This is a genomic window from Rhodococcus opacus B4 (assembly GCF_000010805.1).
GTDB lineage: Bacteria > Actinomycetota > Actinomycetes > Mycobacteriales > Mycobacteriaceae > Rhodococcus_F > Rhodococcus_F opacus_C.
The window spans coordinates 3,720,183-4,179,212 of the sequence record NC_012522.1 but is presented as its reverse complement, the minus strand read 5'-3'; the positions used below and the strand labels follow the sequence as shown (position 1 = coordinate 4,179,212).

Annotated in this window: 423 protein-coding genes, 3 tRNA genes, 3 rRNA genes and 9 pseudogenes (2 of these 438 running past the window's edge); 207 read left to right on the top strand and 231 right to left on the bottom strand. The window is 67.4% G+C overall.

What is annotated here, in order from left to right; genetic code table 11:
* On the top strand, positions 1 to 780 hold the 3' portion of the coding sequence (locus ROP_RS19115) for a CopD family protein (protein ID WP_012691056.1). Its footprint begins 159 nt before the window's first position; 780 of the gene's 939 nt are visible here — the last part of the coding sequence; its start codon lies beyond the left edge, outside the window; it ends in the stop codon at positions 778 to 780.
* Between the two features lie 37 nt (positions 781 to 817).
* Here the strand turns inward: ROP_RS19115 and ROP_RS19110 are convergent, their stop codons facing one another.
* Both ROP_RS19110 and ROP_RS19105 read right to left on the bottom strand, forming a co-directional pair.
* Positions 818 to 1,732: an NADP-dependent oxidoreductase gene (locus ROP_RS19110; RefSeq protein ID WP_012691055.1), complete on the bottom strand. Its 915-nt coding sequence runs from the start codon at positions 1,730 to 1,732 to the stop codon at positions 818 to 820.
* Between the two features lie 76 nt (positions 1,733 to 1,808).
* Positions 1,809 to 2,480, bottom strand: coding sequence for a UdgX family uracil-DNA binding protein (locus ROP_RS19105; protein WP_012691054.1), 672 nt, complete (start codon positions 2,478 to 2,480; stop codon positions 1,809 to 1,811).
* Positions 2,481 to 2,582: 102 nt separating this feature from the next.
* On the opposite strand from ROP_RS19105, the gene ROP_RS19100 reads away from it, so the two are divergent.
* Entirely contained in the window at positions 2,583 to 2,948 is a 366-nt protein-coding gene (locus ROP_RS19100; RefSeq protein WP_012691053.1) for a RidA family protein, read from the top strand.
* A gap of 108 nt (positions 2,949 to 3,056) precedes the next feature.
* Positions 3,057 to 3,617 (top strand): MarR family winged helix-turn-helix transcriptional regulator, encoded by a 561-nt coding sequence (locus tag ROP_RS19095; RefSeq protein ID WP_193384861.1) that lies wholly within the window; start codon positions 3,057 to 3,059, stop codon positions 3,615 to 3,617.
* A gap of 8 nt (positions 3,618 to 3,625) precedes the next feature.
* On the opposite strand, the gene ROP_RS19090 is transcribed toward ROP_RS19095, so the two are convergent.
* Genes ROP_RS19090 through ROP_RS19075 form a run of 4 tightly spaced genes read right to left on the bottom strand, consistent with a single transcriptional unit; the run spans position 3,626 to position 6,553 of the window.
* A complete protein-coding gene (locus ROP_RS19090; protein WP_012691051.1) occupies positions 3,626 to 4,315 on the bottom strand; it encodes a TetR/AcrR family transcriptional regulator in 690 nt (229 codons plus the stop codon).
* 20 nt (positions 4,316 to 4,335) lie between these two features.
* Positions 4,336 to 5,367 carry an aromatic ring-hydroxylating oxygenase subunit alpha gene (locus tag ROP_RS19085; RefSeq protein ID WP_043824973.1) on the bottom strand — a complete coding sequence of 344 codons (1,032 nt, stop codon included), beginning with the start codon at positions 5,365 to 5,367 and terminating at the stop codon, positions 4,336 to 4,338.
* Between the two features lies 1 nt (position 5,368).
* Complete coding sequence (locus ROP_RS19080) at positions 5,369 to 5,581, bottom strand: recombinase-like helix-turn-helix domain-containing protein (RefSeq protein ID WP_012691049.1); 213 nt, start codon at positions 5,579 to 5,581, stop codon at positions 5,369 to 5,371.
* 12 nt (positions 5,582 to 5,593) lie between these two features.
* The gene (locus tag ROP_RS19075; RefSeq protein ID WP_012691048.1) at positions 5,594 to 6,553 is read right to left on the bottom strand and encodes a PDR/VanB family oxidoreductase; all 960 of its coding nucleotides are present in this window, start codon (positions 6,551 to 6,553) and stop codon (positions 5,594 to 5,596) included.
* A gap of 241 nt (positions 6,554 to 6,794) precedes the next feature.
* On the opposite strand from ROP_RS19075, the gene ROP_RS19070 reads away from it, so the two are divergent.
* Entirely contained in the window at positions 6,795 to 10,049 is a 3,255-nt protein-coding gene (locus ROP_RS19070; RefSeq protein WP_012691047.1) for a protein kinase domain-containing protein, read from the top strand.
* Positions 10,050 to 10,178: 129 nt separating this feature from the next.
* Here the strand turns inward: ROP_RS19070 and ROP_RS19065 are convergent, their stop codons facing one another.
* Both ROP_RS19065 and ROP_RS19060 read right to left on the bottom strand, forming a co-directional pair.
* Positions 10,179 to 11,033 carry a TauD/TfdA dioxygenase family protein gene (locus tag ROP_RS19065; RefSeq protein WP_012691046.1) on the bottom strand — a complete coding sequence of 285 codons (855 nt, stop codon included), beginning with the start codon at positions 11,031 to 11,033 and terminating at the stop codon, positions 10,179 to 10,181.
* A 79-nt stretch (positions 11,034 to 11,112) separates the two neighbouring features.
* Positions 11,113 to 12,468: an MFS transporter gene (locus ROP_RS19060; RefSeq protein WP_012691045.1), complete on the bottom strand. Its 1,356-nt coding sequence runs from the start codon at positions 12,466 to 12,468 to the stop codon at positions 11,113 to 11,115.
* A gap of 684 nt (positions 12,469 to 13,152) precedes the next feature.
* On the opposite strand from ROP_RS19060, the gene ROP_RS19055 reads away from it, so the two are divergent.
* Positions 13,153 to 14,166: an Lrp/AsnC family transcriptional regulator gene (locus tag ROP_RS19055; protein WP_012691044.1), complete on the top strand. Its 1,014-nt coding sequence runs from the start codon at positions 13,153 to 13,155 to the stop codon at positions 14,164 to 14,166.
* A gap of 144 nt (positions 14,167 to 14,310) precedes the next feature.
* Here ROP_RS19055 and ROP_RS19050 read toward each other — a convergent pair whose 3' ends face one another.
* The 3 genes from ROP_RS19050 to ROP_RS19040 are packed head-to-tail and all read right to left on the bottom strand — an operon-like array spanning position 14,311 to position 18,118.
* Positions 14,311 to 16,710 (bottom strand): xanthine dehydrogenase family protein molybdopterin-binding subunit, encoded by a 2,400-nt coding sequence (locus tag ROP_RS19050; RefSeq protein ID WP_080512501.1) that lies wholly within the window; start codon positions 16,708 to 16,710, stop codon positions 14,311 to 14,313.
* Positions 16,707 to 17,252 (bottom strand): (2Fe-2S)-binding protein, encoded by a 546-nt coding sequence (locus ROP_RS19045; protein ID WP_012691042.1) that lies wholly within the window; start codon positions 17,250 to 17,252, stop codon positions 16,707 to 16,709. The genes ROP_RS19050 and ROP_RS19045 overlap by 4 nt, the downstream gene beginning before the upstream one ends.
* Positions 17,249 to 18,118, bottom strand: coding sequence for an FAD binding domain-containing protein (locus tag ROP_RS19040; protein WP_043826680.1), 870 nt, complete (start codon positions 18,116 to 18,118; stop codon positions 17,249 to 17,251). Before ROP_RS19040 ends, ROP_RS19045 begins: the two co-directional genes overlap by 4 nt.
* Before the next feature lie 757 nt (positions 18,119 to 18,875).
* Between ROP_RS19040 and ROP_RS19035 the strand changes: the two genes are divergently transcribed.
* Positions 18,876 to 19,901 (top strand): XdhC family protein, encoded by a 1,026-nt coding sequence (locus ROP_RS19035; RefSeq protein ID WP_012691040.1) that lies wholly within the window; start codon positions 18,876 to 18,878, stop codon positions 19,899 to 19,901.
* A gap of 81 nt (positions 19,902 to 19,982) precedes the next feature.
* Here the strand turns inward: ROP_RS19035 and ROP_RS19030 are convergent, their stop codons facing one another.
* The 13 genes from ROP_RS19030 to ROP_RS18970 form a co-directional block, all read right to left on the bottom strand.
* Complete coding sequence (locus ROP_RS19030) at positions 19,983 to 20,717, bottom strand: MBL fold metallo-hydrolase (RefSeq protein WP_012691039.1); 735 nt, start codon at positions 20,715 to 20,717, stop codon at positions 19,983 to 19,985.
* A gap of 72 nt (positions 20,718 to 20,789) precedes the next feature.
* Complete coding sequence (locus tag ROP_RS19025) at positions 20,790 to 21,947, bottom strand: MBL fold metallo-hydrolase (RefSeq protein ID WP_012691038.1); 1,158 nt, start codon at positions 21,945 to 21,947, stop codon at positions 20,790 to 20,792.
* Complete coding sequence (locus ROP_RS19020) at positions 21,948 to 23,078, bottom strand: FAD-dependent monooxygenase (RefSeq protein WP_012691037.1); 1,131 nt, start codon at positions 23,076 to 23,078, stop codon at positions 21,948 to 21,950.
* Complete coding sequence (locus ROP_RS19015) at positions 23,075 to 24,724, bottom strand: thiamine pyrophosphate-binding protein (RefSeq protein ID WP_080512500.1); 1,650 nt, start codon at positions 24,722 to 24,724, stop codon at positions 23,075 to 23,077. Before ROP_RS19015 ends, ROP_RS19020 begins: the two co-directional genes overlap by 4 nt.
* A complete protein-coding gene (locus ROP_RS19010; RefSeq protein WP_012691035.1) occupies positions 24,717 to 25,499 on the bottom strand; it encodes an SDR family oxidoreductase in 783 nt (260 codons plus the stop codon). Before ROP_RS19010 ends, ROP_RS19015 begins: the two co-directional genes overlap by 8 nt.
* 16 nt (positions 25,500 to 25,515) lie before the next feature.
* A complete protein-coding gene (locus ROP_RS19005) occupies positions 25,516 to 26,265 on the bottom strand; it encodes a 3-oxoacyl-ACP reductase family protein (RefSeq protein ID WP_012691034.1) in 750 nt (249 codons plus the stop codon).
* Positions 26,266 to 26,267: 2 nt separating this feature from the next.
* Positions 26,268 to 26,774 carry a cupin domain-containing protein gene (locus ROP_RS19000; protein ID WP_012691033.1) on the bottom strand — a complete coding sequence of 169 codons (507 nt, stop codon included), beginning with the start codon at positions 26,772 to 26,774 and terminating at the stop codon, positions 26,268 to 26,270.
* Between the two features lie 15 nt (positions 26,775 to 26,789).
* The gene (locus ROP_RS18995) at positions 26,790 to 27,572 is read right to left on the bottom strand and encodes an alpha/beta fold hydrolase (protein WP_012691032.1); all 783 of its coding nucleotides are present in this window, start codon (positions 27,570 to 27,572) and stop codon (positions 26,790 to 26,792) included.
* Positions 27,569 to 28,498, bottom strand: coding sequence for a VOC family protein (locus ROP_RS18990; protein WP_012691031.1), 930 nt, complete (start codon positions 28,496 to 28,498; stop codon positions 27,569 to 27,571). Before ROP_RS18990 ends, ROP_RS18995 begins: the two co-directional genes overlap by 4 nt.
* 178 nt (positions 28,499 to 28,676) lie before the next feature.
* Positions 28,677 to 30,185 (bottom strand): aldehyde dehydrogenase, encoded by a 1,509-nt coding sequence (locus ROP_RS18985; RefSeq protein ID WP_012691030.1) that lies wholly within the window; start codon positions 30,183 to 30,185, stop codon positions 28,677 to 28,679.
* On the bottom strand, positions 30,182 to 31,564 hold the full coding sequence (locus ROP_RS18980; RefSeq protein ID WP_012691029.1) for an MFS transporter: 1,383 nt from the start codon (positions 31,562 to 31,564) through the stop codon (positions 30,182 to 30,184). Before ROP_RS18980 ends, ROP_RS18985 begins: the two co-directional genes overlap by 4 nt.
* A gap of 129 nt (positions 31,565 to 31,693) precedes the next feature.
* Positions 31,694 to 32,404 carry an ABC transporter ATP-binding protein gene (locus ROP_RS18975; RefSeq protein ID WP_012691028.1) on the bottom strand — a complete coding sequence of 237 codons (711 nt, stop codon included), beginning with the start codon at positions 32,402 to 32,404 and terminating at the stop codon, positions 31,694 to 31,696.
* Positions 32,401 to 33,441: an ABC transporter permease gene (locus tag ROP_RS18970; RefSeq protein ID WP_012691027.1), complete on the bottom strand. Its 1,041-nt coding sequence runs from the start codon at positions 33,439 to 33,441 to the stop codon at positions 32,401 to 32,403. Before ROP_RS18970 ends, ROP_RS18975 begins: the two co-directional genes overlap by 4 nt.
* A gap of 159 nt (positions 33,442 to 33,600) precedes the next feature.
* On the opposite strand from ROP_RS18970, the gene ROP_RS18965 reads away from it, so the two are divergent.
* From ROP_RS18965 to ROP_RS18955, 3 genes and pseudogenes are all read left to right on the top strand, one after another.
* Positions 33,601 to 34,791: a sensor histidine kinase gene (locus tag ROP_RS18965; protein WP_043824970.1), complete on the top strand. Its 1,191-nt coding sequence runs from the start codon at positions 33,601 to 33,603 to the stop codon at positions 34,789 to 34,791.
* A pseudogene (locus ROP_RS18960) lies at positions 34,788 to 35,412 on the top strand (response regulator). The gene ROP_RS18965 and the pseudogene ROP_RS18960 overlap by 4 nt, the downstream one beginning before the upstream one ends.
* A gap of 55 nt (positions 35,413 to 35,467) precedes the next feature.
* Entirely contained in the window at positions 35,468 to 36,952 is a 1,485-nt protein-coding gene (locus ROP_RS18955) for an adenylate/guanylate cyclase domain-containing protein (protein WP_012691024.1), read from the top strand.
* Positions 36,953 to 37,005: 53 nt separating this feature from the next.
* Here the strand turns inward: ROP_RS18955 and ROP_RS18950 are convergent, their stop codons facing one another.
* Genes ROP_RS18950 through ROP_RS18935 form a run of 4 tightly spaced genes read right to left on the bottom strand, consistent with a single transcriptional unit; the run spans position 37,006 to position 42,294 of the window.
* The gene (locus ROP_RS18950; protein ID WP_012691023.1) at positions 37,006 to 38,358 is read right to left on the bottom strand and encodes an MFS transporter; all 1,353 of its coding nucleotides are present in this window, start codon (positions 38,356 to 38,358) and stop codon (positions 37,006 to 37,008) included.
* Positions 38,359 to 38,371: 13 nt separating this feature from the next.
* Positions 38,372 to 39,946: an acyl-CoA synthetase gene (locus tag ROP_RS18945; protein ID WP_012691022.1), complete on the bottom strand. Its 1,575-nt coding sequence runs from the start codon at positions 39,944 to 39,946 to the stop codon at positions 38,372 to 38,374.
* On the bottom strand, positions 39,943 to 41,172 hold the full coding sequence (locus ROP_RS18940; protein ID WP_012691021.1) for an acyl-CoA dehydrogenase family protein: 1,230 nt from the start codon (positions 41,170 to 41,172) through the stop codon (positions 39,943 to 39,945). The genes ROP_RS18945 and ROP_RS18940 overlap by 4 nt, the downstream gene beginning before the upstream one ends.
* Positions 41,173 to 41,208: 36 nt before the next feature.
* Positions 41,209 to 42,294: a phosphotransferase family protein gene (locus tag ROP_RS18935; RefSeq protein ID WP_012691020.1), complete on the bottom strand. Its 1,086-nt coding sequence runs from the start codon at positions 42,292 to 42,294 to the stop codon at positions 41,209 to 41,211.
* Between the two features lie 218 nt (positions 42,295 to 42,512).
* Between ROP_RS18935 and ROP_RS18930 the strand changes: the two genes are divergently transcribed.
* Entirely contained in the window at positions 42,513 to 43,826 is a 1,314-nt protein-coding gene (locus ROP_RS18930; protein WP_012691019.1) for an MFS transporter, read from the top strand.
* 47 nt (positions 43,827 to 43,873) lie between these two features.
* Positions 43,874 to 45,418, top strand: a complete 1,545-nt coding sequence (locus tag ROP_RS18925) for an acyl-CoA synthetase (protein WP_012691018.1) — start codon at positions 43,874 to 43,876, stop codon at positions 45,416 to 45,418.
* On the opposite strand, the pseudogene ROP_RS18920 reads toward ROP_RS18925, so the two are convergent.
* The 4 genes and pseudogenes from ROP_RS18920 to ROP_RS18905 form a co-directional block, all read right to left on the bottom strand.
* Positions 45,394 to 46,558: pseudogene (locus ROP_RS18920) on the bottom strand (MFS transporter). The gene ROP_RS18925 and the pseudogene ROP_RS18920 sit on opposite strands and share 25 nt — an antisense overlap.
* 317 nt (positions 46,559 to 46,875) lie before the next feature.
* Positions 46,876 to 47,238: a PH domain-containing protein gene (locus ROP_RS18915; RefSeq protein WP_012691016.1), complete on the bottom strand. Its 363-nt coding sequence runs from the start codon at positions 47,236 to 47,238 to the stop codon at positions 46,876 to 46,878.
* Positions 47,235 to 48,236 (bottom strand): YihY/virulence factor BrkB family protein, encoded by a 1,002-nt coding sequence (locus ROP_RS18910; RefSeq protein WP_012691015.1) that lies wholly within the window; start codon positions 48,234 to 48,236, stop codon positions 47,235 to 47,237. The genes ROP_RS18915 and ROP_RS18910 overlap by 4 nt, the downstream gene beginning before the upstream one ends.
* A complete protein-coding gene (locus ROP_RS18905) occupies positions 48,233 to 48,847 on the bottom strand; it encodes a TetR/AcrR family transcriptional regulator (protein WP_012691014.1) in 615 nt (204 codons plus the stop codon). The genes ROP_RS18910 and ROP_RS18905 overlap by 4 nt, the downstream gene beginning before the upstream one ends.
* 110 nt (positions 48,848 to 48,957) lie before the next feature.
* Here ROP_RS18905 and ROP_RS18900 point away from each other — a divergent pair, with 110 nt between their 5' ends.
* From ROP_RS18900 to ROP_RS18890, 3 genes are read left to right on the top strand one after another with little or no spacing between them, the layout of a single operon-like run.
* A complete protein-coding gene (locus ROP_RS18900) occupies positions 48,958 to 49,815 on the top strand; it encodes a crotonase/enoyl-CoA hydratase family protein (RefSeq protein ID WP_012691013.1) in 858 nt (285 codons plus the stop codon).
* Entirely contained in the window at positions 49,812 to 50,216 is a 405-nt protein-coding gene (locus ROP_RS18895) for a nuclear transport factor 2 family protein (protein WP_012691012.1), read from the top strand. Before ROP_RS18900 ends, ROP_RS18895 begins: the two co-directional genes overlap by 4 nt.
* Before the next feature lie 41 nt (positions 50,217 to 50,257).
* Entirely contained in the window at positions 50,258 to 51,235 is a 978-nt protein-coding gene (locus tag ROP_RS18890) for an NAD(P)H-dependent flavin oxidoreductase (RefSeq protein WP_012691011.1), read from the top strand.
* 68 nt (positions 51,236 to 51,303) lie between these two features.
* Here ROP_RS18890 and ROP_RS18885 read toward each other — a convergent pair whose 3' ends face one another.
* From ROP_RS18885 to ROP_RS18860, 6 genes are all read right to left on the bottom strand, one after another.
* Positions 51,304 to 52,455, bottom strand: coding sequence for an acyl-CoA dehydrogenase family protein (locus ROP_RS18885; RefSeq protein WP_012691010.1), 1,152 nt, complete (start codon positions 52,453 to 52,455; stop codon positions 51,304 to 51,306).
* Between the two features lie 21 nt (positions 52,456 to 52,476).
* On the bottom strand, positions 52,477 to 53,460 hold the full coding sequence (locus ROP_RS18880) for an NAD(P)H-dependent flavin oxidoreductase (RefSeq protein ID WP_012691009.1): 984 nt from the start codon (positions 53,458 to 53,460) through the stop codon (positions 52,477 to 52,479).
* A 25-nt stretch (positions 53,461 to 53,485) separates the two neighbouring features.
* Positions 53,486 to 54,127 carry a TetR/AcrR family transcriptional regulator gene (locus ROP_RS18875; RefSeq protein WP_012691008.1) on the bottom strand — a complete coding sequence of 214 codons (642 nt, stop codon included), beginning with the start codon at positions 54,125 to 54,127 and terminating at the stop codon, positions 53,486 to 53,488.
* Positions 54,128 to 54,137: 10 nt separating this feature from the next.
* Entirely contained in the window at positions 54,138 to 54,899 is a 762-nt protein-coding gene (locus ROP_RS18870; protein WP_012691007.1) for a 3-hydroxyacyl-CoA dehydrogenase, read from the bottom strand.
* 41 nt (positions 54,900 to 54,940) lie between these two features.
* Positions 54,941 to 56,134: a thiolase family protein gene (locus tag ROP_RS18865; RefSeq protein WP_012691006.1), complete on the bottom strand. Its 1,194-nt coding sequence runs from the start codon at positions 56,132 to 56,134 to the stop codon at positions 54,941 to 54,943.
* A gap of 76 nt (positions 56,135 to 56,210) precedes the next feature.
* On the bottom strand, positions 56,211 to 57,011 hold the full coding sequence (locus ROP_RS18860; protein ID WP_012691005.1) for a crotonase/enoyl-CoA hydratase family protein: 801 nt from the start codon (positions 57,009 to 57,011) through the stop codon (positions 56,211 to 56,213).
* A 148-nt stretch (positions 57,012 to 57,159) separates the two neighbouring features.
* On the opposite strand from ROP_RS18860, the gene ROP_RS18855 reads away from it, so the two are divergent.
* Genes ROP_RS18855 through ROP_RS18845 form a run of 3 tightly spaced genes read left to right on the top strand, consistent with a single transcriptional unit; the run spans position 57,160 to position 60,495 of the window.
* Positions 57,160 to 58,131 (top strand): NADPH:quinone oxidoreductase family protein, encoded by a 972-nt coding sequence (locus ROP_RS18855; protein WP_012691004.1) that lies wholly within the window; start codon positions 57,160 to 57,162, stop codon positions 58,129 to 58,131.
* Positions 58,132 to 58,143: 12 nt separating this feature from the next.
* Positions 58,144 to 58,926 (top strand): enoyl-CoA hydratase, encoded by a 783-nt coding sequence (locus tag ROP_RS18850; RefSeq protein WP_012691003.1) that lies wholly within the window; start codon positions 58,144 to 58,146, stop codon positions 58,924 to 58,926.
* Between the two features lie 9 nt (positions 58,927 to 58,935).
* The gene (locus ROP_RS18845) at positions 58,936 to 60,495 is read left to right on the top strand and encodes a long-chain-fatty-acid--CoA ligase (protein ID WP_012691002.1); all 1,560 of its coding nucleotides are present in this window, start codon (positions 58,936 to 58,938) and stop codon (positions 60,493 to 60,495) included.
* Here the strand turns inward: ROP_RS18845 and ROP_RS18840 are convergent.
* The 8 genes from ROP_RS18840 to ROP_RS18805 all read right to left on the bottom strand — a co-directional run bounded on the left by ROP_RS18840 (position 60,492) and on the right by ROP_RS18805 (position 69,636).
* Positions 60,492 to 61,439, bottom strand: coding sequence for an alpha/beta hydrolase (locus ROP_RS18840; RefSeq protein WP_012691001.1), 948 nt, complete (start codon positions 61,437 to 61,439; stop codon positions 60,492 to 60,494). The genes ROP_RS18845 and ROP_RS18840 overlap by 4 nt on opposite strands.
* A gap of 102 nt (positions 61,440 to 61,541) precedes the next feature.
* On the bottom strand, positions 61,542 to 61,985 hold the full coding sequence (locus ROP_RS18835) for an SRPBCC family protein (RefSeq protein ID WP_012691000.1): 444 nt from the start codon (positions 61,983 to 61,985) through the stop codon (positions 61,542 to 61,544).
* A gap of 2 nt (positions 61,986 to 61,987) precedes the next feature.
* Positions 61,988 to 63,541: a succinic semialdehyde dehydrogenase gene (locus ROP_RS18830; RefSeq protein WP_012690999.1), complete on the bottom strand. Its 1,554-nt coding sequence runs from the start codon at positions 63,539 to 63,541 to the stop codon at positions 61,988 to 61,990.
* A gap of 81 nt (positions 63,542 to 63,622) precedes the next feature.
* Positions 63,623 to 64,018 (bottom strand): low affinity iron permease family protein, encoded by a 396-nt coding sequence (locus ROP_RS18825; RefSeq protein ID WP_012690998.1) that lies wholly within the window; start codon positions 64,016 to 64,018, stop codon positions 63,623 to 63,625.
* Positions 64,019 to 64,078: 60 nt separating this feature from the next.
* Positions 64,079 to 65,425: an L-serine ammonia-lyase gene (locus tag ROP_RS18820; RefSeq protein WP_012690997.1), complete on the bottom strand. Its 1,347-nt coding sequence runs from the start codon at positions 65,423 to 65,425 to the stop codon at positions 64,079 to 64,081.
* Complete coding sequence (locus ROP_RS18815; RefSeq protein WP_012690996.1) at positions 65,422 to 66,663, bottom strand: amidohydrolase; 1,242 nt, start codon at positions 66,661 to 66,663, stop codon at positions 65,422 to 65,424. The genes ROP_RS18820 and ROP_RS18815 overlap by 4 nt, the downstream gene beginning before the upstream one ends.
* A gap of 34 nt (positions 66,664 to 66,697) precedes the next feature.
* Positions 66,698 to 68,137 carry an amidohydrolase gene (locus ROP_RS18810; protein WP_012690995.1) on the bottom strand — a complete coding sequence of 480 codons (1,440 nt, stop codon included), beginning with the start codon at positions 68,135 to 68,137 and terminating at the stop codon, positions 66,698 to 66,700.
* Positions 68,138 to 68,169: 32 nt separating this feature from the next.
* Positions 68,170 to 69,636: an MFS transporter gene (locus ROP_RS18805; protein WP_012690994.1), complete on the bottom strand. Its 1,467-nt coding sequence runs from the start codon at positions 69,634 to 69,636 to the stop codon at positions 68,170 to 68,172.
* Between the two features lie 102 nt (positions 69,637 to 69,738).
* Here ROP_RS18805 and ROP_RS18800 point away from each other — a divergent pair, with 102 nt between their 5' ends.
* Entirely contained in the window at positions 69,739 to 70,752 is a 1,014-nt protein-coding gene (locus ROP_RS18800; RefSeq protein ID WP_012690993.1) for an Lrp/AsnC family transcriptional regulator, read from the top strand.
* A gap of 94 nt (positions 70,753 to 70,846) precedes the next feature.
* Positions 70,847 to 71,227: a hemophore-related protein gene (locus ROP_RS18795; RefSeq protein WP_012690992.1), complete on the top strand. Its 381-nt coding sequence runs from the start codon at positions 70,847 to 70,849 to the stop codon at positions 71,225 to 71,227.
* Between the two features lie 65 nt (positions 71,228 to 71,292).
* On the opposite strand, the gene rrf is transcribed toward ROP_RS18795, so the two are convergent.
* The 11 genes from rrf to ROP_RS18740 form a co-directional block, all read right to left on the bottom strand.
* A 5S ribosomal RNA gene (rrf, locus tag ROP_RS18790) occupies positions 71,293 to 71,409 on the bottom strand.
* A 153-nt stretch (positions 71,410 to 71,562) separates the two neighbouring features.
* Positions 71,563 to 74,696: ribosomal RNA gene (locus tag ROP_RS18785) — 23S ribosomal RNA — on the bottom strand.
* Positions 74,697 to 75,053: 357 nt separating this feature from the next.
* Positions 75,054 to 76,572: ribosomal RNA gene (locus tag ROP_RS18780) — 16S ribosomal RNA — on the bottom strand.
* Together the 16S, 23S and 5S rRNA genes form the textbook arrangement of a ribosomal RNA operon.
* A 596-nt stretch (positions 76,573 to 77,168) precedes the next feature.
* Complete coding sequence (locus tag ROP_RS18775; RefSeq protein ID WP_012690991.1) at positions 77,169 to 78,143, bottom strand: 2-hydroxyacid dehydrogenase; 975 nt, start codon at positions 78,141 to 78,143, stop codon at positions 77,169 to 77,171.
* A complete protein-coding gene (gene gudD, locus ROP_RS18770; protein ID WP_012690990.1) occupies positions 78,143 to 79,480 on the bottom strand; it encodes a glucarate dehydratase in 1,338 nt (445 codons plus the stop codon). Before gudD ends, ROP_RS18775 begins: the two co-directional genes overlap by 1 nt.
* Positions 79,481 to 79,601: 121 nt before the next feature.
* The gene (locus tag ROP_RS18765; RefSeq protein ID WP_012690989.1) at positions 79,602 to 80,318 is read right to left on the bottom strand and encodes a sulfite exporter TauE/SafE family protein; all 717 of its coding nucleotides are present in this window, start codon (positions 80,316 to 80,318) and stop codon (positions 79,602 to 79,604) included.
* The gene (locus tag ROP_RS18760; RefSeq protein ID WP_012690988.1) at positions 80,315 to 81,325 is read right to left on the bottom strand and encodes an ABC transporter ATP-binding protein; all 1,011 of its coding nucleotides are present in this window, start codon (positions 81,323 to 81,325) and stop codon (positions 80,315 to 80,317) included. Before ROP_RS18760 ends, ROP_RS18765 begins: the two co-directional genes overlap by 4 nt.
* Before the next feature lies 1 nt (position 81,326).
* Positions 81,327 to 82,346, bottom strand: coding sequence for an ABC transporter ATP-binding protein (locus tag ROP_RS18755; RefSeq protein WP_012690987.1), 1,020 nt, complete (start codon positions 82,344 to 82,346; stop codon positions 81,327 to 81,329).
* The gene (locus ROP_RS18750; RefSeq protein ID WP_012690986.1) at positions 82,343 to 83,371 is read right to left on the bottom strand and encodes an ABC transporter permease; all 1,029 of its coding nucleotides are present in this window, start codon (positions 83,369 to 83,371) and stop codon (positions 82,343 to 82,345) included. The genes ROP_RS18755 and ROP_RS18750 overlap by 4 nt, the downstream gene beginning before the upstream one ends.
* Before the next feature lie 10 nt (positions 83,372 to 83,381).
* Complete coding sequence (locus ROP_RS18745) at positions 83,382 to 84,308, bottom strand: ABC transporter permease (RefSeq protein ID WP_012690985.1); 927 nt, start codon at positions 84,306 to 84,308, stop codon at positions 83,382 to 83,384.
* A gap of 66 nt (positions 84,309 to 84,374) precedes the next feature.
* Positions 84,375 to 85,958, bottom strand: a complete 1,584-nt coding sequence (locus ROP_RS18740; protein WP_012690984.1) for an ABC transporter substrate-binding protein — start codon at positions 85,956 to 85,958, stop codon at positions 84,375 to 84,377.
* A gap of 354 nt (positions 85,959 to 86,312) precedes the next feature.
* On the opposite strand from ROP_RS18740, the gene ROP_RS18735 reads away from it, so the two are divergent.
* The 3 genes from ROP_RS18735 (at position 86,313) to ROP_RS18725 (ending at position 88,691) form a co-directional block, all read left to right on the top strand.
* Positions 86,313 to 87,317, top strand: coding sequence for a 2-hydroxyacid dehydrogenase (locus tag ROP_RS18735; RefSeq protein ID WP_043824966.1), 1,005 nt, complete (start codon positions 86,313 to 86,315; stop codon positions 87,315 to 87,317).
* Positions 87,314 to 87,709, top strand: a complete 396-nt coding sequence (locus ROP_RS18730) for a universal stress protein (protein ID WP_012690982.1) — start codon at positions 87,314 to 87,316, stop codon at positions 87,707 to 87,709. The genes ROP_RS18735 and ROP_RS18730 overlap by 4 nt, the downstream gene beginning before the upstream one ends.
* A gap of 85 nt (positions 87,710 to 87,794) precedes the next feature.
* Entirely contained in the window at positions 87,795 to 88,691 is an 897-nt protein-coding gene (locus tag ROP_RS18725; RefSeq protein ID WP_043824964.1) for a hypothetical protein, read from the top strand.
* On the opposite strand, the gene ROP_RS18720 is transcribed toward ROP_RS18725, so the two are convergent.
* Positions 88,688 to 89,482, bottom strand: coding sequence for an MBL fold metallo-hydrolase (locus ROP_RS18720; protein ID WP_012690980.1), 795 nt, complete (start codon positions 89,480 to 89,482; stop codon positions 88,688 to 88,690). The genes ROP_RS18725 and ROP_RS18720 overlap by 4 nt on opposite strands.
* A 34-nt stretch (positions 89,483 to 89,516) precedes the next feature.
* Between ROP_RS18720 and ROP_RS18715 the strand changes: the two genes are divergently transcribed.
* Positions 89,517 to 91,565, top strand: coding sequence for a phage holin family protein (locus tag ROP_RS18715; RefSeq protein ID WP_012690979.1), 2,049 nt, complete (start codon positions 89,517 to 89,519; stop codon positions 91,563 to 91,565).
* 177 nt (positions 91,566 to 91,742) lie between these two features.
* On the opposite strand, the pseudogene ROP_RS18710 reads toward ROP_RS18715, so the two are convergent.
* Positions 91,743 to 92,000, bottom strand: a pseudogene (locus tag ROP_RS18710) (HNH endonuclease); the annotation flags it as partial.
* Positions 92,001 to 92,109: 109 nt separating this feature from the next.
* The gene (gene arr, locus ROP_RS18705) at positions 92,110 to 92,550 is read right to left on the bottom strand and encodes an NAD(+)--rifampin ADP-ribosyltransferase (protein ID WP_012690977.1); all 441 of its coding nucleotides are present in this window, start codon (positions 92,548 to 92,550) and stop codon (positions 92,110 to 92,112) included.
* Positions 92,551 to 92,688: 138 nt separating this feature from the next.
* Here arr and ROP_RS18700 point away from each other — a divergent pair, with 138 nt between their 5' ends.
* Positions 92,689 to 93,138: a hypothetical protein gene (locus ROP_RS18700; protein WP_043824962.1), complete on the top strand. Its 450-nt coding sequence runs from the start codon at positions 92,689 to 92,691 to the stop codon at positions 93,136 to 93,138.
* Positions 93,139 to 93,146: 8 nt separating this feature from the next.
* Here the strand turns inward: ROP_RS18700 and ROP_RS18695 are convergent, their stop codons facing one another.
* Both ROP_RS18695 and ROP_RS18690 read right to left on the bottom strand, forming a co-directional pair.
* Positions 93,147 to 94,592: a short-chain fatty acid transporter gene (locus ROP_RS18695; RefSeq protein ID WP_012690975.1), complete on the bottom strand. Its 1,446-nt coding sequence runs from the start codon at positions 94,590 to 94,592 to the stop codon at positions 93,147 to 93,149.
* Complete coding sequence (locus ROP_RS18690; protein WP_012690974.1) at positions 94,589 to 96,019, bottom strand: amidase; 1,431 nt, start codon at positions 96,017 to 96,019, stop codon at positions 94,589 to 94,591. The genes ROP_RS18695 and ROP_RS18690 overlap by 4 nt, the downstream gene beginning before the upstream one ends.
* A 111-nt stretch (positions 96,020 to 96,130) precedes the next feature.
* On the opposite strand from ROP_RS18690, the gene ROP_RS18685 reads away from it, so the two are divergent.
* Positions 96,131 to 97,108 carry an Lrp/AsnC family transcriptional regulator gene (locus ROP_RS18685; RefSeq protein WP_012690973.1) on the top strand — a complete coding sequence of 326 codons (978 nt, stop codon included), beginning with the start codon at positions 96,131 to 96,133 and terminating at the stop codon, positions 97,106 to 97,108.
* Between the two features lie 280 nt (positions 97,109 to 97,388).
* Positions 97,389 to 97,772 carry a hypothetical protein gene (locus ROP_RS18680; RefSeq protein WP_012690972.1) on the top strand — a complete coding sequence of 128 codons (384 nt, stop codon included), beginning with the start codon at positions 97,389 to 97,391 and terminating at the stop codon, positions 97,770 to 97,772.
* Here ROP_RS18680 and ROP_RS18675 read toward each other — a convergent pair.
* Both ROP_RS18675 and ROP_RS18670 read right to left on the bottom strand, forming a co-directional pair.
* Positions 97,734 to 98,102 (bottom strand): hypothetical protein, encoded by a 369-nt coding sequence (locus tag ROP_RS18675; protein ID WP_012690971.1) that lies wholly within the window; start codon positions 98,100 to 98,102, stop codon positions 97,734 to 97,736. The genes ROP_RS18680 and ROP_RS18675 overlap by 39 nt on opposite strands.
* Positions 98,103 to 98,116: 14 nt before the next feature.
* On the bottom strand, positions 98,117 to 98,728 hold the full coding sequence (locus tag ROP_RS18670; RefSeq protein ID WP_012690970.1) for a TetR/AcrR family transcriptional regulator: 612 nt from the start codon (positions 98,726 to 98,728) through the stop codon (positions 98,117 to 98,119).
* A 127-nt stretch (positions 98,729 to 98,855) separates the two neighbouring features.
* Between ROP_RS18670 and ROP_RS18665 the strand changes: the two genes are divergently transcribed.
* The 3 genes from ROP_RS18665 to ROP_RS18655 all read left to right on the top strand — a co-directional run bounded on the left by ROP_RS18665 (position 98,856) and on the right by ROP_RS18655 (position 102,388).
* Complete coding sequence (locus ROP_RS18665; protein WP_012690969.1) at positions 98,856 to 100,361, top strand: APC family permease; 1,506 nt, start codon at positions 98,856 to 98,858, stop codon at positions 100,359 to 100,361.
* 3 nt (positions 100,362 to 100,364) lie between these two features.
* Positions 100,365 to 101,261, top strand: coding sequence for a carbon-nitrogen hydrolase family protein (locus ROP_RS18660; protein ID WP_012690968.1), 897 nt, complete (start codon positions 100,365 to 100,367; stop codon positions 101,259 to 101,261).
* A gap of 71 nt (positions 101,262 to 101,332) precedes the next feature.
* Positions 101,333 to 102,388 carry a GGDEF domain-containing protein gene (locus ROP_RS18655; RefSeq protein WP_012690967.1) on the top strand — a complete coding sequence of 352 codons (1,056 nt, stop codon included), beginning with the start codon at positions 101,333 to 101,335 and terminating at the stop codon, positions 102,386 to 102,388.
* Here ROP_RS18655 and ROP_RS18650 read toward each other — a convergent pair.
* Positions 102,276 to 103,364 (bottom strand): DMT family transporter, encoded by a 1,089-nt coding sequence (locus tag ROP_RS18650; protein WP_012690966.1) that lies wholly within the window; start codon positions 103,362 to 103,364, stop codon positions 102,276 to 102,278. The genes ROP_RS18655 and ROP_RS18650 overlap by 113 nt on opposite strands.
* 74 nt (positions 103,365 to 103,438) lie before the next feature.
* Between ROP_RS18650 and ROP_RS18645 the strand changes: the two genes are divergently transcribed.
* The 3 genes from ROP_RS18645 (at position 103,439) to ROP_RS18635 (ending at position 105,433) form a co-directional block, all read left to right on the top strand.
* On the top strand, positions 103,439 to 104,341 hold the full coding sequence (locus ROP_RS18645; RefSeq protein WP_012690965.1) for a LysR family transcriptional regulator: 903 nt from the start codon (positions 103,439 to 103,441) through the stop codon (positions 104,339 to 104,341).
* Positions 104,342 to 104,424: 83 nt separating this feature from the next.
* Complete coding sequence (locus ROP_RS18640; protein WP_012690964.1) at positions 104,425 to 104,727, top strand: hypothetical protein; 303 nt, start codon at positions 104,425 to 104,427, stop codon at positions 104,725 to 104,727.
* Between the two features lie 166 nt (positions 104,728 to 104,893).
* Positions 104,894 to 105,433: an Rv1733c family protein gene (locus tag ROP_RS18635; RefSeq protein ID WP_050785102.1), complete on the top strand. Its 540-nt coding sequence runs from the start codon at positions 104,894 to 104,896 to the stop codon at positions 105,431 to 105,433.
* Positions 105,434 to 105,439: 6 nt separating this feature from the next.
* Here ROP_RS18635 and ROP_RS18630 read toward each other — a convergent pair whose 3' ends face one another.
* From ROP_RS18630 to ROP_RS18600, 7 genes are all read right to left on the bottom strand, one after another.
* Positions 105,440 to 106,384: a 3,4-dioxygenase subunit beta gene (locus ROP_RS18630; protein ID WP_012690962.1), complete on the bottom strand. Its 945-nt coding sequence runs from the start codon at positions 106,382 to 106,384 to the stop codon at positions 105,440 to 105,442.
* A 95-nt stretch (positions 106,385 to 106,479) separates the two neighbouring features.
* Positions 106,480 to 106,665: a hypothetical protein gene (locus tag ROP_RS18625; protein WP_012690961.1), complete on the bottom strand. Its 186-nt coding sequence runs from the start codon at positions 106,663 to 106,665 to the stop codon at positions 106,480 to 106,482.
* A 99-nt stretch (positions 106,666 to 106,764) separates the two neighbouring features.
* Positions 106,765 to 107,349: an Rv1733c family protein gene (locus tag ROP_RS18620; protein ID WP_043826674.1), complete on the bottom strand. Its 585-nt coding sequence runs from the start codon at positions 107,347 to 107,349 to the stop codon at positions 106,765 to 106,767.
* Between the two features lie 175 nt (positions 107,350 to 107,524).
* Positions 107,525 to 108,595 (bottom strand): quercetin 2,3-dioxygenase, encoded by a 1,071-nt coding sequence (locus ROP_RS18615; protein ID WP_012690959.1) that lies wholly within the window; start codon positions 108,593 to 108,595, stop codon positions 107,525 to 107,527.
* The gene (locus tag ROP_RS18610) at positions 108,592 to 109,533 is read right to left on the bottom strand and encodes an alpha/beta hydrolase (protein WP_043824954.1); all 942 of its coding nucleotides are present in this window, start codon (positions 109,531 to 109,533) and stop codon (positions 108,592 to 108,594) included. The genes ROP_RS18615 and ROP_RS18610 overlap by 4 nt, the downstream gene beginning before the upstream one ends.
* A 164-nt stretch (positions 109,534 to 109,697) precedes the next feature.
* The gene (locus ROP_RS18605) at positions 109,698 to 110,474 is read right to left on the bottom strand and encodes a pirin family protein (protein WP_012690957.1); all 777 of its coding nucleotides are present in this window, start codon (positions 110,472 to 110,474) and stop codon (positions 109,698 to 109,700) included.
* Between the two features lie 22 nt (positions 110,475 to 110,496).
* Entirely contained in the window at positions 110,497 to 111,006 is a 510-nt protein-coding gene (locus tag ROP_RS18600; RefSeq protein WP_012690956.1) for a VOC family protein, read from the bottom strand.
* A 102-nt stretch (positions 111,007 to 111,108) separates the two neighbouring features.
* Here ROP_RS18600 and ROP_RS18595 point away from each other — a divergent pair, with 102 nt between their 5' ends.
* From ROP_RS18595 to ROP_RS18580, 4 genes are all read left to right on the top strand, one after another.
* Positions 111,109 to 111,570, top strand: coding sequence for a MarR family winged helix-turn-helix transcriptional regulator (locus ROP_RS18595; protein ID WP_012690955.1), 462 nt, complete (start codon positions 111,109 to 111,111; stop codon positions 111,568 to 111,570).
* Positions 111,571 to 111,592: 22 nt separating this feature from the next.
* Positions 111,593 to 112,069 (top strand): carboxymuconolactone decarboxylase family protein, encoded by a 477-nt coding sequence (locus tag ROP_RS18590; protein WP_012690954.1) that lies wholly within the window; start codon positions 111,593 to 111,595, stop codon positions 112,067 to 112,069.
* Between the two features lie 118 nt (positions 112,070 to 112,187).
* Positions 112,188 to 112,742: a YceI family protein gene (locus ROP_RS18585; RefSeq protein WP_012690953.1), complete on the top strand. Its 555-nt coding sequence runs from the start codon at positions 112,188 to 112,190 to the stop codon at positions 112,740 to 112,742.
* 184 nt (positions 112,743 to 112,926) lie between these two features.
* Positions 112,927 to 113,166, top strand: a complete 240-nt coding sequence (locus ROP_RS18580; protein ID WP_043824953.1) for a DUF6400 family protein — start codon at positions 112,927 to 112,929, stop codon at positions 113,164 to 113,166.
* Between the two features lie 14 nt (positions 113,167 to 113,180).
* Here ROP_RS18580 and ROP_RS18575 read toward each other — a convergent pair whose 3' ends face one another.
* On the bottom strand, positions 113,181 to 113,963 hold the full coding sequence (locus tag ROP_RS18575) for an IclR family transcriptional regulator (protein WP_043824951.1): 783 nt from the start codon (positions 113,961 to 113,963) through the stop codon (positions 113,181 to 113,183).
* Between the two features lie 197 nt (positions 113,964 to 114,160).
* Here ROP_RS18575 and ROP_RS18570 point away from each other — a divergent pair, with 197 nt between their 5' ends.
* From ROP_RS18570 to ROP_RS18560, 3 genes are read left to right on the top strand one after another with little or no spacing between them, the layout of a single operon-like run.
* Positions 114,161 to 114,928, top strand: a complete 768-nt coding sequence (locus ROP_RS18570; RefSeq protein WP_012690950.1) for a CoA transferase subunit A — start codon at positions 114,161 to 114,163, stop codon at positions 114,926 to 114,928.
* Entirely contained in the window at positions 114,925 to 115,587 is a 663-nt protein-coding gene (locus tag ROP_RS18565; RefSeq protein ID WP_012690949.1) for a 3-oxoacid CoA-transferase subunit B, read from the top strand. The genes ROP_RS18570 and ROP_RS18565 overlap by 4 nt, the downstream gene beginning before the upstream one ends.
* 32 nt (positions 115,588 to 115,619) lie before the next feature.
* Positions 115,620 to 116,819 (top strand): acetyl-CoA C-acetyltransferase, encoded by a 1,200-nt coding sequence (locus ROP_RS18560; protein ID WP_012690948.1) that lies wholly within the window; start codon positions 115,620 to 115,622, stop codon positions 116,817 to 116,819.
* Between the two features lie 31 nt (positions 116,820 to 116,850).
* Here the strand turns inward: ROP_RS18560 and ROP_RS18555 are convergent, their stop codons facing one another.
* Both ROP_RS18555 and ROP_RS18550 read right to left on the bottom strand, forming a co-directional pair.
* Positions 116,851 to 117,513 (bottom strand): enoyl-CoA hydratase-related protein, encoded by a 663-nt coding sequence (locus ROP_RS18555; protein ID WP_012690947.1) that lies wholly within the window; start codon positions 117,511 to 117,513, stop codon positions 116,851 to 116,853.
* Positions 117,510 to 118,148: a TetR/AcrR family transcriptional regulator gene (locus tag ROP_RS18550; RefSeq protein ID WP_012690946.1), complete on the bottom strand. Its 639-nt coding sequence runs from the start codon at positions 118,146 to 118,148 to the stop codon at positions 117,510 to 117,512. The genes ROP_RS18555 and ROP_RS18550 overlap by 4 nt, the downstream gene beginning before the upstream one ends.
* Positions 118,149 to 118,325: 177 nt before the next feature.
* On the opposite strand from ROP_RS18550, the gene ROP_RS18545 reads away from it, so the two are divergent.
* A complete protein-coding gene (locus tag ROP_RS18545) occupies positions 118,326 to 119,744 on the top strand; it encodes a sugar porter family MFS transporter (RefSeq protein WP_167315960.1) in 1,419 nt (472 codons plus the stop codon).
* A gap of 36 nt (positions 119,745 to 119,780) precedes the next feature.
* The gene (locus ROP_RS18540) at positions 119,781 to 120,140 is read left to right on the top strand and encodes a universal stress protein (protein WP_012690944.1); all 360 of its coding nucleotides are present in this window, start codon (positions 119,781 to 119,783) and stop codon (positions 120,138 to 120,140) included.
* 25 nt (positions 120,141 to 120,165) lie between these two features.
* Here ROP_RS18540 and ROP_RS18535 read toward each other — a convergent pair whose 3' ends face one another.
* Positions 120,166 to 121,224 (bottom strand): LacI family DNA-binding transcriptional regulator, encoded by a 1,059-nt coding sequence (locus ROP_RS18535; protein ID WP_231868946.1) that lies wholly within the window; start codon positions 121,222 to 121,224, stop codon positions 120,166 to 120,168.
* 85 nt (positions 121,225 to 121,309) lie between these two features.
* Between ROP_RS18535 and ROP_RS18530 the strand changes: the two genes are divergently transcribed.
* Positions 121,310 to 122,494: a Gfo/Idh/MocA family protein gene (locus ROP_RS18530; RefSeq protein ID WP_043824949.1), complete on the top strand. Its 1,185-nt coding sequence runs from the start codon at positions 121,310 to 121,312 to the stop codon at positions 122,492 to 122,494.
* 1 nt (position 122,495) lies between these two features.
* Positions 122,496 to 123,497 carry a Gfo/Idh/MocA family protein gene (locus tag ROP_RS18525; RefSeq protein WP_012690941.1) on the top strand — a complete coding sequence of 334 codons (1,002 nt, stop codon included), beginning with the start codon at positions 122,496 to 122,498 and terminating at the stop codon, positions 123,495 to 123,497.
* A 1-nt stretch (position 123,498) separates the two neighbouring features.
* Here ROP_RS18525 and ROP_RS45275 read toward each other — a convergent pair whose 3' ends face one another.
* Positions 123,499 to 123,936: a nucleoside/nucleotide kinase family protein gene (locus ROP_RS45275; RefSeq protein ID WP_419789314.1), complete on the bottom strand. Its 438-nt coding sequence runs from the start codon at positions 123,934 to 123,936 to the stop codon at positions 123,499 to 123,501.
* A 309-nt stretch (positions 123,937 to 124,245) separates the two neighbouring features.
* Positions 124,246 to 125,799, bottom strand: coding sequence for an AMP-binding protein (locus tag ROP_RS18515; protein ID WP_012690938.1), 1,554 nt, complete (start codon positions 125,797 to 125,799; stop codon positions 124,246 to 124,248).
* 258 nt (positions 125,800 to 126,057) lie between these two features.
* Between ROP_RS18515 and ROP_RS18510 the strand changes: the two genes are divergently transcribed.
* The 5 genes from ROP_RS18510 (at position 126,058) to ROP_RS18490 (ending at position 130,091) form a co-directional block, all read left to right on the top strand.
* Positions 126,058 to 126,873: an IclR family transcriptional regulator gene (locus tag ROP_RS18510; RefSeq protein ID WP_012690937.1), complete on the top strand. Its 816-nt coding sequence runs from the start codon at positions 126,058 to 126,060 to the stop codon at positions 126,871 to 126,873.
* A 38-nt stretch (positions 126,874 to 126,911) separates the two neighbouring features.
* Positions 126,912 to 127,706 carry a 2-keto-4-pentenoate hydratase gene (locus ROP_RS18505; protein ID WP_012690936.1) on the top strand — a complete coding sequence of 265 codons (795 nt, stop codon included), beginning with the start codon at positions 126,912 to 126,914 and terminating at the stop codon, positions 127,704 to 127,706.
* Positions 127,706 to 128,497, top strand: coding sequence for a 2-keto-4-pentenoate hydratase (locus tag ROP_RS18500; protein WP_012690935.1), 792 nt, complete (start codon positions 127,706 to 127,708; stop codon positions 128,495 to 128,497). Before ROP_RS18505 ends, ROP_RS18500 begins: the two co-directional genes overlap by 1 nt.
* Entirely contained in the window at positions 128,497 to 128,733 is a 237-nt protein-coding gene (locus ROP_RS18495) for a tautomerase family protein (protein WP_012690934.1), read from the top strand. Before ROP_RS18500 ends, ROP_RS18495 begins: the two co-directional genes overlap by 1 nt.
* An 89-nt stretch (positions 128,734 to 128,822) precedes the next feature.
* A complete protein-coding gene (locus ROP_RS18490) occupies positions 128,823 to 130,091 on the top strand; it encodes an acyl-CoA dehydrogenase family protein (RefSeq protein ID WP_012690933.1) in 1,269 nt (422 codons plus the stop codon).
* Between the two features lie 12 nt (positions 130,092 to 130,103).
* Here ROP_RS18490 and ROP_RS18485 read toward each other — a convergent pair whose 3' ends face one another.
* Positions 130,104 to 131,117 carry an AraC family transcriptional regulator gene (locus ROP_RS18485; RefSeq protein WP_012690932.1) on the bottom strand — a complete coding sequence of 338 codons (1,014 nt, stop codon included), beginning with the start codon at positions 131,115 to 131,117 and terminating at the stop codon, positions 130,104 to 130,106.
* Between the two features lie 124 nt (positions 131,118 to 131,241).
* On the opposite strand from ROP_RS18485, the gene ROP_RS18480 reads away from it, so the two are divergent.
* From ROP_RS18480 to ROP_RS18470, 3 genes and pseudogenes are all read left to right on the top strand, one after another.
* Positions 131,242 to 132,456, top strand: a complete 1,215-nt coding sequence (locus tag ROP_RS18480) for a cytochrome P450 (RefSeq protein ID WP_012690931.1) — start codon at positions 131,242 to 131,244, stop codon at positions 132,454 to 132,456.
* A 3-nt stretch (positions 132,457 to 132,459) separates the two neighbouring features.
* The gene (locus tag ROP_RS18475) at positions 132,460 to 133,488 is read left to right on the top strand and encodes an NADH:ubiquinone reductase (Na(+)-transporting) subunit F (protein ID WP_012690930.1); all 1,029 of its coding nucleotides are present in this window, start codon (positions 132,460 to 132,462) and stop codon (positions 133,486 to 133,488) included.
* 92 nt (positions 133,489 to 133,580) lie between these two features.
* Positions 133,581 to 134,627, top strand: a pseudogene (locus ROP_RS18470) (DUF222 domain-containing protein); the annotation flags it as partial.
* A gap of 293 nt (positions 134,628 to 134,920) precedes the next feature.
* Here ROP_RS18470 and ROP_RS41340 read toward each other — a convergent pair.
* Positions 134,921 to 135,925, bottom strand: coding sequence for an AraC family transcriptional regulator (locus ROP_RS41340; RefSeq protein WP_012690928.1), 1,005 nt, complete (start codon positions 135,923 to 135,925; stop codon positions 134,921 to 134,923).
* A gap of 165 nt (positions 135,926 to 136,090) precedes the next feature.
* Between ROP_RS41340 and ROP_RS18465 the strand changes: the two genes are divergently transcribed.
* Positions 136,091 to 137,653 carry a 4-hydroxyphenylacetate 3-hydroxylase family protein gene (locus ROP_RS18465; RefSeq protein ID WP_012690927.1) on the top strand — a complete coding sequence of 521 codons (1,563 nt, stop codon included), beginning with the start codon at positions 136,091 to 136,093 and terminating at the stop codon, positions 137,651 to 137,653.
* 25 nt (positions 137,654 to 137,678) lie between these two features.
* Positions 137,679 to 138,209: an NADH-dependent flavin reductase gene (gene nphA / locus ROP_RS18460; protein WP_012690926.1), complete on the top strand. Its 531-nt coding sequence runs from the start codon at positions 137,679 to 137,681 to the stop codon at positions 138,207 to 138,209.
* 74 nt (positions 138,210 to 138,283) lie between these two features.
* Here the strand turns inward: nphA and ROP_RS18455 are convergent, their stop codons facing one another.
* From ROP_RS18455 to ROP_RS18435, 5 genes are all read right to left on the bottom strand, one after another.
* Positions 138,284 to 138,703 (bottom strand): tautomerase family protein, encoded by a 420-nt coding sequence (locus ROP_RS18455; RefSeq protein WP_012690925.1) that lies wholly within the window; start codon positions 138,701 to 138,703, stop codon positions 138,284 to 138,286.
* 23 nt (positions 138,704 to 138,726) lie between these two features.
* On the bottom strand, positions 138,727 to 139,479 hold the full coding sequence (locus ROP_RS18450) for an SDR family NAD(P)-dependent oxidoreductase (RefSeq protein WP_012690924.1): 753 nt from the start codon (positions 139,477 to 139,479) through the stop codon (positions 138,727 to 138,729).
* Positions 139,480 to 139,554: 75 nt separating this feature from the next.
* The gene (locus ROP_RS18445) at positions 139,555 to 141,033 is read right to left on the bottom strand and encodes an aldehyde dehydrogenase (protein ID WP_012690923.1); all 1,479 of its coding nucleotides are present in this window, start codon (positions 141,031 to 141,033) and stop codon (positions 139,555 to 139,557) included.
* 15 nt (positions 141,034 to 141,048) lie between these two features.
* Complete coding sequence (dmpG, locus tag ROP_RS18440; protein WP_012690922.1) at positions 141,049 to 142,092, bottom strand: 4-hydroxy-2-oxovalerate aldolase; 1,044 nt, start codon at positions 142,090 to 142,092, stop codon at positions 141,049 to 141,051.
* Entirely contained in the window at positions 142,089 to 142,967 is an 879-nt protein-coding gene (locus ROP_RS18435) for an acetaldehyde dehydrogenase (acetylating) (protein WP_012690921.1), read from the bottom strand. Before ROP_RS18435 ends, dmpG begins: the two co-directional genes overlap by 4 nt.
* 224 nt (positions 142,968 to 143,191) lie before the next feature.
* On the opposite strand from ROP_RS18435, the gene ROP_RS18430 reads away from it, so the two are divergent.
* The 3 genes from ROP_RS18430 (at position 143,192) to rox (ending at position 146,914) form a co-directional block, all read left to right on the top strand.
* Entirely contained in the window at positions 143,192 to 144,232 is a 1,041-nt protein-coding gene (locus ROP_RS18430) for a VOC family protein (RefSeq protein ID WP_012690920.1), read from the top strand.
* 496 nt (positions 144,233 to 144,728) lie between these two features.
* Complete coding sequence (locus tag ROP_RS18425; RefSeq protein ID WP_050785099.1) at positions 144,729 to 145,424, top strand: GntR family transcriptional regulator; 696 nt, start codon at positions 144,729 to 144,731, stop codon at positions 145,422 to 145,424.
* Positions 145,425 to 145,456: 32 nt separating this feature from the next.
* Entirely contained in the window at positions 145,457 to 146,914 is a 1,458-nt protein-coding gene (gene rox, locus ROP_RS18420; RefSeq protein ID WP_012690918.1) for a rifampin monooxygenase, read from the top strand.
* A 60-nt stretch (positions 146,915 to 146,974) separates the two neighbouring features.
* Here rox and ROP_RS18415 read toward each other — a convergent pair whose 3' ends face one another.
* The 5 genes from ROP_RS18415 to ROP_RS18395 form a co-directional block, all read right to left on the bottom strand.
* Positions 146,975 to 148,123, bottom strand: coding sequence for an ABC transporter ATP-binding protein (locus ROP_RS18415; protein WP_043826670.1), 1,149 nt, complete (start codon positions 148,121 to 148,123; stop codon positions 146,975 to 146,977).
* A 12-nt stretch (positions 148,124 to 148,135) separates the two neighbouring features.
* On the bottom strand, positions 148,136 to 149,944 hold the full coding sequence (locus ROP_RS18410; protein ID WP_012690916.1) for an ABC transporter permease: 1,809 nt from the start codon (positions 149,942 to 149,944) through the stop codon (positions 148,136 to 148,138).
* A 72-nt stretch (positions 149,945 to 150,016) separates the two neighbouring features.
* Positions 150,017 to 151,078: an ABC transporter substrate-binding protein gene (locus tag ROP_RS18405; RefSeq protein ID WP_231868945.1), complete on the bottom strand. Its 1,062-nt coding sequence runs from the start codon at positions 151,076 to 151,078 to the stop codon at positions 150,017 to 150,019.
* A 5-nt stretch (positions 151,079 to 151,083) separates the two neighbouring features.
* Positions 151,084 to 151,968, bottom strand: coding sequence for an amidohydrolase family protein (locus ROP_RS18400; protein ID WP_012690914.1), 885 nt, complete (start codon positions 151,966 to 151,968; stop codon positions 151,084 to 151,086).
* A 56-nt stretch (positions 151,969 to 152,024) separates the two neighbouring features.
* The gene (locus tag ROP_RS18395) at positions 152,025 to 152,930 is read right to left on the bottom strand and encodes a hypothetical protein (protein ID WP_012690913.1); all 906 of its coding nucleotides are present in this window, start codon (positions 152,928 to 152,930) and stop codon (positions 152,025 to 152,027) included.
* 587 nt (positions 152,931 to 153,517) lie between these two features.
* On the opposite strand from ROP_RS18395, the gene ROP_RS18390 reads away from it, so the two are divergent.
* From ROP_RS18390 to ROP_RS18360, 7 genes are read left to right on the top strand one after another with little or no spacing between them, the layout of a single operon-like run.
* A complete protein-coding gene (locus ROP_RS18390) occupies positions 153,518 to 154,090 on the top strand; it encodes an SRPBCC family protein (protein ID WP_012690912.1) in 573 nt (190 codons plus the stop codon).
* Positions 154,074 to 154,928: an HpcH/HpaI aldolase family protein gene (locus ROP_RS18385; RefSeq protein WP_012690911.1), complete on the top strand. Its 855-nt coding sequence runs from the start codon at positions 154,074 to 154,076 to the stop codon at positions 154,926 to 154,928. The genes ROP_RS18390 and ROP_RS18385 overlap by 17 nt, the downstream gene beginning before the upstream one ends.
* A gap of 29 nt (positions 154,929 to 154,957) precedes the next feature.
* The gene (locus ROP_RS18380) at positions 154,958 to 156,016 is read left to right on the top strand and encodes an amidohydrolase family protein (RefSeq protein WP_012690910.1); all 1,059 of its coding nucleotides are present in this window, start codon (positions 154,958 to 154,960) and stop codon (positions 156,014 to 156,016) included.
* Positions 156,013 to 157,665 carry a thiamine pyrophosphate-binding protein gene (locus ROP_RS18375; protein WP_012690909.1) on the top strand — a complete coding sequence of 551 codons (1,653 nt, stop codon included), beginning with the start codon at positions 156,013 to 156,015 and terminating at the stop codon, positions 157,663 to 157,665. Before ROP_RS18380 ends, ROP_RS18375 begins: the two co-directional genes overlap by 4 nt.
* A 43-nt stretch (positions 157,666 to 157,708) precedes the next feature.
* The gene (locus tag ROP_RS18370; protein WP_012690908.1) at positions 157,709 to 158,590 is read left to right on the top strand and encodes a hypothetical protein; all 882 of its coding nucleotides are present in this window, start codon (positions 157,709 to 157,711) and stop codon (positions 158,588 to 158,590) included.
* Between the two features lie 35 nt (positions 158,591 to 158,625).
* Complete coding sequence (locus ROP_RS18365; RefSeq protein WP_012690907.1) at positions 158,626 to 159,606, top strand: 4,5-dihydroxyphthalate decarboxylase; 981 nt, start codon at positions 158,626 to 158,628, stop codon at positions 159,604 to 159,606.
* A 31-nt stretch (positions 159,607 to 159,637) separates the two neighbouring features.
* Positions 159,638 to 160,489, top strand: coding sequence for an amidohydrolase family protein (locus ROP_RS18360; RefSeq protein WP_012690906.1), 852 nt, complete (start codon positions 159,638 to 159,640; stop codon positions 160,487 to 160,489).
* A gap of 96 nt (positions 160,490 to 160,585) precedes the next feature.
* Here the strand turns inward: ROP_RS18360 and ROP_RS18355 are convergent, their stop codons facing one another.
* On the bottom strand, positions 160,586 to 163,852 hold the full coding sequence (locus tag ROP_RS18355) for a protein kinase domain-containing protein (protein ID WP_012690905.1): 3,267 nt from the start codon (positions 163,850 to 163,852) through the stop codon (positions 160,586 to 160,588).
* Between the two features lie 131 nt (positions 163,853 to 163,983).
* Positions 163,984 to 165,009, bottom strand: a complete 1,026-nt coding sequence (locus ROP_RS18350) for a LacI family DNA-binding transcriptional regulator (protein WP_012690904.1) — start codon at positions 165,007 to 165,009, stop codon at positions 163,984 to 163,986.
* A gap of 162 nt (positions 165,010 to 165,171) precedes the next feature.
* On the opposite strand from ROP_RS18350, the gene ROP_RS18345 reads away from it, so the two are divergent.
* Positions 165,172 to 166,599, top strand: a complete 1,428-nt coding sequence (locus ROP_RS18345; RefSeq protein ID WP_012690903.1) for a purine-cytosine permease family protein — start codon at positions 165,172 to 165,174, stop codon at positions 166,597 to 166,599.
* 59 nt (positions 166,600 to 166,658) lie between these two features.
* A complete protein-coding gene (locus ROP_RS18340) occupies positions 166,659 to 167,771 on the top strand; it encodes a C45 family autoproteolytic acyltransferase/hydolase (protein WP_012690902.1) in 1,113 nt (370 codons plus the stop codon).
* Between the two features lie 55 nt (positions 167,772 to 167,826).
* Here the strand turns inward: ROP_RS18340 and ROP_RS18335 are convergent, their stop codons facing one another.
* The 4 genes from ROP_RS18335 to ROP_RS18320 all read right to left on the bottom strand — a co-directional run bounded on the left by ROP_RS18335 (position 167,827) and on the right by ROP_RS18320 (position 171,858).
* Positions 167,827 to 168,477, bottom strand: coding sequence for a GntR family transcriptional regulator (locus tag ROP_RS18335; RefSeq protein ID WP_012690901.1), 651 nt, complete (start codon positions 168,475 to 168,477; stop codon positions 167,827 to 167,829).
* Between the two features lie 116 nt (positions 168,478 to 168,593).
* On the bottom strand, positions 168,594 to 169,586 hold the full coding sequence (locus ROP_RS18330) for a transketolase family protein (RefSeq protein WP_012690900.1): 993 nt from the start codon (positions 169,584 to 169,586) through the stop codon (positions 168,594 to 168,596).
* A 2-nt stretch (positions 169,587 to 169,588) separates the two neighbouring features.
* Entirely contained in the window at positions 169,589 to 170,476 is an 888-nt protein-coding gene (locus ROP_RS18325) for a transketolase (RefSeq protein ID WP_012690899.1), read from the bottom strand.
* Entirely contained in the window at positions 170,473 to 171,858 is a 1,386-nt protein-coding gene (locus tag ROP_RS18320; protein WP_012690898.1) for an MFS transporter, read from the bottom strand. The genes ROP_RS18325 and ROP_RS18320 overlap by 4 nt, the downstream gene beginning before the upstream one ends.
* Before the next feature lie 237 nt (positions 171,859 to 172,095).
* Between ROP_RS18320 and ROP_RS18315 the strand changes: the two genes are divergently transcribed.
* The 3 genes from ROP_RS18315 to ROP_RS18305 all read left to right on the top strand — a co-directional run bounded on the left by ROP_RS18315 (position 172,096) and on the right by ROP_RS18305 (position 174,742).
* On the top strand, positions 172,096 to 172,869 hold the full coding sequence (locus ROP_RS18315) for an SDR family NAD(P)-dependent oxidoreductase (protein ID WP_012690897.1): 774 nt from the start codon (positions 172,096 to 172,098) through the stop codon (positions 172,867 to 172,869).
* 149 nt (positions 172,870 to 173,018) lie between these two features.
* Complete coding sequence (locus tag ROP_RS18310; protein ID WP_012690896.1) at positions 173,019 to 173,441, top strand: YciI family protein; 423 nt, start codon at positions 173,019 to 173,021, stop codon at positions 173,439 to 173,441.
* Entirely contained in the window at positions 173,414 to 174,742 is a 1,329-nt protein-coding gene (locus ROP_RS18305) for an RNA polymerase sigma factor (RefSeq protein WP_012690895.1), read from the top strand. The genes ROP_RS18310 and ROP_RS18305 overlap by 28 nt, the downstream gene beginning before the upstream one ends.
* Positions 174,743 to 174,802: 60 nt before the next feature.
* On the opposite strand, the gene ROP_RS18300 is transcribed toward ROP_RS18305, so the two are convergent.
* The 3 genes from ROP_RS18300 to ROP_RS18290 all read right to left on the bottom strand — a co-directional run bounded on the left by ROP_RS18300 (position 174,803) and on the right by ROP_RS18290 (position 178,152).
* Complete coding sequence (locus ROP_RS18300) at positions 174,803 to 177,223, bottom strand: ATP-binding cassette domain-containing protein (RefSeq protein ID WP_012690894.1); 2,421 nt, start codon at positions 177,221 to 177,223, stop codon at positions 174,803 to 174,805.
* Positions 177,224 to 177,286: 63 nt separating this feature from the next.
* Entirely contained in the window at positions 177,287 to 177,697 is a 411-nt protein-coding gene (locus ROP_RS18295; protein WP_012690893.1) for a VOC family protein, read from the bottom strand.
* A 5-nt stretch (positions 177,698 to 177,702) separates the two neighbouring features.
* On the bottom strand, positions 177,703 to 178,152 hold the full coding sequence (locus ROP_RS18290) for a helix-turn-helix transcriptional regulator (RefSeq protein ID WP_012690892.1): 450 nt from the start codon (positions 178,150 to 178,152) through the stop codon (positions 177,703 to 177,705).
* Between the two features lie 400 nt (positions 178,153 to 178,552).
* On the opposite strand from ROP_RS18290, the gene ROP_RS18285 reads away from it, so the two are divergent.
* The 11 genes from ROP_RS18285 to ROP_RS18235 all read left to right on the top strand — a co-directional run bounded on the left by ROP_RS18285 (position 178,553) and on the right by ROP_RS18235 (position 187,911).
* Positions 178,553 to 179,254, top strand: a complete 702-nt coding sequence (locus ROP_RS18285) for an RNA polymerase sigma factor (RefSeq protein ID WP_043824945.1) — start codon at positions 178,553 to 178,555, stop codon at positions 179,252 to 179,254.
* Positions 179,255 to 179,257: 3 nt separating this feature from the next.
* Positions 179,258 to 179,482, top strand: coding sequence for an anti-sigma factor family protein (locus ROP_RS18280; protein WP_012690889.1), 225 nt, complete (start codon positions 179,258 to 179,260; stop codon positions 179,480 to 179,482).
* A 119-nt stretch (positions 179,483 to 179,601) separates the two neighbouring features.
* The gene (locus tag ROP_RS18275) at positions 179,602 to 179,895 is read left to right on the top strand and encodes a hypothetical protein (protein WP_012690888.1); all 294 of its coding nucleotides are present in this window, start codon (positions 179,602 to 179,604) and stop codon (positions 179,893 to 179,895) included.
* Positions 179,896 to 179,984: 89 nt separating this feature from the next.
* Positions 179,985 to 180,854, top strand: coding sequence for a MurR/RpiR family transcriptional regulator (locus ROP_RS18270; RefSeq protein ID WP_012690887.1), 870 nt, complete (start codon positions 179,985 to 179,987; stop codon positions 180,852 to 180,854).
* A 148-nt stretch (positions 180,855 to 181,002) separates the two neighbouring features.
* The gene (locus ROP_RS18265; protein WP_012690886.1) at positions 181,003 to 182,154 is read left to right on the top strand and encodes an ABC transporter ATP-binding protein; all 1,152 of its coding nucleotides are present in this window, start codon (positions 181,003 to 181,005) and stop codon (positions 182,152 to 182,154) included.
* Positions 182,154 to 183,515 (top strand): ABC transporter substrate-binding protein, encoded by a 1,362-nt coding sequence (locus ROP_RS18260; RefSeq protein WP_012690885.1) that lies wholly within the window; start codon positions 182,154 to 182,156, stop codon positions 183,513 to 183,515. Before ROP_RS18265 ends, ROP_RS18260 begins: the two co-directional genes overlap by 1 nt.
* 31 nt (positions 183,516 to 183,546) lie before the next feature.
* Positions 183,547 to 184,296, top strand: a complete 750-nt coding sequence (locus tag ROP_RS18255) for a tyrosine-protein phosphatase (RefSeq protein ID WP_012690884.1) — start codon at positions 183,547 to 183,549, stop codon at positions 184,294 to 184,296.
* A gap of 25 nt (positions 184,297 to 184,321) precedes the next feature.
* Complete coding sequence (locus ROP_RS18250) at positions 184,322 to 185,185, top strand: phosphodiesterase (protein ID WP_012690883.1); 864 nt, start codon at positions 184,322 to 184,324, stop codon at positions 185,183 to 185,185.
* Complete coding sequence (locus ROP_RS18245) at positions 185,185 to 186,138, top strand: carbohydrate ABC transporter permease (protein WP_012690882.1); 954 nt, start codon at positions 185,185 to 185,187, stop codon at positions 186,136 to 186,138. The genes ROP_RS18250 and ROP_RS18245 overlap by 1 nt, the downstream gene beginning before the upstream one ends.
* 7 nt (positions 186,139 to 186,145) lie before the next feature.
* Positions 186,146 to 187,039: a carbohydrate ABC transporter permease gene (locus tag ROP_RS18240; RefSeq protein WP_012690881.1), complete on the top strand. Its 894-nt coding sequence runs from the start codon at positions 186,146 to 186,148 to the stop codon at positions 187,037 to 187,039.
* A 32-nt stretch (positions 187,040 to 187,071) separates the two neighbouring features.
* Positions 187,072 to 187,911, top strand: coding sequence for a metallophosphoesterase family protein (locus ROP_RS18235; RefSeq protein WP_043824943.1), 840 nt, complete (start codon positions 187,072 to 187,074; stop codon positions 187,909 to 187,911).
* A 5-nt stretch (positions 187,912 to 187,916) separates the two neighbouring features.
* On the opposite strand, the gene ROP_RS44230 is transcribed toward ROP_RS18235, so the two are convergent.
* Both ROP_RS44230 and ROP_RS44225 read right to left on the bottom strand, forming a co-directional pair.
* Positions 187,917 to 188,102 carry a hypothetical protein gene (locus ROP_RS44230; RefSeq protein ID WP_012690879.1) on the bottom strand — a complete coding sequence of 62 codons (186 nt, stop codon included), beginning with the start codon at positions 188,100 to 188,102 and terminating at the stop codon, positions 187,917 to 187,919.
* 9 nt (positions 188,103 to 188,111) lie between these two features.
* Positions 188,112 to 188,372 carry a hypothetical protein gene (locus tag ROP_RS44225; protein ID WP_012690878.1) on the bottom strand — a complete coding sequence of 87 codons (261 nt, stop codon included), beginning with the start codon at positions 188,370 to 188,372 and terminating at the stop codon, positions 188,112 to 188,114.
* A 914-nt stretch (positions 188,373 to 189,286) separates the two neighbouring features.
* On the opposite strand from ROP_RS44225, the gene ROP_RS18225 reads away from it, so the two are divergent.
* From ROP_RS18225 to ROP_RS18215, 3 genes are all read left to right on the top strand, one after another.
* Positions 189,287 to 189,751 (top strand): nitroreductase/quinone reductase family protein, encoded by a 465-nt coding sequence (locus ROP_RS18225; protein ID WP_012690877.1) that lies wholly within the window; start codon positions 189,287 to 189,289, stop codon positions 189,749 to 189,751.
* A gap of 84 nt (positions 189,752 to 189,835) precedes the next feature.
* Positions 189,836 to 190,801 carry a sugar phosphate isomerase/epimerase family protein gene (locus tag ROP_RS18220; protein WP_012690876.1) on the top strand — a complete coding sequence of 322 codons (966 nt, stop codon included), beginning with the start codon at positions 189,836 to 189,838 and terminating at the stop codon, positions 190,799 to 190,801.
* Between the two features lie 127 nt (positions 190,802 to 190,928).
* Positions 190,929 to 191,609: a class I SAM-dependent methyltransferase gene (locus tag ROP_RS18215; RefSeq protein WP_012690875.1), complete on the top strand. Its 681-nt coding sequence runs from the start codon at positions 190,929 to 190,931 to the stop codon at positions 191,607 to 191,609.
* A gap of 3 nt (positions 191,610 to 191,612) precedes the next feature.
* Here the strand turns inward: ROP_RS18215 and ROP_RS18210 are convergent, their stop codons facing one another.
* Entirely contained in the window at positions 191,613 to 192,842 is a 1,230-nt protein-coding gene (locus ROP_RS18210) for a cytochrome P450 (RefSeq protein WP_012690874.1), read from the bottom strand.
* A gap of 142 nt (positions 192,843 to 192,984) precedes the next feature.
* On the opposite strand from ROP_RS18210, the gene ROP_RS18205 reads away from it, so the two are divergent.
* The gene (locus ROP_RS18205; protein WP_043824942.1) at positions 192,985 to 193,752 is read left to right on the top strand and encodes a hypothetical protein; all 768 of its coding nucleotides are present in this window, start codon (positions 192,985 to 192,987) and stop codon (positions 193,750 to 193,752) included.
* A gap of 213 nt (positions 193,753 to 193,965) precedes the next feature.
* A complete protein-coding gene (locus tag ROP_RS18200) occupies positions 193,966 to 195,372 on the top strand; it encodes a guanine deaminase (protein WP_012690872.1) in 1,407 nt (468 codons plus the stop codon).
* Between the two features lie 47 nt (positions 195,373 to 195,419).
* On the opposite strand, the gene ROP_RS18195 is transcribed toward ROP_RS18200, so the two are convergent.
* The 5 genes from ROP_RS18195 to ROP_RS18175 form a co-directional block, all read right to left on the bottom strand.
* Positions 195,420 to 195,890, bottom strand: coding sequence for a DUF4440 domain-containing protein (locus ROP_RS18195; RefSeq protein WP_012690871.1), 471 nt, complete (start codon positions 195,888 to 195,890; stop codon positions 195,420 to 195,422).
* 85 nt (positions 195,891 to 195,975) lie between these two features.
* Positions 195,976 to 197,139 carry a Gfo/Idh/MocA family protein gene (locus tag ROP_RS18190; protein ID WP_012690870.1) on the bottom strand — a complete coding sequence of 388 codons (1,164 nt, stop codon included), beginning with the start codon at positions 197,137 to 197,139 and terminating at the stop codon, positions 195,976 to 195,978.
* 174 nt (positions 197,140 to 197,313) lie between these two features.
* Positions 197,314 to 197,586 (bottom strand): hypothetical protein, encoded by a 273-nt coding sequence (locus ROP_RS18185; RefSeq protein WP_012690869.1) that lies wholly within the window; start codon positions 197,584 to 197,586, stop codon positions 197,314 to 197,316.
* Positions 197,583 to 197,864: a hypothetical protein gene (locus ROP_RS18180; RefSeq protein ID WP_012690868.1), complete on the bottom strand. Its 282-nt coding sequence runs from the start codon at positions 197,862 to 197,864 to the stop codon at positions 197,583 to 197,585. Before ROP_RS18180 ends, ROP_RS18185 begins: the two co-directional genes overlap by 4 nt.
* A 604-nt stretch (positions 197,865 to 198,468) precedes the next feature.
* The gene (locus tag ROP_RS18175) at positions 198,469 to 198,771 is read right to left on the bottom strand and encodes a hypothetical protein (protein ID WP_012690867.1); all 303 of its coding nucleotides are present in this window, start codon (positions 198,769 to 198,771) and stop codon (positions 198,469 to 198,471) included.
* A 207-nt stretch (positions 198,772 to 198,978) separates the two neighbouring features.
* Between ROP_RS18175 and ROP_RS18170 the strand changes: the two genes are divergently transcribed.
* From ROP_RS18170 to ROP_RS18155, 4 genes are all read left to right on the top strand, one after another.
* Positions 198,979 to 201,126, top strand: coding sequence for a catalase (locus ROP_RS18170; RefSeq protein ID WP_012690866.1), 2,148 nt, complete (start codon positions 198,979 to 198,981; stop codon positions 201,124 to 201,126).
* A gap of 94 nt (positions 201,127 to 201,220) precedes the next feature.
* The gene (locus ROP_RS18165; protein WP_043824941.1) at positions 201,221 to 201,901 is read left to right on the top strand and encodes a GAF and ANTAR domain-containing protein; all 681 of its coding nucleotides are present in this window, start codon (positions 201,221 to 201,223) and stop codon (positions 201,899 to 201,901) included.
* 482 nt (positions 201,902 to 202,383) lie between these two features.
* On the top strand, positions 202,384 to 202,761 hold the full coding sequence (locus ROP_RS18160; RefSeq protein ID WP_012690864.1) for a lipopolysaccharide assembly protein LapA domain-containing protein: 378 nt from the start codon (positions 202,384 to 202,386) through the stop codon (positions 202,759 to 202,761).
* Positions 202,762 to 202,853: 92 nt separating this feature from the next.
* Complete coding sequence (locus tag ROP_RS18155; protein WP_012690863.1) at positions 202,854 to 203,555, top strand: PAS and ANTAR domain-containing protein; 702 nt, start codon at positions 202,854 to 202,856, stop codon at positions 203,553 to 203,555.
* On the opposite strand, the gene ROP_RS18150 is transcribed toward ROP_RS18155, so the two are convergent.
* Positions 203,552 to 204,040: a hypothetical protein gene (locus ROP_RS18150; protein WP_012690862.1), complete on the bottom strand. Its 489-nt coding sequence runs from the start codon at positions 204,038 to 204,040 to the stop codon at positions 203,552 to 203,554. The two genes, ROP_RS18155 and ROP_RS18150, sit on opposite strands and share 4 nt — an antisense overlap.
* Before the next feature lie 244 nt (positions 204,041 to 204,284).
* Between ROP_RS18150 and ROP_RS18145 the strand changes: the two genes are divergently transcribed.
* Positions 204,285 to 206,462 carry a glutamine synthetase III gene (locus ROP_RS18145; RefSeq protein WP_012690861.1) on the top strand — a complete coding sequence of 726 codons (2,178 nt, stop codon included), beginning with the start codon at positions 204,285 to 204,287 and terminating at the stop codon, positions 206,460 to 206,462.
* Between the two features lie 69 nt (positions 206,463 to 206,531).
* On the opposite strand, the gene ROP_RS18140 is transcribed toward ROP_RS18145, so the two are convergent.
* From ROP_RS18140 to ROP_RS18125, 4 genes and pseudogenes are all read right to left on the bottom strand, one after another.
* Positions 206,532 to 207,890 carry a flavin monoamine oxidase family protein gene (locus tag ROP_RS18140; protein WP_012690860.1) on the bottom strand — a complete coding sequence of 453 codons (1,359 nt, stop codon included), beginning with the start codon at positions 207,888 to 207,890 and terminating at the stop codon, positions 206,532 to 206,534.
* On the bottom strand, positions 207,887 to 208,588 hold the full coding sequence (locus tag ROP_RS18135; RefSeq protein ID WP_012690859.1) for a hypothetical protein: 702 nt from the start codon (positions 208,586 to 208,588) through the stop codon (positions 207,887 to 207,889). The genes ROP_RS18140 and ROP_RS18135 overlap by 4 nt, the downstream gene beginning before the upstream one ends.
* Before the next feature lie 33 nt (positions 208,589 to 208,621).
* A pseudogene (locus ROP_RS18130) lies at positions 208,622 to 209,776 on the bottom strand (NAD(P)/FAD-dependent oxidoreductase).
* Positions 209,777 to 209,781: 5 nt separating this feature from the next.
* A complete protein-coding gene (locus tag ROP_RS18125) occupies positions 209,782 to 210,156 on the bottom strand; it encodes a hotdog domain-containing protein (protein ID WP_012690857.1) in 375 nt (124 codons plus the stop codon).
* On the opposite strand from ROP_RS18125, the pseudogene ROP_RS45270 reads away from it, so the two are divergent.
* Positions 210,155 to 210,870, top strand: a pseudogene (locus ROP_RS45270) (alpha/beta hydrolase). The gene ROP_RS18125 and the pseudogene ROP_RS45270 sit on opposite strands and share 2 nt — an antisense overlap.
* A gap of 56 nt (positions 210,871 to 210,926) precedes the next feature.
* Positions 210,927 to 211,601, top strand: coding sequence for a DUF1345 domain-containing protein (locus ROP_RS18115; RefSeq protein ID WP_148222492.1), 675 nt, complete (start codon positions 210,927 to 210,929; stop codon positions 211,599 to 211,601).
* Between the two features lie 28 nt (positions 211,602 to 211,629).
* Here ROP_RS18115 and ROP_RS18110 read toward each other — a convergent pair whose 3' ends face one another.
* The 4 genes from ROP_RS18110 to ROP_RS18095 form a co-directional block, all read right to left on the bottom strand.
* Positions 211,630 to 214,893, bottom strand: a complete 3,264-nt coding sequence (locus tag ROP_RS18110) for a protein kinase domain-containing protein (RefSeq protein ID WP_012690853.1) — start codon at positions 214,891 to 214,893, stop codon at positions 211,630 to 211,632.
* Positions 214,894 to 215,022: 129 nt separating this feature from the next.
* Positions 215,023 to 217,377 (bottom strand): arylsulfatase, encoded by a 2,355-nt coding sequence (locus ROP_RS18105; protein ID WP_043824936.1) that lies wholly within the window; start codon positions 217,375 to 217,377, stop codon positions 215,023 to 215,025.
* A 106-nt stretch (positions 217,378 to 217,483) separates the two neighbouring features.
* Entirely contained in the window at positions 217,484 to 217,930 is a 447-nt protein-coding gene (locus tag ROP_RS18100; protein ID WP_012690851.1) for an Imm63 family immunity protein, read from the bottom strand.
* A gap of 7 nt (positions 217,931 to 217,937) precedes the next feature.
* The gene (locus ROP_RS18095; protein WP_043826667.1) at positions 217,938 to 218,630 is read right to left on the bottom strand and encodes a TNT domain-containing protein; all 693 of its coding nucleotides are present in this window, start codon (positions 218,628 to 218,630) and stop codon (positions 217,938 to 217,940) included.
* A gap of 337 nt (positions 218,631 to 218,967) precedes the next feature.
* On the opposite strand from ROP_RS18095, the gene ROP_RS18090 reads away from it, so the two are divergent.
* The 3 genes from ROP_RS18090 to ROP_RS18080 all read left to right on the top strand — a co-directional run bounded on the left by ROP_RS18090 (position 218,968) and on the right by ROP_RS18080 (position 221,290).
* Positions 218,968 to 219,261, top strand: a complete 294-nt coding sequence (locus ROP_RS18090) for a DUF4193 domain-containing protein (protein ID WP_012690849.1) — start codon at positions 218,968 to 218,970, stop codon at positions 219,259 to 219,261.
* Positions 219,262 to 219,330: 69 nt separating this feature from the next.
* On the top strand, positions 219,331 to 220,572 hold the full coding sequence (locus ROP_RS18085; RefSeq protein WP_012690848.1) for a UPF0158 family protein: 1,242 nt from the start codon (positions 219,331 to 219,333) through the stop codon (positions 220,570 to 220,572).
* A 79-nt stretch (positions 220,573 to 220,651) separates the two neighbouring features.
* Positions 220,652 to 221,290 (top strand): dihydrofolate reductase family protein, encoded by a 639-nt coding sequence (locus ROP_RS18080; RefSeq protein ID WP_012690847.1) that lies wholly within the window; start codon positions 220,652 to 220,654, stop codon positions 221,288 to 221,290.
* Positions 221,291 to 221,323: 33 nt separating this feature from the next.
* Here the strand turns inward: ROP_RS18080 and ROP_RS18075 are convergent, their stop codons facing one another.
* Positions 221,324 to 222,655 (bottom strand): MFS transporter, encoded by a 1,332-nt coding sequence (locus ROP_RS18075; RefSeq protein ID WP_012690846.1) that lies wholly within the window; start codon positions 222,653 to 222,655, stop codon positions 221,324 to 221,326.
* A 282-nt stretch (positions 222,656 to 222,937) separates the two neighbouring features.
* Here ROP_RS18075 and ROP_RS18070 point away from each other — a divergent pair, with 282 nt between their 5' ends.
* Positions 222,938 to 224,581 carry a GntR family transcriptional regulator gene (locus tag ROP_RS18070; RefSeq protein WP_012690845.1) on the top strand — a complete coding sequence of 548 codons (1,644 nt, stop codon included), beginning with the start codon at positions 222,938 to 222,940 and terminating at the stop codon, positions 224,579 to 224,581.
* Here the strand turns inward: ROP_RS18070 and ROP_RS18065 are convergent.
* On the bottom strand, positions 224,544 to 225,668 hold the full coding sequence (locus ROP_RS18065) for a serine hydrolase domain-containing protein (protein ID WP_012690844.1): 1,125 nt from the start codon (positions 225,666 to 225,668) through the stop codon (positions 224,544 to 224,546). The genes ROP_RS18070 and ROP_RS18065 overlap by 38 nt on opposite strands.
* Positions 225,669 to 225,817: 149 nt before the next feature.
* On the opposite strand from ROP_RS18065, the gene ROP_RS18060 reads away from it, so the two are divergent.
* Together ROP_RS18060 and ROP_RS18055 are read left to right on the top strand one after the other, a co-directional pair.
* Positions 225,818 to 226,873, top strand: a complete 1,056-nt coding sequence (locus tag ROP_RS18060; protein ID WP_012690843.1) for an MBL fold metallo-hydrolase — start codon at positions 225,818 to 225,820, stop codon at positions 226,871 to 226,873.
* Between the two features lie 463 nt (positions 226,874 to 227,336).
* Positions 227,337 to 227,831, top strand: coding sequence for a hypothetical protein (locus tag ROP_RS18055; RefSeq protein WP_012690842.1), 495 nt, complete (start codon positions 227,337 to 227,339; stop codon positions 227,829 to 227,831).
* 462 nt (positions 227,832 to 228,293) lie between these two features.
* On the opposite strand, the gene ROP_RS18050 is transcribed toward ROP_RS18055, so the two are convergent.
* Positions 228,294 to 228,632 (bottom strand): winged helix-turn-helix transcriptional regulator, encoded by a 339-nt coding sequence (locus ROP_RS18050; protein WP_012690840.1) that lies wholly within the window; start codon positions 228,630 to 228,632, stop codon positions 228,294 to 228,296.
* A 91-nt stretch (positions 228,633 to 228,723) separates the two neighbouring features.
* Between ROP_RS18050 and ROP_RS18045 the strand changes: the two genes are divergently transcribed.
* Positions 228,724 to 229,335: a malonic semialdehyde reductase gene (locus ROP_RS18045; protein WP_012690839.1), complete on the top strand. Its 612-nt coding sequence runs from the start codon at positions 228,724 to 228,726 to the stop codon at positions 229,333 to 229,335.
* Here ROP_RS18045 and ROP_RS18040 read toward each other — a convergent pair whose 3' ends face one another.
* Positions 229,336 to 229,626 (bottom strand): hypothetical protein, encoded by a 291-nt coding sequence (locus ROP_RS18040; RefSeq protein WP_050785098.1) that lies wholly within the window; start codon positions 229,624 to 229,626, stop codon positions 229,336 to 229,338. It lies immediately after the preceding gene.
* Between the two features lie 139 nt (positions 229,627 to 229,765).
* On the opposite strand from ROP_RS18040, the gene ROP_RS18035 reads away from it, so the two are divergent.
* Positions 229,766 to 230,248, top strand: a complete 483-nt coding sequence (locus ROP_RS18035) for a carboxymuconolactone decarboxylase family protein (protein WP_012690837.1) — start codon at positions 229,766 to 229,768, stop codon at positions 230,246 to 230,248.
* Positions 230,249 to 230,260: 12 nt separating this feature from the next.
* Here the strand turns inward: ROP_RS18035 and ROP_RS18030 are convergent, their stop codons facing one another.
* The 5 genes from ROP_RS18030 to ROP_RS18010 form a co-directional block, all read right to left on the bottom strand.
* A complete protein-coding gene (locus ROP_RS18030; protein ID WP_012690836.1) occupies positions 230,261 to 231,154 on the bottom strand; it encodes a LysR substrate-binding domain-containing protein in 894 nt (297 codons plus the stop codon).
* 91 nt (positions 231,155 to 231,245) lie between these two features.
* Positions 231,246 to 232,517 carry a glucarate dehydratase family protein gene (locus tag ROP_RS18025; protein ID WP_012690835.1) on the bottom strand — a complete coding sequence of 424 codons (1,272 nt, stop codon included), beginning with the start codon at positions 232,515 to 232,517 and terminating at the stop codon, positions 231,246 to 231,248.
* Positions 232,517 to 233,452, bottom strand: coding sequence for a 5-dehydro-4-deoxyglucarate dehydratase (locus tag ROP_RS18020; protein WP_012690834.1), 936 nt, complete (start codon positions 233,450 to 233,452; stop codon positions 232,517 to 232,519). The genes ROP_RS18025 and ROP_RS18020 overlap by 1 nt, the downstream gene beginning before the upstream one ends.
* A 25-nt stretch (positions 233,453 to 233,477) precedes the next feature.
* Entirely contained in the window at positions 233,478 to 235,073 is a 1,596-nt protein-coding gene (locus tag ROP_RS18015) for an aldehyde dehydrogenase (NADP(+)) (RefSeq protein ID WP_043824932.1), read from the bottom strand.
* 48 nt (positions 235,074 to 235,121) lie between these two features.
* Positions 235,122 to 236,483 (bottom strand): MFS transporter, encoded by a 1,362-nt coding sequence (locus ROP_RS18010; RefSeq protein WP_012690832.1) that lies wholly within the window; start codon positions 236,481 to 236,483, stop codon positions 235,122 to 235,124.
* A 186-nt stretch (positions 236,484 to 236,669) separates the two neighbouring features.
* Here ROP_RS18010 and ROP_RS18005 point away from each other — a divergent pair, with 186 nt between their 5' ends.
* The 4 genes from ROP_RS18005 (at position 236,670) to ROP_RS17990 (ending at position 239,403) form a co-directional block, all read left to right on the top strand.
* Positions 236,670 to 237,221, top strand: coding sequence for a GNAT family N-acetyltransferase (locus tag ROP_RS18005; protein ID WP_012690831.1), 552 nt, complete (start codon positions 236,670 to 236,672; stop codon positions 237,219 to 237,221).
* A gap of 355 nt (positions 237,222 to 237,576) precedes the next feature.
* Complete coding sequence (locus ROP_RS18000; protein WP_012690829.1) at positions 237,577 to 237,861, top strand: DUF1905 domain-containing protein; 285 nt, start codon at positions 237,577 to 237,579, stop codon at positions 237,859 to 237,861.
* Between the two features lie 295 nt (positions 237,862 to 238,156).
* Entirely contained in the window at positions 238,157 to 238,984 is an 828-nt protein-coding gene (locus tag ROP_RS17995; protein WP_043824930.1) for a class II glutamine amidotransferase, read from the top strand.
* Positions 238,985 to 238,995: 11 nt separating this feature from the next.
* Complete coding sequence (locus ROP_RS17990; protein ID WP_012690827.1) at positions 238,996 to 239,403, top strand: DUF7144 family membrane protein; 408 nt, start codon at positions 238,996 to 238,998, stop codon at positions 239,401 to 239,403.
* On the opposite strand, the gene ROP_RS17985 is transcribed toward ROP_RS17990, so the two are convergent.
* Positions 239,393 to 240,403 carry an AraC family transcriptional regulator gene (locus ROP_RS17985; RefSeq protein WP_043824929.1) on the bottom strand — a complete coding sequence of 337 codons (1,011 nt, stop codon included), beginning with the start codon at positions 240,401 to 240,403 and terminating at the stop codon, positions 239,393 to 239,395. The genes ROP_RS17990 and ROP_RS17985 overlap by 11 nt on opposite strands.
* A gap of 138 nt (positions 240,404 to 240,541) precedes the next feature.
* On the opposite strand from ROP_RS17985, the gene ROP_RS17980 reads away from it, so the two are divergent.
* The 9 genes from ROP_RS17980 (at position 240,542) to phaZ (ending at position 250,241) form a co-directional block, all read left to right on the top strand.
* Positions 240,542 to 241,516, top strand: a complete 975-nt coding sequence (locus tag ROP_RS17980) for a quinone oxidoreductase family protein (RefSeq protein ID WP_012690825.1) — start codon at positions 240,542 to 240,544, stop codon at positions 241,514 to 241,516.
* A 34-nt stretch (positions 241,517 to 241,550) separates the two neighbouring features.
* Positions 241,551 to 242,465, top strand: a complete 915-nt coding sequence (locus ROP_RS17975; protein WP_012690824.1) for a TauD/TfdA dioxygenase family protein — start codon at positions 241,551 to 241,553, stop codon at positions 242,463 to 242,465.
* A gap of 49 nt (positions 242,466 to 242,514) precedes the next feature.
* Positions 242,515 to 243,567 carry a 3-keto-5-aminohexanoate cleavage protein gene (locus ROP_RS17970; protein WP_012690823.1) on the top strand — a complete coding sequence of 351 codons (1,053 nt, stop codon included), beginning with the start codon at positions 242,515 to 242,517 and terminating at the stop codon, positions 243,565 to 243,567.
* 117 nt (positions 243,568 to 243,684) lie between these two features.
* Positions 243,685 to 244,989 (top strand): MFS transporter, encoded by a 1,305-nt coding sequence (locus ROP_RS17965; RefSeq protein ID WP_012690822.1) that lies wholly within the window; start codon positions 243,685 to 243,687, stop codon positions 244,987 to 244,989.
* Between the two features lie 16 nt (positions 244,990 to 245,005).
* Positions 245,006 to 245,590: an RBBP9/YdeN family alpha/beta hydrolase gene (locus tag ROP_RS17960; RefSeq protein ID WP_012690821.1), complete on the top strand. Its 585-nt coding sequence runs from the start codon at positions 245,006 to 245,008 to the stop codon at positions 245,588 to 245,590.
* Positions 245,591 to 245,621: 31 nt separating this feature from the next.
* The gene (locus tag ROP_RS17955) at positions 245,622 to 247,193 is read left to right on the top strand and encodes a long-chain-fatty-acid--CoA ligase (RefSeq protein ID WP_012690820.1); all 1,572 of its coding nucleotides are present in this window, start codon (positions 245,622 to 245,624) and stop codon (positions 247,191 to 247,193) included.
* Positions 247,194 to 247,209: 16 nt separating this feature from the next.
* Positions 247,210 to 248,907: a PHA/PHB synthase family protein gene (locus tag ROP_RS17950; RefSeq protein ID WP_012690819.1), complete on the top strand. Its 1,698-nt coding sequence runs from the start codon at positions 247,210 to 247,212 to the stop codon at positions 248,905 to 248,907.
* A gap of 27 nt (positions 248,908 to 248,934) precedes the next feature.
* Positions 248,935 to 249,387, top strand: a complete 453-nt coding sequence (locus ROP_RS17945) for a MaoC family dehydratase (RefSeq protein ID WP_012690818.1) — start codon at positions 248,935 to 248,937, stop codon at positions 249,385 to 249,387.
* Complete coding sequence (gene phaZ / locus ROP_RS17940) at positions 249,384 to 250,241, top strand: poly(3-hydroxyalkanoate) depolymerase (protein ID WP_012690817.1); 858 nt, start codon at positions 249,384 to 249,386, stop codon at positions 250,239 to 250,241. The genes ROP_RS17945 and phaZ overlap by 4 nt, the downstream gene beginning before the upstream one ends.
* A 3-nt stretch (positions 250,242 to 250,244) precedes the next feature.
* Here the strand turns inward: phaZ and ROP_RS17935 are convergent, their stop codons facing one another.
* Complete coding sequence (locus tag ROP_RS17935; RefSeq protein ID WP_012690816.1) at positions 250,245 to 251,963, bottom strand: alpha/beta hydrolase; 1,719 nt, start codon at positions 251,961 to 251,963, stop codon at positions 250,245 to 250,247.
* A gap of 3 nt (positions 251,964 to 251,966) precedes the next feature.
* Positions 251,967 to 252,374, bottom strand: a complete 408-nt coding sequence (locus tag ROP_RS17930; protein ID WP_012690815.1) for a DUF7144 family membrane protein — start codon at positions 252,372 to 252,374, stop codon at positions 251,967 to 251,969.
* A 175-nt stretch (positions 252,375 to 252,549) separates the two neighbouring features.
* Here ROP_RS17930 and ROP_RS17925 point away from each other — a divergent pair, with 175 nt between their 5' ends.
* Positions 252,550 to 252,948 carry a DUF7144 family membrane protein gene (locus ROP_RS17925; protein ID WP_012690814.1) on the top strand — a complete coding sequence of 133 codons (399 nt, stop codon included), beginning with the start codon at positions 252,550 to 252,552 and terminating at the stop codon, positions 252,946 to 252,948.
* 6 nt (positions 252,949 to 252,954) lie between these two features.
* Positions 252,955 to 254,352, top strand: a complete 1,398-nt coding sequence (locus ROP_RS17920) for a hypothetical protein (RefSeq protein ID WP_012690813.1) — start codon at positions 252,955 to 252,957, stop codon at positions 254,350 to 254,352.
* On the opposite strand, the gene ROP_RS17915 is transcribed toward ROP_RS17920, so the two are convergent.
* The 4 genes from ROP_RS17915 to ROP_RS17900 all read right to left on the bottom strand — a co-directional run bounded on the left by ROP_RS17915 (position 254,330) and on the right by ROP_RS17900 (position 255,811).
* On the bottom strand, positions 254,330 to 254,707 hold the full coding sequence (locus ROP_RS17915; RefSeq protein WP_012690812.1) for an SHOCT domain-containing protein: 378 nt from the start codon (positions 254,705 to 254,707) through the stop codon (positions 254,330 to 254,332). The genes ROP_RS17920 and ROP_RS17915 overlap by 23 nt on opposite strands.
* Before the next feature lie 29 nt (positions 254,708 to 254,736).
* Positions 254,737 to 255,021, bottom strand: coding sequence for an SHOCT domain-containing protein (locus ROP_RS17910; RefSeq protein WP_012690811.1), 285 nt, complete (start codon positions 255,019 to 255,021; stop codon positions 254,737 to 254,739).
* Between the two features lie 33 nt (positions 255,022 to 255,054).
* The gene (locus ROP_RS17905) at positions 255,055 to 255,504 is read right to left on the bottom strand and encodes a DUF6325 family protein (protein ID WP_012690810.1); all 450 of its coding nucleotides are present in this window, start codon (positions 255,502 to 255,504) and stop codon (positions 255,055 to 255,057) included.
* 91 nt (positions 255,505 to 255,595) lie between these two features.
* Positions 255,596 to 255,811: a three-helix bundle dimerization domain-containing protein gene (locus ROP_RS17900; protein WP_012690809.1), complete on the bottom strand. Its 216-nt coding sequence runs from the start codon at positions 255,809 to 255,811 to the stop codon at positions 255,596 to 255,598.
* A gap of 213 nt (positions 255,812 to 256,024) precedes the next feature.
* Here ROP_RS17900 and ROP_RS17895 point away from each other — a divergent pair, with 213 nt between their 5' ends.
* The 4 genes from ROP_RS17895 to ROP_RS17880 are packed head-to-tail and all read left to right on the top strand — an operon-like array spanning position 256,025 to position 261,790.
* The gene (locus ROP_RS17895; protein ID WP_012690808.1) at positions 256,025 to 256,423 is read left to right on the top strand and encodes a DUF7144 family membrane protein; all 399 of its coding nucleotides are present in this window, start codon (positions 256,025 to 256,027) and stop codon (positions 256,421 to 256,423) included.
* A gap of 23 nt (positions 256,424 to 256,446) precedes the next feature.
* Entirely contained in the window at positions 256,447 to 257,310 is an 864-nt protein-coding gene (ppk2, locus tag ROP_RS17890) for a polyphosphate kinase 2 (protein WP_012690807.1), read from the top strand.
* Positions 257,311 to 257,337: 27 nt separating this feature from the next.
* Positions 257,338 to 260,091 (top strand): cation-translocating P-type ATPase, encoded by a 2,754-nt coding sequence (locus ROP_RS17885; RefSeq protein ID WP_012690806.1) that lies wholly within the window; start codon positions 257,338 to 257,340, stop codon positions 260,089 to 260,091.
* Between the two features lie 10 nt (positions 260,092 to 260,101).
* On the top strand, positions 260,102 to 261,790 hold the full coding sequence (locus ROP_RS17880) for a SulP family inorganic anion transporter (RefSeq protein WP_012690805.1): 1,689 nt from the start codon (positions 260,102 to 260,104) through the stop codon (positions 261,788 to 261,790).
* A 6-nt stretch (positions 261,791 to 261,796) separates the two neighbouring features.
* Here the strand turns inward: ROP_RS17880 and ROP_RS17875 are convergent, their stop codons facing one another.
* The gene (locus ROP_RS17875) at positions 261,797 to 262,771 is read right to left on the bottom strand and encodes a GlxA family transcriptional regulator (RefSeq protein WP_012690804.1); all 975 of its coding nucleotides are present in this window, start codon (positions 262,769 to 262,771) and stop codon (positions 261,797 to 261,799) included.
* A 246-nt stretch (positions 262,772 to 263,017) separates the two neighbouring features.
* Between ROP_RS17875 and ROP_RS17870 the strand changes: the two genes are divergently transcribed.
* Together ROP_RS17870 and ROP_RS17865 are read left to right on the top strand one after the other, a co-directional pair.
* Positions 263,018 to 263,644: a nucleotidyltransferase domain-containing protein gene (locus tag ROP_RS17870; protein WP_012690803.1), complete on the top strand. Its 627-nt coding sequence runs from the start codon at positions 263,018 to 263,020 to the stop codon at positions 263,642 to 263,644.
* Positions 263,644 to 264,015, top strand: coding sequence for a hypothetical protein (locus ROP_RS17865; RefSeq protein WP_012690802.1), 372 nt, complete (start codon positions 263,644 to 263,646; stop codon positions 264,013 to 264,015). Before ROP_RS17870 ends, ROP_RS17865 begins: the two co-directional genes overlap by 1 nt.
* Before the next feature lie 323 nt (positions 264,016 to 264,338).
* Here the strand turns inward: ROP_RS17865 and ROP_RS17860 are convergent, their stop codons facing one another.
* Both ROP_RS17860 and ROP_RS17855 read right to left on the bottom strand, forming a co-directional pair.
* Positions 264,339 to 266,150: an acetolactate synthase large subunit gene (locus ROP_RS17860; protein ID WP_419789298.1), complete on the bottom strand. Its 1,812-nt coding sequence runs from the start codon at positions 266,148 to 266,150 to the stop codon at positions 264,339 to 264,341.
* A 265-nt stretch (positions 266,151 to 266,415) separates the two neighbouring features.
* Positions 266,416 to 266,889, bottom strand: a complete 474-nt coding sequence (locus ROP_RS17855) for an Lrp/AsnC family transcriptional regulator (protein WP_012690800.1) — start codon at positions 266,887 to 266,889, stop codon at positions 266,416 to 266,418.
* 269 nt (positions 266,890 to 267,158) lie between these two features.
* Between ROP_RS17855 and ROP_RS17850 the strand changes: the two genes are divergently transcribed.
* The 4 genes from ROP_RS17850 (at position 267,159) to ROP_RS44840 (ending at position 271,083) form a co-directional block, all read left to right on the top strand.
* The gene (locus tag ROP_RS17850) at positions 267,159 to 269,516 is read left to right on the top strand and encodes a transketolase-like TK C-terminal-containing protein (protein WP_012690799.1); all 2,358 of its coding nucleotides are present in this window, start codon (positions 267,159 to 267,161) and stop codon (positions 269,514 to 269,516) included.
* Entirely contained in the window at positions 269,513 to 270,616 is a 1,104-nt protein-coding gene (locus tag ROP_RS17845) for a 2-oxo acid dehydrogenase subunit E2 (RefSeq protein ID WP_012690798.1), read from the top strand. Before ROP_RS17850 ends, ROP_RS17845 begins: the two co-directional genes overlap by 4 nt.
* Positions 270,613 to 270,894, top strand: a complete 282-nt coding sequence (locus tag ROP_RS17840) for a hypothetical protein (protein WP_012690797.1) — start codon at positions 270,613 to 270,615, stop codon at positions 270,892 to 270,894. The genes ROP_RS17845 and ROP_RS17840 overlap by 4 nt, the downstream gene beginning before the upstream one ends.
* Before the next feature lie 66 nt (positions 270,895 to 270,960).
* On the top strand, positions 270,961 to 271,083 hold the full coding sequence (locus ROP_RS44840) for a hypothetical protein (RefSeq protein WP_269454451.1): 123 nt from the start codon (positions 270,961 to 270,963) through the stop codon (positions 271,081 to 271,083).
* 1,057 nt (positions 271,084 to 272,140) lie between these two features.
* On the opposite strand, the gene ROP_RS17830 is transcribed toward ROP_RS44840, so the two are convergent.
* Positions 272,141 to 272,686 carry a DUF2716 domain-containing protein gene (locus tag ROP_RS17830; protein ID WP_043824927.1) on the bottom strand — a complete coding sequence of 182 codons (546 nt, stop codon included), beginning with the start codon at positions 272,684 to 272,686 and terminating at the stop codon, positions 272,141 to 272,143.
* Positions 272,687 to 272,932: 246 nt separating this feature from the next.
* Here ROP_RS17830 and ROP_RS17825 point away from each other — a divergent pair, with 246 nt between their 5' ends.
* A complete protein-coding gene (locus tag ROP_RS17825; protein ID WP_043824924.1) occupies positions 272,933 to 273,694 on the top strand; it encodes a hypothetical protein in 762 nt (253 codons plus the stop codon).
* Positions 273,695 to 275,083: 1,389 nt separating this feature from the next.
* Entirely contained in the window at positions 275,084 to 276,223 is a 1,140-nt protein-coding gene (locus ROP_RS44220) for a hypothetical protein (protein ID WP_012690793.1), read from the top strand.
* A gap of 38 nt (positions 276,224 to 276,261) precedes the next feature.
* On the opposite strand, the gene ROP_RS44215 is transcribed toward ROP_RS44220, so the two are convergent.
* The 3 genes from ROP_RS44215 to ROP_RS17800 all read right to left on the bottom strand — a co-directional run bounded on the left by ROP_RS44215 (position 276,262) and on the right by ROP_RS17800 (position 278,344).
* On the bottom strand, positions 276,262 to 277,557 hold the full coding sequence (locus ROP_RS44215; protein WP_050785095.1) for a hypothetical protein: 1,296 nt from the start codon (positions 277,555 to 277,557) through the stop codon (positions 276,262 to 276,264).
* 222 nt (positions 277,558 to 277,779) lie between these two features.
* Positions 277,780 to 278,142, bottom strand: coding sequence for a type II toxin-antitoxin system HicB family antitoxin (locus ROP_RS17805; protein WP_012690791.1), 363 nt, complete (start codon positions 278,140 to 278,142; stop codon positions 277,780 to 277,782).
* The gene (locus tag ROP_RS17800) at positions 278,135 to 278,344 is read right to left on the bottom strand and encodes a hypothetical protein (protein ID WP_043824922.1); all 210 of its coding nucleotides are present in this window, start codon (positions 278,342 to 278,344) and stop codon (positions 278,135 to 278,137) included. Before ROP_RS17800 ends, ROP_RS17805 begins: the two co-directional genes overlap by 8 nt.
* A gap of 782 nt (positions 278,345 to 279,126) precedes the next feature.
* Here ROP_RS17800 and ROP_RS17790 point away from each other — a divergent pair.
* Positions 279,127 to 279,345: a hypothetical protein gene (locus tag ROP_RS17790; protein ID WP_012690788.1), complete on the top strand. Its 219-nt coding sequence runs from the start codon at positions 279,127 to 279,129 to the stop codon at positions 279,343 to 279,345.
* 90 nt (positions 279,346 to 279,435) lie between these two features.
* Here the strand turns inward: ROP_RS17790 and ROP_RS17785 are convergent, their stop codons facing one another.
* The gene (locus tag ROP_RS17785; RefSeq protein WP_012690787.1) at positions 279,436 to 279,753 is read right to left on the bottom strand and encodes a hypothetical protein; all 318 of its coding nucleotides are present in this window, start codon (positions 279,751 to 279,753) and stop codon (positions 279,436 to 279,438) included.
* 259 nt (positions 279,754 to 280,012) lie between these two features.
* Here ROP_RS17785 and ROP_RS43210 point away from each other — a divergent pair, with 259 nt between their 5' ends.
* Positions 280,013 to 280,162, top strand: coding sequence for a hypothetical protein (locus ROP_RS43210; protein ID WP_043826659.1), 150 nt, complete (start codon positions 280,013 to 280,015; stop codon positions 280,160 to 280,162).
* 214 nt (positions 280,163 to 280,376) lie between these two features.
* On the opposite strand, the gene ROP_RS17775 is transcribed toward ROP_RS43210, so the two are convergent.
* Positions 280,377 to 280,565 carry a hypothetical protein gene (locus tag ROP_RS17775; RefSeq protein ID WP_012690786.1) on the bottom strand — a complete coding sequence of 63 codons (189 nt, stop codon included), beginning with the start codon at positions 280,563 to 280,565 and terminating at the stop codon, positions 280,377 to 280,379.
* Between the two features lie 214 nt (positions 280,566 to 280,779).
* On the opposite strand from ROP_RS17775, the gene ROP_RS43525 reads away from it, so the two are divergent.
* Complete coding sequence (locus ROP_RS43525) at positions 280,780 to 280,944, top strand: hypothetical protein (protein WP_012690785.1); 165 nt, start codon at positions 280,780 to 280,782, stop codon at positions 280,942 to 280,944.
* Positions 280,945 to 281,062: 118 nt separating this feature from the next.
* Here ROP_RS43525 and ROP_RS41325 read toward each other — a convergent pair whose 3' ends face one another.
* The 4 genes and pseudogenes from ROP_RS41325 to ROP_RS17760 form a co-directional block, all read right to left on the bottom strand.
* Positions 281,063 to 281,509 (bottom strand): hypothetical protein, encoded by a 447-nt coding sequence (locus tag ROP_RS41325; protein WP_148222490.1) that lies wholly within the window; start codon positions 281,507 to 281,509, stop codon positions 281,063 to 281,065.
* 342 nt (positions 281,510 to 281,851) lie between these two features.
* Positions 281,852 to 282,658 (bottom strand): annotated as a pseudogene (locus ROP_RS17770) (DUF899 family protein).
* A gap of 139 nt (positions 282,659 to 282,797) precedes the next feature.
* The gene (locus ROP_RS17765; RefSeq protein ID WP_012690781.1) at positions 282,798 to 283,715 is read right to left on the bottom strand and encodes an aminoglycoside phosphotransferase family protein; all 918 of its coding nucleotides are present in this window, start codon (positions 283,713 to 283,715) and stop codon (positions 282,798 to 282,800) included.
* A gap of 421 nt (positions 283,716 to 284,136) precedes the next feature.
* Positions 284,137 to 284,433 carry a hypothetical protein gene (locus ROP_RS17760; protein WP_012690780.1) on the bottom strand — a complete coding sequence of 99 codons (297 nt, stop codon included), beginning with the start codon at positions 284,431 to 284,433 and terminating at the stop codon, positions 284,137 to 284,139.
* 236 nt (positions 284,434 to 284,669) lie between these two features.
* Here ROP_RS17760 and ROP_RS17755 point away from each other — a divergent pair, with 236 nt between their 5' ends.
* The 3 genes and pseudogenes from ROP_RS17755 to ROP_RS44210 all read left to right on the top strand — a co-directional run bounded on the left by ROP_RS17755 (position 284,670) and on the right by ROP_RS44210 (position 286,783).
* Positions 284,670 to 285,164, top strand: coding sequence for a hypothetical protein (locus ROP_RS17755; RefSeq protein ID WP_050785094.1), 495 nt, complete (start codon positions 284,670 to 284,672; stop codon positions 285,162 to 285,164).
* A 182-nt stretch (positions 285,165 to 285,346) separates the two neighbouring features.
* A pseudogene (locus ROP_RS41320) lies at positions 285,347 to 285,942 on the top strand (recombinase family protein).
* 529 nt (positions 285,943 to 286,471) lie between these two features.
* Entirely contained in the window at positions 286,472 to 286,783 is a 312-nt protein-coding gene (locus tag ROP_RS44210) for a hypothetical protein (protein WP_231868943.1), read from the top strand.
* A gap of 54 nt (positions 286,784 to 286,837) precedes the next feature.
* On the opposite strand, the gene ROP_RS17745 is transcribed toward ROP_RS44210, so the two are convergent.
* Both ROP_RS17745 and ROP_RS17740 read right to left on the bottom strand, forming a co-directional pair.
* Positions 286,838 to 287,101 (bottom strand): type II toxin-antitoxin system RelE family toxin, encoded by a 264-nt coding sequence (locus tag ROP_RS17745; protein ID WP_012690775.1) that lies wholly within the window; start codon positions 287,099 to 287,101, stop codon positions 286,838 to 286,840.
* Positions 287,098 to 287,373: a type II toxin-antitoxin system Phd/YefM family antitoxin gene (locus ROP_RS17740; protein ID WP_012690774.1), complete on the bottom strand. Its 276-nt coding sequence runs from the start codon at positions 287,371 to 287,373 to the stop codon at positions 287,098 to 287,100. Before ROP_RS17740 ends, ROP_RS17745 begins: the two co-directional genes overlap by 4 nt.
* Before the next feature lie 805 nt (positions 287,374 to 288,178).
* Here ROP_RS17740 and ROP_RS17735 point away from each other — a divergent pair.
* Complete coding sequence (locus ROP_RS17735; protein ID WP_197535758.1) at positions 288,179 to 289,732, top strand: amidohydrolase; 1,554 nt, start codon at positions 288,179 to 288,181, stop codon at positions 289,730 to 289,732.
* Between the two features lie 20 nt (positions 289,733 to 289,752).
* Here ROP_RS17735 and ROP_RS17730 read toward each other — a convergent pair whose 3' ends face one another.
* Positions 289,753 to 291,000 carry an IS256 family transposase gene (locus ROP_RS17730; RefSeq protein WP_012690772.1) on the bottom strand — a complete coding sequence of 416 codons (1,248 nt, stop codon included), beginning with the start codon at positions 290,998 to 291,000 and terminating at the stop codon, positions 289,753 to 289,755.
* A gap of 169 nt (positions 291,001 to 291,169) precedes the next feature.
* Between ROP_RS17730 and ROP_RS17725 the strand changes: the two genes are divergently transcribed.
* Positions 291,170 to 291,391 carry a DUF3311 domain-containing protein gene (locus ROP_RS17725; RefSeq protein WP_012690771.1) on the top strand — a complete coding sequence of 74 codons (222 nt, stop codon included), beginning with the start codon at positions 291,170 to 291,172 and terminating at the stop codon, positions 291,389 to 291,391.
* The gene (locus ROP_RS17720; RefSeq protein WP_012690770.1) at positions 291,388 to 292,872 is read left to right on the top strand and encodes a sodium:solute symporter family protein; all 1,485 of its coding nucleotides are present in this window, start codon (positions 291,388 to 291,390) and stop codon (positions 292,870 to 292,872) included. The genes ROP_RS17725 and ROP_RS17720 overlap by 4 nt, the downstream gene beginning before the upstream one ends.
* A gap of 133 nt (positions 292,873 to 293,005) precedes the next feature.
* Here the strand turns inward: ROP_RS17720 and ROP_RS17715 are convergent, their stop codons facing one another.
* Both ROP_RS17715 and ROP_RS43725 read right to left on the bottom strand, forming a co-directional pair.
* Positions 293,006 to 293,491, bottom strand: a complete 486-nt coding sequence (locus tag ROP_RS17715) for a hypothetical protein (protein WP_012690769.1) — start codon at positions 293,489 to 293,491, stop codon at positions 293,006 to 293,008.
* Between the two features lie 162 nt (positions 293,492 to 293,653).
* Positions 293,654 to 294,259, bottom strand: coding sequence for a hypothetical protein (locus ROP_RS43725; protein ID WP_231868942.1), 606 nt, complete (start codon positions 294,257 to 294,259; stop codon positions 293,654 to 293,656).
* Between ROP_RS43725 and ROP_RS17705 the strand changes: the two genes are divergently transcribed.
* Positions 294,150 to 294,854, top strand: coding sequence for an amino acid--tRNA ligase-related protein (locus tag ROP_RS17705; RefSeq protein WP_231868941.1), 705 nt, complete (start codon positions 294,150 to 294,152; stop codon positions 294,852 to 294,854). The genes ROP_RS43725 and ROP_RS17705 overlap by 110 nt on opposite strands.
* Before the next feature lie 623 nt (positions 294,855 to 295,477).
* On the opposite strand, the gene ROP_RS17700 is transcribed toward ROP_RS17705, so the two are convergent.
* A complete protein-coding gene (locus ROP_RS17700) occupies positions 295,478 to 297,007 on the bottom strand; it encodes a GMC family oxidoreductase (RefSeq protein WP_012690766.1) in 1,530 nt (509 codons plus the stop codon).
* 529 nt (positions 297,008 to 297,536) lie between these two features.
* Here ROP_RS17700 and ROP_RS17695 point away from each other — a divergent pair.
* Complete coding sequence (locus ROP_RS17695) at positions 297,537 to 297,761, top strand: hypothetical protein (RefSeq protein ID WP_012690765.1); 225 nt, start codon at positions 297,537 to 297,539, stop codon at positions 297,759 to 297,761.
* Between the two features lie 1,930 nt (positions 297,762 to 299,691).
* Here the strand turns inward: ROP_RS17695 and ROP_RS43720 are convergent.
* The gene (locus tag ROP_RS43720; protein WP_193384859.1) at positions 299,692 to 300,024 is read right to left on the bottom strand and encodes a hypothetical protein; all 333 of its coding nucleotides are present in this window, start codon (positions 300,022 to 300,024) and stop codon (positions 299,692 to 299,694) included.
* 178 nt (positions 300,025 to 300,202) lie between these two features.
* Here ROP_RS43720 and ROP_RS17685 point away from each other — a divergent pair, with 178 nt between their 5' ends.
* Positions 300,203 to 300,661: a hypothetical protein gene (locus ROP_RS17685; RefSeq protein ID WP_231868940.1), complete on the top strand. Its 459-nt coding sequence runs from the start codon at positions 300,203 to 300,205 to the stop codon at positions 300,659 to 300,661.
* A 163-nt stretch (positions 300,662 to 300,824) separates the two neighbouring features.
* On the opposite strand, the gene ROP_RS17680 is transcribed toward ROP_RS17685, so the two are convergent.
* Both ROP_RS17680 and ROP_RS44835 read right to left on the bottom strand, forming a co-directional pair.
* Complete coding sequence (locus tag ROP_RS17680) at positions 300,825 to 301,223, bottom strand: hypothetical protein (protein ID WP_043824917.1); 399 nt, start codon at positions 301,221 to 301,223, stop codon at positions 300,825 to 300,827.
* Between the two features lie 183 nt (positions 301,224 to 301,406).
* A complete protein-coding gene (locus ROP_RS44835) occupies positions 301,407 to 301,532 on the bottom strand; it encodes a hypothetical protein (RefSeq protein WP_268748154.1) in 126 nt (41 codons plus the stop codon).
* A 277-nt stretch (positions 301,533 to 301,809) separates the two neighbouring features.
* On the opposite strand from ROP_RS44835, the gene ROP_RS17675 reads away from it, so the two are divergent.
* Positions 301,810 to 302,391, top strand: a complete 582-nt coding sequence (locus tag ROP_RS17675; RefSeq protein ID WP_012690761.1) for a hypothetical protein — start codon at positions 301,810 to 301,812, stop codon at positions 302,389 to 302,391.
* 86 nt (positions 302,392 to 302,477) lie between these two features.
* Here the strand turns inward: ROP_RS17675 and ROP_RS17670 are convergent, their stop codons facing one another.
* The 4 genes from ROP_RS17670 to ROP_RS17655 form a co-directional block, all read right to left on the bottom strand.
* Positions 302,478 to 302,984 carry a hypothetical protein gene (locus tag ROP_RS17670; protein WP_043824915.1) on the bottom strand — a complete coding sequence of 169 codons (507 nt, stop codon included), beginning with the start codon at positions 302,982 to 302,984 and terminating at the stop codon, positions 302,478 to 302,480.
* Positions 302,985 to 303,109: 125 nt separating this feature from the next.
* Positions 303,110 to 304,006: a hypothetical protein gene (locus ROP_RS17665; RefSeq protein WP_231868939.1), complete on the bottom strand. Its 897-nt coding sequence runs from the start codon at positions 304,004 to 304,006 to the stop codon at positions 303,110 to 303,112.
* A 234-nt stretch (positions 304,007 to 304,240) separates the two neighbouring features.
* Positions 304,241 to 304,624, bottom strand: a complete 384-nt coding sequence (locus ROP_RS17660; RefSeq protein WP_012690759.1) for a hypothetical protein — start codon at positions 304,622 to 304,624, stop codon at positions 304,241 to 304,243.
* A 100-nt stretch (positions 304,625 to 304,724) separates the two neighbouring features.
* Positions 304,725 to 305,222: a DUF1109 domain-containing protein gene (locus ROP_RS17655; protein WP_148222488.1), complete on the bottom strand. Its 498-nt coding sequence runs from the start codon at positions 305,220 to 305,222 to the stop codon at positions 304,725 to 304,727.
* Between the two features lie 283 nt (positions 305,223 to 305,505).
* Here ROP_RS17655 and ROP_RS17650 point away from each other — a divergent pair, with 283 nt between their 5' ends.
* Positions 305,506 to 306,597 carry a hypothetical protein gene (locus ROP_RS17650; protein WP_012690757.1) on the top strand — a complete coding sequence of 364 codons (1,092 nt, stop codon included), beginning with the start codon at positions 305,506 to 305,508 and terminating at the stop codon, positions 306,595 to 306,597.
* A 113-nt stretch (positions 306,598 to 306,710) separates the two neighbouring features.
* On the opposite strand, the gene ROP_RS44830 is transcribed toward ROP_RS17650, so the two are convergent.
* Together ROP_RS44830 and ROP_RS17640 are read right to left on the bottom strand one after the other, a co-directional pair.
* Positions 306,711 to 306,836, bottom strand: a complete 126-nt coding sequence (locus ROP_RS44830) for a hypothetical protein (protein WP_269454450.1) — start codon at positions 306,834 to 306,836, stop codon at positions 306,711 to 306,713.
* A gap of 274 nt (positions 306,837 to 307,110) precedes the next feature.
* Positions 307,111 to 307,656: a DUF2716 domain-containing protein gene (locus ROP_RS17640; RefSeq protein WP_012690756.1), complete on the bottom strand. Its 546-nt coding sequence runs from the start codon at positions 307,654 to 307,656 to the stop codon at positions 307,111 to 307,113.
* A gap of 1,178 nt (positions 307,657 to 308,834) precedes the next feature.
* On the opposite strand from ROP_RS17640, the gene ROP_RS17630 reads away from it, so the two are divergent.
* The 7 genes from ROP_RS17630 to ROP_RS17600 all read left to right on the top strand — a co-directional run bounded on the left by ROP_RS17630 (position 308,835) and on the right by ROP_RS17600 (position 317,153).
* On the top strand, positions 308,835 to 310,145 hold the full coding sequence (locus tag ROP_RS17630) for an MFS transporter (protein ID WP_043824910.1): 1,311 nt from the start codon (positions 308,835 to 308,837) through the stop codon (positions 310,143 to 310,145).
* A gap of 50 nt (positions 310,146 to 310,195) precedes the next feature.
* Entirely contained in the window at positions 310,196 to 312,046 is a 1,851-nt protein-coding gene (locus ROP_RS17625) for an AMP-dependent synthetase/ligase (RefSeq protein WP_012690753.1), read from the top strand.
* A 38-nt stretch (positions 312,047 to 312,084) separates the two neighbouring features.
* A complete protein-coding gene (locus ROP_RS17620) occupies positions 312,085 to 312,846 on the top strand; it encodes a MerR family transcriptional regulator (protein ID WP_012690752.1) in 762 nt (253 codons plus the stop codon).
* A gap of 51 nt (positions 312,847 to 312,897) precedes the next feature.
* The gene (locus ROP_RS17615) at positions 312,898 to 313,287 is read left to right on the top strand and encodes a DUF5313 family protein (RefSeq protein WP_012690751.1); all 390 of its coding nucleotides are present in this window, start codon (positions 312,898 to 312,900) and stop codon (positions 313,285 to 313,287) included.
* Between the two features lie 166 nt (positions 313,288 to 313,453).
* Complete coding sequence (locus tag ROP_RS17610) at positions 313,454 to 315,076, top strand: acyl-CoA carboxylase subunit beta (protein ID WP_012690750.1); 1,623 nt, start codon at positions 313,454 to 313,456, stop codon at positions 315,074 to 315,076.
* Positions 315,073 to 315,345: an acyl-CoA carboxylase subunit epsilon gene (locus ROP_RS17605; RefSeq protein ID WP_012690749.1), complete on the top strand. Its 273-nt coding sequence runs from the start codon at positions 315,073 to 315,075 to the stop codon at positions 315,343 to 315,345. The genes ROP_RS17610 and ROP_RS17605 overlap by 4 nt, the downstream gene beginning before the upstream one ends.
* A gap of 26 nt (positions 315,346 to 315,371) precedes the next feature.
* On the top strand, positions 315,372 to 317,153 hold the full coding sequence (locus tag ROP_RS17600) for an acetyl/propionyl/methylcrotonyl-CoA carboxylase subunit alpha (RefSeq protein WP_012690748.1): 1,782 nt from the start codon (positions 315,372 to 315,374) through the stop codon (positions 317,151 to 317,153).
* 41 nt (positions 317,154 to 317,194) lie between these two features.
* Here the strand turns inward: ROP_RS17600 and ROP_RS17595 are convergent, their stop codons facing one another.
* Positions 317,195 to 318,100 (bottom strand): IclR family transcriptional regulator, encoded by a 906-nt coding sequence (locus ROP_RS17595; RefSeq protein ID WP_012690747.1) that lies wholly within the window; start codon positions 318,098 to 318,100, stop codon positions 317,195 to 317,197.
* A gap of 115 nt (positions 318,101 to 318,215) precedes the next feature.
* Between ROP_RS17595 and ROP_RS17590 the strand changes: the two genes are divergently transcribed.
* Both ROP_RS17590 and ROP_RS17585 read left to right on the top strand, forming a co-directional pair.
* Positions 318,216 to 319,139 (top strand): oxygenase MpaB family protein, encoded by a 924-nt coding sequence (locus ROP_RS17590; RefSeq protein WP_012690746.1) that lies wholly within the window; start codon positions 318,216 to 318,218, stop codon positions 319,137 to 319,139.
* Positions 319,140 to 319,255: 116 nt separating this feature from the next.
* On the top strand, positions 319,256 to 319,657 hold the full coding sequence (locus tag ROP_RS17585) for a hypothetical protein (RefSeq protein ID WP_012690745.1): 402 nt from the start codon (positions 319,256 to 319,258) through the stop codon (positions 319,655 to 319,657).
* 21 nt (positions 319,658 to 319,678) lie between these two features.
* On the opposite strand, the gene ROP_RS17580 is transcribed toward ROP_RS17585, so the two are convergent.
* Positions 319,679 to 320,359, bottom strand: a complete 681-nt coding sequence (locus ROP_RS17580; protein WP_012690744.1) for a TetR/AcrR family transcriptional regulator — start codon at positions 320,357 to 320,359, stop codon at positions 319,679 to 319,681.
* A gap of 36 nt (positions 320,360 to 320,395) precedes the next feature.
* A complete protein-coding gene (locus ROP_RS17575) occupies positions 320,396 to 321,241 on the bottom strand; it encodes an SDR family oxidoreductase (RefSeq protein ID WP_012690743.1) in 846 nt (281 codons plus the stop codon).
* A 41-nt stretch (positions 321,242 to 321,282) separates the two neighbouring features.
* Here ROP_RS17575 and rraA point away from each other — a divergent pair, with 41 nt between their 5' ends.
* The 4 genes from rraA to ROP_RS17555 all read left to right on the top strand — a co-directional run bounded on the left by rraA (position 321,283) and on the right by ROP_RS17555 (position 325,223).
* The gene (rraA, locus tag ROP_RS17570; protein ID WP_012690742.1) at positions 321,283 to 321,753 is read left to right on the top strand and encodes a ribonuclease E activity regulator RraA; all 471 of its coding nucleotides are present in this window, start codon (positions 321,283 to 321,285) and stop codon (positions 321,751 to 321,753) included.
* A gap of 141 nt (positions 321,754 to 321,894) precedes the next feature.
* Positions 321,895 to 323,364: an APC family permease gene (locus tag ROP_RS17565; RefSeq protein ID WP_012690741.1), complete on the top strand. Its 1,470-nt coding sequence runs from the start codon at positions 321,895 to 321,897 to the stop codon at positions 323,362 to 323,364.
* Positions 323,364 to 323,855 (top strand): hypothetical protein, encoded by a 492-nt coding sequence (locus tag ROP_RS17560; RefSeq protein ID WP_012690740.1) that lies wholly within the window; start codon positions 323,364 to 323,366, stop codon positions 323,853 to 323,855. Before ROP_RS17565 ends, ROP_RS17560 begins: the two co-directional genes overlap by 1 nt.
* A 21-nt stretch (positions 323,856 to 323,876) precedes the next feature.
* Positions 323,877 to 325,223 (top strand): dipeptidase, encoded by a 1,347-nt coding sequence (locus ROP_RS17555; RefSeq protein WP_012690739.1) that lies wholly within the window; start codon positions 323,877 to 323,879, stop codon positions 325,221 to 325,223.
* Here ROP_RS17555 and ROP_RS17550 read toward each other — a convergent pair.
* Positions 325,214 to 325,441 carry an RNA-binding S4 domain-containing protein gene (locus ROP_RS17550; RefSeq protein WP_005263380.1) on the bottom strand — a complete coding sequence of 76 codons (228 nt, stop codon included), beginning with the start codon at positions 325,439 to 325,441 and terminating at the stop codon, positions 325,214 to 325,216. The two genes, ROP_RS17555 and ROP_RS17550, sit on opposite strands and share 10 nt — an antisense overlap.
* Positions 325,442 to 325,551: 110 nt before the next feature.
* Between ROP_RS17550 and lysX the strand changes: the two genes are divergently transcribed.
* From lysX to ROP_RS17530, 4 genes are read left to right on the top strand one after another with little or no spacing between them, the layout of a single operon-like run.
* The gene (gene lysX / locus ROP_RS17545; RefSeq protein WP_012690737.1) at positions 325,552 to 328,896 is read left to right on the top strand and encodes a bifunctional lysylphosphatidylglycerol synthetase/lysine--tRNA ligase LysX; all 3,345 of its coding nucleotides are present in this window, start codon (positions 325,552 to 325,554) and stop codon (positions 328,894 to 328,896) included.
* Positions 328,893 to 329,573, top strand: coding sequence for a DUF998 domain-containing protein (locus ROP_RS17540; protein ID WP_012690736.1), 681 nt, complete (start codon positions 328,893 to 328,895; stop codon positions 329,571 to 329,573). The genes lysX and ROP_RS17540 overlap by 4 nt, the downstream gene beginning before the upstream one ends.
* Before the next feature lie 14 nt (positions 329,574 to 329,587).
* Entirely contained in the window at positions 329,588 to 330,406 is an 819-nt protein-coding gene (locus tag ROP_RS17535) for an alpha/beta fold hydrolase (protein ID WP_043824906.1), read from the top strand.
* A gap of 5 nt (positions 330,407 to 330,411) precedes the next feature.
* Positions 330,412 to 331,011 carry a histidine phosphatase family protein gene (locus ROP_RS17530; protein ID WP_012690734.1) on the top strand — a complete coding sequence of 200 codons (600 nt, stop codon included), beginning with the start codon at positions 330,412 to 330,414 and terminating at the stop codon, positions 331,009 to 331,011.
* Between the two features lie 9 nt (positions 331,012 to 331,020).
* Here ROP_RS17530 and ROP_RS17525 read toward each other — a convergent pair whose 3' ends face one another.
* From ROP_RS17525 to ROP_RS17505, 5 genes are all read right to left on the bottom strand, one after another.
* Positions 331,021 to 332,247, bottom strand: a complete 1,227-nt coding sequence (locus tag ROP_RS17525; RefSeq protein ID WP_012690733.1) for an Hsp70 family protein — start codon at positions 332,245 to 332,247, stop codon at positions 331,021 to 331,023.
* A gap of 71 nt (positions 332,248 to 332,318) precedes the next feature.
* Positions 332,319 to 333,800 carry an Hsp70 family protein gene (locus ROP_RS17520; protein ID WP_193384858.1) on the bottom strand — a complete coding sequence of 494 codons (1,482 nt, stop codon included), beginning with the start codon at positions 333,798 to 333,800 and terminating at the stop codon, positions 332,319 to 332,321.
* Between the two features lie 232 nt (positions 333,801 to 334,032).
* On the bottom strand, positions 334,033 to 334,722 hold the full coding sequence (locus ROP_RS17515; RefSeq protein ID WP_012690731.1) for a dienelactone hydrolase family protein: 690 nt from the start codon (positions 334,720 to 334,722) through the stop codon (positions 334,033 to 334,035).
* An 11-nt stretch (positions 334,723 to 334,733) separates the two neighbouring features.
* On the bottom strand, positions 334,734 to 335,027 hold the full coding sequence (locus ROP_RS17510) for a putative quinol monooxygenase (protein ID WP_012690730.1): 294 nt from the start codon (positions 335,025 to 335,027) through the stop codon (positions 334,734 to 334,736).
* Between the two features lie 61 nt (positions 335,028 to 335,088).
* Positions 335,089 to 335,586, bottom strand: coding sequence for a hypothetical protein (locus tag ROP_RS17505; RefSeq protein WP_012690729.1), 498 nt, complete (start codon positions 335,584 to 335,586; stop codon positions 335,089 to 335,091).
* Between the two features lie 31 nt (positions 335,587 to 335,617).
* Between ROP_RS17505 and ROP_RS17500 the strand changes: the two genes are divergently transcribed.
* Positions 335,618 to 336,526: an SDR family NAD(P)-dependent oxidoreductase gene (locus tag ROP_RS17500; RefSeq protein ID WP_012690728.1), complete on the top strand. Its 909-nt coding sequence runs from the start codon at positions 335,618 to 335,620 to the stop codon at positions 336,524 to 336,526.
* Positions 336,527 to 336,532: 6 nt separating this feature from the next.
* On the opposite strand, the gene ROP_RS17495 is transcribed toward ROP_RS17500, so the two are convergent.
* Both ROP_RS17495 and ROP_RS17490 read right to left on the bottom strand, forming a co-directional pair.
* On the bottom strand, positions 336,533 to 337,372 hold the full coding sequence (locus tag ROP_RS17495) for an SDR family NAD(P)-dependent oxidoreductase (RefSeq protein WP_012690727.1): 840 nt from the start codon (positions 337,370 to 337,372) through the stop codon (positions 336,533 to 336,535).
* Between the two features lies 1 nt (position 337,373).
* Positions 337,374 to 337,808 carry an SRPBCC family protein gene (locus ROP_RS17490; RefSeq protein ID WP_043824904.1) on the bottom strand — a complete coding sequence of 145 codons (435 nt, stop codon included), beginning with the start codon at positions 337,806 to 337,808 and terminating at the stop codon, positions 337,374 to 337,376.
* A 116-nt stretch (positions 337,809 to 337,924) separates the two neighbouring features.
* On the opposite strand from ROP_RS17490, the gene ROP_RS17485 reads away from it, so the two are divergent.
* On the top strand, positions 337,925 to 338,590 hold the full coding sequence (locus ROP_RS17485; RefSeq protein WP_012690725.1) for a TetR/AcrR family transcriptional regulator: 666 nt from the start codon (positions 337,925 to 337,927) through the stop codon (positions 338,588 to 338,590).
* A gap of 80 nt (positions 338,591 to 338,670) precedes the next feature.
* Here ROP_RS17485 and ROP_RS17480 read toward each other — a convergent pair whose 3' ends face one another.
* From ROP_RS17480 to ROP_RS17460, 5 genes are all read right to left on the bottom strand, one after another.
* Positions 338,671 to 339,120 (bottom strand): acyl-CoA thioesterase, encoded by a 450-nt coding sequence (locus tag ROP_RS17480; protein ID WP_080512496.1) that lies wholly within the window; start codon positions 339,118 to 339,120, stop codon positions 338,671 to 338,673.
* Between the two features lie 22 nt (positions 339,121 to 339,142).
* The gene (locus ROP_RS17475) at positions 339,143 to 340,057 is read right to left on the bottom strand and encodes a cutinase family protein (RefSeq protein ID WP_012690723.1); all 915 of its coding nucleotides are present in this window, start codon (positions 340,055 to 340,057) and stop codon (positions 339,143 to 339,145) included.
* A gap of 181 nt (positions 340,058 to 340,238) precedes the next feature.
* Positions 340,239 to 341,690, bottom strand: a complete 1,452-nt coding sequence (locus ROP_RS17470; RefSeq protein WP_012690722.1) for a glutamate synthase subunit beta — start codon at positions 341,688 to 341,690, stop codon at positions 340,239 to 340,241.
* Complete coding sequence (gene gltB / locus ROP_RS17465) at positions 341,683 to 346,311, bottom strand: glutamate synthase large subunit (RefSeq protein ID WP_012690721.1); 4,629 nt, start codon at positions 346,309 to 346,311, stop codon at positions 341,683 to 341,685. Before gltB ends, ROP_RS17470 begins: the two co-directional genes overlap by 8 nt.
* A gap of 306 nt (positions 346,312 to 346,617) precedes the next feature.
* Complete coding sequence (locus ROP_RS17460) at positions 346,618 to 347,166, bottom strand: TetR/AcrR family transcriptional regulator (RefSeq protein ID WP_012690720.1); 549 nt, start codon at positions 347,164 to 347,166, stop codon at positions 346,618 to 346,620.
* Positions 347,167 to 347,220: 54 nt separating this feature from the next.
* Between ROP_RS17460 and ROP_RS17455 the strand changes: the two genes are divergently transcribed.
* The 10 genes from ROP_RS17455 to ROP_RS17420 all read left to right on the top strand — a co-directional run bounded on the left by ROP_RS17455 (position 347,221) and on the right by ROP_RS17420 (position 357,645).
* Positions 347,221 to 348,243, top strand: coding sequence for an FAD-dependent oxidoreductase (locus ROP_RS17455; protein ID WP_012690719.1), 1,023 nt, complete (start codon positions 347,221 to 347,223; stop codon positions 348,241 to 348,243).
* 300 nt (positions 348,244 to 348,543) lie between these two features.
* Positions 348,544 to 349,425 carry a hypothetical protein gene (locus ROP_RS17450; RefSeq protein WP_043824902.1) on the top strand — a complete coding sequence of 294 codons (882 nt, stop codon included), beginning with the start codon at positions 348,544 to 348,546 and terminating at the stop codon, positions 349,423 to 349,425.
* A gap of 71 nt (positions 349,426 to 349,496) precedes the next feature.
* The gene (locus ROP_RS17445; protein WP_080512494.1) at positions 349,497 to 350,156 is read left to right on the top strand and encodes a hypothetical protein; all 660 of its coding nucleotides are present in this window, start codon (positions 349,497 to 349,499) and stop codon (positions 350,154 to 350,156) included.
* A complete protein-coding gene (locus ROP_RS17440) occupies positions 350,153 to 350,920 on the top strand; it encodes a hypothetical protein (protein WP_012690716.1) in 768 nt (255 codons plus the stop codon). Before ROP_RS17445 ends, ROP_RS17440 begins: the two co-directional genes overlap by 4 nt.
* Before the next feature lie 58 nt (positions 350,921 to 350,978).
* Complete coding sequence (locus tag ROP_RS17435; RefSeq protein ID WP_012690715.1) at positions 350,979 to 351,356, top strand: hypothetical protein; 378 nt, start codon at positions 350,979 to 350,981, stop codon at positions 351,354 to 351,356.
* Positions 351,356 to 351,976 carry a hypothetical protein gene (locus tag ROP_RS17430; protein WP_012690714.1) on the top strand — a complete coding sequence of 207 codons (621 nt, stop codon included), beginning with the start codon at positions 351,356 to 351,358 and terminating at the stop codon, positions 351,974 to 351,976. Before ROP_RS17435 ends, ROP_RS17430 begins: the two co-directional genes overlap by 1 nt.
* Positions 351,973 to 354,975: a putative T7SS-secreted protein gene (locus tag ROP_RS45265; protein WP_050785091.1), complete on the top strand. Its 3,003-nt coding sequence runs from the start codon at positions 351,973 to 351,975 to the stop codon at positions 354,973 to 354,975. Before ROP_RS17430 ends, ROP_RS45265 begins: the two co-directional genes overlap by 4 nt.
* A 230-nt stretch (positions 354,976 to 355,205) precedes the next feature.
* Positions 355,206 to 356,750, top strand: a complete 1,545-nt coding sequence (locus tag ROP_RS44180) for an RHS repeat-associated core domain-containing protein (protein ID WP_012690713.1) — start codon at positions 355,206 to 355,208, stop codon at positions 356,748 to 356,750.
* A 38-nt stretch (positions 356,751 to 356,788) separates the two neighbouring features.
* Positions 356,789 to 357,298 (top strand): hypothetical protein, encoded by a 510-nt coding sequence (locus tag ROP_RS42655; RefSeq protein WP_148222487.1) that lies wholly within the window; start codon positions 356,789 to 356,791, stop codon positions 357,296 to 357,298.
* Positions 357,299 to 357,393: 95 nt separating this feature from the next.
* The gene (locus ROP_RS17420) at positions 357,394 to 357,645 is read left to right on the top strand and encodes a DUF7660 family protein (protein WP_043826653.1); all 252 of its coding nucleotides are present in this window, start codon (positions 357,394 to 357,396) and stop codon (positions 357,643 to 357,645) included.
* 604 nt (positions 357,646 to 358,249) lie between these two features.
* Here ROP_RS17420 and ROP_RS17415 read toward each other — a convergent pair.
* Positions 358,250 to 358,645 (bottom strand): SRPBCC family protein, encoded by a 396-nt coding sequence (locus tag ROP_RS17415; protein ID WP_012690712.1) that lies wholly within the window; start codon positions 358,643 to 358,645, stop codon positions 358,250 to 358,252.
* 105 nt (positions 358,646 to 358,750) lie between these two features.
* Between ROP_RS17415 and ROP_RS17410 the strand changes: the two genes are divergently transcribed.
* Complete coding sequence (locus ROP_RS17410) at positions 358,751 to 359,146, top strand: VOC family protein (RefSeq protein ID WP_012690711.1); 396 nt, start codon at positions 358,751 to 358,753, stop codon at positions 359,144 to 359,146.
* On the opposite strand, the gene ROP_RS17405 is transcribed toward ROP_RS17410, so the two are convergent.
* The 4 genes from ROP_RS17405 to ROP_RS17390 are packed head-to-tail and all read right to left on the bottom strand — an operon-like array spanning position 359,136 to position 361,422.
* Positions 359,136 to 359,819 carry a helix-turn-helix domain-containing protein gene (locus ROP_RS17405; RefSeq protein ID WP_012690710.1) on the bottom strand — a complete coding sequence of 228 codons (684 nt, stop codon included), beginning with the start codon at positions 359,817 to 359,819 and terminating at the stop codon, positions 359,136 to 359,138. The genes ROP_RS17410 and ROP_RS17405 overlap by 11 nt on opposite strands.
* Before the next feature lie 41 nt (positions 359,820 to 359,860).
* Entirely contained in the window at positions 359,861 to 360,322 is a 462-nt protein-coding gene (locus ROP_RS17400) for an RDD family protein (protein ID WP_012690709.1), read from the bottom strand.
* The gene (locus ROP_RS17395) at positions 360,319 to 360,972 is read right to left on the bottom strand and encodes a hypothetical protein (protein WP_012690708.1); all 654 of its coding nucleotides are present in this window, start codon (positions 360,970 to 360,972) and stop codon (positions 360,319 to 360,321) included. The genes ROP_RS17400 and ROP_RS17395 overlap by 4 nt, the downstream gene beginning before the upstream one ends.
* Positions 360,973 to 361,026: 54 nt before the next feature.
* Positions 361,027 to 361,422: a DUF6292 family protein gene (locus tag ROP_RS17390; RefSeq protein WP_012690707.1), complete on the bottom strand. Its 396-nt coding sequence runs from the start codon at positions 361,420 to 361,422 to the stop codon at positions 361,027 to 361,029.
* A gap of 273 nt (positions 361,423 to 361,695) precedes the next feature.
* On the opposite strand from ROP_RS17390, the gene ROP_RS17380 reads away from it, so the two are divergent.
* Positions 361,696 to 362,142 carry a hypothetical protein gene (locus tag ROP_RS17380; RefSeq protein ID WP_012690706.1) on the top strand — a complete coding sequence of 149 codons (447 nt, stop codon included), beginning with the start codon at positions 361,696 to 361,698 and terminating at the stop codon, positions 362,140 to 362,142.
* An 81-nt stretch (positions 362,143 to 362,223) separates the two neighbouring features.
* Here the strand turns inward: ROP_RS17380 and ROP_RS17375 are convergent.
* A tRNA-Leu gene (locus ROP_RS17375) sits at positions 362,224 to 362,309 on the bottom strand.
* A gap of 255 nt (positions 362,310 to 362,564) precedes the next feature.
* Here ROP_RS17375 and ROP_RS17370 point away from each other — a divergent pair.
* From ROP_RS17370 to pknB, 7 genes are all read left to right on the top strand, one after another.
* The gene (locus ROP_RS17370) at positions 362,565 to 363,863 is read left to right on the top strand and encodes a DUF3662 and FHA domain-containing protein (RefSeq protein WP_012690705.1); all 1,299 of its coding nucleotides are present in this window, start codon (positions 362,565 to 362,567) and stop codon (positions 363,861 to 363,863) included.
* A 256-nt stretch (positions 363,864 to 364,119) separates the two neighbouring features.
* A complete protein-coding gene (locus tag ROP_RS17365; RefSeq protein WP_005249074.1) occupies positions 364,120 to 364,584 on the top strand; it encodes an FHA domain-containing protein FhaB/FipA in 465 nt (154 codons plus the stop codon).
* Positions 364,581 to 366,071 carry a PP2C family protein-serine/threonine phosphatase gene (locus ROP_RS17360; RefSeq protein WP_012690704.1) on the top strand — a complete coding sequence of 497 codons (1,491 nt, stop codon included), beginning with the start codon at positions 364,581 to 364,583 and terminating at the stop codon, positions 366,069 to 366,071. Before ROP_RS17365 ends, ROP_RS17360 begins: the two co-directional genes overlap by 4 nt.
* Positions 366,071 to 367,525 carry an FtsW/RodA/SpoVE family cell cycle protein gene (locus tag ROP_RS17355; protein WP_009476773.1) on the top strand — a complete coding sequence of 485 codons (1,455 nt, stop codon included), beginning with the start codon at positions 366,071 to 366,073 and terminating at the stop codon, positions 367,523 to 367,525. The genes ROP_RS17360 and ROP_RS17355 overlap by 1 nt, the downstream gene beginning before the upstream one ends.
* Positions 367,522 to 369,009, top strand: coding sequence for a penicillin-binding transpeptidase domain-containing protein (locus ROP_RS17350; RefSeq protein WP_012690703.1), 1,488 nt, complete (start codon positions 367,522 to 367,524; stop codon positions 369,007 to 369,009). The genes ROP_RS17355 and ROP_RS17350 overlap by 4 nt, the downstream gene beginning before the upstream one ends.
* Before the next feature lie 2 nt (positions 369,010 to 369,011).
* Complete coding sequence (locus ROP_RS17345) at positions 369,012 to 370,400, top strand: serine/threonine-protein kinase (RefSeq protein ID WP_012690702.1); 1,389 nt, start codon at positions 369,012 to 369,014, stop codon at positions 370,398 to 370,400.
* Positions 370,397 to 372,316, top strand: a complete 1,920-nt coding sequence (pknB, locus tag ROP_RS17340; RefSeq protein WP_012690701.1) for a Stk1 family PASTA domain-containing Ser/Thr kinase — start codon at positions 370,397 to 370,399, stop codon at positions 372,314 to 372,316. The genes ROP_RS17345 and pknB overlap by 4 nt, the downstream gene beginning before the upstream one ends.
* Positions 372,317 to 372,376: 60 nt before the next feature.
* Here pknB and ROP_RS17335 read toward each other — a convergent pair whose 3' ends face one another.
* The gene (locus tag ROP_RS17335; RefSeq protein WP_012690700.1) at positions 372,377 to 373,030 is read right to left on the bottom strand and encodes an aminodeoxychorismate/anthranilate synthase component II; all 654 of its coding nucleotides are present in this window, start codon (positions 373,028 to 373,030) and stop codon (positions 372,377 to 372,379) included.
* A 54-nt stretch (positions 373,031 to 373,084) separates the two neighbouring features.
* On the bottom strand, positions 373,085 to 373,786 hold the full coding sequence (locus tag ROP_RS17330) for a DUF881 domain-containing protein (RefSeq protein ID WP_012690699.1): 702 nt from the start codon (positions 373,784 to 373,786) through the stop codon (positions 373,085 to 373,087).
* Positions 373,787 to 373,905: 119 nt separating this feature from the next.
* Between ROP_RS17330 and crgA the strand changes: the two genes are divergently transcribed.
* Together crgA and ROP_RS17320 are read left to right on the top strand one after the other, a co-directional pair.
* On the top strand, positions 373,906 to 374,169 hold the full coding sequence (gene crgA, locus ROP_RS17325; protein WP_005249082.1) for a cell division protein CrgA: 264 nt from the start codon (positions 373,906 to 373,908) through the stop codon (positions 374,167 to 374,169).
* Positions 374,170 to 374,236: 67 nt separating this feature from the next.
* The gene (locus ROP_RS17320; protein ID WP_012690698.1) at positions 374,237 to 374,695 is read left to right on the top strand and encodes a PH domain-containing protein; all 459 of its coding nucleotides are present in this window, start codon (positions 374,237 to 374,239) and stop codon (positions 374,693 to 374,695) included.
* Here ROP_RS17320 and ROP_RS17315 read toward each other — a convergent pair.
* Positions 374,689 to 375,609, bottom strand: a complete 921-nt coding sequence (locus tag ROP_RS17315) for a rhomboid family intramembrane serine protease (protein WP_012690697.1) — start codon at positions 375,607 to 375,609, stop codon at positions 374,689 to 374,691. The genes ROP_RS17320 and ROP_RS17315 overlap by 7 nt on opposite strands.
* Before the next feature lie 13 nt (positions 375,610 to 375,622).
* A complete protein-coding gene (locus tag ROP_RS17310) occupies positions 375,623 to 376,150 on the bottom strand; it encodes a peptidylprolyl isomerase (protein WP_012690696.1) in 528 nt (175 codons plus the stop codon).
* 100 nt (positions 376,151 to 376,250) lie between these two features.
* Between ROP_RS17310 and ROP_RS17305 the strand changes: the two genes are divergently transcribed.
* Positions 376,251 to 376,790, top strand: coding sequence for a hypothetical protein (locus ROP_RS17305; RefSeq protein ID WP_012690695.1), 540 nt, complete (start codon positions 376,251 to 376,253; stop codon positions 376,788 to 376,790).
* 4 nt (positions 376,791 to 376,794) lie between these two features.
* On the opposite strand, the gene ROP_RS17300 is transcribed toward ROP_RS17305, so the two are convergent.
* Positions 376,795 to 378,468 (bottom strand): alpha/beta hydrolase, encoded by a 1,674-nt coding sequence (locus tag ROP_RS17300; protein WP_012690694.1) that lies wholly within the window; start codon positions 378,466 to 378,468, stop codon positions 376,795 to 376,797.
* A gap of 116 nt (positions 378,469 to 378,584) precedes the next feature.
* Here ROP_RS17300 and ROP_RS17295 point away from each other — a divergent pair, with 116 nt between their 5' ends.
* Entirely contained in the window at positions 378,585 to 379,049 is a 465-nt protein-coding gene (locus ROP_RS17295) for a hypothetical protein (protein WP_012690693.1), read from the top strand.
* Here ROP_RS17295 and ROP_RS17290 read toward each other — a convergent pair.
* The 21 genes and pseudogenes from ROP_RS17290 to dnaA form a co-directional block, all read right to left on the bottom strand.
* Positions 379,039 to 380,010 (bottom strand): helix-turn-helix domain-containing protein, encoded by a 972-nt coding sequence (locus ROP_RS17290; RefSeq protein WP_012690692.1) that lies wholly within the window; start codon positions 380,008 to 380,010, stop codon positions 379,039 to 379,041. The genes ROP_RS17295 and ROP_RS17290 overlap by 11 nt on opposite strands.
* Before the next feature lie 50 nt (positions 380,011 to 380,060).
* Positions 380,061 to 380,651, bottom strand: a complete 591-nt coding sequence (locus ROP_RS17285) for a chorismate mutase (protein WP_012690691.1) — start codon at positions 380,649 to 380,651, stop codon at positions 380,061 to 380,063.
* A 19-nt stretch (positions 380,652 to 380,670) separates the two neighbouring features.
* Entirely contained in the window at positions 380,671 to 381,504 is an 834-nt protein-coding gene (locus ROP_RS17280) for a siderophore-interacting protein (protein ID WP_012690690.1), read from the bottom strand.
* Positions 381,505 to 381,597: 93 nt separating this feature from the next.
* Positions 381,598 to 381,670: transfer RNA gene (locus ROP_RS17275), tRNA-Ala, on the bottom strand.
* A 120-nt stretch (positions 381,671 to 381,790) separates the two neighbouring features.
* Positions 381,791 to 381,864: transfer RNA gene (locus ROP_RS17270), tRNA-Ile, on the bottom strand.
* Between the two features lie 131 nt (positions 381,865 to 381,995).
* Positions 381,996 to 383,381: a DUF3566 domain-containing protein gene (locus ROP_RS17265; RefSeq protein ID WP_080512493.1), complete on the bottom strand. Its 1,386-nt coding sequence runs from the start codon at positions 383,379 to 383,381 to the stop codon at positions 381,996 to 381,998.
* Positions 383,381 to 385,903: a DNA gyrase subunit A gene (gyrA, locus tag ROP_RS17260; RefSeq protein ID WP_012690688.1), complete on the bottom strand. Its 2,523-nt coding sequence runs from the start codon at positions 385,901 to 385,903 to the stop codon at positions 383,381 to 383,383. The genes ROP_RS17265 and gyrA overlap by 1 nt, the downstream gene beginning before the upstream one ends.
* Positions 385,904 to 386,053: 150 nt before the next feature.
* A complete protein-coding gene (locus ROP_RS17255; RefSeq protein ID WP_012690687.1) occupies positions 386,054 to 386,896 on the bottom strand; it encodes an MHYT domain-containing protein in 843 nt (280 codons plus the stop codon).
* An 11-nt stretch (positions 386,897 to 386,907) separates the two neighbouring features.
* Positions 386,908 to 387,459, bottom strand: coding sequence for a GTP-binding protein (locus tag ROP_RS17250; protein ID WP_005249094.1), 552 nt, complete (start codon positions 387,457 to 387,459; stop codon positions 386,908 to 386,910).
* A 13-nt stretch (positions 387,460 to 387,472) separates the two neighbouring features.
* Positions 387,473 to 387,847, bottom strand: coding sequence for a DUF742 domain-containing protein (locus ROP_RS17245; protein WP_012690686.1), 375 nt, complete (start codon positions 387,845 to 387,847; stop codon positions 387,473 to 387,475).
* 7 nt (positions 387,848 to 387,854) lie between these two features.
* Positions 387,855 to 388,271, bottom strand: coding sequence for a roadblock/LC7 domain-containing protein (locus ROP_RS17240; protein WP_005249096.1), 417 nt, complete (start codon positions 388,269 to 388,271; stop codon positions 387,855 to 387,857).
* Positions 388,268 to 391,099 (bottom strand): sensor histidine kinase, encoded by a 2,832-nt coding sequence (locus ROP_RS17235; RefSeq protein ID WP_012690685.1) that lies wholly within the window; start codon positions 391,097 to 391,099, stop codon positions 388,268 to 388,270. Before ROP_RS17235 ends, ROP_RS17240 begins: the two co-directional genes overlap by 4 nt.
* A gap of 425 nt (positions 391,100 to 391,524) precedes the next feature.
* Positions 391,525 to 393,567, bottom strand: coding sequence for a DNA topoisomerase (ATP-hydrolyzing) subunit B (gene gyrB / locus ROP_RS17230; protein WP_012690684.1), 2,043 nt, complete (start codon positions 393,565 to 393,567; stop codon positions 391,525 to 391,527).
* A 197-nt stretch (positions 393,568 to 393,764) separates the two neighbouring features.
* A complete protein-coding gene (locus ROP_RS17225) occupies positions 393,765 to 394,703 on the bottom strand; it encodes an alpha/beta fold hydrolase (RefSeq protein ID WP_043826650.1) in 939 nt (312 codons plus the stop codon).
* 41 nt (positions 394,704 to 394,744) lie between these two features.
* Positions 394,745 to 395,863: a PDR/VanB family oxidoreductase gene (locus ROP_RS17220; protein ID WP_043824895.1), complete on the bottom strand. Its 1,119-nt coding sequence runs from the start codon at positions 395,861 to 395,863 to the stop codon at positions 394,745 to 394,747.
* Positions 395,860 to 396,768 carry a metal-dependent hydrolase gene (locus ROP_RS17215; protein ID WP_012690681.1) on the bottom strand — a complete coding sequence of 303 codons (909 nt, stop codon included), beginning with the start codon at positions 396,766 to 396,768 and terminating at the stop codon, positions 395,860 to 395,862. The genes ROP_RS17220 and ROP_RS17215 overlap by 4 nt, the downstream gene beginning before the upstream one ends.
* A gap of 125 nt (positions 396,769 to 396,893) precedes the next feature.
* Positions 396,894 to 397,457 carry a DUF721 family protein gene (locus ROP_RS17210; RefSeq protein ID WP_012690680.1) on the bottom strand — a complete coding sequence of 188 codons (564 nt, stop codon included), beginning with the start codon at positions 397,455 to 397,457 and terminating at the stop codon, positions 396,894 to 396,896.
* Complete coding sequence (gene recF / locus ROP_RS17205; protein WP_012690679.1) at positions 397,447 to 398,679, bottom strand: DNA replication/repair protein RecF; 1,233 nt, start codon at positions 398,677 to 398,679, stop codon at positions 397,447 to 397,449. Before recF ends, ROP_RS17210 begins: the two co-directional genes overlap by 11 nt.
* Positions 398,680 to 399,612 (bottom strand): annotated as a pseudogene (gnd, locus tag ROP_RS17200) (phosphogluconate dehydrogenase (NAD(+)-dependent, decarboxylating)); the annotation flags it as partial. It lies immediately after the preceding gene.
* Positions 399,613 to 399,652: 40 nt separating this feature from the next.
* Complete coding sequence (gene dnaN / locus ROP_RS17195; protein ID WP_012690677.1) at positions 399,653 to 400,837, bottom strand: DNA polymerase III subunit beta; 1,185 nt, start codon at positions 400,835 to 400,837, stop codon at positions 399,653 to 399,655.
* 685 nt (positions 400,838 to 401,522) lie between these two features.
* On the bottom strand, positions 401,523 to 403,109 hold the full coding sequence (gene dnaA, locus ROP_RS17190; RefSeq protein ID WP_012690676.1) for a chromosomal replication initiator protein DnaA: 1,587 nt from the start codon (positions 403,107 to 403,109) through the stop codon (positions 401,523 to 401,525).
* 739 nt (positions 403,110 to 403,848) lie between these two features.
* Between dnaA and rpmH the strand changes: the two genes are divergently transcribed.
* The 10 genes from rpmH to ROP_RS17155 all read left to right on the top strand — a co-directional run bounded on the left by rpmH (position 403,849) and on the right by ROP_RS17155 (position 412,210).
* Positions 403,849 to 403,992 carry a 50S ribosomal protein L34 gene (rpmH, locus tag ROP_RS41275; protein WP_005263481.1) on the top strand — a complete coding sequence of 48 codons (144 nt, stop codon included), beginning with the start codon at positions 403,849 to 403,851 and terminating at the stop codon, positions 403,990 to 403,992.
* 27 nt (positions 403,993 to 404,019) lie between these two features.
* Positions 404,020 to 404,397 (top strand): ribonuclease P protein component, encoded by a 378-nt coding sequence (rnpA, locus tag ROP_RS41270; protein ID WP_012690675.1) that lies wholly within the window; start codon positions 404,020 to 404,022, stop codon positions 404,395 to 404,397.
* Positions 404,394 to 404,759, top strand: a complete 366-nt coding sequence (yidD, locus tag ROP_RS41265; protein WP_012690674.1) for a membrane protein insertion efficiency factor YidD — start codon at positions 404,394 to 404,396, stop codon at positions 404,757 to 404,759. The genes rnpA and yidD overlap by 4 nt, the downstream gene beginning before the upstream one ends.
* 4 nt (positions 404,760 to 404,763) lie before the next feature.
* Complete coding sequence (gene yidC, locus ROP_RS17185; RefSeq protein WP_012690673.1) at positions 404,764 to 405,867, top strand: membrane protein insertase YidC; 1,104 nt, start codon at positions 404,764 to 404,766, stop codon at positions 405,865 to 405,867.
* A gap of 19 nt (positions 405,868 to 405,886) precedes the next feature.
* The gene (locus tag ROP_RS17180; protein ID WP_037234922.1) at positions 405,887 to 406,441 is read left to right on the top strand and encodes a protein jag; all 555 of its coding nucleotides are present in this window, start codon (positions 405,887 to 405,889) and stop codon (positions 406,439 to 406,441) included.
* A gap of 935 nt (positions 406,442 to 407,376) precedes the next feature.
* Complete coding sequence (locus tag ROP_RS41255; RefSeq protein ID WP_012690671.1) at positions 407,377 to 407,778, top strand: YybH family protein; 402 nt, start codon at positions 407,377 to 407,379, stop codon at positions 407,776 to 407,778.
* A gap of 735 nt (positions 407,779 to 408,513) precedes the next feature.
* Positions 408,514 to 409,197 carry a 16S rRNA (guanine(527)-N(7))-methyltransferase RsmG gene (gene rsmG / locus ROP_RS17170; protein ID WP_012690670.1) on the top strand — a complete coding sequence of 228 codons (684 nt, stop codon included), beginning with the start codon at positions 408,514 to 408,516 and terminating at the stop codon, positions 409,195 to 409,197.
* Positions 409,198 to 409,266: 69 nt separating this feature from the next.
* The gene (locus ROP_RS17165) at positions 409,267 to 410,280 is read left to right on the top strand and encodes a ParA family protein (RefSeq protein WP_012690669.1); all 1,014 of its coding nucleotides are present in this window, start codon (positions 409,267 to 409,269) and stop codon (positions 410,278 to 410,280) included.
* Positions 410,277 to 411,356 (top strand): ParB/RepB/Spo0J family partition protein, encoded by a 1,080-nt coding sequence (locus tag ROP_RS17160; RefSeq protein WP_012690668.1) that lies wholly within the window; start codon positions 410,277 to 410,279, stop codon positions 411,354 to 411,356. Before ROP_RS17165 ends, ROP_RS17160 begins: the two co-directional genes overlap by 4 nt.
* Before the next feature lie 155 nt (positions 411,357 to 411,511).
* Positions 411,512 to 412,210, top strand: coding sequence for a hypothetical protein (locus tag ROP_RS17155; RefSeq protein ID WP_012690667.1), 699 nt, complete (start codon positions 411,512 to 411,514; stop codon positions 412,208 to 412,210).
* Positions 412,211 to 412,226: 16 nt separating this feature from the next.
* Here ROP_RS17155 and ROP_RS17150 read toward each other — a convergent pair whose 3' ends face one another.
* From ROP_RS17150 to ROP_RS17130, 5 genes are all read right to left on the bottom strand, one after another.
* Positions 412,227 to 413,426 (bottom strand): N-acetylmuramoyl-L-alanine amidase, encoded by a 1,200-nt coding sequence (locus ROP_RS17150; protein ID WP_012690666.1) that lies wholly within the window; start codon positions 413,424 to 413,426, stop codon positions 412,227 to 412,229.
* A 163-nt stretch (positions 413,427 to 413,589) separates the two neighbouring features.
* A complete protein-coding gene (gene trxA / locus ROP_RS17145) occupies positions 413,590 to 413,913 on the bottom strand; it encodes a thioredoxin (RefSeq protein WP_005249122.1) in 324 nt (107 codons plus the stop codon).
* A 47-nt stretch (positions 413,914 to 413,960) separates the two neighbouring features.
* On the bottom strand, positions 413,961 to 414,944 hold the full coding sequence (gene trxB / locus ROP_RS17140; protein WP_012690665.1) for a thioredoxin-disulfide reductase: 984 nt from the start codon (positions 414,942 to 414,944) through the stop codon (positions 413,961 to 413,963).
* Between the two features lie 111 nt (positions 414,945 to 415,055).
* Positions 415,056 to 416,243 (bottom strand): 4,4'-dithiodibutanoate disulfide reductase, encoded by a 1,188-nt coding sequence (nox, locus tag ROP_RS17135; RefSeq protein ID WP_012690664.1) that lies wholly within the window; start codon positions 416,241 to 416,243, stop codon positions 415,056 to 415,058.
* Positions 416,244 to 416,271: 28 nt separating this feature from the next.
* Positions 416,272 to 417,243: an NAD-dependent epimerase/dehydratase family protein gene (locus tag ROP_RS17130; RefSeq protein ID WP_012690663.1), complete on the bottom strand. Its 972-nt coding sequence runs from the start codon at positions 417,241 to 417,243 to the stop codon at positions 416,272 to 416,274.
* A 90-nt stretch (positions 417,244 to 417,333) separates the two neighbouring features.
* On the opposite strand from ROP_RS17130, the gene ROP_RS17125 reads away from it, so the two are divergent.
* A complete protein-coding gene (locus ROP_RS17125) occupies positions 417,334 to 417,894 on the top strand; it encodes a TetR/AcrR family transcriptional regulator (RefSeq protein WP_012690662.1) in 561 nt (186 codons plus the stop codon).
* Between the two features lie 3 nt (positions 417,895 to 417,897).
* On the opposite strand, the gene ROP_RS17120 is transcribed toward ROP_RS17125, so the two are convergent.
* From ROP_RS17120 to ROP_RS17100, 5 genes are all read right to left on the bottom strand, one after another.
* The gene (locus ROP_RS17120) at positions 417,898 to 418,644 is read right to left on the bottom strand and encodes a hypothetical protein (RefSeq protein ID WP_012690661.1); all 747 of its coding nucleotides are present in this window, start codon (positions 418,642 to 418,644) and stop codon (positions 417,898 to 417,900) included.
* A 90-nt stretch (positions 418,645 to 418,734) separates the two neighbouring features.
* Positions 418,735 to 419,316 carry an RNA polymerase sigma factor SigM gene (gene sigM / locus ROP_RS17115; RefSeq protein WP_012690660.1) on the bottom strand — a complete coding sequence of 194 codons (582 nt, stop codon included), beginning with the start codon at positions 419,314 to 419,316 and terminating at the stop codon, positions 418,735 to 418,737.
* A 47-nt stretch (positions 419,317 to 419,363) separates the two neighbouring features.
* Positions 419,364 to 423,239 carry a murein biosynthesis integral membrane protein MurJ gene (gene murJ, locus ROP_RS17110; protein WP_012690659.1) on the bottom strand — a complete coding sequence of 1,292 codons (3,876 nt, stop codon included), beginning with the start codon at positions 423,237 to 423,239 and terminating at the stop codon, positions 419,364 to 419,366.
* Between the two features lie 113 nt (positions 423,240 to 423,352).
* On the bottom strand, positions 423,353 to 425,749 hold the full coding sequence (locus tag ROP_RS17105) for a DUF6049 family protein (protein WP_043824885.1): 2,397 nt from the start codon (positions 425,747 to 425,749) through the stop codon (positions 423,353 to 423,355).
* A 2-nt stretch (positions 425,750 to 425,751) separates the two neighbouring features.
* Positions 425,752 to 426,327, bottom strand: coding sequence for an NUDIX hydrolase (locus ROP_RS17100; RefSeq protein ID WP_012690657.1), 576 nt, complete (start codon positions 426,325 to 426,327; stop codon positions 425,752 to 425,754).
* A gap of 149 nt (positions 426,328 to 426,476) precedes the next feature.
* Between ROP_RS17100 and ROP_RS17095 the strand changes: the two genes are divergently transcribed.
* From ROP_RS17095 to ROP_RS17070, 6 genes are all read left to right on the top strand, one after another.
* Positions 426,477 to 427,928 carry a CCA tRNA nucleotidyltransferase gene (locus tag ROP_RS17095; RefSeq protein ID WP_012690656.1) on the top strand — a complete coding sequence of 484 codons (1,452 nt, stop codon included), beginning with the start codon at positions 426,477 to 426,479 and terminating at the stop codon, positions 427,926 to 427,928.
* A 205-nt stretch (positions 427,929 to 428,133) separates the two neighbouring features.
* Complete coding sequence (locus ROP_RS17090) at positions 428,134 to 432,270, top strand: bifunctional nitrate reductase/sulfite reductase flavoprotein subunit alpha (RefSeq protein WP_043824882.1); 4,137 nt, start codon at positions 428,134 to 428,136, stop codon at positions 432,268 to 432,270.
* 86 nt (positions 432,271 to 432,356) lie between these two features.
* Entirely contained in the window at positions 432,357 to 432,761 is a 405-nt protein-coding gene (locus tag ROP_RS17085) for a TOBE domain-containing protein (RefSeq protein ID WP_012690654.1), read from the top strand.
* Positions 432,758 to 433,567 carry a molybdate ABC transporter substrate-binding protein gene (modA, locus tag ROP_RS17080; protein ID WP_043824881.1) on the top strand — a complete coding sequence of 270 codons (810 nt, stop codon included), beginning with the start codon at positions 432,758 to 432,760 and terminating at the stop codon, positions 433,565 to 433,567. Before ROP_RS17085 ends, modA begins: the two co-directional genes overlap by 4 nt.
* Positions 433,564 to 434,370, top strand: a complete 807-nt coding sequence (locus ROP_RS17075) for an ABC transporter permease (protein WP_012690652.1) — start codon at positions 433,564 to 433,566, stop codon at positions 434,368 to 434,370. Before modA ends, ROP_RS17075 begins: the two co-directional genes overlap by 4 nt.
* Complete coding sequence (locus tag ROP_RS17070; protein WP_012690651.1) at positions 434,367 to 435,446, top strand: sulfate/molybdate ABC transporter ATP-binding protein; 1,080 nt, start codon at positions 434,367 to 434,369, stop codon at positions 435,444 to 435,446. The genes ROP_RS17075 and ROP_RS17070 overlap by 4 nt, the downstream gene beginning before the upstream one ends.
* Positions 435,447 to 435,467: 21 nt before the next feature.
* On the opposite strand, the gene ROP_RS17065 is transcribed toward ROP_RS17070, so the two are convergent.
* Positions 435,468 to 436,982, bottom strand: coding sequence for a DUF4185 domain-containing protein (locus tag ROP_RS17065; RefSeq protein WP_012690650.1), 1,515 nt, complete (start codon positions 436,980 to 436,982; stop codon positions 435,468 to 435,470).
* Between the two features lie 563 nt (positions 436,983 to 437,545).
* Between ROP_RS17065 and ROP_RS17055 the strand changes: the two genes are divergently transcribed.
* Positions 437,546 to 437,956, top strand: a complete 411-nt coding sequence (locus ROP_RS17055; RefSeq protein ID WP_043826647.1) for a PaaI family thioesterase — start codon at positions 437,546 to 437,548, stop codon at positions 437,954 to 437,956.
* Between the two features lie 8 nt (positions 437,957 to 437,964).
* Here ROP_RS17055 and ROP_RS17050 read toward each other — a convergent pair whose 3' ends face one another.
* Positions 437,965 to 439,263, bottom strand: coding sequence for an MFS transporter (locus ROP_RS17050; RefSeq protein ID WP_012690648.1), 1,299 nt, complete (start codon positions 439,261 to 439,263; stop codon positions 437,965 to 437,967).
* A gap of 10 nt (positions 439,264 to 439,273) precedes the next feature.
* Positions 439,274 to 440,215 carry an NAD-dependent epimerase/dehydratase family protein gene (locus tag ROP_RS17045; protein WP_012690647.1) on the bottom strand — a complete coding sequence of 314 codons (942 nt, stop codon included), beginning with the start codon at positions 440,213 to 440,215 and terminating at the stop codon, positions 439,274 to 439,276.
* A gap of 146 nt (positions 440,216 to 440,361) precedes the next feature.
* On the opposite strand from ROP_RS17045, the gene ROP_RS17040 reads away from it, so the two are divergent.
* The 3 genes from ROP_RS17040 to ROP_RS17030 all read left to right on the top strand — a co-directional run bounded on the left by ROP_RS17040 (position 440,362) and on the right by ROP_RS17030 (position 441,991).
* Entirely contained in the window at positions 440,362 to 441,057 is a 696-nt protein-coding gene (locus ROP_RS17040; RefSeq protein WP_012690646.1) for a TetR/AcrR family transcriptional regulator, read from the top strand.
* A gap of 67 nt (positions 441,058 to 441,124) precedes the next feature.
* Entirely contained in the window at positions 441,125 to 441,730 is a 606-nt protein-coding gene (locus ROP_RS17035) for a YqgE/AlgH family protein (protein ID WP_012690645.1), read from the top strand.
* An 84-nt stretch (positions 441,731 to 441,814) separates the two neighbouring features.
* Entirely contained in the window at positions 441,815 to 441,991 is a 177-nt protein-coding gene (locus ROP_RS17030; protein WP_231868935.1) for a hypothetical protein, read from the top strand.
* On the opposite strand, the gene ROP_RS17025 is transcribed toward ROP_RS17030, so the two are convergent.
* Positions 441,979 to 442,755, bottom strand: coding sequence for a Mut7-C RNAse domain-containing protein (locus ROP_RS17025; RefSeq protein ID WP_012690643.1), 777 nt, complete (start codon positions 442,753 to 442,755; stop codon positions 441,979 to 441,981). The genes ROP_RS17030 and ROP_RS17025 overlap by 13 nt on opposite strands.
* A gap of 15 nt (positions 442,756 to 442,770) precedes the next feature.
* Complete coding sequence (locus ROP_RS17020; RefSeq protein WP_012690642.1) at positions 442,771 to 444,066, bottom strand: MFS transporter; 1,296 nt, start codon at positions 444,064 to 444,066, stop codon at positions 442,771 to 442,773.
* A 68-nt stretch (positions 444,067 to 444,134) separates the two neighbouring features.
* On the opposite strand from ROP_RS17020, the gene ROP_RS17015 reads away from it, so the two are divergent.
* On the top strand, positions 444,135 to 444,821 hold the full coding sequence (locus tag ROP_RS17015; protein WP_012690641.1) for a FadR/GntR family transcriptional regulator: 687 nt from the start codon (positions 444,135 to 444,137) through the stop codon (positions 444,819 to 444,821).
* Between the two features lie 24 nt (positions 444,822 to 444,845).
* Here the strand turns inward: ROP_RS17015 and ROP_RS17010 are convergent, their stop codons facing one another.
* Both ROP_RS17010 and ROP_RS17005 read right to left on the bottom strand, forming a co-directional pair.
* The gene (locus ROP_RS17010; protein WP_012690640.1) at positions 444,846 to 445,817 is read right to left on the bottom strand and encodes a DUF1648 domain-containing protein; all 972 of its coding nucleotides are present in this window, start codon (positions 445,815 to 445,817) and stop codon (positions 444,846 to 444,848) included.
* A 22-nt stretch (positions 445,818 to 445,839) separates the two neighbouring features.
* A complete protein-coding gene (locus ROP_RS17005) occupies positions 445,840 to 446,241 on the bottom strand; it encodes an SdpI family protein (protein WP_012690639.1) in 402 nt (133 codons plus the stop codon).
* Between the two features lie 116 nt (positions 446,242 to 446,357).
* Between ROP_RS17005 and leuS the strand changes: the two genes are divergently transcribed.
* Positions 446,358 to 449,195 (top strand): leucine--tRNA ligase, encoded by a 2,838-nt coding sequence (leuS, locus tag ROP_RS17000; protein WP_012690638.1) that lies wholly within the window; start codon positions 446,358 to 446,360, stop codon positions 449,193 to 449,195.
* A gap of 84 nt (positions 449,196 to 449,279) precedes the next feature.
* Here leuS and ROP_RS16995 read toward each other — a convergent pair whose 3' ends face one another.
* The 6 genes from ROP_RS16995 to ROP_RS16970 all read right to left on the bottom strand — a co-directional run bounded on the left by ROP_RS16995 (position 449,280) and on the right by ROP_RS16970 (position 454,418).
* Positions 449,280 to 450,002: a haloacid dehalogenase type II gene (locus ROP_RS16995; protein ID WP_012690637.1), complete on the bottom strand. Its 723-nt coding sequence runs from the start codon at positions 450,000 to 450,002 to the stop codon at positions 449,280 to 449,282.
* Positions 450,003 to 450,122: 120 nt separating this feature from the next.
* Complete coding sequence (locus ROP_RS16990; RefSeq protein ID WP_012690636.1) at positions 450,123 to 451,433, bottom strand: MFS transporter; 1,311 nt, start codon at positions 451,431 to 451,433, stop codon at positions 450,123 to 450,125.
* An 84-nt stretch (positions 451,434 to 451,517) separates the two neighbouring features.
* On the bottom strand, positions 451,518 to 452,753 hold the full coding sequence (locus ROP_RS16985; RefSeq protein ID WP_012690635.1) for a hypothetical protein: 1,236 nt from the start codon (positions 452,751 to 452,753) through the stop codon (positions 451,518 to 451,520).
* Positions 452,750 to 452,995: a hypothetical protein gene (locus tag ROP_RS16980; protein ID WP_012690634.1), complete on the bottom strand. Its 246-nt coding sequence runs from the start codon at positions 452,993 to 452,995 to the stop codon at positions 452,750 to 452,752. Before ROP_RS16980 ends, ROP_RS16985 begins: the two co-directional genes overlap by 4 nt.
* Positions 452,992 to 453,636, bottom strand: a complete 645-nt coding sequence (locus tag ROP_RS16975) for a VOC family protein (RefSeq protein ID WP_012690633.1) — start codon at positions 453,634 to 453,636, stop codon at positions 452,992 to 452,994. Before ROP_RS16975 ends, ROP_RS16980 begins: the two co-directional genes overlap by 4 nt.
* A gap of 23 nt (positions 453,637 to 453,659) precedes the next feature.
* On the bottom strand, positions 453,660 to 454,418 hold the full coding sequence (locus ROP_RS16970; RefSeq protein ID WP_012690632.1) for a maleate cis-trans isomerase family protein: 759 nt from the start codon (positions 454,416 to 454,418) through the stop codon (positions 453,660 to 453,662).
* 266 nt (positions 454,419 to 454,684) lie between these two features.
* On the opposite strand from ROP_RS16970, the gene ROP_RS16965 reads away from it, so the two are divergent.
* A complete protein-coding gene (locus ROP_RS16965; RefSeq protein WP_012690631.1) occupies positions 454,685 to 456,787 on the top strand; it encodes a hydantoinase/oxoprolinase family protein in 2,103 nt (700 codons plus the stop codon).
* An 11-nt stretch (positions 456,788 to 456,798) separates the two neighbouring features.
* On the top strand, positions 456,799 to 459,030 hold the 5' portion of the coding sequence (locus tag ROP_RS16960) for a hydantoinase B/oxoprolinase family protein (RefSeq protein ID WP_012690630.1). 93 nt of this gene lie beyond the right edge of the window; the window shows 2,232 of its 2,325 coding nt (coding positions 1–2,232); it begins with the start codon at positions 456,799 to 456,801; the stop codon falls past the right edge of the window.

Here is a 459,030-nt window from a genome sequence, read left to right as displayed (position 1 = left end):
GCGCTGGGCTGGTGGAGTCGCGCGGACAGCCGTCCCCTCGTCCGGGACCAGCGACTGTGGCGGTTGTCGACCGCGATCGCCGGCGCGTGGATGCTCGCCGAGGCCGTGCTGCTGTCGATGACGGCGGCCGAGGCGGACGCCCTGGCGTTGTCGCAGTTGTCGGTCGGGCGGTTCGGCGCCTACGTGACCGAGATCAGCGCGGGACGCGTCGACCTCGCCGTTCTCGTGTGCACCGTCGCGGCCACCGGGTGGTCGGCGGTCGCGTTCCGCCGCCCCGACGCCCGGCTCCCCGTCCCGATGCTGGTGGTCGCGGCGCTCGCACTGGTGGCCCGGCCGATCACCGGCCACATGTCGCAGCAGGTTCTCGGCTCGGTCCTCGACGTCGTCCACGCGCTGGCCGCCGCCGTCTGGTTCGGGCTCCTCGCGGCGCTCGGCCTGATGCTCCGTTCGCGTGGAGACTGGTCGTCGTGGCTGCCGCGGTACTCGGTCGTCGCGTGGCGGTGCGTGTGGCTGTTGACCGCGACCGGGATCATCAACGCAGCCGTCCGGCTGGGCGGGATCACTCCCCTGTTCGACACCGGCTACGGCCGCATCGTGCTCGCCAAGGCGGTGGCGTTGGCGGCGCTGCTCGGGCTCGGTTGGTGGTGGCGGCGAACGTGGGTCGTCCAGGCCGCGGCGCACCGGGTCACTGCCGAAGAGTCCCTGCGGCGCGCGATCTTCGAGGTGGTGGTGATGGCGGTGCCGTTCGGTCTCGCCGCAGCCCTGGCCACCACCGGATGACCCGTGAGTACTTGGACGTCGGGCGGTTGATAAGTACTCACGGGCGGCGGAGCCGCAATACGAGCTTCCCCCGGCTTCGGCCCTTTTCGCCGGCACGCTGGGCGTCGGCGGCCTCGGTGAGCGGGAAGGTGCGGGCCGGCGGGAGGGTCAGCTTCCCGGCTACGGCGAGGGCGCCGAGCCGGCGCAGGGTCTCGGCGCTCCGGTCGCCGGCGTTGCCGGAGGAGAACGTGATTCCGAGACCGAACGCGGCACCGTCCGACAGCGTCACGATCCGGTCGGTGCCCCCGCGCAGGTCCATCGCCGCGTCGAGCCCGCCGAAGCCGAGGTCGAGGACGGCGTCGACCCCGTTCGGGGCGAGTTCGCGGACCCGGTCCGCCAGGCCCTCGCCGTACGTCGTGGGGGTCACGCCCAGTTCGCGCAGCGCGTCGTGGTGCTTTTCGCTGGCGGTGCCGATCACGCTGGCACCGGCGTCCACCGCCAGTTGCGCCGCAATCGTTCCCACCGCACCGGATGCTCCGTTCACGAGCAGCGTCTCACCGGACTTCAGCTTCAGGATCCGAAGTCCCCGAGTGGCGGCCTCGCCGGCGACGGGGATGGACGCCGCGTCCGTCCAGCTCAGCCCCTTCGGTTTCGGCACGACGATCGAGGCGAGCGCGTACTCGGCGTAGCCGCCGGTGTCGGACCAGCCGAACACCTCGTCGCCCACCAGCACGCCGGTCGCGTCGGGCCCGACCGCGTCGACGACGCCGGCGACCTCGCTGCCGGGGATCTTCGGGAACTGCACGGACATCACCTCGGCCATCGACCCCGACCGCAGCTTCCAGTCGATCGGGTTCACGCCGGCGGCCCGGATGGCGACTCTCACCTGGTTGCCGCTGGGCTCGGGCACCGGCACGGCGTGGGTCTCGAGCACCTCGGGACCGCCGTAGGACGAGTAGGAGACTGCCGTCATGGTCTGGTTCGAATTCGTCATGCCCTCAATCTCGTCCTCGGCGGTCCGTCGCGCCAGAAGTTCGGCTTGTTCGTCCTCAGAGCGCGGCGGCGGCCTTCTTCAGGTCGGCGACGAGGGCGTCGAATGCGTCGTCCCGGTCCTCCGACGGTCCTCGCAGCACGGCGGACGGTCCTCGCAGCACGGCGGACGGGTGGATCGTCGCGAAGACGTCCGGATCCACGTCGACGTCCACCTCGCCGTCGAGGTGTAGCAGCTCCCCGTGGTGTTCGGTGAGGCGGAACGACGGTCCGAGCAGTGCCTGCGCGGCGGTGGCGCCGAGGCACACGAGGACGTCGGGCTGCACGGCCGCCAGTTCGGCGATCAGCCATGGCCTGCACGCGACGATCTCGGTGCGATTCGGCTTCTTGTGGATTCGGCGCTTGCCGCGTTCGGCGGGAATGAATTTGAAGTGCTTGACCGCGTTGGTGACGTAGGTGAGGTCGCGGTCGATGTCCGCCGCGTCGAGCGCCTTGTTCAGGAGCTTGCCCGCCGGTCCGACGAACGGTTCGCCGGCGCGGTCCTCCTGATCGCCGGGTTGCTCGCCGACGAGCATCATCCGCGCGGATCGGCTGCCCGCGCCGAAGACGGTCTGCCCGGCGTCGCGGTACAGGTCACAGCCGCGGCACCCCTCCGCCGCGTGGGACAGCTTGTCGAGGTCCACGGTGTCCGGAACGAACGGTGCGGCCGAGGGTTTGGTGGCACGTGACATGTGGGCCGAGTACCCGTCGGGCGGAGCTTCATTCGCATAACCCTGTCAATTAGTTTAGCGCTAAGATATAGTGACCGGAGTCCACCGAGAAAGCGAGCCTCCATGTCCCTCACCGAAGTCACCGCCCACCACCCCTACAGCCCGGCCGTGGTCGCAGGCGGACTCGCGTTCGTCTCCGGCGCCCTCTCCGTCGATGCCGAGGGCACCGCCGTCTCGGGCCGCACCGAGGCGCTCGACGCCGCCGTCGACCGCATGGTCGATCGCCTCGCCACCGTCGGCGGACAGCTGCAGGACGTCGTAAAGCTCACCTACTACGTCACCGACCTGTCGCTGCGCGAGGAGGCGAACCGCCAGTTCGAGCGCATCTTCGACGAGCCGCGCCCCGCGCGCACGTTCCTCGAGGTGAGCAGCCTCCCCTACGGCGCCGTCGCCGAGATCGACGCCGTCGCGGCGATTGCGGGCCGCTGACGGCACCGACGTCCGGCCGCGCCGCGGGTCCCCGTTCCGAGAAATCGGCGGGGACCCGCGGCGCGTCGTCGTCACCTATGCTCATTTCGATATCTTGGTACTAAACAGATGAGACCCTCGAGGATTCAGGAGGTGCGCCCGGTGACGCAACGCCCCGTTCCAGATCGCGATGCCGTCGACGACATCGTCGACCAGTGGGCCCACCAGTGGCCGGACCTGGATGTGAGTCCGCTGAAAGTGCTGGGCCGCCTGCATCGTTCATATCTGCGCTACCAGTCGTCGTTGGCCGCGGTGTTCGAGGAGCACGGCATCAACATGGCGTCGTTCGATGTCATGGCCGCGCTCCGGCGTTCGGGTCCGCCGTACCGGATGACGTCGGGACAGCTGGCGGAGTCCGCCCTCGTCACCACGGGTGGGGTGACGCTGCGCGTCGACCGCCTGGAGAAGGCGGGACTCGTGCAGCGGGAGCGGGACGCGGAGGACCGTCGCATCGTCCACGCGCAACTCACCGACGAGGGCTTGCGGGTGATCAACAAGGTTGCGGAGGCCCACTTCGCCAACGAGTCCCAGATCCTCAGTGGGATGTCGAAGGACGATCAGGCGTCACTGGCGGGACTGCTCCGCAAGCTCGAGCACTCGATCGTCGAGAACCAGGCCCCCACCGCCTGAGCCGAAGCTCAGCTGGCCGCGCGGGCGGTCAGATCGGCGACCTCACCGAATCCGATGAACCGTTCGGAGGCCGCCGTCATCTCCACGATGAACCGCCGTTGTTCGTCGGGCGACGCACCGATCAGGCGCGCCGCACCCGCCCACTGCGCCTCGGACAGTTTCCGGGCGAGTTGGGCGGGTTCGGCGCACGGCGTCGCGATGCCGGCCTGATTGAGTCGTTCGATGAACCGGATGTACCGGCCGAGGATCCGGTTGTGCGCCGCCTCGAGTTGTTCACCGATCACGGGGTCGACGGCCGCGCGGTCCTCGATCATCGTGAACAGGCGGCCGCTGCTGTAGACGGTCTCGATGAACGCGGCGGTGGCGGCGCGCAGGACGCTGCGCGGGTCCGCGTCCGGCGGAACGGGGATGCGCTGCGCCTCGACGAACGTGTCGAACACTTCCGCGGCGACGGCACGGAAGGCGTCGTCGCGGGACGCGAACCGGGCGCGGAATTCGGCCTCGGACACTCCGGCGGCGGCGGCGATGACCGCCTCGGTGGTGCGCTCGTATCCCAGTTCGGCGAAGCACCGCCCCGCCGCCTCGACCAACGCGAGCCGACCTCGATCGTCACCGTTCGTAAGCACCGCACGCGCCTCCTCGCACCCCGGCCGGCGCCCGACGTGTCGGCCGTCACACATTCTTAGTTGACATTTCATTCAAGTCAACCCGCGCGACGTTACGCCTCCTGAAGCGACTTCGCCTGGGCCTCGGCCTGCGCCCGGTAGAGCCTGCGGAGCCGGATGACGCCGAGGTCGTGCTGGTACAGGTTCTCCGCCTGGTCGGCGTCGAATGCCATCGCCTCGAGCATGGTGCGGTCCTGCTCGAGCACCACCCAGTGCCGCTCCTCGAGCTTCGTGCGGTACAAGAAACGCCAGACGTCGCGTTCCCAGCCCTCGACCCGGCGGTAGCGCCAGAAGAACACCGCGGTGGTCTCGGCGTCGATCGGGGTCCCCATGCCGACGATGCCGAACGACCCACCCGGGCCCGCGGTCGGCGGGTACGGGATCTCGAGGTCCACCCAGTCGATGCCGGTCCGGCAGAATTCGACCCAGTCGAAGTTCACACCCCGCTGATCGGTCTTCTCGAAGAAGAATCCACGGTCGGTCTCGCGGATACGGAATTTCGCGGACGTCTCCCCGCCGAACATCGAATGCGATTCGCGGTGCAGGAACGCCCCGTGCATCGGGTCGAGCAGGTTCTCGAGCGTGAACCGCCACGGCGCCTTCCACTCCGCGTAGCAGAGGAAGTGCGAGATGCCCTCGTCGGTGAGGCGCTCGGGCAGTTCGAGGGGTGCGGGTTCGGCGTCGGGGTCGGTGCCGAACCAGGCGAGCACGGCGCCGGCCACTTCCCGCACCGGGAGGCTGGTCACCAGCCGCTTGCCTTCGAGGTTGCACCCGGGCATTCCGGGGACGGAGACGACGGTGCCGCCGCCGTCCACCTGCACCCCGTGGTACTGGCAGGCGACGCGGTCGCCGAGGTGCTGCCCCTGCGACAGCGGGGCGCCGCGGTGCGGGCAGCGGTCGGCGAGCATGCGAAGGGTGCCGTCGGACTGACGGAACAGCAGCCAGTCCTCGCCGAGGCGGCGGATCTTCTTCATGTCGCCGCGCGCGACGAAGTCGGACGGGCACACCGCGTGCCACTGGTCGCGCATCCCGGTCGCGAAGATCTCGTCGCCGGTCAGTGCCGCCTTGCGCAGTCGGTTCACCATGTCAGGCCCCCATCCGTCGGATCTCGTCCGTGAAAGTGTCGGTGGTCCAGGCTTCGCCGCCGGGACTGTGGATGCCGAGGGCGTTCAGCCCCTTCACCAGGCCTTCCAGGTGGTGCACCCCGGTGCCGAAGACCTCTTCGATCGCACCGGCCAGTTTCCGTTCGTACGGGGTGGGCGCCGCGCCGGACTGGCGTGGTTGCAGATACAGGCTCATGGTTCTTCCCTTCTAGAGATCCAGCACGAGCTCGTCGGAGCGGGCGCGGGAAACGCAGATCATGATGGTGGTGCCGGACTCCTGCTCGGAGCTGGAGAGCAGGGAGTCGCGGTGGTCGGGAGTGCCGGCGAGGACGCGGGTTTCGCACGTCCCGCAGATGCCTTCGCGGCAGGAGCTGGGGACGTCGATGCCGGATTCCTCGAGGGTGTCGAGGATGGTCCGGTCGGGCGCGACGGTGGCCGAGATACCGGATCGTTCGCAGATCACGCGGACGGGACGGTCGCCGGCGAGGGTGTCGGCGGGGACCTCCTTGGCCTTGAACCGTTCGAGCCGGATCGCGCCGTCCGGCCAGGAGCCGGCGAACCCCTCGACCGCGCCGAGCAGACCCTCGGGTCCGCACGCGTAGACGAGGGTCTCCTCGCGGGCGGCGCCGAGGACGGCGGGGAGGTCGAGGATGCCGTCGGCCTCCTCGGTGACGACGTGGACGCGGTCGCCGTACGCGGACAGCTCGTCCAGGAACGCCATCGACGTGCGGGCGCGGCCGCCGTAATGCAGTTCCCATTCGGCGCCCATGCGTTCGGCCTCGCCGATCATCGCGAGGATCGGCGTGATGCCGATGCCGCCGGCGATGAACACGTAGCGCGGCGACGGCAGCAGCTCGAAGTTGTTGCGGGGTGCGCTCACCGACAGGCTGTCGCCGGGCCGCAGCGTCTCGTGGACGTGCCGGGAACCGCCGCGGCCGGTCACCTCGTGAAGGATCGCGACGCGGTATCCGGTCTTGTCGTCGGGGTCTCCGCAGAGGGAGTACTGACGGACGGTGCCGCGGTTCAGGTGCAGGTCCAGGTGGGCGCCGGGCGTCCACCGGTCGACGGCGCCACCGTCCTGCCGTTCGAGGCGGAGCGAGACGACGCCCGAGGACTCGACCCGCATCTGACGCACCATCATGGGGACGGTGTCCGCGTCTGTTGTCATCGCTCACTCCCAAGCTCGACCCGAAGGCGTAGTTCCTTAGTGCTCAATAATTTAGCACTAAGATGTATTCTGCGCCACAGTCGGAGCCGGAAATCCTCGAGCGCCCTCCTTGACCACCTGCTCGTGACCGGTGGTCTCCCGGATCGAGCCTTGCAGCGATAACCTGATAGGACGTTTTCGTAAGGTGAGCGCCGTGTCGCATTGTCCAAGGTGTCGCGCATCGGGTGAATCGTCGTAGCCGATGGACGACGCCGATCCGTACCGGACGCAGCGCGCGGTGAGCACTCCAGTCGCAGCCGAACTAGAAGCCGCCGGGCTCGAAGACGCCCAGGAAATCGGCCACGGAGGCTTCGGCGTCGTCTACCGCTGCGTGCAGACCGATCTGGACCGAACGGTGGCCGTGAAAGTCCTCACCGCCATCCTGGACGAGGAGAACCGGGCACGGTTCTTCCGGGAACAACAGGCAATGGGCCGGCTGACCGGTCACCCGAACATCGTCCCCGTCCTCCAGGTCGGTGTCACCGCCACCGGTCGCCCATACATCGTGATGCCCTATCACCCGCAGGACTCCTTGCAAGCGCGGATCCGCGACCACGGTCCCCTACCGGTGGGCGACGTTCTGCGGCTCGGAGTAAAGCTGGCCGGCGCGGTGGAAACCGCGCACACTCTCGGCATCCTGCATCGCGACGTGAAGCCGGCGAACATCTTGCTCTCCGACTACGGTGAACCCGCGCTGGCCGACTTCGGTATCGCACATGTCTCCGGCGGATTCGAGACGGCCACCGGCACGGTGACCGGGTCGCCGGCATTTACCGCGCCCGAGGTGCTCGCGGGCGATCCGCCGACCGACAGTGCGGATATCTACGGCCTCGGGGCCACGCTGTTCTGCGCTCTCACCGGCCACGCCGCGTTCGAACGGCGTAGCGATGAGCAACTGGTGGCCCAGTTCCTGAGGATCACGACACAGCCGGTGCCGAATCTTCGTGAGCAGGGAATCCCCGACAGGGTGGCGCACACGATCGAGCGGGCGATGTCGGCGAATCCGCACGACCGCCCGTCCGCCGTCCAGCTCGGCGACGACCTCCGTGCGATCCAGCTGCACGAGGGGTTCGCCGTCGACGACATGGCCTTGCACGGCGACGCGAGGTCCTCGCCGCGGAAACTGCCAATCCCTGTCCTGCAGCGCCTGACGACGGCCCACACCGTAGGGGACGCCAAGACGAACATTCGCCTGGAACTGACCAGCTTCGTCGGCCGCCGAAACGAGGTAACCGAAGTCAAGAACTTGTTGTCGAGGTCCCGGTTGGTGACACTCACCGGGATCGGCGGCGTCGGCAAAACCCGTCTCGCGCTGCGGGTCGCAACCACCACGCGCCGAGATTACGCAGACGGAGTGTGGCTTGTGGAGCTGGGCGAGCTGCGCGACGAATTGTTACTCGTCGACATGGTCGCCGCCTCCCTCGGGTTGGGCGATCACTCGGCCAGGCCACTGATCGAGGTGCTGACGGAGTTTCTGATGTCGCGAGAACTCCTTCTGTTGCTCGACAACTGCGAGCACATCGTCGCTGGGGTGGCCGGTCTGGCCGAGACGCTGCTGCAGACATGTCCGGGATTGCGGATTCTCGCCACCAGCCGCGAGTCCCTCGACATCGGCGGGGAATCCACGCTGCGGGTTCCTCCGCTCGGTGTCCCCGACCCCGACCGAGCACCCTCCCTGCATGGGCTGCCCAGCTACGACGCGGTGACCTTGTTCGCCGAGCGCGCAGCCGCAGCGGTGCCCGGATTCGAGCTCACCGAGGACAACGCCCGCGCAGTGGCCGGGATCTGCCATCGGCTGGACGGATTGCCGCTGCCGATCGAATTGGCGGCGACACGGTTGCGGGCAATGTCGCCCGAGCAGATCCTTGCCCGGCTGACCGACCGTTACAGGCTGCTGACTCGCGGTAGCCGAGGCGCACCGTCGCGTCAGCAGACCCTTCGACTGTGTATCGATTGGAGCTACGAGCTGTGCACTCCGCAGGAGCAACAGCTGTGGTCCCGGCTGTCGGTGTTCGCCGGTAGCTGTGAACTCGATGCGGTGGAACAGGTCTGTGGTACGGGACCGGCATCGTCGGAGCTGCTCGATGTCCTGAGCTCCCTGGTGGACAAATCAGTCGTGATCCGGATGGAATCCGGATCGGCCGTGTGCTTTCGACTGCTCGAGACGCTGCGCGAGTACGGTCGTGAAAAGCTCGGCACCACCGGGGAATCTGCGGAACTGCGTCGACGGCACCGGGACTGGTATCAGCAGTTGACCGCCGAGGCGGAAGCCGAGTGGATCAGCTCCCGCCAACTGGAATGGATCGCACGCCTCGAGCGAGAACAAGCCAATCTGCGGGAGGCAATGGAGTTCTGCGTGTCCGACAGTCCCGACCTCGGACTGCGCATCGGGGCCAGCCTGCTTCCCTTCTGGCTGTCTCGCAGCTTGCTCAGCGAGGGGCGGTACTGGTTGGGGCGCGTCCTTGCCGGCCTCCCGGCGGAGTCGACCGTGGACCGAATCAAGGCGTTGTACGCGGGCAGCGTCCTGGCCGAATTGCAGGGCGACCTCTCCGCGGGGGCAGCGCTGGTGGAGGAGGGCAGCAGGCTGGCCGAGCAGACGACCGACGCGATGAGCCACGCGTACATCGCGTACGCGGACGGCCTCCTTGCCCTCTTCAGCGGTGATCCAGTGCGCGCCTGTTCGCGGCTCGACAGCGCTCGCGCCTTCTTCGGCAACCGGGACGACGCTTCACACGTGGGGGTTCTGCACCGGCTGGGGATGGCCCACGAACAACTCGGTCACTCCCGGCGGGCAATGGACTGTTACGAACAGATCCTCGCGATCACGCGGGCGCAGGGTGAATCGATGTATCAGTCGTTTGCGCTGTGGGCCATGGGCGACGGGGTGTGGCGCCACGGTGATACCGAGCAAGCAGTTCAGCTGCTCGAGCAGTCGCTGGAGCTGACCCGGCAGGTGAACACCCCGCGCACCGCGGTCGCGTGCCTCGAGACACTGGGCTCGATCGCCGCCGATACGGGCGACGCCAAACGCGCGGTCGTCCTGATGGCCGCCGCCGACGAGCTCGGGCGCACCGCGGGCAGCCCCACCGTGGGTTTCCCCCATCTTCTCGTCGCCCGTGAAGAGTCCGAGCAGAGTGCCTATCAGGCGCTCGGTAAGAGCTCCGTCGAATCGGCGCGTCGCGAGGGACGGCGCCTTGGCTTTCACGCCGCCATCGCCTATGCCCTCGGCGAGAGACTCCCGGACGCGACGGGGGATTCGTTGGTGAAACTGACCAAACGTGAACGGCAGGTCGCCGAGCTGATCGCCGAGGGCCTGACCAACAGGGCGATCGCCGCACGACTGGTGATATCGCCTCGCACCGCGCAAGGCCACGTGGAGCATGTACTGACCAAACTCGGTTTCACCTCCCGCGCGCAGATCGCCGCCTGGATCGTCGAACAGGGTCGGCAACCATGACACATGCGGGCCGGTGGCCCTCTATTCCACTGCGCCCGTGGACATGTGCAGTAGAGGGAACGACACGAGGCGGGAATGAGCGCTGCTGGGCGACCGGCGATCTGGTCGCCCAGCACGCCGCACCGAGTGTCAGGCCGGGCGGTCGCCGCTGAGGGTGACGCGGTGCATGCGCCGGTAGTGCGGGTGATAGTCGCCGACCGCGTAGTGTTGTGTCGACCGGTTGTCCCAGATCACCAGGGAGTTCGGTTCCCACCGGAATCGGACCTGATACTCCGGGGTCTTGGCGAGGCCGGTGAGCATGTTTCGTAGCGAGTCGCTCAGCTGCGGCGGAACCCCGGAGATGCGTGAGGTGAACAACTCGTTCACGTAGACGAGTCGGCGACCGGTTTCCGGATGCTTGCGCACGACGGGGTGCGTCATCGGAGGATACTTCCGGCGTGTCTCCTCGTACCGCGCTTCCCCGTCATCCCCTTGGCGGACAACACCGGTCAGTTCCTTTTCCCAATCGTGCACGGCTTCGAGCCCGTCGATGAGATTCTTCATCGTCTCCGGTAACGCGTCATACGCGGCCGTCATGCTGGACCACAGGGTGTCACCGCCGCACGGCGGGATGTCCTGGGCGTGAAGGCAGGTCGCGGAATTCGGGGTCGCCTGCCACGTCAGATCGGAGTGCCAGACGTCGGTTCCGGCTGCGCGACCGCGAGATTCGAGCACCTCGATGAACGGGTTCCCCGGAAGGGAGGGAAAGAATGCACTTACTTCCTGGGGGTCGCCGAACACCTTCGCGAATCGGAGCTGATCTTCTGGCCCGAGGTGCTGATCGCGGAGAAACAGGACCTCGTGTTGCAGGAAGGCTGTGCGGAGTTCAGTCTGGCACTGCGGTGTGATCTCGTCGCGAAGATCCAGGCCGTGGATGAACGCCCCGATGGTCGGTGTTGCGCGTTCGAGGGTGAATGTTTCGTAGCGGCATTCGTTGCTGCTCACAGTTTGTCCTTCTTTCAGCGTGTGATCTGCTGCTGGCGTGGGCGCATTCTGCGCCATGGGGGCACCTGCATGCGGGGCATCACTCCGAGTAGGTGGGAGTGCGGAGCCCGCTCGCGTTATCGATGCCGATTCCACTATCGGCTTGCCTGTCTTTTTTCCGGTTCGTCCGTCCGAGCACCAGTACGCAGACGAACGACATTGCTGCGGTGACGAAGACATACAGGGAAATGGAGATGGACGCATGAGTTGCGCTGAGTAGTGTGCCGGCAATGAGAGGCGCGATAGCGCTGCCCAAGAGATTGCCGAGGGTCGTGGCCAACGACAGCCCACTGTAGCGAACTCGTGCGTCGAACGCCTCGGAGAAGTATGCCGGCTGCAGCGCCCAGGGAATGTATACGGCGATGGTCGCGGCGACGTAGCAGGCGGCGATGAAGCCGTACGAGCCCGAGTCGAGCGCCCAGTAGAGCGGGAAGGCGAGAAAACCGATGAGGGCAAGGCCCAGCAGGAAGAGCCGTTGCCGGCCGAACCTGTCGGAGAGCGCACCTGCGATCGGGGTGACCACGAATCCGACCGCGGACGTGACGATCACCAGAATCAGCATGGCGCTTTGACTCAGGCCGCCCGCCTCTTGCGTGTAGACGAAGTTGTACACCGTCAGGAGGTAGAAGAAGATGCCCGGCGACAGGCTGGCGCCGGCGACCAGGAGCACCTGCTTCGGATGTGTGCGAAGAACTTCGATGATCGGCAGGCGCACGACCGCGTGCACATCCTTGACCCGGTCGAACTCCGGACTCTCCGCTACCTGTACCCGGATGATCAGCCCGGTGATCACCAGTACCGCACTGAGTAGGAACGGAACACGCCACCCCCAGGCCATGAAGTGATCATCGGCCATTGCGTCGAGGGGTAGGTACACGGTCATCGCCAGGATCAGTCCGACCGCCACCCCGGCCTGCGGCCAGCTGCCGAAGAAACCACGTCGGCTATTGGGGGAATGCTCCGTCGCCATGAGCGCAGCACCCCCCCATTCGCCGCCGAGCGCGAAGCCTTGCGTCAGTCGGAGCAGCACCAGCAGCACCGGAGCGAAGGCGCCGATGGTGGCATAGGTCGGCAGTAGGCCGATCAGTACGGTGGCGACACCCATGATCAAGATGGTGACGACCATCATCGATTTTCGGCCTACCCTGTCCCCGAAGTGACCGAAGACGATGGCTCCGATCGGGCGGGCGACGAAGCCGGCGGCGAAGGTCGAGAAGGCCAGCAGCGTTCCGATGGCCGGGTCGAAGCTGGGGAAGAAGTGATGGTTGAAGACGAGCACCGCTGCGGTGCTGTAGATGAAGAAGTCGTACCACTCGATGGTTGTGCCGATCAGGCTCGCTAGCGCGACCTTCTTCGGCGAGCCTGCGCCCGCTGGTCGTGCGACTGCACCACCCATATTGTGCCTCCCGGCTATTTGGCGAACATGCGATCACGCGGCGCGTGAACCGCGTGGGGAATCAGGGCGTTCTAGGGAGCCTCTGTTTCTGAATAACGAGCAACGCGATCCAATTACTTAAGTGGTCAAAATCTTAATGCTGAGGATAGTCGGCGCGCAAGGTCTCACTTGTCCAGATTGAGCCCTCAACCTGCTGTTATGCGCAAACCGCGAGACCGCAGAATCCCGGCACCGAGCGAGAGATGCAAAAGAGCAGAAATGGATTCCTCGGCCCGAAACTCCCGCTACAGATTTCGGCGAAATCAGTCGCGCACGGCTCCTACGAATAAGCAGACCGTGTGCACAGTTAACAATTTTTACTTGCGGGCGAAAAGCAAGAGAAATCCACGAGGGATTATTTTGCGGAGCACGCTCAGCGACACTCACCAGCATGCGGCGGGCCCGCCGCAGCGGCCCGGATCGGTGCGGGCCCCGACTATGCGCCACAACGCCCGCCCGCTGTCCACCCGCCCGCGGGACGGCACCTTCCTCACCCCTGGCTGATTGTGTCCACATGCATCGACCTCGACTTCGTGGGCCGGGAGTCCCGGTTGCGCAACTCGCGCTCAACCACTCTGAGTGGCGCACCTCACCGGACCGGGGTTTTGGCCGATATCCAAAATTTTTGCGGCCATAATGTCCAATATGACGTCTCAGGCTGCCGCAGAACTGGACCTTGCAATTATCGGCGCGCTGCAACTCAACCCCCGCGCTGACTGGGCGGACCTGGCAGAGGCACTTCAGTACTCGCCGAAGACACTCGCCCGAAGATGGAAGTTGTTGTCCGAGAGCGGCTCGGCATGGATCGCGGTGGCTCCGGGCCCGACCTTCCTGCAATTCGGATGTGCCGCATGGCTTGCGATCACCTGCAGACCACAGAGTAAGCATGACGTTGTAGAAGCCCTGATTGCCGAACCAGCAGTCGACACGGTATCGAGCACATCCGGGACGTCGGACTTCCATGTGATCGTGTTCGTGTCCAGCATTGCCGACCTCACCCGTCTGCTCACCGACCGCATCGAGGTGATCGAAGGAATCAGGTCGGTGACGACGACGGTCGTGCTCACCAACTACACAGAAAGCGCGCGGTGGCGCGTCCAGGTGTTAGACCTGGAACAGGCCCATCTTCTCCAATTGCCCCAGGCAGCGCCCACACGCAGGAAAACGATTCCATTCCTGGACGATCTCGATCGTTCTCTGCTCGGCGCTCTGGCGAAAGATGGGCGTCAAGCATGGACCACACTCGGCGAGCAATGCGATGTGACCGGACCGACCGCGCGACGCCGCGTCGAGAGGCTGATCGACGGGGGACGCGTGGCCCTGCGCTGCGAGGGAGCAAACGCACTTGTCGGACCAGTCGTCGAGACGACTTTCATGATCACGACCGCGCCGAACGAGTTGGATACGGTCGGCAACCTGTTGAGCCGAATTCCAAAATGCCGAATTGCGAACGCCACTACCGGAACCTCGACAATCGTCGCCACGATGTGGTTTCAGACGATCAGCGAGATCGCGCCCTTCGCGGCTGCACTCACGCGAGAACTTCCGTCCATCACCATTTCGGACCGGTTCATCAGCCTCCACACCTTCAAGAGGGCAGGACATGTCCTTGATCAGGATGGACGAACCACCGGATTGATCCCACGGGCCATCTTCTAGAGGGAACCGAACAACCCGTAACCAGCCGACACCTGAGCGCTCGGGGGTGACCGGTCATCGATCGGCTTCTCGGAAGAGCAGGTCATCGACATCGACAACCTTGTCGGCGCCCTCCTGCTCGGTGCCAACGACGTCCGGTTGCAATCAGGCGTGCGACAACGGCAGGAGACTGGAAACGCCGCCGATCGAGAGTGCACGGAAGACACGCTCCGGGGTCATCGGCAATTCGGTGAGCTGGGCGCCGACCGCGTCGGCGACGGCCTGAGCGATGGCCGGGGCGATGGGGAGCATGCCGCCCTCCCCCATGCCTTTTGCGCCGAACGGGCCGGCGCCGTGTCCCTGCTCCTGGGTGATCGAAACGAACCGTTCGGGGATGTCCTCCGCGAGCGGGACGCGGTACAGCAGGGCCTCGGCGTTGAGGAGTTCGCCGTTCTCGTACCGCATTTCCTCGAACAGGGCCTGCGCGAGTCCCAGAACGGCGGCGCCTTCGTCCTGCCCGCGGCAGCCGATCTTGTTGATCACCTTGCCCGCGTCACCGCTGACCGCGAGCTGGAGCACCGTCACCTTGCCGGTCTCCGGGTCGACTTCGACCTCCGCTGCAGCCCAACCGATCTCGTAGAAGACGCACCGGGCGGCCAACGGCGCGTCAGCGTCGTTCCGGACCTTGTAGTAGCCGTCCGCCGAGAACTCGAAACCGGTGTGGCCGAAGTACTCCATGATCCGTTCGAAGAGCGGATATACCTCGCCCGCGGGGGTGCGCACCGTCCAGTCGTCCAGCACCGCGGTGGCGGGGTCGAGTGCGAACTGCTCACCGGCCCACTCGAGCACTTGTCTGCGCAGGTTTTCCGCCGCGTTGCGCACGGCTTGCCCCATCACCACGACACCGGATGAGGCGTTGGTCCCCTGATCGAAGGGGGTGTGGTCGGTGTCGATGCGGGTGTACACGACGCGGTCCCGGCTGGTGTGCAGGACGTCGGCCACGATCTGGGACATCGCCGAGTGCCCGCCCTGGCCCATCTCGGTGAGCGCGCAGTTGAGGAAGACGTCGCCATTGGCGGTCACCTTGACCCGCGCCATCGCGGGCTTGTTGCCGCCGCCGCTGTCCTTGAGGCCGACGCACACTCCCATGCCGCGGTTACCACCGCGATCCCTGGTGTGGTAGCCGATGGCGTCCGCGACCAGACGCATTCCTTCGGCGAGGTCCGAGTCGATTCCCGCGTCCCCGGGCACGAACTCTTCACCGAGCTTCTTGAGGTTCTTCAACCGCAGCTCGTACGGGTCCATGCCGAGACGCTGTGCGATGAGGTCGACCTGACGTTCGCCGGCCCACGTGGTCTGTGTGGCGCCGAAGCCGCGCATGGCGCCGGCGGGCACCGTGTTCGTGGTGACGGCCTTGCAGACGGTGTCGATGTGCTGCCAGCGGTACGCGCCCGGCATCCGATAACCGGCCTTCTCCGCCACCGCCGGACTGTGTTCGGCGTAGGCCCCGCTGTCGAGGAGCACCGTCGATGTGCGGGCGACGAACGTGCCGTCCGCCTTCACGCCGGCCTTGACGGTCAGCTTCGCAGCGTGCTGCGACACGGTGAGGAAGCCCTCCTCGGTGCTCATGCAGAATCGCACCGGTCGGCCGCCGCTGAGCTGGGACAGCCGGATGGCGACCGGGTCGGCCTTCGGGCCGTTCTTCGCGCCGAACGCGCCGCCAAGGAGGGCCACGTGTACCCGGATCCGGTTTTCCGGGAGGTTGAACACGTGCCCGAGTTCCTGGCGGAGGTTGAACGGGCTCTGCGTCGCGGTCCAGACCTCGATTTCGTCGTCGGTTGCCTCCGCGACGGTGACGAACGGTTCGAGATGCATGTGGTTCATCCGGGAGAAGCGGAAAGTGTCCTCGAAGATGTGGTCGCACTCGTCCCACACGTCCGGTGAACCGGTGCTGTACCGGAATTCGTAGCTGACGTTGTGGCCACTGCGCAACGACGCCGACGCGCCGTTGCGGTACGGGGGCAGGCCACCGCGTGGCTCGACCGGGTGAATTGTCGGCGACGACGGATCGAGGGCCTGCTCGACGTCGAATACGGCGGGCAGGATCTCGTACTCGACCTCGATGAGGTCCAGTGCTGCCAGTGCGGTGCTCTCGTCAACCGCGGCGACGGCGGCAACGATGTCGCCGACATAGCGGACGGCGTCCGTCGCGACTACCGGCTGGTCCTTGACCATCGTGCCGTAGCACGCCAGGCCGACGGTTTCATTGCGGGTCAGCACCGCAGTGACGCCGTCCAGCGCCCTGGCGGCGCTCGCGTCGATGGACACGAGACGAGCGTGCGCGTGCGGGCTACGCAGCACCTTCGCGTGCAGCATCCCCGGACGCACGATGTCGGTGTTGTAGACCGCTCTGCCTGTCACCTTGGCCGTGGCGTCCGCGCGCGGCAGATCTCGTCCGGTGACTCGCTTGCCCGGTGCGGCGGTCGGCAGCGAGTACACGGTGTACCCGCCGCTCGCGGCGTCGGAGTGGACGTCATGAGTGAAGGACTCGGGTGTCGCAATCACGCGGATTCCCCGTTCGTCTCGCCGGCCAGTTCGGCGGCACGTTCGACCGATTCGAGGATCATCTCGTATCCGGTGCAGCGGCAGGTGTTGGAACTGATCCATTCGCGAATGGTGCCGCGATCGGGTTGGGGGTCCTGGCGCAACAGCCCTGTGGTGAGCATCAACATCCCCGAGGTGCAGAAGCCGCACTGGAAACCCCCGCACTCGGAGAAGGCGCGTTGTTGCGGGGACAGTGTGCCGTCGGGCGCGGCCAACCCCTCGACCGTTTCCACCGAGGCGCCGTCGACGCTGAACGCGAAGGTCGAACAGGAGGCGACCGGCAGATCGTCCACGAGCACGGTGCACGCCCCACAGACCCCACGTTCGCAGGAAGCGCGTACACCCTTGCAGCCGTGATTGTTACGGAGAACGTCGAGCAGAATAGCGTTGGCGTCGACACGCACGATCTGCTTGACGCCGTTCAGAGCGAACTCGATGCAGGTGTCGAGTTCTCCGTCCGCGGCGGTGGATCGGTCGGGATCGCGATCGGGGTACTCGGTCATCTCGTTGTCGTTCCCTTCAATTGCGCACCCGCCGCGATGAGCAGACGGCGCGTCAACACACGCACCAGGTGCCGGCGGTACTCCGCCGAGCCGGTGTAATCGGCACACTCGTTCGGTAACTGCCGGGCAAGCTGCGCACTCAACGCCATCGGATCGATTTCGCCTACGCCGGTGTCGGCCGTGAGTGCGAATCCGTGTCGGTACTCCGATCCCGAGTGCGCGCGCACCCGCAGGGTGCCGTCGGGGTTGCGGCGCACCGCGAGCGCCACCGTCGCCGTCGGACGCATCGACCGCTCATAACCGAACCAGACGAGGTCGTCCGTTCGTATCGTGATGTCGGTCAGCAGACCTCGCTGAGCAGATGCGGTGTCTGCCCACAGCGACGCGACCGGACGGGATGCCGCACCGGCGTCGAAGACAAGCTCCGCATCGAGGGCTCCGAGTAGCAGCGGCATTTCGTAGCGGTATCGCCGCGCCATCAGGTTCCCGCCGACGGTCGCGGTGTAGCGGATCCGAACCGTGGCGATCGACTCCCACGCCGCCGCGAGGTTCGGGATCACCGTGCCGACAATGTCGTCCGTCGCACCGGCGTGATGGGTCACCATCGGACCGATATGGAGTACGCCGGCCTCGTGGCCGATGGCGCGCAGCGCATCGACCTTCTGCAGCGACACCAGCGTTTCCAGGCCGCGGCCCTCACGGATCTGGGCAACAAGATCCGAGCAACCGGCGGCGATGACAGCATCCGGATGTTCGGACAGGATCGCGAGGGCGTCTTCGATAGTGGTCGGACGATGAAGCCGGAACGGAGCCATCGCGAATTGGCTCTGCGCCACCAACCCCGCACCCAGTGCCTGGGTGCGCATCAGCACGCTCCCCGCGCGAATGTGCAACGCGGTTCGGCGTGACCACCGGCGAGGGCGCCCGTGGGGACGGCGAGTCCGGTATCAGTCATTTGTTGCATCACCTTTCGCCCTGCCAGGACGCGACGTTCGCCGGCCGCAGAGAACGTTGAGGACGACACCGAGCGCGGTGAGGACGAAACCCGAACAGACTCCGGTGTAGTCGAACTTACGCCGATTCCGGTCCCGGCGATGATCGCGACGGCCGAGTACCCGCGCGCGGGGAATCCGTCTTTCGCACGGCCCCCTTCCCCGGTCGCGGCGCCACGTGAGTGCAGGGAAGTCACCGTGCCCGCGTCCTCCACAGCCACACCGGCAAAGCCACTCCACTTCATGTGGATCTTTCCCTTCGACGACTACGGCGGGCGCCCCGACCAAGAACCTCAGCGCAAAGTATCTTTGCTATAAGAGAGTTCTACGTTCTCGACGACCCTAGGTCAAGGGCGGGACTCCTTCCGCCGAAAATTCCCCTCTGCACCACCGCGCGCTCGCCGAACCCGGCCGCCGGGGTCGACGCCTACGCCGAGACCACTCTGCCTTTCCAGTCCACACCCCAGGTTCGATGCGTCTACTGTGCCGCCCAAGGCGTTTCGCTGTCCGGCGACCGACTCTCCGCCAAACCAAGACTTATCTTTGCGCAAAACTATTGTACGATCTCGCCACCACCCGCGACGGATCTGCGGCCCCCACCCTGATGCGCATACCGAACTGCGAGGCATTCGTGAACTCCGTTCTCCACGACATCTACACCGAATGGGAGGCTGACCGCGCCGTCGCGGTCGCCACCGTCATCGCCACGCTCGGGTCGTCCCCGCGAGACCCCGGGGCCATGCTCGCAGTCCACCAGGATGGAACCGTGGTGGGCAGCATCTCGGGCGGTTGCGTCGAGGGGGCCGTCTACGAGTCCGCCCTCGAGGTCCTCGCCACCGGCCAGCCTCGAATCGAGCACTACGGACCGAGCGGCAACATCCTCGAACCCGGACTGACCTGCGGTGGATCGCTCACTGTGTTCGTGGAACGGCTGGACCGCGAGACCACGCCGCAACTCGCGGAGCTCGTGGAACGCGCACTGCGCGACGAAACCGTCATCCTCGAGACGGTCGTCGCGGGCCCGCGGGCGGGTACCCACCGCATCGCACACGAACTCGACGCACCCACCGGCCTGACCCCCACCGGAACGCTGATACGCCGCTTCCCGTCCCGGCCACGGATGATCATCGTGGGCTCGACCGATTTCGCAGCGGAAACCGGCTACCTCGGCACCAGAATGGGCTACCGGGTCACCCTCTGCGATGCCCGCCCTACCTTCACGACACCGCAGCGATTTCCCCATGTCGACGAGGTCGTCTGCGAATGGCCGTCCGACTGGATCGCACGCGAACGCAACGAAGGCCGATTCGATTCCCGCACAGTCATTGTCGTTCTCACCCACGATCCCAAGATCGACATCCCCGTTCTCGTCGAATGCCTCGACACAACCAAATGGGCAGAACCCCTCGCCTATGTCGGGGCCATGGGGTCACTCACCGCCGACACCAACCGACGACGAGAACTCGCCGCAGCCGGCATCCGCCCCGAACACCTCACCGCGCTGTCGAGCCCCATCGGCCTCGCAATCGGCAACCGCGGACCAGCTGAGACCGCCATCTCCATCGCCGCCGAAATCATCACCAAGCGCGCAATCGACGCAGCACCATCGTGGCAGCGTAATCGGTCCGATTTCCCGCTCGACATCGTCGAACAATGATGAACCACGCGTGTCGCCCGGCCCAGGACAGGCGAGGCCGAGGACCGCGTCGAGCGAGACAAGTGCCAGGTTGCGTACCCATCAGGCCTCGGCGCGGTACTTTTCCTGCTCGGCCGCGAGCCGCGCCTCGTATCCGTGCGCGAGGTCGTGCAGACTCTGCGCGCAGTCGCCGGCGAACACCGGCGCGTGCATCGGCGCCAGCACCAGGGGTTCCAGATCGGCGAGGCCCCGGATCGTGGGCCCGAGCGCCGGGGTCAGGCACGTCGCGCTCCCCATGTCCTCCGCCGCGATGGCCGGTCCGACGATCTCTTCCTCGGTGGTCGCGGGGTGATGACCGAACGCGGTGAACAGGTCGCCGGTGAACAGCGTCCGCGTGGTCTCCTCGAACATCAGCCCGGCGTCCCACCCGTGGGGTACGTGCGGGGTGTCGAGGTGACGGACCCGCCGGGTGCCGGTCTCGAGCACGTCACCGTGCTGTAGCGGACGCGGTGCGCGATCGGCCAGGTCGTTGACCTGCACGAAGCATCCCATCGCCCCGTGCGCGACCTCGGCGTTCGGCGCCGCGGCCAGCCACGAGTTCATCGCTCCGCACTCGTCGGCCTCGACGTGGCCGAACGTGATCCACCGCAGTCTGTCGAGCGGAATCAGCCGGGCGATCGCCTCGGACACGACCGGGAACAGCGCACGCTGACCGGTGTGGAACAGCAGCGCTTCCTCACCGTCGACGAGGAACTGGTTCATGATCAGGTTGGGCTCGTCCAGGTACGTGGACAGCCGGTAGATGTCGGGAGCGATCTCGGTAATCGTGGTGTCCATCCCTGGCTCCGATCACGTCGCGGTGTCGTGAGGTCCAGCTTTCTCGGGACCGCGGCAACACGCAAGATGCCGCTACCGGCGCTGCCCGACGCCGATCCGGACGAGATCGTGCCCGACGGTCACGACACCCGCGAACGTGGACTTCACGCCGCGCTCCCACTGGTCGTCGGTGACCTGTTGCGGGTCGCCCGGTCCGATGTGGGAGAGAACCACCTGGCGGACGCCGGCGTCCGTGGCGACGCGTCCGACGTCCTGCGCGGTGGTGTGCGCGTGAATCATGTGCTCGACCAGTGCCGGACCCGACGTTTCGGCATAGAAGTCGACGTCGATCACCTCGTGGACGAGGATGTCGGATCCCTGCGCGAGCCGAACCACGTTCGACGACTTCGCGGTGTCGCCGGAGAACGTGACGGCGCCGTCCTCGGTATCGAATCGGTAGGCCAGCGACGGGTAGACGGGGCCGTGCGGGACCAGCGTCGCGGTGACCCGCACCCGGTCGTCCTCGAATACGGGAAACGGTTCCATCTCCGGTGCGGTGTTCTCGGCGGAGGCGCCCGACGACTCCGGGGGCAGCACGTCGTGCAGCGACAACATGCGGTTGTAGTCGGTGCCGGCACCCTTCTCCGCGTTGCGGATGTTGGTGTCGTAGGCGTATGCGTCGAGAACACCGGTGAAGAGCCGACTCAGCCCGGGAGCAGGGGTGAGCGGATTCCGAATCGGGATGATCTTGCCGGCTCGCGGGGTCGGCAGGGCGCCCGCCGAACCGGGCCCGTACACGGGCACGACACCGCGGGCCGTGTACGACGGCGTGCCTCCGACCAGCCAGAACACGTTGACCAGGTCGGCGATGTGATCGCTGTGCATGTGGGTGACGAAGACGCCACCGAGCGAGTCGGCGGAGATGCCGGCCTGGATCAGCTTTCGGCTCGACCACGGACCCGCGTCGATGAGATACGGCCGGTCGCCGACGACGAGCACGCTGGACGTGCCGCTCCGCCCCGGGACGGCGATGGGTCCGGCCGCGGTTCCGAGCAGAATCAGCGTCGTCGAGTAGCCGTCGACGTCACCGGACAGCTCGTAGGCATCCGGTGGCGTCGCCCCGCTCGGCTGCGCGTCGGAGGTGTGCGACGCGCAGCTCGTCGCGGCGACGGCGGTGGCGGCGGTGGCGGCGGAACCCAGTAGGGTCAGTGCCCGCCGCCTCGACAGAGGCTGTCGCCGAACCGGTTCCATCTATGCGTCCGTTCGGGCCGCGGCCAATTCCAACGGCACCTGCCAGGCGTCGTATTCGTAGACCCAGTCGCCGTTGCCGGCGACTTTCAGCCAGTCGTTGGACCGTGAGCCGCGCTGGATGCGGGAGGTCCGCTGCAGTCGTGTCTCCTGGTAGGTCCGCAGCGCGACCGCGGGGTCGTCGAACAGGCTCAGGCAGCGGGCGAGGACGACGGCGTCTTCGATGGCCATGCCGGCGCCCTGCGCCATGAACGGCATCATCGGGTGCGCGGCGTCGCCGAGCAGCACGGACCGGCCGTCGGTCCACGACGACAGCGGATCGCGCACGTAGAGAGCCGATTTCAGGACCTCGTCGCACGCGTCGAGCAGCGCCCGCGCCTCCGGGTGGAAGTCGCGGTACAGCTCGCGCAGTTCGGTGACGGACCCGGGTGTCGTCCACGACTCCTCGGTCCATTCGTCCTGGGCGCAGGTCGCGAAGATGAAGATGTCCTTGCCCTGGTTGAGCGGGAACGTCACGATCTGGGTCGACGGGTTCGGCCCCCACCACTTGGTGAAGCAGTCGAGGTTCGGCAGGTTCCCGACGCGTTCGGTGGGGACGACGGCACGGAACGCGACGACGCCGGTGAACGTCGGCTGGTCCCGTCCGAGCAGCGCGGTCCGGACCGCGGAGTGGATGCCGTCGGCACCGACGATCACGTCTGCGGACGCCGCACTGCCGTCGGTGAATTCGATGCGGCCGTCGGCGATGCCGCTGACTCGGCGACCCATTTCGACGGAGCCCGCGGGCAACCGGTTCTCGAGCGCGGTCATGAGGTCGCCGCGGTGCATCGTCAATTGCGGTGCGCCGTACTGCTGTTCCGCGGTGTCGCCCATCGGCAGCCGCGATGTCTCGACGCCGGTGTCCCACGTGCGGCTGATCCGGAACTGGGGCCGTGCGGCGGATTCGCGGATCGCCGGTCCGACGCCGAGCCCGTCGAGCGCCCGAACCGCGTTGGGTGTCAGGTTGATGTCGGCGCCGACGCGGGCGAACTGCCGCGTCTGCTCGTAGACGGTGACGTCGAGACCGAACTTCTGCAGCGCGAGAGCGGTGGCGAGTCCGCCGATTCCGCCTCCGCAGACGGCGATCCTGGTCATCGGGGATCCTTCCCGGGAACGGTGACCGGCGGGGTGAACGGCGCCGGCATCTCGCCGTACGCGGCGAGGTCGACCTCGACGATCACCGGAGCCTGGCGAGACACGGCGTCGGCGAGCACGGTGTGCGCCTCGGCGGCGCCACCGATTCGCAGGTACGGCACACCGATCGACTGTGCGAGCAACGGGAAGTCGGGGGTGACGAGGTCGACGGCGTACGTGTCTTCGCCGCCGCCCTTCTGCATGTTCCGCAGCACGCCGTAGCCGCCGTCGTTGAACACGAGCAGCACCAGCCACGGCTTTTCCTGCGCCATGGTGAGGATCTCGCCGAAGTGGACGGCCAAGCCGCCGTCGCCGACGAGCGCCAGGGTGGGGCGGGTCTCGTCGGCCAGTGCGGAGCCGATGGCCATGCCCAGGCCCTGCCCGATACCGCCGCCGCGGGGGAAGACGTTGGACTTGGGGTCGAACATCGGCAGCAGCCGGTTGCCCCAGGAACTCGACGCGATGGTGACGTCGCGGGCGATCACGGAATCGTTCGGGAACGCGGCGCGCACGGCGTCGCACAGCACGGCGTGGTCACCGAGTCCGGCGCGCTGCTTGGTGCGCACCAGTTCCCGGGTCGCGCGAGCCCGTTCGGTCCACGACGCGTCGACCGGGGCCAGTTCCGACAGCCTCGTCAGGAAGGTGGCGATGTCAGCGGTCACCCCGGCCTGAGCGGGGTAGACGCGGCCGAGCGCCGCCGTGTCGAGGTCGACCTGCACGTGGACGTCCGGGACGGGCATCGAGTAGTCGCCGGTCTCGTTCGACCGGAAGTGCGTTCCGAGCGACAGCAGCAGGTCTGCGTCCTGCAGGAGTTCCCGGCCGGCCGGGGTGTTGCCGTAGTTGCCGATGCACAGCGGGTGGTCCTCGGGCACGGCGCCGCGACCGGAGTTGCTGGTGAGCAACGGAACTCCCCACCGCTCGACCAGTTCGGTCAGCTCCGTGCCGGCGGTCGCGACACCGCCGCCCGCCCAGATCACCGGACGTTCCGCCGACCGCAGCAACGCGAAGGCGACCGCCCACTCGTCGGCGTCCGGCGTGCGCAGCGCCTCCGTGACCGGCTCGACCACGTCGATGACGTGTTCCGCATACTGCAGGTCGATGGGCCATTCGATGCTCGACGGACCGCCGGGCGCCGCGAGGGCGGCGGCTACGCCTTCCCGCAACACCTTTCCGGCGCTGTCGGTGTCGAGGATGGTGGCGGCGTGCTTCGACGTCGCCGTCAGCATGCCCAGTTGATCCTTGGTCTCGTGGATGAATCCGCGGCCCGAACCGAGGTAGCGGCTCTCGACGTTACCGGTCACGTGCAGCACCGACGTTCCGGCACTGAGTGATTCGATCAGTGAACCGGCCGCGTTGCCGGCGCCGGTGCCGGTGCTCGTGAGCGCGCAGCCGAGTCCGCCGGTGGCGCGGGCATAACCGTCGGCCGCGCTGACGGCGGTGGCCTCGTGCCGGACCGGCACGAACCGCAGGTGTTTGGCGACCGCCTGCACCAGGGGCTGGTTGTGGACGCTGACGATGCCGAACACCGTGTCGACCCCGGCCTCGCGCAGCACCTGGACGAGCAGGTCGCCGCCATTTCCTACAGACATGGTGTTCCTCTCAGACATAGCGCGCGACGCCTCCGCAGACATCGAGGCTGGTGCCCGTCACATACGACGAGCGGGGAGACAGCAGGGTCACGATCATGGCGGCCACCTCGTCGGCGCGGCCGAATCGGCCGAGACCGATGCCGCGGTCCTGGGCGATCTCGGCTTCCCACTCGGCAAAGGTGGCCGCGGTGCCGGATTCCTCGTAACGGCGTCGCCACTGACCGGTGTCGACCAGTCCGAGCGACACCGAGTTGACGCGGATGCCGTCGGCGGCGAGTTCCAGCGACAGCGACTTGCTGAGGTTCAACAGCCCGGCCCGGGCGGCGCTGGTGGTGACCAGCCGCGGCTCCGGCTGCCGGGCGAGCACCGCCGAGATGTTGACGATGGCCGCGGCGTCGGACTTCCGGAGCGCGGGCAGGGCGGCGTCGACGGTGTTGAGGACGCTGGAGAATTTCAGGTCGAGTTCGTCGCGCCAGTCGTCGAGGGTCGCCTCGCCGCGCGGGACCATGCGGGACTTGCCCGCGTTGTTGACCAGACCGTCGAGGCCGCCGAACCGAGCGACACCGGCGTCGACCAGCGCGGCGACCGCGGCGGGATCCCGGACGTCGCAGGACGCGGTGAGGACCCGCTCGCTCCCCGGCAGCGGCGCGATCACGGAGTCGAGCCGGTCGCGGTCGCGCGCACAGGTGACGACGTTGGCACCCTCCTCGAGCAGCATCGCGACAGTCGCGAGCCCGACGCCGGAGCTTCCGCCGGTCACCAGGTAGGTGCGGTCTTTCAGTTGCAGGTCCACGACGTGGTCCCCTTCTCTAGTGCAGGACGAATCCGCCGTTGACGACGAGTTGCTGGCCGGTGATGTACGACGCCTCGGGTCCCATCAGGAACGCGACGGCGCCGACGAGATCCGACGGCTGCTGTGGCCGCTCGAGGGCGCGGTTCAGGCGGTACAGCTCGTGCCGGTGTTCCGGAACCTTCTGCGCCGATTCGCTTTCGGTCAGCCCGGGCGAGACGGTGTTGACGGTGATGCCGTGCGGGCCGAGGTCGCGGGACATGGCGCGGGTCAGCGCGGCCACCCCGCCCTTGGACGCGATGTAATGCGCGAGCCGCGGCGAACCGTACAGGGCGGCGTCGGAGCCGATGGTGACGACTCGTCCGCCGCCGTTCCCGATGATGGAGGGAACGATCGCCCTGCTCACGAGGAACGTGCCGCGCAGGTTGACACCCAGCACCCGGTCCCACTCGTCGATGTCGAGTTCGTGAATCGGCTTGCCGCCAACCCCGTCCGCGAGGGCCGCGTTGTTGACGAGGCCATACAGCGGGCCACCGGAGGTGACGGTGGCCGCCATCGCGTCGACGGATTCCGCGTCGCGGAGATCGACCCGGACGAACTGTGCCTTCACGCCGTCGGCGCGCAGGCTTTCGGCGGCCTCCTCGCCCCAGTCCTCGCGAATGTCGGCGAGCCACAGGGTTGCGCCGTCCTCGCCGAGGCGGCGGGCCAGGGCGAGGCCGAGACCCCGCCCCGCCCCGGTCACGAGGATGCTGCGTCCGTCGAGACTCACGGTCAGTCCCGGGTCACGCCGTGCATCGCCGACGTCTCGGGGTACGTCGGGATCTGCGGCTTCTGCGCGCCGATGATGACGCAGAACAGTGCGTCCTTGTCGCCGTTGTTCTTCAGGCTGCGCGGCACTCCGGCGGGGACGACGATCATGTCGCGGTAGCCGAGGGTGCGCTTCTCCACCCTGCCGTCGCGGTGGACGCCGACCTCCACCTCACCTTCGAGCACGAAGAACGCTTCTTCGGCGTCGTGGTGGGTGTGCTCGGGGCCCTCGGCGCCGGGGGGAAGCAGCATGTTGGAGAACGTGAATCCCCGCGACGCGATGGTGCGGTTGTCGCTCTCGTGATTGCCCGTCGCACCGGACCCGACGTAGCGGATCTGCGCGCGCTTGAACTGGTCGCCGGCCTTCGCCTGGAAGCCCAGGGTGTCCCAGTCCTCGTGGCGGGTGCCGCGGGTGAGGATCAGCGAGTCGGTGAATTCCTTCAGATCGGCGGTGCCGTATTCGAGTGTCATTGGTGTACTCCTTCTCTAGACGTGGTTGCGCAGTCGTTCGGTGATGTGGATGAAGGATTCGACCCAGGCGTCGAAGGCGTCCGGTCGCTCCTGGTTCGCGAGATGTCCGGCACCCCGGATGGTGACGAACACGGCACCCGGAATGCCGCCTGCGAGAACCTGACTGGCGGGAACACCGGTCACCCCGTCCTCGTCCCCACTGAGGACGAGCGTCGGGATGTCGATCTTCGGGAGATCGGCGGTGTGATCGGTGGCGGCCATCGACTCGGCGGCGTACCCGTAGCCGGGCAACCGGATCGAAGCGGCCATGATCGCGGTCGCCTTCGCGACCAGGTCGTCGCCGGCGGATCCGGACATCAGTCGCGGGGCCCGTTCGGCGGCAAAGGCTTGTGCGCCGTCCTGCTCGAGCACCGAGATTCGTGACCGCATGCGCGCCGCCGCCTCGTCGTCGGAACCCGAGCCGACTGTGGAACTACCCAGCAGCAGACTCCGCACCAGCCCGGGGTGGCGCATCGCCAGCCGGGTGGCGATCACGCCACCCCACGACATTCCCAGGACGTGGGCGCCGGCGTCACCGCAGCGGTCGCGGATCACGTCGGCGGCGGCGTCGGCGTAGTCGTCGAGGTCGAACGGACGTCCGGGGTCCTCACTGCGGCCGTAGCCCGGAGCGTCCCAGGCCAGCAGTCGCAGCGACCCGGCGAGTTCGTCGAACTGCGGCGCGAAACTGTCGGCACTGCCGCCGATCCCGTGCAGCATGAGAAGCGCTGGACCGGAACCGGATTCGACGACGTGCGTCACGACGCCCGCCCGAGGTCGAACCGCTCGAACGCGCCGGGGTCGGGGATGCCCGCCATGTGGTCGCGGACCTGCTTGGACGGCGGGCCCGCGGTGCCCCACAGGTCGGACAGTTCCGGAACCCGGCGCCACACCTTGCACAGCCACCGGTCCTCGTCGACCTGCGCGATGCCGGAGGTGTACTCGCACACCAGCCCCGCCGGGTCGGCGAAGTAGGAGAACGTGTTGTCGCCGGGGCCGTGCTTGCCCGGACCCCACAGCGGCGTCGTGCCGTGGTGACGCAACCGGCCGATGCCGCGCATGAAGTGGTCCACGGTGGGCATCTCGTACGCGACGTGATTGACGGACGTCCACTCGGCCTGGTTGAACGCGATGCTGTGATGGTCGGTGTTGCAGCGCAGGAACGCCATCTGGTGCTCGGACCAGTCGGAGACCCGCATGCCCAGGATCTCGCAGTAGAACGTCACTGCGGCGTCGATGTCGACCGTGTTGAGGACGACGTGCGTGACACCCACCGGGACGGCGTCGTCCCGCCCCAGCTTCGGGACCGCGAGCGCGTCGGCGAGCAGTTCGACGACACGACCCTCGGGGTCGACGAGGCTCACGCCGTAGCCGCCGCCGAGGTCGTCGACCGGCCCCGGGCCGCTCACGATCGGGACGCCGCGGAGTTCGAGCCTGCGGGCGGCCTCGTCCACCTCGGCGGGCGTGGCGACGGCGAACGTGATGCGGCCGAGGCCGTTCCGCTCCGCCTGGGTGAGCTGCAGCGCGTGGTGATGCTCACCGGTCCCCCGCAGCCAGGCGCCGTCCGTGCCCTGCTCGACGACGCGCAGTCCCCACACGTCCGAGTAGAACTCGGTGGATTCGAGGCTGGCCTGCGTGCGCAGTTCGACGGAGCGCAGGCACCGCAGCCGGGCTATGGGTTGGTTCATCGCAAGCCTCCAGTTGCTTAGGTCTCAATATCTTAGCGCTAAAGTAATAGGTCGTACAGAGGTGAGGGAAATCTTCTTTCCGTCCCGCTACCGCGCCGCCTCCCAGGCCACCCTCTTCGCCGTCCAATGCGACATTGGTTCAGTCAGCCGGAACCGATGTGACATTGGGCGATGCAGATCAGTCCGCCCAGGGATTGGGTTCCTCGTCGAGGCCCCAGTAGATGCTCTTCTGCCGCGAGTAGGCGGCGATTCCGCTGCGCCCCTTCTCCACCCCGAGTCCGCTCTCCTTGACGCCGCCGAACGGCGTCGAGATGCTGAATTGTTTGTAGGTGTTGATCCACACGGTGCCGGCCTGCAGTCGGCGGGCGAGTTTCCAGGCGCGACGGTAATCGCCCGTCCAGATTCCGGACGCCAGACCGAACACCGAATCATTGGCCTGGGCAACCAGATCCGCGTCACCGTCGAACGGCAGGACCACGAGGACGGGTCCGAAGATCTCCTCCTGGCACGTGCGTGAACCGTTGGGGAGCCCGTCGATGATCGTCGGCAGGTAGTACGCGCCGTCGCGCAGCCGCTGGTCGTCGGGGATCGCCCCGCCGCACAACACTCGTCCGCCCTCTTCGCGAGCGAGGTCCACGTACGCGGCGACGCTGTCGCGGTGCTTGCGGTGGACCATCGGCCCGACCTGAGTGTCGGGGTCGCGGCCGGGCCCGAGCCGCAGTCGCTGTGTCTTGGCTACCAGCTTCCCGAGGAATTCGTCGTAGATGCGGCGGTCGACGAACAGCCGGGAGCCGGCGATGCAACTCTGCCCGGTGGACGAGAAGATCCCGTACATCACGCCGTTCACGGCGGCGTCGAGGTCGGCGTCGTCGAGGACGATCGTCGGTGACTTGCCGCCGAGTTCCAGCGACACGGGCATCAGCTTCTCGGCCGCCGCGTGCGCGATGGACCGCCCGGTGTTGGTACCGCCGGTGAACGTCACCTTCCCGACGTCGGGGTGGGTGACGATGGCGTCGCCGACCACGGAACCCTTGCCGGGCAGCACCGACAGCAGCCCCTTCGGCAATCCCGATTCGTCGATCAGCCGTGCCAGTTCCAGCGACACCAGCGGCGTCCACTCGGCGGGCTTGAGGACGACGGCGTTGCCGGCCGCGAGGGCGGGGGCGATCTTCTGCGCGTCGCTGGCCACCGGCGAGTTCCACGGCGCGATGGCGCCGACCACGCCGATGGGTTCGAGAACGCTCATCGTGAGGAAGTTGCCACGCGGGGTGGTGAGGTCGTCGTCCGCGGTCTCGAGGACGGCGGCGAAGTAGCGGAACGTCCCCGCCGCACTGCCGACGAGGGCGGTGGTCTCGGCGACCGTCTTGCCGGTGTTGTAGCTCTGCAGCAGCGCGAGCCGCGACGTGTGCGCCTCGATGGCGTCGGCGATGCGGTGCAGGTACTTCGCCCGCTGGTGCGGGAGCAGCGACCGCCACGCCGGGTCGTCGGAGGCGGAGCGGCCCTTCCGGACCGCCTCGTCGGCGTCGTCGGCGGTGGCCTGGTGGATCACCTGCAGGGTCTCGCCGTTCGACGGGTCGGTGACGGCGAAGGCGGGGCCGGTCGCCTGCCGCCACTGGCCGGCGACGAGGATCCGGTCGGCGACCGGGACGAACGGCAGGATCTGCGGTGCGGTGTCGAGAACGGTCACTGGGAGATCTCCTCGAGGGTCTTCTCGCGGGTTTCGACGGCGAAGAAGCCGACCACGAGGGCACCGATCATTGCGACCGCGGCGAACATTCCGAAGACGACGGTGAGGGTGCCGCCCCCGTCGAGGATGGCGCCGACGGCGAGGGGGCCGACGATGATGCCGAGACGGCCGCTCGCTCCGCCGATCGCGCAGCCGATGGCTCGCATCCGGGTCGGGTACAGCTCCGCGGTGTAGACGTAGAGCGCCATGTTGACCGCGAAGACGAACAGGGCGGATCCGGCCGACCAGAACAGGACCTTCGTCGCGGTGTCGGCGCCGGAGGCAGCGAGCAGGAAGAGCAGCGACGAGCACAGGACCATCGACGCGGTGATGCAGATGCGGCGTCCGAGGTTGTCGATGAGGAACGCGACGAGGATGCAGCCGATCAGGCCGGCGACGCTGGTGACGATGCTGTAGTGCAGGGCGGTGTCGACGCTGACGTCGAATGCCGACCGGTACAGCGTCGGCAGCCAGGACGCGATGCCGTAGTTGACGAAGTAGGCGCAGCCCCAGATGGCCGCGAGCATCAGGGTGCGACGCAGGTAGATGCCCCGGAAGGCCTCCGCGAAGGTTCCGCGGCGCACATCGACGGCGACGGCGGGCAGCGGCTGCGGAGCCGGCAGCGTCTTGCCTGACTTCTCGGTGATCTCGTTCTCGATGCGGGTCATGGCTTTGTGTGCGTCTTCGTAGCGCCCACGCGACGCGAGCCAGCGCGGCGACTCGGGCAGCTTCCACAGCATCGGCAGCAGCAGGACGGGCAGCGCGCCGAGTGCGAACAGGATCTTGTAGCCGTAGTTGGGGACCACCCACGCCGACACGATCGCCGACATCACGAGCCCGATCGGGAAGATCACCTCGTAGAGCAGCACGAATCGTCCGCGTTTGTGGGCTTTGGTGATCTCGCCGATGTAGCTCGCCGCGACCGGGACCTCGGCGCCGAGGCCGATGCCCTGCACGAATCGGAAGACGAGGAAGAGCATCAGGCTGTCGGTGAACGCCATGCCGAGGCTCATCACGGCGTAGAGCGCGAGCGAGAAGATGATGACGTTGAGCCGGCCGACGCGGTCGGCGAACCAGCCGCCGGCGAGCGCGCCGACGAGCATGCCGATGCCGCCGATGGCGATCACCCAGGCGATGTCGCCGGGGGTCAGACCCCACTTGGGGATGAGGACGGGGAGTGAGTAGGCGATCATCAACTGGTCGAAGCCGTCGAAGAACGTGACGGCGCCGACGATGACGCGTGCCTTGATATGCCACCTGCTCATCGGCAGGCGTTCGAGTCGGGCGCTGATCATCTCAGCTGTGGCAGCCATGGCGGGCGATACCGTCGTCATGAGCATCCTCAGGGTCGGGTCGAGGCATTTACTTAAGCCCTCAAAGGCTTACCGCTAAGATGTAATCTCACGCACACGATAAACGTCAACCCTTGACTTTGAAAGAAACATATTGTTCACACCTGTGCGCACTTATTAACCTTCCGCGGTTAACAAGTGCTCACGGGTGACGGAGCCGTCGACTACGCGGTGGACTGCATCCATTCTGCACAGATGCGTGCGGTCGTGCGTCACCAGCAGCGTCGCGACCTCGCGCTCTCGCACGACACCGAGGAGCAGATCCATGATCGCGGCGCCCCGTTCCTGGTCGAGCGCGCTGGTCGGCTCGTCGACGACCAGCAGCGACGGATCGTTCATCAGCGCCCGGGCCAGGTTGACCCGCTGCCGCTGCCCACCCGACAACTGCCCGGGCCTCTTCCCGGCGTGGTCTGCAAGCCCGACAGCGTCGAGCAGGTCGCGAGCCTTCACACGCCCGGACCGCCGGGGCACGAACAACCGCTGCCCGAGGTGCGCCATCGCCTCCAGTTGTTCGAGGGCAGTCAACGACGACACCAGATTGGACTGCTGGAACACGATGCCGATCCGGTCGCGGCGCAGCGTGGACGCCTCCCGCCGGCTCAGCGCGGTGAGTTCGGTGGCGCCCAGCCGGACGGAGCCCGAGTCGGGCCGGATCAGTGTCGACGCCACCGCGAGGAGCGTCGACTTTCCGGAACCGGACGGACCGGTGATCGCGGCGATCTCACCCCGGCCGAGGGTCAGCGACACCGAGTCGAGGGCGGTGACGCGTCCCGCGCCGTCGGGGTAGGTGAGGGTGACGTCGTCGAGGGTGAGGGCGGGGGTGGTCATCGTGTGCTCCCGAGGGCTGTGAGGGGGTCGGTGGTGAACAGGAAGCGGAGCGCGAACGCGGCGCCGAGGAGGCCCAGCCCGACCAGGGCGGTGGCGGGCAGGAAAGTGGTGGAGACGTCGAGCACGAACGGCACGGCGTCGCCGATCATCGACCCGGCCACCGCTGCCGTCCCGACACCGACTCCCACGCCGGCGAGCAGGACGACGAGCGCCTGCCCGAGCGCGTCCCGCACGAGCGACCCGGTGGACGCGCCGAGCGCCTTCAACGTCGCGACATCGGGGGTGCGCTGCAGGGTCCAGACCGTGAAGAACGCGCCGATCACCAGCGCGGAGATCGCGAACAGCATCACCGTCATCAACGTCAGCGACCCGTTCTCGGAGGCATAGGAGCCGATGGCGGAGAAGGAGTCGGCCACACTTCGGGAGGTCGTCCCCGCGACGGCGTTCGTGGCGTCGTCCCCGCCGGACACCGCGAGCACCGTCGCTGCACCCCCGCGCGGGTTCGCGTGCTGCCAGTCGGCGAGCGTCATCCACACGGCCGGGCTGTGGCCGTACCAGTCGTCACCGCGGACCGCGGTCACCGCGAAGGTGACGTCGCCGACTGTGAGACGGTCGCCGGCGCCGACGCCGAGGGATCGCGCCGCGCCGGCTCCGAGGATCACGGTTCCCGGCGCGGACGGTGCACGGTCGCCCACACCGCTGTCCGCGCCGACCAGTGCCACCCCCTTCGCCACACCTCCTACTGCCGACGCCGAACCTCGTCCGACGCCGATCGGCTGCACCGAGTCGGCGCTCCGCCGCCAGACGGCCACCTGCTCGGACGTCAGCGCGGACTCGTCGAACGACGGACCGTCGCCGGAGGCGGCGAAGACCACCGACGCGGCGTCGATGCGTTCCACGACGGACACGTTCTGGTGACGCAGTCCGGCCGTGAGACCGCTGAGAAACGTGACGAGCAGCGCAATCAGCACCACGACGACGGATATCAGCGCGAAGCGACCACGGGCGGCACGCAGGTCTCTCGATGCGACGAACACAGGTGGTCCTCTCCAGATCACGACCGACTCCGCAGTCGATGCGGGCCGGGGCGGCGCTCACGGCCTCCGAACTCACCGTGCCCCGGACACGACACGGTTCCATCGCACGTGGGGTGGAATTCTCGGTGGTCGAAGGTCGGGTGCGCGTTCCGACTTTCGATGGATGCCCGGTGTGCTCGCGTCGATAAGCTGGGCGGGGTGCACCGCTCCCCTCTCACGCCCGTGTTCGCGGGACTCCAACTGGGACTGCATGCGCTGATCGCGGCGCTCACGGCAGTCGTGATCTTGCGCGCCGTCCTTCCGGACGCCCCGCAGGCACCGGCGATCGTGGTGCTGTCGGTGGCGTTTCTCGCGGTGTACGCGGCGGGAGCGACGCGTCGTCTGCGCGGGACGTGGTGGCTCGCGGCGCTGACGGCTCTGTGGGTTGCGCTGATGGTCCTCGCCCCCGACGCCGCCTATCTCGCGTTCGGGCTGTTCTTTCTGTACCTGCATCTGCTGCCGCGACGCTTGGGAGTACTGGCGGTCGCGGCCGCGACCGTCGTTGCGGTCGTGGGTACCGGCATGCACCGCGGCTGGAGCGTCGCGGGTGTCGTCGGTCCGGTGATCGGTGCGTGCGTCGCGGTGGCGATCGGCCTCGGCTACCGGGCGTTGTACCGGGAGGCTGTCGAGCGCGATCGCCTCATCGACGAATTGACCCGAACCCGGGCCGAACTCGCCGAGCAGGAACGTGCCGCCGGCTCCCTGGCCGAACGTGAGCGGCTCGCGCGCGAAATCCACGACACCGTCGCGCAGGATCTGTCGAGCATTCAGATGCTGCTCCACGCCGTCGAACGCGCCGCCCCCGACCACCCCGCCCGGGACCGCATCCGGCTGGCGCGGGAGACGGCCGCCGACAGCCTCGCCGAAACCCGTCAGCTCATCGGCGATCTCACACCCGCCGTCCTCGACGGGCAGTCACTCGTGGACGCGCTCGCGCGGATCTGCACGCAGGCGAGGAGCGACACGTTCGACACCATTGCCGTGGTCGAGGGGGAGCCGGTGCGATTGCCGATGCCCGTCGAGGCGGCGTTGGTGCGGATTGCGCAGGGCGCGGTGTCCAACGTGGTCCGGCACGCACACGCATCCCGGATGGCGATCACCCTCACCTACTACGAGGACGCGGTCCGGTTGGACGTCGTCGACGACGGCGTCGGCTTCGATGCCGAACTCCTCGACCGTGAACCGTCGAAAGCGTTCGGGCTGAATTCGATTCGCCGACGCGTCGAGCTGCTCGACGGGTCGATGTCGGTGGAGTCTGAACCAGGACTGACCGCGGTCGCGGTGTCGTTCCCGCTCGAGGTCGGCGCATGATCCGACTGCTGCTCGCCGACGACCACGCGATCGTTCGCGCGGGCCTGCGCGCCCTCCTCGAGCACGAGGACGACATCGAGGTGGTCGGCGAGGCAGCCACCGCGGACGCCGCCGTGGCGTTGTGCGCGACGACTCCGGTCGACCTCGTGCTCATGGACCTTCGGTTCGGCCCCGGCACCTCGGGCGTGGACGCCACCCGGAACCTGCGGTCCCTGCCGAACCCACCGCACGTGCTGGTAGTCACCAACTACGACACCGACGCCGACATCCTCGACGCGGTCGCGGCCGGCGCCGCCGGGTATCTCCTGAAGGACACTCCCCCGCCCGAACTCCTCGCCGCCGTCCGCGCGGCATCGGCCGGCGACAGCGTCCTCTCCCCGGCCGTGGCGTCGAAACTGATGACGCGCGTACGCCGACCTGCCACCAGCCTCAGCCCACGGGAGATCCAGGTGCTGACGTTGGTGGCTGCCGGGCGGTCCAATCGGGAGATCGGCAAGGAACTCTTCCTCTCCGAGACCACCGTGAAGTCCCATCTCGTCCACATCTTCGGCAAACTCGGCGTCAAGTCCCGGACGTCCGCAAATCGCGCGGGCCCGCGAGCTGGGCACCATCCCCAGGTGAGTGGCAATGTGTGCGGACGCACACATTGCCACTCACATGCGTTTACGCTGGGGAAATGGACCCACCTGCCGTCCGCTACGTGCAGCGGGATGGGCATGCGCTGGCCTACCAGGTGGTGGGCGCGGGTGAACGCGACGTGGTGTGGCTGTTCGAGATCAACATGCACCTCGACCTCATGTGGACCGACCCCGAGATCCACTACCTGATGGAACGGGGCAGCACGTTCGCCCGCACGGCATACTTCCAGCAACGAGGGCTGGGACTGTCCGACCCGGTCGAGCACCTGCCCACACTCGAGGAGCAGGCCGACGACATCGTCGCGGTGATGGACGAGATCGGGATGCGGGAAGCGCTGCTGGTGGGTGTGGCCAGCGCGAGCGGTCCCGTCGCACTCGTCGCCGCCCGCTCGCCGGAGCGGGTCACCGGTGTCGTCCTGATCCAGCCGTTCGCCGAGCGGCTGGTCGGCGGCAACCACGATCCGGTGGGATGGAGCGCCGCCGAACGCGACAACTTCGTCGACGGGTGGCGGGCGGCCACCCGGAACTGGGGGTCGGGCAGCACGGTACCCCTGTGGGATCCCCAGGAGGACTCGGCGTTCAACCGTCGGCTGATGGCCATGCTGGAACGCAATTCCGCGACACCCGCGGTCGCACAGGCCCACCTCGAGTGGATCTTCCGGCTCGACTACTCGGACATGCTGCCGTCCATCCAGTGCCCGGCGCGCGCGCTTCTGGTCGCGGGAAGTCCGGTGCCGGTGGCCGCCTCGCAGTACGTCGCCGACCGTATCCCGCGCGGCAGCTTCCACCTGTTGCCGCAGTCGCCGCCCGGCGCGTCGCTCGGGGAGGCGTGGAAACCGATCATCGACCACGTCGAGCAGTTGGCCACCGGCGGGCACCCGGCATCCGACGCGGGCCGGTACCTGGCGTCCGTACTGTTCACGGACGTCGTCGGCTCCACCGAGGTGCTCGCCCGGATCGGCGACAGCGCCTACCGCGACCTGCGGGCCGCGCACGAGTGGCAGGTCCGCGACGAGATCGAGAAGGCCGGCGGCCGGCTCCTCAACGTGGCCGGCGACGGCACCTTCAGCATCTTCGACGGTCCCGCGTCCGCGGTCCGGTGCGCGCGGGCGGTCGTCGACGGCGCCGGCGAACTCGGGCTGGAGGTGCGGGCCGGCGTCCACACGGGGCAGGTCGAGCGCAACGGCCCCGACGTGAGCGGCATGACCGTCCACATCGGCGCACGCATCGCCGCGACGGCCCGCGCCCGGGAAGTGCTGGTGTCGCGGACCGTCCGGGATCTCGTGGTGGGTTCGGGACTGCGGTTCGCCGACGCCGGGGAACATGCCCTCAAGGGGGTGCCCGACCGCTGGCCCCTCTACTCCCTCACCGACGCAGACCACGCGCCCCGGACCGTTCCGCGACTCGCGCCGAAGCTGAGCATGATCGACCAGGCCATCCTGCGCACCGCGAAGCGGGCACCGCAGGCACTGCGCGCGCTCGTCGGCGCCGCCAACGCGAGGCAGCGACGGCTGTCCCGCTGATCCCAGGTGAGTGGCAAAGCGTGCGCCAGCACACTTTGCCACTCACCTGCATGTCACGCCGCCACGGTGGACCGGCGGGCAGGTGTCTGCTGGACGTCCGGTGACGAGTACTTCCGCACGATCGCGAGGAGGCAGAGCAGCCCGACCGCTCCGGCGACGGCGAGGAAGGCGCCGACCCGCCAGGCATTGGACGCGTCGCCGTTGATGAGCAGCACCATGACCATCGGTGAGAAGCCACCGATGATGGCCGAGATCTGGTAGCCGAGGGACGCGCCGGAGAACCGGATCTCGGGCGGGAACAGTTCCGCGAACAGGGTTCCCTGCGTTCCAGTCTGGAACGACATGACGATCACCGCACCGAACACGGCGAGCGCGAACGGCCACAGCGTGCCCTGACTCGACTGTCCGATCATGAGCCACATGGGAATTCCCCACAGCAGCATTCCGGCGGTGCCGATACCGAAAATCAGCTTGCGGCCGTAGCGGTCGGAGAGATACCCCGCGAGCGGGACGAGCGGAATCATCAGCATGCAGGCGGCGAGGATGAATCCGAGCACGGTCGAGCGTTCGATCCCGAGGTAGGTGGTGGCGAACTGCACGGATCCCGTGATCATCGTGTAGAAGAAGATGACGCCGATCGCGTTGGCGCCGGCCGCGGTGAGCACGGTGCCGGGGTTCCTTCGCAGCACCTGCAGGATCGGCGACTTCCGGGCCACCGGAGCCTCGGCCAGCTTCTTCGACAGTTCCTGGAATTCGGGGGTCTCCTCCAGGTAGCGGTGGATGACGAAGGCGACCGGAAGCATCACGAGGCTGATCCAGAACGGAATCCGCCACGCCCAGGCAAGGAACGACTCGGAGTCGAATAGCGCTGTGACGACCAGGAACACGACGTTGCCGAGCACCACGCCGATGGGCACGCCGAGCTGCGCGAAGCTGCCGTAGAACCCGCGGCGCCCGGCGGGTGCGTTCTCGGTGGCGAGGAGGACGGCACCGCCCCATTGCGCACCGACCGCGAGGCCCTGGCAGATCCGCAGGGTCACGAGAATCGTGGGGGCCAGCCACACGAGTTGGGTGTTGGGGACGAGGCCGATCAGCGACGTCGCGACGGCCATCATCACGATGGCTGCGACGAGTACCGGTTTGCGCCCGACCTTGTCGCCGAAGTGGCCGGCGAGGACGCCGCCGATGGGCCGGGCGATGAAGCCGACCGCCACCGTGGCGAACGAGTTGAGTGCGGCGACGACCTGGCTGTCGGTCGCGAAGAACGTTGTGTTGAACACGAGCGCGGCGGCGGTCGCGTAGATGAAGAAGTCGTACCACTCGAGTGAGGTCGAGATGGCGGCCGCGAACGAGGCGCGTGCGGCCCGGGGCTTCCCCGCGCGGCGTGTGCCGGAATCGGTGGGCATGGTGGTCTCCTGCTCAGTCTTGGGCAATGGAACCGAATGTGTCTCGGAGAACGCGTTTGAGGATCTTCCCGCTCGGGTTCTTCGGGAGGGAGTCGGCGACGACGACGTACTTGGGCAGCTTGTAGCCGGCGAGCCGTCCGCGGCAGTGCTCCACCACGTCCTTCTCGTCGAGTTCGACGCCGGCGACGGGGACCACCACAGCCGCAACCGCTTCGATCCACCGTGGGTGCGGAACTGCGAACACCGCGGCCTCGCCGACGCCGTCGAGTTCGTAGAGCGTTTCCTCGACCTCCCGGGTGGCGACGTTCTCGCCGCCGGACTTGATCATGTCCTTCTTGCGGTCGACCACCCACAGGTAGCCGTCGTCGTCGAGGTAACCGAGGTCGCCGGAGTGGAACCAGCCGCCGGCGAACGCTTCCGCCGTCTTCTCGGGCTGCCCGAGATAGCCGACGGTGGCGTGCGGGCTGCGGTGCACGATCTCCCCGACCTCGCCGGCCGGCAGTGGCTCGTTCCGGTCGTCCACGATGCGTGTCTCCACGTTCAGCGCCGGCTTACCCGCCGAACCGCCCCGCGACTCCTGGTCTTCCGGACCGAGAGCCGTGGCGAGGGATGCCATTTCGCTTTGCCCGTAGAAGTTCCACAACCGGATGCCGGGCAATGCCCGCTTCATGTCGCGCAGGACCTCCACCGGCAGCGGGGACGCCCCGTAGTAACCCTTCTGCAGCGACCGCAGGTCGGTGCCGCCGAAGTCGGGCGACTGCAGCAGGGAGATCCACACCGTCGGCGGGCAGAACAGGTTGGTCACCTTCTCCGCCTCGATGGTGCGGAGCAGCACCCGGGGGTCGGGTCCGTCGACGATGATGCTCGTCGCCCCGAGGTAGATGTCGGTGCTGAGGAAGTTGTCGAGTTGCGCGCAGTGGTACAGCGGCAGCGCGTGCACCTCCACGTCGTCGCTGCTCATGCCGCCGGTGACGATGCAGCTGATGTACTGCCACATCAGCGACCGGCTGGTGAGCATCGCACCCTTGGGCCGCGACTCGGTACCCGACGTGTACACGATGCGGACCACGTCGTCGTCGGCCACGAATACCTCCGGCGCCGAATCGTATTCGCCGCCTGTCCAGCCGGCCACCGCGCGCCAGCCGTCCGGAACGGCGCCGCCGCCCAGTGGGAGCGCCGCCCGCAACCGGACGCTCCCCCTCGATTCCGCGAGCGCCGTCTCGGCGACGGGCACCAGGGCGTCCTCGACGACGAACGCGTCGGCCGCACAGTCGTCGAGGATGTACGCGATCTCCCCGCCGGTCAGCATGAAGTTGATCGGGACGAGCACCACACCGAGCCGGGCGGTCGCGAAGTTCAGCACCGGGTACTGCCAGCAGTTGTGCGACAGCAGCGCGAGCCGGTCACCGGGGCGAAGCCCCTCGGCATGCAGAGCCGCCGCCACCCGATCGATGACGGCATCGAACTCGGCGAACGTCAGCCGCACGTCGCGGTGCACGATCGCGAGCTTGTCCGGAAAGCGCGCGGCGGACCGTCGCGGAATATCGCCGATGCTCTGCTGCCGGGCGCGCGTCAGGTTTTCGTTCACCCGCGGACTTCTTTCAGTGTCGGAGTGGCGGCGAACTCGGCGCGGGCGAGCGACCGCCGGTGCACCTGGTCGGGACCGTCGGCGATCTGCAGGAACCGGGCCTGCGCGTACAGCACCGGCAGGATCGTGTCCTGCGACAGGCCGGCGCCGCCGAAGATCTGCATCGCGTCGTCGACGATCTGCTTGACCGTCAGCGGGACCATCACCTTGGCCGCGGCGATGTCGTGGCGAGCGGCCTTGGTGCCCTCGACGTCCATCCGCCAGGCGGCCTTCAGCACCAGCAGCCGGGCGGCGTCGAGGTGGATCCGCGCGTCCGCGACGGTGGCCTGCACGACGCCCTCGTCGGCGAGGGGCCTGCCGAACGCGACCCGGGTGCGGGCGCGTTCGGTCATCAGCGCGATGGCCCGCTCGGCCATGCCGATCAGCCGCATGCAGTGGTGGATCCGCCCCGGACCGAGGCGGGCCTGCGCGACCGCGAAGCCCTTACCCCGTGGTCCGAGCAGATTCGCCTTGGGCACACGGACCTTGTCGAAGACGATCTCGCCGTGCCCGCCCTCGTGGCGGTCGGCGAACCCGAGGACCGTGGTGGACCGGACGATGTTCACCCCCGGGGTGTCCATGGGAACGAGGACGATGCTGTGCCGGCTGCCGACCGGGGCGTCGGGGTCGGTGGCGCCCATGACCATCGCCACCCGGCAGTCGTCGCGCAGCGCCGCGGTGGACCACCACTTGCGCCCGGTCAGCACCCACTCTTCGCCGTCCTCGGCGATCTCGAGCCGGACGTTGTTGGCGTCCGAGCTCGCAACGTCGGGTTCGGTCATCGAGAAGCACGACCGGAATTCCCCCGCGAGCAGCGGTTCGAGCCATTCCGACTTCTGCTCGTCGGTGCCGTAGAGGTGCAGCAGTTCCATGTTGCCGGTGTCCGGCGGGTTGCAGTTGAACGCCTCCGGGGCGATCAGCGGGCTCCAGCCGGTGAGCTCCGCGAGCGGCGCGTACTCGAGGTTCGTCAGCCCGGCCCCCTCGCGGGCGGGCAGGAAGAGGTTCCACAGACCTTCCCGCTTGGCGGCGGCCTTGAGGTCGGCGACGATCGGCGGCGCACCCCAGTGATCGGGCTTGGACGCCAGCTGCTCCTCGGCGATCTGCTCGGCGGGCAGCACCCGCTCCTGCATGAACTTCGTCAGCTTCGCTTGCAGTTCAAGAACTTTCGGGCTGTACTCGAAATCCACTGTAAGTGGCTCCAATCTATTTCGGTGATGCCGCGGTCAGCGGCGGAGTTCGGACACGGGCGACGCGGCAGCGAGGTCGAGCGCGCGCTGCAACAGCGGACCGACCATGTCGCCGACGTCGTCGAACCCCCCGCCGACGGTGTCGCCCTGCGCGTGCCGGGCGTTGATGCCCTCGAGGATGACGGCGATCTTGAAGTCGGCGAACACCGTGTACCAGTCGATGTCGGGGATGTCGATGCCGCGCTGCGTGGCGTAGCGGTCGAGAAGTTCGGCGCGGGTGGGGAATCCGTCGAGCCGCGCGAGACCCTTGGTCACCGGGTTGTCGACGGCGCCGGGCTGGTCCCAGAAGCTCAGCATGATCCCGACGTCGGCGAGGGTGTCGCCGAGCGTCGCCATCTCCCAGTCCAGGACCGCGACGATCTTCCCGGCGTCGTCGCGGGACGCGAGCACGTTGTCGAGTTTGACGTCGCCGTGGACGATGCCCGGGAAGTCCGAGGTGGGCAACGCCCGGCGCAGCTTGTCGAGCAGCACCGACACCTCGGGGCGATCGGTGGTGCGGGAGGCCTCCCACTGCCGGGACCAGCGGTCGAGTTGGCGTTCGAGGTAACCGTCCGGGCGGCCGAAGGAGCCGAGTCCGACCGCGTCCGCGTCGACGCCGTGCAGGGCGGCCAGGGTGTCGGCGAGGTCCAGCCCGAGCCGGCGGCGGTCGTCCGGGGTGAGCGCCGACGCCTGCTCGACCGTCCCGACGGGCATCCCGTCCACCAGCTCCATGAGGTAGAACGACGCACCCAGCACGTACTTGTCCTCGCACAGCAGCACCGCTTCGGGCACCGGGACCGCGGTGCCCGCCAGCCCGCTGATCACGGTGAACTCACGCTTCATGTCGTGGGCGCTCGGCAGGACGTGCCCGTACGGGGGACGCCGCAGGACCCACGTCCGGTCGGCGTCGGCAACCCGGTACGTGGGATTCGAGCGGCCACCGCTGATCAGTCCTGCCGACAACTCCCCCTGCACACCCCCCTCGAGAGCGGTGTCGAGGTAGCCGGCAAGGGCCGCGAGGTCGACGCCTGCCGAATCCTCCCAGTCCTGGTGGGTGTCCGCTTCGGCGTGGGACGTCGTCATCCGCTGCGTCCTTTCGGGTGCTTCGCTGTACTGCCAAACGATCGTTCGGCCAGTTCCCATCATCAGCCGAGCGGACGCCGGAAGTCAATATCCGGATACGCTGCAATTAATAGCCGCTGCACCCGGAAACCGAAGCTGCTTGCCAAGCGATCGTTCAGTTGGCATGATCCACCGGAAGTGATGCACGTCTCATCCGCCCCCGAAAGGTCAGGACACCTATGACGGACCAGTTGACCGGGTCTGCTGCCACCACCGAATGGCAGGCCGAGGACCGCGTCCGTGCACGTCGCGCCGCGATCGCGGGCGGCGTCGGCACCCTGATCGAGTACTACGACTTCAGTCTGTACGGCTACCTCGCGATCGTGATGGCGCCGCTGTTCTTCCCCAGCAGCGACCCGGCGACGGCGCTGCTGTCCGCACTCGCCGTGTTCGGCACCGCGTACCTCATGCGCCCGCTCGGCGGCATCGTGTTCGGGCACATCGGCGACCGGTTCGGCCGGAAGAAGGCCCTCCTCGCGACACTCGTCTGCATGGGCCTCGGCAGCATGGCGATGGGATTCCTGCCCACCCACGCGCAGGCGGGAATCTGGGCCACCGTGCTGCTCGTCCTCGTCCGGATGGTCCAGGGATTCTCGGCGGGCGGTGAGGTCGGCGGTTCCGCCACGTTCATTTCCGAATCCGCGCCGCGGCATCTCAAGGCCACGTACGGCGCGTTCACCCCGCTCGGCTCCACGATGGGATTCGCGATGGCCGCCGCGGTCGCGGGTACCGTGTCCGCGCTCACCACCGAGGCGCAGCTCGAGAGCTGGGGGTGGCGGGTCCCATTCCTGCTCGCGTTGCCGCTGACACTGCTCTGCCTGTGGGCCCGCACCCGGGTCGAGGAGACCCACGGCGACGACGCCGAATCCGGGCCGGCCCAGGCACCCGTCGTCGCCGTCTTCCGGCGCCAGCCGCTCGCCCTCCTGCAGTCGGTCGGAATCAGTCTGGCGTGCAACGGAACCGCTTACATCGGCCTCACCTACATGAGCATCCATCTCATGAAGAGCCTCGGCTACGAACGCACCCCGGTCTACTGGATCGCGACCGTCGTCATCGGAATCGTCGCGCTTGCAATGCCACTCGGCGGGATCGTCGCCGACCGTATCGGGCGCGTGCGGTTCACCGTGATCAGCCTCGCCGGATTCGCGATCGTCACCTACCCGGCGATGGCCGTCATGCACCACAGCCTGTGGATCGCCGCAATCGCCTACCTGCTGATCATGGTCAACACCGTCGGCGCCCAGGTCGGCTCGTACACGCTCATGCCGCTGCTGTTCGACAAGGACGTCCGCTTCACCGGTGTCGCCATGGGCTGGAACCTCGGCGTCGTCATCGCCGGTGGCACGGCCCCCTTCGTCGCCGTCTGGCTGGTGGAGAAGACCGGAAACGTCCAATCCCCCGCCCTTTTCGTGATCGCGGCGGCGGTCGTCGGACTGATCTCGGTGGCCGGCGTGGCACGCCGGTCCAAGGTCGCGCAGGAGCAACTCGGCTGAGGCCGAACAGACTCACCACACGAGATCCACCACGAATTGGAGTAACCATGTATCCCGGCGCGCATGCTGCCACCACACCCGACAAGCCGGCCGTGATCATGGCCGGCACCGGGCAGACGGTCACCTTCGCCGAACTCGAGTCCCGCTCGGTCCGCATCGCCCGGCACCTGCACTCCCTCGGCCTGCGCCGCGGTGATCACGTCGCCGTGCTGGCCACAAACACCCCCGCGATCTTCGACATGTACTGGGCCGCCATGCGTTCCGGTCTCTACCTCACCATGGTCAACTGGCATCTCACGCCGCCGGAGATCGCGTACGTCGTCGACGATTGCGGTGCCAGGGCACTGGTCGTCGATGCCGCGCTGGACGCGGTCGCCGCTGAACTTCCCGCCCTCACCCCCGGCGTCGAGCACCGGCTGGTGTTCGGGGGAACGATTCCCGGCCACGACTCGCTCGACGAGGCCGCGGCCGCGGAGTCCGACGTCCCGCTGCCCGACCAGCCGCGCGGGGCCGACATGCTGTATTCCTCCGGTACCACCGGCCGCCCGAAGGGCATCAAACCGGAGTTGCCCGCACGGCAGATCCAAGACCCGGGCGACACCATGACCGGGATGAACGCGACGGTGTGGGGAGTCACCCCCGACACCGTCTACCTGTCGCCGGCGCCGCTGTATCACGCGGCGCCGCTCCGCACCTGCGCGTCGGTGCAGGCCCTGGGCGGCACCGTAGTCGTGATGGACCGCTTCGACGCCGAGAAGGCGCTCGCGTACATCGACAAGTTCCGCGTCACCTACAGCCAGTGGGTGCCCACGATGTTCGTCCGCATGCTGAAGCTTCCCCGCGACGTGCGGGAGCGGTACGACGTGTCCAGTCTGCGCGTCGCCGTGCACGCCGCGGCCCCGTGCCCGGTGGAGGTCAAGCAGCAGATGATCGACTGGTGGGGTCCGATCCTGTCCGAGTACTACTCCTCCACCGAACTCAACGGCATGACCCTGGTGAACTCGGATGAATGGCTCCGCAAACCCGGGACGGTCGGCCGCGCGGCCCTCGGGGTCGCCCACATCTGCGGCGACGACGGTGCCGACCTCGCACCCGGCGAGGTCGGCACCCTGTACTTCGAGCGGGACACCCTGCCGTTCGAGTACCACAACGCGCCGGAGAAGACCCGGGACGCGCAGCACCCGCAGCACCCGATGTGGACCACGACCGGCGACGTCGGATACCTCGACGAGGACGGATACCTGTTCCTCACCGACCGGAAGTCGTTCATGATCATCTCCGGCGGCGTCAACATCTACCCGCAGGAGATCGAGAACACCCTCACCGAGCACCCGGCCGTCCTCGACGTCGCGGTGATCGGGATCCCGGACGAGGAGATGGGTGAAACGGTGCTCGCCGTGGTCCAGACCGTTCCCGGCGTGGCCGGGGACGACGGACTGGCCGCCGAACTCCTGGGTCACGTCCGGGAACGGCTCGCCCGGTTCAAGGTGCCGCGGAATCTCGTGTTCAGCGACGACCTGCCCCGCACCCCCACCGGCAAACTGGTCAAGGGCGCTCTCCGCGAGCGTTACTCCGCCGGCGTGACCGCCTGAGCCGTCGTCCGCCTGCGGTCGAGGAGAACCGCGACCGTGAGGACGATCAGCCCGGCGACGCCGAGCAGTGCGCCGACCGCGGCCGGGGCGGTGTAGCCGTACCCGGCCGCGATCACGACGCCGCCGATCCATGCACCACCCGCGTTGGCGAGGTTGAACGCACCGTGGATCAGTGTCGACGCGAGCGTCTTCGCGTCACCCGCCGCGTCCATCAGCCGCGACTGGACGGCCGGGAAGATCGCGGTCACCGCCATGCCGATGAAGAACAGCACGATCAGCGACGTCACCGGATTGCGGGCGGCGACGACGAACAGCGCGAGGACCGCGATGAGGGCGATCATGCACCCGAACAGCCCGGGGACCACCGCGTTGTCGGCGATTCGTCCGCCCACGACGTTGCCGAGGATCATCCCGGAACCGAACAGCATCAACGCCACCGGGACCATCGTCTGCGGCAACCCGGACACCTCGGTGAGCGTCGAACTGATGTAGGTGTACACGGCGAACGAACCGCCGAAGCCGACCGTCGCGAAGATCAGCGTCATCCACACCTGCATCCGGCTCAGCGCCCCGAGTTCGGCCACCGGGTTGCTCACGTGCACCCCGGCCAGCGGCGGAACGAGACGTGCCAGCGCCACGAGCGTCACGACGCCGATGATCACGACGAGCACGAACGCGGACCGCCAGCCGAGGATCTGACCGAAGAACGCCGTCGACGGCACCCCGACCACGTTCGCGACCGACAGTCCCATCATCACCGTCGCGACCGCCTTGGCTCGCTTGCCGGGCTCGGCGAGGTGCGCGGCGACCAACGCCGCGACGCCGAAGTACGCGCCGTGCGGCAGTCCGGCGAGGAACCGGGCCGCCAGCAGCGACTCGTATCCCGGAGCGAGGGCCGTCGCGAGATTGCCGAGAACGAATGTGGCCATCAACGCGATGAGCAGGGTGCGGCGCTCGACGCGGGCGGCCAGCGCCGCGATCGTGGGCGCGCCGACGACGACGCCGAGCGCGTACGCCGACACGAAGTGCCCGGCCACCGGCTCCGACACCCCGGTGGCCCGCCGCCATCGCCGGCAGCAGTCCCATGGACGCGAATTCCGTTGTGCCGATGCCGAATCCGCCGAGCGCCAGCGCCAGCATCGCGCCCCGCCGACTCGGTGACGGAATCCGCGGACGCAGAGACGGACGAGTGGCGACCGCGGGTTCGGTGAGTGCAACTGAGGGCGGCGTCATGGCAGCAGGACTCCCATCGGGGCTGATCGTAGGGGCGGCGAGCACGGGTCGTCGGGCTCACCTGAGGAAATGCCGGGCCGAGATCGTGGCAAACCGGCTCGTCCCAGTATGGGCGAGGCCGCAAGTGAATTAACAATCGAGGCGGGCGTGATTCCACTCACCGGCACCCGAGGGCGGTGCGTCGCCGTGACGTGGGGCGACGCACCGGAGCAGAGCGATCTACGTCACGTGATGTGCTGGAGGATCACCGTGTGGACGTGGTGGGCCTTGTCCATGCCGCGGAAGTCGGCCTCGTACGTGGTCTGGGCGACGTCGACGGCGATGCTGCTGGAGGAGAAGAACTGACCGGCCCACGACTTGTTGCTGAGAAACGACACCGACCGGATGTTCTTGTACGGAATGGACGTGATCGCGGTGCGCTTCCCGACGAAGCTCTTGTCCTGGATGACGACGCGGAGATTCGTGATCCCGAGAAAGCCGGTGCCCGCGCCGATGCAGTCGTACACGGCGATGATCGTCTCGCCGGGAAGAATCCCCTGTTGGACCTGCTTGAGCTGTTCCGACTTGTCGAAGATCGGATCGGTCACGGCTCCTCCTTCGACGTCGGTGCGGTCTCGTCCATCGTCCCAGAAAGTTCGTCGAAGGTGACGTGGATTCCCTCGTGCGGGACCGCGCGCTGCGCCTTCGCCTGGTCGGTGAACGTCCGCTTGTCGCCGTCCGCGAGTTCGGCCCTGTCGGTGAACGGCACGAGCAGCGCCCGCGGGTGCAGTCTGTCGACGCGGACGACGTTGATCTCCACGCACACCACGATCGCCGCGGCGGCGAGGAAGAGGAAGGCCAGCAGTCCCAGCACGACGGCGAACACCCCGTTCGTCACCGACGCCGTACTCACCACCTTGCTCACGTAGTACGCGCCGAACGACTGCAGCACCTGCCACAGCACGGCCGCCGCGACGGCGCCCGGCGCGACGTCCGCGACCGACAGCGGCCGGGCGGTGGCGAGCCGGAACGCGAGGACGAAGATCACGGAATTGATCGTGATCGCGGCGAGCATCAGGAGCACGCTGAACGATCCGGACAGGTGCGTCGCCGCGCCGACCGCGGCGACCGCGGCCGTTCCCAGGACGGCGAGCCCGATCGTGCCGAGCAACAGCAGTCCCCGCAACCGGCCGCGGATCGGGTCGGGCCGCATGTTCCGGGGCACCGACCACGCCGTGTTCATCGCGTTCTGGCAGGCCAGTGCGACGCCGAGGCCGCCGTAGAGGGCACCGACCAGCCCGATCACCAGGCCCGTCACCCCGCCGCCGATCCGGTGCGGGTCGGCCAGGTCGGCGCCGATCACCGGGAACTGGCTCAGCGCCGAGTCGATGATGTCCTGCTGCAGGTCGGGGCGCCCGGACAGCACGAACCCGAGCACCGTGGACAGCAGAAGCAGCAGGGGAAACAGCGAGATGAACCCGTAATACGCGATCAACGCCGCGAGATACACGCCCTGATCGTCGAGGAACTTGTAGGTGACGGCGATCGGGAATCCCATCGCCGGGTACCTCTGCTGGAGGGCGTCGAGACGCCAGGCGAACTTCATGGTGCTCGGACGACCGGTTTCACCATCGCGAGGGCCAGGTCGGCGTAGCGCCCGGCGAGCTCCTCGGGTGTCATCGGTCCGTCGGCGTGCCACCACGTGCACACCGACTGGCCCATGTTGATGATGCCCCGGACGGCATCCCTCGGGTACTCCGTCCCGAAGTCGCCCTCCTCGACACCCCGCTCGATGACGTCGCGGAACAGGTGTTCCTGCTCGTCGCGGAGAGCGACGACAAGCCGACGGCCGGCGTCGTCGAGGCTGCGGATCTCGGTGGCGCCGACCATCGCGTCCCGTTGCCGGGTGGTGTGGAACATGACCCACGCCCGCACCAGCGCCTGCAACTGGTCGGCGGGGGCGCCGCCCGAACGCAGCAGCGCGCCGCGGGTCATCGCGATGGCGTCGTGGAGTGCGCGCACCATGATGTCCTGCAGAATCTCCTGCTTCGACGCGAAGTGGTGGTAGATCGACGCGACGGTGATGTCGGCGCCGCGCGCGATGTCGCGCATGGAGGTGCCGTGATAGCCGCGTTCGTTCATGTTCGTGACCGCAGAGTCGAGGATCACCTGCCGCCCGGTCCCGGTACTCACGGCGGCCACCTTTGCAGCGCACATCCCTCGGTCTCCGTCCCCGCTCCACCCATCACACGACCACTCCCAGCGTAGTGGGTCCCGTCACAGATTCTGCTCTAGCGATCGTTCGGTAGCGATGTCATGCTGGTGCGATGGATCACATCGGACTCGGCGTCGCCGACGGCATCGCGACGATCACCCTGAACCGGCCCGACCAGCTCAACGCGTTCACCACCACGATGGAGAACGAGCTGATCGCCGCATACGACCAGCTCGACGCGGACGATGGCGTCCGGGCGATCGTGCTCACCGGAGCCGGACGAGCGTTCTGCGCGGGCGCGGACCTGGCCGCGGGCGCCGACACGTTCGGGCAGTGGCAGGGCGAGGACGAGTCCGGTGACGCCCGACGCGACGGCGGCGGCCGCGTGGTGCTCCGCATGTTCGAATCCCGCAAGCCGATCATCGCCGCCATCAACGGACCGGCCGTGGGCGTCGGCATCACGATGACCCTCGCCGCCGACTTCCGCCTCGCCGCCGACGACGCCCGCATCGGATTCGTCTTCAACCGCCGCGGCATCGTGCCCGAATCCTGCTCGACGTGGTTCCTGCCTCGCCTCGTCCCCCTCCAGACCGCCCTCGACTGGGTGTACTCCGGCCGGGTGTTCCCCGCCGCGGAAGCTCTCGACGCCGGCCTCGTGTACAAGCTGTACCCGCGCGAGTCCCTGCTCGACGAGGCCTACGCGCTGGCCCGGAGCCTGACCGAGCACTCCGCCCCCGTCTCCGTGGCGCTGTCCCGGCAGATGATGTGGCGGGCGCTCGGCGCCGAGCACCCGATGATCGCGCACCGCGTCGAGACCCGGGGCATCAACATCCGGGGCATCGGGCCCGACGCGCGCGAAGGCATCTCCGCTTTCCTGGAGAAGCGGCCCGCGGTGTTCCCCGACAGCGTGCGCGACAACCTCCCGGACCTGTTCGGCGACGACCTCCCGATCCCGGCGTTCCGCGGATGACCGCCCCGACGCCGGCGCGCCCCGCAGTCGTCGAAGCCTGGCACCGCGTCGTCGAACACCGCGACCTCGCGGCACTCGACGCGCTCGTCGCCGATGACGCCGTGTTCTCCTCCCCCGCGGTCTTCACGCCGCAGGAAGGGAAGCCGAAGGTCCTGGCCTACCTCGGCGCCGCCCTGAACGTCTTCGACGGCACCGGATTCCGGTACGTCGAGGAGTGGTACGGCGACCGTTCGGCGGTCCTGGAATTCGCCACCGAACTCGACGGCATCCACGTCAACGGCATCGACCTGATCCACTGGAACGACCGCGACCAGATCACGTCGTTCAAGGTGATGGTTCGGCCCGTGAAGGGCCTGCAGGCGCTCATCCCGCTGATGGCCGCCCAGCTGTCCCAGTCATAAAGCACTGCACCGCAATCCGATACCGCATCGAGGAGAAATTCATGAGCCTGCCCCCCATCCTGCAAGACCGGCTCCGCCTGCCCGTGGTGGCGTCGCCGATGTTCATCGTGTCGGGACCCGACCTGGTGATCGCCCAGTCCACCGCCGGCATCGTCGGGTCGTTCCCCTCCCTCAACGCCCGCCCGCAGCCGGTCCTGCGCGAATGGCTCACCCGCATCACCGAAGAGCTCGCCAAACACGACGCCAACAACCCCGAGACCCCGTCCGCCCCTTACGCGGTCAACCTGATCGTGCACAAGAGCAACGACCGTCTCGACGAAGACCTCGCGACCATCGTCGAATTCCAGGTCCCCATCGTGATCACCTCCCTCGGCGCCCGCACCGACGTCAACGACGCCGTCCACAGCTACGGCGGCATCGTCCTCCACGACGTCATCAACAACAAGTTCGCGAAGAAGGCAGTCGAGAAGGGCGCCGACGGACTCATCGCCGTCGCCGCAGGCGCGGGCGGGCACGCCGGCACCCTGTCACCGTTCGCGTTGATCCAGGAGATCCGCGAGTGGTTCGACGGACCGGTCCTGCTGTCGGGCTCCATCGCCCACGGCCGCTCCGTCCTCGCCGCACGGGCCGCCGGCGCCGACCTCGCCTACATCGGCTCCGCGTTCATCGCCACCGAAGAAGCCAACGCCGACGCCGGCTACAAGCAGATGATCGTCGACTCCACCGCATCCGACATCGTCTACTCCAACCTGTTCACCGGGGTGCACGGCAACTACCTGCGCGGCAGCATCGAGAAGGCCGGACTCGACCCGAACAACCTCGCCGTGTCCGACCCGTCCGCCATGGACTTCGGCGTCGGTGAGGACACCGACACCACCGTGAAGTCGGAAGCCAAGCCCTGGCGCGACATCTGGGGCGCCGGACAGGGCATCGGCGCCGTCGACGCCGTCGTCCCGGTCGCAGAGATCGTCGAACGCCTCAGCCGTGAGTACGCCGACGCGAAGGCGTCACTGGCGTAGGCGCTTCGCGCCCGTGCGCCTTTCTGGTTGTTCCAGCTACCAAAAAGGCGCACGGGCGGCGGAGCCGCCTACCCGGCCGCGATGTCCCGGCCGATGATCTCCTTCATGATCTCGGTGGTTCCGCCGTAGATGGTCTGGATGCGACTGTCGACGTAGGCGCGGCCGATGGGGTACTCCATCATGTAGCCGTAACCGCCGTGCAGTTGGACGCAGCGGTCGACGACGCGCTTCTGCAGTTCGCTGGCCCACCACTTCGCCTTCGACGCATCGACTGCCGTCAACTCGTCCGCGTTCAGCGCGAGGACGCAACGGTCGACGTGCGACTCGGTGACCTCGATCTCGGTGAGCATCTCCGCCAGCGCGAACCGAGTGTTCTGCAGATCCCCGATCGGCTTGCCGAAGGCCTTGCGATCGAACACGTAGTCCCGGGTCCACCCGTAGGCTGCCTTCGCAGCGGCAATCGCGTTGACTGCGATCGAAATCCGTTCGAGGGGAAGATTTTCCATGAGGTGGACGAAGCCGCGCCCCTCGGCGCCGAGCAGGTTCGCGGCGGGCACCCGGACGTCCTCGAACCCCAACTCGGCGGTGTCCTGACCGGCGAGCCCGACCTTGTGGAGCTTGCGGCCGCGGCTGAAGCCGGGAGTGCCGCGCTCGACGACGATGAGTGAGAATCCCTTCGAGCCGGCGTTCACGTCGGTGCGGGCGACGACGATCACGAGGTCGGAGTGGATACCGTTGGTGATGAACGTCTTCTGCCCGTTGATCACCCACTCGTCGCCGTCCCGGACCGCGGTCGTCTTGACACCCTGCAGGTCGCTGCCGGCGCCGGGCTCGGTCATCGCGATCGCGCCGATCAACTCACCGGCCGCCATGCCGGGCAGCCAGCGTTGCTTCTGCTCGTCGGTGCCGAGGTTCGCGATGTACGGGATGGCAATGTCGTCCTGGAGGGACAGTCCCGAACCGAACGATGTCGTCGCGGTGCGGGCGATCTCCTCGGCGACGACGTATCGGAATCGATAGTCGGTGACGCCTGAGCCGCCGAACTCCTCCGGTACGGCGAGTCCGACGATCCCGGACTTTCCGGCGGCCAGCCACGCCGAGCGGTCGATCAGCCGGTCGGCCTCCCACTGTTCGTAGTTCGGTTCGATCTCGCGGGCGAGGAACTCGCGCACCGTCTCCCGGTACGCTTCGTGATCCTTCTCGAAGATGGTGCGCTGCATGGCTTCTCTCCTACGATCAGATCAGGCGTTGACGGGGACCGACAGACCGGCGAGGCGTTCGGCGATCAGCGCCTCCGCCTCGTCGACGATGCGTTCGACGAGTTCGCCGGCGGTCGGGATGTCGTGGATGAGGCCCTGCACGGTGCCGACGGTCCAGATGCCGGCCTCGGCGTCGCCGTTCTCGAACACCGTGCGCCCGCGGGCACCGGCGACGAGCTCACGGACGTCCTCGAACTTGCCTCCCTGATCGAGGATCTCCACGACCTCGCGGCTCACGGTGTTGCTCGCGACCCGCGCCGTGTTGCGCAGCGGCCGGAAGATCAGCTCGGTGTCGGTCTCCTTGCCGGCGACGATCGCTTCCTTGATGTTCTGGTGGATCGGCGATTCGGCGGTGCACATGAATCGGGTGCCCATGTTGATCCCGTCGGCGCCGAGGGCGAGTGCCGCGACCAGCCCGCGTCCGTCCGCGAACCCACCCGACGCGACCATCGGAATGGTGATCTGTTCGGCGGCGGCCGCGATGAGCACCAGCCCGGGGATGTCGTCCTCGCCGGGGTGGCCTGCGCATTCGAAGCCGTCGATGCTGATGCCGTCGACACCCGCATCCTGGGCCTTGATCGCGTGCCGCACACTGGTGCACTTGTGCAGCACCTTCACGCCGGCGGCGTGGAAGTCGGGCAGGTGCGGCGCGGGGTTGGAGCCGGCCGTCTCGACGATCTTGATCCCGGACTCGATGATGACCTGCCGGTACTCCTCGTACGGCGGCGGCGTGATCGCCGGAAGGATCGTCAGGTTCACGCCGAAGGGCTGGTCGGTGAGTTCTCGGGTGCGGGCGATCTCCTTGGCGAGATCCTCCGGGGTCGGCTGGGTCAGTGCGGTGATCAGGCCGAGCGCACCGGCGTTGGCGACGGCGGCGACGAGTTCGGCGCGACCGACCCACTGCATGCCGCCCTGCACGATCGGGTGGCGGACGCCGAAGGTCTTGGTGAATGCGGTGGAGAGCATGGCACGGCTCCTCTGGGGAAACGGTTCAGTGAGCGGGTAGATACCCGACGGTGTGGAGGGCGATGTCGACGTAGCGGCCGGCGACCTGCTCGGGAGTCAGCGCTCCGCCGAGCTGATACCACCGCGGAATCGACTGGAACATCCCGAGGAGAGCGCGCACGGTCTCGGGGACGTCCCCGCTGTGGAAGACTCCGCGGGCGACGCCGTCGGCGACGAGGTCGACCATCATCAGTTCGAGCCGCTTGCGGGTCGCGGCGTAGCGACTGCGGCTGTCGGCCGAGACGTGCCGCAACTCGGTGTCGAGGGAGACGTGCCGCACCCGGTACGTCATGTACAGGACGATCGCCTCGACGACGTTGGCGAATTGCGCCAGCACGTCGTCGCCGGCCTCGCGGGCGGCTGCCTCGGCGCGTTCGTTCAGTTCGCGCATCTGCAATTCGAACAGGGCCACGAGAACGGCTTCTTTGCTCTCGTGGTGGTAGTACAGGGCGGGGACGGTCACCCCGACACGACGGGCGATCTGCCGCACCGTCGTGCCGTGGTAACCGTTCTCGTTGAACAGATCCAGTGCCTGCTCGAGGATGGGCGTCAGTGTCAGGGCCTCGAAGGTCCGCCAGTCGGCGTACACCGACTCGGTGGTGACCGGCCCGTCCTCGCGCAGTGTCACAGGTCGCCGATCAGCGCGGTGCCATGCGGATGGCGCCGTCGAGACGGATGGTCTCACCGTTGAGCATCGGGTTCGACACGATGTGCGCGGCGAGGGCGCCGTACTCCGACGGGTCGCCGAGACGCGAGGGGTGCGGCACCTGGCCACCGAGGGACTGCTGCGCAGCCTCCGGCAGGGACCCGAGCAGCGGCGTCTTGAACAGGCCGGGAGCGATCGTGTTGACGCGGATCAGCAGCGAGGCGAGGTCGCGGGCGATCGGCAGGGTCATGCCGACGACGCCGCCCTTGGACGCGGAGTACGCGGCCTGGCCGATCTGGCCCTCGTACGCGGCGACGGAGGCGGTGTTGATGATGACGCCGCGCTCGCCGTCGATCGGCTCGTTCTTCGAGATCCGCTCGGCAGCAAGGCGGATCACGTTGAACGTGCCGATCAGGTTGACGGTAACGATCTTGGTGAAGTCGGCGAGCGGGAACGCGCCGTTCTTGCTGACGGTCTTGATGGCGTTGCCGATGCCGGCGCAGTTCACGGCCACCCGCAGCGGTCCGAGCGACTCCGCGACGTCGAGCGCGGCGGCGACATCGGCCTCGCTGGTGACGTCGCCCGCGGCGAAGCGGACGCGGTCGCCGAGTTCCTTGGCGACGGTCTCACCGTTGGAGGAGGGCAGGTCGACGATGACGACGCTGGCGCCGTCGGCGAGCAGGGCCTTGGTGGTGGCCAGGCCGAGGCCCGAGGCGCCACCGGTGACGAGCGCGACGCTGTCGTTGACGATCATGTGTATACCTTTCGGAGACAGTCTTTTTCGGAAAGTGGAGGTCAGAGCCGTTCGATGATGGTGGCGTTGGCCATGCCCGCGCCCTCGCACATCGTCTGCAGGCCGTAGCGTCCGCCGGTGGCCTCGAGGTTGTTGACCAGGGTGCTCAGCAGGCGGGTGCCCGAGGATCCGAGCGCGTGGCCCAGCGCGATCGCGCCGCCCCACGGGTTGAGCTTGGCCGGGTCGGCCCCGAACTCGTGCGCCCAGGCCAGCGGCACCGGCGCGAACGCCTCGTTGACCTCGTAGGCGTCGATGTCGTCGATGCTCAGCCCCGACTTCGCGAGGATCTTCTTCGTCGCCGGGATCGGCGCGGTGAGCATGAAGACCGGATCGTCACCGGCGACGGCGAACGAGTGGAACCGTGCGCGCGGGGTCAGGCCCCGCTTCGACGCCATCTCCTCGCTCATGATCAGCGCGGCGGACGCGCCGTCGGTCAGCGGCGAGGAGTTGCCCGGGGTGATGTGCCACTGCGCCTCGGGGAATCGGGCGGCGTACTTCTCGGAGTAGAACGACGACTTCAGACCGGACAGGCCCTCGGCGGTGGTCGTGGCGCGCACCGTCTCGTCGACGGTGTGCGTGACCGTCTCACCGGCGGCGTTGGTCACGTCGATCGGGATGATCTCCTTGTCGAACAGCCCCTTCGACAGGGCGTCGGCGGCACGCTGGTGCGACTGCGCGGAGAACGCATCGAGGGTGTCGCGGTCGAACTTCCACTTCGCGGCGATCAGTTCCGCGGAGATGCCCTGGTTGACGAGGCCTTCCGGGTAGCGGGCGGCGATGCCCGGGCCGGAGGCGTCCTGCCCGATGGTGGTGGTACCCATCGGAACACGCGACATCGACTCGACGCCCGCGGCGATCACGATGTCGTAGGCGCCGGCGATGACGCCCTGGGCTGCGAAGTGCGCCGCCTGCTGGCTCGAGCCGCACTGGCGGTCGACGGTGGTGGCCGGAACCGAATCCGGGAAGCCGGCCGACAGCACTGCCGTCCGAGTGATGTTGAGGGCCTGCTCGCCGGCCTGGCCGACGCAGCCGCCGATGACGTCGTCGACCAGCACGGGGTCGATGCCGTTGCGGTCGACGATGGTGCGCAGCACGTGCGCGAGCAGTTCCACCGGGTGCGTACCCGACAGCGCACCGCCGGGTTTGCCCTTACCGGAGGCGAGGCGGACGACGTCCACGATGACAGCGTTGGTCATGATGTTCCCTTTCGATTGTGTGCGAGCCCGCCCGTGAGTACTTGTTGACCGCCCGCGGTTAACAAGTACTCACGGGTCAGCGGCCCTGCCAGACCGGTTCGCGCTTCTCGGCGAATGCCGTCGGCCCTTCCTTGGCGTCGGCGCTGGAGAAGACGGTCTTGAACGCGGCGGTGTTCGCCGCCCATGCACCGTCTTCCCAGTCGGGTTCGGTGGCGGTGCGGTGGATCATGGCCTTCGATTCGCGTACCGACAGGGGCGCGTTGGCGGCGATCTGCTCCGCGAGTTCGAGCGCGACCTCGAGGGCGGTGCCTGCCGGGGCGACCCGGTTGACGAGGCCCAGTTCCTTGCCCTGTGCTGCGGTGATCGGCTCGCCGGTCAGCGCGATCTCCAGCGCGACCTTCTTCGGGATCTGCTGCTGCAGGCGGATCACCCCGCCCGCCGCGGCGAACAGTCCGCGCTTGACCTCGGGAAGTCCGAGTTTCGCTTCCTCGTCCACGACCGCGAGGTCACTCGCGAGCACCAGTTCGGTGCCGCCGCCGAGGGCGAAGCCGTTGACCGCGGCGATGGTCGGCTTGCTGATCCAATGCTGGGCGTAACCGGCGAAGCCCCATTCGGGGTGCCCCTCCGCAGCAATGTTCTGGCCCGTCGCGAGGGCCTTGAGGTCGGCGCCGGCGCAGAAGCCGCGGCCGGACCCGGTCACCACGACCACCCGCACGTCGGGGTCGTTCTCGGCCAGCTCGAGTAGATTGCCCACGGCGGTCGACAACGCGCCGTTCACCGCATTGAGTGCTTTGGGGCGGTTCAGCGTGATGATGCCGATGCCTCCGCGCCGCTCCCAGAGTGCGGCTGCCTCCGTCGTCTCCGTCTGTTCTGGCACGTCTCATCCTCCGACTCGGCCCGATTACTGATCGCTCGTTAAAGTTAGTACCACGCGCCCATCGACACGGTCAATGGCCGACTTTATCTAGCGCCCGTTCAGTAGCGTCTGGTATGGATAGTCAGGGACCGACGGAGGAGATCACCACGTGTATGCCCAGCAACTGACCAGCGCTTCCGGCCCCGCCGGAGTGCAGCTCGCCGAGATCGACGAACCCGACGGAACCGGACTCGTCGTCGTCGATCTGCACGCCGCCGGCGTCTCTTTTCCCGACCTGCTGCAGACCACCGGCAGCTATCAGATCGTCCGCGACATGCCCTTCGTGCTGGGCGTCGAGGGCGCGGGCGTCGTCCGCAGCGCCCCCGCGGACAGCGGCATCCGGGCAGGGCAGCGGGTGGCCGTCCTCGCGACGGACGGCGCGTGGCAGCAGACCGTCGCGGTCGAACCCGACTCGGTGTTCCCCCTCCCCGACTCGGTGTCTCTCGAAGCGGGCGCCGGATTCCTGATGAACTACCTGACCGTGCACTTCGCCCTCGACGAGCGTGCCCGCTTCCGCGCAGGCGAGACGGTGCTGGTGCACGGCGCCGCCGGCGGTGTCGGGGTGGCCGCGCTGCAGGTCGCGGCCGCGCTGGGACTCGAGACGATCGCCGTGGTCAGCACGGAGGAGAAGGCCGGCATCGCGAAGGCCAACCGCGCCGATCACGTCGTCCTCGTGGACGGGTGGAAGGACCGGGTCCGCGATCTCACCGGCGGCCGCGGCGTCGACATCATCCTCGACCCGGTGGGCGGCGACCGTTTCACCGACAGCCTGCGCAGCCTCGCCCCCAACGGGCGGCTCGTGGTCCTCGGGTTCACCGGCGGCGAGATCCCCACCGTCAAGGTCAATCGGCTTCTGCTGCGTAACATCTCGGTTCTCGGCGCCGGCTGGGGCGAGTACGTGCGCACCAACCCCGGCTACACGGCGCGGCAGTGGGCAGCCCTGAGCCCGCTCCTCGAATCCGGCGCGCTCCGGGTCACCGAGCCCACCGTCTACTCGTTCGAACACGCCGGCGACGCACTGCGGACACTCGAAACCCGTTCCGCCACCGGCAAGATCGCCCTCTCCGTCCGCCCTTCTTGACTAAGGATCCCCATGAGCACCGACATTCCCGGCGTGGACACGACCGTCGACAACGGCGTCCTCCGCGTCACCCTCAACCGCCCCACGCGGATGAACGCCGTCACCACCGAGACCCTCGACGCCATCGCCGATGCCTTCGCAAAGCACGCGGGTGACGCGGAGGTCCGCGCCGCGATCCTCACCGGCACCGGGCGCGCCTTCTGCACGGGCGCAGACCTGGGCGGACTGGACATCTCCGGACCGCCGTCGTCCGCGACCATCGACGCCGCGAACCGTGCGGCGGCCGCGATCCGCGCGTTTCCGCGGCCCGTGATCGGCGCGGTCAATGGTCCCGCGGCCGGTGTCGGCGTCTCTCTGGCCCTGGCCTGCGACCTCACGATCGCCACCGAGTCGAGCTATTTCCTGCTCGCGTTCACGAAAGTCGGCCTGATGCCGGACGGCGGCGCCACCGCGCTGGTCGCCGCGTCGATCGGCCGCGCCCGCGCGCTGAAGATGGCACTCCTGGCCGAACGAATGCCCGCGCGTGAGGCTCTCACTGCCGGGTTGATCGCCGACGTGTACCCCGACGAGGAGTTCGCCACGACCGTCGACGCCCTCGGGCGACGTCTCGCCGACGGACCGTCGGAGGCCTTCCACTTCACCAAGGACGCCGTCAACGACGCGACACTCGTCGAACTCGACAATGCGTTCGCCCGCGAACGTTCGGGCCAGATCGACCTTCTCGCAGCCCCCGATTTCCACGAGGGCGTCGCAGCGTTCATGGAAAAGCGTCCCGCAGTGTTCGGCCGGGTCTGAGGCGTCACCGTGACAGCGGCGTCGCACGCTCAGCCGTTCGCCTCGCGGCGGATGCACTGGGCCAATCATGTTGCCCGGCATGCTTTCGCGAAACCCGAAGCGGTGGCACTCCGGTTCCGGGGTGCCTCGACCACGTGGCGTGAACTCGACGACCGCAGTGCCCGGACCGCGGCGGTCCTCGCCGCCCGCGGTGTCGGCGCCGGCGATCGTGTGGTGCTGCTGCTGACCAACCGCCCGGAGTTCCTCGAGGTGATGCTCGCCGCGACTCGCCTGGGTGCGATCGCCGTCCCCGTCAATTTCCGGCTGAGTCCCGGCGAGGTGAAGTTCATCGTCGCCGACAGCGACGCCGCCGTCGTGGTCGTCGAGGATTCGCTCGTCGATCTCGCCGCCGAGGTCGACGACGCCGTCCCGGTGCTCGTGGTGGGCGACGCCGCCGCCGACATCTCGCTCGAGAAGCAGTTGCGCGCAGCCGATCCCGACCTCCCGATCGCGGACGTGCCGGAGGACTCGCCCGCCGCGATCATGTACACGTCGGGCACCACCGGGCGTCCGAAGGGCGCGGTGCTGTCGCACCTGAATCTCCAGGCGCAGGCGCTGACCCTCATCCGCGGGTGGCGGCTGTTCGACACCGAGTCCGAGGTCAACCTCGTCTCGTCGCCGCTGTTCCACATCGCCGCCCTCGGCAGTGTGGGGCCGTTCCTGCTGATCGGCGCCACCATCGTCATCCACCCGACCGGGGCGTTCGACGCGACCGCCGTGCTCGACGCGCTCGAGCGGGAGCGGGTGACCAGCGTGTTCATGGTGCCCACCCAATGGCAGGCCATCCTCGACGACGCCGAAACCGAGGGCCGGGATCTGGCCCTGCGGGTACTGGGATGGGGAGCCGCGCCTGCCACCCCGACGCTCCTCGACCGCCTGTACGCCGCGTTTCCCGACACCGCGATCGTCGCGTTCTTCGGGCAGACCGAGATGTCGCCGGTGACGTGCATGCTCGACGGCAAGGATGCCGTGCGCAAGATCGGGTCGGTCGGGAAGCCGATCGACACGGTCGCGATGCGCGTGGTCGACGAGACGATGAACGACGTCGCGCAGGGCGAGATCGGTGAGATCGTCTACCGCGGGCCGGGACTCATGGAGGGGTACTGGCGCAACCCGAAGGCGACCGCGGACGCGTTCGACGGCGGCTGGTTCCACTCCGGCGATCTGGTGCGGGTGGATTCCGAGGGATTCGTGTACGTGGTGGACCGCAAGAAGGACTTGATCATCTCGGGCGGGGAGAACATCTACTGCGCCGAGGTCGAGAATGCCCTCGCCGCCCACCCGGACATCGTCGACGTCGCCGTGATCGGGCGGCCCGACGAGCGCTGGGGCGAAGTCCCCGTCGCGGTCGTGGTGCCGCGGGCCGGGGCTGCGGTCGGGGTCGACGCCCTCGCGGACTGGCTCGACGGCCGTGTCGCCCGGTACAAGCGGCCCAAGTTCGTCGAGATTCTCCCCCAGCTGCCCCGCAACGCCAGCGGCAAGGTCGTCAAAGGCGTTCTGCGCGAACAGTTCGGTGCGCCGAGCAGTTAGCCCGCCGGCGGCAGGAGGTGGCGGACCAGAAAGTCGGTCTCGTCCGCGACCACCCGCTCGAACAGTGCACCGAAGTACGGGTCGAAGTGCCCGCCCGGGTACACGTGCACGTCGGCGCCGGGGGTCCTCGCCGCGGCCTTCTGCGCACTGCGGGTGAACGTGACGACGTCGTGATCGGCGATGGCGAAGAAGACGGGGCACGCGATCTTCGCGACCGTCGTGGTCGGCCGGTACAGCGCCGCCTGCAACGCCACCCGTCCCGGGGTTTCGTTCCGCCACGTCGACCCGGGCGGATCCATCGCGCGGTACCCCGCCTCGGCGTCGGGTGTGGTCATGGCCGCGAACGATCCCGGCGGACCGACGACGGGGAACATGTACGGCGGGCGACCGCGCAACTGGGCGTACCGGTCCCGCAGGTAGGCGATCGCCATGCGGCCCAGTCCGGCCGGTCCGAGTCGCGGAAGGTTCGTCAGACCGTCGACGTACGGAACCTGTGACACGACCGCGGCCACCCGCCGGTCCTGCGCCGCCGTGGTCAGGACGAGTCCGCCGGACAGCGACGTTCCCCACAGCGCAACCCGGGCGGGGTCGATGTCCGGGCGGGTCCGCACGTACGCGACGGCGCTGTTCCAGTCGTCGAGCTGGCTGTCGATGTCGAGCAGTTGCCGGGGTTCGCCCTCGCTGGCACCGAAGTACCGGTAGTCGAACACCAGCGCCGCGACTCCCGCGCCCGCGAACCGCGTCGCGAAGGCGTCGAGTCGCTGCTCGCGCACTCCGCTCCAGCCGTGCGCGAGCACCACACAGGGTGCCGCAGTGGGCGTTTCGACCCGGCGGCGGTACAGCCAGGCAGCGCAGCGCTGCCCGCGCGAAGTGAACGACACGTCCTCGCGGCGGACGTCAGGGCACGACCGACCAGCTTCGACGGGTGTCGGCCGAGGATTCATGGGAGGCGCCTCCGAGAGGTGTGGATACCGTCCAGTCTCGGGGCCTTCGGGAACCTGCGACAGGCACCCTAGGGTGACGAATCCGCACCCCAGGGTGGAAGATCAGCTCTCGAGGGCGACTTTCATGCGCTCGAGTGTCTGCCGCATCCCGTCCTGCATCAACCGGTCGCGGTTGCTGCCCAGCACCTTCGATTTCTGCACCAGTCGCACCCACCATACGGGCGTCGCGTAGATCTCCCGGGTCTCGGTGACGAGAGTGCCGGAGCCCGAGGGTTCGAGGCGGTACGTCCAGCGGGCCTTCGGTTCGTCCGCTTCGAACGAGAACGTTTGACCCGGAACGACATCCACGACGGTGCAGTGCGTCTTCCAGCGCACCGGTCCGTGCCGGTTGGCGCCGACGAACCGGGCCCCCACCGTCGCCGGTGTGCCCGACGTCCAGCGCGCCCCGGTGTTCTCGGGACTGAACCGGCCCATGCCCTCGACGTCGGTCACCACACCCCACACCTCGGTGGCCGGGACGTCGATCAGGATGCTCGCGCTGTCCACGTCTACCGGCCCGGAATCCACTGCAGCGCCTTCACGAAGGGCGGCATGATCTTGGCCCACACCTTCGGCGAGAGTCCACGCGGTCCGCCGAGGTTGAGAACGCGGGTGGTGGCGATGGTCTGCGGCTCGGTGTACTTGAGGAGCCCGTCCTCGCCGTGGCGGCGCCCGACACCGGACACTCCCATGCCACCCATCGGCGCTCCGGTGCTACCCCACGCCGGGGCGTAGCCCTCGTCGACGTTGACGGTGCCCGCGTGGATCCGTGCGGCGATCGCCTCGCCCTCCGCCTTGGTTCCCGCCCACACGCTGGCGTTCAGGCCGTACTCGGTGTCGTTGGCGCGGTCGATCGCCTCGTCGACGTCGGCGACGGGGTAGATCGAGACCAGCGGCCCGAACGTCTCGTCGCGGTAGCACTCGGCGTCCTCCGGGACACCGGTCAGGACCGTCGGCTCGTAGAACAGCGGTCCGAGGTCGGGGCGCGCCTTGCCGCCTGCCACCACGGTCGCGCCCTTGACGACGGCGTCGTCGACGTGGCTGGACACCGCCTTCACCTGGTCCTCGGATACGAGGCTGCCCATTTCGATGCCGAAGTCGTAGCCGGCGCCGAGCTTCATCTTGCGGACGCGTTCACCGAACATCCGGGTGAATTCGGGGGCGATGGATTCCTCGACGTAGATCCGCTCGATGGAGATACACAGCTGCCCGGAGTTGGAGTAGCAGGCACGGACCGCGGCGTCGGTGACCTCACGGAGGTTCGCGCCTGCGGTGACGATCATCGGGTTCTTGCCGCCGAGTTCGGCGGAGAAGCCGATGAGACGACGACCGGCCTGCTCGGCGAGCAGCTGCCCCGTCGCCGAGGACCCGGTGAACATCAGGTACTCGGTGTTCTCGACGAGGGCAGTGCCGACCACCGAGCCCGGTCCGGGGACGACGGCGAACAGATCGCGCGGCAGACCGGCCTGGTACAGCAGGTCGACGCAGGCCAGGGCGCAGTACGGGGTCTGGCTGTCGGGCTTGAGGACGACGGCGTTGCCGGCGAGGAGCGCGGCGACGGCATCGGACACCGCGAGGGTCATGGGGTAGTTCCACGGCGAGATGACGCCGACGACGCCCTTCGGCTGGTACCGCACCACCGTCTTGGTGAGGCCGGGCAGCATGCCGGAGATGCGGCGGGGACGCAGCAGCTTGGGGGCGACGCGCGCGTAATGGCGGGCGGTCATCGAGATGTCGAGGACCTCTTCCTGCGCGGCGGCGCGGGACTTGCCCGTCTCGGCCTGCGCCATGTCCATCAGTGCGTTGCGGTTCTCCAGCACCAGGTCTCGGTAGCGGTGGAAGATCGCGGCGCGTTCGGTGACCGGGCGGGCGGCCCATTCCTTCTGCGCCACCCGGGCGCGCGCAATGGCATCCAAGGCGTCCTGGGCCGTTCCAACGGGGACGGTGGCCAGTTCCTTGCCCGTGAACGCCTCGACGACGGACCGCGTCGGGCGATCCGCGGCGTCCGGGATGGCGATGAGGTCGGCGAGCCGCGCGAACGTGGCGGCGGTCGGAACAGGCATTTCGTACCCCTACTGGTTAGTAGTTTTCGCGGTTACACATAACTTACCTGTTCGGTGGGCCGTGTCACAGGGGTGGATGGATCAGTGCCGCTCCTCGAGCCCGACCGCCTCCCGCAGCTTTTCCTCCGCCTTCTTCAGTTCGGGGTCGTCCTGGGCGGAGGAGTCGAGCAGCGCGGCGAGGGCCTCGGCGATGACGTTGAGTTTCTCCTGCAGCGCCTCGGCCGAACGCCGGCCCGCGTTCTCGAGCAGCACCACGAGCAGCAGCGTGAACACGGCGCCGACGGTGTGGATGGCGATCTGCCACTCGTGGAGGTCCTTCCACAGCGGAATGCTGACGACCCACAGCACCACGACGCCGGCGCAGATCCCGAAGAACGGTGCCTGACTGACCCGGAGTTCGATCTGCTCGACGAACTTGTCGAACGTCGACCGTTGATCGGTGCGCTGCTCGCGTGCAGCCTTCGCACTGCGTTCCATCTTCGGAGTCTAGGCTCAGCGACCACTCCCGATATGCCCGTTTCAGCTGAAATGCCCGTTTCAGCACATCACGACATTCAGAGCGAGGCCGCCGGTGGAGGTCTCCTTGTACTTGTCGGACATGTCGAGGCCGGTCTGCCGCATCGTCTCGATGACGGTGTCGAGGGAGACGACATGGCTGCCGTCGCTGCCCAGCGCCATCCGCGCCGCGCTCAGCGCCGTCACCGCCGCGATCCCGTTCCGTTCGATGCAGGGAATCTGCACGAGCCCGCCGACCGGGTCGCAGGTGAGGCCGAGGTGGTGTTCCATCGCTATCTCGGCGGCGTACTCGACCTGCGCCGGCGTTCCGCCGAGCACTGCGCACAGTGCCCCGGCCGCCATCGCGCACGCCGACCCGACCTCACCCTGGCAACCGGCCTCCGCACCCGAAATGGACGCGTTCGCCTTCACCAGCGAGCCGATCGCCGTGGCGGTGAGCAGGAACGCCCGCATGTCCGCGGTGCCGCCGGCGAGGAATTGCTCGTAGTACCTCCCGACGGCCGGGACGATGCCGGCCGCCCCGTTCGTCGGTGCCGTGACGACGCGGCCACCGGCGGCGTTCTCCTCGTTGACGGCCATCGCGTACGTCTGCAGCCAGTCGATTGCATCGCCCCCGGATTCGAGTCGCCGGAACAGGCCGGGCGCCCGCCTCACGACGTCCAGTCCGCCCGGCAGCCGACCCTCGGTGGACACCCCGGCGTCGATGCACGCCACCATCGCCGACCAGATGCGGTCGATCGCCCCGGACACACAGTCGGCGCCGATCAACGCCGCCTCGTTCGCGTCCGCGACCTCGGCGATGCTGTTCCCGGTCGCGGCGCAGATCGCGAGCAGCTCACCGGCGGTCGTGAAGGGGAACGGCACGGCGGGCCGGTCGACGGTGGACGGTCGCGCATCCTCCGGAACGACGAACCCGCCGCCGACCGAGTAGTACACCCGGTCGGCGACGGCGGTTCCGGCGCCGTCGAGCGCTCGCAGCCGCAACGCGTTCGTGTGCAGCGGCATTCGGGTGAGCGGCGCGAACACCACGTCCCGTTCCCGCACGACCACCGGACGAGTCCCGCCGAGGGCCACGGTGACGCCGTCACCGAGCCTTCGCCACGCACCCCGGACGTCATCGGGATCGCACGTCTCCGGCCGAGATCCGGCGAGCCCGGCGACGACGGCATCGGGGGTTCCGTGGCCGATGCCGGTCGCCGCCAGCGCCCCGTAGAGTACACACTCCACCCTCGCGACCCGGTCGAGTCGACCGGACACACGCAGCTCGTCGACGAAGTCGGCCGCCGCGCGCATCGGGCCGACGGTGTGGGAACTGCTGGGCCCGATGCCGAGGGTGAAGAGTTCCGTCAGGGAGACGTATGCGCTCATGCCCAGTTCGCGGTCCGGGTGAATCCCTCCGGGCGTTCCGCCTGCAGCCGGAGCAGCTCGCCGCGAACCCCGGCGTCCAGCGCGGCGTCGAGGACCGTCCATGCCAGCGCCGTCGCGCCGTCGATGATCGCCGTGTCGGCGGCGGGAGTCGCCGCGGCGTCCGCGAAGTCGGCGTTGTGCGGGATCGCGGTGCTCCCGAGGACTGCGATCCCGGGATGGATGGACGGCACGACCTGGGACACGTTGCCCATGTCGCTGGACCCGCCACCCAGTGAAGCGGACGTTAGTTCGCGACCGGTGGCCTGCAGGTTCCGATCCCAGATGTCCGCGAGCACCGGATTCTGCAGCATCGGTGCGTACGGCGGTTCCGTTGCTGCATAGACCCACTCGCATCCGGTCGCGATGGCACCGGCTTCGAAGCAGGCGAGCACCCGCGCCTTCACCTCGCGCCACTCCTCGATCTCCGGTGCCCGCACCTCGACCTGCACGACGGTCCGGGCCGGGATGATGTTGGTGACGTCGCCGCCGTGCGAGACGAACGCATTGACGCGGGTCTTCGCCCGGAACTGCTGGCGGACAAGCCCGATGGCGTTCAGCGCGATCGTCGCGGCGGCCCCGGCGTTGATCCCGTGCTCCGGTGCGCCGGCCGCGTGCGCGGCGCGGCCGGTGAACGTGACCTCGAATCGGTCGACCGCCTGCATCCACAGCGAGGCGCAGGGCATGTCCGTTCCCGACGTGCCGTGGACCATCAGCGACAGCGCCGCGTCCTCCCACGCGCCGGCTTCGAGCATCGGAATCTTGCCGCCGCCGTGCTCCTCGGCGGGTGTGCCCAGCAGTTTGATCCGGAGTCCGGCCTCGTCGGCAACGGCCGCGAGTGCGAGGGCGGCACCGACCCCGGCGGCCGCGATCATGTTGTGCCCGCACGCGTGCCCGACCTCCGGCAATGCGTCGTACTCGGCGCAGATCGCGACGGTGAGGTCACCGCTGCCGTGCGTTGCCTCGACCGCCGTGTCGAGGCCGTAGACGCCGACGGTGGTGTCGAAGCCTGCGTTCCGGAGCGTGTCGCCGACGAGCGCGGCCGCGTGGTGCTCCTCGAACGCGATCTCGGGGGTGTCGTGAATGCGATGGCTGAGATCGAGCAGGTTCTGCTCGTTGTTCCGGATGATCTGCGCCGCAGCGTCCTTCAGTGCTGCTGTGCGCGCGTCGGTGGTGTCGCCTGCGGAGGTGGCGAGAGTCATGAGCGGGTGCCTTCCTGGTAGATGCGAACGACGGTCACTGCGCGACGGCGGCGATGTCGCGCAGAGGCGGCGCGACGATCTCGTCGGAAAGCGTTGAGTCGTAGGGGGTTTGCGCCGTGCGGGTACTGAACTCCTTACGCGCCGAGGCCAGCAGTTCGGCGTCCGTCAGGAGGTCCACGGCAGTCGAGGCCATGATCTTGGCGGCGTGGATCATCCCCTTGTGCGCGGCGGGCAGTTTGCCCTGGGCGACCATCTGCCACGAGTGGGCGGCCGTGCCGACGCAGACGCACGCCGTGGCGCACTGCACAAACGGTGTCACCCAGCTGACGTCGCCGAGGTCGCTGGATCCGGTCATCGTCGGCCGCAGCGAGCGCGCGTCGAACGTGAGGATCCCGGTGTGCAGAACGCTTCCGTCGCCCTCGAATTCACCGCCGAGAGTGCTCGCCGTACGTCCCGACGCCGTCTTCGTGACGAACGCCTCCGCGGTCGCGAGATCGGTGCCGTCGAACGGCACCGGCCCGAGCTCGCGGAGCCGTTCCTGCATCGAATCCTCGAGGACGACGTTGGGCAGGATGTCCGAGCAGCCACCGTCGATCTCGATCTCGACCGTCGTCTCCGTCATCAGGGCGGCGCCCTCGGCGATCTTCGTCACGCGGGCGAACAGCTCGCGCATGCCGGCCACGTCGGGCGAGCGCACCAGGTAGTAGGCCTCGGCGGACGCCTGCACGACGTTCGGCGAGCGCCCGCCGGTGTCGAGGATCGCGTAGTGGATCCGGCAGTCCGACGGCATGTGCTCACGCAGGAAGTTCGTGCCCACGTTCATCAGTTCGAGTGCGTCGAGTGCGCTGCGGCCACGTTCGGGGGACACCCCGGCGTGCGCGGCGATGCCGGTGAACCGAACGTACGCCTGGACGTAGGCGAGCGTCCGGATCCGCTGCACGGTGGTGGTGTCGCCGGGGTGCCACGACACGGCGGCGTCGACGTCGTCGAACGCACCTTCCTTCACCATGAACGTCTTTCCGGCGGCGGCTTCCTCCGCGGGACACCCGTAGTAGCGGACGGTTCCGGGCAGGCCGTTCGCATCGAGGTAGCGTTTGACGGCAGTCGCGGCGAGGAGGGAACCGCCGCCCAGCAGGTGGTGGCCGCAGCCCTGCCCGTTACCGGACTCGTTGCCGGGCTCCGGCTCCGGCACGGCACTTCCCGACTTCTGGCTCAGCCCGGCGAGAGCGTCGTACTCGCCGACGATCGCGATCACCGGCTTTCCGCTTCCCGCTTCGGCGCTGAACGCGGTCGGGATGCCGGCCACCGAGCGGGTGACGACGAAGCCCTCCGCCTCGGCGGCGGCGATCTGCGCATCGACGGACGCGTGTTCCTCCCAACGCAATTCGGGGTTGTCCCAGATGGCATCGCTCAACACGGCGTACTGCGGGCCGAGCTCGTCGATGGTGCCGAGGAGTTGTGGATCGACAGACACTTTAGATGTCCTTTCATCGGTGTCACGGGTTGTCAGGCGGGTACTTGCTTGCCGTCGGCGAGTGGGAGCTTGTCGTTTTCGGCGGTCGTCGCGGAAGACCGGAGTTTGCGCGCCAGGAGAGCCGTGACGACGCACAATGCCGCGCAGACCGCCCACACCACGTGATAGGCGCTCGCGGACGGGATCTGCTTGCCGCCGGCGGTGAGCGCCGGGGTGACCATCGACGACATGACGAGCGCGAACACGGCGCCGGACACGGCACCTGCCGCGGTGCGGGACGTGTTGTAGAGGCCGGATGCGATGCCGACCGAATCCGGTGGCGCCTGCTGCACGATGACGGTGGGCAGCACCCCGACCACCACTCCGCCGCCGAGACCCGCGACGACCAGCCACAGGGCGAACAGTGGGGGACTCCCCGGAACGACGATCATCAGTCCGTAGGCCGCCGCCGAGAGCAGCGCACCCAGGGCGAGGGATCCGGGGACGGTGAGGGCGGATCGGGCGAGCCGGTCGCTCACCGATGCGCCGACGAACATCGCGAGCGCGAACAGCGCCAGGATCAGGCCGGTCACCGACGCGGTGACACCCATTCCGTAGCCGTTCGTCTCCGGCACGGCACGCAGGAAGAGGGCGCAGGGGGTCTGGACACCGAACAGCTGGGCGCCGAACAGCAACGCCATCAGCATCGGTACCCGCATCCCCCGTCCGATGACGTCGAGGTCCACGAGGGGGTGCCGGACGCGACGTTCCACGAACACCCACCCGACGAGAACCGCGGCCCCGACGCCGATCGACGTCCATGTCAGCGCGCTCGTCCAACCCCACGTGCTCGCGTTGGACACACCGCCGAGCACGCCGAGCAGGCCCACGGTGAGCAGAACCGCACCGGCCCAGTCGACGGTTCCCTCCTTACGCACCGTCGTCTCCGGGACGAGGAAGTACACGACGGGCAGGCAGGTCGTCATGAGCACGGCCGGGACGAGCAGGACCAGCCCGACACTGTCGACGACGGAGTCGAGCAGGAATCCCGAGAGCAGACCGCCGACGGCAGCGCCCAGTGTCAGTGACCCGACGAGCCTGCCGATGCTCCGGCCGGCAGTGGCTGCATTGCGGTCGCGCACAATCGCGAATTCGAGCGGCAGGAACGCCGCGAGCGGTGCCTGCAGTGCCCGGCCGACGAGCAGCAGTTCGTAGGACGGCGCGAACGCGACAAGGTACGAGCCGAGCGCGACGGAGGTGGTGGCGAGAACGAGAAGGCGTTTGTGCCCGAAGAGGTCCCCGAGTTTGGCGATCAGTGGCACACAGGCTGCCGTTCCCAGCAGGTACATGGCGCTCACCCAGTTCAATGCGGCGGACGACGCATCGAAGCGTTCGCCGATGGCGGGCAGCAGCGGGGAGAACCACCCCTGCAGCAACCCGCTCGCGAACTCCATGACCACGAGGAACCCGACCGCTGCGGTGGCAGCGTCGCCTCCCCGGATGTGGCGCGAAGAACTCATTTCGACTCCAAGAGGACGAGTGGAAAGTGACTCATGGAAGAGTGCCGCCGCGTGAATTCCGTCGTGTAAATTTGCAGCATTCTCGGCATCAAAGGACAAACCATGCAGGATTACGAGCCAGATGACGTCGACTTCGCACTCATGCATGCACTGCAAATCGAGCCGCGGGCGTCGTGGAAGGCGCTCGCGCCCGCGCTGGGCGTCGACCCCGTGACGTTGTCGAGGCGGTACCAGCGGCTCCGCAACGCTGGCCTCATCTGGATTACCGGATACGACGCCGGGACGCCCGGGCGCGGCGCGCTGATCGAAATCGAATGCGCACCAGGACGATCGGTCGCCATCGCCGAGGCCATGTCCGAAGATCCGATGGTCGCAAGCATCGACTTCACGGCCGGCGGACGCGACCTGCTTCTCACGCTGATGGCCGAGGACTCGGCGGACACGTCACGATTCCTGCTCCACCGCCTCGGGGAGTATCCGGCGATCCGGCGGGCCCGGACGCACCTCATCACGGAGGTGCTCTTCGAGGCCGGAAACTGGCGGCTGCGGACGCTGTCCGCGGAGCAGGTCGCCAAGGTTCCCGCAGCCCGTCCGCCACGGCCCCGCGCGGCGCGGACGGTCGCGCCCGGGCTCAAGCGCCTGATCCATCATGAATTGGGCATCGACGGTCGCGCACCGACGACCGCGATCGCGGAACGCGCCGGCGTCAGCAATCAGCGCATCACCGACGCCATCGCGACGATGCGGCGGGACGGCTCCCTCCGGCTGCGCGCCGACATCGCCCGCACCTACTCGGAATGGCCGATCTACGCCTGGTACTTCATGCAGGTTCCCGCGCCCCTCGTCGAGCGTCTGCGAACCTCGCTGGGCAAGATCGAGGAAGTACGGTTGGCGGTACTCGTGGCCAGCGAATACAACCTGATCATGGCCGTCTGGTTGCGCACCCTCAACGACGTGCACCGGTTCGAACTGCTCCTGGAGAAGCTCCTCCCAGGGTCGCGGGTGGCGGACCGATCGGTGGTCATGCAGATCGGCAAACACCTGGGGCACATCCTGGACGACCGCGGTCGGGCGACGGGCCCAGTGGTGTCCATGATTTCGCCCGCCCCGGCGTGACCGCGGGCCGTAGTTCTCAGACGATCCTCAGAAGAATCACAACTCGCAGTCCTAACGTGTCCCCGGCATACCAACCGACATGGGAGGACTCGTCATGAATGTTTCACGAGCACGTCTGCACCTCGGCATCGCGGCGGCCGGCGCTCTCGCCACAGCCGTCCTGGTACCGGGGATCGCTTCCGCGGATCCGACCGACTCCGACTCAGCCCGTCTCGTGAACAGCACCTGCAGCTTCGCCCAGATCGATGCGGCGATGCACGACGTGACCCCGCAACTCGCCGCACGCCTCGATCAGGCACCCGAGCGCAAGGCTCAGCTCGCGGACTTCTTCTCGAAGTCTCCTGCGGAGCGTCAGGCCGTCCTCGACGCGCACCCGCAGCTGAAGAGCCGGCTGGAGACCGTCCCGACCGAGGGACCGGCCGTCGAGTGGCGCGCGAAGGCCCTGACGATCGCCGAGACCTGCGACAATTACTGAAGCAAATACTGTTCCGGAAATGCCGAAAGCCCCCCAACATGGTTGGGGGGCTTTCGGTAACGGATGTTCGGCGGTGTCCTACTCTCCCACACCCTGTCGGGTGCAGTACCATCGGCGCTGGAGGGCTTAGCTTCCGGGTTCGGAATGGGACCGGGCGTTTCCCCTCCGCTATGGCCGCCGTAACTCTGTGAAATCAACACTCCACCACGGTTTTCGGTGGAGTGTTGATTTCACAGACCCTCTTCTTTCAAAAAGGGGTCTGTGTTCACTCCACCAATTCCCGCAGGGAACGTGTGTGTTGTTTCAGATACTGCACAGTGGACGCGTAGCTTCTTTGTGGTAAGTCCTCGGCCTATTAGTACCAGTCACCTGCACCAGTTACCTGGCTTCCAGTTCTGGCCTATCAACCCGGTGGTCTGCCGGGGGCCTTACCCCCTCGAGGGGGTGAGAAACCTCATCTTGGAACAGGCTTCCCGCTTAGATGCTTTCAGCGGTTATCCCTTCCGAACGTAGCTAACCAGCGGTGCTCCTGGTGGAACAACTGGCACACCAGAGGTTCGTCCGTCCCGGTCCTCTCGTACTAGGGACAGCCTTCCTCAAGTTTCTAACGCGCGCGGCGGATAGAGACCGAACTGTCTCACGACGTTCTAAACCCAGCTCGCGTGCCGCTTTAATGGGCGAACAGCCCAACCCTTGGGACCTACTCCAGCCCCAGGATGCGACGAGCCGACATCGAGGTGCCAAACCATCCCGTCGATATGGACTCTTGGGGAAGATCAGCCTGTTATCCCCGGGGTACCTTTTATCCGTTGAGCGACACCGCTTCCACTTGCCGGTGCCGGATCACTAGTCCCGACTTTCGTCCCTGCTCGACCTGTCAGTCTCACAGTCAAGCTCCCTTGTGCACTTGCACTCGACACCTGATTGCCAACCAGGCTGAGGGAACCTTTGGGCGCCTCCGTTACATTTTGGGAGGCAACCGCCCCAGTTAAACTACCCACCAGGCACTGTCCCTGAACCAGATCATGGTCCGAGGTTAGAGGTCCAATACGATCAGAGTGGTATTTCAACAACGACTCCACACTCACTGGCGTGAGCGCTTCACAGTCTCCCACCTATCCTACACAAACCGAACCGAACACCAATACCAAGCTGTAGTGAAGGTCCCGGGGTCTTTTCGTCCTGCCGCGCGTAACGAGCATCTTTACTCGTAATGCAATTTCGCCGAGTCTATGGTTGAGACAGCTGAGAAGTCGTTACGCCATTCGTGCAGGTCGGAACTTACCCGACAAGGAATTTCGCTACCTTAGGATGGTTATAGTTACCACCGCCGTTTACTGGGGCTTAAATTCTCAGCTTCGCCACAAGTGGCTAACCGGTCCTCTTAACCTTCCAGCACCGGGCAGGCGTCAGTCCGTATACATCGTCTTACGACTTCGCACGGACCTGTGTTTTTAGTAAACAGTCGCTTCTCACTGGTCTCTGCGGCCCCACCCAGCTCACACTGCAAGAGTGATCACCGGACGAGGCCCCCCTTCTCCCGAAGTTACGGGGGCATTTTGCCGAGTTCCTTAACCATAGTTATCTCGATCGCCTTAGTATTCTCTACCTGACCACCTGTGTCGGTTTGGGGTACGGGCCGTGTGAAAGCTCGCTAGAGGCTTTTCTCGGCAGCATAGGATCACTGAATTCGCCTCATTCGGCTATGCGTCACCTCTCAGGCTTAATGAACGGCGGATTTGCCTACCGTTCGCCCTACAGGCTTACACCAGTATTACCACTGACTGGCTCAGCTACCTTCCTGCGTCACCCCATCGCTTGGCTACTACCAGATCAGGTCCCATGCATCCACATCCAGGGCCCCCGAAGGGACGTAAGGACGCTTCAGGATGGTTAGTATCACTGATTCACCAGGGGCGCGTTCACACGGGTACGGGAATATCAACCCGTTGTCCATCGGCTACGCCTGTCGGCCTCGTCTTAGGTCCCGACTCACCCTGGGCGGATTAACCTGGCCCAGGAACCCTTGGTCATTCGGCGGACGAGTTTCTCACTCGTCTTTCGCTACTCATGCCTGCATTCTCACTCGTGTGGCCTCCACGGCTGGGTCACCCCGCCGCTTCCATGGCCACACGACGCTCCCCTACCCACCCACACCACTGCCCACGACTCCGCAGAATCGAGGGGGTGCATTGTGTGAGTGCCGCAGCTTCGGTGGTGTACTTGAGCCCCGCTACATTGTCGGCGCAGGATCACTTGACCAGTGAGCTATTACGCACTCTTTCAAGGGTGGCTGCTTCTAAGCCAACCTCCTGGTTGTCTTCGCGACCCCACATCCTTTTCCACTTAGTACACGCTTAGGGACCTTAGCTGGCGATCTGGGCTGTTTCCCTCTCGACTACGAACCTTATCGCCCGCAGTCTCACTGCCGCGCTCTCACTCACCGGCATTCGGAGTTTGGCTGATTTCGGTAAGCTTGTGGGCCCCCTAGACCATCCAGTAGCTCTACCTCCGGTGAGAAACACGCGACGCTGCACCTAAATGCATTTCGGGGAGAACCAGCTATCACGGAGTTTGATTGGCCTTTCACCCCTACCCACAGCTCATCCCCTCAGTTTTCAACCTAAGTGGGTTCGGTCCTCCACGACGTCTTACCGTCGCTTCAACCTGGCCATGGGTAGATCACTCCGCTTCGGGTCTAGAACATGCCACTACGAACGCCCTATTCGGACTCGCTTTCGCTACGGCTACCCCACACGGGTTAACCTCGCGACATGCCACTAACTCGCAGGCTCATTCTTCAAAAGGCACGCCATCACCCCCAGCCACAAGTGGCTCGAAGGCTTTGACGGATTGTAAGCGCACGGTTTCAGGTACTATTTCACTCCCCTCCCGGGGTACTTTTCACCTTTCCCTCACGGTACTAGTCCGCTATCGGTCACCAGGGAGTATTCAGGCTTATCGGGTGGTCCCGACAGATTCACACCAGATTTCACGGGCCCGGTGCTACTTGGGTTTCCATCACGACAGTCGTCATGTTTTCGTGTACGGGATTCTCACCCTCTACGACAGGCCGTTCCAGACCACTTCCACTAACACAACGATTTCTTACTGTCGGCCAACACGGCAGCATCGACAAGATGAACCCCACAACCCCACGAATGCAACACCTGCCGGCTATCACACATCCATGGTTTAGCCTCTTCCGCTTTCGCTCGCCACTACTCACGGAATCACTATTGTTTTCTCTTCCTGTGGGTACTGAGATGTTTCACTTCCCCACGTTCCCTCCACACACCCTATATATTCAGGTGCGGGTAACACGACATCACTCGTGCTGGGTTTCCCCATTCGGACATCCTCGGATCTCAGCTCGGTTGACAGCTCCCCGAGGCTTATCGCAGCCTCCTACGTCCTTCATCGGCTCCTGGTGCCAAGGCATCCACCGTACGCTCTTCATTACTTACAACAAAGATGCTCGCGTCCACTGTGCAGTTCTCAAACAACACACAACCAACCACCCGCGCAGACACCAGACCAGACATCGAAGAGAACCGAAACCCTCCACAACGCCCGCGGTATGACCTGCAGTGCTTGTTTGTCGTCACTTTCCTGTAGAGGAAACACTCACGTGTTCTCTCAGGACCCAACAGTGCATCGATATAACTCTTCTCCCACCGGCACTCGGGCCGGCAGCAGTGAAAAGAATGTTTGTCAGTGTTCCACCCATGAGCGTCTGCCGTTCCACATGTGGGAACGAAACAGTCTCTGCCAGAACATCATCCACTGACTGTTCAGTGGTGCACGTCTGGAGAATGCTCCTTAGAAAGGAGGTGATCCAGCCGCACCTTCCGGTACGGCTACCTTGTTACGACTTCGTCCCAATCGCCGATCCCACCTTCGACGGCTCCCTCCCACGAGGGGTTAGGCCACCGGCTTCGGGTGTTACCGACTTTCATGACGTGACGGGCGGTGTGTACAAGGCCCGGGAACGTATTCACCGCAGCGTTGCTGATCTGCGATTACTAGCGACTCCGACTTCACGGGGTCGAGTTGCAGACCCCGATCCGAACTGAGACCGGCTTTAAGGGATTCGCTCCACCTCACGGTATCGCAGCCCTCTGTACCGGCCATTGTAGCATGTGTGAAGCCCTGGACATAAGGGGCATGATGACTTGACGTCGTCCCCACCTTCCTCCGAGTTGACCCCGGCAGTCTCTTACGAGTCCCCACCATTACGTGCTGGCAACATAAGACAAGGGTTGCGCTCGTTGCGGGACTTAACCCAACATCTCACGACACGAGCTGACGACAGCCATGCACCACCTGTATACCGACCACAAGGGGGGCCACATCTCTGCAGCTTTCCGGTATATGTCAAACCCAGGTAAGGTTCTTCGCGTTGCATCGAATTAATCCACATGCTCCGCCGCTTGTGCGGGCCCCCGTCAATTCCTTTGAGTTTTAGCCTTGCGGCCGTACTCCCCAGGCGGGGCGCTTAATGCGTTAGCTACGGCACGGATCCCGTGGAAGGAAACCCACACCTAGCGCCCACCGTTTACGGCGTGGACTACCAGGGTATCTAATCCTGTTCGCTACCCACGCTTTCGCTCCTCAGCGTCAGTTACTGCCCAGAGACCCGCCTTCGCCACCGGTGTTCCTCCTGATATCTGCGCATTTCACCGCTACACCAGGAATTCCAGTCTCCCCTGCAGTACTCAAGTCTGCCCGTATCGCCTGCAAGCTCGAGGTTGAGCCTCGAGTTTTCACAGACGACGCGACAAACCGCCTACGAGCTCTTTACGCCCAGTAATTCCGGACAACGCTTGCACCCTACGTATTACCGCGGCTGCTGGCACGTAGTTGGCCGGTGCTTCTTCTGCAGGTACCGTCACTTTCGCTTCGTCCCTGCTGAAAGAGGTTTACAACCCGAAGGCCGTCATCCCTCACGCGGCGTCGCTGCATCAGGCTTTCGCCCATTGTGCAATATTCCCCACTGCTGCCTCCCGTAGGAGTCTGGGCCGTGTCTCAGTCCCAGTGTGGCCGGTCACCCTCTCAGGTCGGCTACCCGTCGTCGCCTTGGTAGGCCATTACCCCACCAACAAGCTGATAGGCCGCGGGCCCATCCTGCACCAGTAAACCTTTCCACCAACGGCCATGCAGCCGAAGGTCATATCCGGTATTAGACCCAGTTTCCCAGGCTTATCCCGAAGTGCAGGGCAGATCACCCACGTGTTACTCACCCGTTCGCCGCTCGTGTACCCCGAAGGGCCTTACCGCTCGACTTGCATGTGTTAAGCACGCCGCCAGCGTTCGTCCTGAGCCAGGATCAAACTCTCCGTTGAAGACTCTAGATTTCGACACCCCCGAAGAGGCACCTAATCAGTCATAGACATCGAGTCAAATCACTAGCGATCAAAAACTCAAACTAGCTATCAAACACTGACCCCCCACCGACGGAAGAAGGAGGGAAGCCAGCAAAAATACCCACACCACACAAACCCCGAAACCCGAAGGCCCCGAAAGCAATCCGTGATGCGGAGTACCAAAAACATTTGGCACTGACATTCATCGACACACTGTTGAGTTCTCAAAGAACACGCGCACACCATCACTTCCGGCTCACTAGCCGGCCGCTCCGGGGCAACTTTTCCAGCTTATCTCATCGGGCTGACCGGCGCAAACCGGCACCCGCTGAAGACATTCCGGGGTTGAAGCACAACCATACACGATGGTGAACTTCGGATTTGTCAGGCACTTCGTACAACCTCGTTGCATTCACCAAGTGGTGAAGGTCGGTGTCCGTGTCGCTCTGACTTGGAATAAGTTACGCGAACCGTGCGCCGATTTCCAAATCGCCTGGTCGCAGCTATTTCGGTCGTCGAACCTTCAGGATCAGCGTCTCTCGCGCGCGCCGACTCCTTCTATATGGGGACTGTCCTCAGCCACAGGTGCGCAGGACCGTCCGCCCTGTATCCAGTCGGCGAATGTTGTCGGTGATGTCGCGGACGCGTCCGAGGAACGTGTGGTCGGTGACGCCGGACGAGTGCGGAGTCATCAGGACGTTCGGCAGGTCGCGGAAGGACAGTGCGCTCGGCGCGCCGTGACCGCCGGCATCGGGATAGGAGTACCAGACGTCGATGGCCGCGGCCGCGATCCGGTGCGAAGCCAGTGCGTCGTACAGCGGCCGCTCCTGAACGAGGGGGCCGCGCCCGACGTTGATCAGGACTCCGTCCCGTCCGAGCGCCTCGAGTTCCGGCCCGCCGATCATGCCGCGGGTGTGGTCGTTCAGCGGCGCAGACACGACCACGACGTCGGACTCGGTCATGAGCCGGGACAACGACGTGTTGTCGCCCGCCCATTCGAGCCCTTCCGCGTCGGCGACGAGATTTCCCCGCCCCGTCACCGCACAACCCTCTGCGCCGAACGCGCGCAGCAGGCTCCACGACCTCCCGCCGATGTGACCGAAGCCGACGAATCCGATCCGCGCGCCACGCATGGACCGGGACTGCGCGATCGCGTCGTCGTAGACCGACGTCGCCCACACGTCGCCCCGGAGGGCGCGGTCGTGATCGAGAAATCCACGGCGCAGCATCAGCGCCGCCGACACGATGTACTCCGCGATCGAGTCCTCGTGATGGAAGGTGTTTGCCACCAGGGTGTCGGGAGGAAGTGCGTCGAAGGCGACGTTGTCGGTGCCCGCGCCGGCGACGTGCAGTAGCCGCAGCTTCGGTGCGGCGGCCGCCATGGCGGCGGTGAACCGGCCGCCCACGTACACGTCGGCGTCGGCGAGGTCGGGGACGATCGCCGACTCGTCGAACTTCCGATGCCACGACACCACGGCGCCGGACGGCAGGCCCGACTCGAACAGCTCTCGATGCGGAAGCAGATTCCGGTCGCCGACGACGATCTTCATCAGGAACGGACCAGGGCCGGACGCTTGCTGTCGAACGACCAGCCGGGCACCAGGAACTGCATGCCGACCGAGTCGTCGCGCGCGCCGAGACCCTTCTGGAGGTACAGCTCGTGCGCGGCCTCGACCCGGTCCATGTCGAGTTCCACCCCGAGACCCGGGGTCGACGGCACCGTCAGGTAGCCGCCCTCGATCTCGTACGGGTCCCTGGTGATCCGCTGACCGTCCTGCCAGATCCAGTGGGTGTCGATGGCGGTGATGTCGCCCGGGGCCGCGGCGGCCACGTGGGTGAACATCGCGAGCGACACGTCGAAGTGGTTGTTGGAATGCGATCCCCACGTGAGGCCCCACGCATCGCAGAGCTGGGCGACGCGGACCGACCCGGCCATCGTCCAGAAGTGCGGGTCGGCGAGGGGGATGTCGACGGCGCCGGAGCGAATGGTGTGCCCCATCTCGCGCCAGTCGGTGGCGATCATGTTGGTGGCGGTCGGCAGTCCGGTGGCGCGCTTGAACTCGCTCATCACCTCGCGGCCGGAGAAGCTGCCCTCGGGGCCGACCGGGTCCTCGGCGTACGCGAGCACGTCTTTCAGTCCGCGGCAGGTCTCGATGGCCTCCGACAGCAGCCACCCGCCGTTGGGGTCGAGGGTGACCCGGGCGTCGGGGAACCGCTCGGCCAGAGCCGTGACGGCCGCCGCCTCCTCGCGGGGTGCGAGGACGCCGCCCTTGAGCTTGAAGTCGGCGAATCCGTATCGCGCCTGGGCGGCCTCGGCGAGCCGCACGACGGCGTCCGGTGTCAGTGCTTCCTCGTGCCGCAGGCGCAGCCAGTCGTCGGACTCCCCCGCACCCGACTGATAGTCCAGGTCGGTCTTGTTGCGGTCGCCGACGAAGAAGAGGTAGCCGAGCGCCTGCACCTTCTCGCGCTGCTGACCGTCGCCGAGCAGCGCCGCGACCGGGACACCGAGGTGCTGTCCGAGAACGTCGAGGAGTGCCGACTCGACGGCGGTGACGGCGTGGATGGCGACCCGGAGGTCGAACGTCTGGTTGCCGCGGCCCGCGGAGTCGCGGTCGGCGAACGTGCGCCGCAGGTCGGCGAGTACGCCGTTGTACTCGCCGATGCTGCGCCCGGTCACGATGGCGCGGGCGTCCTCGAGGGTACGCCGGATCGGTTCGCCGCCGGGGACCTCGCCGACACCGGTGTTGCCGTCGGAATCGGTGAGGATCACGAGGTTCCGGGTGAAGTACGGGGCATGCGCGCCGGACAGGTTCAGGAGCATGCTGTCGTGGCCCGCGATCGGGACCACTCGCATGTCGGTGACGACCGGGGTGCTCGTTGTACTCATCTTCCGAAACCTTCCTTCACAGCGCAGCGCCGCCCGTGAGGCGCCTCACAACCAAAACTCTAAGTGGCCCGATCGATACATGTCCAAGACTTGTTGAGCATCGAACGATGCAGACACTGCATCAGAGAAGCTGCTGTCCGATCAGCATCAACGCACCCACACAGGACACCGCGATCGACGTCCGGCGCAGGCGAGTCGCGTCCAGGTGACGGTTCACGAACCGCGACGCCACGTACCCGAGCACCGTCACCGGAACGAGCAACGCGAACATCACCGCCGACTCGCGATGGAGCGAACCCGTCACAGCCAGGACGGCTACCGACAGCGTCGAGCCCACCAGGAAGAACGCGCTCATGTTGCCGCGCAGCTGCGCCCCCTTCGACCCCTGCATCACCAGGGCCATCGGCGGTCCGCCGATCGAGGTGGCCGTGCCGAGCAGGCCCGACGCGGCGCCGGCGACGGCGAGATTCCGGCGCCGCGGCGGCGGTGCCCAGCCCAGCGACGCGAAGACGACCCCGGACAGCACCACGGCCGCGAGCAGCAGCGACAACCCCCGTTCCGGCAGCACCACCAGCAGCAACGCACCCGCGATCGTGCCCGGCACCCGGCCGGCCAGCGCCCACCCGGTGCCCGACAGATCGAGGGCGTCGCGTTCCCGCCACACCACCATCACCGTGACGACCGTCGCCGTCATGATCAGCGTCCCGGGCAGCAGGCTCGGATCGACGAGCGCGACGACGGGTGCCGCGAGCATGCCCATCCCGAATCCGATCGACGCCTGCATGCACGACGCAAGGAAGACGGCGAACGCGATGACCGCGAACCCGGCCCCGCTCACCCGACCGCGATCGGCACGCCGAGCGCGACCGGACGGCGAGGATGGTGGCATTCGGCGACGTGGCTGCTTCCGCGCGGGTCGACGGCGGCCGGCGGCACCGTGCTCGCGCAGATGTCGGTGGCGTGGGCGCAGCGGGTGCGGAACCGGCAGCCCGACGGCGGGTTCAGCGGCGACGGAACCTCACCGTCGAGGATGATCCGCTTGCCGCGGGATTCGGCGTCCAGCTTCGGTGCCGCCGACATCAGGGCCTCGGTGTAGGGGTGGGCGGGACGGTCGAAGACGGCGTCCGTCGCACCCGTCTCCACGATCCGGCCGAGGTACATCACGGCGACGCGGTCGGCGACATGCCGGACCACCGACAGGTCGTGCGAGATGAACACGTACGAGATGCCGAGCTGTTTCTGCAGGTCGTTCAGCAGATTGAGCACCTGGGCCTGCACCGACAGGTCGAGGGCCGACACGGGTTCGTCGCAGATGACGACGCTCGGGTTCAGCGCCAGGGCGCGGGCGATCCCGAGACGTTGCCGCTGACCGCCGGAGAATTCCTGCGGGTACCGGTGCTCGTCGCTCGGCCGCAGACCCACGAGGTGCAGCAGCTCGCGCACCCGCGCCGCCCGGTCGCGGCTGGTCTTGTACATCGTCTTGTGGGTGCGCCACGGCTCGGCGATGATGTCGGCCGCCGACATCCGGGAGTTCAGCGACGCGTACGGATCCTGGAACACCATCTGCACCCGGCGGCGCAGCGCGAGCAGGTCCTTGCCCTTCAGCGAGAACGGGTCGACGCCGTCCCACGTCACCGAACCGGAGTCGGGACGCTCGAGCATCATCAGCGTGCGGGCGAGAGTGGACTTGCCGCAGCCCGATTCGCCGACGAGTCCGAGGGTTTCGCCGCGCGCCAGGTCGAGGTCGATGCCGTCGAGCGCGCGCAGTTGGTTCTTGCCCGCCTTGTTCGCGGGCACCTTGAACGTCTTGGTGAGGCCCCGCACCTTCAGAATCGACTCGGACATGTCAGACCTCCTCGGGGAAATGGCACGCCGAGCGGCGGCCTGCTGCGACGCCGGCGAGCGGCGGGCGGGTGGTGCGGCACAGGTCGCGGGCGAGCGGGCAGCGCGCCTGGTAGACGCAGCCGGACGGAATGGAGTGCAGGTCGGGCGGGGTGCCGCCGATCGACTTCAGGTCCTCGCCGCGGGCCGCGTGCACGGGTACCGAATCGAGCAGGCCCTTGGTGTACGGGTGCTGCGGCGAGGAGAAGACCTCGGCGACCGGTCCGGTCTCGACGACGTTGCCGGCATACATGATCGCGACGCGGTCGGCCTCCTCCGCGACCAGGGCGAGGTCGTGGGTGATGAGGATGACGGCCATGTCGTGCTCGGTGCGCAGATCCCGCAGCAGCGTCATGATCTGCGCCTGCACGGTGACGTCGAGTGCCGTGGTCGGCTCGTCGGCGAGCAGGACCGTCGGGCTCAGCGCGACGGCCATCGCGATCAGCAGGCGCTGCCGCATGCCGCCGGAGAACTGGTGCGGGTAGGAATCGACGCGCGATTCGGGCTCCGGAATCCCGACCCTCTGCATCAGCGAGATCGCTTCCCGTCGAGCCTCTTTCGCGGACAGGCCGCGGTGGATCCGGAACGGTTCGGCCAACTGCTTGCCGACCGTGTAGACGGGGTTGAGCGCGGTCAGTGCGTCCTGGAACACGATGGCCAGTTCGGTGGCGGCGAGGGCGCGGCGGGTCTTCGCCTTCGCCGCCACCAGGTCGACGTCGCCGAGGCGGACCGAGCCGTCGGTGACGTCGGCGATCGGTTCGAGCAGGCCGACGAGCGCCTGCGCGGTCATCGACTTGCCGCACCCCGACTCACCGAGCAGCGCGAGGGTCTCCCCGCGTCGCGCGGTGAACGACACGTGGTCGACGGCCCGGACCGTCCCCGAAGGGGTGCGCAGGTCGACGGTGAGATCCGCGACCTCGAGTGCGACGCGGTCGGTGTCTGCGGCGAGGTCGGGTGATTCGACAGCCGCTGCAGGTGCACTCATGAGACGACCTTTCGGGTGGGGAACAGCCGGGAGCGACGCGACCGCGGGACGGTCAGACGCCAGCGCTGGGCGGGGTCGGTGGCGATCCGGGCCCACGCGGCGAGCACGGTCGCCGACACGGTGGTGACGACGATGGCGAGTCCGGGGAAGAAGGACAGCCACCACGCCGTCTGCAGGTACGTCCGGCCCTGGGACACCATCAGGCCCCAGCTGATGTCCGGCGGCTGGATGCCGATGCCGAGGAAGCTCAGCGAAGACTCGGCGAGCATCACGTAGCAGAAGTCGAGGGTGGCGACGGTGAGCAGCGTCGGCAGCAGGATCGGGAACACGTGCCTGCGGATGACGGCCCCGCTGCGGGCGCCGAACGTGCGTGCGGCGTCGACGAACAACCGGCTCTGCAGTTCTGCCGACTCCGCGCGGGCGGTGCGGAGGTAGATCGGGATGCGGGTGATCGCCAGCACCAGGACGATGTTCGCCGCGCTGGGCGAGAACACGTACAGGACGACGACGGCCATCAGCAGCGACGGGAAGCTCATGATGACGTCGGCGACGCGCATCGCCGTCGTCTCCCGCCAGCCGCGGTGGTACCCGGCCCACATGCCGATGAGGGACCCGACGATGCAGGACAGCGCGACCGCGGGCAACGCCACCAGCAGGGTGGTGCGGCACGCGACGATCAACCGGGCGAGCATGCTGCGCCCGAGCGGGTCGGTGCCGAGGATGTTCATCCACCCGTTTGCCACGTGGAACGGTGCGAGGTTGGACTGGTCGAGGTTCTGGTCCGTCGCGGCGTCGCCGACCAGCCACGGGCCGAAGACTGCGACGAGGAACACGAACACCAGGATCGCCGCGGCGACCGTGGCCATCCGGTCCCGCAGGAGCAGCTTCCACAGCGGCGTCTTGTTCCGGGCGGGTTTCGGCGCGGGACCGGTTTCCTCGGCGGGAGCCTCGACGGCAGGGGTCTCGTCGGGGCCCGGGTAGACGTCGCCGGCTCCGTCCAGGCGGGGTGCGTTGTCTATGGACATGTCGGGTCTCCTAGACCTTGGTCTTCTCGCGGACACGCGCGTCGAGAAGTGCGTAGCCCGCGTCGATCAGGATGTTGAGGACGAAGATGCTGACCGCGGTCAGGAGCACCGCCGCCTGCAGGACCGCGAAATCTCGCTGCAGGATCGCGTCGATCATCAGCTTGCCGATGCCGGGCCACCCGAAGATCGCCTCGACGACGACGGCGCCGTTGACCAGGCCGACGGTGAGGTCGCCGGCCACCGTCAGCGCCGGGGCCGCGGCGTTGCGGAGTGCGTGATGTGTGACGACGCGCAGGTCGCCTGCGCCCTTGCTGCGGGCAAGCCGTACGTATGGTGCGGACAGCGCCGACACCATTGCGCCGCGCACCACCTGGGTGAGCACGCCGAGCGGGCGGATCAGCAGGGTCGCGACCGGCAGGATCCACGACAGCGCGCTTCCGGTTCCCGACGTGGGCAGCACCCCCAGCACCACCGCGAAGATCCACACGCCGGTGATGGCGAACCAGAAGTCGGGGATGCTGGCCGCGGTCATCGACAGCAGGCTCGAGATCCGATCGGCCAGCGAGTTCGGCCGGTACGCCGCCCAGCAGCCGATCACGATGGCGCCGATGATCGCGAGCAGCATCGTGAAGAACGCCAACTGCAACGTCGCCGGGAACGCGCGCAGCGCCATGGTCGCAGCGGATTCACCGGTGCGCAGCGACTCCCCGAAGTCCAGGTGGACGACCCCGGACAGGTAATCGGCCATCTGGCTCAGCACCGGCTTGTCGAGGCCGTTCTCGGCCGCGAACTCGGCGCGCTGATCGGGGGTCGCGGAGACCGGGAGGTAGAGGTTGGTCGGGTCGCCGGTGAGGCGGGCGAGCAGGAACACACCGAAGAGGACGACGAGGAGAGGTACGAGGCTGGTGTAGACGCGTCGGCGCAGGAAGGCGAACATGACTCACCGCCTTCGGATCGGGTTCGATTGGGACATCACAGTTCCTCCGGGGGCTGGGAAGAGGGTTTAGCCGTTTGCGGATGTGTCCGCGTGGGTCATCTCGCTCAGGCGCATCTCGTCGCCGGTCGCGGAGTTGGGCGTGTACTGCACGGTCGGGGACTTGGCGAGCACCGCGTTCATGTGGGCGATGTACGCGAACTGCCGGATCTCTCTCGGCTCGTTCGCCAGTACCGACGCGAACGCGTCCTGGCGGGCGTCGCCGACGAGTTGCTCGGCGGCGTCGATCTGCGCGTCGTATCCGGCCGAGCCGAAGTAGCTCTGGTAGCCGTCGCTGCGCATGTACTGATCGACGGTGAACTGCGCGTCACCCGCCTGGTTGCCGTGCTGGATCATCAGCAGAATCGGTCCGGTGCCCTGCGGGAACGGCCGGATCTGGTACTGCATCTGCCCGGCCGTGTCCATCATCTCGATCTTCACGTTGAGGCCGGCCTTGCTCAGCGAGTTCTGGATGACCTCGATGGTCTCGTTGATCTTGGGGAACTGGCCGGTGCGCCCGATCAGCCGGATCTGCTTGTCGACGGGGACGCCGTCGGCCTTGGCCTCCGCCACCAGTTGCGCGGCGCGGTCGGGGTCGAAGGGGGTCGGCTGCAGGTCGGGGTCGAACCCGACGATGCTGCTGCCGACGAGTTGACCTGCCGGGTCGCCGAGGCCCTGGAACAGCGCCTTGACGATCCCCGCCCGGTTGACGGACAGGTCGATGGCCTCGCGGACGCGGTAGTCGTCGAGCGGTGGTTCGGTGGCCATCATGCGCAACGCCGTCGTCTCGTTGTTGGGGTAGGCGGCGCCGAGGTCGCCGGCGCCGTCCTCCGGACCGAGGTAGGTGGCGAGTTCGGCCTCGTCGTTGGTGACCATCGCGGCCCGGACGCTGCCCTCGGTCCGCCACTGGTAGATCGCCCGCGTGTACTCGGGCGCCGTGCCCCAATAGGTGTCGTTGCGGACCAGGGACAGCCGCTGACCGTGATCCCAGTAGTCGATCTTGTAGGGGCCGGTGCCGATGGGATCGCGCACCTTGTCCTTCGTGTCGGTGGTGGACGGCACCATCTCCACGAACGAGATCCGCAGCGGCAGGATCGGGTCTGCGGTGGGCGTCTGGACCGTCACGGTCGACGGGTCGATCGCGTTCACGACGAGTGCGTCGTCGCCGAAGACGTACCCGTCGACGTCGCAGCCGATGGTCGAGTTGACGGTGCGGTCGATCGAGAACGCGGCGTCCTCGGCGTCGAACGCGCTGCCGTCGCTGAAGGTGACACCGGGACGGATCCGGAAAGTCCAGACGGTGTCCGAGGTCTGCTCCCACGAGTCGGCGAGCTTCGGCTCGAGGTCGCCGGTGTCGGCGTTGCGTTCCACCAGCGGCTCGGTGATGTTGGAGCGGACGACCACTCCGGTCGAGGTGAGTGACGCGTCGCAGGGTTCGAGCGTGGGCGGCTCCTGCGGGAGCACGATCCGCAACGTGTCGGGACTGGCGGCGTCGCTGTGGCTCGAATTGGCCACCGAGCAACCTGCGGCCAGAGCCGGCACCGTCAGTGCGGCGGTGGCCACGGCGACGACGCGGTAACGGGTTCCCTGCTGCAACGAACGTGCAGGGCTCATGGTGTCCTCCGTAGGGATGTGTCGCGTACTCGACGCGAGTGAAGAGGGCCCGCCTGTGACGGTAGCCACAACGCTATGAGCGGCCCGGTGGAGCGTCAACAGGGGGTGAAGGCGCAAAACCGCTCGTGAGGGCCGTCACAGATGCGAGAACGAGGAGACTGCGATCACCCCGGCGGGTCCCTGACCGGCGCATACAGGAAATTTCGGCATCTACGCACGTCAGCGCGCCGGCAACCGATGCCGTTTCAGTATCGATCCATGTTATTTACGTGTTGGACAGGTATTCCGAAGGTCGCTTAACTTACGGGTAACCGGCGGCGCGGAGAGCCGCGTCGCCACTCGTCAGGAGGCACGATGGTGACCGCAGAGGCGTCCGTGAAAGAAGCTGCCGCACAGACTGTTTCGGGAGGGCGGGTCCTGCAGGTCGGACCGCTGAAGCCGTCGCTCACCGCAACGCTCTCCGAGAAGTACGACGCCCTCACTCTTCCCCTCGGAGAAGACCGCAGCAGCTTTCTCGCCGAGCACCGCGAAACCGTCACCGCCGTCGTGACGTCCGGACGCACCGGAGTCGACGCCGCACTGATGGCCGAACTGCCGAACCTCGGCGCCATCGTGCACTTCGGAGTCGGTTACGACACAACGGATGTCGAGCGCGCGGAGGAGCTCGGCATCGGCATCAGCAACACTCCCGACGTCCTCACCGACTGCGTCGCCGACACCGCCGTCGGACTGCTGATCGACACGCTCCGCGGATTCTCCGCCTCGGACCGCTTCGTCCGCGCCGGCCGCTGGCCCGCCGAGGGCAACTTCCCCCTCACCCGGAAGGTGAGCGGCACCCGGGTCGGCATTGTCGGACTCGGCCGCATCGGCTCCGCCATCGCCGCCCGCCTCACCGGCTTCGGCTGCACGATCTCGTACCACAATCGGCGTGAGGTGCCCGATTCCCCGTTCGCGTACGTGGATTCGGCGGTGGCACTGGCCGCCGGAGTCGACGTGCTGATCGTCGCCGCGGCCGGAGGCAAGGGCACCTCGAAACTGGTCGACCGTGAGGTTCTCGAGGCATTGGGACCCGACGGTTACCTGATCAACGTGGCGCGCGGAAGTGTCGTCGACGAGGACGCGCTCGTCGAGCTGCTCACCGAACGCAAGCTCGCCGGTGCCGGACTGGACGTGTTCTCGAGGGAACCGCACGTACCCGAAGCGCTGCTCGCGCTCGATACCGTCGTTCTCCTCCCCCACGTCGGGAGCGGCACGACCGAGACCCGCGCCGCGATGGAGGCTCTGACCCTGCAGAACCTCGACGAATACCTTGCCCAGGGCACCCTGACCACCCCCGTTCTCGAGCCGAGGTCACGATGAGCGTCATTCTCAGTTACGTCCCGACCGTCGAAGGTCGTGGCGCCCTGGCCTTCGGGTTTTCCGAAGCCCATATGCGCGCAACGGATCTCGTGGTGATCGCCGACGGCAACAGCGCTTCGGCGGACGGGTTCGAAGCCGAACTGCAGTCTGCCCGCGAGGAAGCGGACGCGGCCGGCGTCGACTACCGCATCGCGCGGAACGAACCCGGCCGCTCCCACGCCGACAACCTCATCGACGCGTCCTACGACTCCGCCGCGGAACTCCTCGTCCTCGGCATGCGGCGCCGCTCCCCCGTCGGCAAGCTCCTCATGGGCAGCGTCGCGCAGCGCGTGCTCCTCGAGGCGCAGTGCCCGGTGGTCGGGGTGAAGCCGCCCGTCGCGGCCGAGGTCTGAACCCTCCGCTCGTAGCGGCCGAACCCCGGCGAATCGTGTCGTGACAGTTGTATTCTTCGCGGCACGTGCTACGAGAGGACTGCCGATGCGCCTGTCACCGTTCGCCCGAATCGGCCGGCGCGTCGTCGTCACGACCGGCGCACTGCTGCTGGCCACCGCCGTGGCCGCGTCCCCCTTCGCCGCGGCCGTGCCGGTCACGGGCACGCTCTACGTCACCGAGAACGGCACCGGTTCCGTCCTGTCCCTGCCCGCCGCCGGTGGCACCCCCACCGCGATTGCCACCGGCATCGACGGACCGGGCGGGATAGCGGCGGCGCACGACACCCTGTTCGTCACCGCCGGGGCGTCGGTCGTGTCGGTGCCCGCGGCGGGCGGCACTCCCACCACTCTCGCCACCGGGCTCGGCAACGCCTTCGACGTGGCGGTGTCCGGCGGAACGCTGTTCGTCACCGAATTCGACGCCGGCAGCGTGGTCTCGCTGCCCGCCACCGGCGGCACGCCCACCCCCGTCGTCACCGGTCTCGAGCAGCCCGTCGGGGTCGCCGTCTCCGGTGGCACCCTCTACGTCACGCTTGCCGGCGACGCGTCACCGGGCAGCGGTTCGGTGATCTCCGTGCCCGTCGCCGGGGGCACCCCCACGACCCTCGCGACCGGACTCACGCTCCCGGCGGGGATCGACGTCTCCGGGACCACCCTCTACGTCGCCGTTGCCGGCGACGGGTCCGTCGTGGCCCTGCCCGCCGCCGGCGGTACCCCCACCGTCCTCACCACCGGTCTCACCCGGCCGTTCGGTCTCACCGTCTCCGACGGCGCCGTCTACGTCGCCGTCGCGGGCGACACCGGCGCGGGCAACGGCTCAGTGGTCTCCCTGCCCGCCACCGGCGGCAGCCCCACCGTCCTGGCCGCGGGCCTGGACGAGCCGTTTTCCGTCGCCGCCGAATCGCACTGCACAGGATCACTGTGCATCCCGTTCGGCAGCTAGCCGGCGCTCGGTTCACCCAGTTCGCCGCCCGGGTGCAGCTCCACCGCGGCGACCCCCGCCCGCTCGGCGTGGTGGACGAACTCGGAACCCGGACCGAAGAACAACCGGGGACGCACGGCGTCGAGGCCGATCGGCCACAGCGTGCCGAAGTGGATCGGCACCGCGAGGCCCGCATCGACCAGCCGCGCCACGACCGCGGCCCGCGACGGGTCGAGGTGGCCCTTGCCGAGGGTCGGACCCCAGCCCCCGACGGGGAGCAGCGCGACGTCCACCGGGCCGACGTGATCGGCGAGGTCCGGGTACAGGTCGGTGTCGCCGGCGAAGTAGGTCCGCCGATCGCCCTCGACGACGAACCCGACCGCCGGCGCGACCTCCGGACCGCGTCGCCAGCGCCGACCGTCGTGGCGGGCGGGCACGGCGCGCACGGTGACCGCGCCAATCCTCGTCTCGTCGCCGGGCCGCAGCAGCACCAGGCGGTCGGCGAACTGGCGCAGCGCGGGCAGGCCGTCGACCGCCCGCCACGGGGCGACGATCGGAACGTCCGGACCGAGCAGCCGCAAGGACGGCAGGTGGGTGTGGTCGGCATGCAGGTGAGAGAGCAGGACGGCGTCCGGGTTGCGCACGTGCGGCCCGATCGGTGAAGGTCCGCGGCGGCGGCGCAGGTGCGCGACGCGGTCGGTCAGCACCGGATCGGTGAGCACGACAGTCCCGCGATCGGCGATCAGCGCGCTGGCATGTCCGAGCCACCGCACACCGAATGCGGCGGCATTCGAACCCGGAGTCGCACTCACCACCCTTACGATTCCAGACGAGGAAGGGGGCGCGATGCGCACGGTGGGCGGCGTGGTGCGGGTGCTCGTCGAGTTCCTCGTGCTCTGGGGGTCGTCGGCGCTCGCGCTCATCGTGCTCGACCGCATCCTCGGCGGCATCACCCTGGACCCGTCGAGCTTCACCCTGCTACCGACGCTCCCGGCCGCGCTGATACTCGCGCTGGTGTTCGGCCTGCTCAACGCCTCGCTGTGGCCGGTGATGATGCGGTGCATGTCGTGGATCGGCCCGGTGCTGCTGTTCGTCGGGGTGTTCTTCGCCGGCGGCGTGATCATGCTGGGGACGGTGTACCTGGTGCCGGTCGCGTCGGTGGACCAGCTGAGCGATGCGTTCGTCCTCGCGGCGCTGCTCTCGCTGTTCACCTCCGTCGTCTCGGGTGCGATCGCGTCCCGCTCCGACACCGCGTACCGGATGATGCAGGTGCGCCGGCAGCGGTTCCGGCTGCGCCGCAACGCCGCGCTCGTGGATGCGTCCCCCGGACTGTTGTGCATCCAGATCGACGGCCTCGGGTACGACGTACTGCGTCGCGCGATCGCCGACGGCGTCACGCCCGGACTGGCGAAGTTGGTGCGCGAGACCCACCGGCTGGTGCCGTGGCATACCGACTGGAGCAGTCAGACGGGTGCGACCCAGTTGGGCGTGCTGCACGGGTCCAACCACAACGTGCCTGCGTTCCGCTGGTACGACAAGACGACCGGGCGCATCTCCGTGTTCAGTAACCCCGCCGACAACGAGCAGCGTGAACTCGAACGATCCGACATACCCGGACTGCTGGCGCACGACGGTGCGAGCCGGGGCAACCTGTTCACCGGCGGCGCGCACGACAATGTGCTCGTCGTCAGCCGTATGCGCGGTGCCCGCCTCGGCGGCGGTGCCGGCTACAGCGCCTATTTCGCCGACCCGGCGAGCGCGCTGCGCACGTTCATCCGAATGGTCGCGGAACTGCAACGGGAACTGCGCCAGTCACTGCGGCAGAAACGAAAGGACGTCCGGCCGCGGGTGCCGCGGGGCGGGGTCTATCCCTTCGTACGGGCGTTCGCGACCGTGCTCGCAACCGACGTGTCCGCCGCCGCGGTGGTCGGCGATCTGATCAAGGGACGCAGCATCGTCTATGTCGACCTGATCGGCTACGACGAGGTGTCGCACCACTCCGGCATCTCCCGGCCCGAAACGCTCGCGGTGCTGACCAAAGTCGACGACGTCATCGAGATGCTGCTCGCCGTGGTGAATCAGGCCGATCGGGACTACCGCGTCGTCGTGCTGTCCGACCACGGGCAGAGTCAGGGCGCGACGTTCCTGCAGCGCTACGGCGAAACGTTGGGGCAGTTGGTCGTCCGGCTCGCCGCGCGGCGCGAGCCGGCGGCAGTGAGGCGGCACTGGTACGAGCGCGAATCCGACGTTTCCGCACAACGCGGGGCGGAGGGGCTCGGCTACGCCGCCGCCAGCGTGCACTCGCCGACCGCCTCCGAGGAGACGCACACCGCCGCGGGCGAACCGATCGTGCTCGGCTCGGGCAACCTCGGCCTGGTCTACTTCCCGCACCTGCCCGGACGCGCCGACGTCGGTGCCATCGAGGCCGCCCACCCCGGCCTGCTCGCCGGGCTGCGCGAGCATCCCGGGATCGGTTTCCTGCTCGTCGCCGCCCCCGGCGGGTCCGTGGTGCTCGGGCCACACGGTCAGGTCGACGTGACAACCGGCGAGGTCACCGGCCGGAACCCGCTCGCGCTGATGGGCCCCGACGCGCTGGCGAAAGTGCGGCGCACCGACACCTTCGACAACGTCGCCGACATCATGGTCGGCGGCATGTACTGGCCCGACACCGACGAAGTCGCGGCGTTCGAGGAACAGGTCGGCTCGCACGGCGGCATGGGCGGACCGCAGAGCACTCCGTTCCTCGTCTACCCCGCCGACCTGCCCGCACCGCCCGACCCGCTGCACGGCGCCGAAGCTGTACATCAGGTGCTCATCGGCTGGCGAGATCTGTCGATGGATCCAAACCCGACGGTGCCGAAGCAGGACACGACCACTCACGCGGACAACCCGTGATGCCCGTGAGCGCTCTGGCACGGTTGTGGGCAGGGATCGGCTTTCGCTCCCAGTCGACCTGCCGCGGCGGGATGAACGTGGGGTGCCGATCGGCCCTCATCACGATCTCCCAGTCACTGTGGTGGAGCAGACGGTGATGAAAACCGCAGAGCAGCACGAGGTTACCCATATCGGATGGGCGTGCTCCGGCGAGATGTTGGTGTCATAGAACTCGTCCGCGATCTCCGGCTGGCGTCGCAAACCTCTGCCCAGCATCACGATTCGCCCCGCCGCACCCACCTCGAGCAGCGTCCTGGACGCCGGCCACATCTTGACGTTCGGAAATCCCAGCACATCGACCGTGCAGCGGTAGTCGACGACGAGTTTGACGCGCAAGGCCTCGAGTTTCTGAATCTCGTCCGACAACGCCCCCTGGATATCCTCCCCGATCCCCATGCACCCAGCATGGTTCGAACAAACATTCGAGTCAATGCCTGATTTCGAACACGGCGCCGAATTGAATTGCGGCGCGGATGAACCCGTCGAAGTCCGGCGTGAGAAGGAGCTAGTCGTAGATGACGGCAAGACCCCGGCGCTCGAGGTCAGCCAAACCGTCCCGCATGGATTGAAGCTGTTCAGGTGAGTGCCCCACCCAGTCCGTGATCTCGCCGACAATTCGCACGGGCTCCCGGGTGCGGTAGGAGCGAGTCGGATTCCCGGGATACTTCTTGTCCGTCACATTCGGGTCGTCCTCCAGCGCGCCTTCCGGCTCCACGATGTAGATGCGACACCGGCCCTCACCCACAGCCAGCTCGGCTCCCCACACTGCGGCATCCAACGTGTGCGTCATGTACACGTGGTTCGCGAGCCGCCCTCCGCCATAGTTCGACCGGCGACCGGGCAGCAGCAGATCACCCACCGAGAGGTCGGCCTTGGTGCCGTGAAGGAGCGCACCCGACTCGTGCACTTCGAAAGGTTTCGGCGTGCTCGTCACGACGACCTCCATCCGTTGTAGGTGGTCGGAAGATTGTGCGGCACGTCAGGGGCCTTGCCGCAAGCCCCCCTCTCTGCCATATGGTGAGAACGGGAGCAACGCGCGCCGCCCCATCCGTAACCGCGGCGGCGCCGAATACCTGCCGTGGGAATGCGGATCGACGGGGCCGACGAGGGCGCGCGACTCGGCGGTCGCCTACTGACCCTGGTGGGCGATCGTGACTTCCACGCGCTCGCTCCCGCAATCTCTCAGATCGCGTGCGACGACGGCGACCGGTCGGTGTTCAGCTCGGTGGTGACGTGGATGGTCACGACCATCGCCGACCTCGTCGCCGATCCGACAGCCAGCATCGACGACGCCGTCGACAGCTTCATCAGTGTCGTCCCCGTCGTGCACGACACCACCGAATTCGACGAGGAGCTGCCCGCACCCGCCGAGTGGTTGTTCACGGCCGTCGTGCGGCACCTGCAGAGCAGGCACCGCACGGGATCCGTCCTCCCTCCACCGGAGCCGGCCGACTCCGCCCTCACCCGCACGCAGGCCCTCGTCGAGGCGCTGCTCTGGCTGGACGCGCTCCTCGATCGCGGTCACAGTCTGTAGCCGAGCTGTCAGGGTTGCACGGGCGGAGTGTAGGTGAGTGTGTCCCCCAGGAACCACAGCAGTCCGAGCACGATGGGCAGGTGGAAGACGAGCTGCACGGCCGTGAACCCGACGAGGTGCCGGGCGCGCAGGCCGAGGATGCCGAGGAGCGGCAGCATCCAGAAGGGGTTGACGAGATTGGGCAGCGCCTCCGCGGCGTTGTAGATCTGGACCGTCCACCCGAGATGCGCCTGTAGGTCGTTGGACGCCTGCATGACGTACGGGGCCTCGATGATCCACTTGCCCCCGCCCGAGGGGATGAACAACCCGAGCACCGCCGAGTAGATACCGATGACCAATCCGAACGTGCCGTGCGAGGCGATGTTCACGAAGCCCTCGGAAATGTAGTGCGCCACCGTGTTGCCGTCGGCGTCCTGCGCCCGGGTCATGATGGCGGCGATGCCGGCGTAGAACGGGAACTGGACCAGGATGCTCGCGCACGCGGGCACCGCATTCTTCACCGCGAGCAGGAAGCGCCGTGGACGCCTGTGCAGCAGCATGCCCAACGTCAGGAAAAGCAGGTTGTACGTGCTCAGGTTGGAGATCACGAGAATCGGATCGTTCGCCGCGAACTCCCGTAGCAGCCAGCCGAATACGAGCGCACCGACGATCAGAGGCAGCACCGGGCTGTATTCGAGCCAGTCGCCGGGACGCTCCCGCTTCGGCAACGGCGGCGACACGTCGTGGACGTCCACCCCCGCGGTGACCGAATTCGCCTTGTGCGGCGCGGACAGATACGCGATCACGATGCTGACCACGAAGATCACCGCCGCGAGAAACAGCGACTGCCACAGGAAGATCGTGTCCCGGAACGGGATGACACCGGTGATCGCGAGCAGCTCGGGGGTGAGGCTCTTCGGATTCGCCTGCAGCTGCGCCGCCGAGGAGCTCAGCCCGAGCGCCCAGATTCCGCCGATTCCCAGATAGGCGGCCGCGCCGGCGGCGCGGTAATCGAGGCCGAGGTCGGTGCGGCGCGCCATCGCCCGCGCCAGCAAACCGGCGAAGACCAGTCCGAAACCCCAGTTCACCATGGACGTCACGAGGCTCACCACCGCGATGAACGTGACGCCGCCGCGGGCGGTGCGCGGTATCGCCGCGAGCCGCGTGATGAGACGTTCGGCGGGCGGCGACGACGCCACGATGTAGCCGGTGACCACCACCATCGCCATCTGCATCGTGAACGGGATCAGATCCCAGAAACCGGTCGAGAAGTTCGTCGCGACCGTCGCGGGCGACGCGCCGATGGCGAGCGCGGCCCCCGCCACCAGCGCCACCGCGAGCAGCGCGAAGATGAACGCGTCCGGGAACCACCGTTCGATGACCGACGCAAACCGCAGCGCGACCCGGGCCAGGAAGCCCTCGCGGGCGTCCTGCTGTTGCTCATCACGAACGTCGGATTCGATTGTGCTGCTCATGATGTCGCTACCTTCGGTCGACGCGGCACGACGGGCAGACTCGAGGCGATGCCCACGGAGGTCTCGAACATCTGCGCGTGCGCGAGCAGCCGGGCCTCCTGCCCCGGCGCACCGACCAACTGCAGCCCCACCGGCAGTCCGGCGTCGGAGAAACCGCACGGGAGCGCGACGACCGGGCACCCGGTGAGACTCACGCAGAACGTGATCGCGATCCAGTCGATGTACGTCCGTGACTCGACGCCGTCGATGCGTTCGGGATACGTCCACTCGGCCGGGAAGGGATCGAGCGGCGCCGACGGGATCACCAGCAGATCGTGGGTCTCGAAGTAGTCCGCCATCTCGTGGAACAGTTGTCCGCGAACGCGTTCCGCCGACAGCAGCGTCTGCGTGGTCTGGCTGAGTCCGCGCTCGATGTTCCAGACGATGTCGGGCTTGATCTCGCTGCGATGTTCGGCGAGAAGCCCGCCGTGCACCGCCGCCACCAGATGGCTGCGCAGTGCCTGGAAGGCGTCGTAGGCGCCGGTGAAGTCCGGGCAGTCCGCCACGACGTCGGCGCCCAGTGCGTCGAAGTGCTTCATCGCGTCACCGCAGACGCGGCGCATCGCCGGTTCCACGGGCAGGCACCCGAGATCCGGGCTGAAACCGACGCGGGTGGGCGGGCCGAAGGTCGCCAGTCGTTCCAGGAACGACAGCGGCCGTTCCGGTTTCGTCAACGGGTCGTGCAGGTCGTGCCCGACCATCGCGTCCAGCATCAGGGCGACGTCACCGACGTTGCGCGCCATCGGCCCCTCCACCCACAGCGGGTCGAACGGGATCGCCGGCCGGCGCCGCGGGATCCGACCGGGAGTCGGCCGCAGACCGACGGTCGCGTTGTATCCGGACGGGGTGCGGAGGCTGCCGCCCAGGTCGTTGCCGGTCGCCAGCCAGGCGCTGCCGGAGGCGAGCGCGGCGGCCGAACCACCGGAAGAACCGCCCACCGACCGGTCGAGGTTCCACGGGTTGCGGCTGGGCCCGAACAGCGTGTTGTACGTGTGACCGCCCGCGAACTCGGGCACGTTGGACTTGGCGTACGGAATGCCACCGTTGTTCTCGAGGACGCTCACCATCGCGTCGGACCGGGTGGCGACGTGGTCGGCGAACAGCGGGGAACCGTGCGTCGTGCGCTGCCCCGCCACGTCGTTGTAGTCCTTCACCGCGACCGGTAGCCCGGCGAGCAGGCCGCGCCCCGCCGGATCGGGAACTTCGGCCTCCAATCGTGCCGCCCGTTCGGCGGCGGCGTCGAAGAACTGGATCGGCAGGGAGTTGACCTGCCGGTCTGCGTCGGCAACGTGCCTGCGGAGTGCCTCGAGCACGCTCGTCGGCGTCTCTGCTCCTTCGCGCAGCAACCGGACGACCTCGCGTGCGGGTTTCTGGATCAGATCGGACATCGGGGCTCCTATCGAACGAACGTGGCTTTCGGCCCCAAGCGTCACCCCGATGCCGGATTCGAGCAATGAATTCAGGCAATATGGAGGATTCAGCCGTATGATTGGCCGATCATGCCGGAACACTCAGTGGATCCCCTGGACCGCAAGATCATCGCCGCGCTGATCGTCGACGGCCGCGCGACGTGGTCGACGATCGCCGCCGCGCTCGGCGAGGCCGAGCGCACGGTCGCACGCCGAGGGTCACGACTGCTGGAAACCGGGATGGTGGAAGTCCGCGGGATGGCGGATCCGCATCGCACCGCCGACTCCGATCCGTTCATCGTCCACGGCCGGTGCCGCCCGGACAGCACGTTGACGGCCGCCGTCGCGCTCGCGCACCGACCGGAGACCGTGACGGTGTACGTCCTGTCGGGACCGCAGCACTGCTACGCCGACATCTGGGCGCCCCGCCGCCGGCAGTCCCGGCTGTTCCTGCAGGAGATGGCGACCCCGTCCGGTTTTCTGCAGATGGACATCTCGCCGGTGCTGGAATACATACGTACGCTTCACGACTGGGAACCGGGAATCCTGACCCCGTCGCAGACCTCCGGCATACGCCGAATCCCGAAAACCCGCTGGCCGCAATTCACCGACCCGGTCGTCCTCGACCGGGAAGACAAGGCACTCGTGCGGTTGGTCGTCGAGAACGGCCGGGCGAGTTTCGAGGAACTGTCCCGGCTGGTCGGCATCTCCGAACAGACCGTCAAACGACGCCTCGACAAGATGCGGCAGTCCGGGCTGCTCACGTTCCGCGCGGTGTTCGACCCGGCGCTGATCGGCCTCCCCGTCGCCGCGCTGCTGTGGATCCGGGCGCGACCGTCGCGGGTGTCGGCCGTCGCGCAGGCGCTCGCCGGGCAGCCCTTTCTCCGTTACGCGGCGATCATCATGGGCGATTATCAGATCGTCGCGGACTTCCGGCTGCCCTCCAAGGAAGCCCTGCGCGAATTGATGCTCGAAGCCGAGTGGCTCGAGCACGTCGACCGGCTGGAGAGTTCGCTGATCCTGGAAACCCTCAAACAGAGCCGGGTGCTGGCCGACGACCTCGGCTAGCGGCGCTGAGCACGCCCGACACGACCCCGTGTCGCATATGTCGGTCCCGCCCCGTACGGTAAGTCGCAGTTGAGTACACAGCTACCGAGTTCACGGGACGTCCGACGTGTCCGTGCTCCGTTCTGGCGTAGCGCTCGCGCACAGTGCGCGAGGACGCCCTTCACTTCGAACTTCTCGTGATCTGCCGGAATTTGTTCTTCCGGACCATCGATCTCCGGGGTGCCTGCATGACGAAGTCCGCGGGCGGCGCGACGGTCACAACAGTCGAAAGGCACCGTTCATGCCACTCACCGAGCAGCACACCACCCGGTACGCCGATGCCCTGATGACCCTCGCGCTGGCGGCCCGCCGCCCGGCGTCCGTCGTCAACACCGGCACCGGCTATGCGGTCAGGGTCGATTTCGAGCACAGCGTCCATCTGCTTGCCACCAACGCGCCGGGGGATCTCAGCACCGATCCGGACGCGCAACACCCGTGGACGGTGCGTTTCGTTCAGAGGGAGCCGGGAGGCGAGGACACCCACTTGGTCGAGGTCACCGGGGAATGGCTCGCCGACGCCTTCGACCGCGCACTCGCGGCCCTGCCGATCGCCGGGATCGGGGACGACCCGGAGTCCGAACTGTCGTCACCGGCCGGCAGCGTAGCGCCGACCCCCTCCGGGTAGGCGGTCCGCGAGCCGGCCCAACCGCTCGACCGCGGGCAGCGCCTGCGCGATCTTCTCCGCGTCGCGGGCGATGATCTCGGCGCTCTGATCGATGCCCTTCGCGCTGACGGCGAGCCCCTCCGCGGTCTCCGCGATCTGCTTCGCGGCGTCGAGTAGTTCGGACAGGTCGTCCATGGCGGGACCCAGGCGGTCGATCAGTACCCCGATCTGGCGGATGCGGAGCACGACCACCGTGACGGCCCGTTCCCACTCTCGAATCTCGCTCGAGACGTTCTGCAGGATCTTGATGGGAGACTCCTTGTCGGTACTCGGCCGGTGACGGGCGTCCAACCTATCCGTTACTCTCAGTATCCAGTACCCCGCTGGCTCAGATCGTGCCCCGTCGCCGCGCGCGCATAGGACTGGAGGCTGGCGATCACCTCGGCGCGGCTGCGCCGGCCTGCCAGCACCTCCATCTGGTAGCCGTCCTCCATCGCGACGAAATTGGCGGCGAGCATGCGCGGCGGGTCGGTGAGCGCGAAGTGGCCCTGCGTCTGCCCGATGACGAGAATGCCGGAGTAGACGGCGATTTGGCGCTCGGTCAGGGAACTGTCGAGGGCCGCCGCCTTGGCGTCGCGCAGAGATCGCGGCCAGCACTCGAACAGGAGACGGACCAGTTCGTCGTCCGGTCCGCTCGCGACACCGTGGTCGATGCAGGCCCGGAGGCGGTCGCGTGCGTCGGGGAACTGTTCGGCGACGCGCTCGCGCTCCTGACTGAAGCGCTCGATGGCCCGCTGATACGTGTCGTAGATCAGGGCATCGAGGTCGCCGTAGTAGAGAACCGCCGCGGGTGTCACCCCCGCCTGCTCCGCGATGTCGCGCAGACGCACCCCCTCCAGTCCACGCGCGAGCACCGCCCGCTGGACGGCCTCGCCGAGTTCGGCCCGGCGGGCCCCCTGATCCTTCTTCCGCGCCACTGCCTTCGCCCCTGTTCGCCCTCGTTCTTATACGGAGATTTAGAGAATACCCGCCCAGCTATTGACAGGTAGATCACACTTCTCTTAAATTTTTGTTTAACGAATCCGTTCGAACTCAGGAGCCACCGTGCCGACCAACCCCACCGAAGCCGAGACCAGCCTCGACCCACCACCCACGCCCACCGGGAAGGGCCTGCAAAGCGGCTCCGTCGGCCTGCTCGCCGCGGTCACGCTCGGCCTGTCGTCGGTCGCGCCGGCGTACAGCATCGCCGTCACCCTCGGTTTCGTGACGATGGTCGTCGGCAACCTCGCACCTGCCGCCCTCCTTCTCGGTTTCGTGCCGATCCTGCTGACGGCGTTCGCCTTTCGTGAGCTGAACCGGGAGATGCCGGACTGCGGCACCACGTTCGTCTGGACCACACGCGCCTTCGGTCCGCACACGGGGTGGCTGTCCGGCGGCTGGGTGGTGCAGATCGCCACGCTCATCGCGATGACGGCACTCGCCCGGGTCGGAGCCGGGTACCTCCTGACCCTGCTCGGGCTGGACTCGCTGGCGTCCAACGATGTCGCGGTGATCGTCACCGCGGTCCTGATCGTCGCCGCAGTCACCGCCGTCGCCTACCGCGGTCTGCAACTCGCCGCGTCGGTGCAGTACGTGCTGCTGGGACTGCAGGTGGTTGCCCTGTTCGGATTCGGCGCGGCCGCGTTCGCTCGTGGCGGAGCGTCCGCACCCAGCCTGTCCTGGCTGAACCCCCTCGCATTCGGCGGCTTCGGCCCGTTCGCCGAGGCGGTGCTGCTGTGCCTGTTCATCTACTGGGGGTGGGACGCGCTGATCACCGTCAACGAGGAAACCCGCGACAGCGACCGCATCCCGGGCCAGGCCGCGGTGATCTCCACCCTCGTCCTGCTCGGGACGTACCTCTTCACCGGATTCGCCGCGATCAGCTTCGCCGGCATCGGCACCGACGGTCTGGGCCTGGGCAATCCGGACAACGCGGGCGACGTCCTCGCCACCCTCGGGCCGCCGGTACTCGGCGCGACCCTGTCGAAGGTGGTCGAACTCGCCATCTGCGTGTCGGCGATCTCGGCGCTGCTCACCTGCGTCCTCGGTAGCTCCCGCGCCACCCTGTCGATGGGCGCGCACGGCGCCCTCCCCCGCGCCTTCACCCGCATTCACCCCACCTACCGCACGCCCGCGTTCGGCACCGTCTTCTTCGGTACCACCGCCGCGGTTCTGCTCACCGCCCTCACACTCGTCTCGGGCAACTTCCTCGGCGACGCCATCCTGTCGATCGGCCTGCTCATCGCGTTCTACTACGGCGTCACCGGCCTCGCCTGCGTCTGGTACTTCCGGCGACGCCTGAACGACTCCCCGCGCGACCTGTTCCTCCGGGGCATCCTGCCCGCACTGGGCGCGACGATCATGCTCGCCGCCTTCGCACGCAGCGCCCACGACATGCTCGACCCCGGCTACGGGGCGACCTCGTTCCACGGCATCGGCGGAGTGTTCCTGCTCGGTGTCGGTTCGATCGCCGTCGGCGCCGTCGCGATGGTGCTCGCCCGAACCCGTTTCCGCCGCTTCTTCCGAGACGGCCGCACCGCCGTCACCCGCCTGACCGTCACAGAGGACTGAACCATGCGCACACTGACCATCGCCGCCGTGCAAACCGCCCCTATCGCGTTCGACGTGGAGGCCACCTGGCAACGGTTCGCCGACCAGGTCCGCGCCGTACGCGACACCTTCCCCCACGTCGAACTCGTCGTGGTTCCCGAACTGATGCTGGCAGCCGAGGCGCCCCTCCTGCAGGCCCGCGCCGACTGGATGGACCGGGTCGCCCTGCCGCTCGACGGCCCCCACCTCGACCGGATCTGCGCACTCGCCGAGGAGACCGGTTTGTGGCTGGTGCCGGGAAGCCTCTACGAACGCGACGACGACAGGATCTACAACACCGCGATCGCCGTGTCACCGCTCGGCGAGGTCGTGGCCCGCTACCGCAAGGTCTTCCCCTGGCAGCCCTACGAGCAGACCGCACCCGGCAGCGAATTCGTCGTCTTCGACATCCCCGGCACCGGCCGGATCGGGCTGGCCATCTGCTACGACGGCTCCTTCCCCGAGACCGCACGCCAACTCGCGTGGCTCGGCGCCGAAGTGATCATCCAGCCCACCCTCACCACCACCCGCGACCGCGAGATGGAACTCGTCTGCTCGCGGGCCAACGCCTGGACCAACCAGGTCTACGTCGTCAACGTCAACGGCGCCGACCCGGCCGGCGTCGGTGCGAGCGTGGTGGTCGATCCCGAGGGCGTCATCCGGCAGCAGGCCGGCTCGGGAGAGGAGGTCCTCGTCGACACCCTCGACCTCGACGCCGTGACCCGGGTCCGGTCGTACGGCACGTTCGGCCTCAACCGCCCCTGGGACCAGATCGCCCGGTACGGAACCGAGATTCGACTCCCGATGTACGACGGCGCCGGAATCCAGACACCGCCGTGGCACGACAACGCCGTGCCGATCCCGGCGGTCACGACCCGCTGACATCTTCCCCGGGGAAGGCGGTTGCGGAGAGAGCCGCCCTCGCCGGGGACCGGTCCTGGATAATTGCCAGAGTGAGGCCCCTCGCTGCTTCGTCCGTCGACACGGTCCTGCAGGACTATCAGCCGCGCATCCTGCGCCGCTACCTGTGGATCACGACGGCGCTGCACGTGGCCGGGTTCGTCCTGCCTCCGATGGTCGGGTTGCCGATCCGGCCGGAGACCGTCGCCGCGCGCTCGGCCGGCATCCTCCTCGGAGTGATCGCTCTCGTGGTGCTGTACCGGGGTGGGCGCAGGCCCGGACGGCGGGCCCTCCAGGTCAGCACCGCGGCGGCACTGTTCGCCACACCGATCGTGATGTCCGGCCTCATTCTCGCCGTCGCCCAATTGCTCTGCGCGATCGCGGCGACGTTCCTGGCGATGTATTTCGTCGTGTTCTACCCGAAGCTGCAGGCGAGGCTCCTCGTCGGTTCCCTCACCGCGTCGATGGTGGTCGGGGTCGTTCTCGCCCCCACCGCCTTCACCCTGGTGCCGGTCGACGTGGACACGGCGACCGTGAAGGCCGCCGTTCTCGTCGTGGCGGTCACCTGTGTGGTCGGTGCGGCCGAGATGTTCGGATCCCTGACCCGGACCCTGATCGAATCGGCCAGCACCGACGCGCTGACGGCCCTGCTCAACCGCGCCGGGTTCGAACTCGCGTTCCGGGACGCGCTCGAGGGCGCGGGCGGAAACCAGGCCTCGGTCACGCTGGTGCTCGTCGACGTCGACCAGTTCAAGTCGACCAACGACCACTACGGCCACGCCGCGGGGGATGCGGTTCTCGTCGACCTGGCGAACTACCTCGCCGGACACCTGCCGCGCGGCGCCCTGCTCGCCCGGGTCGGTGGCGACGAGTTCGTCACGTGCATGGTCGGCGAGCACCACGCCGAGCTGCCCGGGGTGATGGCGCAACTCGCGCGGCAGAGCCCCACCTCGTTCAGCTTCGGCGTGGCGTCGTGCACCGGCGAGTCCGACCCGCTCACCGCGCTCTATCGACAGGCCGACCGTGAGCTGTACAGCGCGAAGCAGCGACACCACCCACCCGACCCGCCGGCCGGCGAAGCGTCACTGCAGACGGAGTGGAACGCCTGACCGAGAGTCGTGCCGCGGGTGATTCGGCGATTCGCGCGGTCATCGAACGACGGCCCGCCGGCCGCACCCGGGTGACCATCCACACCGCCGCGACGACCAGTGCGCAGCCGGCGAACTGCCCGATGCTCGGACGCTCGTGCACGATCACGATGGAGAACAGCATCGCCAGGACCGGCTGGAGCAGCAGCAACGTGGCACCCACCTCGGCGGCGAGCCTCGGCAGGGCGAATCCGATGAGGACCCAGCCGAGCACCTGGCTGCTCAGCGACAACGCCGCCAGCCATCCCAGCGCGGGCCAGCCCGGCGTGAGGTCGACCGTTCCCCAGAGCGATCCCACCGCGGTCCCGACGACACCCGCGGCGACCGTCGACACGAACACCTGCGACGACGCCCGGTGCGCGGATCCCGCCCGGCCGATGACGAAGATGTAGATCCCGTAGGCCACGCCCGCGGCCAGCGACAGCAGGGTTCCGAGGAACAACTGGCCGCCCTCGCCGCTGCCGCCGAGAATTCCGCCGGCTAGGGCAACCCCCGCGAACAGGAACGGAACCGCTACGACGAACCGGATCGGCACCCGTGCACGGAAGACGATCCACGCCAACAGCGGCACGACGATGACCTGGACGTTGACGACGACCGTCGAGATCCCGGCACCGATCATCTGGATCGATCGCGCCCACAGCGCGAAGTCGACGCCGAGCATCATCCCGCCGAGCACCTGGGCGGCAATCACCCGGAGGGGAATGCCGCCGTGCCGCCGAAATTCCTGCAGGGCGAGAAGACCGAGGATGGGCAACGCCAGCACACACCGGAAGAACGTCGACGTGGCCGGCTCCACCTCCGACAATTTGATGAGACTGCCGGTCAGCGAAGTCGCTACCGCACCAGCCAGAACGAGCAGTCGCGGATCCACGGACGCGACGCTGAACGAGGGGCTGACGAGGGCACGGGGACGCAGACGGAGGGCAGTAGTCACACCGAGAATTCTCCGAGGCGCCAACCATTACAACAAGTGAATAGTCGTTTCATGAAAGCAGTAGCATCGCTACCATGTTGAGTTTGGATCGACTCCGCGCGCTGTGCGCTGTCGCCGAACACGGTTCGATCGGCGCCGCGGCCCGTGCCCTGCACGTCACACCGTCCGGGGTGTCGCAGCAGCTCGGCAAGTTCGAACGGGAGGTCGGCGTCCCACTCCTGGTGCCCGCGGGTCGCGGCGTTCAGCTCACCGCGGCGGGCCGGCTCCTGGCCCGCCGAGGGCAGGAAGCGATATCGCTGCTGGCCCAGGCCGAATCCGAGGTCGTCTCCCTCGATCGCGAAGTGGTGGGAGAACTACGCATCGGATCGTTCGCCTCCGCAGGCAGGGTCGTCGTGCCGACCGCGGTGGCCACGCTGCGCAGACGCCACCCTCAACTCGCGGTCAGCTACTCCGCCGGCGAGACCGAGGATCTCATTCCGGCGATCGTGCGCCGCGAACTCGACCTCGTCGTCGTCGACAGCTGGGTCACCATGCCCCTGCACCTTCCCGAAGACGCGGTGCACACCCTGGTACATCGGGACTCGGCCGATGTCGCACTGTCCCGGAACCATCCCCTCGCCTCCCGCGACCACGTCGACCTCGACGAGATCGCGGACATGCCGTGGACGACGTGGCGGAAGGGGGCGGTGTTCCACACCTGGCTGGTGCAGACGCTTCGGAACCGCGGCATCGAGCCGGACATCCGGTACGAAGCGCCCGAGTTCGCGGCGCAACTCGAATTCGTCGCACACGGACTCGCCGCCGCCCTCGTGCCGCGCCTGGCCCGCGTCTGGGTGCCGGACAACGTCGCCATCGTCCCGGTGCGTCCCGCACTCGAGCGGGAGATCTATGCGCTCCGCCGCGCCGACAACGACCGGCCCACGGTCCGCGCGGGCATCGACGCGCTGACCGAGGCCTTCGCCGGGATCGGTGCGTGACGCGCGAGCCGGAATGCCACGTCGGCGCCGGCCCGGGTGCCATCATGAGATCGGTCTTCGGCCGAACGGCGAGAGGTGTCGCGGTGAAACTTCGGGATGTGGTGAACCAGTCGCATGCGAACGCCGCCGCCACGCGGATCTACGGCGAACCCTACGAGACGACCGACGGAGCCACGATCCTCACCGTGACCAGATTTCGCGGCATCCTGGGCCCCGCGCCGGTCGGGGTCTTCGTCGTCCACGACGGCAACGTGTCGTGGGAGCCCGCCGTCGACGGCACCCGGGTAGCGCTCTTCGGCGAATTCATCGGACTGGCCGCCGCCGTGATCGCGACCCTCGCCGTCCTCCGCCGCCCTCCCTGGCCGGACCTCGTGCAAAAGGTCTGACTCGGCAGGCGGGCACCGAAGACCATGACCTGACAGAAGGCCCTACACGCGCAGGCGTTTCGGTTGCACAATGGTGGTGGGCAACCACCGGAGGTGCGCGATGAGCCAAACGTGTGCAGCGCCGATACGCCTGTGGCGTCTGGGTCCATGGAGCCGCAACCCACTCATGCGCGGATGCGACCGACTGCGATCCGCGATGGTTCTCATCGGGGTGGTTTTCGTGCTCCTGATGATTCCACTGGCCGCGGCCGTCGGAACCGAGACGTACTCGCGGCTGGACCAGCAGACCCAGGCCGAACTCGCCACCCGGCACTCGACCCCCGCCACCCTCGTGGAGGATTCCCGCACCGGGAGCGCCGGAGAGGCCCTGTCCGCCTCCCCCCAGTACCAAGCCCACGCGCGGGTGCAGTGGTCGGTGAACGGTCAGACGCACACCGCCGACGTTCCCACCGCGGCCGGAGCGAAGGCCGGCCAGACCGTTACCGTCTGGCTCGACCCGAACGGCGACCTCGTCGCCGCACCGGAGACCGGTTCGCAGAACGCGGCCACTGCGGTGAGCGTCGCGTGCGGGATCTGGGTGACGTCGACCGGCGGCTACTGCGTCCTGTTCCTGATCGTCCACTGGGTGGCCTCCCGACGCCAGCAGGCCCGGTTGACCCGCGAATGGAACGAACTCGACCGGCCTCCGGGGTGGCACGTCAGCTGACGGGCACTACCGGCCGGGTGCTCCTGCCGGCGGTTGTCCGCCACCCCCGCCCGGACCGGCCGGCGCGGACTGGGTGTTCGCCGACTTCTCGGCGACGCCGATCGTGATCGAGATGGTCATGCCGGTGGCGGGTTCGCCGGACACGGTGGCCAGTTCGGCATCCCAGCCGTCGCCGAACACGTTGTCCGAGTCGAGGGAAACCTTCGACAGGTTGGAGACGCTCGTGGCGTAGCCGGTGTCGTAGGCGAAGACCGTGGTGCACGCGTCCTGCGGCACCGCGATCTGGGACGTCAGGCGGGCGTCCTCACCGGCCACCGCCGATTCGAGCGTGTCGAACACCTCGAAGTGGATGTGCGGCCAGCGCCCGGAGTAGCAGGCCGGGAAGATCGACGTGAACGACACCTTGCCCGCCGAGTCGGCCACCTGGACGCCGCGCAGGTAGTTCTGCTCGGTGATGCCCTTGCCGTAGAGCGAGTACTCGCCGTCCCGGTCGCAGTGCCACAGGTAGACGGCCATTCCGGCGCCGGCCGCGCAGTCCTTCGTCAGGTCCTGCAGGTCGAGTTCGATCGTCGTCGCGACACCCTCCGCCGTTCCGGAGTAGGCACCGAAGCTGCTGCGGATGTCCTGACGCACGATCCCCGACTCGACCAGGACGTTCGGGCCGTTGGACCCGTCACCGGGATACGGTCCGGCCGTTTCCTGCGGCGCCGCCGCCACGCACGTGCCGTCGCTCGCCGTGTCCGCCGTGGTCGCCGCCGCGCCCGTCGTCGAGGTCGAGGACGAGGCCCCCGTGGATCCTGCCGTCGAGCAGGCGGCGAGCGCGGTCGCGCCCGCGGCGCCGAACACGAACAGGGCGCGGCGACGCGACAACATCGACTTCAGGTCGTGGCTGAGACCGCGATCGTGCTCGTGCACTTCTTCGGCGTGGTGGTGACGAGGGCTGTTCGTCATGGGGACCTCCAAGGGCTGTTCCGGGGTTGGGTCCCATACAATCGGCCCCCGGTGCGGGCACCCTGGAGATTCGCTGTGAAGTCACTGTGAGCGGGTCACAACGCTTCGGCACCGGCCGCGTTGTCGGCATCGCGGACGAGGGGGATTCCGAGCGCAGCGAGCAGCATCCGGCAGTCGTCGGCGTCGATCGAGTGGTGGGCGACGGTCCGCTGAGCTTTCCGGACGGAATCCTCGTCGAGTTCTCGCTCGCTCTCGAATATGGAAGCATCCCTGTCGGACATGGCTCCACCTTTCCTCGGCATCACCTGAATAGCCCGGAGCGAGTGCACCGAAACCGCCGCGGAGACGGCGCAATCAGGAGGTGATCTCCGAGGTGAGGATCAGCGACTGTAGGTGGCGAACAGCCGGCGGATGCTCTCGTCCCAATACTGCTGGCGGCGGCGTTCGACGGCGCGCGCACACATCGCCCACACCATGCCGAGGAGCAGGGCACTGGCCGCGAGGGTGAGGAGCACTGCCGCGACCGCGCCGCTGACGACGTCGGAGGTGGTGATCCTCGGGCCCGCCCAGTTGCCGTCCGCGTCGACGACGATGGTCTTCTCCGTGCCCGCCGGCGTTCCGGAGGGGACCTCGATGCTCTCGGTGCGCGACTCGGCGGTCCAGGGCCACGTCGCCTCGACCATCGGAGTGGTCCGGACCGAGCCGCGCGGCGACATGGTGATGGGCGCGTCGGCGCTGGTGACGGCGTTGACGATGGTGGTGGTGGCACGCTGCTGGGCAGCCCGCGCACTCTCCTGGTGCCATTGCCAGGTGCCCATCACGGCGGCGAGCACGATCGCGACACCCGCGAGTGCGGCGATGACGGACCGCAGGGTGGCCGCGTAGCGATCGACCGGTCGTGCGAACGGGTTGGACGGTCGACCCGACACCGAATACACCACGGTTGCCTTCGAGCGACCCAACACCATTCACCTCATTATTTCGTTCACGTTAAATATCTGCATCAACAGTGTCACCGCTGATCAGGCCGTAGGGAAACCCAAAACGGCAAACTTGACGAGTCTCACACTCGTGCGACACGCCCGAGAACGGAGGTCAGAGGGGTCGGGGACCACCCTTCGCCGTCCCGCCGGGAGGCACTCACCGTCCGTCGCCCCGGGCCGGCGGCGGCCCCACGACCTCGAGGTCCAGCTCGGCACGCGCCCGCGCGAACCCCTCCGCCGGGAACGCCGTGTCGCCGCCCTCGGTGTGCACGTGCGCGTCCGTCGGGGTGTTCATGTACTCGAAGAACTTCTCGAACACACCGGTGGTCAGCAGGCCGAGCATCTGGGTGTCGTGGCTGTCGAACGCGAAACTGTGGATGGTTCCGGCGGGAGCGTGGAGGAAATCGCCCTTGGTCAGGAGAATCTCCCGGCCGTTGGCGTGCAGGAGGATCCGCCCCTCGATGCAGAAGAAGTTCTCGGTGTGCTCGCGATGGAAGTGACGGGGAATGTACGCACTCTTGCCGCCCATCGTGTGCATCGCGAAGTACGTTCCGCCGGTGTTGCGGGGCCGCGCGAGATACGTGTTCAGCTGGTCGAGGCTCGCCCAGCGGTCGCCCTCGCCGGCCTGCAGCACGTAGGGCGACTCCCCTGAAGGGAGCGCCGTGCCCGTCACCGCAGGCAGGTCCTTCTTCTCCAGATCGTGGAAGCGGATACCGAACCGGTCTGCGAGTTCGGATTGCCGCGCGTCCGACATCGGCGCCGCCGCGGCGTCGAAGACGTGCGACTGGGTGACGCGGCCGGTGGCCTGCGACCACCGGTGCCCGTCGCCGACGGTGAGCCAGCTCAGGAACCGTGTTCGGTGCGCGAGCATGCGGTACGCGTACGGCGTCCCGGCCGGGACGGTGACCGAGTCGCCGGGCACGAGCAGGTGCGATTCGCCCGGCAACCACACCTGCAGCCGTCCGTCGGTGACGTACAGGAACCGGTGCTCGCGATCGTGAGCGAGGAACGGAGTCTCGATTCCCTTGCCGCCGTACACATATGCGGCACCGAATTGCCCTCCGGTGTCTTCCGGACGGGCGATGATGGTGATCAGTTGCCCGCCGAGTTCGTGGCGCTCGCCCTCACCGGCGGCCATGGCGTAGGGCACGCACCGCCCGGGGAGGACGTCGAGTTGCGGAGCGGCGGTGTGGACGTCGTCGAGGGCGGGGATGTCGAAGAGGGTCATGGGTGGGTTCCTGATTTCAGTGTGTGCGAGAAGAACGCCTCGACCGCCGCGAACGATGCGGAGGGATAGTTGTCGATGAAGGCGCGCCCGAAGTCGCTCACTGCGTGGGTCGAGGCCGGCGCGTGCGGATTTCGCTCGAGGTGTCCTTGGTCGAGGGTCTGGTCGGGGCCGAGTTCGAGAACGTGGCCGGGGTTGAAGAACCCGTGCCCGAAACCCTCGATCAGGTAGAGGACGGCGTCGTTGCCGTGCGCGACGAGCGCGTCGTACAACGCCACGCTCTGCGTGGACGGCACCAGAGTGTCGCCGAGGCCGTGCAGAATCAGAAACGGCGGCGCTCCGGGCGTCACCTGCAGTGCGGGGCTCGCGGATCGCGCCGCGTTCAACCGGTCCCGGATCGCACCGCCGAGCAGCGACGCCTCGGGAGAACAGTCCTCGGCCGGTGTCCGTTGCGCGGAGAGGTCGACGAGACCGGGCAGGTCGGTGGGCCCATAGCCGTCGACGACGGCCTGCACCGCACTGCCGACGGTCACGGGACCTTCCCCGGGCAATCGTGTTGTGGCCGAGTGCACTCCGGCCAGCGCGGCGAGATGCCCGCCGGCCGACGAGCCCCACACACCGATCCGGTCGGGGTCGATGCCGTGGTCACCGGCGTTGGCGCGGAGCCAGCGCACCGCCCGCCGGACGTCGAAGATTTGGCCGGGATGGCAGGTGCCGGGCGCGAGGCGGTAGTCGATGCTGACCATGACATAGCCGTGTCTTGCGAAGTGCTGCACCAGGTCCGGGCATGCAGCGCGGTCTTGAAGCCGCCATCCACCTCCGTGAAGCCACACGATCGCAGGCGAGGGATGCGCTGCTTCGGCGGGACGGACGAGATCGAGTAGCAGCCCGGGGGCGTACTCGACGGTGGATCGGCGGACGACGGTCGAAGCCGTGTCCAAGGGATCGAGCTCCTTCGGATGCAGGACCCGGGCCTGGGTCGCCGCTCGCGCGGTTGTAAGGCCCTTCCGTAGGTCACTGCCTGCCCAGGACTGTAGCAGCCTTCGCAACCCGGGCGGAAGAACCGGATTCGCCGTCCGCCGACGTCCGTCCACCGCGGCGGCGGTTACCCGGCGATCGCCGCGTGCATTTCCCACACGATGATCTCGGCGCCGGTATCGGTGGTCATCTGCTGTCCACCGCCACCGCTGAGCCGGACGGCGTCACCCTCGGCGAGGATGCCGACCCCCTCCAGCGAGGCTTCGCCGCGCGCGACGAAGACGTGGAGGAACGGGGAGTCGGGCAGGGTGATCGGCGCCTGGCCGGGCTGCAGCCGTGCGACATGCATTGCGGCGTACTTGTTCTTGATGCGGATCGCCGCGTGGTCGGCGTGGTCCGGCATGCCCGACGCGACAGGGACCAGTCCGCCGGAAAGCAGCTCGTGGTCGATTTCGAGTTGCTCGTAGCCGGGTGTGATCCCGGCTTCGTCGGGGACGACCCACATCTGGACGAAGTGGACGGGTTCGCTGTGCTCGTCGGCGTCGCCCTTCAGTCGCCACGAGTCATTCTTCTCCGAGTGCAGGATTCCGGTTCCCGCACTCATGCGCTGGGCGAGTCCGGGGTAGATGACGCCGGAGTGGCCCATCGAATCCTGGTGCACCAGCGAACCCTGGAGCACCCAGGTGACGATCTCCATATCCTGGTGCGGGTGGGTGTCGAAACCCTGTCCGGGGACGACGATGTCGTCGTTGTTGACCATGAGCACACCGTGGTGGGTGTTGGCCGGGTCGTAGAAGTTGCCGAACGAGAAGGAATGCTTGGAATCGAGCCAGCCCACGTTCGTCTTGAAGCGGTCGTCGGCGCGGCGGACGTCGAGGCGGGGTGAGGTGGTGGCGGCAGTCATGCGTGAATCCTTTCCAGCATTCTCACAGAACCTGTGAGCCGTACATTTCGCCGAGTGGGTCGGCGATGAGTTCGAGGCGGGCACCGTCGGGGTCGCGGAAGTACATCGACACCTCGCTGTGTTCGACGAGTTCGACGCCGGCGTCGACCAGTTTCGTGCGCAGGTGATTCCACCGGTCGGGTTCGACGCTGATCGCGATGTGGTGGAGTCCGCCGAGCACTTCCTGGTACGGGCCGATCTCGAGGCCCGGGAAGTCGAAGAACGCGAGGAGGTTGCCGTTGCCGATGTCGAAGAAGAAGTGCGAAGAACCGGGGTAGTCGCGATTCTCGATCAGTTCGGTGAGCGGGAACTCGAGGAGATCCTGATAGAACCGGACGGTGCGCTCGACGTCGCTGCTGATCAGCGCGGTGTGGTGGAGTCCGCGGGCCGAGGACGCGGGCCGCGACGACACGGGCTTCAGGTGCTCGGAGCGGATCCGGTCGCGTTGCTCGGCGAACCTCTGGGACCGCTCCTGCTCGTCTGTGGTGCTCATTGCCCGAACCTCTCTCCGCGAACCGCCGATGATTGCGCTTTCAACTATCACCACCGTACACCAAGTAGTTGCGCTGTCAACTACTTGAGATATGCTGGTCCCGTGGAACCGACCAGATGGCTCAGCGCCGAGGAACAGAACACGTGGCGCGCCTACCTGGACGCCACCCGACTGCTGCTGCAGGCGCTCGATCGACAGCTCACCCGCGACGCGGGCATCTCGTTCACCGACTTCGAACTTCTCGTCGTGCTGTCCGAGGCCCCGCAGCGACAACTGCGGATGCGCGAACTCGCCGACGCGGTCACCACGACCCGCAGTGGCGTGACCCGGGCGATCAACCGGCTGGTCGAGGCGGGCTGGGTGCGCCGACTGGAGTGCGAGGACGACAAGCGGGGAATGCTGGCCGAGCTGACCGACGCCGGCGCCGAGAAGCTCGCCGCCGCCAGCCCCGGACACGTGGCAGAGGTGCGCCGGGACATGTTCGACCTGCTCAGCCCCCGGGACGTCGCCATCCTCGGGCACGACTTCGGCGAGATGCGCGCCCACCTGCTGGAAAATCCCTGAGCCACCCACCGAAAGGCCGGTCATGAGCAGCACGTCCACGGAGAACGACTACGTCCACATCGACAAGCGGAGTCCGGCCGTTTATCAGGCGCAGATCGGCGTCGCCAAGGCCATCCGTCACGCGACCACCGAGGCCGGGATGGACCGTCGGTTCGTCGAGTTGATCAACGTGCGCGTCTCCCAGATCAACCGCTGCGCCTACTGCCTGGACGTGCACGTCGCCGCGGCGCTCGCGGCGGGCGAGACCCAGCAGCGCCTCGCGGTCCTGCCTGCGTGGCGGGAGACGACGCTGTTCTCCGAACGTGAGGTCGCGGCCCTCACCCTGGCCGAGTCGATCACCACCCTGCCGGACGCACACAGTCAGGAGGCCGACTACGCCTTCGCACGGCGATTCCTGTCCGAGCAGGAGATGTCCACGGTGAGCTGGATCGCCGTCACGATGAACGCCTTCAATCGGATCTCCATCGTCAGCCGCCATCAGGTCCGGCCGAAGCAGTAAGCGCAGCTCACCCACCCTCCAAAAGATTTTAGTTGACATCGCAACGACTTCTCTCTACCTTTGTAGTTGCAGATTCAATTACCTCGATTCGAGTGCCCGTTCACGTCAAGGAGTTTTCATGACCACCGCCACCGCCACCCTCCCCAACCTCACCGCCGGAACCTGGGCCATCGACACCGTCCACTCCACCGTCGGCTTCTCCGTCCGCCACCTCATGGTCAGCAAGGTCCGCGGCACGTTCAACGACTTCGCCGGCGCGATCACCGTCGCCGAGGACGGCACCACTGCCGTCACCGCCGAGATCCAGGTCGCGTCCATCGACACCAAGAACACCGACCGCGACGCCCACATCAAGTCCGCCGACTTCTTCGACGCCGAGCAGTTCCCCACCGCCACCTTCACCTCCACCGCCGTCCGCGCCAAGGGCGACGACTACGTGGTCGAAGGCGACTTCACCCTCCGCGGCGTCACCCGGCAGGTCGAGCTCGCCCTCGAGTTCAACGGCGTCAACCCCGGCATGGGCAACGGACCGGTCGCCGGCTTCGAAGCCACCACCGTCCTCAACCGCAAGGACTTCGGCATCACCATCGACATGCCCCTCGAAGGCGGAGGCGCCGTCGTCGGCGACAAGATCACCATCACCCTCGAGATCGAGGCCGGCCTGCAGGCCTGACCCACCCGACCACCAGCGCCCCGTCGTCCACCCGGACGACGGGGCGCGGTCGTCGTGACCGCGGCGCACCACTTTCGATCGACGTGATCCACGTCATTGTGATCTTGGACCGCCTCGAGTGACCCTGACCCCTTCGACGTCGGAGCCCGTTCGGTGTCGGCGACCGCGAAACGAAGGTGACCACATGGGTAGCGACTCCGAACTCACGTTCGCTCTCGACCTCACGCTGGACGAGGCGCGCCGGCGCAGCGCTGTCCTGGAAGCGATCGGCGAGGACTGGGATCCCGTCGCCGTCCTGGCGGAGGAAGAGCGGGCATACGACATGCTGTATTCCGGACTCGACCCCGAGCAGCAGCGCATCTACGACGAACTGGTGCAGGCGGGTGTGCTCCCGGATCGGACGGTGGGCCGTGTTGCCGATTGATCCCACCGCGGACTTCAGCCGCGGCTCCGCGGCCGATCGGCGAGTAGCTGGGTGAGCCGGTGCGCCTGGCGAAGGAGGAGTTCTCCCATTTCCCGGCGTCGTTCCTCACGGAACCGGCTTTCCACCCCGGTGATACTCAACGCCCAGGCCGGTGATCCCTGGGTGTCGAAGACGGCGGCGCCCATCCCCCAACTGCCCTCGACGAGCAGACCGGGGTTGACGGTGTAGCCGTTGAGGCGGGTCTCCGCGATGCGCTCGGCGATCTTCTCCCGGCTGTGCTGCGACCCCCACTCGCCGGTGACGTCCGCGCGTGCCAGGTAGTCGTCGATCTCGCGGTCCGGCAGGTGCGACAGGATGACCATCCCCGCCGACGCCACCCCGAGCGGAAATCGGATGCCGATGTGCAGCACGTGCGACCGCAGCGGGAAGCTGCCTTCCTCACTGGCGATGCAGACCGTTTCGTCGCCGCGACGGGCGGACAGGAACGCGCTCTCGCCGGTTTCGCGGGCGAGGTCGCGCAGGATGCCGCGGGACCGGTCGGTGATGTCGTAGCGGGCGGCGGCGAGCGATCCGAGCAGATACAACTCCGGCCCGAGCGACCATTTGCCCGACTTCAGGTCGCGGTCGACCAGCCCCTCCTCGGCGAGCGAGACGAGCAGGCGATGCACCGTGGGGCGAGCGAGACCTGTCTCGCGTGCCAGTGCGGTCGTCGAGGATCCCGACGTGTCGAGGGCGCCGATGGCCCGCAGGAGTGCGCTCACCCGTTGGATCACCTGCGGCCGCTGTACGTCGTCCATCAGCGCAGTATACGTCCACTCAGTGAACACTCTCGTCTGCGCCGTTCGAACCGCGAGCAACATGCTCGAACTCCTTGAAATGCAGGGTGTGACCCCTTTTAGTGGAGCAAAGCCCGCGCAGAGATCGTTCACTGGATGGACGAGACGTCGCGGGAAGGCGGTTTCGCCGGGTTCGGCGGCCTGAGGAAAGGATGCACATGGGATCGAGAGTGTTCGACACCCCGGAAGAAGCTGTCGCGGATGTGTCCGACGGCGCGACGATCGCCGTGGGCGGATTCGGCCTGTGCGGAATCCCCGACTCGCTGATCCGCGCGCTCGCCGACTCGGGTGTCGGGAACCTCGAGGTCTTCTCCAACAACTGCGGTGTCGACGACCACGGGCTCGGGATCCTGCTGAGCGCGCGCCAGATTCGCCGTGTCACCGCGTCGTACGTCGGCGAGAACAAGGAATTCGCCCGCCAGTATCTCTCCGGTGAGCTCGAGGTGGAACTCACCCCGCAGGGCACGCTGGCCGAACGCCTCCGCGCCGGCGGTGCGGGCATCCCCGCGTTCTTCACCCCCGCCGGCGTCGGCAGCCCGGTCGCCGACGGCGGTCTGCCCTGGCGGTACGCGGCCGACGGTTCCGTCGCGCTCGCGTCGCCCGCGAAGGAAACCCGGCAGTTCGGCGACAAGCGCTACGTCCTCGAACTCGGCATCACCGCCGACTTCGCCCTGGTCCACGCGCTGCGCGGCGACACCGCCGGCAACCTGGTCTTCGACAAGACGGCACTGAACTTCAACCCCCTCGCGGCCATGGCCGGCAAGATCACGATCGCCCAGGTCGAGGAACTCGTCCCCGCAGGCACCATCGACCCCGCCCAGGTACACCTGCCCGGAGTCTTCGTTCAGCGCATCGTCGAGACCGGCCCCCAGAACAAGCGGATCGAGAAGCGGACAGTCAGCAGCACGGAAGGAGCCACTCGATGACCGGCACCAACGGATGGACACGTGACCAGATGGCCGCCCGCGCGGCCGCGGAGATGGTCGACGGCGAATACGTCAACCTCGGCATCGGCCTGCCGACGCTCATCCCCGGATACCTCGGCACCGACGTCAACGTCACCCTCCACTCGGAGAACGGGATCCTCGGCACCGGCCCGTACCCCACCGAGGAGAACATCGACGCCGACCTGATCAACGCCGGCAAGGAAACGGTCACCGTCAACGCCGGCGCCGCGTTCTTCGATTCCGCTTTGTCGTTCGGGATGATCCGCGGCGGCCACATCGACACCGCCGTCCTCGGCGGCATGCAGGTATCCCGCACCGGCGACCTCGCCAACTGGATGGTCCCCGGCAAGATGGTCAAGGGCATGGGCGGCGCGATGGACCTCGTGCACGGGGCGAGCCGCGTCATCGTCCTCATGGAGCACACCGACCGCGACGGCAACCCCAAGATCATCGACACCTGCACCCTGCCGCTCACCGGCCAGGGCGTCGTCAATCGCATCATCACCAACCTCGCCGTCATCGACGTGGTCGGCGACGGCACCCTCGCCCTGCGTGAGGTCGCCCCCGGTGTCACCGTCGACGAGGTCGTCGCCGCCACCGGAACCCCCCTCGAGATTCGCGAATCCGCGCTCGTCTGACCGACATTCGACACGACACCAAGGACACTCCCATGACTTCACGCACCAGGTCCGTCATCGTCGCCGGGGCCCGGACCCCCGTCGGCCGGCTGACGGGTTCGCTCGCCACCCTCTCCGGATCCGATCTCGGCGGCATCGCCATCAAGGGCGCCCTCGACAAGGCCGGGGTGGCACCGGAGCTGGTGGAGTACGTGATCATGGGGCAGGTCCTCACTGCCGGTGCCGGTCAGATCCCGGCCCGGCAGGCCGCGGTCGCCGCGGGCATCCCGATGTCGGTGCCCGCCGTGACCGTCAACAAGGTGTGCCTGTCCGGTCTCGACGCCATCGCGCTCGCCGACCAGCTGATCCGCGCCGGCGAGTTCGATGTCGTCGTCGCCGGTGGGCAGGAGTCGATGTCCCAGGCGCCGCACCTGCTCCCGGGTTCCCGGGGCGGATTCAAGTACGGCGACACCACCCTCGTCGACCACCTCGCCTACGACGGCCTGTACGACATCTTCACCGACCAGGCCATGGGCGCGCTGACCGAGGACCGGAACGCGAACACCGACAAGATCGGTCGCGAGGAGCAGGACGCGTTCGCCGCGGCCTCACATCAGCGCGCCGCAGCCGCGTGGAAGAACGGACTCTTCGACGACGAGGTCGTTCCCGTGTCCATCCCGCAGCGCAAGGGCGATCCGCTCGTCGTCACCGAGGACGAGGGGATCCGCGCCGACACCACGGCCGAGTCGCTCTCGAAGCTGCGGCCCGCCTTCAGCAAGGGCGGCACCGTCACCGCCGGCTCCGCCTCGCAGATCTCCGACGGCGCCGCCGCCGTCGTGGTGATGAGCAAGGCCAAGGCCGAGGAACTCGGACTCGAATGGCTCGCGGAGATCGGCGCCCACGGCGTCGTCGCCGGACCGGATTCGACGCTGCAGCAGCAGCCCGCCAACGCCATCGAGAAGGCGTGCGCCCGTGACGGTCTCGAGCCCTCCGCCCTCGACCTCGTCGAGATCAACGAGGCCTTCGCCGCCGTCGGCATCGAGTCGACCCGGCAACTCGGGGTCGATCCGTCGCGGGTCAATGTGAACGGCGGAGCCATCGCCATCGGGCACCCGCTCGGCATGTCCGGCGCACGGGTCGTGCTGCACCTCGCGCTCGAGCTGAAGCGCCGCGGTGGTGGAACCGGCGCCGCCGCGCTGTGCGGCGGCGGCGGACAGGGCGACGCCCTGATCCTCCACGTTCCGGGAGAGTGACCTTCACTCTCGCGCAGTAGGTTTCACGTTGTCATGATCGACCCGCCGCGAGGGCGGTGACGACCGGCGCGAACATGGTGGCCTTGATCGCACCGAGCGTTCCGGCGTCCTTCCCCGCGAGCGGGGCGATCAGGTCGACGGCAGTATCGAGGACCGCACCTTCGGATGCGGTCCCGTCGACCAGTCCGCTGGCGTGAGCCTCGGTGCCGCCGTACCGGCGGCCGGTGGTCATCGCGGTGATCGCGGTCTGCGGCGTCAGCTTGGCCTGGATCAGCGCCGCCATTCCCGGCGTGAACGGAATGTGGATGTCGACCTCGGGGAAACAGTAGAACCCGCGGTCCGACCGCATCACCCGGTAGTCGTGGGCGATGCCCAGCATGGCACCGGCGCCGAACGCGTGCCCGTTGACCGCGGCCACCGTCGGCATCGGCAGCGTCAGAATCCGGCCGAACAGCGCCTGGACGCGTCCGACGTACCAGTCGGCGCGGTCGCCGTTGGCCATCAGCCAGTCCAGGTCGAGGCCGTTGGAGTAGAACTTGCCGGTGGCCGTGGTGACCAGCGCCTGTGCACCGTTCTCCTGCGCGTCGTCGAGGAGACGATCGGCGGTGTCGAGCCACTCCGGGGAGAACCGGTTTTCGTTTTCGCCGAGGTCGAGGACGGCGATCTTGTCGCGGTAGGTCAGGGTGGCGGTCATCGGGAACCTTTCGTGGTGCTGTCGTGACGTTTCCCCGGAGGCGGGGGGTCGAGTGCGAGGACGGCACGGACCGCCGCTTCCAGTCGTTGTCGCATCGCGGCGTCCGGTTTTCGCCGGGCCCGAAGCAACAGTCCGGTGGGGAGTCCGACGACGCACGCTTCGATCACTTCGACGGCGCGCCCGTCCTTGCGCCCCCACAGGGCGCGCGCCAACCGGACGAACAACTCGACGAGGACGGAATCGAGCCGCGTCAACTCGTCGGCGACGTTCTCGGGGATATCCGATCCGAGCAGTTCGTCGCGGCGCACGGTGAGCAGGAGACGCGACGACTGCGGGAACCGCTCGGCGAAGACCGCGGGGGTGTCGGCGGCCGCGACGACGGCGTCCACGGGACCGCGCCCCAGCGCCTCCTGGACCGCTTCCTGTTGCAGGTCGAGAAATCGCTGCGCGGCCCGTAGCCAGGCACGGCCGACCAACCCTCCCCGCGACCCGAACGCGTGATAGATCGCACCGTTGGACATGTCCGTGGCAGCGGCGACCGCGCGCAGGGTCACCGCGCTCGGGCCGCCCTCGACGGCCAGCCGTTCGGCAGTATCGAGCGCCTCGTCGAGATCGTGCACGCGTGGCCTGGGCATACGCCGGACAATAACAGATCATGCGTTCTATTACTCGCGGGTAGGAATCGACCGCCTGCCGTGTGTGCGCCGACCGGTGATTGGCTAGCCGTTGTGCCCCGAGTCACAATGCGTTAGCTTTGTCCGGACATAAACACATTACGTGTTCTGCACATGGAATACGTCGAGGAGATGTTCATGGCCAGCGATCTCACCCGAACTACCGCCCCGTCCCCGACTACCGACGCCCCCGGGCGCCACTCGCACAGACTCGGAATCATCGCCGTCGTCGCCACCTTCGGCGGCCTGCTCTTCGGATACGACACCGGAGTCATCAACGGCGCACTCGCACCGCTGAAGGAAGACCTCCACCTCACGTCGTTCACCGAGGGCTTCGTGGTGAGCATCCTGATCTTCGGCGCCGCACTCGGCGCTCTGGTCGGCGGCCGGATGTCCGACCGCTTCGGACGCCGGCACAACATCCTGGTTCTCGCGATCATCTTCATGATCGGCACACTCGGCTGCGTGCTGTCCCCGACGTGGGAGATACTCGCCCTGTTCCGCTTCATCCTCGGCCTCGCCGTCGGCGGCGCGTCCGCAACGGTGCCCGTCTACCTCGCCGAGATGTCTCCCGCCGACCGGCGCGGCAGCGTGGTCTCACGCAACGAGGTCATGATCGTCGTCGGACAGTTCGCCGCCTTCGTGATCAACGCCGTCATCTTCAACATCTGGGGAGAGCACGAAAGCGTTTGGCGCTTCATGCTTCTCGTCGCCGTACTTCCCGCACTCGTCCTGTTCGCCGGAATGCTGCGGATGCCGGAGAGCCCGCGCTGGCTGATGTCGCAGGACCGGGACGACGAAGCGCTCGCCGTTCTCCTCCAGGTTCGATCCCCGGAGCGGGCGCGTGCCGAGATGGAGGAGGTCCGGGCGCTCGCCGAGGAAGAAAAGCTGTCTCAGACCGGCGGTGCCGCGGACCTGTCGGTGAAGTGGATCCGCCGCCTGATCTTCATCGGCGTCGGTCTCGGCGTGTTCCAGCAGGCCACCGGCATCAACTCGGTGATGTACTACGGCACCCAACTGCTCGGCGACGCCGGATTCTCGTCCAACGCCGCCATCGTCGCGAACACCCTCAACGGCCTGTTCAGCGTGCTGGGCGTCCTCACCGGCGTCGCCCTGATCAACCGGATCGACCGCCGGAAGATGCTCATCGGCGGCTTCACCCTCACCACCACGTTCCACGTGCTCGTCGGCCTGTCCGCGTTCCTGCTGCCCGACGGCACCGTCAAGGCGTATCTCATCTTGACGTTCGTGGTGTTGTTCGTCTTCTCGATGCAGGGCACGATCGGCCCGCTGGTGTGGCTGATGCTCTCGGAGATCTTCCCACTGAAGATCCGCAGCTTCGCCATCGGTGTCTGCATCTTCGCACTTTGGATCGCCAACGCCCTTGTCGCGCTGCTCTTCCCGCCCGTCGTCGCCGCACTGGGGATCGGTGCGACCTTCTTCATCTTCGCGGGCCTCGGCGTACTGGCCCTCGTCTTCATCAAGACCCAGGTCCCGGAAACCCGCGGCCGCTCCCTCGAGGAGCTCGAAGACCAGTTCCGGCGCGAATATTCGTGACAGTCGCCGCACCGTGTCCCGTGAAAGGTTGATCCCATGACAGTGCTCGTTGCAGTGACCGATACCTCCGAAGGATCGGAAGCCCTCCTCGCCGGCAAGAAGGAAGCCGCGATGCTGGGCACCGACCTCCTGGTGGTGAACCTCTCCCTCACCGAACCCGAAGAGGTGCATACCCTCGCGGACGACGGCGTGACCGTCCTCGACCGGATCGGCCGCGGCGACCGCGATCCCGCGACCGCCGTGCTCGACCTCCTCGACGACCGGCCCGACATCGAACGCCTCGTGATCGGAGTCAAGCGCCGCAGCGCGGTCGGCAAGGCGCTTCTCGGCAGCGTGAGCCAGCGGCTCATCCTGCAATCGCCGATTCCGGTGCTCGCCGTGAAAACCCCTCAATAGAAGCCGGTTTCACTCTCCACCGCGGCTACCCCTCCGCCGGAAGGCTCCCGGGTGCCGCGGTGGAGCGGCGAACACTGAGCGTCGGCGTGTGCAGGTGGATTCGCCGCGACTGCGACGGTCGTTCCAACCGCTGCAGCAGGAACTTGGCGGCCTGCGCGCCGACCGCGAAATTGCCGTTGTTCACCGACGTCAGCGACAGATGCCGGATTCGCGCGAGATACGTGTCGTCGTATCCGACGAGCGACAGGTCGTCGGGGACTCTCAGGCCGCGGTCGTCGGCCGCCGACAACGCCCCGACGCACGTGACGTCGTTGAACGCGAGGATGGCGGTCGGCCGGGTTTCGGCGTCGAGAACACGACCGGCCGCGACGTATCCGCTCTCCTCGGTCATGCCGGCGAACTGCACCGACGCGAGGTCGCCGCACCCGGCCCCGGTCATCGCCTCGGTGAACCCGTCGCGGCGCAGGGTGCCCACCACTCCGGGACCCTGCAGGTAGGCGATCCGCCGGTGGCCGAGATTCAGTAGATGCTCGGTGGCCATCCGGGCACCGGCGATGTCGTCGTCCGCCGCGATGTCGACGTTGGGAAGACTCGGTTCGTGAGTTCCGGCGAGGACGACGGGAACGAGGGCGGCGGCCCGCTCGATCGCGGGCCCGGCGTCGGTGGTGCCCACCACCACCAACCCGTCGATCCGCTGCGACAGCAGGGTCTCGACGGTGTCCCGCCCGACGCGCTGGTCCAGATGACTGTCGGCCAGCACCGGCGCGATTCCGACGGCGTCGAGCGTCGTCGTCATCCCCTCGAGCAGTTCGACGAACCACGGGTTGCGCAGGTCGTTCAGCATCACCCCGACCGTGCCGCTGCGGGATTCGGACAGTCCGCGGGCGATGGTGTTCGGCCGGTAGTCGAGTTCCTTCATGGCCTGCGTGACCTGCTCGCGGCGTGCGGGGCTGACATTCGCCTCGCCGCGGAGCACCCGGGACACCAGCGACTTCGACACCCCGGCCCGTGCGGCCACGTCGCGAATCGTCGGTGGGCGAAACAATGGTGCGCCCGCACCCGTGCCGGGATCTGATTCGTTCACGAGGGACAGCATATGGAGCCGAAGCCGTGTTACGCTCATCACAACTGGGACCGGTCCACGCTTGTCCCTTTCGGAAGGAGCCGAGTTGAGCAAGCACGGAAGCCCGCGACTGTCCGCGGGCATGGTCGGCGGTGGTCGGGGGGCCGACATCGGCAAGACCCACCGCTACGCGATGCGCCTGGACGACCGGTACGACCTACGGGCGGGGGTCTTCGGTCGGGACGCCGCGGTGTCGACGCAGATCGCGGAGAGCCTCGGCGTGCCGGCCGAGCGCACCTACCGCGACTATCAGGAGATGGCCGAACGGGAGGCCGCCCGCGAGGACGGCGTCGACGTGGTGGCCGTGACCACGCCGAACGACAGCCACTTCGACATCGCCCGCACGTTCCTGGAGGCAGGCATCTCGGTGGTGTGCGAGAAGCCCCTCACCCGCGACTCGGAGTCGGCCGCGGAACTCGTCGCGATCGCCGAGTCTTCCGGTGCGATCCTGGCCGTCCCGCACTGCTATTCGGCCTACGCCATGGTCCGGCACGCGGCCCGGATGGTGCGCGACGGCGACCTCGGGCGGATCCGGTTCGTGACGGTGGAACACGCGTCCGGGTGGGCGGCGACGCCCCTCGAACTCGGCGAACACCGCCAGGCACGGTGGCGCACCGACCCCGACGTCGCGGGCTTCCCCAGCGTCGTCGGCGATCTCGGGACCCACGCCTTCCACCTGTTGCGGTACGTCACCGGCCTCGAGGCCACCCGCATGTCGGCCGAACTGGACACCCTCGTCCCCGGACGGCGGGTGTTCGACAACGCCACCGTGCGTCTCACCCTGTCCAACGGGGCTCCCGCGACGCTGTGGGCAAGCATGGCCGCCACCGGCAACGAGCACGGCCTGCGCATCCGGGTCTTCGGCGACACCGCGAGCGTCGAATGGCGGCACGAGGACCCGCACCACCTGACGGTCCGCGACCTCGACGGCGGCACCACGATCCTCGCGCAGGGAATGCGCACGCTGTCCGAGGACGCCACCCGGCTCACCCGCCCCGGCCTCGGGCATCCCGAGGGCTTCCTCGAGGCGTTCGCGAACTTCTACCGCGACCTCGCCGACGAACTCCGCGCCCGCCGTGACGGCGAGCCCACCACCATCGGCGATCTGTCCTTCCCCACCGGGCGCGACGGCCTGATCGGCGTCCAGTTCGTGGAGGCGACGGCCGCCTCCTCCGCCGCCGACTCCGCCTGGGTCGTCCCCGCATTCGCACACGAAAAGGTCGGTATCTGACATGCAGCGTTTCGCCCTCATCGGAGCCGGATTCATCGGCGGCGTGCACGGCGCCAACCTCGCCGCGCACCCCGACGTCGACCTGGCCCTCGTCTTCGACATCGACCTCGCCCGCGCGACAGACCTCGCCAAGCGCCACGGCAGTCGCGCGACCACCGACCTCGCGGAGGTCTTCGACGCCACGGCAATCGACGCCGTCTTCATCGCGTCGTCCACCGACACCCACGCCGAGCACCTTCACACCGCGGCGACGGCGGGAATCCCGGCCCTGTGCGAGAAGCCCATCGATCTCGACCTCGCGCGCGCCGTCGACGTCGTGCGTTTCGCCGACTCCCGATCGCTGCGGGCGATGGTCGATTTCAACCGCCGCTTCGACCGCGACTACGCCGAACTGCAGCGGGTGGTGACGTCCGGCGAGATCGGCTCGGTCGAGCTGATCCAGATGACCAGCCGCGGTCCGGCGATGCCGCCCCTCGAGTACATCGCGGTCTCGGGCGGGCAGATGCGCGACCAGACCGTCCACTTCTTCGACCTGGCGCGGTGGATCTCCGGGCTCGATCCCGAGTCCGTCTTCGCGACCGGGTCCACGCTCGTCGAACCCCGCCTCGCCGACTACGGCGACGTCGACACGTCGGCCGTCACCCTGCGCCTTCCCGGTGGCGCGCTCGTCCAGATCGACTCCACCCGGCGGATCGGGTACGGCTACGACGAACGCATCGAGGTGCTCGGTTCCACGGGAATGGTCGAGGCACGACGCCAGCGCGCCGGGTCCGTGTCCCGGTACAGCGCGGGCCGCGTCGTCGACGACGGGTTACATGCGGGATGGTTCGAACGGATCCGGGCCAGCTACCGCACCGCGCTCGACCACTTCGTCGACGCGCTGGAGAACGGCGCCGCCATCGGGCCGACCCTGTCCGAAGCGTTGAAAGCACAGGCGATCGCCGAGGCCGCGACCCGCTCACTCACCAGCGGTCGCATGGAGACGATCGAGTACCCGGCCTGAGTCACACGGGGTCGCCGAGGACGACCACGTCGGCGCGGGCGCGACCGGGTGCGACCAGTGCGGCGTTGCGTTCGTCGCTGCGCCGCACCCACTCTCGTGCCTCGTCGGGTGACTTGCCGAACCGGACGTGCCGCTCGACGAGGCGGGCGACGCGCTCGTCCCCGTCCGGGGCGAGGAACCACGCCTCGTCGAGCAGGTCACGCACCGCCGACCACGGTCCCTCGTCGAGGAGGAGGTAGTTGCCCTCGGTGATCACAAGCGGAACGTCCGGCGGGACCGCGATCGACCCGGCATAGGATTCCTCGACCTCGCGGTGAAATTCGGGGGCGTACACCGTCTCGCCCCCGCGTTCCCGCAGTCGGCGCAACAACGCCACGTATCCGGCGGCGTCGAAGGTGTCCGGTGCGCCCTTGCGATCGGCCCGGCCGAGGCGGCCCAGTTCCGCAGTCGGCGCAACAACGCCACGTATCCGGCGGCGTCGAAGGTGTCCGGTGCGCCCTTGCGATCGGCCCGGCCGAGGCGGCCCAGTTCCGCACCCGCCAGGTGGAATCCGTCCATCGGCACGACCACCGCGGACGAACCCAGCGCCGCGAGTACCGCCGCAGCCACGGTGCTCTTGCCCGAACCCGGCGGTCCGGTGATGCCGAGAACTCGGCGCGTGCCCGGTGCGGCGAGCACCCGCGCCCGCCCCACGAGTTCCTCGAGTCGGTCCACCTCTCCTACGGTCACGTTAGACGTGCCGACGACGTCAGTTGACCTGACGCGCTTGTCCGCCCCAGTAGGGGGCGCGCAGTTTGAACTTCTGCAGCTTCCCGGTGGCGGTCCGGGCCAGCTCGTCGCGGAATTCGACCGACGTCGGCGCCTTGTAGCCGGCGAGGTGCTCTTTGCACCAGCCGATCAGTTCCGCCTCGGTGGCGCTGTCGGGTTGGACGTCGGGGTGCAGCACGACCAGGGCCTTGATCGTCTCTCCCCACTTCTCGCTCGGCACGGCGATCACCGCCACCTCGGCGACGGCCGGGTGGGAGAACAGGCAGTCCTCGACCTCGATGGACGAGACGTTCTCGCCGCCGGTGATGATCACGTCCTTCTTGCGGTCGGCGATGGTCAGATACCCGTCGTCGCCGATGACGCCGCCGTCCCCGGTATGGAACCAGTCGCCGGCCAAAGCCTCGTCCGTTTCCTCGGGTTTGCCCCAATAGCCGTCCATCACGACGTTGGACCGGGCCAGCACCTCACCGGCGCCGTCCTCCGTTTCTTCGACGGTCAGCCGGACGCCGAGTGCCGGGGCGCCGGCCCTCGTCAGTTTCGCGGCCTTCGCTTCGGGGTCGAGGTCGTCCCATTCGGCACGGGTGCGGTTGACGGTCAGCAGTGGGGACGTTTCGGTGAGGCCGTAGATCTGGATGAACTCCCAGCCGAGTTCCTCCTGGACGCGGACGACGGTCTTCGTCGGCGGCGGTGCCCCGGCCATGATGATCCGTACCCGGTCCCGGCCGGGGATCTCACCCTCCCAACTCTCGGCAGCGTCGAGGACCGCGGCCGCGACCGCCGGGGCCGCGCACATCAACGTGACCCCGTGATCACGGACCCGCCGCAGGATCTCGGCGCCGTCGACCTTGCGGAGGACGATGTGCTGGGCGCCGACGCCGGTCATGGCGAACGGCTGACCCCAGCCGTTGCAATGGAACATCGGCAGCGTGTGCAGGTAGACGTCCCGGTCATTGATCCCGGCGTGCAAGCCGAAGGTGACCGCGTTGACCCAGATGTTGCGGTGGGTGATCTCCACACCCTTCGGGCGGGCGGTCGTCCCGGAGGTGTAATTGATGGTGGCGGTGGCGGATTCGTCCGGCTCCCACGGACGCGGCTCCGCCCCGGGCGCGGCGTAGAGGTCGGAATCCGAGCCCAGGACGAACTTGTGCTCGCACTCGACCTCGTTCAAGGCGTCCGCGAGTTCCGGGTCGACGTAGAGGACGCGGGCACCGGAGTCCTCGACGATGTAGCGCACCTCCTCGGGGCGCAGCCGGAAGTTGACCGGGACCAGGACCCGGCCCCAGCCGCCGACCCCGTAGAACGAGGTCAGCAGCCGGCTCGAGTTGTGGCTGACGATCGCGACCCGCTCCCCGACGCCGATGCCGAGTTCGTCGAGTTTCGCGGCCTGCCGGCGGGCGAGGTCGGCGACCTCGGCGTAGGTCAGCGAGCCCTGGCTGGGTGCGGGTTGATCGGGTTCGTCGACCACACCGGTCCGATTCCCGTACACGGTCTCGGCGCGGTCGAGGAAATCGGTGACACTGAACGGGACGAACACGATTTCTCCTACGGATTCCATACGTCGACAGGGGCACGAACCGAAACCACCTCCGACGGTACGTTCTCCGCTCGCGAGGCGGGGCGGGTCGGCCCGAAAAAGGGATCAGTCTGCGCGGCGGTGCGCGTGCAGTCATCCATTCATGCGCTGGTGGTCATGGTCCGGCGGCCTCGTTCTTCTTAGTGTTTCAGATCACAGACGCTCGACGAGGTGCGCACCTGCTTTCCCGTCGAGCCGTGGGATGGAAGGACGGACACCGTGGCGACACTGCAGACGGTCCAGAAGATCGGGCCGGTGTTGGACCTGTTCACCGCCGCACAACCGGAATGGGGAGTCTCCGAAGTCGCGGCCGCCATCGACGTTCCCCGGTCGAGTGCGCACGCGCTGCTGTCGAGCCTGGTCGACACCGGGCTGCTGCAGTGCCGCACGCGGGGTCGTTACCGGATCGGCTGGCGCGTCATCGAACTCGGCGAGACCCTGCGGGGCACCGTCGACGTGCGGTCCTGCGCGGCACCGATCATCGAAGGCCTCGTCGAGCGGTTCGGCGAGACCAGCCACCTCGCGGTGATGGAGCGGTGGCACGTGCTGTACGTCGACAAGGTGGTCGGCACGCACAACATCACCGTGCAGGGCGCACGCGTCGGCGCCCGCCTCGAAGCACACTGCACCGCCGTCGGCAAGGTTCTGCTCGCCGCCCTCGAAGAGAACGAACTGCGCCGCTACCTGGCCGGACGCACATTGCGAAGGCACACGCCGTCCACGATCACCAACGCGGGGGCGTTGCTCGACGCGCTGTCGGTGGCGCGGTCGTCCGGCCATGCCTACGACCTCGGCGAAGCGGTGTCGGAGGTCCACTGCGTGGCCGCGCCGGTCCGCGACGACATGGGTTCGGTGGTGGCCGCGGTGAGCATGAGCGTCCCGGTCAGCCGTTTCGTGCCCCGGCGCGCCGAGTTCACCCGCGCCGTCATGGCGGCGGCCCGCGACGTCTCCCACGCGGTCGCGAACGCGAACCACGCCGTTCCGACCACGACCCGGGACGTTCCCGAACCCGGCCGGCGCGCGCTGGCCTCCTGACCTGTACACCAGACCGTCCGACCCGAAACAGAGGTGCCATGGATACCGACGCACGCAAGGCCGCCGACCGATTACTGGAGGTGTATCGGACGGGCGAACCGATCGACCCGCTCACCCCGGAACACCCCGACGCGTCGATCGAGCTCGCCTACCGCATCCAGCAACTGCAGGTCGAGGAGTGGACCCTGGGCGGCGACGTCGTCAAGGGCCACAAGGTGGGCCTCGCGTCACGGGCCATCCAACGGCAGATGAGCGTGAACCAACCCGACTTCGGGCACCTGACCGCGAGCATGTTCCACCTCGAACACCAGCCGATCCCGGCTGACCGGTTCCTGCAACCGCGGATCGAGCCCGAGGTGGCGTTCGTGCTGGGCAGGCCGCTGACGGGACCCGGGGTCACCGTCGCCGAGGCGGTCCGGGCCGTCGACTTCGTCCTGCCTGCCCTCGAGATCGTCGACTCCCGGATCCGGGACTGGCAGATCGGCATCTTCGACACCATCGCCGACAATGCGTCCTCCGGCGGAGTCATCCTCGGCAGCCGGCCGGTCGCGCTGAACGACGTGGACCTGCGACTGGCCGGGTGCACCCTGCACATCGGCGGCGAACTCGTGGCGACCGGCGCAGGTGGCGCCGTCCTCGGCTCGCCGATCAACGCGCTGGTGTGGCTGGCGAACACCGTCGGACCGATGGGCGTGACCCTCGAGCCCGGCCATGTAGTACTTCCCGGCTCGATGACCAGGGCATTTTCGGTGAAGCCGGGCGATTCGATCGTCGCGCAGATCGCCGGGCTCGGCAGTGTGACGGCCGTGCTCGACTCGAAGGAGGAACAGTGATGGGCACCGACACGTGGAGCGCGGCCCTCGTCGCCGACCGGTTGTTGCGGGCGGAAGACTCCGCCACAGCCCAGACGTCGATCAGGGCCGAGTGGGACGGCCTGGACCTCGCGACGGCGTACGCCGCCCAGGACCTCGCCCTGAACATCCGCGTGGCGCGCGGCGAGAAGATCACCGGGGTGAAACTGGGTGTCACGTCGAAGGCGAAGCAACGCCAGGTGGGCGTGGATTCCCCGTCGACGGCCTGGCTGACCGACCGCATGATCCTCCCGATCGGCGATGCGGTGCCCCGGGACCGGTTGATCCACGCGCGCGCCGAGCCGGAGATCGCCTTCGTCATGGGACGGCGCCTGGCGGGCCCGGGAGTGAGCGCGGCGACGGCGCTGGCCGCCGTGGATCACGTGGTGGGCGCGATCGAGATCATCGACAGCCGGTTCTCGGGCTACAAGTTCTCGATGATGGACGCCGTCGCCGACAACAACTCGTCCGGCCGCTACGTCACCGGGCCGATCAGCCGTCGACCCGAGGACCTCGACCTCGCACTCGAGGCCTGTCTGCTCGAGGTGGACGGCGAAATCGTCGATTCCGCGACCGGCGCTGCGGTACACGGACATCCGGCCGAAGCGCTGGCGTTCGCCGCCAACACGCTCGGCGCGCGGGGGCACGCCATCGAGGCCGGCTGGGTAATACTCACCGGCGGCATGACCGACGCGGTCCCGATGGAACCGGGCGCCCGGATCGCGGCCCACTTCACGAATCTGGGCACGATCACCGTGGCGGGAGGTCACTGATGCCGATCATCGAGGTCACGCTCGCCGAGGGCCGCAGCCCCGACGAACTACGCCGGCTCATCTCCGAACTCACCCACGCCGCACACCGGGCGGTCGGGACACCTGTCGCGAACGTGCGCGTGATCGTGCGGGAGACACCGAGCACGCACTTCGCGGCCGGCGACGTCACGCTCGCCGAACGGGAGGAGGCGGCGACCATCCGGGTATCCGGAACGGCCGCCGAGGTCGGCACCTGACGAGTCGGGCATTGCGATCGGGGGGCGAGACGAAGACACGACCCGGACTACACAGGGAAGGTACGCACCCCGCCGTCCCAGGAGATCCGATGACCCCGCACAGTCCCGTCACCCTCGTCGCGGAGCCGACGCAGACACCGCAGGCCCCCGACCGGATGGCCGACGAGTTGTATCACGACCTGTTGTCGCCGAACGAGGTTCGCGACCTTCGCACGAGGGTGCGTGACTTCGCCACCCGCGTCGTCGCTCCCGTCGCGCACCGCATCGCCGGTGGTGACGAGCGGCTCGACGGCTTCCCACGCGACGCGTTCGAGGCCATGGCGGCCGAGGGGCTGTTCCGGATCCCGTTCGCCGCCGACGTCGGCGGCGCGGGCCTGACGCACCGCGCCACGGCGACCGCGGTGGCCGTGGAGGAACTGGCGTACTACTCCAACAGCGTCGCCGCGATCTACGACGTGCACTGCATCCTGGCGGGCACCGCGCTCGACCAGGGCACCGACGACCAACGCCGGTGCTGGTTGCGACCGATCGTCGACGGCGAGATGGTGGGCGCCTTCGCGACCAGCGAACCGGGCGCGTCGAGCGACCTGTCTCCCGACGCCGTGTCCACCGAAGCGATCCCGGACGGTGACGGATGGATCCTGCGCGGCCGCAAGCGGTGGATCACCAACTCCGTCGTCGCCGGTGTCGTGGTGGTGCTCGCCCGCACCGGGGACACCCTCACGACCTTCATCGTGCCCACGAGTGCGGCGGGAGTCACGATCGGCACCCCCGATCGCAAACTCGGCAACCGCGGGCAGATCACCGCCGACGTTCACCTCGACGACGTCCGCCTCGGCCCGGAGTCGGTGCTCGGGCGGGTCGGCGGCGGCCTGCGCATCGCGTTGCAGACCCTCACCTACGGACGGATCGGGATCGGCGCCGCGGGCGTCGGCATGGCGCAGGCCGCATTCGATCGGACTGTGGCCCATCTGAAGTCGCGGCAGGCGTTCGGTGGTTCGCTGGCCTCGAAGCAGCACTGGCAGTTCGTGATGGCCGACTACGCCGCCGACCTCGAGGCGGCCCGCAGCCTCTACCTCAAGGCGGCGCTGCGCCTCGATGCCGGCGAGCGGTTCCCCGAACCCGAGGCGGCGATGGCGAAACTTCGAGGCACCGATCTGGCGGCCCGGATCGCCCGAGATGCCGTGCAGGCCTTCGGTGGACTCGGCTTCGTCCGGTCACTCGGGGCCGACGACACGGAGGGTCCGGTGGAGGCCATCTACCGCGACAGCAAGATCGGCGAAATCTACGAAGGGGCGAACGAGATCCAGCGCTGGGTGCTGGCGCGTCAGATCTTCGGACGCGGACACACCGGATAGGGACGTACGGACCTAACGGTCCGTACGCGAATCGCCATGCTGCTCGCGGAAATGCGCGGGGCTGGCGCCGAACCGTTTGCGGAATGCGCGGCTGAAGTGTGAGACGTCGCGGAAACCGACGCGTTCGCTGATTTCGGCGACCGTCGAGTCGGTGTCCAGGAGCTGTCCCCGCGCGCGATCCAGACGCAACTGGTACAGCCACGTGCGGGGCGTGGTGCCGGCGAGACTGAACAGTTTGTGGATGTAGCGCACCGACATTCCCAGTTCGACGCCGATCTCTGCCGTCGAGTGATCGGAGTCGTGCAGGTACCGCGCCATCGTCTGCTGCACCGTCCGGAGGTCGTCGTGGTGGATCCGTTTCGTCGCGGTCAGGGGCGGCGCCTGCTCCGTGAGTGCGGACGTCAGCAGATCGACGGCGGAGGCGGCGACCGATGCCGAGGAACCCACCGAGAACCGGGCGTCGGTGGTCGCGATATCGACGAGAAAACGGGAGACGAGACCGCTCATCCCGCGCTGCCCGGAAATTCCCAGGCCGGTGACCTCGCCCATGGCCTCCACGGACAGCCGGGAGATCAGCAGTTGACGGGGAGCGCGCAGCACCACCTGCTCGAATTCGGTCTTCCCGTCCACGACGAACGGTGCCGCCGAGTCGAGGATGCCGAATGCTCCCTGTTCGAGGACCGCGGTCCGCGAATGTTGCTCGAGAGTGGCCGTTCCTCGTGTGATCAGGCACAGCAGGTAGTCGTCGTTGGGGTCGGACCGGATCATCTCCGGCGTGCGTACCACCGTGTGCGGATCGGCATGCACCACACTGACGGTCAGCTCGCCGAAGGGCCGCACCGTCAATTCCGCGGCGAATTGCGCGTCCCGGTCGGGCCAGTCGACGTCCATTTCGCAGTAAGTGGAGTCGAGGGTGTCCGCCCAGCGCGTGCGGCCTTCCGTCGACTCCAGCTCGCGAGTATTCAGCACCATCGCAGCGGCGTTCTCGGTGCAGGCGGAGTCATCCTTCTGTGCACTGTCGGTCATGTTCGATCGCACCTCCGCCTCCTAGTGTTCCAGATCACAGGCACTCCCGGCGCGGGCGATCCCCGAAAGGTTCCCCGCCGCGCCCACTTCGAATCTCGCGCACCACCTCAGAGGAGGCAACGCCATGACCACCAGCACCACGTGGATCGAATCGATCACCATGGAGGAACTCGACCGCGACCCGAACCCGATCTACGACCGGCTTCGGCGCGAAGCACCGGTTGCGTTCGTCCCCGCGGTGGGGATGCACGTGGTGGCGTCCCGCGACCTCTGCCTGCAGATCGCACAGGACTCCGACACGTGGTCCACGGTGATCGCACCCTCGGGTGGGCGAACCTTCGGTGAAGGTACCGTACTGGCGTCCAATGGCGAACAGCACAGGAAGATTCGCGAATGGATCGATCCGCAATTGCGGCCCAGCGCGGTGGATTCCTATGTCGAAGCGCTGGTCCGGCCGCAGGCGCGCAGCCTCCTCGAAGGGATCGAGGATCTGGGAGCTGCAGACATCCAGGAGGCCTACTTCGCACCGATCAGCGTGCGGTCGGTCGGGGACCTGATGGGTCTCACCGAAATCCCGTCGGAGACACTGGTGCGCTGGTTCCAGACACTGGCGCAGTCCTACGGGAACGCGGAAGTCGACGAGAACGGGCACTTCGCCAATCCTGCGCCGTTCGAGGCCGGTGACCGGGTCAAGGTCGAGATCATCGCCGCCGTCGACCCGATGCTCGACCATTGGACCGACCATCCCGACCACACCCTGATCTCGCACTGGTTGCACGACGGTATGCCCGACGGGGCGGTCCGGGACCGGTCCGAGATCTACCCGAACATCTACGTGTTCCTGCTCGGCGCGCTCCAGGAGCCCGGGCACGTCATGACGACGACGCTGGCCGGACTCTTCCAGCACCCCGACCAGCTCGAACGCGTCGTCGACGACCCCACCCTCATTCCACGCGCCGTCAACGAGGGCGCGCGCTGGGTGGCCCCTATCTGGAGTGCCGCGGTGAAGGTCGCCAACCACGAGGTCACGGTCGGCGGTGTCGACCTGCCCGCCGGAACACCGGTGATGCTGGCATACGGCTCGGCCAACCGCGACGAGTCCGTCTGGGAGAACGCCCAGGCCTACGAGGTCGATCGGCCGATCATGCCGCACCTGGCATTCGGGGCGGGAAACCATGCCTGCGCCGGAACGTATCTCGGGACCGCGATCGTGCGGATCGCTCTCGAGGAACTGTTCGAGACGATCCCGAACATCGAGCCCGATCCCGACCGCGCCCCGCAGTTCTGGGGATGGACGTTCCGCGGGCCGCAGGGCCTGCACGTCACCTGGGAGGTGTGACCGATGGACCGCATGGTGACGGTGTCCGGGCACGACGGAGCCTTTCCCGTCGCACCCGGCACCTCGGTCCTGGAAGCCGCGCTGCGCGCGAATCGCTGGCTGCCGCACGCCTGTTCGCAGGGGACGTGCGGTACGTGCAAGATCCGGGTTCTCTGCGGGCAGGTCGACCACGGCGCCGCCGACGAGACCGTCCTCACCGCCGACGAGCGCTCGTCCGGGCTCGCGCTGGCCTGCCAGTCGAAACCCCACGGAGACCTCACCATCGCCCCCGTGAACGACGCCGACCCCGGCAGGCCGATGCACGCCCTCCGCGACCACACGGGCACCGTGCGGGAACTGTCGGACATCGCGCGTCAGACCCGCAGGCTCGTCGTCGAACTGGACGAGCCGATGGAGTTCGACGCCGGCCAGTACGCCGAGTTGATCGTGACGGGATCCGGTGTCGCACGACAATATTCGATGGCGAATCCGCCGTCCGAACCCACACTGCTCGAGTTCCACGTCCGGAACACGGAGGGCGGTCTCGCCACCGATGGGTGGATCTTCGACACACTCGCCGTGGGCGATCGCATCGATCTGCGTGGGCCGCTGGGTCAGTTCGGCGTCATCGAACCCCAGGAGGAGCCGGCCATCCTCATCGGCGGTGGCACCGGGCTCGCGCCACTCAAATCGATTGTCCGGCATGCCCTGGACGGTGACCTACTCCCCGAGATTCACCTCTACCACGGCGGTCGCCGAGAAGCCGACCTCTACGACATCGAGTACTTCCGCGCGGTCGCGGCGGCCGATTCCCGATTCCACTATCACCCGGTCCTCAGCGAGGAGACCTGGGACGGAGCGACGGGAATGGTGACCGACGCCGTGCTGAACGACTTCGCAAGCTGCCGCGGCCACAGCGCGTACCTGTGCGGACCGCCGGCGATGGTCGTCGCCGCCGTCAAGGCACTCAAACGCCGGCGCATGTCACCGCGGCTGATCTTCAAGGAGGAGTTCACCGTAAGCGCACCGCGCCCGGCGGCCGAGGCCGTGTGATCCCGCAGTCCCCCCACCGATCCGACGACGTCCCAGTCACTGTGCGACCGCGGGCTCTGAAACCTGTCGGACCCCCGCGATAGTATTCGCACATGAGTTCGACTGGGGGGTCGGTGAAAAGCCGGGTGGCGGAGCATCTGTCGATGCTCGCTGCCGCGGTCGACGGGCTCCTCGATACCGGGCTCACGGAATTGTCGGACGGTGAGGTCGTCGAGGTGATGCGCGGGGTGGAGCGGTCGCTGCGCCGAGCGGATGCGTTGTCGCACCGGCTGATCGTGGAGAGTGTCGAGCGGTCGGTCCCGGCGAGCCTGGGGTACAACGCACCGAAGAAGATGCTGATCGACGTGCTCCGGGTGTCGGCGGCGGACGCATCCGCCCGGGTCGCCGCCGCCCGGGAGCTGGGGGTGTGGCACACCCTGTCCGGCGATCCGATGCCGCCGGCGTTACCGGACACCGCGGCGGCCCAGCGGGACGGCGACATCGGCGTCGGCCACGTGCGGGCGGTCTCGAAGGTGATGCGCAAGATCCCCCACGCCGTCGGCACCGACGCGATCGCCGACGCCGAGGCGGTGCTGGCCCGTCTCGCCCGACAGGGCACCCCGGAGGATGTGGAGGCGGCCGGGCACCGGTTACTGGCCTATCTGAACCCGGACGGAAACCTCGGCGACGACCGCGACCACACACGCCGGCGGGGCATCTCGATCGGCCGGCAGGACACCGAACTGATGTCGAGAATCTCCGGTGAACTCGACCCCGCCGCGCGGGCGCTGCTCGATCCGATCCTCGCCAAATGGGCCCGGCCGGGGATGAACAACCCGGACGACCCCGAATCACCCACCGGTGACGCCGAGGACCCGTCGGTCGATCGAGAGGTATTGGCGGCGGCCGCCGCCCGCGATACCCGCACCGCGGCGCAACGTCACCACGATGCGTTCAGCGCGATGTTCCGGGTACTACTCGAATCGGGAGTGCTCGGCCGGCACCGGGGACTGCCGACCACGGTGATCGTCACGATGACCCTCGAACAATTGGAACGAGCCATCGGCGGCCTCGCCACGACGGCGACCGGCGGTTTGCTCCCGATCGAGGACGCACTGGCCCTGGCCGAGGAAGCGCATCCGGTGCTCGCCGTGTTCGACCACAAGGGGCGTCCGCTGCACCTGGGGCGGCGTCGTCGCCTGGCCAGCGCCGGGCGCACCGACATCGACGGCCTGGCCCTGGTGTGCGACGCCTGCCATGCCCAGGTCCACGACGGCCCCACCGGGTGGGCGACACGGTCCGCGCCCGGCCATTCCGCGCACCCGGGCCGAACCGAATGGATCCCGCCACCACACATCGACCCCACCCGAAGACCACGCATCAACCACCGGCACCACCCCGGCGAGTTGATCGACCATGCGGGGAGATGCGCGTGCACCGTAACAACCTGGCGTCAGGGCGCGGGCGAATGCGTCTTCCGGTACTGCCCCGGGCTCGCACCGAAGGTGCTGCGGAACAACCGGCTGAAATGGGACACGTCGCGGAACCCTGCGCAGTCGCTGACGTCCGCGACGGACAGTTCGGTGGTGAGCAGGTACTTCCGTGCACGCTCGAGGCGGGCCTGGTACAGCCAGGCCCGCGTCGTCGTGCCTTCGGCACTGAACAGTTTGTGCACGGTGCGCAGCGACATCCCCGCCGCTGCCGCGATGTCGGACAGTGTGAGTTCGCCGTCGTGGAGATTCTGTTCGATCACCCGTTGTACCCGCGCGAGATCCTCCGTGCGGTGGAGGTGGGCGGGGTTGGTGGCGAGTGGCCCCTCGGTGAGCGCCGTCGCCAGCATGTCGACGGTGGACGACGCGAACGACACCGCGGCTCCCTCCGACATCGGCGCCTCCAGACCCGCGATGTCGGCGAGTAACCGACCGACCAGTCCGCCCGGACCGGTGGCGCCGGAGATCGACCGGGCCGTGCCGTGCTCGACGAGACGACCGGGCAGACGCGAGGTGAGCACGTTCCGGGGCGAGCGCACGACGATCTGCCGGAACGGGGCCGGCGAGTGGAACACGAAGGGCGCGGCGCAGTCGAGGAGCGTGAAAGAACCCCGCTCGATCGTCGTGGTCCGGCCGGACTGCCGGACCTCCACGCAACCGTCCGTGACGAGACAGACCAAATATCCTTCCCCCGAATCGGACTGGATCATCGAAGGTGAGCGCACGACGGTGTGGGCGTCGGCTCGGATCGTGCTGACGTGCAGGTCGCCGAACGGCCGTCCGCCCCACTCCGCGTCGAAATGCCGCCGCGGCTCCGGCCACGCGACGTCCGTCTCGCAGTAGAGCTGCTCGAGCGTGCTCGCCCACTGCACGCGACCCTCGCCGGTGTCCAGCTCCTGTGTGCGCAGGGACACGAACGCGGGCGCGTCGGTGCACGCGGAGTCATTCGATCGTTCGCGCTCAGCCATGGTTCACCACACCTTCGCCTAATAGTGTTCCAAGTCACAGGAACGTGGCGTTCGGGCCAATATACCCCACCCCGGCCGGTACGACACCGACGGCGAGGACCGATGCGCCACGGCAGCATTCGACGCCGAAACAGATTCCTGCCCAACGAGACCAGGAGTGCCTCCATGACCACATCAGCTTTCGTCGACGCCCCTGTCGCTGCGCCCAACGACGTCCGGCCCATGACGGGCGACGAGTACCTCGAATCGCTGCGGGACGGCCGCGAGGTGTATTTCCGCGGCGAGCGCGTCGACGACGTCACCACGCATCCCGCCTTCCGGAACTCGGCACGGTCGGTGGCGCGGATGTACGACGCACTGCACCGACCGGAGGCGAACGGCGTGCTGGCGGTGCCGACCGACACCGGCAACGGGGGCTTCACGCATCCCTTCTTCAAGACTGCGCGCAGCGCGGAAGACCTGGTCCTCGCGCGTGACGCCATCGTGGCCTGGCAGCGTGAGGTGTACGGCTGGCTCGGCCGGTCGCCCGACTACAAGGCCTCGTTCCTCGGCACGCTGGGAGCCAACGCCGACTTCTACGGCCCGTACAAGGAGAACGCACAGCGCTGGTACAAGCAGTCGCAGGAACGGGTGCTGTACCTCAACCACGCCATCGTGAACCCGCCGATCGATCGCGACAAGCCTGCCGACGAGACCGCCGACGTGTGCGTGCACGTAGTGGAGGAGACGGACGCGGGCCTTATCGTCTCGGGCGCAAAGGTGGTGGCGACCGGATCGGCGATCACCAACGCGAACTTCATCGCTCACTACGGACTGCCGCTCCGCAAGAAGGAGTACGGCCTGATCTTCACGGTGCCGATGGACTCGCCCGGCCTGAAACTGTTCTGCCGCACGTCCTACGAGATGAACGCCGCGGTGATGGGCAGCCCGTTCGACTACCCGCTGTCGAGCCGGTTCGACGAGAACGACGCGATCATGGTGTTCGACCGGGTGCTGGTGCCGTGGGAGAACGTCTTCGCCTACGACACCGAGACCACGAACAACTTCGTCATGAAGTCGGGGTTCCTCTCCCGCTTCATGTTCCACGGGTGCGCCCGGCTGGCCGTGAAGCTCGACTTCATCGCCGGCTGTGTGATGAAGGGCGTGGAGATGACCGGTTCGGCCGGTTTCCGCGGCGTGCAGATGCAGATCGGGGAGATCCTCAACTGGCGCGACATGTTCTGGGGCCTGTCCGACTCGATGGCCAAGTCGCCCGAGCCGTGGGTGAACGGCGCCGTGCAGCCGAACCTCAACTACGGTCTCGCCTACCGCACGTTCATGGGAGTCGGCTACCCGCGCATCAAGGAGATCATCCAGCAGGTGCTGGGCAGCGGTCTGATCTACCTGAACTCGCATGCGAGCGATTGGAACAACCCGGCGATGCGCCCCTACCTCGACCAGTACGTGCGCGGGTCGAACGGCATCGCCGCCATCGACCGCGTCCAGTTGCTCAAACTGCTGTGGGACGCCGTCGGAACCGAATTCGGCGGGCGGCACGAACTCTACGAACGCAATTACGGCGGCGATCACGAGGCCGTCCGGTTCCAGACGTTGTTCGCGTACCAGGCGACCGGTCAGGATCTGGCGTTGAAGGGATTCGCCGAACAGTGCATGTCGGAGTACGACGTCAACGGCTGGACCCGGCCCGACCTGATCAACAACGACGATCTGCGGATCGTCCGGAGCTGAGGACCGGCAGATGAGGAGCACAGCCATGGCCGACGCCGTCTGCGAAACCGATCTCGAGGTCACTCCCCTGCACATGCGGAAGGCGCTGGGACGCTTCGCCAGCGGCGTCACCATCGTCACCACCGCCGAATGCGAGGACGAGGACTCGGTGCACGGGATGACGGCGAACGCGTTCACCTCCGTCTCCCTGGACCCACCGCTGGTGCTCGTCTCGATCTCGACGCGCGCGAAGATGGACGCGAAGATCCGCGAGACCGGAACGTACGGCGTCTCCATTCTCGCCGGCGACCAGGAGCCGGTGTCGCTGCACTTCGCAGGCGCCACGCAGCAGCCGGATCTGGTCCGATTCGTGTGGCGCAGGGGCGTCCCGCTCCTCGAGGGTGCCCTCGTCCATCTCGCGTGCACCGTCGTCGCCTCGTATCCCGCGGGCGACCACACCCTGCACGTGGGCCGGGTCGAACAACTGTCGTACGACGACGGACACCCGCTCGTCTTCTACACCGGCAGTTTCCGGTCGCTCGAACTCCTCGGGCGCGACGAGCCCTGGGGGTTCTGAAGACAGTGCCCGACGATTGGGGCGGTCGCGACGAGTGTCGCGACCGCCCCATACGTACGTATGTATTGCCAGAGTCAGGGCGCCGACCGCGCCCGGGCCGCGATCTCACCGGCCCGGGTTGCGGCAGCGGAATTCCCGGCGATTGCCCAGTTCACCGGATCGACTTCGACGATCTGCCCCCGCACGAGTGCCCGGTCCGCCCCCAGAACGTCGACAACGAGATCGGTGAAGCGGGCTGCGAGTTCCTGGCGCTGCGCGACGGGCCGGCCGGCGAGCACGATCGCGGTGAAGTACGGCGCAGGCGGCGCGCCGCCGGCAACGGTGGCTCCCGCGACGGCGACGTCGCCGGGGGCGTAGCGCACGACGAAGGTTCGTACGCGTTCGATCGGAGAGTCGAGTACCTCGGAGTAGCAGCGACTCGCCGCGGTCAGCAGTGTGCGGTGCTGTTCGGCGGTGTACGCACCGTCGACGAGATGGAAATGGGCAACAGGCATGGGTGGCAGTTCCTTTCGTGTGTTCAGTGGATTCCGTGCCGAGTTCCGGCGTCGACGTTGATCACCGAGCCGTGTAGCACCGCGGCCTCCGGCGCGAGCAGTGTCTCGACGATCCAGCCGATCTCCGGGAGCGTCGGCAGGCGGCCGAGGGTGGTCTTGGCGCGGTAGCGGTCCCAGATCTGTTCCGGATCCTGTCCGGTCTCCGCGGATTCGGTCTCGACGAACGCTCGAAGCCGCGGGGTGTCCACCGGACCGGGCGCGATCGTGTGGGTGGTGACGCCCTTCGGCCCGTAGAGGGCGCTGAGTTGGCGCATGAGATTGAAGACGGCGGCGTTGGCCGTGCCGGGCGCGGCGTCGAGCGGGCCGGGCTCGAGGCCGAGGGAACCGGCGATGGTGACGAACCGGGAGCCGTCGACGAACTGGTCCCGGACGGCGTGCAGGAGGCGGACGAGTCCGCCGACCTTGATGTTCGTCGCGACGGCCAGATCGCCGGGTGGGATCGTGTCGGCGGAACCCCGCACGGGAAGGCCCGCCGCGAACAACGCCATGCGCACCGGCGAATCCACCTGAGCGGAAATCGATTCGATCGCACTGTCGTCGGCGATATCGGCGACGCAGGGGATGATCCGGTCGTCCAGCGCAGCGAGCTTCTCGAGATCGTCGGAGTTGCGGGCAACGGCGAGGACGCGGAGGCCGCGGCGGACCAGCCTCAGGGTGATCTCGGTGCCCATCGCACCGGTCGCGCCGACGACGACGCAGAGGTCGGGTGTAGTCACGAGAGTGTTCTCCTCGGGGAAGACAGACGGCCGGGGCGGTGGGTACCGCCCCGGCCGTGGGTGGGTGACATGGAATCAGCTGTGCAGCCGGATGGTGACGGCTCGCGGTTCGGTGAAGAATTCGCGGGAGTACTGGCCGCCCTCGCGGCCGAGGCCGCTGCTGCCTTCGCCGCCGAACGGCAACCGGAGGTCGCGTTCGAAGAACGTGTTGATCCAGACGGTCCCGGCCTTCCAGCGGGCGGCCATCCGGTGGGCGCGGTTGAGGTTGTCGGTGAACAGCATCCCGGCCAGGCCGTACGGGGAGTCGTTGGCGATGCGCAGCGCCTCGTCCTCGGTGTCGAATCCGAGGACGGTCTCGACGGGCCCGAAGATCTCCTCGCGTGCGGTGCGGGAGTCGTTGGTGAGCCCGGTGATCACGGTCGGCGGGTAGTAGAACCCGTTGGCCCGGGCGTCGTCGGTGAGCCGGGCACCGCCGGTGACGACCTTGCCGCCCTCCTCCTGCGCCAGTTCGACGTAGCCGTGCACCTTCTCGAGGTGCTTCTCCTCGATCAGCGGGCCGACGAAGTTCGACGGATCCTTCGGGTCACCGACGGTGAGTTTGCGCGCTTCCTCGGCGAACCGGTCGAGGAATTCGTCCATGATCGAGTTCTGCACCAGCAGACGCGAACCGGACAGGCACACCTGCCCGTTGCCGCCGAAGATGGCGCGGATCGACATGGGGACGGCGACGTCGAGGTCGGCGTCGTCGAAGACGATGTTCGCGGACTTTCCGCCCATCTCCGCGGACACGGGGGTGTGGTTGACGGCGGCGGCCTGCAGGATTTTCACGCCGGTGGCGCTGGATCCGGTGAACGTGATCCGGTCGACCCGCGGGTCCGCGGTGAGCGGACCGGCGACGGCCTCGCCGCCGAAGCCGTGGACCACGTTGAGGACGCCCTCGGGCAGGCCGGCCTCGAGGGCGAGTTCGGCGAACCGGTGCGCGGTGAGCGGCGTCTGGGGCGCGGGCTTGAGGACCGTGGTGTTACCGAACGCCAAGGCGGGAGCGATCTTCCACGTCGCGAGCATCAGCGGTGCGTTCCACGGGCTGATCGCGGACACCACCCCGGCGGGTGGGTACAGGACGTAGGAGAGCAGGTCGCCGTCCGGGTACGCCTCGTTGGCGGCCATCGACACGTAGTCGGCGAAGAATCGTAGGTTGTGCGCGACCCGCGGGATCTCGGCGTGCAGGGACTGGTTGATGCTCTTGCCGCCGTCGCGGGTCTCTAGCAGCGCCAGTTCCTCGCGGTGCTCGTCGACCTTGTCGGCGACGGCGTGCAGGACCTTCGCCCGTTCCTTCGGCGACATCCGCGGCCACGGGCCGTCGTCGAAGGCGGTGCGGGCCGCGGTGATCGCGGCTGCCCCGTCCTCGGTGGTGCCGCGTGGAACGGTGCCGAGCAGGGAACCGTCGTGCGGGTCACGGGTTTCGAACGTGGCGCCGTCCGAGGCGGGCGTCCAGTCGCCGCCGATGAGGTGACGCACCTCGGTCACCTCGGGTGCGGATTCCGTCGTGGTCATGGTGCTCCTTGCCTGTCAGACCGCGGCCGAGGCCGGGATTTCGTAGGTGCGGCCGGCGAGTTCGGAGGCGACGTCGATGATCATGTCCTCCTGGCCGCCGATGACACCGCGGCGGCCCAGTTCCATGAGGATGTCGCGGGCGGGGACCCCGAACTTCTTCGCGGCCCGCTTGGTGGGGTGGAAGAACGTGGAGTACACACCGGCGTACCCGAGGATCAGGGCGGTCTCGTCGACGATCTGCGGTTCCTTCATCAGCGGCGCCACGATGTGTTCGGCGGTGTCGATGAGGGGGAACAGGTCGACGCCGGTGTCCCAGCCCGCCCGCTCGAAGGCGGCGGCGAGGACCTCGGTCTGCGCGTTACCGGCGCTGGCACCGAGCCCGCGCAGCGACCCGTCGATGAACGTGGCCCCGTTCTCGGCGGCGGTCAGCGCATTCGCGATCCCGACACCGAGGTTGTTGTGAGCGTGGAACCCGATGTCCGCGCTGATCGCTTGCCGCAGGGCGGCGACCCGGTCCCCGGCGTGCCGGGGCACCATGGCACCGGCGGAGTCGACGACGTAGACGACGTCGGCGCCGTAGGAGTCGAGTTTGGCGGCCTGCTCCGCGAGGGGTTCGGGGTCGAGTTTGTGGCTCATCATCAGGAACGTCATCACCGTCAGGCCCTGCTCCTTGGCCCACTCGACCGGCTGCTGCCCGCAGTCGGCCTCGGTGCAGTGCACCGCGACCCGGACGGTCTTGATGCCGGCGTCGATGGCCTTCTGCAGCTCGGCCAGGGTCGCGATGCCGGGCACGTAGAGGGCGGCGATGTCCGCGTTCTCGACGGCGTCGACGGCGGCGCGGACGTAGTCGGGGTCGGTGGCGGCGGCGAACCCGTACTGGATCGAGGAGGCGCCGAGACCGATTCCGTGCGCGACCTCGATGGTGCCGACACCGGCCCGGTCGAGTCCGCGGGCAATGTCGGCGACGTTCTGCGGGGTGAACTGGTGCGACACCGACGACATGCCGTCGCGGAGGGTGGTGTCGACGATCGTGATCTTCTTCTGGGCGGGGGTATTCACTGTGCTGCTCCCTGGACGAGGTTCTGCTGGGCCATGACGTCGGCGACCTGGACGGCGGCGGCGGTGATGATGTCGAGGTTGCCGGCGTAGGTGGGCAGGAAGTCGCCGGCGCCGACCACCTCGAGCATCACGGTGACCAGGTCGCCGTCGACGTCGACCAGGCGCAGCGAGTAACCGGGCACGTACTGCTGCACCTTGGCGACCATGTCGATCACGGCCTTCTCGATGGCGGCGGGGTCGGGGTTGCGGACCTTGGCGTAGACGGTGTCGCGCATGTTCATCGGCGGTTCGGCCGGGTTGATCACCGAGATGGCCTTGGCGCGGTCGGCGCCGGCCACCTGGGCCAGCGCCTTGCCGGTCTTCTCGCTGAATTCGCTGAGATTCTGCCGGGTGCCGGGGCCGGCGCTGTGGGAGGCGATGGCCGCGACGATCTCGCCGTACGAGGCGTCGGCGACCTCGTTGATGGCGTAGAGGATCGGGATGGTGGCCTGCCCGGCGCAGCTGACCATGTTCACGTTCGGGGCGCCCAGGTGTGCGTCGAGGTTCACCGCCGGGACCACGTACGGGCCGACCGAGGCCGGGGTCAGGTCGATCGCGGTGATCCCGGCGTCGGCGTAGCGCGGGGCCGCGGCGGCGTGGATCTTCGCCGACGTCGCCTCGAACACGAAGTCCGGCAGCTCGGGCTGGGCGAGCAGCCAGTCCAGACCGCCGGCCGAGGCCTCGAGGCCTTCCTGCCGGGCGCGGGCCAATCCCTCGCTGTCCGGGTCGATCCCGACCATGTACCGGGGTTCGATGTGCTCGGACCGCAGCAGCTTGTACATCAAATCCGTACCGATGTTCCCGGATCCGATAATCGCGGCGCTTTTACGACTCATCTTCCAGTCCTTCCCTGGGCAGGCGGGGGTGATGCGGTCGACGCTAGGGAGGATCGGCTGGTGAGGGATCGACGATTCGGCTGTCTGGAACAGTGAGGGGCTCGACGCGATCGATGTTCGGCTATCACGAACGTCCGAGACCCCATCGGTCACGGTCCACCAAGCTCGTGACATCGACCACAGCCGGCGCAGCAGGCCCGGCAGTCGCAAATTCAGGAGATGCCATGAGTGACGCTCGTTTCGACATCGCGCACCTCGCCCGTGCCGAGCTGTTCAGCCCGAAGCCGCAGGAGACGCTGGATTTCTTCACGAAGTTCCTCGGTATGTACGTGACGCATCGCGAAGGGCAGTCGGTGTACCTGCGCGGGTACGAGGACCCGTACCAGTGGAGCCTGAAGATCACCGAAGCACCCGCGCCCGGGATGGGCCACGCCGCGATGCGGACGAGTTCCCCGGAGGCCCTCGAACGTCGCGCCAAGTCGCTGGTGGACGGCAACGTCAGCGGCACCTGGAGCGAAGACCAATTCGGATACGGCAAGACCTTCGAGTACCAGTCACCCGACGGGCACAACCTGCAATTGCTGTGGGAAGCCGAGAAGTACGTCGCTCCCCCGGAATTGCAGAGCAAGATCCTCACCCGGCCGTCCAAGAAGCCGTTGCAGGGTATCCCGGTCAAGCGCATCGACCACCTGAACCTGATGGCGTCCGACGTGACCGCGGTGAAGGATTCCTTCGAGCGCCATCTCGGGTTCCGGACCACCGAGAGGGTCGTCGACGGCAACGTGGAGATCGGCGCGTGGATGAGTTCGAACATCCTCGGCCACGAAGTCGCATGCATGCGCGACATGACCGGCGGGCACGGCAAGCTGCACCACCTCGCGTTCTACTACGGCACCGGCCAGCACAATCTCGATGCGGTAGAGATGTTCCGCGACTACGACATTCAGATCGAGGCCGGGCCCGACAAGCACGGCATCACCCAAGGACAGTTCCTGTACGTCTTCGAACCGGGCGGCAACCGCATCGAACTGTTCGGTGAGGCCGGCTACCTGCACCTGGACCCGGACGCCGAGACCAAGACCTGGCAGATGTCCGACATCGACACCGGACTGGCCGTCGGCGGGACCAAGCTGCCCTGGGAGTCGTACTTCACCTACGGCACCCCGAGCCCCCTCTCCCTCGACCAGCACATCGAGAAGTACGCCCACTTCGGGCCCGGCGCCCCCGACCCCTCCGCGCCGGAACTCGCCGTCGCCCCGGCCTGAGGCCCGTCGTCGGGAGGTCTGCTGCGGATCGGTCGTTCACTGGTTCATCTTCTTCCTGCCCCGAGCAGGCAGCGGGCTGAGCGCTCACTCTCGCCGGGGGTCGCGAAGGCTGCCGCTCGCCGGGGTGTTCTACGGCGAAGTCACCGACATGCGCTGCCGGGAAGACACCGGACTCGTCTTCTACTCGGGGCGATTCGGCGACTTCCACGAGTTCGGCCACGACGAGGTCCCCTGGTTGTTCTGATCGGCCCGAAGCGAACGTGCCCGCCGGCGCATCACTTGTGATGCGCCGGCGATCGGCGTTGCACCGAAATTGTGCAACAATAGTGCACGTCAGTACGGACCTGATCGACTCAGGGAGGGAAGATTCTCATGCCCCCGAACTGCGTTCGCATCGAGCGCTCGACCCGGTACGTTCGATGTTGTTGTACAACATCACGTGGGAGGCGGAGATGACGACGTCGGCCATTCCTCACGGCGGGTCCGGTGACTTCCGATGGTGCTAGCGGCGGGCGCGGACCCGAACAACGAGGGCAGCCCCGATGCGGGCGCAAATCGGACGCTGCAGGCGTATCACGATCTGCGCGCCCTGATCCTCTCCGGTCACTACGAACCGGATTCCCGCCTCACGGAGTCGGGCCTGACCACCCAGCTCCAGGTCTCACGCGGGACGATCCGTTCGGTGCTGGCGCGCCTCGCACAGGAGGGCTATGTCACCACCGAGGCGAACCGGAGTGCGCGCACCCGCTCGTTCTCGGTGGACGAGGCGATCGAGATACTCGAGACCCGCGCGGTCCTGGAGTCGGCGCTCGCAGCGAAGGCCGCCGAACGCGCCACCGAGGCGGACATCGCCGCGATGACCGAAACCTGTAAGCGCATGTGGGACTTGCAGGTACCGGGCGGGCGCGAGGAATACGGCAACCTCAACCGCAAGTTTCACGAACAGGTCAAGCGGGCGGCGCAGCAGGCCACCCTCACCAGGTTCGTCGACAGCCTGCTGTACCCGCTCGTCATGCAGCAGTACCGCGACGCGGAACGCGCGAACCCGCGCACCGACTCCGTCAGGGAGCACGAGGCCATCCTCGCGGCGATCGTCACGCACAACCCGGAGTCCGCCGCCGCGGCGATGCGGCATCACCTGTCGTCGGCCCGGCGGGCGCTGCAGCTGAAACTCCCGACCCCGGACGACTAGCTGGAACCGCGGAAAGGATGAACGGGGAATTCATGACCGACGTGATCATCGCCGGCGGTGGGCCTACCGGAATGATGCTGGCCGCCGAGCTGCGGCTGCACGATGTGGACGTGCTGATACTGGAAAAGGAGGCCGAGCCGACCGAGCAGGTCCGTTCGCTCGGCCTGCATGTGCGCAGCATCGAGATCCTGGATCAGCGCGGACTGCTCGAACGGTTCCTCGAGCAGGGCAAGCAATACCCGGGTGGCGGTCGCTTCGCCGGCATCGACAAACCGTGGCCCGAACAACTGGACACCGCGCACGCGTACATCCTCGGCATCCCCCAGCCGGTCACCGACCGCCTGCTCGCCGAGCGCGCCGCCGAACTCGGCGCCGACATCCGGCGCGGCAGCGAACTGGCCGGCCTGAGCCAGGACTCCGACGGGGTGACCGTCGAACTTGCCGGGACAGGAAACCGGCTTCGCGCGCGCTATCTCGTCGGCTGCGACGGCGGCCGCAGCACCGTCCGCAAGCTCCTCGGCGTCGGATTTCCCGGCGAACCCGCCAAGGTCGAGTGGCTACGGGGTGAGATGGAGGTGACCACTCCGCCGGAGGAACTGGCCGCCCTCGTGGCCGAGGTCCGCAAGACCCACAAGGGTTTCGGCGTCGGTCCTGCCGGAAACGGTCTGTACGGGGTCGTCGTGCCCGCCGAGAAAGTCGCCGAAGGCAGCACGGTGCCCCCGACGCTCGAGGAGGTCAAGCGACAGCTGCGAGCGTTCGCCGGCACCGACTTCGGTGCCCACTCACCACGCTGGCTCTCGCGCTTCGGCGACGCCACCCGTCAGGCCGAGCGCTACCGGGCCGGACGAGCGTTCCTGGCAGGCGACGCCGCACACGTCCACCCACCGCTGGGAGGACAGGGCCTCAACCTCGGAATCCAGGACGCCTTCAACCTCGGCTGGAAACTGGCCGCCGAGGTAGGCGGCTGGGCGCCGGACGATCTGCTGGACAGCTACCACTCCGAACGGCACCCGGTGGGCGCCGACGTACTGAACAACACCCGCGCGCAGAGCGAGCTCCTGTCCACCGAGCCGGGCCCCCAGGCCGTGCGCCGGCTGGTGACGGAGCTGATGGACTTCGAGGTCGTGAACCGATACCTGACGGAAAAGATCACCGCCATCGGAGTCCGCTACGACTTCGGCTCGTCCCCATTGCACGGGCCACCCGGCGACGGGCACGAACTGCTCGGCAAGCGGCTCCGGGACATCGGCCTGGAGCGGGGCCGCCTCTACGAGCAGATGCACCGCGGCCGCGGACTTCTGCTCGACCGGACCGGCCGGCTCTCGGCAGACGGCTGGGCGGATCGGGTCGACTCCGTCGTCGATGCCGGCGCCGAGTTGGGCGCGCCGGCCGCGCTACTCCGGCCGGACGGCCACGTCGCCTGGGCCGGCGACGACCAGGCGGGACTCGAGAAGCAGCTGTCGCGGTGGTTCGGCGCTCCCGTCAGTTGAGCACCGACGAGAACCCCCTCATGGGTGAGTTGCACCCGTGAGGGGTCCTCGTCGCGGCGGTCACGACCACAGCGCGACAGTCCATGCCGGGTCCAGGACGACGGTCACGTCGTCGCCCGGGCGAGCACGGAGGTGCGCGTCAGCGTGAGCGCGGAGCGACACATCCCCGACGGTGACGACCATTTCCTGGCGGTCGCCGAGGTATTCGCTGGTCACGATGCGCCCCGAGAATCGGTTGGGGCCGTGAGTTTCCCGCGCCTCGGGGACGATGCGAATGTTCTCGGGCCGGATGCACACGAACATTTCCTGGCCGGCGGTGGGCGGGGTGGGAGGGGCGGTGAAACGCTCGCATCGCACCACGCCGATGGTCGTCTTGGCGTCGACGACTCGGTCGCCGGAGCCCGCCGGCCGGTCGAGCACTCCGGGGACGAGGTTGGCGCTGCCGACGAAGTCGGCCACGAACCGCGTCGCCGGCGAGTCGTAGATCTCGCTCGGTGACCCGATCTGTTCGACCCGTCCACGGTTCATGACGACGATCGTGTCGGACATCGCCAGGGCCTCACCCTGGTCGTGCGTGACGTAGATGGTTGTGACGCCGAACTTCTGCTGGAACGAGCGCAACTCGGCGCGCAGTTGTGAGCGCAGCTTGGCGTCCAGGTTGGACAGCGGCTCGTCGAGCAGCAAGACCTCCGGCTCGCACAGCAGGGCGCGGGCCAGCGCCAGCCGCTGTTGCTGGCCGCCGCTGAGCTGGGTGGACCACCGGTCGGCGTACTCCGACAGGCCCACCTGCTCGAGCATCGTCCCGACACGTCGCTCGATCTCGGTGCGGGGGTAGGTCTTTCGGCCGTACCGCAGGGGGAACGCGGCGTTGTCGAACACCTTCATGTGCGGCCAGATCCCGTACGACTGCGGCACCATCGCGATCGGGCGGACGTCCGGGGGAACGTCACGCTGCGCCGCAGCGGAGAAGACGGCCTGACCGTTCATCCAGATCTCGCCGCTGTCGGCGGTCTCGAGTCCGGCGAGGCAGCGCAGTGTGGTCGTCTTGCCGCACCCACTGGGCCCGAGCAGGGTGAAGAAGCTGTTCTGCGGCACCGAGAAGCTGACATCGTCGATGACGCGGGTCACCTCGCCGCTGTCGTGGCGGTTGAATTGTTTCTGCAGACCGGAGATCTGTACGGAATGGTCGGTAGCAACGAGTTTCTGCATGTTCACGACACCTCAGATGTGTTTTTGGACGCCACGGCGGTTGACCCACCAGACGGAGACGGCGGAGAGGGCGAGCAGGAGGACTGCGAGGGCACTGGCCTCGGGATAGTTCGCGCTCTCGCCGATCATGTCCCACAGCAGCACCACGACGGTGCGGTTGTCGGAACTGGACAGCAGCAGCGCGATGGGGAGTTCACCCAGGGAGTGGGCGAACACCCACAGCCACGTACTCGACACCGCGGGGGCGACGAGTGGGAAGACCACCCTCCGCAGCACGACGCCCTTCGACGCGCCGGAGACACGTCCCACCTCTTCGAGTCCCTTGTCGAGTTGCAACAGGGCCGTCTGGATCATGCGGGACCCGCGCGGGACGTACCGGGTGGTGAACGCGATGATGATGATCCAGATCGTCCCGTAGATCGGGAAGGGCATGTACAGGTAGAGGAACAGCACCGCCATGCCCAGTACCACGGCGGGGATGGCGAATACCAGGAACGAGATATCGAACAGTGCCCGGCCGATGCGTCCGCCGCGGCTCGCCGCGAGCGCGAGCCACAGCGCGAACCCGGCAGTCAGGGTGGCCGTGATCAGGCTGATCACCAGGGTGTTCAGGACTGCTTGGCTCAAGCTCGGGTTGGTGAAGATCGCGGTGTAGTTGGCGAGGCTGAGCGCACCCAGATTGTCGAGGCTGATCGGCTGGAGGTACGGGGTCAGGCTCGTCCAGACCAGGGTCAGGATGGGCACGATGATCGCGACGAATACGTAGAGAAAGACGGTGGCGAAGATCGGGATCCGCCATCGCCCCAGCCGCACCGGCGTGGCCCGGTATCCCTTGCCCCCCACCACCTGGAACCGGTGCGACTCGCGGGTCTGGCGCCGGTAGACGGCGATCATCACCAGGGACAGCAGGACCAGCATGATGCCGTAGGCACTGGCCTGGCCGTAGTTGGCCAGTCCCGACGGCGGCTGCAGCGAGGCCTGGATGAGGCTGCTGAACACGTAGATCTGGTCCGGCATTCCGAGGATGGCCGGGATCGCGAATTCCTCGAGCGCGATGACCACCAGCAGCATGCTGGCCGCTGTGATTCCCGGCATCGTCAGGGGCAGAACCACTTTGCGGGTCCGTGTCCACCATCCGGCGCCCGCTGTGGCCGCGGCCTCCTCGAACTCGAGGTTGAGCCGGGCGAACGTCGGCGCGAGCATGATGTACATCCCCGGCACACCGAAGATTCCGGCTACCAGGATCATTCCCGGCAGCGAGTAGATGTCGATCGTGAACCCGGAGATCCGCTCGATGACGATGGCGATCGGACCGTTCGTGGGGTTGGCCGCCAGCACCCAGGCCACCGCCATGACCGTGGCCGGCACGGCCATGGGGGCCAGTGTGCTCGGCGCGAGGAATCGGCGGCCCGGCATGTCGGTGCGTTCGAACAGGTAGGCCAGGCTGACACTGATCACGAGAGCCAGCCCCACGGTGCCGACCACGAAGATCAACGAGTTGAGCGCGACTTCGACCAGGCGTTTCGAGGAGAAGATCGCGGTGAAGTTGGCAAACGTGAATCCGGGGACCTGGAAGGGCAGCTTCGTCTCGCTGTCCTTGAGGCTGCTGAACAACAGCATGCCCAGGGGAAAGAGCATGAGATAGGCGATGATCGCGCCGATGGCGATGTTGACGCCGACCAGGACGCGGTCCCGGCGTTTGGGGTGGTGTTCGTCGGTGGGCTCGGGGCGGACGCTGGTTCGCCGAGGGCGTGTGCCGGTGGGCGGGTGTGTGCCGGTGGGCGGGCGTCCGCCGGTGGAGAGCGGGGTGCCGGACTGCATCGCTGAAGTCTCCAAGGGTGAGGGGATAGAGTGTGCCGCCCGTCACGGGCAGCGGTGCGGCGGTGGGAGCCGTCAGTTGACGTTGGTGCCCAAGGCCTCTTCGACCTCGGGGAAGTATTCCGAGAACTGCTCGTACTGCTCGAGGTTGGTTTCGCCGAACCATTCGACGCCGGCGGCACACAGGGCGCCGATGACGCGGTTGGTTGCGGCGTCGGTGCAGTCCGTGTTGGTGGGGATGGCCGAGTTGTACGTGTCGACCAGCGCGGACTGGCCCTCTTCGGAGGCGAGGAACGCCGTGAGCAGGCGACCCGCCGCCGGGTGCGGTGCGCCGTCGGCCACGAACAGATAGGACTTGTTGGCGTTCGTCGGGCCTACCGGTGCGACGGCAATCGGTGCGCCCTTCGACTCGTCCTCGAGCACGAGGTTGATGAGGTCGGTCCCGACCGGTGTCTGGCCGGACACGACGAGCGTGTGGGCCTGCGTGGTGTTCTCGGTGTAGTGGGGATTCAGCTCGGCGAGCCGGGACGCGTAGTCGAGACCGGCGTCGGTGCCGAGGGCCGGATCCTGGGCCCACACGGTCATGAAGGACCCGCGCGACTCGACGCTGAGTTTTCCGCCGTCCCATCGCGGATCGAGCAGGTCGTCCCAGCTCGCCGGCACCTCGTTCGGGGCCAGGGCGTCGGTGTTGTAGGCCCAGACCTTCGGCACCGCCCACACGTAGACGAAGTCGTCGGCGAAGATCTGGTCGCCGGGCACCTCGTAGGACGCCCAGTCGACCTGCGCCGCCATGGACTGCGACGGCAATACCGTGAGCCCGCCCGCGTTGGACACATCGAACGTCACACGCTCGGCGGCCTGCTCCACATTGAGCTGGGTGACCAGATCGGGAGCCTTCTTGTTCGTGTACCTGACCTCGATCCCCGGGTACTTCTTCTCGAACGCGTCGATGGCCGGCTTCATCTGAGCCTCCGGCTTCGGCGCGAACCAGACGACCTCCCCTTCGGCCTTGGCCGCCTGGTACAGCTCGTCGAGGTTCTTGGTGTCCGGAACGGGCGGCGGACCGCCGCAGGCGGTCAGGACGACGGCGACTGCCGTGACCGAGGCCATGCAGAGCCTGCGCCGAATGCGGTTCATGGCGATCAACATTCCTTCGCGGCGGTGGTGACAGCGCTGCCGTGGGCGAGCCCGTACAGCCGCCCTGCGGTGCCGCCGGCGATCAGCGCCAGGTCGGTGGCGTCGAGTGCCGGCAGTTGCTCCGTGATGAGGTCGTGAAGTTCGGACAACGACCCGGCCGAGGCGGGGAAGTTCGACCCCCACATGACGTTGGCCGCGCCGAACTCGTCGATCAGCGTGCGGACCACCGGTGCCGCGGATCCGCTCTCGCGCTGCGCGCGCAGGACGGCAGGCGGCGTCAGCTTGATGAACACGCGGCCCGTCTCGCTGAGCTGGGGAACTCCGGGCGCGCTCGGGTACGGCGCGGCGTCCAGTTGCGGTCGGCCCGCGTGGTCGAGGATCGCGGTGAGTCCCGGGTACTGCTGGAGAAGTCCGGCGAGGATGGGAGCGTGCTGGGCGTGCATCTGGATGCAGACCGGCACCCGGCGGTCGGAGAGGAACTGCCAGACCGGCGCCATGCGCTCGTCGTCGAGTCCGCGGCCGGGCGTCGGGACCGCGGTCGTCCCGTCGGCGGCACGGATGCGGACCCCCGAGAAGCCCCGCTCGTCGATCCAGTGGTGGAGGTCGTCGACCACCTTCGGGGAGAGGAAGTCCACCGAGCAGACCCCGCTGAGGCGGTCGGGGTGCCTCGAGAGCTGGTCGGCTACGTAGCTGTTGTCGAATCCGTAGACCGTGGAGGCCTGGACGACGACGAGATGGTCGACTTCGGCGTCGTCGGCGGCGCGCAGGAGGCCGTCGATGTCGGTGGGCCGTTCCTGCGACCAGGTGGATCGGTGGCCGCCGAGCGGATCCGCGGGGTAGGTATCGGTATCGGGCGAGATGATGTGGGTGTGTGTGTCGACGGTGAACATTCGTACCTCACGTCTGGTTGGTGGGGTGGCGGGCGGAAGCGGGCGGGCGGGTGCGCTCAGGCCGAGTCGCCGAGATGCCGGGTGAAGTCGTCGAGGAGTTCGGCCACCGTCACCGGTGTGCGGATGACGTTTTGCTGCAACGCGTAGTCGATTGCGATCTGCAGACCGGCGACGAGCTCGTCGGTCACTCCGAAGCGCAGGGCGCGCACGCGGGGACCGGGCTCGGTGTCGGCGGCCTTGCGCGCCTCGATCTCGGCGCCGAAAGCCTGGTAGAGCGCCGATACCGTGCGGGGCTCGGCCTCGAGGAGGTCGCGCCGGACGGTGAGCACGTGGTTGATGGGCACCGTCTGGTGCCGGGCGCCCCATGCCTCCTCGGCCTCCCGCCAGTTCGGGATGATCGGGACCAGCGGCCCCTGCGCGCCGTCGAGCGCCGGCGGGCCGAGGACGGCGGCCACGACGTCGCCGCGCTCGAGCACGTCGAGCACCTTGCCGGTCGTGCGCTCGACGTTCGGCGGCTCGACATAGCTGGCGACGTGCGGCTCCTCGGTGGTCACCCAAGTGACCTCCTTGGCGTCGACGCCGAACTCCTCGTGCAGGATTCCGCGCACCCACAGCCCGGTGGTCTGGCTGTAGGCCCGGACGCCGACTCGCTTACCTGCCAGGTCGGCCGGGCTGATCTCGGCCGAACCGGGGTAGCGGGTGAGCGAGTGGTGGTGGAAGTCGCCGCTGAGCACCACCGGCAGAAGCGCGATAGGGGCGCCCGCCTCGCGGGCCTGCAGATAGGTGGCGATGGCCAATTCGCTGAAGTCGTACCGGAGCTCACGCACCATGGGAGCGAACGCCTTGTAGATCGGATCCGCTGCCGCGAGCTCGACGGGATGCCCCTCGACGCTGAATCCCGGTTCGGCGAGGAACGCCGTGTGCGGGTAGGACTTCGCCGCGATGGACAAGGTTGTGGACATGAATACAACTCCTCTGTTGCGTCCGAACCCGGGGAGTGCATGTGGTGTGCCTCCGAACCCGGGGAGTGCACTGGTGTCAGTGCGCCGATGCCGTCATTCGACCGATGGGTGTACATCGGTTTTGTCTTACGGTTTCGCTCAATTTACGCGGGAGTGACGCCCATTACAAGCCTTTGAGGCTCGGATCGTCTAACAATTTCACGGAGGGCGGGTCGAGGCGGGCGGCGACGGCACCGAGTTCGCATCCGGCGGCGCGATCACGCTGGGACAATCCGCTCCGCGATCAACATTGTTCTACAAGATCGACGCGATCCTGTTGGACAGGACGGGCGAACCGGTCGCAAAAAAACAGGTTCTTGCTGTTCGCTGCAATCCGCTGCTAGTCTGACGACAGAAAGTTGTTAAACAATCTGAGAGCCGACCGGGGAGACTCGGATGACGCCAGTGCCATCTGGCGACCGGCCTGCTCGCTGCCGGCGAGGGCACGCCCCTCCGACACCAGCTCGCTGAACGAGTCTCGCGAGTTTCCCCGAAGCGCCACAGTGGTCTGTGGTGGCTGTTCACGATCGTCAAGCGAGGACACAGTTGTGATAAAGATCGACGAAGAGATCGCCGTACCCGCACCGCCGGGGCGCGTGTGGGCAGTCATTTCCGACCCCACCGACGTGGTGTCGTGCATCAACGGCGCCGAACTCGGCCAGTTCCACGACGACGGCTCGTTCGACGGCACGCTGGTCGTGAAGTTCAGCGCGATCCGCGTGCGCTTCGGGGCCCGGATGTCGCTGGAGCTGGACGAGCCCGCCTGGGAGGGGCGGCTTTCGGCGCGCGGACGGGACGGGCAGGGCGCGACGCGGTTCACCGCGCACGCGAACTTCCGGATCACCGAGGACCACGCGGGCGGCGCACGGGTGCAGGTGACCGGCGAGGTGGCCCTCGCGGGCAAGCTCGCGTCGGTGATCGAAGCGGGCGCCGGCGCCGTGGTATCCCGCATGACCAACGACTTCACGGACGAACTGGTGCGCCGGTGCGCCGGGGACACAGCGGTCGTGCCGGCGCCGAGCCGGCCGACCGTGTGGGCTCGCGTGCGCGCCTGGTGGCTCAGGACCATTCACAAGCGACAGAGCGAGCAGAGCGGAGTGGCAAGTGGCAAGACTCAATAGTGTGATCGGTGCGCTGGAATCGGGGCAGCACGCCTTCGCGGCGTTCGCTGCTCCCGAGCCGGCGGCAGCGCTCGACTTCGCGACGAGCGACTACGACGGCCTGGTGTTCGAGGCCGAGCACAAACCCTGGGACGCAACGACGTTGCGGGACAGCCTCCAGTACCTGCTCAACCGGCGACGGATATTCGAAGCCGGCACTCTCGCGCCGTCGCCCACCCCGCTGATCCGGGTTCCCGTCAACGGTGCCGAACACGGGCAGTGGCACGCGAAGCAGGCTCTCGACCTCGGCGCGTACGGAATCGTATGGCCGCACATCAGCCGGGTCGACGAGGCGCGCAACGCGGTCGCGGCCTGCAGGTACCCCCGACTGCCGGGCGCGGAGCGGTTCGACCCGCCGGGCCTGCGCGGCGACGCACCCGCGGCCGCGGCACGGTACTGGGGCCTGTCGAACGACGAGTACTACGCCAAGGCCGACGTGTGGCCGCTCGCCCCCGAAGGCGAGATCCTCGTCGTGATCCAGATCGAGGATCAACTCGGCATCGAGAACCTCCCGGCGATCCTCGAGCAGGTGCCCGGCATCGGTCTCATCCTCATCGGTGAGGGCGATCTCAGCCAGGAACTGGGCGTGCCCCGTCAGCTCGACCACCCGCTGATGGTCGAGGCCAGGAGCCGGATCGTGAAGATCTGTCACGAACACGAAGTCGTGGTCGGCCACCCGCACGTGACCACGAGCAACGTCGAGCAGGTGCTCGACGAGGGCTACCGCTTCCTCATGTCCGCGCCGGTGCGCAGCTATCCCGGCCTGGAACTGGGCCGCAAACTCACCGGTCGCTCCTGACCCCGAACACTCACCTGGAGAAAACCTTCATGATCATCGACTGTCACGGCCACTTCACCACCGCGCCACCCGCGCTCGGACAGTGGCGCGAACGCCAGATCAAGGCGTTCGAGGAATCGGGCTCGCGAGTCTCACCCGACGAGTTGCACATCGGCGACGACGAAATCACGGCCGCGATCGAACAGGGGCAGCTGAAGCTCCAACTCGAACGGGGTACCGATCTCACGCTGTTCTCCCCCGGCGCGGGAAAGATGGCCCACCACTACGGCGACGAGCAGACCAGCCTGGTGTGGTCGCAGGTCAGCAACGACCTCATCGCCCGGGTGTGTGGCCTGTTCCCGGACCGTTTCGCCGCGGTGTGCCAGCTTCCGCAGTCGCCCGGGGACGCGCTGGCCTCCTCCATCCGCCGGTCGGCGGCAGAGCTCGAGCGCTGCGTCGAAGAACTCGGGTTCGTCGGCTGCCTGCTCAACCCGGACCCCTCCGACGGGTACTGGCAGGCGCCGCCGCTGACCGACCGGATCTATTACCCGCTCTACGAGAAGATGGTGGAACTGGACGTGCCCGCGATGATCCACGTCGCGATGTCGCGTAACCCCGCCATCCAGGGCACCTGCGCGCACTATCTCAACGGCGACACCGCGGCCTTCATGCAGCTGTGCCAGTCGGACCTGTTCACCGACTTCCCGACGCTGCGGCTGATCCTGCCGCACGGCGGCGGCGCGGTGCCCTACCACTGGGGCCGCTACCGCGGGATGATGCAGGACCAGGGCAGGCCGCCCCTGCAGGAATCGTTGCTGCGCAACGTCTTCTTCGACACCTGCGTCTACCACAAGCGGGGTCTCGAACTGCTCACCGACATCATCCCCGCCGAGAACGTGCTCTTCGCCTCCGAGATGATCGGCGCCGTCCGCAGCGTCGACCCGGAGACCGGGCACCGCTTCGACGACACCAAGGCGCTGCTCGACTCCATCGACTCCATCAGCGACGACGACCGGCAGGCGATCTACGGCGGCAACGCTCTGAAGGTGTTCCCCCGCTTGGCAAGCCGCGTCACCAACCACGACAAGCAAGAGGAGATTGCGCGGTGAAGGTATACGAAGCGCTCGCAGCAGCGTTCGCCGCCGAGGGCACCACGGATGTGTTCGGCATGATGGGCGACGCCAACATGCACTGGATGAATGCCCTGGCCACCCGCGGAACGCGCCTGTACGAGGTGCGCCACGAGGGTGCGGGTCTGAGCATGGCGCACGGGTACGCCCGCGCATCCGGCAGGCCCGGTGTCGTGACGACGACGAGCGGGCCCGGTACCGCGCAGCTGGCCACGTCGATGATCGTGGCGAGCCGTGCACGCATCCCGCTGGTCGCGTTCTGCGGGGAGACGCCGTTGGGAGACACGGGCGCCGTGCAGTACCTCGACCAGCGCCGGTTCGCCGCCGCGATCGAGTGCGAGTTCCTCCAGGTCACCAGGGCCGAGTCGGCCGCAGAAGTGGTGCAGCGCGCCTTCTACCTGGCCCGCACCCAATCCCGGCCGGTGATGATCAGCGCTCCGTTCGACGTGCAGCTGCAGGAGTTCGAGGACGACATGCCGTACGTCCCGTCCACCGAGCTGCTCCGGGCCCCCAAGCTGCTACCGCATCCGGACCGAATCCAGCAGGCGTGCGAAATCATCGGGGCGAGCAAACGAGTCGTGATCGTCGCCGGGCGCGGCGCCCGCAACGCCGAAGCAGGCGAGCAAATCCTCGCGCTCCAGCGTCGCACCGGCGCCCTGCTCGCCACCACGCTGCAGGCCAAGAACTGGCTCAGCGCCGAAACCGACTACCACGTGGGGATCGCGGGACTGTTCGGGAGCAGACTGGCGATGGAGCTGCTGCAGGAGGCCGACTGCGTGGTGTCGGTGGGCGCAAGCCTCAACCACTACACCATCGAGAGCGGATACCTGTTCCCCGAAGCCCAGTTCATCCAGATCGACACCGCACCGCACCTGGTGATGGGTAACGGTCAGGTCGCCGACTGCTACATGCAGGCCGACGCGATCACCGCCCTCGACGCCCTCACGGGCGCGCTCGGGGTTCGCGGTATCGAGATGGAAGGCTTCCACACCCCCGATGTGCACGGCCGGCTCACGGCCCCGCTGATCGACCCCGCCGAATTCTGCAGTCAACCGGGCCTTCTCGACCCGCGCGAGGCGATCTCGGTGATCGACGCCGAACTTCCCGGCGAGATCGGGCTGGTGCTCGGCAGCGGACACCAGACGGACTTCGGCACCATGCTCTTCCAGCGGTCCCGCGAGATCACCTCGAACTACGGCATGTTCGGCGCCATCGGCCAGGCCCCGCTGCTGACCATCGGCACCGTCGTCGCCAACGGCGGCAAGCCGACGTTCGTGGTCGAGGGCGACGCAAGTTTCCTGATGCACCTGTCGGAGTTCGAGACTGCCTGCCGCTACAAGCTTCCGGTGCTCGTCGTCGTCATGAACGACGAAGGCCTCGGCGCGGAGTACCACAAGGCCAAGGCCAAGGGCCTCGACCCGGAGCTCGCCGTCATCCCCACCCCCGAACTCGGCACGGTCGGGAAGGCACTCGGTGGCGGCGGCGCGACGGTCCGCACGACCGGCGAACTGCGCGCCGCGCTGGCCGAGTACGTCCGCGACCCGCGGCCCACCGTGATCGACGTACGCATCACCCGCGACGTGCTCAGCGTGCCGTACCGGCGCATGCAGTACGGCGAAGACGTATGACCGCGCCGGGACTGCCGGTCACCGAGGACAAGAGGAGTCGTCAATGAAAATCGTACTGGGCAGGGATGATCTCGCTGCCGTTGCCGTCGAGGGGGCCGCGGCCGCCGGCGCCACGGCAGAACGTCTCGACATCCGGCCCGTGCACAAGGCATCACGCGGTTTCGTGAACGACGCGTCGGCGGACGTGTGCGAGCTGGCCGTGGTGACGCTGCTGCAGGCGGCTGCGCACGACAAGCCGGTGGCGCTGCTGCCGATCACCATGCTCGGCCGGTACCAGCATCAGACCCTGGTGACACTGGGCGAGCTGGGCGTCGAAGGTATGCGGGGCCGGAGCGTCGGCGTGCGGTCGTGGAGCCAGACCACCGGGGTGTGGCTGCGCGGGTTCCTCAGCGAGCAGTACGGCCTCGATCTGTCCGAAATCAACTGGCAGACATACGAAGGCGGGCACGTCGACGGGGCTGTCGACCCGGCGTGGGTCACGCGCGCACCCGAGGGCGCCAAGCTGCAGGCCGACTTCCTCGAAGGCCGGCTCGACTACGGGATCATGGGCAACGAACTGCCCTCCGACGACCGGATCCGCACCGCCATCCCCAATGCCCTCGCGGTCGCGGCCGAATGGGCCGCACGCAAGGGCTTCGCTCCCATCAATCACGTCGTCGGATTCAGCGCGGTGGCGGCGAACGAGGACCCGAAGGCCGTACTCGCGGTGTACGACGCCCTGGCCGAGGCCGCCGCGACCACCGGTGCTCCGGCGGACGGGGTGAACCTGAGCCCAGTCGGGTTCGACGGTCTGCGCGGGCCCGTCACCGAGGCCGCCCGCTACGCCTACGAGCAGGGGGTGCTGCCGCGCCGCGTCGAGTTCGACGAACTGGTCGATCGCACCTGCGCCGCGCTCGGGGTGACCGCGTCCCGGCTCGGCGGCTGAACCCCGCGCTCCCTTCTCGATACGAAAGGCTGAACATGAACACGCTCTCGGTCGCACTCGGCGACTACCGGCACGTGCAGGCCCTGCTGGGCGGCGATGTCGAGGTGAACGGCTACGAGGTGAACCCGGTCGAGGTCACCCCGATCATCGGCGCATACCGGCGGATGATCCGCGACCTCGAGTTCGACGTGTGCGAACTCGCGCCGACCTCCTACCTGATGGCGTTGCAGGCCGGGGTTCCGCTCACCGGTATCCCCGTCTTCCTCAACCGCCGCTTCCACCACGCCGACGTGCAGTGCGGTTCGGCGTCGGGAATCCGCTTCCCCGCCGACCTGAAGGGCAAGCGGATCGGTGTCCGCGCCTACACCGTGACCACCGGGGTGTGGATGCGCGGCATCCTTCGCGACGAGTACGGCCTCGACATCGACACCGTGAAGTGGGTCGTGGACGACGACGACCACATCGAAGGCCGCGCTCCCGCGAACGTCGAACGCGTCACCGACGGCCGCTCGCTCGGCGAGTTGCTGCGGGCAGGGGAGATCGACGCCGCGTTCAGCGGCAACGCCGGCACCGGACGTGCAGGGGCACCGCGGGCGGGGTGGTCGGCGGCGGCCGAGCAGCCCGCGACCGAGGCCGGGCCGTACCCGCTGTTCCCCGACCACGAGGTGCTCGCCACCGACTGGTACCTGCGCACCGGGATCTATCCGCTCCACTCGGTGATCGCGATCCGCAAAGAACTCGTCGACCGCGATCCGGCTTTGCCCACCGCCCTGTACGCCGCGTTCGCCGAGAGCAAGCGCCGTCAGATCGAGGCCGATCCGCAGTGGTCGGCGCTGCCGCGACTGGGCAAGCAGGCCAACCAGATCCAGGGCGATCCGATCCCGTACGGTCTCGACGCCAACGATGCGAGCGTGCGCGCGCTCGTCAAGTACTCCCGGGATCAGGGTCTCCTCGATCCGGACTTCACCACCGATCCTCACCAGGTGTTCGCCAAGGGCGACTACCCGGACGCCTGATCCAGCCCCCCGAACGAGAAAGGTGTAGACCTTGGACATCGTCGACACCCACTGCCACATCATCTCCGACGACGTGACCCGCTACCCCCGGGCCCCGATCGGCGGGACCCAGTCCAGTTGGGCGACCACCCGCCCGGTCACCGCCGAGGGCATGGTCGAGCGGATGGACGAAGCCGGGATCGCCCAGGCCGTACTGGTACAGGCGACAACCGCCTACGGCTATGACAACTCCTACGTACTCGACAGCCGGACCCAGCGGCCGGACCGGTTCATCGTGGTGGGCACGGTCGATCCGTTGCGGCCGGACGCCGCCGACAACCTGGCGGCCGCAGTCGGCGACGGCGGCCTCGCCGGGGTCCGGCTGTTCACCAGCGGCAGCACCGTGCCCACCCAGGGCGAGTGGTTCGCTGCGCCGGAGACGTATCCCTTCTGGGACAAGGCCACCGAACTCGGGGTCACGGTGTGCCTGCAGATGCGGCTCGGCCCGGCAACCGAGCAACTGCACGTGCTGCTGCGCCGGTTCCCGTCGGTCCGGGTGCTGCTCGATCACATGGGGTACCCCGACATCGCCGCCTCACCCACCGAAGCCGGCGAAACGGTGGCGGAGTTGGCCGTTCACCCCGGCTTGCACCTCAAGCTGACCCACCGCAACCTCGAACGCCTGCACGACGCCGGCACGAAGGCCGCGGGTTTCCTCGACCCGGTGCTCGAAAGTTTCGGAGCGCACCGGATCGCGTGGGGTTCCAACCTTCCCGCCGCCGAACAGTCGCTGCCCGAACTCGTCGCCCTCGCACAGGAGGTGTTGTCCGAGGTTCCCGAGCCCGAACGCCGGGAAATCTTCGCGGGCACGGCGCGACGACTGTACTCCGGCCTGGCCGGATAGGGTCCGGCGGGTCCCTGACGTGCGTGCCGTCCGCTGCCGATGTTCGCCGAATCCGGCGGGCGGCACGCATTTCCACCACATCTCGAAAGCCAGCTACTAGTCGCGCGGCTGCTCCACGACCCAGGCCGCGACCTGGGTGCGGGACGTGAAACCCAGCTTGGCCAGGATGTGCTCCACATGACCCTGAGCGGTGCGCGGTGAGATCACCAGGCGATCGGCGATGGCCTGATTGGTCAGCCCTTCGGCGATGAGGTCGGCGACTTCGTGTTCGCGCTTGGTCAGTCGCGTCGACGCGCCGGATTCTGGTGCGGAGGCGCCGGGCTGCGCCTTGCGGAGGGCGTAGGCGATGGCCGCGTCGAAGCCCAGCTGTTCACCTCTGCGGTGTGCCGCCGCGAATGCATTGTCCCCGAGTTCCTTCCGTGATTTCGCGGCGAATTCCGTCTGGTAGACGATCAGATCGGAGTGGATGACCGCAGCACTGCCCACCGACTTCGCCAGCCACTGCGCGGCCCCCATCAGCACTGCGGCCCGGGCCGGGTCTCGCCTCTCGCACGCGATCCAGGCCAGTGCCTCGACGGCTGCCGCGGCGAAGCGGGGGCTGTGCACCTGCCGCGACAGCTCCAGCGATTCCTCGAGGAACCGCACCGCGCGATCGGCGGCGCCCTGTCGCCACACCGCAATTCCCAGGGCCCACAGCGAATGTGATCGGTACATCTTCTCGCCGTACTCTTCCGTGATCGCGAGAACCCGCTCGTGACATTCGATGGCCTCGTCCGTCCGGCCGGCCAGACCGTAGGCCAGCCCGAGCAGATAGAGCACGTTCGTCTCGAGGGTGCGTTCCCCGCGGCTGCCGAACTCCGCGAGTGCGGTTTCGAGGTGCGAGCATGCGTGTGGAAGGTCCCCGCTGTAGAGGGCCAGCGTTCCGTCGGCGACGGAGACGAGCGCGCGCATCATGGGATCGCTCGTGTGCGCGGTGAGGCTCCGCGCCTCCGCCACCAGTGCGGCCCCGGCCTCGAGATCGCCCTGCACGTCGGCCATCACTGCGGCGCAGTGGAGCGCCCTGATCCGGTCGACCGTCGGGTTTCCGGGGGAACGGGCCAGCAGGTCGGAGAACCAGCGCCGCCCCTCGCTGTACAAACCCTGGGAGGTCCAGAACCAGCGGAGGGCGGCCGCCGTGCGCAGGCCGGCGGCGGGATCGTCGTCGATGCAGAACTCCAGTGCCTCACGCAGGTTCGGCTGCTCCCGCTTCAGTCGGGCGATCCATTCCAGTTGCCGGGCGCTGATCCACTCGGCCTCCGCCTCGAGCGCCAACCGCTCGTACCAATCCCGGTGACGTCGACGCAAAGCCACGGTCTCGCCGGTCTGCCCGAGCTTCTCGTAGCCGTACGCGCGGAGCGTCTCGAGCATCCGGAACCGCACCACCGACCCGTGCTCCTCCCGGATCAGGATCGACTTCTCCACCAGCGAGGTCAGCGTGTCGAGCAACCCGTCCGGCCCCAGGCCGGCGCCGCACACCTGCTCCGCGGCATCGAGTTCGACACTGCCGGCGAAGACCGTCAACCGTCCCCACATCAGTTGCTCACCGGCGGTGCACAACTCGAAGCTCCAGTCGATCGACAACCGCAGCGTCTGCTGCCGCGACGGCGCACCCCGGCTGCCGCGGGAGAGCAGGGTGTAGCGGTCGGTCAGCCGCTCGAGGATCTGCTCGGGCGACATCGCCCGCAGCCGGGCGGCGGCCAATTCGATCGGCAACGGCAATCCGTCGAGACGGTGGCAGATCCCCGCCACCGCCGCCGCGTTGTCCTCGGTGAGCGCGAATCCGGGTACCGCGGCGGCGGCGCGGTCGGCGAACAGGGTCACGGCGTCATATTTCGGCAAACCCCGCAGGGACGGCCGGTGGTCGGGGTCCGGCACGGTCAGCGGCGGCACTTGCAGCACCGCTTCCCCGCCGATGCCGAGGGGTTCGCGGCTGGTCGCCAGGATCCGCAGCGCCGGGCACACCCGCAACAGCATCTCGGTCAGCTCGGCCACGGCGTCCACGAGGTGCTCGCAATTGTCGAGCACCAGCAGCGTCTCTCGGGAAGCGAGGAACTCGATCAGCACCTCCCGCAGCGGCCGCGCCGAGTGGTTCCGCACCCCCACCGCCGCGGCCACCGCGTCGACCAGCGAAGACCCGTCGCGCAGTTCGCCCAGCTCGGCCAGCCGCACACCGTCGCCGTAGTCACGTTGCACCGCCGCGGCGACCCGCATCGCCAACCGCGTCTTGCCGACGCCTCCGATTCCCGTCAGCGTCACCAGCCGTGACCCGGCGAGCAGGTTCCTGGCCTCCGTGAGCTCGTGCCGGCGGCCGACGAAACTCGTCAGTTCCAGGAGGAGTTTTCCCGTCGCGCCGTGTGGGGACGGTCCCGTCGGTGTGGCGCCGCCCGCCGCGCGCCCTCGGTCCCCGACCTGTGCGTCGGGTTCCGCGCGGAGGGCCATGTTTTCGAGCGGGAGGCCGTGCTCGCGTTGGATCCGCCGCAGTTCCTCCCCGAATTCGGCGACCGTCGCCGGACGCCGATCGGGAGTCCGGGACATCGCCCGGGCGATCGCGTCGGCTACGTCGTCGGGGATTCCGTGCTCCCGCAGGTCGGGCACCGGTTGGGTGGTGATCCGCAGGAACTGTGCGACCACCTGCTCCCCGCTGCGGCGTTCGAACGCGGCATGACCGGTGAGGGCACTGAACAGCGTGGCGCCGAGGCCGTAGACGTCCGCGGCCGGGCTGGGCGGATCCCCCTGGAGGACCTCCGGCGCGGTGTAGGCCGGCGACCCGGTGACCGCGCCGGCGGCGGTCTCGAAGCCGCCGGTGACGTGCGCGATGCCGAAGTCGGTCAACTCCGGTTCGCCGTAGTCGGTGAGCAGGATGTTCGCGGGTTTGACGTCGCGGTGCAGGATCCCGAGCCGGTGCGCCGTCTCCACCGCGCCGGCGATCTTCACCCCCAGCCGCAGTACCTCACCCAGTTCGAGTGGGCCGTCCCTGCGGATCCGGGCCTCCAGCGACCCGTGCGGGTGATACGGCATCACGATGTACGGAACGCCGCTGTCGGTGGCCCCGACCTGCAGGACGCCCACGATGTTCGGGTGCCCGGTGAGCCGGCCCATCGCCCGCTGCTCCCGGAAGAATCTCGCCCGGTTCTCCTCGTCGAGTTCGACGGTGAGCACCTTCACCGCCACGGTGCGATCCAGATCGGCCTGGGTGCAGCGGTAGACGACGCCGAAGCCGCCGCGCCCGATCTCCACGGCGTCGTCGAAACCCGCCGCACTCAGCTCCGACGCCAGGGCACGGACGACGTACCGCTGCGTGTCGAGCGGATCACCTTCACCCATCGGACGGTCTACTCACTCCGCCGGCTCGTGCTGCCGCGCGCTGGTTCCGACGGCACGACCAGAGCGCAGATACAACCGTGAACTCGCCTCTCGACGGCGTGCCCACCAGGATATCGCTGCCCTCGGTCGAATTACGGCGTCCTGGTGGATCCCCGCACGACGAGGCGGCCGTGGAGTTTCCCCGGCGGCACGGACCGGTGGAGGTCGTCGAGGCGGTTGACGAGCCGTGTGACGGCAACGCGGGCAAGGAGTTCGGGCTGCAGGTCCACCGAGGTGATGGGGGGTGTCGCGGATCGGGTGTGTTCCGAGTCGGAGCCGCCGACGATCTGGACGTCGCCGGGAACGTCGAGTCCGCGTTCCCGGACTCGCGTGAGGACTCCGGCCGCGTGCCTGCCGGTGAGGCAGTACACCGCGTCGGGTGGGTCGCTGCGGTCGAACAGTTCGTCGGCGGCGTCGCGGCCGCCGGACTCCCCGGTGGTCTCCGGCCGGTGGGCGACCAGCGGGTCCTGACCGCGCGCCGCCGCCCAGGCGCGGTAGGCGGCCTCGGCGCCGAGGTTCCACGAATTGGGGTCGGTTCCGGCGACGAGTGCCACCCGCGTCGCCCCCACGTCGTCGAGGTGCCGCAGCACGAGGTCGGTCATGAGTTCGGTGTCGGTGTCGATCCAGTTGTCGTACGCGGCCCTCGCCGGATCTCTGCCGACGGACAGGAACGGCACGCCTTCCCCGAGGAGCATCTCGATGAGGGGATCGTTCGTGACGGGTTCCGTGATCAGGAACCCGTCGCAGGCGAGGGCAGCAGCCGGCGACTCTTCACGCGTCGGGTCGGACACCAGCATGAGTCCGTATCCGAAGTCCATCGCGGCCAGCGCCGCCGCACCCGCGAACCGCAGGAAGTAGTCAACGCCCTCGGGGAGCGACGAATCCAGCGTCTCGAGGGGCCGGAGCACGAGCGCGAGGATGCCGAGACGGTTGCTGCGTAGTCCCCTCGCCACCACGTCCGGCCGGTAGCCCAGGGATTTCGCGGTCGCGCGGACCCGCTCCCGCGTCGCGGCGGCGACGACGCCTTTGCCGCTGAACGTGTGCGACACCGTGGTGGTCGACACCCCGGCGTGCCGTGCCACGTCGGCGATGGTGGGCCGCGCTCGCTTCTCCGTCACGGATCCAGGCTATCAACCATCCGACCTGCACCAAATCGATTTGTAAATTGCCCTTGCACCCTCTTGTCCAAATCGATTTGGTTCCGTACGGTGACCCGGGTCACGCCAGATCGGCATTGCGCCACCAGCCGCACATCCGTGCCCGTCTACCCGGAGGACCCCATGGCACCGACACAAGCAGACCCCCGCGCGGCGAAACCCGGCACGACACCGCCCGCCGACCGTGCCGGGCAGGTGGAGACGCACGGCATCGACTTCATCCCGGACAGCGAGCGACACGGCCGCGCCCGGGACCTGTTCGCCGTGTGGGCGGCGCCCAACGTGAGCTACCTGGCCCTGGTCGTCGGCGGCGCACTGATACTGATGGGCCTGTCGTTCTGGCAAGCGCTCGCGGTGATCGTGGCCGGCAACCTGTTCTCGATCCTCACCGGGATCGTCGCCGCCAGCGGACCTGCATCGGGCACACCGAGCGAGGTCATCACGCGGGCGATCTTCGGCATCCGCGGCAACCGGGTGAACATCCTTGTGACCAGCTGGTTCATCAGCGTCTGTTACCTGGCGCTGAACTGGGCGGCCGCGTCGTACACGGCGTTCCGGCTCGTCGAAAGGTTCGGCATCGACGCGACCACCCCCGTGAAGGTTCTCGTCATCCTGGCGATCGCCGCCGCCACGCTGGCCATCGGGGTATACGGGCACGCGACGATCGTCCGGCTCTACCAGCCACTGGCCGTCGTGCTCACCGTCGTCTTCGTGGTGATGGCCGGCTACGTCCTCGGGAATGCCGACTGGGGTTACCAGCCGGCGGAGGCGCTCCACGGGATCGGGCTGTGGGCGACGATCGCCGCGGGTGTCTCCATCGTGGCGTCGGCTCCGCTGTCCTACACCAACAGCGCGGACTTCGCCCGCTACCTGCCGGCGACCACCTCGCCGGTGGCGGTCGCCGCCTGGACGGCTCTCGGCGCGTTCGCCCCCAGCGTGTTGTTCACCGCGCTCGGCGCACTCGCCGGCACCGGCCTCGACATGGCCGACCCGCAGATCGCGCTCGAGGCCATCCTCCCGTCCTGGTTCACGCCGATCTTCCTGCTCGCCGTCATCGTCGGCACCATCGCCAACAACGCGATGACCGCCTACAGTTCCGGGCTCGCCCTGCAGTCGGTCGGCTTGCGCCTGCGCCGCTCGCGCAGCGTCCTCCTCGACGGCTCGATGGGTGTCGCCATGACGTTGTACGCCCTGCTCGTCTCCAACTTCCTCGACACCGTCAGCAACATGATGCAGCTCGTCGTGACCGTGATGGGTCCCGTGATGGCCGTCTACGTCGCCGACGTGCTGTGGCGTCGCAACCGCTACGACGGCCTCGGGCTCGGCGACGAAACCAGCAGCAGCCCCTACTGGTACAGCGGTGGAATCAATTGGGCGGGAACGGTCGCCGTCTTCACCGGCATCGGAGCGGCCGCGCTGTGCGTCGCCGCCCCGGTCTACACCGGACCCATCGCGAACGCGGTCGGCGGCATGGACCTGTCGCTGCCGGTCGGGTTGCTCGTCCCCGCGGCGCTGTACGTCGTGCTGATGCGCTCGTACCGAACCCGCTGATCCGCCGTGATCAATTGCTCCACAGCTTTATTCACACCATCTGGATAACTAGGACGATCATGACCGAATCCATCACTGCCCGCCCCCACGTCTGCGTCGACGACACCCGGCCGCGCGAACGCGGCGTCGCCCGCGGCACCCAACTTCGCACCGACCTTCCCGCGGCCGTGGAACTCTATCTGCGCCTGTTCGATACGGTCGGTGTGAGCGAGAACCGGACCCGCGACAGCGCGCACCGTCTCGCGGATGTCCTGGGGGCGTGGGGTCCCCGGTACCTCGAGGAGATCGAGGGCATCGCCGCCGGCGCCGGGCTCGAACCCTGGCACGTGACGGCGCTGAACGGCCGCACCGAGATCCTGTCCCAGGCCACCGCGGCCCGCCCCGGCGAGTGCTCCACCATCGCCTACGCGCCGGCGGATCGCGCGTCGGCGCCGTTCGGGATCCAAACCTGGGACTGGCATCAGGAACTCGACCCGTTCTGGCACACCCATCAGGTGCGCGGAACCCGCCACGCCTACGTCGGGCTCACCGAGCACGGCATCCTCGGCAAGATCGGGATGAACAGCGCAGGCCTCGGCGTGTTCTTCAACATCCTCGGCCACCGCGACGACGCACCGGCCGGGGTGCCCGTGCACATCCTGTCGGCGGCGATCCTCGGTGAAGCCGCAACCGTCGGCGAGGCCCTCGACCTGCTGCGCTCGGCACCGATCGCGACCTCGGGCGCGCTGACCCTGATCGACCCCGACACCGTCACCTGCGCCGAGGTCAGCCCCGTCGGCGTTGCGGCCCTGCACCCGGCCGACGGGTTCCTGACACACACCAACCACTTCCTCGACCCGGTCAACGCGGCCCGGGAGAAGTCCGGCCTCTACGAGCCCGACTCCCAGGACCGCTACGCGCTGATCGCCTCCCGGCAGCAGCGGTACGCGGCCCCGACCGCCGCCGATCACCTCGTCGAGTACCTGTACTCCGACCCCGGGCAACCCCAGCTGTGCTGTGTCCCCGCCCCGGACGCTGTGTTCGGTCAGCGCTGGGCCACCCTGTCGACGGTGCTGCTCGAACCCGGGCACCGGCGTGCCCGCATCCTCGCCGGCACCCCGATCGACGCCCGCCGACGGTCGTGGACCACCCTCGACGCCACCGCGCCCGCGCCCGCCTTCGTGTCCGGGTGACTTGGGTACGTGAGCGGCAAAGCGTGCTCCCGCACTCTTTGCCACTCACGTGGGGTCAGGCAACCAGATTTGCCGAGGCCCAGTCCATGTGCATCTGAATTGCCTTGGCCGCCTCGTCGGCGTCGCCGGTTTCGATGGCGTCGACGATCGCGCTGTGCCGGCCGACGTCCATGTTGCCGACGGCGCGGTCGAGGCCGGCGAACATGATCGACATCCGGATGGATCCTTCGAGGGAGATCCAGGAGTGCAGGAGTGTGTCGTTGCCGGTCAGCGAGCACATGGTGCGGTGGAAGTTCAGGTCGGCCTCGATGCGGGCCTCGAGGACCGCCGTGTCCATGACGTCGAGGGCAGCGCGCAATTCCGCGATGGCGGTGGTGCGGTCGGCCAGGCCGGCGAGTTCCCGGACGGCCAGCGCCTCCAGTGCGGCGCGGACGGCGAAGATGTCGCGGATCTCCTTGGAATCGAGGTGCCGCACATACAGCCGGCCCCGCGCCCCCGCGGAGATCAAGCCCTCCTGTTGAAGTTGGCGCATCGCCTCGCGGAGCGTGCCGCGGCTGATCTGCAGCATCTCCGACAGTTCCGTCTCCACGAGTGGGCTGCTCGGAGCCAGTTCCCCACTCGTGATCGCGACCCGCAGGGCGGCGACGGCCTGCTGACGGAGGCTGGTCTTCTCCAGCCCGAGCAGTGCGGCGGGTTGTCCGGCCATGGGTGCCTCCGTGGGGTCGGCGATCAACTGTCGACAGCGGTCTGTTGACAGCAACCTGTTGACAGCCATCGTACGGCCCCCGCGTCCGGATCTACGTCGAGGGCCGTACGCGCTGGTCACGCCAATTCGCCCAGCACCTTCGCGACGATCCGGTCGGTGCTCAGGCCGTACCGCTCGTGCAGGGTGGGTAGGGCGCCGGCGTCGAGGAACTCGTCGGGAAGGGCGATCGGCACGACGCGCTTGCCGAGTCCGGCCGTGACGACGGCGGCGGCCACCGTTTCGAAGAGACCGCCGATCACGGTGTGGTTCTCCAGCGTCACCACCAGGCGGTCGGTGTTCACCTCGGCGAGGACGGTCTCGGCGTCGAACGGCTTGATCGTCGGCGTGTGCACGACTGCCACGTCCACGTTGTGCGCGGCCAGCCGGTCGGCGGCCTGCAGCGCGCGCATCGTCATCAGCCCGCTGGTGACGAAGACGACGTCGTTGCCGCCGCGGAGCACCTTCGCCTTGCCCAGTTCGAACGTGTAGTCGTACTCGTCGAGTACGGTCGCGACCTTCCCCCGCAGCAACCGCAGGTACGTGGGACCGTCGGACGCGGCGAGTTGCGGAACGGCCTGCTCGATGTCGATGGAGTCGCACGGGTCGACGATGGCGAGGCCCGGGATGCCCCGGAAGATGGCCATGTCCTCGGTGGCCTGGTGGCTGGGCCCGTAGCCGGTGGTCAGGCCCGGGAGCCCGCCGATGATGTTGACGTTGAGGTTGGGTTCGGCGATGTCGAGGCACAGGAAGTCGTAGGCGCGGCGCGCGGCGAACACCGAGTACGTGGACGCGAACGGCACCAGTCCGGTCTCGGCCATCCCGGCGGCGGCCCCGAGCAGCAGCTGCTCGGCCATCCCCATCTGGAAGAACCGGTCGGGGAACTCCTGCGCGAAGATGTGCATGTCGGTGTACTTGGCGAGGTCGGCGGACAGGCCGACGATCTTGTCGTTCTCCCGGGCGGCCGCCGCGAGGGCGTGCCCGAAGGGTGCGCTGGTGGTCTTCTGCCCGTCGTCGACGAACGAGGCGATCATCGCCGAGGTCTTGAGCTTCGGCTTGCTGGCGGTGGTCATGTTCAGGCGTCCTTGTGGTCGAAGCCGGCGGTGAGTTGGTCGCGGCAGATCTGCCACTCGTCTTCGTCGATGCGCATGAAGTGCGCCTTCTCCCGGGTCTCGAGCAGGGGCACGCCCTTCCCGACGCGGGTGTCGCAGAGAATGATCGACGGCTTGCCGTCGGACTCGGCGGCGGCGTTGTCGAACGCACGCACCAGTGCGGTGACGTCGTTGCCGTCGACGCGTTCGACGTGCCAGCCGCAGGCGGCCCACTTGTCGTGCACGGGTTCGGTGCTCAGCACCGTCGAGGTGGCGCCGTCGGCTTGCAGCGCGTTGATGTCGACCATCGCGGTGAGGTTGCCGAGCCGGTGGTGGTGGGCGCCCATGGCCGCCTCCCACGTCGAGCCCTCGTCGAGTTCGCCGTCGGAGAGGAAGTTGTAGACGCGGGCGGCCGAGTGCTGGTGACGCAACCCGAGGGCCATGCCGACGGCGATGGTCAGTCCGTGCCCGAGGGAGCCGCCGGAGATCTCCATGCCCGGGGTGTACGTGGACATCGCCGACATCGGGAGGCGGGAGTCGTCGGAACCGTAGGTTTCCAGTTCGCTGCGGGGGATTATTCCGGCCTCGGCGAGTGCGGCGTAGTGGCCGATGGCGTAGTGGCCGGTGGAGAGCAGGAACCGGTCCCGGCCTTCCCATGCGGGATCGTCGGCGCGGAAGCGGAGTCGATCGGCGTAGACGGTCGCGAAGATGTCGGCGGCCCCGAGCGCCTGCCCGACGTATCCCTGGCCCTGTTCCTCACCCATGTCGATGACGTTGTGCCGCATGCGGTAGGCGAATTGTTCGACGGTCGTGATGCGCACCGCTTCACTCGTCGTGTCTTCGGCCGCGGTGGTGGCGGTTGTGATGGTCACAGGAGTTCCTTTTCCTTGCGGATCGTGGGGCCGTTCGAGGCCGGCGTGTCGGTGCTTTTGGAATCGGTGTGCGCCGCGGCCTCGGCGGCGAGGCGACGCTCGGTGGGTCCCCAGGTCTCCCGGGTGATCAACGCCGCCCAGAGTCCGATCACGGCGTACGTGATGAACAGCACCGCGGGGCCCCACCAGCCGAAGGAGACGAACAGCAGCGTGGTGACGAAGGGCGTGAAGCCGGAGACCATCGCCGAGATCTGGTAGGCGAGAGACGCTCCCGACGCCCGGCGCGAGGCGTCGAACAGTTCTGGGAACCAGGCGCCCTGCGCACCCGCCAGCGAGTTCTGGCAGACGGCGTAGGAGATGACGATGGTCGCGATGATCAGGATGAACAGTCCGGTGTTGACCAGGAGGAACATCGGAATTCCGAACAGCGCCGCAAAGGCGCAGGACGCGATGTAGAGGGGGCGTCGTCCGATGCGGTCGGTGAGCCGGGCCCAGGCGACGGTGGCGAAGATGCCGATCGCGGACGCGATGCACAGGGCGATGAGGGTTTCGGACTTTCCGGCGAGACCCTGGCTGTGCAGGTAGGAGATCATGTACGTGATCGACACCGCGTAACCTGCTGTTTCGGCGACGCGAAGACCGATGCCGCGCAAGATGTTCCGCCAGTCGTGCTTGATCGATTCGAGAACCGGCGACTTGACGATGTCGCCCTCGTTCTTGACGTCCTCGAAGACCGGCGATTCGGGCACCTTCGACCGGATGATCAGCCCGACCATCACCAGGACGATGCTCGCGAGGAACGGCACCCGCCAGGCCCAGTCGCCGCCGAGGTGCACGCTGAACAGGAACACCAGATTCGCCAGCAGCAGCCCGACGGGGAAGCCGGCCTGCACGATGCCGGTGAACTTACCCTTCGACTTCCAGGGCGCGTGCTCGTAGCTCATCAGGATCGCGCCGCCCCACTCGGCGCCGAACGCGAGGCCCTGGATGATGCGGACCAGGACCAGCAGCACCGGCGCGATCAGCCCCACCTGCGAATAGGTGGGCAGCAGACCGATCGCGAAGGTCGCGAGACCCATCGCGATCAACGACGCCACCAGCACGGGCTTGCGGCCCAGCTTGTCGCCGAGATGCCCACCGAGCACCCCGCCGAGCGGGCGTGCTGCGAAGCCGACACCCAGCGTCGCGAACGCTGCGAGGGTCCCGGTGACCGGGTCGGCGCCGGGAAAGAAGGCGGTACCGAAGTACAGCGCGGCGGCCGTGCCGAACCCGATGAAGTCGTAGGTCTCGATGACGGCACCCACCGAGGAGCCGATTGCTACGCGCTTGGCGTCCTTCGTGCCATGGACAGGACCTCGCATCCTGAGTGTTTCGGTACTCATGGGGACTCCTCTTCGGGCTGCCGGTTTCTACGATTGCCGCCGATTTGTTGACTGTCAACAGTGCGGTTTTCATAGTGTGATCCGAGCCACGTCATTCTGTCAACCGTTGCCCGCCGACGGTTGACTGTTAACAGTCGATCGGCTTACTGTGGTGGCAGTCACCCCCGCGTCGTCGACCGGCCTCCTGCACTACGCCGCACGCCGAGACCCGCGAGCCCAGCTACACGAGGAGCGATCATGTCGTCCATCCAGCGCACCGCCGTCGTCACCGGCGCCACCTCCGAGCGCGGTATCGGTCTCGCCACCGCCCGCCGCTACGCCGAGGAGGGGTGGGCGATCGTCGTCCTCGACCTCGACGGTGAGAAGTCCGCGAAGGCCGCCGCGGAGATCGGGAACGAGTTCGGCGTCCCCGCGTTCGGCCACGACATCGACGTCGCCGACGAGCAGTCGGTCCAGCGTGCGCACGACGCCGTCGCCGCCGAGGTCGCCGCTGGAAACCTCCCGGCCGTGGGTGCGCTCGCGAACATCGCCGGCATCACGTCACCGGTGCCGTTCCTCGAGACCACACTGGAACTGTGGAACAAGGTGATGGCGGTCAACGCCACCGGCACCTACCTGGTCACCCGCGCGTTCCTGCCCGCGATGATCGACAACGGCTGGGGCCGCGTCGTGAACATGTCGTCCGTCTCCGCCCAGCGCGGCGGCGGCGTCTTCGGGAAGGTGCCGTACTCGTCCGCGAAGGCCGCGGTCCTCGGTTTCACCAAGTCCCTCGCACGCGAGCTGGGCGACAGCGGGGTCACCGTCAACGCCGTCACCCCCGGAGCGGTCGACACCAGCATCCGGGTCGGCAGCACGGCCGAGCAGGAAGCCGCCCTCTGCCGCGACATTCCCCTCGGCCGGGTCGCGACCACCACCGAGGTCGCCGCGGTCATCACCTTCCTGTCCTCCCAGGACGCCGCATACCTCACCGGCACCACCGTCGACATCAACGGCGGCAGCCACCTGCACTGAGCGGGTACGTGAGTGGCAAAGAGTGCCCCCGCACTCTTTGCCACTCACCTGCGGAATTTTTTTTGCAAGGCGTGTCGATCCATGCCACCCCCCGTTCGACCTGAGGATGAGAAGGTCCAAGAGGGCCCCGACATCCAAGGAGACGAACCATGAAGTACATGCTGATCATGCGCGCCACGGACGAAACCTTCGCGGCGTTCCAGGACGCCGATATGGGCGAGATCATGGACGCGATGGGCAAGTTCAACGACGAGATGATCCGGGCGGGTGTGCTGCTCGCCGCCGAGGGGCTGGACCCCGACCCCGAATCGGGTGTCGTGGTCGATTACTCCTCCGAGCCTCCCGTGGTGACCGACGGCCCCTACGGTGAGACGAAGGAGTTGTTCGGCGGCTTCTGGATGCTCAACGTGGCGTCGAGGGAGGAAGCCGTGGAGTGGGCCAAGCGTGCTCCGATGGCCGGTCCCGGTTCGAAGGCGGAGATCCGCCGGGTCGCCACGATCGACGAGTTCCCGCAGGACAACGAGTGGATCCAGAAGGAGCGGGCGTGGCGCGAAGCGACGGGTCAGCTCTGAGTGAGTCGGCGGGCGGCGGCCACACCGGGCGTGAGGCCGTCGCCGCCGTCTGGCGGATCGAGTCGGCGCGGATCGTCGGTGCGCTCGCCCGGTACACCGGCGATTTCGCGCTCGCCGAGGACCTCGGCCAGGAGGCGCTGGCGGAGGCACTCGTGAGCTGGCCACGCGACGGCATCCCCCACAACCCGGCGGGATGGTTGCTCACCGTCGGCCGCCGCCGCGCGATCGACGCGTTCCGCCGGCGCGCCGCCCTCGACGAGCGGTACGCCGCCCTCGCCCACGAACTGGGTGAGGGCGGCGCCGTCTCGGGCCCCGCGCCCGCCGATCCGGCCCGGGGCACCGGCGACGTGCTGTGGGACCCGGACCAGATCGACGACGACATACTCGCGTTGATGTTCATCTCCTGCCACCCCGTGTTGTCGCGGGAGGCGAGGGTGGCGCTCACCCTGCGGGTGGTCGGCGGTCTGACGAGCGACGAGATCGCGAAGGTGTTCCTCGTCCCGACCGCGACCGTGCAGGCGCGGATCACCCGGGCGAAGAAGACCCTCGGCGCGGCCCGCGTGCCATTCGCGGTGCCGCCCGCCGGGGAGCGGACGGAGCGGCTCGGCTCGGTCCTCAGCGTGATCTATCTGATCTTCACGGAAGGGTCGTCGGCCAGCTCCGGCGGCGACCTGATCCGCCTCGACCTGGCGAGCGAGGCGCAGCGCCTCGCCCGGGTGCTGACCCGGCTCGTACCCGACGAGCCCGAGGTCCACGGCCTGCTCGCGCTGCTCGAATTGACCGCGGCGCGGTTCCCGGCCCGCACCGGGCCGGACGGCGAGCCGGTGCTGCTCGAGCAGCAGGACCGCCGCCGCTGGGACCGTTCCGCGATCCGGCGGGGACGAGCCGCCCTCGCCCGCGCCGAACAGGTCGGCCGGGGCCTGGGCGCCTACGGGCTGCAGGCGGCGATCGCCGAATGCCACGCCGTCGCGCCGTCCGTCGACGCGACGAACTGGGAACGGATCGTCCTCGTCTACGAGGCCCTCGGCAGGCTCGCGCCGTCGCCGGTGGTCGATCTGAACCGGGCGGTCGCGGTGTCGATGGCCCAGGGACCGGCCGCGGCGCTGCCGATCGTGGACGAACTGGTCGCCGCCAAGGAGCTGCCGAACTCGCACCTGCTGCCCAGTGTTCGCGGCGAACTGCTCACCCGCCTGGGACGCACCGACGAGGCACGGACCGAACTCGAGGCCGCATTGAAGCTGTGCGGCAACGAGCGCGAGCGGACCGTGCTCGCACGGAAACTCGCCGACCTGGTCGGGTGACGCGAGCGGTGTGACGCAATGCCCCCGGCTGCCGCGGGCAACCGGGGGCCGACGCCGTGGTCAGGAACCGACGTACGCCGCGAGGTGCTCACCGGTGAGGGTGGATGCGTCGGCCACCAGATCTTCCGGCCTGCCCTCGAAGACGATCCGGCCGCCGTCGTGCCCGGCGCCCGGACCGAGGTCGATGATCCAGTCGGCGTGCGCCATGACCGCCTGGTGATGCTCGATGACGATGACCGACTTGCCGGAGTCGACGAGCCGGTCGAGCAGCCCGAGCAACTGTTCGACGTCGGCGAGGTGGAGGCCGGTGGTCGGCTCGTCGAGGACGTAGATCTCGCCCTTGTCGGCCATGGCGGTGGCCAGCTTGAGCCGCTGCCGCTCGCCGCCGGACAGCGTGGTGAGCGGCTGTCCGAGGCTGAGGTAGCCGAGTCCGACATCGGCGAGCCGCTGCAGAATCTTGTGCGCCGCCGGGATCCGTGCCTCGCCGGCGCCGAAGAACTCCTCGGCCTCGGCCACCGGCATCGCGAGCACCTCGGCGATGTTGCGGCCGCCGAGCTTGAATTCCAGCACCTCGGCCTGGAACCGCTTCCCCTCGCATTCCTCGCAGGGAGATTCGACGGTGGCCATCACGCCGAGGTCGGTATAGATGACGCCGGCGCCGTTGCAGGTGGGGCACGCACCCTCGGAGTTGGAGCTGAAGAGCGCCGGCTTCACACCATTGGCCTTCGCGAAGGCCTTGCGGATCGGTTCGAGCAGTCCGGTGTAGGTGGCCGGGTTGCTGCGCCGGGAACCCTTGATGGCGCCCTGATCGATCGCCACCACGCCGTCCCGGTCGGCCACCGAACCGTGGATGAGCGAACTCTTGCCCGAGCCCGCCACCCCGGTCACGACCACCAGCATGCCGAGGGGGATGTCGACGTCGACGCCGCACAGGTTGTGGGTGTCTGCGCCGCGCACCTCCAGCGCCCCCGACGATTCGCGGACGGACGACTTCAGCGTGGCGCGGTCGTCGAGGTGCCGTCCGGTGAGCGTGTCGCTGGCCCGCAGGCCCTCGACGGTGCCCTCGAACACCACCTCGCCGCCCTCGGTGCCTGCGCGCGGGCCGAGGTCGACGACGTGGTCGGCGATCGCGATCGCCTCCGGCTTGTGCTCGACCACCAGCACCGTATTGCCCTTGTCGCGCAGTTGCAGCAGCAGGCCGTTCATCCTCTGGATGTCGTGCGGGTGCAGGCCGATGGTCGGCTCGTCGAACACGTACGTGACGTCGGTGAGCGAAGAGCCGAGGTGACGGATCATCTTCGTGCGCTGCGCCTCTCCCCCGGACAGCGTGCCGGACGGCCGGTCGAGCGACAGGTAGCCCAGCCCGATTTCCGTGAACGAGTCGAGGAGGTGCTGCAACCCGGTGAGCAGCGGCGCCACCGACGGTTCCTTCAGGCCCCGCACCCAGTCGGCGAGGTCGCTGATCTGCATCGAGCAGACGTCGGCGATGTTCTTGCCCTTGATCTTCGACGATCGCGCGCCCTCGCTGAGCCGGGTGCCCTCGCAGTCGGGGCAGGTGGCGAACGTGATCGCCCGCTCCACGAACGCGCGGATGTGCGGCTGCATCGCGTCGACGTCCTTGGCCAGGAACGACTTCTGGATCTTCGGGATCAGGCCCTCGAACGTGATGTTGACGCCCTCGACCTTGATCTTGGTCGGCTCCTTGTAGAGCAGGTCCTGCAACTGCTTCTTGGTGAACTTCGCGATCGGCTTGTCCGGGTCGAAGAAGCCGCAACCGCGGTAGATGCGGCCGTACCAGCCCTCCATGCTGTAGCCGGGAATGGTGAGCGCGCCCTCGTTCAGCGACTTGCTGTCGTCGTACAGCGCCGTCAGGTCGAAGTCGGTGACCGATCCCCGGCCCTCACACCGCGGACACATGCCGCCGGTGAGGCTGAAACTCCGCCGCTCCTTGATCTGCTGGCCACCGCGCTCGATGGTGACCGCGCCCGCGCCGGAGATCGACGCGACGTTGAAGGAGAACGCCTGGGGTGAACCGATGTGCGGCTTCCCGAGGCGGCTGAACAGGATCCGCAGCATCGCGTTGGCGTCGGTGGCGGTGCCGACGGTGGAGCGGGGGTTCGAGCCCATCCGTTCCTGGTCGACGATGATCGCCGTGGTCAGCCCGTCGAGGACGTCGACGTCGGGGCGCGCCAGCGTCGGCATGAATCCCTGGACGAACGCGCTGTACGTTTCGTTGATCATCCGCTGCGACTCCGCGGCGATCGTGGCGAACACCAGCGAACTCTTGCCCGAGCCGGACACGCCGGTGAACACCGTCAGCCGGCGCTTCGGGAGTTCGACGCTGATGTCCTTGAGGTTGTTCTCGCGCGCGCCGTGGACGCGGATCAGGTCGTGACTGTCGGCGAGGTGCAGATCAGGCGACTCCGACGCTTCCCGTCGCTTCGCACGCCCCGTCGTCGCCGTCTTCGTGGCCGGGCTCATCGTGTCTCCATCTGTTCGGGCGGAGCCGACTTCGCGGTCTCCGGCGGGTCAACCTGCTCGAGTTCAGCGCAACTCTTGGATGCGGACCATGTTGCCCGCGGGGTCGCGGAATGCGCAGTCGCGGACTCCGTACGGCTGGTCGGTCGGCTCCTGCACCACTTCGACGTCGCCGGCCTGCAGCTTCTCGAACGTGCTGTCGAGGTCCTTGGTCGCCAGGTTGATGGCGGCGTACGTGCCCTTGGCCATCATCTCGACGATGGTCCGGCGCTCCTCGTCGGTGACCCCGGGGTCGGCGGCAGGCGGGTGCAGGACGATGGAGGTGCCGGGCTGGCCGGCGGGACCGACGGTGATCCAGCGCAGCCCGTTGTATCCGACGTCGTTGCGGACCTCGAATCCGAGGATGTCGCGATAGAAGCCCAGCGCGGCGTCCGGATCGTCCTGCGGGAGATAGGTCTGGTGAATGGTGATGTCCATGACCATCACGATAAGTGGGGCTCGGCGACCGGCGCTTCTCTATTCCTGATCGGTCTGGTGACTTGTTTCGCGACGCACGACGGGATGCCCGCCGTCGCCTGCTCCGCGTCACGCTTGTAGGTGCTGGGCGGCACGCCGACCAACTCGGTGAAGCGTGTGCTGAACGTGCCCAACGACGCGCAGCCCACCGCGAAACAGACTTCGGTGACGCTGAGGTCGCCGCGACGCAGCAGTGCCATCGCCCGCTCGATGCGTCGTGTCATGAGATACGAGTACGGCGACTCTCCGTAGGCGAGCCGGAACTGGCGGCTGAGGTGCCCGGAGGACATGTTCACTCCGCGGGCCAGCGCGTCCACGTCCAGCGGCTGTGCGAATTCCCGGTCGATCCGATCGCGGACGCGGCGTAGTCGCGCGAGGTCGCGCAGATAGTGCGCCGGGGCAGGGCTGCTGGACACGTACGAAATCGTGCCACGTCGAGCGACAGTTTCCTACCCTCGCGGGTCTGTCCGGCAGTGGTCGACGAGCGAGACGTGTTCGTGCGCCGCCGGGAGCCGGTCCCGCTCGGCACCGCCGACGTGACGAGCCTCCGTTGTACCGAGTTCCTCCCAGTAGCTTTCCGAACGCGCCTGCGGAGTTCGCCGAACGTTCATGCGCCGCCCTTTCGGGATTGCCGGATCGAGTGGTCCGTGAGGACCCGGGCCGCAGCGACCGTTGCCGGATCGCCGCGGCCCGCCATCACCCCTCCGAATCGAGTCTTCCCCGCACCGTACGGCCGGGACAGGGCCGTTCGGCCCTACCCACCACGCGATCGGACGCCGACCGATCGACGGCTGCCGACGAGGTCAGTAAGGTTGGGTGTCATCCGGCCGTCTCACGCGGCCACGCTTCCGGAGCACCTCGATCGCCGAGGAGGAGCGGATGACGGAGATCGACACCTCGTACGAGCAGCGACTCGTCGACTCGTTGCGGGCGCGGGACGAGTCGGCTTTCGCCGAACTGGTGGACCGGCACACCCCGATGATGCTGCGTGTGGCGCGCGGTTATGTGGCCAGCGCCGAGGTGGCGGAGGACGTCGTCCAGGAAACCTGGATCGCCGTTCTGCAGGGCATCGACAGGTTCGAGGGCCGCTCGACGCTCCGGACCTGGCTGTTCCGGATTCTCGTCAACATCGCCAAGAAGCGGGGTATCCGGGACCGGCACGATTCCGACGCCGAACTGGCTGCCTTCACGGGCAGCCCCACCGTCGACCCGGGCCGGTTCCTGCCGAGGACGGCCCCGGAGGATCCGCACCATTGGGCGACTCCCCCGACCAGCTGGCCGGAGTCCCCGGAGGGCTCGGTCCTCGGCGCGGAGGTCCTCGACGTCGCGAGCCGCGAACTCGAGCACCTTCCCGATCGTCAGCGGATCGTGGTCGTCCTGCGCGACGTCCTCGGCTACGACGCCGCGGAGGTATCCGCGATGCTGTCGATCACCGCGGCGAATCAGCGCGTGCTGCTGCACCGGGGTCGCGCACACGTGCGCCAGGCCCTCGAGGACTATCTCGGAACGGGAGCGTGAGACATGGACTGCCAGGACCTCGTCGAACTGGTCACGGCGTACCTCGAGGACGACATGGATCCCGACGCGCGGGCCCGATTCGAGACCCATCTCGGCGAATGTTCGGGATGCGCGACCTATCTGGAGCAGATCGAGCAGACGGTGCACACCCTCGGCGCACTGCCCCCGGAGGAGCTCGATCCGGCGCTGCGCGACCGCCTGCTCGACGCGTTCCGGGAGTGGCGCTGACAGAGGCAGCGTGACCGCAGAAAAATTGTCCGGCAGGGCGTAACGTTTCCCGCCCTCGCGGACACCGTTCGAGTAGCTGTGAACGCTGGGTTCGCGGCACTCGGACAGGAATTCAGACCATGAACGCCACACATTCGCACCAGGACGCCCGACGCACCCACCGCGGTTCGCTGCGGAAGCGGATCGTCACCGTGGTGGTGGCCGCGGCTGCTCTCGGCGTCCTTCCCATCGGCGCCGCGGGTGCGGTTACCCCGGTCGCCGACCACGCCGTAGTCGCAGTAGCCGCCCCCGACCCCGGTCGCGACATCCCCGGCAGCAACGACGACCGGACCCGCGACCGTCAGCGCGAACAGCGGCAGGAGCGCAGGGCCGAGGACATGCCCGCGATCGTCTGGACCATCCCGCTCGCCTGACACTGCTCACCCTTTGTCGGACAGACGATTTCGCAGCAGCGGATCATCGGTGTCGCCCGTCGTTCACCCCTCTGTGTTATTCAGGGGCCATGACTGCCTCACCGATCGATCCGCCTGTGGGGACCACCTTGTCCGCCATTCGAGCCGTCGCGCCCAAGCTGGCTCCGAGTGAGCGCCGCGTCGCGGACGTGTGCGTGGAGCGCCCGCAGGACGTGGCCTGGTGGTCGGCGGCCGACGTCGCCGAGCACGCCGGCACATCCACCGCCACGGTCATCCGTGCGTGCCAGAATCTCGGTTTCAAGGGGTTCCAGCATGTGCGGATGTTGCTGTTGAGGGATCTGGGGGCCGCCGACACCGAACCGGTGGGGACGCCGCCCGCCGAAGACAAGGGCGCCGCACTGGTACGTGCGGTCTTCTCCGGGCTGGCGACGGATCTCGCCGGCGCCCTGGCACCCCTCGACGAAGACGCGTTCGAGCGGGCGGTGACCGCGCTGGCGGAGGCGGAACGGGTGCTCGTGGTCGGCAACGGAGGGTCGGGTCCGTCGGCGGCGACCCTTGCGGTGCGGTTCATTCTCAACGGCCGGCACGCCGAGGCACCGACCGATGCCGTCATTCAGCAGCTGACCGCGGGCCGTCTGACCTCCCGTGACGTGTGCCTCGCGGTGAGCGACAGCGGGTTGAACTCGGTCACTCTGCGGCCGGTCGAGGCCGCGCGGGCGGCGGGGGCCACGGTTATCGGCGTCACCAGTTACGCCCGGTCGACTCTCGTGGAGAAATCCGATATCGGACTGGTCATAGGCGGGGGCACGGGACCTTGGGGCGGCCTGGGCGCCTCGGCGACGGTGGTGCAGATCGCGTTCCTGATCAGCCTGCAGATCGCCGTCAGCCGAGCACGGGGTGACGCGGCCGAGGCTGCAGCCGAGACGTTCAAACAGATTGTGCCGCTGATCCATCCGTGAGCCCATCCGGCAACAGCAGTTGCGCGAAGCATCACCGACGATTGGATCTCCATTCGCCCACCATTAACCTGAGCCTGGCTAACTACCGGTGTAACGAAATTCCCCGTCTCGCCGAGATTGGGTAACGTCATTTCATCGGGAGACGCCAATGGGCAGGATTCGGATCGAGAATCTGAGTCGAAAGTTCGCAGATTTCACCGCAGTCGACAACATCGACCTCGACATCCGGGACGGCGACTTCCTGGTCCTCCTCGGGCCCAGCGGCTGCGGAAAGACCACGTTGCTGAGAATGCTCGCGGGACTTCTCGAGCCGACCAGCGGACGAATCCTGCTCGACGAAGACGACATCACCGCCGCGCCCGCCCGGCGGCGGGACGTCGCGATGGTCTTCCAGAGTTACGCGCTGTACCCGCACCTCAGCGTCGCGAAGAACCTCGGATTTCCGTTGCGCGTGAAGAAGATGCGTAAATCGGAGGCCGCCGAGCGCGTCCAGACCGTCGCGCAGCAACTCGACATCGCGCACCTCCTGAACAGGAAGCCGAAGGAACTGTCCGGTGGCCAGCGGCAGCGGGTCGCGGTCGGGCGCGCGATCGTGCGCAACCCGAAGGCCTTCCTGATGGACGAGCCGCTCTCCAACCTCGACGCCAAGCTCCGGACCGCGACGCGGCGCGAACTCACCGACCTCCATCGCAAGCTCGGGGCCACGTTCGTGTACGTCACCCACGACCAGGTCGAGGCGATGACGATGGCGACGCGGATCGCCCTGCTGAACAACGGCGGTCTGGAGCAGGTCGGAACGCCGGAGGACGTCTACGACCGGCCTGCGTCCGTCTTCGTGGCCGGGTTCCTCGGCAGCCCCGCGATGAATCTGCTCGACGCGCGGGTCCGCACAGTCAACGGCACTGTCATCGCGTCCGCCGAGGGCGTCACCGCACCGCTGTGGCCGGGACGGACCGACGGCCGCGACATCGTCCTGGGCATCCGCCCGGAACACCTGAAGGTCGCCGACCCGGACGAGCAGGCGGGAGTCCGGCTGTCGGTCGACGTCACGTCCGTCGAGAACCTCGGCAGCGAGCAGGTCGCGTACTGCGAGGTCGGGGGCGCCACGGTCTGCGTGCGCGCGCCCAGGCCGATCGCGTTGCATGCCCACCGGTCCGCGGTCCTCACCGCGGATGCCACCCACCTGCACCTCTTCGACCGCGCAACCGGACGTCGCCTGGAGTGGGTGGATGTTCCCGAACTCGCCGACATCGATTCCCCGATTCATTCCGAAACACTTTCCGCAACAGGAGCAGCGTGATGCGTAGAACCCCGATCCGTGCCGTGCTGGCCGCGGCCGCTGCCGCCGCCACGCTGGCCGGCTGTGCCACGGGAGGCGCCGCCCCCGGGGCCGCAGGCAGCGGCGAACCGGTGCCCGAACTCGACCCGAACCAGCAGGTCGACATCGTCTTCGAGTCGTACAACCTGCAACAGGCCGGACTCTGGTCCGACACGATCAACGGCCTCGTCGCCGACTTCGAGGCCGAGCACCCGAACATCCACGTGAAGGCGCAACCCCCGCAGGGGAGCACCACGACCGGCTCCGGAACCGCGAGCAGCGTGCAGACGCAGATGCTCGCCGGCTCACCCCCGGATGTGGCCCAATTGACGTTCGACACTCTGGATTTCGCGGTCAACGAACTCGGCGCCCAGTCGCTCGACGGACTGTTCGGCGCCGAGGCCGTGGACGCGACGTTCGGCGGCGAGCACCCGTTCCACCCGCGGGCCGCGACGCTCGGCGACTGGAACGGCGAGACCTACGGCATCCCCTACGTGTTCTCCACACCCACCCTCTTCTACAACGCGACGGCACTCGCGAAGGCCGGTCTCCCGGCCGACGCGGATCTGTCGACGTGGCCGAAGGTGGCGGCCGCCGCCAAGGCAGTGACGGCGGCTACGGGCAAACCGGCGCTGTCCGTGTCGTGCTCGGTGAAGGGCGGCAACTGGTGCATGCAGGCGCTGTTCCGGTCGGCAGGCGGCGACGTCCTGTCGCAGGACCGCAAGACCATCGAGTTCGGTGAGCCCGAGGCGGTGTCGGCCGTGACCACGTTGCGGCAGATGTACGACGACGGCGTCCTCGCCAATCTCGACTCGACAACCCAGTACGAGAGTTTCGCGAAGGGCGACGTGGCGATCCAGCTCCAGACGTCGGCGCTGCAGGGAATGTTCATGAAGTCGGCGGCGACCGGCGGCTGGGACCTGCGGGCCGCACCGATGCCCGCTTTCGACGGGCACGACGCGGTGCCCACCAACTCCGGGTCCGCACTGTTCACGTTCTCGCAGGATCCGGCGAAGCAGCGGGCGTCGTGGGAGTTCATGCAGTTCATGACGAGCGATCACGCGTACACCGAGATCTCCAGCAAGATCGGCTACCTGCCGCTGCGCCCGTCCCTCACCCAGGACCCGGCGGCGCTGAAGGACTGGGCCGACAACAATCCGCTCCTCGCACCCAATCTCGGCCAGCTCGACAAGCTGGAGCCGTGGACGTCGTACCCCGGCAACAGCTACGTGCAGGCCGACGACATTCTCGAGCAGGCCGTGGAGGACTCGGTCTATTACGGCAAGGACCCGGCCGCCACCATGCAGGCGGCGCAGCAGCGCGTCCAGGAACTCATTCAGTAACCACCTTCCGAACAGAACGAGACATCGACACATGACGAGCACCCTGCCGGCGCCGAGCACTCATCGGCGCCTGAACCTGACCGGCACGTACAACTTCCGCGATCTCGGTGGCTTCCCCACGGGGACGGGAACGACCAAGTGGAACAAACTGTTCCGGTCGGACGCGCTTCACAAGCTCGACCAGCCCGCGCGCGACCTCCTCCGCGAGCGGAAACTCGCACTCGTCATCGACCTCCGCGAACAGCAGGAGCGCGACGACAACCCGACCGCCCTCGACGGCGTCGGTCACCGGGTCGAGCACCTGCCGGTGTACGAGGGGGAGATCGACCTCGACGGCGCGAACTTCGACCTCGCCGTCGTCTACCGAGAGATGGTCGCGAACTACGGATATCGCCTGACCCGCGCGGTCCGTGCCATCGCCGCCTCGGGCGACGGCGCCACCGTCGTGCACTGCACGGCGGGCAAGGATCGCACCGGCCTGGTCGTGGCGTTGACCCTTGCGGCCGTGGGTGTCGACGGGCGCGACATCGTCGCCGACTACGCGACGTCCGAGGTTCTGCTGGCGGGCGACTGGGCGCTCGGCATGGCCGAGAAGATGCGCGCCCGCGGCCTTCCCGACGGCGTGGACGTCGACCACCTGGTCGGCGCCAGCCCGTCCGCGCTGATGCGCACGACTCTCGACTCGATCACCGCCACACACGGAGGCGTCCGCGGGTACCTGCAGGCCCACGGCATGACCGAGGGCGAATTCGACAACCTGCGTAGCGCACTCGTTGCCTGACACCACTTCCACAGGAGAGAACTTCATGTCCCAGTACGGCGAACCGGACCACTACATTCTGCACGTCAGCGACACCCACTTCGTCACCGACGGCGACCTGCTCCACGACCGCGTCGACAGCGACGCCAACCTCACCCGCCTGTTCGACCGGCTCGAGAAGACCGGTCAGCGACCCGAGGCCATCGTGTTCACCGGCGACCTCGCCGACATGGGTGAGCCCGAGGCGTACGTGCGCCTGCGCCGGATCGTCGAGCCGGCCGCCGAGCGCCTCGGCGCGAAGGTGATCTGGGTGATGGGCAACCACGACGCCCGGCCCGCCTTCCGGAGCGGCCTCCTCGACGCCGAGCCCACCCAGGACTCGGTCGACGCGGTCGTCGACGTCAACGGTTTGCGGATCATCGTGCTGGACAGCACGGTTCCGGGGTTCCACCACGGGCTGATCAGCGACGAGCAACTCGCCTGGCTGACCGACGTCCTGGCCGAGCCCGCACCGCACGGCACCCTGCTCGCCCTGCACCACCCGCCGGTGCCGGGGCTGCTCGACGCCATGGGGTCGGTGGAGTTGCAGGACCAGCACCGGCTCGAGACCGTGCTCGCGGGCACCGACGTCCGCGGAATCCTCGCCGGCCACCTGCACTTCTCCACGACGTGCACGTTCGCGGGCATCCCGGTGTCGGTCGCATCGGCCACCTGCTACACGCAGGATCTGCTCGTCGGCTCGGGCAGCATCCGAGGCCAGGACGGCGCCCAGGGTTACAACATGGTGCACGTCTACCGCGACCGCGTGCTGCACACGGTGGTGCCGCTCGATGTGTCCCCCACGGTCTACGAGATGACTGCGGATGAGATCCGGCAGTCGATCGAACAGCTCACGGCGCCCGGCGTCTGATGTTCGTCGAAGTTCCGTCCACCACGTCCTCGAGCGGTGCCGAGACGGCGACGCGCCCGTCGTGGGCTGTGCGGGTACGACGCGGTGTCTCTCCGTACCTCTACCTTCTGCCTGCCGTCGTGATGCTCGTCGTGTGGATCTACAAGCCGCTCGGGGAGACGGTCGGGCTGTCGTTCTACAAGTGGAACATGGTGCCCACCAGCCCGAAAGTTCCCGTGGGAATGGACAACTACGTTCGGGTCCTGTCGCTCCCCGAACTCCATCAGGCACTGCGGAACACGATTCTGTACGTTCTCGCGTTCATGGTGTTCTCGCTGCTGCTGCCGATGATCGTCGCGCTGCTGTCGAACCGCGTCGCGGGACGCTGGAAGACGCTCTACCAGGCGTTGATCTTCGTGCCGTTTCTCATCACCCCGGTGGCGGGCAGCGCGATCTGGCGGTGGCTGTTCAATCCCGAGGGCGGCACGATTCCCAGGGTGGCCGCGACCCTCGGATTCGAACTGGGCAACGTGTTTCGCGAACCCGGTCTGGCGATGCTCGGCGTCGTGCTGATCGTCGGATGGCAGATGCTCGGCTTCGGTGTGCTCGTCATCTCCGCGGGGCTGGCCGGGATCAACCCCGACTACGCGTCGGCGGCGGCCCTCGACGGCGCGTCGCAATCGGCCATCACCCGCAAGATCACCCTGCCGCTGCTGTCCCCGACGCTCGTGTTCCTCGGCCTGATGACGATCCTGCTGGGAGCACAGTGGGCCTACCCGATCATCGACATCGTCACCCAGGGCGGCCCGAGCGGTTCCTCCACCAACATCTACTACCTGCTGTACGAGTTCGGATTCCAGAATTTCGACGCCGGACTGTCGGCCGCGGCCGGGACCCTGTTCTTCCTGGGTTTCGGACTGATCGCCGTCGTGTTCGTCCGGGTGTCGGACCGACTGAGCTTCTACGACAACTAGGACAACCATGGCATTCGCACTTGTCGACGCGCCGGCCCGCACGGCCACCGCCGCGGCCCCGGCCCGCGATCCCGGCGACGCCCCGGTCGCCACCCGCTCCCGCGGCCGGGTTGCGGCGGGGCACGTGGTGCTCGCCGCCGTCACCGTGTTCAGCGTCTTCCCGGTGTACTGGATGTTCGCCACCGCGTTCCGTCGTCCCGAGGATTCGCTGTCCGTCAGCCCCGTGCCGTCCCCGTTCAGCCTCGAGAACTTCCGCTACGTGTGGGAGACCATTCCGATGGCGTCGATGCTGGTCAACACGTTCGTCATGGCGTTGGCGATGTCCGTCAGCCAGCTGCTGGTCGCGATCCTCGCCGCCTACGCGTTCGCGCGGTGGACGTTCTTCGGGAAGCAGGTTCTGTTCCTGCTGTTCGTCGGGTCGTGGCTGGTGCCGTTCCAGGTCACGATGATCCCGAACTACCTCCTCATCTCGCAGCTGGGTCTGCTGAACACGGTGGCGGGGATCGTGATCCCGAACCTGTGCTCGGCGTTCGGGGTTCTGCTGATGCGTCAGCACATGGAGGCGTTTCCGCGAGAGCTGCTGGACGCCTCCCAGATCGACGGCCAGAGCTCGTGGGCGACCCTGTGGAAGGTGGTGCTGCCCAACATGAGACCGGCGCTCGCCGCACTGGGCATCATGTTGTTCATCTCGGCGTGGAACGAGTACCTGTGGCCGTCGCTGGTCATGCGGCAGTCGAATGCGGTCGTCCAGATCGGAATCCGCAGCTTCCTCGGCGCCGAGGGCAACAACTGGGGCGCGGTGATGGCCGCGTCCGGGCTCGCCTGCCTCCCCATCTTCCTGATCTACCTGTTCCTCCAGCGCTACGTGCGCGACGCATTCGTCCGGTCCGGCCTGAAATGACGTTCGGCCGACCACAACCCGAAGGAGCTTCGATGAAGATCGTCCAGATCAGCGACACGCACCTGTCCGCCCGGGGCGGGCGCACGCAACAGAACTTCGACCGCGTTGTCGACTACGTGAACAATCAGGTCCGTCCCGATCTGATCGTGCACTCCGGCGACATCGTGATCATCCACCCCGACGACGCGGAAGACCGTGCCCACGCGCACGCTCTGATGCAGCGGTTCAGCGCTCCGGTGCTCGTCGTGCCCGGCAACCACGACATCGGCGAACCGGGCTCCGCGCCGTGGAAGGGAATCGGCGTGACCGACGAACGGATCGCCGCCTTCGAAACGGTGTGGGGGCCCGGCCATTGGCGCCGCGACGTCGACGACTGGACGGTCCTCGGACTGAACAGTGAACTCTTCGGTTCCGGTCTCGACCGGGAAGCCGCGCAGTGGGCCTGGATCGAAGACGTGGCCGCGGAACTCCCCGACTCGCAGCGGGTAATCGTCTTCCTGCACAAGCCGATCTGGAGCGCGGTCGACGAACCCGTCGGGCATGCCGTCGACATCGGAGAATCCCGGACGCGGTTGCTCGAGATCCTCGGGAAGGTGTCGCTCGCTGCCGTCGGCAGTGGGCACCTGCACTGCTACCGGCAAACTGTCCGCGACGGCGCACTCGAGGTGTGGGCGCCGTCGACCGGATTCGTGGCCGGCGAAGGCGACGCCCTCCCCGGCCCGCTGCACCAGCTCGGCATCGTCGAGTACGACTGCACCGGCGGCATCGTGCGGGCGAGCTATCGATCCGTGCCGGGCCTCGACGACGTCGCGGCCGGCGCAGTGCCCGAGGTGACCGAGGCCATCGACGCACTCGACAGCCCGGTCGGCTGAAATCGCTACGCCGGGTCGTCGTGCAGTGCGGACAGCCCGGTGACGAATCCCCGGGCATCCAGCAAACGCCCCGCATGCACGGCGGGGCGGATGACGACGGCGCGGTCGGCGATGCGGGCGCCGGCGAGGACTTTCTCGAGTAGCGCCTCGAAGCGATTGACGTCGGCGAGGTCGCGCACCCACAGGGTCATGACGAGGTTTTACCGGCTCGCGGTGGTGACCGCGAGCCGGACTTCCGCGAGCCGGGACAGCGTCGAGCGAAGCCGGTCGATCGACGACGCCGGCACCTGCACGAAATACCAGGCGTTGATCGGCCACCCGGTGTAGCTGCGCGCGACGTCCGTCCGGAGGACGAGGTCACCCGAGTGCCGCATCGTCGCGATGGCGTCGGCGACTCGCTGGGTGCTGACGCCCGCCTTCGCGGCGATGTCACCGGCCGGGGTCCGGCCGTCGCGGTACAACGCGCGGATGATGATCTCCTGAAGGTCGGCGGGAACTGAAATGCGGTCTCAGCAGCCTTTCCCTGCGCGCATTCGATCTCGACGACGGCGTCAGGAAACGCTCACCCGCCAGAATGCGATCGGTGTCGTCCCTCCTGACACCGACCTGACCGTCCGGCCGGCCGGCGGAACTACCCTCCTGGGATTCGGCGAGCGCGCAGGAACCCAGCACGGGACCACCCGATCGACGCCGAGCATCGGCCTTACGGGGTCCTCGACCGCGGCATTGTGATGGAGAACCGATTTCAAAACAGCGGGCTCGGACGCCCATGGGTCCAGTCGGTCAGGCCTTTCAGTATGGGTCCAGTCGGTCAGCACGGAGGTCAACAGTCAGAGCTAAACCGTACCCATGACCTGGGGAAATGTCCGCTCAGCGTGGCGGAAGAGTTCCCGTTCACGGTGTAGTGATCTCGCCAAACGGGTTGGGAATGGTGTTGGACACGGACATCCTGGCTGGTGCCATCACGCCCGATCCCCTCTGCCCGGATCACGCGTGAGACGACACGGGGTCCGAACACGATGACGAACGCCCAGGAATACTGCAGGCTTCGAACAACGCCCTACCGCCAGTCCGGCTGGCAGACTTCACGCACTTCTGTGACATCCGATCGCCCCCCGGCGAGTCGTATCCCGGACTGCCAAATCTCGACCCGACGGGATACGGCCCGCAACCTCCACGTTAATCCGCCTCCGGAAAGTCCTCAATGGCCAGTTCGGACGTGAAGACGGCGATTCCGGCGGAACGGCAGTTGAGCCGCGCGGGTCACCCGTCGTCGCTCGAAGCCAACCGATCAGGAATAAAGAAGCGCTCGGCGTCGGACCGCCCGTAGCGTCATTGCCAGCACACGACGGCTCGGACCGATTGGAGAGAGCGCATGACGACGAACAAGCAAGCAGGCAAGCGCAAGCCCGGCACCCCCGGTGCGTTTTCACGGTGGATGCAGCGGACGATGAACGCCCGCATGAATCGCAAGATCCGACGCGGCCACGGCCAATTCATGGGAATGGACGTGCTGATCCTGAACACGGTGGGCCGCCGGAGCGGTCAGCCGCGGCAGTCACCCCTGGCATGGTTCGCCGACGGTGACAACGCCCGGCTGGTCGTCGCGTCGGGCGGAGGGAGCCAGAATCCCGACTGGCACGCCAACCTGATGGCGCACCCCGGCGAGGTCTCGATCGAACTGCCCGGCGGCGACGCCACCCCTGTGGTCGCGCAGCAGCTCGAGGGCGACGACCGCGAGCAGGCCTGGCAGCGCATCGCCGCCGCCCAGCCCCGCATCGCGAAGTATCAGAGCAAATCCGATCGGGTCTACCCGGTCATCCGGCTCACCTCACGATGACGACAAACGGCATATGTCTTGACAAAGCACCCGACTAGAACGTACTAGTTGTGTACTACCTCTCCCGACAGGAAGTGCACCGCGGTGAAAATCGGACTACTCACTGACTCGGTCAGCCATCTGCCGTTCGACGCTGCACTGGACCTGGCGCGCACCCACGGACTGTCGTCCGTCGAGGTCGCGACGGGAAACTGGTCGGAGAGTCCGCACGCGGATCTGCCCGCCCTCGTGTCGTCCGCAGGGGCGCGGGAGGAGTTCCTCGGCAAGATCACGTCCCGCGGGCTGACCCTCAGCGCTCTCACCGCCAACGGCAACCAACTCCACCCCGTCACCGGCGACCGGCAGGCTCGAGTCGTCCGCGACACCATCACGGCGGCCAGTGCGCTCGGCGTCCCGACAGTCGTCCTCATGTCGGGATTGCCGGGCGCCGAGGGTGACTCGTCGCCCAACTGGATCACCACGTCCTGGCCACCGGAGAACCTCGACATCCTCGCCTACCAGTGGCAGGAGGTGGCGATTCCCTACTGGAAGGAACTCGCTGCCTTCGCGCGTGACGCCAACGTGCGCCTCGCCGTCGAGGCTTGCGGCGCCCAACTCGTCCACAACGTGTCGACTCTGCACCGGCTGATCGACAGCGCCGGGGCGGACGTCGTCGGCGCGAATCTCGACCCCTCGCACCTCATGTGGATGGGCGCGGACATCCCCGCCGTCATCCGCTCCCTCGGCGAGTCCATCTTTCACGTCCACGCCAAGGACATCCGGATCAACCGGTGGAACGCAGAGAAGGACGGTCTGCTCGACACCGTTCCGATCACTACCCCGCACGAGCGCGCATGGAACTACGTCACCCTCGGGCTGGGGCACCCGGACGGGCGGCAGTTCTGGGCCGATTTCGTCTACAACCTCCGCGCCGTCGGCTACGACGGCACGCTCAACATCGAACACGAGGACGCGCTCGTCAATTCGATCGAGGGCGTCGGCCGGGCTGCCGAACTGCTGAACCAGGTCGTCCTCACCGAAACTCCCGACTGGACACCGGCCCACGTGTAGGTGGACACCCGTACAGATGGACCGCCGTGTTCGCCCGGTAACCCCTAATCTATGAGCGACAGCGGCGCAGACAGTCGACCCGAACAGGTTCGGACGCCGCGGGAAACCGGGATATAGGAGCGCGACCATGCCGCTGGCACCATTCGACCCCATCACCGCGATCTACACGCCGGCTCACGCCTGGATGTACGAGACCATCGTGGCACCGGCGGTCTTTCGCTCACGCCGCGTCATCGACGAGTACTTCCTGCCGCATCTTCCACCGAACGCCCGAATTCTGGACGTCGGATCCGGTGGGGCGCTGTTCACCAAGTACATGGCCGACCAGCGGCCCGACGTGCACATCCTGGGTCTCGATCTGTCGCAGGCGCAGATCAAACGCGCCGGCAAGCGCATGCGCAGCTACGGCGACCGGGTGCGGTTCGACGTGGGTGACGCCACGAAGCTCGACTTCGCCGATCAGACGTTCGACGGCGTGATCAGCTACGGCTCGATCAAGCATTGGTCGTCGCGCGAGGCCGGGCTCGCCGAGTGCGTGCGCGTCCTCAAACCGGGTGGCCCGCTGTTGATCACCGATGCGGACCGCAGCACGAGTTTCGAGGACGCCGAGAAGTTCGTCGAGAACTACAAGGCGCCGCGCATTCTCGGTGCCGTCAACCTCGCGATCTTCCACACCTGGATCGCCGGACGCTCGATCAGTCTCGACGAGGCGCGTGACCTCGCGGGCGGGCTCGAGCTCGACGACGCGACCGTGGCCCGCATCACCGACATGCCGCTCGTCATGATTTCCGGTCGCCGGCCCGCGTGACCGTCACGGTCGGTCGCCTGCCCGGGCCGGCAGTGACGCGATGCCGCTGATGAACGCGGAGAGCAGCAGCTCGGGCTCCCCCACCGCGTGGAGTCCGGGGTGGGCGGTGAACAGTTCCTCGAGCATGACCCGCAGCTCCAGCTTTGCGAGGTTCACGCCCAGGCAGTGGTGGATGTCTTTCGCACCGAAACCGAGTTGCTTGCCCGCGTTCGGGCGGGTGATGTCGAACCGATCCGGACCGTCGAAGACGCGTTCGTCGTGGTTCGCGGACAGGTACCACATGACGACCTTGTCCCCGGCCGCGATGTGGGCGCCGCCGAGCTCGGTGTCGACGGTCGCGGTGCGCCGCATGTAGGGCACCGGGGACGCGAAGCGGATCACCTCGTCGATCGTGTTGTCGATGCGGCCGGCGAAATCGGCGAGCAGCAGATCCTTCTGGCGGGGGTGCGCGCTGAGAAGATACAGCGCCCACGCCAGCGCCTGCCGGGTGGTCTCGTAACCCGCAGTGATCAGCAGGATGACGAACGACCCGAACTCCGTCGGCGTGAGGCTCTCCCCGTCGACCATCGTCGACACCAGCCGGGACGTCAGGTCGTCGCCGGGGTCCGCCTTGCGCCGCTCGCCCAGGTCGAGGGCGTACCCGTAGATCTGACCGAGACCGGCCGCACCGCCGGGGGCGGTGACGAACTCCTGGTCACCACCTCCGGAAATGACGTCGGCCGCCGCCGCCAGGATCATCGGCCGGTCGCTCTCCGGGATCCCGAGCAGCTCGCAGATCACCTGCACTGGCAACCGGGTTGCGACGTCGTGGACGAAGTCGAACTCCGTGTCCCGGGGCAGGTCGGCGGCGATCTGCGCGGCATGACCACGGACCCGCTCGGCGATGCCCCGCACCGACGCGGCGGTGAACGCCGATTGCACGATCCCCCGCAGATGCTGGTGCCGGGGGTTGTCCATCGCAATCATCGACATGGCGAACTCGAGGATCTCGACGGGGACGTCGTCGATGGTGAATCCCTTGGCCGAGGAGAAGACCTCCGGGTTCCGGCTCACCGCCACCACGTCGTCGTATCCGACGACCGACCAGAAGCCCGGACCGTCTGTTTCGGTGTGGAACTCGATCGGCGTCCGCTGACGAAGACCCTCGAACAGGGCGCGACGATCCGCGAAGCTGCGGTCCCAGAACACGCGTGCGGCAGGCGAGATGATTTTTTCGGACGCAGAACCCGTCACCGGTCCCCCTCGGTCGGTCGAACAGTCACTGCGACCCTACTGGGCGAGCAGCGGTTGCGCAGGTGAGGCATCACCGCAGGTCAACGGCTATGATCATAGGGTCGGCCTGCGGTGCGCCGGAGATGAACGGGGAGGACGACCTGTGACGTTGAGGGTTCGACTCGGCGATCTGCGAGAGTTGCGCGATCATCCGTTGGGGATGACCGAGGGAGGGTTCCGGGCCGGCTTGTCCCAGCAGGAGGCCTTCACCAGAGGTCGGGGCCCTTTTTCCGGCGATTCCGAGAGTGTCTTCTCCGAACGTGAACTGTTCGTCACCGCGCCCGACGACGAGGTGCTCGCGGTCGCGACGATCACCGGGGTGCGCGAGTACGGCGACGAGTTCATCGTCGACGGCGACCTGGTCGTCGACCACGAGCGGGTGGGCACGCGGCTGCTGATCCGGACCCCCGCCGAGAACGTGTTTTCCAGCGCCGACGAGGAATCGGCGTGGGCGGGCTCGATCGAACGCGCACGGTGGATCTACGTGCGGGCGCTCGTCGAGGTCGCAACGGTCAAGACGGCCTCCTACGACCGTCGGCTCGCGTGCGCTGATCCCGCTGCCGACCCCGCAACGACCCTCGCCACCGCCGACGAGACGATGCAGGTGGTGCCCCGGTACGTGATGATCCACCGCAGCGGGAAGCTACGGCTCGGCGGTCCGTACGCCGACATCGCGGATTGGGACGGGCGCGTGGAACCGTGGTCCGACTACGGATACGTCGACTGCCTGCGCCTCGACGACGTCCTGGGCACCAGCGGCGACCTCGACATCGACACCCTGCGGCCACTCACTTCCCGGGCCGCCGCCGCGGAACTCCTCGAGTCGCTGGGATGGGACAAGGTCGTCCGCCGGTTCGTCGAGGCCCGCTGACCGTTGCAGTGACCTTCGTGCGCGCAGAATCCGACGCAGACGGCTTGGTCTGTTCGGCCGCGATCCAGGTCTGATCGGTGGCATTGTAAGTGTGGGCTGTTACTCATCGTGGGTGCGGCGCGGCCGCACTGGTGCTACTCGGCCGGGCAACGCCCGGCCGCCGAAGTTCATTGCAGAAGACATGATCCGTTCCACTCGACGGGAGTTCATCGCATGGCCACGCACATCCACCTCGGACACATCTTCCACATCGCAGGCGCACCGAAAGTGACCGAAGCCGCGGCCGCCCTCGTGTCGATACCCGACGGCGCCCTGGTGCTGGACGACAGTGGGCGAATCGCGTTCTGCGGTGACCGCGCCGAGATCCCGTCCGAATACGAGTCCGGCACCGTGCACGACCACCGGCCCGGGTTTCTGCTGCCCGGGTTCGTCGACACCCACGTCCATTTCCCCCAGACCTACGCCGGTGACTCCTACGGCGGCGGGCAACTTCTGGAGTGGCTGACCCTGTGCATGTTCCCGTCGGAGGCGAAGTTCGCCGACCCGGAGTTCGCGCAGCAGGCGGCCATCGAGTTCACCAACCGGCGCATCTCGGCGGGCACGACCGCCGCCATGGTGTTCGGTTCGGCGTTTCCACATGCACAGGACGCCTTGTTCACCGAGACGCAGAAGGCCGGTCTGCGCATCGTCAGTGGCCGCGGAATTCAGACCGTCGGCGACGAAACCGCTCAGCCGTTGATGACGTCCGAGGAGGACGCCATCCGGCTCACCCGCGAGGAGATCGACAAGTGGCACGGCGCCGACACCGGCGATGTCGACACCGCGCTGCTGCATGTGGCGATCATCCCGCGGTTCTCGCTGTCGGTGACGCCGGAGACGTTGAAGAATCTCGGCGAACTCTACGACGAGGTGCGGGACCGCGGGGTGTACGTGCACTCGCATCTCAACGAGAACAACCGCCCCGGCACCGGCGAGGTCGACTCGACCAAGGAGACGTACCAGGTGAACTCGTACCTGGACACCTACGACGGGAAGTTCCTGCCCGGCTCGGCGGTCGGCGGAAAGAGCCTGCTGGGCCGGCGCACGATCCTCGCGCACTGCGTGCACTGCCAGGACGCCGAGCTCGAGCGGATGGCCGAGACCGGTACGTCGGTCTCACACTGTCCGATCTCGCAGCTGTTCCTGGGATCCGGAACGATGCCGTGGAAGCGCACGGTCGCATCGGGCGTCACCATTTCCGTGGGAACCGATTTCGGCGGCGGCGACGAATGGCTGATTCCGCGGGTGCTCGGCGACGCGTTCAAGGTACACATCACCGAGGCCGGTGACGACGGGGTGTCGATGCATCCCGCCGAGATGCTGTTCGTCGGCACCCTCGGCGGCGCCCGGGCACTGGACATGGAGAACCGGTTCGGCAACTTCGACGTCGGGAAGGAAGCCGACTTCGTCGTCGTCGACCCGTCGGGCACACCGGCGCTCGACCGGTTGCTGCGCAACGGCTTTCGATCCGCGGACCCCGAACTCGCCCGCGATCAGACCCTGTTCGCGCTGCTGATGGGGATCCGCGAGACGTCCATCACCGAGGTGTACGTCGCGGGCAAGCGCGCGCAGTCGTCCTAGACCGACGGTGGTGGCCGACCCCGCGGGCCGGCCACCACCGCGCTGCCTCAGCTGGGGTTCACCGACGAATGGTGGTTGGCGATCAGCCACTTTCCGTCTTCGTACCGGTACACCCACGTGACCCGCGCCGCCACGTCCTGACCGTTGGCGTTGATGACCCAGCGGCCCACGTTGTAGGCGAGGTTGCAGTCCGAGTATTTGAAACTTTCTTCCATCCGGGCCGTGGGATCGGCCTTGATCAGGTTGACGAAGTATTCCGTTATCTCCTCCGGGGTGTCGGCGATGGGCACCGACAGAGTCGGCAGCAGTATCGCGTCCGGCCGGTACAGCGCGGCAACCCTGCTCGCGTCGCCGGAGACCAGCGCGTCGTTCCAACTCGTGAAGAGCGCGTCCAGCTCGCTGTCACTGGCGCGGACGCAACTGTCCTCGCTGTCGGAGGACGTGTCCGACGAACATGAAACCACCGAGATCGTCAACGCGAGAATCGCAATGCCTGTGCCGAACGGTTTGGTATTCATACGAACCTCCGCGGAGAAGGGCGCGTACGGGAACGACCCGCCAACCGATCAAGCGTAACCCCGCGACCGGGCGGCGCGGATCGGATCAGCGCACCCCGACCCACGCGCCCGACGCGACCGATGCGGTGATGGCGTCGAGGGTTTCGGCCGCGGCCACGGCGTCGGCGATCGTTGCGCCCCGGGGCTTTCCGTCGACGATCGACGTGATGAAGTTGTTTCCCTCGATCACCTTGAGGTCGTCGTAGCTCATCGAGGATGCGGACCCCGGCTGGAAGCGGGCGTACGCCCCGGCGTCGGGTCCCACCCAGACCGTCGTGACCGGCTGGTCCTGGTACCTGCTTCCGAGGCTCGTGCCGAGTTCGTTCATCCGGCGGAAGTCCCAGTACACCGCACCTTTCGTGCCGTGGATCTCGAACCCGTAGTTGTTCTGCTCTCCGACGGCCACGCGGCTGGCGTCCAGTGTCACCCGTCCGCCCGATGCCAGACGGACCAGCGCGCTGACGAAGTCGTCGTTCTCCACCGTGCCGAGCTCGCCGCCGGTCGCGCGTGCGTGCCCGCTGGTGGCCCCGATCGGGACGGCGCGCTGCGGGATGAAGACGGCAGTATCGGCCACGACGGCGTCGATGTCTCCGAGCAGATACCTGACCAGGTCGACGCCGTGCGAGGCGAGATCGCCCAGCACGCCCGACCCACCGCGCGCGTTCTCGTAACGCCAGCTCAGCGCGCCGTCCGGATGGGCGGCGTAGTCGCTGAGAAAGCGGAACCGTGAATGGGTGATGGTGCCCAGTTCGCCCGAGGCGATGAGATCGTGCGCCATCGCGACGGCAGGAGCGTGCCGGTAGTTGAACCCGACGGTCGACTGGACACCGGCCTTCTCGACGGCGTCGGCAACAGCCTTCGCGTCCTCCGACGACAGCCCGACCGGCTTCTCGATCCAGATGTGTTTGCCCGCCTCTGCCATCGCGACGCCGATCTCGCGGTGCAGGAAGTTGGGTGCGGTGATGCTGACCGCGTCGATGTTCTCGTCGGCGGCGATGTCGCGCCAGTCCGTCAGCGCCGCGCCGAACCCGAACTGGGCAGAGGCTTCCTCGGCCCGGCCGGGCACCTCGTCGGCGACGGCGCCCAGCCGGATCGCCGGGACTTCCGGGAAGTGGTGGCGCTGCCGTAGATAAGCGTTCGTGTGCACTCGGCCCATCCAGCCGAATCCGGCTACGGCTACTGCGATCTCGGTGCGGTTTTCGATGGTCAAGGGAGACTCCGGAACTACTCGGTGCGGCGGGTGTCTCTACGACTGTGCTGCGCGCCGCGAGCGACGTCAATCGTTTGTGCGGACAAAGTGGCTCTCGAGGGGAAATTGATGGGTTTCCGCCCGAAGCAGCGGACCGCCGGTCCCCGGCCCGGCGGTCCCTCGCCCCCTCGACCGCTAGGCGCCCGCGCGTCGCACCAACGTCGGCACGCCGGCGTCGACCCGGACCACGCACTGATCGAGCGACTCGAACATCTCCTCCCCCGAATCCCCGGAAATGGAGAGGTCGTGCAACACTTGCCCTTCCGAGGCGAGAAGTGAGACCTGGGGCGCGACGTCCTCACCCGGGCCCGGGTTCGAATCCGGCTCCGCGGTCCGCATGACGGCGGCGAGAATGCTGCCGGTCTCGTCGGCCAGGACCTGCACGTGGGAAACCTTCGGTGTGGTCATGCGAGTACGCCTCCTTCGAGATGGAACCAGATGCCCGAGTTCGAGCTGTTGTGAATGCCGAGCACGTACCACTGCTTACTGGGTCCGCCGAACACCGGTTGGTTGGCGGTGCCCTGCCACTGCGTCACCAGGATCTTCGTGCCGCCGCCTCCCTGACTGGCATCGAGTTTCGCCGTCGCCAGCTGCGGCCCCTTCCAGATGTCCCCGAACGAGAAGGAGAATTGATTCGCCTGACCAGCGGCGAGAAAAAGCCCCTGAGGCGTTGTCGACCAAGCCATTTCGGTGTCCTTTCATCGATTCGCGAATGCGATACAGGACCGACCGTACGGCGACCTTCGCCGGTTGAACCGAGTAGTCGACTACCCGAATCCCGGCGTGAACACCTTCGACGTGGACTACGTGGGAAATCAGAGGAGAGCCGCCGGCACCTTCCCCGGCGTCGGCGGCTCCTCATCCGCTCCGAGAACGCTACGCACTGTAGGTCTTGCCCGGTCGCGGGTGACAGTGACGCCACAGCGCCTCTCGGCAAGTGGTCGCTCTCGGCGACTTTTCTGATGCGGTACCCGGGGTATGCGCGCCACTGTCGCCACTTTCAACAGCCGACCGCCGGGTTGTATTCCGCGTTCAGTTCCCCGTGGACTTCTTCCTTCCGCGTCTCTTGAACGAGACGTACGCGATGACGCCGACCAGAATCAGGATTCCAATGATCTCCACGGAAGACGTGTACCCGGCGGGACGCCTTCTCATGCGGCAGGTCTCCGAACCGATCTGCAGTGCACGGCTATTCGAATCGTCGCTAGTTCGTGCGTTCGGCCTTACCGGCGCCCGCCTGGTGCGCGGGCCCCACTCACGAGTCGCTGCCTCGGTCTCCATCAATTCCGGCTACTGCGTGCCGCCGGAGTCCACATGGTCGTCGTGCTCCGGGCGCCCCGACTGCGTGCTCGTCGTCCGGCCTTCGTACGGCGGAATCGGCGGCTCGGCGTCACCGGGCGGCAACGAGCCGGCGGCGGCCGTAGGGTTCCTGCCTTGCTCCGCGGTGGAGGCGACTTCCTCCTGATTCAGCGAACCGGCCTCGCGGCCCGTCTCGTCTGCGCCGGCCTGGTCCGGACCCGCGTCTCGCGATCCCTGGGGTCCGCGTTCGGATTGTGGTTCCTCGTGTAGCTGCTTGCCTGGTTCGGTGGTCATGATCTTCGCCTCATTTGTCGTTGACATCTGCAATAGCTATGCCCTGGGACGCGAATGCGAAACCGTATCTCTCGAAGGGACAGTTCGGATGCGCGCCCTCGTAGTGCGTGATTCGTTTTGCGAACGTCTGGGCACTCCGAGAAGAGCAGACCGTACAGCAACGTTGCGGCGCCGATCCCATCGATTTTTTCAGCGAGGAGCTACGCCGTGCCCAAGAAGAACCCGCCCATTCCCGGCACACCCGGGTCCGGCACCCCGGCGGTCGCCGAGCCCACGGAGCCCACCGAGCCGTTGCCGCCCAAGTCCGACCAGCAGGCGCCCGCACTGCAAACCGCGACCGGGCGACCGGTGGAGGGACCGGCCACGGCGCGTGGCCAGCAGGGAGCACACCTGACGACCGCGCAGGGCGCGCGTCTGTACGACACCGATCACTCCCTCGAGGCCGGTGAGCGAGGACCGACCCTGCTGCAGGACCACCACCTGCGCGAGAAGATCACGCACTTCGATCACGAGCGGATCCCGGAGCGGGTGGTGCACGCACGCGGCGCCGCCGCCCACGGTGTCTTCCGGGGATACGGCTCCGCTGAACCGATCAGCAAGGCGGCGTTCCTCGCCGAGGACGTCGAAACCCCGGTCTTCGTCCGATTCTCCACCGTGCTCGGCTCCCGGGGGTCGGCCGACGCCGTCCGCGACACCCGAGGGTTCGCGACCAAGTTCTACACCGGCGAAGGCACCTTTGACCTGGTGGGCAACAACATTCCCGTGTTCTTCATTCAGGACGGCATCAAGTTTCCCGACATCATCCATGCCGGCAAACCGCACCCGGACCGCGAGATCCCGCAGGCACAGAGTGCGCACGACACCTTCTGGGACTTCGTGTCGCTGCATACCGAAGCCACCGCGCACACGTTGTGGAACATGTCCGATCGAGGCATCCCGCGCTCGTACCGAATGATGGAAGGATTCGGGGTCAACACATTCCGGATGGTGAACGCTGGGGGCGACAGTTCACTCGTGAAATTCCACTGGAAGCCGAAACTGGGTGTGCACTCCCTGGTGTGGGAGGAAGCCCAGATCGTCAACGGCATGGACCCCGACTATCACCGCCGCGACCTCGCCGACGCGATCGAGTCCGGCACCTACCCCCAGTGGGAACTGGGTATCCAGGCGTTCCCCGATGTCCCGGAGCAGATGTTCGAGGGCATCGATCTGCTCGATCCGACCAAATTCGTGCCCGAGGAATTGGCGCCGGTACAACCGATCGGGTTGATGACGCTCAATGCGAATCCGACGAACTTCTTCGCCGAAACCGAGCAGGTGGCATTCCACCCCGGGCACCTCGTCCCGGGGATCGACACCACCGACGACCCGCTGCTTCAGGCGCGGCTGTTCTCATACCTCGACACCCAGATCAGCCGGCTCGGTGGGCCCAACTTCGGGCAGATCCCGATCAATCGACCGCATGCGGAAGTCAACGACATGCTGCGAGACGGCATGCACCAGAGCGGGGTCCATCCCGGGGTTGCACCGTACCGGCCGAACTCCCTCGACGCCGGCTGTCCCTTCCTCGCCGGGGTCGACACGGCATTCGTCGAGGTACCGGTCCCGATGCCCGAAACGACGAAGTTGCGGGGCGCACCCGCCAGCTACGACGACCACTTCTCGCAGGCCCGACTGTTCTACGCCAGCCTCAGCGCCGTCGAGCAGGCACACGTCGCCCAGGCCTACACGTTCGAGCTGGGCAAGTGTTACGAGCGGGCGATCAAGGAGCGCGCCCTCGGGGTCGTCGCGAATATCGACCCCGGCCTGTGCGCGACGGTCGCCGAGGGGCTCGGCCTCCGGATACCGGAGCCGACCGTCGCGTACGACATCGCGCCGACGCCCAGCCCCGCGCTGTCGCAGGTCGGAGCCGAGTGGCCGCTGGACGGTCGGATCATCGGCATCGTCGCCGACGACGAGTCGGATCTGTCCGAGGTGGGCGACCTCGTCGAGAAGATCGGCAAGAACAGCATGGTGCCGCTCGTCATCGGGCCGCACGGCGGCGAACTGGGCTCGGGCAAGAACGCCGTGCCCGTGTCGCGAACATTCCTCACGATGCGGTCGGTGGAGTTCGACGCCGTCGTCGTCGCGACTCCGACGTCGGACCCACGGGTGCTCGTGTTGCTGACGGAAGCATTCCGGCACTGCAAGGCGATCGGGGGATGGGCCACCGGTCGCCCCCTCCTCGACGAGGCCCGCATTCCCGGCGACGCCCCCGGCATCGTGATCGCCGACGACGCGTCTGCACTGTTCGACGGCCTCACGGCGCTGATGAAATTTCATCGCGCCTGGGAACGGACTCCCATTTCCGTGTGATGCGGAATCACCTTCGGGGTACTCGCGTCGTAGGCACAGCTGATTGTGGGCGCAGAGGTCTGTGAAGGAGACCACGCACGGCGAAGGGGTTGGCATGAACACATCGGACACCGAGAACCTCAGTCAGACCATGGCTACGCTCGCACGAACCCTGTCTGCGCCCCGCACGGTCGACGAGCGACTCCGGGCGGTCACGGCCTCCGCGGTCGACCTGATTCCTTCCAAGTCCTGCGCCGGAATCCTCCTCGTATCCAAGGGAACCAAGTTCGAGACGGTGGCACCCACGTCGCCGCTGCTCCGGAAACTCGACTCCGTACAAGAAGAGCTCGGGCAGGGACCATGCGTGGTGGCGGCGATCAAGAATCTCGTCGTCCGCAGCGACGATCTTCGCTCCGATACGCGGTGGCCACAGTTCACCGCAGCCGCTGTCGACGCAGGGATCCTCAGTTCCATTTCCTTCCAGCTGTACACCGCACGGGAAAAGATGGGAGCTCTGAACCTTTTCGCGTTCGAACCCAACGCCTTCGGCCCCGAGCAAGAAGCCATGGTCGAAGTTCTGGCGGCTCATGCGGCGTTGGCATTGACGGCGGCGCGTACCGAAGAACAGCTCCGATCCGCGATTTCCTCCCGTGACATCATCGGGCAAGCCAAGGGCATGCTGATGGAACGGTTCGCCATCGACGCGATTCAAGCTTTCGAACTACTCACCAAGTTGTCTCAGGAAACGAACACGCGACTCAACGTCGTCGCGCAGCAGGTCATCGAACGCAGGTGACCGGCGTGTACGGGTGAGGGTGATCGACGGTCGGATCACCCACTCGCGGACGTGGCTGACCCCGCACTCACCGGTGCCGGCAAAGCGGCCCGATCCGGAGCGAGAACTCGGCCGCGTACGTAGGCGGCACGACGGTCGGGGGTCGCGGAGCAGCGCGTAGGCGGCGAGGATGCGTTGAAGTTCCGGGTCCGCTGCGAGTGGCACCCACCAACTGTGATCCGTACGCATCAACATCGTGTCCACCTCCAGAAACCCTCTCTGGGCGGACTGATCTGTGTCGCCCAATGTCACATCGGTTCCGGCTGAGTGAACCAATGTCGCATTGGACGGCGAAGGCCTTATGGGTACTCCTACCAATAGGTTTCGGCCGCGCCCGGGCACGGCCGTCACCAGGTCCCGCCGGTTGAGTCCACAGCCGGCAGGACCGTCCAGGTCGGCCAGCGAGCCGGATTGGCGAATGCCGGTCGGGGTACTCGATTTTCATGGCACGTCCCTTCGAAGAAACTCCGGGCGCCGGACCGAATGTCCCGGCGGGTAGCGACAACCCGACGTCCCGCCCCGGCGCGCACGATGTACCGCCCGAGGTGGCCCGAGGCAAGGGGATTCGGCACACCCGTACCGGGGCGACCTGGACCGGGCTGGTGATCGGAACTCTCGTCCTCGTCCTGCTGCTCGTCTTCATCCTCCAGAATCTCGACGGCGTCGTTCTGGAGCTGTTCGCCTGGGAGTTCACGGTCCCGCTCGGTGTCACGCTTCTGTTCGCCGCAATCGCCGGCGCGGTGATCGTGGCACTCGTGGGCAGCATCAGGATTCTGCAGATCCGCCGGGCCGCGACTCGGCAGCGGAAGCTGATTTCCTGACCGATTCGTGCACCCTCCGACGTGCGCGCTCGGCATACTGGCAATGGCATCGAGGTAAGGCCGGTCGAGCGCAGAGAACAGCGGGTGAGGCTGTGGACAGTGGTGAACTCCTCGGCTCGAATGCACCCCCACAGGGCGGAAGTTTCCGGTTCTACCTCGACGGTGAACGCTGGCAGTGGTCCGACCCCGTCGCCCGGATGCACGGCTACCGACCGGGTGAGGTCACCCCGACCACCGAACTCCTCCTGTCCCACAAACATCCGGACGATCAACCGCAGGTCGCGGCACTGTTCGACAAGATGATCCACGCCGGCGAGCCGTTCTGCAGCAAACACCGCATCATCGACACCGACGGTCGCATCCACCACGTGATCGTGGTCGGCGACCGCATGTTCGACGAGAGCGGTCAGGTCACCGGCACGTCCGGGTACTACATCGACGTAACCGAATCGTTGGAGACCGACCCGCGCGGATACAACCGCGCGCTCACCGAGGCCGTCGCCGAACTCGCCAAGTCGCGGGCGGTGATCGAGCAGGCCAAGGGTGCGCTCATGCTCGTCTACGGCATCTCCTCCGAACGAGCCTTCGGCATCCTGACCTGGCGCTCGCAGGAAACCAACACCAAGCTCCGCACGCTCGCCGAACGCTTCGTGCACGCCCTCGCCGCAGAGGCGACCCTCCCCGACTCGTTCCGCGCCCGATTCGACCACCTGCTCCTGACCGCCCATGAGCACCACGACCACGGGGCGGGAGACACGGGTGGACCGAGCGTTCCGACCGACAGCCCCCGCTAGGCGGTGGTGACGTCGGGCGGGTCGGGCAGGTCGACGTCGAGAACGAAGTCGAGCCAGATCAGGGCATCGGCCAGGGTCTCCGCCCGCATGGTGACGTCGAATTGCTCGGCAGCGGTCATCGCCCGCTGCGCCTCCGCGAGGTCCTCGGCGAGGAACGCCGACACCGTCCGCAGCACCCATCGCTCCGACGCCGACAACGCGTCGACGTCGACGAACCCGCCGTCCGTGAAGCGCAGATCGAGGATGAACCTCTCCCCTGGTCCCGCGGCGCCCAGCCGCGCGACGACCACCCCGACGATCGCATCGACAACCCAGGCGAGCACGTCCTTGTATTCCGGTCTTTCTCCGACCGCATGTGGTTCGGCGCACACCCGGGATATCTCGTCGGAGAACCGGGCGGCGTCACGGTCACCGGCCAGGCGCATCAGCCGTCCACCGACCGCCGCGGCCGACGAACTGGTGGGCCTGTCCGCGTCCGATCCCATACTTCGAGAGTGCCCGAAGCGGGACACCGCCACACAGTCCCTGGTGCACCTCGACCGACGTACCGAATCCGAACGGTGTAGTTTTGCCGTACGCCTTATCCTCAGGGGACTCCGAGTGAGCACCGTCACGGCGACGGACACGGCCGAGAAATCTGCACGAAACATTGACGTTACGTTCCGTTCGTACAGTGTTGCCCCGACGCACCCCCACCTCATCCGCGGGGTACACGCGAGGGAGAAACACATGAGTGGGAATGCCGTCCGTCTGCAGGCGATCAAGGACGTCGAGGCCTATGTGCCTCCGGCCGTCAGTTTCGTCGACGACGAGAAGCCGGGCGAGATCTTCGGTCAGAACGTGTTCAGCAAGACCGTGATGCAGAAGCGTCTGCCGAAGTCGGTCTACAAGTCCGTCATCGCCACGATCGAGAAGGGCAAGCCTCTCGACCCGATGGTCGCCGACGCGGTCGCGTCGGCGATGAAGGACTGGGCGCTCGAGAAGGGCGCCACGCACTACGCGCACGTCTTCTACCCCCTCACGGGCCTGACCGCGGAGAAGCACGACAGCTTCTTCGACCCTGTCGGTGACGGGTCGGCGCTCGCCGAATTCGCAGGTAAGACACTCGTGCAGGGCGAACCCGACGCGTCGAGCTTCCCCAACGGCGGGCTCCGCAACACGTTCGAGGCGCGCGGTTACACCGGGTGGGACGTCACCAGCCCGGCGTACGTGCTGGAGAACCCGAACGGCAACACCCTGTGCATTCCGACGGTGTTCGTGTCGATGACCGGCGACGCGCTCGACCACAAGACGCCGCTCCTGCGGTCCCAGCAGGCGATGGGTGTCCATGCGGAACGCATCCTGACGCTCTTCGGCCACGAGAACGTCGAGAACATCGTCTCGTTCTGCGGACCGGAGCAGGAGTACTTCCTCGTCGACCGCCACTTCTTCCTGGCCCGGCCCGACCTGCTCAACTCCGGCCGCACCCTGTTCGGCGCCAAGCCGCCCAAGGGTCAGGAGTTCGACGACCACTACTTCGGCGCCATCCCGGAGCGTGTTCTCGGCTTCATGATGGACACCGAACGTGAGCTGTTCAAGCTCGGTATTCCGGCGAAGACCAGGCACAACGAGGTCGCCCCCGGCCAGTTCGAGATCGCACCGATGTTCGAGCGCGGCAACATCGCGGCCGACCACCAGCAGCTGCTGATGACGACACTCAAGACGATCGCCAAGAAGCACGGCATGGCGTGTCTGTTCCACGAGAAGCCGTTCGACGGTGTCAACGGCTCCGGCAAGCACGTCAACTTCTCGCTCGGTAATTCCGAACTCGGCAGCCTCCTCGTGCCCGGCGACAACCCGCACGACAACGCCCAGTTCCTCGTGTTCTGTGCCGCCGTCATCCGCGGTGTGCACAAGTACGGCGGCCTGCTCCGCGCCTCCGTCGCCTCGGCGACCAACGATCACCGACTCGGCGCGAACGAGGCTCCCCCGGCCATCATCTCCGTCTTCCTCGGAGATCAGCTGGCCGGTGTGTTCGAGCAGATCGCGAAGGGGGCGGCCACCTCGTCGAAGGGGAAGGGCACCATGAAGATCGGTGTCGACACCCTGCCCGTGCTCCCGACCGATCCGGGCGACCGCAACCGCACGAGCCCGTTCGCCTTCACCGGCAACCGGTTCGAATTCCGGGCGCCGGGTTCGATGCAGACCGTCAGCGGTCCCATCGTCACCATCAACACGATCATGGCCGAGTCCCTCGACTACATCGCCACCGAACTCGAGACCGCGGTCGCGAACGGAACCGACTTCGACACAGCAGTGCAGAACCTGCTCACCGAGATCATCACCAACCACGGTGACGTCGTGTTCAACGGGGACGGGTACTCGGAGAACTGGCAGAATGAGGCGGCCGCGCGCGGACTGCCGAACCTGCGCACCACCCTCGACGCGCTGCCCGAACTGATCACCGAATCGGCGGTCGAACTGTTCGGCAAGTACCAGGTGTTCAACCACCGGGAGATGCACTCGCGCTACGAGATCGGTCTCGAGCAGTACGCGCTCACGATCGGTGTGGAAGCACGGCTGACCCTGGAGTTGGGACAGACGTCGATCCTCCCCGCCGCGATTCGCTACCAGACCGAGTTGGCGCAGAACGTCGCGGCGCTGAAGGCGGCCGGCGTGGACGCGGACCTGTCCGCACTCGAGGCCGTGTCGGAACCCCTGGCGAACCTCCGGGCCGCGCTCGCCGAGTTGAAGTCGGCGCTCGCCGCTCAGGGCGAATCGGAGGCATTGTCCGAGGCCACGCATGCCAAGGACGCCCTCCTGCCCGCCATGGCCGCCGTTCGCGCAGCGGCGGACAGCCTCGAGGACATCGTGGCCGACGACCTCTGGCCGCTGCCCACGTACCAGGAGATGCTCTACGTCCTCTGACGTAGTTCCACACGCAATCGAGGTCCGGAACCTACGGCGGAAGTCGCCGTAGGTTCCGGACCTGTCTGTCTAACGCGACCGTCCCAGGCTCGCCAGTACAGCGTTCGCCGCACGCTCGCCGGACGTGGCCGCGTCGGCGAGCGACGGCAGATCGAGCTGGTAGTCGCCGGCGAGGTAGATGTCGCCGAGCGGATCACGAAGCGTCGGAAGCGAATTCCTCCGCCCGGGCGCCCAGAAGGGCACGACCCGGTGGTGCTTCCGCACGATGCCCTCGCCCAGCTTTCCCTCCAGCTCGGGAAACACCGCGAGCAGGTCCTGCCGGTATCGCGACACGATCTCCTCGTCCGGAAGGTCGAACAACGCGTCGGCGTGGGCGCCGCCTGCGAAACAGGCCAGTGCTCCACCCGGTTTGCGGTCGTCGCCGGTCCGCATCGCCGCGGCGTGGTTGAACATCGCCTGGAACGACAGTTGCGGCGTCGAGACACCGAAGTAGTCGTCCCAGCGCTGCGGCCCGACTTCGTCGGTGAAGAATCCGACGATCACGTACCGGCCGTAGGTGATGTCGTTGAACGCATTCCGATGCTGCTGCGTGAGGTCCGGGATGATCCGCTCGGCGATATCGGCGGGCGCGGTCACGATCGCGCGCTTCGCCCGCAGCCGCACCTGCCGGTCACCGTCGAGGTAGTCGACGACCACGCCGCCACCGTCCTGCCGCACGGAGTGCACCGACGAATTCAGCCGGATCCGGTCACCGAGATCTTCCGCCAGCACGTCGGTCAACGTCTGGTTGCCACCCACCGGCAGCGAGAAGTTCGGGATCTTCTCCGGGTCGGCCAGCGCGAGACCGACCGACGTGACGAACTGGGTGGCGGCCGTCTCCTCCACCTCGCATCCCATCCACTGCGCCGACCACGACCGGACGACCGCGGCGGCCAGCTTCGACCGGACGCCCCTCAGCAGGTACGACGCCAGCTTGGTGTCGAGGTTGGCGCGAACCCGTTGCGCGACACGGCTCTGCGACTCCAGGAACGGCATGACGGCGAGGATGCGGGCACCGACGATGGCCATGCCGATCCGGTCCATCATGGTCATCCGCGTGCGGAACATGAGCGCGACGGGATTCGAGGTGTCGACCACACCGCCGTTCAGGTACAGCGCGACGCTCTTGCCCGCGAGCGAGCCCATCTCGATGCCGTGCCGGTCGAGGGCATCGATCAGTGTGCCTGTGCCCTCGGTGAACTGAGTGCCGACGTTGATCCAGTAGTCGCCCTTCCGGACGGTCTCGACCCGGCCACCCGTGCGATCGGTGGATTCGAGCACCACCACGTCGGCCTCCGGCGCCAGCGTCGTGGCCGCCGTCAACCCCGACATTCCGGCGCCGACGACGACGACCTCGGCGGTCTCCTCATGCACTTCGTATGTGGTCATGCTTGGTTCCTGACTTCGGATCGATCAGAGGGAAGGGCCGGCGAATCGGCCTTGTTGTGGGCGTCGAACGCCCGGTACGCGCGGTAGTACGTGAACATCTGCAGGCCCCACGTGGACAGTGCGAGGATGTAGAAGATGGTGTGCTCCGAGTCGTCGCCCGGGATGTGGACGAAGTCGTAGATCGAGGCGATGACGAATCCGCAGGCGGTGGCGACGGCGGCCCAGATGGCGTGCCCGCGCTCGCGAATGTCCCACAGGCGCTTGACGAAATAGATCAGGAAGGTCGTGGTGAGCACGTTGACCACGACGAAGAAGATCTTCGCCGGCGCGCCGATCTCGTTCTGGTACCCGGTGAGCAGGAAACCCACAACGGCCGCGAGGGCGAAGGCGCCGATGTCCACCGCCACGGACGGCTTGTACCGATGGGTCACCTTCATCAGCCCGAGGACCAGGATCAGCGTGATACCGACGGACCGGGAGAATGCGTCCAAGAACGACGCGAAGAAGTACATCGGGCTGTCGTGACCGGCCTTGATGAGCCCGTAGATCAGGAAGTTCGATCCCGAGGTCGCCACGATGATCCACTCGATGCCGAGCAGGTAGTTCTTGTAGTTCCGGATGAATTTGATCCCGTAGGTGAATCCGACGGCGATCATCCAGATGTCCGCGACCGCGAAGAGCAGTTCTCGAATGGACATGATTTCTCCTTGGAAGGTGACGGGCACCGATGGTCAGTTCGTGAGGGCGGCCAGGCGGTCGGTGGCTCGGTCGGCGAGCCAGGTCGCGTGCAACGCGGGCCCGCTGACGAGGCTGGGCCAGAAGCGCTTGCGGCCGTGCCAGATCGCTGCGAGGTCGTCGTGCAGCGGCGCGCCGCCGACCCGGTCCGCCAACAGGTGGCCCACGTACTGCGCCTGGGCGAAGCCGTGGCCGTTGCAGGCGAGTGAGTACAGCACGTTGTCGGAGGCCTCACCGGCGACGGGGAGCCACGTGGAGCTCATGCCGATCCAGCCTCCCCACGCCTGCTGCGGCTCGACGTCGCGCAGGCCCGGAAAACGCTCGCGGAATCCGCGCACGAGGTCGTCGGCGACATTCCGCGCCGGGGTGCGGTCCGGCAGCGGGTTCCGGCCGGTCTGCACGCGGCGGTGCCGAACACGATGGTGCCGCGCGGGGTGACGCGGTAGCTCTCGATGATCATGTGCAGCGTGACCAGCGGGGCGGGGCTGGTCCAGCCGATCTCGTCGAGTCGCTCGGGTGCAACGAGTTCGGTCTCGACCAGCGAGGGTGAGTTCGTCCTCGGTCTGCGGAGGGCGACGATCGCGTCGGGCGTGCGGAGGGCGACGATCGCGTCGGGCGTGCGGGTTGAGCGTGCCCCCGACACCCTCACGCATTCCGCCGAGAAAGCCGTCCGGCAGGCCCGCCTCCCGGCCCTCGACGAATTCGGCCGACGACCCGGCCTCGGCCATCACCTTCGCGTTGCGGCGCGCGTGCCGCAGCTGACCCTTGGAGACGGCGGCCATCACGATGCCCTCCGACTTGTAGCCGCAGTCGATTCCGTGGCGGACGATGGCGTCCTCGGCGAAGTGCACCGCGTTCTCGGCATACCGGTACAGGGTGCGCAACCGTTCGCGCTTCAGCAGGAAACCCAGCAGCTCCGGGTCGGCCGCGATCGAGTTCGTGATGTATCCGGCGTTGCGGGAGCTGGCGCCCCAGCCGAGCGTCTGCGCCTCGAGGAGCACCACGTCGGTGCCCTTCTCGGCGAGGCGAAGCGCAGCCGACATGCCGCCGACGCCGCCGATCACGACCACGTCGCAGTCGATGTCACCGGTCAGGGGCGGTTCGACAGCGGCGGGTGGTGCCGCCCACCCGGTCTCGTGAATCAGCTCCATCTTCGTTACTCCGTCTCGTCCGCAGGGATGACCGCGGTGCCGCGAGCGCGCACCGCGACCACGGGCGGCTCCAGGACCTGCGAGCGACCGGTGCCGTCGGAGCCGCGGCAGATCACCCGGAGCTCGAAATCGACTGTCCGGCTCCGGTTGCCCTTCTTCACCAGCTCGGCCTCGGCCTCGACGACGTCGCCGCCGCGGATCGGGGCGAGGAACTCGACCGACGAGTAGCCGGCGAACAGTCCCTCGTGGCCGTCGGTCTCGATCGACAGGTTCGTGCCGACGTCTCCGAACAACTTCAGAGCGAAGGCGCCGTCGACCAGATTGCCCGCGTAGTGGGCATCGGAGAATGCGACGTATCGCCGGTGGACTGCCTTGCTCATGAGATCTCCAGATGGATCGGGCCGAGGTGGCGGGACTCTGCTTCGCCGTCGATCTCGACGCCGGGGTATCCGCTCTTCGCGATCTCGGTGCACATCCGGCTGGGCGGTCGTGTCCCTCGACTACCGGCTGGCACCCGAAAACCCCTACCCGGCAGCGCTGGAAGATTGCCTCGACGCCTACGCGTGGCTGACCCGGACAGCACCGGAACTCGGCATCGATCCGGGACGGATCGCGGTCGGGGGCGACTCTGCCGGCGGTAATCTCGCCGCCGCTTCTGCCTGCACCGGCGCGACGAATGCAGCCCCCTCCCGGTGACTCAGGTACTTGCCTACCCCGCCGTCGACGGTTCGTTCACCACGCCGTCGTGGTCGGAATTCGCCGATGCGCCGCTGCTGAGCACCCCGGACGCGCGCTGGTTCTGGGACCAGTACGTCGGCCCGGGACATCGGGCGGACGACCACCTCGCGGCACCCATGCGCGCCGAGTCGCTGCGCGGCCTGCCGCCTGCGCTGATCCTCACCGCGGAGGTCGACCCGATCCGGGACGACGCCGAGGCCTACGCGGAGCGGCTGCGGCGCGGAGGTGTCCCCGTCTCGCTGACCAGGTATCCCGGCGTCTTCCACGGCTTCGTCACCGAAGTCGGCGTCTTCGCGCAGGCGAAGCAGGCGATCGACGAGGTGTGCCTGCACCTGCGCGAGGTCGCGCGGGCATAGAAGACTGGGACTCACCGCCGGACGGCGGCAATTCGACGAAGGAAGGGGCCCGCGCCTTGTCTCCATTCGTTGGAAGGTGGCTCTCCGAGCGCCGCCGCTCCGGCGCGAGCCTGCTGGTGGCTGCCGTTGCGGCGGTACTTCTCGGCGCCCCGGGGTCGGCTTTCCTCGGCGTCGCCGACGCGAGCGTGATCGTGCTCCTCCTCTACCTCGTGGCATATCTCGTGGTCACGGTCGTGGCGTTCTCCCAGGCACCGGACACGGTGGTGCAGCAGTGGGCGGAACGCGAGAGCCGCGGGACGGTACTGCAGCGCTATGTCCTGGGCACCGCTCCCGGTCCCGGGGTCTCCCTCTTCATGGCGGCGATCGCACTCGCGGTCGCGGTGGTGTGGCTGCCGGGTCGTGGCGGTGGCGCTCTGCCGGACCCACTCCGGATCGGCGTCGCGGTCGTCCTGGTGGTCGTGTCCTGGACCTGCGTGCTGGTGTCGTTCGCGATCACCTTCTACGCGGACAACGTCGTCGAGCAGGGCCAGGGACTGCACTTTCCCGGCCCGCCACCGCGGTGGGCCAGTTACGTCTACTTCGCCGTATCCGTGATGACGACCTTCGGGACGACCGATGTCGAGGTGACCTCCGATGCCATGCGCCGGACGGTCGCGGTGAACGCCGTGATCGCGTTCGTCTTCAACACGGTGACAGTCGCGTCGGTCGTGTCCGTCCTCGCCGGCGCCTGAGTGCCTTCGATTGAGCCATCCGTCGAAACTACGGCGATCGACGTTCCTCCACGACCCAGGATGCGACCTGTGCCCGCGAGGTGAATCCGAGTTTGGCGAGTATGCGTTCGACGTGTCCCTGCGCGGTGCGCTGTGCGATCACGAGCCGGGCGGCGATGGCCTTGTTGGTCAGCCCCTCGGCGATCAGCTCGGCGACCTGTTGTTCGCGTTTCGTCAGTTTCACCGATCCGGACGGTGCGGTGACTTTCTGGGGTCGTTCACCGAGTGCGTACGAGACGGCCGCGTCGAGATCCATTTTCCGGCCTTGTTGCCGCGCGTCCTGGTAGTCCTTCTCGGTGAGCATCCGGCGGACGACCCGTTCGCATTCGTCGTGATGAACGAGCAGGTCGGGGACGAAAACAGCAGGGCTTCCCACGGCGTGGCCGATGGCTTCGGAAGCTCCCATCAACATTGCGGCGCGCTTGGGATGAGTGCCTCCGGCGATCCAGGCGAGCGCCTCGAGGCAATTCGCGCAACCGACCGGATCGTCGACGAGTCGGCTGAGCCGCAGCCCCTCCTCGAGCAACTCGGTGGCACGACGCCGTTCGCCCTGCCGCCACTGGGCAACCGCCATGACCCACAGCGCGTAGGCCCGATACACGGATTCCCCGTGACGTTCGGTGATCGCAAGGGCTTCCTCGTAGCATTCGACCGCCCGGCGGGGATCGGCGTCGAGCAGCTCGTAGGTCAGCCCGAGCAACGTGAGCGTTTCGACGTGTATGACCATCTCGCGCTGCGCTTCTCGAAGCACAGGCAGTGCCCGCTCGAAACCGGAGGACGCACGCGCGAGGTCACCGCTGAAGATCCCGCAGACACCGTCCGCGTGGTCGAGAATGGCGTGCACGAGTGGATCGGGGACCCGATCGGCAAGGGCACGCGCCTGCTCGACCAGGGCGACACCCCGCTGATGGTCTCGCTGCTGTTCGGCCACCAGACAGTCGGCGTAGAGCGCTTTGAATGTGACAAGCGTCGGCGCCAGATTCGGGGACGACAGAAACCGGTCGAGCCATCGCCGGGTCTCGCTGAGCAGACCTCGGGTACCCCAGAGCAGGGACGCGACGGTGGCGATCTGCAAACCTTCCTCGACGTCACCCTCGTCCAGGCAGAATTCCATGGCATCCCGCAAGTTCGGCTGATCGCGGTTGAACCGGGAGAGCCATTCGAGCTGCCGAGGTCCGATGAACTCGGCTTCAGCGGTGTGGGCCAACTCGTGATACCAATCCCGGTGCCGTCGACGCAGGTTCGCATAGTCGCCGGTCTGCTGAGCCTTCTCCCGGCCGTAATCGCGGAGAGTCTCGAGCAGCCGGTACCGCACCGTCGTGCCCTGGTCTTCCCGGGTGAGGATCGACTTGTCGACGAGCGATGCCACCGCGTCCAGCAGATCCTGTGCCTCGCCGCCTGCTCCGCATACCTGTTCTGCCGCATCCAGTTCGAAACTGCCCGCGAAGACCGACAGCTGTTCCCACGCCCGTTGCTCTTGCCCGGTGCAGAGTTCGTAGCTCCAATCGAGACACAGCCTCAGCGTCTGCTGGCGCGAAGGTGCGCCGCGGCTTCCGCGAGTCAGCAACGCATAGCGGTCGCTCAGGCGCTGCAGGATCTGCTCGGGTGACATCGCCCGCAACCGCGCCGCCGCCAGTTCGATCGGTAGCGGCAACCCGTCCAGCCGACGGCAGATTCGGGTCACCGCGGTCTTGTTGGTCTCGGTCAGGGCGAAGGCCGGCACCGCGGCGGTGGCGCGCTCGGTGAACAGCGACACCGCGTCGTAGCGGGGCAGACCCTGGAGTGACGGCTCGCGATCCGGGTCGGGCACGGTCAGCGGCGGCACGCGCAACGTCACTTCCCCGCCGATTGTCAGGGGCTCCCGGCTGGTCGCGACGATCCGCAGGCTCGGGCACTGTTGCAACAGCGTCGTCGCGAGGTCGGCCACGGCATCGACCACTTGTTCGCAGTTGTCCAGTATCAGCAGGAGTTCCCGCGAAGACAGGAAGTCCAGCAGGATTTCTCGAAGAGACCGGGCCGTCTGGTCCCGCAATCCGAAGGTGGTGGCGACGACGTCGATCACCAGCGACGGGTCACGGACCTCGCCGAGTTCGACGAGCCAAGCCCCGTCGGCGAATTCGCGCTGCATCGCTGTGGCAAGCCGTAGTGCCAGACGCGTCTTCCCGACTCCTCCGATACCGGTCAGCGTCAGCAGCCGCGACGATGCCAGTAGACTTTTCGCCTCGGTGAGTTCATGCCTGCGCCCGACGAAGCTGGTCAATTCCAGAGGTAGATTTCCGGCCCGATTTGCGGACGGACCGAGGGACGTTCGGCGCGGAGAGTCCGGCGAGTCGGGTACGGGTATGTTCGGTGACTCGTGCAGGGCCATGACGTCTACGGGCACGCCGCGGCGGAGCTGGACGTCGCGCAGCTTCTCGCCGAATGCGGCGGCAGAGGACGGCCGATCCTCCGGCAAGCGGGCCATCGCCTGCTCGATCACGGTCGTGACGTCGTCCGCGATCCCCTGGTCGCGAAGATCCGGTGCCGGCTCGGTGGTGATGCGGACGAACTGGGCTACCAGCCGTTCGCCGCTGCGCCGCTCGAACGCGGCGTGCCCGGTGACCGCACAGAACAGGGTCGCACCCAGCCCGTAGATGTCCGAGGCCGGGCTCGCGGAGGCGCCGCCGAGGACCTCGGGTGCGGTGAAGGCGGGAGAACCGGTGACGATGCCCGTGGTGGTTTCGAAACCCCCGGACATGTGTGCGATCCCGAAGTCCGTGAGCGCCGGCTCACCGTATTCGGTGAGGAGGACGTTCGCGGGTTTGACGTCCCGATGGACGATGCCCTGCCGGTGTGCGGTCTCGAGTGCGCCCGCGAGCTTGACCCCGAGGTGCAGCACCTCGTCCACCGACAGCGGGCCGTGTCGTCGGATACGGGCGTCGAGGGAGCCCTGCGGGTGGTAGGGCATCACGAGAAACGGATCGCCGCTTCCCGTGATGCCGACTTCGAGCACGGTCACGATGTTCGGATGGCCGGTCAGCCGGCCCATCGCGCGCTGTTCCCGGAAGAATCGTTCCCGGTTCTCCTTCGCGAGATCGGTTGTCAGAACCTTGACGGCCACGGTCCGGTCGAGTGCGGCCTGCGAGCATCGGTAGACGACACCGAATCCTCCGCGCCCGATCTCCTGGGCGTCGTCGAACCCGTCCGCACTCAACTGCGCGGTGGCCGTCGGGTCCACATCGCGTTGGGTCTCGAACGGATCGTCATCGGCCACTGCTAGGTCGATTCATCCGAGCCATGTCGCTGGTTCAGCACCACTTACCTCTCGAGGACGCCTCCTCAGGATATCGCCGACGACCGGCTACGGCGGTGACGTATTACGCGGTGGTGCCTGCAGACCGGTTCACTCCCGCATCAACATCAGGGCGGCTTCCCGCTCGAGGTCGAGGTAGGGTTCGCCGCTGACGTCGATCGCGACCCGGTCGATCGTGCCGCCGGTGAAACGATGCGGTGATTCGCCGGGGTAGTCCTCGGTGATCGGCTCGCCCGGATGCCGACCGACGTACAGCCCCGCACCGGCGACCGCGAACGCCCCCATCTGGGTTCTGATCCGGCCCTCTCCGACCTTCCGATCCCCGTGGAAAAGGGACAGTATTCCCAGGGTGGCGGTGGGTTCCTGCCCGTCCTTGTCGAAGGACGCGGACAGAATCAGGTCGGTGCCGGAAGGGACGTCCTCGGAGCCGACGATCATCTGTTCGTCGCTGCCCACGAAGTTGTTGACGTAGTGCAGCCGGTTGTTCTTCACATACAGTGCGTGCCCACCGAAGCGGGATCCGATCGCGAAGAGCACGCCCTCGGCGCCCGGCGCGGGGATGTCGACGAGTGCCCCGATCACGAACGATCGGCCGCGGGTGTTGACCGCCTGCCATTCGGACACGGCGGCGACGTCCGGGTAGTAGACGTACCGGTTCCGGGCGGCCGTCAGCTGCGGGCGGGGTGTGCCCATGATCTCGACGGCCGACCGATCGTCGAGTGGAAACGCGCCGTTCGCACCGGCCTCCGCGAACCAGATGTTCACCATCTCGCGCAGCTTGTCGGGATGCTCCGCTGCCAGGTTGTTCACCTCCGCCCGGTCGACGTCGGTGTGGTAGAGCTCCCATTCGTCTTCGTTGAAGTGGCCCCAGCCCGCAATGGTCGGATGTGTCGTGACAGCCTTCCAGCCCTCGTGCCAGATCGACCGCGAACCGAGCATCGAATAGAACTGCGACTTCCTTTCCGACGGCGCGGACTTGTCGTCGATGCTGCTGCGCATGCTGACGCCGTCGAACGGGCTCTGGACGTGCCCCTTGATGGTCTCGGGGGCATCGACCCCGAGCAGGTCCAGGAGCGTCGGCACGACGTCGATCGCGTGGTGGTACTGGTCCCGGATCTCGTTCCGTGCCGTGGTTCCCGCCGGCCACGAGATGATGCACGGGTCGGCGGTTCCGCCGTTGAACTCGTAGCGTTTCCACATCTTGAACGGCGTGTTGAACGCCATCGCCCACCCGTTCGGGTAGTGGTTGTACGTCCTGGGGCTGCCGAGATCGTCGAGTTTCGCGAGGTTCTCGGCGAGGTCGTCCGGGATGCCGTTGGCGAACTTCATCTCGTTGACGGAGCCGTTCGGTCCACCCTCCCCGCTCGCGCCGTTGTCGGAGACGACCACGATGACCGTGTTGTCCATCTGATCGTTGTGCTCGAGATAATCGAGCAGACGCCCGATCTGGTGGTCGGCGTGGGCCAGGAAGCCCGCGTAGACCTCGGCCATCCGCGCGAACAGCCGCTTCTCGTCGTCGCCCAGCGTGTCCCACGGGCGGGTGAAATCGAGTTCCGGGAACGGCTGACCCTCGGGTCCTGACCGGGTCTCGGGGGTGCCGATCGGATTGACCGGCGGAAGTTCGGTATCTGCCGCGACGATGCCCATTTCCTTCTGACGGGCGAGGGTCTGCTCGCGCATCGCGTCGTATCCCATGTCGAACTTGCCCGCGAACTTCTCGATCCATTCCGCCGGGGCATGGTGCGGCGCATGGCAGGCGCCGGGCGCGTAGTAGAGGAAGAACGGCTTGTCCGGTGCGATCGCCCGGGCGTCCTTGATGAACTCGAGCGCCTTGTCGGTGATGTCCTCGGAGAGGTGGTAGCCCTCCTCCGGTGACCGCGGCTGGTAGACGGGGTGGTTGTCGTAGACCAGATCCGGATACCACTGGTTGGTCTCCGCGCCGAGGAACCCGTACCAGCGCTCGAAGCCACGCCCGCTCGGCCAGTTCCGGCGGGTGGCCGCCAGGTTCATCTCGTCCGTCGGGCACAGGTGCCATTTGCCCACCATGTACGTGTTCCAGCCCCGCTCCCCGAGGATCTCCGAGAGCATGCCGTTCTCCGGCGGGATGGTGCCACTCGCATTGGGGAATCCGATCGCGGCCTCGGTGATGCAGGCCATGCTGTTGCGCGTGTGGTTACGCCCGGTCAGCAGACAGGACCGCGTGGGCGAACACAGCGCCGTGGTGTGCCACTGGGTGTACCGGACACCCTTCGCCGCGATCCGATCGATGTTCGGCGTCTCGATCGGCCCGCCGTAGCAATTCATGGCCGAGAATCCGACGTCGTCGAGCACTATGTAGAGCACATTCGGCGCTCCGTCCGGCGCCCGAGGCGGCTCGAACGGAGCCCAGTCCGGGACCGAGTCCCGAACGTCGACGTTGACAACACCGCGAAATGGCTTGACCATGATGCGCCTCTCCTCGCCTGCACTCCTGGTCACAGCCTCGACACACGGGCGCTCGCACACCTCACCCGACACGGGTGAACCGAATCCGCCTGCTGTTTCGGACGTCCTACGGCGGTGTCGGCAGCATGTCGAGGACGGCGCGGTCGGCGCCCGCGGCCGTCAACGCCGACCGGGTCTCGGTGAGCCACGCATCGGCCCACGCCGAGTCGATGCCGCGCAGCAACTGGTACTGGGCGCGCCAGGACGCGGCCCGGAAACCGGCCTGCTCCGGCGGGTGCAGACGCAGGGCGATGCGCTCGGACACCAACTCCGCGACCCAGAACAGAAACTCCTCCGGACCGGTGGTGTGCCGGTCCGACAGCAACCGATCGCGTTCGCGGACGGTGAGGTGCCACCCGCCTGCCGGCGCGGTCCAGCAGAACGGAACCGCGTCCTCGTGCGCCTGCCCGAGCGCGGGCAGGTCCTCCGGTCGCGCACCCAACCGCCCCGTCATCTCCACGATCCGCCTGCGCATGTCGTGGTCGAGCAGGTCGTCGTTCAACGGATCAACCACGTACACCTCACTGCAGCGGGTACACGCTGCGCACATATCCGGCGCACCGCAACCAGCTGACGTCGACCTTCGTCCCGCATTCGGCGACCTGCGGAAGCAACTCGGCCACCACCTCGAACTGCGTACCGAATCCCTGCTGCTCGAACCACGGTGCGATAGGACCGGTGTACAGCGGGAGCGGCTTGGTCACGACGTAGACGTGGTAATTGCAGAAGTCCGCGGGATCGGACACCAGGTTCACCGGCGGAAGCGCGCGGGAGGTGTAACTCGCGCCGGCCGGGGCCAGGAAGTTGCCGCCTTCGCTGCCGTACCGGTCGATCAGCGTGCCCACATCCAACTGTCCCTGCACCCGCTGCGGGTTGCCACTGCCGTCGAGGACGTAGCCGTTCTTCGGCGGGTACTTGTAGGAACCCGCCGGAAGCACCGTCGGATCCCAGTACTTGCTCAGAAATTCGTCGGCAGTGAGATCGCCGGTGCGCACGTATCCGGCGAGCTGATCGGCAACCGGGAACAGGTCCGACAGCGTCTGCGGCCCGAGCCTCCGATCACCGTCGAACAACTCCGTCGAACAACCCTGCCCGCCGAAGAGATCACTGGAACCAGCCGACGAACCCGGCGCCGCAGCGGCGACCGCACCTTCGGCGAACAGAATCGACAACGCGAACCCGACCACAAGGAACAGCTGACGATAGCGATGCATGACGAACCCTTCCCCCTCGAAAGACGATTCCGATGCCGTCCCATCCGACCGGGCATCGACCACAGCAAGATCATTTACGAAAAGAATCGTGACAGATCAGTCCGCTGGCGTGAGCGAACCTGCGACCGCGCGTCGCCCCCAACGGAATAGGACCCCCCACTGGCGTGTCCTAACCCACACACGGCGCGCCACACGCGTGCCCGATCGACGCGGCCGCGGCCCGCGGTCCGATGACCTGGCCGTTTACGAGGACCGTCCGCACCCCCGGGTGCATCGCACGCCGCCAGGACCTCTACCCTGACGGCACCGAACACGCAGAGCACGAGGTTGAACAGTTATGCCCACCGATTACGACGCACCCAGAGTCACCGATTCCGACGAGTCGACGGACACGTCGCTCGAACAGCTGACGGCCAGCAGGAAGGATTCCCAGTCACCCGCCGTCGATATCGACGACACCGACCCTGCAGAGTCCTTCGATCTGCCCGGCGCCGACCTGTCCGGCGAGGAATTCACCGTCCGCGTCATCCCGAAGCAGTCCGACGAATTCACCTGCACCAGTTGCTTCCTGGTTCATCACCGCAACCGCCTCGCCCCGGGTGGGCAGTTGATCTGCCGGGACTGCGCCTGACACCACCGATTCGCGCCCGTCTGCGGCTATGACCAGACGGCGCCGCGGCCGGCGTGCCATCCTCGGGGGATGGCACGCACATGGTTGTCGGTGACGGTGGAACTGCTCGGCGGGCGAGGCGAGGAACTGTGGCCGTGGCCCGGCCGGGTTTTCGCGGTCGGGCCTTCGCACACCTTCATGGACCTCGCGAATGCCGTCAACAACGCGTTCGCGCGCTGGGACCGGTCTCATCTGTCGATGTTCACTCTTGCCGACGGGCGAGTGGTCACCGACGCGGAGACGGGGGCCGAGATGGCCGGGTCGCTCGGAGGGCCCATCACGGAACCGGTGGACATCGAATCGGCCAAGGTCGCTCGGCTCCTGGTGCCCGGAGCGGAGTTTCAGTTCACCTTCGACCTGGGCGACGACTGGACCCACCGCTGTGTGGTCGGCGACGACAAGGTCGACCCCGTGAGAGTGCTGGGAATCGCGCCGAGGAAACCCCTGCCGTACTGGGGATGGGGCAGCATCCCGGATCAGTACGGGCGCCGGTGGGCCGGCGACGACGGGCAGAGCCGGCTTCCGAGCAGACCCGCCCAGCGGCACCCGATGATGTTGCACGCGTGGCCGGGAGCGGAGCAGGTGCCCCCGCTCGACCTGTCCGAAATGCGCGGAGCTATCGCGACAGCAGATGCAGCCCGCTTCCTCGCCGCGGTGCGGGGACGTGACGTCGACGACGCGCTGCAACAGGTGGCAGCAGGCATTCCGATGGCGCTGGAACAGCGACGGGAGCAGGCCGAGCCGTTGGCGCTGTCGGTCGTCAACCGGCTGACGTGGCGCGCCGGTGCGGGTGACGAGGTGCTGGCCGAAGACCTGCTCGCGGGTCTGCGCGGCGAGCCGCTCACAGGTCGGGTGCTGCCGGTCGACCTCGAGACGCTCGGTACCGAACTGGAGGGGGATCCAAGTATGTCGACCGGCGGCTACGTCGATCTGCATACCGGGGAAGTGTACGACGACGCCCTGACCGACCCGGCGATGGTCGGGGAGGACGCCGCCGTCGACGTGGAGGAAGACCCCGGCCGTTGGCTCCGGTTCGACCGCACCGGCTCTCGGGACGGCTGGCGCGACATGGCGGACTTCGCCGAGCGGCATCATGATGCGGCGCTGCGGGAGCGGCTGTTGCGGGCGATCGAGGGCAAGGGTGCGTTTCACCGGTTCCGCGACCTCGTTCACGAGGAGAGCCTCGCCGAACAGTGGTCCACCTTCTCCACTGACCGCCAACTGGGTCGCGCCCGGAGATTCCTCGCCGACAAGGGCATCCGCGTCGGCTGACGGATCGCGATGAGTTCGGCCGTCCGTTCCAGTCTGTCTCTCTGTATCCCGGTTCATCCGATGACTGAAGGAGTCGCCCATGCCCCGCACCCGGATCCACAACATGAACATCTCCCTCGACGGCTACGCGGCCGGCGAGCACGTGACGTTCGACGCCCCGATCGGTGAAGCCGAACGGCTGTTCGCCGGGTTCGACGGACGCGTCATCCATGGCGTCGATCGGGTGGACGACCCGATCACCCTGGACCGCGCCGTGACCAGCCTGTGGGGTCAGGGCATCGGCGCGGAGATCATGGGCCGTCGCAAGTTCGGCCCCCAGACCGGCGATTGGCCCGACGACGGATGGCGAGGATGGTGGGGTGACGAACCGCCGTTTCGAACACCCGTATTCGTCATGAGCCACCACCCACGCCCCAGCATCGACTTTCCCAACGGAACCAGCTTCCACTTCGTCGATGCGCCACCTCGAGAGGTTCTGCGCCTGGCCCAGGACGCTGCCGGCGGTCAGGACGTCCGCATCGGCGGAGGGCCCTCGACCGTGCGGCAGTTTCTGGAAGCCGACCTGATCGATTTCATGCACCTGGTGATCGTGCCCATCACTCTCGGGCGCGGCGTATCCCTCTGGGAGGGCTTGGAAGGCATCCAAGACCGCTTCACGATCGAGACCGTCGCCTCCCCCAGCGGGCTCACTCATCAGTTCTGGAACAAGAGCGGGTAGCCGTGGCCGGCACCGTCCCGAGCGGCGCTGCCGTCAGATTCGCGTGGATTCGGCGAGGGACTTACCGCGGGTCTCGGGCGCCCAGGCAGCGCTGACCGCGAGACCGATCACGGCGATCGCGGCGGCGCCGAGCATGGTCGGGCCGATACCCCAGCGGTCCAGGGCGATCGGGACCATGTAGGTACCGATCGCACCGCCGACTCGGCTGAGCGACGAGGCCAATCCCACCGCACTGCCTCTGATTTCGGTCGGGAACAGTTCGTTGGGGTACACGAGCTGAAGGACCTGGGCGCCGCCGGTGAAGATCGCGTACGTCGCGAACAGGCCCAGGATGACCGGTACCGGGCTGCCCGGGAACAACCCCAACAGGAGCAGGGTCAGTCCGGACCACGCGAAGCTGTGGATCAGCAGGGTGCGGCGTCCCAGCTTGTTGATGGCGGCCAGCGCGAGGACGCAGCTGACCAGGAGCAGGATCGTGACGACGGCCGAACCCATGCTCGCCACCCGCCCGTCGAGGCCCAGACCGGCGAGGATCCTCGGCCCGAAGGCGTACACCGCGAACAGCGGCACGACCGACGCGGTCCAGAAGGTGGTGACGAAGACGATCCGTCCGAGGTAGCCCGACTTCCAGAGCGGGCCGATCGGCCCGGCGGGGCGGCCGGACTCGATCTCGAGTGTGGCGTGGGGGCCGAAGATTTTCGTGACGATCGCATCGGCTTCGGCGACGCGTCCCTTGCCGGCGAGCCAGCGCGGTGACTCCGGTGTTCCGGCGCGCGCGAGGACGGTCAGGGCGGCCGGCACCGCGGCGCTGGCCAGCGCCCACCGCCAACCCTGATCACCGAGTCCGGTGACGATGCCACCGACCAGGTAGGCGGACGCGGCACCGAGGAACCACATCACGGTGAGGGAACCGATGAAGGGGCCACGGTACTTCTTCGGCGTGAACTCGGTCAGAAGGGAGGCGGCCACGGGATAGTCCGCCCCGATCGCTACTCCGATCAGAACCCGGAGCAGGAACAGCCACCAGAAGTCGTCCACCCAGAACTGCGCGACCGAGAAGAGGACGACGGCGATCAAGTCGAATGAGTAGAGACTCCGGCGGCCGAAGCGGTCGGTGAGCCGACCCCCGAGAAGCGATCCGAGAAAGATCCCGATCGTCGCCGACGCCGCAATGAGACCTTGCTGCGCCGCATTCAGACCCCATTGGGGGGTGATCTGCACCGTGGCGATGCCGATGACGCTCAGCACGTACCCGTCGAGGAAGGGTCCCCCGCCGGCGTGGAGTGCGAGCCGTTTGTGGAAGGGCAGCAGCGGGGCGTCGTCGACGAGGAAGGCCTCGGTCCGGGCGTGAGGTGGCTGGTTCATCGAGTTTCTCCTGAGCTGATTCCGGCCACAGGGGCCGTATCCGGGCTCGCACGACGATGGGCACGTCGTCGCTCACAGGGAACCCGCGGGTGCCAGGTGCCTGCGCCTCGGTGAGTATGCAGGCGTCGCCTGTTCGATGACCATCGACTCGAGGCGACACGGTCACCTCGCCGGAATCTGATTCATAAATACCTGAGCAGCCTGGAAGTGCATTCTGCCAGCTCAACCACACTGTTCACTGCTTTACTATTTACGAGTCGATCGCGTGGAAGGGGGGCAGACGTGCCACTGTCCGAGGCGGAACGACGTGCACTCGAGCGCCTGGTGGCGGCGCCGAGCACCCCGCAGGCGCTGGCCCTGCGCGCCCGCATCGTGCTCGCGAGTGCGGAGGAGTCGAATTCCACAGTTGCCCGCTCCCTTGGGGTCTCGCGCAACACGGCGCTGAAATGGCGGACCCGATTCGACGCGGACGGGGTCCAGGGGCTCGCGGACCTGCCGAGGCCGGGTCGTCCCACCGCCGCGGGGGACGACGTCCACCGCGCGATCCTGCGTACGCCGCTGCAGCGACCGCCGGAGCGGGGGTGGACGACGCGCACGATCGCCGCGGCGCTCGGCACCAACCAGGCGGCGGTGAGCCGGGTTCGGCGCCAGTGGTTCGCAGATCGGCCCGACCTCGTCTCGCATTCGGTCCTGGACCCGTCGACCTCGATGGTGCTCGCAGCGGTCGTCGTCGATCCCGGCGTGCGGGTTCTCGTCTTCCACGAGCCGGCAACGCCCGCCGCGCGACCGAAGGGCACACGGACGAGTCCGCTCACCGAACCCGTCCGTGTCCTCCTGTCGGCTCGGTTCGCCTTCCCCTGCGAAACCCCGGCGACCGGACGCGACATCTCCCCCACGCTGCTGACCGCGTTCGGGGACATCGACGCCGCGGTGCCGCAGGATCGGTCGATCACCGTACTCGTCGATCGTCCGTCACCGACCCGGGTGCGCCGCTGGCTCGACCGGCATCCCCGATTCGGCGTGTACGAAGTCGGCCCCGACTCGTGGCTCGCGCAACTGAACTCGATCACCGAGGCCCTCGACCCTCGGCAGTCGCCGGAACTGCTCGATCTCGAGCAGAGGGTGCGCCGGTGGGCGGAGCAACCGAGCACACCGTTCTCCTGGGTTCGCGCCTCGTCCACCCGTACATCTCGGCGGTCCGCCTCCGGGCCCGCGACCGAAGACGACCTGCCACGGTCCCTCTCACCGAGATTGGCATCGGCAGTGGTCGAAGCGCTACGCGAGTCTCTCGCCACCGGTGCGTTCCGGCCGGGGCAGCGCATCGCGGAGCAGCCTCTCGCCACCCGACTCGGTGTCTCCCGCGGGCCGATCAGGGACGCCCTGAAGATCCTCGCCGAGGACGGACTGATCGAACTCGAGCCGCATCGGGGCGCGTATGTGCCTCTCCCCACTCAGCGCGACGTCTTCGATACCTACACCGCCCGAGGACCGCTCGGTGCCCTGCTTCTCCGTCGCGTCTCCACGAACGGATCATCCCGTCTGGTCGCGGCGAAAGACACGCTGGACGACATCGTCCGGCTTGCGGAGATGCGCGACGTTGCCGGCGCGGGCGACGCCGACATCCGGTGGCAGGACGCCCTCGCTGCCGCCGCGGACATGCCGAGAATCGAGAAGATGTTCGTCCGCCTGTCGCTGCAATTGCGGATGTTCGTCTCGATTCTCGGTCTCGAATACGCGTACCCGGTCGACGAGATCGTCGCCGACAACACCGCGATACTCCATGCTCTCGAGGCCCGGGATCCCGAGGAGGTGACGCGGCTCTGGCGCCGGAAGATCGACAAAGCCGTGACCTACATGGTCGGACAACTCGGCCATCTCGACGTCGGCCCTACGACGGCGGCGCCGGCCACGGGCGGTCCGGGCTGATGATCTTCACGATCTCCGTGAAGAAGTTCCACACACCCAGCGGGTCGGTGTTCGAATTGACCAGCACCACCACCGTCTTGGCTTCGGCGGGAAGGTAATAGGCATAGGTCTGGAAACCCGCGATGTTTCCGTTGTGGCCGATCCAGCCGTTCTGGTTCTCGACCCCGAGTCCGTACAGCGAACCCGTGCCCTCCGACGGCGCCGGCTGAAACTGCTCCCGTTCGTGCTGAGTGGCCGGCGAGAGCAGTGTGCCTTCCGCCAGGTCGCGCACCCACACGCGCAGATCGTCGAGCGTGGAAATCATGTTTCCCGCGCCGAATCCCCACGACGGACTCCAATCGGTCGCGTCCACCGTCGCGCCGTCGGACGTTTTCGAGTATCCCTGGGCGTGCGGTGACGGAATGGCCGCAGTGGTGGGCACCGAGGTGTCGTCGAGATTCTCGGGACCTGTGATGCGCTCCGCGATGTAGGCGTCCAGCGGCAGGCCGGATGCCTCCTCCACCACGAGACCCAGGAGGGCGGTGTTCGTGTTGGAGTAGTCGAACGCGGTTCCCGGCGCAAAGAGGGGTGGCCGGCTGAAACTGATCGCGAGCAGTTCCTGAGGCGTCCACTGGCGCTGTGGCTGACTCGGGAGCGCCGGGATCACCACCTCCGAGTAGTCGAAAAGCCCACTGCGCATGGCCGCCAGCTGGCGGAGGGTGATCGCCTCGCCGTTGGGGACGCCCGGCACATACCTGCTGATCGGATCGTCGAGGCCGACCTTTCCCTGATCGACCAGTTGCAGCACCGCGGTGGTCGTGAAGGTTTTGGTGAGACTGCCGACGCGCATGAACAGGTCCGGGGCCATGGGGTCGCCGGTCGCGGTGTCGCGCACCCCGAACGCCTGCACGTAGGGTTCCGCACCGTCCTGCCAGACACCGACGATCGCCCCGGGAAGCGCGGCGCGCTCCATCGCCGTGGGGATCGTTTCGGTGAGCTGCGCATCGGGTAGGACCGGTGCATCGTCCGACTCACCGCATGCCACCAGTCCCGTCGCCAGGACCGCCAATACGGCGACGATTCGCCGCCCCGAGAATGTCCGTGCCACCCAGCTCTCCCCTCGCCGTCTCGAATCTCGACCTGCTCGAAGTCTGCGCGGAACGCTGTTGCCAGTATGGGCGGCCTTCCCCGGCCTGGGGGGCGGATTACTTGGAGCGAACCGCCGCAGACGAGTCGGTGGCGTGTTAGAACGAACGAGTGGCACTCGGTGAACAGATCGAGATCGACGCTCGGACACGCCTGATCATGGGGCAGGAGCTCGACATGGCCGCGCACCAGCCGGACGTGGGCAACGTGATCGTTCACCGGGCAGGAGATCTCCTGGTGCTCGTCGACAGCGGGGTGACGACCGCTTTCCGCGACGCGATCCGATCCGCTGCCGACGACCTCGGTCCGTGGTCGAAGATCCTGCTGCTCACCACCCACGGTCATCCCGACCATGTCGGGAACAACGACCTCGTCACCGACCTCGGCGCCGGGCTCGACCGCTCCGACGTGCACCATTTCGTCAGCGCCCACGACGCGAGCCAGTACCGCGACCGCGGGCTCCCCTACTGGATCACGAGTCTCGATCGCGTGTCCGGCCTGGTGCCGGGGTTCGAGGATCCGGCTGACGCAGCGCGCCGACTCCTCGCGATGTACCAGCCCTACGTTCCGGTCACCGACATCACCCGGACGTACGAGGAACTCCCGCTCGAACACCTCGTCCTCGGTTCTCAGCACCTGTCGGGCTGGTCGTTCGGAGACGGTGCCGTTCAGGTCATCCGCACCCACGGCCACTGCGCCGGTCAGGTCGTCGTCCACCTTTCCGGGGCACGGCTGCTGCACCTGTCCGACGAACCGAACGGACCCTGCGGCGCGATGCACGACGCCAACCAGATGAACATCTTCGCCGCCATCGCCCTCGCGCTGACGTCGGTCGAGACCGGCGCTGTCGACGTCGTTACCGAAGGCCACGCGTTCGAGGTGTTCGATCGCCCGGCCGCAGCCGCACGCCTGTCGACGCTGCTCGACCAGGCTTCGGCACTCGACGGCGCCGCACAGGCACTACTCACCGACGGCATCGACGACCTACCGGCATTCGTTCACGCCTTCATCGCGCGCTCTCAGGAGCTGGGCGTATCGGGTGCCAACCCGAACCCCATGTTCAACACGATGATGACAATCGCCAAACTGCGCGAGCTCGGTCTGGCACCGAACGGCGAAGGCGCGCAACAGACATGGCGTCGGCCCGGGCTCGGCGACTCTCCCTGACCGTCGACCGCGGCAGTCCACGCCGGGGAGCAGAAGCATTGGCCGTCCCCGGCCCGAGCCATGCGGAGCGGTTACGCTGCGAAAAGTTCATCGTGCGCGGTCCGCGACCGACCAATCGATTCGTCTCCCGCATTGGCAAGCAACGGGTGCTGCGCCCACACGGGTACGCGTTGGCGATCGAATTCGGCCGACCCTCACAGTTCGTCGATATGAAGGGGTCCCCGGGCGACGCCGATCGCCGCGTCGCTTAGTGGCAAACACCGAGGCGGGCCATCGGCCCACCTCGTTGCCATAGAGGTATCGAATCTCGATTCGTCGTACGGGCCTGCTGGACATGCCGTACTTCCCCGGCTCATGCCCGTCATCGACGCAATGGTTGCGGAAGTGAGGTGGTGGCAGTCGCTTCCATTCAACTAACAGTCATTGGGCTTCTCAGCCTGCGGAGGTTGAGAGACTACTCGGCGTGCACGCGTTCATCGACGAGTCCAAGCGTGGCGAATACGCCCTGTGCGCTGGGACGGTCGCGACCGTCGACCTCACCCTCCTGCGCCGGCAGATGAACGCGCTCCGCCCGCCCGGGCATACCCGAATCCACATGACCGGCGTCGGAAAGAAACTCGCGCCGAAGATCGTCTCCGAGGTCGCTCGCCTGGAGGCGACCAGCCGCCTGTACGTGGTGGGTTCGAAGAAGATGAACGAAGGGCAGGCCCGGGATGTGGCCTTGGCGGCCGCGATCCGGGATCTGGCACAGATGCCGGTGACGAACCTGGTCATCGAGTCCTGTGATCAGGACCGGGAGGACAACCGCATCATCCGCGAGCAACTCGGTGCCGCCCCGTTCCGGTACACCCACGACCCACCCACCAACCCGCTCTTGTGGATCCCCGACGTCCATGCCTGGGCATGGGGCCGGGGCGGCAGCATGCGCGCGAAGATCGCTCACCGGTCACCGTTGTAAGGATCTGAAACACGAGAACGCCCCTCAATGCCGAGGGGCGTTCGCCGTATGTGGGTGGGCGCGCAAGGCTGGAAACCGCTGGGTGGGGCTGCCTACTGGGGGTACTTACGCCCCGGAGACCTCCTACACGAACCACTTCCCTCGGCTACTGCCTCGGGCATCCACATTATGTCGGCTGATGTTGCGCTGACGCAACACCTCTAGTCGACCACGAGCCTGCTCGGCGCGTGCATGCGGCGCCTCTCGACGCGCTGCCTCCCTGCTGCCGAGAGAAGAGGCACGCGGCCGTGCCGGACAATGCCGGCCAGGTCGTCCAACTTCGCGAGGAACGGTTGCGGCACATTTCCGACGAACCGAACGGACCGTGCGGCGCGATGCCCCAGACATTGCGACGACCCGGGTCGACGACGCTGCGCGCGCACCCTGATCATCGGCCGCGACAGTCCACACCAGGCCGGCCGGTCACTGCAGCGTGAGGTGCGTCCTCGCCCACTCCGCGAGTTCGTCGAGGACCGGCATCAGTGACTGGCCGGCCTCGGTCAGCCGATAGGTGACCGACACGGGTGGCCCCTCGCAGACTTCCCGCGTCACCAGACCGGCTCCGGCCAGTTCGACCAGTCGGTCGGAGAGCACCGAATCGCTGATGCTCCCGACCGATCGCCGCAGTCCGGAGAACGTCGCCGGGCCCGACATCAGCGTCGCCAGAATCACGCCGTTCCAGCGCTTACCCAGGAACGTGAACGCCTTCGCGAGCGCGCCGTCGCACGCGCGCGGATCGTGGTGTTCGACGCCTGAGCTCATACCTCGACCTTAGCAAGGTGCTAGCATCCAACTGTCAACTAGTTTTTTACTAGTTGCATTTTTGTTGCTAGTAACTGAGAGGGAAGAAGTCATGAGCCCAGACGTACAGACACGACCGGAACTGGACGAGGCGGGTCGCGCCCTGCTGTTCAGCGAGGCCCGCACGGCCAACAGTTTCGCGCCCACCCCGGTCACCGACGAGGAGCTCGCCCAGATCTGGGACCTCGCCAAATGGGCACCGACCGCGGCGAACACCCAGCCCCTGCGGATCGTTTTCGCCCGGACCGACGAGGGTCGCGCACGGCTGCTGCCGCACATGAGCGAGGGCAACAAGGCGAAGACCGAGTCGGCGCCCGCGGTCGCCGTCCTGGCCGTCGACACCCAGTTCCACGACCACATCCCGGCGTTGCTGCCGTTCCGGCCGGAGTTGCGCGACGTCTTCGAGGGCGACGCGACGATGCGCGAGCGAACGGGCGATTTCAACGGTGCGCTCCAGGCCGGCTACTTCATCCTCGCGGTCCGATCCCTCGGCCTGGCCGCAGGTCCGATGGCCGGCTTCGACGCCGCCGGAATCGACGCCGAGTTCTTCCCCGACGGCCGCTTCCGTTCGATCCTTGTTGTCAACATCGGGCACCCCGGCGAGAACCCGTGGTTCGACCGGCTCCCCCGCCTGGACCCGGCCGACACCGTGGCGTGGGTCTGACTAGCCCTCGGAACTCTCACGGCGGTGCGTCCCGCGCCGACCGGATCGAGGACTGGGATCGACGGTCACCTCGTCTGTGTCGGCGAAGACGAGGCGCCCGTCGTCGAGCGCGATCGCCCACCGATGTGCCGGCGCCCACGCGTGCCCAGCGCCACCCGGTTCGGTGAGTGCCGCGTAGTCCTCGACGACCTCCCCGGTCGCGTCGGCCTCGGCCTTGCGGCGGACCAGCACCCGCGTGCCGACGGTCAACTCGGGGCCGGGCCCCGACCTGTCATCGCTTGCGTCGCCCATCGTGCACCTCTTCGTTCGGCGAACCTGGTCAGGAGCATAAGCACCTTCGGGCCCCGGGGCGACCCGAGCGGTCGTCGCCGATTCATAGAACACGTGTCAGATCTATCGCCCGCAATGGCTGTCGCTGTAGCATTCGGGAATGAGTCGAGTAGGTAGCTACAGTGACGATGACGTGGCAGGTTGGCTGTCGATCTCGCCCGAACTGGGTGGTGCGCTCGGTGCATTCACGGACGCGGTCTACAACCGGAACCGGTTACCGTTACGGGTGCGGGAGATCGCGCGGATGGCGGTCGCGGAGGCCAACGAGTGCGCCGTGTGCCTCGGCACCCGCGACAGGAGTGGCGCCGACGCGGGCATCGACGAGCACTTCTACGATCACGTCCTCGAATGGGAGTCGTGGCCCGGGTACAGCGCGGAGGAGCGGACCGCGGCGGAGTTCGCGCACCGGTTCGCCACCGATCACACGGCGCTGCGCGAGGACGAGGACTTCTGGGCTCGGTGTCACGAGCATTTCACCGACGAGATCCTGACCGACCTGGCGTTGTCGTGCGCGTTGTGGCTGGGGACCGGCCGGGTACTGCGGGTGCTCGACATCGGTCAGACATGCAAGCTCACCCTCTGAGCGTTCCGGTCCTCATTCCCATTCCCGCTGCGGCAGGACGTCCTCCATGAGCCTGCGCAATGCGGGGTTGCGGCTGTCCGAGCGCCAGGCCGCGTTCATCTGGACGGGCCGATCGCGGATCGCGGAGACGGGCCGGAACACGACCCCCTCCGGGTGCATCGTCTGCGCGGATTCGGGGACGAGGGCCATTCCGAGCCCGGACCGGACGAGCACCAGCATGGTGTGCACCTGCGTGACGTACTGGACGTAGCGCGGGGAGGCCCCGACGATCGTGAACGTGCTGATCAGCAGTTCGTGGAAGTACCGCGCATCGACCGGCGAATACATGACGACGGGCTGGTCGTCGAAATCCTCCACCGCCAGCTGTTCGGCGTCGGCGAGGGGGTGACCCGCGGGCAGCGCGGCGACGAGACGTTCGTGATGGATGGGTCGGGTGTCGATGCCGGGCCGGGTGAGGATGGGGCGGATCAGCCCGAGGTCCAGCTCACCGCTGATCAGCGATTCGATCTGCACCGACGTGACCATCTCCCGCAGAACGATTTTCACGTCCGGCAGCCGGTCGCGGGCGGCCTCGAGCAACCTCGGCAGCACCGCGTGCGCGGACGCGCCGGTGAACCCGACGACGACGGTGCCGAGATCACCGGCAGGCACCCGCCGCACCGTCAGGGCGGCGCTCTCCGACAGGCTCAGGATGCGCCGGGCGTCGGGCAGGAACGCCGCACCGGCGGCGGTGAGGGTGACGGATCGGCTGGTGCGGTCGATCAACTGCACCCCGAGTTCGCTTTCGAGTTGCTGGATCTGCCGGCTCAGCGGCGGCTGCGTCATGTGCAGGCGCTCCGCGGCGCGACCGAAATGCAGTTCCTCCGCGACGGCGATGAAACACGACAGCCGTGCGAGGGAGAACATCCACCCACTCCTTTGCCTCGAGGTGGAACTCAATGTAGCCCACGCGGAAGGCGCCGACCGCGACAACGGTCGGCGCCTTCCGGTTCCACGGCTACCAGCGAGGGCAGGTGTTCTCGAACGTGGGATCCACCGACTTCATGTACCCCGTGTCGTCGCGGTCGCGCACCCCGCAGTCGAGGTACTGCTGGTGCAGGGCGGCGAGGGCGTCCTCGTCGATCTCGACACCGAGCCCCGGCGTGGTCGGCACCGCGACCGCGCCGTCGACGAACTTCAGCACGCCGGACTTCACGACGTCCTCGGTCTTCCACGGCCAGTGCGTGTCACACGCGTACGTGAGGTTCGGGGTGGCGCCGGCAAGGTGCACCATCGCGGCCAGGCTGATGCCGAGATGCGAGTTGGAGTGCATCGACAGGCCCAGGCCGAAGTTGTCGCAGATTCCGGCGAGCAGCCGCGACCGCTGCAGGCCACCCCAGTAGTGGTGATCCGACAGCACGACCTGCACCGAATCCTTCAGCACCGCAGGCTTGAGCTGATCGAACGCGACGACGCACATGTTCGTGGCCAGCGGCATCTTCGCCTCACGCGCCACCTCGGCCATGCCGTCGAGGCCGGGTGTCGGGTCCTCGAGGTATTCGACGATGCCGTCGAGTTCCGACGCCACCCTGATCGACGTGTCGACGGTCCACGCGGCGTTGGGGTCGAGGCGCAGCGGCAGGTCGGGGAACGCGGCCCGCAGCGCCTTGATGCCGGCGATCTCCTCGTCCGGCGAGAACACGCCGCCCTTGACCTTGATGGCCTCGAACCCGTACTCCCCGATCATCTTCTGCGCCTGGCGGACCAGACCGTCGGGGTCGACGGCCTCGCCCCACTCGTCGGGCTCGGCGCCGGGGTGTCCGGCCCACTTGTAGAACAGGTAGGCGCTGAACGGAACGGCGTCGCGCACCTTGCCGCCGAGAAGATCCGACACCGGCCGGCCGAGCGCCTTGCCCTGCACGTCGAGGCACGCCACCTCGAACGGGGAGAACACGCGGTCGGTGGTGCTGGCCGTGGTGATCATGCCGGCGACACCGTCACCACCGGTGACGGTCAGCGTGGCGATCTTCGCGTCGATCGCCGCGCGGATGGCGTTGAGCGCGAACACGTCCAGCCCGACGATCGCCTCGGCGGCCGCCTCCAGCCGGAGCAGGTGTGCCGTGTCGGCGTAGGTTTCACCGAGTCCGACGAGACCGCCGTCCGTGTCGAGCTGGATGATCGCGCGCAGTGCGTAGGGCTGGTGCACGCCGACGGTGTTGAGGAGCGGCGGATCGACGAACGCGACGGGCGTGATCCGCGCGCCGGTGATCCGGATCGGTGCGGCAGTCATCAGACCGCCGCCTGCACGGCGAGGGCGTCGGCGAGAACCGCGCGACCGGCTGCGGTGATCCGGCCGAGCTCACGCAGGTGCACGTCGCTCGTCGGGACGAGCGGCGGCCGCACGGGACCGGCGTCGATGCCCTCCATCGCGACACCCGACTTGATCAGCGACACCGCGTATCCCGGCACCTGGTCGCGCAGGCGCACCAGGGGGTGGAAGAAGTCGCGGAGCAGCGCGTCGACGAGTTCCTGGTTGCCGGATTCGAGTGCCTCGTAGAACCCGAGCGCGAGTTCCGGCGCGAAGGCGAACGTGGCGGACGAGTACAGCGTGACACCGATCGCGCGGTACGCCTGCTGCGTGACCTCGGCGGTGGGCATGCCGTTGAAGAACAGGAACTGCTTGCCGGACGGGGCGAGCGCGTCCTTCACCGCACGGACGATGCGGCCCACCTTGTCGAGATCGCCGGTGCCGTCCTTGAAACCGACGACGGTCGGGAACTGTGCAACCTCCACGGCTGCCGCTTCGTCGAAGCGGGCGTTGCCGCGGTTGTAGACGACGAGCGGCAGGTCGGTGGTCTCGGCGACCGCGCGGGTGTACTCCACCAGTCCGGCCTGCGGCATCGTCACCAGGTACGGCGGGAGCAGCAGGATGCCGTCGGCGCCGTTGGCCTTCGCGCTGGCGGCGAACTCCTTCGCCTGCTGCACGGAACCGCCGGCTCCGGCGAAGACGGGGACCCGGCCGGCGACGACCTCCGTGGCCTTCGCGACGATCTTGCCGAACTCCTCCAGCCCGAGGGCATGGAATTCGCCGGTGCCGCAGGCGATGAAGACGCCTCCGGGGCCGGCGTCGACACCCTTGGCGACGTGCTCGGCGAGCCGGTCGTAGTCGACGTCGCCGGATGCTGTGAACGGGGTGACGGGGAAGAACAGGACGCCGTCGAGCATGGGGAACTCCTTCACGAGGGAAAAATCAGGCTTGGGTGAGTCGGCCGTCGATGCGACGCCACAACTGGTCGGGGTTGCCGTCGGCGATGGCGGCGGGGAGCAGCGAGCTCGGAACATCCTGGTACGCAACGGGTCGCAGGAATCTTTCGATCGCCAGCGAACCCACGGACGTGGTGCGCGAGTCGGACGTCGCGGGGTGCGGACCGCCGTGCACCATCGCGTGACCGACCTCGACCCCGGTGGGCCAGCCGTTGAACAGGATTCGCCCGGCCTTGAGTTCGAGGACGGGCAGCAGGCGGCCTGCCTCGTCGAGATCGGCGTCGTCGACGTGGACGGTCGCGGTCAGCTGGCCTTCCAGCTTCGCCGCGACGGCACGCACCTGCTCGGCATCGCGGCAGCGGACGATCAGGCTGGACGAGCCGAACACCTCCTGCTGCAACACCTCCGAGCCCAGGAATGTGTCGGCCTCGGCGCTGAACAGCGCGGCCCGGCCGGTATTCGGTGCGTCGGATTCGGTACCGCGGGCCTCCACGGTCGCGGCACCGCTGAGCGCGGTGACGCCGTCGGCGTAGCAGCTAGCGATGTTCGGGGTGAGCATCGGGGTCGGGGTGCTCTCGGCGACGGCGGCGCGCGCGGACTCGACGAACGAGGTGAGTCCGGGACCGTCGACGGCGATGACGAGACCGGGGTTGGTGCAGAACTGTCCCGATCCGAGGGTCAGGGACCCGACGAACGCACGGCCGAGTTCGGCGCCGCGGGTGGCGAGCGCGTTCTCGAGAAGGAACACCGGGTTGATCGAACTCATCTCGGCGTACACCGGGATCGGCTCCGGGCGTCCCGCCGCGGCAGCGACCAGAGCGGTTCCACCGGAACGGGATCCGGTGAAGCCGACGGCCTTGATGCGCGGATCCGTGACCAGCGCCGTGCCGAGCCCGCGGCCCGAGCCGAACAGCAGCGAGAACGTGCCCGCAGGCATGCCGGTGCTCGCGACGGCGTCGGCGATCGCGCGGCCGACGAGTTCGGACGTGCCGGGGTGCGCGTCGTGGGCCTTGACGACGACGGGGCAGCCCGCCGCCAGCGCGGAGGCGGTGTCGCCGCCGGCGACGGAGAACGCGAGCGGGAAGTTGCTGGCACCGAACACCGCGACGGGTCCGAGCGGGACCTTTCGCTGACGGATGTCGGCACGGGGCAGCGGCGTGCGGTCGGGCAGCGCGGGATCGATGCGGGCACCGTTCCAGCCGCCGTCGCGCAGGACGCCGGCGAACAACCGCAGCTGCCCGGAGGTGCGGCCGACCTCGCCGGTGACGCGGCCCTGGGGCAGTCCGGACTCGGCGCACACCCGGGCGATCAGCGTCTCGCCGAGCGCCTCGATGTTGTCGGCGATCGTCTCGAGGAAGCGGGCGCGATCCTCGGACGTCGTGGCCCGGTACGGCGCGAAGGCCTCGGCGGCGGCGGCGCAGGCGGCGTCGACGTCGCGGTCGTCACCGTGCGCGAAGCCGGGCTCGAGCTGGTTGCCGGTGGCGGGGTCGATGCCGTGGATGGTCGTGCCGGAACCCTGGACGGGCGTGCCGGCGATGATCATCTGTCCGGTCACGTCGGTCCGGTTCACCGTTGCTGTCATGATGCGATCCTCGAATTCTCGTCTGCGTTTCGTATGGTCCGGTGACGGTCATTTGGCTGCCAGGCTGGTGTCGTCGGATGCCGCCTCGGCGACGTCCCCGGCTTCGTCGATGTCTTCCTTGTCCCGCCGGAAGTACGTCACCGCCGCGGCAGCGGCCAGGGCGAAGAGCGACAGCACGATCAGGCCCATCGTCACCGTGCCGGTCTGCTCCTTGATGACACCGAAGCCGAACGGCGCCACGAAACCACCCAGGTTGCCGAGCGAGTTGATGATCGCGATCGCCGGTGCCAGCACCAGCGGGTGCAGCGTGCGCTGCGGAATGGACCAGAACAGCGGGCTCGCGCTCTTGAAACCCATCGTCGCCAGGCACAGCAGCGGGAGCGCCAGCCAGGGCGTGACGAACGCGGCGGCCATCGTGCCGATGCCGCCGATGAGCAGCGCGGCGACCAGGTACGGCTTGTGCCGTCCGGTGCGGTCGGCGGAGCGGTTGGAGAAGTACATCGCGAAGATCGCGCAGATCCACGGCAGCGAGGACAGCAGGCCGACGGTGACGTCGGTGGTGCCCGGGATGCGGCGGATGATCGACGGCAGCCAGAACGTGTTGGCGTAGATCGCCATGGTGATCGCGAAGAAGATGCCGCAGCACACCAGGATGCGCGGCTGCAGGAGCAGCTTCCAGCGCGAGCCCGACTCGCCGCGCTTGGCCGAGGCGTCGCTGCGGAGCACGTCCTCCTCGGCGATGACGGCCTGCAGGTCGTGCTTCTCGTCGCCGGTGAGCCACTTGGCGTCGTCGATCTTCGAGTCGAGCAGGCGGTAGGCGATGCACCCGACGACCACCGACAGCAGGCCCTCGAGGGCGAACATCCACTGCCAGCCGTGGTGCCCGCCGAGTCCGTCGAGGGACAGCAGCGGTCCGGACAGCGGTCCCGAGATGGCGGCCGCGATCGAGGAACCGGCGATGAACAGCGCGGTGGCGCGGCTGCGGTGGTTGTTCGGCAGCCAGCGGGTGAAGTAGAAGATGATGGCCGGGAAGAAGCCGGCCTCCGCGACGCCGAGGAGGAACCGCAGGACGTAGAACATTTCCGGGCCGTTGACGAACGCCATGGCCGCGGACACCAGGCCCCACGAGATCATGATGCGGGTGAGCCACACCTTGGCGCCGAACTTCTCCATGAGCACGTTCGACGGCAGTTCGAAGATCGCGTAGGCGATGAAGAAGACACCCGCTCCGAACCCGTACGCCGCGGCGCCGATGCCCACATCCGCTTCGAGGTGGGTCTGGGCGTAGCCGATATTCGATCGATTGAGCTGGTTACAGATCAACATCACGATGAACAGCGGCACGACACGGCGGAAGATCTTGGCGACCGCGCTGTCGACTGCCGGCGAGACGGCGAGGGGGAGGGTCATCGGTGACTCCTCTCTCTGGATTCGGGTGGGTGACGAAGTTGGTGGACTCCGATCACGCCCCGATCCGGAAGCGTGACCTGAGTCATAGGAATCACGCTAGAGGGCGGTTCGATACATGTCCAAGTCAAAAATTCTTGTTACCGATACCGAAGTTGTATCGACTCGGGTGGTGCTAGTTTCCCTACCGTGAGCGCCGACGCAGTCACCTTCGAGTTCGTCCACACTACCCGCGAATTCTTCCCTCAGCTGCAGCGATGGCTCCGCGAACCACACGTCGCGCGGTTCTGGAACCACGACACCGCGGACGCGGACATCGAACGCGACTTCGGCGGCAGCATCGACGGCACCGAACCCTGCGAGGACTTCCTCGTCCTGCGCGGCGGCCGGCCGTTCGGCTTCATCCAGCGGTACCGGATCGCCGACTATCCCGAAGACCTCGCGCTCCTCACGGCCCTCGTCGAGATCCCACCGGGCAGCATCTCCATCGACTACTACGTCGGCGAACCGCAGCACACCGGCCGGGGGCTGGGCACCGCGATGATCCGGGCGTTCGTCGACAAATGCCGCACCGACCTCCCCGACGCCACCGCGATCGTCGTCCCCGTCGTCGTCCCCAACCGGGCGTCGTGGCGGGCGCTCGAGAAGGCCGGCTTCCGACGCGTCGGCGAGGGCTACCTCCCGCCCGACAATCCGGTCGACGACGGAGCCCACTACATCAGCCGACTCGACCTGCTCTAGGTCTGCCTCCGATCCCGGATTCCACACGAGCCACCGCCCGTCGACGAGATTCTTGACGACCGGCTCACTCGGCCCGAGCGATGAGTTTCCGGGGGCGGCGAGGTCTGATTGGGTATGACGATGACGACGAGGGTGCTGAGTGCACTCCGCACCGACGTGGAGGTGTGGCCGGGTGCACGACTGGTCGAGGTCGTGGCCCCGGGTCGCCTCGGCGCTCCCACCGCCCGGCGGGGAATCCCGGTCGCAATCCGCTTGGGCGCCTTCGATGCTCGACAATACCGGTCCGGAGGAGACCGACAGAGCTAGCTTCACTGAGCACGACAGCCCCCGGCCACCAGCGCGAAGGAGCAAGAACATGGCAGATCCCCGACCCCTGGACATCACCTTCACAGCTCGGCTGGGCAAGGTCCGTCCCGGAGACACTTGGACGTGTGTGCAGCTACCCGACTCAGCCCGGATATTCGGTACCCGTGGTCTGGTCAAGGTTGCCGGGACCGTCGACGCGCACCCGTTCACCGGAGCGTTCATGGCCCTGGGCGACGGCACCCACAAGCTGCCGGTAGCTGCTGCCATCCGAAAGGCGATCGGCAAGAACGACGGTGACGACGTCGAAGTCCACCTCACCGAGCGTCTGAACTGAACTCATCAGAGGCACACTTCGGTCCGGGAGCAGCCGGCGCTCCGTCGACTTGCAGGCGAGGACGGCTCGAGTGCGCGTCCACTCGTGGTGGGTCCGGGCCGGGCGTTGTCCGACGCGCTAGGTGACCAGTCGTTCGAGTGGTTGGCCGGTTATCGCCGCGATCAGGTCGAAGTCTTTGTCGAGATGCAGAACCGTCGACCGGAACCCCGGGAATGCCGCCGCTGCCGTTCCGTTGCCCAGGGAGCGCATTACATAATCAGCCTCGACCTGCTTCAATGAAGAGGTGTGCAGGTGGATGGCATACTCTGGCGATCCGATCCTCGTCGAGGACCTGCTCTTCCGCCCTGTCCATTCCCTGATCGACCAGAGCCTGCACTCCCGCATGGGTGCGACCACCACGAACGGTGACGGGTTCGGCATCGGCTGGTACGGCGACGGCCCCACCCCGGCCGTGTTCAAGTGCATCGAACCCGCGTGGAACGAACGCAACCTCCAGGAGATCTCCCGGCAGATCCGAACGCCGCTGTTCTTCGCGCACGTGCGCGCATCGACGGGAACTCCCGTGCAGCGCAGCAATTGTCACCCGTTCCGGCACGGCGACTGGCTGTGGATGCACAACGGCGCGCTGCGCGGATTCTCCGAGATGAAGCGCGATCTGGCTCTCGCAGTCGAGCCAAGCCTCTACCCGCAGATCGAAGGTTCCACCGACTCCGAGACACTGTTCTTCCTCGCGCTGACGTTCGGCCTCACCGAAGACCCGTTCACCGCCGTAGCCCGCGCGGTCGGGTTGGTCGAGGACGTCGGCGCCCGGCACGGGGTCGAGAATCCGGTGCAGGCCACGATCGCCACCACCGACGGCGTCTCCGTCTGGGTGTTCCGGTACTCGACCGAACAGCAGACGCGGTCGCTGTTCTTCTCCACCGCGATGGACAAGGTGCGCGCACTCCACCCCGAGGTGGAGGTGCTGCACGCACTGGGCGACGAGACCCGGTTCGTGGTGTCCGAACCACTACGCGACCTCGAAGGCGCGTGGCAGGAGGTGCCCGAGTCCCATGCCGGCGTCATCCGCCCCGGCGAGGACGAGATCCGGCCGTTTCATCCCAGTCGAAATTCTTCCCATTGACGGAGGACCCGATGACATCGACGGCACATCCGACGCCCGCAGCGTGTCCGGCCCGCACCTCACCGCAACTGGGCGCGGCGGTTCTCCTCGTCACCGTCGGGGTGCTCGAGATCCTGCAGGGCCTCTCCGCCGTGTCCAAGGACGAGGTGCTCGTCGTCGAGGCGGATTACACCTACGAATTCGACGTCACCTCGTGGGGGTGGACCCACATCGTGATCGGGGCGCTGGTCACCTCGGCCGGTGTCGCCCTGCTCACCGGGGTGACGTGGGCACGAGGCGCGACCTTCGTGATCTGCGGGCTGTCGATCGTCGTCAACTTCCTGTGGCTGCCGTACTACCCGATGTGGGCGATCACCCTCATCGCGCTCGACGCGGTCGTGATCTTGGCGGTGGCGGCGTGGCATCCCGCTAGGGTCTGAGCTCCGCCTGCTGAGCGCGCCAGACGCTGGGGCTGACCCCGAACCGGCCGCGGAACCACCGTGAGAAGTTGCTCGGTGCCGAGAACGCCAGCATGTCCGCGATCTCGGTGAGGTTCAGCCGCGGGTTCGCGACCATCCGTTCGGCGAGTTCGGTGCGGGTGCCGTCGAGGACGGTGGAGAACGTCTCCCCGCTCTCGGCGAGACGCCGGTGCACCGTCCTGCGGTCGACCCCCAGGCTGCGGGCCACCTGCTCGACGGAGCAGCGTCCGGTGGGCAGCAGCAGTTCGATCAGTTCACGGACCCGGCTCACGATCGTCACGTCGTCCGACGGCTCCCACGACTCGAGCAGTTGCTGGGTGTACGGGCGGAGCAGCGGATCGGACATCTTGTTCGGCGCGTTCAGGTCGCCGGCCTCGAGGACGATGCCCGCGAACTCGTGGTCGAAGTTCAGCACCGGCCCGAACAGCCGCCGGTGTGTCGCGGTGTCTTCCGGCGCCGGGTGCGGGAAACAGACGGCGAGGGGTTTCCAGCCGCCGCCGAGGAAGCCGCGCAACAACCGGTGCAGCACCCCGATCGCCAGTTCCACCGATTGCCGGACCTCCGTCGCCTCCCCCACGTCCAGTTCGACCCGCAGGGTCACCAGCCCGCCGTGCTCCGACATCCGGGTCCGCAGCGCCTCGTTGTAGGTGTGCTCGTAGCGGGTGAGGACGCGCAGGGCGCTGCGGACGTCGGGTTCCTCGCGGACGACGAGGCTGAGCGGTCCGAGGTTGGAGAACTGCCTGCGCTCGGCGAGCCGGACCCCGAAGTCCCCGTATCCGGACCCGTCGGCCGACTGCTCGAGCAGCCGCGCGATTGCCGCGGCCGGGATCCAGCGGTCCTGCAGGCCCAGACCGGACGGGTCGAGGCCTGCGGCGCGCAGCATCGGTGCGGGCTCGAGTCCGAGCGACCGGCACAGTTCCACGTACCCGTTCAGTGCCGCATAGCGCGCGAGGGGTTTCATGCCACCTCCTTCGCCTGTCCCGAAATGATAGGCCGCCTGTCCCGTCAGGATAAGCATACGACCGAATGCGGCCCTACTGTTAGGTGCATCACAAGGAGAGACCGCGAGGGTGGTCATCACAATTCGAGGAGAAGTACTGTGGCACAGGCTGTTCGGTTCTACGAGCACGGCGCACCGGAGGTCATGCGGTGGGAGTCCGTCGAGGTCGGAGAACCCGGCCCGCACGGGGTCCGGATCCGCCACGAGGCGGTCGGGCTGAACTTCGCCGACACCTACTTCCGCACCGGCCTCTACCCGGCCGAGTTGCCCGCCGGCATGGGCGTCGAGGGCGCAGGCGTGGTCGAGGCGGTCGGCACCGGAGTGACGCACGTGCAGGTCGGCGACCGTGTCACGTACACCGGCAGCCCGCTCGGCGCCTACAGCACCGAACGCGTGATGCCCGCCGCCCCGCTCATTCCGTTGCCGTCCGCGATCGGCTTCGACACGGCCGCCGCGATGACAATGCGCGGGCTCACGTCGGCGTATCTGCTGCGCCGCATCGCCCCGCTGAAGGCCGGCGACACCGTGCTGCTCCACGCCGCCGCCGGTGGAGTCGGACTCATCTTCACCCAGTGGGCGAAGCTGCTGGGCGTCAACGTGATCGGGACGGTCTCCACCGACGAGAAGGCCGCGATCGCCCGCGCCCACGGCTGCGAGCACGTGATCGTCTACACCCGCGAGAACGTCGCCGACCGCGTCCGCGAGATCACCGACGGCGCAGGCGTTCCCGTCGTCTACGACAGCATCGGCCAGTCCACCTTCGACACCTCGCTCGACTGCCTCTCGCGGCGCGGACTGCTCGTGTGCTTCGGGACCGCGTCGGGACCGATCCCGCCGATCAACGCGATGCAGTTGGCCGTGAAGGGTTCGCTGTTCGTCACCCGTCCCGCCCTCGCCGACTACATCGCCGACCCTGCGGAGCGCGCCGAACTCGCCGGTGAACTCTTCGGCCACGTCGAGGCGGGCCGGATCCGCATCGAGATCAACCAGAGCTACGGACTCGAGGACGCCGTCCAGGCGCACCGCGACCTCGAAGCCGGCACCAGCATCGGCTCCTCGGTGTTCCGGCTCTGAGCCGCGCCACCCCCACCACCACGGAGACACCATCATGAACGACACCGCGCAACTGACGTATTCACCCGAGCGGAACGCGATCCTCTCCCCCTCCGGTTCGTTCCGGCTGGCGCCGATGACCTGCTCGCTGGGCGCCGAGTTGTTCGACGTGAACCTCGGTGACGTGTCCCGCGACGACGCCCTGTTCGCCGAACTCCGGGAACTGCTGCTCGAGTACAAGGTTCTGTTCTTCCGCGACCAGGACATGAGCCGCGCCGAGCACGTGGCGCTCGCCGAGCGATTCGGGCCCCTGGAGGATCATCCCGTCGCGGGCAGCGACCCCGCGCATCCCGGGCTGGTGCGGATCTACAAGGATCTCGACAGCCCGGCCGAGCACTACGAGAACGCCTTCCACTGCGACGCCACCTGGCGGGAGAACCCGCCCATGGGGTGCGTGCTCCGGGCCGTCGAGACGCCTCCGGTCGGCGGCGACACCATCTGGGTGAACATGGCCCTGGCCTACGAGAAACTCCCCGACGGGGTGAAGAAGCAGATCGAGGGACTGCGGGCGCGGCACAGCATCGAGGCGTCGTTCGGTGCCGCCCAGACGGAGGAGCAGCGCCGCGCCCTGCACCAGCGTTTCCCCGACGCCGAGCACCCCGTGGTGCGCACGCACCCGGACACCGGCGAAAAGATCCTGTTCGTCAATTCTTTCGCGACCCACTTCGTCAACTACCACACCCCGGACAACATCCGGTACGGCATCGACTACGCGCCCGGCAGCAGCAACCTGCTCAACTACCTGATCAGCCAGGCCTCGATCCCCGAATACCAGGTGCGGTGGCGCTGGACCCCGAACAGCGTGGCCATCTGGGACAACCGGTCCACCCAGCACTACGCCGTCCAGGACTACTGGCCCGCCGTCCGCAAGATGGAACGCGCCGGAATCGTCGGCGACCGACCCTTCTGAATCTTCCACTGCCCCTTTTCATCTGATCCGATTTCGAACGGAGAACACCATGCACTTCCACGACGACGCCCTCTTCCCCGAGAACCAGGAGAAGCTGGTCATCACGTGTGCCCCGTACGGTCCCGAATGGGAGCCGGACGACTTCCGCGAGGACCTGCCGCTGACGATGGACGAGCACGTCCAGAAGGCGGTCGACTGCTACGAGGCCGGCGCCACCGTGCTGCACATCCACGTCCGTGAACTCGACGGCAAGGGTTCCAAGCGGCTCTCGAAGTTCAACGAACTGCTCGCCGGACTGCGCCAGGCGGTGCCCGACATGATCCTGCAGGTCGGCGGATCGATCTCCTTCGCACCCGAAGGCGAAGGCGCGGACGCCAAGTGGCTGTCGGACGACACCCGGCACATGCTGGCCGACCTCGATCCGGCACCGGACCAGGTGACGATCGCGATCAACACCTCGCAGATGAACATCATGGAACTGATGACCGCCGACGACATCGCCGGCACCTCGATGCAGCGGCCGGAACTCGCCGAGGCGTACCGGGAGATGACGGTCCCGGCCGGCCCGGCGTGGGTCGAGGAACACCTGCGCCGCCTGCAGGCCGCCGGGATTCAGCCGCACTTCCAGCTCTCCAGCATCCCCCAGCTCGAGACGGTCGAGCGGCTCATCCGCCGCGGGATCTACACCGGTCCGCTCAACCTGACCTGGGTCGGCATCGGCGGCGGCTTCGACGGCCCGAACCCGTACAACATCATGAATTTCGTCCAGCGGGTCCCCGACGGCGCCTGCCTGACCCTCGAAACCCTGATGCGCAGTGTGCTGCCCGTCAACGCGATGGCGATCGCGATGGGCCTGCACCCCCGCTGCGGCAACGAGGACACGATCTGGGGCCGCAAGGGCGAGAAGATGACCTCGGTTGCGCAGGTCCAGCAATTGGTCCGGGTCGCCGGGGAACTCGGCCGCGAGGTGGCCACCGGCAAGGAGGCCCGCGACATCTACCGGATCGGCCAGACCTACGCCGATGCCGACGAGACGCTCGCCAAGCTCGGCTACGCACCCAACCGCCGTCCCGGCCAGGTGGGCTTCACCCACCACGCCTGAGTTCCCGCAACGGGGGGATTTCGGTTCCGACCGGGGAGGGAGCCGGACGCTCCAGGTGAGCACACCCGGCTCCCTCCCCCTCACCCTTCATCACTCCTGTCGGCCATAGGAGGCCTCATGGGATCGCCCACCACCACCCCGGACACGGTCGTCGCGACCACCGCCCCGGCTCGACGTTCCCGGGTCTATCCCTGGATCGTCTTCGCCCTCACGTTCGGATTGCTGCTGTCGGACTACATGTCCCGGCAGGTCCTCAGCGCCGTCTTCCCCCTCCTCAAAACCGAATGGGCACTGTCCGATTCACAGCTGGCCTCGCTCAGCAGCGTCGTCGCCCTGATGGTCGGCCTGCTGACGCTCCCGCTGTCGCTGTTGGCCGACCGGTGGGGCCGGGTCAAGAGCCTGGTTCTCATGGCCGTCCTGTGGAGCGCCGCCACCCTGCTCTGTGCGGTCGCCACCAACTACGAGCAGATGCTCGGCGCCCGATTCCTCGTCGGTGTCGGCGAAGCCGCGTACGGCAGTGTCGGCATCGCGGTGGTGCTCAGCGTGTTCGCCCCCCGCGTGCACTCCACGCTCAGCGGCGCCTTCATGGGCGGCGGTTCGTTCGGTTCCGTGATCGGTGTCGCCCTCGGCGGCGTCATCGCCGTCAACCTCGGCTGGCGCTGGTCGTTCGCCGCGATGGCCGTCTTCGGGCTCATCCTCGTCGCCCTGTTCCGGGCCCTGGTATCCGAGAAGAAACTGTCGGACGCCGCCGTCGTCGACGACCCCGCCGGCACACCCACCGGTTTCCGGGCACCGATCTCGAGCCTCTTCACCACGCCCGCCGTCCTGCTGGCGTACATCGGAGGTGGCCTGCAGATGTTCACCGCGGGTGTCCTGCTGGCGTGGCTGCCGAGCTTCTTCAACCGGTCGTACGGCCTCGCCCCCGACAAGGCCGGAGCGATGGCGTCGATCTTCGTCCTCGCCGTCGGCAGCGGAATGGTGGTGTGCGGCATCATCACCGACCGGATCAGCAGGCACGATCCGGCAAAGAAGTGGACCACGGCCGTGGTGTACGGCGTGCTCTCGCTCGTGTTCCTCGGCACCGGATTCCAGCTGCCCTCCGGTACCGCCCAGCTGATCCTGATCGGCATCGGCGCCTTCTTCTCGGCCGGCTCGTCCGGGCCGATCGCCGCGATGGTCGCGAATCTCACCCACTCGTCGGTGCGGGCCTCGGCGTTCGGCACCCTCACACTCGCCAACAACCTTCTCGGACTGGCGCTCGGCCCGTTCGTGGTCGGACTGCTCGCCGACCGCTTCGGCCTCGTCACCGCCCTGCAGATCGCGCCCCTGATCTACGTCGTCGCGATCGTCGCCCTGATCCTCGGCAAACGCGCCTACCCGGCCGGACGCCGCAGGCTCGCCGCCCTCACCGCCACCTCATAGGAAATCGGAGCCGACCGTGACCACCTCCACCGAACCCACCGTGGTAATTGTGCCCGGGTTACGCGATCACGTCGCCGACCACTGGCAGACGCTGCTCGCCGAGCGCCTCGACGCCGTGCGGACGGTGCCGCCGCTCGAACGGGACAAGCTCAGCCTGTCCGCGCGGATCGACGCCCTCGACACCGTTCTCACCGGCATCGACGGCCCGGTGGTGCTCGTCGCGCACAGCGCGGGCGTGGCGATCACGGTGCACTGGGCGCAGCAGGCGTCCCGCCCCGTCCAGGGCGCCCTGCTGGCCACCCCGCCGGACCTCGAGGAACCACTGCCCGCGGGCTACCCCACCCCCGCGGACCTCGAACAGGGCGGCTGGAATCCCGTCCCCCGGCGCCGGCTCCCGTTCCCCAGCATCGTGGCCGCGAGCACCGACGACCCGATGGCCCGGTTCCGCCGGGTCGCCGGGATGGCCGAGTCGTGGGGCAGCAAGCTCGTCGACCTCGGCGCGGTCGGCCACCTCAACCCGGCCGCCGGCTACGGGTACTGGCCGTACGCCGAAGAGCTTCTCCGCGAACTGATCAACTCGACCGCCGCATCGTTCGCCTAGCGCCACCCCACCCCCGACGAGAAAGTTTCCCGTGCTCAACCTTTCCGTACTCCTCGAAGACTCGGCCCGCCGATTCCCCGACCGCGACGCCCTGGTGCTCGGTGACCAGCGGATGACCTACGCCGATCTCGACGCCCAGTCGAACCGGGTCGCGAACCTGCTGGTGTCGGCAGGCATCGAACCCGGCGACAAGGTCGCGCTGTCGTGCCCCAACCTCCCGCAGTTCCCCGTCGTCTACTACGGCATCCTCAAGGCGGGGGCGGTGGTCGTACCGCTCAACGTGCTGCTCAAGGATCGTGAGATCGCCTATCACCTCGACGATTCCGATGCCAAGGCCTACTTCTGTCACGACGGCACCCCCGACCTGCCGATGGGCGAGTACGGACTGTCCGGCTTCGCGCAGAGTCCACGCTGCCACGCCCTGTTCCGCATCGCCGGCGACCCGGCCGCCCCCGCCATGATCGACGGTGTCGGGACGCTCGCCGACGCACTGGCGCGGCACGACAGCCACTTCGACGCCGTGGTCCGCGAGCCCGAGGATACCGCCGTCATCCTCTACACCAGCGGCACCACCGGGAAACCCAAGGGCGCCGAACTCACCCACGCCAACATGGTGCTGAACGCGCTGACCGCCAACCGGCTGTTCGACAGCACACCCGCCACCCACGACCGGTATCTGGTGACGCTGCCGCTGTTCCACTCCTTCGGCCAGACCGTCACCCTCAATGCCGGCATCTCGGTGGGGGCGACCCTCGTGCTGCTGCCCCGATTCGAGGCGCGGGCCGCCCTCGACCTCCTCGAGCAGGAGGACATCACCGTCTTCGCCGGGGTGCCGACCATGTACTGGGGACTGCTCGGCGCCCTCGACGAGCATCCCGTCGACATCGACCGCATCGCACGGAACATGCGCCGCGCCATCTCCGGCGGCGCCGCGCTGCCGGTGGAGATCCTCACTCGGTTCGCCGACCGGTTCGGCGTGCAGATCCTCGAGGGCTACGGCCTGTCCGAGACGTCGCCGCTCGCGACGTTCAGCGATCCCGCTCTCGAACCCCGGCCCGGATCGATCGGCGTTCCCGTCTGGGGCATCCAGGCACGTCTCGTCGACAAGGAATGGAACACCGTCACCGGTGCCGACCGGATCGGTGAGATCGCACTGCGCGGCCACAACCTCATGAAGGGGTACTACAACCGCCCCGAAGCCACGGCAGAAGTGTTGCGCGACGGCTGGTTCCGCACCGGTGACCTCGCACGCGTCGACGAAGACGGCTTCTACTACATCGTCGACCGCGCCAAGGACCTCATCGTCCGCGGCGGTTTCAACGTCTATCCCCGCGAGATCGAGGACGTCCTGATCGGGCACGACGCCGTCTCCCTCGCCGCCGTCGTCGGTGTCCCCGACGACAGCCACGGCGAGGAGGTCAAGGCGTATGTCATCCTCGAGCCGGGTGCACGGGTCACCGCGGACGAGTTGATCGCATGGTCCAGGCAGCAGATGGCGAGTTACAAATACCCCCGCACCGTCGAATTCGTCGACTCCCTGCCGATGACCGCCACTGGCAAGATCCTCAAACGCGAACTCGGCCGCGCCCCGGCCGCACTTTGATACCGAAAGCACCAGCGTGAGCATCACTTCCCTCCCGACCGTCCCCGATGAGCTGACCGCTCCCCTCGACCTCCTCCTCACCCGCGGAACCCGCGGCGTCGCCGCCCGCATGCTCCCCGACAGCTCGTGGAGCCGGTTCGGCGTCGGCCTCGCCCGCAGGCCCCGCACGGTCGCTCGCCGCGGAGGCGCGCTCGTCCGGGAACTCGGTGCCATCGTCGCCGGCACCTCCGACCGCGCTCCCGCGAAGTCCGACAAGCGTTTCGGCGACGCCGCGTGGCAGCACAATCCCGCGCTGCGGCGGGCGATGCAGGCGTATCTCGCCACCTCCCACACCGCCACCGCCCTGCTCGCGGACGCCGACCTGGACTGGCGTGATCACGAACGGATGCGGTTCGTCCTCGACAACCTCGTCGAAGGACTTTCGCCGACCAACAATCCGCTCCTCAGCCCGCTCGGCTGGAAGGCGATGGTGGACACCGGCGGTCTCAGTGCCGCACGCGGCGTCCGGGCCTTCGCCCGCGACATGCGGTCGAGTCCGCGGGTTCCCGCAATGGTCGAACCCGACGCCTTCGAGGTCGGTGAGCACGTGGCGGCGACGAAGGGCGCCGTGGTCTTCCAGACTCGCACCTTCGAACTGATCCACTATGCGCCGCAGACGGAGACGGTTCACGCCACGCCGCTGCTGATCGTGCCGCCCGTCATCAACAAGTACTACATCCTCGACATCGCGCCGGGCCGCAGCCTGATCGAGCACCTCGTGCAGCAGGGACAGCAGGTCTTCGCGATTTCGTGGCGCAACCCCCACGCCCGGCACCGGGACTGGGGTGCCGACGCGTACGGTGCCGCGATCCTGGAGGCTCTCGACGCGGTGCAGTGCATCGCCGGAACCACGAGCGCCCACCTCCTCGGCACCTGTTCGGGCGGCATTCTCGCGTCCATGGTCGCCGCCCACCTCACCGGGATCGGTGAGGGCGACCGCATCGCCGGACTCACCCTGGCCGTGACCGTTCTCGATCAGACCCGCGCCGGCACGGCGGCGGCGATGATGAGCGAGCGGGCCGCTGCCGCGGCGATCCGCGACTCCGCCGCCAGGGGATTCCTCGACGGCCGCACGCTCGCGGAGATGTTCGCGTGGTTGCGCCCCACCGATCTGGTGTGGCGGTACTGGGTGAACAATTACGTGCAGGGCCGGTCGCCCGCCGCGTTCGACGTGCTGTTCTGGAACTCGGACACCACCCGCATGGCGGCGGCACTGCACCGCGACCTCGTCCTGCTCGGCCTGCGGAACGCGCTGACGACGCCCGGTGCCGCGACCATGCTCGGCACACCCGTCGACCTCGGCGCGGTGACCGCGGACGCGTACGTCGTCGGCGGGTCCGCCGACCACCTCTGCCCGTGGCAGTCGACGTACCGCAGCGCTCGCCTCCTCGGCAGCAAGGACGCCCGGTTCGTGCTGTCGTCGAACGGGCACATCGCCTCGCTCGTGAACCCGCCGGGCAACCCGCGGGCGTCGTACCGGTTCGGCGCACCCGTCTCCGAGACCCCGGATGCGTGGCTGGCCGCCGCGGAGACGGCGACGGACTCGTGGTGGACCGATTACGCGCAGTGGCTCGCCGAGCGCAGCGGGCCGGACGTCGACGCACCGCACGCCCTCGGTGCCCGGCAGTACCCGCCGCTCGCCCCCGCCCCCGGCACCTATGTCCACCACACCTGACCCGTTCGTCACCCACAGAGGACCACCATGACCCTGCATCTCACCCATCCCGCCGAACTCCTGCAGTTGGCCGGCCGGACCCTCGGAACCACCGGCGCCTACAAGGTCCTGCAAGACCAGGTGAACTTGTTCGCGGAGGCGACCGGCGATTACCAGTGGATTCACACCGATCCCGAGCGCGCCGCCGACGGGCCCTTCGGAGGCACCGTCGCGCACGGCTACCTCACGCTGTCGCTGGCGCCCAGCATCCTCGCGGAGACACTCACCGTCGACGGCGTCGATGCCGCCCTCAACTACGGCCTGAACAAGGTCCGGTTCCCGGCCCCGCTTCCCGTCGGCTCCGTCCTGCGAGCCACCGTGTCCCTCACCGCAGCCGAACAGAAGCCCGCCGGTGTCGAAGCGGTGTTCCGGCTGACCTACGAGATCGACGGCGGCACCCGCCCGGTGTGCGTCGCCGACGTCGTGGTGCTCTACACGTGACGGTGACCGATCTGTTCGGCAGCCGCGACCGGTTCGAGGACAGGGTCGTTCCGGTGTGCGGGCTACGGATCCGGGTGCGAATCCGCACCGGGACCGGGGTGCCCCTGGTGCTGTGCAACGGCATCGGGGCCGGCCTGGAGGTGCTCGAACCGCTGGTCGCCGCACTGGACCCGGCCGCGACGATCGTCAGCTTCGACGTCCCGGGCACGGGGGGGTCGGCTGTCTCCCCGGTTCCGTACGCAATCCCGGCCCTCGCCTGTGGTCTGAACCGGTTACTCGACGAGATCGGGTTCGGCACCGTCGACGTGCTCGGGTTGTCGTGGGGTGGTGCGCTGGCCCAGCAGTTCGCCCTGCAGCACCCGCGGCGGTGCCGGCGTCTCGTCCTCGTCGCCACCGGCACCGGGGCGCTCATGATTCCGGGTCATCCGCGGGTGCTCTCGAAGATGCTGACCCCGAAGCGGTTCACCGACCCCGACTACGCGTCGGCGGTCGCCGGCGAACTGTACGGCGGCGCCGCCCGCCGCGCCGGCGGTGACGTGGCGCGGATCTTCGGGAAGCAGCGGCAGGCCGGTTCCCGGGTCGGCTATCTCCACCAACTCCTCGCGGGCGCCCTGTGGACGAGCCTTCCCGTCCTGCCGCTCATCCGGCAGCCCACGCTCCTCCTGGCGGGCACCGACGACCCGATCATTCCCGTTCTCAACGCGCACATCATGAACGCGCTTCTGCCGCACGCGACGTTGCACCTCCACCCCGGCGGGCACATCGACATCGTCACCGACGCATCCGGACTCGCGCCGGTGGTCGCCGGGTTCCTCGCCGACCCCGACCCCGGCACCGGACCCCGAGCCGGGTAAGGGTCAGCCGTCCGCACCCATCTCGGCGAGCACCGCGCGCAATCGCTCGTTGTCCGCCGGGGTCCAGCCGTCCGGCGGCAGGATCGCGCTCCACGCGTCGGCGATGTCGACGACGTAGGAATGCCCGTGCCCGTCGGGGACCCCCGTCGATACCGCCATGTCTGCCGCAACCTGCAGGAACGTCACGAACGGGAACCACTGTGTGCTGTCGAGGACGTCGTATCCACGCTCCTCCTTCAGCCAGTCCGGCTCGCTCAGCAGCAGCTCCGGCGACCACCAGACGATCGGGTCCGACGGGTGCTGCAGATAAACCATGCGTGGCAGGCCCCACGGGGCGTCGGGACGCGGCAGATCCTCCGGCGCCCGCGCACCGAAACGCACGGTCTCACCCTCTTCGTAGATCGGAAGCCATTCGGGCGAACCGGGATCGCGGTTCGTGGTGACGTCGGTCCAGATCTCGTTGGCGTTGGGCGGTCCCGTGAACAGCACGCCGTTCGTGCGGGCCTCGACATCGTCGACGTTGCCGAATGCGCTTTCACCCCCGAAGGAGCCGAGGCTCTCGCCCATCACAACCAGCTTGGGACGGGTCTCCGGCGGCAACACCTTCCACTTGTCGTAGACGGCGTCGAACAACGCCTCCCCGGCCTGGTGGGCCCGCTCCTTGTCCACGAGGAAGGACAGCCAGCTCGGCAGGTAGGAATACTGCAAGCCGACCATCCCGGTGTCGCCGTTGTACATGTATTCCAGCGAGGAGACGAGAGCCTCGTTGATCCACCCGGTGCCGGTGGTGGTCGCCACGCCCACCACCGCACGATCGAAGCCGCCGGCGCGTTCGAGTTCGTCTGCCGCCACCTGGGCGTTCTCGCGGATCGAATCGCCGCCGCTGGCGAGCCCGGCGTACGTCCGGATCGGCTCCAGCGCCGGCCGTCCGTCGTTGAATGCGGACAACTCGTCGACGGTCGGGGCGCGGGAGATGAAGGAGCGGCCCTGCCGTCCCAGCGAATCCCACGTGACCAGCGATTCCGGTCCGCCCGACCGTAACGGCGACGTCGGCGGCTCGTCCCCGGCCTTGGTCTCCTGATTGACGGCGGCAAACGAATTGTTCAGTCCCGTCATGATCACGCGCACCACCGCGCCGTTGACGAGAGCGACCAGCAGTGCCACCACCACGACCCCGATCACCGTCGCCGAGATCCGCCGCGGCACCACCCGGCTGATCTTGCGTTCGACCCACCGCACCGCCCGCAGCAGCACCCGCGCGACCGCGACGAACAGGACGAAGATCAGCACCGCCACGATCACCATGACCAGGTATCCCGTCCACGGAAACGCGGCGGCGCTCATGATCTCCCGCAGCTGAGACTGCCAGTTCCCGAACCACACCAGCATCACGACGGTTCCGAGAATTCCGATCGCCAGCGCCACCCGGCGAACCACGACCTTCGCGCGGGGCGGTGCTTCCCGCTGCACCAGGTAGCGAACAAACTTCGATCCCAGAAACCCGAGTCCGTAGCCGACGGCCGCCGATACACCCGTGACGAGGCCCTGGAAGAACGGACCGCGGGGCAGAAGCGTCGGTGTCAGCGACAGCCACACGAACAGTAGGGCGACGACCAAGCCTCCGAACGCATATCGGTGCGGTAGCCAGCGGCGGTGACGCTCGGGCGGCCGAGCGGGACCCGTTTCGTGCGGGGGCGCGCCGTCGATCACATCGGTCGTCATGGTCTACAGGTTCTCTTCGTAGCCCGGTCGCCACGTCGTGACAGCCCAGATCACGAATATGTCGAGCACGATCATCACGACCGACCACCACGGGTAGTGGGGCAGCCAGAGGAAATTAGCGAGGATCGAGACGGCGCAGATCGCTGCGGCACCGACCCGGGCCCACGTCGCCCCGGTGAACAACATGACACCGACAGCCGCGACGATCACACCGAGTACCAGGTGAATCCATCCCCACGCGGTCGTGTCGAACTGGTAGATGTACTCGGGGCCCGCCACGACGAGATCGTCCTTCCCGAGCGCAGAGATGCCCGAGAGCGCATGGAGGATTCCGATAGTGAGCAAAACTATCGCTGCCACCATCGATGTGGCGGCCGCGACCCCTTGTTTGACCAACGACTCATCGGACATGGCATTCCCTTCCCGGACATACATTGGCCTGCAGATAGTTTCCGCTGCCTCGTAGATCGAGGTCAATATGTGAACGTCGTGTGTACGTCCGGGCATCTTCCTGACAACAGGTGATCGGCGGGAGGATACTTACTCATGCCAGTTCATTTCGTATGTTGACGAAAGAGGAACGGTCATGTCCGATGAATCGCTGGTCAAACAAGGTGTGGCAAAGGGAACCTCGATGGGCGGGGCGGTTCTCCTCGTCACCGTCGGCTTACTCGAGTTCTTCCAGGGAATTTCCGCGATCGCCAAGGACGACGTCATCGTCGTCGGCATCGAGTACACCTACCAATTCGACGTCACCGCGTGGGGATGGTTCCATCTCGTCTTCGGAGTGGTCATCGCCGCTGTCGGCGCCGCGCTGTTCACCGGCGCGACATGGGCCCGGGTCGGCGCGATGGTGCTCTGCGCCGTCTCGATCTTCGTCAATTTCCTGTGGCTGCCGTACTACCCCCTGTGGGCGATCACGATCATTGCGCTGAACGCGGTAGTGATCTGGGCGGTTGCCACCTGGAATCCCGAAACGGTCTGAGCGACGATGACCGACGGCGCGAACACCGATGGGCTCGACAAGGACGAACGCGCAGAACTCCTCCGGTTGCGCGAAGAAGTTGCGACGCTGCGCACGCAAGCCGCGGGCGCCGCGGCCGGTGTTCCTGCCGAACCCGTCTCCCACCCACCGCGGAACGGGCTGCGCTGGACCGCGGTGACGATTCTGCTGGTTCTCGTGGCAGTTCTCTCGATCGCGTCGGTCACCGCCCGTTTCACCCGCAGTCAGATCCTCGACACCGACCGCTACGTGAGCACAGTGGCACCCCTGGGCGACAATCCGGCGATCCAGGCGGAAATCACGAATCAGATCACCAACGAGATCTTCACCCGAGTCGATGTCGAGGGGCTCACGAAAGATGCCCTGACCGCGCTCACCGATGTGTCGAACCTGTCCACGAACGCTCCTCGCCTGGACCAGGCCGTGATCGGACTCGCACCGGTCCTCACCAGTCAGGCAAGGAACTTCGTGCACGACACCGTCGGCTCACTCGTGCAGTCCCAGCAGTTCGAGGACTTGTGGATCCAGGCGAACCGGTCTGCCCACAACGCGCTCGTCGCGGTGATGACGGGCAATTACGGGCTCAGCTCCGTCGAAGTCGATCAGAGCGGCACCGTCAGCATCTCCCTGGGCACCATCATCGACAAGGTGAAGGCCGCACTCAATGAGCGTGGTTTCGCGTTCGCGGACAAGATCCCTTCGGTGGACAAGCAATTCGTGCTGTTCCAGTCACCCGAACTGGTGAAGGCGCAGCGGGCGGTCGCCGCGCTCGACAAGGCATCGGCGATCCTGCCCTGGCTGGGAATCGCGTGTGCCGCCGCCGCTGTCGCCGTCGCGCCCTCAGGCCGAAGGCTCCGCGCGCTGGCCCTCGCCGGGTTGGCGATCGCGCTGGGGATGCTGGTCCTCGCAATCGGAATTCTCGTTGGGCGGGCGATCTACCTCGACAGCGTCCCGTCCGACGTCCTGTCTCCCGACGCGGCGACCGCGGTCATCGATACCGTCCTCGTGCCGCTGCGAACGAGTCTGCGCGCGGTGGCCGTCCTCGGTCTGGTGATCGCCCTCGGTGCCTACCTCACCGGCGGCTCGTCGTCCGCGAAGGCCGTGCGTCGCAGCTACGGGCAGGCACTCGACTTCGTTCGGCGGTCCGGAAGCGGCCGGCCGCCGAACGAGGTGGAGCGGTGGGCCTACCAGCTCCGCATTCCGTTGCGCTGCGCGGTCATCGGTATCGCTGCGGTGCTACTGATGTTCTGGCGCTATCCCACCGGACTGGTCGTGTTGTGGATCGTGTTCATCGCGGTGGTGGCGCTCGCAGCACTCGAACTGCTCGTCCGTCCGGCCCGCACGGCCGCCGCGCGGACGGACGTCATGCCAGCGTCTTCGCCTTGATCGACTGGAACTCGGCCTCGGTGATCGCCCCGGAATCGAGGAGCGCCTTGGCATCCGAGATCTGCTGCGCCGGCGACTGCCCGGCGACATCCCGAATGTAGGTGTCCTGCGCCTGCTTCACCTGCTGGGCGGCGGCCAGAGACCGCTTCGCCATGCCGTCGCTGTTGACGATCAGGTAGATCAGCGCCGACAGGAACGGAATGAAGAACAGGAAGAAGATCCAGATCGCTTTCACCCACCCCGACGTGTCTCGGTCGCGGAACAGGTCGGTGATGATCGAGAACAGCACCGTCAGGTACGCCACGAAGGCGAAACAGACGAAGATGAACCAGAAGAACTCCCAGAAGCCTTCCATTTTCGCGCTCCGTCCACTCGGTGTTGCGGTCAGGAGGCCAGGATTCTGGCCTTCTCGTTGGCGAACTCTTCCTCGGTGAGAACCCCCTGATCGCGGAGTTCACCGAGTTGTTTCAGGGCGGCAATGCGATCCGTGCCGCCGGACGCCGGTGCGGGCTGCGCCGGTGGTGGTGGTGGTGGCGCCGCTTGTTGTTGCGGGGCAGGTTGGTTCGCCGCCCACCGCTGCCCCTGTCTGCGCGACACCCGGTTGGAGACGGCGGTCGCGGTGCCCGCCACGACGGCGGTCCGGGCGATGCCGCGTAGGAGTCCTGGCATGATGTGCTCCTCAGCTCTCGATTCGGCGGCCTGTCAGCTGGCGGAGTCGAGCGCGTCGAGCGCCGCCAGAATGCCCTGGACCGGAATGCGCCCGGATGCCACCAGCTGGGCCCCCTCACGCCGCAGAGCGGAGGCGAACGGTGCGGCCCAGCAATTCTCGTACACGAGAATCGCCCCCGAACACCCCGGCTCGAGCACGGACGCGGCCTCCTCGAGGTCGGTGCGGTCGATCAGGCCCGTCGCCGCCTCGGCGAACAGCGTCACGTCCACACCACCTTCGAACCCGAGGTCCTCCACGGCGATGCCGGCCAGCGATCCGTCGGCTTCCTTACGGACGAAGACCAGATCGAGTACCCGGATGATGCCTCGTTCGACCAGGTCGACGAGGTGCGGCAACGCCGATCCGTCGGGTTTCCGGTCGGCCGGGAACTCCACGACGAGATAGTCGATGGGCCCGAGTTCGTCGAATTCGGTGTCGTTCACTGCAAGACCTCTCTTCTGAAGACAGCAGCGGCGGCCGCACGGGCCTTCGGTCAGTATCCGTCATCGAGTGCGGCAACGCCAGAGCAGAAAGTCACCCGACCGATTCCGCCGCCTCGCGGGCCGCGAGATCGCGTCTGGCCGCCCTCTCGACGAGAAGGGGGATGAAGTCACGAACCCTGCTTTCCGCCAGCCGCTTGTGAACAGTGCGCACGATGTGCTCGATGTCTACTGGTGAGAGCGAAGGGTACCGAGTGATCATGCGTTCGATGACCTTCTCGACTTGAAGCTGTTCGTCGTCGCCGGTCATCGATCAATCGTCATCCCGATGACGGCCACCGTCAAGACACGAAACAGGCTCGTGAGCAACACAGTTCGGTGCCGTAATACTGCACTCCAGCAGCCTGGAATGAATCCAGAATTGGATGTCGGCGCAAAATACTGGTTCACCACTGAACGGGAGGCCGGACGGCGGACAATGGGGAGCACCGGGCCGTCGGCTCGCGGACAGAAAGGGACCGTCATGTCCGAGACAACATCGGTCAAGCAAGGCGTCGCGGCAGGCACCTCGATCGGGGCGGCCATCATCCTCGTCACCGTCGGCATCATCCAGTTCTTCCAAGGGGTCGCCGCCGTCGCCGAGAACGAAGTCTTCGTCGCCGGTATCGAATACGTCTACAAGCTCGACCTGACGACGTGGGGCTGGATCCACATCGTGCTGGGCATCGTGATCCTGGGGGTCGGCCTCGCGCTGTTCACCGGGGCGGGATGGGCGCGGGTGTCCGCGATCGTGATCGCGGCGATCTCGATTCTCGCCAACTTCCTGTGGCTGCCTTACTACCCGTGGTGGTCGCTGCTCATCATCGCCCTCGACGTCGTCGTCATCTGGGCCGTGTCGACGTGGAATCCGGATCGGGTCTGAACCCCGGAAGACCGGGAGAGACCGTGGGAAAGAAGAGCAAGCACCGGGCCGGGACCGACCTGCCCCGGCCGGGGACTGCCGAGCTGGCCGCGCCGATTGAGAACGCCTCGGCGGTGCCGATGAAGAACAAGGAGTACCGACGCCTGCTCCGGCCGCTGCACGGCGAACTCGTCGCACTGCAGGAGTGGGTAAAGGCCTCGGGCGCAAGGGTCTGCATCGTGTTCGAAGGTCGCGACACCGCCGGGAAGGGCGGCGTCATCAAGGCGATCACCGAGCGGGTGAGTCCGCGCGTGTTCCGTGTCGTCGCGCTGCCCGCCCCGACCGAACGCGAGAAGTCGCAGATGTACGTGCAGCGGTACCTACCCCACCTCCCGGCGGCCGGCGAGGTCGTCGTCTTCGACCGCAGTTGGTACAACCGCGCCGGGGTCGAACGGGTGATGGGCTTCTGCACCGAGGAGGAGGCGCAGCATTTCCTCCAACTGATCCCGACGGTCGAGCGTGCGATCGTCGACTCGGGCGTCGTCCTGCTCAAGTACTGGCTGGAAGTGAGCGAGGAGCAGCAGACGTTGCGACTGCAGAGCCGCATCGACGACCCCCGGAAGATCTGGAAACTGTCCGACCTCGATCTGAAGTCGTACAGCCGCTGGTACGACTACTCGCGGGCGCGCGACGAGATGTTCCACCTCACCGACACCGGCTGGGCGCCGTGGTACGTCGCGATCAACGACGACAAGAAGCGCGGCCGGCTCAACGTCATCAGCCACCTGCTGAGTCAGATCCCCTACGAGCCGCTGGACCGCCCGGACATCACGTTGCCCGACCGGCAGCGCCCGCACGGCTATGCGGCGCCGAGGCAGCCACTGCACTGGATCCCCACCCCGTACTGAGGGTCCGAGCCGAAAGGACGAGCGGTCATGGTCTCGACGGAATCCGCGCAGACGCACACGGCCTGGTACGCCCAGGACGCCGATGCCGTCGTGGCCGCGACTTCCTCCGATCGGCAGTCGGGTCTGACGGCCGGTGAGGCGGACGAGCGGCGCCGTCGGCACGGTCCCAACGAGATCGTCTCCGAGCCTGGCCCGTCCACGTGGGCGATCGCGCTGGCGCAGCTGAAGGATCTGATGAACCTCATGCTGGTCGCGGTGGCGGTCGTCAGCGTCGTCATCGGCGAGGTATCGACCGCGATCGTGGTCGCGGCACTCGTCGTGCTCAACGTCGTGCTGGGCACGCGGCAGGAACTGAAGGCACGCGCCAGTGTCGACGCGCTCGCGAGGATGCAGACACCGCAGGTGCGGGTGACCCGGGACGGAACGCTCCAGCAACTCGCCGCCACCGTCCTGGTACCGGGCGACATCGTGCAACTGGAGGCCGGCGACGTCGTCCCCGCCGACGGGCGTTTGCTCACGTCGGCGACCCTCGAGACGCAGGAGGCGGCACTGACCGGTGAGAGCGCCCCCGTGCCGAAGGACACCCGGACCCTCGGCGCCGCGGACGTCCCGCTGGGCGACCGCAGCAACATGGTCTTCCAGAACACCTCGGTCACCCGGGGCACCGCCACGATGGTGGTCACCGAAACCGCCATGAACACCCAGATGGGCCAGATCGCGTCGATGCTCTCGGCCGTCGCCCCGAGCAAGTCTCCGCTTCAGCGCGAACTGAATTCGCTCACCAAGGTGCTCGGAATCATCGCGTGGACCGCGGTCGCGCTCATCGTGATCCTCGGGGTGATCCGCGGGCAGAGCCTGACGACGGTTCTGCTGCTGGGCATCTCGATGGGAGTGTCCGCGATCCCGACCGGGCTGCCGACGTTCGTCCAGGCGATGCTGGCGTTCGGGGCCCGTCAGCTGGCCGAGGCGAAAGCCGTCGTCAAGAACCTCACCGACGTCGAGACGCTCGGCGCGACCAGCGCGATCAACTCGGACAAGACCGGCACGCTGACGATGAACCAGATGACCGTCCGGACGCTGTACTTCCACGGCCGGTGGTACACCGTCGACGGCGAGGGATACAGCAAGTCGGGGCGGATCACCCAGACCGCGGGCGAGGCCGCCCCCGACTTCACCCTGCTCGCCTACGGGCTGTGCCTCGACAGCGACGCCACCGTCTCCGACACCGGCGACATCGTCGGCGATCCCACCGAGGCCGCGCTGGTCGTGCTCGCCGCCAAGATCGGCGTCGACGCCCCGCTCACGCGGCGCACGTATCCCCGCATCGCGGAGGTGCCGTTCGACTCCGCGTACAAGTTCATGGCGACGTTCCACCACCTCCAGGTCGACGGCAGGACCCAGTTCGTCGAACTCGTCAAGGGCGGACCCGACGTGGTCCTCGCCCGATGCGGAAGCGCCTACCTGCCGGGCAGGCACGCGGTGCCGCTCGACGAGGTCCGGGACGAACTGACCGCGGCGAACCGGGAGTTGTCCGAAAAGGGGCTGCGGGTGCTGGCGTTCGCCGCCCGCCGACTCGACGGGCAGGAGAACGCCGCGGCGGCCGACCCCATGTCGTTGGTCGAGGATCTCACGTTCGTCGGGATGGTCGGCATCATCGACCCGCTGCGGCCGGAGGCGATCGACGCCGTGCGCACCGCCCACGCCGCAGGCATCGAGGTCCGAATGATCACCGGCGACCACGCGATCACGGCGTCCGCGATCGGTGCCGAACTCGGTCTCGGACCCGGCGCGATCGGCGGTCCCGAACTCCAGGCCATGAGCGACGAGGACCTCGCCGCGGCCCTCCCGCGCCTGCACGTGTTCGGCCGCGTCACCCCGCAGGACAAGCTCCGTCTCGCCGACATCATGCAGCGGGGCGGCGCGGTCGTGGCGATGACCGGGGACGCCGTCAACGACGCCGCCGCACTGAAGAAGGCCGACATCGGCGTCGCCATGGGATCGGGCAGCGAGGTGACGAAACAGGCGGGCAAGATGGTGCTCACCGACGACAACTTCGGAACCCTCATCACCGCGATCCGGCTGGGCCGCAACATCTACGAAAAGATCGTCTCCTACATCCGGTACCAGATGTCGAAACTGTTCTCGCTGGTGCTGCTGTTCCTCGTGGCGAGCATCTTCGACATCAACGACGGCGTCGCACTGACCCCGCTGATGGTGTTGTTCCAGCACTTCTTCATCACGCTGTTCCCCGTCGCGGTCATCATGCTCGATCCGTCGCCGCCCGACCTCATGAACAAACCTCCGCGCGACCCCGGCGTGCCGATCGCCAACCGGAAGGCGTTCACGCAGTGGCTGGCGTACGGCGTCCTGCAGTTCGCCGTCACCCTCGCCGCGATGCTCCTCGCACCGGGAGACATGAGCACCACCGAGGCGAGCGTCCCCATGACAACCGCATTCGTGGTGCTGTCGCTCGGGTCGATTCTCGCCGGACTCGTCATGCGCCGCGACCCGGAATCCGGTCTCACCCCACCGATCCTCGGCGCACTGAAGATCCTGTCGATCCCGGTCGTCGTCACCGTCTTCGCGGTCGAGATCGGCTTCCTCCAGGACCTCCTCATGACCACGTCGCTGACCGGCGGGCAGTGGCTCGCCTGCCTCGGCTGGTCGCTGATCATCCCGGCGGTCGTGGAGGCGGAGAAGGCCCTGCGCCGCAGGCAGCACGCGCGGCCGACCACCCCGATTTCCACCGCTGCCGCGGTCGACCCGCAACGTGCGCGCTGAGGCCGGCATCATGTCCTGGACAGGAAGCCTCGCGCAGTTGCCCGGAATCGCGACGGCACGGCAGTACCGCCGCGAGTGGCTGCGCCCCGACATCACCGCCGGACTCGTCCTCACCGCACTGCTCATCCCCGCCGGGATGGGATACGCGGAGGCCGCGGGGCTGCCGGCGTACGCCGGGCTGTACGCGACCATCGTCCCGCTCCTCGCGTATGCGGTGGTGGGGCCGTCGAAAATCCTCGTCCTCGGACCGGATTCGTCGCTGGCCCCGCTGATCGCCGCGGCGGTCCTGCCGCTGGCCGTCGTCGACGATCCGGAGAGCGCCCTGGCGCTCGCCGGCATCCTCGGCGTCCTGATGGGCCTCATCCTCCTCGTCGGCGGGTTCCTGCATCTCGGCTTCGTGACCGAACTGCTGTCGAAACCCATCCGGCTCGGGTACCTGAACGCGATCGCGCTCATCGTGGTCGTCGGCCAGCTACCCAAACTGCTCGGGTTCTCCGTCGACGCGTCCGGACTTCTCGGGGAGATCGGCGGGATCGGGCAGGCGGTGTTCGGGGGCGACATCGACCCCGTCGCCGCCGCGGTGGGCCTCGGGTCCCTCGCCGTCATCGTGGTGTTCCGCATCTGGATTCCCCGCGTCCCCGGCGTTCTGGTGGCGGTGGTCGGGGCGATCGTCCTTTCGGCGGCGCTCGGTCTCGACGACGACATCGGCATGGTCGGCGCGCTACCGAAGGGTCTGCCGCTGCCGTCGTTCGGCGGCGTCGACTGGGGCGACGTGGGGCAACTCGTCGGACCGGCCGCCGGAATCGCGTTGATCGCGTTCGCCGACACGGGCGTGCTCTCGCGCACGTTCGCCGCCCGGCGCGGTGAGGACGTCAACGGTAGTACCGAGATGAAGGCGGTCGGCGTCGCCAACATCGCGGGCGGGCTGTTCGGCGGCTTCCCGATCTCGGCCAGCGGATCCCGCACCCCGGTTGCCGAACAGAGCGGCGCCCGAACGCAATTGGCCTGTGTCGTCGGCGCCGTCGCGGTGCTGGTCTTCGTCCTCGTCGCCCCCGGCGTCACCGCCTACCTCCCCGACGCCACGCTCGGCGCCGTGGTGATCGTCGCGGCAACGGCGCTGGTCGACGTGGACGGCATGGTCCGCATGTGGCGGATGAGCAGCGTCGAATTCGGACTCGCCATCGCCGCGTTCCTCGGGGTCGCCCTGGTGGGTGTGCTGCAGGGCATCCTCGTCGCGATCGGCCTGTCCTTCGTCGCCGTGGTCGCGCAGGCCTGGCAGCCGTACCGCACCGAACTCGTCCGGACCGCGGACCGGCCGGGCTTCCACGACGTCGAACGCCACCCCGGCGGGCTCCGCATCCCCGGACTGGTGCTGGTGCGGTTCGACGCCCCACTGTTCTTCGCGAACGGTGAGATCTTCGACGAGTACGTGCGTTCGGTGGTGGCGGAGGCGCCCACCCCGGTCGAGTGGGTCGTGGTCGCCGCCGAGCCGATCACCGGACTCGACACCACCGCCGTCGACGAACTCGTCGACCTCGACACCTACCTCGAAGGCAAGGGAATCCAGCTGGCGTTCGCGGAGATGAAGGGCCCGATCAAGGATCGGCTCATCCGGTTCGGGGTGGGCGACAGATTCGACTCCACGCACTTCTACCCGACCGTCGAGTCCGCGGTGGAGGCATTCCACGCGCGGGGCTGATTCCGCTCAGACCGCCTGGCCCCGAAAGGTCCTGCGATACGCCGACGGCGGCACCCCCAGCACCGCGCCCATGTGCTGCCGCAGGGAGGTGCCGGTTCCGAACCCGACCTCACGGGCGATGACGTCGACGGACAGGTCGGTGGTCTCGAGGAGTTGCCGCGCACGGTCGACCCGGCGAGTGATCAGCCAGCGGTTCGGGGTGGTCCCGACCTCTTCTCCGAAGCGGCGGGTGAACGTGCGGACGCTCATGTTCGCGTGCGCCGCCAACCGGGTCAGCGACAGCGGTTCGCCGAGGCGCTGCAACGCCCACTCGCGGGTCGCCGCGGTCGACTCCGACGTGACCTCCGGGATCGGTCGTTCGATGTACTGGGCCTGCCCGCCGTCGCGCCACGGTGGGACGACGCATCGGCGGGCCACCCGGTTGGCGACGTCCGACCCGTGGTCGCGGCGCACGATGTGCAGGCAGAGGTCGAGACCGGCGGCGACACCCGCCGAGGTGAGGATGTTGCCCTCGTCGACGAACAGCACGTCGGGGTCGACGCGGACCTGCGGATAGGTGCGCTGGAAGTGCTCGGTGTTGCGCCAGTGGGTGGTGGCGCGCAGACCGTCGAGCAGCCCCGCCGCGGCGAGGACGTACGAGCCGGTGCAGATCGAGACGTACCGGATGCCGGGCCGGACGAACGCGAGCGCCGCCTCGAGATTCGGGGGCAGGCGGCCCTCGTCGTACGCCGGGCCGAGTTCGTACGACGCGGGGATCACCACCGTGCCGGCGGTGGCGAGGAGTTCGGGCCCGTGGTCCACCGCCACCGAGAAGTCGGCCTCCGAACGCACCGGCCGACCGTCGGCCGTGCACGTCAGTACCTCGTAGAGCGGCTGCCCGTCGGCGTCGTGGGCGCGGCCGAACACCCGCGACGGAATGCCGAGTTCGAACGGGATCACCCCGTCCAGCGCGAGAACGACCACCCGATGCGGTTCCGTCATGGCCAGATTCTTTCACATGCTGCCATTCCGGCACGAGCTGACGGCTACCGATACTAGAAATACTGTGAGACAGAGAAATACAGAGTTTGAAAACGGAATGGATGCCGATAGGGTCGCCGTCCGATTCCAGGACCGACCGCGATCGATCTCGCTCCTCAAAGTGCGCGATGTCTCGGCAATTTCGCCGTACTATAGTACGGGTAGGCGTACAATAGTACGCGAAAATGGCCCCCAGGGAACGAAACCATGGATCTGATCCGGCCGCTGCAGACTGTGACGCCCACGCTCGACGGTGAGGTGCTCGCTGCGCTTGCGGCCGCATCCGAGGCGACATTCACGACTGGCCAGTTGCACCGGGTGTTGCACCGCCATTCGGAGGAGGGGATCCGGAAGGTGTTGCAACGATTGAGCAAGCAGGGCACGGTGCTCTCTTCGAGAGTGGGGAACGCGTTCGTGTACCAGCTCAATCGTGAGCACCTGGCCTTCCCTCATGTGATGGGCCTCGCCGGTTTGTCCGGGGAGTTCCTGCGCAGGCTGGAGGCGCGGTTGGCCGGTTGGGAGATTCCCCCGGTGTATGCCGCCGTGTTCGGGTCGGCTGCACGCGGAACGATGACGATCGACAGTGACATCGACATCTTTCTGGTCCGGCCGGACGACGCCGCAGGCGAGGAGTGGGATGAGCAGGTGGCGGAGCTGATGACCGAGGTGACCAGATGGACCGGCAACGATGCGCGGGATCTGCAGTTCACGGAGAGTGAGATCGCCGGCCACGGTGCGGACGAGCCGGTCTTGTCGGATGTGGCGAAGGAGGGGCTGACGGTGGCCGGTTCACGGGCCGGTTTCACCCGGTTGCTGCGTCGGGGAAATCGGTAGTGGGGCGGACGCGGCCGTGTGACCAGGCGGTCCGCCGGGGGCGGCTGAGAAAAGCCGAACAGTTCTTTCACCTGGCCGAGATCGGTCGCGACTTCGCCGACGAGCCGGACGTTGTCGATGATGCGGTCGTGACGTTGTGGGTGCACGCGGGCATCGCGGCCTCGGATGTAATCTGTTGCGCGCGACTGGGTAAGCATGCGCAGGGCGAGGACCACAAGGACGCCGTCACGCTGCTCGGGTCCGTCGACCCGGCTATCGCGAAACACCTCAGCGTGCTGCTCGGCGTCAAGACGAGGTCCGGTTACACCGATACGCCGACGAGCCGTACCGAATCGAATCGAAGCGCGCCGAACGTGCCGCCGAAGCGCTGATCGAGGCGGCCCGCCGCGCGCACGCTCAGGCCGGAAACTGAACGTAGGACTCGACACCGGCGGACCTCGGAAACCAAGGGCTGATCCAGTGAATGGAGCTTCGACCGATACCCACCGTTGCGCCGGAGTACGTGGATGAGGGCGGTGGGATGTGGGCGACCCACCGCGCCACATCTATCCATGCGGCTGCAATCGCGACATCAGTAACTCGGTGAATGATGCCGCTGCCCAAGGTATTCGAAGACCCGACATCGGTTCGATCTGCGCTTCACTCTGAAGGAAGTCCGCGAGTCGCTGATCAGCGCGGTGCGCGCAGCTTGGGGTCAGATCGGCTCCTCGTCGAAGAACGGCCGGACTCCCCGCGCGGCCATGATGTGGTCGTTGCTCGCGCCCGCGGCGATCATCGGCCACACGAGAGCGTCGTCGCTGACGACGAAGTCGATCACCACCGGCCGGTCGGTGATGGCACGCGCCTGCGCGATGACGGCGTCGACGTCTTCTTCCCGTTCGCAGCGCAGGGCGACGCACCCGAGGGCGTCGGCGAGTTTGACGAAGTCGGGGATGCGGCGTGAGTGGGTGGCGAGGTCGATCTGCGAGAAGCGCCCGTCGTAATGGATGGCCTGGAGTTGCTTGACCATGCCGAGGTTGCCGTTGTTGATCAGGGCCACCTTGATCGGCACCCCCTCGATCGCGGCGGTCGCGAGTTCCTGGTTGGTCATCTGGAAACAGCCGTCGCCGTCGATGGCCCACACTTCTTTCTGGGGCGCACCGATTTTCGCGCCCAGCGCGGCGGGGACCGCGTATCCCATGGTGCCGAGTCCCCCGGAGTTCAGCCAGGTGCGGGGCTTCTCGAAGCCGATGAAGTGGGCGGCCCACATCTGGTGCTGGCCGACGCCGGAGACGTAGATCGCGTCGGGTCCGGCCGCCCTGCCGACCGCCTCGATGACCAGTTGCGGCGACAGCGTGCCGTCGGCGGGCCGGTCGTACGCCAGCGGATAGTCCGCGCGAATCTCGTCCAAAGATGCTCGCCACGAGCTGATGTCGGGACTGGGGGTGTGGGTTCGCTCGTCCGCGATCGCGGCGACGAGCGCTCTGATCGTGCTCTTGCAGTCGCCGACGATCGGAACGTCGACGTGTCGGTTCTTACCGATCTCGGCGGGGTCGATGTCGGCATGGATGACGCGCGCGTTCGGCGCGAAGGATGCCGCGTGCCCGGTGACGCGATCGTCGAATCGTGCACCGAGAGTGATCAGCAGGTCACTGCGTTGCAGGGCCGCCACGGCGGCCACGGCGCCGTGCATGCCCGGCATTCCGTAGTGCTGCGGATGACCGTCGGGGAACGCGCCGAGAGCCATCAGCGTGGTGACCACCGGAAATCCCGTCAGTTCCGCGAGTTCCCGCAACTCCTGTGCGGCATCGGCTTTGATCACACCGCCGCCGACGTAGAGCACCGGCGCGGTCGCGGAGTTGATCATCTCGGCAGCCGCGCGGATCTGCTTGGCGTGTGGTTTGGTGACGGGACGGAACCCGGGTAGGTACGTCGCCGGTGGCCAGGAGAAGGTGGCCGTGGCCTGCAGGACGTCCTTGGGGATGTCGACGAGCACCGCACCCGGGCGTCCACTCGACGCGATGTGGAACGCCTCGGCGATCGTCTGGGCGATGTCCTCGGGGTCGGTGACCAGGAAGTTGTGTTTGGTGATCGGCATCGTGATGCCGCAGATGTCGGCCTCCTGGAACGCGTCGGTGCCGATGAGACCCCGGCCGACCTGGCCGGTGATCGCGACGATGGGAACGGAATCCATCTGGGCGTCCGCGATCGGAGTGACGAGGTTGGTCGCACCGGGTCCGGAGGTCGCCATGCAGACGCCGACCTTGCCGGTTGCCTGCGCGTACCCGGCCGCGGCGTGACCGGCACCCTGTTCGTGTCGGACCAGCACGTGCCGGACGCGTGACGACTCGAGCAGCGGGTCGTACACCGGAAGGATCGCGCCGCCGGGAATCCCGAACACACAGTCGACACCGAGTTCTTCCAATGCGCGGACGACGATCTGGGCGCCGGTGAGTCGCTGCGGGAGGTGGCGTATGTCGGCGCAGATGCTGCGGGCAGGACGGTCGAGTCGGGTCGGTGCACTCACGGGAATCCTCGGATCGAAACGGGTTGTCTGATCGACACGGACGACGACGACTCGGATGCGACGCCTTCGTGACCTGTCGGACATCCTCGGGATCGGAGGATGGTGCGCGTGATACGAACAATTGCTCGGGGGTGGGCGAGCTCGGGTTGTCAGTCAAGCATTACTGCCGACATCCCACAATCGCCGGCAGTGCTGCTACGCAGACTGCGCACGAGGTGGCGACCGAACGAGTCGGCCGTGGGCAAAATGCCCACCATCGCCGCGGTCAGTCCTCATCGGTGAGCTGTTCGAGCAACGGGGTGAGGCGGTAATCGACCAGCTGACGCATGACCAAACCGGTGGTGGTCTTTTCGACGCCGTCGATGTCGAGAATGCGGCCGGCGATGCGGTAGAGATCGTCGGCGTCGCGGGCGACAACGTGGATGAGAAGGTCTGTGGCGCCGCTGAGTCCGTGCACTTCCACCACCTCCGGAACACCGTCGAGGGCCGCGGCGATCTGCGACAGTTTCTGCTGGGTGACGTTGGTGAGGATGAACGCGGTCAGCGGGTAGCCGAGCGCCGCCGGGTCGATGCGGCGTTCGAAGGACTGCAGCACGCCCTGCTTCTCGAGTTTGCCGAGACGGGCCTGCACCGTGTTACGGGACAGTCCGGTCTTGTCGGCCAGCGCGATCACGGTGGCTCGCGGGTCAGCGCTCAGTGCCTCGAGGATTCTGGCGTCGAGGGAGTCGACGGTGGTCATGGTGAGCATTCTGCCAATCCCGAGCAGCGGCGCACACACGATGGTTCGCAGAATGCTGAAAATTCGCGGTCGGTCTTGCTCGGACTGCATTGCGATGCTCAACTAATGGCAAGTTCTGCACACGGGACTTCTTTGACAGGCGGCTTCACCGCCACCGGCGCAGTCGGGCTCTTACCGGGGCCCCAGCCGAGAACACCGATCACTCGCTCACAACCTGAGGCATGGCAGCAGTCGATCGGTGCCAGGAACTCGAGGCAAGGACGCAATTCATGCACGGCACGCCCACAGTCGACACCAGCATTTACACCGCTCCCACTCCGACTCCCGAGGCGCTCCTCGAGATCGAGAAGCGTGTGTTGTGGCTGTCGACGTCGATGATCCACCACGCCAACCGGGTTCGGCCCAACCCCACCGGGCTCAAGGTCGGTGGCCATCAGGCGTCGTGCGCGTCGATCGCGACCATCATGACCTCGCTGTGGTTCGAGCAGCTCCGCCCCGGCGACCGGGTGTCGGTGAAACCGCACGCCTCCCCGATCCTGCACGGCATCAACTACCTGCTCGGGGAGCTGGACGAGAAGTACCTGACCACGCTGCGCGAGTTCGGCGGCCTGCAGTCCTACCCGTCCCGGATCAAGGACCCGGACCCGGTGGACTACTCGACCGGCTCCGTCGGGATCGGGGCGACGGCCCCGATCTGGGGTGCCATCGCCCGCCGCTACGTGAACACCCAGATCGGTTCGGCGGGCACGGGACGGCAGTACTCCCTCGTCGGCGACGCCGAGCTGGACGAGGGCGCGGTGTGGGAGGCGATCCTCGACCACTCGGTGTCCGAACTCGGGGAGATCGTGTGGATCGTCGACCTGAACCGGCAGTCCCTGGACCGGGTGGTGCCGAACATCGCCGCCGGCCGCCTCGAATCGATGTTCTCGGCCGCCGGGTGGCAGGTCCTCACCGTCAAGTTCGGGACGCTGCTCGAGTCGCTGTTCACCCGTTCGGGCGGTCCGGCGCTGCGGACCCGGATTCTGGACATGCCCAACCCCGAATACCAGCGGCTGCTGCGCTGCGACGCCGCGCAGGTCCGGGACCGGTTGCCCGGGGACGGCCCCGACGCGGCCGCGATCGCGTCGTTGATCGCCGAGTTGGACGACGAGACCCTGCTTCGGGCGATCCGCAACCTCGGTGGCCACGACCTCGACGCCCTCCGGGCGGCGTACGGGCAGATCGACGACACCCGGCCGACGGTGATCATCGCGTACACCATCAAGGGCCGCGGCCTGCCCACCCAGGGGCACCCGCAGAACCACTCCTCGCTGCTGACCGTCGAGCAGTACCAGCAGCTCGCCGGGGAGCTGGGCATGGACCCGGCGCACCCGTGGGCCCGGTTCGCCCCGGACAGTACCGAGGGCCGGGTCTGCGCCGCCTCCGCCGACTGGCTCCGCCGGGACCCGGTCGAGCTCGCCACCCCGCCCGCCGTCCCCACCGACATCGGCCGCACCCCCTCCGGTACGTCCACTACCCAGGCCGCCCTGGGGCGGGCGTTGCTGGACCTGTCCCGCCAGGCCCCCGACGCCGCCAAACGGGTGGTCACCGTCTCCCCGGATGTGTCCTCGACGACGAACCTGGCCGGGTGGCTGAACAAGGTCGGGGTGTGGTCACCGAACGAGCGCCGCAACTGGTTCGACGACGACGCCGAAACGATCATGCACTGGCGGGAAAAGCCCACCGGGCAGCACATGGAACTGGGCATCGCCGAAACCAACCTGGTCGGGTTGATGGGGGAGCTCGGGGCCACGTGGAGTCGGTGGGGACAACCGCTGTTCCCGATCGGGGTGATGTACGACCCGTTCGTCGAACGCGCCCTGGAACCGTGGTCGTACGGCATCTATGCCGGCGGGCAGTCGATCCTGGTGGGCACCCCCTCCGGGGTGACGCTGGCCGCGGAGGGTGGGGCGCATCAGTCGATCAAGACCCCGTCGATCGGCCTCGAACAACCCGGGTGTGTGAGCTTCGAGCCGGCGTTCGCGATCGACACCGAGTGGACGCTGCTCGACAGCATCTCCCGGTTGGGTCGGCCGGACGGGTCGTCGTCGTATCTGCGGCTCTCGACCCGCCCGGTCGACCAAACTTTGGCCGCGGTGCCGTCGGATCCGGCGGCGCGGGAGCGTCGCCGCCGGCAGGTGGTCGCCGGCGGGTACATCCTGAGGCACACGGAGCAGCCCGCGGTCACGTTGGTGGGGATGGGCGCGATGATCCCGGAAACCCTCACCGCCGCCGAGCGGTTGGCCGAGCAGGGCATCACCGCGGACGTCGTGTGCGTGACCAGCCCCGGACTCTTGTTCGAGGCGGCCCAGGCCCGCCGCGGCCTGACCGACGGCCCGTCCTGGATTCTCGATCAGGTGTTCCCCGCCGACCGGGCGGCGCCGATGGTCACCGTCCTCGACGGGCACCCACACACCCTGGCGTTCCTCACCGGCATCAACCACGTCCCCGGCGCCGCGCTCGGCGTCAGCAAGTTCGGGCAGGTCGGGTCCCTCGACGACGTCTACCGCTACCACGGCATCGACACCGACAGCATCGTCCGCGCCGCACTCGACCTCACCGCAATCCAGGGAAAGACACAACGATGACCACGACCCAGAGTGGCACCACGGTGGCGCTGCCGTCGCTCGGTGAAAACGTCACCGAGGCCACGATCACCCGCTGGCTCAAGGCACCCGGCGAGTACGTCGAATTCGACGAACCCCTCCTCGAGGTCGCCACCGACAAGGTCGACACCGAGGTCCCTTCCCCGACCGCCGGCATCCTCCTCGAGGTGCTCGCCGCCGAGGACGCGGTCGTCGAGATCGGCGCGGCACTGGCGGTGCTCGGTACCGACGAAAGCGCCGCCGCGGCCACGCCGACCCCTGCACCGGACCCCATCCCGCAACCCGCCCCGACGCCATCGCCGGCACCGGCCCCGACGCCATCGCCGGCACCGGCACCGGCACCGGCGGTTGTGCCGGCAGCCGGTGGCAAGCGGGTGGAGAAGCTGCCACGGATCCGCCGGACCATCGCCCGGAGGATGGTCGAATCTCTGCAGACCTCAGCACAATTGACCTCCGTCGTCGAGGTGGATATCACCGCGATCGCCCGCCTGCGTGGCCGCGAGAAGGAGGCGTTCCACACGCGGACAGGGATGAAGCTGTCGTTCCTGCCGTTCTTCGTTGCCGCCGCCGTCGAAGCCCTCGCCGAGCACCCGGTGATCAACTCCTCGCTCGACGCCGACTGCACCGAGGTCACCTACCACGGGTCGGTGCACCTCGGGATGGCCGTCGACAGCGACAAAGGTCTGATGGTGCCGGTGATCCGCGACGCCGAGGGGATGAGCATTCCCGCCCTCACCCGGGCGATCGCGGACTCCGCCGACCGGGTGCGGACGGGGACGATCCGCCCGGACGATTTGTCCGGGGGCACGTTCACCATCACCAACACCGGCAGTCGCGGGGCGCTGTTCGACACCCCGATCATCAACCAGCCGCAATCGGCGATCCTCGGGATCGGGGCCGTCGTCGAACGTCTCGTTCCCACCCGCGGCGAGAGTGGCGAACTCCGGATCGAAGTGAAGTCGATGGCGTACCTGTCGTTGTCGTACGACCACCGCATCGTGGACGGCGCCGACGCCGCCCGCTACCTCACGTCGGTGCGGCAGCGACTAGAAGCCGGTTTCGCGCCTTCGGAGTTGCAGTGACCGCGGCGGGTTACCGGACCGACTCGAAGCTCGACGGGCGCCCGGTCTGGTCCGATGCGGTCCGGATGGTGGATTTCGCCGCGCAGTGGGTCGCGTTCGACGGCGGTGACGAGTACATCCTCCCCGAGTTCGGAGTTGACCCGACGACCTACTACCGGCGGGTCCTGACCATCTTGCAGACTCCGCCCAGCCCGCCCCTGGATCCGGAGGACCGGCAACGCATCGTCGAGCTCTGCCAGCGGAAGCTCACACCCGCCAAGGCGCACCGCACGGTGTGAATAACAGCTCCGCCGACCCGCCTCCGGTCGAGTGGCACCGCAACCGCATACAACATCCTGGTAGCCGTGTTCGGTGGCAGCGCTCGCCTCATCTCCACCTGGTTGATCAACCGGACCGACAACCCCGCCTCACCGTGGTCCTTCTACGTCGCAACCTGCATGTTGTCGCTGGTCGCCCTGATGTTGTAGTGGTCGACGCGTGATTGGTGGTCGCCGTGGATTACTTCTGGATCCCGTACTACGGCCAGCAGTCCCCAAACTTCCTAGCGTGATGGAACTTCCTACCCTTCTACTAACCGGAGGTGATGACGGTGGCTTTGATCCCGCCGTACGGATTGGGAACCAGCTGGATGGTGTGGACCCCCTGGCTGGTGCCCCTGGTCCTCTGGTGGAATTCCTGGCATTGATCCGGCGTGTCGCTCCATCAGATCCAAGCGCAACCTTGCGGTCGGATTCGACGAACCCTGCGCCACAGACCGATCCGCGTACGGAACGAAGGCGGACTGCCGCTGGCATCCGCTGGGACGTCCCGGCGCGGGTTCGTCCTGCGGATCTCAGAACGATGACAGATCGCCAAGACCTGGCTCCCCTCCACTTACCTTGAGCGGACTGACCGATACGCGGTGGGCCTCAACTTCCCGGTACACGATCGTCAAGCAGGACAACGGGCAGGCTTCATCGCAAGATCGCTCGAGTGCCCGATCCGTAGAGCTCGACAGCGCATGTCGCGGACGCGCTGAAGTTCCAGAATGACGAGTGTGGGCGTCGTGACCGTCTGGCACGGTGCAGAAGGTTGGGGCGTCATCGAATCGTCGGACACTCCCACCGGATGCTGGGTGCATTTCAGCAATATCTGGACACTGAACCATCCGCCTCTCGCCCGCGGGGAATAGATCCAAGTCCGTGGACGAGGCGTGAACCTCCAGATCGGTGAAACCGTCGACTTCGACTGGGAGGCGGTGCAACAGGACGGTTACTCATTCCGGGCCGTCGATGTCCGCCCGCGTAGGGAACCGCCGCGTCGAACTATTGAGTTCCGGATTCACGGCGAACGTGTTCCCTGGCCAACCAGTCGTTTCGGGGAGCTGCCCCACCCGGGTCTCTGGACTGAATGACATCAGTGATCGCGATGTTTACGGGGGACCGAAAGCCGGACCGCTCCCACTGTCGGTGGCCGTTAGACGATCGGTGACCGGTCAGCGATCGCTGACCGGTCGCGATAGTTACCCGATCGAGGACAGTCCGGTTATCCGTCTCGGTCGTACGGCTGGCCATTGACACGCTTGCGGGGAAGCCAAGTCGCCAAGGTGCGACCAAGAGTGTTGACGAGTCGTTCACCAAACACGCACAGCGTGGGCTCCCAGGGATGGCCGAAGGTGCCGGCCGAGAAGTCTTCTCGCAGGAAAATGTAGTAGTCGCCGTTCGGATAGACGGGCACACGCCACTCTGAGTCCTCAGCAGCGCAGTGCTCCGCGGCGTCGAACCAGTACCCGGGATGTTGCCAGTCGAGAACGACAAACCTCGGATCGTCGACGAACTCGGCAACGAAGCACCGCAGCGCCTCTGCGTTGACCGCATCGAACCGCGCCCGCCAGGAAGCCTCGGTGCCGGCGGTGTTGGTGAGATCGAAGGTCACTGATGGCGTCGGCTCGGCGATCGCCGGCCATGATTCGGGTTTCATGCCCGGTCGAAACCTGAACCTTTCCTCGAATTCAGTCCAATAACGATCACGGTTGGGAAGGTCGGTCCACGCCGGAGGCAAGGGAGAGCCGAAGTCTCGGGTGTATCGCATCTGAGCAGGACCTCCATTCGCTCCTGGAGCTGACGATGCCACACCGTTCCATGCACGACGAACGACTTTTCGGAATCCCAAATGGCGACCGCCAGCGAGACGAGATCGGCGCCGAGCACATGTCCGTCCGCCGTCGATGCTCGTCCCGGAACGGGATCGGTGACCGGTCAGCGATCCCCTTTCAGTCAGCATCTGTGTCCGATCAATGGCAGTACAGCGCCCTGACGCCTGTGATGCCATGGACCCATGGCACGAGATCACGAACCGACTGACGATCAGGACTGGCAAGAGCGCGGCCTACGGATGGCAGCCGATGTCGAGCCCGGGATGTGGATCGTCAAGCACGTGCACCGGTTCAACGAACACGCCATTGCGTCCCTGGTGCCTCCTGTGTTCGCCTCGTACGCCCGAATCTTCCATCCTGCAACGACCATTGACGGCGATCCAATCCGCTGGGCCGACGTGGCAGCCGCCAATGGCACCACCGCGCATCCCGTCATGGAGTGGGGATCCATTGTAGGAAGCTGGCGCACCCCCGAACAACCGGGCGTATGGCAGGAGGCACCTGAGCAAGGATCACTGCCGCCTCGGACCGCACGCGCCTTGGTCGGCGTCCTCCGACGCTTCACCCAGACACCCGGTACCTGCTGGTTTGCCCACTGGGAAGGATCCGGCCGCATCACCACTCCCGAACACTATCCGCGCCTGCCGATGCCCAGCCGGGAGCACATGGTCCTGTTTTCTGGCGATATCGATCTCGCCGACACTCAATTCGGCGGCGGCATGCTGGGGATGAGCGCGCACCTATGGTGGCCCGACGATCACGCATGGTGCGTGGCAACCGACATCGACCTCATGACGACCTACCTCGGTGCGTCAGCAGAATGCGTCGAGGCCGTACTCGCCGCCCCTGATCTTGAAGCACTCCCCGCGACCCCCGATCAGAAGATCACGTGGGACAGCGACACAGTCAACCCGTTGCCTGGAAGCCCATCATCGGGATCCTGACCTATGCCGTGGTGCGCACCAGTCCACCGCATGGGGGCCGCCGACCGGTCTACGATCGCTGATCGGCGCCGAGCCCTCGTCCGGGAGTCGATCAGGTTCAAGGTCTCATACCTGCTAGGTTTCGCCGGTGAGCACTAGCTGGCCGGTAAAACGGTCTTTGTACTGGTACAGGATCGAGTCGGCTGAAACGCTCGGCCAGAGCTGCACGAGCAACTGTGCTGCTGGCTGCTTCTCCGGAGGCGCGACCGAGTCCCAGTACTCGGTGCGCCCGGTCGCGGCGACCCGGACCCGGTATGAACCGGGGCCGTGTGGGGTAAGGCTGTCGAGCCCGCCTCTTGGCGTCCGTCGAACAGCGATGTCAGCACCAGGTCGTCGGCACTCGTGGTGAAGGACATCTCAGCGATGTCCTCCCAGTGCGCACGGAATTGGTCATCGACCGGGGGCGGAGCCGTCTCCCAGGCTTGCGTCGTCACCAATATCGGCCCCTTTTGACCGGCGTGAATCGCGACGCGATCAGGTTCGGTCGCGAGCAACCATGGTTCGGAAATCGGTGCGCCAAGCGGTCGGACGTCGTCAGCGTCCTGGATGAAAAGCAAGTTGTAGTCGGCACGAACCGTGACCGTGGCTTCCTGCGTGCCGCGTGGCGCCGAGGCTGTGGACATGGATAGATCATCCACGAAGTACATGCCCGATACACGATCGCTGATCGGCAATGCCGTACTGCGTGTTCGTTCCGAACTGCCGGCTCAAGTTCTCCAAGGCATTCGAGGCTTGGGCACGGAGTGAAACCACTACCGTTATGTCGTGGCGTGGTTGCTATTTCTTGCCCTCGGAGTCGTGGCATTGGTCGCGCGTGTGGTCTTGCCGAGGCGCGCACGACTCGAGCGGGCCCCTGGGTTTCCTTGGTTCTGGGTGGCCTTTCCCGTTACGTGCCTCGCGGTCGCCGCCGCGGTGGGAGCTTTCACTGCCTGGCCCCATGCAGTGAGCGGAATGAGGAGTTTCTGGTGGGATCTGACCACCCCGGACAACGCACACGGAATGCAATTCCTGTCGAGTGAGCAGTACCACCGGTTTGTCACGATGGGGAGGGCGAGGCAGGTGCTCCCCGTAGTAGCCGTAGCGGGGATCGTCTGGTGCGTCTGGACGTGGCGTCGAGGACGCGTGTGAGTCAGACCCGTCTCTGGCATGGGGCGTTGCGATCCATTCCGTGCCGCAGTCCCGACAATCCCGGCCTCCGATAGAGGAACCATCACCGGGACGAAGCGGTGCCCAGCTCATGCCGGCGGGAGTCGGATGTCGTTCGTATGTGGATCCCTAGCCGGGGTCACCAGCAACGTTCTCGCTTGAGTTGAGACTGCTGTGTCCGGCCGTCGAGACAGGATCACGGGCATGGATGAGCGCACCCTGCCGGTCAGCGAAACACAGGTGACCGTGGCGATGGACTACGGCCAGTTCTGTCTCGACGGCGGGCTTGGAGATCCGGACGTCGAGCTCGCTCTCCTCGAACGAGCCCAATCCGATCAACCCAGCGCCGGCAATGGAGCCATGCTGCTGGTGCTGTGCCCACACCAGAACAACTTTCAGATGTCGGTGACCGTGCAGATGTGGCCGTCACGACCACCCGCGGACCGGGATCAGTGGCAACAGGTCAGCGAAGGGCGCCTGGAAATTGACCCCCGCGAGGTACTGACCTTGTCATCACCGACTACCGAACCGGTGGACGTCACCGTTCCCGCCGGCCGGTACACAGTGGAGGTCGCCGGCCGAGGATTCGTCAACTACGGGTGGCCGGGATCGACGACACCCGGTGACGTGTGGCGGATCCGGATGTGGCCGTACGACGGGCTCACCAAGACCCCGGCCCAGATGTGGGACATGCCCGGCTTCGGCGTACCCGAGAACACTCCGCCCCCGGTACCCGCAGGCGAGGGGCAGCCGACTCACGGCAGCTCGTCGACCGCTGGCACGACAACCACGACCGCGACAACCCGGACCACGGCGATCGACTTCGAGGCACATCCCGAACTGCGAAACGTGCTGGCGTTACGCGATTTCGACGACTGTGCACCGGATATCGCAGCCGCGATTGTGGCGATGGACCCGCAGACCCAACGGCGACTGGCGCGGTGGGCCGCGATCCGCGCATTCGAGTTCGCCGGACTCGCCGACTGCGCCTGGGTCACACCGGCACTGGAGGCCTTGCGTAACGGTGACCCACTCCCGGCACCGTTCGACGATCCTCAGTCCGCGTCCAGCCGTCTCGCGGCGGAAAACCTTCCGCCCCAAGGCAAGGGTGGACCCTACCGCTCGAGTGCGGCGCCAGGTGGGGAGAAGCCACCGACCGGGAAGATGTTCGACCACGGGCCGATGCACCGCCCGTACTACGCGATGCCGGCGCTGTTCAGCGCGGCAGACCCACGGCCGATCGTCGCAGCCTTTCAGGCGTTGTCGCACGCCTGCGCCACCTACGCTGAGCATGTGGACACACTGCTCGACGCGACCCGCACCGAGTTCGGCATCCCCGGATAGACACCGAGCGCCGGAAAATCCAGGTCATCGCCCGAAACTTATCGCCCTCCGTGCCGGACGAGTACGCGGACGCGGCCGGGATCCGAGCGCCGGGCAAGGGCGAGCGTGGCGAGGACGGCGGTGACGGTCGCGACGACGATACCGAGGGGCAGCGGCGAGACGACGGTGACCACCGGTCCCGACTCGGAGGTCGGGTAGCCGTTCGACCACCCGTAGTCGGCGACGGCCAGTGGCGCCGAGACGGCGAAGAACGTCATGGTCAACGGCACCATCGCGGTGCTGACCACCACCGGTGCGTCCGCAGGGGTGGGCGAGAGGACGGACGCGACGGACAATCCCAGCGCACCGGGCAACACCAGCGTGTACGCCGTGATCGTCACGGCGTCGAAGATGCCACCGTCCGGAAGCAGCCCGGTGGCCACGACCAGGACGAGAAGAACCATCCCCACCGCCGCCATTGGGTACCGCCACCCGACCATCACCCCGGCGACCAACGCGATGAGACCGCCCAGGACCCACCACCAAGCGCCCGGCAAGTAGTGCACGTGACCGACCGTTGCAGCGGCCACGGCCAAACCCACCAGCAGCACGCGCCACTCAGAGGCGGGCAGCAGCCATGCGCCGCCGAGAGTCGCTGCGGCGGCGAGCCCAACCGCGACAGTCCACGACACCGGGCCGGACTCGGTCGTTCCCAGCACGGTGTAGAGCAGCAGGAATACCACCGGCAGCCCGACACCGACGATCGCCGGCCGAACCCCGGCGCCACGCTCGTCGGGGCGGGTGACGAGCGCAACTCCGCCGAGAACGATCACGGCGCCGGCCAGGAGGGGCAGCGGCACGGTCGCGGGAACGTAGAACGGATCGCCGGGCAGGGTGACCGACCATCGTTGCGCCGGAACCCGCCACAAGCGGGCCACACCGAAGAACACGGTCGCCGCCAGCACCCCGAGAGCCAGCGCAATCAGTGGAACCCGCCGCCCCGCAGCCGGGTACGCCGCCACACCGAGCATCAGGCCGGCACCCACCGCGTTCAGGGTCAGGGCCGGTTCGGTCGCCACCGCCACAACAGCCGGCAGGCCGATCGCTGCTGCGCCCACGAGCGCGGTTGCGGCTGCGCCGATCCCGGAACGCAATCGCAGCAGCACTGTCAGCACGACGACGGCAACGACTGCTGCGATGGTTCCGGCCCACTGAGGAGTGACCAGCACCCCGCTCAGGCCGTCCTTCGCAGCGATGGTGTGGTCGAGTACCTCCGATTCGCGGAGAGCGAAGGCAGCGAGCACACCACCGACAAGGGCGGCAACGATCGGGCCACACCGGTCAACGAGCTTCACCGGCCGACCGTAACCCGCGACATCGGCAGAACCCGGCAAGTCGCAGTCGTGCCGTTCCGGACAGCGATCCCGTTCCGGGACGAGCGTCGACGGCGGCCGGACATGTGCTCGGCGCCGAACTCGTCCCGCTGGTGGTTCTTCAATCGAACTCCCGGAACTCGCGAGGCGTGGCCCTCCCCGTGCGCCCATTCGTTGGTACAGAGCTTTGCCGGTGACCTTCCGTCAGGCTGCACCGGCCGCTGCTGATCGAGGCGCAGTCGGAGCCGTAATCTTTTGGTTGACCAGCATGTTGAGCGAGACACCCTGCTCTTCAGCTTCGATCGCCAGGGTCCGGTGCACCTGCGGGGAAGTGCGCACCATGAACTTGCCACTGTAGGGCCGATCCGCGATCGGGACTGGCGGTTGCTCGCCGGTCAACGCCATGTCCTCGAGCACTTCACGGACGACACCGATGACACCGTCGAGTGCTTCGGCCTGCGTTTCCGCCAACCAGGACAACGACGGGAATTCGGCGACGGCCCCGACGAACTCTCCGTCGTCCTCCGACCAGGTCACCCGATAGGTGTAGTGCGATGCGTCAGCCATTGTCAGCCTCCTTCGTGAGCTTGTCGTAGGCGATGACGACCTGGCCGACCTGATAAGGCTTAGCCTTGCCGCCGCTGCCTTTCTGGATGTTCACTCGCGGGTCGCCCGCCCACGGCATCTTGAACACCGCGTGCGAGGTGCCGCGCTGCCGCGGTTCCCCGAAGATTTCGCAGCAGAAGTTGAACAGCTCGGTGTAGGTCACGCTCTGTGGCTCGCCCTCATCTTCGCGATCAGCTTCGACTGCTTCGACACACCGGTATAGTATCACCGGCGATACCACGTACGGTACGTGTTGGCGAGCGCGAAGCGGGGAGTCGGAGGCATCAATGCCGAAGGTTCGCATCGAAACACTGCTGGTCAGGTGCTTCGACTGCGGTATCGCTGCTATTACACGCGCCGGAAGACGATCCCCAACCGGCCAGCGATTCTCCGACATACCCGTCGGTGATCGCACTTCTCGCCGAAGGCGGAGGCGCGGATCAGATCGGCACTATCGCTTCGTCGAGAGCACGAGCTGGGGGGATTTCCAAGACGACGCGCGTGCGGTCGAGCCCGATGGCGGGCCACCGGTACTCGATTTCGAGGGAGGTGCCCGTCGGGCGTCCATTGATGACATAGGAGAACTCGCGGACGTAGTGCCCTTCCTCGGTGTGTGGATTCTGGCTCGACCGCTCTGTGTAGATGTTCAGATCAGGCGATACCACCCATGCACTGAACTCGGCCTCGGGCTCTGCAATCGAAGCCAGACCTAGCCGTTCGAGTCGGAGAGCAGGAGCGGCCCGTGCGCGATTGCACCCAGTTCCGGGGAGACGGGATAGTCGATCCAGCTGAACTGCGACATCGTTCGAGTATGAACGGGCAAGACTTTGCTACGGGCAACTGTGCGCGCGTCCCGTACATCGATCGACTATCGGTCACCTTCTGCGTGGGTTGCCGCGCCGTAAGGTTGGGAGTCCGGAACACATTCTCGGACGGAGTGACGCGATGACGGTGGGGATGGCGGTCATACTCACGATTCCGATCGCACTCATACTGCTTGTGGCTGTGTTCACCGGCATAGGTGAGCATCGCCGAACCAACAACCTGGGTCTGTCGTTGTTGGCGGTGCCGTGTTTCCCAGTTTTCTGGATTGCCTGGTACGTCCGCGACGACTTCGGCCGCGCGACGCGGACACACCATGCCCAATTTGCTCAAGACCGGTAGCCGGTCATCAATCCGTCACCGCCCTGCGCCGCCGAGAATCATCCCCGAAAAGGGGGTGACATTTTCGCTGTTCAGCGGGGTGCAGAATCGTTATCGGGTGTGCACGGTGCCGACGAGCCCGTAGTGAAGGGGCGGGCACAGCGCGATTGAGGGCAGGGACGTGGGCACCTCGGGCCCCCACACGATAGCGGTCTGGTAGGGGAATCCGAAGAGCAGCTGGCACCCCATCGATACTTGGTGTGTGTTCACCGTCCCCGGGTCGCATGTCGACATGGCGCCGATGAGGAAAGTCTGCAGTGCACATCCACCCGGGACGGGCGGTGGTGCGGCGTGTGCGGGCGCCGCGGTCAGAGACAGGACGGCGACCGCCATGGCGGCGACCAGGGCGAGACGCGGAAACCGAGACATGGGATTCTCCGGTGGTGCGGTCCCGACCCACGCTCCATTCTCGCAGGTCACGCAGGATCGTCTCGTCCCTTTCAAGTTTCGCGGCGGCCGGGTCCGCTGCGCATGGGTTCGTGCGACAGTCCCAGCGAACGCTGAGCGGAGCATTTTCTCCGATCCGCGACGCTCCAGCCCGATCCCCGTAGTGGATCCTTCTCCGTCGACTCCCTGTGGAGTGGAGAGTTGATTGCGCGAGTGCGGGACCAACGGCACTGTGGGGTGCATGCCTGCCGTCGTCCACTTCGCGGGGATTGCGTTCCTCGCGGCTGTGGGCACGATGCTGATGCTGGTGGGGGCGATCGGCTCGGGCGGGGCATGTGTCGCTGCGTCGGTGGTGTGGTTTTGGCGTCTCTACCGTGCCGACGGACGGTGATCCGGGCCGATCGGGTCGAGTACTTGGTCACCCGGTCGAGGGGGTCGACGAATCTACGGCGAACCACGCTGTGCCCGACTTCGGCCTCCAGCTCGCTGCTGGCTGCCGGCTAGAACATTCGCGAGCCGACCATCGGACTGCCCGCCGATCGGACGCGGGGCGGAGAACATCAGTGGCCGCTATCGAGTCAGCACCGACACCATCGCCACCGGTGTCACCGGTTGTGGTGGGATGGCGGGGTGAATGTCGATTCAATGATGGCGGCGGCCACCACCGGCGCAGGAACCGCCTTGGGGTGGTGGACGTTGGCCGCGACGATCGTGACGGCCGTGCCGCGGCGGTGCTGGTGACGACCAACCGCTCGGCGACCCGGCAACGTGCGCTTCAAGCCGAGTTCGAGCACACCCGCGCTCAGCGTGAGCAGTGGTGGGCTCGGTTTACCTGGGCGACGGAGATGGCCTTCCGCGACGACGAAACAGCTGCCTACCTGGGGTTCGCCTGCTCGGGCGACTGGTTGACAGTCCGTTGGCGGGCCCCGAAGAAGCCGAGCTCGCGTACGTCGTATTTGCCGACATCGCGCGGCTCCCCGACAATGAGAACAACGAGGAAGGGTGATCATGGCGCAACCAACCGATGCTCAGATCGCAGCCGCCCGAGGCATGGTGAAGATCGACCGCAAGCTCGGCCGCTCCTCCAAGCCGGAGGTCGTGGAACTTGCTCGCCGACGCACCAGCCGCGAAACCGATCCTCGCCAGCCAAACCATCCGGCTCGCGCCTCCTGATCTCAGCAGCTCCCGCGACGACACCACAGACGATCGTCGGCGTTCTCGACGGCATCAGGTGTCCGGTGCGCGATCGACCAACGGTCACGCGTGCTGAGCTGCCCGAGAGCGATGCTGCTCAGGTTCGAACGGTGCGTCGCGCTGTTAGCTCGGCCCGACGGTTGCTCGTCGACTGATGAGCAATTGCCAATAGAATGGCCAGCAACGCGATCGGGAGGTAGAACCCGTATACGGCCAGTGGTGACGGTGACGAAGACGCAGCCAGTGGAGGGGAGAAACCTGACACTGAGGCCAGAAGCATCGAACCTGCCACCGCCCACGCGACCGTGGGACGCGGCACGGCAGCCGGGATCAAGCACACCACTGCCGGCACTGCCAACACAAGAACGAGGACGCCTCCGAAATGATCCCAGATGGATGCGTTGCACTCAGATGTGCTGATCCCTTGTGATGAGAGCCCGAGTTCACACTCGGTGATCTGGAGCATTGGATTCGACGCCGCGAAAACACCGAGGGCGGCCGTCACGACAGCCAGCAGGACCCACGCGAAACGCATCACAGTCATCAGTCGATCTTGGCAGCACCGGGGCCAATGCAGATTGGCCCATCAGCAGACCGCCCATCGGAACCGGATGACGATCCGCTTACGGGAAGAGCGCCGGCTGCTGTCAGCATTCGCTGGGCGCAGAGCTCGTCCCAGTGGCGGTTCCGCTATTGAAGCGCGGCGATCGCTTCAACTTCGAAAGGTTGGTCCGAGTAGCTGAGTACAGAACGACGCGTAGGGGCACGTTGGCGGACAACGTAGACGATCGAATCAGCGACGTGCATGTCCTCGGTCACGGTGTCGCTGAGCGCCACCGGCCTCACTTTCCCACCGTGTCGGACTGGAAACTGGTCGCGGCGTCGGCTAGTGGCAACGGTCGGGTCCGGGCGGCGTCTCGGTCGCGGCGGTTCCGAGGTTGTCGGAGCGTCCAGCCTCGAGTCGCGACCACTGGGCGATGGGACGTCCGTTGGTCCGGTACTGATCGTCGTTGACGCCCCACCCGATCGGCCAGCCCTCGGGCGAGTCCTCCCAGGCCTCCTGACGCCCATAGACGGTCAGGTCCAACAGCGCCCAGCTGTAGTCCATCGCCTCGGCGCCGCGGCGGCTGGTCCAGTAGGTTTCGAAGACGCGGTCGCCCTCGCGGAGGTAGCACACCAGGTGGAACAGCCCGATCTCGCGACCGATGAGGAGCGCGTCGAGGGAGGGCTGCGCTGACTACCAGGGGATGTCCCAGCCCATGAAGTCGCGGTAACGGACGCTCTCGTCGTACGACACCTGCGGGTCGGCCCCGACGACGGTGACGTTGCGCCCCTGACAGAAGACTGCGTAGGTGGCGTCGCGGGAGTGCAGATAGGACAGCTCGCCGACCTGGCTCGTATACACCGTGCAGCCTTCGCACTGCTCGGCCGCGGGACGGCCGGGGTTCCACATGAAGTAGTAGGCGATGAGCTGTCGGCGCCCTTCGAAGGCGTCGAGCAGGGTCAGCGGACCGTGAGGCCCGATCAGCTCCAGGGTGGCGTCTACCTCGACCATGGGCAGCCGCCGGCGGGCCGCGGCGATCGCGTCGCCTTCCCGGGTGTGTGCCTTCTCCCTCACCCGCAACGCATCGATTTCGGCTTGGAAGGTGGCCCGGTCGACGACCGCGGGCAGGTGTGTCGGCTCTTCCTTCATGACTGTCTCCTCTTGTTGCTTCCGGGTCGTGGTCGGGCCTCGATGTGCAAACCGATCCGTCCCGTAATCGTTCCTCCATCTGTCTAGCTCCGACAGCAGCCGCAACGTCCTTGGAATGGTCCGTCGCGCTTCGCTGGGTCTATGCGGGAGAGGGCCGGCCCGAGCTGGACGTCAGAACACGATCGAGCGCCGCTCGGCCCGCGGGTCCCCATGTCGGCTTACCGCCATAAAGGCCCCGTTCCCCGTTCTGACCCATGAGGATGAGGAAAAGGCTTTTCAGGGCAGCCAACCCTCGGGCGCGTCGGATCATCGCCTCGTCTGCATGCGCGTACTCCTCGAAGAACCGTGAGGCCGTGCCCGCAGGCAGGAGCAGCCACGCGGCCGCGAGGTCCCACGCCGGGTCGCCGGCGAACATGTCTCCGAAATCGATCACGCCTGAGAGTGTGCCGTCCGAGACGACGACATTTGCGGGATGGAGGTCGCCGTGCAGCCATACCGGCGGGCCCTCCCACTCAGGGGCAGTAACAGCCTTGTCCCAGACGGACCAGACGTCGGCGGACATGACGCTGGGGGCAACGGCGTGCACGAGCTTCTCGAAGCCGTCCGTGCAGTTCTTGGGGTGGGCGCCGCGGTCCGAACTGGTCGGCGCCTCAGCGGGTGCCTCCACATGGAGCGTGGTGAGGAAGCCTGCCAGAGTGTCGGCCGCGTCGTCGCCGCGACTGATCGAGGTGTGGTCGAGTGGCTCGCCGGGAACCCACGTCATGATGTTCCAGGGCCTCGGGAAGCGCGCGGACGGCTCGCCGATCCGCACAAGGGTCGGAACCGGGAGCGGAAGGCGCGGAGCAAGGACGGGCAGCCACCGGCGCTCCTTGTACAGCAGATCCGGGGCACGTTCCGTGCGTGGCATGCGCACGACCAACTCGTCTCCCAGGCGCCACATTTGGTTGTCCCAGCCACCCGCTACCTCACCGATGGCCAGCCCTGCAAGGTCCGGGTGTTGGTCCGCGAGAAGATCGTGCACCAGCTCCGCCGTGATCTCGATCTCGGAGTCGGTCATCCGACCCCTGCGCTCGTCGGCTCAACCACGACTGTCCTCATGCAGGGGACGCTAACACCGCCACCGTCTCGCTCGTCGATCGTCATCCGGCACTGCGATAGGCAGGAGTGGCCGGGTTAGAGGAAGGAATCGCGCCAAGGACGGTGACGGGTCAACCGTTCCATCGCACTGGTCCGCGTAGCCTCACGGTGGCGTCCTCTGAGATGTCGATCTCTGACTCCGGCTCTTCCTGTCGCGAGTCCGGAGTCCACAGTCCATCCGAGGTTTTGTGTTGGAAGAGCGGCTTCACCTCAGCCTCGTCGGCGGGCCATACAACGATCCAGAACTTCTCCGTCGGTTCGTCCACTACTTGGTCCCACGCGGTTGCGCGACCGACGACATGTCCTCGTATGCCGAGCTTCCCGGACGAGGGCGCATCGATTTAACCGAAGGCTTCCTGCACAACCCCGCTGTTGGTGATACCTCGCAGGGCTGTCGACGCAGGTAGGAGCGCCTCGTCAACGTTGTCCCACTCCGCCGAGTTGCTCCATTGAGGCGGCGACTGCAACACGTCGATCCCGACTGTTACCGGTCCGCATGCGATCCCCGTATGGAAGGTGGCGAAGGCGGGCCCAGTATCGAATACGCTGCCGAGTTCTTGGAATGCTGTGGTGTCGGCTTCCGGAGCAGCCAGATTGAACTGGTGATAGTCAGCTTCGACGTTGAACCACTGTGTCATGGACCCAGTCAAACACTCGCACCATGGCTCCTGAGGCGATCGGCAGCTCACTTGCGCTCAACGGAGACTTGACGAGCCAGTCGAAAGATCGATGACCGGTAGCCGATCGGTGACCGGTCAACGATCTGTGAGTGCGCGCTGAGCGCCGATTTCGTCCCGGTGCAGGTTCAGTCTTCGGGACGAACGCTGTGGCACGGGCTTGTCACGCTGCGTCGACTTGGGGCGATACCAAGATCATGAGGGTGAGGAAAGCCGCGATAGGTGCCAGCGCTCTCGTCGCGATCGCAACTGCCGGCGCCTGCTCGTCCGTCGATGACATCGAATCGCGTGATCCGACCGTCTTCGTCCAATCCACACAGTTCGCACCGCCGCCGGCGCCGATCACCGATCTCGTGCCTACCGCCGAGCAACTGACCGCCCTGTACAACGCCACAACCAACTACTCCATACGCGAGGAGGACCCCGCGCGTCTCTTGGATGGTCCCAGCGACCAGACCCTGCCGATCGCACGGGCCTGGGGTGCGCAACCCTCACCCCAATACATCCAGTTCACCACCGTGGAACCCGTCGGCCCAGACATGATCAACGCGGCTGGGCAGGGCCACCTCCAACGCATGGCCCCTTACCCGGTCGGCCCAGTCCCCTTCGTGCGTTCCGGCAATGAGTGGAAGCTATCCCGCGCCTTCGTCTGTAGCGGATTGTTTCTCGTCGCACCGCAGGTATGCGACTAAGGCTCACCGGCACGCGCGACCGATTTTTTTCCGATCGGTAACTGGTTGCCGATGCGCCAGCGGCATGCACCACAGCAGTATCCATCGGGAGCGGTTCTAGTCGCACTCGTCGACGATGTTTGACCGTTGATTCCCAAGCACCACGCGCCAGCGTTGTGCGTCCGAGAGATGGGATTTCAGCGATGTACATCGGATATGCACGTGTATCCACCGATCAGCAAGACCTAACCGCGCAGCAGCACGCTCTGCTTGCGCTCGGGGTGTCACCGGACCGGATCTACGTCGATCACGGCTTGACCGGAACCAATCGCCTGCGGCCCGGACTGCAGAACGCGCTTGCAGCCTGCCGAAACACGGACACCCTCGTAGTGACCAAGTTGGACCGGCTGGCCCGTTCGCTACCGGATGCCCGAGACATCGTCGACGAGCTGACAGCTCGGCACGCGTGCCTGCAGATCGGGGCCTCGTTGCACGATCCCACCGACCCGGTCGGGCGCCTGCTATTCAACGTTCTGGCAATGGTCGCCGAGTTCGAGGGCGACCTGATTCGGGCACGAACGAGGGAGGGGATGCGGATCGCGAAGGCGAAAGGACACCTCAAGGGCAACCGAAGCTCAATCCGCGTCAGGAAGGGCACCTCGTCGAGCTGCACGGGACAGGCGAATACTCGACCGCGGAACTGGCCGATCTGTTCTCGGTGGGCCGGTCGACGGTGTACCGGGCGATCAAACGCGCCCGCCGAGCTCATCGCGACGGCTACTCGGAAGCCAGTGCCTAGCGATTCCCGCACATTGGGAACGTCCGCCGGCCCGGCCACTCTGGCGGGCGTTCCGCATACGGAGATGCGAACCCGAAAATCGGCTCCATGAGAAGTCTGCGTGCGACAGGATTCTGTGATGAGTGCGGATTCCGGCTCCGGTCCTGACCTCGATCTGGTCCAAGTCGGGCCGATTGAAGTAGACCCGGCTGTCTTGGGGGGTTCGGGGTCGTCACTGTGGGATCTCATCGGTGACCGTCGCGTCGAGATGCGCTCTCCGGACGAGGTACTCGATCTTCCACGCCACGGGTGGCGTCGGCTCGTCCCAAGCCGGGACGATGGCGCAGGATCGAGGGAGGTCTTCGCCGCACCGCACGGGTAGGTCTCGGAAGCGTGGACACTGGTGTTCCTCAGCGATTCAGCTGGTGCCTGGAGGGTTAGCACGCACCCGGGTCCGATCCGAGTGCATCGTTGCCGGGCGGCCCGCCGCGTTGGTCTGGAGTTGCGCTGGCCCGGCGAGTTCACCTGCAAGGCGGGTGCGCTCCCTGGAGTGTCGATCGACCTGGTGAATGCCGGAGACAGGATGTGGGTGAACTATGCAGGGGACCACATGACCGTCCACGGTTGGGTGCTCGATGAAGAGGGCGAGCCGATGAAGCCGGGGCTGTCGTTGTTCTCACAGGCACCGACGCTGCCCGACATTGAACCCGGCGATCGAATATCTCTGCGGGTCGATATCGCTACGCGCGATATCGAGGACTTTCCTCCCGGCCGCTACGCGGTCATCGCCGAACTCCATGACTTAGGCCTGACGTCGAGTCCGGGAACGTTAATCCTGGTTGACCCAACCCCTGGCACCTAGTCGACGATCGCTCATCGATCCGCTACCGACACGGTGGGATGGATCGGCGTCGTTTCAGTGTCGCTGGTAGATCTCACGGCGATGCCCAACGGTCAAGACAAGCACCAAGAGCCGCTCGTCCACGATCTCGTAGACGATTCGGTAGTCACCGGTTCGCACGCGCCACTCCCCATTGCCACCGACCAGGCGCGTCGCTGCCGGCGGCCGCGGCTCGGTGGCAAGTAATTCGATGGCCGCTTGCACTCGTCGGCGCACCTGCGGATCGAACTTGCGCAACTGCCGTGCTGCGGCAGGGGTCAATGAGACCTCGTAGATCATGCGAGGCCGAGATCGGCCTTGACCTCATCCCACGGTATCGGCGTCTCCCCAGTCGACTGCATCTCGGCGCGCGCCTGCTCAGCGGCGCGAATGTCGGCCATGTCCTCTGCCAGCTCGAGGAGACGATCGAGGTCGTCGGCATCGATGACAGCCGCTACCCGACGTCCGCGGCGAGCGACGTAGACGGGCTGGTGGTCGGACCGAGCGCGATCGATGATCGCTGCCAGGTGGGTGCGTGCATCGGAGATGCTGAGAGCAACGGCATCAGACATGTACTAATTGTACATCTAGGTAGGAATAAGTTCGAAAGATTCGCATTTTGTACAGACGGGGCTGGTAAGAAGCCGACACCGCGGTCCGGCGGCATCGCCATAATGCCTCGCAAAGCTGTTGCCGAACCTGGGCCGAGATCGGCGCTGCCGTGTCGGCTCACAACCGACCGCTGCAGTGAGCCTGTCACCGGTAGACGATCGCTGACCGGTCACCGATCGCACGTGATCGAGACGTAATGACGTCTCTCACGTGGGTGCGAGCGGCGAGATGCGGTGGGCTACTGCGGTGGTGGTGAACCACCGCTCAACCCGATCCTGAGGAAGCGGACGTAGTTACGCCTTCCCCTTGGCTGTTTGCCTCAACGCCGCACCGGGCGGGACTGAGCCTGTCAGGAACGTGCACATCAGTAACGGTGTCGACGAATTCCTCCGGGTCTGCTGTAGGAACGTAAGCCCGCCGGGCAAGGGCCCTCGCCGATTTTCACAGTGGGCCGGCCACCGACGACAGCGACGTCGATTGATGTGGCCGGGAAGGTGGATCAGCAGCCCGCTGGTACTCCCGCGGGATCAACTTCTGGTCCTGTTGCCTGCATCACAGATCGCGCAAAATTACGGTCTAACCATTTCAACATCATAACGAGAGTAGGCACCTGTGGTGGATTACCCGCGTAGCGCGGCCGGGGCGCGAGCTGCTGACTTCGTTGTCCTGAACGGAACCGTCCTTACCCTGGACGGACTGGGACGTAGGGTGGGCGGACTCGCTGCGCAGAATGGCCGCATCGTTGCGGTGGATTCCGATCGCGCGGTGGCAGAGTGGATCGGACCCGGCACTCAGGTCCTTGACCTCGATGGCCGCACCGCCATCCCGGGATTCGTCGAGTCGCACAATCACCCGGAGTTTTTCGGAATGACCCTGGCGGCGCAGGTGGACGCGGGCTCGCCGTCGAACGACTGCATCGCCGACATCGTGCATCGGGTGGAGCAGGCGGTCGCGGACGAGGAACCCGGCGCGTGGATCCGCGGCTATCGCTACGACGACTCGCTCCTCGCCGACGACCGGCATCCGACCCTCACCGACCTCGACCCGGTGTCGCCAGACAATCCGGTTCTGCTGACGCACGTGTCAGGGCATTTCTGTGTGGCGAACTCGGCGGCGTTGCGGTTCGCGGGCATCGATGCCACGACACCCGATCCGCCCGGGGGCCGGATCGCACGGGATTCGTCGGGGCAGCCGTCCGGGCTGCTGATCGAAGGCGCGGCGTTCATGGTGAATTCGCTCGTGCCGAGCCGGGGCGGTGACGAAGCGGTGGAGGCGCTGCGGCTGGCGGGCGCCGAGTACGCGCGGCACGGGGTCACGACGGTGCACGACACGGGGGTCGGGCTGATCGGGGGCACCGCGGGCCTCGACGCGTACCGTGCGCTCGTACGTGCTGGCGGACTCCTGACCAGGGTGCGTGGTTATCTCTTCCACGACCTTGTGCCGGGTCTCGACGAGGGCACCCCGGAAGCGCCGGACCCGACCGCCGACGACGACTGCTTCAGCCTCACGGGTGTGAAGATCGTCGCCGACGGATCCATCCAGGGACTCACTGGCTGCCTGGCCGAGGGATACACCTGCGCACCCGACGAGCACGGCATGATGCTGCTCGACCCCGACGACCTCGGCCGAAAGATCGCGGCACTGGACGCCGCCGGCTGGCAGGTCGCGGTACACGGCAACGGCGACGCCGCGATCGATGCAATCATCAACGGGTACGAGCAGCTCGGTGTCGAACCCGGACGCCGGCGGCGCCATCGAATCGAGCACTGTCAGACCGTGCGCGAGGACCAACTCGACCGCATGGCAGCGAACGACGTGCTGGCCTCGTTCTTCGTCAAACACGTCTACTACTGGGGCGACCGTCACCGGGACCGCTTCCTCGGACCGGAGCGGGCACGCCGCATCAGCCCGCTGGCCTCGGCTCGTTCCCGTGGCCTGACGTTCGGCCTCCACTCCGACACCCCGGTCACTCCGGTGCCCCCGCTCGAGGGGATTTGGTGCGCCGTCAACCGGATCACCCGCAACGGCGACGTGCTCGGCCCCGAACAAGCCATCGACATCGACGCCGCGCTGCGCGCCTACACCATCGACGCCGCGTACCTCGGCGGCGAGGAGTCGTCGCGGGGCAGCCTCGAGGTAGGCAAACTCGCCGACCTCGCGGTGCTGTCGGCGGACATCACCACGGTGGCACCCGAGACGATCCGTTCCCTCGCCGTGGACGCGACCGTCGTCGGCGGGAAGGTCGTCCACACGAGCCCGAAACTTGATAGTGCCCCGTGGAGTGGTGGACTTCGGATCGGCTCGCGGCATGCGCGGTGATCAACGAGTCGCGGTGAATACTAGGCTGTTCCACTCGAGCCGGTCAACGACAACGCCGGCTCGGTAGCGTGTCCCTTCGCGGCGATCACCGCACGGAGCTCGTCCATGCTCACGTCGGAGACGTAGCGGCGGGTCACTTGCCACTCGTCGTGCTGCTCGATCACCACCGCGGTTGCCAACCGCAAGAACGCGGCCGGATTCGGGAAGATCTCCACGACATCGGCTCGACGCTTGATTTCCTTGTTCAACCGCTCAATTGGATTGTTGGACCAGATTTTTTGCCAATGCGCCTTCGGAAACGCGGTGAAGGCCAGCACATCGTGTTTGGCTGCTTCCATCAACGCCGCAACCTTCGGGAACGACCCGGCGAAGGTATCGGTGACTTGGTCCCACTGCGCGGCGACCTCCACCGGATCGGTGTGCGCGAAGATCGTCTTGACCGCCGCCATCACCGGCGGCACATGCTTGGCCGCCACTGCCGATCGGATGTTGCGCATGAAATGAACCCGACACCTCTGCCACGATGATCCCGCGAACTGCTGCATCACAGCAGCTTTGAGACCGCTGTGCGCATCAGAGATCACCAGATGCACCCCCGACAGACCACGGTCTTTGAGGCTGGTGAGGAACTCGCGCCAGAACTCGTAGGATTCACTGTCGCCGACCGCGGTGCCCAGGACCTCGCGGGTGCCGTCGATGGACACCCCGGTCGCGACCACCAGCGCCTGGGACACCACGTGCGCACCGACCCGGACCTTGCAGAAGGTGGCGTCGAGGAACACGTACGGAAAACTCGTGTGCGTCAGCGTGCGCTCTCGGAACCGGGCTATCTCGCCGTCCAGACCGGCACAGATCCGCGACACCTCCGATTTCGAGATCCCTGACCCGACTCCCAACGCGCCGACCAGGTCATCGACGCTGCGAGTCGATACGCCGTGCACATACGCCTCCATCACCACCGCATACAGGGCTTTGTCGATCCGCCGACGCCGTTCCAGCAAGGACGGAAAGAACGACCCGGACCGTAGCTTGGGGATCTTGACCTCGACATCGCCGCTGGTCGTGGAGACGGTCTTGGTGCGGTGGCCGTTGCGATGGGTGGTGCGGGTAGCGGTGCGTTCGTAGCGGCCGGCGCCGAGCTTCTCGGTGGCTTCGGCTTCGATCAAGGCCTGCAGGCCGGTGCGGATCAGTTCGGCGAACACGCTGGCGCTGTCGGCGCCGGTGAGTGCGTCGAGTTGGGCGAGCAGTGCAGAATGGTCGTGGGTCATCGCGTGGATACTTTCTGTGAGTCACTTTGGTCGGTAACTCGTTGATCACTACGCGATGGCCCACCTTCGGCGAGGGAGCGACACGCCGCGGACCTGGCCGGACGCCCTCAGCCGATTCCCACCACTCCCTGGGACTTACCCCGAAACTTACGGCACCGGCGGCAGCGCGATGATCCGCAGCTGGCCGAGCGTGATCATCGGATTCGTCATCCCGACCGTCGCGATCCTCGGCGGCGTCCTCACACTCGGACGAATTCACGCCGTACTCTTCGGCTTTCCCGTCGTCTTCCTCTGGACCTTCCTCTGCTTCCCCCTCACCACACTCTGCCTGTGGGTCAGTTGGCGCTTCTTCGACCGCAGCCGCTACCCGGACGAGGAGAAAACCGCATGATCATCGCCATCCTTTGTCTCGTCCTCGCCATCTCGGTGGGAGTCGCCGTCTACGCCGGGTACGGCCGCCGCAACGGAGGCATCTCGGAATTCCTCGTCGGCGGCCGCTCGTTCCCCGCCTGGCTGGTCTACTTCCTCGCCGTCGGTGAGGTGTACAGCATCGGCACGCTGCTCGGATTCCCGTCAGGCATCTACGCCCACGGAGCGAGCTACGGCGTGTGGTTCATCGGATACATCCTCCTCGCCTATGTGTTCGGCTACTTCCTCGCACCGCTGGTGTGGCGGGCCGCGAAACGGTACGACGCAATGACCGTCCCCGACATCATCGGCCGGCACTTCTCCAGCCGCACAGTCGAACTGGTGACATGCCTGACACTGCTCGTCGGGCTCGTGCCATGGGGTCAGTACCAATTCATCGGCCTGCAAGTGGTGCTGTCGTCGCTGGGCGTCAGCCTCACCCCAGTCCAGGCGGTGGTGATCGCCGGCGTCCTCGCGTTCCTGTACGTCGCGGTGTCGGGCATCCGCTCTCCCGCATACGTGTCGGTCATCAAGGACACGCTGATGGTCATCACCGTCGCGGCCGTCGGGATCGCGGTGCTGTTCGCCACCCACGGGTCCGGGGCCACGACCACGCCCCTCCACATCACCCCTGCCATGAGCACGATCTCGGGATCCGCGATGACGTTCACAATGACGACCATCATCTTCCAGGCATTCGTGTTCTACCTGGGGCTCGGCGCCATGTACATCCTGCCCGCGAAGTCGGAGCGCGCCGTGAAGAGCTCGACCGTATGGATGCCGCTGTACATGCTCATCTACCCGATGCTGGTTCTCGCCTCGCTCTACGCACTGCAGAAGTACCCGGGCGTCTCCAACCCCAACACGATCTTCATGGTCACCGCACGCGGCCTGCTGCCAGACTGGCTCGTCGGAATCGTGGCGTCGGGCGCGGCGCTGTCCGGTCTGCTCGTGCTCGCCGCGACCGCACTGGCCATCGGAGGACTGGTCTCGCGCAACCTGTTCTCAGGGCTCCAACCGCACGCGCAGCGGCGATGGAGCACGGTGTTCGTCGCCGCCTTCCTCGTCCTCGGCGCGGTGCTCACGCTCTACGCCTCGACTCTCATGCTCACCGTCCTCAACCTCTTCTACGGCCTCGTGGCCCAGATCGTTCCGGCATTCGTCACGGTCCTCTTCCTCCGAAGGGTGCCAGCGGCGGCAATCTCCACCGGGATGATCGTGGGTGTGGTGCTGTCGGTGGCGCTGTACTTGCATGGCCCGTCCGTTCTCGGCGGCATCAACAGCGGCGTGATCTCGACCGGTGTGAACGCGCTCGTAATTGTTGTGTGGCGCCTCCTGGCACCCGGCCCGGAACGGGAACCGGTCGCCCACCGTACCGAGATTCCCGTCTCGGTGACCGCGGATCCTCCAGCGGTCCCCGCCGAAGCCCTCCCTGCAGGCGACCCTCATCGTGTGCGTCAGTAGCCGAACGACGACCGGGACGGACTGTCCGAACGTCGAGTCCCCGACCCGTCCCGTAAGCGGATCCCCAACCGGCCAGCGATTCTCCGACATACCCGTCGGTGATCGCACTTCTCGCCGAAGGCGGAGGCGCGGATCAGATCGGCACTATCGCTTCGTCGAGAGCACGAGCTGGGGGGATTTCCAAGACGACGCGCGTGCGGTCGAGCCCGATGGCGGGCCACCGGTACTCGATTTCGAGGGAGGTGCCCGTCGGGCGTCCATTGATGACATAGGAGAACTCGCGGACGTAGTGCCCTTCCTCGGTGTGTGGATTCTGGCTCGACCGCTCTCTGTAGATGTTCAGATCAGGCGATACCACCCATGCACTGAACTCGGCCTCGGGCTCTGCAATCGAAGCCAGACCGCCAGGCCCCTGGATGGCGCGGAACTGGGAGGCAAGCTCCGCCGACTTCAATCCCGAAGCGGAGACGGTCAACGCCATATCCATGACCTTTCGGTACGCGATGAGGTATCGAAGTCCGACGCGGTAGCCGTTCGAGTCGGAGAGCAGGAGCGGCCCGTGCGCGATTGCACCCAGTTCCGGGGAGACGGGATAGTCGATCCAGCTGAACTGCGACATCGTTCGAGTATGAACGGGCAAGACTTTGCTACGGGCAACTGTGCGCGCGTCCCGTACATCGATCCTCAATCAGTTCCCAATTCATCCCAGCTCTATCTGTCGCCAGACTCGTCCGACCGGAACAGGTCTATCCCACGCCTGAACCACGAAATCGGGTTTCACTCACGAGTAGTACGGGGGTTCGATGTCGGGATCGTCGACGACGACGTCGACACGCGACTCGGCCACAAGCCGATCGATCGCGTCCGGGCTTGCGCCGATCGACGCGAAATGAGGATCAACGTCGCAGGTCACGCACCATGCGTGATCGGCCGGCCACACGAACGCGGGAGGAGGTGCGTCACCAAGGTCCCCTAGGTCATCCAGCAGTGTCTTGACTTGGGCGTTCCAGTTGGCGACGTCCCCAAGGGTGCCATGGAACAGGAAGTAGTCGCGGTTCGGGATCGAGATCTTCGGCGTCGGATCATCGGCGGTGAAGCTCGGCCACCCGTCCCAGATGCAGAAGTAGCAGTCATCAGGCGTGCCGGTGTGACGGGCGAGCTCGGCCAGGACGACCCCGAGTTGTTCGTTGTCGGACAGCCCCTCCGGGTCGCGTTGGGCGTCGCCTTCCGGTTGTCCCGTATAGGCCGGGTCGGGGATGAAGCGTAGGCGTGCGTACGTGTCGAAGGCGATCGGCCCCCGAGCCGCCAGCCGTCGACATACGGCAAGGGCTGATCGAGACTGGCATGCTGCGGAATACGTCTCCCTCGACGCCGAATTCGGGTTCATCGACGACCACCGCGACGTCCTAGCCCTGCTGCGCGACACCCTCGCCGCCATGATCGAGCAGATCCGTAACACCGCCAGCCGCGCCGTAGACACCGTGGGCGCCGAGCTGCCGATCGTGCCCGAACAAATCCCGGTCCTGCACTTCGCCGAAGCCCTCGACCTCGTCGGCGCCCCGCCCGACGAGCCCGACCTGACGCCCGAGCACGAGCGTCTGCTCGGCAAGTGGGCAAAGTCGCAGTTCGATTCGGACTTCCTTGCCGTCGAGGAGTATCCGGCCGTCAAACGGCCGTTCTACACCCACCCACAGCCCAGCGACCAGCGGTGGACGAACTCATTCGACCTGCTCTTTCGTGGTCTCGAACTCGTCACCGGTGGGCAACGCCTGCACAACCATGCCGACTACACCGCGGCACTGGCCGCCCGCGGTGAGGACCCGGCCGCGTACTCCCCATATCTCGAGGCGATGGGACATGGCATGCCCCCACATGGCGGCTTCGCCATCGGCCTCGAACGCTGGGTGTCGCGCCTACTCCAAGCCGACAACATCCGGTACGCCACCCTCTTCCCCCGGGATATCCACCGGCTCCGTCCCTGAGAAACCGGCGGCCTGCGGGGTCGAAAAACGACTCGCACGCCGCCGGCAACAAGGATGAACTCATCGACCAGTCCAAATGTGTCAATTACCGAACCTGCACCGGGACGAAGTGGCGTCCCAGCACACCTCGGCGGCAGTCCGCCCTCGTTCCGTAAGCGGATCGGCAAGCGGGAAATTCTCGTCTCGGTGGAATCCGACTGACGACCCCATCCTCCGCGCGGTGCGTGTGCGTTTGTCGATCGGCCACAGGAACAGCCATCAGAAGAAAACGCGTCATCGAATCAGATCCGCATCAGCCAAAGATCGGGCCGAAGATCGTGACCAAGGGGTACACCGTGTACCAGAAATGGTCACCGAGCCAGTACCACATCGGGGAAGGTGACATCCGGGGATCCTCTCGTCGATCGCACGGTGAGTGCTTGCGGTCACCCCGACCCACGTCAACGTTCGCCCCGCTAGCTGGCGCTGTCAACCGAAGCAGGCCGTCGCGCAGCTTTGCGAGCGCGCCTGCGGAACCTCAAATCAAGGACGCCAGGCACTATGAAGGATCGGCGACCGGTCAGCGATCCGCCCCCGGCGTTCTGAGACTGAGATCAACCCACTTCCGTGTAGGCAAGATGTTCCTACGCCGACGCATGCCTATCGGATCCGGTGAGCAGGAAGTCGGCGCAGCGTTCACCGATCATGATCGTCGGCGCGTTTGTGTTGGCGCGGGGAATGCGCGGTAACGCCGAGGCGTCGGCCACACGGAGGTTGTCGACACCTCGGACGCGGAGCTTCTCGTCTAGGGGGCTGTCGGCTTCGCTGCCCATCGCAACGCTGCACGCTGGATGGCTCATCGTGGTCGTGTTGTCTCGGATGAACGCCTCGATGTCGGAACCAGGTCCTGGGAGAAGTTCGCGTTCGACGGTGGAGGCGACGGGTTCGGTCGCAATGATCTCGCGCGTCCGCTCCAGTGCCCTCGCAAGTGCATCGATGTCGTCGCGTTCACCCAGCAAGTTCGTCCGGATGGCCGGTGGAGTCGCGAGATTCGATGAGCGGATCAGAACAGTGCCTCGACTCTCGGGTGTCCAGTACGAGTGCAACACCGACAGTGCAGACCGAAACTTCCTGTCTCTGGGATCGGCCAGGGCATCGCCTGGGGTGAAGACCAACTGAAAGTCGCAGGCCGACAGTCCCGGTATCGACCGGATATGCGCAACCGCTTCACCGCCATTGCTGGTGAGCTTGCCACGTCGACGAAACAGCCACTGCAGCAGCCATTTCGGATTCCCAACGTCAGCAAAGCCGACATGCCCGGGCGCGAGAGCCCAGACGGTCGGCGTGAGCGGATGGTCGGTGAGGCCTTGGCCGACGCGGGGGCTATCGACCAGTGGGGCAACCCCGACGCGGCGGAGGTGATCGGCCGGCCCAATGCCGGACAACTGCAGCAACTGTGGCGTGCCGAAGACGCCGGCGCTCGAGACGATCTCGCGGTCGGCGAAAACCTGGTACACACGTCCACGCCGGAGGTATTCGACCCCGACCGCACGACCACTACGGATGATCAGCCGGCTGACCGTGGCCTTGGTGACGACGGAAAGATTGGCGCGGTGTCGCAGGTAACCGCGCGCCGTGCTCCACCGTCGACCCTTGTGGATGTTGACGGGTGTAATCGCTGCACCGTCGAGTTCGGGTCCGCTGACCTCGTCGCTGGCGGCCACACCTGCCGCACGCGCTGCTGCGACGAAGCGAAGTGACAACTCGTCGGGATAGGGCACGCGGGTGACGTGCATCGGACCGTTCTCGATCCGCGCGAACACCGGGGCAACATCGTTCCAGTCCCAGCCTGGTAGCTGCCATGCGTCGTAGTCGAGGTTGCTGCCCTTTACCCAGATCATGCCGTTCATTGAGCTGGTGCCGCCGAGCACACGACCGCGGGGTTGAGGAATCCGCCGGTTGGCGCAGCCTGGTTCGGGATCGGTTTCGTAGGCCCAGTCCAGGGAGGTCCGGTACTGCAGTGCGGAGGCAAGCGGCACTTGAATCGTGAATCGTCGGTCCGAGCCACCGGCTTCGATCAATAGCACGGTGGCGGCGGATTCCGCGGCCAACCGGCCGGCTACCGCACATCCGGCAGAGCCGGCGCCGACGACGATGAAGTCATATGTCGTCACCCTCAAGGCCTCCTGTGACGAAATCTTAGAATAAGCCCGATATTCTGCGATCCCACCGCGACCGCTGGCCCGACTCGGGCTGCTTGGAATCGCCCCCTCGACAGTCGTGACAGAACCCGGTCGCGCCGCGTCGTTCCGCTCGACGGGTCTGGCCTCTGAACTAATGCCAGAGTATTCCCACGAGCCCGGCGAACACCTCAGCCTCCGCGCGCAAGCTCGGGACACGCGAATCGGCCGGAAAAGCCAAACCACGCGGATCGTAAGCGAACAAGTCGAGTCGCTACCTACCCAGACCTGCGCCGAGTGCTGCGACCCCCCGGCCGCCCGATGATGATCGGATCTGTCCCTGGCGCAACGACCCAGGAGCACGTCCGGTAACCGGAACCGTGACTGGGACGAGTTGGCGTCCCAGCGCAGGACCGGCAGCGGTCCGCCCGCGTCCCGGAAGCGGATCGCTGATCGGCCCACGATCCAGTAGCGGACTCGACAGGTCGTACCTGGTGGCAAGTACGGCAGTACCGTCTTCGAGATGAGTAGGAACCATAGCTTCGAGGTCCACACCCTTGAACTCGGGCCGTATGACACCTTGACTGATCTCCACCGTGAGCTCTCAAACCACACGTCGACGTTCGCCAACATCGTGTTCGAGCGGGAGAACGAAGTGGTCGTTTCGATCTCTCATTCCATTGTGGTGATCAACGGGAAGCTCTTTGTCTCGGCTGTGACCACGACGGACGTGAGCACCGACTCCTAGCCGTTTGAGGAACCTGCACCGGGACGAGAGCGACGCCAGCGCCTACCCGGCAGCAGCCGGACACTCGTTCCGGAAGCGGATCCACCAGCGGGACGGGCGGACGCCGACCGTCAATCGAGTGCCAATGAGCAGGCGTTGAGAGACCACAAACGCCGCCATGCTCGTGGCCGAGCTGCAAGCGCATCAGCAACAAGAAGTGCTTCACTGGCACGGTGACCATCGGAAACTCCCCTGTGGATACCGGGGCGCGCCAGTACCTCCGGCGCTTCTCGCGATACGTCGTGGCTTGTGCCTGCGGACTTCTTATTGCAGGGTCGGTGGCGGTGGCTTCACCGGGGACCGCGTGTGCCTGCTCATGCGTGAGCAGCGAAACGCCGGAAGAAGCCGTTTCGTATGCGTCCGGAGTCTTTGTCGCCCGCGCCACCGACAAGGTCTCGGATGGGTTCACCGACACGTACGAGTTCGAGGTGTCGCAAGTGTTCAAGGGCGATGTGGGCTCCACAACGACGGTGGGCACCCTTGCGAATGGCAACGGGTGTGGGACCAGCTATCAGGTCGGGGACGAGTATCTGCTATTTGTCTCCAGGCCGTACAGGTTGATGCCGCCTGGAAAGGCTACGCGTGCGGCCCGTACACCGGCGTCCCGTTCGACATTCGATCCGTCACCGAGAAGGTATATGGACCGCCCCATCCTCCGCGAGAAGCCGCACCCACGGCGGAGATCGGCTGGCAGACCCGGATGACCGCCGGAATACCAACGCCGGTACTGGCGGTGGCTGGAGTCGTCCTGGTCGGATTGATCGGGTGGAGCATCCTGGTGTTCCGCCGACGGTGGTCCAGAGGAACGCACCAGCGCTAGAGGTGTTCCTCGGGCGTTGCAATTGAGGCGGGACCGGAAGTCAATCGCTACCCGGACGCCGACCTGGAGACACCAGGCGGTGCCTCTTCGCGCTTCGCCATCGGTCTGGTTGTATCGATGAGCATGAGGAGCTGGGCCGGGCGGGAGTTAGGTATCTCTGCCGCTCTCGGATCTTTTCTGGGTATTGTCGTCGCCTTGCTGTTCGGTGGTGACGTCGCAGGGCTTGCCCTCGCTGCTCTGGCAGGGCTCGTGCTCGGAGCGTGTGTCGGGGGCGTGGCGGTTGTCGGGGGCAAGTTCGCGCTCGGGACTGTCCCTGTATGGCGGCCGGCAAGTAACCGCTGGTGGCGACAGCGATTTGCGATCTGTACCTCGGCGGCGGTCGGAATTTGTGTCGGCGTCATCGCCGCGTGGTTGACAGCTTCCTCATCTACAGCCGAGTCGTGGGCGCCGCTAGGGTCATGTTTCATTGCAATGGTTGCGGCCTACTTGCTGGCGTTGCTTCTCTGCCCACCGAATCCGAGTAGGGCTGGCTGATGGCCAACCCATTCCCCTGATTTTGAGCACAGCTCTTGCCGAATGAGGATCGCTCACCGGTCAGCGATCGCTTGCCCTCCTGCAAGGGCAGTTGGCTCGACCCTCATATGGGCTGACGGACGAAGCCAGGCTGTGCTCGGAACGGCCCATTCGGCGACGCCGACGTAGGGGCCGGACTGGCAGTGGGTATAGCCGCTGGGATCTTCTCCGGTGTAGGGCACTTGCGATATCAGCGGCTCGGCGCAGAGCAGTCCACTGAGCGATACGTGGACCGCGTCCCACTCCTGGGCGATCGACGGCCAATCGGGAAACACCGTCCCCTCACGCTCGAGGGGATGCGCCTTCAGCAGCGCCTCCCACGCGCGCGCCGAATCGACCCGCGCGATCCGCGCCTTCGCAGGATCGAAATGAACGTCGTAGCGCAGGGGACTGCGCTCCGCATCGTGTTCGCCGTGGAGCAGCCAGGCATCGTTTCCGCAAGCAAACTTCGTCGCCGTCCAAAAGGCGCCGTCCGGTAAAGCGCTGGGTCGGTGGCGGTTAGCGACGCTTAGTGAGGTTGCCGTGATGACTTTGTGGGGAGAGCAGCGTTTCCCTGCTCGGTGAGGAGAGTGCGGCTGCGACGGCCTCGCTCATCTCCACGATGTCGGGGTCGGAGGTGTCGAGGTCGATGACATCTTGGAAGTCGCCGCCGTACAGATACATGTGAAGCACCATCGCTACGCGACCCGAGTAATCCTCGGTGTCGATCGAGTCGGCGTACTGCCCAGCGGAGGAGAACTCCGGGTGCAGTGCGCGCCACTCTCCCCACCAATCGATCAACATGCGGCCGGGGAACGTGTCCAGGAGGTTGACCGCAAGATCAGACGTCATAGCCATAGTGTCGCAGCGCTCGCTGTCAGCAAACCGCCCATCGGAGCCGGATGACGATCGATGAGTGGGAATCGATGCGTTCGACAGTTCACCTAGCGAAGCTGACATAGTGGGTCAGTACCACCGACCACCAGTCCCTCGCGTGCAAAGGATTCCGATGACGTCTCGGCTCGTCCCGGTGCTACTCGCGGGAGCGGCGGTCACCGCCGGTCTGCTATCCGGATGCGGCTCGGACAACGATGGCCGCGATTCGTCCGCATCAACAGCGGGCGTGCAGGCAACATCGTTCGCAGCAGCTGCCCCCGAGGTTCCGGCTACCGCGGACCCGACACCGGCCGAGTTGACTGCCCTCGTCGAGACCGCCCTCGATTACGACGTTCGGTTGGCCGATCGTGTGAAGCTATTCCAGGGAGAGAGCGAGAACGATCCGGCTCTCGCCCAACGCTTCGTCCAGGAAAAACTGACTGTCGAATTCACCTCGGTTACCAGCACCGGTGAGGGTGAAGTATCCGCCCGCGGGCAGGTAACCGTCGACGGAAATCCTCCTAATGACACGGGCCCGGTGACGTTCGTCGCCGAGGACGGTACGTGGAAGATCGCCCGTAGTTGGGCCTGCCCAATTACCGGAGCCTGTTAGCGAACTCCGGGCTGTCCGGTGACCGGTCAGCGATCCACGAATGGGACGCCGGGGGGAAGCGGCACGCGACCTCAGTCCGGGCGGCAATCCAATCGGTGTGGTCAGCGCGTATGGCGGCGGAACCAGCCCACTAGCCGACACGGCGACCTGTATCGATCGACCGTCAGACAAACCCTGGCCGGGTGATCCAATGAACCCCGTTCACTGGATCACCCGGTAGAGAAGCGGGCAAAAGAAACAGATCGTCCACATACATTCCCGCGGCGGATACGGCATCATCGTCCCGAGCAATTGATCGCAACGCCGAGATGACGAAGCGGTATCCCACCCTCGCCCGGAGTTCCCGACTGTTCATGTAGTAGTCGATTATCACTTCGATCGTGTCATCGTCTGGGAGAACCGAAAATGACGACACGGCGATTCCACCGCGTCGCTGACCTGAGATCAGACCTCTCAGCAACGAATTTGCGCAGCGAAGCCCCCACGTATCGAAGGACACCTCGTACTCAAGGGGAACGTCGGGAAGGTCGGGCCCGTCCGTTCCGTCGTCGCGTCTGCTCATCACGCAATCGTAGATTCGCGAATGCCGCACCTTGATCGACATACGTGCGGCGGATCGCAGGAAGATGGGACCGACTCTCTTGGATTCCGGTAGCGGATCCGCTTGCGGAAGCGTCGTCGGCTGGCGCACTGTCGCGGCGGAGCTCCGTCCCCGCTGGTTCCGCGTACTGGCCGGAATTTGGCGTCAAACCTGACGGTGACGTCCGAGTCGCCATCCGAACGCGGCACCGGCAGCGCCCACGAGTCCGCCGAGCACGGCACCACCGACCACCATGCCGATGAGGAACGGGGCTGTTTCGGAGGTCTCCATGGTGCCGACAGTGCCCTCGCCTAGAGGGGTATAGCCAGCGGTGTACAACGTCACGGGAAGCGAGAGCCACCACAGGAACAATCCAGCGGCCAATAGCCCGCAGAGGAGGCCGATACCCGCACTGACCGTGATTATTCGGCGCATGTCTGGATTCTCTCACTGGGGAGTGCCCCCAGTTCCTCGGTTGTCGGCGATCGCTGACCGCAAGGAGCGCAGATGACCGGTCACCGATCCCCTGTCGGAACGCGAGCTGGGCATCGGGGTAGACAATGGTCAGGTGGGCATTGAACTGTGCAGAGAGTCCTCTGCCGCGGATTGGCTCAAGAAGCAGGGTCTTTCGTGGTGGCGACTAGCGGTGCGCGGTCCGGTCGGATATCCGAAGTATGCGCGGGTGAGATTCATACCCGATCCGGACTTCCCCGGACAGAAGGCGAACGACGTCGAGTTCGACCAAAAGGAACTGTCCGAAAAAGAGCAAGTCGGCGTCGCATTGGACGTCCTGTCGCGATACACGACTACACCGAATGAGTGCTACTTCTGCATGTGGACCGGATGGGATACTGCCATCCCTGTCGCGCCGAACTTCGTGTTTTCCAACCGTGACTATTGGCTGTTCCGAGGCACGCTCACGGACTATGCAGACTGGAACGACAGTGACCCTGTGCGGTGGCCGTACGGCTACTCACCTGACCCCGCATTCATTTGGCCCGCAGATCGCGCCTGGTGCGTGACCAACGATGTCGATCCGCACTTCGCAACCATCGGCGCCGATATAGAAGCAATAGATCAGATCGTGGCCGACCCACGAATCGACGCAGTGCTCGACGACCCGGAACAGGAGCCACCGTACTGGGGCTAGTCGCGCGTCGGCGCAGCGCCGAGCTTCGGCTGCGCGATGTCGCAAGCGGATCGACGACCGGTTGTCCGCTCCGCGGCGGGTAGGCGTCATGAGGAAGTAGTCAGACATTGGCCGGCTTCTTCGACGGCGTTGGCGTCTTCGGGGAAGAACATCGCCGTGTCCGGCCAGACAGTGCTCTGCTGGGCTGATTGATCCACACTGACGAGCGGTGCCCCGAGGACACTGTCTGCATTCGCCGTCAGCGCTTGGCCCTCCGCTGGCGCCGGGCCTGCGCCTAATCCCCACACTCCGTGGGAGATCGAGCCGTCGCTTCGCCTGAACTCCATGGCGACCGCGTAGTAGTTATCGAACGGCACGGATCCGGTACTGCGAGTCCAGGGGTCGTGGACAGCAACCGCGTCAATCGGCTCGATCGGATCAGTAGCCGGCCTACTTGCGATCAGGTCCATCACGGTGGGGTCGACGGCGAGGCAATCCGCGTCAGGGGCTCGGCGAACGTCGGCGATAACGACGGCCGCCAGCCACGTAACCGCAGCAGTTGCGATCACCGCAACCATCACCGCGCGCCATGACCAACGCACCTGTCTGGCCATCCGTCCGCCTCCCCGGGCTCACGCTGTGTTCTGACTGAGCGTAATCGCGCTCACCTTCTTGGCCGCTTGTTCCGACACCTCACGGACTCTCTGTGGTTGTCCGCTGGCGGATCCTTCTCGGGGGCTCAGACTCGTACCCAGCGGTCGTCGCATCGTCGCCACAAGGCTGGCTCATCGTCGACGTGAGCGATGTCGTTGTTCAGCCACCACGTCGCGTCCGGGTTCCAACCGGCCAGAACAGTTGAACCCTTGTTGTTTGCCAATGGGATTGCGAGACCGGGTGTGGTCAGGTAGCCGTGCAAAGTGAGGTGCACGGCGTCGTAGTCGTCGGCCACCGCAACCCAGTCAGGAATGAACCAGTCGTGATACTCCCCGGTGGTGTCGAACCAGTCGGAGCGCTTGGACTCGCGCACGAACAAGGGATACGCGTCGACCAACCGCGCCCAGTCCGTCGGATTCGTGATCTCGTATACCCGGGGTGTGCGGCGGATCGAGACCGGCCAGACCCGCGCTTCGTCCCCGCCGAACGAGTCCTCCTCCAGCAGCAATTCCAATGCGCCCACGTCCTCCCGCGCCCGGCTGGTTACCAGGGCGGCACTGGGTAACGGTGTCGACCACCATTCCCCACCGATGGTGTTGTCCGGACGTTCCTCGCGCCAAGTACGAAACTGCGCTTCCATCGCGAGGACGTGGTCCCGCCATTGATCGAGGCCGACAGCAGTACTGCGGTACGGCAGCGTCGATTCCGGCCACTCCTCGTTCGAAGGCAGATGGCCAACCACCCGCTGGTTGTCGAGGTCGATCGGCTCCGCCCACCACCGGGTATGCGGGGATTCCAGAACGGCGGCAGCTACCGGATGTAAGGCCGCCACGGTGTCCGGTCTGGCGAACATAACGTCCTGCTCGTCCGGCGGTTGCCAATAGCGAGCCCAGTCGGTCGCGAACGCGAGAGCGTCGAGTAGGTCCAGTTCGGACAGCCGCGAGATGACTTGAACATCGACTGCCTCGATCCTCTCGAGCACGTCCGCAGGCGATCGGGGATGGGCGGCTCGCTCGTCCGTACTGCACATGTACGCGACGTTCGCGCAGAAGAATCGCCCGCGTGGTGACGCGAGAACGAGAGTGACCAGGTCCATCAGTGAACGCTACCGAACCCGCGCTGTCCGTCGCACGCAGTTACCTTCGCAGTGTAGTTCTGCCCGATTCCCTGTTGGTAACTCCCGAAATACTGAACTTAGCTTCAAACGGGACAGCCGCTACTGGCCTGGGCAACTCACATCGGTGGCGGCGCGGATGAACTCGTTTTCGGCGCCCTGCAGTCTCTGAAACTTGTCGCGGACGTACTCCTGCGCGGCGACTGGACCATCGGAAGCCGTTAATCGACAGACCTCGGCGGCCGCATCTTTGAGATCGACTTCGGAGACCAACTCCCATCGGGGGTCCTGCAGCTGTTCTCTAATTCGATCAGGAATCGCGGATGCAAGGTAGTCGCGAACCGCTTTTTCGTCTGGCGCGGATGCAGTGATCGGCGTCGACTCAACGACGACCTCCTCCTGGGAGTCCTCAGATCCACATCCACCGTTCATCATCGCGATGCTCGCCAATCCCGCGCACGCCGCAATTCGCGCGGCGCGCCTCACTAAATGTCCTCTGCCACCCATTGGCCTAGTGTGTCAGGCCTGTACCAGCACACCATCCGCTTGCGGGAACCAAGCAGCTGGCCTGGCCATTGCAGTGGTCTCAAGTCCCGTATTCAAACTCGTACCACCCACCACCGATATCGGTCAGGGCGATGAAGACTCGACCGTTGTCGTCGGGTTTCCTCTCGGGCGAATAGATCCACCCGGTCTTCGAAGCGACCGAGTTGTCGGCGTCGACGAAGTACACGCCGCCGTCGCTGCGGCGGCCGACCGACGCGATGTCGATACCGTCGATGTCGAGGTTGGAGCGAGTGCTGCCAGGACGGTCGATGATGTCTTGTGCTATCTGTTCGAACTGCGGGCGCGCGTCATCGAAGGACGGCCGGGGAAACACGAATCCGATCAGCGCGGCAGCGATCACGACGCCAGGAGCGGCTGCGAGCCACCAGGACCATCGGCGTACACGCTTGACGTAGAGGAAGGTGCAGAAGATCCACTCCAGTGCTGCTCCCGCGAGAACCAAGAGCGCTGGGGCGGCGATGAGGAGTTTGTGAAGGTATTCCATGTTGCCGCTGAGCGGCCACCAGTCGTAGTACACGCACAACAACACGACTACTGGAACTAACGTCATAGTTAGGACTAATAGGCCAGGCGGCTTCGTTGACGGTGGGCGGTAGACGTCGGATGTCATGTGGTCCACCGACTCACCATAGAACTACCGCCCACGGCTCGTCCTCGGCCAGCGTCTTTCAAGGGCCCTCACCGGTCCGCAAGCCACCACCCCTACGGATGGCCGCCCTCCGGGTTGTAGTCTCGTCTGCACGGTGACCCGATGCCCGCAGGCTTCGTTCTGCGGATTCCCCTAGTGCATCGGGATCGACATGACGGTAGACGACTTCGAAGCCAACCAGATCGACAAGCTGCTCCGCTCCATCACCTTCGCCGAAGCCGACGCCCTCCGGCGTCCGTGCCCGACAGCACGCAACTTCCTCGACTCGATGCTCCACGATCTCTGCATGCAGCCGCTCGGCGAAGCAACCGAACGACGAGCGCTCCTCGCGTTCCGGCGATTCGCCGAACTCTTCGACCACGATCCCGACGGCTTCCGCGAACACATTCCTGCCGCTATCAGACCTGTGCTCGAGGCCGCGGTCTCCGGGTGGACGGACGACAACGCCGGCGACCGGATCCGTGGCATCCTCACCGCCCTCGGCGGTCCCTCGTCCACCGAGCGTGAACACGCGCTGACCCTGTACACCCGGGTCATCGCGGCCCGAGTCCGGGACGGCTATGTTCACCCCTACCTCGCCGCCACCCACCTGGCGTGGCCGGACATTCACGACTGGGACAACCTCGCCAAACCCGAGATCGCCGCAATGCGCGTCGCTGCCCGAGTTCAGTACCAGTGGCCGCAGTTCCGCCCAAACCGCGGTGCGGTCGAACGGGATCTTCTCTCCGCCCTTAAGGGCATCACGTGGCCCGCACCCCGCGCCGCGCCGCAGCCTGCCCAGCCGATCGAGTGGGCCGACGACGAGTACACGTTTGCACTGGGCCGCGCCGTATACGCGGTCGCCGCGTTGGAGTCATACATTCTGTTCGAGTTGCTCCACCTACCCGGCACATCAATCGACGTCGCCGACCTCGGTGGCCGGCCCACCGCGGAAATCGGCGAGGCCCTTGCCCGGCCGGAGTTCCTCGACACCGTTGCCGATGTGCGGGCTCGTGACTGGCTCAGTGCCGCCGGCGCGGCGTTACGGCAAACAGCGAAGGCGAGGGAAGAACTCCTGCGCTCGCGGCCGGCTGTCGAGAGAGGCGTGCGCATGCTGCATGGCTACGCCTTCAGCCCCACGGGAAAGGCGTACCTGCATCCCCTTCCTCAGGATCGGGTAGAGCGGTTGGTCACCACCGCAGTAGCCCATCGCGCGCATCTCGCCGCACTTCGCACCCACGTCGCAGACGTCAGTACGTCCTGATCACGTGCGATCGGTGACCGGCAACGATCCGCTTGCGGAAGCGTCGTCGGCTGGCGCACTGTCGCGGCGGAGCTCCGTCCCCGCTGGTTCCGCGTACTGGCCGGAATTTGGCGTCAAACCTGACGGTGACGTCCGAGTCGCCATCCGAACGCGGCACCGGCAGCGCCCACGAGTCCGCCGAGCACGGCACCACCGACCACCATGCCGATGAGGAACGGGGCTGTTTCAGAGGCCTCCATGGTGCCGACAGTGCCCTCGCCTAGAGGGGTATAGCCAGCGGTGTACAACGTCACGGGAAGCGAGAGCCACCACAGGAACAATCCAGCGGCCAATAGCCCGCAGAGGAGGCCGATACCCGCACTGACCGTGATTATTCGGCGTATGTCTGGATTCTCTCACTGGGGAGGGCCCCCAGTTCCTCGGTTGTCGGCGATCGCTGACCGCAAGGAGCGCAGAGGACCGGTCACCGATCGATGACCGGTCGCGACAGTTACCCGATCGAGGACAGTCCGGTTATCCGTCTAAGTCGTACGGCTGGCCATTGACACGCTTGCGGGGAAGCCAAGTCGCCAAGGTGCGACCAAGAGTGTTGACGAGTCGTTCACCAAACACGCACAGCGTGGGCTCCCAGGGATGGCCGAAGGTGCCGCCCGAGAAGTCTTCTCGCAGGAAAATGTAGTAGTCGCCGTTTGGATAGACGGGCACACGCCACTCTGAGTCCTCAGCAGCGCAGTGCTCCGCGGCGTCGAACCAGTACCCGGGATGTTGCCAGTCGAGAACGACAAACCTCGGATCGTCGGCGAACTCGGCAACGAAGCACCGCAGCGCCTCTGCGTTGACCGCATCGAACCGCGCCCGCCAGGAAGCCTCGGTGCCGGCGGTGTTGGTGAGATCGAAGGTCACTGATGGCGTCGGCTCGGCGATCGCCGGCCATGATTCGGGTTTCATGCCCGGTCGAAACCCGAACCTTTCCTCGAATTCAGTCCAATAACGATCACGGTTGGGAAGGTCGGTCCACGCCGGAGGCAAGGGAGAGCCGAAGTCTCGGGTGTATCGCATCTGAGCAGGACCTCCATTCGCTCCTGGAGCTGACGATGCCACACCGTTCCATGCACGACGAACGACTTTTCGGAATCCCAAATGGCGACCACCAGCGAGACGAGATCGGCGCCGAGCACATGTCCGTCCGCCGTCGATGCTCGTCCCGGAACGGGATCAGGTGCCGGTCATCGAAGATCCCGGGGCAGGCGCCGACGTGAAGGCGGTGCTATTGACCGGTCAAGACCCGGTTGAGAAGGTGAAGGATGGCTTCCAAGGAATCGCGACGACCGCCCCTGCATCCATTGGAGACACCGTCATGGAACTTGAAACTCTGGGGCGTCGAAAGCGACGGTATTGGAGCACCTTCTCACTTCGTGGAGGCATGTCACGCCGTGGGCCGTGATACTCGCTGCTACGACGAACTGAGGCGGCTCGGTGAGATGAGCTGGCTCGTAGTCGACGAGACCGACGTCTACGGAGGCTGGACAATCGAGCTCAGGACCGAACACGGAGGAAGTCACGGTTTCGGAACGCCGGCGGACGTGGGTCTCGTCACCCTCACGGCAAGGATTGCTGAAGCGGCTCAAGACTGGCTCACGGGGTATGAGCACACATTTTGGCCTCTCGTGAGTAGCAGCCCTCTCCGCTTGCTGAAACCAGAAGTTCGGGACGGACGCGCGGTCTGGGTCAATCACGGCGATGGGACGGTCATGTGCACCATTGGAGACCTTTGCAACTAACTCTGGGCCCGAATCCCACGCGTTGCTGGGCGGTCCCGGAGGGGGAACGCTTACCGGCACCGTTCCGGAAACGGGGCGCTGACCGAGACTCCCTGAGCTGGAGGGTTCCCGATAGACCCGTCCGGTGATGATTCTGCTTTCGGGGCGCCAATCGGGACACCCGAACGACCTGGATCACGCCGAGCATCGGTCATCAGCCATCCGTTGACCCGAATGAAACCGGGCGTGAGATTCCGCCACGGTTCTGGGGACCCGGCAGTTGTTGCGGTCATCCGACTTCGTCGCAGACGACGAGAACGCGGCAGCGGACGCCGACTCACCGCACCCCCGGTGCAGAGGTACTCACCCGCCGCCTCGGCGGGGAACCGCCCCTGTCGCCGACCTTGGCCAGATTCTTTCGCATGTTGTCATTCCGGCAACTGTTCTGGCGGGGTGCGGTCCCGCAGACTTACCGTCGTGACGTCCGACATCGCGCCCCCGGCGCCTGCTGCCCAAGCGGCCCCACCCCGCCTGCACTACGCCTGGCTGGTGGCGGCCGTCGCGTTCCTCGCCCTCGTGGGCGCCGCCAGTTTCCGGGCGGCGCCCTCGATCCTGATCGACCCCCTGCACGAGGACTTCGGCTGGTCACGGGCGAGCATTTCGTCGGCCGTGTCCATCAACCTGGTGCTGTACGGATTGACGTCGCCGTTCGCGGCGGCGCTGATGGAACGCTTCGGGATGCGGCGGGTGGTGACCGCGGCGCTGGTGCTGGTGTCCGCCGGCAGCGGACTCACCGTCTTCATGACGGCCACCTGGCAACTGGTGCTGCTGTGGGGCGTTCTCGTCGGGCTGGGCACCGGGTCCATGGCGCTCGCGTTCGTGGCGACGGTCGTCGACCGCTGGTTCGTCGCACGCCGCGGCCTCGTCACCGGAATCCTCACCGCGGGCAGCGCCGCCGGACAGCTGGTGTTCCTGCCGATCCTCGCCATGGTTGCCGAGCACTACGACTGGCAGACCGTGGCACTGACCGTGTCGTTCGCCGCCCTCGCCGTCGTGCCGCTGGTCCTCGTGTTCCTGCGCAACCGCCCGTCGGACGTCGGGACGGTCCCGTACGGCGCCGGACCCGACTACGTCGCGGCACCACCCGCGCCGACCGGGCGTGGCGGCGCCGCGGGCCGGGCCGTCGCGGTGCTGCTGTCGGCGGCGCGGACCCGGGTGTTCTGGCTGCTGGCCGGCACGTTCGCCATCTGCGGGGCGAGTACCAACGGACTCGTCGGGACCCACTTCGTGCCGGCCGCACACGACCACGGCATGCCCGTGACGGCGGCGGCGACCCTGCTGGCGGTGATCGGGATCTTCGACGTGATCGGCACCATCGCGTCCGGATGGTTCACCGACCGGTTCGATTCCCGCAAGCTCCTCGGCATCTACTACGTGCTGCGCGGGATCTCGCTGATGCTGCTGCCGATCCTGTTCGCGAACACCGTGCACCCGCCGATGATCGCGTTCGTCATCTTCTACGGCCTCGACTGGGTGGCGACCGTCCCTCCGACCGTCGCGCCGTGCCGCCAACACTTCGGCGGCGACGCCCCCATCGTGTTCGGCTGGGTGCTGGCGTCCCACCAGATCGGCGCCGGGCTCGTGGCGTTCCTCGCGGGACTGGTACGCGACCAGTTCGGCGGCTACGACGCCGCCTTCTACGTCGCGGGCGGGCTGTGCGCGATCGCGGCCGTGATGTCTCTGGCCATCGTCGCGAAACCCCGCACGGTGGCGTCCGGGATCGGTTGACCTGCGCCGAAACCACTCCCCGGAGCGGCCCCGGTTCCTAAGATCGGTACATGGCAGCTCAGCGCGCATCGGACGAAGTCATTGACCGCTCCAAGATCGAGAATCGGGCTCCGTCGGTAGCCGCACTGTTCGTGGATCGGGTGGCGCACTCACCCGGGCGCGAAGCGTTCCGGTTCGTCGACCCCCAGAACCCGAAGCAGTGGTCGAGCGTCACGTGGTCCGAGGCGGGCGACCGGGTGCGTAACCTTGCGGCCGGCCTCATCGTCCTCGGCGTGCAGGCCGAGCAACGGGTGGCGCTGGCCTCCGCAACCCGCTACGAATGGGTGCTCGCCGACCTCGCCGTGATGTGCGCCGGCGCGGCCACCACCACCGTGTATCCCACCAGCACGGCCTCCGACGTCGCCTACATCGTCGCGAACTCCGGCAGCCGCGTCGTCTTCGCCGAGGACGACGCGCAACTCGCCAAGCTGCGCGAGAACCGCGGCGAACTCGGCGACGTCGAGAAGGTCGTCCTCATCGACGGCGCCGCCGGCGACGACGACTGGGTCATCACGTTCCAGCAGCTCCACGACCTCGGCGAGGAACTGCTGGCCGAGTCACCCGACGCGGTGCACGACCGCATCGAGGCGATCGCCCCCGACGACCTCGCCACCCTGATCTACACGTCGGGCACCACCGGCAGGCCGAAAGGTGTGCGACTGTCGCACTCGGCGTGGACGTACGAGGCCGCCGCGATCGACGCCACCGGCATCCTCGACGCCGACGACCTGCAATACCTGTGGCTCCCGCTGTCGCACGTGTTCGGGAAGGTCCTGCTCACCCTGCCGCTGCAGATCGGTTTCGCGACGGCGGTCGACGGTCGCGTCGACAAGATCGTCGAGAACCTCGCGGTGGTCAAACCCACGTTCATGGGCGCGGCCCCCCGCATCTTCGAGAAGGCGTACGCGCGGATCGTCTCCACCGTGCGGGAAGAGGGCGGCCCGAAGGAGAAGATCTTCGACTGGGCCGTCGGCGTCGGGCTGCGGGTATCGAAGGCCAAGCAGGCGGGCAAGGGCCCGTCGCTGCTCGACTCGGTGCAGCACGCCGTCGCGGATCGGCTCGTGTACAGCACGATTCGCGAACGCTTCGGCGGTCGGCTCAAGTTCTTCATCTCCGGCTCCGCGGCGCTCAATCGTGATGTCGCGCAATGGTTCGACGCCGTCGGCATCGTCGTCCTCGAAGGGTACGGGCTGTCCGAGACCAGCGCCGCCTCGTTCGTCAACCGCCCGTCGGCGTACCAGTTCGGCACCGTCGGCTGGCCCATCCCGGGCACCGAGACCCGGATCGCCGACGACGGCGAAATCCTCATCAAGGGCCCGGGCGTCATGAGCGGATACCACGAGAACCCCGAAGCCACAGCCGAAGCGTTCACCGACGATGGCTGGTTCCACACCGGCGACGTCGGCGAACTCGACGACAAGGGCTACCTGCGGATCACCGACCGCAAGAAGGACATGTTCAAGACGTCCAACGGCAAATACGTCGCACCGTCCGCGCTGGCGGCCACGTTCAAGGGCATCTGCCCGTACGTCGGTGAACTCATCGTCGACGGCGAAGGGAAGTCGTACTGCGTCGCCCTGATCTCCCTCGACGCCGAATCGATCGGAGAATGGGCGAAGAATCACGACCTGGGCGGCAAGTCTCTCGCCGAGATAGCCAACGCCCAGGAGACCCGCAACCTGATCGGCGGCTACGTCGAGGAACTCAACGCCGGACTGAACCGGTGGGAACAGATCAAGAAGTTCCGCATCCTCGAACGGGAACTCACCGTCGAGAACGGCGAGATCACCCCGAGCATGAAACTCAAGCGCAAGGTCGTGATGACCAATTTCTCCGGCGAACTCGAAAACCTCTACACCTGAGTTGACCCTCACGCGACGTCAGGCTGCACGGTAGAGAGGTGAGCGAGAAACACACGGTCGGCGTCGTCGCCAGACTGGTCGGAGTCAGTGTGCGCACCCTGCACCACTACGACGAGATCGGTCTGGTGACACCGTCCGACCGCACCCCCGGTGGGTACCGCAGCTACTCCGGCGCCGACGTCGAACGTCTGCACCGCGTACTGACGTACCGCGAACTGGGTTTCCCCCTCGAGGAGATCGCAGCCCTCCTCGACGACCCGGACGTCGATGCCCTTGCGCATCTACGGCGACAGCACGCGTTGCTGAGCGAACGGATCGATCGCTTACACGAGATGGCTGCAGCCGTGGAGAAGATGATGGAGGCGAAAAGCATGGGCATTCAACTCACCCCCGAAGAGCAGAACGAAATCTTCGGCGACAACTGGCCGGGCGAGGAGTATGCGGCCGAGGCCGAGGAGCGCTGGGGCGACACCGACGCGTGGAAGCAGTCCCAGCAGCGGTCCGCGAAGATGAGCAAGGAGGACTGGAAGCGGATCAAGGCCGAGGGCGACGCGTTCGAGGCGTCGCTCGCACAGGCGATGGCCGATGGTGTCGAACCCGGATCCGATCGGGCCAACGCACTGGCCGAGGAACACCGCGCCGGCATCGAACGGTTCTACGACTGCGATCACGCGATGCAGGTGAACCTCGCCGAGATGTACCTCGCCGACGACCGCTTCCGCCGGCACTACGACGACGTCGCCCCCGGTCTGGCGCAATACGTCCGGGACGTCATCGTCGCGAATGCGGAGCGGCAGTAGCGGGACCGGGGTGCACGGTCGCGGCTGTTCGTCGGCACTATCCTGAACCCCATGTCCGATTCGCAGCGTCCCAGCCCCAGTCAGTATGTCGGGTATCTGTTCGGTCGGACGCTGCCGGATTCGATGCAGGACTGGGTTCGCAACGACCTCGTCGGGCCGGGCGCCTCGGTGCGGTACGTCCTCCGTTTCATGCTGCCCGTCGCCGCGGTGCTGGCGTTGTTCCTCCTCATCCCCGGTCCGATCTGGATTCCGTTGGCGATGATGGCCCTGCTGCTGCTCCCGCTGCTCTACTTTGCGGTCGCGCTGATGAACATCTACCGTCGGCATCGCCTGCTCAGCCACGGCCTCGATCCGGACCTCGTGGGCGAGAAAGCGCAGCGCCGCGCAGACCGCACTCGCGAGGACTACGAGCGCCGCCACGGCCGCACCGAAGAGCAGTAGTCCCAGCGTGACGCATCACACGATGGGCCAATAGTGACGCAGCGCACGTGAACGATCGATAAGTAATGCGTTAAAGTGGCGGCGTCCGGTGGGTAATCCCACGAACCGCGTACCCCACAGGGTGCAGCACTGGTTCCGACAGCCTCGACGGGAAGAGCAGTCATAGATGACAGTCACAGATTCGGCGGTCACGCCCGATATTCACACGACGGCGGGAAAGCTCGCCGACCTGCGTAATCGTCAGGCCGAGGCGCAGCACCCGAGCGGTGAGGCCGCGGTGGAGAAGGTCCACGCCAAGGGCAAGCTCACCGCCCGCGAACGCATCACCGCATTGTTGGACGAGGGCTCGTTCGTCGAACTCGACGCCCTCGCCCGCCACCGCAGCGTGAACTTCGGCCTCGCCGACAACCGCCCCGTCGGCGACGGCGTCGTCACCGGCTACGGCACCGTCGACGGCCGCGACGTGTGCGTGTTCTCCCAGGACGCCACCGTCTTCGGCGGCTCCCTCGGTGAAATCTACGGCGAAAAAATCGTCAAGGTCATGGACCTGGCCATCAAGACCGGCCGCCCGCTGATCGGCATCAACGAAGGCGCCGGCGCCCGCATCCAGGAAGGCGTCGTCTCCCTCGGCTTGTACGGCGAAATCTTCCACCGCAACGTCCAGGCCTCCGGGGTCATCCCGCAGATCTCCCTGATCATGGGCCCCGCCGCCGGCGGCCACGTCTACTCCCCCGCCCTGACCGACTTCGTCGTCATGGTCGACCAGACCTCCCAGATGTTCGTCACCGGCCCCGACGTGATCAAGACCGTCACCGGCGAAGACGTCACCATGGAAGACCTCGGCGGCGCCCACACCCACATGGTCAAGTCCGGCGTCGCCCACTACGTCGCCTCCGGCGAACAAGACGCCCTCGACTACGTCAAGGACCTGCTGTCCTACCTCCCGTCGAACAACCAGGCCGCCGCCCCCCGGATGCTGCCCACCGACCCGATCACCGGGTCCATCGAAGACTCCCTCACCGCCGAGGACCTCGAACTCGACACCCTCATCCCGGACTCGGCGAACCAGCCCTACGACATGCACGAGGTCATCCGCCGCATCCTCGACGACGACGAATTCCTCGAGGTCCAGGCCGAACGCGCCGGCAACATCGTCGTCGGCTTCGGCCGCGTCGACGGCCGCTCCGTGGGCATCGTCGCCAACCAGCCCACCGTGTTCGCCGGCTGCCTCGACATCGACGCCTCCGAAAAGGCCGCCCGCTTCGTGCGCACCTGCGACGCGTTCAACGTCCCCATCATCACCCTGGTCGACGTCCCCGGGTTCCTGCCCGGCACCGACCAGGAATACAACGGCATCATCCGCCGCGGCGCGAAACTGCTCTACGCCTACGGCGAGGCCACGGTCGGGAAGATCACCGTCATCACCCGCAAGGCCTACGGCGGCGCCTACGACGTGATGGGCTCCAAGCACATGGGCGCCGACGTCAACCTGGCCTGGCCCACCGCGCAGATCGCCGTCATGGGCGCCTCCGGAGCCGTCGGGTTCGTCTACCGCAAACGCCTGCTCGAGGCCGCCCGCAACGGCGACGACGTCGACGCGCTGCGCCTGCAACTGCAACAGGAATACGAGGACACCCTCGTCAACCCGTACGTCGCCGCCGAACGCGGCTACGTCGACGCCGTCATCCCCCCGTCCCACACCCGCGGACAGATCGTGGCCGCCCTGCGCCTGCTCGAACGCAAAATGGTCACCCTCCCGCCCAAGAAGCATGGGAACATTCCGCTGTGACCGCGGAGTTGGTCGTCGACGAGGTGCTCGACGAGATCGCGCTGGGCTCCGGCATCGCCGAAGAGCCGCCGGCGGCGCCGGCCGTGACGTTCTCGGGCAACCCGAGCGACACGGACATCGCCGCGGTGCTCGCAGTGTTCGCTGCGATCGCCTCGTCCGGTTCCGCGGCGGAAACGCCCGCGTCCGATGACGATTCGTGGGGCACCCCCGCCCTCATTCTGCGTCGGCAAGTGGCCGCCGCTGCCGTCCTGGTCAACGCAGGCTACTGAAACTGTAGAAAAGGGAAGACATTTCGATGAGTAGTGCACGTATTTCCAAGGTGCTCGTCGCGAACCGCGGTGAGATCGCAGTGCGGGTGATCCGGGCCGCCGCCGACGCCGGCCTGGCCAGCGTCGCCGTCTACGCCGAACCCGACGCCGACGCCCCGTTCGTGCGCCTGGCCGACGAAGCCTTCGCCCTCGGCGGACAGACCTCCGCCGAGTCCTACCTCGTCTTCGACAAAATCCTGGACGCCGCCACCAAATCCGGCGCCGACGCCATCCACCCCGGCTACGGCTTCCTCTCCGAAAACGCCGACTTCGCCCAGGCCGTCCTCGACGCCGGCCTGATCTGGATCGGCCCCTCCCCCCAATCGATCCGCGACCTCGGCGACAAGGTCACCGCCCGCCACATCGCCGAAAAGGCCAAGGCCCCGATGGCCGCCGGCACCAAGGACCCCGTCAAGAACGCCGACGAGGTCGTCGCCTTCGCGAAGGAATACGGTGTCCCCGTCGCCATCAAGGCCGCGTTCGGCGGCGGCGGGCGCGGCATGAAGGTCGCCCACACCATCGAGGAAATCCCCGAACTGTTCGACTCCGCCACCCGCGAGGCCGTCGCCGCGTTCGGCCGCGGCGAATGCTTCGTCGAACAGTATCTGGACAAGGCCCGGCACGTCGAAGCGCAGGTCATCGCCGACCAGCACGGCAACGTCATCGTCGCCGGCACCCGCGACTGCTCCCTGCAACGCCGCTTCCAGAAACTCGTCGAAGAGGCCCCCGCCCCGTTCCTCACCGACGACCAACGCGCCCGCATCCACTCCTCCGCCAAGGCCATCTGCAAAGAGGCCGGCTACTACGGCGCCGGCACCGTCGAATACCTCGTCCAGGGCGACACCGTCTCCTTCCTCGAGGTCAACACCCGCCTGCAGGTCGAACACCCCGTCACCGAGGAAACCGCCGGCATCGACCTGGTGCTGCAACAGTTCAAAATCGCCAACGGCGAAAAACTGGACATCACCGAGGACCCCACCCCCCGCGGACACGCCTTCGAATTCCGCATCAACGGCGAGGACGCCGGCCGCGGGTTCCTGCCCGCCCCCGGCCCGGTCACCAAATTCGTCCCGCCCACCGGCCCCGGCGTCCGGATGGACTCCGGCGTCGAAACCGGGTCGGTGATCGGCGGCCAGTTCGACTCCATGCTCGCCAAACTCATCGTCACCGGCGCCACCCGCGACGAAGCCCTCGCCCGCGCCCGCCGCGCCCTCGCCGAATTCCAGGTCGAGGGCCTGGCGACGGTCATCCCGTTCCACCGGGCCATCGTCGCCGACCCCGCCTACATCGGCGACGGCACCTCATTCGACGTCTACACCAAGTGGATCGAAACCGAATGGGACAACCAGGTCGAACCCTTCACCGGCGGCCAACCCCTCGACGACGAGGAGAACCTGCCCCGGCAGAACGTCGTCGTCGAGGTCGGCGGCCGCCGCGTCGAGGTGTCGCTGCCCGGCCAGTTCACCCTCGGCACCGGCAGCGGTACCGCGGCCGGGGCGGTCCGGAAGAAGCCCAAGGCCCGCACCCGCGGCGGCGCCCACGGCGGCGCCGCCTCCGGTGACGCCGTCACCGCCCCCATGCAGGGCACCGTCGTCAAGGTCGCCGTCGAAGAAGGCCAACAGGTCGCCGAGGGCGACCTCATCGCCGTCCTCGAGGCCATGAAAATGGAAAACCCCGTCAACGCCCACAAGGCCGGCACCGTCACCGGCCTCGCCGTCGAACCCGGCGCCGCCATCACCCAGGGCACCGTCCTCGCAGAGCTCAAATAGCGCTTGTGAGTACTTGTCAACCGCCCACGGTTGACAAGTACTCACGGGTGGCGGCCGTGCATGGCGGCCGTCACCCGGGCCGCGGCGTCGCGGACCAATTCACCGATTTCCGCCGTGCGCACCCCCGACATCGGCCGGGACGCATCGGCGACGCACAGCACGACTGCCGGTTCCCCGTCGCGGTCGAAGGCCGCCGCGTTGATCGACAGCGGCTGGTAGCTGCCCTCCGGGTCGATGTCACCGACCACCGCATCCGCCGACAACAGTTTGCGCGCCTCTCGCAGCGCGACGGTCGAGCGGTGCCCTCCCACGCCGCGACCGCGAAGTTCCGACACGGCGCCGGCCAGCGAATGCTCCTGCTGCTGCATCGATTCCACCGCATATCCGCGTTCCCGGACGAGCGCGAGAGCCGGCTCGTACGCCGCCCGCAGATCGTCCACCCCCACACCCAGATCCTCCGCGCCGCGGGCATACCACTCCTCGCGCTGCTCCCGTGGATACCAGGCCGCGATCCCCGAGCCGATCGGCGGCGCCAGCAGCACCTTGTCGCCGAGGCGCAACCCGAGGGTTCCCCGGCGCCCGCCGACCGGCTGCACCACCTCCGCCACCACCACGTCGTCTCCCGATTGCACGAACGCGATGGAGGCCAGGTCGGACGCGTCGGCCAGTTCGTGCATCACCGACCGCGCGAGGTCGACGACGTCCGTGGCCGTCTCGGCGGCACGCCCCACCGGGATCAGCGCGGGACCGAGGCGGTATGTCTTGCGGGTGGGGTGCCGGATGAGCCAGCCTGCCTCGGTCAGCGCGACGACCATCGGATAGCAGGTGGCCTTCGCGACGCCGAGGTGCCGGGCGATGTCCGCGAGGCTCCGAGGCGTCTCCGGCTCGTCTGCGAGGAGTTCCGTCAGCATCACGATGCGTTCGGTCTGCGGGGAATTTCGTGCCATGTGTTTGCATAATGCCACTCTGGCGTCGCATTGTGACAGGGGATACAGTCGAGCCATCTGAACGATCGCTAAATTGCCTGGCCATCTGTCACAGCCGCTGCAGGAAGTGAACCTCATGAAACGCTTCGACCTCCGTCGCCGGACCGACCGCCTCGACCCCGAGACGCAGTACGAAGAGATCGCCCGGATCCTCGCAACGCAGGAGTTTCCGTGGGACATCAACCAGGCCCTCAGCTTCGCGCTGTTCCGGACGTACGCCGTGCCCAGCATCGGCAGGCTGCTGTTCGAGACGGGGGAATTCACCGAACGGGTGCAGAAACGCTACGACGACACCGGCCTGATTCTCGACGCGGTCCTCGAAAACGGTCTCACCAGCGACCCCGGCCGCGCCGGCATCCGCCGGATGAACCAGATGCACGGTTCCTACGACATCTCCAACGACGACATGCGGTACGTGCTGTCGACGTTCGTGGTGATCCCGGCGCGCTGGATCGAAGACTTCGGCTGGCGGAAGCTCACCCGCAACGAGATCGTCGGTACCACCAACTACTACCGTGCGCTCGGCAAGTACATGGGCATCAAGGAGATTCCCTCGACCTTCGAGGCGTTCGAAACGTTCCTCGACGACTACGAGCGGGACAACTTCCTCTTCGACCCGGGCGGGCGCGCAGTCGCCGACTCCACGCTCGAACTCCTGTGCACGTTCCCACCGAACAATCTCGCTCCCGCCGCCCTGATCAAGCGGTTCTCCTGGGCGCTCATGGACGATCCGCTTCTCACCGCGTTCGCCTACCGGCGGCCGTCCCGCCTCGCGCGGACTCTGTCGCGGGGCGCATTGAAGGCCCGCGCCCGGCTCGTCCGGTTCTATCCCGTGCGCACCGTGCCCAAGTTCGCCCGCGACCTGCCCAACATTCGCAGCTACCCGAACGGGTACGAAGTGGAGAAACTGGGCACCTTCCCCCGAACCTGCCCCGTGCAGCACACCAACGGTACGGTCGCGCCGGAAAACACCTCATCCCGAACCGCTTTGGACGCCTGATCGACGTAAAGCCGTGTGTTCGAACTATTCTCGGACACACGGCGAATGAGGGCGGGTATCACAGGGTTCTGCCGTAACGTGGCTGCGCGTAGCGACCGTCGACAGGAAGGGATTGCGTGAACTTCTCGCGAGGGACCCTGACCATTGCCGCACTGGCAGGAGCAGCCACACTTGCTCTGGCGCCCACGGCAACCGCGGCAACCACCTATCAGATCACCGTCATTCCGCCGATCGGCACCGTGCGCGCCAACAATCTGGTGACGCTCGGGACGCTGGTCACCCCCACCCCGACCGGCACGGACGGGTCCACCCCCGTCGAGCTGGAACTCACCGACCCCTCCGGCGACGTGACCGCGCGGACGATCCCCCTCACGTTGGGGGCCGGGACGGCCGCGATCCGGACCCACGAGGCCGGCCGCTACACCGCCGTGTTCACGTTCGCCCCGCCGAACGGCGAGCCCACCGAGACGACGACGGAATTCGACGTCGTCGGATCCGGGCTGGGACTGGGGAGCTGACGCCCCGGGGCGCATCGCCGGTCAGACGTCGGCGGTGCGCCTCTTCTTCGGCTTGACGGGAAGCTCGGTGGAGCCGACCGTCTTCATGGCGATCTCGACGTACTTGCGGGCCACGGCATCCGGGGTCAGCTTGCCTTCGGCGTGATACCAGCGCGGAATCGACTGGCACATACCGAGAAGCGCCCGCGTGGTCTCGGCGGCATCCGCCACGTCGAACAGTTCCCGCTTCTTGCCTTCCCGGACGATCTCGAGGACCAGTTCCTCCACGCCCTTGCGGACGGTGCGGTAACGCTGCCGGTTCTCCGGGCTCAGGTAGCGGACCTCGCTCTCGAGCGCCGCCAGGCGGGACCGCATGGTCATCCGCAGCACGATCGCCTCGATCACGTTGGCGAGTCGCTGCACCGGATCGTCGCCGCCGTCGGCGCTGGCGGCGTGGGCCCGCTCGAGGACGTCGCTGGTGGAGAGTTCGAGAAGCGCGAGGAGAACGGCCTCCTTGTTCTCGTGGTGGTAGTAGAGAGCGGGTACCGTGACACCGACTCGGCGGGCGATGTCGCGCACCGAGGTGCCGTGGAAGCCGTGTTCGTAGAACGCGTCGAGGGAGGCGCTGAGGATCGGCGTCAACTTCGTGGGTTCGAGGCGGCGCCAGTCTGCGGCATTGCCGACCTCGATGGGCGGCGTCGCACCCTTGGATGAGCTGACCATCAAAGACCTATCTACCGCTCGCTATTCCAGGACGGGTCAAGTGTAGCTGTAAAGGTACTCGGCGAAGGTCCGCGGCGGGCGCCCGGTGAGCGCCTCGACGTCGCCCGTCACCACCGCCAACTCGCCGGCCGCGATCGCTGCGTACGAGGTCACCCACCCTGCGACCTCGAATTCCGGCGCCCCGTAGTGAGCCCGGGAGGCGTACGCCTCGTCCAGGGTCTCGTTCTCGAAACGCACCGAACGTCCGGTCACCCTCGTGATCGTGTCCGCCGCCTCGGTGAGAGTGAACGCCTCCGGGCCGGTCAGCCGGTAGGTGACGCCGTCGTGGTCGCCGTTACCCGTGGTCAGGACCGCCGTCACGCCATCGGCGACGTCGTCGGGCGCCACCGCGCTCACCCGGCCGTCGCCGGCCGGTCCGCGGATGACGCCCTGCTCGTCGGCCATCAGCGGAATCATCGACTGATACCAGCTGTCCTGCAGAAACGTGTACTTCAGCCCGCTCTCCCGGATGTGCTGCTCCGTGAAGTAGTGGTCGCGTCCGAACGTGAACGTGCACTCCGGCGCCGCGCCGAGAAACGACAGGTAGACGATCCGCTCCACTCCGGCGGCACGCGCGGCGTCCACCACCGTTCGGTGCTCGTCGCGTCGGGTCGCGCTCTCGTGACCGGAGACGAGGAACAGCAACCGGACGCCGTCCAGCGCGGCGGTCATCGCCGGACCGTCGGCGTACGTGGCCACGGCGAACCCGGAGTCGAAGTGCTCGGCCAGCGGCTCGAGCCGCTGCGCGTTGCGCCCGATCAGCCGCACCCCGGCGCCGCCGCCGAGCCGCTCGAGCACCTTCCCGCCGATCGACCCCGTCGCTCCGGTCACTGCAATGGTCATGGGTCGCATTCTCCCAGCGCCCGCCCTCTATCCTGGCGCGTATGACTGAACCCGTGGCAACCGCCGACCTGGCAGACGAGATCGGACCCGAGATCCGGAGCTGCGACACGCAGTTCACCCAGTTCGGCGGCCGTAAAGTGTTCTCCGGCCCCATCACCACGATCAAGTGCTTCCAGGACAACCTGCTGGTCAAGCAGACCCTCGGTGAGCCCGGCAACGGCGGCGTCCTGGTGGTCGACGGTGACGCCAGCATCCACACCGCCCTGGTCGGCGACATCATCGCCGGTCGCGGCGTCGACAACGGCTGGGCCGGCGTCATCGTCAACGGCGCGGTCCGCGACTCGGCGATCCTCGCGACGCTCGACATCGGCGTCAAGGCACTCGGAACCAACCCCCGCAAGAGCACGCAGACCGGCTCCGGTGAGAAGAACGTCCCGATCACGATCGGCGGCGTCACGTTCAACCCCGGCGAGACCGTCTACAGCGATCAGGACGGCGTCGTCGTCCGCTGATCCTCGCAAAGTGACGACTCGGACCGAGCGGCGGTTCGGTATCTATCGGTGCCGAACCGCCGCGCGGCCCGGAATGCTACCGCAATAATCCGGAGGAAGCCAGCGGTCGTTCGCGACCCGCTCCTACGGAGGGTGGACTCGATGAGTGTTGACGCCGCCGGAGAGATCAACCGGGAAGACGCGCCCCGTTCGGTGAGAGCCGCGCCCCGGCAGCAGTACATCACGTGGATCGCGCTGGCGATGATGACCACCAGTTCGGTGGCCAGCCTGCGGTCGGCGCCCTCGATGGCCGTGTACGGGCTGGCCTGCGTCTTCCTGTACGTAGTGCCTGCGATCGTGTTCCTGCTCCCGACATCCCTGGTGTCCGCGGAACTCGCCTCCGGATGGTCCGGCGGCGTGTACCGCTGGGTGGGCGAAGGCATCTCGGCGAAGATGGGCTTTCTGGCCGTCTGGTGCCAGTTCGCGATGACGATCTTCTACTACCCGACACTCCTCGCCTATGTCGCGAGCACCTTTGCGTACGTGATCAATCCGGCCCTCGCCGCCAACGGCCTGTACACGGCGATCATCATCGTCACCCTGTTCTGGACCGGTGTCCTCGTGTCCTCACGGGGAATGAAGGCCGTCGCCGGACTGTCGAGTGCCGGGCTGGTGCTGGGCACCCTGATTCCCGGCGTGCTGCTCATCGTCATGGGCATCGTGTTCCTCGGCCAGGGCAACGCCTCGGCCGCGCCGATGGAGTTCAGCGCCCTGCTGCCCGCGTGGACCGGCATCGCCAGTCTCGTACTGATCGTCAACAACTTCCTGTCCTACTCGGGCATGGAGATGAACGCCGTCCACGTGTCGAGCCTGCGACGGCTGGCGAGCGAATTCCCCCGCGCGATGTTCGTGGCCATGGGACTGGTCCTCGGCATCTTCATCCTTCCGGCCATCGCCATCAGCTGGGTGGTGCCCGCCGAGAAGTTGTCGCTCACCGCCGGGGTGATGCAGGCGTTCGACACGTTCTTCGCCTACTTCGGGTTCGGCTGGGCCACTCCCGTTCTGGCGCTCATGCTCATCGCCGCCTCCCTCGGCGGCATGCTCACCTGGCTGGCCGGCCCGTCCAAGGGACTGCTCATGATCGGGCGGCAGGACGGATTCCTGCCGCCGATCCTGCAGCGACTCAACAAACACGGGATCCAGCAGAACATCCTGGTCGCGCAGGGCGCGGTCACCACCCTGATCGCCCTGCTCTACGCGTTCATCCCCGAGGTGTCCAGCGCCTACTGGATCCTCTCCGTCATCACCACGCAGGTGTATCTCGTCGTGTACGTGCTGATGTTCGTCGCCGCGATGAGACTGCGCAGGCAACAGCCCGACCATCCGCGCGGCTACCGGGCACCCGCACTGTTCGTGCTGTGCTGGGTGGGCATCGTCGCCAGCCTTGCCGCCTTCTGCATCGGCTTCGTGCCGCCCTCCCAATTCGGCGGCGGCAGCGTCTTCGTCTACGTCCTCATCGTCGGCGGCGGCTTCGGGATCGTCGGACTCGGCGTCCCGTTGCTGATCCTCGCGCTCCGCAAACCGTCCTGGAAACAGGACCTGTCGGCCGACCCGCTGTCCGAGGAGGCCTGATGAACACGACCGGTCGCATGGGCCCCGACAATCATTCCGTCAACACCGCCGCCGTCGACGACCTGCACAAGAGGCCCGAAAACACCCACTGGATCCTGTATTCCGTGCTCGCCGTCGCGTTCGTCGGGCTCCTCGTCTGGGGTCTCGTGGCATTCAACCAGCACGAGCAGACCGCGGAAGCGGTGAGCAAGGCCACCGAACTGTCGGAGAAATTCGAGCAGGCCGGTCTCGGACCGGTCGACATCGACGCGATCGCCCGCGTGCTCGGGACCGACGGCGCGGCCGCGTGCTCCGACCCGGGCAGCGCATTGAAGACCGGGGTGCTGGACCAGCAACTGGTGAGCGGGGCCGCAGGCCCCGGGCAGCGTCCGATCCTCGCCACCCGCAACCTGATCGAGGGTGAGCGACTCGCGATCTCCGTGTACTGCCCGGAGAAGTCTGCGGAATTCGAATCCGCCGTCGCCGATCTGAAACTCGTGGAAGACAATTAGGGGAACCCCGAGGAGGCGCCCATGTCCGACGACATCCGTTCCAAGGTAGCCGCGCTGATGCCCACGGCGCGTGACGAACTCGCCGAACTGGTCGCCATGCGGTCGGTGGCCGATCCGCGGCAGTTCCCACCGGAGGAGTGCCTTCGCGCCGCCGAGTGGGTCGAGGACGCGTTCGTCGGGGCCGGGATCGGACACGTCGAACTGATCGAGACGTCCGACGGTTCACACGCCGTCGTCGGGCATCAGCCCGGGCCGGACGGCGCGCCGACCGTGCTGCTGTACTGCCATTACGACGTTCAGCCGCCCGGCGACGAGAAGCTCTGGCACACCGACCCCTTCACGCTCACCGAGCGGGACGGGCGCTGGTACGGGCGCGGCGCGGCCGACTGCAAGGGCAACATCGTGATGCACCTGCTGGCGTTGCGGGCCCTCGGCGCCCCGTTCCCGGTCGGCATCCGAATCGTCGCCGAAGGATCCGAGGAGATGGGCACCGGCGGGCTCGAGAATCTCGTCGAGGCCAGGCCCGAACTGTTCGACGCCGACATGATCCTCGTCGTCGACACCGGAAACGCCGCCGTCGGGAGCCCCACCGTCACCACCACGCTGCGCGGCATCGCGAACGTCGTGGTCCACGTCGAGACCCTGGCCGGGGAAGTGCATTCGGGCATGTTCGGCGGGCCGGCCCCCGACGCGCTCGCCGCGCTCGTCCAGATGCTTGCCACCCTGCGTGACCGGGACGGCAACACCGTCGTCGACGGCCTCGAATCGGACCAGACGTGGACGGGTGTCGACTACCCCGAGGCCCAGTTCCGCACCGACGCCGGGGTGCTCGACGGGGTGCGTCTCGCCGGGTCGAGTTCGGTGGCCGACGCCGTGTGGGCGCGTCCGGCGCTGACGATCCTCGGCATCGACTGCCCGCCCGTCGTCGGGTCGGCCGCCGCCATCCAGCCCCGCGCATCGGCCCGCCTCAACCTGCGGGTACCACCCGGCATGGACCCCCAGAAGGCGCAGGACGCGCTCGCCGCGCACCTCGAGAACGCCGCACCGTGGAATGCGCGGGTGACGGTCGAACGCGAAGCGGTGGGCTCCCCGTTCCGCGCGACCACGGACGGTCCCGGGTACGCCGCCCTCGCCGCGGCAATGGAGGAAGCGTTCGGGAAGCAACTCGGAACCGCCGGGCAGGGCGGCTCCATCCCCCTGTGCAACGTCTTCTCCGCCGTGATCCCGACAGCGGAGATCGCCCTGATCGGAGTGGAGGAACCGCGCTGCCTCATCCATGCCCCCAACGAGAGTGTGGATCCCGGCGAAATCGAGAACCTCGCCGTCGCCGAGGCACTCTTCCTGCGGCGGTTCGCCGGTCAGGACTGAGAACTCACCCGCGCCGTCATCCCACCGATCTCCACGACATCCCCGTCCCGCAACTGCCGGCCCCGCCGCACCTCGACCTCACCGTTCACCGACACGAGCCCGTCGGCGATCACTTCCTTCGCCTCGGCCCCCGACTCGATGAGGTTGGCGAGCTTCAGGAATTGGCCGAGACGGATGGATTCGTCGCGGATCGGCACGGCGTCGTGAATGTCGGACATGCCTCTATCTTCCCTCTTCACCCAAATCGCGGCCCGACGGCTCACACTGAACACTGGAACATCTGTCTCCCGTGATCGGTACGTACCTCTTGCCGGGAAGGAAACGCTCGATGTCAGCTAGCACCGAGACACACCACGCGTCCGAGGCGGCCGTCCCCACCGCACCACGGCCCCGACCCGCCCTCGGCTCGAAGAGCGGGCGCCTGCACCAGGTTCCCCACATCGCGGGACTGATCCTGGGCGTCTTCTCGGTGCTCGTATTCCTGTGGAGCATCTCCCCGGTGCTGCGCTACTACGTGCACGTGCCGCGGGAGTACATCGACACGTACTACTTCGACGCCCCCGACACCAGCCTGTCGTGGGCGCTGGTAGTCGCGCTGCTCGCGGCGGCGCTGGCCAGCCGCAAACGCATCGCCTGGTGGCTGCTGACGATCTATCTGGTGCTGATCCTGATCACCAACGTGATCGTGAGCATCACCGACCGGAACGTGAACGCGATGGTCGCCGCCGTGGTCCAGGTGGTGCTGATCGGCATCCTCGTCGCGGCCCGGCCCGAGTTCTACACCCGGGTCCGGCGCGGCGCCGGCTGGAAGGCGCTGGGCGTGCTCATCGTCGGGCTCGCGATCGGCACTCTCGTCGGGTGGGGACTCGTCGAATTGTTCCCCGGCACCCTGCCGCAGGGCGAGCGATTCCTGTGGGCTCTCAACCGCGTGACCGCGCTGGCCGCCGCCGACAACGAACAGTTCAGCGGACGACCGCACGGATTCGTCAACACCCTCCTCGGCCTGTTCGGCGCCATGGCCCTGCTCGCCGCCGTCATCACCCTGTTCCGCGCCCAGCGCTCCCACAACGCGCTCACCGGCAACGACGAATCGGCGCTGCGCGGACTGCTGCTGCAGTACGGCGCGGACGACTCCCTCGGCTACTTCGCCACCCGCCGCGACAAGGCCGTCGTGTTCGCGCCGAGCGGGAAGGCGGCCATCACCTACCGCGTCGAACTCGGCGTCTGCCTCGCCAGCGGTGATCCGATCGGCGACCCCGAGGCCTGGCCACACGCGATCGAGGCGTGGCAGACGCTCGCGTCCCAATACGGTTGGGCCACCGCCGTGATGGGCGCCAGCGAAACCGGGGCCACCGCCTACAACAAGGCCGGTCTCACCGTGCTCCAGCTCGGCGACGAGGCGATCCTCCGCACCCGCGAGTTCAACCTCAGCGGTCGCGACATGCGGCAGGTCCGCCAGGCCGTCACCCGCGTCCGCCGCCAGGGCGTCACCGTCCGGATCCGCAGGCACCGCGACGTCCCCCCCGAGGAAATGGCCGAGGCCATCCGGCTCGCGGACGCCTGGCGCGACACCGAGACCGAGCGCGGATTCTCGATGGCGCTCGGCCGGCTCGGCGACCGCCTCGACGGCGACTGCCTGCTGGTGGAGGCCATCGCCGAGGACGGTGAGATCGACGGCATCCTGTCGCTGGTTCCGTGGGGACCGACCGGTGTCTCGCTCGACCTGATGCGCCGCAAGCCGACCTCCCCCAACGGGGTCGTCGAACTGATGGTGTCCGAACTGGCCACCACCTCCGACCAATTCGGCATCACCAAGGTGTCGCTGAACTTCGCGGTGTTCCGCTCGGTCTTCGAGGAGGGCTCCCGCATCGGGGCCGGACCCATTCTGCGAATCTGGCGCTCGATCCTCGTCTTCTTCTCCCGATGGTGGCAGCTCGAGGCGCTCTACCGATCCAACGTGAAGTACCAGCCGGAGTGGGTGCCGCGGTTCCTCTGCTTCGACGACAACAGGGAACTGCTGCGCGTCGGATTCGCCTCGGCCGTCGCGGAAGGATTCGTGACGCTGCCGCGGTTCGGCCGTTCCGGGACCCACGACGCCATCGAGCACACCGGCCACCACGCCGCGGTTCCCGCCGCACTCGTCGCCGCCGAGGGATTGCACTCCGACGGCAGCGCCCCCGGTGAGGGCCTCGCACCGACGGCGACCGGACCCAAACGTCCCGAGCAGGTCCGCGTCCGGCTCGACAAGTTGACCGGCCTGGCGGAACAGGGCATCGACCCCTATCCGGTCGCGTACCCGCCCAGCCACACCGTGACCGAGGCAGTGGAATCCCCCGAGGGGACGACGGTCCGCATCGCGGGACGCCTGCTCCGGATCCGCGACTACGGCGGCGTCGTGTTCGCGGTGGTCCGGGACTGGTCCGGAGACATCCAGGTCCTCGTCGACGAAGCCCGGGTGGGAACCGATCGGATCCGGGCGTTCGCCGCCGAATTCGACCTCGGCGACCTCGTCGAGGTCGCGGGTGTCATCGGCTACAGCCGCCGGGGAGCGCTGTCGCTGCTGGCGAACGAGTGGCGCATGACCGGCAAGTGCCTGCACCCCCTGCCCGACAAGTGGAAGGGACTGTCCGACCCGGAGACCCGGGTGCGGCAGCGGTACGTCGACCTCGCGATCAACACCGATGCCCGGCGCCTGCTCGAGGCCCGCAGCGCCGTCGTGAAGTCGTTGCGGGATTCGCTCGGCGGCCGCGGCTTCCTCGAGGTGGAGACCCCGATCCTGCAGCAGGTCCACGGCGGCGCGAACGCGGCCCCGTTCCTCACCCACATCAACGCCTACAACCTGGACCTCTACCTGCGGATCGCGCCGGAGCTGTACCTCAAGCGGCTCTGCGTCGCCGGCATGGAGAAGGTGTTCGAGATCGGCCGCGTCTTCCGGAACGAGGGCGTCGATTTCAAGCACAACCCGGAGTTCACCATCCTCGAGGCGTACGAGGCGCACAGCGACTACGAGAAGATGATGGTGCTGTGCCGGGAACTCATCCAGACCGCGGCGGTCGCCGCGTACGGACGCGAGATCATCATGCGCCCCGGACCCGACGGCACGCTGGTGGAGGTCGACATCTCCGGCGAATGGCCCGTCAAGACGATGCATCAGGCGGTCGCGGAAAAACTCGGCGTCGACGTCTCCCCCGAAACACCGCTCGCGGAACTGCAACGGCTGTGCGACGAACACGAGATCCCGTACCAGTCGACCTGGGACGCGGGCGCCGTCGCGCAGGAAATGTACGAGCACCTCGTCGAGGACTACACCGAATTCCCCACGTTCTACACCAACTTCCCGACCTCGATGTCACCGCTGACGCGTCCGCACCCCACCATTCCGGGGGTCGCGGCGAAGTGGGACCTCGTCGCGTGGGGCGTCGAACTCGGCACCGCGTACAGCGAACTCACCGACCCCGTCGATCAGCGGAACCGGCTCACCGAGCAGTCGATGCTCGCCGCCGGCGGCGACGAGGAGGCGATGGAACTCGACGAGGACTTCCTGCAGGCCCTCGAGCACGCCATGCCCCCGACCGGTGGGCTCGGCATGGGCGTCGACCGTGTCGTCATGCTCATCACCGGCGGCAGCATCCGCGAAACCCTCGCCTTCCCCCTGGCCAAGCCGAGGCAATGATCACCCGTGGCCGGGTGGCCGTCGCGGCGCTGCTGATCCTCGGTGCCGTCGGCTACGCGTCGTGGCTGCTCGAATTCGTCCTCGACACCAACATCGATCCGCTGCGGGGATTCGCGAGCGAACTCGCCGCCGCGGACCAGCCGTACGGATTCTGGTTCCGCACCGGCGACCTGGTGACCGGATGCATCGTTGCCGTGGCCGGGGTGCTCGGACTGTCGCGGTACTCGCAGGGCTGGGTGACGGCGGTCGGGTGGGTGGCGCTGATCGTATTCGCGATCGCGACCATCGCCGATTCGCGCCTGCCGATGAGTTGCGCGGCCACCACCGACGCCGTGTGCGCGGCGCGTGAGTCCGCCGGACACCTGCCGCTCACCCACGAACTGCATGCCGTGACCAGCGCGTCCGCGTCGACGGGCGGGGTGGTCTCCACCCTCGCGTTCCTGCTGGCCGCGTTCCGGTACGGCTGGCCGACCTGGCTGAAACTGACCGGGGTGGGCGTCGCGGTCGTGTTCATCGGGGGCACGGTGTGGACGCTGACGGCCGCCGGACTGCGCGGCGAACAGGATGCCTGGCTCGGACTCGGCCAGCGCGTCCAACTGCTCGCGTTCTGCGGGTGGCTGATCTTCGTGGCACTCAGCGTGATTCACGTCACCCCGGAAAGGGATGGTTCCACGTGAAACGTCCTGGGGAAATGGTCGCGGGAGTGCACGTGGTCGTCGACGGCGACGGCCCACCCGTCGTCCTCTACGGCGGCCTCGGCGGGAACTGGTTCGACTGGGACGACGTGGTGGAACTGCTGTCCGGGACCTGCCTCGTCGTGCGGATCGATCGTCCCGGATACGGACTCAGTCCCCCGTCCACACATCGGCCGTCCGCTCGCGGCGAGGCCGACAGAATCGCCGGCGTCCTCGACGCGCTTCGGGTGACCACCCCGGCCGTGCTCGTCGGCCACTCGCTCGGCGGCATCTACGTCGAGGCCTTCGCCCGCCTGTACCCCGAGCGCACCGCCGGCGTGATCCTCCTCGACGCCACCGTCACCGCCCATCCGCACCGCGTGGTCCCCACCCGGTGGCGCGTCACCATGGGTCGCCGGGTGGCCCGGACAGCGAGCAGGACGGGGCTGCAACGGCGCCTAGGCCCCACGGTCCGCCGGATCCTGAACCATTCGACACCCCCGGACGGGATCGCCCCCGACACTCGCCGCTGGGTCGAACGGATCTACCGCGAGCCCGCGTACCTCGAATCCTCGATCGTCGAGAACGCGTCGTACCCGGCGCTGGCCCAGGAACTGGCCGCGCTGCGCGAGACCACGACGATGACGGCGCCCGTCGTCGTGGCCGCCGCCCACACCGGCCGACCGACGCCGTGGGGGTCGGCGTGGATCCGCACGCAGAAGCAGTTCGCGCAGTTCCTGGGCGCCGCGTTCCGCGTCGTGCGCCCGGCGCACCACCACGCGATGATCGATCAACCCGGCCAGATCGCGGCGATGGTGCGGGAACTGGCAAGCTGAGCGGCGTGCAACTGCTATTGATCCGCCACGCGCTGCCCGAACTCGTCACCGCGTCGGACGGGCGCGCAGACCCGGCGCTGACCGAAGAGGGTCACGCCCAGGCCAAGCGGCTGCCCGCGGCGCTGGCCCCGTACCGCATCGCCCGGATCGTGAGCAGCCCGCAACGGCGTGCGCTCGAGACGGCGGCGCCGGTCGCGGAGGCCCTCAACCTTCCCGTCACCGAGTACGTCGGCCTCGCGGAATACGACTACGACCTCGACCACTACATCCCGTTCCACGAGGCGGCGGCACGGGCGCCGGAGGCCTACGCCCGCATCCGGGCAGGCGAGTTGCCGAAGTCCGTGGACGCCGGCGCGTTCCGCACCAGGGTGTTCGAATCCCTCGGCCGGATCGTCGACGAGTCCGGCCACGAGGACACCGTCGCCGTGTTCGCGCACGGCGGCGTCATCAACGTGTTCCTGCAGGACCTGCTCGGCCTCGACCGGCCCCTCGTGTTCCCGATCGAGTACGTGTCCGTGACGCGGGTCCTCGTCTCCCGCAGCGGTGAGCGGCGCGTGGCCTCGGTCAACGAGACCGGCCACGTCCGGGACATGCTGCGTCGGTAGAGCCGACCGCTAGAGCCCCGGGATCCGGGGCAGCGGAGGAAGCGGCGGGGGCGGCGGCAGGGTCGGCAGCTGAATCTGCGGCAGACCGGGAATGAGGGGCCGCGGGGCGGGGGCAGGCGCGGGCGCGGGTTCCGGCACGCTCGCCTCCTCCTGGGCCGGCTCCGGAATCGACACCGCGGCCGGCGGGGGCGCCGCGGGCGACGGCGCGGGTGACGGAGACGCCTTCTCGGCGCTCGGCTGCGTGGCGGCCGGTTGCGCCTCGCCTTCCGCGCCCTGCACGGGGTTGCCGAAACCGAGACCGAGGCCGATCACCGCGACGACCGCCAGCGCACCACCGGCCAGCGCACCGGCCCGGATCACCGGCTTCGCGAACTTCTCGGCGGACAGCGGAGCTCCGGCCCGGCCCGAGTGCTCCTGCGCCACAACCGCGGCACCCTCCGCGGCCACCAGTTCAGGTTGTGCGGGCACGATCACCGGCAGCGCGAGCCACGACTCCATCAGGGACGCCACCAGCGGGATGTGCGCGCCGCCCCCGATCAGAACCACCGCGTCCGGTCTGCGCCCGGACGAATCGATCACCTCACGAGCCAGGCGCGCCGAGGCCTCCACCGGGCGGACGATGAGCGAATCGAGATTGTCCTGCGACAGCAACAGCAGACCGCCGTCGCCGGGCACGCAGACCGCGGTGTTGGTGGACAGCTCCTCCTTGGCGCGCCGGCAGCGCTCGGTGAGCGCCGACTCCGCGGCTTCGTCGGCCGGGCGGGCAATGCGCTCCTGCGCGAGCTGGTGGTCGAGGATCAAACGGTCGATACCGTCGCCACTGATCTCGTCTGTCCGTGCCGCCCCGAGCGCCTCCCCGGTGAGCCGGTCGACCACCGTGACCGTGAGGCCGGAACTGCCGAGGTCGTAGAACACGAGCGTCGAATGGTCGCCCAGCTGTCCCGACGCCTCCAGCTGCCGGAGCACCGCCGTCACCTCCGGGACCAGCCGGCAGTCGCCCATCGCGGCCTGCACGGCAGCGGCCTGCGCTGGATCGCGGTACGCGACGCCGATCGCCTGAACCTCGTCGGCGGCGGGGCACTCGGCCATGACCGTTCCGATGGAATCGGCAACCAGCTGTTCCGGGTGGGTATGGACCGAATCCACTGGAAATGACCGGAACACGGCCCCCTCGTCGTCCGGGCACGCCACGCGCACCGCGCTGGCACCGACGGATACACCGAGCACTGAAACCATGGAAATACTATAACGGTTTGGTCACGGCAGGCGTGTCGGGGCCTCGCGGCGACCGCCGTCGTTGTATTGACTCAGAGCCCGGGGATCCGCGGCAACTCCGGCATCGGAAGCGGCGCGGCCGGCGGAATCGTCGGCATCTGGAACTGCGGCAGACCCGGGATCAGCGGAGCGGGTTCCGACGTGGTCGGCGCGGCCGACGTGTCGGACGGCACGACGCTCTCCGATTCGGGGGCGACCGGCGCCTGCGTCGGACTCTGTGCCCGTGTCTGCGACTGCGTCTGATACGTACTGCGCACCTCGGTCTGCGGCGGGATCACCGGCTGCTCGTCGACGACCGACGGGGCCGCCTCCACCGGCAGCGGCACGTCCGCAGTCGTCGTGGGCTGCGGCGGTGCCGCCTGTTGCGCGGTGGGTGCCTCCGTGTTCGCCTGCGTGGCGGCCGGCTGCGCGTCCTCCTCCGAACCCTGCAGAAGGTCGGCGCCGAAGCCGAGTCCGAGACCGACCGCGGCGACCACGGCCACGACGCCACCGGCGAGAACGAGGCCACGACGCTTCCGGGCCGGTGCGAGAACCTCGTCCGATGGCGACGCCGAGTGCCACAGGACCTGCGTCTCGGGTTCCCATTCCGGTTCGGGTTCCAGCTCGGGCTCGGGCTCCGACTGGGACAGGGGCTGGGGCAGGGGCGCCAAGAAATCGTCGAACGTCGGGAGCGCCAGCAGAGCCGCGCCCTCGGCCGCCACCAGTTCGGGCTGCGCAGGGACGATCACGGGAAGGTCGAGCCACGACTCCATCACCGACGCGACCAACGGAATGTGCGCGCCGCCGCCGATCAGCACCGCGGCGTCCGGGACGCGTCCCGAGCGGCGGATAACCTCGCGGGTGAGGCGGGCCGACGTCTCGACGGGACCCGAGATGAGCGAATCGAAGCTGTCCTGTGAGAGCAGCAGCATTCCGCCCTCGCCCGGCATGCACACGGCGCCGTTGGTCGACAGCTGCTCCTTCGCATCGCGGCACCGCGCGGCGAGAGCGAGCTGCGCCGCCGCGTCGGCCGGTTGTGTGAAACGGTGGAGTTCGAGTTGGTTGTCGCAGATCAGCCGGTCGACGAGATCGCCGCTGATCTGATCCGACCGCGAACTGCTCAGCACCATGCCCGTGTCGCGGTCGACGACGGTGACGGTGAGACCCGAACTGCCGAGGTCGTAGAACACGAGCGTCGCGTGATCGCCGAGTTCCCCGGACATCTCCAGCATCTGCAGCGCGGCGGTGACTTCGGGGACCAACTGGAAGTTGCCGATCTGCAGCCGCGCCATCGCCGCCTGCATGGCTCCGGCCTGCGCGTCGTCCTGATACGCGACGCCGATGGCCTCCACCTCGTCGGCGGCGTCGCGTTCGGCGAGCACCGTTCCGATGGATTCGGCGGCGATTTCCGCCGGCCGTTCGAGTGTTGCGGCCACCGACCGCGATTGGAAGATCGGCGTTTCGAGAGTCACGGCGTCGTGGCGCGCGAAGCGCACCGCGCTGGCGCCGACGGATACACCGAGAACTGAAGTCATGCCGCCGACTATAACGGTTCGATTACGGGTCTCGCGCATGAAGGAGACCGGACGCCACGTCAGACGCGTTTTCGACGTACTCCTGTGACGCGCATCGTATTCCCGGCGGCTCGTCGGCGTCGAAACCTGCGGAAATGCGGCGCCCGAAACGCGGCGAACGCAACACGCCGTGACGTGTCTCGCTCGTGGACGAATACCGCGTCGCCGTACACCCGGGGGGGTTCGGTCGCGGTCAGTCGGCTCCGGCGCCGACGTGCGTGCCGAACCACTGCAGCGTTCGCGCCCACCCGTCCCGGGCGGCCGCCTCGTCGTACACGGCGGGCCGGTCGTCGCAGTGGAAGCCGTGTTCGGCGTCGGGGTAGCGGATGATCTCGGCGTCGACCGGAGCGTGGGCGACGGCGGTACGCAACTCCTCGACCTCCTCGGCCGGGATCCCCTTGTCACGGTCACCGAACAGGCCCAGCCACGGCGTGCGGAGCCGGCCGGCGGCGTCGAGTTGCGACGGATACCCGAACCGCCCCTTCGCGATGCCACCGCCGTAGAAGCTCACCGCCGCGCCCAGGTCGAGGCGGGTCGCCGTGTGGAACGCGACCGTCCCGCCCATGCAGAATCCGACGATCGCGATGTTCCGCGGTTCGATCGAGACCGCCGACAGAGCCGCGACGGCCCCGTCGACGTCCTCGTCGATGTGTTCCGCGGTGAGCCCACCGATCAGCGACATCGCCGATGTCAGATCGTCGTAGGCCAGCACCGGATCCCCACTCCGGTGGAACAGGTGCGGGGCGACGGCCTGATACCCGGCCGAGGCGAAACGACGGCAGACGTCGACGATGTGATCGGTGACGCCGAACGCCTCCTGGACAACGACGACGCCGCCGCGGGCCTGACCTTCGGGGGCGATGACGGTGAGCGGTGCGGTCACGAAATACGACTCTAGGAAACCGGCTTCAGCGGATGGATTCCCGGCGCCCCGGCGAGGTGCTCACCGAACTTCCCGAGCGCGGCCTGGAAGTGCGGCGACTGCATGTGCGCGTCGAGCGCATCCTGGCCGGTCCACACCTCCACGGTGACGAAGGTTCCCGCGACCGCGGCTGATTCGAACACCTCGTACGAGATGCAGCCCTCTTCCTTGCGGCTCTCCACGGCCAGCGCGGACAGGCCGCCACCGACAATGTCCTCGGAGCCGGGCTTGGCAGGAATGGTCGCTACGACATGCAGATCGGACATCGACTCCCTTTCGTGAACGCCACCTCGTGTGGCCCGTCTCACGTAAGCACAGTTGAACCGGCTAGGAAACCCGAAGGCGCGTCAAATAATCGGCGACCTTCGGTTCGTCCCAGCCGTGCGCCTCGCGGAGACCGTCCGCGATGGTCGCCAGATAGGCGGGCGCCGGCGCGTTCCTGGCGACGACGTCGCCGCGCGCGCGGGTGGTGAACGTGCACATGGGGACGCCGTTGCGGGATCCGAGTGTGACCAGGCGGTCGTAGCAGGCGGGTTCCTGCGCGTGAATGTCCTCGAACTGTTCCCGGGTCAGCAGGAACGCGCGGGCCGCGACGGTACCGGGAGCGTCGGGGTCGTAGAACGCGCGGCCGCCGCCCCAGATCCGCGACTCTCCCGCGAAGAACACCGTGCCGGGAATCACCACCGGCATCGACGCCCGTGGGGCCCGTGCGTCGCGGGCGCCCGCGTGCACGAGGTTTCCCCCGGCCGGGCGACCACCACGCAGGTAGCAGGTCAGACGCGTCGCAGCCATGTTCGATCCATAGCTGACGTACCAGATCAGCACACAAACGACCGTACTCGGACAAGATGGTCACATGAGTCTTCTCGGCGAAGTCAGGAGATGGCGCAGCGGTGCACGGAAGCATCACCGGCTGCGGGATCTCGACGGCACTCTCGTCGTCGTCACCGGCGGCGGCAGCGGGATCGGGCGCGAGACCGCGCTGGCGTTCGCGTCCGAAGGTGCCGTCGTGGTGGTCGCCGATCGCGATCTCGAATCCGCGCAGCAGACCTCCGATCTCATCAACTCCGCTCAGATGAAGGGCGGCGGCGCCGTCGCCATCTTCGGCGGCGGCTCCCACGCGTATCAGGTGGACGTCGCGGTGGAAGACGAGGTGCAGCGTTTCGCGGAGAAGGTGCAGGCCGAGCACGGCACCCCCGACGTCGTGATCAACAACGCCGGAATCGGATATTCGGGGACGTTCACGAAGACTCCGCAGAAGGACTTCGAGCGGGTGATGGACGTGAACTTCTGGGGAGTCGTCTACGGTTCCCGCGCGTTCGCGGGGCAGATGATCGAACGCGGAACCGGTGGACACATCGTGAACCTGTCGTCCGCCGCGGCGTTCACACCGCAGAAGCGGCTCACCGCGTATGCGACGAGCAAGGCCGCGGTGTTCATGCTGTCGGACTGTCTCCGAGCAGAATTGGTGAATCACGGCATCGGCGTCAGCGCCATCTGCCCGGGACTCGTCCACACCAACATCATCCAGGCCACCGACTTCGCCGGCGCCACCCCGGAGGAGCAGGCACAGATGCGGGACCGGACCGACAAGCTCTACCGCAAACGGGGTTTCACCCCGGACCGGGTGGCGACCCAGATCGTGAAGGCCGTCAAGTCCAACAAGGCCGTCGTCCCCGTCACGCCCGAAGCCAGGTTCGGTCGCGCGCTGGGCCGCCTCAGCCCGGGCAGCATGCGGCTCGGCGCCCGCCTCGACCTCGGCTGATCCGCCTCAGGGCGTGGGCGCCTGCACCCGGCCGGTGTAGGCGTCCATGCTGTGGTAGACACCGAGACGGTCGGCCAGACGGTCCCAGGCACGCACCGGCAACACGGCTTTCGCGACCCTCGACAGGTACAGCGACCGCGGCAGCATCAGCAGCGGCCTGCCCTGCTGCATCGCCCGCCACGACCGGGCCGTGACCACTTCCGGGCTCAGGATCGGGGCGAACAGCGGGTTCTTCACGCCGTCGAACATGCCGGTGGAGATGTAGCTCGGGCACACCGTGGTGACCGTGACGTGCCCGTGACCAGCCTGGACCAGTTCGAGTCGCAGCGAGTCACTCCACCCCAGGACAGCCCACTTCGACGCCGCGTACACGGCCATTCTCGGCGTCGCCACGGTTCCGGCGGCCGAGGCGATGTTCACAATGCGGCACTGCCGGTGTCGGTCCTCGATCATGGCGGGCAGGAACTCGCCCGTGACGTACATCGGCGCGAGCGTGTTGACGTCCATCACGAATTTCGTGTCCGCCTCCTGGTCGTGATCCCAGAAGTACTTGCCGCGCACCACACCCGCGTTGTTGACGAGCACGTCGGGACGGCCGAACGCACCCCGGACCTCCGCGGCCGCTGTGCGGACGGAGTCGAGGTCGGCGACGTCGACGACCTGCGCGCGGACAGTGCATCCCGATTCGCGGAGTTCCTGCGCCGTGCGCGCGAGCGCGTCGGCGTCGATGTCCCACAACACCACCGCGGCGGCGTGGTCGGCGGCGGCGAGCAGGGCGAAGAGTCGTCCCATCCCCATGGCCGCCCCGGTGATCAGGACCGTCTTGCCGGCTGCCGAGAATCCCACGTCATGCTCTCCTTCGGTCGGCAGAAGCCGGCTCGTAGTACAGGGTTTCGATCTGGTTTTTCAACGCGACCTGCGCGCGGCGCAGCGCCTGCCACACCACCGGTGCGGCCACCCCGCCGAGGAGTTGTCCGGCCGGTCTGCCAGGAGAGTGGTAGCGGAAGTCGACGGTGAGTTCCGTTTCGTCGGGGCCCAGCGCCTCGAACGTCCAGACCGATGCGTGCACGCCGTGATCCAGTTCGAGGACCAGCCGGCGACCCGGATCCGACGCGGTGATCCGGGCGCGGGACGGCAGCGGCACCGGAACCACGGCCGTCTCCGGGTCGCTGAGGTACTCGAGGGCCATCGGGGGTGGGACGACGATCACCGTGGTGCTGCGCAACCCGATCATCGAACGCCCGGGACGGCGGGGGCCGGACAGGCAGAGCTGAATGGACAAGGCGGTTTTCCCAACGTGTCGGCGTCCGAGCTGCAGAGTGTGTGGTACATCGATGTACCGCATACTGGTGACGCTATACGGAATCACCGCAACACGGAAGACTACGATCCGATTCGATGACGAAACCCCAGCAAGACACCGGTGACGGGCGCGCTGCCCGATGGCGCGGTCAACGCGAGAAGCGGCGCTCGGAGTTCGTCGAACGGGCCCTCCTCGCCATCGCGGAGGAAGGTCCCGACGTGTCGGTCGCCACGATGGCCGTCTACGCCGAGGTCGCGCGCACCCGCATCTACCGGCACTTCGACGACAGCACCGACCTCAGGAACGCCGTCGCCCGCCGGGTCGCCGCGATGATGCTCCTCGAGTACGCGCCCGTGATCACCACCGACGGCGCGCCGCACGCCATCCTCACTCGGGCCGCGCGCACCCACCTCGACTGGGTCACCGAACACGCCAACCTGTACCGCTACCTGATGTCGTTCTCTCCCGCGGCCGAAGAGGTGCGGCGGGCCATCAGCACCGCCGTCGCCGACATGCTCCGCCCCTATCTCGATGCGCTCGGCACCCCGGCCACCGCGACACCGCTGGCCAACGCCCTGATCGGGATGGTCGAGTCGGTGGCGGTGGAGTGGATCGAGCGACCGGGCGGCACCGACGTCGGTGCGCTGACCGAGCAACTGGCCGCGTGGGCGTGGGCGCTGGTCGACACCACCATGCGCAGCCGCGGTGTCGTCCTCGACCCGGACCTTCCCCTACCGGCCCCCGACGCCCTCCGCACGTGAGCGGCAAAGCGTGCCGGAACACACTTTCCCACTCACCTGCGTAGGTGAGTGGCGAAGAGTGCCGGAACACACTTTCCCACTCACGTGCGGGACCAGCGGGCCAGGTATTCGCGCTCGGTGGCGGTGATGCGGCGTAGCCGCTGGGCGTCGACGTCCGCGACGGCCATCTGCGTGGTGGCGGTGACGGCGGGCGGGTCGGTGATCGGGGTACGCGCGCCGCGGACCTCGTAGCCGATGGTGAAGTCGACGGCCCGGTGCTTCGCGATCCACATCGTGATCCGGAGCGGGCTGTCGGAATGCCGCAACTGCGCCCGGTACTTCACGTGGATGTCGGCGATGAACGCACTCGTGATGAGCGAAGAATTCTCGCTGCCCTCGCTGAGCAGCCAGTCGATCCGGGCCTCCTCGAGCAACGTCACCATCCGCGCATGGTTGATGTGCTGGAAGGCGTCCATGTCGGACCACCGGACGGTCACGAAGGCGTCGTAGCCGACGACGGCGGCAGGGGAATCGGTCACGTTGGACATCATCCCCTGCCGCCGTCGGCGGAACTCACGCGATGTCGCGCAACCAGTTCCTCAGCCAGGTGGTGGCGGGCGTGCCCGAACCGTCGACCGCGTAGCTGGTGTAATCCTGGTGGGCCTGCGACTTGTAGAACTGCTCGAGTTCGTCGATGCGCTTCTCGTTGGACTGCTCGTCCAGCTGAGCCATCAGTGTGGGCACACCGCCGACCGCGAGGAGATCGTTCCAGATCGCGAGGGCTTCTTCCTGATACCGGCCGAACAGCGACGGCGTCGGATCCGAAGTCTGCGCGAGGAAACCGGCGAACCGCGTCACGAAGTCGTCCTTCGGCGTGGAGCAGTACAGGTCGCCGTACGCGCAGAAGGTGCGCGTGTTCTGGCTGACCCAGCCGAAGCCGCCGATGCGGGGACCACCGGCGCCGCTGCCGGCGACGGGCGGTCCGACGAGGGCGTCGGTCGGCGACCGCCGCGGATCGGAGACGAGTCCGACGGCCGCGATCTTGTCGGCGGGGACGACACCGAGGCCGGTGCCGATCTCCGCGGCGAGATCACCCGCGGCGTCGGCGCCCTGGCTGTAGCCGATGATCGACAGCTTCGTGTCGGGGCACTGCTGCGCCATCGACGACAGCATGCCCTTGGCGTTGGAGACCGCCTGCGCCTTCGAGCGCCCGTACACGTCGGACTCCCACGGGAAGGCGGTGGCCGCGTACGTGACGTAGTCGGTGCGGATCGACGACGGCAGACCGTTCGTCACCGCGGACAGCAGACCCGGGGTGGGCCGCACGTTTTCCTTGGTGGACGTCTCCCACGTCCCCGGAATGGCGACCACGTACAGGCTCGGGCAGGGGGCCGCGTTCGCGACTGCGCTCGTACCCACCACCCCCGACGCCACCGGGATGGCCGCGGCAGCGGCCACTGCGGTCAAGAATGCGATAACCCGTCTCATTGCCATGGCATCAACCTGTTCTCCCCTTCGCCGTCCAGCAGACGGGATGCTGCCAGGACGACGTGACCTAAAGATGCACGATCGGTAAATGAACGTTACCGATCGAACGTGACCCCCGCACGATAAACCGACACCCCGGTAGGAAAACCTACCGGGGTGCGGGTTGAACTGGCGGTTACAGCTACCGCTGCGGGGCGGTGGTGGTCTCGATCGGAGACGGCAGCGCCGTCTTGCCCTCGAGGTACGCATCGACCGCTGCGGCCGCCGAGCGACCCTCGGCGATGGCCCACACGATGAGCGACTGTCCGCGTCCCATGTCGCCTGCGACGAAGACGCCGTCGACGTTGGTGGCCCACTTCGCGGAGCGGGCGACGTTGCCGCGCTCGTTGAGGTCGACGCCGAGATCGGTGAGCAGGCCCGGCTTCTCGGGTCCGACGAAGCCCATCGCCAGCAGGACGAGGTCGGCCTCGAGCTCGAAGTCCGAGCCCTCGACCTTCTCGAAGCGACCCGACTTCATCTCGACCTCGTGGGCCTTCAGCGCGGTCACCTTGCCGTCGGCGCCGACGAACCGTTCCGTGTTCACGGAGAAGAGGCGTTCGCCGCCTTCCTCGTGAGCGGACGCGACGCGGTACATCAACGGGTACGTCGGCCACGGGGTGTGCTCGGCGCGGGTCTCGGGCGGTCTCGGCATGATCTCGAACTGGTGAACGCTCTCGGCACCCTGACGGTGCGAGGTGCCCAGGCAGTCCGCGCCGGTGTCGCCGCCACCGATGATGACGACCTTCTTGCCCTCCGCGGTGATGGTCGGCTGCTCGAGGTCGCCGAGTTGCACGCGGTTGGCGATCGGCAGGAATTCCATCGCCTGGTGGATGCCGTCCAGCTCGCGGCCGGGGATCGGCAGGTCGCGGGCCTCGGTGGCACCGCCGGCCAGGACCACGGCGTCGAACTGCGCGCGCAGTGCGTCCGCGGTGATGTCGACACCCACGTTGACACCCGTCTTGAAGACGGTGCCCTCGGAGTTCATCTGGTCGAGACGGCGGTCGATGTGCCGCTTCTCCATCTTGAACTCGGGGATGCCGTACCGGAGGAGCCCGCCGATGCGGTCGGCCCGCTCGAACACGGTGACCATGTGCCCGGCGCGCGTCAGCTGCTGCGCTGCAGCGAGACCCGCGGGACCGGAACCGACGACGGCGACCTTCTTGCCCGTCGAACGCGTCGGGTGCACCGGCTTGACCCAGCCCTCGTCGAAGGCGCGGTCGATGAGCTCGACCTCGACCTGCTTGATGGTGACCGGGTCCTGGTTGATGCCCAGGACGCAGGACGCCTCACAGGGTGCGGGGCACAGCCGCCCGGTGAACTCCGGGAAGTTGTTGGTCGCGTGCAGACGCTCGATGCCGTCCTGCCACCGGTCCTTGTACACCAGGTCGTTCCACTCGGGAATCAGGTTCCCCAGCGGACAGCCGTTGTGGCAGAACGGGATACCGCAGTCCATGCACCGGCTGGCCTGAGTCTTCAGGGTGTCCGACGAGAACTCCTCGTAGACCTCGTTCCAGTCGAGCAGACGCAACGGCACCGGCCTGCGAACCGGAAGTTCGCGTGACGTGTGCTTCAGGAAGCCGCTTGGATCACCCACGAGCTGCCTCCATCACTGCCTCGTCCACGTTCTTTCCATCCTTCTTCGCGGCCTCGATGGCCAAGAGCACCTTCTTGTAATCGCGGGGCATGACCTTCGCGAAATGATTGACCTGCTGCGACCAGTCGGAGAGGATGCGCGCGGCAACCTCGGAGCCCGTCTCGTCGCGATGACGCTCGATCGCGGACTTCAGCCAGGTGAAGTCGTCACCCGTCAGGTCCTCGAGATCCACCAGTTCCGTGTTCAGGTTGTCCTCGAACGCCTTGTCCGGGTTGTAGACGTACGCCACGCCACCGGACATGCCGGCACCGAAGTTACGTCCCGTCGCACCGAGGATGACGACCTTTCCGCCGGTCATGTACTCGCAACCGTGGTCGCCGACACCTTCGACGACGGCGGTGGCGCCGGAGTTGCGGACCGCGAATCGCTCGCCCACGACACCGCGGAGCAGAGCCTCACCGCTCGTGGCACCGAACAGGATCACGTTGCCGCCGATGATGTTGTCCTCGGCGACGAACCCGGGCGCGGTCTCCAGCGGCGGGCGCACCACGAGGCGTCCACCGGACAGGCCCTTGCCGACGAAGTCGTTGGCATCGCCGTGCAGGCGCAGGGTCATGCCCTTGGGGACGAACGCACCGAAGCTGTTACCGGCCGAACCGGTGAACGTGATGTCGATCGTGTTGTCCGGCAGTCCGTCGCCGCCGTACACCTTCGTCACCTCGTGGCCGAGCATGGTGCCGACCGTGCGGTTGACGTTGGTGATCGGCGACTCGAACGTGACCTTCTCGCCCTTGTCGAGAGCGTTGCGGCTCGCGACGATCAGCTGCTGGTCGAGCGCCTTGTCGAGGCCGTGGTCCTGGGTGCCCGTGCAGTACAGGTCCTGGTCCATGAACGCCGACTCGGTCTCGTGCAGGATCGGCGACAGGTCGAGGTTGCCGGCCTTGCTGCCCTTCCAGTGCTCGAGCGCCTTCGTGGTGTCGAGGACGTCCACCTGCCCGACGGCCTCGTCGAGGGTGCGGAAGCCGAGCTCCGCGAGAAGCTCGCGCACCTCTTCGGCGATGAAGAGGAAGAAGTTCTCCACGAACTCCGGCTTGCCGTTGAATCGCTTGCGCAGCACCGGGTTCTGCGTCGCGACACCCACGGGGCAGGTGTCGAGGTGGCAGACCCGCATCATGATGCAACCCGACACCACCAGCGGAGCCGTCGCGAAACCGAACTCCTCGCCACCGAGCAGCGCGGCGACCATGACGTCGCGGCCGGTCTTCAGCTGGCCGTCGACCTGCACGACGATGCGGTCGCGCAGACCGTTGAGCAGCAGCGTCTGCTGGGTCTCGGCGAGGCCGAGCTCCCACGGGGCGCCCGCGTGCTTCATCGACGTCAGCGGGGTGGCGCCGGTGCCACCGTCGTGACCGGAGATCAGCACGACGTCCGCGTGTGCCTTGGACACACCCGCGGCGACGGTGCCGACGCCGACCTCGGACACCAGCTTCACGTGGATCCGGGCCTGCGGGTTGGCGTTCTTCAGGTCGTGGATCAGCTGCGCGAGATCCTCGATCGAGTAGATGTCGTGGTGCGGCGGCGGCGAGATCAGCCCGACGCCGGGCGTGGAGTGCCGGACTTCGGCCACCCACGGGTACACCTTGTGCGCCGGCAGCTGGCCACCCTCACCGGGCTTCGCTCCCTGCGCCATCTTGATCTGGATGTCGGTGCAGTTCGTCAGGTAGTGCGACGTGACACCGAAGCGTCCCGACGCGACCTGCTTGATCGCGGACCGGCGCCAGTCACCGTTCTCGTCCGGCGTGAACCGGGCCGGGCTCTCGCCGCCCTCACCGGAGTTGGAGCGACCGCCGAGGCGGTTCATGGCGATGGCGAGCGTCTCGTGCGCCTCGGCGGAGATGGAGCCGTAGCTCATCGCACCGGTCGAGAAGCGCTTGACGATCTCGGTGGCGGGCTCGACCTCGTCCAGCGGGACGGGCTCGCGCACGCCCTTCTTGAACTCGAAGAGTCCACGCAACGCTGCGAGACGCTCCGACTGGTCGTCGACCAGCTTCGTGTACTCCTTGAACACCTCGTACTGCCCGGTGCGCGTGGAGTGCTGCAGCTTGAACACCGTGTCCGGGTTGAACAGGTGGTACTCGCCCTCACGGCGCCACTGGTACTCGCCGCCCACCTCGAGCTCGCGGTGCGCGCGCTCCTCGGGGCGGTCCAGGTACGCGTTGGCGTGCCGGACCGCGACGTCGGCCGCGATCTCGTCCAGACCGATGCCGCCGAGGCTGGACTGGAGTCCGGTGAAGTACTCGTCCACCAGGTCCTGCGACAGGCCGATGACCTGGAACAGCTGGGCACCGGTGTAGGACGCCAGGGTGGAGATGCCCATCTTGGACATCACCTTGAGCACACCCTTGCCTGCGGCCTTGATGTAGTTCTGGATGGCCTTGTCGAGCGTGACACCCTGCAACTCGTTGTTGCGGACTGCCTCGTCGACGGTCTCGAATGCCATGTACGGGTTGACCGCCGCCGCACCGAAACCGATGAGGAGCGCCATGTGGTGCACCTCGCGGGCGTCGCCGGCCTCGACGATGAGGCCGACCTTGGTGCGGGTCTTCTCGCGCACCAGGTGGTGGTGCACGGCCGACGTCAGCAGCAGCGACGGGATGGGCGCGTACGTCTCGTTCGACTCACGGTCGGACAGGACGACGAGCCGCGCACCACCGGCGATGGCCTCCGACACCTGGTAGCGGACGTCGTCGAGGGCCTTGCGCAGACCCGCTCCGCCCTCGGCCACCGGGTACAGACCGCGGACGATGACGCTGCGGAAGTTCGGGAATTCGCCGTCGTCGTTGACGTGAATGAGCTTCGACAGGTCGTCGTTGTGCAGGATCGGCTGCGGCAGGAAGATCTGCCGGCAGGACTCCGCGGTGGGGTGCAGCAGGTCGTGCTCGGGGCCGATGGTGCCGCCGAGGCTGGTGACGACCTCCTCGCGGATGGCGTCGAGCGGCGGGTTCGTGACCTGCGCGAACAGCTGCGAGAAGTAGTCGAACAGCATCCGCGACCGCGACGACAGCACGGCGATCGGAGTGTCGGTACCCATGGAGCCGAGAGCCTCGGCACCGGAGATCGCCATCGGCTTGACGAGGAGGTTGACCTCTTCGTTGGTGTATCCGAACATCTGCTGACGCAGAACGACACGCTCGTGCGACATGTAGGTGTACGGGCGGTCCGGCAGGTCGTTCATGTGGGTCAGACCCTGGTCGAGCCACTCCTGGTAGGGGTGCTCGGCGGCCAGTTCCGACTTGATCTCGTCGTCGCTGATGATGCGACCCTCGGCGGTGTCGACGAGGAACATGCGGCCGGGCTGCAGCCGGATCTTCTTCACGACGGTCGCCGGGTCGATCGGCAGGACGCCGACCTCGGAGGCCATGACGACGAGGCCGTCGTCGGTGACCCAGAGACGGGAGGGGCGCAGGCCGTTGCGGTCGAGGACGGCGCCGATGACGGTGCCGTCGGTGAAGCACACCGACGCCGGTCCGTCCCACGGCTCCATCAGCGACGAGTGGTACTGGTAGAACGCCCGGCGGGCGGGGTCCATGCTCTCGTGGCGCTCCCAGGCTTCCGGGATCATCATCAGCACGGCGTGCGGCAGGCTGCGGCCACCGAGGTGCAGCATCTCCAGCACCTCGTCGAACCGCGCGGTGTCGCTGGCGCCCTTCGTGCAGACCGGGAAGATCTTCTCGAGCTGGCTGCGCCGATCCTTGCCGGGCCCAACCTCTCCGGACACACCGAAGATGTCGCTGTCGATGAGGGCCTCGCGGGCACGCATCCAGTTCTCGTTGCCGGTGACGGTGTTGATCTCACCGTTGTGGGCCACGCGCCGGAACGGGTGGGCCAGCGGCCACGACGGGAACGTGTTGGTGGAGAAGCGCGAGTGCACGAGGCCGAGGGCCGACTCGACGCGGTCGTCCTGCAGGTCCAGGTAGAAACCCTTGAGCTGCGGGGTGGTGAGCATGCCCTTGTAGACGAACGTCTGGCTCGACAGGCTCGGGAAGTACACGGTCTCGCGACCGGGGCCGTCCTTGCCTGCGCCTTCGCTGCCCAGCTCGTGCTCGGTGCGCTTCCGGATGACGTAGGCGCGGCGCTCGAGGTCGAGTCCGGTGAGGGCGTCGTTCTCGCTGCCGATGAAGATCTGGCGGAACGTCGGCATCGCGTCGCGGGCCAGGGCGCCGAGCGACGAGTCGTCGGTCGCGACCTCGCGCCAGCCGAGGACCTTCAGGCCCTCGCTCTCGACGATCTTCTCGACGGCGTCGGCTGCGCGCTGCGCGTCGGCCTTGCTCTGCGGCAGGAACGCGATGCCGGTGGCGTAGGTGCCTGCTGCCGGCAGCGGGAAGTCGACCACGGCGCGGAAGAACTTGTCCGGGACCTGCAGGAGGATGCCGGCGCCGTCACCCGTGTTGGGTTCGGAGCCCGCGGCACCACGGTGCTCGAGGTTCACCAGAGCGGTGATCGCCTTCTCGACGATGTCCCTGCTGCGGCGGCCCTTCATGTCCACGACGAACGCGACACCACAGGAGTCGTGCTCGTTCGACGGGTGATACAGCCCCTGGGGGCCTGGAAGTTGCTTCATACCTAGCCTTCGTATGCCAAAAGATGCACCGACGACCAGCAGCGCTGATGGCCATCAACTTGCAATGCAGGTGCCGTCACGACGTGCTCGGCACCACCGATCGGCTATCGCCCTTTTGCAGCACGCTGGGTGTGGTCCTCGCACCAGGCGACGTGGCTTTTCGGTCGGGTCGGACTTTCGTGGGTCCAACGTGTAACGAAAACGATAATTCAGAACCCCTGACGAAACACAACTTAGGTTGGCCTATTTACCCTCTGAACTGGGCATTGTCGAGGGCGGGCCTCGTCCGACTGCACTGAGTACATGTTAAGTGAGCGCACCGAGGAGCGCTGTAATTCCCGCAGTCGGATCGAAATCGAGATCCGGGACGGTGAGCTGATGGAGAATTACACCGTCCAGGTAGTCGGTGACGACGACGGCGTCGGCTGCGGGGTTTCTCGATCCCACGACTGCCAGCATGTCCGCGCCCCATTCCACCAGCGCGCGCCGGGCCGATCCGATCTTCGCGTCCAGCCCCGGCGTGACGGAGGCCTCGACGAAGAGTGCGAACCGCGCGCTCGTCCGCACCCGGTCGGGACCAGTGGAGAATCTCACGAAGGCGGCCAGCGCCTCGACCAGCGCATCCTTGCTGTCGGGGCGGAGGTGCGCGAACTTCTCCCAGTCCTCCCGGTCACGTTCGACGAGCCGTGTGACCATCCCCTCGAGCAGCGCGCCCCGGCTGCGGAAGTAGTTGGACGTGGATCCCTGGGGTATCCCGGCCAGTTCGTCGACACCGCGGTGCGTGAGTGCCCGGACCCCCTTGGTGCCGAGAAGCGCGATGGCGGCGTCGAGTACCCGCTCCCGTTTGTCAGCCATACCGTGACACTACATCGGTAGTAAATTCACTACACCCGTAGTAGCGTGGTGGTCATGACGCACTCCGCAGCAGTCCTCGGCGGCGGCATCGGCGGACTCGCAGTCGCCCGCTACCTGTCCCGCGCCGGCTGGCACGTCGACGTGTTCGAGCGGGCCGACGCCCTGCCCACGTCGGGCACAGCACTCGGTATGTGGCCGCAGGCCCTCGACGCGCTGGACGCGATCGGCGCGGGCGACCGGGTCCGCACGCTCGGATCACCCCAGCACCGCGGCTCACTCCTGCGTCCCGACGGATCCGTGATCGGCACCATCGACAACCGCGACCGCACCGCCTACCTGCTGTCGCGGCCCGCCCTGCTGACCACGCTCGCCGAGGCACTGCCCGACGGCATGATCTCGTTCGGCACCCCCGCTCCCGCCCTCGACGCGCTGACAGACCACGACGTCGTGATCGGTGCCGACGGTCTGCGCAGCCCCACCCGCACACAGCTGTTCGGCGACAAGTTCGAACCACGATATGTAGGAGCCACCGCCTGGCGCGGCTGGGTGCCCGGACATCGCGACACCGTCAGCGAAACCTGGGACGCAGACGCACTTTTCGGGATCACCCCGCGCGACGGCGACCTCGTCAACTGGTTCGCGTGCATCCGCACCGGCGCCGGGCATCCCGGCGGCCTCGACTTCCTCCGCTCGCGGTTCGGGAAGTGGCATGCCGACGTCCGGGCCGTGCTCGACGCCGCCACCCCCGACGCGATGCTCCACCACGACCTGTACGAGTCCCCCGCCCTCCCGTCGTACGTGTCGGGCAGCACGGCGCTGCTCGGCGACGCCGCCCACGCGATGGCGCCGAACCTCGGCCGCGGCGCGTGCGAGGCCCTCGTCGACGCCGTCACGCTCGGCCGATTCCTCACCGCCGACACCGACATTCACACAGCGCTCCGCCGCTACGACCGCACACGGCGGCCCGCGACGCGGCGGCTGGTCCGCGGATCGCGCGCCATGTCCTCCGTCGCGATGACCGGCCGTCTCCGTCCGCTGCGCGACCTGACGGTGAAGCTGGCCGCAGGCCTGGCCTGACCGGACTCTGGTGGCGCGGGAACGGTTGCCCGTCTGGTACTTTGCCGCGGTAGGGGGAAGAGAAAGAACCGGGGGCGGTCATGGGGGCGGTGAACGACGGCTGCGGCAGTGCGCCGGCAGCACGGACGGATCTCATCAGGGAAACAACACATCCACCGTGTCGGTGGACGCATTCTGCTGTGCTCGCTTCCCTCTTTCGGTGCCTCTGATCTGCATCTCTTCTGCGTTTGCTTCGTCAGCACCAGTCCGTTCGATCAACCACGTCCGTTCGACTTCAGGAGTTCAGACTTGAGAATCCGCATGCACGCTCTGGCCGCCGCGATTTCGGTGTCCGCCGCCGCACTGCTCGGAGCCGCCACCGCACACGCCGCTCCCACCACGCCGCCGTCGACGTCGCAGCCGGGTGTCACCGACCCGTCGGCCGCGCCCACCACGTCGCAGCCCGGCGTGACGGTCCCGACCACGCCGCCCAGCACGTCCCAGCCGGGGGTCACCGACCCGGCGGCTCCGGCTGAGACGACGCCCGCTGAGACGACGCCCGCTCCCCCGCAGGCTCCGCTGGCGGTCCCCCGCGGCGAGACCGCTGTCCCCGCTGCTCCTCTCGCGCCCGACCTGGCGCTGGACGCCCCGGCACCGGCGGCCGAGGAAGTCGTCGCCGAGGCACAGGCCGCCCAGCCTGCGACCGTGTGGATCGACCCCGAAGACATGCCGAAGTCGCACCAGGCACCCGTCGCCCCCGCCCTGCCCGTGCCGAAGCCGGTGGTCGAGGTGAACGCGGCCGCCGACACGCTGGTCGGCGCGGTGCCGGTGGCCGTCAACGGCCGCCAGTACGGCAACCCCGAGGGGTACGTCGGGACCATCGGCTGGCGGGTCGGCGACGCCACCGGAACCGCGGGCATCGCCGTCGACCCGTCCTCGCCGACCGCCGCCACCGTCTCCGCGTTCTCGGCCGACTCCAACGCCGAGCACCCGACGAACTGGTCGGCACCCGTCGACGTCACACCCGTCGCCGCCGCGATCGCGGACGCCGCCTACCGGTCCCCGGCGTTCGCGCAGCTGGTGCAGACGATCGCGTCCCTGCCCGCACCGCAGCTGCCGCAGCTGCAATCGACCGACAGCGGTGCGGCGACCACCACGATCGCCGGCGTGAACGTGCGCAGCCAGGCGACGCTGCACGTGTGATCCGATTGCCCCGCGCGGAGCCCGTCAGGGGTGGGCTCCGCGTGGGGGAATGAGGTGTGGAGGATTCAACTGTGACAGAACCGCCGAACAGGGCACCCCTCGACCGCTTCTCGCACTGGTACCCGCCCTTCGCGCCGGCCGAGGCCCCGCGGTCGGCGGTTCCCGCCGCGGAGCCCGAGCAGCCCGCCGCACCGACCTGGCTGAGCCCGGGCCACGAGAGCGCCTCGCCCGTTCGGGACGGTCGCGGCAAGCGGAAGTTCGCGGTCGCCGGAGCTGCCGCGGCGGTGGTCGCCGTCGTCGTCGGTGTAGTCGCCGTGTTCACCTCGAATTCCGAGGGAACTCCTGTCGCCGCCGCCGATTCGGGCTGGTGCGTCGCATCCCGCGACGGCTCGACCGTCGTCGGCAACGGTCCGGGCGGGACGTCCGACGGAGTCGCCGCGATCCTGGCCTTCGATCACGCCTACTACGTCGCCCGCAATGGCGCGAAGGCCCGCGAAGTCGCCACCCCCGACGCACCGCTGGGCTCCGCCGAGATGATCCAGCGCGGCATCGACTCGGTGCCGGAGGGCACCGAGCACTGCCTCGCCATCACCGAGACCGAACCCGGCCGCTACGCGGTGACGCTGTCGGAACTCCGGCCGGACGGGTCCACGAAACGGTACGAACAGGTCGTGACCACCGCGGACCGCGACGGTCGCACGTACATCACATCCATTGGAGACGCGAAGTGACCGACCAACTGCAGCAAGCACTTCCGGTGTCGACTCTCGTTCTCGGGGCGTGCGGTGGAGCCGGCGCCACGACGACGGCCCTCGGGCTCGCCAACACCGAGGCGGCACGCGGCGGAGCGGTCGTCGCCGTCGACGCCACCCCTGCGGGCGGTGATATCGCCGAACGCGGCGCCGATGCCCTGCTCTCCGTGAGCGGCCTGGAGCAACTGGTGGCCTCAGGTCCCGTCGCGGACGACGTGTTCGACGGCTACTGCTCGCGCACGACCGCCGGAACCCGCATCCTGAACCGCATCGGGAACCAGACCGCGGTGGAATCCGAATTCCACACTCTCACAAGCGCACTGAGCACTCGACGGGTGAGTGGGGTCCACGATCTCGGGCACCGGTTGCGCGCCGGATACCTCGCGCCGCTCCTGACCTCCCCGTCACCGATCGTTTTGGTCGTGCCGTGCCGGGCCGACGCGTTCAATCGTCTGCGTGCGGCCCTGCAGTCGATCGGTGACACACTCGGCGAACCCGGACTGGCACGTACCGTCGTCACCGTGTCGAACCAGGACGCCACCGGCTGGCAGGTGGACGTCGACCTTCTCCGCGAGTACCTCGGCGGACAGGTATGGGGCATCGAAACCATCCCCTACGACGAACATCTGGGCATGGGCATCGTCGTCGATCACGCGCGGCTGGCCCCGGAGACCCGGGCCGCATACGAGCGGGTGTCCGCCGCGGCCTCGGCCGTGGCCGAGGGTCGTCCGGAACTGGTCTGAGCGGACGCGTCCAGTACCCTTCCGGGCCGGGAGGACATTCGACATCGGGGGGATTGTCGTGGGGGAATTCGCCGGCGATCGCAGCGCGCTGCTCGCTGAAATGGACGCGTTCCGTCAGGGTTTCGGCCAGCCGGCGCAGCTGACCGACGCCCTCCGTTCGGCACTGCTCCTCATCCCACTGACCGACGACGACCGGCTGCTGACCAGCACGTTCGGCGAACTGACTTGTGTGTGCGCGTTCACCAGCGAGCAGGAGTACGCCCGATATCTGCTCGCCCGCGACGAGCAGGGCGGGGCACGACGCTTCCACACCGTGTTCGGGTGGCGGCTGCTCGACGTCCTCGTGCCGACAGTTTCCGGGCCGACCGGGGTCGTCATCGATGTCGCCGGAGCCACGCCGATGGCGTTTCCGCCGGTGGTCGAGGAGGTGCCCTGATGGGTGACCACCTCGAGGTCGACCCCGCCGTACTGATCCAGGCCGCGCAGGGAATCACGGCCATCACCGAATCCCTGTCCGGACTCGGGACCGGCGAAACGGCGTCCGCCGGGCGCGGGTTCTCCCTCCTCACACTCTCGCCGATGGAGGCCGGACAGCACGAGGTCCAGACGAGTCTCGAGGACTTCGCGGAACGGTGGTCGTGGGGCGTCCGCTATCTGGTCCAGTCGGCCAACGAGATTGCGCGCGTCCTCGACCTGGCCGCGGGCAGCTACTACACCACCGAACAGGTCTACTCCGATGCGCTGAAAACCGTGTGGACCAACACCGTCGGAAACCCCCACCTCAGCGGCGACGAGATCAGCGACCGCACGTGGGGTGAGACCCTCGCCGACAACCCGATCAACCAGACGCTCAACGCCGACTACAGCCTCGAATCCTTCGCGGCGGCGGACCAGACCGTCGCCGCCAACAACCAGGTCATCGCGGCAGTCGGTCCGCAGGCCCTGGCCAATGTCTCGCCGCTGGCGGACATGCTCGATTCGGGGACGACCCGAGCGTGGGACACCGATGCGTCGGAGCGGGCCGCAGGCATCATGTCGGCCGGCGGTGCGTCGTGAGCTGGCTCAGCGATACCTGGGACGACGCGAAGGGCGCGATCGACGAGTTCGGTGACGCCGCCGAGGACGCAATCGAGAGCACCGTGGAGAACGTCGGGCAAGCCGTCGACTCGGGTCTCGACTCCGCGGCAGGGCTTGCACATCGGATCGGCGCGGACGGCGTCGCGGACACCCTGACCGACCTCGGTGACGAGATCGCCGGCGTCACCGGCGGCCCCGTCGACGAACTGGATCTGGGGCAGACCGAGGACCCGAAGGAACTGATCCGCGGCGAACCGTCCGCCATCTCCGAGGCGACCACCACGCTGACCGACCTGGCCACCAGCATCGGCTCCACCGGCGACGCGCTCCTCACCGTCGACGCGGCCGGGTGGACGGGCAGTGCGGCCGACGGATTCAACGAGGTCTTCGACAAGCAACCCGGGCTGTGGCACGACGCCGCCGACGCGATGAACTCCGCGGCCCAGACCCTCGTCTCCTGGGGGCACACCGTCGAAGCCGCTCAGGCCAGGGCCGCCGACGCGGTGGCGAGATGGAAGCAGGCCGACGACGAGGAGCGGGCGAAGAAGTCCGCGTACAACGCACTGACCGGTGAACAACAGGCAGATAACCCACTCGTCGACACGTGGACCGCGATGCGCGAGGAGGCCCGCGACATCCTGCGCGGTGCCCGCGCCGAACGCGACGGCGTCGCAGGCCAGGTGTCGGGTGCGCTGAACGGCGCCGCCGCGACCGCCCCCACCGAGCCACCCTTCACCGAACGGTGGATGAACAACCTCACCGACGCCACCGACGGCGTCCACCTGGGCGTCGCCAACTTCTACTCCGGCCTGCTGACCGGACTCAGCGGAATCGTCCAATTCGTCCGGCAGGTCAACCCCACCGCCACCTACAACATGACCCATCCGGCCGACTACCAGGCCGGCCTGTCCAACCTCGCGACCGGGATCGTGATCGCCGCCGCCGACCCCGGAACCGTCGTCTCGACGATAGTCGGCGACATCCGGAAGAACCCGCTCGAGTTCGCCGGAGGCCTCACCGGCGACGCAGTGCTCACCGCCGCCACCGGCGGCGCGGGCGCCGGAGTCGCGGGCGCTCGCACCGCAGTTCACGTCCTCGACACCGCCGGCGACCTCGGCAACGGAGCCCGACTCCTCGACGACGTCGCCGACGTCAGCCACCTCCCGAAACCCGACACCCCGCACCCGGATACGCATCCCGCGGGCGCCGACCCGGTACCGTCTCCCGAACCGGCGCAGCCCGGTCCGGCCGAGCGCGCCGACGCCGATTCGGGCGTGAACGACGCCGCTCACGATGCCGGACCCGAAACCGATCGCACCAGTGACCAGAACTGCGAAGGCCGCGACCCCGTCGACGTCGCGACCGGTGAATTCCTGCTCCCCGAAACGGATCTGACACTTCCCGGTGTGCTGCCGCTGGTCTTCGGCCGACGGCATCGGTCCGGCTACCGATTCGGCCGGTGGTTCGGCCCGTCGTGGTCGTCCACCGTGGACATGCGCGTGGTGGTCGAAGAGCCGGGCGTGACGCTGCTCGCCGAGGACGGCGTCATGCTCACGTATCCGCATCCGGAGGTCGGGGCGCCGGTGATGCCGGATTCCGGGCAGCGCTGGCCGCTGTCGCGCACCGACACCGGCGGCTACCAGGTGTCCGACCCCGACCGCGGACTCACCTGGCATTTCGCACCCAAGCCGGAACTGGGCGGCCTCGATTCCGCACTCGGCAACCTCGCAATCAGTGCCATCACCGACCGCCACCGCAATCGCATCCTCTTCCGCTACGACGCCTCCGGCGCTCCCGTCGAGATGTCGCACTCCGGTGGCTACCGGGTTCTCGTCGACACTCGCGCGGGCCGGATCGTCGGGTTGTCCGTCGTCGACGGAGATGGTGCGACGCCGATTCGCCGATTCGCCGCTTCGACTACACCGACGGACAACTCACCGCCGTCGTCAAGGGCGGTGGCGGATCGACGCGGTACACGTACGACGCCGACGGCCGCATGCTGTCGTGGACCGACGGCAACGGCAACCGCATGGTCAACACGTACGACACGGAGGGGAGGGTGGTCCGGCAGAACGGCACCGGCGGCATCCTCGACTCGACGTTCGACTACCGCAGCAACGCGGACTGTCCGGGCATCGTCACCGTGGTCACCGACTCGACCGGCGCGGCGACGATCCACGGCTTCGACTCCGACCTGCGACTGCGGGACGTGGTCGACGCCACGGGGTCACGCACCCACACCGACTACAACGCCCGCCGTGAACCGCTCCGGATCGTCGGACCCGACGGCGCGACGACGAGCTACCTCTACACCGCAGACGGAGACGTCGCCCGGATCACCCGCCCGGACGGGCACGTCGTCGCCGTCGACTACGCCGGCCCCGCCAACCTGCGGCGATCCACCACCCCGACGGCACCGTGTCGCGGCAGGAATGGGACGAGCGGGGAAACCTGGTTGCCGTCGTCGATGCATCAGGTGGCCGCACCCGGTACGGCTACGACCCGTCCGGAAGCCTGACCTCGATCATCGACCCGGCCGGGGGCGCGCACGTCCGTCGAATGCGACCGGGCCGGACTGCCGGCCGCCGTCACGGACGCGAACGGCGCCGTCACCCGCATCACCCGGGACGGATTCGGCCGGCCCACCGCCGTCACCGACCCCGCCGGTCAGTCCACGGCCTACCGATGGTCGGCGGACGGTCAGCTCGTCGCGCGCATCCACCCGGACGGCGTCACCGAAACCTGGGCGTACGACGGCGAGGGCAACCTCCTGGTCCACACGGACGCAGTCGGGGCCACCACCACCTACGAGTACGGCGCGTTCGACCTGCTCGCCGCCCGCACCGATCCCGACGGCAGCACCACCACGTACGGCTGGGACACCGAGCGCAGACTTGTTTCCGTCACGAACCCGCTGGGTGCCACGTGGTCGTACCGGTACGACGCGGTCGGCCGGCTCGCCGAGGAAACCGATTTAACCGGCGCCACAACTGTTTACACGTACGACGGTGCGGGCCGCGTCGCGTCGGTCACCCCCGCCACCGGCATCACACGACGGCACACCTACGACGTCCTCGGCAGGGTCACCGATATCCGCGCCGACACCGGCGAGCACCTCCACTACGAGCACGATCTCGCGGGACGCGTCACCACAGCCGTCACCCGCACGGGCCACTCGCTACAACTCGCGTACTCGCCGACCGGGCAATTGGTCAGCGAGACCGTCGACGACAATCCGGCGCTGCAGTTCGAGTACGACGCGGTCGGTCGACGCACCATCAGGTCCAGCCCGACCGGAAGCGTGACGAGTTGGCAGTGGGATCCCGCGGGACGCCCACTGGGACTCACCACCGATGGTCACCATCTGACGTTCGGTCACGACGCCGTCGGCCGAGTGACCGACTGGCGCGTCGGCGAACTCGCAGTCCACCGCGGCCACACCTCACGTGGCCAACTCGCCACCCAGGACGTGATCGCGCACCCGGCCTCCACCCTGAACCTCGGTGTGGAGGCGAGCGCCCCGCCTCGGGCTATGAGGCAGGACTGCTACGCATACCGCCCCGACGGATACCTCGTCGACCACAACATCCGTCGCGACGCTATCGATGCCGTCCACCGCAGTTTCGACCTCGACCCGGCCGGCCGGATCACCGCGGTCGTGCAGGACGGCCACCCCACCGAGCAGTACAGCTACGACCCGCTCGGCAACATCACCGATTCCGGGTCGGATCGTCGCGAGTACCTCGGCAATCTGCTCGTCCGTGACGGGCGCACCAGATTCCACTACGACGCCGTCGGACGCCTGATCCGGAAGACCACCACCCGGCCCTCACATGCACCCGACGTGTGGCACTACCGCTACAACGCGTTCGATCAGCTCACCGACGTCACCACCCCCGACGGCCCGCACTGGCACTACACCTACGACGCCCTCGGCCGACGCACCACCAAACACCGACTCGACCACGACGGCGCCGTCGCCGTCGCCGAACTCATCCGATACACCTGGGACGGCACGCACCTCCTCGAGCAGACCGCAGGCGACACGACCACCCGCTGGACCTACCAGCACGGCAGCTACACACCACTCACCCAAGCCGTCGATCAAGGCTCCGTCGACGCCGAGTTCTACGCCATCGTCACCGACCTCGTCGGAACCCCCGTAGAACTCGTCGACCCCCGAACCGCCGACAGCGTCGCCGACGCCACCACCGACCTGTGGGGACACACCACCTGGCGCGGCGCCACCGACACACACCTCCGCTTCCCCGGCCAATACCACGACCCCGAAACCGGCCTCCACTACAACCTGCACCGGTACTACAACCCCCACACCGCCCGATACCTCACCCAAGACCCACTCGGCCTCGCCCCCTCACCCAACCCGAACACCTACCCCCACAACCCCACCGGATGGACCGATCCCCTCGGCTTGGTGCCATGTCCACCCACGACCATCGAAGGGCCGAACGGGGAATCGTTGCCTGCTGTACAGCCCGGAGCCGTGGGCACACCGGTGGATTCCGGGAAGGGATTGCAGTATCCAATTTCACCAAACACACCTGGCCTGGATCCACGCGTCACGTCCGTACGGATCATGGACCCTGTCACTACTCCTCGCTGGAGTTACCCGCATGGTTATGCCGTGTACCAAAACTCTGCTGGACAAACGGTCAATCCGATAACAGGCCGGACTACGGTAGGCAAGGCTGATCCGTTTGCACACATTCCATTGCCCGACCCGAATCCATGAATTCGCAGGCAGTTTCACTACATTGAAGAGAAGGTCCAATGGCAACCGTCGAATCCATCGTCCGTTCTGACCTCCACCAGAGTCCGATCGGCAAGACCGACTGGGATCCGCTACTGATCGACGACTTGCTGCAGGAATGTGCGCTCCTGGATGTGCGACACTTTGCGTCAAGTTCTGTCGTAGGCTTGTTGCTCGATCTGAGGACGGCACTGCAGCTCGATGTCGGAAATACTGCACTTCTCGTCATCGGAGGAGTTTCAGGCTATTCGTGGGTATCGGATGCTCTCGAAGCTGACACCATGATGAGGACTGTCGTCGGATCGAAACCCACCCCGTCTGCCACGGACTACAAAATCGAACTAGCGTGCTCTCCGCAATCCACATTCGAGGCAAAGGGAAAATGGGCTTCCTTCTTTGAAGGAAACGTGAGGAGCATTGGAGAATCTCAGCCTGATCTGACATCCGACGATCCGGCGACCCTGGTATCGGGATTCCCCAACTGGCAGTCCGAACTGGAAGTTGTGTACTCGACAATCGCCCGTGGCTAGCTGGCCCGCATAACCGTTCTTCCCAGTGAGCATTCGCATGGTGGACTCCCATTGAAGCCCGGATGGAACCGGGGAATCTCGAATTGAGGACGAACATGGCTGTCTCGAGACCAAGCGGGGTCCAGACTCGCGAAGAATTCATCGAGTTCATCCGCAATCTCGCAGCTGAGGTGGCCAGTCGCGGGGAAGAATTCGAGAATCTCACAACACATGACTACCTCTCAGCAGCTGCGGCCTGGACCGAGGACATGGATGGTTACTTCGGCAACTTAGGTCTATCAATGCCGAGGAACGAGAACTGGAGCTTCATCGCGACGATTCTCACTGCCGCACTTCGATATGAATAGCTCGTTCCAAGCTAATCCGACACCTAGATTACCTTGCATCCGCGCGCATTTTAGCTGTTTGCATCCGCAATTGCGTACGCGGATGACCAATCGGTGCGCGGCTATGCAAGACTCAACCGCGTGTACCACCAGTTCGCATTTCCCACTTCGGATGAATTGGCGGAGTTCCATCAAATAGCGTCTCAACCGCTTCCTGATACGCCGGGTGGCTATATCCTCCGCGCATCACGTGATGGCGATGAAGGTGTCGAACTGTCGTCGACCCTTTGGGCCGTTCAATCAGGCTCCGATTTTCGATCCTCTCACGACTCGTCCTGGATATGTTTCGCGACGGAGCAACAAGGCTCCGGCTGTCTGAATCCAAGGGGGAGCTCGTCATTGCAATCGAATTCGAATCAGCTGAAATCGGCGGCGCCTTGACTATCACCGTCGGCGAAAAAATTAGCGTAAAGGATTCACTCGTGCTTCGCTGAAGACACCGCATGCCGTTCGAGACGTTTGCTCATGGATTAGCTATTTGCACAGGAAATTGCGTGGGCGTTTAGCAAATCAGTGTGCAAACTCGACCGACCGCGCCGCAAACGCGACGGCCGGCACCGAATCCTCACCCCTCCAGCAACGCCTTCAGCTTCTGCAGGTCGGCGGTGACGGCTGCGGCGTCGTCGGCGAACTCTTCGGCGGTGACGCCGTCGCGGCGGCGGATGGTGAAGACGACTTCGCTGTGGTCACCGTCGGGGATGATGCGGACGGGGTTGTAGACGGTGTCGCCGGACGGGAGGGTGACGTCGTGGTCGAGGATGCCGTAATCGTTGGCGGGTGCGAAGGTCACGGCCACCTGACCCATCGGGGAGTCGGCGAGCCAGCGGTCGCCGTCGCGGGTGATGGTGCTGCTGAGGCCGGCGGCCCAGGCGGGGAGGTTGGCGGGATCGCTCGCGTAGGCGTACACATCGGCGGCGGTCCGAGCGATGAACACACTGACATGGGTTGATTCGGTGGTCATGACTCCCAGCATCCCCGCTGCACGGCCCGGGGAATTGAAGAAATCGGACCCGCGATGTCCGAAACCTTCAATTCGGGTCGGCCCGAGGTCGTTAGCGTTCTGGACATGACCGCAACATTCAGTGCCATCGAACTGGTCGTCCGCGACCTGCCCGCGTCGCTCGCGTTCTACCGGCGACTCGGACTCGACATTCCCGCCGACGCCGATCAGGCGCCGCACGTCGAGTTCGAATTTCCCGGCGGAATGCGCGTGCTGTGGGACACGATCGAGACGATCCGCTCGTTCACACCCGACTGGACCGAACCCACCGGAGGGCATCGCATCGCGCTCGCCTTCGACTGCGGGACCGCCGCAGGCGTCGACAGCCTCTTCGACGAGATCACGGGCGACGGCTACACCGGCAAGAAGAGGCCGTGGGACGCACCGTGGGGGCAGCGTTACGCCACCGTCGACGATCCCGACGGCAACTCCGTGGACCTGTTCGCAGCGCTCACGCCGTGACCAACTGGCCGAAGGTGCGGCCGGTCAACTCCTGAGCCTCCCGGATGAGGTGGGCCTGGTCGGCGAACCCGGCCATGCCGGCCGCCTGCGCAGCGGGGACGGACGACCCGGCCAACCCCAGCGCCGACTGCAACCGCAGGATCCGGGCCAGCATCTTCGGCCCGTAACCGAACTGCCGGCGGCACAGGCGGTGCAGCTGGCGCTCGCCGACCCCGATCCGGTCCGCGACCTCGCGAACGGACGCCTGCTGCTCGAGCAGACCGACGATCACGGGGATCCGGCCGTCCGGCGGCGGCCCGACAAGCCGACGGGACCGTGCAAACTCCTCGAGCGTCCGCCCGGGGTCGGCGTCGTCGCCGATCCGGCCGAGGAATTCCGCGGTGCCGCGGTCGCTCAGCACGTCGGCGAGCGGGACCCGCAGATTGGTCAGTTCCTCGGCCGGTACACCGAGGAGATCGGGGAGAATTCCTGGGGAACAACGCAATCCGACGTAACGATCGCCCTCGCGGCTGCGGGTGGGATACGGCCGGGAGTCGGGGCCCGCCACGACGACGTCGCCGTTCATCCAGATGAGGTCCATGCAGCCGTCGGGCAGGATGGCAGCCGCACCCCCGGCTGCGGTCTTCTGCCACACCACAGCGCCGGGGAGCACCGACCGCCGTTCCGCGTACATGACCCCATGCTAGGCAGCCACCACGACATTCCGCTTCGGCGTCAGGTCTCCGGCTCGCTCGCGTGCAGGTCCGGCTCCCAGTCGTAGACGACGGCGGTTCGCAGCAGGATGTCCTGCAGCGACCGGCGGCGACGGTCGACGGCCGCCCATAGCAATCCGAAACCGAACATCACGCACAACACCGCCCGGACGAGGGAGCGCAGCCAGCCGATCAGTTCGCCGTTGCGACTGACCACCCGCAGCCCCATCGTCACGGCACCGACGGTGCGGCCGCTGACCGCCCAGCACGCCGTCAGATACACCACCGACACGACGATGAACAACGTGACGGAGAGCAAGGCGCTGGCGTCGGGGAACGAGAACTCCTGTGGTGAGAACAGCAGGCGCAGGAACAGCGCGCCCACGTAGATGCCGCCCATCACGGCCAGGACGACCGCGAGGTCGATGCCGGTGGCCAGACCCCGGGTGACGATCCCGGCCGCACGATGCGCCGGCGCGCTCATGCATCGTCCGGTTCGTGCCCGCGCCCGAACAACTTGCCCACGAATCCGGCGACGGCGTCGTCGGCCTGCATGCCCTGGGTGCGCACGCCCCGGACCGCCTCGTTGGACATCGAGTCGGTCGATTCACGGATGATGCGCGGGAGGTCGACGCCCTCGATCACGGTGTCGGCGAGAACGACCAGGTCGACGCGTCCGATGACGGAATCCACGTCGACGCGGTCGACGATCGCATCCACGTCGATCCGGGCAGCGACGGCGTCGATGTCGACGCGATCGAGGATGATGGGGATGTCGACGCGGGCGGCGATGGCGTCCACATCCACCCGGTCGATGATGCGCTGGATGTCGATGCCCTCGGCGACGACGTCGAGGTCGACGTGATCACGGACGATCGTGGTGAGATCCACCTCCTGAAGGGCGGCCTGCACGACCCTCCGCAGCACCGTGTGCAGTACCCGATCGGCTAGTTCGTCGGCGCCGCGCAGTGTCTCGGCGCCGCGTTCCTCCAGCGTGACCAGTACGGGCTCGACTCCCGGCAGGCGGCGCGCCGTGTCGATGCCGAAGCCGATCACACGCTGCAAGGCCCCGGCGGCGGTCGCGGCGGCGCCGACCGCGAGGCGCAGCGGATCGGGGGCTCTCCTGCCGTCCATATCCGCTATCCAAGCCGGTCGACGCCGCGGCCGCACGGGTTCCCGCGATCTGGGTCACCCGCGAGGAGCGCCGGGGCCGTGCACGATTCGTGGGGCAGGCTTTCCGGATGCCCGCTGAGGAGCCCAACCGGCGAGTTCGGTGAGCATTTCGGCGACCCGATCCGAGCACTGCGCGGGATCCGGTGCCGGCCCCAGCCCGAGCGCCTCGACCACCAGAACGTTCCCCTGCGAGAGGCCGTGGACTCCGAGCGACCACCCGAAGTGGCGGTTCCAGGCCAGGACGGCCTTCCGTCCGCGGTAGTAGGGGATCTCGCTGGAAAGGGTCACGACCACGTCGAACGCCGGGGTGAACCACCAGTCGACCGACAGGGCGTCCACCGTCGCCGCGACGGACCCGACGTACTCACCGACATTCGCCGAGCTGGTGGCCCGGACCTGGCTGATGCTCATCTACAACCCACTCTCGACGTTCGCAGAAACCGAGCGGAAGAAGCCGGACGGCAGGTTCACACTCGAGTCATTCGTCACGAACCACCGAGGGGACGGGTTCCGGTCGGAAAGGGCCGGAGGTTCGCGACGTGGCTTCCACTCCATCGTCGGGCTGTGCCGGCCGCCCGGGTAGGCACCCTGGGGTGGGGATGACACCACCCCGGCGGGTCTGTCGGCTAACGGAATCCGGTGCCGCACCGACACAGACAACATCCGGACCCGAAGGAGTATTCGATGACCCACAGGTTCCTCAGGATTCTCGCCGGAGCGGCCGCGTCGTCCGCCGCCCTGGTTGCTCTGGGCTCCGCACCCGCGCAGGCCGAGCCCACGGCCGACTGTCACACCGCGACCACACCCACGTCCGGGACGTCGCACTGCACGGCGCAGGACGTGCCCGCAGGCAGGACCGCCGTACACATCGGGACGGTCGAATGCTTCGGCCTGACGCCGCGGGCGATTCCGGGACCGGGCGGTGTGTCGCACATTCCGTGGATCCAGGGCTATCGCCGCGACGGCGTGTGGGTGCCGGCCGGGACACCGTCCACCGGATCGTGCGTCGCCGGGAACGGCGCGCCGTGGTGGGAGGTCGGCGTCTCCACGGGCGCGTACACGACCTGCGGACTGCAGGAGGGGATCGTCACGTACGTCAGCGTCGGGTGCAATCCGATCCGCCCCCAGTAGACCCCGGTACCGCCAACGAAACGAGGCCACGAACTCCGGAGAGTTCGTGGCCTCGTTGTCGCGATTCCGAAGAATCGCTGGTGGTGGGCGAAGGGGGACTTGAACCCCCACGTCCCGAAGGACACTGGCACCTGAAGCCAGCGCGTCTGCCATTCCGCCACTCGCCCGAGCGACCCGGAAACATTAACACGAGGACGCCAGAAATCACGATTCGTACAGGTCAGACCCCGAAACGGCGACAGAAACACCCGTCCAGGCAAAGACCGATATCATGCAAGGGCGTGGACCCGTGTCATGGCCCGAGGCAATGACAGTACCGTGGGATACACGCACGGCAGCGGCGCGACACGAACGTGTCTCGTCACAGCCACTGCGCACCGAGGACAGAAGGCCCGACCGACAGACACCGTGAGGAGGTTCCGATGGGGATAGTTCAACGTTTCGAGCGGAAGCTCCAGGGAGCCGTGGGTGACGCGTTCGCCCGGGTCTTCGGCGGTGGTGTGGTGCCGCAGGAGGTGGAGGCCGCGCTGCAGCAGGAAGCCTCCGACCGGATCCGGCAACTGGACGGCGGGCACCTGCTCGCGCCGAACAGCTATGTCATCGCCATCAACAACTCGGATCACGAAGAACTCGCCGCCGACCGTGAGTTGACGGTCAAGGCCTTCGCCCGACACCTCGAAGACTTCATTCGCGACCAGGGCTGGCAGACGTATGGTCCCATTCATGTCGCGTTCGAACCCTCGCCGTCACTGCACACCGGGCAGTTCCGCACCCGGGGTTCGGTGGATCCGGACGCCGGCCGCCAGGGTGCGGCCACGCCGGGGCGACCCGAACCGCCACGCGGTCCCGCACCGCGACCACAGGCACCGTTTGTACCCGTCACGTCGAATCCAGGAGCTGGCCCCATGACGCAGAACTCAGGCTACGACCCCAGCCGCGAACCAGCGGGCAACCGCAATCCCGACCCGCAGTACGCGCGCAACGGTCATGCCCATGCAGGTCAGGACCAGCGATACCCGCAGGGCTACCAGAACGGTTACGACCGCGGCGGCTATCAGCAGGGCGGCTACGACCAGCAGCAGTACCCCGACGACCAGCGCGGTGGGTACCCCCAGGACCAGGCCTACGGTCAGGCGTACGACCAGGGCGCGCAGGCTCCCGGCTACGAGCAGCCCGCGGACGCCGGTTACGACTACCAGCAGGGCGGCTACCAGCAGGACTACCAGGGCGGCTACGACCAGCAGGCGCCCGCGCGCTACCCGGACGGTTCCTACGCCGACGCCGGCTACCAGCAGCCGCAGGGCTACGACCAGGGTTACGACCGCGGCGGGTACGGCCAGGGCGGCTACGACCAGCAGCAGTACGACCAGCAGGGCTACGCCGACTACGACCAGGGCGGCTACGGCCAGCAGGCGTACGCACCCGACGGCCACACGTTCACGGCGACTCTGCAGCTCGAGGACGGCAGCGGACGCCACTTCCAGCTGCGTGAGGGCAACAACATCATCGGCCGCGGCCAGGAGGCGCAGTTCCGCCTCCCCGACACCGGTGTGTCGCGCCGCCACATCGACATTCGCTGGGACGGTCAGGTCGCGATGCTGTCCGACCTGGGTTCCACCAACGGCACCACCGTCAACGGTGCCCCGGTGCAGGACTGGCAGCTGGCCGACGGAGACATCATCCGGGCCGGTCATTCGGAGATCCTGGTCCGAATCCTCTGAGACTCCACCGAGTTGGGACCCCGAAGAGACATCGCCGAGACCCGAACCCGAAACCCCTCGCCGAGACACAACCGAGACGGCTTCGATACTGGACCGACATCGCGTCGGAGCCCGTGTCGGACGTAACACGGTGGGGACTCCGTATCGTTGTGGGCTGTCCGTATCCTGATCGCAGGGTGCGGGTTGCCCCTATGATGCTGCGAGAAAAAGACGCCGGAGTCTCGACCGTTCCGGCCACAGAAGGAGGTGGACTGCCGTGCAAGGTTTGATTCTGCAACTCACACGAGCAGGGTTCCTGCTTCTGCTGTGGCTGTTCGTCTGGACCGTTCTGCGGGCGTTGCGCGGCGACATCTACGCCGGCTCCGGCGTCCGTGTGCCGCCCCGATATTCGCGCAGCGGCAATGTTCTGCCGTCGCTGGGGAAGACGAAGACGGCCAAGTATCTGGTGGTGACGCAGGGCGGCCTCGCCGGCACGCGCATCACTCTCGGCACTCAGCCCGTCCTCATCGGCCGGGCCGACGACTCCACGCTCGTCCTCACCGACGACTACGCCTCCACCCGCCACGCTCGGCTCTCCCCGCGAGGCGCCGACTGGTACGTCGAAGACCTCGGCTCGACCAACGGCACGTATCTGGACCGCGCCAAGGTCACCACATCTGTCCGCGTGCCGCTCGGTACCCCCGTACGGGTCGGCAAAACGGTAATCGAGTTGCGCCCGTGACCCTCGTACTCCGCTATGCCGCCCGCAGCGATCGTGGCCTCGTCCGTTCCAACAACGAAGATTCGGTGTACGCCGGGGCCCGCCTGCTGGCGCTCGCGGACGGCATGGGCGGTCACGCGGCCGGTGAGGTCGCGTCGCAGTTGATGATCGCGGCCCTCGCGCACCTCGACGACGACGAGCCCGGCGAAGACCTGCTCGGCAAGCTGGAGGCCGCCACCCGCGAGGGCAACGACACCATCGCCGATCACGTCGAGGAAGACCCGGAACTCGACGGCATGGGCACCACGCTCACCGCAATCCTGTTCTCCGGCAACAAGCTCGGGCTGGTCCACATCGGCGACTCGCGCGCCTACCTGCTCCGCGACGACTCGCTGGCGCAGATCACCCGGGACGACACGTTCGTGCAGTCGCTGGTCGACGAGGGCCGGATCACCGCCGAGCAGGCGCACACCCACCCGCAGCGCTCGCTCATCATGCGCGCCCTCACCGGCAACGAGATCGAACCGACGCTGACGGTCCGCGAGGCCCGCGCCGGCGACCGTTATCTGCTGTGCTCCGACGGACTGTCGGACGTGGTCAGCGACGAGACCATCGAGAACACGATGCGGGAGGGCTCGCAGGACGAGTGCGCCGACCGGCTCATCGAACTCGCACTGCGCAGCGGCGGCCCGGACAACGTGACGGTCGTCGTCGCCGACGTCATCGACCTCGATTACGGGCAGAGTCATCCCATCGTGGCCGGTGCCGCCTCCGCCGACGACGAAGAGGACGCGCCCCCGCCGAACACGGCCGCGGGACGCGCCGCGGCGATGCGTCCGCCGCGTGCCACGCCGAAGCGGGTGGTCCCGCAGGTCGAGGAACCGCCGACGAAGAAGAAGCGGCACCGCATGTGGTGGGCCGCACTCGCGCTCGGTCTGATCGTCGTGGTCGCCGTCGCTGCCTTCGTGGGGCGGGCTCTGGTCCGCAACAACTACTACGTCGGCGCCGACGGCGAACGCGTCACCGTGCTGCGCGGCGTTCCCGGTTCGGTGCTCGGTTACTCGCTGCAGGAGGCGAATCTCGTCGGCTGTGTCAGCGATTCCGGCGACCTGACGTTGATGTCGCCGACCGAATCGCCGAACGGGTGCACCATCCTCGAGGTCGACGACCTCCAGCCGTCCGCCCGTGAGCAGGTGCGGGCCGGGCTGCCGTCGGGCAAGCTCGACGACGTCCGCAACCAGATGACGCGGCTCGCCCAGAACGATCTGCTTCCGGTCTGTGAGTCGGAGTCGGCCACCACCACGACGACCACCCCGGCGCCGAGTCCTGCTCCGACCCCGGCCCCCGCGCCGGTCCCGGAGACCACGCCGCCGCCCGCGCCCGCTCCCGCACCCGCTCCCCCGGCAGCGTTGCCGGGACCGGAGACGCCTGCACCCCAGACCCCGACCGCCACCCCGGCGCCGACCGTGACCCAGGTTCCCGGTCAGAACTGCAGGACGGCTAGCTGATGTCGGTCGCAAGTGCATCACCGGGGGCGCAGTTTCCCAGTCCACCCGGCGGGTTCGCGCCAGCCCCCGTCCAGTCGACGCGCCGGGGTACCGAACTGATCCTGATCGGTTTCGCGATCCTGATCACGACGATCTCGCTGGTGCTCGTCGAGGCCAGCCAGGAGCAGAGCATCACCTGGGACCTCGCCAAGTACGCCGCCGCCTACTCGGCGCTGTTCCTGATCGCGCATCTCGCGGTGCGCCGGTTCGCGCCGTATGCCGACCCCCTGATCCTGCCGATCGTGGCGCTGCTCAACGGACTCGGCCTGGTGCTGATCCACCGGCTCGACCTCGCCGACGCGCAGTCCGCCGCCTACTTCGGGCTGCCCGTCCCGTCGCCGGACGCCAACCAGCAGGTGCTGTGGACGACGCTGGCCATCGCCGGTTTCGTGGCCGTGCTGGTGCTGCTCAAGGACTACCGCCTGCTCGCCCGCTACAGCTACACCCTCGGCCTCGCCGGGCTGGTGTTCCTCGCCATCCCGGCGATCCTGCCGTCGAGCTTCTCCGAGGTGAACGGCGCGAAGATCTGGATCCGTCTCCCCGGCTTCAGCATTCAGCCCGGCGAGTTCGCGAAGATCCTCCTGATCATCTTCTTCGCCTCCGTCCTCGTCGCGAAGCGCGACCTGTTCACCACCGCGGGCAAGCACGTGTTCGGCATCGACCTCCCGCGCGCCCGCGACCTCGGGCCCATCCTCGTCGCGTGGATGGTGTCGGTGGGGGTGCTGGTGCTGGAGAAGGACCTCGGCACGTCGCTGCTGCTGTTCAGCACCGTGCTCGTGATGCTCTACATCGCCACCGAACGCGTCGGATGGCTGCTGATCGGCGTCGGACTGCTCGGCATCGGTTTCTTCTTCGCGTACCAGCTGTTCGGCCACGTCCGGGTCCGGGTCAGCACCTGGCTCGACCCGCTGGCCGACTACAACAACACCGGCTACCAGATCTCCCAGTCGCTGTTCGGGCTCGCGACCGGTGGCGTCGCGGGGACGGGCCTCGGCAGCGGCCGGCCCGCCCAGGTGCCGTTCGCGAAGACCGACTTCATCGTCGCGACGATCGGTGAGGAACTCGGACTGATCGGCCTCGCCGCCGTCCTGATGCTGTTCCTGATTCTCGTCATCCGCGGGCTGCGCACCGCGCTCGCCGTCCGCGACAGTTTCGGCAAGCTCCTCGCCGCCGGTCTGTCGTTCACGATCGCGGTGCAGGTGTTCGTGGTGGTCGGCGGCGTCACCAAGCTGATCCCCCTCACCGGTCTGACCACGCCGTTCATGTCGTACGGCGGGTCGTCCCTGCTCGCCAACTACCTCCTCCTCGCGATCCTGATCAAAATCTCCGACGCCGCCCGTGAGCCGGCCGTGCCGAAGAAGAAGGGCCCCGCACCCATCGCCGACGCCCCGACCGAGATGGTGCCGCGCTCATGAACACACCGCTGCGCCGTGTCGCGATCGCCGTCATGGTGATGGTGGTCGCCCTCCTCGCCAACGCCACCTACGTTCAGGTCATCAAGGCGGACAACCTGCGGGCCGATCCGCGGAACTCGCGCGTGCTGCTCGACGAGTACTCGCGTCAGCGCGGCCAGATCTCGGCGGCCGGGCAGGTGCTCGCGGCCTCCGTTCCGACCGACGACCGCTACAAGTACCTGCGGACCTACCCGCCGAACCCGGCGGCGCCGTCGAGCCCGCTGGCCAACGCACCGGTCACCGGTTTCTACTCGATGCAGTACGGCAGCACCGGACTCGAGCGTGCCGAGGACCCGGTCCTCAACGGTTCCGACAACCGGCTGTTCGGGCGTCGCTTCTTCGACCTCGTGTCCGGACGCGACCCGCGTGGCGGCAATGTGGTGAGCACCATCAACCCGGTGATGCAGCAGGTGGCGTACGACGAGCTGACCGCAAAGGGCTACACCGGTTCGGTCGTGGCGATCGAGCCGAGCACCGGACGCATCCTCACGATGGTGAGCACCCCGAGCTACGATCCCAACTCGCTCGCCAGCCACGACGGCACCGAGACCACCCAGGCGTGGGAGGCGCTGAACGCCGATCCGGAGAAGCCGCTGATCAACCGTGCGGTGTCGCAGACGTACCCGCCCGGTTCCACGTTCAAGGTGGTGGTCACCGCCGCGGCTCTCGCCGCCGGAACCACCCCCGACACCCAGCTGACCGCGGCCCCGCAGATCACTCTTCCCGGCACGTCGACGACGCTCGAGAACTACAACGGCTCCACCTGCGGCGGCGCACCCACCGCGTCGCTGCGGGAAGCGTTCGCGCGGTCCTGCAACACGGCATTCGTCGAACTCGGCGTGAAGACCGGCGCCGACGCCGTCGGCGACCAGTCCAGCGCACTCGGCATCGGCGGGCAGATGCCCGGCGTCCCGTTCCCCGTCGCCGACAGCACCATCGGGTCGATCCCCGACGACGCCGCACTCGGCCAGAGCAGCATCGGCCAGCGGGACGTGGCGCTCACCCCGCTGCAGAACGCGATGATCGCGGCTACTGTCGCCAACGGTGGAGTGCGGATGCAGCCACAGCTGGTGTCGGAACTGCAGGGCCCGGACCTGTCGAACCTCGCGACCACCAACCCGGTGTCCGAGGGCCAGGCGATGTCGTCGCAGGTGGCGGCTACCCTGACCGATCTGATGATCGGTTCCGAGAACAACACCAGCGGCGAGGGCAAGATCCCGGGCGTCCAGATCGCGTCCAAGACGGGCACCGCCGAACACGGAACCGACCCACGGAACACCCCGCCCCACGCCTGGTACATCGGATTCGCACCCGCCCAGAACCCGACCGTCGCCATCGCGGTCATCGTCGAGGACGGCGGAGATCGTGCACTGGCCGCAACCGGCGGCTCGGTGGCTGCACCTATCGGCCGTGCCGTCATCGCAGCCGGACTACAAGGGGGCTGATTGTGGCACTGAACAACGGCGCGCTGATCGCCAATCGATACCGCCTGATCCGGCTGATCGCGACGGGCGGAATGGGACAGGTCTGGGAAGCGACGGACAACCGGCTCAACCGTCGGGTCGCGGTGAAGGTGCTGAAGTCCGAGTTCTCGTCCGACCCGGAGTTCGTCGAACGGTTCCGCTTCGAGGCGCGCACCACCGCGCAGCTGAACCATTCCGGCATCGCCGGGATCTACGACTACGGCGAGGTCCGCGACGCCACCGGCGACTCCACCGCCTACCTGGTGATGGAACTCGTCAACGGGGAGCCGCTGAACGCCGTCCTCGCGCGAGTGGGCCGGCTCGCGGTGCCGCACGCTCTGGACATGCTCGAGCAGACCGGGCGGGCCCTGCAGGTGGCGCACGACGCCGGAGTCGTGCACCGCGACGTGAAGCCGGGCAACATCCTGATCACCCCCACCGGCCAGGTGAAGATCACCGACTTCGGCATCGCCAAAGCCGTGGAGAACTCGCCGGTCACGCGCACCGGCATGGTGATGGGCACCGCCCAGTACATCGCCCCCGAGCAGGCACTCGGCCAGGACGCGACGGCGGCCAGCGACGTGTACTCTCTCGGCATCGTCGGCTACGAAGCGCTGTCGGGACGACGCCCGTTCATCGGCGACGGGGCCATCACGGTGGCGATGAAACACGTGCAGGAGGCGCCGGCGCCGTTGCCGAACGACCTGCCGCCGAACATCCGCGAGCTCATCGACATCACGATCGCGAAGGACCCGAGCACCCGCTACGCCAGTGGCGGAGAGTTCGCCGACGCGGTCGCGGCGGTCCGGGCGGGCCGGCGGCCTCCGCCTCCCGGCAGCATGGGGACCGGAACGTCGCGGGTGCTGCCGCCGCCGATGACCGGTGCCACCCAGATGATCCCGCCGTCACAGACCGCGTATGCGGGGCCGGTCACCGGGCAGGTGCCGCCGGACGACGGGAACGGTGACGGCAAGAAGGGCGGGTTGACCAGTGGCCAGAAGGCCATCGCCTGGGGTGCGGGTGGTTTGATCCTGCTGGCGGCGATCATCGCGCTCGCGCTGGTTCTGTTCGACGGCGGTGACACGAAGGAACCGACGTCGCCGGCGATCACCTCGTCGCTGCGGACGATCACGACGACGCCGCGGCCGACGACGACCACCACGACCGAGGAATACACCACGACCACCGAGCCGCCGTACACGACGACCACCGAGCCGCCGTACACGACGACCACCACCACCCAGCCGACGACCACGACGACGACAGAGCCGACGACGACTACCACGACGACGACCACCACCACCGCACCCACGACGACGACCACGACGACCACGTCGGAGTCAGCTACTCCGACCCCACAAGGACAGCCATGACGACACCGCGCAACCTCTCCTCACGCTACGAGCTGGGTGAGATTCTCGGCTTCGGTGGCATGTCCGAGGTCCACCTCGCCCGCGACGTCCGGCTCAGCCGCGACGTCGCGATCAAGGTCCTGCGTGCCGACCTGGCCCGCGACCCCACGTTCTACCTGCGGTTCCGCCGCGAGGCGCAGAACGCGGCGGCGCTGAACCATCCGGCGATCGTGGCCGTCTACGACACCGGCGAGGCGGAAACCGACGCGGGACCGCTGCCGTACATCGTGATGGAGTACGTGGACGGCGACACGTTGCGCGACATCGTGCGCGGCGAGGGCCCGATGGCACCGCGGCGTGCGATGGAAGTCATCTCGGATGTGTGCGCGGCGCTCGACTTCAGCCACCGCAACGGCATCGTGCACCGCGACGTGAAGCCCGCCAACGTGATGATCAACCGTGCGGGTGCGGTGAAGGTGATGGACTTCGGCATCGCGCGGGCGATCTCCGACGCGTCCAGCCCCATGACGCAGACGGCCGCCGTCATCGGCACCGCCCAGTACCTGTCGCCCGAGCAAGCCCGCGGCGAGCAGGTCGACGCCCGATCCGACGTGTACTCGCTCGGCTGCGTGCTGTTCGAGATCCTCACCGGCGAACCCCCGTTCAAGGGCGACTCCCCGGTCGCGGTCGCGTACCAGCACGTGCGGGAGGACCCGCAGACGCCGTCCGTGGTCAACCCGGACATTCCGCGTGAGCTCGACTCGGTGATCCTCAAGGCGATGAGCAAGAACCCCGCCAACCGCTACCAGACCGCCGCCGACATGCGCAGCGACCTGGTCCGGGTTCTCGGCGGGCAGCGCCCCAGCGCGCCGATGGTCATGAGCGACGAGGACCGCACCACGATCCTCGGTGCCGTCGACTCCGGAGCCGGGAACTACCGGCGCCCGCCGAACACCACGCAGACGTCGGCGGCGAAGACGGACGGCGGCGAGCCCGACAAGAAGAAGAACCCGATGCGGCTGGCGCTGATGGCGCTCGGCGCCCTCATCGTCGTCGGCATCGTCGGCGCGTTCCTGTGGTCCGTGGGCCCGGGCTCGAAGGCCGACCAGGTCACCATGCCCGACGTCACGAACCAGGCCGCGGACGACGCCGAGACGACGCTGCAGAACCTCGGTTTCCGCGTCTCCCGGCAGCAGAAACCCGACGCCGTCGTGGCGACCGGCAACGTCATCACCACCCGGCCCGTCGGCGGCGTGCAGGTGGACGAGGGCAGCACGATCACCCTCGAGGTGTCGTCGGGCCCCGAACAGGTGAAGGTCCCGCGGCTCGCGGGCCTGACCCAGGACGAAGCCCAGCAGGAGCTCAACGCGGTCGGACTGCGGCTCGACACCGCCGTCGCCCGCGCACCGTCCGACGCGTCCGACGTCGACAAGGTGATCCAGCAGAACCCGTCGTCCGGGGCGAGCATCTCCCTCGACTCCGAGGTCGCCGTCACGCTGGGCACCGGACCCGAGCAGATCCGCATCCCCGACGTCACCGGCCAGAAGGTCGAGGTCGCGCAGGCGAACATCGAGGGTGCCGGCTTCAAGGTGCAGATCCAGAACATCGACTCCGGGGTGCCCAAGGGTCAGGTCGTCTCCACCGATCCCGTCGGCGGCTCCACCGCCGCCAAGGGCGACACCATCCAGATCCGGGTGTCGAACGGCAACAACATCGAGATGCCCGACCTGACGGGCAAGACCGTGTCGCAGGCGCTCGCGGAGCTGCGCAGCGCCGGCTGGAGCGGGTCGTCGGCGTCGCTGAATCAGACGCAGACATCCACGCTGGACCCGGAGATGGTCGGCAAGATCATCAGCCAGGAACAGCCGCCGGGATCGGAGATCACCAAGAACGGAGTCGTCTCGGTCGGCGTCGGCGCGCTCGGCATCCCGCGGTAGGCGGCTCCGCCGCCCGTGCGCCTTTGTGGTTGCTCCAGCTACCAGAAAGGCGCACGGGAGCTACGCGCCCAGTGCCTGCGCGACCTCGGCTTCGAGCGTGGCGACGAGGGATTCCTTCGGGGCGTCGCCGCAGACGGTGAGCCAGTTGGCGAGCATGCGGTGCCCGCCCTCGGTGAGCACGGACTCCGGATGGAACTGCACGCCGTGGATCGGCAGTTCGCGGTGCCGCATCGCCATGACGATGCCGCTGTCGGTGTGCGCGGTGACCTCGAGTTCGTCCGGGATGGTGTCTTCCAGGACGGTCAGCGAGTGGTACCGCGTGGCGGTGAACGGGTCGGGCAGACCCGCGAGGACACCCTCGCCGCGGTGGTGGACGACGCTGGTCTTGCCGTGCAGGAGTTCGGGCGCCCGGTCGACGGTCGCGCCGAACGCGGCACCGATCGCCTGGTGTCCGAGGCACACGCCGAGGAGCGGCGTGCCGGCCGCGGCACATGCCGTGACCAGGTCCATCGTCGCGCCTGCGCGCTGCGGTGTGCCGGGGCCGGGGCTCAGGAGGATGCCGTCGAAGTCGGCCGCCGCGGCCGCGATCGCGTCGGGCCCGGTGAGGTTCGGATCGTCGTTGCGCCAGACCACGGCCCGTGTTCCCAGCTGTCCGAGGTACTGGACCAGGTTGAACACGAAGCTGTCGTAGTTGTCGACGACGAGAATCCTCATGGGAGCAGGGTATTCTGCCCGCCTCGTGTCCCGCACGGCCGGGGACCGTTCGCGTCAGTGACCGGCGTAACCGGGCACGGACAATTGGCCGGACGCGGCCTCCGAATAGCCGAGGCCGAACCGCGTCGCGTACTGCTTGAACAGGCGGATTCCGGGTTCGTTGGCGAGTGCCGCCTCCAGTCGGGCGGGATCACCGATCGCCGACATCACGTACGGCGGGCTGTACGTGCGGCCGTGCAGCAGCAGGGTGTTGCCGATGCAGCGCGGCGCGGACGTGTTGACGATCCGCTGGTCCTGCATGCCGACGGCCTCGGCGCCGCCCACCCACAGCGCGTTCAGCACGCTCTGGACGTCCTGCTGGTGGACGACGAGATCGTCCGGCGACGCGTCGACGGGATACTTGCCGTCGGCGTCGCGGGGGGCGTCGGTGAGTGTGACGGTGACGCCGGGACCGGTCATCGGGGTGAGTCCGGCGTCCGTGGCGAGCGCCTTGCTGTCGGCGAGGGCCTGCGCGACCCCGCTGTCGGACGCCGCGGCGTCCTGCTGCAGCGACTCGACCTGCGCCGCCAGGTTGTCTCGGGTCTCGGCCACCTGGTCGGTCTCGGACTGCGCGTTCCGCACGAGGTCGGACAATCGGGTGGAATCGCCGGCGCGGATCTCGTTGCCGTGCGACACCTGGCGGGTGGTGGCCACCAGCAGGCCGGCCACGAGACACACCACCAGCACCGCGATCCGCCAGAAGATCGACCTGGTCACCGGTGTTTCCGTCCCCTCGTCCTCGCCGCGCGAATCGCGGCTACGTTAGCGTGTACACACGCAGGTATTTCCGAATCTACCTGCCCACATTCCCGTAGAGCCGCACGAACGAGGACGTCATGCCGAAGTCGAAGGTCCGAAAGAAGACCGATTACACGATCAACCCTGCGAGCCGCACCCCGGTGAAGGTGAAGGCGGGTCCGTCGAGCACCCTGTACGTCTCGGTGATGCTCGGGTTCATGCTGGTCGGCCTGGTGTGGCTGCTCGTCTACTACCTGGCCGCCGACCAGCTCGAGTGGATGAACAACCTCGGTGCCTACAACTTCCTCATCGGGTTCGGCTTCATGGTGGTCGGCCTGATCATGACGATGCGCTGGCGTTGACGATCACAATTACACGCATGTCATTCATCCCCAATGTGGACAACCCCTGTGGATAGCCGCAGGTCGAGTGCCGATGTCTGCTGACGAGGCACCGCTGGAGTGGTCGACGCCGCTCGGTGCGGTGATCGCTCTGGCCGCGGGCGGGCTCGCGTTGGGGGTCGCGGGACTCTCGGTGTCGACCGAGCCGGCGGGCCGCGTTCTGGTGTGCGTCGCCGCCGTCGGGCTGCTGCTGACCGCCGCGTCGGCGCTCCGGCAGCGCCCGCGCCTGGCCGTCGACAAGGAGGGCGGCGGGATCGTGGTGCGCCGGCTGACGGGCCGCCACGGGTACGCCCGGGCGCAGATCGACCGGGCGCGTCTGGTCCGGTATCCGCGGTTGGGCCGCCGCGTGCCGATGCTCGAGATCGACGTCCGCACCGAGGACGGCACCGAACGCCTCCTGATCTTCGGCCGCTGGGATCTCGGCACCAATCCGGAGGACGTGTTCGATGCCCTCGCGGTGCACCGTCTGGTGGGCCGGGGTCAGTAGCCGAAGCTCGCGCGGAGCTGCAGGGTGCGGACCGCGATGACGGCCAGCGGCACCAGCACCACGGCACCGAGGCAGACCCAGCCGACGGTGACGGCCTTCTCCCGGTTGTTCCCGGCGCCCAGCAGCTGAGGCGCGTAGAGGACGGCCGCGGTGGCCGCCGCCCCGGCGACAAGGCCGCCGAGATGCCCCCACAGTGAGATGCCGGGGATGGTGATGCTGATGATCACGTTGATGGCGATCACCGAGATCACCGGCGCCGGACTGCGTCGCAGCCTCAGGAGGATGACGGCCTGCGCGCCCATCAGTCCGAACACGGCGCCCGACGCACCCGCGGTGACGGCGTGCAGCTGGAACAGCATCACCGCGGCGGAACCGCCGAGGATCGATGCGAAGTACACGCAGGCGTAGCGGGCGCGGCCGAGGACCAGTTCGGTGTCGCGGCCGATGATCCACAGCGCGAACATGTTGACGGCCAGGTGGATGAGACCGAAGTGGAGGAATCCGCTGCCGATCACACGGACGAGCTGACCGTCCACGACAGCGGGTGGGAACAGCGCCCAATCGGCGAAGAGCGTCGATCCCGCCTGGTTCTGCATGATGCTGCGGGACTGCGCCGCGGTGATCAGGAAGATGCCGACGTTCGCGGCCATCAGGATGTACGTCACCAGCGGCATCGCACGCTGCTGCGTGGTCACGGCGCCTGCGACGTTGCGGACCTGACGGACGTCACGCTGCCCGGCGGCGACGCAGTCGACGCACTGGTAGCCGACGGCCGCTTCGCGGAGGCATTCGGGGCACGCCGGGCGACCGCACCGGTTGCACGACAGCGCGGTGGGTCGATCGGGGTGGCGGACGCACCGCGGCTGGGGCGGAGTGCCCTCGTTCGCGGCACCGCCCCAGCCGGGGTTGGTCATGTGCTGCGGTTCCCTACGCGATGGTGACGCTGTTGATCACGACCGGCTCGAGCGGACGGTCCGAGCGATCGGTGGCCGTGGTCGAGATGGCGTCGACGACCTTCTTCGACTCCTCGTCGACGACCTCACCGAAGATGGTGTGGCGACGGTTGAGGTGCGGCGTCGGGCCGGTGGTGATGAAGAACTGCGAACCGTTGGTTCCCGGGCCCGCGTTGGCCATGGCCAGGATGTAGGCGCGGTCGAACTGCAGTTCCGGGTGGAACTCGTCGCCGAACTTGTAGCCCGGGCCGCCGGCGCCGGTGCCCGTCGGGTCGCCGCCCTGGATCATGAACCCGTCGATGACGCGGTGGAAGACGGCGCCGTCGTAGAACGGTCCGGAGTTGGTGCCGCCGGCGTTGGCGGTGCTGTAGTCCTTCGAACCGTCGGCCAGGCCGACGAAGTTCTCGACGGTCTTGGGCGCGTGGTTGCCGAACAGCGCGATCTTGATGTCGCCGCGGTTGGTGTGCAGCGTTGCGGTTGCGGTCTGATGAGGTGAAGTCACACCACCATGTTGCCATTGTGCGGTTCCGTGTGGTTCCGCCGCCGTGACTCGAGTACTTCGGATCGGTTCGTGCTGCCGGTTCTTGTGACAAAGTGGGGTCATGACACGAGCGACGGAGTCCCTCACGAATCTGCTTCCGACCGAACGCGCCGAGCACCTGCAGGAGCAGGTGTCCGAACGAGTCGAGACCGCGCTGGCCCACGTCGAGGATTCGGCTTCCCGGGTCCGGGAATCCGAGGCTGTCGATCAGGCCCTGCGCTGTGCGCGTTCGGCCGCTCTCGCCACGGCTCGCGGCGCCGGTCAGCTCGGTCTGTTCCTCGGCAGGCAGGGGGCGTCGCTGGCGAAGCAGGGTTACGACCGCGCCCGGACCGTGCCGGTGAAGAAGGTCGCCCAGGACGTCGTGCGTCCGCTGACCTCGACTGTCGCGCCCGTCGAGGAGAAGAAGTCGCGGAAGGGGCGTCGCATCGCGATCGTCGTGCTGGTCGGCGCCGCTGTCGCCGGGGGCGCGGTGTTCTTCAAGAGCCGTCGCCGGGAGCAGCCACGTGTCGCGTCCGCTCCCCCGACCCTGCGCGACGCCGAGAGCCCGAACTCGCAGGAACCCACGCCGCCCACGGCGACGAAGCCTCTCGCGTCCAGCTGACTTCTCACTCCCCGGCCAGCGCGGCGCGCGCACGCTCGGTGTCGTCCGGCGTCCAGCCCGGGGGTTGCAGGATCGCCGCCCACATGTCGACGGCGTCCTCTCCGTAGTTGTGCCCGTGGCCGGGCGGCACGTCCGCCGAGAACACCATGTCCAGGGTGACCTGCCAGAACGTCACGAATGGGATCCACCGCATTCCGGGATCCACGTCCGGACCGTGCGGCTCGCGAAGCCAGTCGGGGCGGTTCAGCAACAGGTCGAACGACCACCAGGTGATGGGGTCGCCGGCGTGCTGCCAGTACACCACCCGGCGCTCGCCCCACGGACCGTCGAGTTCGAGGTCGGCGGGGTCTCCGGCGAAACGGATCCCCGCGCCGTCCTCGATCACCGGCACCCGCTCGAACGAGCCCGGATCGCGGTTCTCGGTGATCCGCGTCCACTGTTCGGTGAAGTTCGGGGTGCCCACCCACAGTGCGCCGTCGACGCGGGCCAGCATGTCCTGCCCGCCGACGAACGCGGCCTGTCCCCCGTACGAGCCGAGACTCTCCCCGAACACCACCAGCTTCGGCCGCGACTCCTGCGGCAACGCGGCCCATTCGGCGTAGACGGCCTCGAACAACGCCCGGCCCGCCACCATCGGGGTCTCCCGGTCCGCGATGAACGCGAGCGGGCTGGGGAGGAACGAATACTGCATCGACGCGATCGCGGTGTCGCCGTCGTACAGGTACTCCAGCGAGGAGGCGACGTCCTGGTTGACCCAGCCGCGACCGGTGGTCGTGGCGACGGCCAGCACGGCGCGGTCGTACGCGCCGGTGCGTTTCAGTTCGGCGACCACGTGCTCCGCGACCTCCTGGACGGTGCCTGCGGAGTCGCGACCCGCGTATGTGCGGATCGGTGTGAGAGCCGGGCGTCCGGTGAGGGCGGTGATGTCTGCGGCGGACGGACCACCGGCGACGAACGTGCGCCCCTCCTTGCCCAGTGAGTTCCAGGGTTCCGCCGAGTCCGGTGAGCCGGACCGTTCCGGGGCGGTCGGCTCGGTGACGCCTGCGGCCGTGTCGTGGTCGGCGGCGGCGAGGCTGCCGTTGGCGAGGGCGAGCAGGCCCGCGTAGAGCGCGCCGTTGACGACGAGGAACAGGACGGCGACCAGCACGACGACGCTCGCGATCTTCGCGACGGGTGCGGGCACGTACCGCAATCCGACGGCGGTCAGCCGCCGCGCGGCGCTCCGGAGGCCTCGGCCCGCGGCCAGCAGCAGTGCCGCGACGGCGAACGACATCACCAGGATCAGCAGGTAGTAGGAGCGGTTCGCGTGGTCTGCCCCGACCAGTTCGCGGACGATCTGCTGCCACCACGACCCCAGCACCAGGAAGGTGGGTACCAGGACCACGGCGGCGCCCAGCAGTGTCCACCAGCCGATCCTGCGGGTCTTCGGCGAGAAGTTCGGTTCGACCCCGCACCTGCGCACCACCCAGGCGACGAAGCATCCGATGCCGTAGCCCGTGGCCAGGCTGATGCCCGTGGCCACCGCCTGCAGGTACCACGGTCGCGGCAGCAACGACGGCGTCATCGACCACACGAAGAACAGCAACGCGAACGCGAGCCCGACGGGGTGCAGCGACCGCGCGTAGCGCACGCCACCGTCCCGCAGACGGGCGGGGACGGAACGCGCGGTGTCCGGCATCAGCGCATCCTAGTTGGACATACGACCTGCTGTCCTGTCTTCGTTTCACGGCTTGTACCAGGGGTATCCCGCAGGCAGATGCGCACCAGCGCGAGAATCCGTTCCGAGGAGCAGACATGACCGCCACACGTATCGCCCATCGCATCGCCGTTTTCGCGTTTCCGGTCGCCGCCACCGCGGCCCTGCTGACGGCCGGCCCCGCCGGCGCCGACCCACCCCACCCCTTCGGTGGACCGGCCCTCACCATCGGATGTCCGAACCAGGGCAGCTTGATGTCGTTGACGGCGCTCACCGGACAGTCCGGGCCGGAGGCGGTCCCGCCGATCGCGGACGGCGACATCCGCTTCGAGTCGCACCCCGCCGCGCCCCCGATTCCGGCAGCCGCGCAGGTCACCGTCGCCTGGGTCAACACCGACAGCGGACGCTCGGGGATCGTGAATCTCGGCGGCGTCTACCCGTTCCTGTCCGCGACGGTGAACACCGGCGTCGGGAACGTGGTGGCCACGGCCTTCGGGTCGATCAACTTCGGCAGCAGCCCGATCTGCCAGGCGAACCCGGCTATCGGCACGTTCATTGCGTGAGTTCGGCTGTGTTGCAGCCGAACCGGCGACGGTAGTCGCCGGGCGCGACACCGACCACCCGGTTGAAGTGGTGGCGTAGTAGCGCACCGGAACCGAATCCGGTGCGCCTCGAGATCGCCTCGAGTCCGAGGTCGGTGCCCTCGAGTAGCTGCCGGGCGTAGAGGACGCGCTGCGTCGTCAGCCACTTGACCGGGGTGGTGCCCGTCTCGGCCGCGAACTTGCGCGCGAACGTCCGTGACGACATGGACGAGCGGGCCGCGAGCTCGTCGACCGTGTGCGGCAACTCGAGGTTCTCGCTCATCCACGCCATCGTCTCGCTCAGACTGTCCGACGTGCACGCCACCACCGGCTGCTCGATGAACTGCCGCTGCCCGCCGTCGCGTTGCGGCGGCACGACCATCCGGCGGGCGATCGTGTTGGCCACCGTGGAACCGAGCTCCCGGCGCACCACGTGCAGGCAGGCGTCGATACCGGCCGCGGTGCCGGCGCTGGTGACGAGGTTGCCCTCGTCGACGAACAGGACGTCCGGGTCGACCACCGCCGTCGGGAACCGGGCGGCCAGTTCCTCGACGTACCCCCAGTGGGTGGTGCACTTGCGCCCGTCCAGCAGTCCCGCCTCGCCGAGCAGGAACGCACCGGAGCACAGGCTGAGGACCGTGGCACCGGCCTCCGCGGCCGCGCGTACGGCGTCGAGCGCCTCCGCGGGGAAGCCGGCCTGCGACCCCGGCGGCGGGACCACGACGAGATCCGCGTCCCGCAGCGAGTCCAGCCCGTATCCGGCCGCGAGCGTCAGACCGGGGGTGACCGACACGAGAGGTTCGCCGGGACGGATCCCGCAGATCCGGAAATCGAATGCCGGCACTCCGTATTCGGTGCGGTCGATGCCGAACACCTCGCAGACCACACCGAACTCGAACATCGACACCCGGTCGAGGAGCAGTGTCGCGACCTTGGAGATCATCCCCCGAGTCTAGTTGGCGATATCTTGGCGGACCATGGCGAAACGGCCAGTCATTCGCGGACTGCGCCGCAGATCGACACGAGTGCGCGGGCCAGCGTCGCCTGATGCAGCGCGTCGAGGCGCTGCTCGGCCGCCACCGCGACCGCGGCGTCGACGAGAGCGGGCACGCAACCCGGACCCGCGAGCACGGCCTGCTGCTCACGCAACTGCAGGAGGATGTCCGTGTTCTGGCGGTCGATGACCGGGCGGACCTGCGTCAGGTCGGGCCGGACGGTCGGCGCCGCCCCCGGCGCGACGCTCCACCAGGAGAACAGCGCGCGCTGCACCGCCTTGTTGGCCTCGATCTGGTCCCGGAAGATCTGCTGCACCCTCGGCGCGCTGAGGCCCTCGTCGACCGCCTGAGTGGCGACCGCCCCCAGCACCTGCGCCTCGCGCGCGGGATCGTCGATCGGCGACGGCGTGCCCCACTTCGCGGACGCCACCGTGTCTGCCGTGGCCAGGCGCAGCGACACCGCCTCGACCATCGGTTGCAGCGGGCGGGTCTGCGCACTCGCGGGGGCGGCACCACCCGCCGTCAGCAGTCCGAGCAGCGCCGCGGCGACGGCCGCCCTCCGGGCGAGTGCGGGCCGGGCCGTCGTCATGATGCGAGTGTAGGACCGGTCAGTCGTCCAGACCGGCGACTCCGCGTTTCCAGTAACCCGTGAACAGCGACTCCACCCGGTCCTTGCTCCACGCGCGCAACGGCTTGATATCGTTCGCCTCGCCTGCCGCGAACAGGAACGTGCGGCCGCCGGGCAGCGCGAGCGACTGCACCGTCGACGCCAGGGTGGACTCACTGCCGTCGCGAACGAGCCACGTCACGTTCACGTTGTCGCGCGCGGCCAGCGGGTAGCCGTGCTCGACGGCGTCGTCGGTCTCGATCACGACGTGCGCCGACACGTCGGCCGGGGACTCGTCGAGCCACCGCGCGACCGCGGGGATCGCCGTGGAATCGACGGCGAAGACGTAGTGGTCGAAGTTGTGGGCGAATGCCTTCGCGCCGGGCGGGCCTGCGATGGTCACGTCGTCGCCGATCTCGACCGTCATCGCCCAGGACGACGCGAGCCCACCGTCGTGCAGCACGAAGTCCAGGTCGAGTTCGAGGGTATCGGCGTCGTAGCGCCGGACGGTGTACTTACGGCTGGTCGGGAGCGGTCGCGGCCAGTCGAGCATCATCTCGTCGTTCACCACCGGGATGCGGCGGGTGCCGTCCGCATCGGGGAACACGATCTTGACGTGATCGTCGGCCTGATAGGTGTGGAACCCGTCGAGTCCGGGACCCCCGATCGTCAGGCGCACCATGCGGGGCGTGACGTACTCGCGCGCACGGACCGTGACCGTGCGGACTCCGATCGGGTAACCGATTCGCGCGGTTCCCTCCCCCGTCCGGTGGTGAGATGCGACGCGGCTGCGCGGGTCGAGACGGTCACGGGCTCCGGGATCGAGTGCGGTCATGAAGTAAGGGTAACCTCACCCGATAAGGGACCGCACAGCAGTGTGCCCCGGACTCTTCCGAATCCGGGGCACACTGTCAGATCTTTGAAATTGTGGAGCCTAGGAGATTCGAACTCCTGACATCTGCCTTGCAAAGGCAGCGCTCTACCAACTGAGCTAAGGCCCCGTTACCTCGTGCCACACCTCGTTGCCGCGGAGCAACTTGGACAGTCCGATTGCCACCAGCACTCCGGCTCCCACGAACAGGAGGACCTTCATGCGACTGACCTTTCACCGGCACCAGGAGTGGGCCTAGGAGGACTTGAACCTCCGACCTCTTCGTTATCAGCGAAGCGCTCTAACCGCCTGAGCTATAGGCCCCTGAAGTCTGGAAACTCATCTCGCACAGTTCCCTGAACCGAGTCGGAAGATTACCCCACCGGACCGGCAACTACCAAAACCGGTCCGGCGGGACGCTCTTTTCCCAGCTCAGTCCCTCTCGGTTTCCGCGCTCAGTCCCGGTCCGCGAGCGTCACTTCGACGCCCCCGACGAGGTCTGAACACAGGTTGTAGATGAACGCTCCGATCGTCGCCAGCGCGGTGAAGAGCACCATGTTGGCGAGGCCGATGACGGCGGCGTATCCGAAGACCTGCCCGGCCGTCACGAGCCCGTCGGAACTCGACTCCGCGACGATGTCGGTGAACGCGTTGTTCAGCCGGTCCCACACGCCCATCCCGTCCAGGACGACGTACAGCAGACCGACGGCCACCATCCACACGAAGAACAGCGACACCGAGATGACGGACGAGATCTTCAGCGTCGACCACGGGTCGATCTTGCGGACCTGCACCGTCGCGCGGAGCGCCTCGCCCTCCTCGACCCGCTGCGGGGCCACGGCGATCTTCGGCTGCTGACCCGTCGGCGCCGCCCCCGGCAGGGGGTGCTTGGCCTCGGACAGGTCCGGCATGTCCTTGGGGAGTACGTCCCGGTTGATGTGCCGGGTCGGTCCGTCGATCGCGGACGCCTTCGCCTTGGCCGACTCCCGCTGCGTCACGGCCCCCGCCGCGGCCGCACCGGACACCGCACCGACCGCCGCGGTGGAGGCCGCACCGGACGCTGCGCGATTGGATTCCTGCTTCTGCGTGGGCTGACCCTTCGCCGGAGCGGACGAGTTCGCTGCCGGCGACTTCTGCGTGGGGACGGCCTGGGTGGGAGCACCCGGGTTCTGTCCGCCCTGCGGCCGCTGCCCCTGGGGTGCGCCCTCGGGCTGCGACTTCTGCGGCGAGGTGGTCTGCGAACCGCCGGCAGCCTTCGCTGCCGCGGCACCCGCGGCCGCTGTTCCCGCACCGGCGGCCGGGTTCTGCCCCTCCGGGCGCGAGGCCTGCTTGGCTCCCGCCCCGCCCTGCAGGGGCCGCTTCAGGTTGGTCTGCGGCTCACGCTGCATTCCGCGCTGCCACGGCGGCGCCTGATTTCCGCGGATGGATTCGGTGGGCGCACCGCCCGCGGGCGCCCGGTTACCGGGAGCCTGCTGGGGCGGGGCCTGATGCCCGGGGGCCTGCTGGTTCGGAGCCTGACCCTGCTGCGGCGGCACGGGCCGGCCCTGCGGGGTCTGCGTCCGCGGACCCTGATGCTGGGGAGTCGACGGAGACCGGGCCGGATCGGCCGGAGCCTGCCGATCCGGTCTCGCGTCGGGAGCACCGCCCGGCCGGGCAGCCGGCCCCGCCTGAGCGGGGCCACGACCGGCTGACGCCTGCGGCCCCTGCGGCGCGGAACCCTGCTGCGGGTTCGGTCGCGCCGACCCGTTCTCGGGAGTGCGGGAGGCCTGCTGCTCGGGTCGCGCCTGATTGGCGGAACCCGGGCTCTGCCGGTCACTGCCTGGCTGGTTGGGAGTGCTCACTAGGACTCCTTAGCTCCTTTGCCGCTGCTCTCGGCGTTGTCGTCGGTCTCGTCGGGTTCGTCGGCATTGCGCGCGATCGCGAGCAGGTTGTCGCCTTCCCCGAGGTTCATCAAACGAACACCCTTGGTCTGCCGACCCGCCTTGCGGACCTGCTTGGCGGCGGTGCGGATGACGCCACCGCCCGACGTGATCGCGTAGAGCTCGTCGTCGTCGTTCACGATGAGCGCTCCGACCAGGGTGCCACGTTTCTTGTCGTATTGAATCGTGAGTACACCCTTTCCGCCGCGTCCCTGGACCGGGTAGTCCTCCATGCCGGTGCGCTTCGAGTAGCCGCCCGACGTCGCCACCAGCAGGTAGGTCCCCTCGCGCACCACGTTGAGCGACAGCAGTTCGTCGTCGCCGTTGAATCGCATGCCCTGGACACCGGAGGTGGCGCGTCCCATCGGGCGCAGCGCCTCGTCGGTGGCGGAGAACCGGATCGACTGCCCCTGTGCGGAGACGAGCAGCAGGTCGTCGTCGGAGGAGCAGAGCACCGCGCCGACCAGTTCGTCCTCGCCACGCAGGTTGATCGCGACGATGCCGCCGCTGCGGTTCGAGTCGAAATCGGTGAGCTTGGACTTCTTCACCAGACCGTTGCGCGTGGCGAGAACCAGGTAGGGCGCGTCCTCGTACGTCTTGATCTGGATGACACTCTGGATGCGCTCGTCGGGCTGGAACGCGAGCAGGTTGGCGACGTGCTGTCCGCGGGCCGTGCGGCTCGCCTCCGGCAGCTCGTACGCCTTCGCCCGGTACACGCGACCCTTCGTGGTGAAGAACAGCAGCCAGTCGTGGGTGGAGCTGACGAAGAAGTGCGAGACGATGTCGTCCTGCTTCAGCCCGGCACCCTGCACGCCCTTGCCGCCGCGCTTCTGCGAGCGGTACAGGTCGGTCTTGGTGCGCTTGGCGTAGCCGGTCTCGGTGATCGTGACGACGACGTCCTCGCGGGCGATCAGATCCTCGTCGGCCACGTCACCGTCGGCCGCGATGATCCGGGTCCGGCGGTCGTCGCCGTGCTTGTCGACGATCTCCTTCAGCTCGTCCCGGACGATCCGGCGCTGACGCTCGGGCTTCTCGAGGATGTCCTTGAGGTCGGCGATCTCCCGCTCGATCTCGGCGAGTTCGTCGATGATCTTCTGGCGCTCGAGGGCGGCGAGGCGGCGCAGCTGCATCGCGAGGATCGCGTCGGCCTGGATCTCGTCGACCGTGAGCAGCTCGATCAGGCCGGCGCGGGCGATGTCGACGGTCTGCGACGCCCGGATCAGGGCGATGACCTCGTCGAGGGCGTCGAGCGCCTTGACCAGACCGCGCAGGATGTGAGCGCGTTCCTCGGCCTTGCGGAGCAGGTACTCGGTGCGCCTGCGGATGACCTCGACCTGGTGGGCGACGTACAGCCGGATCATCTGGTCGAGGCGCAGGGTGCGCGGCACGCCGTCGACGATGGACAGCATGTTGCAGCCGAAGCTGGTCTGCAGCTGGGTGTGCTTGTACAGGTTGTTGAGCACGACCTTCGCGACCGCGTCACGCTTGACGGTGACGACGATGCGCATGCCCGCGCGGTCCGAGGACTCGTCGTGGATGTCGGAGATGCCTGCGATCTTCGCGTCGCGCACCTGCTCGGCGATCGACGTGATCAGGTTGTCCGGGTTGACCTGGTACGGCAGTTCCGTGATGACGATCGTGGTGCGCCCCTTGGCGTCCTCCTCGATCTCCACCACACCGCGCATGCGGACCGAACCGCGACCGGTGGTGTAGGCGTCGTGGATGCCCTGGCCGCCGACGATCAGGCCGTGCGTCGGGAAGTCGGGTCCCTTGACCCGTTCCATGACCGCGGTGAGGGTGGACTCCTCGTCGGCCTCCCAGTTCTCCAGCGCCCAGTAGATGGCCTCGGCGACCTCGCGCAGGTTGTGCGGCGGAATGTTGGTGGCCATACCGACGGCGATACCGCCGGAACCATTGATCAACAGGTTGGGGATACGGCTGGGGAGAACTGACGGTTCCTGTGTACGACCGTCGTAGTTCGGGGTGAAATCGACCGTCTCGTGGTCGATCTCCCGGAGCATTTCCATGGCCAGCGGAGTCAGCCGGCACTCGGTGTACCGCATCGCGGCGGCGCCGTCGTTCCCGCGGGAACCGAAGTTGCCCTGGCCGTCGACGAGCGGGTACCGCAGCGACCACGGCTGGGCCATGCGGACGAGCGTGTCGTAGATCGAGGCGTCGCCGTGCGGGTGATAGTTACCCATCGTCTCGGCGACCGGTCGCGCAGACTTCACATAACCGCGATCGGGCCGGTAACCGTTGTCGTACATCGCGTACAGAACGCGGCGGTGCACCGGCTTGAGACCGTCCCGCACGTCGGGCAGCGCGCGGCCCACGATCACGCTCATCGCGTAATCGATGTAGCTGCTCTGCATCTCCTGCTGAATGTCGACGGGCTCGATGCGGTCGTGCCCCGGTCCCTCCGGCGGCAACGTTGTGTCGGTCATGAGCTCCTTCTTCTACTCGGCTTGACGTCTCCTCGTGGACTCGCGGTCCAGCACGACGTCGCGCAACCACCCGAGTCTATAGGTGCAGGTCAGCTATGAGGGTGAAGGACTCGGATGCACTCGGGAATCGGTGCCGCGGGAGTCGCCCGATTACTGGAGTTCGAGCTCCCTGCCCTGGTTTTCGGCGGCGAGGGATTCGGCGGCGAGCATGTCGGCCTCGAGCTCCAGCTCGGCGGCGACCCGGTCGGGCGCCATCAGCAGCGCGGTGATCGGGATGGTGACCACGAGCATGCCCAGCACGAACACGGGGAACAGGATCGAGAACACCTCGAGCCCGTCCGGGCGCGCGACGGCCTGGTCGACGGCGGCGCTCAGCCCGAACACCCCGGTGTAATGCATGGCCACCAGCCCGGCCGCCACGACCACCGACGCCACCAGCCGCAGCGTGCGCGACTCGAGGGCCGAGATCGACCACATGATTCCGGCGCCGACGACGAGACCGATCGCGGCCGACGCCGAGGTCAGCAGGATGTCGGATTTCACCGAACCCTGGATCTCGAGGGACGCGACGATCGCGAGGTCCATACCGGTGAATCCGAGGCCGAGGAGCACCGCACCGCCTGCGAGACGGCCGATCTCCACGGTTGCGCTCGGCAGCCGGTGTTTCGTCGGCGGCGGGCTGACGATCAGCAGCGCCACCGCGGCGGCCGCGACGGGCACCACGAACGAGATCACGATCCACAGGACGTCGTAGCGCACCACGCTGCCGTAGACCTCGAAGCCGACCATCGCGATGTAGTGCGGCAGCCAGGCGCCGATACCGCCGATGGACAGCGCGCCCCACGCCAGCCACAGGTACCGCTGCCTCGGGTTAGGCGCGGTCACGGCCTTGCGGGCGCTGGCGATACCGACGAAGACGCCGATGAACGACGTGACCGCGGCGAGGCCGACGATCCACGTGCCCATGGAGAAGTGCTGCAACTCGTCCGACATGTTTCGAATCCTCAGTACGCGGCCGTGTGGAGCTTGGTCAGTGCGTATTCGGTGATCGCGACCAGGGCGCGTTTCGCCGATTCCCGGTCTCGCGCGTCGATCGGAATGATCGGCACGTCCTCGGAGATCGCGAGCGCCGCACGAATGTCCTCGATGGGGTACCGCGGCGCGTCGTCGAACTCGTTGATCGCGACGAGGAACGGCAGTTGCCGGGCCTCGAAGAAGTCGACCGCCGCGAAGCTCTCGTCCAGCCGGCGCGTGTCGATCAGGACGATCGCCCCGATCGCACCGCGGATCAGGTCGTCCCACATGAACCAGAACCGGTGCTGGCCGGGTGTGCCGAACAGGTACAGCACCAGGTCGTCGGCGAGGCTGATGCGACCGAAGTCCATGGCGACGGTGGTCGTGCCCTTCTGCGGGGTCGCAGCCAGGTTGTCGACGCCGTCGCTGGCGTTGGTCACGAGCGCCTCGGTGCGCAGCGGGACGATCTCGGAGACCGCCCCCACCAGCGTGGTCTTGCCGACGCCGAACCCGCCGGCGATCACGATCTTGGTCGAGGTCACCCGATTGCGGGGATCAGATTTCGCGAAGTCCACTGAGGACCCTTTCGATGAGTTCACGACGTTCGGAGTCGGTCGAGTCTTCCTTCAGGGTGGCCAGGATCTGAAGATGACCGGCCTCGACCAGGTCGGCGACCAGGACGCGTGCCACTCCGAGGGGCACACCCACGCGGGCGGCGATCTCGGCGACCGAAGGCGACTGCTGGCACAGCGCGACGATGGCCGCGTTGACGTCGTCGAGTTCCCACTGCCGGTCCACCGACTGCGGCAGCGCCTGAATCAACGCTTCGAGCGCGAGCTCGACCGCGGGCCGGGTGCGGCCCGATGTCAGCGAGTACGGGCGCACGATGTTCGGGCCCTGCCGCTCCGAGTGGTGGTCGTTCATGGGCATGGGCTGGTCAGAGACCCTGCGGGGTGCGGGCCGTGGCCTGCACCGATGCGCCGACGCGGTCGACCAGGATCGCCATCTCGTAGCCGACCTGCCCGATGTCGCACTCGGCGTCGGTGAGCGTCGCGAGGTGCGAGCCGTCGCCGACGCTCATGAGCAGCAGGTACCCGTGCTGCATCTCGACGACCGACTGCAGCACGCCGCCGCCCTCGAACAACCGGGACACACCGGCCGACAGGCTGGCGAGCCCCGACGTGACCGCGGCGAGCTGCTCGGCGCGGTCGATGGGGAGGTGGGCGCTGGCCGCCATCAGGAGACCGTCCGCGGACACCAGCACGGCGTGCGAGACACCGGGGACGTCACTGGCGAAGTTCGATACCAACCAGTCGAGAGGTCGCGTGACGTCGGATCCATGAGCGGTGTTCATCGGTCTCCTTCAATGCTGTTACGTTCCGCGAGCCTCGTGGCCCTGCCGTTTCGGACGCCCTGCTGGTGACGACTGAGATTGGCGCGAATTGTCTCAGGGTCGCGCACCCGGCGCAGGGTCCCCGTATTGTGCGCGCCCTCGACCGTGCCGGGAACCAGCCGGTCGCCGGGCCGCCGCTTCGGCAGTCCGATCTCCGGGTCGACCTCGACGGGGGTCTCGCTGATCCGTTCCGCGGCGGACCATCCGGCGTCGCCGGCGGAGTGCCAGACGCCGGGCGCACCCTCGGCGCCGGTCGGATCGGTCAGCCAGTCGGACACCATGTCGGAGAAGATCGGGGTGCCGCCGCCGGGCCGCGGGGCGGCCTCGGCCGGGGGCGGATCGATCCGCGACTGGAAGAACGACGCGGTCTTCGCCGAGTTGGTGCGGTAGCGGTGCCGGACCGGTGCCTGATCGTCGCCGTTCGACGACGGGGGCGCCGGCTGTTCCGCGGTCCGGGCCTCCGCGCGGTTCTCGCTGCGCGGTGCCTGCGGGGCGTGCTGCGGCTGCGATGGCGCCGGCACCGGCGCGGCGTCCGGGGTCGTTGCCTGCGGCCGCCGCACGGGCAGCTTCGGCATCGCTCCGGATCCGCGGACGTTGACCGTGTCCTGGGACTGCGCGGCCGGGGCAGCCGCAGATCCCGCGCCGGCCGCGATGCCGCTGGCACCGGGCTGCCGCCGGGGCAGGCTCGTGCCCGACGCCGTCGTCACCGCGGAAGCCGGGCTCGGCGCCGGCGGAGCCGTGGACGGGGTGCGGGTCGGCAGTCCGTTGCGGGTCGCCGGCAGCTGCGGCTCGTCCTTGCGCGGTGCGGGGGCCGCGGGAGCGGGGATGGCGGTCCGGACCGGCGACGCGGGAATCTTCCGCTGCGGTCCCGTGTCCTGCCGCGCGGCCTGCGACACGATCAGCGCGTTCGGGATGTGGATGCTGACGGTCACACCGGGGTTGCGGGCGGTGTCGAACGTCGACCGCAGGCGCACGGTCAGACCGTGTCGTTTCGCGAGCCGGCTGACGACGAACAGACCCATGTGACGGGCGGTCTCGGGACCGACCTCGCCACCCGACGCCAGGCGTTCGTTGACGGCGCGCATGTCGTCGGCGGGGATACCGATGCCGCGGTCCGCGATCTCGAGCAGCACTCCGCCGTCGACGGCGCGGGCGAAGCTGAACGTCACCACCGTGTCCGGCGGCGAGGCGCGCAGCGAGTTGTCGACGAGTTCGGCGAGCAGATGCACGACGTCGGTGACGACGGTGCCGCTGAGCGCGCCCTCGGGGGTCGCGCCCATCTGCACCCGCTGGTAGTCCTCGACCTCGGAGATCGCGGCGCGCAGCACGTCGCCGAGCGGGATCGGCGCCGCCTGCGACCGGCGCACGCGGGTGCCGGCCAGAATCAGCAGGTTCTCACCGTTCCGGCGCATACGCGCGGCGAGGTGGTCGAGCCGGAACAGGCTCTCGAGCCGCTTCGGATCCTTCTCCTCGAACTCGAGGTTCTCGATCAGGCCGAGCTGCTGGTCGACGAGCGACTTGCTTCGACGGGCGAGCGTTTCGAACATGTCATTGATCTGCAGGCGCAGCTGTGCCTGCTCACCGGCGAGCTTGAGCGCCTGCCCGTGGATGTCGTCCACGGCGCGGGCGAGCTGCCCGATCTCCTCGGACGAGTGCACGGCCACCGGCTCGAACGACAGCGCCCTGGGATCGTCGCTCGCCTTGATCTGCTCGATCGCGTCCGGAAGGTCGCGGCGGGCGGCCTTCAGCGCGCCGTATCGCAGGCGGCGGATCGGGCCGATCAGCGACCGCGACACCAGGAGCGCGAGGACGAGCGCGGCGAGCAGCGTTCCGAGGACGATCGCCGTGTCGCGCAGCGCGGCGGACCTGGTCTCGGCGGCGCGGATCTGCACGGTGGCCGCGATGTCCTTCGCCGCTGCGCTGGTCAGTTCCTGGTAGACGTCGCGGCTCGCGATGAGGGAGGAACGCAGCTGCAGGATGGGCAGCACCCCGCCGCGCGCCGCGTCGGCCAGACCCTGGTCGATGAGGGCGTTGCGGTCGTTGATGTTGTTCCGCAGGGCTTGGAGGCGCTCGTCGCCCTTCGGGTAGTACCGGTCGAGGACGTCGAGGAGGCTCGATTCGGCGCCGGCGGCGGCGACGACGGCCGAGGTGGGGATGTCGCCCGTGCGGGCTTTCTCCCGTCCGTCGGGACCGGCGTACGCGTCCTTGACGATCACGAGGCCCATGGCCTGTTCGAACAGGCGACGCTGCGCCTGCCAGGCGTTGGTCAGCTCGTAGCCCTTGTCGACGACCTCGCTGTCCTCGATGGGACGGACGATGTCGTCGACTTCCCGGATGAAGTCCGCGGCGAACGCACGCTGGCGTTCCGCGAGCAGATCGGTGGCGACACCGGGAGAATCCATCAGATTCAGGAGGGCGCGGCCGTCCGACACGGTCTGGTTGATGGAACTCGCGACGGCGGGATCCAGTTCGGGGTTCCGGGCCTGCTCGGACACGTCGTTCATCAGGGATTCCGCGTCCGCGCGGTCCTCCTTGGTGAGGGTGCCCGAGGCGTAACCACTGGTCACGGTGCCCATCGAGGCTTCGAGGGCCACGATGTCCGGGACGACGACGATCTGGTCGGCGGCCTCGGTGAAGTGGACGGCGTTGCTCAGCTCGCCTTGCACGCGGAGCCCGCCGAGCACCATGGCGACGGTGACGGGAACTGCGAGAACCGCAGTGACCTTCCACCGCAGGCCCCAGCCCTCGATATCCCAGAACTTTGCCCGGGGCGGCGAATCGTCGCTCATCCCACGCTTCCTTTCCAACCACTCATAGCTTGTCGCTCTGTGCTCGTGACCCCGCCCGCGAAAGGGCAGCCGTACCGGATCGGACGACACGCGTCGACAGAGGAAAGTGATCGATCAGTTGCGCTGTGCGCAGCGCTGCCCGACGCACCGATTTCCGAATGTAACGAGTTCATCACATCCCCATGGGGAACGTTCTTACCACAGAAATTCCCCGATCCTTACTTCCAAGTAACATGCGCACCACTGATCCCAGACGTCGCCGCCACGGGGTGGATCAGCCGACCAGGCTACACAGAATCGCCGTTCACAGTCGAGGACGGAATTCTGCGTCACCCGGTCCCGCAAGCGGCCGTCACGAATGCAGCCACCGGGGTCTTCCGACCACCGGTGGCTGCACGCGATCCGTATTCTGTTGTGCCGGATACCTAGACGTCGAGGAAGCGGACGTCCTTGGCGTTACGGGTGATGAAGCTTCGCCGGGCCTCGACGTCCTCGCCCATGAGGACGCTGAACAACTCGTCGGCCGCGGCCGCGTCGTCGAGCGTCACGAGACGCAGGACACGCACGGTCGGATCCATCGTGGTCTCCCACAGTTCCTTGGCGTTCATCTCACCGAGACCCTTGTAGCGCTGGATGCCGTCGTCCTTGTTGATCTTCTTGCCCGACTCGAGGCCGGCCTTGACGAGGGCGTCGCGCTCGCGGTCCGAGTACGCGAACTCGGGGTCGGCGCGCTGCCACTTCAGCTTGTACAGCGGTGGCTGCGCCAGGTACACGTGGCCGTGCTCGACGAGGGGCCGCATGAAGCGGAACAGCAGCGTGAGCAGCAGCGTTGCGATGTGCTGGCCGTCGACGTCGGCGTCGGCCATCAGCACGATCTTGTGGTACCGCAGCTTCGCGATGTCGAACTCGTCGTGGATGCCGGTGCCGAACGCGGTGATGATCGACTGGACTTCGGTGTTCTTCAGCACACGGTCGATGCGCGCCTTCTCGACGTTGATGATCTTGCCTCGCAGCGGCAGGATCGCCTGGTACATCGAGTCGCGGCCGGACTTGGCCGAACCGCCTGCGGAGTCGCCCTCCACGATGTAGATCTCGGACTTGCTCGGATCGTTGGACCGGCAGTCGGCGAGCTTGCCCGGCAGCCCGCCGAGGTCGGTGGCGCTCTTGCGGCGGACCAGTTCGCGGGCCTTGCGGGCGGCGACGCGGGCCTGCGCCGACGACACCGCCTTGTTCACGATGGTCTTCGCGTCGGCCGGGTTCGCCTCGAACCAGTGCGACAGGTGCTCGTTGCTCGCCTTCTGCACGAACGACCGGACCTCGGTGTTGCCGAGCTTCGTCTTCGTCTGACCCTCGAACTGCGGTTCACCTACCTTGACGGAGATGATCGCCGCGAGGCCCTCGCGGATGTCGTCACCGGTGAGCTTCGGGTCCTTCTCCTTGAGGAGTTTCTTGTCGAGCGCGTACTTGTTGACGGTCGCCGTCAGAGCGGACCGGAAACCCTCTTCGTGGGTGCCGCCCTCGTGGGTGTTGATGGTGTTCGCGAACGTGTGGACCGACTCCGAGTAGCCGGAGTTCCACTGCATCGCGATCTCGAGTTCGTGGCCGGTGCCCTTCGCGGTGAAACCGACGACGGAGTTGTGGATCGGCTGCTTCGTGCGGTTGATGTGCCGCACGTAGTCCTCGAGTCCGCCGGGGTAGTGGTAGACGCGGGTCTTGACCTTGTGGACGGCGGGCGCTCCGGCTTCGGCGGACTCGTCCTCGGCGGTTTTCGGGGCGTCCGCGACCTGGCTGACGACCTCTTCGGTGACCTCGGCGTCGCTGACGCGCTCGTCGGTGAGGGTGATCGTCAGGCCCTTGTTGAGGAAGGCCATCTCCTGGAGGCGGCGCGCGACCGTCTCGAAGCTGTAGACCGTGGTCTCGAAGATGTTCGGATCGGCCCAGAACCGGACGGTGGTGCCCGTCTCCTTGGTGGCCTCGCCCTTGACGAGTTCACCCGGCTTGGAGTCGGTGTACGTCTGGTTCCAGCGGAAACCGTCGCGCTTGATGTCGACGTCGAGCCGGGTGGACAACGCGTTGACGACGGAGATGCCGACACCGTGCAGACCGCCGGACACGGCGTAGGAGTCGGAGTCGAACTTGCCGCCGGCGTGCAGCTGGGTGAGGACGACCTCGACGGTGGGGACACCGGAGGCGTGCATCCCGACCGGGATGCCTCGGCCGTCGTCGACGACCTGGACACCACCGTCTTCGAGAAGGGTGATCTCGACCTTGCTGGCGTAGCCGGCCATGGCCTCGTCGACGGAGTTGTCGACGACTTCCCAGATCAGGTGATGGAGACCGCGTTCACCGGTGGAACCGATGTACATGCCCGGTCGCTTACGGACGGCTTCGAGTCCCTCGAGGACGGTGATGGAAGAAGCGCCGTAGTCCTTGCTGGAGGTGCTTTTGTCTGACTTCTGGGCAGCCACGGGTGGGTAGCTCTCCTTCTCCGTCCAATGCCCGACGCAGGCGCCCACCGCCCTGGTCGGGCACGCGGGAGACGAGAATCGGGAATCTTGCCGCTAGTTACCTCGGCCATCTTACTGGTACGTCTGGCCCAGGAGCGGGCTATGACACCCCTGAGCGCCCCGTAGACGAATTTTCAGGGCGCTCAGGGAGTGAAAACCTAGGCCGACGCGCTCTCGGACGGCCCGTCCGGGGCATGTCCCCACCGCCGGTCCTCGACGTCCAGCACGAACTCCGCGGCGAGCTGCGCGATGTCCTCGGCGTGGGAGATGGGCGACCAGTGACCGGCGTCGACCCCTCGACGGCGCAGGTCGGGCGCCCATCTCTCGGTGTCCTCGTACCCGACGGGCCGCACCGCCTTGTCGTTCTCGTTCAGGATCAGCTGGACGGGAACGTCGGTGTACCGCTCACGCGGTCGCAGCAGGCTCGTCCGGATGTTGGCCCGGTACAGCTTGAGACCGTTGACCATGTCGTCCGCCAGTGTCGGCGCCGGGCGCACCAGAGCGGGGTCGAGGCGGTCGAAGAACTTCAGGAACGCCGGCCAGTGCCGGGAGAACCACAGCCGCAGCGGCAGCGTCGCCAGGCCCGGAATCTGGAACAGGACGGTGTAGCCGGACGCGACGGCCTGCGCGAGCGGCCCGCCGAAACGTCGGTCCGCGATGCGGCGGCGCATCCATTTGCCGAGGTGATCGAGGTTCGGCCCGGAGACGGAAGTGAACGACGCGATTCGTGTGCGGGCGCCCGGTTCGCAGACCGCCTCCCACGCCTCCACCGAGCCCCAGTCGTGTGCGAGCACGTGCACCGGCTTGCCCGGGCTGACGGCGTCGATCACCGCGAACAGGTCGCCCGCCAGGGCGGGCAGCCGGTAGTCCTCGACCCGGGTGGGCACGGTGCTCTGGCCGGCGCCGCGACTGTCGTAGCTGACCACCCGGAACCGTTCCTTCAGGAACGGCACCACCCGGCTCCACAGTTCGTGGGTGTCGGGCCAGCCGTGGACGAGCACCATCGTCTCGCCGGCGGGGTTGCCCTCCTCGAATACGGCGAGGTCGACGGAACCGTTGGTGATCCGCCGGGGGGTACCGGACGTGGAGGGGGTCATGGGTGTCCTCTGGTCGTCGTTCGGGTTCGGGAAGCTGTGGATCACAGGTCGAGGACGAGGCGGCCGCTGTCGGCGCGGGACACGCAGATCAGCATCTCGTTCTCCTGCTCGTCGCGGGTCAGCCGGGTCTCGCGGTGGTCCGGCGCGCCGGACAGCACCTTGACCCTGCACGTGCCGCAGAAACCCTGCTGGCACGAATATCCCACTCCGGGCATCGTCTTCTTGATGACGGTGAGGGCGGATTCGTCGGCGGGCACGGTGAGCACTTCACCGGTGCTGACGAGCTGCACTTCGAATTCGGTTCCGTCGAGTACCGGCGGCGCCCCGAAGCGCTCGAAATGCAATGCGGTGGCCGGGCTTCCGGGGAAGGCCCGGCGCACCGATTCCAGCATCGGGGTCGGCCCGCAGCAGTACACGGCGCCGCCGGGCACGGCCCGCTCCAGCAACTCCTCGGCATCCGGCAGGCCGAATTCGTCGTCGGGTCGGATGAAAACCCGTGACCGATCGAATGTTTCGACCTCGTCGAGGAACGGCATGGACTCCCGCGACCTGCCGGAATACACGAACTGCCAGTCCATCCCGAGATCGCGCGCGGCGCGCACCATCGCCAGGATGGGGGTGATGCCGATACCGCCCGCGACGAAGAGGGCACTCCCCTCGCCCACGAACGGAAAGCCGTTGCGGGGGCCGCGAACCGTCACCGACGCCCCCGGCTGGAGGGCGTGCATCTGGAGGGATCCGCCACCGCCGTCGGGAATCCGCCGGACGGCGATGCTGTAGCCCGTGCGGTCGGACGGGTCGCCGCACAGCGAGTACTGGCGCCGCAGCCCGGACGGCAGGTGGAAGTCGAGGTGCGAACCCGGCTGCCACGCGGGAAGTTCCGCGCCGCCTTCGGCCTCGAACCGCAGCCGCACGACGTTGTCGTCGAGTGCGACGACTTCCCGTTGGGAGACAACCATGTTCATCGCCACGTCGGGGTTGTGACCGGCGACGCCGGGATCGTATTCGTATGCGGTGAGCACACGGAGATACTTTTCGGCCACCGCCTCGGTGAGTCGCATGGCGCGGTCGGGACGCGGGCGGCCCTTGATGTCCGGCGGTGCGTCGTAGCGGGGCAGCCCCTGCCCGGTGAGCACCTCCCGAACCTGGGACAGCTTCATCGCTCGGCCGCCTGAGCCGCCGGCGAGGAGGCCAGATACTTCACGGCCTGCGCCGTCGAACCCTCGTTGCCGGGGTGGTACGCACGCGTGAAATACGTGGACATCCGCTTGCCGAGTTCGCGGGCGGTGGGGAGCGTGCCACGCTTGCCCGCCGCGAAGAAATCGGTCAGGTGCGGCTTGCGGCGGTGCGCCGACCACTGGGCGAGCTCCGGGTCGTTCCGCATGAGGAATCGGGTGCCGCGCACCCACAGCCACACGATGACCGGGGTCACGATCAGCTGGGTGCGGATCCGCCGCGACTCGCGCTTGTCGAAATACCGCATGACGTCGTACGCCACCGACCGGTGCTCCACCTCCTCGGCGCCGTGCCAGCGCAGCAGGTCGAGCATCGTCGGATGCATCCCCGCCCGGTCGAGACCCTCGGCGTTGAGCACCCAGTCGCCGAGGAACGCGGTGATGTGCTCGATGGCGGCGATGACCGCCAGCCGCTCGATCAGGTAGTTCTTCTCACGCAGACCGGTCAGCGGTCGCGGTCCGAGGATCTTGGAGAAGGTCCATTCCATCTGCTCGGTGAAGGGGGTCGGATCGAGGCCCTTCTCCTTCAGGTGCGCCAGCACGCCGGTGTGCGCGTTGGCATGCATCGCTTCCTGGCCGATGAACCCGACGACGTCGTCGCGGAGCTGCTCGTCCTCGATCAGCGGCAGGGCTTCCTTGAACGTCTCGACGAACCACTCCTCGCCCGCGGGCAGGAGTAGGTGCAGGACGTTGAGGACGTGCGTGCTGAACGGGTCGCCCGGGATCCAGTGCATCGGGAGGTTCGACCAGTCGAACTCGACATTCCTGGCCTGCAACAGGATGTGGTCCGGTTCGGGGATCGCGTTCCGGGGTGCAGTCGGGGCGGACATCTCACTACTCCTTCGTGCCGGCGGCTGCGCCACGACGAAGGCTTGTGGCACAGTTCACTCGATGAATTGGAGTAACTGTAACACCGGGTAATAGACAAAACTAGGGACCGAACGCCCGCTCCGGCCTATCCGTAGGTGTCCCGGGGGCCGCGCCCCCGGATGTGCCGCTCCCCTTTTCGCCAGCTCGGAGCGGTCGGACCGGTGATCCGCAGCGACTTCACGACGCCGTCGCCGACGGCCGCGGCGATCTTCGCGAGAATCTGCGACTGCATCATCCTGAGCTGGGTCGCCCAGGCCGTCGACTCCGCGGAGACGCTCAGAATCCCGTCCCGCAACCCGGTCGGTTCGGCGTGCGCGGCGATGTCCTCACCGACCACCTGCACCCACCGGCCGAGGACGGTCCCCTCGGACACCTTGGGCGACCACCCGCGTTGCTTCGCGAGCGCGCTGGTCAGCGCACCGAACGGCTGCGGATCACGGTCGTCGGGCCCCGGACCGGACCAGCCCCGCCTGCGCCGGGCGCGCAGGGCCCGCACACCGGTTCCGGACCGGCGTCCCTGCCCGACGGATTTTCCACTCGCCTTCGCCGCGGCCCGCGCCTCCTCGAGGGCACGGCGCGCGAGATCGATTCCCTTCACCTCCGGTTCGGGGGTCGCCGCGGGCACGGTGGGTTCGGGATCATCCGTCACGGCGGTCCTCCGTCTCTTCCAGGATGTGTGAAATTCGTCCGCGGTCGGTGTCGCGGGCCTCCACGCCGAATCGGACGGCGTCGAGTTCTTCAGGTACATCTTCCGGCACGGCGGCCGTGATCAGCACCTGTTCGGCGTCCAACGCGACCTTGGCGAGCGCGCGGCGTCGTTTGCGGTCGAGTTCGGCGAACACGTCGTCGAGCATGAGCACCGGGTCGCTGCCGTCCGCGCGCAGCAGAGCGAATCCCGCGAGCCGCAGCGACAGCGCGAACGACCACGACTCGCCGTGACTCGCGAATCCCTTGGCCGGGGTGTCGCCGAGGTGCAATTCGAGATCGTCACGATGCGGTCCGACGAGGCACACACCCCGCTCGATCTCCTTCGAGCGCATCACGGACAGCTCCTGGAGGAACCGCTCCTCGAGAAACGCGATGTCGCCCGCCTCGGGCGCTCGCGCCGGCGCCGTGAACTCCGGCGGCAGCGACGACCCCAGACTGGAGCGGTAGCGGATGCTCGCGGGCCTCGACTCGGGCGCCAGCGACTGATAGGACTCGGCCAGGTGCGGCGCCAGATCGTGGACGAGATGCAGCCGCCCGGCGAGCAGCTGGGCGCCGTGCGCGGCGAGATGGCCGTCCCAGACTTCGAGTGTGGCAAGGGCACTCGCGCCGTCCTCGCTCGGCCGACCGCCGCCCCGCGAAGACCGTCGCAACGCGCCGCCCGCGGTCTTGAGCAACGCCGACCGCTGTCGCAGCACGCGTTCGTAATCAGCGCGCACCGCCGCCATCCGGGGAATCCGGGACGTGAGGAGTTCGTCGAGGTAGCGGCGTCGATCACCCGGATCACCGCGAACCAGCGACAGATCCTCCGGCGCGAACAGCACCGTCTGCAGAATCCCGAGAATCTCCCGCGGCCGCCGGGTGGGCGACTGGTTGATCCGCGCCCGGTTGGACTTGCCCTCGTTCAACTCGAGATCGACGGTCAGTTCCCGGCCGGTGTTGACGACGGTCGCCCCCGCGAACGCCTGGGCCGTGCCCGTCCTGATCAGCGGGGCGTCCGAGCTGACCCGATGCGACGAGAGGGTCGACAGGTAACCGAGCGCCTCGAGCACATTCGTCTTACCGTGCCCGTTGGGGCCGACGAAGACGGTGCAGCCCGGACGCAGATTCAGACCGAGGGCGTCCCAGGAACGGAAGTCTCTGAGTGAGAGTGCGCGAACGAACACCTACGTTCCAGAACCGGCTTCTGCCTCGCCTGCCGCCTTCTTCACGGCGTGACCACCGAACTGGTTGCGCAGCGCCGAGACGGCCTTCATCGCGGGGGAATCGTCCTGACGGGACGCGAACCGCGCGAACAGCGCGGCCGAGATCACCGGCGCGGGCACGGCGTGGTCGATCGCCTCGAGCACGGTCCAGCGACCCTCACCGGAATCTTCTGTGTACCCGGAGATCTCGGCGAAATCCGGATCCTCACCCAGGGCCTTGACGAGCAGTTCCAGAAGCCACGACCGGATGACGGTGCCGTTGGTCCACGCGCGCAGCACACCATGGACGTCGGTGACGAGGTCTTCGGCCTCGAGCAGTTCGTAGCCCTCGGCGTACGCCTGCATCAGTCCGTACTCGATGCCGTTGTGGATCATCTTCGCGTAGTGGCCCGCACCGACCGGGCCGGCGTGAACGAAGCCGTCCGCACGCTCCCCCTCGGGGCGCAGTGCGTCGAAGATCGGCAGCGCCCGCTCGACGTCCGCCGCCGACCCGCCTGCCATCAGGCCGTAGCCGTTCTCGAGTCCCCAGACCCCGCCGGACACACCGCAGTCGAGGTAGCCGATGCCGTGGGAACCGAGCAGCTCACCGTGAATCTTGTCGTCGGTGTATCTCGAGTTGCCACCGTCGATCACCAGGTCGCCGCTCTCGAGCACCGACGCCAGCCCGGTCACCGTGTCCTGGGTGATCTTTCCCGCCGGAACCATCACCCACACGACGCGCGGAGACTCGAGTCGCTGCGCGAGTTCTGCCAGCGACGCCACATCCGTGACCTCGGGGCGCGGGTCGTAGCCGACCACTTCGTGCCCGTGCGCGCGCAACCGCTCGCGCATGTTGAATCCCATTTTTCCGAGCCCGACCAACCCGATCTGCATCGTGATCTCCGTCCACTCGTGAGATTTCTTTCGGCAGTACTGGTTTCGCTTCCGCGAATCGTCAGCCCGGCAGACGCACCGGCATCAGCAGGTACGTGTACGCGCTCTCCGGCGCAGCGAAGTTTCCGGAATCGTCGGGTTCGATCTCTTCCTCGGTGGCCGGACGCAGCACCGCGGGACGGCTGGGGGTCGTGAAACCGAACAGCACCTGCTCGCTGTGCAGCGAGGACAGCCCGTCGATCAGGTAGCCGGGGTTGAAGGCGATGGTGAGCGACTCACCCTGGAACACCGCGTTCAAGCCTTCCTCGGCGCGACCGGCATCGTCACCACCGGCGGAGAGGAGCAGCCCCTCGGTGGAGAACTGCAGGCGGACCTGCGCGCCGCGCTCGGCGACGAGGGCGACACGCTTGATGGCCTCGACGAGCGGAGCGATCTCCACGGTGGCCAGCGCGGTGTGCTCGGACGGCAGCAGCTGCCGGAACTTCGGGAACTCGGCGTCCAGCAGCCGGGTGGTGGTGCGACGGCCGTCGTTGACGATGCCGAGGAGGCCGTCGTTTCCGACCGCGGAACCCGATCCGAGAGCCAGCTCGACCGGTGAAGTGGCATCGCCCGCAAGCGTTTTCGCCGACTCGGACAGGGTCTTGGCGGGGATGAGGACGGCCGCGGTGGTGTCGGGGTTCGCCGGCGACCACTCGAGTTCACGGACCGCGAGACGGAACCGGTCGGTGGCCGCGAGCACGATCGCGTTGCGCTCGATCTCGACCCGGATACCCGTCAGCATCGGCAGGGTGTCGTCCTTGCCCGCCGCGACCGCCACCTGACTGATCGCCTCGGAGAACACGTCGGCGGGGATCGATCCGGTCTGCTGCGGCAACTGCGGAAGCTGGGGATAGTCCTCGACCGGCATGGTGGGCAGGGAGAACTTGGCGCTACCGCAGGTGATCAGCACACGGGTGCCCTCGAGCGTCACGTCGACGGGCTTGTTGGGAAGCGACTTCGTGATGTCGGCGAGCAGCTTGCCCGAGACCAGGACCTGACCGGCGCTACCCACCTCGGCCGCAACCCTGACCTGCGCCGATACCTCGTAGTCGAACCCCGAAACCGTCAGCCCCTGCTCGGTCGCATCCAGGAGGACACCGCCCAGAACCGGCACCGGAGGCCGCGACGGCAGACTGCGAGCGACCCATGCCACTGAATCAGCGAATTCTTCCCGGGAGACACGAAACTTCAGGCTTCCAAGCTCCATCGCCGGGTTGTTCCTCTCGGTAGGCACGGTTGTTCGCCACGGTCGGGCCGTGACCACAGCACTGCAGTCTTTCACAGAGCGGCGATGCATAACCGTATGCCCTCGAGGACGAACTTGAAAGCCGAACGGTCCAGTCCTCGAGTCTCCGACGGAGGCCTGTGAACCGAGGCGATCCCCAACCCTGTTTTCAAAGAGTTTTCTATAAGAATTAACGAGAAGTACTATTAGGTCCTGTGGAATCTGTGGACGAACGGCTGTAGACGCTGGTCGGTCCGCCTCGAGGAATGGGGAATTCTCGAGGACAAACTCGAGGACCAAATCGCCCCCCATGTGGACTACTCGAGGTTGTTCAAAGTTCTGCACGTTCTGTCCACAGGGATTCCACCTCATCCCCACATTTATCCACAGGTGTGCATGCTTTATCCCAGGTCCCGGCGTCGGCGTGTTGCCCCGGTGTGTCGCGCCGGCCGGGGTTTGCGCCCGCCTCGAGTAGACCCTCGAGCGGTACCTCGAGGACCCGCTCGAGCCCACCCTCGAGGACCCGCTCGAGCCCACCCTCGAGGACCGGCTCGAGGAGCCCCTCGAGTTGCCCGCGGCGGGCGGAATCGGAGCTGGAACCCCACGAAACGACGTGTGCCCCCGGTAGGCGAGCTACCAGGGGCACAGGAGAAGCAGGGGCGTGCGACTACCTCTTCGATCGCTGCTTGATCCGGGCCGTGAGCTCCTGGACCTGGTCGTAAACCTTCCGCCGCTCCGTCATCTCCTTGCGAATCTTCTTGTCCGCGTACATGACGGTGGTGTGGTCGCGGCCGAACGTCTGCCCGATCTTCGGCAGGGACAGATCGGTCAGCTCCCGGCACAGGTACATGGAGATCTGGCGGGCGGACGCCAGCGGACGCGCCTTGCCGGGCCCGCAGAGGTCGTCGATCGACATGTTGAAGTACTCCGCGGTGACCGCCATGATCGTCGCCGCATTGATCTCGAGGCTGGACGAGTCGGGCATCAGGTCGCGCAGCACGACCTCGGCGAGCGTGAGGTCCAGGGGTTGCCTGTTCAGGGACGCGAACGCCGTCACGCGGATGAGGGCACCCTCGAGCTCCCGGATGTTGCGTTCGATCCGGGACGCGATCAACTCGAGGACGTCGTCGGGCACCTCGAGCCGGTCCATTCGGGCCTTCTTGCTGAGGATGGCGATGCGGGTCTCGAGTTCGGGGGGCTGAACGTCGGTGATCAGGCCCCATTCGAACCGGGTGCGCAGGCGTTCCTCGAGTGTCGCCAGTTGCTTCGGCGGCCGGTCGGAGGAGACGACGATCTGCTTGTTCGCGTTGTGCAGGGTGTTGAAGGTGTGGAAGAACTCCTCCTGGATACCTTCCTTGCCCTCGATGAACTGGATGTCGTCCACCAGCAGGACGTCGGTCTCGCGGTAGCGGCGTTTGAACGCCACCTTGCGGTCGTCGCGGAGGCTGTTGATGAAGTCGTTGGTGAATTCCTCGGTGGAGACGTACTTGACGCGCATGCCCGGGAAGAGGCGCTGGGCGTAGTGGCCCGCGGCGTGCAACAGGTGCGTCTTGCCGAGGCCGGACGCTCCCCAGATGAACAACGGGTTGTACGCGCGCGCCGGTGCCTCGGCGATGGCGACCGCGGCGGCGTGGGCGAACCGGTTGGACGAGCCGATCACGAACGTATCGAACGTGTACTTCGCGTTGAGGCTGTTTCCGCCCGTCGCCGCAGGTGCGGGGCCCGCGGGCGGCTTCGTGAAGTACGACGGCCAGGATTCGTGGACGCTGGCGAGTGCCTCGCTGTCGTCGTCGACCTCCTCGAAGTCCGTGGTGTCCGAGTAGGGCTGGTCGTCACCGGAGCCGAAGCGGCGCCTGCGGAACGTCCCGGAACTGGTGACGGAGGGCTCGAGATGGCGAGGGGTGTGCACAGGTTCCGGGTCGGGCCTGCGCTCTCGGCTCGGGGCCTCGGATTCGGGTTCGTCGTCGACCGGGGCGGCGATGCGCACACCGAGACCCTCGACCTGCTCACCGAGATGCCGGCCGAGTGCGTGGAGGATCGGCTCACGCAGATCCCGTTCGATCGCTTCCTGCGCGAAGGGCGACGGAACGGACAGGAGCGCGAAGCCCTGTGCGAGCGTCAGCGGTTTGACGAGCGCCAACCACGCCTTCTGTCCCCTCGTCAACGGCGGCAGATCGCCGCCCGGCGAATCGGATGTGAGGTCGGCGACGACGTCGATCCAGATCCGTGCGAGCGCATTCGGATCGTCGTTCACGAGGTTCCTCCCCAGTGTGTTCGCGGTCTCGGCGCCTGCGGTGCCGAGACCAGTGTCGGTGCCGTCGTCGAGGTGGAAATGGGAGCTTCCCCGACCTGAGGATGGACCCCGTACGGACCTACGAATATGCCATCTGAACTGTGTTTCCACACAATTATCCACAGATGTGGACAAACCGGAGACGCCCCCTGCGGAGACGTCGTTTGACGGCGAGGAGTCCAGATCGAGCGCGCTGACCTGCGCTTATGCATGCGAAACCTGGATGAGCGGGCCCGGGGACCCGAGAAGTGAAGGGCGTCAGGAACCCTCGTGATGATCCGAAACGGGACACCATCGGTGCCCTGTGGATGAATTGTGGTGAATGTGCAGATGAGAACGGTGAAGTCGAGAGCTGGGCACTCGATCAGGGTTCATCGGCGAGACCATGCATAGACGCTAGCAACAGTGTCGGCAACCTCACAGCGGTTTGGCACATTGGAAGTCGGGGTGCGAGCATTTGTCGATCCTCGGCGTGTCGGTCAGCCGATTCGCGGGGGAATCGCAGGTGAGCGAGTTTGACCTGACCGGGAGTGGTAAGTACTCTCGAACAGTCACCCTGTGGTGAGGTGGCGGTTTCGTGCTGGCTCGAGTCCAGTTTCGAAGTCGTTCCATCCCCACCCTGTGGATGAACACCTGAGTTTTCGCCAATGTTAGATCCATGACGCCGGGAGGCGTCGATGAACTTCGAGGAGTGTTGACCGTGGCCAAGGGCAAGCGGACGTTCCAGCCGAACAACCGACGCCGCGCGCGCGTTCACGGCTTCCGTCTTCGTATGCGGACCCGTGCGGGTCGTGCAATCGTTTCGGCGCGTCGCCGTAAGGGCCGCGAATCCCTCACCGCCTGATCCCGACACTGGGTTCGGGAGCTCGGGGTGTTGCCTGAGCCGCACCGATTGCGTCGTCATTCAGATTTTTCGTTGACTGTGCGACGTGGTCGTCGGATGGGAAGACGCGACCTGGTTGTGCACGCTTTCGACCGTGCGCAGGCAGATGAGCTGGTGAGTAGCGGCGGTCCGCGATTCGGACTGGTTGTGAGTAAGGCTGTCGGGCCGGCGGTGATTCGACATCGAGTCGCACGCCGGCTTCGTCATATCTGCATCGACCTCGTGGATTCGGTTCCACGGGGAACCGATGTGGTGATTCGCGCTCTTCCGGGAGCTGCGACTGCAAGTAGCCGGGACCTGGAGAAGCAACTCCGTGCAGGTCTCCTTCGATTGGACCTTCTTGCGCCCGTGAGTAACTCCACATGAAAAGCGCACTCCACGAGTCGCGCGCCGACACGGCCGAGGGCACCTCCTCGGCCTCTTCCGCGTGGAAGTCGGTCCGTGCGTTACCGGCGCGCACTCTCATTTTCTTCATCGAGCTCTACCGGACGTATGTGTCGCCCCTGAGGATGCCGACCTGCCGGTTCATGCCGACCTGTAGCGAGTACGCGGTGGAATCCCTGCGTACCCACGGGACGATCAAAGGCCTTCTTTTGACGGTGGTTCGGTTGGCGAAGTGTGCCCCCTGGCACCCTGGAGGGTGGGACCCGGTCCCTGCCCGTCACGACCGTCATGCGGGTAGCCGTCGTTGCTGTCCGGCGAACGTGGACGAACAGAGGAGTACATAGAGCCGTGCTCGACTTCATTTACTATCCGGTGTCCGGGATCCTGTGGGTCTGGCACAAGGTTTTCGGTGCCATTCCCTTCCTGGGTCCGGACAGCGGCATCACGTGGGCGCTCTCCGTGGTGTTCCTTGTGTTCACGCTGCGTGCCGTGCTGTACAAGCCGTTCGTCAAGCAGGTCCGCACGACGCGCCAGATGCAGGAACTTCAGCCGCAGATCAAGGCTCTGCAGAAGAAGTACTCGGGTGACCGGCAGCGTCAGGCTGTCGAGATGCAGAAGCTCCAGAAGGAGCACGGGTTCAACCCGATCATGGGCTGCCTCCCGGTTCTCGCGCAGGCGCCGGTCTTCATCGGCCTGTTTCACGTGCTTCGCTCGTTCAACCGCACCGGCACCGGTATCGGTCAGCTCGGCATGTCGGTCGAGGCCAACGCGAACACCCCGAACTACTTCTTCAGCGTCGAGGACGTGCAGTCCTTCCTGAGTGCCCGACTGTTCGGTGCCCCGATCTCGGCTTGGATCACCATGCCGAAGGCGCAGCTCGACGCGTTCGCCGCATACGGTCCCATTCCCACGGTGCTGAACATCGCCGTCGTCGCGGTGCCGCTGATGATCATCGCCAGCATCGCGACCCACTTCAACTCGCGTGCCTCCGTCGCGCGTCAGAGTCCCGAAGCCGCCGCGAACCCGCAATCGGCGATCATGAACAAGCTCGCGCTGTGGGTCTTCCCGCTCGGTGTGCTCGTCGGTGGTCCGTTCCTCCCCATCGCGATCCTCCTGTACTGGGTGAGTAACAACATCTGGACGTACGGGCAGCAGCACATCGTCTTCCGTCGTATCGACGCGGAAGAGGAGGAGAAGAAGCAGGCTGCCATCGCACGCCGGGCGGACAACGCTCCGAAGCCCGGCGCACGGCCCGATCTCACCAAGAAAAAGAAGAAGTCCGCGACCGCAACGGACGGTTCTTCCTCCGACAACGAACCGGAGATCGTGGAGGGCGTCGTCGAAGGCGACGTCTCCGATCAGCCGAGCGGTGACGGTTCGGCGTCGAAGCCGAAGCCCGGTGCCCGCCCCCAGTCCAATCGCGGAAAGTCCCCCAAGCGCAAGCGGCGCTGATTCAGAAAAGAGAACGAGCATGGCTAGTGAGCCTGACATCGCAGTGGACGGAGATGAGACAGACGTGACTGCACCGACGCAGAACCCGGACACCGAGGTGGATTCCGATTCTGACGACTACCTGATCGAGGAAGGGGAAATCGCCGGCGACTACCTGGAGCAGTTGCTCGACGTACTCGACTTCGACGGCGACATCGACCTGGACGTCGAGGGCGACCGCGCTGTTGTCAGCATCGACGGTGGGGACGATCTCACCAAGTTGGTCGGGCGCAAGGGCGAGGTGCTGGACGCACTGCAGGAACTGACTCGCCTCGCCGTGCAGCAGGCGACGGGCGAGCGCAGCCGGCTGATGCTGGACATCGCCGGATGGCGTGCCGGCCGTCGCGCCGAACTGACCGAGCTGGGTTCCTCGGCAGCACGTCGCGTGCTCGAGAGCGGCGAACGCGAGGAGCTCGCTCCGATGACGCCGTTCGAGCGCAAGATCGTTCACGACGCAGTCGCGAAGGTCGACGGTGTATCGAGCGAGAGCGAAGGCGCCGAGCCGTCGCGTCGCGTGGTCGTCATCAAGGACTGATCCCCACACGCACTCCCAGGGCGGGGCTCCCGGATTCACCTCCGGGGCCCCGCCTTTTTCAGATCTATGTCCCGGGTCGACGAAGTCACGCTCCGTCACTTTGGATGCGTTTCGTTTCACGTGAAACACGGACCCCTCCCCTCCCCCGCCGGGAGGTCGGTGCCGGCGCTCGTAGTGCCATCTCTGCCTTAGATTCCGGACAACGTGGCTGGCCCGCGATGATTACACACGCCCAAACTCCCACGACTGCTTGGTGCGCTCCTCGGTGATCGGCCAGCGGATCGACGTCACCGACGTGGCCGGGGTGGAGTCGGGTGCACTATGACGCTCGTCGCGGCGTGAGCGTGACCGGGCACGGTGGGCGTCGCAGAGTGTCGGCGGACTCGAAGTTGCTCGCTCGGGCCTCTCCGCTGTACGGCGCGGTTCATCTTCACCCGGTCGCCTCCTCGGATCGCACCCATCGGGCCGATGAATCGCGGTCCCTGAGCGAGGGCATTGCCGGACGGGCCCGGTTCGGTGCCCCGATTCCAGTCGAAGTCACCGACACCGGGGTGCCGGCACCGCCGAATCCTGACTCCAGGCGTGCGCCGCGATCGGAAGTTGCTGCGCCGCAAAGCATCAGAACGTCGTGCAAACGTCGAACGCAGGTGGGTTGTGCTCGTGAGCCCCCGCACTACCGCCGGCGCCACTGTGGCCCGATCCGGATGGACCGCTGGAGCGGCAGTCGATCGGAGGGCTCGACGAACTGGGCCCTCCGGTGCCGGGCGGTCAGTGACACCGGCAGTGCTCGAGTCCTGCTCGAGACCGGCTCGGCCATTCACTCACGTGGCACTGAGGTCGTCCGCGAGAGTGAGTCGGCGATGAATTTCGGTGCCTCGCGAGGTCCACATCATCTGAGGGACCGAACTGGTGCCGTCGACTGGATGGAGTGACCCATGAGCGAAGACGAACAACAGATCCGGAATCTGATCGATCGTTGGGCCGAGGCTGTGCACAGTGGTGACATGGCCGGGGTTCTGGCGAACCATGCCGACGACATCGTGATGTTCGATGTGCCACCACCCTACGAAGGTGTTCGCGGAATCGATGAGTATCGGGAGACCTGGCCACCATTCTTCGAATGGCAATCGAGTGGCGCCAGGTTCGAAGTCGTGTCGTTGGATGTGACCGCGGGCGAGGATGTCGCGTTCGCTCACGCGCTCCTCCGATGCGGAACGGAAGCGGAACTCGCCGACAATCCGGAGAACCGTCTTCGGCTCACCGTCGGGTTGCGGAAAGAAGATGGTCGTTGGCTCGTCGCTCACGAGCATCATTCTTTTCCGGATGTCAGTGTCTGACGGGCGGCAGATATGGGGTCGTCGGACCGTCGTTCTCAGGCGATTTTGGGCGAATTTAGGTTGTAGTTTCACCCACCCAACCACACCCGGGAGTTTCGTCACTGTGATGATTGCGAATTCGGAATCTGTCGGCGCGAAAGGGTGAGTCCGAAGAATGGGGTGGGGCGGGATGGAGTGCGGCGGCGATGAAGACTGGCATCGGCTCAGAGTCTGTTCCACGTGAAACACCACCCCGATGTTCCACGTGAAACTGATCGAGACTCGACCGGTCGGGTTGAAGTCTTCTCCTCGAAGAGGACGCTGGCCGGTAGGCGCGAGGACTGACGTGCGGGGAAGAGGGCGGCAATGCGACCGCGTAGCGACGATCTACTGGCATGCCGCCCTCCGGGGATCGTTCTCGGACGGAAGATCCGGACATCTGCGCATCCGAGGAGAGACCGGCAGGCAGGGCACCGGCTTCCCGCCCGGGCGTCTGCATCCCTGCGGTTCCACGTGAAACATCGTGGCGATGATTCCCCAAGTCAGGACAAGCATCCGGAGTGACGCAGTGACCGGGGCTGTCGGGAGACAGTCGCCGGGCCGCCGTCAGAACGCTCAACCCCTCCCCTCCCCCACCGGGAAGGGGTGCGGCTCGACACTGTCCGGCGTTGCGCATTCGAGTTGAGGGACATAGTCGCGAGCGAGGGCGGATAATGAAGAGGCTGTGTTTGTTGACTTCGCGTTATTCGCGGGAGGATGTTTCACGTGGAACCGAATGCTGGAGAGCCGGCCGAATGGGACGAACAAGCGGCGGCACGCCAGGTGTTCGGTGAACGATTCGATATCGCAGAGCGCTACTACAAATCGTTGGCGACCGACGGTGTCGAGCGGGGGTTGATCGGACCGCGGGAGGTTCCTCGGCTCTGGGAGCGTCACCTTCTCAACTGCGCCGTCGTCGGTGAACTGATCGCCGAGGGTGAGTCCGTGGTCGATGTCGGAAGCGGTGCCGGGTTGCCCGGCATCCCCCTCGCGATCGCACGACCCGATCTCCGCATCACGCTGGTCGAGCCATTGCTACGTCGGTCGGTGTATCTCGCCGAGTTCGTCGAGTCGAACGGTCTGGACGTCCTTGTCGTCCGGGGGCGTGCCGAGGAGTCCGGAGTGGTGAAGGAAGCCGGCGGGGCGGACGTCGTCACCTCTCGCGCAGTGGCCCCGTTGGAGAAGTTGGCCAAGTGGTCGCTGCCGCTGATCCACGAGCATGGGAGAATGCTCGCATTGAAAGGTTCGAGCGCCGCCGAAGAGATATCCCGTGATCGCGCTTCCCTGACTCGGTTGGGTGCTGGCAAGCTGGATATCGTGGAATGCGGAGTGGGCCTGCTTCCTGTCCCCACCGTTGTCGTTCGGGCAGAACGTTTGCCGAAACGCCGTCAACGTCGATGACGATGAGCACGGTGGACCAGGGAGTGAATATGTCGAGTAACGAGCGATTCCCAATCGAAGGAGTAGTCAATGTCGGGTGGGCCTGAATCCGCCGTTTCACGTGAAACAGTTTCACGTGAAACCGACCATCAATCCGACCAGGCGACGAGCTCCGGGAACGGGGACGACGGATTCACGGCCCCCTACAACGGAATCTCCGTCGAGGAGACTCCGATCGGTGCCGCCGCGCACCGGGCGAGTCAGGTACTGCACCCGCACTCGGTGACGCTGCCGAAGCCGCCCGAACGGCGGATCCTCACCATCGCGAACCAGAAGGGCGGCGTCGGTAAGACGACGAGCGCCGTCAACCTCGCCTCCGCTCTCGCGGTTCAGGGACTGACCGTTCTCGTGATCGACCTCGACCCGCAGGGCAACGCGAGTACCGCATTGGGGGTCGCTCACCACTCGGGTGTGCCGTCCAGCTACGAGCTTCTTCTCGGAGAGGTGACGGCCGCGGAGGCGATCCAGAAGAGCCCGCACAACGATCGGCTGTTCTGCATTCCGGCCACGATCGACCTCGCCGGTGCCGAGATCGAACTGGTCTCCATGGTCGCCCGCGAAGGACGGCTGAAGGGCGCCCTGTCCGCGAAGGCGCTCGGCGAGGTGGATGCCGACTTCATTCTGATCGACTGCCCGCCGTCGCTCGGACTGCTCACGGTGAACGCGATGGTCGCCGCCAAGGAGGTGCTGATCCCGATCCAGTGCGAGTACTACGCGCTCGAGGGTGTGGGACAGCTGCTGCGGAATATCGAACTGGTGCAGGCGCATCTCAACCCTGACCTCCACGTGTCGACGGTCCTCCTCACGATGTACGACGGGCGCACCAAGTTGGCGGACCAGGTGGCCGAGGAGGTTCGCACCCACTTCGGCGACGCCGTCCTCCGCGCGGTCATTCCGCGCAGCGTCAAGGTGTCCGAAGCGCCCGGGTACGGGATGACCGTGCTCGATTACGACCCCGGGTCACGGGGCGCCATGAGTTACCTCGACGCGGGACGTGAACTCGCCGCACGCACCGCACACATCACGAAGCAGGAGCAGCGATGAGTCAGACGCGTAAGGGTGGACTTGGCCGTGGACTGGCTGCGCTCATTCCTACCGGGCCGACGACGACCGGACCGGGGTTGGGTAACGCCGCCGCCGACGTCGTGATCGGAACCGACCGGCGCAACGTGCTGACCGAGCCCGCACCGAATTCGTCGGATTCTGCGACCGCCAAGAAGACCGCTCCCGCGTCCACGGGAAACAACGGCGAGAGCAACGGCGCGGACGGCGCATCCGGCAACGGTGCCCAACCCCTCCCCTCCCCCACCGGAGCCGTGTACCGGGAGATCGCTCCGGACCTGATCGAGCGGAACCCGAAGCAGCCGCGTCAGGTGTTCGACGACGACGCTCTCGCGGAACTCGTCCACTCGATTCGCGAGTTCGGTCTGATGCAGCCGATCGTGGTCCGCCCGCTCGAGGACGGCAAGTTCCAACTCGTCATGGGCGAGCGGCGGTGGCGTGCCAGCCAGGAAGCCGAGCTGGAGACGATCCCGGCCATCGTCCGTGAGACCGGCGACGACGCCATGCTCCGCGACGCGCTGCTGGAGAACATCCACCGCGTCCAGCTGAACCCTCTCGAAGAGGCTGCGGCGTATCAGCAGTTGCTCGAAGAGTTCGAGGTGACCCACGAGGAACTGGCGGCGAAGATCGGCCGCTCGCGTCCCGTGGTGACGAACATGATCCGACTGCTGAAGTTGCCGATTCCCGTGCAACGACGCGTCGCGGCGGGTGTGCTGTCGGCCGGTCACGCTCGCGCCCTGCTGTCGTTGGAGGCGGGTGCCGACGCGCAGGAAGTGATGGCGGCGCGCATCGTCGCGGAGGGCATGTCCGTTCGCGCGACGGAGGAGGCGGTGACGCTCGCCAACCGCAGCGACGATCAGGCGCAGCCCGTCCAGCGACGCAAGCCGATCCAGATGCCGGGCCTGCAGGATGTCGCCGAGCGGTTGTCCGATTCGTTCGACACGAGGGTCACGGTCAGCCTCGGTAAGCGCAAGGGCAAGATTGTGGTCGAGTTCGGTTCGGTGGACGATCTTCAGAGGATCGTTGGGATGATGGAGGCACAGAAAGCCGGTTCGTGAGCGCCTGAGGGAGGTAGAAGTACCCGCGGATGATCCGTCACTGTGACAGCGGCCGCCGGCGAACCGGATCCAGCAAACAATCGGGGCGAAACACATTGAATACCAGAGGATGTCGAATGATCTGCGGTAGTGACATATGGAGGCTGAGCTAGCCAGTGTCGACTCACGTCACATCGCTCACTCTCGACGGCTTGGACAAACTCTCCGCCCATGCCCGTCGCTGTGTCTTCTGGGAGATGGATCCGGCGGCGATCCACAGTTCGCGCGGATTCTGCGACCAGGAATTCGAGAAGGAAGCCTGGCTGTCGATGGTCATGCTCGAATGGGGATCGTGCGGACAGGTTGCCGTCATGGACGGAAAGCCGGTCGGCAGCGCCCTCTACGCTCCCCCACGGACGGTGCCCCGCGCGCAGCTACTCCCGACCGCCCCGGTCGGCGCCGACGCGGTCCTCCTCACGAGCCTCCGGCTGGAGCCGGCCGGCGAAGAACAGAACCTGGGAACCACATTGATCCAGGCCGTCGTGGCCGATCTGGTGCGCCGCGGTGTCCGCGCCCTCGAGGCGTTCGGGATCCGCAACACCGAGGAGACCGGACCGATCGACACCCACGGTGTGGCCTCCGCGACCGCGGCCCGTGAATGCTCCCCCGAGGAGTGCATGATTCCGGCGGACTTCCTCGAGGACAACGGTTTCGAGATCGTCGCGCCCCATCACCGGTTCCCGCGACTGCGGCTCGAACTGAACCGGGATCACGGATGGAAGGAAGACGTGGAGGCCGCGCTGGAGCGCCTCATCCACACCGCCTCGGTGAGCATGGTCGACATCGGAGAACGCACACCCGTCGGAGCGCACTGAGCGCTCGGGCGGGAGATCAGGAACGTTCGGAGGAAGACAGCTCTTCGGCGAGCAACTCCGCGAACGTGAATGTTCCGGTCGGCTGGTCGTCCTGACCGAGCAGGTACAGACGCTTCACGGAGATCAGGATCGCCTCGGCGATGGCGTCCCGCGCCCGCGGGTTGGAGAGCACCGTGGCGTCCAATTCGTTGGTGAGGTACCCGAGGTCGATCTGCACGGTCGGCATGTTCGTCAGACGCAGCAGATCCCAGGTGCGGCCGTGCGTGCGGCAGTCCTGCAACGGCGTGCGCGCCACGATCTCCCGCTGGATGAATCCGGTGAGAACCTGACCGATCATCGACGTCGACCCGTGCGAGTTGCCGAAGTGGAAGCTCGCGACACCGTTCGCGGACGGGCTGGTGTTTCCGTCGCACCGCAGCGAGATCATCAGGTCGGCATCGAAGGCGTTCGACGTGGATGCGCGTTCGATGTCCGTGGGGTTCTCGTGGTGCGGGCGGGACAGGAACGTCTCCATTCCCGTGGCGGCCATGCGGCCCTCCAGGCGGCTGGCGAGGTCCCACAGGATGTCGGACTCCGAGATCGTGCCGTATGGGGAACGGACGATGGTCCCGTAGGTGTCGCCGCCGAGACCCGGATCGATGACAATTCGCTTGCCGCTCAACTGCGGTCCGGAGCTGCGGACCATTTCCTCTTCGCTCATCGCGTGCGGTGATCCACCCGTGACGCGGGTGCCGAGCAACTCGAGCGACCGCAGAGTGGCGGGACCGCAGATGCCGTCGGCGGCGATCCCGATCTCCCGCTGGAACGAGGACAGGGAATTGTGGGTCTGCGGGCCGAAGAAGCCGTCGACGCGTCCGACGTAGAAGCCGAGGTCCTGCAGGCGGGTCTGCAAGGTGGCGACGTCGTCGCCGTAGAGCGGTGCCGACAGCTGGTAGATCAGCGTGCGCGCACCCAGGCGGTACGACGCTTCTTTCATGGACCGGTAGGTGGCCGGACCCACGATTCCGTCGACGAGGAGCCCACGCTGCTGCTGGAAGGCCCGTACGGCGCTGTCCAGGTGATGATCGAAGACGGCGTCGGGGGCGATCCAGTGCGAACCGTTGATGCTCTCGCGGCGGGTGCCGGGGACACCGTTGTGCAGGAAACCGAGACCGGCCAGAGTGCCCCGAATCTCAGCGACGGCCGGACCATGGTCGCCGTGACGGAGTCGGTGCATGTTTCAGGGCCTCTCAGTCCGAATCAACGAGAAATACGAGTCTCGGTACAAACAAAACGATCGATGTGCCCGGTCGGTCTAGCTGATGCGACTGGAGCACATCGATCGATTGTCTCAGAGATTCCCACAAAATCGGGAATCGCGCTGGGTGTTCGGGTGTCGATCAGAGAACGTCGGCGAGCTCTTTCAGCAGCGCAGCCTTGCCCTTGGTGCCGACGATCGTGTTGATCGGCTTGCCGTCCTTGAACAGGATCAGCGTGGGGATCGACATGACCTGGAAGTCGCGGGCAGCGCCCGGGTTGGCGTCGATGTCGAGCTTCGCGATGGTCAGCTTGTCGCTGTGCTCACCGGCGATCTCCTCCAGGACGGGGGCGATCATCTTGCAGGGGCCGCACCAGGTGGCCCAGAAGTCGACGAGGACGGGCTTGTCGCTGGAAATGACGTCCTGCTGGAACGAATCATCGGTGATGGTGACGGTATTCGACACGGGGATTTCCCTTACTCGAGATGGGTAGGTGGGTGTGTGGGGACTGCTCAGGCGTCGACCGGTGAGCCGGCGGCGGCCACGGTGTTGGCGGTGATGTCGCCGCGCTCGGCCAGCCAGCGCTCGGCATCCATCGCCGCGGAACATCCGGTGCCGGCCGCGGTGATCGCCTGCTGGTAGATGTGGTCGACGAGGTCGCCGGCGGCGAAGACGCCGTCCACTGAGGTGGCGGTGGTCGGGTTCTGGACGATCACATAGCCGGCCTCGTCGAGGTCGACCTGACCCTTGACCAGTTCGCTGCGCGGATCGTGGCCGATGGCGACGAACATGCCGGTGACGTCCAGCGTGGACGTCTCACCGGTGACGGTGTCGCGGACCACGAGGCCGGTGACGCTGTTCTCCCCCAGCACCTCGACGGGCGCCGCGTTGGTCACGAACCGGATCTTCGCGTTCGCCTTGGCGCGCTCGAGCATGATGCGGGACGCGCGGAACTCCTCGCGGCGGTGCACCACGGTGACGCTGCGGGCGAAGCGGGTGAGGAAGGTGGCCTCCTCCATGGCGGAGTCGCCGCCGCCGACCACGACGATGTCCTGATCCTTGAAGAAGAACCCGTCGCACGTGGCACAGGCGCTGACGCCGCGGCCGAGCAACTTCTCTTCCCCGGGAATCCCCAGGTAGCGGGCTGCGGCACCCATCGCCAGCACGACCGCGTGCGCCAGGTAGGTCTCGCCGTTCACGACGACCTTCTTGATCGGGCCGGTGAGGTCGAGTTCCTCGACGTCCTCGGTGCGGATGTCGGTGCCGAAGCGCTTGGCCTGCTCGCGCATCTGGTCCATCAGGTCGGGTCCCATGATTCCCTCGCGGAATCCGGGGAAGTTCTCGACCTCGGTGGTGGTCATGAGGGCGCCACCGAACTGGGTCCCCTCGAACTGCAGCGGCTCGAGTTCCGCGCGCGCCGCGTAGACGGCAGCGGTGTATCCGGCAGGTCCCGAACCAACGATGATGAGTTCATGAACCGTCGATGGAGTGGTCATGCGGGCCTTCCAGTAGTGAGGGGTGCTCAGTCGTATGGATCAACACAAGACTAAAGGGTGTTGTTCCCGGACTGCAGGTGATACCGGTCGCTCCCCCCGCAGGCCACGTGATCAGCGCAGAGTCTCCCGGATGACGCAGCGCGTGCCCGAGTAGATCGTGGGCATGCACTTGTTGCAGTGGATGCAGAGTCCCTCGGCGACTTGCCGGTCGCGGAACTTGTTCACGAGGTCCGGGTCGCGGAGCAGGGCGCGGGCCATCGCGACGAACTCGAATCCTTCGCCGAGAGCGTTCTCGATGGTATCGAGCCGGTTGATGCCGCCGAGGAGGATGAGCGGCATCGACAGGGCGTCGCGGAACTGCCGGGCCATCGGCAGGAAGAAGGCCTCCTCGAACGGGTAGGTCGGAAAGATGCGCGGCCCGTACACCTTCAACCCCCACCCCACCAGCTTCGGCTGAGAGGCAACGAATTCCGTCATCGGCACTTCGCCGCGAAAGAAGTACATCCCGTTGAGCAGCGAGCTGCCGCCGGTGAGCTGCATCGCGTCGAGGTACCCGTCGGCCTCGAGGAGTTGGGCGATGCGGAGACTGTCGTCGAGCCACAGCCCTTTCGGGACACCGTCCGTCATGTTGAATTTCGCGGTGACGGCCACCGAGTCGCCGACCGCGTGGCGCACCCGCTCGAGTACCCGGCGCGGGAACGCGGCCCGTCGCTCCAGGCTGCCTCCGTATTCGTCCGAACGCCGGTTGAGGTTGGGGCTCATGAACGAGCTGAGTAGATAGTTGTGGCCGAGGTGGACCTCGATCGCGTCGAATCCGGCGTCGACGGCGTTGCGTGCCGTGGTCTCGAAGTCGCGGGTGACCTCGTCGAGTTCGTCCCGGGTGGCACTTCGCACGAGGCCCATCGCCGGCGGGCTGAGGCGAGTGGACGGCGCGAGTGTCTTGGTGCGGTTGGACAGCGTGTTCGCGACCAGACCGGCATGACCGATCTGGGCCGCGGCCAATCCCCCCTCGGCGTGGACGGCGTCGGTCAGCCGGCGCAGGTCGGGGACGCGGACGCGGTCGAGCACCAGGGTGTTCGCGTGGACGCGTCCGCTTGGCGAGACGGCGCAGTACGCGACGGTCGTCAGTGCGGCGCCGCCGCGGGCGACCTCGGTGTGGAAGTCGACGAGCCGGTCGGTGACCCGGCCTCGCGGCATGACTCCCTCGAACGTGGCCGCTTTCACGATGCGGTTCCGCAGTGTCAGGGGGCCCAGGCGGGCCGGCTCCCAGATGCCGGGGATCGGTGGTGGAACGGTCATGGTGGTCTGCCTTCGGGGGGATGGGCGCTCAGGCGAATGTCGCGGCCAGCGCCGCGCGGGCCGGTCGCCAGGTGAGCCCGAGTTCGTCGCGGGTTCTGGAGTCGTCGGTCGGGGTGGCCGAGGTGAGGAGCCAGGCCGCCTCGTAACCGAGCGCGGGGCTGAGGGGTGTGAGTCTGCCGACCACGTCGGCGATCCGACCGAGCGTGCGAAACGTGCTGCCCGACAGCGGGATGCGCCGGATACGACGACCGGAGGAGTGTTCGAGGACGTCGACGAGCTGATTGAACTCGACGAGTTCGCCGCCGCAGACGTACCGGCGCGGGCCCCGGCCGGGGTGCATCGCGGCGGCATGGACGGCGGCCACGTCGCGCACGTCGATCATCTGCACGCCGCCGTCGAATCGAGGCGCGACCCCGCCGCCGACGATCGCGCCCCAGCCCTGTTCGGTGACACCCTTCGTGGTTCCGACCCCGGGGTCGACGACGCTGGCCGGGTACGTGATGACCACCGGGGCGCCCGCGTCCTGGAGTGCGCGGGCGATGCGGTCGGCAGCGGCCTTGGTGCGCCCGTAGGCGCTGCGACCGGACGCCGTCGGGCTGTCCGGTCCGATGACGGCGTCGGGCGACGGAAACAGCGCGCTGAAACTCGCGACGTGGACGATCGGATCGAGTCCGAGGTAGGCCGCGCGGGTGAGGATCGAGGCGGTGGCCTGCGTGTTGATCTCCCACATCAGTTGTTCGCGGCGGTCGTCGGTGCCCACCACCCCGGCGGCGTGGAGGAGGGCGTCGCAGCCGTCGAGGACGCGCCCCACCGTTTCGGCGTCGCGGATGTCGCCGACCACCTGCTCGATTCGCGCGGCGTCGGCCCCGGCCGCCGCGAGCAGGGCGCCGGGACATTCGGTGGGGAGGATCAGCAGTCGAACCGTGTGCCCGTCGGCGAGCAGCGCGAGCGTGGTGTGGGCGCCGACGTAGCCGGTGCCGCCGGTGACCGCGATCTTCATGTATTCCGCCTCGCTCGACTTACGGTGCCACTGGACTCGTAATTACGACGATATAGCGCGGACGGCACTTCTGTCCCACAATTCGAGTCGATGAATGCAACCGGAACCGGCCGCCCCCGCGACCCGCGGATCGACACCGACGTCCTCGCGGTCACCCGTGCGATGCTCGTGGAGACGGGGTGGGAACACCTGAGCATGCGGGCCATCGCGACGCGCTCCGGCGTGAGCAGGGCGTCGATCACTCGGCGGTGGCCGTCGAAGGCGCATCTGGTTCTCGACGCCATCCTCGGCGCGACACCCGATCTGACGCCGTTCGAGGGCACCGATCGCGAAGGCTGGATCCGCTGGGTGGTGACCGGCAGCGCCGAACTGTTCTCACGGCCGGAGGTGCGGGAGGCCACGCCGGGTCTGCTGGCCGCGATACGGGACCACGACGATCTCCGGACCGCGCTCTGGCGGGGATTCAGCGGACCGAGTACTCAACTGTTCGGGGGCGCGGAGTCGAGCACCGCGACTGCCGTGCTGGTGCTCGCGGCCGGCGCGGCTCTGTTCACGAGCCTGGTCGCCGTGGAGGACGACACTCCGGAACTGCGTGCGAAGATCCTCGAACTGCTCCTGCCGGTCGCCCAATCCGAGTCCGAAAGTCGCTGAGGATCAACCGATGTCGGTGACGGCGATCGTTGCCGGAGCGCCCGCCCCGCACTCGCGGCCCACCACGAGGGCCGTGATCTGCGGCGGACGCGGCGCGGCCACCAGGAGCAGGACCCCGGGAACCCCGTCGAGGCGGACCTCACCGGAACCGAGAAGGGCGCGGGCCGGATCGATACCGTTGGCGCGCAGGCAATCTGCCAGTCGCGCAGGATCTTCCAGCGGACCGAGCCGCCGCGAACCGATCACGGTGAGGAGACGTCCGGAATCGAGATCCGAGTCCAGGTCGAGAACCTCCGCCTCCTGCGAGGTCCCGGAACCTGGCAGCGCAACCGGCGGACTCGGTTCCTGGCGGTCCGGTACGACGACCGCGACGGCCACCACGACCGCTGCCGCCGCCGCGAACGTTCCCGCGGCCGCGGCAGCCCACTTCCGGCGCCGGGCGAGCGGAACGACGGTGGACTCGGCCGGGGTGTCCCGTTCCGCGGCGAGCGCACGGCTTATGCGGTCGGCGATTTCAGCGGGAATCGGGGTCGAGACGGAATGATCGCGGCCGAGCGCACCGAGCTGATCGGTGACTCGGTCGAGGGCATCGATGACGGCCATAGCCTGCGGGTCGCTCCGGACGAGCGGCCACAGGCGATCGCTGACCGACTCGGGCAGTACCCCGGCATGCAGATCCGCGAGTAGGTCCTCGGAATAGGGAGGCTCGGGCAGCGCGGCACCGGACGGCCCGGGTTCACGGTCGGCCATGGCACCTCCTCCCAGAGTCATCGTGGTCCGGGACATGGTCCGGGACGTCAGGACACTTCCCCGCTCCTATCAAGGTTTGACGCTGCGGAGTCATGATCGGTTCCCCTCCACCCGAAAATATTCGAGAGAGGCGGCGAGCTTCTTGCGGCCGCGGGCGCAGCGGCTCTTCACGGTGCCCTCCGGAACGCCGAGCAGCACCGCGGCCTCGCTGGTCGACCGGCCCTCGAGGTCCACGGCCACGATCGCGGTCCGCTGATCCGGCGGGAGCTGCGCCAGAGCGCGCTCGACCACCAGGCTGAGTTCCACCTCGGAGACGTAGTCGCGGGTGTCGCGCGGTTCGTCGTCCTCGTCGGCGGACAGGGACACCGCCGGACGGGCCTTGTTGCGGCGGATGCGGTCGAGGCAGGCGTTGACGACGATCGTGTGCAGCCAGCTCCGGACCGCGGCGTCCCGGCGGAACGAGCCCGCGTTGCGATGCGCCGACAGCAACGCCTCCTGCAGGGCGTCCGCAGCGTCCTCGGTGGTGTAGCTGGTGCGTTTGGCGACGTGCCACAGGTGGTCGTAGTGCCGTCCGAGCAGTGTCTCGAAGGCGTGACGATCGCCGGCCACGTGCGCAGCCAACAGGTCGACGTCCGAGGGCTCACCCTCTGAATCCCCCCGGAAGATTCGCACCGGCGGATGTTAGCTCAGTTCGCCGGTCCGCGAGCACCGGGTGCCGACTACGTGGAGGCGTTGAAACCGATGTCGGCGATGGACGATTGGTTCGTGCCGCGGGAATTGCTCAGGCCGGTGATCCACACCAGCACGTTCTTGGTGGGTCCCTCCGACTTGACCGGGATCTCGGTGACGCCGTTGCCGAGGACCTTCGAACCGAGCACCTGCGTCTGGTCGAGGGTCGGGTTCTCGGACGGGGCACTGCGGATCTCGACGTTGGTGCCCGGGGTCGGCGAGTTGATCCACACGCTCGACAGGGTCGCCGGCTCGTCCAGCGTGACCATCAGGCCCACACCGTTCTTCAGCGCGGGGAAGGGCTGGAAGTACGAGTCGGTGCTCCACACCGTGGACGTGTTGCCGTCGATGGCCAGCCGGGCGTTGGCGGCGGAGTCGGGTGTGCCCTGCGGCGAGAACACGGTCGCGCCGGAGGGGCTGATCGGTGCGACGTTCGCCGCGGGGGCGGGCGCAGCGGCCGGCGACTCCGGGTTCGGTGGGGCCTCCGCCGAGGTGGTGAGTCCGAAATCCTGTTCGGTGAGCGGCGCGTCGGAACTGCTGCCCGTGAGGAACGTGGCGAGCCAGAAGCCCAGCAGCGCCAGCACGATGATCGTGACGACCGCCAGGCCGACGAGCGCGGCGATCATCCGGTTGGACTTCTTCTTCTCCGCCTCCAGCGCTTCCGGGTCGGCGAGAGCATGACCGTTGGTGCCCGGCCCCCGCTGCCCGAGCCGCAGCGCGGGGATGAACTCGGTCTTGTCGTTGACGACGGACGCCTGATCGAGAATGTGCTGCACGGTGGCGGCCGTGCGGATTCCGCCGTTCGGCTCGAGCGAACGCAGGGCCACTGCGGAGATCTCGAACGGGACCTCCGGCCGGATCACCCGCGGCCCGATGGGCTGCCCGCTGGAGTCGCGGTCGGCCAGCCGCATGCCGCCGACGCTGCCGGGGCGAGGCGAACCCGAGGATTCACCGGCCGGGGCGGACGGGTCTGCGAGCGGCCAGCGGGCGGTGATGAGGGCGTAGAGCATGGCACCCAGGCCGCGCACGTCGGAACTCGAGTCGGAGTCGGCGAGCGTGGCCGGGAACGCCAGCACGGCATCGCCGTTGATGCTGATCCGGACGCGGTCGGGATGGTCGATGGACAGTGCCCCACCGGCCCGGTGCGCGGTCTCGGCCGCCGCGGCGAGCGCGCGGATGGCGCTGGCGGCGCCGATCGGAGACGGCTTGGTGTCGGCCATCTCCCGCAGCGAGCGGCCCGGGGTCCACTCGGCGACGACGATGCCGCCCGAGCTGCCGCGGACCACGTCGAGGACGCGGGCGAGACCGGGGGAATTGATCCGGCCCAGTCGCAGGGTGCGCGACAGAATGGCCTGCGGGCCTTCGGGACCGGCCGAGGTGGAGCGTTGTTCGGCGTCCACGAAGGTGAGGGCGACCTCGCGGTCGAGTTTGACGTCCAGTGCCTGCCAGAACTGCAGGCCCCGCGAACCGCCGTGCGGAGTCAGCAGGCGGTAGCGACCGCCGGCGACGGAGGCGCCGGGAATGAGCTTGGGACCGCGGGGAGTACGACGGGGACCCGCGCCGGGCTCACGTCCGGGCGCAGGTGTGATCGGGATCACGCCGGTGTCGTAGCTGAGATCTCGTGCGGGTGCGGAGCCCATGTGACGCGTGTCTCGACGGTCGTCGGCGGGCGACTCGCCGGAGTCTTCGGCGGGAGCCTCCTTCCCGGCGTCCGCGCCGGTCTCGTTGGTCTGCGCAGGTTTCGGGGCGTCGGCGGCCTTCTTTTGCGAAGCGCCCGCGTCGTTCTTCTGCGGTGCGTCTGCGCCGGCCTTCGTGTCGGACTTCGCGGAGTCGGTGGAGGCCGACTCGGACGAGATCCGGGTGGTCGGGGCGTCGACGCCGTTGCGTGCGGCGGCCGAATCGCGTTCGGACGCTTGCACCGTAGAACCTCCGGCTCTCTTGCTGCCGGCCACGTCGTCGTCGCTCACCCTCACTCCTTCATTCTCGAATGCCCAACTCCGACCGTTACCGGGCGGCGATCCGACCCGCTCGTGTCCAGGGTACGGGAGTCCACCGGGTCGTTCGATACCACGCGGCTGCCCACCGACGTCGGGCGGTGTGGCACGGACCACGGGAATCAGTTCTGTTTCGGCGTCGGCGAGCGGGTCGACCTCCGGTTCCGGAGCCGCGCCGCGACCGCGCAGGGCACGAACCTTGCGGGCGACGGCGACGGTGATGGACACGATTTCGGGGACCTTCGCGAACCAGAGGATCACGAACGTGACGGCGAGCATGAGGACGCCGCTGATCATGACCCGGACCATGGAGCCCGGACCGCCGAACAGACTGGTGAGCCGGTCGAGCCCGAGGAGCCGGTCGGCGCCGAGCATGACGAGCGCGCCCGCCATCGACGCGAGCACCACCACCCACACCGTCTTCCCGACGTTCGCCATCTGCAGGTTGCCGAGGCTGCGGTGCAGCAGCCAGCCTCCGACGAGCGCGCCGGTGATGTAGCCGAGACCGTTGGCCGCGCCGAGCAGGATGACCACCTGGTCGTCGCTCGAGGCGATCATCGGGGTGAGCGCCGACAGCGCGATCTTCACCGCGGTGATGCCGAGGACGATCCACGTGGGAGTCCACGCCTGTTCGCGGGCGTAGAACACGCGGAGCTGGATCAGGACGAGCGAGTACGGGATGAGCGTGAACGCGGACCAGCTGACGGCCTCGCCGAGGCGTTCGGCGTCCCCGGACCCGAAGTTGCCGTACCCGTACAGCGCCTGACCGATCTCCGGTCCGGCGAACGTGAGGAACGTGATGATCGGGATCAGGGAGATCATCGTCAGCCGGGTGGCGACGGACAGGTCGTCGACCACGGCGGGCGTGTCGTCGGCGGCGGCGTTGCGGCTGAGCCGCGGCATGATCGCCGTGAGCACCGTCACGCCGAGCACGCCGTACGGCAACTGCAGCAGCAGCCAGGCGTTGTTGTAGATCGCGGGACCCGACGCGTCCGCGTGCGACGAGATGCGGGTGGCGACGATCATGCCGGCCTGGCTGATCAGCACGTACAGGATGATGGCGACGGCCATGCCGCCGAACTGCTTGAGCCGGTCGTCGAGGCCCCACAGCGGTTTCAGCGAGATGCCCTCGCGGCGGATCGCCGGCACCAGGCTCAGCGCCTGCACCACGACACCGAGCGTGACGCCCACGCCGAGGACCAGCAGTTTCGGGTCGCTCATCCGGACCGGATCGAGGGTGATCTCCCCCGGTGTGGCGTAGTAGATCACCAGCACGGTGAGCATCACGACGTTGTTCAGCACCGGAGCCCAGGCGCCGGGTTTGAACACCTGCCGGGTGTTCAGAATGGCCGTGAGCAGCGCCGACAGCCCGTAGAACAGGATCGCGGGCAGCAGCAGATAGGACAGGGCTGTGGTGAGGGACGTGTTCACCTTGCCGTCGGCCGACAGGAACACGTGGGTGGTGAGCACGGGCGCCGCGGCGGTCGCGAGCAGCGCCGCCGTTCCGAGCAGCACACACGTGGCGGTGAACAGGCGACGCACGAACGCGGCACCCTGGTCCGGGTCCTCGCGTTCGGCGCGCACCAGGACGGGCACCACGATGGCGGTGAGCACCGCGCCCAGCACCAGTTCGGAGATCATGTTCGGGATCTGGCTGGCGACGGTGAACGAGCTGGCCACCGACCCACCCAGCAGCGTCAGGACGAGAAGTTGCTTGGCGAATCCGGTGATGCGGCTGACGAGCGTCGCCACCGCGATCGACCCGGTGGACGCCAGCAGGCGGGAGTTGCTCTGCTTCTGCGGCGCCGTCGACGGCCCGGAGTCGCGGACCGGAGGGGGCGGTGGGTCGACCCGGATGGCCGCGAACTGCACCGTCGGCGCCTCGTCCGGCCGGATCTCCCGGGCCCAGTGGTCCCGCTCCCACGGCGCGACCCGGGGATGGGAGCGATCGGGAAGCCTCTGGCCCCTGCTGGGCAAGTTCCCGGTCATGAACGTTCGTACCCTTCGTCAGCTGGATCCGGCTGGCCGCGGAATCGATGCCACAGCCGGCGGCCGGCGAGGAACAGCAGCAGAGCACCCGCGCATGCTGTCAGTATCGCCACCGCCTGCCCGTACGCGTTGGACCGTACCGTCACGCTGGTCGGCTCTCCCAGTTGCTGTCCATCGGCGGTGGTCAGAGAGAAATTGACGACGAGCTTGCGGGAGTCGTTGGCCTCGGTGGGAACGGTGAGGGTGCGGCTGCCCCGCGGCGGCAGCGTGGTGGGGCCGATGTCGGTGATGGTCATTCCGGATGGCGCGTCCACCTGCAGACGCACGGTGATCCCGACCGGCAGGTCGTTCCTGGCGACCAGCAGCAGCGGGCTCTGTTCCGACGCCAGCGTGTAGACGCCGCCGGGCGACACGACGGTGACGGCCCCGAACATGTCGTCCATGGTTTCGGCGACCTCGTCGGCGCGCGTGTCGGACGCTTCTTCCGCGGACCGGCGTTCGTCGTCGCGGCGATGCGCGAGGCTCATCGAGCGCACGAGGTCCTCGCGGAGCGGTGCGGTTAACCGCTCAGGGGTGAGTGGGGCCTGCGGGTCGCCGACCAGCGCGGCGTTCAGGGCCTCGATCCGGGGCATCTGGGTGGCGGCGGCGTCGCGGATGTGGGCGGGGACGCCGTCCTCGGCGGCCTGATCCGGGTAGTCCAGGCTCGCGACCTCGGGTGATCCGGGTTGGCGGCCCAGCATCGCGGGCAACGGCCGGGGCGTCGCGAGCCCCGACCGCATCAGGGAGGCCACCGTCGACAGCAGTGTCTTCGCGTCGTCGGCGCCCGCCGTCCACAGCTGCGGCGGCACCACCATCAGCGTTCGGGGGACGCCGGCCGCCCGTGCGGCCTCGGGTTCGAGGGCAGACCACGACACCGCACCGAGCGCGTCCTGCATCCGGGCGGTCTGGGAATCGTCCGAGAGGTCGTACCGGGCGCGCTGGGGGGTGTAGGAGGGAGTCTGCGGAGTCGTCCCCATCGCGGCGAGCGCCGTGCCGACGGACGGATCGAACAGCAGTGCGTCGACGCTGCCCGTGGCCGTCGGGGTCTCGGTGGCCGCGGGGGTGGTGGTCTCCCCGTTCGCCGGGACGGGGGTTGCGGGCGGCGGTGTCGCCTCGATGACGTGGGCGCTGTCGCGGGGAGTGGTCGTGTCGACGGAATTCGCGGCCACGAGTGCCGTGGTCGCGTCGTCTCCGCGGAGCATCTGCGCCGTCGCGTCGTCGAGCACCCCGGCGTCGCTCCAGACGAAGTTCCGCAGCGACGTGACACCGAGCACGTTGTCCACGATGTCGGCGGGGGCGTCGACAGCGGTCGCGGTGAGGTCGGCGTTTCCGATCTCGCTGATCGCGGACAGGTCGGCCTGCGCGAACGGCACCGACGTGGTGCACATCGACGCGGCCAGCGACCGGGCACGCTCGAGCCACGCCGCCGCGGCATCCTTGCCCGCACCCTCGTGCGCGGAACCGGTGGGATCGGATGGGTCGTCCACCACCAGATATCCGCGGGTCATGTTCTCAACGGTGATCAGCAGGTCCGGGTCGACCGCCAGGCACAGACTGTCCCGCAGCGTGTGGTCGCGGTCGACGCTCTCCCGGGTGGCGAACTCCGCCGCCCCCAGCAGTTCGTCGAGCCGGCCGCCGTCGTCCAGTGAGCTCGCGAGGTCGTCGTCCACGAGACGCACCGGTTCGGTGACGGACCCAGCGACACCCGCCGCCAACCGGGGGCGGTCGGCGAGGGGCCACATCATGGTGATGGCGACGGGACTGGAGATGTCCGGGGGCACCGCCGGACTGCCCGGGACCCCGAACACGGGAAGCAGGAACCGGGCGTCGTCGAGGCGCGCGGCCCCGCCGTACTCGGGGGTGCCGTTCACGTTCACCATCAGCGGGTACACGCCGGGTTCGGTGATGTCGAGAGAGAGGTCGGTGTCGGAACGCAGCGGCAGCGACAGCGTGAACTGCTTGCTCTGACCCTCGTCGAGGCGGCCCGCGACCGTGTCGAACATGCCGACCGTGTCGTAGCGGGACTGATCGAGGGTGAGGGACGTGCGGAGGCCCTCGCTGCTCGCGACGGCGGGCGCGCGTTGCAGCCGTACGCTGACGTCGCGGACCGTGCGGTCGCCGATGTTCTTCACCGACCCGGTGACGGTGACGATCGGGTCGGTGGTGGTGGTCACCGTGGACGGGGTGACGTTGTCGATGTGCAGTTCGAGGAACTCGGGGTCCTCGTCGACGAGCTGGGTCTCGGCGCTCTCCGGCGGCACAGGGTCCTGGGCCGACGCCACCACGGTGCTGGTGGGAGCCAGAACGACCGCGAGTGCGGTCAGCGTCACGGCACCGACCCGACGCAAAGCCATCCTCATCCGGCGTCTGGCCCCTTCTGGAGCTTCAGGTCGGGTGCGGGCGGAGTGGTAGTCATCTTGGAGATCAAGTCACCGGCGATTTCTGCGAGTTTCCGTTCGTCTGCGTAGGCCAGGCGTGATCCCAGCTCGGCGAGCGGCACCCACGCTACCTCGGTGACTTCCACGTCCTCGTCCGACAGTTCCCCGCCGAGGCATCGCAGCAGATAGTGATGGACGGTCTTGTGGACCCGGCGGCCCTCGGTGACGAACCAGTAGTCGATGCTGCCGAGCGACGCCAGGACGGTGCCCTGGATGCCGGTCTCCTCCTCGACCTCACGCATCGCGGTCTGTTCGGCGGTCTCGCCCTGCTCGATATGTCCCTTGGGCAGCGACCACAGGAGCCGCCCGCGACGGTCGGTGCGGCCGATCAGCGCGGCGCACAGATGCTCCCGCGGCCCGCCGAGACCGTTGACGACGAGCCCGCCCGCCGACGTTTCGCGCACCGTCCTCATGTGGGGTTTCGCGGGTTTGCCGACGGCGCCGCGCCGCCGCGAGTTGCGGCGACTCCTGTTCGCACGTTCGGCAGCAGACACCCCATCGATAGTAGTTGGCTTTGCCGGTTCCACCGGAACGCCGCACCCGAACCGAGACGCTTCGTGACACACCTGTGGCGAACCGAACTGCGAGGTGACAGCGTGTATGCGTATCCCGCTATTTGCGCACCTCGGTAAGCTTCCTGGACGTGACTGCCCCTTCTCTCGACGACGAGCGCCGTACGCGACTGCTTGCCGGCGCCGCGATGACGCTGCGCGAGCTGTCCGAAGTCCTGACGCCGCTCGGTGAGAAGTTCGCTTCCGCCGGTCACGAGTTGTACCTGGTGGGGGGCAGTGTCCGGGACGCGATCCTGGGTCGCCTCGGCACCGACCTCGACTTCACCACCGACGCCCGCCCGGAGCAGGTGCAGAAACTGCTGTCCGGCTGGGTCGACAACCAGTGGGACACGGGCATCGAGTTCGGGACGATCAGCGCCGCCAAGGCGGGTCAGCAGATCGAGATCACGACGTACCGGGCGGACGCCTACGACCGGGTGTCGCGCAATCCCGTCGTCCAGTTCGGGACGAAACTCGAGGACGACCTGGTGCGGCGCGATTTCACGGTCAATGCGATGGCCGTCCGGATCGGTGCGGACGGCTCGCAGGACTTCGTCGACCCCCTGAACGGCATGGATGCGTTGCTGGCCGGGATGCTGGACACGCCGTCGGCCCCGGAGAACTCGTTCAACGACGACCCGCTGCGCATGCTGCGGGCCGCCCGCTTCGTGTCCCAGCTGGGTTTCACGCTGCACGAGCGCGTGCACGCGGCCATCGCCGACATGGCCCCGCAGATCGAGCGGATCACGGCCGAGCGCGTGCGGGCGGAACTGGACAAGCTGATTCTCGGCGAGTTCCCCATCGACGGCATGAACGTGATGTGCGAGACCGGTCTGGCCGATTTCGTGCTGCCCGAGGTGCCGCAGATGAAGCTCGAGATCGACGAGCACCACCAGCACAAGGACGTGTACTGGCACTCGCTGACCGTGCTGAAGCAGGCCGTCGACCTCGAGGACGGCGATCCCGACCTGGTGCTGCGGTGGGCGGCGCTGCTGCACGACATCGGCAAACCGGACACCAAGCGCAACGAGCCGGGTGGCGGTGTGAGCTTCCACCACCACGAGGTGGTCGGCGCCAAGATGGTCCGCAAGCGGATGCGGGCCCTGAAGTACTCGAAGCAGATGGTCGACGACGTCTCGCAGCTCGTGTTTCTCCACCTGCGGTTCCACGGCTACGGCAAGGGGCAGTGGACCGATTCCGCGGTGCGCCGGTACGTGACGGACGCCGGTCCGCTGCTGCCGCGGCTCCACAAGCTGGTCCGCGCCGATTGCACCACCCGCAACAAGCGGCGGGCGGCCGCGCTGCAGGCGACTTATGACGACATCGAGGAGCGGATCGCCCGGATCGCCGAGCAGGAAGACCTCGCCCGGGTGCGTCCTGACCTCGACGGCAACGCGATCATGGAACTGCTCGGCATTCCCGCCGGACCGGACGTCGGGAAGGCCTGGAAGTACCTCAAGGAACTCCGGCTCGACCGCGGTCCTCTCAGCCGGGACGAGGCCGAGGCCGAACTGCTGTCGTGGTGGGCCGCGCAGCAGGCCTGACTCGCCCGCCAGTATTGTGTGACTGCGGTCACATCGATTTCTCGACTCGTCCGAACGGACTCACCACTGCGCCGCACCCCGGGTGCGAGAGACGTCATCGAACGCTCACCGGGGTTAATCCCGACGAAACACGCCGCTCGGCACCATTGATACAGGTCGTGAGCCGGGTGGACAGGCGGCGACCTCGCAGGTGAGGAGCGAGTCGATGCAGCAGCAGAAAGCCGGGACTTCCACAGTGAAGACCGCCTGCTCGTACTGCGGTGTCGGCTGCGGCATGGTGCTGGAGGTCGGGATCGATCCCGAGACGAATGCCCGCCGGGTGCTCAAGGCGTCCGGCGACAAGGACCATCCCACCAACTTCGGGCGGCTCTGCACCAAGGGTGCGACGAGCGCCGAGATGCTCGTGGCCGGTGGCCGCATGGAAACCGGGTACGTCCGGGACGAGCGTGGGGAGACGCCCACCGCGGTGGACGTCGGCGCCGCCATCAGTGAGACCGCCCGTCGGCTGAAGGAACAACTCGACGAGCACGGCCCCGACGCCCTGTCCTTCTACGTCTCCGGTCAGATGTCCATCGAGGCGCAGTACCTGATCACCAAATTGGCGAAGGGTTTCGTCGGGACCAACCAGATCGAGTCGAACTCGCGGCTGTGCATGGCCAGCGCCGGCACCGGCTACAAGCAGTCCCTGGGTGCGGACGGCCCGCCCGGCTCGTATCAGGACTTCGACAAGGCCGACGTGTTCTTCGTGATCGGCGCCAACATGGCGGACTGTCACCCCATCCTGTTCCTGCGGATGATGGACCGCGTCAAGGCCGGCGCCAAGCTGATCGTCGTCGACCCCCGCCGCAACGCGACCGCCGACAAGGCCGGCCTGTTCATGCAGATCGCCCCGGGCACCGACCTCGCACTGCTCAACGGCCTGCTGCACCTGCTCGTGAAGAACGGGCACACCGATCCCGCATTCATCGCCGAGTTCACCGAGGGCTGGGAGGTGATGCCGGAGTTCCTCGAGGAGTACACCCCCGAGAAGGTCGCGGAGATCACCGGTATCCCCGAATCCGACATCCGGCAGGCCGCCCAGTGGATCGGCGAGGCCGAGAACTGGATGAGCTGCTGGACGATGGGCCTCAACCAGAGCACCCACGGCACGTGGAACACCAACGCCATCTGCAACCTGCACCTGGCCACCGGCGCGATCTGCCGCCCGGGCAACGGCCCGTTCTCCCTCACCGGTCAGCCGAACGCCATGGGCGGCCGCGAGATGGGGTACATGGGTCCCGGCCTGCCGGGGCAGCGGTCGGTGCTCGCCGCCGACGACCGGGCGTTCATCGAGGACCTGTGGGAGCTGCCCGAGGGCAGCATCCGCACCGAGGTCGGCACCGGCACCGTCGACATGTTCGAGCGGATGGTGGCGGGCGACATCAAGGCCTGCTGGATCATCTGCACCAATCCCGTTGCCACCGTGGCCAACCGGCGGACCGTGATCGAGGGCCTCGAGGCCGCCGATCTCGTGATCACCCAGGACGTCTTCCTCGACACCGAGACCAACGGTTACGCCGACATCCTGCTGCCCGGCGCGCTGTGGGCGGAGTCGGATTCGGTGATGATCAACTCCGAGCGCAACCTCACTCTCCTGCAGCAGGCCGTCGACCCGGTCGGCCAGGCGCTGCCCGATTGGCAGATCATCGCCCGCGTCGCCTGCGAGATGGGGTATGCGGACGCGTTCACGTACGAATCCTCGGAGGACGTGTTCGAGGAGATCAAGCGCACCTGGAATCCCAAGACCGGCTACGACCTTCGCGGCGTCAGCTACGACCGCCTGCGGGAGACGCCGGTGCAGTGGCCGAGCCCGCCCGGGGACCGCACCGACCGCAATCCGATCCGCTACGTCAACGACGGCGTCAGCCAGAATCTGCTGTCCGCTCCCGACGGTTCACTCCCCCGCCTCGCGTTCGCCACCGCGAGCGGCAAGGCCGCCTTCTTCCCGCGCCCGCACATGCTGCCCGCCGAGATGCCCGACGACGACTACCCGTTCGTGCTCAACACCGGACGCCTGCAGCATCAGTGGCACACGATGACGAAGACGGGCAAGGTGGCCAAGCTCAACAAGCTGAACTCCGGCCCGTTCGTCGAGATCAATCCGGCTGATGCGCAGAAGTTCTCGATCTCCGACGGTGACAAGGTGGAGGTGGCGTCCCGCCGCGGTCGCGCGGTTCTTCCGGCCGTCGTCAGCGACCGCGTGCTGCCCGGTGGGTGTTTCGCCCCGTTCCACTGGAACGACTCGTTCGGCGAATATCTCAGCATCAATGCCGTCACCAACGACGCCGTCGACCCCACGTCCTTCCAGCCGGAGTTCAAGGTGTGTGCGGTCTCCCTGACCCGGGTGGCCCCGGTGTCCGCTCCGGAGGTCCCGGAATCGGGTGGGTCGCTCACCCTCGCGCAGGGTTCGCCCGCGTCCGAGATGAGCCGCATTCTCGGACTGGACGATTCGGCCTCACCGACCTTCGACGAACACGAACGCATGTACCTCGCGGGACTGCTGTCGGGACTGCAGTCCACCGAGATCCAGGGCGTTCCGGTGCTTCCGCGGAGCGCGCCGATCTCCGGGTCGAAAAGGGTGTGGCTGGACGGTCTGATGGCCGGCCTGTTCTCCCGTTCCGATGTCCCGGACGGCTCCGCGCTGGCGTCCGGAAGTCCGGCGAACGCTGAATCGGTCCAGCATCCGGTGGTGGTGGTGTGGGCGTCGCAGACCGGCAACGCGGAGGAGTTCGCCGCCGAATGCGCCCGCCAACTCGAGGAGGCCGGCCACGGCACGCACCTGATCAGCATGGACGACTACGACGTCGCGGGCCTCGCCGACGTCCGCGATCTCCTGATCATCACCAGCACGTTCGGGGACGGTGACGCCCCCGACAACGGCAGCAGTTTCTGGTCGGCGCTCAGCAGCGACGAGGCGCCGAAGCTGTCGCAGACCCGCTACGCCGTACTGGCTTTCGGCGACTCGAACTACGACGACTTCTGCGGGCACGGCAAGCGGATCGACGCCCGATTGGAGCAACTCGAGGCGAAGCGTCTCACCGAGCGCGTCGACTGCGAACCCGACTACGAGGACCAGGCACGTCAGTGGCTGACCCAGGTGCAGAACCTGGTCCGTGAGCGTGCGGCCGGCGGCGCGGCACCGGCCGCACCGGCACCGGCGGCGCCCGCAGCGAAGAAGGCGGCGACGTTCACCCGGAAGTCTCCCCTGGTGACCCGGTTGACGAGGAACATTCCGCTCAGCGCGGCCGGCTCGTCGAAGGACGTGCGGCAGTTCGGCTTCGAGGTGAGCGATCCGGAATTCTCCTACGAGGCGGGCGACGCGCTCGGTGTCTGGCCTACCAACAGCGACGCCGTCGTCGACGAGTGGCTGAAGGTCACCCGGTCGATCCCGGACACTCCTGTCACACTGCCGGACCTGCCGGAGATGACGCTGCGGGAGGCGCTGCGCACGAAACTCGAGATCACCAAGGTGACCCCCGAACTGCTGCGGTTCGTGCAGAGCCGCACGCAGGACACCGAGTTGGCTCGACTGCTGCGACCGCACAACAAGATCGCGCTCCAACAGTGGTTGTGGGGTCGGCAGTCGATGGACGTGCTGGCGCAGTACGAAGTCGACGCCGACGCGGAGGAGTGGCTGGGCGTCCTCAAGCGTCTCCAGCCGCGGTTGTACTCGATCTCGTCGAGTCCCAAGGTGGATCCGGGTGAGGTGCAGTTGACCGTCTCCGCAGTGCGCTACAACCACGAGGGCAAGAACCGTTCCGGGGTGTGCTCGACGTTCCTCGCCGATCACTGCGACGACGCCGACGTGCCGATCTTCGTGCAGAAGTCGGCGCACTTCCGTCCCCCGCAGGCCGCCGATGCGCCGATGATCATGGTCGGTCCCGGCACCGGGATCGCCCCGTTCCGTGGATTCCTGCACGAGCGGCGCGAATTGGGTCACACCGGCAAGAACTGGATGTTCTTCGGTGAGCAGCACGAGGCAACCGACTTCTACTACCGCGAGGAGATGGAAGCTATGCACCGCGACGGATTTCTCACCCACCTCGATGCGGCGTTCTCCCGGGACCAGCGGCAGAAGATCTACGTGCAGGACCGCATCCGCGAACACGGCGCCAAGCTGTGGGGCTGGATGCAGGAGGGTGCCTCGCTGTACGTGTGCGGGGACGCCAGCCGGATGGCGAAGGACGTCGACGAGACGGTCCGCGAAGTCGTCCGCACCCACGGGCGCCTCGACGAAGAGGACACCGAGCTGTACATGAAGCAGCTGTCCAGCGACAAGCGTTACGTGCGGGACGTGTACTGATCCGCATTTGCGGAGACTTGCACTTGATTGGTCCGTATTTGCCGACATAGTATGTCGGGCATGACGCATGCGCGGACCACCGACGGATGACGGGCATCCGGATACGCCAGGCCGCGGAATTGCTCGGTGTCAGCGACGACACCGTCCGGCGCTGGATCGACAACGGCAGCCTCGCCGCGGAGAAGGACGAGTCGGGCCGCAAGGTGATCGACGGTGTCGCGCTCGCCGAGTTCGCGCGCGCCAACGCGGCCAAATCCCCGGATCTGCTCGGGTCGGAGTCCTCGGCACGTAATCGGTTCACCGGCATCGTCACCGCGGTCGTGATGGACAAGGTGATGGCCCAGGTCGAGATGCAGTGCGGTCCTTTCCGTGTCGTTTCCCTGATGAGCAGTGAAGCCGTCCGCGATCTCGGGCTCGAGCCCGGCAAGGTCGCGGTAGCCGTCGTCAAGTCGACCACGGTGATCGTAGAAACTCCTGGAGGAATTTCATGAAGATGTCCTGGCGCAGGGGCACGACCGGGGTGGCCGCGGCCGCACTCGGTCTCGCTCTGGTCACCGGCTGCGGTTCGAACGACGACGACTCCGCGTCCGGCTCCGCGGAGTCCACGTCGGCATCCGCGGAGGGCGGCGACATCACGGTGTTCGCCGCGGCGTCGCTGAAGGGCACGTTCACGGAACTCGGCGAGATGTTCGAGACCGCGAACCCCGGATCCCACGTGGAATTCAGTTTCGCGGGGTCCTCCGACCTCGCCGCACAACTCGACCAGGGCGCGACCGCCGACGTGTTCGCGTCCGCCGACACGAACAACATGACGAAGGTCGTCGATGCCGGACTCGTCGAGGGCAGTCCCGCGAACTTCGCCACCAACACGCTGACCATCGTGACGGCGCCGGGAAATCCCAAGGGCATCACGTCTTTCGCGGATCTGAACCGGGAGGGCACGCTGGTGGTCACGTGTGCCCCGCAGGTCCCGTGCGGTTCCGCGACACAGAAGGTCGAGGCTGCTTCGGGTGTCGACCTCACCCCCGTCAGCGAGGAGTCGTCGGTCACCGACGTGCTGAACAAGGTGACGGCCGGTCAGGCGGACGCCGGACTCGTGTACGTTACCGACGCCGCCGGAGCGGGCGACAAGGTGACGGCCGTGGCCTTCCCGGAGGCCGCGCAGGCCGTGAACACGTACCCGATCGCCGCGTTGTCCGCCTCGAAGAATCCGGAGGCGGCGCAGGGCTTCATCGACCTCGTCACCGGACCCGAGGGCCAGGCGGTGCTGGCGAAGGCCGGATTCGCCCAGCCGTGATCCGAGCGGCGCGCGTCAAAGTCCCGTCCGGCCTCCCGGGCTGGATCTTCGTGCCGGCAGCGCTGGGCGGCCTGTTCGTCGTCCTGCCACTGTTCGCGATGCTGGCGAGCGTCGACTGGTCCCGCTTCGTCCAACTGATCACGTCGGAATCCTCGCTGGCGGCACTGGAACTGAGTCTGCGCACCGCCGCCGCGAGTACCGGGCTGTGCATCCTGCTGGGCGTTCCGATGGCAGCCGTGCTGTCCCGCAGCGGTTTTCGCGGGTTGCACGTGCTGCGGTCGCTGGTGCTGCTGCCGTTGGTCCTCCCGCCGGTGGTCGGGGGTATCGCCCTGCTCTACACATTCGGCCGGAAGGGCCTGATCGGGCAGCACCTCGAGGTCGCGGGTATCCACATCGCGTTCACCACCACGGCCGTAGTGCTCGCGCAGACGTTCGTCGCGTTGCCGTTCCTGGTGGTGAGCCTCGAGGGGTCGCTGCGGACCGCAGGTAGGCGGTACGAGCACGCCGCCGCGACGCTCGGCGCGAGTCCCACCACCGTCTTCCGGCGGGTGACACTGCCGCTTGTGCTGCCGGGGCTCGTGTCCGGTGCGGTGCTGGCGTTCGCGCGGGCGCTCGGCGAGTTCGGGGCGACGTTGACGTTCGCGGGCAGTCTGCAGGGCGTCACGCGGACCCTGCCGCTCGAGATCTACCTGCAACGCGAGACGGACGCGGATGCGGCCGTGGCGTTGTCGCTGGTGCTGGTCGTGGTGGCGGTGGTCATCGTGGTGGGTTCGCGGGGCTGGGCGTCGAGGGCGGCACTGTGACCGGCCTGAGTGTCGAGGCGAGGGTCGCGGCCCGCGGCGTCGAGGTGGGATTCGACCTCGCCGAGGGGGAGGTGCTGGCCGTCCTCGGACCCAACGGCGCCGGCAAGTCGACGGCGTTGTCGGTGGTCGCGGGACTGGTCCGGCCGGACGCCGGACGGGTCGAACTGAACGGCCGGGTGCTCACCGATACCGCGCGCGGTATCGCGCTGCCGCCGCACCGGCGCGGTATCGCACTGCTCGCGCAGCAGGCACTGCTGTTTCCGCATCTGACGGTGGCCGCGAATGTGGCGTTCGCGCCGCGCAGTTCGGGCCGCGGCCGCCGTGAGTCCCGGGCGATCGCCGAGAAGTGGCTGGACGCCGTCGATGCGACCCAATTCGCCGATCGCCGCCCGCACGAGTTGTCCGGGGGGCAGGCGCAGCGGGTCGCGGTGGCCCGGGCGCTCGCCGCGGAACCGCAGGCGCTGCTGCTCGACGAGCCCATGTCGGCCCTCGACGTGGCTGCGGCCCCCGCCCTGCGGGTGCTGCTCCGGCAGGTGCTGCGGGACGGAGACCGGACCGCGGTGGTGGTCACGCACGACGTCCTCGACGCGCTGGCCCTGGCCGACCGGGTGATCGTCGTCGAGGGCGGTCAGGTCGTCGAATCCGGTTCGGTGCGCGACGTGTTGACCCGTCCGCGCAGTGCGTTCGCCGCCCGGATCGCCGGACTGAACCTCGTTCCCGTGTTCGGGGCGCAGGACGGGTTCGAGACCGAGACGGGTGTCCGGATGCACGGTCTGCTCGACGCCGATTTCGTTTCGGGCGCACCGGCTGTCGCGGTGTTCGCACCGCACTCGGTGGCCGTGCACCGGAGGTCTCCGGAAGGCAGTCCGCGCAACGTCTTCCGGGTGTCCATCTCCGAGATCGAGGTGCGCGGGCCGACGGTCCGGGTGCGCGCCGCCGAGGCCGGCGGCCGGCTCGAACTGAGCGCCGACGTGACGGCGGCGTCCGTCGCGGAACTCGATCTGGTGCCGGGCCTGGACGTGTACTTCGTCGTCAAGGCCACCGAGGTAGCCCTCCACGCCGTGCGTACTTGTTAACGTCCGGCGGTTGACAAGTACTCATGGGTGCAGGGACGCGTGCATCAGGTAGACGTTGTAGCTGTCCCACTCCGAGATCGTGAAATACAGGTCCTCGTCTGTCGACCACGGGTGGATGAAGCCGCCGTACGCCTTCGGGTAGTCGGCCGTGTCGACGAGCGTCGCCCCGTCCGACCACGCACCCTGTGGGCTCGACGACTGCCGCAGGATGATCGAACCGCCGACAGGTTCGAGGTAGCTCATCTGCCACCTGTCCGCGGCCGCGTCGTAGCGGACGGACAACTCGCTGGCGACCCCACCGACGATGGGGGTCGCCAGGTGCCGGGACACGGGCGTCCACGTTCCGTCCGACCAGTACTGGTACGACGTGGTGTTGAGCACCTGGTCGACCGGAACCCGGGCCAGGCCGATGGTGCCGATCCGCCCGTTTGGGGTGCCGAACATGTACACGTAATCGCCGTGCGGCACCATTGCGGACACCTGGAACCGGGCACCGAAGATGTTGTCCCACTTCGCATGCTGATCCTTGGTCCAGGTCTGCCCGTCGTCGTCGGAGTAGGCGATGCCACCGTAGTTCGTGTACCACATGCCGGGGATCATGCTCCAGCGCTTCACCGACATGTAGCTGAGGTACTGACGGTCACCGATCGCGAACCCGGACGTGGGGATGGTGGTCGTCTCGAAGTTGTTGACGTGCCTGCTGTCGATGATCTCGGCGGCGTGGCAGCGGCTGTCCTGGACCATGCTGTCGATGGTCATGCCGTCGGACAGGTCGGTGTCGGTGCTGTGGCCGAGAACGTTGCTCCGCCAGTCCTCGCCGAACGCACCGGGCGGAGCCCAGTCCTTGCCGAACGTGTCTCCGAACGCTATCGCCACCTCGCCGGGCCTGGTCTCCCACGTGATGCCGAGGTCGGTGCCGTCCACCTGCCAGCGTTTGTCGGTTCGGTTCTCGGACCCCTGTCCCGTCAGCTGCGACACCAGTCGGACGTCGCCGACGGCCGGCGTCGCCATCGCCGCGGTGAGGGAACCGCGTTCGGCCGGGTTGATCTCGACCGGGGGCGCAGGCTGCGGTTCGGGTCCGGGACCGCCGGGAACGGGGATGGGAATGGTCTCGGGGCGCGGGTCGATCGAGATCTTCGGGACGGTCAGCGCTGCCGAGCCGGACGAACCCGAAGACCCCGCGGAACCCGTGGACCCCGGCTCGGATTCCGGTTCGTCGACGTCGTCGGTGAGGTCGGGGCACGGGTCCGCGCACGGGTCGGCGGGAAGGTCCTGGGCGACGCGGGTCTGGTCGACGCGCGGTCCGGGAACGGGGACGGGCACGAAGTCGGGGTACGGGATCGGGATGCTCACGGTCGGGGGGATCGCGGGCAGCGGCGGTCCGCCCGGGCTCGGTGGCTCCTTCGCCGGGTTGAATCCGGTCTCGCCGCAGGCGTTCACCGGTAGCCACGGCAGGGTCTCGGCTGCCGCCGGGGATGCGGTGAAGCCGATCGTCGCGGCCACGACGGCGGCAACGCACAGGTGTACTCCGGCCACAGACCACGACTTTTCGACCACGACGCCCCTCCACATCGGTGGTCGGAATGATGGTGGACCGACCCGCACGCGCGGGGTCGAAGATAACACCGGTGGGCCGCGTTCCCGGCGCACGAGCCCGGCTCGTCCGGTCGCAGTCCGGTTACAGTGCGGTCTCACCGTCACAGCGGAATCGGCTGTCATCCGGTGGAACCGGATTCGGTCGCGCTGCGTCCAACCTCCATATGGATCCTCTCGAGTATTCGTTCGGAACCGGTGTCGACGCTCCGGTGACGTGGACGTCGCCGGCCGATCTCGACCTCGGATCGTCGGGCGGCGTGGACGCAGTGCGCCTGGACTTCGACGGCGACGGACTTCTCGACGACGCGATGTGGGACTCGGACTGCGGCGGGACGTGGAATGCCGAGGCGGCGATACCCGAGGTACCGGTGATCGCGGCGGTGCGCGCGTGGCGCCCCGATCCGGTGATCGGCACGGCCGGGACCATTGACGTCGCCGCAGAAACCGGGCAAGGTGGGTTGGGAAATCAAACTTACCTGAGGGTTCGACGAGGAGAACACACGATGACCGATCTGACCCGCGAGGCGGCGAGCGCCTTCGTCGTCGCAGCCGGACTGGAGCTCGACGAGGTGTCGGGGACGAAGGTGGTCGGCCACATCGACCTGTCTGCCGACCACCACACCCCGTGGGGAGTCGTGCACGGCGGCGTCTACACGACGGCGGTCGAATCGGCGGCGAGCATCGGCGCGAGCACGGCTGTCGCCGACCGCGGTCAGTTCGCGGTGGGTGTGCACAACGGCACCGACTTCCTGCGGGCCCGCACCGAGGGACGGGTCGACGTGGTCGCGCTGCCGATCCAGCAGGGCCGCGTGCAGCAATTGTGGTCGGTGGTGATCACGGCAGCCGACACCGGCAAGGAGGTGGCCCGCGGTCAGGTCCGGCTGCAGAACGTGCCGATGCCGGGATCGGAATAGCCGGGTCCTCAGGCAGGTTCGCGCCGGGTGTTGAACAGGACGCCGACCAGTCCGAGGCCGTAGAACGCCCCGCCGGCCAGCACCAGTGCGAGTGATCGGCCGTCGGGGGCTATCACGAGCGACGCCGCGGCGATCGACCCGATGAACGCCACGTTGAACACGGTGTCCTGAAGCGCGAACACCTGTCCCCTGCGGTCGTCCTCGATCTCGATCTGCATCGCCGCGTCGCCGCTGAGTTTGACGGACTGCCCGGCGAATCCGAGCAGCAACGCGCCGCACAGCAGCGACGCCTGCGTGAGGGTCGCGACGAGCGTGCACTGCACGACGAGGGCGAGGATCAGACCGCCGACGATGGTGCGGGACCGCCCGATCCGGGGTATGAGGAACGGGGTCGAGATCGCTGCCAGCAGCATGCCGGTGGCGGTGGCGCCGACGGCGACACCGAAGCCGGCCAGGCCGCCCGGCAGGGCGCTGACGGTCGCGGTGTCGCGCAACACCAGAACCATGATCAGCGTGTTGAGGCCGAAAACGATCCGGTGCGTACCGATTCCGATCATCGCGGTGGTGACGCCCGGCGAATGCCACACGGCGAGCGCGCCGTTCCGCAGTCCGGCGGCGACGGCGCGAACCGCTCCGTATTCGGGTTTCTCGTCGGCGTGCGGGCCGAGTAGTCGATGGTGGAAGCGCGACGCCGCGAACGCGGCCACCGCGGAACCGCAGGCCGCGGCCGCCACGGCGATTCCGGAGCCGCGATCGCCGGCGCCCACGAACGAAATGATGGCGACGGACGTCGCGGCCCCGAGTGCGGCGACGACGGAGCCGGTGGTCGCGAGCACCGAATTGGTGGCCACGAGCCAGGACCTGTGCACCACCCGCGGCAGCGCTGCCGAGACTCCCGCGAGGACGAACCGGCTCACGCCGATGGCGGCGAGGGCGAGCACGAGGAGCGCCGACTCACCGGTCCCGGTCTCCAGCAGCGCAGCAGTCACCAGAATCAGCAGTCCGCGCAGCACATTCGCCCACAGCAGCACACTGCGGCGGTCCCAGCGGTCCAGGAGCGCGCCCGCGTACGGACCGATCACCGAGTACGGCAGCAGCAGCACCGCGAAGCCGGCGGCGATCGCGACGGGATCCGTCTCCCGCTCGGGGTTGAACAGAATCGCGCCGCCGAGCGCGGCCTGGAACATGCCGTCGCCGAACTGACTGGCGAATCGCACGGTGGCCAGCCGGGCCAGCCCGGGTGACCGCCGGAGGGTGTACGCCGTTCTGTGCCACGCCTCGCGCCGGTCCCCGAGCTGTTTCGCCATTCACAGGACCCTATCCGGCGGCCGCGACCGACCTGTCCTGCCACCACCGGACGGTCTCCTCCGCGGCCCGGTCGAGTGGCGTCGGGGACAGTCCGAGCCGGGCCTCGCTCTCGGACGAGTCCATCACGAACGGCTCCTCGAACTGGTACAGCATCTCCGCGAGTTCGCGGCTCCCCTGGTGGACGAAACCGGCGCCGCGGATCGCCCAGCCGGGCAGGGTGCCCACCTTCGGAACGGAAACCCCCGCGGCCTTCGCGTAGGCCTCGACCATCTGCCGCTGGGTGACGGCAGGCGCGGTCGGTGCGTGCAGCACCGAGTTCCACAGCGCCGGGTCGTGGGCGGCGGCGATCATCGCGGCCGCGAAGTCGTGGATGTAGGTGAACGAGTGGGGCAGGTCGGCGGAACCGAGGACCCGCATCGTCTTGCCCGCGAGGACGACGGGCACCATGCGCTCGCCGGCGTGCGCGTTCAGCACCTGCGGTCCGAAGAAGTCGGACGCGACGACGCTGACGGTGGGTGTCGGGGACTCTTCGCGGGCCTTCAGTAATCGGGTCCGGACGCCGCGCTTACCGGAGTCGGCCGACCGCGGCGTGTGCTCGGTCATCGGCTGCCGAGACGCGTCGTAGGAGTAGAGGCTCTCGGGGAACACGACGACCGCGCCGATGTGCCCGGCGGCCTCGAGGACGGTCTGCTCGGCGGCCGGGAGTTCACGCTCCCAGGCGTCGGCGGTGTAGGCGGCGTGGATGCAGTGGTAGACGTCGGTCGCTCCGTCGAACGCCTCACGCAGCGCGGTGGCGTCGGAGACGTCGACCTTGCGCCGCTCGATCAGCGGATGGTCCGGACCGCTGCCCGAGCGAGTGAGGACCCGCACCCGTCGGCCCTGTTCGGCGAGCTGCCGGGCGACGGTCCAGCCGACGGGTCCCGCTCCGGTGACGATCTCGAGGTTCGACATTTCTGCTCCCGCTGAGTGAGTCGATTTCGGTGATTTGAGAGCACTGCTCTCTGTGTCATGTCGAGAATGCTCTCTCCCGCCCGTCGTGTCAAGAGCAGTGCTCTCGTTTGTTGACACTGCTCTCTGAAATTGCGACGCTGGACCTCATGCCAGGAACACCACGAGAGCGCGCCCGCGAGCAGACGTTGCAGGACATCACGAGGATCGGTCGCGAACAGCTGGCCGCGGTCGGGGGTGCGGCCCTGTCGCTGAGAGCCGTCGCGCGGGACCTCGGCGTGGTGTCGTCCGCGGTCTACCGGTACGTCAACAGCCGCGACGAACTGCTGACGCTGCTCGTCGTCGACGGATACAACGAACTCGGCGACGCCGCGGAGGCCGCGGTGGCGTCGGCGGTCGAGCCGCGAGAGCAGTTCCTGGCGCTCGGACGCGCGGTGCGGGAGTGGGCGCTGCGGGAACCCGCCCGCTACGGACTGCTGTTCGGGAGTCCGGTCCCCGGCTACCAGGCGCCCGGGGAGCAGACCACGACCCCGGGAACGCGGGTGATCTACGCCCTCGTCGGGATCTTCGACAACGCGTTCCGGGCGGGCAAGCTCGAGGCCGACGCGGCGGCGCCCATCGACGACCGGCTCGCCGCCGACCTCGACCGCGTCCGTGCCGAACTGGGCCTCACCACACCCGACCACCTGCTCGCCCGCGGTGTGCTGGTGTGGTCGGCGCTGTTCGGGGCAGTGAACTTCGAGGTGTTCGGGCAGTACGGCGCCGACACGTTCACCACACCGGGCGCGCTGTTCGAGCACCACCTCGCGGTTCTCGCCGAGACGGCGGGGCTGCCCGCGGCGTAAACCGGCGAACCGGACGCAGGTCGCGTCCTCCGTCACATCGCGTTCGCCGTGGTGGGATGATGTTCAGGTGGCGCACGCAGAAGAACCCGAAGATCGAACGGCGTCGACGGAACCGGTGGTCCGGCCCGGCAGCCTGTTGGTCTCGTCCACAGATCTCGTCGAACCCGCTTTCCGTCGCACCGTGATCTATGTGATCGAGCACAACGAGGCCGGAAGCCTCGGCGTGGTCATCAACCGTCCCAGCGAAACCGCCGTGCACGACGTGCTGCCACAGTGGGCGCCGCTCACCGCGCGACCGTCCGCGCTGTACGTCGGCGGTCCCGTCAAACGTGACGCCGCACTGTGCCTGGCGACCCTGCGCACCGGCGCACAGGCCGACGGCGTCCGGGGTCTGCGCCGGGTCCACGGCCGCGTGGTGATGGTCGATCTCGACTCCGACCCCGAGGTCGTCGCCCCGCTGGTGGAGGGTGTCCGGATCTTCGCCGGCTACTCGGGCTGGACGTACGGTCAGCTCGACTCGGAACTCCAGCGCGACGACTGGATCGTGATCTCGGCGCTCGCGTCGGACGTGCTCGCCCCCGCCCGGGTCGACGTCTGGGCGCAGGTGCTGCGCCGGCAGCCGCTGCCACTCGCCCTGCTCGCCACCCACCCCATCGACGTCGAGCGCAATTAGACACACCCCGCACAGGTCCCTGGGCTGTCGGGGACGGGTGGTATCAACAGAGGTGGGGAACGAGTAGTGAGGAGGACAGCACACGTGATCGATATCTGCCACGGAACATTGATCGTGCACACGCTCTACGGAGCCGAATGCACCGACGAGTCGTGCGTCGAGTTGTCCGAGGTCCGGCACGCACTGATCATCGACTGCGACGAATTCGGTGACTGCGTGTGCTCGGCGGAGTTCGCCGAGCAGTGGCGTCACGCCTCCTGAGAATCCACCTCGAGAGACACCCCGACCTCCGACAGCCGTCGACTCAGTTTCGGGAGATGGCTGCCCGGCCAGTACAGCTGAGCGCAGTCCCGGCACCGGCTGAACTGGTGTTCGTTGCGCGCCACCCCCGGCGGCGCCTCGGCGAGTGCGTCGTCGCGGGGAATCGGCGCGAGTAGCCCGTTGCATCGCGCGCACCGCGTGAACGGCGTGATCCGCGACCGAAGATCGAAGCGGTCCAAGACTTCTCGCAGCTGCCGGCGTGGGTCCGTTTCGTGCAGGAACGCCCCGTGGGTGACCGCAGACCTCTTGAGCAGTCCCGTGTCGCGGGTCAGAAGGATGCGATGCTCCGCCAGGGAGATGTCCACCAATTCCGTGTCCGCGAAGTCGTTGCGGTAGCGGGTGTCGAAGCCGAGGAGACGGAGGTAGCGGGCGAGGCGGCCGAGGTGCACGTCGAGCACGAATGTCGGGTTCCGCAACGGCCGGGGGCGCAGTTTCGTCACCCCGGTCAGATCCAGCCGCTCGAACACGGGGTACACCGCGATGCGTTCGCCGCCGCGCAGGAGGTGTCCGAAATCGACCGACACCTCGTCGACGAGGATCAGATCCACCTCGGTGTGCGGGACGCCCAGCGCCTCGATGCGGTCCTTCACCGAGGGTGTGCCGTCGAATCGGTGCTCGAAGGTGCGCTTGCGCTGCACCGGCGGCAGAAAGTCGTTCAGCTCCTCGTAGAAGCGGAACTCGCAGTGGCGAAGTGGTTCGGGCATCGGCGTTTCACGTCCTCAGGCCACCGTACCGGCCGCCGCGGTCTTGCCCTTCGTGCGGACGCCCAGCACGGCGACAACGCCGCACAGGACGGCGCCGATGATCGCGAGTTCGAGGACGGCCACGTGCATGCCCTGGACGGTGATGGCGATGCCCGCGCAGATGGACGGCACCGCGAGTCCGACGTAGCCGACGGTGAAGAACGCGGCGAGCGTCCCGCCCTGGGCGTCGGGGGCGTGCTCCGCAGCGGCGGCGCCCACCGCGCGCATCGCACCGGCGAACGAGAGTCCGTGTCCCACACCGACGACGACGGTCACGGCGCACACAAGGGCGAGGGACGGTGCGAAGTCGACGACGAGTAGACCGACCATGCCGACGCCGACGGCGCCGATGCCCAGCGTTCGGCAGAGCACGGGTCCGAGTCGGTTGGCGACGAGTTGCGCGGACACCGAGCAGACCATGACCAGAGCGGCGGCACCGCCGGCGACCACCAGGTTGCTCACGTCGAGCAGGTCGATGATCCACGTCGGGACCACCGACTGGAACAGGCCGACGGCGCCCCACGCCAGTGCGACTCCGAGGGAGGACAGCCAGAACACCCGGCGGAGGGGTGCGGGGACGTGCGGCACCTGGAACAACTGGGTGGGGCGTGACTGTCCGCCGGTGGGTGCGGGGAGCAGCAGCACCAGGATCAGCGCGGGCAGGAGCGCCAGCGCGAACAGCACGTACGGCAGGACCAGGGCGTGCGGAAGGTACTGCGCGACGGCGCCGCCGAAGAGCGGGCCGAGCGCCGCGCCGAGTGCGGTGGTGAGGGTCGCGGCGAGACCGGCGCGGCGAAGGTTCCGGGTGGGTTCGTGCTCGATCAGGGCGGCGGAACCGGCGGCCGAGCAGGCGCCGACGGCGATGCCCTGGGAGATCCGGCCGAGGAACAGCCAGATGGTCGAATCGGCGAACGCGAGGAGCACGGCGCCCAGCACGCTGAAGAAGATCGCGGCCAGCAACACGAAGCGGCGTCCGAGCGCGTCCGACAGCGGGCCGAAGAACAGCAGCGAGGGAAGCAGTCCGGCGACGTAGACGGCGAAGATCAGCGTCTGGACCAGCGGGGTGAAGCCGAATTCGTGCCGGTAGAGCGAGTACAGCGCCGTGGGCATGTTGGAGCCGAGGAGCAGGACGACGAGGAGATAGTTCAGGCCGTGGAAGTGGCGGCCGGTGGTGCGGGCGGCGGCGGTCGGGAGGGTGTCGGCGTGAGCGGTTGACGTGGACGTGTGGGGTCGCCTCCTCGGGCTGTCCGAATACGTGGCTTCGAAATACATGGGACGTCCTATGTAGTTTAGGCGGACCGGTCGGGCCGGGCGAGCCGGCGAGGTGTGAGGATGGGTACATGACGGTGGTTCGGCGCGAGTCCGCGTATCAGCAGTCCCTGGACTGGATGCGCGGGAGAATTGCCGACGGCGACTGGAAGGTGGGCGAGCGCATCCCCACGGAACCCGAGCTGATGGCGCTGCTCGGGGTGGGGCGCAACACTGTGCGCGAGGCCATCAAGACGCTGACGTCCACCGGAATCCTCGAGATCCGGCGGGGGTCGGGGACGTTCGTGCGGGCACGCACCGACCTCGGCGGTCTGCTCGGACGGCAGGTGGCGGTCGCGGAGATGCTGAACGTCTTCGAGGTCCGGCGGGCCCTCGAGACGGAGGCCGTCCGGCTGGCGTGCGGGCGCCGCACCGACGACGATCTTCGGTCGCTGTCCGCGCTACTCGAGGAACGACAGCGCACGGCCGACGAGGCGTCCCGATTCGCGGACGCCGACCTCGCGTTCCACCTCGGGGTCGTGGAGGCCGCGCACAACCCGGTGCTGTCCGACCTGTTCGCGGGAATCCTCGAACCCACCCGCGCCACGTACGACTTCACCGAGGGCGTCCACTCGCCGTCGCTGACCACCGACGACCATCATGCCGTCGTCGACGCGATCGCCGCCCGCGACGAGGACGCCGCCGTCCGGGCAGCCCTGCGCTACCTCGACCGCGTGCTCGAGGCGGTGCACCAGGCCTCCGGCCCCGTGCGTGGTTAAGGAGTCTCTGCACTCCTCAACCACTCACGGGCGGCGGAGCCGCCTGTCGGCGAAACTGTTGAGTGCAGCGGCCATATCCTCGGCCCGTGGGCTGGTGACGGTCAGGCGGTCGCCGCACGCGGTCGTGACGATCACGGCGGGCCCGGTCCTCGTCACGACGCCGTAGTTGCGCCTGCCTTTCACCTTCAGTCCCCAGCCGCCGAAGTCGTCGAACGGTTTGACGACGTCGACGCGGGCGCCCTCGATCTCCTCGATCCCGTACTGCAGCGCGGTCATGCCCATGTTGACCACCCGGATGCCGGTCCGGTCGACGATCACCCGGAACCGGAGCAGGCTGACGATCAGCATCCCCACCGGAACGAACACCGCGAGCGGCCACCACCCGTCGACGAGCAGGCAGACCGCGAGCGCGGGAGCGACCCCGAGAATCAGGAGCAATATCAGCGACCCGAGGGTGCCGAACCCGACCGTGTCCGCGACGGTCGCCGGGTCGCCGGCGCGCGGCAACCGTGGGTCGGGGGGGTCGGTCGCGGCGACCCGGTCCCGATAGTCGCGGAGCAGGGCGGCGCCGATCAGACCGACGACGCCGCCGGCCACGACGCCGAGGCCGAGCGACCACAGTGGAAGGTCGGTGGTCGCGGGGTCGGTGACGTCGAGTTGGACGGAGAGCAGTACCACCTGCACCGTGAAGATGAGGCCGACCACGGACAGCCCGACGACGAGCATCGTGCGCCGCATCATCAGCATCGCCTGGGCGAGGGAGGCGACCGCGGAGCAGCCGCCGCCGAACAGGACGGTCACCAGGGCGAAAGTCCAGGCGCTGGACATCGGGGTGGAGAAGCCGTCCGGCGAGGTGGTGGTCCAGTGCGTTGCGATCTGCGCGGGGAGTCGCGGTTCCCAGACCTTGGTGAGGATCACCCCGGACAGCGCGGCGATCACCGGGAGCAGCAGGCCGAAGACTGCGCCTGCGGGGTCGACGACGCGCGAGGATTTCACCGGACGGGCCGTCGCCTGCCGGTCAGGACGGCTGGCAGGCGCCCTTCAGGGTGCACGCGCCGCAGGAACTGCCGCATCCGCCGGTGTCGGCGGCGGGCACCGAGGCGGCGGCACGGGCACCCAGCGATCCGCCCGTCGCCGCGGTGAGCGCGGCGGCCACGACGCTGACGAGGACGGCCCCGATTCCGAAGACTCCGCCGATCAGGATTCCGGCGATTCCGCCGATGACGAGGAGCCCGGCCGCGGCGAGCAGGGTGGGCCCCGCGACCTTGTTGGCCAGCGCAAACGTCTGATCGTCGCGCATCGTCTCGGGGGTGCGGACACCCGCCCACCGGTTGCGCGGGAGGCGCTCGGCGAGGCCTGCAACGGCGACACCGGAGACGGCGACGGCGAGCACGAACAGCACGACGGAGGCAATCAACACGTGACCAGGATACGGCGGTCCCGGACGCGCAGGTGAGCCCGGGTGGGGTGAGGCTCTACCCTGGTTGTCGGTATCCCCCCTGATCCGGAATGTCAGCCAAGTAGATAGCGACCACAGTGACCGAGCACGTGCAGCCCGCCAACCCGTCCGACGCGACCCCGCAGCACCGCTACACCGCGGAGCTCGCCGGCCAGATCGAGCAGCGCTGGCAGGACCGGTGGAGCGAGGAGGGCACGTTCGACGCGCCCAACCCGGTCGGCCCCCTCGCCGGCGACGTTCCCGCGGACAAGCTGTTCGTGCAGGACATGTTCCCGTACCCGTCGGGGACGGGCCTGCACGTGGGCCACCCGCTCGGCTACATCGCCACCGACGTGTTCGCCCGCTACCACCGCATGCAGGGCCACAACGTGCTGCACACCCTCGGCTACGACGCGTTCGGTCTGCCTGCCGAGCAGTACGCGGTGCAGACGGGCACGCACCCGCGGACCACCACCGAGGCCAACATCGGCAACATGAAGCGGCAGCTGCGTCGCCTCGGGCTCGGTCACGACGAGCGCCGCACGTTCGCGACCACCGACGTCGACTTCTACCATTGGACGCAGTGGATCTTCCTGCAGATCCACGACGCGTGGTTCGACAAGGAGGCAGGCAAGGCCCGGCGCATCTCGGAGCTCGAGGCCGAGTTCGTCTCGGGTGCGCGCGCCCTGGAAGACGGACGGGACTGGGCGTCGCTGCCGGCGACCGAGAAGGAAGCGGTCCTCGACTCCTACCGCCTCGTGTACCACTCCGATTCGATGGTCAACTGGTGCCCCGGTCTGGGCACCGTGCTGGCCAACGAGGAGGTCACCGCCGACGGTCGCAGCGACCGCGGAAACTTCCCCGTGTTCCGTAAGCACCTGCAGCAGTGGATGATGCGCATCACCGCGTACTCCGACCGCCTGGTGGACGACCTCGAGTACCTGGACTGGCCGGAGAAGGTCAAGACCATGCAGCGCAACTGGATCGGGCGCTCGCACGGTGCGCAGGTGCGGTTCGATGCGAACGGTCACGGCATCGAGGTGTTCACGACGCGGCCGGACACGTTGTTCGGTGCGACGTACGTGACGCTGGCGCCGGAGCACGAACTGGTGGACGAGATCGTCGCGGCCGCGTGGCCGGAGGGTGTGGACGCCCGCTGGACCGGCGGTGCCGCAACGCCCGGCGAAGCGGTTGCAGCATACCGAAAGTCGATCGCCGCCAAGTCGGATCTGGAGCGGCAGGAATACAAGGAGAAGACGGGCGTCTTCCTCGGCACGTACGCCGTGAACCCCGTCAACGGTCACAAGCTGCCGGTATTCATCGCCGACTACGTCCTCACCGGCTACGGCACGGGCGCCATCATGGCCGTCCCCGGTCACGACCACCGCGACTACGAGTTCGCCACCGAGTTCGGTCTCGACATCGTCGAGGTGATCTCCGGCGGCGACCTCTCCAAGGACGCGTACACCGGTGACGGCACTATCGTGAACTCCGACTTCCTGAACGGCATGTCCGTCACCGACGCGAAGAAGGCCATCACCGACCGGCTCGAGGCGGACGGCACCGGCAAGGGCACCATCCAGTACAAGCTGCGCGACTGGCTGTTCGCGCGGCAGCGGTACTGGGGCGAGCCGTTCCCGATCGTGTACGACGCCGACGGCAACGCGCACGCCCTGCCGGAATCGGCTCTGCCCGTGGAGCTTCCGGAGGTCGAGGACTACGCACCCGTGTCGTTCGATCCCGACGACGCGTCCTCGGAGCCCTCTCCCCCGCTGGCGAAGGCCGTCGACTGGGTCAACGTCGAACTCGACCTCGGCGACGGACTGCAGACGTATCGCCGCGACACCAACGTGATGCCGCAGTGGGCGGGCAGTTCGTGGTACCAGCTGCGCTACATCGACCCCACCAACCCGGACGTGTTCTGCGACAAGGAGAACGAGCGGTACTGGACGGGTCCGCGGCCGGAGATCCACGGGCCGAACGATCCCGGCGGCGTCGACCTGTACGTCGGTGGTGTCGAGCACGCGGTGCTGCACCTGCTGTATTCGCGGTTCTGGCACAAGGTGCTGTTCGACCTCGGGTACGTCAGCTCGAGCGAGCCGTACCGCCGCCTGTACAACCAGGGTTACATCCAGGCCTACGCCTACACCGATGCGCGCGGCGTGTACGTGCCCGCCGACGAGGTGGAGGAGAAGGACGGCAAGTTCTTCCACCAGGGCGCCGAGGTCAACCGCGAGTACGGGAAGATGGGCAAGAGCCTCAAGAACTCCGTGTCGCCGGACGACATCTGTGAGGAGTACGGCGCCGACACGCTCCGCGTGTACGAGATGTCGATGGGCCCGCTGGACACGTCCCGCCCGTGGGCGACCAAGGACGTCGTCGGTGCGCAGCGCTTCCTGCAGCGCGCCTGGCGTGTCGTCGTCGACGAGGAGTCCGGGGCCGTGCGCGTCACCGACGACGCCCCGACGGAGGACACGCTGCGCGCGTTGAACAAGGCGATCGCCGGTGTCGGTGAGGACTACACCGCACTGCGCGACAACACGGCCGCCGCCAAGCTGATCGAGTACACCAACCACCTCACCAAGGCGTACCCCGCCGGTGCCCCCCGCTCGGCGGTGGAGCCGCTGGTGCTCATGCTGGCACCGTTGGCCCCGCACCTCGCGGAGGAACTGTGGTCGCGGCTCGGCCACGAGAAGTCGCTGGCGCACGGCCCCTTCCCGGTTGCGGAGGAGAAGTGGCTCGTCGAAGACACCGTCGAGTACCCGATCCAGGTCAACGGCAAGGTCCGCAGCCGCGTCACCGTCGCCGCCGACGCCCCGCGTGAGGAGATCGAGAAGATCGCCCTTGCCGACGACAAGATCGTCGCACTGCTCGACGGCAAGGATCCGCGCAAGGTCATCGTCGTGCCGGGGAAGATGGTCAACATCGTCCTCTGACGGGCACAGCACAGCCGGAAGCCCATCGCGGTCACGAAAAGTCGTGACGGCGATGGGCTTCGGTGGTGGATCGGGAGTGTGGACTCATCCGGCCTTCGCGGCGCGTGCGGCGGCGGCGAACTCTGCCATGGTGGGGAATTCGAGGGCGTAGGTGTACTCGTCGGAGGGTTCGGGAGTGGCTCCCCAGCCCGGCCGGTCGTGGCGACGGTTGATCCACACCGAGGGCAGACCGTGGCGCTTGGCGGGCACGTGATCGTGAAAGAGGCTCTGCGCCACGTGCAGAAGACGCTCGCGGGGAACCCCGAGTTCCTCGAGCGCGCCGTCGAGGGCCTCGAAGTGGTTGGGCGCAGGCTTGTAGGCCTTGACGTCCTCGGCGGTGATGACCTTGTCGAACTCGACTCCCAGGCGGGCATTGCTGCCGGCGAAGCCCGCACGGTGGACGTTGGACAGGATGATCAGCTTGTAGTCCCTCGACAGGGAGGCAAGTGCGTCGGCGGAGTCGGGGAACGCCGGCCAGTCGGGGACCGATGCGCCGAGCCTGGCTGCCCATTCTTCGCTGACGTCCTTGCCGAGCGTCTTCCCCGTGCGGCGGAACGCGTCGGCGAGAATCGTCGGGTAGAGCGCGCCCGGGGTGTCGCGTTCGGCCCGGGCTTCGTTGTCCGCGTACGCGAGGAGTAGTTTCTCGTCGGTCAGCGACAGTCCGACTTCCTTCGCCCAGGGTGCGAGGACGGCGGCGATGCCGGCTTCCCAGTCGATCAGGGTGCCGTAGCAGTCGAAGCTCAGGGCGTCGAAGTCGGCCAGATTCATCGTGATTCTCCTTGCGGTGTCGTCGCAGCGTCCTGACTCGGCACTTACGACGGTACTGCGCCGAGGAGGACGGCGCGTTCGGCGCGAGATGCACAGGCACCTCGGGCGCGCGGTGGAGAACTATGAGACCACCTGATCGGTGGAGCCGGTGACCGAGGCGGCCGGTGTCGTGTTCACGTCGGCTCGGTGCCGGGGTACGAGTGCGGTCAGTCCAGCCCCGGCGACGGCAGGGGCGGCGAAGGCAAGCAGCTGCCAGGTGGTGCCCGCTCCGGCGGCGACGAAGGAGCCGCCGTACGTCGGTCCGATGATGGCCCCGATACGTCCGACCCCGAGAGCCATGCCGAGGCCGGTGGTCCGGAATGCCGCGGGATAGTGACCGCCGATGAACGTGTTGAGCAGGATCTGGGTTCCGGTGGTGCCGACGCCGGCGAGCAGCACCAGCAGGTAGACGGCGGCGGTGGGCGGACCGGTCGCGATCAGGATCAGTGCGACTGCGGCGCAGAGGAATCCGAGTGCCGTGACGGGTTTGATTCCGTACCGGTCGGCGAGTGCGGCACCGCCGAGTGCTCCGATCGCGCCGCCGACGTTCAGCGTCAGCAGGAAGGACAGCGCGGCCCCGAGCGGATATCCGGCCGACTTCATCAGGGCGGGCAGCCACGTCGCGACACCGAAGAGCACCAGCAGACATACCAGGGTCATGCCCCAGAACAGCAACGTCGCGGCCGTCCGGTCGTGGCCGAACAGCGCACGCAGTCCGCGTTCGGGGTTCGGAACGGTCGAAATGGCGGGCTCGGGTTCGAGTCCGTACCGCGCGGCGATCGCCGTGGCCGCGGTGGTGCGGCCGCGGGAAGTCAGGTATGCGGGTGATTCGGGGAGATACCGGAGCATCATGGGCAGGAACAGCAGCGCCGGAACCAGCCCGGCCAGGAACATCGCCCGGAAACCGAACGCGGGCACGAGCCACAGGGACAGCACACCGGCCAGAATTCCGCCGATGCTGGTGCCGACGAATCCCATCGCGACCGCGCGTGCCCGGGTTCGACTGTGGGAGAACTCGATCAAGGTGGCGGCAGCGGTCGGCATGAGGACACCGGCGCCGACTCCTACCGCCATCCGACCGACACCGAACACCGCCGGGGTGGGCGCGAGTGCGCAGACACCCATCGCGGCGGAGAACACCAGCACCGCGGCGAGGAGGGTGCGGCGGCGGCCCCAGCGGTCGGCGACGGCGGCGGCGACCAGCGCGCCGACGAGCATGCCCACGCCGGCGAGGGAGCCGAGCATGCCGACGTCGGTGGCGTCGAGTTGCCAGGGCGCGTAGGTGAGGAGGGAGGGAACGACGGTGCCGTACATCAGCAGGTCGTACCCCTCGAGAACCAGGGCCATCAGGCAGAGCCCGATGACGGGGGCGGTGGTGGGGCGGGCAGTCATGGGTACTCCGCTCGACCGGGCGCGTCCGACGACCCGCGATGCGGCGGCGCCGTCGCGGGATCGGGTGCCCGGATGTAGAGGGGGTCAGGAGAATCGGTCGGACAGCCAGGCGCCGATGTCGGCGGCGGCGAGGGCGGCCCCGGTGGGTGCGCCTTCGGAGATGGGTCCGCCGAAGTGGGTGCCGGCGATCCGGACGTGGGTCTTGTCCGTCGACCCGAGGGCATCACACATGGTCTTGGCATCGTCGGGGAAGCAGGCCTGGTCGCCGGTGAGTTCGACGAACAGGGCGGGGGCGGTCACGGCGGGCGCGCAGCGCAGGAAGTCGGTGTTGGTGCTGAGCCCGGACCACGTCGACAGCCACGCATCGGGGGTGGCGAAGCGACCGAAGCCGACGAGTCCGTAGTTGGTCAGATCCGGCCGCCGGCCGAACAGCGACCCGTACGGGCGATCGTTGGGGCTCAGGGACAGGTCGGTGAACCGCAGGTCCGCGTCGGTGCGGTAGACCGTGAGGACGCGGGGCACGAGGGCGGCGCGACGGTCGGCCGGTGCGGTGGTGGTCTTGTATCGGCGACGCGCGTCGGCGGCGTCGTCGACACGCTGCCGGGCGATCTCGTCGAGGCGGGCGACGCGGTCGTGCTGCGCTCGGCGGTATCGGGTGATGAATTCCGTTGAGTAGGAAGAACTATGCGGTGGTTCGGCGAATCCATTCGCGGGATCGAATGGGTTCAGGTCCGGATCTGTCGAGAGAGGATCGGATTCGTCGACGACGGACGGGTCGATCAATCGAAGCAGCAGGGCACCTTGCCCGGGGTGCGGGGCCATGAACACTGCGCCGTCGGGTAGCGGCATCTCCGCGCCGGCCAGATCGATGGGGCGGCCGGCGGGGGTACGGGTCAGCCGCTCCGCCGCGGGGAGACCGGCCTGCTGGTGGTAGAACGCGAACAGGGTGCCGCCTCCGGAATGTCCCAGGGTGACGACGTGCTCGAAATCCTTCTCGCGCAGGAAGACCTGTCCGGCCGCGGCGTCGAACAGGGCCTGTTCGTGCACCAGGGCGATGTCGTTGGTGACCGAGCGGGTGCCCTGCGTCCACACCGCGTGGCCGCGGGCGAGCAGTTCGGGCACCAGCACATGGTGCGTCAGGTCCTGGCGGGGGTGCATGAGTGCGACGACGGTGCGGGCGCCGGGGACGACCCGCAGCACACCGGAGACCTTCGCGCCGTCCGCGGTCGCGAGTTCGTGTACCGAGGTGACGGTGCTGTCCGGCGCCTGCGCGGCGTCGATGTACCGGCCGGCGCCGAGCCGCCGGGTGTCCGCGCTCATCGCGGCTCGATCCGCATGGCGTCCTTGTCCCACTGCGTGATCCGGGACTGGGCCAGTCCGGCGACGCTGCTGTACCAGACGGCGTGACGGCAGCCGGTGGCCCGCCGGTCGATGACGATGTCGGAGTCGGACACGATCCGGAAATAGGGTCCGACGTGGTCGACGGTGACCGCCGGATCACGTCCGGCGACCTCCGCGACGGTGGTGTTCTCGGGGACGTCGAGGACGAACAGGGTGGTCATCGTGTCGCCAGCTCCTTCGATTCCTGTTGCTGCTGCCAGGCGGCCGCGCGTTCGGTGATCAGTTCGGCCTTGCGGGTCAGCAGGGCGTCCATGCTGGGGTCGGGCCCGCTCACGACGTCGACGAGGGCGTCGATGGTGAGGTTGGCGTCGAGGTCTTCCTGCGGGGTGACCGGGCGCAGTGCCCGGGTGATCTCGATCATGTATCCGTTGGGGTCGTGGGTGTAGATCGACTCGATCGTCTCGTGCTGGATCTGCATCTCCACCGGCCACGCGCTGCCGTCGAGGCGGCGCCGGTATTCCATCAGGTCGTCCTCGCTGTCGACGTGGATGGCGAGGTGCCGGGAGCGGATGAAGAAAATCGGCACGTCCTCGGCGAAGCGGGAGTACGAATCACCCTGCGGTCCACCGTCGAAGGGTTCGAGACCGAAGTAGTAGAAGAAGGCCAGCCGGTCGTCGTTGCCGATGTCGAAGAAGAAGTGGATGAAGTCGGGGTGTTTCTCCGGTCCCCACCCGGCCGCGCAGATCGAGTGGACGACGGGGAACCCGAGCACGTCGCGGTAGAACTTGACGGTGCCGGCCGGATCGAAGGTCGGGTAGGCGACATGATCGACGCCTTTGACGGTGTGTTGCAGTTCGGACATGGTGAACTCCACGGGGTTCGGGGTTACGGCCGGGCGGCGGCCGGCGCGTCGGCGCGCAGCAGACTGCCGGCGCCGGGAATGTCGACGGGGAGGTCGAGGGCGCGCAGCAGGCTGTAGGCGCCGGCGGTGGCGGCCGAGAGGACGGGCAACCCGAACTCGTCCTCGGCGGCCTGCACCAGGGGAAGCGAGGGCATCTGCACGCAGGCGGAGATCACGAGTGCGTCCACGCCCTGCAGGTCCAGCGATCGAGCGGCGGCCATCACCCGTTCCCCGGGAATGCATCCGACCTCGGCGTTGTCGGCGACCTCGAGGGCGCGCCAGTCGTGGACCTGGATGCCTTCGGCCTCGACGTACGCGACGACCTGCTCGGCGAGGGGGCGCAGATAGGGGGTGACGAGCGCGATGCGCCGGGCCCCGATCGCCCGGAGCGCTTCGATCAGCGCGCCGGCACTCGAGCGGACCGCGGCCTCGGAGCCGCCGGTGGCGAGTTGTTCGGCGACCAGGCCTTCGACACGCTGGTGCTCACCCGGTCCGACCGACATCAGGGCGACCAGGCAGGCGTAGAGGACGGCGTCGACTCCGGCGTCGCCGAGTTCGAGAATGCAGCGCTCACGCTGGGCATTCATTGCCCGCAGTTGCTCGGGTGAGACGGCCTGCATGCGCATCCGGCTCGAGTGGAACGAGAACTGTGCGTCGGCGTGCTGACCGAGCAGCGCCGGCATCTCCGTCTCGACGGTCACATTGGAACTCGGGACGACGAGTCCGATGCGATGAATGCCCATGGTGTGCCCTTCTGATGTCGAATTGTCGCGAAGCAAGGGGAGTGAGCACCCCGGCATGCGTTGATTTACGCTGATGCCGAGTATTCGACGTCAGCGGCAATTCGTCAAGCCCCGGCGCGAACCGTGCCGGGCGTGACTGCCCTCACAGTTCGCTCTTGACATGTCATCAGGCACGTCGAATACTCGACATTGACGTAAGACGGTGTTGGAGGACGACCTCGCACCGGTCGAGAACTTCCACCTCATTTCGAAGGAGCGCAGAGGTAATGGCATATGTGATCGGAGTGGACGTCGGTGGCACGTTCACGGACGCGGTATTGGACGACAATGCCGGCACAGTTCTCGCCGCGAAGGCTCCCTCGACCCCGCCGGACTATTCGCAGGGCGTGATCGACGTGCTCGAGGTGCTCGCCGAGCAACTGGGGTGTCCGGTCGAGGAGATGCTGTCGAACACGCATCACATCGCGCACGGCACCACGTCCTCGCTCAATGCCCTGGTCATGGGGAACGTGCCCCCGGTCGGGTTCCTCACCACCAAGGGTCACCGCGACTCGATCTACATCATGAACGTCGAGGGACGGTATCTGGGCAGCTCACCGGAGCAGCTGCAGAACGTGATGGGGCAGAGCAAGTCTCACGGACTGGTTCCGAAGAAACATGCCCTGGAAGTGACGGAACGCCTGGACCGCGACGGCAATGTCGTCGTGGCCCTGGACGAGAATTCCGCCCGCGACGCGATTCACACCCTCGTCGCCGACGGGGTGTCGGGCATCGCCGTCTCGCTGCTCTGGTCGTTCCGCAACCCGGCGCACGAGCAGCGGATCCGCGAACTCGTCCACGAGATCGACCCCACGATGTTCGTGTCCCTGTCGAGTGAGGTGAGCCCGCGCATCCGCGAGTTCGCCCGCAACGCCACCACCATCATGAGCACCCAGATCGGCCCCGGGCTGCGCGACTACCTCGGCGAACTCGAGTCGAAGCTGCGCGACCGGAAGCTCGCCGGACCGCTGCTGGTGATGCAGAGCAACGGCGGGGCCGTCGCCGCCGCCGAAGCGCCGAAGAACGCGATCAGCACCGTCGGATCGGTGCTCACCGGCGGCGTCGTCGGAGCGGTGTCACTCGGCAACCAGCTCGGGCACCGCAACATCATCGCCACCGACGTCGGCGGCACCACCTTCCTCGTCGGACTCGTCGTCGACGGTGAGCCCGTGCGCGCGTCCAGCACGATCATCAACCATCACCCGATCAACGTCCCCACCCTCGAGGTGCACGCAATCGGATCCGGCGGCGGCGCGATCGCCTGGGTGGACCAGGGCGGCAACCTGCAGATCGGCCCGCACAGCGCGCAGGCCGTGCCCGGGCCGGCCTGCTACGGACAGGGCGGCACCGAACCGACCAACGCCGACGCGAACCTGGTGCTCGGGATCCTCCCCGAACGCGGCCTTCTCGGCGGTCGCAAACCCCTGGACAAGGAACTCGCGCGGGAGGCGATCCGCACCAGGATCGCCGAACCCCTGGGCCTGTCGATCGAGGACGCCGCCGCCGCGATCTACGCCGTGCAGAACGCCCAGACCGGTGACCTGCTCCGCAAGACCGTGGTCGAGGCCGGACACGATCCGCGCGACTTCGTGCTCTACGCGTTCGGTGGTGCCGGCCCCGCGCACTGCGCCGCCTATGCCCGCGAGGTCGGGGTCCGCGAGGTCGTCGTCCCGCTCGGCCAGGTGGCCTCCGCGTTCTCCGCATACGGTCTGGCGTCGTCCAACATCGTGCTGGCCGCCGAGTTGTCGGATCCGGCCGCGATGCCACTCGATCCCGTCCGGGCCGAGCGCAACTTCGACCAGCTCGAGCAGCAGGTGCGGGCAGCACTCGACCGGCAGGGGCTGACGTTCACCGGTGTGGAGGTCGAACGGGAGATCGACATGCGCTACACCATGCAACTGGCGGAGGTGGCGACACCGGTCCCGGCCGGAAGCCTCGATGCGGACGGGGTCGCGCGGGCGTCGGACCTGTTCGAACAGCGCTACGCCGAACTCTACGGACAGGACAGCGGATTCCGGGAGGCCGGGATCCAGGCGATCACCTACCGGGTGCGTGTCACCGGGGTCCTGCCGTTCTCCCCCACCCTGCCCGAACTGAAATCCGCGGACTCGGCCGACGCGTCCGCAGCGAAGATCGGCACCCGCAAGGTGTGCCTGGACGGGCGGATCGGCTACACCGACACCGACGTCTACGACTACAGCAAACTGCTCGCCGGACACGTCCTCCAGGGTCCCGCGATCGTCGAGGTCCCCACCACGACGGTCGTCGTTCCGCACGAGACCACCGGCACCGTCGACCGCCTCGGCAACCTCAACATCGTCGCCCAGTAGGAGCACCGAAGATGACCATGCAAATCCCCGGCGCCGAAATCTTCTCGAGCCGACCGATCGACCCCGACGAACTCTCGCGCTCGCTGCCGCCGTCGCTGCCTGTCCACAGCGTCACCCAGGAGCAGATCGACGACCTCGACCCGCTGACCTACGAGGTCATCCGGCACCGGTTGTGGTCGGTCACCGACGAGATGGGCGAGGCCCTCAAACGGATGTCCGGCTCCCCCATCGTCACCGACGCGAACGACTTCGATTTTGCGATCAGCGACGAGATCGGCCAGGAGGTCCAGGTCGGTCTGTACAACACGATGCTCGTCGGCGCCGTCGACCTCGCGATCTACTGGACCCTCCGGCACCGCGCCACCAACCCGGGCATCACCGAGGGCGACATGTTCCTGTGCAACGACCCCTGGGTCGGGGGCGGCCTGCACCAGAGTGACGTGATCGTCTACCAGCCGGTCTTCTACGACGGCAAGCTGTTCGGGTGGACGAGCGCCATCTGCCACGAACCCGACCTCGGCGGGTCCGGGCTCGGGTCGTTCGACCCCTCGGCGAAGGACGTCTTCTCCGAGTCGTTGCCCACCCCGCCGATCAAGGTGGTCCGCGACTACGAACTCCAGCGCGACGTCGCCGACGCCTGGGTGCGGCGGTCGCGGGTGCCGATGCTCGTCGGGCTCGACCTGCGCGCGAAGATCGGCGCCAACACCGTCGGCCGCAACCGTCTGCTCGCCGTGATCGAGCAGTACGGCGCCGACACCGTCAAGGCCGTGATGAAGCGGATGATGGCGGATGCCGAGGGGCGTCTGCGAGGCAAACTCGGGTCGTTGCCGGACGGTACGTGGAAGGCCACCGGCTACCAGGACCAGTCCCACACCGGCGACCGCGGGATCCACAAGATCACGGTGGCGATGACCAAGTCCGCCGACCATCTCACCTTCGACTTCACCGGTACCGATCCGCAGACCGGGGTCATCAACTGCACGTACGCCGGCATGCGCGGCGGCGTCATGCTCGCCCTCCTGCCGATCCTCGCCGGCGACATCCCCTGGTCTGCCGGCGGGCTGATGCGCTGCTTCGATCTGGTCTCCGAGGAGGGCACGATCAACAACGCCACCTTCCCCGCCGCGGTCAGCCGCGGACCGATCGGACCGGCCTGGCTGACGGGGACTTTGATCGCCGAATGCCTGTCCCAGATGCTCGACCGTTCCGTCGATCTCGGAAAGAGTGTGCAGGCCGCATGCTGCGGCACGTGGGACACCGCGGTGATCGCCGGTCTCGACGAGCGGCCCGAGCAGTCGGTGCCGTTCCTGAACATCATGATGGAACCCATGTCCGGTGGGTACGGGGCCCGCCCGACCGCCGACGGCATGGACACCGGCGGCCTGTTCTGCATCCCGATGGGCCGGATCCCGGACACCGAGATGACCGAATTCCTCTACCCGCTGCTGACGCTGTGGCGCCGGGAGGAAGCCGACTCCGGCGGACCGGGTCGCCAGCGCGGCGGCGTCAGCGCGTCGATCGCCGTCACCCCGTACGGCACCAGCCTGCCGATGGGTCTGGTCCTGGCGTCCGCGGGCAAGGCCGTCGCCCAGAACAACGGACTCGCAGGCGGTTACCCCGGCAACACGGGGGTGGAAGTCCTTGCCCGCGACACCGGCGTCGTCGAGCAGTTCGCCGCCGGCCGCATCCCGGGCTCGCTGGACGAGCTCGGCGGCGGCCGCGAATTCGGCGCCTGCTACGCCGAAAGCTACGTCGCCCCAGGCGAAGTGCTCTACATGCACTGGCAAGGCGGCGGCGGGTACGGCGATCCCCTGCTGCGCGATCCGGCCGCGGTGGCCGCCGACGTCCGAGAGGGCAAGGTCACCGAGCACGGTGCCGAGACGGTCTACGGCGTCGTCCTCGTCGACGGCGAGGTCGACGAGAATCAGACCTCACGGCGACGCGAGGAGATGCGCGACGAGCGCCGTACTCGATCCGGCGGCGACCGGCCCGACGCCCCCGCGTTCGACCTGGCCGGTGCTCGGCGGCTCGACGACAACCTGGCCGAGGTCACCGTCGGAGACACCCGGGTAATCGCGTGCGCTCAGTGCGGACGCCTCCTCGGCGACGACAAGAACAGCACCTCGCTCGACCTGGCTCGGTTCGAGGGCCCGTCGTCGACGGCCGGGCCGCAGGTGACCTCCGACCCGGCAGAATACGTCGACACCCCCGTCGTCTTCCGGCAGTTGTGCTGCCCCGGGTGC

What these genes read in the sequence shown, in the direction of transcription:
- ROP_RS18395 (WP_012690913.1), bottom strand. Translation starts at nt 152,930, where the DNA reads ATGTCCACAACCTTGTCCATCGCGGCGAAGTCCTACCCGCACACGGCG.
- ROP_RS18175 (WP_012690867.1), bottom strand. Translation starts at nt 198,771, where the DNA reads ATGACCACCGAACCAGGCAAGCAGCTACACGAGGAACCACAATCCGAA.
- ROP_RS17540 (WP_012690736.1), top strand. Translation starts at nt 328,893, where the DNA reads ATGATCACCCGTGGCCGGGTGGCCGTCGCGGCGCTGCTGATCCTCGGT.
- ROP_RS17730 (WP_012690772.1), bottom strand. Translation starts at nt 291,000, where the DNA reads ATGACCCACGACCATTCTGCACTGCTCGCCCAACTCGACGCACTCACC.
- ROP_RS17580 (WP_012690744.1), bottom strand. Translation starts at nt 320,359, where the DNA reads ATGGTCAGCTCATCCAAGGGTGCGACGCCGCCCATCGAGGTCGGCAAT.
- ROP_RS18365 (WP_012690907.1), top strand. Translation starts at nt 158,626, where the DNA reads ATGAACACGCTCTCGGTCGCACTCGGCGACTACCGGCACGTGCAGGCC.
- ROP_RS18870 (WP_012691007.1), bottom strand. Translation starts at nt 54,899, where the DNA reads ATGATCGTCAACGACAGCGTCGCGCTCGTCACCGGTGGCGCCTCGGGC.
- gyrA (WP_012690688.1), bottom strand. Translation starts at nt 385,903, where the DNA reads ATGACCGACACAACGTTGCCGCCGGAGGGACCGGGGCACGACCGCATC.
- ROP_RS42655 (WP_148222487.1), top strand. Translation starts at nt 356,789, where the DNA reads ATGGCAACCGTCGAATCCATCGTCCGTTCTGACCTCCACCAGAGTCCG.
- ROP_RS18165 (WP_043824941.1), top strand. Translation starts at nt 201,221, where the DNA reads ATGAACACATCGGACACCGAGAACCTCAGTCAGACCATGGCTACGCTC.
- ROP_RS19015 (WP_080512500.1), bottom strand. Translation starts at nt 24,724, where the DNA reads ATGTCTGAGAGGAACACCATGTCTGTAGGAAATGGCGGCGACCTGCTC.
- rsmG (WP_012690670.1), top strand. Translation starts at nt 408,514, where the DNA reads ATGTTTCACGTGGAACCGAATGCTGGAGAGCCGGCCGAATGGGACGAA.
- gudD (WP_012690990.1), bottom strand. Translation starts at nt 79,480, where the DNA reads ATGAGTACAACGAGCACCCCGGTCGTCACCGACATGCGAGTGGTCCCG.
- ROP_RS18775 (WP_012690991.1), bottom strand. Translation starts at nt 78,143, where the DNA reads ATGAAGATCGTCGTCGGCGACCGGAATCTGCTTCCGCATCGAGAGCTG.
- ROP_RS18700 (WP_043824962.1), top strand. Translation starts at nt 92,689, where the DNA reads ATGCGGATCGACGGGGCCGACGAGGGCGCGCGACTCGGCGGTCGCCTA.
- ROP_RS17235 (WP_012690685.1), bottom strand. Translation starts at nt 391,099, where the DNA reads ATGAGCGACGATTCGCCGCCCCGGGCAAAGTTCTGGGATATCGAGGGC.
- ROP_RS18490 (WP_012690933.1), top strand. Translation starts at nt 128,823, where the DNA reads ATGACCCCGCACAGTCCCGTCACCCTCGTCGCGGAGCCGACGCAGACA.
- ROP_RS19085 (WP_043824973.1), bottom strand. Translation starts at nt 5,367, where the DNA reads ATGGTGAACCGACTGCGCAAGGCGGCACTGACCGGCGACGAGATCTTC.
- ROP_RS18265 (WP_012690886.1), top strand. Translation starts at nt 181,003, where the DNA reads ATGGGCAGGATTCGGATCGAGAATCTGAGTCGAAAGTTCGCAGATTTC.
- ROP_RS17590 (WP_012690746.1), top strand. Translation starts at nt 318,216, where the DNA reads ATGAAACGCTTCGACCTCCGTCGCCGGACCGACCGCCTCGACCCCGAG.
- ROP_RS17450 (WP_043824902.1), top strand. Translation starts at nt 348,544, where the DNA reads ATGCACGCTCTGGCCGCCGCGATTTCGGTGTCCGCCGCCGCACTGCTC.
- ROP_RS18730 (WP_012690982.1), top strand. Translation starts at nt 87,314, where the DNA reads ATGAGCGTCATTCTCAGTTACGTCCCGACCGTCGAAGGTCGTGGCGCC.
- ROP_RS17805 (WP_012690791.1), bottom strand. Translation starts at nt 278,142, where the DNA reads ATGGCTGACGCATCGCACTACACCTATCGGGTGACCTGGTCGGAGGAC.
- ROP_RS17475 (WP_012690723.1), bottom strand. Translation starts at nt 340,057, where the DNA reads ATGAGACGGGTTATCGCATTCTTGACCGCAGTGGCCGCTGCCGCGGCC.
- ROP_RS17715 (WP_012690769.1), bottom strand. Translation starts at nt 293,491, where the DNA reads ATGTCGCAGTTCAGCTGGATCGACTATCCCGTCTCCCCGGAACTGGGT.
- ROP_RS17025 (WP_012690643.1), bottom strand. Translation starts at nt 442,755, where the DNA reads ATGCCCGAACCACTTCGCCACTGCGAGTTCCGCTTCTACGAGGAGCTG.
- ROP_RS17680 (WP_043824917.1), bottom strand. Translation starts at nt 301,223, where the DNA reads ATGAGCAGACGCGACGACGGAACGGACGGGCCCGACCTTCCCGACGTT.
- ROP_RS19020 (WP_012691037.1), bottom strand. Translation starts at nt 23,078, where the DNA reads ATGACCAGGATCGCCGTCTGCGGAGGCGGAATCGGCGGACTCGCCACC.
- ROP_RS18480 (WP_012690931.1), top strand. Translation starts at nt 131,242, where the DNA reads ATGACCACCAGCACCACGTGGATCGAATCGATCACCATGGAGGAACTC.
- ROP_RS17535 (WP_043824906.1), top strand. Translation starts at nt 329,588, where the DNA reads ATGGTCGCGGGAGTGCACGTGGTCGTCGACGGCGACGGCCCACCCGTC.
- ROP_RS18930 (WP_012691019.1), top strand. Translation starts at nt 42,513, where the DNA reads ATGACGGACCAGTTGACCGGGTCTGCTGCCACCACCGAATGGCAGGCC.
- ROP_RS18125 (WP_012690857.1), bottom strand. Translation starts at nt 210,156, where the DNA reads ATGAGCAAGGCAGTCCACCGGCGATACGTCGCATTCTCCGATGCCCAC.
- ROP_RS18035 (WP_012690837.1), top strand. Translation starts at nt 229,766, where the DNA reads ATGAGTCGAGTAGGTAGCTACAGTGACGATGACGTGGCAGGTTGGCTG.
- ROP_RS17935 (WP_012690816.1), bottom strand. Translation starts at nt 251,963, where the DNA reads ATGACGACCGATGTGATCGACGGCGCGCCCCCGCACGAAACGGGTCCC.
- ROP_RS18380 (WP_012690910.1), top strand. Translation starts at nt 154,958, where the DNA reads ATGATCATCGACTGTCACGGCCACTTCACCACCGCGCCACCCGCGCTC.
- ROP_RS17120 (WP_012690661.1), bottom strand. Translation starts at nt 418,644, where the DNA reads ATGGCCGACCGTGAACCCGGGCCGTCCGGTGCCGCGCTGCCCGAGCCT.
- nphA (WP_012690926.1), top strand. Translation starts at nt 137,679, where the DNA reads ATGGCCGACGCCGTCTGCGAAACCGATCTCGAGGTCACTCCCCTGCAC.
- ROP_RS43725 (WP_231868942.1), bottom strand. Translation starts at nt 294,259, where the DNA reads ATGAACCCGAATTCGGCGTCGAGGGAGACGTATTCCGCAGCATGCCAG.
- ROP_RS18405 (WP_231868945.1), bottom strand. Translation starts at nt 151,078, where the DNA reads ATGAACCGCATTCGGCGCAGGCTCTGCATGGCCTCGGTCACGGCAGTC.
- ROP_RS43210 (WP_043826659.1), top strand. Translation starts at nt 280,013, where the DNA reads ATGCCTGCCGTCGTCCACTTCGCGGGGATTGCGTTCCTCGCGGCTGTG.
- ROP_RS18750 (WP_012690986.1), bottom strand. Translation starts at nt 83,371, where the DNA reads ATGTCCATAGACAACGCACCCCGCCTGGACGGAGCCGGCGACGTCTAC.
- ROP_RS18840 (WP_012691001.1), bottom strand. Translation starts at nt 61,439, where the DNA reads ATGAATCCTCGGCCGACACCCGTCGAAGCTGGTCGGTCGTGCCCTGAC.
- ROP_RS17790 (WP_012690788.1), top strand. Translation starts at nt 279,127, where the DNA reads ATGACGGTGGGGATGGCGGTCATACTCACGATTCCGATCGCACTCATA.
- ROP_RS18560 (WP_012690948.1), top strand. Translation starts at nt 115,620, where the DNA reads ATGACTTCACGCACCAGGTCCGTCATCGTCGCCGGGGCCCGGACCCCC.
- ROP_RS17335 (WP_012690700.1), bottom strand. Translation starts at nt 373,030, where the DNA reads ATGAGGATTCTCGTCGTCGACAACTACGACAGCTTCGTGTTCAACCTG.
- ROP_RS43525 (WP_012690785.1), top strand. Translation starts at nt 280,780, where the DNA reads ATGGCGCAACCAACCGATGCTCAGATCGCAGCCGCCCGAGGCATGGTG.
- ROP_RS17745 (WP_012690775.1), bottom strand. Translation starts at nt 287,101, where the DNA reads ATGATCTACGAGGTCTCATTGACCCCTGCCGCAGCACGGCAGTTGCGC.
- ROP_RS18795 (WP_012690992.1), top strand. Translation starts at nt 70,847, where the DNA reads ATGAATGTTTCACGAGCACGTCTGCACCTCGGCATCGCGGCGGCCGGC.
- ROP_RS17300 (WP_012690694.1), bottom strand. Translation starts at nt 378,468, where the DNA reads ATGCCGGACACCGCGCGTTCCGTCCCCGCCCGTCTGCGGGACGGTGGC.
- ROP_RS17510 (WP_012690730.1), bottom strand. Translation starts at nt 335,027, where the DNA reads ATGTCCGATCTGCATGTCGTAGCGACCATTCCTGCCAAGCCCGGCTCC.
- ROP_RS18495 (WP_012690934.1), top strand. Translation starts at nt 128,497, where the DNA reads ATGCCGATCATCGAGGTCACGCTCGCCGAGGGCCGCAGCCCCGACGAA.
- ROP_RS18645 (WP_012690965.1), top strand. Translation starts at nt 103,439, where the DNA reads ATGTTGAGTTTGGATCGACTCCGCGCGCTGTGCGCTGTCGCCGAACAC.
- ROP_RS18615 (WP_012690959.1), bottom strand. Translation starts at nt 108,595, where the DNA reads ATGACCCTCTTCGACATCCCCGCCCTCGACGACGTCCACACCGCCGCT.
- ROP_RS41255 (WP_012690671.1), top strand. Translation starts at nt 407,377, where the DNA reads ATGAGCGAAGACGAACAACAGATCCGGAATCTGATCGATCGTTGGGCC.
- ROP_RS18085 (WP_012690848.1), top strand. Translation starts at nt 219,331, where the DNA reads ATGGCACGCACATGGTTGTCGGTGACGGTGGAACTGCTCGGCGGGCGA.
- ROP_RS18185 (WP_012690869.1), bottom strand. Translation starts at nt 197,586, where the DNA reads ATGACCACACCGAAGGTTTCCCACGTGCAGGTCCTGGCCGACGAGACC.
- ROP_RS18540 (WP_012690944.1), top strand. Translation starts at nt 119,781, where the DNA reads ATGACAGTGCTCGTTGCAGTGACCGATACCTCCGAAGGATCGGAAGCC.
- ROP_RS18235 (WP_043824943.1), top strand. Translation starts at nt 187,072, where the DNA reads ATGAAGATCGTCCAGATCAGCGACACGCACCTGTCCGCCCGGGGCGGG.
- ROP_RS17455 (WP_012690719.1), top strand. Translation starts at nt 347,221, where the DNA reads ATGACGCACTCCGCAGCAGTCCTCGGCGGCGGCATCGGCGGACTCGCA.
- ROP_RS17650 (WP_012690757.1), top strand. Translation starts at nt 305,506, where the DNA reads ATGACGGTAGACGACTTCGAAGCCAACCAGATCGACAAGCTGCTCCGC.
- ROP_RS17910 (WP_012690811.1), bottom strand. Translation starts at nt 255,021, where the DNA reads ATGCCAGGACTCCTACGCGGCATCGCCCGGACCGCCGTCGTGGCGGGC.
- ROP_RS18080 (WP_012690847.1), top strand. Translation starts at nt 220,652, where the DNA reads ATGCCCCGCACCCGGATCCACAACATGAACATCTCCCTCGACGGCTAC.
- ROP_RS18575 (WP_043824951.1), bottom strand. Translation starts at nt 113,963, where the DNA reads ATGGACGACGTACAGCGGCCGCAGGTGATCCAACGGGTGAGCGCACTC.
- ROP_RS17090 (WP_043824882.1), top strand. Translation starts at nt 428,134, where the DNA reads ATGCAGCAGCAGAAAGCCGGGACTTCCACAGTGAAGACCGCCTGCTCG.
- ROP_RS17280 (WP_012690690.1), bottom strand. Translation starts at nt 381,504, where the DNA reads ATGACCGCACTCGATCCCGGAGCCCGTGACCGTCTCGACCCGCGCAGC.
- ROP_RS18695 (WP_012690975.1), bottom strand. Translation starts at nt 94,592, where the DNA reads ATGAGCAGCACAATCGAATCCGACGTTCGTGATGAGCAACAGCAGGAC.
- ROP_RS19095 (WP_193384861.1), top strand. Translation starts at nt 3,057, where the DNA reads ATGAGACCCTCGAGGATTCAGGAGGTGCGCCCGGTGACGCAACGCCCC.
- ROP_RS18260 (WP_012690885.1), top strand. Translation starts at nt 182,154, where the DNA reads ATGCGTAGAACCCCGATCCGTGCCGTGCTGGCCGCGGCCGCTGCCGCC.
- ROP_RS17105 (WP_043824885.1), bottom strand. Translation starts at nt 425,749, where the DNA reads ATGGCTTTGCGTCGGGTCGGTGCCGTGACGCTGACCGCACTCGCGGTC.
- ROP_RS18250 (WP_012690883.1), top strand. Translation starts at nt 184,322, where the DNA reads ATGTCCCAGTACGGCGAACCGGACCACTACATTCTGCACGTCAGCGAC.
- ROP_RS18585 (WP_012690953.1), top strand. Translation starts at nt 112,188, where the DNA reads ATGACCACCGCCACCGCCACCCTCCCCAACCTCACCGCCGGAACCTGG.
- ROP_RS17290 (WP_012690692.1), bottom strand. Translation starts at nt 380,010, where the DNA reads ATGATCTCCAAGGTCGCGACACTGCTCCTCGACCGGGTGTCGATGTTC.
- ROP_RS17850 (WP_012690799.1), top strand. Translation starts at nt 267,159, where the DNA reads ATGCACGGCACGCCCACAGTCGACACCAGCATTTACACCGCTCCCACT.
- ROP_RS18355 (WP_012690905.1), bottom strand. Translation starts at nt 163,852, where the DNA reads ATGGGTGAAGGTGATCCGCTCGACACGCAGCGGTACGTCGTCCGTGCC.
- ROP_RS18865 (WP_012691006.1), bottom strand. Translation starts at nt 56,134, where the DNA reads ATGACCAACGCTGTCATCGTGGACGTCGTCCGCCTCGCCTCCGGTAAG.
- ROP_RS18475 (WP_012690930.1), top strand. Translation starts at nt 132,460, where the DNA reads ATGGACCGCATGGTGACGGTGTCCGGGCACGACGGAGCCTTTCCCGTC.
- crgA (WP_005249082.1), top strand. Translation starts at nt 373,906, where the DNA reads ATGCCGAAGTCGAAGGTCCGAAAGAAGACCGATTACACGATCAACCCT.
- ROP_RS19045 (WP_012691042.1), bottom strand. Translation starts at nt 17,252, where the DNA reads ATGACCGAGTACCCCGATCGCGATCCCGACCGATCCACCGCCGCGGAC.
- ROP_RS18905 (WP_012691014.1), bottom strand. Translation starts at nt 48,847, where the DNA reads ATGTGCGCTGCAAAGGTGGCCGCCGTGAGTACCGGGACCGGGCGGCAG.
- ROP_RS16965 (WP_012690631.1), top strand. Translation starts at nt 454,685, where the DNA reads ATGGCATATGTGATCGGAGTGGACGTCGGTGGCACGTTCACGGACGCG.
- ROP_RS18935 (WP_012691020.1), bottom strand. Translation starts at nt 42,294, where the DNA reads ATGACGACGTCCCACGCCGAAGCGGACACCCACCAGGACTGGGAGGAT.
- ROP_RS17995 (WP_043824930.1), top strand. Translation starts at nt 238,157, where the DNA reads ATGGCATACTCTGGCGATCCGATCCTCGTCGAGGACCTGCTCTTCCGC.
- ROP_RS18725 (WP_043824964.1), top strand. Translation starts at nt 87,795, where the DNA reads ATGCGCCTGTCACCGTTCGCCCGAATCGGCCGGCGCGTCGTCGTCACG.
- ROP_RS18090 (WP_012690849.1), top strand. Translation starts at nt 218,968, where the DNA reads ATGCCCACCGATTACGACGCACCCAGAGTCACCGATTCCGACGAGTCG.
- ROP_RS18630 (WP_012690962.1), bottom strand. Translation starts at nt 106,384, where the DNA reads ATGACGAACAGCCCTCGTCACCACCACGCCGAAGAAGTGCACGAGCAC.
- ROP_RS17380 (WP_012690706.1), top strand. Translation starts at nt 361,696, where the DNA reads ATGACCCACAGGTTCCTCAGGATTCTCGCCGGAGCGGCCGCGTCGTCC.
- nox (WP_012690664.1), bottom strand. Translation starts at nt 416,243, where the DNA reads ATGACCGTTCCACCACCGATCCCCGGCATCTGGGAGCCGGCCCGCCTG.
- ROP_RS18890 (WP_012691011.1), top strand. Translation starts at nt 50,258, where the DNA reads ATGAGCCTGCCCCCCATCCTGCAAGACCGGCTCCGCCTGCCCGTGGTG.
- ROP_RS18760 (WP_012690988.1), bottom strand. Translation starts at nt 81,325, where the DNA reads ATGTCCGAGTCGATTCTGAAGGTGCGGGGCCTCACCAAGACGTTCAAG.
- ROP_RS18690 (WP_012690974.1), bottom strand. Translation starts at nt 96,019, where the DNA reads ATGTCCGATCTGATCCAGAAACCCGCACGCGAGGTCGTCCGGTTGCTG.
- ROP_RS18415 (WP_043826670.1), bottom strand. Translation starts at nt 148,123, where the DNA reads ATGCAGAAACTCGTTGCTACCGACCATTCCGTACAGATCTCCGGTCTG.
- ROP_RS18430 (WP_012690920.1), top strand. Translation starts at nt 143,192, where the DNA reads ATGAGTGACGCTCGTTTCGACATCGCGCACCTCGCCCGTGCCGAGCTG.
- ROP_RS17740 (WP_012690774.1), bottom strand. Translation starts at nt 287,373, where the DNA reads ATGTCTGATGCCGTTGCTCTCAGCATCTCCGATGCACGCACCCACCTG.
- ROP_RS17410 (WP_012690711.1), top strand. Translation starts at nt 358,751, where the DNA reads ATGACCGCAACATTCAGTGCCATCGAACTGGTCGTCCGCGACCTGCCC.
- ROP_RS17970 (WP_012690823.1), top strand. Translation starts at nt 242,515, where the DNA reads ATGCACTTCCACGACGACGCCCTCTTCCCCGAGAACCAGGAGAAGCTG.
- ROP_RS17015 (WP_012690641.1), top strand. Translation starts at nt 444,135, where the DNA reads ATGACGGTGGTTCGGCGCGAGTCCGCGTATCAGCAGTCCCTGGACTGG.
- ROP_RS41325 (WP_148222490.1), bottom strand. Translation starts at nt 281,509, where the DNA reads ATGACTGTGATGCGTTTCGCGTGGGTCCTGCTGGCTGTCGTGACGGCC.
- ROP_RS43720 (WP_193384859.1), bottom strand. Translation starts at nt 300,024, where the DNA reads ATGACGTCTGATCTTGCGGTCAACCTCCTGGACACGTTCCCCGGCCGC.
- ROP_RS18180 (WP_012690868.1), bottom strand. Translation starts at nt 197,864, where the DNA reads ATGGCTTGGTCGACAACGCCTCAGGGGCTTTTTCTCGCCGCTGGTCAG.
- ROP_RS17400 (WP_012690709.1), bottom strand. Translation starts at nt 360,322, where the DNA reads ATGAGCGCGCCGGCGCATCGTGCGGCCGGGATCGTCACCCGGGGTCTG.
- ROP_RS17920 (WP_012690813.1), top strand. Translation starts at nt 252,955, where the DNA reads ATGACCGACGGCGCGAACACCGATGGGCTCGACAAGGACGAACGCGCA.
- ROP_RS18270 (WP_012690887.1), top strand. Translation starts at nt 179,985, where the DNA reads ATGACTGCCTCACCGATCGATCCGCCTGTGGGGACCACCTTGTCCGCC.
- ROP_RS17975 (WP_012690824.1), top strand. Translation starts at nt 241,551, where the DNA reads ATGAACGACACCGCGCAACTGACGTATTCACCCGAGCGGAACGCGATC.
- ROP_RS18095 (WP_043826667.1), bottom strand. Translation starts at nt 218,630, where the DNA reads ATGCATCGCTATCGTCAGCTGTTCCTTGTGGTCGGGTTCGCGTTGTCG.
- ROP_RS17305 (WP_012690695.1), top strand. Translation starts at nt 376,251, where the DNA reads ATGACACGAGCGACGGAGTCCCTCACGAATCTGCTTCCGACCGAACGC.
- ROP_RS17870 (WP_012690803.1), top strand. Translation starts at nt 263,018, where the DNA reads ATGGATCTGATCCGGCCGCTGCAGACTGTGACGCCCACGCTCGACGGT.
- ROP_RS18465 (WP_012690927.1), top strand. Translation starts at nt 136,091, where the DNA reads ATGACCACATCAGCTTTCGTCGACGCCCCTGTCGCTGCGCCCAACGAC.
- ROP_RS17990 (WP_012690827.1), top strand. Translation starts at nt 238,996, where the DNA reads ATGACATCGACGGCACATCCGACGCCCGCAGCGTGTCCGGCCCGCACC.
- ROP_RS17220 (WP_043824895.1), bottom strand. Translation starts at nt 395,863, where the DNA reads ATGAAGCTGTCCCAGGTTCGGGAGGTGCTCACCGGGCAGGGGCTGCCC.
- ROP_RS18885 (WP_012691010.1), bottom strand. Translation starts at nt 52,455, where the DNA reads ATGCAGCGCACCATCTTCGAGAAGGATCACGAAGCGTACCGGGAGACG.
- ROP_RS17420 (WP_043826653.1), top strand. Translation starts at nt 357,394, where the DNA reads ATGGCTGTCTCGAGACCAAGCGGGGTCCAGACTCGCGAAGAATTCATC.
- ROP_RS17215 (WP_012690681.1), bottom strand. Translation starts at nt 396,768, where the DNA reads ATGTCCGCCCCGACTGCACCCCGGAACGCGATCCCCGAACCGGACCAC.
- ROP_RS18550 (WP_012690946.1), bottom strand. Translation starts at nt 118,148, where the DNA reads ATGCCCAGGCCACGCGTGCACGATCTCGACGAGGCGCTCGATACTGCC.
- ROP_RS16995 (WP_012690637.1), bottom strand. Translation starts at nt 450,002, where the DNA reads ATGAATCTGGCCGACTTCGACGCCCTGAGCTTCGACTGCTACGGCACC.
- ROP_RS16985 (WP_012690635.1), bottom strand. Translation starts at nt 452,753, where the DNA reads ATGAGCGCGGACACCCGGCGGCTCGGCGCCGGCCGGTACATCGACGCC.
- ROP_RS17295 (WP_012690693.1), top strand. Translation starts at nt 378,585, where the DNA reads ATGACCGCCACACGTATCGCCCATCGCATCGCCGTTTTCGCGTTTCCG.
- ROP_RS18025 (WP_012690835.1), bottom strand. Translation starts at nt 232,517, where the DNA reads ATGACTGCCGCACCGATCCGGATCACCGGCGCGCGGATCACGCCCGTC.
- ROP_RS18545 (WP_167315960.1), top strand. Translation starts at nt 118,326, where the DNA reads ATGGCCAGCGATCTCACCCGAACTACCGCCCCGTCCCCGACTACCGAC.
- ROP_RS18240 (WP_012690881.1), top strand. Translation starts at nt 186,146, where the DNA reads ATGGCATTCGCACTTGTCGACGCGCCGGCCCGCACGGCCACCGCCGCG.
- ROP_RS17785 (WP_012690787.1), bottom strand. Translation starts at nt 279,753, where the DNA reads ATGTCTCGGTTTCCGCGTCTCGCCCTGGTCGCCGCCATGGCGGTCGCC.
- ROP_RS17845 (WP_012690798.1), top strand. Translation starts at nt 269,513, where the DNA reads ATGACCACGACCCAGAGTGGCACCACGGTGGCGCTGCCGTCGCTCGGT.
- ROP_RS17285 (WP_012690691.1), bottom strand. Translation starts at nt 380,651, where the DNA reads ATGACGACGGCCCGGCCCGCACTCGCCCGGAGGGCGGCCGTCGCCGCG.
- ROP_RS17900 (WP_012690809.1), bottom strand. Translation starts at nt 255,811, where the DNA reads ATGACCGGCGACGACGAACAGCTTCAAGTCGAGAAGGTCATCGAACGC.
- ROP_RS18820 (WP_012690997.1), bottom strand. Translation starts at nt 65,425, where the DNA reads ATGAGCGCATACGTCTCCCTGACGGAACTCTTCACCCTCGGCATCGGG.
- ROP_RS18735 (WP_043824966.1), top strand. Translation starts at nt 86,313, where the DNA reads ATGGTGACCGCAGAGGCGTCCGTGAAAGAAGCTGCCGCACAGACTGTT.
- ROP_RS18345 (WP_012690903.1), top strand. Translation starts at nt 165,172, where the DNA reads ATGGCACCGACACAAGCAGACCCCCGCGCGGCGAAACCCGGCACGACA.
- ROP_RS18715 (WP_012690979.1), top strand. Translation starts at nt 89,517, where the DNA reads ATGCGCACGGTGGGCGGCGTGGTGCGGGTGCTCGTCGAGTTCCTCGTG.
- ROP_RS18105 (WP_043824936.1), bottom strand. Translation starts at nt 217,377, where the DNA reads ATGGTCAAGCCATTTCGCGGTGTTGTCAACGTCGACGTTCGGGACTCG.
- ROP_RS17930 (WP_012690815.1), bottom strand. Translation starts at nt 252,374, where the DNA reads ATGTCCGATGAGTCGTTGGTCAAACAAGGGGTCGCGGCCGCCACATCG.
- ROP_RS18755 (WP_012690987.1), bottom strand. Translation starts at nt 82,346, where the DNA reads ATGAGTGCACCTGCAGCGGCTGTCGAATCACCCGACCTCGCCGCAGAC.
- ROP_RS18830 (WP_012690999.1), bottom strand. Translation starts at nt 63,541, where the DNA reads ATGCCTGTTCCGACCGCCGCCACGTTCGCGCGGCTCGCCGACCTCATC.
- ROP_RS18580 (WP_043824953.1), top strand. Translation starts at nt 112,927, where the DNA reads ATGGGTAGCGACTCCGAACTCACGTTCGCTCTCGACCTCACGCTGGAC.
- ROP_RS19110 (WP_012691055.1), bottom strand. Translation starts at nt 1,732, where the DNA reads ATGACGGCAGTCTCCTACTCGTCCTACGGCGGTCCCGAGGTGCTCGAG.
- ROP_RS18455 (WP_012690925.1), bottom strand. Translation starts at nt 138,703, where the DNA reads ATGCCTGTTGCCCATTTCCATCTCGTCGACGGTGCGTACACCGCCGAA.
- ROP_RS17550 (WP_005263380.1), bottom strand. Translation starts at nt 325,441, where the DNA reads ATGTCCGACATTCACGACGCCGTGCCGATCCGCGACGAATCCATCCGT.
- ROP_RS44830 (WP_269454450.1), bottom strand. Translation starts at nt 306,836, where the DNA reads ATGGAGGCCTCTGAAACAGCCCCGTTCCTCATCGGCATGGTGGTCGGT.
- ROP_RS17640 (WP_012690756.1), bottom strand. Translation starts at nt 307,656, where the DNA reads ATGCGATACACCCGAGACTTCGGCTCTCCCTTGCCTCCGGCGTGGACC.
- ROP_RS17985 (WP_043824929.1), bottom strand. Translation starts at nt 240,403, where the DNA reads ATGAAACCCCTCGCGCGCTATGCGGCACTGAACGGGTACGTGGAACTG.
- ROP_RS17415 (WP_012690712.1), bottom strand. Translation starts at nt 358,645, where the DNA reads ATGACCACCGAATCAACCCATGTCAGTGTGTTCATCGCTCGGACCGCC.
- ROP_RS19080 (WP_012691049.1), bottom strand. Translation starts at nt 5,581, where the DNA reads ATGAGCCTGTATCTGCAACCACGCCAGTCCGGCGCGGCGCCCACCCCG.
- ROP_RS18925 (WP_012691018.1), top strand. Translation starts at nt 43,874, where the DNA reads ATGTATCCCGGCGCGCATGCTGCCACCACACCCGACAAGCCGGCCGTG.
- ROP_RS17895 (WP_012690808.1), top strand. Translation starts at nt 256,025, where the DNA reads ATGTCCGAGACAACATCGGTCAAGCAAGGCGTCGCGGCAGGCACCTCG.
- ROP_RS18570 (WP_012690950.1), top strand. Translation starts at nt 114,161, where the DNA reads ATGGGATCGAGAGTGTTCGACACCCCGGAAGAAGCTGTCGCGGATGTG.
- ROP_RS17485 (WP_012690725.1), top strand. Translation starts at nt 337,925, where the DNA reads ATGACGAAACCCCAGCAAGACACCGGTGACGGGCGCGCTGCCCGATGG.
- ROP_RS18140 (WP_012690860.1), bottom strand. Translation starts at nt 207,890, where the DNA reads ATGACCACATACGAAGTGCATGAGGAGACCGCCGAGGTCGTCGTCGTC.
- ROP_RS18315 (WP_012690897.1), top strand. Translation starts at nt 172,096, where the DNA reads ATGTCGTCCATCCAGCGCACCGCCGTCGTCACCGGCGCCACCTCCGAG.
- ROP_RS18075 (WP_012690846.1), bottom strand. Translation starts at nt 222,655, where the DNA reads ATGAACCAGCCACCTCACGCCCGGACCGAGGCCTTCCTCGTCGACGAC.
- ROP_RS18400 (WP_012690914.1), bottom strand. Translation starts at nt 151,968, where the DNA reads ATGTTCACCGTCGACACACACACCCACATCATCTCGCCCGATACCGAT.
- ROP_RS18680 (WP_012690972.1), top strand. Translation starts at nt 97,389, where the DNA reads ATGCCACTCACCGAGCAGCACACCACCCGGTACGCCGATGCCCTGATG.
- ROP_RS18955 (WP_012691024.1), top strand. Translation starts at nt 35,468, where the DNA reads ATGGACCCACCTGCCGTCCGCTACGTGCAGCGGGATGGGCATGCGCTG.
- ROP_RS19100 (WP_012691053.1), top strand. Translation starts at nt 2,583, where the DNA reads ATGTCCCTCACCGAAGTCACCGCCCACCACCCCTACAGCCCGGCCGTG.
- ROP_RS18020 (WP_012690834.1), bottom strand. Translation starts at nt 233,452, where the DNA reads ATGCTCGACGGCGTCCTGTTCTTCCCCGTCACCCCGTTCACAGCATCC.
- ROP_RS18045 (WP_012690839.1), top strand. Translation starts at nt 228,724, where the DNA reads ATGAGCCCAGACGTACAGACACGACCGGAACTGGACGAGGCGGGTCGC.
- ROP_RS18335 (WP_012690901.1), bottom strand. Translation starts at nt 168,477, where the DNA reads ATGGCCGGACAACCCGCCGCACTGCTCGGGCTGGAGAAGACCAGCCTC.
- ROP_RS18745 (WP_012690985.1), bottom strand. Translation starts at nt 84,308, where the DNA reads ATGTTCGCCTTCCTGCGCCGACGCGTCTACACCAGCCTCGTACCTCTC.
- ROP_RS18850 (WP_012691003.1), top strand. Translation starts at nt 58,144, where the DNA reads ATGAGCACCGACATTCCCGGCGTGGACACGACCGTCGACAACGGCGTC.
- ROP_RS17520 (WP_193384858.1), bottom strand. Translation starts at nt 333,800, where the DNA reads ATGACTTCAGTTCTCGGTGTATCCGTCGGCGCCAGCGCGGTGCGCTTC.
- ROP_RS17315 (WP_012690697.1), bottom strand. Translation starts at nt 375,609, where the DNA reads ATGACCAACCCCGGCTGGGGCGGTGCCGCGAACGAGGGCACTCCGCCC.
- ROP_RS17150 (WP_012690666.1), bottom strand. Translation starts at nt 413,426, where the DNA reads ATGCACCGACTCCGTCACGGCGACCATGGTCCGGCCGTCGCTGAGATT.
- ROP_RS17855 (WP_012690800.1), bottom strand. Translation starts at nt 266,889, where the DNA reads ATGACCACCGTCGACTCCCTCGACGCCAGAATCCTCGAGGCACTGAGC.
- ROP_RS18300 (WP_012690894.1), bottom strand. Translation starts at nt 177,223, where the DNA reads ATGAGCCCGGCCACGAAGACGGCGACGACGGGGCGTGCGAAGCGACGG.
- ROP_RS17255 (WP_012690687.1), bottom strand. Translation starts at nt 386,896, where the DNA reads ATGTCGGACGAGTTGCAGCACTTCTCCATGGGCACGTGGATCGTCGGC.
- ROP_RS18040 (WP_050785098.1), bottom strand. Translation starts at nt 229,626, where the DNA reads ATGGGCGACGCAAGCGATGACAGGTCGGGGCCCGGCCCCGAGTTGACC.
- ROP_RS17610 (WP_012690750.1), top strand. Translation starts at nt 313,454, where the DNA reads ATGACAGTCACAGATTCGGCGGTCACGCCCGATATTCACACGACGGCG.
- ROP_RS17915 (WP_012690812.1), bottom strand. Translation starts at nt 254,707, where the DNA reads ATGGAAGGCTTCTGGGAGTTCTTCTGGTTCATCTTCGTCTGTTTCGCC.
- ROP_RS17600 (WP_012690748.1), top strand. Translation starts at nt 315,372, where the DNA reads ATGAGTAGTGCACGTATTTCCAAGGTGCTCGTCGCGAACCGCGGTGAG.
- ROP_RS18255 (WP_012690884.1), top strand. Translation starts at nt 183,547, where the DNA reads ATGACGAGCACCCTGCCGGCGCCGAGCACTCATCGGCGCCTGAACCTG.
- ROP_RS17245 (WP_012690686.1), bottom strand. Translation starts at nt 387,847, where the DNA reads ATGCCCATGAACGACCACCACTCGGAGCGGCAGGGCCCGAACATCGTG.
- yidD (WP_012690674.1), top strand. Translation starts at nt 404,394, where the DNA reads ATGAAAAGCGCACTCCACGAGTCGCGCGCCGACACGGCCGAGGGCACC.
- ROP_RS16980 (WP_012690634.1), bottom strand. Translation starts at nt 452,995, where the DNA reads ATGACCACCCTGTTCGTCCTCGACGTCCCCGAGAACACCACCGTCGCG.
- ROP_RS18900 (WP_012691013.1), top strand. Translation starts at nt 48,958, where the DNA reads ATGGATCACATCGGACTCGGCGTCGCCGACGGCATCGCGACGATCACC.
- ROP_RS17405 (WP_012690710.1), bottom strand. Translation starts at nt 359,819, where the DNA reads ATGTACGCGGAACGGCGGTCGGTGCTCCCCGGCGCTGTGGTGTGGCAG.
- ROP_RS44220 (WP_012690793.1), top strand. Translation starts at nt 275,084, where the DNA reads ATGGATGAGCGCACCCTGCCGGTCAGCGAAACACAGGTGACCGTGGCG.
- gltB (WP_012690721.1), bottom strand. Translation starts at nt 346,311, where the DNA reads ATGAAGCAACTTCCAGGCCCCCAGGGGCTGTATCACCCGTCGAACGAG.
- ROP_RS19070 (WP_012691047.1), top strand. Translation starts at nt 6,795, where the DNA reads ATGGACGACGCCGATCCGTACCGGACGCAGCGCGCGGTGAGCACTCCA.
- ROP_RS17480 (WP_080512496.1), bottom strand. Translation starts at nt 339,120, where the DNA reads ATGATGTCCAACGTGACCGATTCCCCTGCCGCCGTCGTCGGCTACGAC.
- ROP_RS17825 (WP_043824924.1), top strand. Translation starts at nt 272,933, where the DNA reads ATGGCACGAGATCACGAACCGACTGACGATCAGGACTGGCAAGAGCGC.
- ROP_RS17885 (WP_012690806.1), top strand. Translation starts at nt 257,338, where the DNA reads ATGGTCTCGACGGAATCCGCGCAGACGCACACGGCCTGGTACGCCCAG.
- ROP_RS17055 (WP_043826647.1), top strand. Translation starts at nt 437,546, where the DNA reads ATGACCGATCTGACCCGCGAGGCGGCGAGCGCCTTCGTCGTCGCAGCC.
- ROP_RS18600 (WP_012690956.1), bottom strand. Translation starts at nt 111,006, where the DNA reads ATGAGCACCACAGACGAGCAGGAGCGGTCCCAGAGGTTCGCCGAGCAA.
- ROP_RS17125 (WP_012690662.1), top strand. Translation starts at nt 417,334, where the DNA reads ATGAATGCAACCGGAACCGGCCGCCCCCGCGACCCGCGGATCGACACC.
- ROP_RS17560 (WP_012690740.1), top strand. Translation starts at nt 323,364, where the DNA reads ATGAACACGACCGGTCGCATGGGCCCCGACAATCATTCCGTCAACACC.
- ROP_RS18740 (WP_012690984.1), bottom strand. Translation starts at nt 85,958, where the DNA reads ATGAGCCCTGCACGTTCGTTGCAGCAGGGAACCCGTTACCGCGTCGTC.
- ROP_RS18895 (WP_012691012.1), top strand. Translation starts at nt 49,812, where the DNA reads ATGACCGCCCCGACGCCGGCGCGCCCCGCAGTCGTCGAAGCCTGGCAC.
- ROP_RS17880 (WP_012690805.1), top strand. Translation starts at nt 260,102, where the DNA reads ATGTCCTGGACAGGAAGCCTCGCGCAGTTGCCCGGAATCGCGACGGCA.
- dnaN (WP_012690677.1), bottom strand. Translation starts at nt 400,837, where the DNA reads ATGGAGCTTGGAAGCCTGAAGTTTCGTGTCTCCCGGGAAGAATTCGCT.
- ROP_RS18990 (WP_012691031.1), bottom strand. Translation starts at nt 28,498, where the DNA reads ATGAACCAACCCATAGCCCGGCTGCGGTGCCTGCGCTCCGTCGAACTG.
- ROP_RS18910 (WP_012691015.1), bottom strand. Translation starts at nt 48,236, where the DNA reads ATGAAGTTCGCCTGGCGTCTCGACGCCCTCCAGCAGAGGTACCCGGCG.
- ROP_RS17500 (WP_012690728.1), top strand. Translation starts at nt 335,618, where the DNA reads ATGAGTCTTCTCGGCGAAGTCAGGAGATGGCGCAGCGGTGCACGGAAG.
- ROP_RS17370 (WP_012690705.1), top strand. Translation starts at nt 362,565, where the DNA reads ATGGGGATAGTTCAACGTTTCGAGCGGAAGCTCCAGGGAGCCGTGGGT.
- ROP_RS18320 (WP_012690898.1), bottom strand. Translation starts at nt 171,858, where the DNA reads ATGAGTACCGAAACACTCAGGATGCGAGGTCCTGTCCATGGCACGAAG.
- ROP_RS17765 (WP_012690781.1), bottom strand. Translation starts at nt 283,715, where the DNA reads ATGACCGACTCCGAGATCGAGATCACGGCGGAGCTGGTGCACGATCTT.
- ROP_RS18030 (WP_012690836.1), bottom strand. Translation starts at nt 231,154, where the DNA reads ATGTTCTCCCTCGCACGGCTGTCGTGTTTCATCGCCGTCGCGGAGGAA.
- ROP_RS18135 (WP_012690859.1), bottom strand. Translation starts at nt 208,588, where the DNA reads ATGTCCATTCGAGAACTGCTCTTCGCGGTCGCGGACATCTGGATGATC.
- ROP_RS17085 (WP_012690654.1), top strand. Translation starts at nt 432,357, where the DNA reads ATGACGGGCATCCGGATACGCCAGGCCGCGGAATTGCTCGGTGTCAGC.
- ROP_RS17925 (WP_012690814.1), top strand. Translation starts at nt 252,550, where the DNA reads ATGTCCGATGAATCGCTGGTCAAACAAGGTGTGGCAAAGGGAACCTCG.
- ROP_RS17760 (WP_012690780.1), bottom strand. Translation starts at nt 284,433, where the DNA reads ATGACACAGTGGTTCAACGTCGAAGCTGACTATCACCAGTTCAATCTG.
- ROP_RS18435 (WP_012690921.1), bottom strand. Translation starts at nt 142,967, where the DNA reads ATGAGTCGTAAAAGCGCCGCGATTATCGGATCCGGGAACATCGGTACG.
- ROP_RS19075 (WP_012691048.1), bottom strand. Translation starts at nt 6,553, where the DNA reads ATGACAACAGACGCGGACACCGTCCCCATGATGGTGCGTCAGATGCGG.
- ROP_RS17565 (WP_012690741.1), top strand. Translation starts at nt 321,895, where the DNA reads ATGAGTGTTGACGCCGCCGGAGAGATCAACCGGGAAGACGCGCCCCGT.
- ROP_RS18525 (WP_012690941.1), top strand. Translation starts at nt 122,496, where the DNA reads ATGCAGCGTTTCGCCCTCATCGGAGCCGGATTCATCGGCGGCGTGCAC.
- ROP_RS18200 (WP_012690872.1), top strand. Translation starts at nt 193,966, where the DNA reads ATGGCCACGCACATCCACCTCGGACACATCTTCCACATCGCAGGCGCA.
- ROP_RS18445 (WP_012690923.1), bottom strand. Translation starts at nt 141,033, where the DNA reads ATGACCACGACGGAATCCGCACCCGAGGTGACCGAGGTGCGTCACCTC.
- ROP_RS18000 (WP_012690829.1), top strand. Translation starts at nt 237,577, where the DNA reads ATGGCAGATCCCCGACCCCTGGACATCACCTTCACAGCTCGGCTGGGC.
- ROP_RS19040 (WP_043826680.1), bottom strand. Translation starts at nt 18,118, where the DNA reads ATGCGCACCCAGGCACTGGGTGCGGGGTTGGTGGCGCAGAGCCAATTC.
- ROP_RS18225 (WP_012690877.1), top strand. Translation starts at nt 189,287, where the DNA reads ATGACGACGAACAAGCAAGCAGGCAAGCGCAAGCCCGGCACCCCCGGT.
- ROP_RS18215 (WP_012690875.1), top strand. Translation starts at nt 190,929, where the DNA reads ATGCCGCTGGCACCATTCGACCCCATCACCGCGATCTACACGCCGGCT.
- ROP_RS18685 (WP_012690973.1), top strand. Translation starts at nt 96,131, where the DNA reads ATGCCGGAACACTCAGTGGATCCCCTGGACCGCAAGATCATCGCCGCG.
- ROP_RS19105 (WP_012691054.1), bottom strand. Translation starts at nt 2,480, where the DNA reads ATGTCACGTGCCACCAAACCCTCGGCCGCACCGTTCGTTCCGGACACC.
- ROP_RS19090 (WP_012691051.1), bottom strand. Translation starts at nt 4,315, where the DNA reads ATGAAATGTCAACTAAGAATGTGTGACGGCCGACACGTCGGGCGCCGG.
- ROP_RS18975 (WP_012691028.1), bottom strand. Translation starts at nt 32,404, where the DNA reads ATGACCACCCCCGCCCTCACCCTCGACGACGTCACCCTCACCTACCCC.
- ROP_RS18425 (WP_050785099.1), top strand. Translation starts at nt 144,729, where the DNA reads ATGGTGCTAGCGGCGGGCGCGGACCCGAACAACGAGGGCAGCCCCGAT.
- ROP_RS18050 (WP_012690840.1), bottom strand. Translation starts at nt 228,632, where the DNA reads ATGAGCTCAGGCGTCGAACACCACGATCCGCGCGCGTGCGACGGCGCG.
- ROP_RS17390 (WP_012690707.1), bottom strand. Translation starts at nt 361,422, where the DNA reads ATGAGCATCAGCCAGGTCCGGGCCACCAGCTCGGCGAATGTCGGTGAG.
- ROP_RS18565 (WP_012690949.1), top strand. Translation starts at nt 114,925, where the DNA reads ATGACCGGCACCAACGGATGGACACGTGACCAGATGGCCGCCCGCGCG.
- ROP_RS17430 (WP_012690714.1), top strand. Translation starts at nt 351,356, where the DNA reads ATGGGTGACCACCTCGAGGTCGACCCCGCCGTACTGATCCAGGCCGCG.
- ROP_RS17460 (WP_012690720.1), bottom strand. Translation starts at nt 347,166, where the DNA reads ATGGCTGACAAACGGGAGCGGGTACTCGACGCCGCCATCGCGCTTCTC.
- ROP_RS17130 (WP_012690663.1), bottom strand. Translation starts at nt 417,243, where the DNA reads ATGAAGATCGCGGTCACCGGCGGCACCGGCTACGTCGGCGCCCACACC.
- ROP_RS44835 (WP_268748154.1), bottom strand. Translation starts at nt 301,532, where the DNA reads ATGGAGACCTCCGAAACAGCCCCGTTCCTCATCGGCATGGTGGTCGGT.
- pknB (WP_012690701.1), top strand. Translation starts at nt 370,397, where the DNA reads ATGACGACACCGCGCAACCTCTCCTCACGCTACGAGCTGGGTGAGATT.
- ROP_RS18605 (WP_012690957.1), bottom strand. Translation starts at nt 110,474, where the DNA reads ATGACTGCCGCCACCACCTCACCCCGCCTCGACGTCCGCCGCGCCGAC.
- lysX (WP_012690737.1), top strand. Translation starts at nt 325,552, where the DNA reads ATGTCAGCTAGCACCGAGACACACCACGCGTCCGAGGCGGCCGTCCCC.
- ROP_RS18950 (WP_012691023.1), bottom strand. Translation starts at nt 38,358, where the DNA reads ATGCCCACCGATTCCGGCACACGCCGCGCGGGGAAGCCCCGGGCCGCA.
- ROP_RS17670 (WP_043824915.1), bottom strand. Translation starts at nt 302,984, where the DNA reads ATGGCCAGACAGGTGCGTTGGTCATGGCGCGCGGTGATGGTTGCGGTG.
- trxB (WP_012690665.1), bottom strand. Translation starts at nt 414,944, where the DNA reads ATGACCACTCCATCGACGGTTCATGAACTCATCATCGTTGGTTCGGGA.
- ROP_RS17225 (WP_043826650.1), bottom strand. Translation starts at nt 394,703, where the DNA reads ATGACCCCCTCCACGTCCGGTACCCCCCGGCGGATCACCAACGGTTCC.
- ROP_RS17180 (WP_037234922.1), top strand. Translation starts at nt 405,887, where the DNA reads ATGGCTAGTGAGCCTGACATCGCAGTGGACGGAGATGAGACAGACGTG.
- ROP_RS18015 (WP_043824932.1), bottom strand. Translation starts at nt 235,073, where the DNA reads ATGACAGCAACGGTGAACCGGACCGACGTGACCGGACAGATGATCATC.
- ROP_RS19030 (WP_012691039.1), bottom strand. Translation starts at nt 20,717, where the DNA reads ATGGACACCACGATTACCGAGATCGCTCCCGACATCTACCGGCTGTCC.
- ROP_RS18145 (WP_012690861.1), top strand. Translation starts at nt 204,285, where the DNA reads ATGAGTGGGAATGCCGTCCGTCTGCAGGCGATCAAGGACGTCGAGGCC.
- ROP_RS19025 (WP_012691038.1), bottom strand. Translation starts at nt 21,947, where the DNA reads ATGGAACCGGTTCGGCGACAGCCTCTGTCGAGGCGGCGGGCACTGACC.
- ROP_RS17020 (WP_012690642.1), bottom strand. Translation starts at nt 444,066, where the DNA reads ATGTATTTCGAAGCCACGTATTCGGACAGCCCGAGGAGGCGACCCCAC.
- ROP_RS18980 (WP_012691029.1), bottom strand. Translation starts at nt 31,564, where the DNA reads ATGCTCATGACGACGGTATCGCCCGCCATGGCTGCCACAGCTGAGATG.
- ROP_RS18555 (WP_012690947.1), bottom strand. Translation starts at nt 117,513, where the DNA reads ATGACCGCCACCCTGACCTACCGCGACAAGATCGCCGTCCTCGACCTC.
- ROP_RS18410 (WP_012690916.1), bottom strand. Translation starts at nt 149,944, where the DNA reads ATGCAGTCCGGCACCCCGCTCTCCACCGGCGGACGCCCGCCCACCGGC.
- ROP_RS17350 (WP_012690703.1), top strand. Translation starts at nt 367,522, where the DNA reads ATGAACACACCGCTGCGCCGTGTCGCGATCGCCGTCATGGTGATGGTG.
- ROP_RS18275 (WP_012690888.1), top strand. Translation starts at nt 179,602, where the DNA reads ATGAACGCCACACATTCGCACCAGGACGCCCGACGCACCCACCGCGGT.
- ROP_RS44230 (WP_012690879.1), bottom strand. Translation starts at nt 188,102, where the DNA reads ATGACCCTGTGGGTGCGCGACCTCGCCGACGTCAATCGCTTCGAGGCG.
- ROP_RS18280 (WP_012690889.1), top strand. Translation starts at nt 179,258, where the DNA reads ATGGACTGCCAGGACCTCGTCGAACTGGTCACGGCGTACCTCGAGGAC.
- ROP_RS17830 (WP_043824927.1), bottom strand. Translation starts at nt 272,686, where the DNA reads ATGCGATACACCCGAGACTTCGGCTCTCCCTTGCCTCCGGCGTGGACC.
- ROP_RS17755 (WP_050785094.1), top strand. Translation starts at nt 284,670, where the DNA reads ATGAGGGTGAGGAAAGCCGCGATAGGTGCCAGCGCTCTCGTCGCGATC.
- ROP_RS17875 (WP_012690804.1), bottom strand. Translation starts at nt 262,771, where the DNA reads ATGACGGAACCGCATCGGGTGGTCGTTCTCGCGCTGGACGGGGTGATC.
- ROP_RS18825 (WP_012690998.1), bottom strand. Translation starts at nt 64,018, where the DNA reads ATGGAACGCAGTGCGAAGGCTGCACGCGAGCAGCGCACCGATCAACGG.
- ROP_RS17575 (WP_012690743.1), bottom strand. Translation starts at nt 321,241, where the DNA reads ATGACCATTGCAGTGACCGGAGCGACGGGGTCGATCGGCGGGAAGGTG.
- ROP_RS16990 (WP_012690636.1), bottom strand. Translation starts at nt 451,433, where the DNA reads ATGACTGCCCGCCCCACCACCGCCCCCGTCATCGGGCTCTGCCTGATG.
- ROP_RS18340 (WP_012690902.1), top strand. Translation starts at nt 166,659, where the DNA reads ATGACCGAATCCATCACTGCCCGCCCCCACGTCTGCGTCGACGACACC.
- ROP_RS18485 (WP_012690932.1), bottom strand. Translation starts at nt 131,117, where the DNA reads ATGACCGACAGTGCACAGAAGGATGACTCCGCCTGCACCGAGAACGCC.
- ROP_RS17045 (WP_012690647.1), bottom strand. Translation starts at nt 440,215, where the DNA reads ATGTCGAACCTCGAGATCGTCACCGGAGCGGGACCCGTCGGCTGGACC.
- ROP_RS16975 (WP_012690633.1), bottom strand. Translation starts at nt 453,636, where the DNA reads ATGTCCGAACTGCAACACACCGTCAAAGGCGTCGATCATGTCGCCTAC.
- ROP_RS18010 (WP_012690832.1), bottom strand. Translation starts at nt 236,483, where the DNA reads ATGACCCTCCCCCTCGCCGTCTCGCCGGCAGTCGACAGCGCGGTCGCC.
- ROP_RS18195 (WP_012690871.1), bottom strand. Translation starts at nt 195,890, where the DNA reads ATGAATACCAAACCGTTCGGCACAGGCATTGCGATTCTCGCGTTGACG.
- ROP_RS17050 (WP_012690648.1), bottom strand. Translation starts at nt 439,263, where the DNA reads ATGGCGAAACAGCTCGGGGACCGGCGCGAGGCGTGGCACAGAACGGCG.
- ROP_RS41340 (WP_012690928.1), bottom strand. Translation starts at nt 135,925, where the DNA reads ATGGCTGAGCGCGAACGATCGAATGACTCCGCGTGCACCGACGCGCCC.
- rox (WP_012690918.1), top strand. Translation starts at nt 145,457, where the DNA reads ATGACCGACGTGATCATCGCCGGCGGTGGGCCTACCGGAATGATGCTG.
- modA (WP_043824881.1), top strand. Translation starts at nt 432,758, where the DNA reads ATGAAGATGTCCTGGCGCAGGGGCACGACCGGGGTGGCCGCGGCCGCA.
- ROP_RS18310 (WP_012690896.1), top strand. Translation starts at nt 173,019, where the DNA reads ATGAAGTACATGCTGATCATGCGCGCCACGGACGAAACCTTCGCGGCG.
- ROP_RS18160 (WP_012690864.1), top strand. Translation starts at nt 202,384, where the DNA reads ATGGCACGTCCCTTCGAAGAAACTCCGGGCGCCGGACCGAATGTCCCG.
- ROP_RS17595 (WP_012690747.1), bottom strand. Translation starts at nt 318,100, where the DNA reads ATGGCACGAAATTCCCCGCAGACCGAACGCATCGTGATGCTGACGGAA.
- ROP_RS18370 (WP_012690908.1), top strand. Translation starts at nt 157,709, where the DNA reads ATGAAAATCGTACTGGGCAGGGATGATCTCGCTGCCGTTGCCGTCGAG.
- ROP_RS17615 (WP_012690751.1), top strand. Translation starts at nt 312,898, where the DNA reads ATGTCCGATTCGCAGCGTCCCAGCCCCAGTCAGTATGTCGGGTATCTG.
- ROP_RS18505 (WP_012690936.1), top strand. Translation starts at nt 126,912, where the DNA reads ATGGATACCGACGCACGCAAGGCCGCCGACCGATTACTGGAGGTGTAT.
- ROP_RS17695 (WP_012690765.1), top strand. Translation starts at nt 297,537, where the DNA reads ATGAGTAGGAACCATAGCTTCGAGGTCCACACCCTTGAACTCGGGCCG.
- ROP_RS19060 (WP_012691045.1), bottom strand. Translation starts at nt 12,468, where the DNA reads ATGGGTGGTGCAGTCGCACGACCAGCGGGCGCAGGCTCGCCGAAGAAG.
- ROP_RS17040 (WP_012690646.1), top strand. Translation starts at nt 440,362, where the DNA reads ATGCCAGGAACACCACGAGAGCGCGCCCGCGAGCAGACGTTGCAGGAC.
- ROP_RS17965 (WP_012690822.1), top strand. Translation starts at nt 243,685, where the DNA reads ATGGGATCGCCCACCACCACCCCGGACACGGTCGTCGCGACCACCGCC.
- ROP_RS17625 (WP_012690753.1), top strand. Translation starts at nt 310,196, where the DNA reads ATGGCAGCTCAGCGCGCATCGGACGAAGTCATTGACCGCTCCAAGATC.
- ROP_RS17945 (WP_012690818.1), top strand. Translation starts at nt 248,935, where the DNA reads ATGACCCTGCATCTCACCCATCCCGCCGAACTCCTGCAGTTGGCCGGC.
- rraA (WP_012690742.1), top strand. Translation starts at nt 321,283, where the DNA reads ATGACTGAACCCGTGGCAACCGCCGACCTGGCAGACGAGATCGGACCC.
- ROP_RS17165 (WP_012690669.1), top strand. Translation starts at nt 409,267, where the DNA reads ATGTCGGGTGGGCCTGAATCCGCCGTTTCACGTGAAACAGTTTCACGT.
- ROP_RS17525 (WP_012690733.1), bottom strand. Translation starts at nt 332,247, where the DNA reads ATGGTTTCAGTGCTCGGTGTATCCGTCGGTGCCAGCGCGGTGCGCGTG.
- ROP_RS17395 (WP_012690708.1), bottom strand. Translation starts at nt 360,972, where the DNA reads ATGGACGGCAGGAGAGCCCCCGATCCGCTGCGCCTCGCGGTCGGCGCC.
- ROP_RS18880 (WP_012691009.1), bottom strand. Translation starts at nt 53,460, where the DNA reads ATGCTCTCCACCGCATTCACCAAGACCTTCGGCGTCCGCCACCCGATC.
- ROP_RS16970 (WP_012690632.1), bottom strand. Translation starts at nt 454,418, where the DNA reads ATGGGCATTCATCGCATCGGACTCGTCGTCCCGAGTTCCAATGTGACC.
- ROP_RS18805 (WP_012690994.1), bottom strand. Translation starts at nt 69,636, where the DNA reads ATGAGTTCTTCGCGCCACATCCGGGGAGGCGACGCTGCCACCGCAGCG.
- ROP_RS18245 (WP_012690882.1), top strand. Translation starts at nt 185,185, where the DNA reads ATGTTCGTCGAAGTTCCGTCCACCACGTCCTCGAGCGGTGCCGAGACG.
- ROP_RS19000 (WP_012691033.1), bottom strand. Translation starts at nt 26,774, where the DNA reads ATGACACTCGAATACGGCACCGCCGATCTGAAGGAATTCACCGACTCG.
- ROP_RS18625 (WP_012690961.1), bottom strand. Translation starts at nt 106,665, where the DNA reads ATGTCCGACAGGGATGCTTCCATATTCGAGAGCGAGCGAGAACTCGAC.
- ROP_RS18965 (WP_043824970.1), top strand. Translation starts at nt 33,601, where the DNA reads ATGGATGCCCGGTGTGCTCGCGTCGATAAGCTGGGCGGGGTGCACCGC.
- arr (WP_012690977.1), bottom strand. Translation starts at nt 92,550, where the DNA reads ATGGAGGTCGTCGTGACGAGCACGCCGAAACCTTTCGAAGTGCACGAG.
- ROP_RS18295 (WP_012690893.1), bottom strand. Translation starts at nt 177,697, where the DNA reads ATGGACATCACCATTCACCAGACCTATCTCCCGCAGGACGATCCGGAC.
- ROP_RS18635 (WP_050785102.1), top strand. Translation starts at nt 104,894, where the DNA reads ATGCGCGGATGCGACCGACTGCGATCCGCGATGGTTCTCATCGGGGTG.
- ROP_RS18500 (WP_012690935.1), top strand. Translation starts at nt 127,706, where the DNA reads ATGGGCACCGACACGTGGAGCGCGGCCCTCGTCGCCGACCGGTTGTTG.
- ROP_RS18330 (WP_012690900.1), bottom strand. Translation starts at nt 169,586, where the DNA reads ATGACCACCGCCAGCAAGCCGAAGCTCAAGACCTCGGCGATGATCGCC.
- ROP_RS17355 (WP_009476773.1), top strand. Translation starts at nt 366,071, where the DNA reads ATGTCGGTCGCAAGTGCATCACCGGGGGCGCAGTTTCCCAGTCCACCC.
- ROP_RS17720 (WP_012690770.1), top strand. Translation starts at nt 291,388, where the DNA reads ATGATCATCGCCATCCTTTGTCTCGTCCTCGCCATCTCGGTGGGAGTC.
- ROP_RS17240 (WP_005249096.1), bottom strand. Translation starts at nt 388,271, where the DNA reads ATGAACACCGCTCATGGATCCGACGTCACGCGACCTCTCGACTGGTTG.
- ROP_RS18150 (WP_012690862.1), bottom strand. Translation starts at nt 204,040, where the DNA reads ATGGGATCGGACGCGGACAGGCCCACCAGTTCGTCGGCCGCGGCGGTC.
- ROP_RS18815 (WP_012690996.1), bottom strand. Translation starts at nt 66,663, where the DNA reads ATGACTCTCGCCACCTCCGCAGGCGACACCACCGACGCGCGCACAGCA.
- ROP_RS18800 (WP_012690993.1), top strand. Translation starts at nt 69,739, where the DNA reads ATGCAGGATTACGAGCCAGATGACGTCGACTTCGCACTCATGCATGCA.
- ROP_RS18590 (WP_012690954.1), top strand. Translation starts at nt 111,593, where the DNA reads ATGAGCAGCACGTCCACGGAGAACGACTACGTCCACATCGACAAGCGG.
- ROP_RS19055 (WP_012691044.1), top strand. Translation starts at nt 13,153, where the DNA reads ATGACGTCTCAGGCTGCCGCAGAACTGGACCTTGCAATTATCGGCGCG.
- ROP_RS17725 (WP_012690771.1), top strand. Translation starts at nt 291,170, where the DNA reads ATGATCCGCAGCTGGCCGAGCGTGATCATCGGATTCGTCATCCCGACC.
- ROP_RS17555 (WP_012690739.1), top strand. Translation starts at nt 323,877, where the DNA reads ATGTCCGACGACATCCGTTCCAAGGTAGCCGCGCTGATGCCCACGGCG.
- ROP_RS18660 (WP_012690968.1), top strand. Translation starts at nt 100,365, where the DNA reads ATGCGCACACTGACCATCGCCGCCGTGCAAACCGCCCCTATCGCGTTC.
- ROP_RS17160 (WP_012690668.1), top strand. Translation starts at nt 410,277, where the DNA reads ATGAGTCAGACGCGTAAGGGTGGACTTGGCCGTGGACTGGCTGCGCTC.